This window comes from Bifidobacterium sp. W8112, from assembly GCF_016101425.1.
Lineage (GTDB): Bacteria > Actinomycetota > Actinomycetes > Actinomycetales > Bifidobacteriaceae > Bombiscardovia > Bombiscardovia apousia.
In genome coordinates, this window is the sequence record NZ_JACFQN010000001.1 from 749,729 (window position 1) to 1,094,078 (window position 344,350).

A 344,350-nucleotide genomic window follows, 5' to 3' on the forward strand; every position below is an offset into this window, starting at 1 on the left:
GCACCAGAAGGATGATGACCATGGCTACGAACCTGATCAGGATGATCCGGTTCATGGCGAAGGGCGTTCCCTGGAAAAGAATCTCAGGAGGCAGGAAATCTTCGATGGTGGGTAGCTCGCTTGGCTTGGCCATGGCCAGACTGAAAGCTTCACTTCCCATTGCCTCTAGCATCTATCGCCTCCTGAACGACACAGTGAACACTATAGCGCGCATGCGACTCATGGCTGCACCGTATGGGTAGTGTAGCCCACACCAAGAGCCACGGTAACCATAGATTCATCCAGTGTGTCACAGATAGTGGCCGCAAGTCGAATCCGAACCGCGGCGTGGACAGGTTGATGACGAATGTAATGCAATCGTCATCAACGCTTGACAGCGCCCGGAATAAGCCCGTACCCGTCGCCGGCTAAAGGCCGATATCCGTCAGCGCGCGGGCATCCGGGAGCGTGTCTGATGGATCGGTCGGTACCCAGTCGGCCCGCCGCCCGCAGAGTCGGCACCTGATTCAGGTCGTAGGGGGTGGTCTCGTAGACCCAGTTCAGCCAGTTGCGCCAAAGCAGGTTGGCATGGGCCCGCCAGGAGAAGACCGGCTCCAAAGTCGGATCGTCGTGAGGATAGTAGTTGACCGGGAAAGGCACCTGGTCCAGGCCCTTGGCCATGTCGCGCTGGTACTCGTGGGCCAGGGTGTCACGGTCGTACTCCCAGTGGCCCAGCACGAAGATCTCTGAGAAATCCTGGGTGCTGATAAGCCCGGGACCGGACTGTGGGCCCCAGGTCAGCACCTGCAGATCAGGACAGGCCCGCACCTGGTCCTCATCCACCCCGGCCCAGCGGGAGTGGGGCTGCAGGGCGATCTCGTCGAAGCCATTGGTGATGAAGCAGTACTCGTCCTGCAGGTACTGGGGGAAGACCCCGAAGACCTTGCGATCCAGGTTGCGCTTGGCGATGCCGTGGCGGTAGTAGAGCCCGGCCATAGCCCCCCAGCACAGATACATAGTAGAAAAGACGTGGGTAGACGCCCAGTCCAGAATGCGGGTCAGTTCCTCCCAGTAGTCGACTTGCTCGAAGTCCATCTGCTCCACTGGGGCGCCCGTTACGACCAGACCGTCATAACAGTTGTCCTGGAACGAGTCCAGATTCTCGTAGAACTTGACCAAGTGATCCATGCTGGTGTGCACGGCCTGATGGGTGGAAGTCTTCATGAAGTCGATCTCCACCTGAAGCGGCGACTTGGAGATCAGCCGCAGCAGCTGGGTCTCGGTCTCCACCTTGGTGGGCATCAGGTTGAGGATGACCAGCTTGAGCGGACGCATCTCCTGGCGCTCCGCCTCGTGGCTTTCCAGGGCGAAGATGCGCTCAGAATCCAGGATGGATCTGGCCGGCAATCCGGTGGGGATGGTGATAGGCATGGCTCCATTATCTCCCAAGTAAAGCCTGCCCACACACGGACTTGACAAGTGCGCTGGAATCCGTAGTATAGATAACTGCTGTGTTGAACAGCCGACGCGGGGTGGAGCAGTTCGGTAGCTCGCTGGGCTCATAACCCAGAGGTCTCAGGTTCAAATCCTGACCCCGCTACCAGTAAGGCTCGGAATCGTTTGGATTCCGAGCCTTTGTTTTTTCTATCTTGTTGTTCTGTCTCAGCGTACTTGGGGCAGACCGGAACACTGGCCAGTATGGTGCAGTCAGATACCGGCGGACGGCCCAATCGCAAAATCAGAGAAAGCCGTCTACATCCATCCCTTCACATGACTGCACCGTTCACGTTCTCAGTCTCCTATGGCTTTGGACTTCTTTGCTTCGTCGAACTTGGCCTTCATAGTCTCGTTGTTTCTGGTCAGTCTTCGTATAGTCACGTCCTGCGCCTTGTTGTTGGCCAGGCGAAGCTGGTTCTCGGAACCCAGCAAGGCGTCCTTGATCTTGTTCAGGTGGTTGATGGATTTGTCGATCTCCTCTACCGCACTCTTGAACTTTTTCGAGGCGATTTCGTAATTGCGACCGAAAGCACTCTTGAAGGAGTCCAGCTCTTCCTCGAAATGCGTTATATCGATGTTCTGCTCCTTCACCTCTTCAAGTTCATTCTTGTATTGCAGAGAGTTCTTGGCAGCATCCCGGAGCAGGGTGATTATCGGAATGAAAAACTGCGGACGGACGACATACATTTTCGGGTAGCGATAGGAGACATCCACGATACCCGTGTTGTACAGGTCGCTGTCAGGCTCCAGCAGGGAGACCATGATGGCATACTCGCAGTCCTTTTCCCGCCTGTCCTTGTCGAGCTCCTTGAAAAAGTCCTCGTTCTTGTGCTTGGTGGAGGTGGTGTCCGTCTCGTTCTTCATCTCGAACATGATGGACACGATCTCCGTGCCCGAATCGTCCTTGTCGCGGAAGATGAAGTCACCCTTGCTGCCCGTCCGCGCATCGTTGTCCTTCTCGAAGTAGGCATTGGGGAAGGCCGTGGACCGCAGCTTGTTGAACTCGATCTGGCAATGCTGTTCAAGCGTCTCCCCCACCATCTTGGTGGACAGCTTCGCCTTCAGGTCACGCAGCCGCTCAATCTGCTCGTCACGATCCTGGATCTGGACCTCATAGCGCTCCTTGAGGGACTTGGCCTCGATCTTGCTCTGCAGCTCAGCCTTGTCCAGGCTGCTCTTCAGCTCCGCTATCTCGGAATCCTTGTCCGCGACGACCTCCTGCAGCTGCGACTTCAGCTGCTCCTTGGAGAGCTTCTCCTCGGACTCCTTCTCGAGCTGCAGCCTCTCAAGCCTGCCCTTGAAATCATCACGCTCCTTCTCCACCGGACCCAGCGCTTGGGCAAGCTCCTGCTTCTTCTGCAACTCAAAAGCATCCAACTGATTCTGCAATTTGACGATCTCGGCCTCTTTGTCCGCAGCCGCCTTCTGCAGCTCGCTCTTGGAATTGGCCTCTGCCAGATCGAGCGCCTGCTGCTTCTCCGATTCGGCCTTGTCCAGCTTGGCGCTCAGATCATCTTTCTCCTTCTCGACCTTCCTCAAGGCTTCTGAAACAGCCAATTCCTTTGCAGCCTGCTCGGATTCCAGCTTTGCCTGCAGCTCCTGTATCTGGGCATCCTTTGCGCTTTTGGTCTTCTGCAAGGTCTGCTCAGCCTGTGCCTGGTCCAGTTCGCGAATCTTGCTATTCTCACGCTCAGCCTGCTCAAGCCGTTCATGCAGCTGCCTGTCAAAATCCTTGTCACGAACCTGCTTCAAAATATCGGCATATCCGGCCTCGTCAATAGTGAATGCGGTTTTGCAATTGGGACAAACAATCTCGGGCATATGCAACCCTTTCTTTCCAAACCTGCGTTAAAAACTACCCCTGCTCCAAGCTGTCTGTGCTGAAAACCGAGTACATAACAGCTGAGCACATACGACACTTGATGAAAACTATATTTGATCTACGTCGATACCATTACAAGGATTCAATAATCATGGACCAGCTGATAATCTTGCGGATCGCGCCACAAGCCCGGCGATAATCTCCCGCCTGCCTTGCAGCCTCGAAAGCTGCTGCTACGGCCGGCTCTTCAATGCCGACCGCCTCGGCAATCCACAGCAGCGACGCAGCGTTCTCCAATTTGTTATAACAATTCTTTGCACTGTTATTCGGCTTCTGCCGGGAGTAGGCGCCTGATCCATGGGTTGCGTTAGCTGCAAACCACTGCACCATATGCTGTTTTTCTGTTCTTGCATGCGTATCCGGCGAATTGCCCACCTCGCGAATGTACTTATCGGAATACGGGTAATGCGAGCGCTTGAAACGCAACAAACGCGAAAAAGCAAGGCAACTCATATCATTTCTGCCTGCCACATGAACCCTCTTCATTAAAGGTTAACTTCAACTTTTACGTCAATTGTATCAGCAAACAATAATGGCATGTCCAGTTGGCAACTAGCCAAGCCGCATTGCTCGGATCGCGTCCATTTCACAGAACAAAGTACGTATACGGCACGCGTACATCAATAAACATTAGGCATACCCTGTCTGGCTGTTATATCAGGTATTCAATTTCACCATTGACAAGACTCAGGGCTTCTAGGTTAAGAACTGACTGACTCCAAATCACTCTCGGGAAATAGCGCCACCGTGCATGCCATAAAAGCCTTATGTCTTCGGCAAAGAACAATAAGAAGACAATGCCCCCCCTACAAATATTGTTGTTCGCTCCATAAGCCAAAGAAGTAGACTTCCACCAACTTGAACTTGTTAGCATAATCGCATATGCGCCGAGGAAGGCCAACGGGGCTTAAATGCAATACACACAACTGGGCGAAACGGGCATCAACATATCGAAGATCTGCGTGGGATGCATGAGCTTCGGCAAACCGGGCACCATGCACGACTGGACACTGGATGAGGAAGGGACCGACGCGGTCGTTGCGCACGCACTGGATCTGGGCATCACCTTCTTCGATACAGCGAACGGCTACTCGGACGGAACCAGCGAAGAGTACCTGGGAAAGGCGCTTAGCAAGCATACAAGCCGCGAGCGGGTGGTCATCGCCTCCAAGGTCTACTTCAATGAGGGGCGACTTTCATCCAAGGCCATCCATCGGGAGATCGAGGGGACGCTCATGCGGCTGGACACCGAATATCTGGACCTCTACATCATCCACAGATTCGACTATGAAACGCCCATCGAGGAGACCATGGAAGCGCTGAACGATCTGGTCCAGTCTGGCAAGGTGCGAGCACTGGGAGCCTCGGCCATGTATGCCGCCAGTTTCAGGACATGCAGAAAGTCGCCCAAGACAACGGTTGGGCCCATTTCAGTGCCATAGAGAGCCATTGCAACCTGCTCTACCGGGAGGACGAGAAAGACCTGATCCCCTTCTGCAAAAAGACGGACGTCTCGCTCATGCCCTACAGCCCTCTGGCCGCTGGCCATCTGACACGTCCCACCTGGACCGCCGACACCCTGCGTAGCGCCACCGATAAGGTCTCGCGCGGCAAGTACGACCGGGCCGAAGACAACGACTTGGCCATCATTGACCGCGTACAGAACGTGGCAGAGCGGCACAACGTACCTATGGCCCGGATAGCCATTGCCTGGCAGTGGGCCAAAGGCATCGCCTCACCGATCATCGGCGCCACCAAGACCCGTCATCTTGATGATGCAGTGGCTGCATTGGATTTGGAGCTCACGCCTGAGGAAATCTCCTCCATGGAGGAGCCCTACCTGCCGCACGAGACTGTGGGACCCATTGACAGCAATCCGCCCCAGGGCGTGGTGCTGCTGGACACGGAGGAGAATTAACTCGGCTGACACCCATAACTAGCTCGGTCCAGCTTATATGAAATAGAGTTCACGATAGCTTCTCTGTTGTGGGTTCTAATGAAAGATCAAAATCTTTGGATAATATCAATCCATCCACAATAGTCTGCTTCATATTTCTATAGTCTGTAGGTGTCACCCCTTTTTGCCGCTTAAATACGCGCGAAAAATAATTGAATGACCATCCTACTGATTGCGCTATTCGTTCCACCGGGTAATTAGTGGATCTCAACAAGCTCATTGCTCGATTCAAGCGGATTTCCTGAAGGACCTGGTTGGGAGTCAGCTGAATGGCATCTCGGAAGATTCTTGTTATATAACTTTCGCTAAAATGAAAGTGCTTTGAAAGATCCTCGAGTTTAATCTCTTCAGGGTAATGATTAGTCAAATAATCAATCATAGATTTAATCTTTGAATTATCCTGTGTCTTAGCAAATAGAGGCTCTACATAAGAAAAGGGCTGACGTTCGATCCGCTCCTGGTACAAGCCCAAAAGCAGGAGCTTGAGTAACGAGTCCATAAGCAACGGACGAACCTCCCCCAGTTCACGCCCGCCGACCGTTGCAGCAGTATGCAGCTGCTGAATAATCATCAGCAGCATAGGGGCATCAATATAAAAATCTCTGCACTCAAGAACTGGACGGATAATTTCATAGAGCCCAGATTCGACCACAAATTTAATATCCAATACTGTCGAACCCTGCAAAAACACATAACCATGAGAAGTACCCTCAAATACAATGAACAAATGATTCTTCTTTAAATCAATGATTTGTCCATCATATGTCAACTGTTCAGAGCCGGACATGAAGAATTGCAGTTGACAGAACTTATGCTTGTGTTTAGCAATCTCATCACCCAGCTGATAGGACTTTCCACTGATCCAGAGAATCCGGACGTCCTTGTCTCGCATACCTTCTCCTCACTGTTCTAGATACGGCGATTGGGATAATCATAATCGGCGAATCATGTCTGAATTTGAGCCATAGCATGATTTCCAGAACAGCTGCTGTTCAACCAATCACACGTTATCACGTAAACATTGCAGTTTGCTTGGAGGAATGGTTTCATGAACACGAACACAATAGCCGCAACGGCGCAGAAAAAAGTTCGATGGCATATTCTACCCTATTTGTTCATCATTTATTTTGTGGCATTTCTTGATCGTTCCAGCATAACTTACGCCTCCATTGGCGGCATGGATGCAGATCTAGGGTTAACTGCAACCACATATGGCTTTATCGCGGGCATATTCTTCATTGGGTATTTCTTGTTTGGCATCCCGGGAAATATGATCCTCGAAAAGGTCGGTGCAAAGCGATGGATCGCCCTCATTCTCATACTATGGGGGCTAGTAACCCTGCTGACCGGGTTTGTGCAATCAGCAGTCGAACTTACAATATTGCGCTTCTTGCTTGGCGTATTCGAAGCTGCGCTTTTCCCCGGTATGACTCTGATCGTTACCTACTGGTTTGTCAGCAAAACCAGAGCTGCAGCCATCGCCCTTTTCATGATTGCGCCTCCTCTGGCGAATTCATTCGGGGCACCTGTAGCGACTGCCATAATCAGCAACATCCACCAATTCTTAAATCTATCCGGTTGGCGTTGGCTTTTTCTGATAGTCGGATTGCCGGCTGTGCTCTTGGGAATATTCACATACTGGTATCTGAATGACAAGCCACAGGATGCCAAGTGGCTGACATCTGAAGAACGCCGATGGTTAATCGACGCGTTGGACAAAGACAACCAGGAAAATTCCAAAGAGGGCGAAATCGCCGCACCATTTAAAGAGGCATTCCTAGATAGGAAGATCTGGATCGTAACCCTTATGAACTTCTTCTATGTCATGGGGTTATATGGCATCACATTCTGGCTTCCGCAGATGATCAAGTCAATTTCCTCCAGCAGCTCCACCATGACTGTGGGCTGGTTAACGGCCATACCGTATCTTCTGGGAGCAGTGGCTTTGGTCGTAAATGCCCGGTCATCAGACCGGACAGGAGAGCGCTATTACCACACCGCTTTGGGTGCAATCGTCGGGGGATTGAGCCTGCTCGCATCTGCCCTAATACCTAATCCATACTTGGCTATGGTTTTCATCTGCCTTGCTGCAATAGGTCTTTACGCTTGGTCTGGACCCTATTGGGCAATCACCACGGCCATCGATCCCCGTATCGCAGCAGTCGGTTTGGGCATTGTCAATGCTATTGGCAACTTGGGAGGATTCGTCAGCCCTTATGTAGTCGGATGGCTGAAAGATTTGACAAACTCCACAGTAAGCGGGATGTACTTCCTAGCTGCATCGCTGATCCTGGCCGGATGTCTGGTCATGCTTTTGAAACGGACCAACGCACGTTAAATAACAACCAATAAGAAAGAGGCAATATCATGGTAAGAAAAATGATTGTTCCAGAGATGGAATGGACCGACCACCACAGCGAAGGCACTCAACAAGTTGCTGTCATGGAAAAAGTAGGAGATATTGACATCAAATATGCCAAAATCCCCCATGCGAAGGATAATGAAATTCGCGTAGATGTCAAATGGGTGGGCATATGCGGCTCGGATTTGGAGGTATATAGAGGAGCTAGAACACCTGAATTTCTCTCCTACCCTATGAGGTTGGGTCATGAAGTTGCAGGGATTGTCGATGAAGTGGGCTCACATGTGGTTGGTCTTAAGGTTGGCGATCATGTTGCACTGCGGTACGTGTGGGGAGCTTTTGCCGAGTACATTACTTGTGATCCATTCTCAGCGGTGCTGCTGCCCAAAGATTTTCCTCTCATGCATGGTTCTCTGATCGAAATCACGCCGACCATACTCAACGGCATGGAACGCGCAGAAATCAGCCAAGCCAAGAACGTGTTGATTATGGGTCAAGGCGTAAGTGGATTGCAACTGACACAGGTCGCACATTTATACAGCCCAAGGAACCTTGTAGTAACCGACCTATTCGATGAAAAGCTGGCGCTTTCCAGAGAATTCGGAGCTACTCGAACGTACCGAATCCCTTCACAGGACACGCCAACCATGGACATCGTAGGCAAAGACTTCCCAGATGGCTTTGATGTCGTGATCCCAGCACTGCTGGAAGGCGACGCCATAATCGATGCCTTGGATTGCTGCGCGCAGAATGCCAAATTGATCATGTACGGAGGCATCGGGAAAACCTCGAAGACCATCGATTTCTTCAAAATGCACCGTCGCCGCGTCGACATACTGACCACAGAACCCAAACGCGACATCGACAACCATCGACTGCTACGAGAGGGAAGAGACATGGTGCTCAATGGACTAATCAACACCGAGCGAACCGTTACCAACATCTTCCCGCTTTCTCAAATTGCCCGGGCCTTCAAATTGCGGAACCATACGCAAGCTGACGTCATCCATGTCATGATTGACTGTGATGCCACTCACGACGATGGTCGATACGATGAGTAAATCAGAAGTTGCCATGCACCAGCAGGGTGTTCGTCCAGGCTGCTTTTACTGCGAACATAGTGAAATACAACGGGCTAGGATGATTTTCATTACAAAATTATCAACATCCACCGTGTTCCTCAACAGGGATCAAACTCATCCGGGACGCTGCATCGTCGCATTGAACTGGCATGTTGACGAACTGTTTGAATTGAGAGGGAAAGAACTTACTCAATATATCCAAGAAGTCGCAGATGTCGCACGAGTTCTTAAATCCATTACCGGATGCAAAAAGATCAACTATGGCATATACGGTGATACCGTTTCCCATTTGCACTTCCATCTGGTCCCTAAGAAACCTGAAGACGACGATTGGGATGATGCTTTCATTAACAACCCACAAAACCCAATAACGGGCAAAGATGACGTTAATAACCGACTCATCAGCCAAATCCGACAGGAATTGGAGGATAGACATGAAACGCTCTGAGATTGACCACATTATCGATCGAGCTCTAGAGTTCAGCACCAATCGGGGTTTCGTTTTCCCGCGCTTTGCCTATTACACGGCAGAGGATTGGCAAAAGCTGAATAAGAATTCCCAAGAAATCATCGACAACATGCTGGGCTGGGATGTTACTGATTTCGGCGAAGGAAACTTTAGTAGACGTGGATTGGTAAGTTTCACTTTCCGCAATGGCAACTATGAGCACCCCGACCTATATCCCAAGCCTTATTGTGAGAAACTCTTCGTAATAGAAGATGGACAAGAGTTGCCCTATCACTTCCATCGAAAGAAAATGGAGGACATCATCAATAGAGGTGGAGGAACATTGGAAATCACCGTCTATAAAGCTGATGCCGACGAAAAGCTAGACAAACAGAAGTCAGTAACTTATGTCTCCGACGGAGAGCGATTCACTGTCCCCGCAGGCTCAGTAATTCAACTGCCACCCGGGCGGAGTGCCACCATGACGCAAGGAACATACCATCAATGGAAAGGAGTGCCTGGGACCGGCAGAATCCTCTTGTTCGAAGTATCATCCACCAACAACGACAAAACAGACAATCGTTTTCTGGAAGACATACCTCGACTGATTTCCGTCGAAGAAGATACACCAAGACAACATCTTCTTTTCAATGATTATGGTGAAATCAAGCTGAAAGGCTGACCGACGAATCATCGGTAAGACGGTGAAGGTGCCAGACCCTTTGAAGATCTGCCACCTTCACCGGTATGAAACTTCCTAAGTAACACCAGCTAAACACTCGCCTGCTCCAGGATCACTACCTCTCGCGGTTTCTGGCTGACATCTGTCTGACTAAACGGAAGATGATAAGCCCAGTTATGACCGCCGCAGTGGCAATGGACAGGGGAAGCACCACCGCAGATCCGGTTTTAGGCAGCGCGACTTTCAGAGCGTTCCAGTCATCACTGTTGGATTCAACAGCTTGATCGGCACAGAGCAGACGGCCATCGACCACCGCTCCGCGAGAATTCGCTCGGTCTGAGATTTTTTGGCCATTTTCCAGTTGAGGCAGGGAGGCCTGATCCTCCACCGGGCAGGGCACCAGCGGACTGCCTGTCACCCGGGCTCTGTCGGTGTGCCTACCTGATATGCCTGTCACTGTGGCATGCACATCAACAGACTGTCCGGGTCGAAGCATCAGGGTCGACCAGTTGTCAGGATAGTGGATTCCGGTCACCCGCCCCTGACCGACGACTGTCTGATCCTCCAAGTGCAGTTGCCGAGCGGGGAAAACTGCTCCGGTCCCATCGCTGGGATCGCGAGGAGAATCGTTGGTGATTCGGAAGACAATGGCGACATCGTCATGAGTCCGGAGAGCCTGCTCCGGCTGATCCCGATCACCCTTGAGCATGCCGCCAGCCTGATCGAATTTCTCGATATGCAGAGCCGGGGTCATATCGGGCGTTCTGGTCCAGACTGTGTTGGAGACCAGGGTCTTGTCCTGATAGAACTCAGTGAATCGGTTCTCATGACGTTCCACGTTCTTCAGACGCCTGCATTGCAGGTAGGCCCTCCAGCCGACCGGGCGGTCGCCTGAAGCGCTGACTAGGGCCAGATATCGCGGTGTGGCCTCCACTTTGACCAGACCTGCCGGGTCTGCCGTCATCGTGAACAAGGGCCCACCATGTATATCTGCGGACATATCCGAACCGGCCATGATCTGTCCATGATGAATGAGGATGCGCCCATTCTCGTAAAGGTCCTGGGTTGCGTAGACGGCCCAATGGCCAGTGAACTGATCCACCGTAGGATCCAGCCGATCCTCAATCCGCCAGGTTTTCACTTGCGGGTAAGCCCGTCCGGCCGGCAGCAGACTTGAGTCCAGGCGATAGAGGAAGAGCCGATCGCGGTAGATGCTGCTGCCATGTGCGCTTTTCCCGCCCACGGCGACCACCACATCCTTGGCGGGATTGAGCAACTTGACCGGATTGGTAACCACGTTGGTCGCTTTATGCAGGTCGTTGACGATCTGGGTCGCTTGGTTACGTACTACGTGACCTGATTCTGCACGGATGACCGTGTAGGGCAGGATCAGATCGTAGGTTCGGCCCAACAGCCCTTGGTCAATAGCCGGCTCTCTGAGAGGATTATGACCTCGTGCAGCAGCATAGGCAGCCAGATCAGCTGGTTGGGGATCCCCTTTGAGGGTCACGCCGGTGGCCGGAACATAGGTATCCACAGTTTTGGCAAAGGCCAGCACTACGCCGTTTTCCACCTGGATATTGAAAGCCTTGGTGTAATCGCGGCCGTCGGAGCCCAGAACTTCGATACGTTTGGAATTGATATCCAGGTGCCGAGCGTCGTAGGCATCCGTCATACCCAGCCGCCAAACAGGATAGGCGATGTCTTTGTGACGGGCGTCCAGACTAATCCGGTAGGCCCCTTGGTCGCCTATGAACAGCACCTTGCCATCGATGCTGACGCCTGGATCATGCGCGCTGACATCGCTCTTTGAGGGATGGAAGTCGGCTGGCGGATTGCTCACCTGGTTGGAGGGGGTCAATGAGTTGTTCAGTGTCAGCACCCACTGATTGCCCACCCGATGATCCGTTGGGGCCTTGGGATCGACTGTGCCCTCAAAGCGCAGGCGGATTCTGGGGTTGCCCCCGGCACGCCACTGGCTGATCCGGGTGGGGTCGGTGATGGTCACCCGCAGGCTGTGCTCCTTGTCCTTCCACTTTGTGGCGTATCCGGTCTTGGCGATGACATCGCCGCTCTGCAGATCAGTCACCTCAAGAGTCTGCTTGTCAGGCAAAAACCAGCGGTCGTAGACATCAGTCAGAATGATCGATTTGACAGGATAGGCCAGGTTGTCGGGCAGGCTCGGCTGGGTATCCAACTGATACTCCAACCGCTGGCCAGGAAAGACCACCTTGCCGTCAACGCTGGCCTGCTCCCCGCCTTGACCGGCCTCCGAGATGACATCCTTGCGTACCGGAGGCAGATATCCGCAGATGCCCGGCTCATTGGTCTGCACGCTCTGCGTATTGACTGTCTGGGAGCCTGAGTTGGTCAGCGCCGCGCCCTGGCTGCCATGGCCTTTCGGGGCCTTGCAAAAGGTCAGTTCCTGGTCAGGTGTTCCGCCCAGGTCCTTGCGAACCTTGGCTGCACCGCCGCCATTGGCAAAGCGAACCGTAAAGGGAACCAGCATGGTGACCTGCCTGGGGTCCTCCATCCCCTTGAGACCGTTCAGCCATCCGCTTTTGGCCTGTGCCCGCGCCCGGGTGCCGGTCACGCTGATCTCGAAACGGTCGGTCACATCCCTGCCCTTGTCCACAATGTCCTCGATGCTGCTGCGGCGGTAGTGCCCATCGGCATCCGCCTTGGCCTTGGCCTCGAAGATGCGAATAGCCCGAGCGCCATCCTGATCAACCAGATAGTCGGCAGCGCTCCAGTCGTCAGCCAAAGCGAAAACCTTAGGCGCTTCGATCAGATGGGCTTCAACAGTGGCGTTGACCACCGATCCCACTCTGTCGCCGTCCAGAAAGGCACGTCCGTCGCCACCAGTTTTGTTGGTCCATTGAGGGTCAACGACTGCCTTCCAGAGCCCGGTGGCGGGATCGTGCAGAATCCAGGATTTGTCGGGACTGGGCTTCCAAGTGGGAGTGCGGCGCTCAGGGGTCGACTGGTCAACCTGACGGACGCTGCCCTTCCAATGCACTTTTCCAGAGTCCAATATGACCCCAATGTCCGGCTGCTCGACGGTCACGTCCAGCTGCCATGCCCATTGATGCTCCTCGGGCAGAGCCCCGCCCTTCCAGGTGGCTGTAGCCCTATTGCCGGGCGGTCTGCTCCCATCGGCGGTGTTGAAAGTGAATTTGCTGGTCAGATCCTCACCGCTGGTCAGGTCTTTGACCTTCTGCCCGCCGATATGGTACTGCTTGCCTTGGGGATCGAAGACATCGCTGAAGGTCAACTCACGGCCGCCTCGACCGGTTCCTGTCTCGATGCGGGTGCGGTTGGCCATACCATCCGCGCTGGTGCCAGGATCCACTTTCTTATCGGGCGGGTTTGGTGGCAGATCAGCAGGTTTGGGCTCATAGTCATTGAGCATGAAGACCACCAGGGAGATGCCGTGCTCGTTGCCGGCGTACAGGTCGGCGAACTTGTCCAGGCTGTCTCCAGGCTGGTCCCAAAAAGGTTCGCCGGTACGATAGGTCACCCCTCGGTTGCTGAAGGTACGGTTGGCCACCTGGCTTCGCCAGTTGTCCATCCATATGCTATGGATGGCCATGCTGACCCCATCGAAGACCCGCTGAGAGCCGCGGTAGCCCGTGACCACACCCACGCCGGTCACCCGGCAGTGGCCCTGTCCGGATTGGTCGGCATGGGCCTCGTTGAAGCGTGCCTGGCAGTTGCCGTTGGCCTCATTCAGAGCCTGGCGTTTGACCCGAGCAGTAGTGGCATTGCCGCCATCGACAATCCCCATCGTGGAGAAGGCTCTGTCGATGCTGCCTATCTCATAGCCGCCGAAGGAGCCCTGATCGTCATCCTTGTAGGTCCAGCCCTGCCAAAACCGACCATTGCCTTCAGCACCGCCGCCGGAATGTCCTGGTCCGCCGCCAGCCATGGCGGGGGCCGCCGGGCCGACAAGGGCCGCCAGTGCAGCCAAGGCCGCCAGCAGACCCTTCCATCTGCGCTTGTTCATACTTGTCCTCACTCTTCGCCCACCCCATGAATCGAGTATGAGCGGCCGCCGAACAGGCGTGAGCGTCAGCGAAGCACTGTGGTCGAATGTGCCCCGGGACGGTTATGCTGTGTATGAGACATACCTATGCCGTCCAGACCGAAAAGGAGACAGGACAATGGCAGAGACATTCGACGTGTTGGTCGAGATCCCCCGGGGCTCCCGCAACAAGTATGAGATGGACCACGACAGCGGCCACATCAGGCTGGACCGCACCCTCTTCACCTCCATGGGCTACCCCGACGACTACGGCTACATCGACGGCACCCTGGGCGAGGACGGCGATCCCCTGGATGCCCTGGTCATGATTCCCGATTCGGTCTTCCCGGGCTGCATCGTCGAATGCCGCGCCGTGGGTCTCTACCACATGGTCGACGAGGCTGGCGGGGACGACAAGGTCCTTTGCGTGCCCGCCGACGTCCGCTTCGACGCTATCAAGGACATCGACGACGTCTCCGACTTCCACAAGCAGGAGATCAAGCACTTCTTCGAGCAGTACAAGGCCCTGGAGCCCGGCAAGGAGGTCATGCCCGGCGACTACTGGACCAACGCCGAGGCCGCTGAGACCCAGATCAAGGCTGCACGCCAGCGCCTGGCCGCCCAGCACTGACCTTTCAAGGCCGCCCAGCGGTCGCAACAACCCCGGCAAGGGCTCAATCGAGCATCCGAACCGGGGTTTTGCATGCCCAAATCCTCCCAAAAAGCGCCTGGCCGTCTACGATTGCGAATTGCGGGTGCGCGCGCAAGGGCAGGAGCGGCTATGACTTTCTATACATACCAATACCTCAAGGGCGGGCAGACCAACTGGACCATGATCAGGATCATCGTGGTCGTCGTTCTGGCCCTGGCCTTTCTCTTCTTCCTGTTCATGTACTCCCGCCACCGTTGGAACCATAAGTACAAGGATCTGTCCATCATCCTGGCCACCCTGCTTCTGCTGGCGGCGGCCATCCAGTACAGCGACTACACCAATCTGCGCACAGCCAGCCTGCAGAGCGGTCAGCTGACCACGGTCATCGACAAGTCCGCCGCCAAGCTCAAGGTCAACCCTGAGCAGATCAGCATCAACGACACCTCGCGCAACAATGACATGATCATCAAGACCCCCAAGGGCTACTACACCCTGGTATTCAACAGCTCCGGCTCCGAGTTCCTGCTGCAGCGCGCCGACCTGTACCACCCAGACATCACCGTGATCGGAGAGTGACCCATGGATATCAATTTCTACGTCAACGTGGCCCTGAAGCTGATCGTCGGACTGCTCTTCATCACCCTGCTCATCAATGTGACCGGCAAGGGGAATCTGGCGCCCACCTCGCCCATGGACCAGCTGCAGAACTACGTCCTGGGCGGCATCATCGGCGGGGTCATCTACAGCGACAGCATCTCCATGGCCCAGTACATCGTCATTCTGCTGATATGGGCGGCGCTGATCCTCATCACCCGATATGCCAAGACCCATATCCACACGGTAGGCAAGTACATCGACGGCGAACCGGTCACCATCATCAAGAACGGCAAGCTGCTGGTACAAAATTGTCTCAAGGTCAACCTGACGGCCAAGGAGGTGGACTTCAAGCTGCGCACCAAGGGCATCAACGACATCCGCGATGTCAAACGGGGCATCGTCGAGCAGAACGGCAGCCTGACCATCATCTCCGAGGGTGACAAGGACGTGCGCTATCCGGTGGTCATGGACGGACGGGTCAATCCGGACGTGCTGGATACCATGGGACGGGACGAGGACTGGCTCAACGAGCAACTGGCCAAGCAGGGCATAGACAAGGTCAGCGATGTATACATGGCGCGCTTCCAGAACGGTGAGTTCTATGCCGTCACCTACCAGGATCAGTAGTACTCGAAAACTGACTACAGAATTCGCGAATCACTCGACATTCAGGTGTCATAAGCAATTGTTGCAATGTACACTGTAGTGTACACTTTCTTGTGGGGAATGGGACGCATCTTCTCGAAATAAGAGGGGAAAGCGACACCATGCCCTTATCCATCATTGAGGTACTGGAGACTGAGGAATTCAGCCGGTGGATTGATGAATTGAAAGACACTCAGTCGGCAGCCCGCATCCTACACCGATGGGAACAAGTAAAACGATCCGGACACCTTTTAGGCGACTGGAAGACTGTGGGAGAAGGCATATTTGAAATGCGTTTTCACAATGGTCCGGGTTACCGCACCTACTTCGGACTGAAGAACAAACAGGTCGTGTTGCTGCTTTGCGGCGGCAGCAAGACTCACCAGAAGAGGGACATAGACCGGGCAAAACATCTGTGGAAGTCATATCTCGAGAGCTGACAGCATCCAGATGGGCAACAAACGGACCATATTAAGGACAGAGTCGTGATGACGTTGAAGATCAGGGAATTCCATGCAGGCGACCATATACATACCGAACAAACAGCCGTCCGCTACCTGCAGGTTGCCATGGAGGAGGCCGACAAGGCCGAAACCTCTCGGCAAGGGGCTGCAATCATCGCAGATGCACTCGGCGAGGTGGCGCGAGCACAGAGGCATATGAGCGCCATCGCCTCTGATGCCGACCGATCCCGGTCGGGCATCTACAAGGCCCTGAGCAATCAGGGGGATCCGGCGCTGAGCACGGTCATCAGCGCCGTCCATGCGGCAGGGGGCAGTCTGACTGTGACCGTGGCTCACTAAGGGGCCGATCGGACAGCCTGTCATGCTTGATTATCACAGCGCTGACAGGTAAAATCTATGTCCATATTGTTATGGCGTAGCATGTGAACGGCATTCAACGAATTCAAAGCCGACACCAATCGGCAGTTCCGCGCTCGACGCTCCCGAGGCGTAGGCGGGTTTGAGGAGACCTGGTCGAGGCCCATCCCACCGGGGATGAACCCTTTCAAGGAATGCCGTGTTTTTGAGATTGTTGTTTATCGCTTTAGGTGTATCTTCTGATGCCTTCGCTGTCTCCATCAGCAAGGGGCTGTCCGTGGACCGACTGCGGGCGCGCCATCATTGGCTGGTCGGACTTTGGTTCGGCGGATTCCAGACTCTGCTGCCCTTGCTAGGGTACTTCGCCGCCTCCATGCTGCAGGACTCTTTGGCCGCCGTGGATCACTGGATTATCTTCGGCATCCTTTCAGCCATCGGGGTCAACATGATCCGCGAGGGCGTCTACGGCGAGGAGGAGGGAGCGAACGGCGAGGAGAGCTTCTCCTGGCGGCAGATGCTCCCCGCAGCCATCGCCACCAGCATCGACTCATTCGGCGTGGGGGCAGGCCTGGCCCTGCTGGGCATCAACATCTGGCTGTCCGCACTGGTCATTGGGCTGGTGACGGCTGCAGCCTCCATTCTGGGGCTGCGCATCGGATACGCTGTCGGGTCACGCTGGCGCAAACCTTCCAGAATCGCCGGCGGCATCATTCTGATCGTCATGGGCATCCAGATCCTTCTGGATCACCTGATGAATGCCTGACTCAGAACGTCGTCTGCACGACCACGACAGCCAGAACCACGATGGACCCGGCCAGAAGAACCGACATCAGCGCCAGACCAAGGGCCCCACGCCGATCAGCTGCCTCCTGGGCCCAGCGATAGCCCGAGGTCATGAGCCCGACCAGCAGCAGCAAGGCCACAAGCACCACCAGGATCAGCATCAGGTCAGGATGCAGGCCTCTGACCAGCTCCGGCAGGAAGACCCACCCCGAGGCGGCGACGGCGGTCACCCCGTCCATGGCGGTTGCAGCAATGCCGCGGATGACCATCCGCCTGTCCCGACGCAGCATCTGCCGAGCAAACATAAACACGGCCAGGAGGGCCAGCAGGAATGCCGCAGTCGACAGCCAGGCCCAGAGGGCACCAGCCCCCTGCACCACCAGGGCCGGCACCAGAGCGACCAAGGTCAACAGACCGAACATGGCTCGGTCAGGGCCAGGTCGGATGCCTTTGCCCACCAGGGGCCAGGCGGCCAACAGGGCCAATGCCAGCACCAGGACCAGGACGGTCTGCACCCATCGAGCGACCCGGGGTCCGGCCAGCAAGCCCGTCGCCAGGCCCGGCACAATCAGGGCCGCCAAGGCCAGCAGCTGCGTCAGGGCGGGCGCGCGCCCATCCTGGGTTTCTTTTCCGGTCTGCGCCATGGGTCCTCCTGCCTGTCCCCGTCGGGGAGCCATACGTCACATCCTAGGGCAAGGCCATCCTGTGAACTCGGAGCCTCTGTGACGGGCCGATTGTACAATGATGACGACTGTTCAACGAATCCACCCCCGCTATGGACGAACGGACAGGGAAGAAGGTACCCCCGTGACGGATCTGACCTTGATGACCTGCGCCGAGGACCCGGCATCGGTTCTGCCAGCCTTGGCCCTGCTCTCCCATCGGGTGCGCGTCCTGCCCCTGGATGCCGCCTCCCTGGTAAGAATGCCCGAGGACACCGTGTTGCTGATCGACGCCAGCGACGACCTGGCCGAGGCCAAGACCCTCTGCAACCTGACCCGGGCCTCGGGCCTGTCCACGCCCATCATCCTGATTCTGAGCGAGGGCGGCTTCACCGTGGTCAATGCCAGCTGGGGTGTGGCTGATGTGATCATTCAGTCCGCATCGCCCGCCGAGGTCGAGGCCCGGCTGCGCTTGGTCTGTCAGCGCGTGACACCGGCACGCAAGCCCGATGCTCAGCCAGAAGAGGCGGAGGAGCAGGTGCCTACCGGCCAGGTCCGCTCGGGTGACCTGGTTGTGGATACCGAAAGCTACACGGCCCGAATCCACGGCCGTCCCATCAACCTGGCCTACAAGGAGTTCGAGCTGCTCAAATATCTGGTCCAGCATCCAGGCAGGGTCTTCACCAGGGCCCAGCTCCTCCAGGAGGTCTGGGGCTATGACTACTACGGCGGCACCAGGACAGTGGATGTACACGTGCGGCGGCTCAGGGCCAAGCTGGGCAGCGAGTACGAGCATCTGATCGGCACGGTCCGCAATGTGGGATACCGGTTCGACCCGCCCTCATCGGCACGAACGGCCCAAGCCCCCAAGGCCACGACAGATGCAGGAAGCGGACCGGACACCGCCGGGCACAATGACAACCAGTCCGAACAATCCAAAGATGCCAAGAAGAAGAAAACCGATCATAGTGACTGATGCATCATCCAATCAACAGCACCGCCAAGGCAGGGAGAGCAAGGCCCGGCGCCTGACCCGCATGCACGAGGAGTACCGCATCCTCTGCCAGGTCTTTCCCGAGGCGGTCTGCGCCCTGCACTTCCGCAACCCCTTCGAACTGCTGGTGGCCACGGTCCTAAGCGCCCAGACCACCGACAAGCGGGTCAACTCGGTGACCCCCGAACTCTTCGAGCGCTATCCAGACCCTGCGGCCATGGCCCAGGCCCAGCCGGCCGAGCTGGAGGCCATCATCCACCCAGTGGGTTTCTACCATGCCAAGGCCCGCCACCTCTTGGGGCTCTCCCTGATGCTGACTGAGGACTATGGCGGCAAAGTTCCCCAGACCATGGAGGAGCTGACCAGCCTGCCCGGCGTGGGGCGCAAGACCGCCAACGTGGTCCTGGGCAACGCCTTCAACATCCCCGGATTCCCGGTGGACACCCACGTCACCCGGGTCACCGGCCGCCTGCGCTGGCGGACCGACTGGCGCAGCACCCACCCCGATCCGGTGAAGATCGAGCACGAAATCTGCGACTGCTTCCCGCCCGAGGACTGGACCAATCTGTCGCACAGGCTGATTCTGCACGGCCGGGCCACCTGCCACGCCCGCAAGCCCGACTGCCTGCACTGCCCACTGGCCGAGACATGTCCCAGCGCCGAGCTCCTGGCCGGACCGGCCTCTCGATAGAATCAAAACCATGGCACGCGGCAGACACAGAGGAATCAGCTCCGGAATCATCTTCATCCTGGTACTGGCGGTCCTGACCGCGGGCACCTACATGGCCTGGCCATTGTTGACTGGCCGAGGAGGCTGGCGGCTGCCCTGGAACCTTGGAGGTTCGGACCAGGTAGTGCGCATCCGGGCCCGGCAGGCCCCAGTCTCCCTGGACATCCGCACTGAGCCCGGCCGGGCCACTGACCAGGCCCTGATGGGCAACGTCTACCAGACCCTGACCAGGCCCGACGCCCAAGGTCGGCCTACTCCTGGACTGGCCCAGAGCTGGGAGGTCTCCGCCGATGGGCTGCTCTACACCTTTCATCTGCGCAGCGACGCCCGCTTCGCCGACGGGCGCCAGCTGACCTCAGAGGATGCCCTCTGGTCCCTGCGCCAAATCATCGACCACCGGTATCAGGGCCACCAGGACCTGGATGGCCTGGCCAAGGTCACCAACCCGGATGATGCCACCCTGGTGATCAGACTGAAGAGCCCAAACGCCCTCTTGCTGAACGCTCTGAGCGGTCGGGCCGGCATTGTCTACGATCGCCAGGCCCGCGTCAACTACTCCACCCAATCGGCCGGATCAGGCCCATACCAAGTGGATGACTGGCAACCGGGAGCCAGCCTGACCCTGACCACCAACAAGTCCTACCGAGGCCCGGACAAGGCCGCCATCCACAAGGTCATCTTCAGCTATGCCGGCAGCCCCGAGCAGACCGTCAAGGATCTGAACCAGGGGCGTCTGGACGCTGTAGTGGACATGGATCCGGCTACCGCCAAGCAGGCTGGCAAGGCTCCGACAGCAACACCCAGCACGAACAATGTGGTCCTGGCTTTCAACAACGAGGCATCCAGCCTGCTGTCCGACCAACATATGCGCGAGGCTGTCCGCTATGCCCTGGACCGCCAGGCACTGGCCGATCTGGAAGGCGGCGGAGCCAAGGCCTTGGGCGGACCGCTCAACCCGCTCAGCCCAGGCTACGATCCCGGTCTGCAGGCCTTCCCATTCGACCGTGTCCAAGCGGCTCGTCGAGCCTCCTACTATGCCCAGTCCTACTATCACGGCGGCCTGCGCCTGGTCTATCCCCAGGAATTCGGCAGCCAGGTGGGCGATCTGATCAGCACGCAGCTGAAGGCGGTGGGTATCCCCACCCAGGTCTCCATGGTGGATCAGGCTGCATTCCGCGACCAGGTGCTCACCCGTCACGACTACGACATGGCCCTGCTGGTCATGGACAATGACGACATCGGCCGCTTCGCCGACCCCAACTCCACCATGCTCTTCGACAACACCGAAGTCCAGGAATCCTGGAAGCAGGTCAAGGCCAGCACCGACCAGAACACCTATGCCCAGCGGCTGCGAGCCTTCGCCCAACAGGTCAGCGACCTCTCCCCCAGCGACTGGCTTTATGAGCGCACGCCCTTGGTCCTGAGCACTCCCCGTCTCCAGGGCATGCCCGGCTACCTGACGGATCGCTACCTGCCCCTGTGGAACCTGCACATCAAGGGGTGAGGAGACGGGGGCCCCTTGTCATCATTCGTCCATAAAATGCTGGTATGTCTGCTGAACACCAAGGAATCGTCAATGCCCATCTGACCCCCCTGCCTGACAGGGTGGGCGTGGATGGCCTGGAGGAAAAGTGGTGCCGCGACTGGGATGAGTCCGGCGTCTACCGCTTCCGCAACACCCGCGAGCGCTCCGGCGTCTACTCCATCGACACCCCGCCGCCCACCGTCTCGGGGCATTTGCATGTGGGGCACGTCTTCTCATACACCCACACCGACGTGATCGCCCGGTTCAAGCGGATGCAGGGCTACGACGTCTTCTACCCCATGGGCTGGGACGACAACGGCCTGCCTACCGAGCGGCGGGTCCAGAACTACTACGGGGTTCGCGTGGACACCTCGCTCAAGTACGATCCGAACTTCAAGCCCCCCTTCCACGGAACCAAGGGCAAGAAGATCAGCGCCAAGGATCAGGTGCCCGTCTCCCGCCAGAACTTCATCGAACTGTGCGAGGAACTGACCGCCGAGGACGAGAAGCTCTTCGAGCAGCTCTGGCGGTCGCTGGGCCTGTCAGTGGACTGGTCGCAGACCTATCACACCATCGGCGAGCATCCCCGCCGGGTGGCGCAGAAGGCTTTCCTGCGGAATCTGGCCCGGGGCGAGGCCTACCAGAAGGAGGCCCCCGGGCTCTGGGACGTGACCTTCCAGACCGCCGTGGCCCAGGCCGAGCTGGAGTCGCGCGAGTACGACGGCTTCTACCACCGGGTGGCCTTCCGGTTTGCGGACGGCACGCCGATATACATCGAGACCACCAGGCCTGAGCTGTTGGCGGCCTGCGGCGCCCTGATCGCCCACCCGGACGACAAGCGCTACCAGAAGTACTTCGGTCAGAAGGTCTACTCCCCCCTGTTCAAGGTAGAAGTCCCCATCCTGGCCCATCCCGCCGCCGAGATGGACAAGGGCGCCGGCATCGCCATGTGCTGCACCTTCGGCGACGTGACCGACGTGCAGTGGTGGCGGGATCTTAACCTGCCCACCAGATCCATCATCCAGCGCAACGGACGAATCGTCATGGACGTGCCGGATTGGATCACCGATGAGGGCGGACGGCGCATCTTCGAGCAGACCGAGGGCAAGACCACCTTCTCAGCCCGCAAGATCATCGTGGACGCCCTGCGCGAATCCGGCGACCTGGACGGCGAGCCCAAGCCCACCAAGCGCATGACCAACTTCTATGAGAAGGGCGACAAGCCCCTGGAGATCGTCACCTCCCGCCAGTGGTACCTGCGCAACGGCGGCACCGACCAGAAACTGAACCAGGAGCTGCTGGAGCGCGGCAAGGAGCTCCACTTCCACCCGGACTTCATGCGGGTGCGCTACAACAACTGGGTCGAGGGCCTGAACGGCGACTGGCTGATCTCCCGGCAGCGCTTCTTCGGAGTCCCCTTCCCACTTTGGTACCCGGTCAAGGAGAACGGCGAGACCGACTACGCCCATCCCATCACCCCGGCCGAGGACAGGCTTCCCATCGACCCCAGCAGCGATGTGCCCGAGGGCTTCGAGGAATCCCAGCGCGACCAGCCCGGCGGCTTCACGGCCGAGAAGGACATCATGGACACCTGGGCCACCAGCTCCCTGACCCCCCAGATCGTAACCCACTGGGCCGAACCAGGCGAGCAGGATCAGGCCCTCTTCAAGGCCACCTTCCCCATGGACCTGCGTCCCCAGGGACAGGACATCATTCGTACCTGGCTCTTCAGCTCCATGGACCGCGCTCATCTGGAGAACGGTTGCCTGCCCTGGAGCGACACCACTCTGTCGGGCTGGATCCTGGATCCGGACCACAAGAAGATGAGCAAGTCCAAGGGCAATGTGGTGGTGCCGGACGAACCCATCAAGAAGTATGGCGCCGATGCTGTGCGCTACTGGGCATCCTGCGCCCGGTTGGGCCTGGATGCCACCTACGATGAGGGGCAGATGAAAATCGGCCGTCGCCTGGCTGTTAAGCTCCTCAACGCTGTCAAGTTCGCCCTGGCCATCGGGCGGGAGGATGAGAACCATAAGGTCACCCAGGCAGCGGAGGCGACCTGGAACCCCGCTGACGTCACAGTCCCGCTGGACCGGGCAGTCCTGGCCGGCCTTGCCCAAGTGATCGACCAGGCCACCAAGGCCCTGGAATCCTACGAGCACTCCAAGGCCCTGGAGGTGACTGAATCCTTCTTCTGGGACTTCTGCGACAACTACATCGAACTGGCCAAGAACCGGGCCTACGGAACTGCGGATGCCACCGGCAGGACCCCTGGCGAAGCCCAGGTGCTCAGCGCCCGCACAACCCTGGGACTGGTTCTTGACGCTCTCGACCGTCTCCTGGCCCCCTTCCTGCCCTTCGCCACCGAAGAAGCATGGCAGTGGATGCACCAGGGAGACGGATCGGTTCACCGGGCCTCCTGGCCACGTCCAGAATCCTACCGGGCAGCTGCCCAGGGACAGGATCCCGCTCTTCTGGCCTGGGCAGGCACGGCCTTGGCTTCACTGCGGCGGATCAAGTCCGAGGCCAAGGTCTCCATGAAGACCCCCATCCTCTCCGCCTCCTTGAGCGTGGCGCCGGAGGGTCTGAAAGCCGTCAAGGCCGCCCTGGACGACATAGCCGAAGCGGGCAGGGTCACCGGAGATCTGAATCTGGTCGAGGAGACCACCCAGCCCGAGACCGAGGGAGCCGGCGAGGATGAAGCGGGCATCCGAGTGACAGCCAGCCAGCTGGGCGAGCCCCCGGCCAAGAAGCCTCGCAAGTAGGCTCCACAATTCCCCAATACAACCGAGGCGGTTCGGCCATAGGCACCGCCTCGGTTTTCTTATCCGTGTCACTGGTGACAATGACAATCTGCAATGCCAGTCAAACCATCGTCGTTCATGCAAAAAGTACAGCTTCCATAATCAACAGCATGCCTCTTGCAGTGAATTTGCCCTGCAACACCCTGACCACAACACTCTAAACCGCACAAAGATTGCAATGCTACAGTAAAAGTTATAGAGGGACTTTATTTTAGTGTGCGTCGACGCAGATTTTGGGGCCACGACCTGGGGAATCGGCACGCTTGGGGAGGAAGAGTCGAATGGGGAATGCTCATGGCATCCGCAGACTGGTGACGTTGACAGCCATGATTGGGCTGGCGCTGATCGGAGCATCAACAGGCGCATACGCAACCACCGGCGACATGACACCTGCATCTGCCACAGAATCGCCCTCGCCCAATCCTGACAGCAGCGCAAGTCCATTGCTCCGGGCAGGCAGTGAGGCACAGGCTCGAGCCGCTGCCCCGACCGCCTCACCGTCACCGTTGGCCAGTAACAATCCTTCACCATTCAAGGCCGTCCAACCATTCAACAGCAAAAGGGCGGACAGACCGTTCAGGGACAGCTCACCGAGAGACAAGTCACCCCAGACCAGGGATTCATCCTCATATACCCTCACTTTCGAGCCTGACGGGGGCTCGCTGGCGTCCGGCTCACCGGCCCTGAGCCAGACAGTGACCTCAGGTCATCTGGCATCCCCACCTGCCGTCAACAAATCTGGCTACCTGTTTGATGGATGGTTCCTCAAAGGCTCCGATGTGGCCTATGACTTCGGCAAGCCGGTCACCAGCACGCAGTCGCTGACGGCCCGTTGGTCGTCGGTCAACGACGCCCAGTGGACGACAGCCGACGTCAGCGGTGGCGACACCGGGGGTTCGGCAATCACCCTGACTCCCCCCAAGCCCAGAGGAGTGAGATTTGCACAGGTCAGCGCCGGACACGATCACACCCTGGCCGTAGGCTCGGACGGCCACGTCTACGCCTGGGGAGACAACAGCAGGGGTGAGCTCGGCGACGACACCACAATCAACAGAAACACGCCGGTTCGGATCACCGAAAATGACGCTATCAAGGGAAAGACCTTCGTATCCGTCAGCGCGGGAACCACATTCTCCATGGCCCTAGCCTCGGACGGCACCGTCTACACCTGGGGCGACAACAGTCGCGGCGAACTCGGCAACGGATCCACCACGAATTCTTCAGTACCGGTAAAGGCGAATCTCAACGCCACCATCACCGCCATCAGCGCCGGATACTGGCATGCCATGGCCCTGTCCTCGAGCGGGACGATCTACACATGGGGAGACAACGAATACGGCCAGCTCGGCAACGGGCACACGGGTGTCAACGTCAACGCTTCACCAGCAGCGGTCTCTTCATCCGGCGTCACCTTCACCACCATCAGCGCCGGATACGATTTTCAAACGGCGCTGGACAGCCAAGGACATGCCTACGCCTGGGGACGCAACCAGGGCGGCCAGCTCAGCATCGGCACCATGGACGGCACCAGCAGTGGTTCCAATGTCTACACTCCATCGCGCATTTACGGCGACTCGACCGGCAACCCAGACAGCACAGTCTACACCGACATCGATGCAGGGTACCTGCACGTCCTTGCACTGAGCAATACAGGCAAGGTGTACTACTGGGGTTATCCCCTGACCAAGGGCAATGACGCCAATGCCGACAGCGTCCACTCCTTCTATCCCAGCCTGGTAAGTCTGCCCTCAGGAGCGGCGACGCCTGTTTCAGTGAGCGCCGGGGACTACTCCTCTGCGGTGGTCGATTCTGCGGGCAGCCTGTACATGTTCGGCAGCAATTCCAGCGGCCAGCTGGGCGACGGCACCACAAGCCCCAAATCAACTATGACCAAGGTGAGCCTGACAGGTGTCACGGTCAGCGAGTTCGATGTCTGCCGGCACAGTCTGGCCATCGGCTCGGATGGGCTCCCCTACAGCTGGGGAGAAGCGAAAAGCGGCAAGCTGGGACAGGGCAGCAAGGGACCTCAAAGCGGCTCGCAGCCCAAGCCTGCAGCGATCAGCCCACCCCAGATAGATCTGGCCAAGGTAACCTTCGGCAGGACGGATGTAGCCAAGACCGACAGCAACAGCCCAATCAGCCGAACCTCCGCAGGCGACGACACCTGGAGCGCCAATACCCCATGGACGATCGCGACCCCCCACCACACCTACGGAACCACCGAGATCAGGATCAACGATGGTCAATGGTCCCTTGGCGGCGCAGCACAGCAGGGGCAGAGCATCGCCAACTATACCTTCACGCCCACTGCTAAGAAGGTCACCTTTGATTCGGACGGGGGTTCATCTGTCTCAGACCAGTCCGTCATCGCAGGCAAGCAGGCCTCACCTCCCACCGTCACCAAGGCAGGCTTCCTGTTCGACGGCTGGTTCATCAAGGAAGCCGACGGCAGCTCCAATGTGGCCTACGACTTCAGCAGCCCGGTCACCGAACCACTGAATCTGAAAGCGCATTGGTCTTCGTCAGACATGAAATGGAAAACCTCGGATGCCCTCCATGGCGACGACACCGGGGGCTCCAAAATCACCCTGACTCCCCCCAAGCCCAGAGCAGTGAGATTTGCCCAGGCCAGCAGCGGGCGCTACCACACCCTGGCTGTGGGTTCTGACGGTCACGTCTACGCCTGGGGGAATCAGGCCAGCGGCGGACTGGGAAACAGCAAAGACTCAGGCACGGCAACAACGCCGGTGCGGATCACCGAAAATGATGCCATAAGGGGAAAGATCTTCATAGCCGTCAGCGCCGGCGACGCTTATTCCATGGCCTTGGCCTCGGACGGCACCGTCTATACCTGGGGCAGCAATGGCAAGGGACAGCTCGGCAACGGCACTACCGGAAACTATTCCACAGAACCAGTAAAGGCACAGACCGGCAATGCCAAAATCACCGCCATCAGCGCGGGACGGGCATACGCCATGGCCCTGGCCTCGGACGGTACAGTCTACACCTGGGGCAACAACGGCAAGGGACAGCTCGGCAACGGCAGCTCAGACGGTGGCAGCCATCCCTCCCCCACCAAGGTCACGGCGCTGTCCAACATCACCGCCATCAGCGCAGGGTTCACCACAGGCACGGCCCTGGACAGTCAAGGCCACGCCTGGGCCTGGGGCGAGAACAGCAAGGGACAGCTCGGCAACGGCGCCCTTGGTGACAATCCGACGCCGACACGCGTCCAAGACCTGGACACCGGACAGCCTGATGCCCGGTTCTATATCGCCATCAGCGCGGGCTACCAGCACGTGCTGGCGCTGGATACGGATCATGACCTCTATGGATGGGGTTCCGGCACCGCCATCGGCTCCACTACCGATACCAATGTCAGCACGAAAGGATCCACTAAGATCAGCTTCGGAGACGAGACTGTCAACATCACCGCCATCAGTGCAGGCGACGATGGATCCGAAGCCATAGACACCAACGGAAGAATCTACACCTGGGGCAATCAGGGTTACGGCCAGCTAGGCAACGGCAATAGTGATGCATGGCAGACCAATCCGAAAGCCATCACTCTGGCCCAATCGGTGAAGGCCTGCGCGGTAGCCACCTCCGGCCATCACCAGACGGCCATCGGGTCTGACGGATTGCTCTACACCTGGGGATACAACTACTACAACCAGCTGGGACAAAGCGTATCGGCATTAAGACCCGGCGCCACACAGCCGCCGCAGATCACCCTGGCCAAGGTCGTCTTCGGCACCATGGCCAGCAGCACCGAGCCAGCCACGAATCTGACCCAGACAGGCAAAGACACCTGGGATGAAAACCGGGATTGGACCTTCGTCACGCCCGCGTACCCATACGGCCCATCCAGTTTCACCATCACATGGACTATCGCCGACGACTCCGGAGACTCAAAGCAGACACAGCAGTTCGACTACACCTTCGATCCGACCGAGAAGCGCATAACGCTTGACCCCCAGGGAGGTACTGGAGCTGCATGGACAAGCAAGGACATCATGGAAGGCGAATTGGTACCGCGACAGACCCTGACCAAGACAGGCTTCCTGTTCGACGGTTGGTTCGTCAAAGCGGCTGACGGCAGCTCCAATGTGGCCTACGATTTCGGCAAGCCGGTCACGGACCCGTTGACCCTGGTCGCGCACTGGACGCCTTCGGCTCCAATGACCGTCGACCCAACCGTCAGTCCGTCCACTGGCGGATACCAGGTCACCATCACTCCGCCCTCGCAGCGTGGCATCCGCTTCGCCCAGGTCAGTACAGGCAAAAACCATACCCTGGCCGTCGGCAGCGACGGGAATGCCTACGCCTGGGGAAACAACAGCACGGGCCAACTCGGCAACGGCAGCAAGGACGGCAGCAAGACGCCCGTCCAAGTGAAGAAGCCCGAGGGAATTGGCGACAAGGACAACTTCTCCTACATCCAAGTCAGCGCAGGATATGGGTTCTCGTTGGCCCTCGGCAGTGACGGCAACGCCTACGCCTGGGGAGACAACAGCAGGGGACAGCTCGGCAAGGGCACCGCAGGCGGCACCGATACGATACCCGTCCAAGTGAAGAAGCCCTCCGGTGCAGGTACTGACTTCGCCTACACCCAGGTAAGCGCAGGCGGCTATCATTCCCTGGCCGTCGGTAAGGATCATCAGGCCTATGCCTGGGGGGACAGGAGCAACGGCGGACAGGTGGGCGACGGGAACACGACCGGGAACGCCCCTGCTCCTGTAGCCGTCAACGCAAGCGCCACCAGTCCTGGATTCCAGGCCAGACAGGTCAGCGCTGGATATCAGCACTCTCTGATCATCGGTATAAGCGGGCAAACCTACGCATGGGGATACGGCGCCAGCGGCAGACTGGGCAACAATGCCAAAGCCTCACAGGCCACTCCTGTGTCGGTATCGTCACCCGTGCAGTACGAGGACGGATCAATAGGATTCTTCGCCACCCAGGTCAGCGCGGGAGGCTCGCACTCCCTGGCCATTGGCAGAGACGGCAAAGCCTACGCCTGGGGTGCGAATACCGACGGGCGACTGGGCACCGGAGACACCAATGATGCCGCAATACCAACCCTGGTGGCCGATCCCGACGGAGGCAGCGATGGATTCGAACCCACCGAGATCAGCGCCGGAGGATGGTTCTGCGCAGGAATCGACAACAAAGGGAGGATATACACCTGGGGAAACAACGGTCAAAACGCCCTGGGCAATGTCTCCATCACGGGATCCATCAGCGCATCCCCCGTTCTGGTGAGCAAAGACGGCAGCACCACACAGATCAGTGCAGGCGAGCGCCAAGTCCTGGTCATCGACTCCAACGACATGGCCTATGGCTGGGGCGACAACAGCAGCAGACAGCTAGGAACCAATTTGGACAACACTTCCGTCAAGGCAGCCACCTTGGTCTGCCCGCCGCAATTGACCATCAGCTCGGTCACAGTCGGCACGGATCCGGATACTGCCGCAGTTCTTGAACTGACCCGGAGCGGCACAGCCGACGCATGGGGATCATGGAATACCTGGACCTTCTATACCCCAGCCTTCAAGGCGGGCCGGACAACAGTCAACATCACCTGGAATGTGGGCCAAGGCAACCCTCAAACCGAGAATCTGCCCTTTACCTACAGGGATATTCTGCCCCTGACCGGTAGCCAGGGTCTGCTCATCGTGCTGCTTGTCGGACTTTTCATAACGGTGACTGTCCTGGCAGCAAGACAGCATTACTTGGAAATGGCCCGCCAGACTCTAGCCAGCACTCGCTGATACTTTGTGGCCGACGGCATAGGAATTGATCCGAGCCGTCGGCCATGACCATACGATGGATTTCCTCAGTGTGAGTTGGCCTGATCGGCCAGCCGTTCGTGGTCGCGCTTGGCGGCATCGGCCACCAGATGCAGATAGGCCTCAGCCAGATCCGGGTCCAGCCCGTAATCATCAGCCTTGTCTCGCAAGGCAGCTATTTGTGCGCTCTCCCGGCGCATATCCGCCGAGGCGAATCCTGCCTGAGCCTTGAGCAGCCCGATGCGGTGGGTCACCCTGAACCGTTCGGCCAGCATGGCGACAACGGCGGCATCGATGGTGTCCACATCGGCACGCAATTCCTCCACCTGTCGGGCGGCCTGGGCCTGTGGACCCCCGCTCTGCACCTGGTCATCGATTACTGTTTCCATCTTCGCATCGCTCATAAAATACCAGTCTAATCAAGCGCCTTAGGCGACTACGACAAGCCCTGCCACCACTGTGACACTGGTGTTATTGTAGTGGATGGGATTATTAACTCTTGGGGAGAGAGTCTCGTTCGTCTACACCTGCCTATACAAGTGCCGGACGCATGGGGGAGGATGCCTTCACATGAAGATGGTACGTAGTCGTCGCGTCACACTGCTCATCAGCCTCTGCTGCGTCTTGGTTGTCTGCAGCATGCTTGGTCTGCAATTCGGTCAAGCAGCGCCGGAGTCCAATGAGACCGCAGTCGCGACTCAGGGAACTGGAGCAATTGGCACTGGAACCAATACTCCCGGACAGATTCCTTCGGTTTCCCCCGGTCCCTCATCATCGCCGTCGGGCATGCCCACCCTGTCCAGTGGCTCTGGTGCAGCGGCAACAGGACAATCAGCGCCTGCCGCCAGCACATCGCCCACCTCTCCGTCCTCGCCTTCGCCCGGCACAGCAGGTTCCTCGGAACCGACCTCAACCGCCTCTTCCCCATCGAATGCCACCAGCCACACAGTCACTTTCGACTACAACATGCAGTCTGCAACTCCGACCACCTCGACTGTGGCTGATGGCGCCCAGGTTGCGCGCCCCAGTCCTGAACCCACCCGCCGAGGATTCGTTCTCGAAGGATGGTTCGCAGGCAAGGTAGCCTATGACTTCTCCGCACCTGTGCATGCGAACCTAACCCTGAAAGCCAAGTGGGCCCGCGCCGACCAGACCTGGACCATGCAACCGCAAGAGGGACCAGAATCAGGAGGCACCGGAGTGACCCTTACCCCGCCTCCACCCTCCGGTGTCCGTTTCAGCCAGGTTAGTGCAGGCACCCGGTTCTCGCTGGCTTTGGGATCGGATGGCAACGTCTACGCCTGGGGCTTTAACCGTGCTGGTCAGCTAGGTGATGGCACTATTGTCAACAGGTCGACGCCCATAAGGGTGCCCCGGCCCGAAGAAGCCCGCAATGACAAGGATTTTCGGTTTGTCAGTGTCAACGCTGGCCGGTTCTTCAGCATGGCCCTGGACAACCATGGCACCCTCTGGTCCTGGGGGTACAACTATCTGAAGACCTTGGGCAACCCGAATGTGGCTGACAGCGGCATGCATAACTATTCGGAACACCTGGTCAAGGTGATGCTGCCTGAAGGAGTGCCGGCCGGATTCACCTACAAGGCCGTCACCGGTAGTCACAATCACACCCTGGCCATAGGATCGGATGGCAACGTCTATGGCTGGGGAACCTGCAGTGAAGGAGAAACCGGCCGCCATAAGTGCGACGGCATATGCGACTCCACGCCCAGCCTCATCCAGGGATTCGATAAGAACCACAAAATCATAGCTGTGCAGGCAGGAATGAACTACTCAACAGCTCTGGACGACGCTGGCACGGTATGGTCATGGGGAAGCAACCTTTACCACCAGTTGGATCCATCCGCCGGCGCGGTCGTAGGAAACTATACGCCGATCAAGATCCACGGCCTTGACAAGGTCCATGTGGTGGCCATCGCAGACGGCTTTGAGAACACCCTGGCCCTGGATGACCAGGGAAAAGTCTGGACCTGGGGAATGAACGAAAACGGCCAGATCGGCAACGGGTCAAGCGCCAGCAAGACCGAGGTGTTCAAAGACCCCGTTCAGGTCAGCTTCCCCCAAGGGACCAGAATTACCGCCATCGCTGGTGGCCACCATTACGGTTCCAATCACGCCATAGCTCTGGATTCAGATGGCAATATCTGGGCCTGGGGCGACAACAGCTACGGACAAATGGGCGACGGCAAGACCTCTGCAGCAGACAGCCCCCAGACCACTCCGGAACGCTTGGAAGATCCAAAGCTTGCCGGTCGGCACTGGATCAGCATCAGCGCTGGCGAAGATTTTAACCTGGCTATCGGCGACGACGGCCAGACCTATAGCTGGGGACGTGACGACGAGGGTCAGCTGGGTCAGGGTACCAGCGGCGATGGCGCCCATAACCGGCCCTCTGCGGTCGCCTTCCCCTGGCCGGCGAAACTGACCGGAATCAAATTCGACACTACGGATATCACCACCGGAATGCAGGCGCAAAAGAACGGGACCTGGACGGCTAGCACCCCGCCGCACGCCCCAGGGCTGGTGGATGTGGCCCTGACATGGACCTTGAACGATCAAGAACAGACCCAGGTCCACCTGCCCTTCCGCTACCTGGCGCGCGGGGTGACCGTAACCTTCCAGTCAGAGAGCGATTCACCGGCACCACCCAGCCAGAGTCTGGAAGCGGGAGAGCGGGCAGTCCGCCCCAGCGCTGATCCGACCAAGGCCGGCTACCGCTTCGACGGCTGGTTCCTAGGCAAGACCGCCTACGACTTCTCCAAGCCAGTCACCAGCTCCATGACGCTCAAGGCCCACTGGAGCCCTGAGAATCAGAACTGGAGCATGACCCCGAGCCATGGAACCGAGATGGGCGGAACGAAGGTCACCCTGACGCCGCCAGCCCTGCGGGGCATTCGCTTCAGCCAGGTCAGTGCCGGTTCCCACTGGTCCCTGGCCTTAGGGTCCGACGGGAAGGCCTACGCCTGGGGCAAGAACAACAGCAGCCAGCTGGGCAACGCGAACATCGCCAAGGGCAGCGCCAGCACCATGCCGGTCCGAGTGGACATGCCCGAGAAAGCGGAAGCCAACTTCGTCTTCACCCAGGTCAGCGCGGGCCGGGATTATGGCCTTGCTCTAGGTTCCGATGGAAAGGCCTACGCTTGGGGCAACAACGACATTGGCCAGCTGGGCGACTCCACCCTAAATGCCCAGGGCCGGCCCCATCTGGTACCTGGTCTGCCTGACAAGATCCGGTCCATCAGCGCCGGTGGTGGACATGCCTTGGCTCTGGATTCCCAGGGACGAGTCTGGTCCTGGGGTGCCAACCAATACGGGCAGCTGGGCCTGGATAATGCCGGCGGCGATACCGTCTCGCCAGACGGGCGAACCAGCCCTGCCATGGTGACCGGAATCCCGACAACCACAACGGCAATCAGTGCCGGAAGCCGGTATTCGCTGGCCATGACCGTGGATGGACAGGTCTACGCCTGGGGCACCAATGATTCCGGCCAGCTGGGCGACCCCTCCCTGCCAGTGAGCTCTGACGGCGCCAACCCCACACCGTCTGCCGTTCAAGGACTGACGGGCGAGATGAGTGCCATCAGCGCTGGAGACCACCAAGCTCTGGCCCTGGATTCCCAAGGGCACATCTGGACCTGGGGACAGGTCAAGGGCGAGAACAAGAAAACCCCTGCCCTATTGACCCTTCCCGACGGACTGCCGACGGGGTTTGCCATTACACAGATCAGTGCTGGCACCGGAGCATCCTCCGCCCTGGGCTCCGACGGGCGGATCCTGACCTGGAGCAATGCCGCAGAAGGCACAGATCCCGCATTCTTGGCCAAACCCAGGAACGTGTCTGAGGATTTCAGCTTCACAGCCGTCAGCACGGGCGACCCGAGCTCACTGGCCCTAGGCTCCGACGGCCTGGCCTACGGATGGGGTGCCGACGATGCCGGCCAGCTGGGTGACGATCAGTCCGGACCGGACCTGAACAGCAAGACGCCACAGGCTGTCGTGATCAGAAGCCTGGTCAAAACGGTCACCTTCGCCGGACTGTCTGCAGAGGGAACCCCGCAGTACCAGAATGGCGCCTGGGTGGCAGTCACCCCACGCTACAGGCCCGGGCAGGTGGATACTGTCATTCATTGGAGCCTGGTAGGCGTGGACCAGCAGGATCAGACACTGCCCTACACCTACGACCAGTTGGCCGTCCTGCCCCTGACCGGCAGCACTGGCGTGATTCTGCTGATCATAGCTGGCCTGCTGGGCATGGGAGCCGCCATGGCTGCCAGATTCCATCGGCGGGAGAACAAAATGGCAGCATGACAGGGGCAGGGACGACACTATGAAAAACCTGGGCTGACAGGCTTCGAATAGATCATCGCCCTAAACAGCTGTCTTGTTTCGCCACTGCTTATGCATTGGGCCCTATCCACGAACTGAATCGCGGATAGGGCCCAATAAACATGTCAGGCGTCAGGCCCGAGTCACTTCTGAGCCAGCATGGACTGGTTGATAGCCGACAGGAAGTCCCGGTTGGTGGCCGTCTTCTTCAGCCTGGGTACCAGGGTCTGATAGGCCTGCTCGGTCTCCATGCCGCCCAGGAGGCGACGCAGCCGGTAGACCACAGCCAGCTCCTCGGGCGCGGTGATCAGCTCCTCGCGCCTGGTGCCGGAAGCGTTGATGTCAATAGCTGGGAACATGCGTTTATCGGCCAGGTCCCTGGTCAGCCTCAGCTCCATGTTGCCGGTGCCCTTGAACTCCTCGAAGATGACCTCGTCCATCTTGGACCCGGTTTCCACCAAGGCCGAGGAGATGATGGTCAGGGAGCCGCCGTTCTCGATGTTGCGGGCGGCGCCGAAGAAGCGCTTGGGCGGATAGAGGGCCTGAGCGTCCACACCGCCGGAGAGGATGCGGCCGGAGGCGGGAGCCGAGATGTTGTAGGCGCGGGCCAGGCGGGTCATGGAGTCCAGCAGGACCACCACATCCTGCCCCAGCTCCACCAGACGCTTGGCCCGTTCGATGGCCAGCTCGGCCACAGTGGTGTGATCGCTGGCCGGACGGTCGAAGGTGGAGGAGATGACCTCGCCCTGAACCGTGCGCTCCATGTCGGTGACCTCCTCGGGCCGCTCATCCACCAGGACCACCATCAGATGCACCTCAGGGTTGTTGGCGGTGATGGAGTTGGCGATGGACTGCAGGGTCAGGGTCTTGCCGGCCTTGGGCGGCGAAACGATCAGACCGCGCTGGCCCTTGCCGATGGGGGCGACGATGTCGATCAGACGACCGGTGATGTTCTTGGGCTGGGTCTCCATCCGCATGCGCTCCTGCGGGTAGAGGGGGGTCAGCTTGTTAAAGTGAGGGCGCCCTGCTGCATCCTCCACGCTCATGCCGTTGATGGTGTCGATAGCCTGCAGGGGAACGAACTTCTGGCGCTGATTGCGATGCTCACCCTCGCGAGGAGGACGGATGGAACCGTGCACGGCATCGCCCTTGCGCAGGCCGTACTTCTTGACCTGACCCATGGAGATGTAAACGTCGTTGGGGCCAGGCAGGTAGCCGGAGGTGCGCACGAAGGCGTAGGAGTCCAGCACATCCACAATGCCGGCCACGGGGACCAGATCCTCGGGCTTGAAGTTCTCCCTGGGCTCATAGTCACGATCCCGGCCGCTGCTGCGATGGTTGTTGCGGTTGCGGCGGTCGTTGCGATCGTTGCGGTCATTGCGATCGCCCCGGTTTCGGCGATCATAGCCGTTGTGGCGGTAGTCGCGCCCATCCTCGCCACGATCCTCATAGCTGCGCCGACGAGGGCGGTCGTTCCGTGAGGGAAGTGCTGCCAGAATATCGTCCAAATTACGCACTGAACCGGAGCCAGAGCCTTCGCGCTCCTCACCATGCTCACGCTCGCTCCGGCCACGGTTGGTGCGGGAGCCCCGGGACGAATCCGTGCTGCGGTGACGGCGCCGGGATATGACCACGTTCTCCTCGTCGGCCACAGTATGAGGGAAGCGGTTCCTGTGCTCGGTATGGCCGCTCTTATGATCGTCAATGCCCAAAACATCGAAGAGGTCACCGACAGGACGATCATCCTTGGATTCCTTGGCCTCCGTGGATTCCTGTCCGCCCTCCGCAGAGGACTTCGCCTCCTGCTTTGTCGGCTGCTGCTGTTCGTCGGCCTGGCCCCCCTTGGCCACGGCGGCCGCGGCCTTAGGCTTGCCCACGGTTACTCCCTCAGGGGCCTTGCCACCCGAGCGTGCCGCCTCGATCGTCTCGATCAGGACAGGCTTGCGCATGCCGGAAATACCGCGCAACCCCAACTGCCTGGCCAATTCCTTGAGTTCGGGCAGCTTCATGGAATGAATATCTTGGCTTGTTGCCACTGTTGTAATGCCTTTCCTTCGCTATGCCTAATTAGGCTAGGCAAATAGCTTGAGAATAGTGCGGGGGTACCGCTCATGAAAATTCGATGCCGACTCGGCTTATCGAACTTCCATAAGCCTACAACGAGTGCCCGACCGGTGCAAGGAACAGCCTGCGTGTCCAACAATTCATGGATAAGCCTCTAGACTAGGCATATGAATGACCGATCATCTCTGCGTGAGCAACGGCGGAGCGAATTCGTAACCACCGCCATGCGGGTCTTCGACCGGAAAGGTGCTGCAAACACCTCCCTGCGCGACGTAATCCACGCCATGAACCACGGCAAGGGCGTGGGCATGAGCGTTTTCTATTACTATTTCACATCCAAGGACGACCTGATAGACGCCTGCGTGCGCACCTATCTGGCCTCTTATGTGGACCATGTGGTTGACATTCTGCAGGATGCTGACCTGAGCGTTCAAGAGGCGCTGGACGACATCTGCCCGCATCTGATAAGAGCCATCTGGAAGATGGACGTCATCTTCGCGGACAAGGCCAACTGGTACAACTACCTGAGCACCAACAGCAATGTGATGGAGGGCTTCGTCAGGCAGATCATCGACCCTTTGACCAAGGCCCTGGACCGCTGGCTGGATCGGGGCGACCTGCCGCAGACCCAGCTGATCCAAATAGCCAGCACCCGCACTGTGGCCTGGCTGATGGCCGACGGACTCTCGTCCATCGTCAGCAACGGCAGAGGACCCGCCGGACACCCGCAGATCAGAGAGGTGGTCCGCCAACGTGTCCGCGAGAGCGTAGCCTTCTTCTCGCAGCTGCTGGGCCTGCCACTGAAGCCCCCAGCCATCGCCCTGTCATAAAATGACCAAGCCCCCGACCCTGCAGTCGAAGGCTTGGAGGAAAACGAAGACTGAGGTTTGCTTACTTCTCCTCGTGGTAGGACTTCTCAGTGTTGACATTCCAGACGTTGGTCTTGTCAGTACGCCCCGATTTGATGTTGGCCACAGCTTCCATGGATGTGGCCATGGAGTGATCCTGGTTGTTGTAGTGATGCTGCCCGTTGCGGCCCACGCAGTAGAGGTTGCCGAAGGAATCCAGCCATTTGACCAGCTCCGGCATTTGCGCGTAAGTATCGAAGTATGCCGGGTAGGCCTTGACCACCCGCTCCCGGTGCGAATCCAGCACGTCGGTAGGGCCGTTGATGATGCCCATCCGGGTCAGCTCCTTGATGGCGAAATCAGTGGTCTCCTGATCGCTCATGCTCCAGAAGTCGTCGCCCTCCTTGCAGAAGTACTCCAGGCCGATCCAGACAGTGCCGTCCACATTCTTGACCATGTAGGGGCTCCAGTTGTTGAAGATCTGGATGCGGCCCATCTTGTAGCCGGGATCCTGCACATAGATCCAGCAGTCGGGAACGATGGGCGGGTCGCCCAGGGTCTTGATGGAGGTGGTGTTGCGGATGCGCAGGTGGCGGACCAGCAGGCCAACAGTCACGAAGTCACGGTAGGGCAGGCCCTGAGCCACCCTGACCATTTCCTTGTCGGTGGAGGGCTCCTCGTGGGCAATGGCCTCCACCAGGTCCTTGATGGGCATGGAGGAGATGATCTGATCAGCCTGCAGGGTCACCTCCTTGCCATCAGCGTTGCGGTAGATCACACCGGTCATGCGGCCATCATGCTGGGTCAGTCCGATCACACGGGCATCGGTGATCACATGGACCCCGTGCTCCACATTGCGACGCTCCACGGTCTCCCAGAGCTGGCCCGGGCCCAGCTTGGGGTACCAGAACTCCTCGATCAGGCTGGTCTCGACCTGATGGGCATCGCGCTTCTTGGGCAGCAGCTTCTGGACAGCGTTCTTGAGCACGCCCATGATGCTGAGCCCCTTGACCCGCTGGGCGCCCCAGTCGGCGCTGATCTCGCGGGGATGGCGGCCCCAGAGCTTTTCGGTGTAGCCCTCGAAGAACATGGAGTAGAGCTTGCGACCGAAGCGGTTGATATAGAAGTTCTCCAAGTTGTCCTCAGGAAGCTTGTGGACGACGGACTTCAGATAGCTGAACCCGGCCTGCATGGTCAGCTTGAAGCCCATGGCCTTGAGTGTGTTGAGTGTCAAGGAGATGGGATAGTCGAAGAAGTGGTGGTTCCAGTAAATCCTGGAGACGCGATGACGCTTGAGCATGACCCGGTCCGTCTTCTCCGGGTCGGGGCCGCCGGGCTCCAGATCGTGGTGGCGGCCCAGTTTTTTATCGTCATAGGAGGGCGCGCCCTGCAGGGGCAGGACCTCCTTCCACCAGTCCATGATCCGGTCATCCTTGGAGAAGAACCGGTGGCCGCCGATATCCATGCGGTTGCCGTTGTGCCGAACCGTGCGTGAGATGCCGCCAAAGGCGTTAGTGGCTTCCAGCACAGTGACGTCATAGCGCTCGTCACCGCCGTCCTTGACCAGTTCCCATGCCGCTGTCAAGCCGGCGGGCCCTCCGCCGATGACGATCACGGACTGCTTGCGCTCCATGCCAACCTCCTGAAAACCATATAAAATCATCACCACTGTATCCGGATCGTCTCCAGTCAAAAGCTGCTGAAGGACTTCCCTCACGAATTCCCGCCATTGCGTGGAACAAACGTGATGATGCTCGCCCTTGCGCGACGCTTAACCCAACGAATCGGGGATATCGATGTCTGTCTTCTGCACTTCCTCCACATTGACATCCTTGAAGGTGACGATGCGGACGTTCTTGACGAACCGGCTGGACCGGTAGACATCCCAGACCCAGGCATCGGTCAACCGGACGTCGAAATAGACGTCCTGCCCAGCGGAGCGGACGTTGAAGTCCACCTTGTTGGCCAGGTAGAACCGCCGCTCGGTCTCGACGACGTAGGTGAACAGCTTGATCACGTCCCGGTACTCGCGGTACAAGGCCAGTTCGGCGTTGGTCTCATAGTTGTCGAGATCCTCAGCACTCATCGACTACCTCCATTCGCGCGATCACGGCCATGGCCAAGCGTACGCCACCAGGCGCGTTTGGATCGCTTGGCCTCAGCCGACCCATAGGCCCAGTCCGAGGCCGTGTGCTCCTCGTCGGACTGCTCGGCAACGGATTCTTCGGAACCGGACCCCTCCCCCGTATCTTCAGCGTCCTTCTGACCAGGGACCGCCTTCCCATCATTCCTGCTATCGGGTCCTGCATGGCCTTGAGCAGATTGTTCTGAATGCGGGTCACCCTTCGAGGCCAGATGGGTCCGGTCACCTGATACGTGCGGATCCTGAGCTGACGGAGTGGACTCCTCGGACCCGCTTATGCCGCCATCCTCATCCGCAGCGTATCCGTGTGCAACAAGGGCTTCGGCCACGCCAGGATTTTCACGGATGACATGCATGCCGAAGGCATTCAAAGAACGGATGGGATCATACTCGTCGACCAAGGCGTCCATGACGATCTGATCCTGATACTTGCCGTTCTCGGCGTCCCAGAGCGCATCACGGGAGGTGCCCGAAATCATGAATCCCAAGGACTGATAGACGGAGATGGAGCGTGTGTTTTTCTCTGGCACAGCCACCCAGATCCGGTGCAGGCCCAGACCCGTAGGAGCGGCAGCGTACCCGTAGGTCATGATTCTGGGCATGGCATCCCGGGAGTAGCCGCGCCCTCGGAAATGCCTGCCCAGGACCACCTGGATCCTGGCTGAACGCGACCAGCCGTCCACGTCGATCAGGAAGATCATGCCGATGACTCCCTTGGTGGCATCGGCATCGGGCGAGCCGTCCTGGTCGGTGTCCGCATCAGTGACCATGGCCCAGGCCAGGGTGCGACGGGACTCGGGGTCGCCCACGCCTGAATCACGGGCGGCCAGGCCCTTGGACCAGGCCACCGACCGACGCACCCAAGCGTTGACGACGGCTCGTTCGGCGCTTGGTCCCTTACCGGTGATGCCGGTGGAATTATAGAAGGCCTCCAGCTGATCCATTGCCGTCAGATCGGCGATAACCGCCGGACGCAGGTGCAACATCTCGCCCCGGATATAGGGGATCTCGATCCGGTCGGGCAGCTGTCGGCTCGCCACATCGTCAGGTCTCTCAGCTTGCGTTTGCGGTCGGTTATTGTCCCTGCCGCTCATAGACATCACGTCACCTCCATGGTCGCCACCTTGCGATGGCAATCAATTGTAATCCCTCGCCCCTGGGAAAACCATGAGAAGCCGGGCAGGTCCGCCGGTCTGAACCCGATGGAATCAGGTCGGCGGACCGGGCCTGATCAGGACTTAGCGATGCGCTCCATGACGATCTTGCTGACTGCCTTGGCATCGGCCTGACCTTTGGTGGCCCGCATGACCGCTCCGATAATAGCGCCCATGGGCTTCATATTGCCGCCCTTGAGCTTGGCCACGATGTCCGGGTTGTCCTTGAGGGCCTGATCGACGGCTGCGTCCAGAGCCCCGTCATCCGAAACCACCTGGTACCCGTGCTTCTTGACAACCTCGGCGGGCTTGCCTTCTCCTGCCAACACGCCGGAGACGGTCTGCTTGGCCAGCTTGTCGTTGAGCTTGCCGTCAGCAATCAGCTGCTCCACATCGGCGACATCCTGAGCCGAGATGGGCAGTTCCTGCAGGCTGACCCCACGGGTGTTGGCCTCGCGGGAGATCTCGCCCAGCCACCACTTGCGGGCTCCGGCAGCCGTAGCGCCGGCCTTGACCGTGTCCTCGATCAGATCCACGGCGTCGGCGTTGACTGCGTCCTGCATCTGACGGTCGGTGAAGTCCCACTCCTTCTTGAGACGGGCGCGGCGCTCACGCGGCATCTCAGGCATCTGGGCCTTGAGCTCCTCGATATGGTCCTTGGTCACATGGACCATGACCAGGTCAGGGTCAGGGAAGTACCGGTAATCGTTGGCATCGGTCTTGACCCGGCCGCCGGCGGTGGTCTGCGTGGACTCATCCCAGTGGCGGGTCTCCTGCAGCACCTCCCCGCCGGACTCCAGCAGGGCGGCCTGACGGCGGATCTCGTAGGTCAGCGTCTTCTCGATGCCCTTGAAAGTGTTGACATTCTTGGTCTCCGACCGGGTTCCCAGAGGGGCGTCCGGCCCGGCGTGCAGGGAGACGTTGACGTCAGCGCGCATGTTGCCCTGCTCCATCCGGGCGTGGGAGATGCCCAGGGCCCGGACGATGTCGCGGATGGCCCGAACGTAGGCCCCGGCCACCTCTGGGGTGCGTGCCCCGGCGCCCTCGATGGGCTTGGTCACGATCTCGACCAGGGGCACGCCGGCACGGTTGTAGTCCACCAGGGAGTGGTCGGCGCCTTCGATGCGGCCGTCGGCACCGCCCACGTGGGTGTTCTTGCCGGCATCATCCTCCACATGGGCCCGCTCGATGGGCACACGGAAAATGCTCCCGTCGTCCAGCTCCACGTCCAGGTAGCCCTCGCCATTCAGGGGCTTGTCATACTGGGAGATCTGATAGTCGCGGGGCATGTCCGGGTAGAAGTAGTTCTTCCGGGCGAACTGGCTCCACTCGTTGACCTTGCAGTGCAGGGCCAGGCCGAGCTTGACCGCATAGTCGATGGCGGTCTTGTTGACTACGGGCAGGCTGCCGGGCAGACCCAGGGAGACCGGGGTCAGCTGGGTGTTGGGCTCGCCGCCGAACTCGATATGGGCCGGGCAGAAGAGCTTGGTGTTGGTGCAGAGCTCGACGTGGACCTCCAGGCCGAACACCGGGTCGTACTTGGCCACGGCATCGGCGTACTTCATCAGTTTTTCAGCCATTATGATTCCGTTTCCTTCCGATGCCTACTTGGTCGAATCCTGAGCCAGGCCATCCAGCCAGGGGGTGGACAGCTTCTTGGAGATGGGCCCGCCCCACTGCTCCTCCAGGGCTGCCTCAAGAGCGGCGGCAGGCCGGTACATGACCTCGTCGCGCATCTGGGGGGCGAAGAACTGGAAGCCGACAGGTAATCCGTCGTCGCTAAGCCCGGCAGGAATCGACATGGCTGGAGTGCCGGCCAGGTTGGCCGGAATGGTGGCCACATCGTTCAGATACATGGCCAGCGGGTCGTCCATCTTCTCGCCGAAACGGAAGGCCGTGGTCGGCGATGTGGGAGAAACCAGGACGTCGGCCTGTTCGAAGGCCTTCTCGAAGTCGCGGATGACCAGGGTGCGGACCTTCTGAGCCGAGCCGTACCAGGCGTCGTAGTAGCCGGCGGACAGGGCGTAGATGCCCAGGATGATCCTGCGCTTGACTTCGTCGCCGAACCCGGCTTCACGGGTGGCAGCCATCATATTGGCAGCCGTCTGGGGCACGCCCTCGGGGGGCATGACCCGCAGGCCGTAGCGCATGCCGTCGTAACGGGCCAGGTTGGAGGAGACCTCGGAGGGCATGATGATGTAGTAGGCGGCCAGCGCGTAGGGGAAGTGCGGGCAGGAGACCTGGACCACCTCGGCGCCCATGGACTCCAGCAACGAAACGGCCTCGTTGAAGCGGGCCTCGACGCCGGGCTGGTAGCCCTCGCCGCCCAGCTCCTTGACCAGACCCACCTTGAGACCCTTCAGATCGCGCTTCTGGCCCTGACGAGCAGCCTGGGCCAGAGGGGGAACCGGCTTGGGAATGGATGTGGAGTCCCGGCGGTCGTAGCCGCCGATGACCTCCTGCAACAGGGCCGCATCCAGCACGGACCGGGAAACCGGACCGATCTGATCCAGGGAGGAAGCCATGGCGATGGCCCCGAACCTGGAGACGCCGCCGTAGGTGGGTTTGACGCCTACGGTGCCGGTCAGGGATCCGGGCTGGCGAATGGATCCACCGGTGTCGGTGCCCAAGGCCAGCGGAGCCTCAAAGGCACCGACAGCCGAGGCCGAGCCGCCGCCTGAACCGCCCGGAACCCGCTCGGTGTCCCAGGGGTTGTGTGTGGTTTTGAAGGCTGAGTGTTCAGTGGAGGATCCCTGAGCGAACTCGTCCAAGTTGGTCTTGCCCAGAATGGGCATCCCTGCAGCCTTGAGCTTCTTGATGACGGTGGCATCGTAAGGCGGCACCCATCCCTCAAGGATCTTGGATGCGGCCGTAGTGGGGATGCCCTCGGTGACGATCATGTCCTTGATGGCAATGGGCACGCCGGCCAGTTCCGGCAGCCCCTCGGCGCCTTCATGAGCCAGACGCTGATCGAAGGCGTCGGCCTGCTCCAGGGCCTGATCGGCGCTGACCTGCAGGAATGCATCAATGCTGGGTTCGGCGGCCTCGATCACATCCAGATGGGCCTGAACCAGTTCACGGCTGGAGACCTGCCCAGATCGCAGCTGCGCGGCCATATCGGAGGCGGAATGCTTGACCAATTCTTCCTGTGCGCTCATCGTCTCACTCCTCACCCAGAATGCGCGGGGCCACAAACATGCCCGACTCGGTGACCGGGGCCCCCGAAAGGGCAGCCTCCTGGGTCAGCGGCTCTTCAGCCTCATCGGGGCGCAGGTAGGCTTCCAGAGGAATGGGATTGGCAGTGGGCGGCACATCATCGCCGGCCACCTCCTGGACCTTGGTGATGGAATCGGCGATCACATTGAGCTCGCCCTTGAGGCGGTCGGCCTCCTGATCGGTCAAGGCGATTCGGGCCAGATCGCCCAAGTGCTTGATCTCTTCACGTGTAAAAGTTGGCATACCACTTATCATATGGGTGCTCTATGACACGCAGAAGACAGGGTCAAACGATGTCTGCACGCCGGAAGACCAGGGTTCCCAGAGCACAGCACAGGGCTGTCCAGACCGTCAGAATCAGGCCCGCCTGCCACCAGGTCGGCCACCATCCGATGCCTGCTTCTGGCGCCCAGCCCAGACCTGAGAGGAAGGTGCCCAGCAGACTGGCGGGGGTCAGCCTGAAGAGGGTCTGCAGCCAGCCGGCATGAGGGATTAAACCCCGCAGAAGGTACAGAATCAGCGGCAGGACCACAGTCAGCCCCAAGAACAAGCCGATCCCGCCGGCCTTGGATCGACTCAAGGCTCCCAGACCCAGGCCCATCAAGGCAAAGAGGACCAGCAGGAGCGGGCCGCCCAGCAGATCAATCAGCGCAAGCCCAGGCTGGTAGGCGGGCAAGGCGCCGGATTTGCCTGGCAGAAGCAGGGTTGCCAGGATCCAGCTGATCAGCAGGCCCACCTGTGCCGCCAACCAAGTCAGCAATGTCAAGGCAAGACCCTTGGCCATCAGGACCATGCCTCGACGAGGGTTGGCCATCAGCGTGCTCTCAATGGTGTCGCCAGAAAACTCGCGTGTAAGGACCAGAACCCCCAGAATGCCCGCCATGATCATGGCCGGAAACAGGCCGGAAGCAACGGCCAGCCAGAAAACGTCACCGGAGGCAAACACGAGATGGGCTGGGAAGTCATCGATCTGCCGGTCCAGGCCAGCCAAGACCCTGGTCGCACGAGCCATCAGGCCGGTGCTCAACGGCTGCAGCAACGTGATGATCAGCAGCAGGACCCAAGTCGATTGCAGGGAGAACATCTTGCGCAGCTCCCCTCGGACCGCCCCGGAAAGGGTCAACTGACCGGATGGACGACGCGAATCCAGGAAGGGCAGCCCCGAGGTTCGACGCAGCCGAGTGAAGTCGGAACCATGCCGTGGAGTTGCGTAATCAGGCTCTGCGGCTACCTCTCGCCGGCTCCGACGGGCTCGGCGACCGTTGTCGGCACTCATGGCCGTGCCTCCGGATCACGCTGCCGCGCATCCCTTCCTCCGTGAATGACGCCCTTGTAGGCCTGTTCCAGGGACACTTCCTCCTGCTGAAACTCGTAGAGCACCACACCCTCCTGGGCCAGAATCGAGGCTGTGGAAGCCAGGGGCGCACCCTGGATGCGGAAGCGGGCGGCATCGGGAGGACAGTGCTTGTCCGGGGGCAGACGGGTGATGCTGATTCCGGCAGCCGTGGCCAGGGCGGCCTTTAATTGGTCAGGCTGTGGCGTCACCGCATAAATGGAGTCACGGGAGTGCTCGCCGATGAACTGGGCCACGGTCGTTCTCTCTAGGATCCGTCCTTTGGCGATGATGACCAGATCGTCAGCGATTTGAGCTACCTCGTCAATCTTACGGGAGCTTAGGAGGACTGCCCGGCCCTGTGAGGCAAGACTGCGCCAGATGCCCCTCATCCGCTCGGTTCCCTTCGAATCCAGAACCAGATTGTGGGGGTCGCCCAGAAGGGCTGCAGCCAGGGCCAGCCGCTGACTCATCCCCAGAGAAAGGGAGCCCATCGGCCTGTCGGCGACCGATTGCAGGCCAACCATCTCCAGTACCTGATCCACCCGACGGTGATCAATGCTATTGACCGCGGCCAAGGCCAACAGGTGATCCCTGGCCTTGCAGGCAGAACGGGCCTCGCTTGGATTCAATACTGCCCCCGCCGTCCGCATGGGCGATGAGAGCCGGACGAAGGGATGGCCATCGAACAGGGCCCTGCCTGCATCAGGGCGAACCAGCCCCAGAGCGATGCGCAGAGCAGTCGACTTACCAGCGCCTTTGGGCCCCACAAGCCCAGTCACCCGACCGTCCCTGGCCGTGAAGGAGACACGGTTCAGTACCTTGTGGGAGCCGTAGCGCTTGGTCAGCGAGTCGATGACGATCATGGACCTGCCACCTCCGCATGCTGACAGATCCAGGAGTGCATGGCTACGGCAGCCGCAGCCCCGGCGTTGATGGAGCGCACCGATCCGAACTGGGAGATGTAAACTACATCGTCCGCCAACTCCAAGGCCTTCTCGGACAGCCCTGGCCCCTCAGCGCCGAACATGAGCAGGCAGCGACTGGGAAAGCGGTAGGTCTCCATGGGTACGGCCCCGGGGACGTTGTCGATGGCGATCATACGGGGCATGGACTCCCCCTGCCTGGCTGTTTCTTCTCGCAGAGCGGTCGCCATGGTTGCTATGTCGGGGTCGTGGACCACGTGCTGGTAGAGCTCGGTCATCAGCGAGCCCTTGCGGTTCCATTTGTGAGGTCCGACGATATGGACGCGGCTGGCGGCGAAGGCATTGGCTGTGCGGACCATGGAGCCGATATTGAAGTCGTGGGTCCAGTTCTCCACAGCCACCTCAAACTCATGACGACCCCGGCGATCCAGGTCATCCCGGATGGCCTCGACCTTCCAGTAGCGGTATCGGTCCAGGACGTTGCGGCGATCCCCTTGATCCAGCAGTGCGCGGTCATAGCGCGGGTCAGTCGGCATGGGCTGCTCAGGATGCTCTTCCTGCCAGGGGCCGACCCCCACCTGCCGGAAGACCGGCTCATCTGAGGCCATGGCCGCTCGGGTCACTGGATCAGGCTCCCTCATGATCGCTCCGGGGAATCGTCGGCCGCACCGACGAATTGATCCTCCTGGTAGGCACAGATGAAAGGCAGCCGTTGCCGGGATCCGTCCACCGGATCGACCACCTGAATGCTGCCGCCTGTCCGGCCGCCCACCAGCGAAGCGATGGCCAGCGTCTCCGCGCCCTGGCGCTGGATGATCCCGCAGTCAAGATTGAGCTCGTTGTTCTTGCCCAAGGTGACCAGGGATGAAGTCTGCACGTAGGATTTCCTGCCCAGCCAAGCATCCAGCAGGATGACGCGCCTGCCCTTGATGGACGGGCCTTTGATGGAGGGGTAGACGAAGTCCATGACGAAGGCGTCCAAATCCTGCCCGCGCGAGGCCGCTGCATGAAGCATGGCATCAGCCAGTGGCACAGCAGCAGCGGTAAGCGCCCCGACCGCATCGAAGTCGTCGACCGAATATCCTGCATCTTCCAGGGTGTCCAGAAGAACATGCCCGGCCAGTTCGGCCCCGCGGTGGTGAAAGGTGACCCCGCTGAGCTCGGTGAAGGGACGCCCGCCGATCTCCTGGGCAAGGAGCGCACGGAGCTGGTCGACAGGCTCAGGCAGGTTTGTTCCGGATTCGCGCCCAATCAGATCCGGCGACCCAGTGGGCCTGAAGGATGAACCCTCTTGTCTCTTCGTTGCCTCGTTCATGCTTATCAGATTAGCGCCGGAGGCCCCTAAGCGATACTCACTGCCCTTGGTCGGAAAGAACCTCCGGAGCCGTCAGCTCTCTGATGTTGCCCTTGTCCGAATCGATCATATCGACCGAATCGATGACCTTGGCAGGATCCATCTGCTGCAGCTTGCGGGCGGTGACCAGAACCCGCGACTCCAAGGAGGAGGCGAACTTGTTGTAGGCAGTCACCGTGGCAGTGATGGAGCGCCCCAGTTTGTTGGCCCGATCGCCCAGAACCACAAAGCGGTCATAGAGCTCGTGGGTGAGCGTGAAGAGGGTGCGGGCGTCCTCGGACAGGTTCTGCTGCTGCCAGGCGTAGGCCACCGACTTGAGCACAGCCCAGAGGGTCACCGGCGAGGTCAGGGCCACCTTCTGCGCAAAGGCATCGTCCATCAGGGTGGGGTCCACCTCCAGGGCGGCCTGCAGAAGGGAATCGTTGGGGATGAAGGCCACCACGAAGTCCGGGGCCGTTTCGAAGGCGTTCCAGTACTCCTTGTCGGCCAGGGCCTTGACATGCTCGCGCAGGGCCCGGGCATGCGCCTTGAGCAGTTCGTCCCGGCGGTGCAGCTCGTCATCCGAAGCGGTGTCGGGGATCTCGCAGGCCCGCTGGTAGTCGGAATAGGGGGCCTTAGCATCAATGGGGATGGTCTTGCCGCCAGGCAGGTGAACCACCATGTCAGGACGCAGGACACGTCCATCCGAGGCAGTGACCACCACCTGGGTGTCGAAATCCACATGTTCCAAGAGCCCCGCCGACTCGACGATATTCCTGAGCTGAGCCTCGCCCCAAGCGCCGCGCACCTTGTTGTTGCGCAGGGCCGAAGCCAGGGAGCTGGTCTCCTTGTCCAGTCTCCCCTGCTGCTCACCCAGACTCTTCAGCTGCTGTCCCAGAGAACCCATCTCCTGTTTGCGGCCCTCCTCGATCTGGGCCACCTTGTGCTGGAGGGCATCCAGGTTCTTCTGTACCGGAGCCAAGGCCGAGAGCACCTTGCTCTCCTCCTCCAGATTCTGAGCCTGCCTGCGCCGTTTCTCCTCCTCCTGAGCCTGGGCACGGCGACGCTCCTGCTCGATTCTGATCTGCTCGGCCTGCTGGGCCTGGGCCAGCTGGGATTTGACAAAGGAGAGTTCGCGGTTCAGGCCATCCACCTTGGTCCGAGCCTCCACCAAGGCCGCCTCGGATCCATGGAGCCGGTCCTGGGCCTGATCCAGCTGCGAGCGCAGCTCATCCACCTGGCTATCAGACCCCATGCCGACGGCCCTGCGGCCCTGGGTACGACCCAGGGCATACCCGGCCAACCCTCCCAGGACCATACCGATCAGCAGGAGAAACACCACCATGACCACTGATGACGTAGAATCGAACATATGTTCTAGTAAACCCCCAAGGCTGGACCCCAAGGTCGTGCCGGCCCGGCAGGCTGTCGACGGTAGTCCGAAAATTCGTTTTTTCCGCAAGGAATCGGCCTTGAAACCAGTGCCAGGCCCCGACGACGGGCAGAATAGGAAATATCAAGGGGTTGGAGCAAGACCGAAGGAGATCCGTGGGTATCGATATCTTCCTGGCGATAGCCGATCTGGTCGTGGCCTGTGCGGTCACCTGGCTGATCATCTGGTACTTCCTTATGCCGTCGGCTCATGTCCATGGCCAGGATGCAGGCACGGGCTCCCCAGCCAACCGTGCTTGGCGCGATCCCGAGGATTGGGGCAGGTGGGGGGCCGATCTGGACTCCCGCGGTCATCGTCTGATCAGGCCGACCATCGTCAGCGCCCTGCTCACCGCGCCCGTCCTGGTTCTGGATCTGTTCGATCGTTTCGGCCCCGATTTGCTACCCTCTTGGCTGACCAGCCCCTGGGTGCAGGCTATTCTGATAACTCCAGTCTTCTTCTACTGCGGCCGTGGAATACTCACGGACGGCTGGAAGGCCATGACCGAGCACCGCTGCAGCCCCGACCTCCTGGCCATGCTGGCCACAAGCCTGGCCTACCTGTACAGCCTGGTCACCTGCCTAGCCGGATCCCAGCTGCCGGAAGGCTCCCGATCCCCCTACTTCGATCTGATCGGCGTGGTCATCACCCTCCTCTTGCTGGCTCGGGTCATCGGCACCAGAATGGAAGCCTCCTTGGTGGCCTCGTTGAACCACCTGACGGAGATACGGCCAGCCTCAGGCCTGGTAGCCGATCCGGAACATCCGCAATCCATCCCCGCCCAGATCCTTGCACGTGACCGGATCCGCCCAGGCGATCTGCTCCTGGTACGCACAGGTGAGCGGCCCGCTGCTGACGGAGTTGTGGAATCAGGGTCGGCCCTGGTGGACGACAGCGAGCTGACAGGCGGTGACAGACCCCGGCCATGCGGGCCCGGCGACCGGATCCTGGCCTCCAGCATGATTCTGGAGGGCCGACTGTCCATTCGCGCTGATGCTGTCGGCGACAACACCTACGCAGCCAGGCTCGCGAAGATCATCCCCCAGGCCCTGGTCGAGCGATCCCCGGACATGCGCAGGATGGATCGGATCGTCCACACAGCCATCGCCATGATCATGATCCTGGCTGTCTGGGCCTTCATGCTCTGGCTCATGCTGGGTCCGCAGCCCCACCTGGCCCATGCTGTAGGCAATGCCGTCTGCGTGCTGACCATCGCCTGCCCTGCTGTCGCAGCCATGACCATCCCCATGGCCTTCCGAACCAGTCTGGAGACGGGCCTGGCCCACGGCCTGCTCTTCACCTCGCCACGAGCCATGAACCGCCTGGGCCGGGTGCGGACCCTGATTCTGGACGACTCCTCTCTACTGGACCCCGACGACTCGGAGGGCCAAGGGGTGCATACGGAATCCCTGACCCGAACCGCCACCCATCTACGCGCCCTGCGGGTAAGCAGCCTGATCCTGGATGGAAGCCGCCAGCCGGACGACAGGATTGAGCGTGCAGCCCGTCAGGCTGGCGTGGACATGTTGATCACCCAGCTGACACCCGAGCGCAAACGCGAATGCATGGATAGACTCAACCACGATCTGACCCGGACCAGCAGGGGCGTTCCGGCGGATCGGACTGGACAAAACGCCACCTCCACCGGGGAACAGGGCCGAACCAGACTAGTGGCTTTGGCAGCTGCGACAACCGCCGATCATGAGCTGACAGACAAGGCCCGAGTAAGCATCGCTCTGGGTCCCCAGCTTCAGGCAGATGCGGACGGTACAGACCCGATGCAACCGGATCTCATCCTGCACCAGGGCGATCTGGACGGAACCGGCAGGGCCATAGAACTGAGCCGGGCCACAACCCAGGTCATCAGGCAGAACCTGACCTGGTCCACTGTCTACAACATCATCGCCCTGGTCGTTGCCACCGGAATTTGCCAACCTTTCCTTGGCTGGATGCTCAACCCCATGATCGCGGCAGTGACAGGGGCCCTGTCCACCATTCTGGCCATGCTCAACGTTCGTCGTCTACACCGGCTGCGGCACCTGCGCCGCCGCTGGCTGCGCCTCGCCCTGATCGACACGGACCAACTTCCGACGGTCGCGGCACGGCGACCCCAGGTCATCGTCGACAGCCAGTGGGAATCCATGCAAGAGGGCCAGGATCCGGCGGCCGCCATGGACTGAATCCCCATAGAGCACAGTAGGCGATATACCAAAAGGGTCGGCACCGGGGATTATCCCCGGTGCCGACCCTAATTGATCTCAGCGAGACTGGGCCTCATCCTGATCGTCGCCACGAGCGGCATGACGGCCACGGCCACCATCGCGTCCGCCATCGCCGGCATCAGCATCGGCATCGCCATCAGCCGTCACATCGTCGACCGTGACCGAGTCGTCCACCAGATTCTCGGTGGGCCAGGCGGTCAGCTCCAGGTGGTCGCCGCCGGTCTGGTCCACCAGAACCGTGTCGCCGTCGTGAACCTTGCCAGCCAGCAGCATCCTGGCCAGCTGATCGCCCACCTCGGTCTGCACCAGCCGACGCAAGGGACGAGCGCCGAAGGCCGGGTCATAGCCCATGTTGGCCAGCCACTCCCTAGCAGAGTCGGTGACATCAAGGGTGATGCGCCGGTCGGTCAGCCGCTGGGCCACCTGCTTGACCTGGATGTTCACAATGGAACCCAGCTCGTCGCGGGTCAGCGGATGGAAGATGACCAGATCGTCCAGCCGGTTGATGAACTCAGGCTTGAAGTTGGCGTGCACGGCATCCATGACCGCCTTGCGCTTGCCCTCCTCGTCCAGGTCGTCCCGAACCAGGAACTGCGAGCCCAGGTTGGAGGTCATGATCAGGATGGTGTTCTTGAAGTCCACCGTCCTGCCCTGGCCATCGGTCAGCCTGCCGTCGTCCAAAACCTGCAGGAGCAGGTCGAAGACCTCAGGGTTGGCCTTCTCCACCTCGTCGAAGAGGACCACCGAGTAGGGCCGCCTACGCACGGCCTCGGTCAGCTGACCACCCTCCTCATAGCCCACGTAGCCGGGGGCAGCGCCGATCAGACGAGAGACCGAGGCCTTCTCCATGTACTCTGACATATCGATGCGGACCATGGCCTTCTCGTCGTCGAAGAGGAAGTCGGCCAGGGCCTTGGCCAGCTCCGTCTTGCCTACTCCAGTGGGGCCCAGGAACATGAAGGATCCGGTAGGCCTGTCAGGGTCGGCGATGCCGGCACGCGAGCGCCGGACCGCGTCGGATACCGCATGGATGGCCTCCTGCTGGCCGACCACCCGCTTGCCCAGGTAGTCCTCCATATGCAGGAGCTTCTCGTTCTCGCCCTCCATGAGCCGTCCTACGGGAATCCCAGTCCAGTCAGAGACGATCTCCGCCACGGAATCCGCATCAACATGGTCGGGAACCATGGGCTCCTGCGCCGGACCGCCGGCGATGTCAGCCCCATCGGGACCCGCATCGTTGGCGGTATTCTTGGCCTGCTCGGCCGCGTTCTCCGCCTGGGCCAGCTGCTTGCGAATGCCGGGGATCTCTCCATAGAGGATGCGGGAAGCCTTCTCCAGGTCGCCCTCACGGGTGGCCTTGTCAGCTTCGACCCTCTTGGCATCCAGCTGGGCGCGCAGGTCGCCGACCTTGTTATGGCCAGCCTTCTCATTCTCCCAACGGGCCTTGAGACCCCCCAGCTTCTCGCGGGAGTCCGCCAGCTCGGCCTGCAGCTTGCTCAGACGGTCCTTGGAGGCCGGGTCATCGGCCTTCTTCAGCTGCATCTCCTCCATCTCCAGACGGGTGACACGACGTTGAAGCTCGTCGATCTCCTCAGGCTGAGAGTCCAGCTCCATCCGCAGGTGGGCAGCGGCCTCGTCAACCAGGTCGATGGCCTTGTCCGGCAGCTGACGACCAGAGATGTACCGGTTGGACAGCGTAGCTGCCGCGACCAGGGCATCATCCCCGATGGTCACCTTGTGGTGGGCCTCGTAACGCTGCTTGAGGCCACGCAGGATGGCCACGGTATCCTCCACGGAGGGCTCACCCACGAAGACCTGCTGGAAGCGGCGCTCCAGAGCCGGGTCCTTCTCGATGTTCTCACGGTACTCGTCCAGGGTGGTGGCGCCAATCAGGCGCAGTTCACCCCTGGCCAGCATGGGCTTGAGCATGTTGCCCGCATCCATGGATCCCTCGGCAGCACCAGCCCCGACGATGGTGTGGATCTCATCGATGAAGGTGATGACCTGACCGTTGGCGCTCTTGATCTCATTGAGGACGGCCTTGAGGCGCTCCTCGAATTCGCCCCGGTACTTGCTGCCAGCCACCATGGAACTCAGATCCAGGGAGATCAGCCTCTTGCCCTGCAGGGTGGTAGGTACGTCACCGGCCACGATGCGCTCGGCCAGACCCTCGACCACAGCGGTCTTGCCCACACCGGGCTCGCCGATAAGGACGGGGTTGTTCTTGGTCCGCCGGGACAGGATCTGCATGACACGACGAATCTCCTGGTCCCTGCCGATGACCGGGTCCAGCTTGCCCTCCTTGGCCTGGGCAGTCAGATCGGTGGAGTACTTCTCCAGGGCCTTGTAGGTACCCTCGGCATCCGGGCTGGTCACCTTGGCGCCGCCGCGCACCTGGGGCACGGCCTTGCGCAGGGTATCGGCCTGCAGACCGTTCCGATTCAGAATATCGGCGGCCTGCGAGGGACCCTGAGCGATGGCAATGAGCAGATGCTCGGTAGAGACGTACTCGTCCCCCATGGCCTGCATTTCCTTCTCCGCCTGGGCCAGGGCCATGCTGAGCTGACGACTGGCATCGGGCTGGGAGGCCGTGGATCCGCTGGCCGACGGCAGAGCCACCAGGGCCTGACGGACCTCGGCTCCGACTCGTTGGCTGTCGCCACCGGCCGCCTGGATCAGTCCAGGCACCACCCCGGACTGCTGACGCAGCAGCGAATCCAACAAATGGAGCACATCCACCTGGGGGTTGCCAGCCGCCGAGGCCGACTGGATAGCATCGCCGATGGCCTGCTGAGCCATGGTGGTGAAGTTTTCGTTCATAGAGCATCCTCCAACATTCTTCGGCGGGGCTAGCCGAATCACTCGACCGGGCCCCGTCACGGGTTCATCTGTCTTCTACAACAGCGAAATGAGGATACCTATTCCCAAACTTGAGCCTAAACGACTCAAGTTTTTACCTTGCGTGTTTTACTGTTTTTGGCTACTCGTCGATGACCACATTGCGCAGGTAGCCGATTCCCTCCACCTGGACCGTGGCCTCGTCGCGGTTTTTCAACGAACCTGTGGCGTTAGGGGTACCGGTCATGATGACATCGCCGGGCAGCAGGGTGGCAAAGCTGGAGATGAAAGCGATCTGCTCAGGAATGGAATGGATCAGGTTGGCGGTGGTGCCGCTGGCCCCGGGCACCTCTTCTCCGTTGAGCTTGAAGGAGATCTTCGCATCCCGATAGTCCAGGTCGGTCTCGATCCAAGGCCCAAGCGGGCAGGCGGTGTCAAAGCCCTTGCAGCGGGTCCACATGGGGTCGTTCTTCTGCAGATCGCGCAGGGTCACGTCGTTGACGCAGGTATAGCCCAGCACATGGTCCATGGCCTCGTTGACGCTCACCTTCCGGGCCATCCTGCCGATAACGACGGCAACCTCGGGCACGTAGTTCATGTCCTTACTGTAGGAAGGCTTGACGATGGGATCGTCAGGGCCGATGACCGAGGTGGAAGGCTTCATGAAGAGCATGAGCTTTTCCGGAGGCTCCGGGTTCGGGGACTGACCATGCTCGGCCATGTAGGCGGCGTGGGCGCGGTAGTTCTTGGCTGCCCCGTAAATCTTGGAAGGGATGACCGGAGCCAGCAGCCGCACATCCTCGTCGTCCAGGGGGTAGCGCTTGCCGGTGGGCTCGACCTGCTGGCCGGTCAGGGGGTAGCCGCTCAGCTCGACCAGGTAGTCCTTGCCGTCCTGCTTGTCAGTTTGGACAAAGGCGTATCGTGGGGTGTCCTTGTAGGAAAAACGCGCGATTCTCATAGGGCACAGTCTAGCCCCAGGCGGAGCCTCTTGACAGGATCGGGTTCCGAAACAGACAGTAGCTGGTCAGATAAAAGCCCGCGGACCAAAGATGGCCGTGCCTACACGGACCTCGGTCGACCCTTCAGCCACCGCATACTCCATGTCTCCAGTCATTCCCATGGACAGCATGGTGCAGGCGTCGGTGCCCGGCTCCCCCGAATCCCTGATGCGGTCGCGCAGACCGCGCAGATGGGCGAATCCGCTCCTGATGACGGCCTCGTCGTCCACATGTGCACCGACAGTCATCAGGCCCTTGAGCCGGATTCCCTCCATAGCGGCCAGCTCATAGGCCAGATCCAGGGCCTGGTCGGGAGCGCAGCCCGACTTGGCCTGCTCGCCGGACTCGTTGACCTCCAGGAGGATGCCCACAGTTCTGCCCGACGCCAGTGCCCGCGTGGCCAGCTTTCGAGCCAGCGATGGCCCGTCGACCGACTCGACCGTGTCGACATATGGCAGGATCTTATTGATCTTGTTTGATTGGAGCTGCCCGATCAGATGGAAGCCCACGCTGGGTGAATCGTTATCCGCAGCATCGGTGCCAAGGGCCAGTCCCTTGTCCCGACAGAGCTCCAACAATCCCTGGGCCTTGGCGGTGACCTCCTGGGGACGGTTCTCACCGATTCGACGCACCCCGGCATCAATGGCTGCCATGATCTCGCCCACATCGCGGGTCTTGGTGGCCGCCAGCAGTGTCACCGAGCCTTCTTTTCGACCAGCGGAGTCCTCCGCTTTGGCGATCCTGTCAGCCACGCGCTTGACACCATCCGCAATCTGCCGGGCTCGTTCCTGGCTAACCTGCCGATTGCCCAGATCCTTGTGGTCCATATAGGCGACCATGACCCGCTACCTCCTTAAAAATCCGGAAGCCTTGACTGAGGCCATGGTAGCCAGTGGCTCATACCGGAAAGACTGGTGAGCCGGGATCGAAAACCTACAGACTCGGCTTTAGGTCAGAAACGTTCAGCTCGCTCAGATCCAGCTGTCGGTCCCTGCGGTCAGCGGCCAGTGTGTTCCACGTGAAACCATCGAGCAGTTCCTGCGCGCTGGCAGGTCTGGGCCGTTCCAAGAGTCCCAGGAGCCAGCCACAAACCCCCAGCACTTGCCTGGCCGACCAACCATTTTTTCTGAGCGACCCCAGATCCGGCGATCCGAAACGCTTGGACATCCGTCTGCCGTCTACGCCATCAATCAGCGGCAAATGAGCGTACTGAACACGAGGAGCCTGCGGCTGCAGGTGGTACCTGATCCACACCTGGATGGCTGTGGACCTGAGCAGGTCCCTTCCTCGCACAATCTGATTGACCCCCATGGCCAGGTCATCCACCGTCACCGCCAGCTGGTAGGAAACCAAGCCGTCCGAACGTCTGACGACCACATCGCCGACCTGCCTGGACAAATTGAAGGACTGCGGGCCAAAGATCAGATCGTCGAAGCAACAGATGGCATCCGACTCGTCGGGCTGATCAGGGACTGCGATTCGGAGGCTGTGCCGCTGCCCTTGAGCCAGCCTTTCACTGACCACCTGGGGGGAAAGTCCTCGGCAGGTACCCGGATAGACAATGAACCCGTCGCCTTCATTCGGCGCCGATGCCGCGCGGATGTCGGCACGGGAGCAGAAGCAGGGGTAAATCAGGGACTGCCCGCCAATTAATTGCGACGATTCCAGTAATTTCAATGCCTGATGGTAAGCATCGGCGCGCTGGGACTGGTAGACCACCTCGCCATCCCAGTCCAATCCCAGCCAGGCCAGGTCATCCATGATCCAACGGTCAGCGTCCTTGACCACCCGCGGCGTATCTATGTCTTCAATGCGAAGCCGCAGTACCCCGCCAGACCCTTGCGACCTGACACCCAGCCAGGCCGCCAGACATGCATAGATATTGCCCAGATGCATCCGCCCAGTCGGCGAAGGCGCCAACCTTCCTACGACCTTGGCCTGACCGGCCTGGCTCACTCTCGGTTCTCCCTTGTGCATACCGACATGCTTGCATACCACCAGGTCATTGAGGAGCCATCAGTCAGCCAAACTATTGCATGCCTTTGAATGGCCCCAGGCAAATGCTCAGAAGCTGTCGAGCAGACGGTCGATCTCCTCGAAGTGCTTGACCTTAGGACGCCAGACCGGCTTGCCACGAACGATGACCAGCTTGGGATCAGCCAGGGTCCGCACATTCTTGGCAGGATCCTCGTCGAGGACGATCAGATCCGCATCCTTGCCCGTATCGACCGAGCCAGTAACATTGTCGAAGCCCAGGTTGCGGGCATTGACCTGGGTGGCAGCGTGGAAGGCCTGCGCCGGGGTGAAATCGGCATACCGCACCAGATAGTCGAGTTCCCGCCAAGTGCCGTACTGAGGCACGAAGGTCATGCCGGTGTCGGTGCCAACGCCGACGGCAATGCCGTTCTCATGAGCCTGCTTGGCGCTCTTGACCATACCGTCGACCACCAGTTCGGAATTGCCGCGTACTATATCGCTGATCCCCAGCTCCTGCTGGCTGATCTTGACCAGAGGCAGCCCGGCGGACAGGGTGGGGTCCAAGGCCGAGAAGCCGCGAAGCGAGCGCGGATTGTCAAGGAAGAGCCCAATCATCTCGTCATCCAGAGCGCTGCCGTGCTCGATGGTATCCACTCCCGCCTTGAGAGCGGCCTTGACCCCCTCGGGGCTCTGAGCGTGTGCTGCGACGAGCACACCAAACTCATGGGCCTCATCGCAGACAGCGGCCATTTCCTCCTCGGTCATCTGCGGGCTACCGGCCTCGCCAAGCTTGGTGGCATCGGTCACGCCGCCTGTCGCAGCCACCTTGATGGCATTGACCCCATGGTCCAGGTTCTCCCTGGTCCGACGCCTGGCCTCTTCGGGAGAGGAGCAGGACAGAGCGATGAAGGGATCGCCATGACCTCCAGGAATTGCCAGGAGCGGGCCGGCAGCCAGCATGCGCGGGCCGGTCAGCTCGTCGGCATCAATCTTGTCGCGCAGACGAACCGCCTCATAGCCCACATCGCCCAAGGTACGAATGGTCGTCACGCCCGAGTTCAACAGGGTGGAGACGTTGCCTTTGATCCTGGCATCCATAAGCACTCTGCCGGCGGGGCTGTGCACCACTTTCAAAGCAGCGTCGACCACGCGCGGCGACAGGTCAGTACCGCCGGACAGGGGCTTGCCGTCGGCAAAAAGATGGGTATGGGCATTGATGAGTCCAGGTGCCACAAACTTGCCCGTAGCGTTGATCCGGTGATATCCGGAAGGCACATAGGCCAGCGGGGTCGGGCAGACCTGTTCTATCCGGCCGTCCGCGGAAACCAGAACAGACATATCCTTCTGGACCGTGCCTTGTTCATCGCCGGTCGCAATACTGGCATGCTCAAGCACAAACGGCTCGCGCTCTTTCCTGCCTTGAAGACGCCCCATGGTCGTACCTGCCTTCCCATCTCCGATGCACTCTTTGCGAGGAATCGGGCATATATGGTCAATCATATCCATGGCGGGGCGAACCATTCAAGCAGGACAAGCATGACACACAGACAGTGGATCCCATTCAGGCGCACCCTGCCACGGGAACTAGACCGCAATTCCCGAATACCGCCATGAAGGACTGTCCAAGGGGCGGGAAACATTCACAGTCATCGCCAGAGGCCACCACCGACCTTCCTGAGCGGGAATGTTACCTGGAGTCCGGCACGCTGTTGATGACGAACTCTATTTCGGAATATGCCGGCGGTTGAAGAGCCACGCCGAATGCCACCACCGAGCCGAATCCGTCGAAGACGGTGGAATCCATAGCCAGCACGGGCCGACCCTTGTCCACGTGAAAGTACCCGGCTATCCGTGAATCGACATTCTCGATGCGGACCACGACCTCGTTCCTGGCGAGCCTGACGTCGTATCGTCCTTCGATGAAGTCATAGAGGGATCCGTCGGAGAAATCATGCTCAAGTATCTCCGGAAACTCTGCATCCGGCAGGTAGGTGCAGACATATTGCTGTAGGTTGCCATTGACATAGCGCAACCGCTCCAGCTCGATCAGGTCCGCTTCAGCCTCCAGACCCAGCTTTGATGCAATATCGGCTTTCTTGACAATCCTGTTGCCCAGCACTCGGGTCTTGACCGTTCTGCCCAGGTCATGCTGCTGACGCCAGAAGCCTCTGATGCGGCCGTTGATCACCTCGCGGGAGGAAGTGGGCGACTTCAGCTTGAAGGTTCCCTTGCCCTGGCTACGAACGATCAGCCCCTCACGAATCAGATCTTCGATGGCATGGCGAACCGTGATCCGACTGACCTTGTACCGTGCGCAAAGTTGGGACTCAGTAGGTAGCTGCGCCCCTTCTTTCATCCGTTTGACGCTTCCGCGCAAATGGTCTCGCACGGACACATACTTGGGAATTCCATCTACCATTGCAAAACCGACCCACCTGATATTTCCTTGCTTTCATGAATCGAAATCCCGCGGCCTGTGCCAATCGAGACTTGCTTCGTTCAATGATTGCAGAAGCCCCTTGTCTCTGCCTTGCACAGGGGCCAAACTGAAATATTGTCCAGCAACGGATAGGTCATGGAACTGATATTGAAAAGTCCGCTAGTCCCATGACCCTTCCCATCGTCGCCCCTGTCATCTTCATAGATGAGACAGGGGCTTCAGATTCAGGCGACGGCTTCAGCCTTGTCAGCCGAGTCAGCTGCAGCAGCAATAGCCTTCTTGCGCTTGTTCATGAAGTAGGAAACCACATAGACCAGGATCAGCACGACAATGATTCCCGCGATGATCGCAATCTGGCCGCCAGCCTTGTTGAGGTAGCCTAGGAAGATGCCGGCCACGCCGAAATCGGCATCCGAGTATGTGGCGGCGCCCTTGCCCACAGAACCCAGCACTGGCAGAAGCAGGAGCGGCAGGAAGGTTATGGCCAGGCCATTGACAAAGGAACCGAGAATGGCTCCGCGCCGACCGCCCGCGCCATTGCCGATCACGCCTGTAGCGCCGCCGGTCATGAAGTGGGCCACGACACCGGGGATGATGACAGTGGTGCCAGCCAAGGCCATGATGGCCATGCCCACGATGCCGCCGACGAAGCTGGACAGGAACCCAATCAGAACGGCGTTGGGGGCAAAGGTGAAAGTGACAGGGACATCCAGTGCAGGCTTGGCGTTCTTGACCAGGTGCTCACTGATGCCCTTGAAGGCAGGAACGATCTCGCCCAAAACCACACGAACACCTGCCAGGATGATATAGACGCCGGCAGAGAAAGTAGCCGCCTGCAAGACCACATAGACGATGAAGTTCTGTCCGTCGCTGAGCTTGCTCTCGATATAGCCGGGACCGGCGAAGAGCGCCACGATGACATAGATCACGGCCATGGACAGAGCGACGATAACGGTTGTATCGCGCAAGAAGCCCAGATTCTTGGGGAAGTTGATATCCTCAGTCGATTTAGAGGGATGCTTCTTGCTGCGGGTGAGCATGGCCACCAGACCGCCCAGGGCGATACCTGAGCCGCCGGTGTGACCCAGGGCCACATCATCGGTACCAGTGACCTTCTTCATGAAAGGTTGCACGACTGCGGGCGAAAGGGTCACAACCAGACCCTGAGCGATTGAGCCCCAAAGCAGGGTCTGCCAAGTGGAGAATCCGGCCGCTACGAAGATGACAGTGATCATCGTGGCCATATAGAAGGCCACATGCCCTGACAAGTAGACATATTTGAAATATGATGTTGCCGAAAGAAGGACATTGACAATCATTCCAAAGAAGAAGATGAGTGCGGCAACAGAGCCGTACTTAACTAGGACCGTGCCGACGATGGCCTCGTTGTTAGGGACGACGCCCTGGACGTGGAAGGCGTGTTGGAACATATCCCCAAAGGGAGTCAATGCGTTGGTCACCACGCCTGCACCGGCGGCCAGAACCAGGAAGCCTACGAACGTCCGTATGGTTCCTTTCATGACGTCCGTGGCAGACTTGCGCTGCAGGGCCAGGCCGATCAGGGAGATCAGCGCGACAATAACGGAAGGCTGTCGGAAAATGTCCAAAAGGACCTTTAATGCACCGTTCATGCCGTCTGCCCTCCTTGAGAAACATCCACACCGTGACGCTTCAGGGCCTCGGCCAGCTTTTCTTTGATCTCATTCATATCGATCAGGCTGTTCAGGACAACCACGTCTCCCAGATCCTTGGCAGCATCAGCGATATCACGCCCGACAAAAATAAGATCGGCATCGCCCTTGTTGACCGAGCCCAAATCGCTATGGTCGGTCTCGACACCGGTCACACCAAGCTCTTTCAAAGCCTTGTCAATGTTGAGCTGGGTGATGAAGCTCGACCCCAGTCCAGTGCTGCAAACCGTCAGAATCTTCATATTGATTACCTTTCTTCCTTGAGGATCGTCCTCAATTCCTCAACGTTCGCGGCCTTGCCCAGCCGTTCCTGATTGGTGCCGTCACTCAGGAAGGTCGCCAACGATTGCATCAGGCTCAAATGGCTGTTCGAGTCCTGCGCGGCCAGGCAGAAGAACGTGCTGATCGGGTGATCCTGTGAATCGGCCAGCAAAAAGGGCCTGCCGACCTTCAGCACCGACAGGGAAGTGGTCACAACGCCTGCCTCCGGCCTGGCGTGGGCCATGGCGATGCCTTGACCCAGATCAATGTAGGTGCCGCCTGGTTTGCGTATCGAAGCCTTGATGGCCTCGACATAAGAGAGCTTGATCCTTCCCAAGTCAACCAGCGGAGCGGTGACCACATCCACTGCTTCCTCCCAATCGGCCACGCCGTCCCTGTACATGACGGTGCCTTCCGGGAAATACTCGTCCAGCAATTTGCCTCCTCGCATACAATGAAGTCCATCCGCTTCGTAGCGAACGTTCGCGGGAGGGTGGATGCCTCCCCACGGAATCTTCAACCTCGAATTCCGCAAACATTATAACAACATGACAATATGATGTCTATGCTTGCGTGTTCAGACGCCGGTTCCCGGGCCTCCGAGAAGGAGCCCGGGACCTTGGCTTCCTGTTGATCAGGCGGCGAAGAGGACCTTGAAAATCACGGCTCCGACGATGGCACCGATGATGGGCGCCACCACTGGGATCCAAGCCTCCCTCCAGCGCGAATCTCCCTTGTTGGGCACGGGCAGAATCCAATGAAGGAAGCGCGGCACCAGATCACGTGCGGGGTTCAAACCGGGGCCGGTTGGACCGCCCAGAGAGGTGACCAGCCCCCAGACGATCAAGCCGACAACGATGGAGGCGGCAGCCAACCCCCTAGACCCCCATGGGCCTTGCAGACAGCAGAGGGCTCCCAGAACCAACACCAGCGTGCCAAAAAACTCATTGATGAAGTAGTTGACCAACGAGCCCGAGGCGTCAGTGGTGCAGAAGGTGCCCAAGATCGGCGAGGGGTCTTTGGTCATGCGGTAGTGCGGGAAGTAGCAGGCATAGACCACCAACTGGCCCAAGGCCGCCCCGACCAGCTGCGCCAGAATATATGGCAGAACCTGGCTCCAGGGAAAGATGCCGATGACGGCTTGTCCCAGAGTCATGGCCGGGTTGATGTGGGCTCCGGATACCCCGCCAAACATGAGCACGGGAAACATGACTCCGAAGCCATACCCCATGGCAATAGTGAGCCAGCCGGAATGGTGGCCCTTGGTGCCCTCCAGATCCACGTCGGCGACCGCGCCGTTCCCGAAGATCATCAATATGGCGGTGCCGACACATTCAGCGGCCAACTTGGTCATGAGCGAATATTCCATTCAATCCTTCACCCCTCTCTCGATGCCGCCGTGGCGCCACTTTCCCCAACCGGTCATATAAGGGCCAAGGCATGAGCATCATTCAATAAAAACAGGTGATGGCACTAGGCCGAGAAGCGCTTATGATCTCCGTTGATTCAAGTGATTCAGTGAAATCCGATAAAGCGCCAGCCCCAACCGCGTGTCACCATCAACACGACTGCACTTAAACCGGCATGCATATTCTATTCCAGCCACTGCTGATTATGACGCATTGAGAACCACGCACGGTTATCCATGTCCCAGACGGATTTCGCGCTCTCGGCAGTTTTTGAAGCAGCTCCCGCCCGCTCATACATCTGTCCGCTTGATTCGTAAGCACAAGATTCGCATGCTTTTCTGCCGGTCAGGAATGCACGAACGCTGTTTTTGTGGCTTCCATGCCAAGCAGGCACGGAATGTTGCGCCAGAGCTTTTTGACAAGGACTTTTGTCACACAGATGTTACACAAAACCGTGTTTCAGGCGAATTCCCCGAGCAATGGAAAAGCCCCGCAGCCTTTGCGGCTGCAGGGCTTTGACTCTGTGCCCCCACGGGGGCTCGAACCCCGGACACGCTGATTAAGAGTCAGCTGCTCTAGCCAACTGAGCTATAGGGGCAGGACACTTTCAAGAGCCAAGTAGATACTATACACGGTTTCTGCAGACCCGCAACACGGCGCGTCACAGGTCTGCCGAATCCATACATAGTTTGCTTAGACGATCTTGGGCATGGGCGTGGTCAGGGAAGTGGTCAGGTTCACCTGCAGGAGACCGGCCCCTGTATGGGCCTCGACCTTCTTCAGGGTGACTGTGCGCTTGTCCTGGTCGGCCCGGTCGTCGTCGGTCATGGTAGCCGGCGACTTGACCGCCACCACCACCAGATCCTCGAGGGAGATGCCTGCCTTATTGCAAAGGTCGGAGGCCGCCTGAAGGCTGTCCTGGAAGCCCTCACGCTCAATGACCCGATCAGCCGGCACGCCGTAGGCGCTCTGAGCGATCCAGCGAATCCGATCCGGCACGGACATATCATGCAGGCTGGCTGTATCCGCCTGGGCCTTCGCAGGCTCCTGCAGGGCCTTGACCAGATCATCCAGCTGAGGCTCAAGGGCCTTGCCCCCGTCACGGAAGAGGTTGCCTGCGATGGGCCTGCGGAAGCCCAGACCGTCGGCCGTCTCCCGCAAGGAATCCACCTGATCGTCCTCGCCCTCCCAGAGGTTGATCAGCGGGAAGGTGGGGATGCCCAATCCCTCCAAACGATGCACATGGAAGGGGTAGCGCCAGCTCAGCCTGGGATCGTCCCGCCAGGTGGTGGCACGGGTGACGACCACGGCGGCGGCCGGCCATTGGGCCCCGTACTCGCGGGCGGCGATGTCCAGCCACTTCTGGGCACCGGCATCAGCTCCGTAGCCCGCCTCGACGACGACCACATCATGTCTGGCGCAGGCCATCTCCACGGACACCAGGCTGGGGATGCCGATGGAGACGTTGGCGAAAGGCCCGCCATGCACATAGACCGGTGAACCCTCCAGGGTCTGAGTGAAGGCAGGCTTGACCGCATCGGTCAGAATGCCGGTGATCCGCCACAGGTCCACAAACTCACCAAAGGTGACTGGGCGACCGTCCAAGGTCCCCGCGACCATGCCTGCCACACGCCGCTCGATCTCCTCCATGCTCCGGGAGAGCACGACGATCTGCATGAGCTCGCAGGTTGGCGTCAGCACGGTCCGCTCGGGCAGATCGCCCTTGCCTCGGTCCACGGTGATCTGCCGCAAGGACCGCGAAGGCACCTCGCTGACCCGGGGCACCAGGACGGTGTCCAGCCGGCCCTCGTCCACAGCCTTCTCCGCGAAGGAGACCAAGAGGTTCTGTGCGGATTCGATAGCCGCCATCTCCCCGCACAGACCCCAGTCCACCAGCTCAGGATGCGTCAGGGAGGACTTGCCGCCACCGGAGGCGCCACCCTTGGACCCGGCTGCGGTGATGCCCATGCTGGGCTGACGCAGGACGGCCGCAGCATCCACCCCTCGGGCGCGCAGAGCGTCGATCAGGGCGATGGTGGTTGTGGTCTTGCCCTCTCCTCGCGAGGCCTTGAGCGGGGTGTCGGCGGTCACCAACAGCACCCGGCCCTGCTTGCGCGGCATATCCGGATGCTCCCGCAAATCCTTCAAGTAGCCGAAGGCATCGATCTTGTCAAACAAGCCGTATGGCCTGACATAATCGTCGAAACCGCTCATGAGGCTCTCCTCCTTAATGGTTTTTGCAAATCGGATGGCTCAGTTGTCGGACAGGTGGTAGCCGTTGCGCATGCCCATGCTGACCGTGTAGAGCACCTGGCCAAGCAGGTCATCGGTCTCCTTGCGCAGACGGTCGGCCATGTCCTGGTTGGCGGCCTCCAACACCTGGCGCACCTCGGCGTTGTCGGTGCCCTGGTCGGCGCCTTCCAGCCGTGCCACCTGCTCGTCAGCGGCGGCAATCAGCCAGTGGCCCTCGCCGCCCACGCTCTGCTGGTAACGCTCGACAGCCGCCGAGGTGCCGGCGAATTCGGAATCGCACAGGGCGGCGATCAGCCGGTCGGACCAGTAGAGGCTGTCCGTGGAGACCCGGTCAGTGGCGTTGGCCAGATAGTCGGGCGTCCGATCCACATTGGCATAGAAGGGAACCAGGGCATTGAAGGCGTTGGACCCATAGGACATCCACTGGATGGCCCGGCAGGATTCAGGCCGGTAGGGGCGCAGCTGGATCAGGGCCAGCTGGTCATTGCGGTTGATGCCGATGGGCCGGTAGAGCCCCTTGGTGTGCTCGTTGCCGGTCCGCCCATAGGGATCGTAGGGCGTGCCCTGGTAGTGGGAGCTGAGCAGATACTTGACATCCTCCACGGTAATCAGCCGCTCGGGCTGGCGGCACCAGGGAATGTTGTCGCTGGTGGGGGCATGATCAGCATCCGGTCCATCCCAGATCTCGTCATAGGGGTTGAGGAAGCGCTGCATATACCAGGCCCGAGGCGTGTTGTAGACATGATCCGAATCGCTATGGGATCCGAAGGCATCACGCGGATTGAAGGGCGAGGCCGACTCCACGGCAAGGTTCAGGTGGTTGTCGGCGATGAACTCCCGCAGGTCGGCCGAGCAAAGGTGATCGGTCTGCTCCCCGAAGGCGTCGTCCAGATCGAATTCGTCAATGCCCAGCTGGTTGGGCATGGTCACATAAGAGTCATCGGGCACCCGCTTGGCGATCCAGTGATGGCCGCCTATGGTCTCCATCCACCAGATCTCGTCCACGTCGCTGAAGGCAATGCCATTCATCTCATAGGTGCCGTAGCGCTCAAGAAGGGAACCCAGCCGCAGGACACCCTCCCGGGCCGAGCGGATATAGGGCAGGACGATGGTGACCAGGTCCTCCTCGCCGATGCCCCCGGGCACCTCGGCCAGGTAGCCCTCCTCCCCCGGACGGCCCTGGGCGGGGGTGAGCTCCACTAGCGGATCGGCGCCCAGAACACGCTCATTGGTGGTGATGGTCTCGGTGGCTGACATGGCCACGTTGGCACTGTTGACGCCCGCTTCGGCCCACAACCCTTGATCGAGCACAGCATTGGGCACCGAGGTGTAGCGCATGGGGTCCTCGGGCAGATCCATCTCCAAGTGGCTGATCACGCTGCGGTAGTGCCGTGGCTGCTGGTCGGGAGCGACCAGGACGAAGCGCTTGGGACGGAACTCCCCGTTGGCTGAATCCTCATTTCGGGCGATGATGGTGGATCCGTCATAACTGGCGTGCTTGCCTATCAGAAGCGTGGTGCAGGGCATATAAGCGTCTTCCTTTGTCTGATTGCGGTCAACTGTCATCACCAGTCCGGACGCCGGAGGATGCCGTTCCAACCGACTGCGTGGGCAGGCAGGGATGACGGCCGTCTGCGCACTTGGGGCATGGCCTCACTCTAGTGCCAGACCGCCCCAATATCGGTCCCAATATCAGGGGATGTGCGCTAAATCAAATTCTCATGCATCGGCTGGCAGCCAAACCCGAGCTGCAGCGGCTACAGGCTGGGCGGAATGAACGGCATGGACCAGGGCGTTCAGCCAGAATCCCTCCTCCAGATTCGGCAGAGCTTCCTTCGTGGCCCAGACCGACAGCACATAGTCATGAACCTGGTCTGGAGGGGTGGGGCCGTTGTAGCGCATGAGCACGGCGGGATCGTCGGCGATCTCCTCCTCCATGACCAGCGGCGAGGCGGCCGAAGTCCGGCCCTGAGGCACACCGGGAATCAGATTGGGCAGGTTTCTGGAGAAGTCCTCGGGAATGGCCAGCACAGAGCTGTCAGCCTCATCAGACTGCAGGGCAGCCAGAGCGTCAACAGGCAGATTGGCCAGGGACCAGTGGATCCAAGGGAAGCCGCAGACCGGCACGGAATCAGGATCCACCAGCATGCAATGCAGGTAACGGGCCTCCTGGGGTACATCCTCAAGCCGGAAGGGGAAGGAGACGACAGGACGTCCCTTGCGCGTAAGGGACTGCGGGGCACGCTTGGCGTACCGATCGGGAATGGTGCCGAAATCTGTGATAATCCTCATGGTTCGATTCTCGCCCGCTCCAGTGACGGGGTCAAGTTCATCCGTTAAAGACGCTTGGAGCAATAAAGCCCATCGCGCTGGGTCAAAATGCAAGAGTCGCCCGTTTCCCTCCACGTAGAAAGGAAACGGGCGACTCTGAGTTGGGGCGGAGAAAGGAATCAGCAGGACCTTTCTCCTGGCGCCTATAGGGCGCGCTTGCACATGCCTATTCGGCTTTTGCTGCCTTGGCGGCCTTGGCCTCGGCGCGGGCGGCCTTGGCGGCTGCACGAGCCTGAGCCTTGGCCTCCTTCTCTTTAGCCTCGACATCAGCGATGAACTCAGCATGCTTGGCGGCAGGCATCCATCCGGTGTTGACCACCTTGACCTGCCAGATCCAGGCCAGGGCGAAGATGACCACGGCCAGGACCACCAGGACCACGGCCCCGGCAGGGATACCCAGCTGGGCCAGCTTGCCGACCACGGTGCCGTACCAGGCGAAGTCGGCATCGCCGAAGGTGGCGTTGGACAGACCGAAGCTGCCCAGAACCGTCATCAGGATGGCCGGCAGGAAGGTGATCAGCAGACCATTGATGAAGCCGCCGACCACAGCGCCGATGCGGCCGCCCGTCGCATTGCCGAAGACACCGGCACCGCCGCCATCGAAGAAGTGGGGCACCATGCCCGGCAGGATCAGGGCCAGACCCCAGACGGGCCCGAGCCAGACGGCGATGATGACCAGGGCCACCAGACCACCGGCGAAGGAGGCCAGGAAGCCGATCAGGGATGCGTTGGCACCGTAGGGGAAGACAATGGGGATATCCAGAGCAGGACGGGCGCCGGGGACCACCTTGTTGGCGATGCCCTGGAAGGCGGGCACCAGCTCGCCCAAGATGATGCGAACGCCGTAGAGGATGATGCTCACGCCGATGCCGAACTGCAAGGCCTGGGCGAAGGCGGCCATGAAGAAGGCCCCCCAGTTGGCCGGGTGTGACGGAAAGACGGCGAAAGCGGCCTTGGCCGGCACCACAAAGGCGGTCCAGACAGCGAAGACCAGGTAGAGGACGACCATGAGCAGGGTGGTGGAGACCATGGAGTCACGCAGGAAGCTCAGCCCCTTGGGGAAGTCGATGTCCTCGGTGGAACGCGACTTCTTGCCCACAGCGCTGCCGACCGCGCCCGAGACCACGTAGCCCAAGGTGTTGAAGTGGCCGATGGACAGCTTGTCGCTGCCGGTCACCCGGTTCATGTATGGCTGGGCGAAGGCGGGCATGGCCACCATGATCACGCCCATGAGCAGGGAGCCGATCAGCACGATGAGCAGGTTGTTGCCCTTGCCGAACCCGATCGAAAGGACCAGGGCCAGCAGGGTGGACATGAAGACCATATGGTGGCCGGTCAGGAAGACGTACTTGAGCGGGGTGAACCGTGCCAGCAGGATCATGACGATGAAGCTGAGCACGATGATATAGGCGGAGGCTGCGCCGAACTGGCTGGAGGCCTGGGCCACGATCACCTCGTTGGTGGGGACGACCCCGTGGGCGCCAGTAGCCTTGAAGACCAGCTTGCCGAAGGGATCCAGGGCGTTGGTCACCACGGTGGCGCCGGCGCCCAGGATCAGATAGCCCATGGCCGCCTTGAGGGCACCCGAGATGACCTGGCCTGCGCTCCGTTTCAGGGCGATCAGGCCGATGGCCGCCACGATGCCAATCAGATAGGCGGGCACATTCAGAATCTCCTGGCTGATGAAGTTCAGCACCGCAAGGAAGACATTCATTGTTTGTCCTTACTATTTCTCTCTTGTTCTTACCGCGAAAGAGCGGGCGTCCCATCGGCCTGGCGATGACGAATGCCCGCCGGACGCATCAGTCGGCGTACTGCTCCAGGATGCCCTTGATCTCGTCCTTGTCCATGAAGTTCTGGACGGTCTCGACCGGGGTGGTGGTCCCCTCCAGCTCGGGCGCCAGCTGGGGCGAGGTCAGCACCAGGTCGTTCATGTTGGCCGTGCCCTTGGCGCTGCCCGCGTCGGAGGTGGTCACGGTCACGTCCATGCCCAGCTCCGATGCCACCTGCTCGACGTTGACCTTGAGCAGGACCGAGGTGCCGATGCCGTTGCCGCATACGCAGAGAATATCCATGAGTTGCTCCTTTGTTTCTTGTTTGCTCTTACTGCATCTTGTTCACGATTGAAGAATGGCGCGGACCTCGTCAGGGGTGCCGGCCTTGGCCAGCTGCTCGGTCTTCTTCGCGTCGGTCAGCGCACCGGCGATGGCGGACATCACCTGCAGGTGCTCCTGCTCATCCCGTCCGGCCAGACCGATCACCAGGGAGACCGGATCATTGGCCTTGTTGCCGAACTCGACAGGCGTGGACAGCCTTACCCAGCTCAGGCCGGTTCCCAGTACCGCCTCGCTGGGCCGGGAATGGGCCAGAGCCAGACCGGGGGCGATGACGATGTAGGGTCCCATCTTCTCGACGGTCTCGATCATCTGGTCCGTGTAGGCATCGGTGGTGAACCCGGAGGCCACCAGCCTGTCGCCCGCCTTGCGGATGGCGTCCCGCCAGTCAGCCGCCGGCACATCCAGGGCGAAGGATGTGTCGGGAAGGAAGGCTTGGAAATCCGTCATGTCTGCTCCTTGCTCGTGCTGTTTGACTTGCTTGATTGCACCAGATCCGGTGGATTCGCGTGGATCCGGCCGACTGCTCACCACCCTTGGGGATGGTAGAACTCCCCGTCCAGAGCCCTGGCGGCCAGCGCCTTGGCCTCGTCCATGGTGTGCTTGGCCAGTTCGGCGCGGACATCATCCAGGGCGACCGGAGTCATGGACAGGCTGGTCACGCCGATGCCGGCCAAAACTACGGCCAGGTCCGGATCGGCAGCAGCCTCGCCGCAGACTCCGACAGGCATGTTGTTGGCCTGACCGGCATCAGCGATGAGCTTGATGGCCCTGAGGACGGCAGGATGCCAGGCGGTCTGATAGGAAGCGACCGAGCCCAATGTGCGGTCGGCGGCCAACGTGTACTGGGTCAGGTCGTTGGTGCCGATGCTGACGAAATCGGCCACCTTGGCCACCTTGTCGGCCATCAGTGCAATCGAAGGAACTTCGGCCATGACGCCCACGCGCTTGAGCCCCTTGCTCTTGCCCAGACGGACGAAGTAGTCAGCCTCGTGCTCGTCAGCGACCATGGGCGCCATGACCCACAGGTCAGCATTGGTCTCGGCATCGGCCCGGGCCAAGGCCTCCAGCTGATCCTCCAGGACCTGGCTGTGGACCTTCAGCGTGCGCAGACCACGCAGCCCCAGGGCAGGATTGGGCTCGTCGGCCTGGGTCAGGAAAGGCAGAGGCTTGTCGGCGCCGGCATCCAGCAGGCGGATGACCACCTTGCGGCCAGGGAAGCGTTCAAGAAGAGCACGGTAGGCCTTGGCCTGCTCCTCGACGCCGGGAGCCTGCTCGTTGCCAAGGAAGAGGAACTCCGAGCGGAAGAGTCCAACCCCTTCGGCGCCATACTCCAAGGCCGGATCAGCATCCGCGGGCTTGCCGACATTGGCCAGGAGGGGGATCCTGGTTCCATCCTTGAGCTGACCAGGGCGGCCTCGCAAAGCCTTGGCCTGATCCGCTTCGCGTCGGGCCTGCTCAGCCTTCTCGATCTGTTCCTGGTTGGGATCGGCAGTCACCTTGCCGGCAGCTGCATCGACGATGACCGTCTGTCCGTCGGACAGCCCGGCTGCGTCCTGAGCGCCCACGACGGCGACGATCCCCCTGGACCGGGCCAGGATAGCGGTATGGCTGGTCGGACCGCCCTCGATGGTGACAATGGCCAGCACCTTGGTCATGTCCAAGCTGGAGGTGTCGGCCGGAGACAGGTCAGGGGCGACCAGGACGAATGGCTTGTCGCTTTCCGGCACGCCCGGGGCCGGGACACCGAGCAGATGGGCGATGACACGCTGGCCTACATCATGCAGATCGTTGGCACGCTCCCCCATGTAGCCGCCGATGGCCTGGAGCTTCCCCTCGAAGTCGGCAAAAGCCTCATAAACGGATCGCTCGGCGGTCTTGCCACCATCCAGCAGGGATCGGATCGAGGTCTTCAGGGCCGGGTCCTGGGCCATCTGGGCCAAGGCGGTCAGAATCGGAGCAGCATCCTTGGCCCCCTGCCCATCCTGGGCGGCCTTGGCGCGCGCAAGCAGATCCCTGTTGACCGATGCCAGGGCGGATTCGACCCTGCTGAATTCAGCATCCGCCGTCAGATTCTCAGGCCTCGCCTCATCACCGGGCACATCCAGTCCGGCCGCCATATGGATAACCGGGCCAACGGCAACGCCGCGGCCAATGCCCACGCCTTGGATCTCCATGTCGCACTCCTTAGTGCCTGGCCACTGCGTGCAGGCCGCCCTTGAGGCAAGCTCCACAACGGCGGTGGAAACGTTCTTTAAGCAACGATGTTCAGTATACACAAATCCATTTGTTTTTCAACGGTAATCGTTTTCTGTAATTCCTTGTTGACGGTGGTAAGATAACCAGCGTATTCATCACTCGACATGCCGGTTCGACAGAACCGGCCATATCTTCAGGAGAGCTGGTAATCATGGCAACAGCACAACGTTCCACCGTCATCACCGACCCGGTAGGCATTCACGCCAGGCCCGCTTCGGAGTTCTCGCAGGCCGCCGCATCCAGCGGATGCAAGGTCACCATAGCCAAGGGCGAGGGCGATCCCGTGGACGCCGGCAGCATTCTGATGGTCATGAGCCTGGGCATCGCCAAGGGCGACAAGGTCACTGTGACCGTCGATGGCGACGAGGCCGAGTTTGTGGCCGATTCCTTGGTCACCAAGCTGACCCAGGCCGAGTAGCCCCGCCGCCAGCTGCAACCGACATCCGCGGAGAGATCTTCGAGGGAACCAATGGGACACACGGCGGACAATAAGCCTTCCATTGCCAACGTCGCAGCTCTGGCCGGAGTTTCCACGGCGACTGTGTCCCGCGTCCTTTCCGGCCATAGAAGCAAGAATGACGACATCAGCCGCAGGGTTAGAGCCGCGGCCGAGAAGCTCAACTATTCGGCCAACTTTGCTGCCAGCGCACTCCGCTCGGACCGCAGCAGAACCGTAGGGCTGGTTCTGTGCGGCACCTCCGCGGGGCTAGACGGATCCATTCTGGATCTGCTCAGCAGAAGGCTGACCGAACAGGGTCGCTACCTGCTGGTCATATCCGTCAGGGGCGACCAGGAGCGCGAGGCGGCCATCAGATCAATGGCGGCCCGACAGGTCGAAGGAATCATCGTCGTTCCTTCGCCGGACGACGATCCGGTCGGCATGCCGGCTGACCTGCCATCCGGGCTGCCCATCGTCCAGGTCGGCGGCAGACCGGTCTCCTACCACACCAGCTGGGTCGGCATGGACCAGGCCGCCTCCATGCGGCTGATCATTGCCCACCTGGCCGAACAGAACGCGCATGCCGTGGCCTATCTGAGCCGTGAACTGAGCACCAGCGCTGCCTCCGAGCTCTTCACGACCTTCTCCACCCTGACCAACACCTTGGGGATGACTCCTCAGCCGGACTGGGTCCAGTTCGGCCCATGCAGCATGCAACGCGGCCACGATGCCGTCGCAACCATGCTCAGCGCGGGAAGCGACCATCCCGATGCCATTATCTGCGGGGACGACTCGCTGGCTCTGGGCGCTCTGATGGCCTGCAACCAACTGGGCTTCCAGGTCCCCGACCAAATCAAGGTGGCCGCCTTCGTGGACAGCCCTGCCTGCCTGGTCAGCAGTCCGACCTTGACCGCAGTCAAGACTCCCCTGGAGGGCATCGTCCAGGAGGCCCTGCGGTTGGTCGATGCCAAGGGACAGTCCATTCTGCCATCCCATGTGGCTCTGCCGCCGGCACTGGAGTGCAGGGAATCAACCTGGTCGCCAAGGATCGGCAGCAGCAACATGACCTCGCCAGGCACTTTCGCCTGACGAACCCTTGGGTTTGCGCTCAGACCAGCAGGGTACAGAAAAGAGCCTCGAAGTCCAAGAGCGGCGAACCATTGGCAGCCAGTCTCCTGCGAGCCCGGGCGATCAGCTGAATGCGATCGATAGCCCCCTGCCTGGAAAGTCTGACGGACAGATCAGCAATTGCCGCCCGATTCTCCAGATTGACCAAGCCGGCCTTCTCCTCGGCGCCGTTCTGCAAGACGCCCACATCCCGGTAGACGCTGGCCAGGGTACTCAGGTTGCGGTCCAGCACATCCCGGGTCAGCCTGGTGACCCGCCGACGAACCTGATCCTTGCCCCCCAAGGCATGGTAGGCCCCGCGCAGCTGCCGGGGAATACGCTCCTTGTCCCTGAGTCCGTTGATCTGCCGAAACTCCCGCTCGTCCCTGGCCACCTCGTCGTCTACGGTGGCAGTGGCCTGATCGCGGGCCGCATCGACCACCCGACCAGCCAGGACCACGGCATCCGAAGCGCGCCGCAGACCCAGCAGACCTACCACCAGCTCATCACGGTCGGCCAGAACCTGATCCTTGGTGGCATAGAGACGAGCGATGCCGATATGCCCCTGAGCCAGACGGGCGGCCTTGGCGGCCAGAGGCCGGTCCACGCCCACCTGGTCGGTCAGGAAATCGGCCACAGCAGTGTTGGACGGCACCGCCAGGTTGAGCACCCTGGTCCGCGAACGGATAGTGGGCAGCACATCCTGGGCGCTGGGTGCACATAGGAGCCAGATGGTGTGCTCAGCCGGCTCCTCGATCTCCTTGAGCAGCACATTGGTGGTCCGCTCCAGCATCCGGTCCACGTCTTCAATGATGATGACCCGCCAACGCGAGGTTGAAGGCATCTGCTCCGAGGTCATGATCAGCTCCCTGACCTCGTTGATGCCGATAGTGACCTTGTTGGTGGACAGTATAGTCACATCCGGATGGGTTCCTGCCAGGACCTGCTGAGTGACGCGGGTGGGTTGGTCGCTCAGGCCCTGATCCGGACTGATCAGGGCCGCCGCGAAAGCCCGGGCCAGATTGGAGCGTCCTGATCCAGGAGGGCCGCAGATCAGCCAGGACTGCGCCACCTCGTCATGACCCTGCGCCTGAGCGGCCACCGTCCGCTTGAGCAGATCGACCGTGGGCTGCTGGCCCACAATGGCATCCCAGACGCTCATCGGGTCTTCCGCAGGAGGCGGGACCGGAGCAACCAGCGAGCCGGGGAATCCACAGGAATCGAATCGTCGTCAGCATCCCCGCCGACTGTTTCCGCATCCATGGACTGATCGTCCTGCTCACCATCAAGTTGACCCTGCAGGTCGTCATCAGCCTCCGATGCCTGATCGGACCTATCCGCAGCCTCAGTCCAGTCCGACTCGGCATCCTGCCCGTCGTCCTCATATTCTGCAGTCGATTCGTCATCGTCGGCATCGTCCTGAGCGTCAGCGTCATCATTCTCATCATCGACCTGCGGCAGATCAGGCTCGCGGCCCTCAATCAGCTTGTCCAAATCATCTTGGATGACCTGCCAGACCCGGTCGATGGACTGGGTGGCGTCGATAACCAGGAACCGGTCAGGCTCCCTCTGAGCCAGTTGCAGGAATGCCTGACGCACATGCTGCTGGAAGTCGTCGCCAGCCGACTCCAGCCGATCGGGTTCATGATCCAGACGCGACTTTGACTGAGACGGATCCGCATCCAGCAGGTAGGTGCGCTTGGGCAACAAACCCTGACTGGCCCACAGGCTCAGCCGACGAATCACGTCCGCCGACAGATCACGGCCTCCGGCCTGATAGGCCACTGAGGAATCCAGGTAGCGGTCGCAGAGCACAATGTCTCCGCGATCCAGAGCCGGACGCACCACCTGGGCCACATGCTCGGCCCGATCCGCTGCATAGAGCAGGGCCTCGGTCCTGGGGGCCAGATCGTCGGAGGCATCAACCACATCAGTGCCACCGGTCACGGCAACCGAGGGGAAAGCAGCCAAGCCATGCAGAACGAGTTCCCGAATGGTCAATCCGACGGGAGTGCCGCCTGGTTCGCGGGTGACTTGGGATCGCAGTCCGCACTCCTGCAGATAGTCGTGTGCTCGTTGAACCTGGGTGGTTTTGCCTGCCCCATCCACACCTTCGAAGGAAATGAACAAACCATCACTCATGCCTGATGCTCCGTACTCTTGGAAGTCTTGGCGGCCTTGGCCTTCTTTGTGGTTTTGCGGGCGCGAGTAGCCGACTTGCGGGCAGTCGCCTTTCGTGCGGTCGACTTGCGAGTGGTTCTGCCACGCCGCTTGGCGGGTCCGGCCGCGCGCTTCTCTGCCAGCAGGCGGAAGGCCACCTCCGGTTCGATGGACTGGGCCGTGTACTGCTTGGGCAGGGTCCTGTTGGTCTGCCCGTCGGTGATATAGACACCGTAGAATCCGTCCTTGATGGTGACGGGTCTGCCGCTGTCAGGGTCCGTACCCAGCTCACGAAGAGGAGGCTTGGCCGCGCTCCGGGAACGCCGTCCGTACTTGGGCTGGTCGAAGAGGGCCTTGGCCCCGGACTGGTCAATGGTGAAAATCTGATCCTCGTCGGTCAGCGAACGCGTTTCGGTGCCGCCGTCGGCTTTGGTGGCCGTCAGGTAGGGGCCATAGCGACCGTTGCTGGCTGTGACGGTGGCCTGGCTGGTTGCTCCCGTCTTGGCATCGGTCAGCTCGATGCTGCCCACTGTCCTGGGCAGGCTGAGCAGCTTCAGGGCATCCTCCAGGGTGACCGTGTCTGGATCCATGGTTTTGAAGAGCGAAGCCATCTTGGGCTTAGGACCTGTTCGCTTGGCCGTCCGTGCAGTTTTACCAGTCGGCTTCTTCTCTTCGGCCGCTTCCTCTTCTGGGCTGATCAGGGCCACATAGGGCCCGAATCGACCCTTGCGCACCTCAACCCGACCGCCGGTCTCCGGATCCTTGCCAAGCTGACGGGGACCGCCAGCATTGGCTGCGATCAGCTCATGGCCCGCTGCCACCGTCAGCTCGTCCGGAGCCATCGTCGGTGGCAACGAGGCGCGCTTGGGATTGCCGTCGGCATCCAGGTCAGCCGTATCCTCAAGATAGGGGCCGTAGCGGCCGACCCTCACCTGCAGGCCATCGCCTATCTCGATGGTGTTGATCTTGCGAGCGTCGATGTCTCCCAACTGGGCCACCTGCTCCTGCAAGCCCTGATGAGCCTGGTCAGCGTTCTGAGCGGCGCCCGGGCCAGAGCCGAAGTAGAACCGGGTCAGCCAGTCCTTGCCCCGCTCCTTGCCATGGGCGATCATGTCCAGGCCGTTCTCCATCTGCGCCGTGAACTGGTAGTCCACATACTTGGGGAAATTGGTCTCCAGCAATCTGACTACCGAAAAGGCCAGCCAGGAGGGGATCAGGGCACGACCGCGCTCGTAGACGTATCCGCGATCGATGATGGTCGAGATGATGCTGGCATAGGTGGAAGGCCTGCCGATCTCCTTGGCCTCCAGGGTCTTGACCAGGGAGGCCTCGGTGTAACGGGCCGGCGGCTGTGTCTCATGGCCCTCAGGCTCAAGGGCAGCAGCACGAAGCACGTCGCCCTTCTGGACCGGAGGCAGAGATGAATCCTCATCGGTTTGTTCAGGGCCTGAACCCATGGCCTTAAGGAAGCCAGGGAACTTGATGACGGTACCTGAAGCCTGGAAGAGGGCTGTGCCCTCCTTGCCCGTCGAAGCCGACAGGCGGATGGTGGCGGTGGACCCGGTGGCGTCGGCCATCTGCGAGGCCAGGGTGCGACGCCAGATCAGGGTGTAGAGCTTGAGCTGGTCAGGGGCCAGACGGTCGGCCAGCTCCTGGGGCCTATGGAAGGTGGAACCGGCGGGCCGGATGCATTCGTGGGCCTCCTGGGCGCCGGCGGTCTTAGTCACATACTGCTTGGACTCAGCCGACAGGTACTCGGCCCCGTACTCGCGTTCGACCCCCTTGCGAGCAGCGGCAATGGCCTCCTGGGAGAGGGTGACCGAATCGGTACGCATATAGGTGATGAACCCGTTCTCATAGAGCCCCTGGGCAGCGCGCATGGTGGCCCGGGAACTCATGCCCAGCCGGTTGCCTGCCGTCTGCTGCAGGGTCGACGTGGTGAAGGGGGGCTGGGGGCGCCGCCGGTAGGGCTTGGTCTCCATACCCGTCACCGTGAAGTCCTGATTTTTCAGCGTCTCAGCCAGGCTTCGGGCGTGCTGCTCATCCAGCTGCAGGACCTGCTCCTTGGCTGCAGCCTGCGTCGGCTGACCCTTGGAGGTGAAGTCCTTGGAGACCGCCAGCCGCTGATCCCCCAGACCGATCATCCGCGCCTGAAAACCGCCCGACGATGACGATTCCCCAGCATCCTCCTGCACCAGATGCGCTAGCAGATCCCAGTAGGAGGCCTTGACGAAGGCCATGCGCTCACGCTCGCGCTCCACAATCAGCCGAGTCGCCACAGACTGGACACGCCCGGCGCTCAGCCCCGGACCCACCTTGCGCCAGAGCACCGGTGAAAGTTCATAGCCATAGAGCCGATCCAGAACCCTGCGGGTCTCCTGGGCATCCACCATGTGGGCATCCACGTCCCTGGTGTGCTTGAGCGAATCCTTGATGGCCTCTGGGGTGATCTCATGAAAGACCATGCGCTTTACCGGCACCTTGGGTTTGAGGGTCTGCACCAGATGCCAGGCGATGGCCTCCCCCTCCCGATCCTCATCAGTGGCCAGGTAGAGCTCGTCGGCGTTCTTCAGCGCCTTCTTGAGCTCGGACACCGTGTGCTTCTTCTTGTCGTCCACGATGTAGTAGGGCTTGAAGCCATCGTTCACGTCCACGCCGAACTTGCCGTAGGCCTTTTTCTGGGAGGCCGGGACCTGCGATGGCTGGGCCAGGTCGCGGATATGGCCCACCGAGGCCATGACCGTGTAGCCCTTGCCCAGGTACCCGCCGATCTTCTTTGCCTTGGTTGGCGACTCAACAATGACGAGCTTATTGCCGGATGCCATGGCCTCTCCTTATATTGTGGTCTTTCGCACGCCATCTTACTCACGAGGTTCCGTCACCATGCAAATCAAGGGGTCATTGTGCATGGGTGTGGATCCCTGGGATCCAGGGTGGATGAATCAGAGACGTTCAGTATGCTCAGCGACTGACTTCAGTCATTCTGGGGAGGAGCCGGGGGCCGACCGACAAGGCCCATTCTGGTCAGAGGCGAGGCCGTAATCTGCCTCAGCGCCAGAACCAGTCCCAGGGTCAGCGACAGAAGGGAGGCCATCAGTATGACGGCCGAGCAATGAACCCCGTAGGCCGCCCACCGAGCGCCGATCTCCAGACCAGGGCTGACCTGCCAAATGACATAGCAGGCATAGAGCATCCCCAGGAACCCTGCCACCAGCATCAAGGTAGCGACAATCTGGATCGAAGCCGAGGACATCCTGGTTCCAGGAACGTCCATCCCGGTGCCACGAGTGACGGCCAGAGCAATAAGGCAGAGACCGACCGGAATAAGCACGCCCATGACCACGTCTGAGGGGCGATGCCAACCTCCCTGCACCAGCGAGCAGCCCACAGACAAGTCAAAAGCGAACCCCACCAAGGCGACCGGGGCCCTCCAAACACGCGGCACCACACAGAGCAGAGCCAGGACCACCGCCAAAGCCAGGATTGTGTGACCTGAGGGGGCAGAATTGGCTGTGGAAGCCTGAGAATGGATCAGCACCGGGCGAGGCAGGAAGCGCTTGAGCATACGCGCCGCCCCGTAGACCACCAGAGCATACACGGCAACCTGGCCGAGCAGCCACCACCGGCGCCTGACCAGAACAACCACCAGGGCTGCAAGGCCCAGCACCACGCAGATCACCACAGTCACATAGGGCATGGCGAACAGTCCCAGATAAGCCTTGACAAGGGGCGCCTGATCAAGGAAACCGCGGAAGTTGGTCAGGGCCATGTCGTCATAGGTCTGCCCGGGAACAGTCCACACAGCTGCCCACCAGACCAGAGCCGCCAGACCCAGGCAGGCCAGGCCGGCGACCAGGCACAGAACCAGGGCCGAAATCCGGGGGCGAGACGTCAAAGGATCCCGGTCAACATGGCTGCCGTCCGCTTCGGTTTGCTCATTCGGATCCCGGTACCAGGCTTCTTGCGCTTCGCCCTGCTTGTGCTTGTTGGTCATACCTCAAGACTCTAACCAACCCCTGGGTCGACAGCCGACACCCCGTCCGACGGACGCGTTCCCTTCACGACTTCAGCCAGCCCAGGCAGGACAGATATGGAAAACTCCCACGCACCCGCCAGAGGCCACTTACCCTTGCTGCATTCCTGCCCTGGGGGGATTGGGTGACATAACGCCACGTGAGAGCAAGTCACCATGATAGCAGACAGATTCCACTTGTCCACTAAAAGGCACCGAACCCTCCGTGCCAGGTGCGCATTCAGTTGACATCACCGCCCGCCGTTTCCCCAACCAGGCCCGTACGCTAGCATGTAAACAACAGGATCGCCGTACTCCAGCGGTTGATCACGGATCATGCCGGACCCTGACAATAGACAATAGGCACCCCGGCATCACAGCGACAAGGGATGGATGGCAGAAGACGAATGGCTGACATGGATGCTGATTTGGTGATTGTAGGCGCTGGCTTGTTTGGCCTGACCGTGGCCCAGCAGGCGGTCGAGCACAGTGGAGCCCGAGTGCAGATCATCGACGTGCGCGATCACATCGGCGGCAACGCATACTCCTACATGGACGAGGAGACCGGGGCCGAAATTCACAAGTACGGCGCACACCTCTTCCACACCTCCAACCGCAAGGTCTGGGAGTACGTCAATCGCTTCACCGAATTCACTGACTACACCCATCGGGTCTACACCACCCACAAGGGCGAGGTCTATCCCCTACCCATCAACCTGGGCACCATCAACCAGTTCTTCCACGCCCACTACACCCCCCAGCAGGCCAGGGATTTGATTCGTCAACAGGCCGGCGAATTGGCCGGGACCGACCCGGGCAACCTGAACGATCAGGGGATCAGCCTGATCGGCCGCCCCCTCTATGAGGCCTTCATCAAAAACTACACGGCCAAGCAGTGGCAGACCGACCCCTCACAGCTGCCCGCCTCCATCATCAAGCGGCTGCCAGTGCGATTCAACTACGACAACCACTACTTCAAGGACACCTGGGAGGGCCTGCCCAAGGACGGCTACACGGCCTGGTTCGAGCGGATGATCGACGACCCACACATCCAGGTGAGCCTGAAGACCGACTTCTTCGACGACTCCCAGCCCTGGAACCGGGATGCTCTGGTGGGGCAGGTCCCCGTGGTCTACACGGGCCCGGTCGACCGTTACTTCGACTACCGTCTGGGCGAGCTCAAGTGGCGGACCGTGGACTTCAAGGAGCGCCGCTACGACGAGGACGACCACTTCGGCTGCCCGGTCATGAACTTCTCCGATCCTGACGTGCCCTACACCCGCGCCATCGAGTTCAAGAACTTCAACCCCGAGCGCTACGACCGCCAGAATCATGAGCGCACCGTGGTCTGGGAGGAGTACAGCCGATTCGCCGGCAAGGGCGACGAACCCTACTACCCCATCAACACGGGCGACGACCGCGCCCTCTACACCCAGTACAAGCAGCTGGCCGCCCAGCAGCCGAAGGTGGTCTTCGGCGGCCGCCTGGGCACCTACGCCTACTACGACATGCACCAGGTCATCAATTCAGCTCTGAATGCCTGGGATAAGCGGATCGCTCCCCTGGTAGGCCACACCAAGGACTGAAACCCTGATTGCACTCCTGACGATCTTCCAGGGGCAATTCAGAGGAAATCCTTGAAGGGAGCCTGAGACTGAAGAACTCGGCGCCAGGTTGAGCCAGCAAATCCGAAAGCACTGTTCCGTTCAGAATACAAAGAGGCCGGCCGCCTATGAAAAGCGACCGGCCTCTTTCCAGACCAAGCATCTGCCATTCATGCATCCGGGGCGACCTTGGAAGAGGCGCCCCAGACATCAATCAGGCAGAATCTGCAGGCTCAGGCGTGCCAGACGTCCTTGCCGTTCTCCTTGGCGGCCTTGACATCGGCATCCAGGGCGCTCTCGTCGCCCTCGACCTTGCCGGCGATGTAATCCTCGACCAGCTGGCGGGACTCGTTGTCCTCATGCTGAACAGCCGGGGACTTCATGAAGTAGGAGCTGGGTGCCAGCACCGGGCCGGCCAGGTGGCGGTCCAGGGCGATCTTGGCGGCACGCAGGGCATCGATGACGATGCCGGCCGAGTTGGGCGAATCCCAGACCTCCAGCTTGTACTCCAGATTCAGCGGGACATCGCCGAAGGTGGTGCCCTCCAGGCGCACGAAGGCCAGCTTGCGGTCATCCAGCCAGGCCACATAGTCGGAGGGACCGATGTGGACGTTGTGGGGATCCATATCGTGGGGAACGATGGAGGTGACCGCACGGGTCTTGGAAACCTTCTTGGACTCCAGACGGGAGCGCTGCAGCATGTTCATGAAGTCCATGTTGCCGCCCACGTTCAGCTGGTAGGTGCGGTCCAGACGCACGCCGCGGTCCTCAAAGAGGCGGGCCATGACGCGGTGCGTGATGGTGGCGCCCACCTGGCTCTTGATATCGTCGCCCACGATGGGCAGGCCGGCATCGCGGAACTTCTGGGCCCACTCGGGGTCGGAGGCGATGAAGACAGGCAGGCAGTTGACGAAGGCGCACCCGGCCTCGATGGCGGCGGTGGCGTAGGCCTTGTCAGCCTGCTCAGAACCGACGGGCAGGTAGGAGACCAGCACATCGACCTTCTTGTCACGCAGAACCTGGGCCACATCCACGGGCTCCGCATCCGACTCGGTGATCATCTTGCTGTAGTACTCGCCCAGTCCATCGCCGGTCGGCCCGCGCAGGACCTCCACGCCCTTGTTGGGAACGTCGCAGAACTTGTAGGTGTTGTTCTGCGAGGCGAAAATGGCCTCGCTCAGGTCCTTGCCGACCTTGAGGGAATCCACGTCGAAGGCGGTCACGAACTCCACGTCACGAATGCGGTAGCCTCCGAAGTTGGCATGCATGATGCCAGGGATCTTGTCATCATCCTTGGCGTCCTTGTAATATTCGACTCCCTGTACCAGCGAGGAAGCGCAGTTGCCCACGCCCGCTATAGCTACACGGATGCTCATACAAACTCCTCTGATTTACTGAGTTATTTCCAACCTAAGCATACCTTCTCCCGATGGATTGCATGGTGGCATGAAGCCTCATATGCGTGCCAGCTGGCAGGACAGACCTCCCGGGAGGGCACAAACGTACGAAAATGATGAACGTTCAGCCCTAGGTCGAACAGTTTTCAGCCCTGCCGGATAGCGTGGTTGGCATGGCCAATCAGACTCGTTCAGTCAGTTCGACCTCGCCCACCCGCAGGGCCCAGTCCGGGTCGCGCGGGAGCGGCAATCGCACCGACAGACCCACCTCGCGGCATGCCGACCGGAACCCCCGGGGTAACGGGCCCCGCCGCGGACAGCGCCGCAAGTCACATCGTGTACTCAAGTGGATCCTGGCCCTGCTGGGACTGGTGCTGGTCGCCGGAGCGGCGGCCTTCGCCTATCTGTACCTGACCACTGAGATCATCCCACCGGAGAAGCAGGCCCTGGCGCAAAAGACCACAGTCTACTATGCGGACGGCACCACCCCCATTGGCACCTACGCCGACCAGAACCGGCAGATCATCGACTGCACGGTCCTTCCCAAATACGTGGGCAATGCGGTCGTCGCCTCGGAGAACCGCTCCTTCTACAAGGACAACGGCATCGACCTCAAGGGCATCGGCCGGGCCTTGCTCAACAACGTGACCAAGGGCACCCGGCAGGGCGGATCCACCATCACCCAGCAGTATGCCGAGCGCTACTATCTGGGCGAGACCACCTCCTACAAGGGCAAGCTGCGCGAGGCCATCCTCTCCCTGAAGATCTCCAGGACCGAGAATAAGGACACGGTCCTGTGCAACTATATGAACACCATCTACTTCGGCCGCGGCGCCTACGGTATCCAGGCCGCCGCCCAGAATTACTTCGGCAAGGACGCCAAGGAGCTGACCATGCCCGAGTCGGCCATGCTGGCCGGCATCATCCCCGCCCCGGCCTCCTGGGATCCGGCGATCAACCCTAAGCAGGCTGAATCGCGCTTCCACCGGGTGCTGGGCATCATGGAGGAAGACCACTACATCAGCCACAAGGACCGGGTCGGCGCCCAGATGCCGCAGACCATCAAGTACTCGCCGGAGAACGTCTACCAGGGGCCCAACGGCTACCTGCTGCGCATGGTGCGCAATGAGCTGTCCTCCGGCAAAAAGGCCCCCTTCACCGCAGACGACCTGGACACGGGCGGCTACCGGATCATCACCACCATTCAGAAAGACAAACAGGATCTGATGTTCCAAGTGGCCAGTCCAACCACCGGCAACAAGCACCAGCCACCCACCCTGCAGACCGGAGGGCTCTCGGTCGACCCCAAGACCGGCGCTATCATCTCCTTGTACGCGGGGGACGACTATCTGACCCACCAGCTCAACAATGTGGACCAGGCCACCTTCCAGGTGGGTTCGACCATGAAGGCCTACACCCTGTTGGGAGCCATCCAGGATGGGGTCAGCCTCAACACGGTCTTCAATGGCAACTCTCCACGCACTTTCTCCAGCGTAGGCAAGTCCGTCGCTAATGCCGGGCAGGTCAGCTACGGGTACATCAACCTCTACTCGGCCTTCGCCAACTCGGTCAACACGGTCTTCATGGATCTGGGCGAGCACGTGACCTCCCAGAAGACGGCCCAGCTGGCACATACGGCCGGCATCACCGGCAAGATCGACGACACGACCACCTTCGACACCCTGGGTCTGGATGCTCTTTCGGTCTATGACGTGACCCAGGGCTACGCCACTCTGGCCAACGGGGGCAAGCGACCCCTGCTGCATCTGGTGGCCCAGGTCAAGGACGCCAAGGATCAGGAGCTCTACACCGCGGCGATCCAGTCGGACCAGGTCTTCAATGCCGACCAGGTGGCCCTGCTGCAGAAGGCCATGACCACCACGGTTCAGTACGGCACCGCCTCCTACGCGCGTTCCCTGGGCCGGCCCATCGCCGGCAAGACAGGTACAGCCAACGACCAGACAGCCATCTCCTTCATCGGATTCACTCCCTCGCTGCTGACCACCTTCGCCGTCTGGAACCAAGGACAGGATGGCAGTGCCCTCAAGGTGCCTGATGTCTATCAGAACGAGTTCTATCCGGTCCAGCTGTTCACCCAGTATATGAAGTCGGCCCTGGGCAACAGCCCGGTGGAGCGCTTCCCTGCGGCCGAGGACCATGGCAAGATCGGCGGACCGGACGGCAGCTGGGGCACCGGGTATAAGCCGAGCTACTCCTATACGCCCAGGCGCAACTACAACTATGAATACGTGCCTCAGCAGCGCAACCAGCAGCAGATAGTCCCGCAGGAGGAGTCAGGAGCCGGCAGCGGCTCGGGCTCAGGCAATGGAGGCGGGGCCGAAGGCGGCAACGGCGGAACCACCGAGGGCAACTCCGGGTCAGAGTCATCCCAACAGTAAGGCTGTCCGGACAGACCGGTCCGATCCGGACGAATCAGCTGCGCTCGGATCGGACCGTAAGGCTGGTCTAGCTGGTCTGGGGTTGCTTTATCCCCTATGACCGCTAGCCGCGCTGGAAGCGGTTGAGGGCCGAGATGATGGCCTTGAGGGAGCTGGTGGAGATGGACGAATCGATGCCCACGCCCCAGATCACCCGGGACCTGGCCGGTTCGCCCACCCGGCATTCCACGTAGGAGGCGGCCAGGGCATCCGTGCCTGCGGTCATAGCGTGCTCGGCGTAGTCCAGAACCGAAACGGTCTGATCCAGGGACTTGAGTGCATCCAGGAAGGCCGCAATAGGACCGTTCCCATGCCCCTGAACACGACGGCGCTCCTCAGGATCGCCTGGGGCAAGTCCCCGGTCCAGCAGGGTGGCATCGAGAACAGTGTCGGAGCCGTCCTCGCCGGAGGTGACTGCCACATTCAGGAGCTTGAAGCGTCCCCACTGCTGCAGGGTCTCGTCGCGCTGATCGGCCATGGACTCGCCGCCGACCACGCTTCCGCCGGCCTCCACGGGCAGGTACTCGTCCTTGAAGAGCCGCCAGATGTCGGCATCCTTGACCTCGCGCTTGGTCCTGTCGGCATAGCTCTGGACCAGTCGTTCGAACTCCACCTGAAGGCGCTTGGGCAGATCCAGATGGTGGTTGGCCTTGAGCAGGTAGGCCATGCCGCCCTTGCCCGATTGGGAGTTGACCCGGATGATGGCCTCGTAGTTGCCGCCCACATCCTTGGGATCGATGGGCAGGTAGGGCACCAGCCAGAGGAAGTCGTCGGGGTTGGCGTTGGCGCGCAGAGCCGCCTGCTGCCGGGCATCCAGCCCCTTCTTGATCGCGTCCTGGTGGGAGCCGGAGAAGGCTGTAAAGACAAAGTTGCCCACATAGGGGTGCCGCTCGGAGACGGCGATCTGATTGCAGTACTCCACCGTCCGACGGATGCCGGGCATGTCGGAGAAGTCCAGCTGGGGGTCGATTCCCTGGACCAGCAGGTTCAGCCCCACCGTGCAAATGTCGACATTGCCGGTGCGTTCGCCATTGCCCAGCAGGCAGCCCTCGACCCGGTCGGCCCCGGCCAGCAGGCTGAGCTCGGTGGCGGCCACGGCCATGCCCTCGTCATTGTGGGGGTGCAGGGAGAGCACCACTGCATCCCGGTCCTTGAGGTTGGTGGATATGTACTCCACCTCGTCAGCGAAGACATTGGGGGTGGTCATCTCCACGGTGTTGGGCAGGTTGATGATCATGGGATGCTCCGGCGTAGGCCGGATCACGTCGATGACCGCGTTGCAGACCTCCAGGGAGTACTCAGGCTCTGCGCCAGAGAAGGATTCGGGCGAATACTCGTAGGAAAGGTCGGTGCCCCCGGCATCGGCCTCCAGAGATCGGCAGAGCTCGGCTGCGTCAGTGGCCAGCTGCTTGATGCCGGCCTTGTCCTTGTGGAAGACGACCTCCCGCTGCAGGACCGAGACCGAGTTGTAGAAGTGGACCACCGCCCGCTTGGCCCCACGCAGGGCCTCGTAGGTACGGCGGATCAGATGCTCGCGGGCCTGAGTCAGGACCACGATGGTCACGTCGTCAGGGATCAGCTCGCGCTCTATCAGGAGGCGGATGAAGTCGTAATCGGTTTCGGAGGCCGAGGGGAAGCCCACCTCGATCTCCTTGAAACCCATGGAGATCAGCAGATTCCAGAATCTCAGCTTGCGCTCGGAATCCATGGGGTCGACCAGGGCCTGGTTGCCGTCGCGAAGATCCACCGAGCACCAGCGAGGCGCCCGCTTCAGGGTCTTGCCCGGCCAGGTGCGCTGCGGATAGTCAAAGGGAACCTGCTTGTTGTAGGCCACATACTTGGTGTAGGGCATGGCGCTGGGCTTCTGCGGCGAACCCACAAACCTGGGGGGAGGCAGCAGCAGGTCGTTGTTCCCTCCATTGGACGCCGCGGCCTGGGCCGCAAGATCAAACACGGATGCACGATCCTGATCCATCTCTCCTCCTTCTTTCGTTCGTCGGAAACCACAATGTCGCCCGGCTATAGGCGTTCGGGCATGTCGAAACCGCACCGGGGGTGTCATTATCTTACCGGAGGAGGGCCGGGACATGCGGTCCGGGTCCGCATTACGACGCAGCGGAAGGCGAGCGCGCGGAGCCTGGCATAATTTGCGAGGTTGCCAAGGATGCAAATACCACACGATGCAAGCGCTGACAGAGTGCTCACTGGAAAAGGGAGACGCCGCGACGGCCCTCGCAGTAGGCGTTGCCCAGCCAGGTGTGACGCGAGTTGGGCCAGACCGAACCCAGGCGGGGGGCGTTCTGGCTCATCCAGATGCTGGGCACACGCCCATCGGCGCTGTGGGACCCCAGCAGGTTGAAGCCGTTCTTGACCGCCAGCCAGTCGGGATGCTGGGTGGCGATGGCCAGACCCTCCTCCAAGGTCAGAGGGAGGCGGTCGTCGGAGTCGATCAGTTTGCGGGCCACGTCGGGTTCGCGGTTGGTGTAGCAGGTCCCGGTATGCGGCTCCAGGACGATGTAAAAGGGACCCTCGGGCGGCTCGAACCCGTTCTGGGGCAGGAAGCTGGCGATGTCACGCGGCGGCATGGTGGTGAAGCCGGCCATGCGGTTGATGCTGGTCCGGGCGATCAGCGACTCGGGCGAGACCAGCTCTCTGGTGGGGATGAGCAGGATCTGCTCGCCCAGCTCAGTGGACTCCAGCGCGGAAATCAGGGGTTGGGCCAAGGCTCTGAAGGCGGCGGCGCTGATGTCCGCCACATCCGGATAGCCCAGGGCCACGATCCGATCCAGTTGCCGCTGCACTTCTTGGGAAGATCTGGTCATAGCCTCCAGTCTAATTCGAATCTGCCCCCGCGAGCACCTACACTCTCGACACTCACCTGCCAGGGCGAGGTATCGTATTCCGATTTAGTGCTGGCCGTACACGTGCTGATAACGGTCGTTCAGACTGGCCACATCCTCGTCGGACAATGGCACAGGCGTACCGATTTGCTCAGCAGCCCACACCGTACGCGCCACCTCCTCCGTCATCGCCGCCGCCTTGACCGCAGCCTCAGCATCAGCACCGACCGTGAAGGGGCCGTGATTGCGCATGAGCACCGCAGGACAGCCCGGATGTTCCGCCAGGGTTTCGACCACCCCACGACCTATCTGGTCCGAACCAATCAAGGCGAAGGGACCCACCGGCACCGGACCACCGAACTCGTCACCCATCATCGTCAATACGCATGGAATTGACCGGCCCACTGCAGCAAAGGCCGTAGCAAAGGTCGAATGCGTATGCACCACGCCAAATACTTCAGGCATGTGCCGGTAGATGTAGGCGTGCGAAAACACATCCGAGGAGGGGGCGGCAGATCCGTCCACCACATGCCCTTCCAGATCCGTGACCACCATTGATTCCGGCGTTAACTGCTCGTAGCGCACCCCGGATGGCTTGATCACCAGCAAGTCGGCTGAATGCAGGCGTTGCGAGACATTCCCCGCCGTCCACACCACCAGCCCCCACTTGATCAACTGCTCATGCAGGGCGGCAACATGCTCACGAACCAATCCCACTTCGACACGTACCTCATCAGAAAAATCAGCCAAGGACGTCATACGAACCACCACCATTCCCAATAAGGGGCCGACCCTTCCTGCGAAAAGCCGGCCCGGTTTGCTTACCTGCGTGCACAGACCCTGCTGCGTATCCTCACAGGCTTTCCAGATCCTTGCCCTTGGTCTCCTGGGCAAAGAGATAAATAACAGCGCCGATGACCAGGCAGACACCGAAGAAGGTGAATGCCGTGGTGACAACGCCGATGTTGATGTGCTGGGAGACATAGTCGCCGCCCACCAGGAGCCCCATGAATATAGGGCCTACGATCTTGGCCGTGGCGCCGATGCCGTATCCCAGCCCCAGTCCGGTGGAACGAACATCGTTGGGTAACTGCTCGCCGCCGAAAGCGTTGAGAATGCCGAAGACACCGTCGGCGAAGGTCATGATGACCAGGACAGCGATGTAGAACTGCCAGCCGGAATTGTGGAAGAAGGCCGCGTAGAAGCATCCCAGAGCCCCGATGATGCCGAAGGAGAACATGGTCCAACGCCGACCGATGATGTCAGCCAGCCAGGCAGAGCCGAATCTGCCGATGCAGTCGGCCACGGAGACGCCCATGAACAGGTAGGCCACCATCTGCGTTGAGAAGCCGAAAGCATCCTTCATCAGCGTTTGACCCCAGGATTGGATGGCGAAGGAACCCAGAATGAAGCAGAAGGAGCCAACCGAAATGATGACCAGCGGCCTTAGATGCTTGGACAGAAGCAGACGATAACTGGCCTTCTGCTCCTGCTCGACCTTGGGCAGGGCGCCGACCTGGTCCGCGGGAAGCTCAAGAGCCCATGCCAAGGCCTTGCGGGCATCATTGTCACGTCCCACGCTCTGATAGAAACGAGGGGACTCCGGCACCGTCGCCAACCAGAACAGAAGAAGGACAGGGATAACGCCCAGGGCCACCAGCACGCGCCAATTGTCGCCAATCAGGCTCTGCGAGACGGATCCCAGGAGCAGACCCAGAGGAATGAAGACCGAGGCCAGGCCGGAGAGCATGCCGCGCTGTCTGGCCGGCACGAATTCCTGGACGTAGGGGATGGAGATGATGTTCAGGCCGCCTACGCCGACACCCACGCCGATGCGCAGGATGGCCAGCAGGATCCAGGCACCGTCAGGCAGGAAGACTGACAGGGCCGTGAAGACCACGAAGCAGAGAACACACCACTGGAAGGCATGCTTGCGGCCGAAGCGATCGGCCAAACGCCCCCAGAGGATGGATCCGATGACCGTGCCCAGCCCGGAGCAGGCCAGGATGATTCCAGCGGAAACCCCGGTCAGGTGCCAGGCCGAAGTCAGGAGGGAGACCACGAAACCAATCAGGAACATATCGAAGAATTCGGATATGTTGCCGGCTATGGCCAGGCCGATGATGCTTTTCTGATGTCCGGTCAGGGGACGAGCGTCTATCTGCTCGTATGCGGTCAGTGTCTCCCCGGCCTGTGTGACATGTGTATCACTCATAATGGTGCTTTTCTTTCTCGGATGGTCATGATGATGGCGGCCCGACCCCCGTACGGATCTGACCTGAGGATCCAGGTCGCTCTCTCCTTCCTTGGAGAATGCTGCGGCGGCCTTGGATCATGAAGGAACGGTCAACGGTTGATATCCCCGCCCAGCGGAATATCCAGTTCCTGGGCGCGGATACGGGTCAGATCGCCCATATGCGTCAGGGCATACTCGGCGGCCCGCTGTCCCCACCTGACACCGCACTCCACATCATCGGAGAGGAAGCCGTGGAGGGTGGCAGCCACGAAGGAATCCCCGGCGCCGGGACGATCCACCACCGGAACCGTCGTGGTGACGTACTTCTTGATTCCCTTGGAGGTTCTCAAGTAAGGACCATCCAAGTGATTGGTGGAAACAATGTACTCATTGCCGAAGCGCTGGTAGAGCTGCTCGCAGACCTCCTCGCCTGTCCCCTCGATTCCGAAGACGCTTTTGGCGTCCTTGATGGAGCAGAAGAGAATGCGGGCCTTATGAGCGATGGGCTCCAAAACCTTTCTGGCCTGGTCACCAGACCAAAGCTTGCTGCGGAAGTTCACGTCAAAGGCGATGTCGATGCCGCGCTTCTCCGCCTGCTCGGCCGCATAAGTCACCACCTGAGCGGTGGTATCGGTCAGGGCCGCGGTGATGCCGGTCAGGAAGAGCAGGCGGGTGTCCAGCATCCGGTCCCAGTCGTAATCCTCGATCCCCGTCGACCTGAAGGGGGTGTACTCGCGGTCGTAGATGACGTTGGCCGGCATGGGGGGTTCGCCCGGCTCCATGAAGTAGAGGGCGATTCGGCTGGCCGGCTTGCGGACCATGGTGCTCAGATCAACACCCACAGACCTGTACTCGCTCAGGACGTATTCGCCCAAATCCCCCTCCGGCAGCGAAGAGGTCCACAGGGTCTTGCGCTGAAGCTGAGCCAACACTCCAGCCACATTGGCCTCGGAACAGGCTGGATTCATCAGGACCGACCGGGCGTTCATCAGCCGCTCCCCCCTCCTGACCGTGAGCCTGATCTGCCCCTCTCCTATGGTCGAAAGGTCATATGCATGTTCTGCCATCACTTGCTCCTTGTCTACATGGCCGCTTCTCTAGAATGGACCACGACGTCCGCTTCATTCCGTATTACGACCTGTCACATTCAAACTCGCACCGATCGGGTCGACCCTCCAGGGGCGACCGCTGGCATCATTGCCTCCCTGCCGATGCCAAGGGGGTGGAGGACCGGCACAACCACCCCCGGGTCGCAACCGTGACCGCTGCGACCTGTACTTCAGCCTCTGGGGTCAAGCACCTCCATGTCAGCCCCTCGCAGCCAGGTTTCCACTTTCTTCCTTGCATTCGCGACGATCTGATCGGCCTGGTCCGAATCATCGTTCCACATCTCCAGCATGATCCGCCCCGACCAGGATTGCCGGGCCAGCTCGGCGAAAGCCGTGGGAAAATCGGCACAGCCCTCGCCCATGGTGATGCGACGCGGCTGCCCTGGGAGCACATCCTTGACATGGATGGCCAGCATTCTGCCGGCTCCAGCCCTGAGCTCAGCCACGGCATCCAGCTCCTGCTCGTAGAGGTTGCCGATATCCGGGTACATGCTCAACCAGGAGGACCCGACCTGATCGCAGATGGCCAGACCCTTGGTGATGGAGGTGATGTCATTGCCATCCACATTCTCTATGCCCAGCATGACGCCGGCCTGGGCCGCATACTCAGCCGCCCTGGCCAAAACCTCCACATACCTGGCGCGCTGGTCGGGATCAGGGTCCTCGTAGTAGGCGTAGTAACCGGCTACCTGAATCAGGGGAATGCCCGCCTCATGAGCCAGATCGATCGCCTTGAGGAAGATCTCATAGGCCTGACGGCGGACAGCCGGATCGGCCGAGCCAGGGCCAACCTTACGGTGGCAGCTCAGGCAGATCCCTCCGACCTGGACGCCCTGGCGGTCAGCGGCCTGACGGAAGGTGGAAGCCTGGGCAGCCGTCCAGTCCAAGCGGGCCATCCGCTTGTCGCTTTCGTCAATGGACAGATCCATGAAGGTGAACCCATCGGCCGCCACCTGGGACATGAACGCATCCCAATCATCCGGCTCGGCGGGGGACTTCAGGGCCTTCTCATAGATGCCCAGGGTGATGCTGCCGCTCATTGCGGCCACACCCTGCCGATGGTCTCCCGCAGCTCGGTCGCAGCGGCCAGGGGGTCGTCAGCCTTGACAATGCCGCGGCCGGAGATCACCACTCCGACGGGAACTCCTTGGAAGAAGGGCAGATCCTTGGCCGTGACCCCGCCGGTCACAGTGACCTTGAAGCCCATCTGATGCAGCTGGCGGATGCGATCCTTGTCGTCCTCCCCCCAGGTCAGCTTTCCGGCCGCTTCAGCGTCGCGAGAACGATGGACGATGACCTGGGTAGCTCCAAGTCGCCGCCATTCGCGCGCCTGTTCGGGATCGTAGGTTTCACCCAGCTCAATCTGGACCTCACCGCCGAACTCCTGGGCCACCTTCACCACCTGCTCGACCGTGGTCATGCTGGCCCCGGCGACCACCGAGACCCAGCTGGCACCCGCCTCGAAGCAGGCGCGGGAGATGACCGCACCAGCCTCGGCGATCCTGACATCAGCCAGGATGGTCTTATTGGGATAGAGAGCACGGATCTCGCGCACGGCTCTCAGCCCTTCGGCGATGATCAGGACCGTTCCGCACTCGATGACATCCACTTGGCTGACGGCCGCATTCAGAGGCCTCAGGGCCGAGGGCATATCAAAGGTGTCCAGCGCGATCTGAAGCTGGGGGCGTTCCAGGGTCTTGTCTGCTGCCATCGCGCTCAGGCCTCCTTACGGAAGGAGAAGAAGTTGTGGGCGTTGCGGATGAGCAGCTTGTCCACGTAGTCGGGATCAAAGCCTTCGGCGATCATGCGGGGGCCGTCCACTGCCGGGTTGTAGTCCACGCCGCTCACAGAGCCGTAGACCTTCTGGTAGGAGCGCTTGCCGGAGTCCGTGCCCAGGAGGATACGGTCCTCATAGCCGTCTTTCTTGAAAGCCTTGAGCTCCATCATCCTGTTGGAATCGGGCTGATACTTGATCCTGTTGGTGCCGTCGATTTCCAGGTAAACGCCCAGATCCAGGATCTCCTCCAGGTAGTAGACATCAGCATTGCGCTGAATGTGGCCGATGGCGATCTGGTCCGCGGGGACCCCCAGCCCGATCAGAGTCTGGGCCTGTTCCAGGCCACAGGTTCCATAGGTGGTGTGTGTGTTGATGGGAGCGCCGGTTTCGATGGCCGCCTTGGCAGCAGCCTCCATGCACTTATGCTCGAAAGGCGTGATCTCGCCGTAAGCAGTGCCGATCTTGATGACACCTGCCTTATAGGGGCTGCGATCCACCAGGGGGCCGGTGTAGTCGTTGCGATCGATGCCCTCACGGATATCGGCGATGACCAGATCGGCGATCTGATCGACGCTGTAGCGGTTGATCCAGTGGGACTGGGTCTCCAGGTAGACATGCTCACGATGGAAGCCGGTGGCCCCTATGATCTGCAGGTTCTCCACCGAGCGGGCCACCTCAGCCAGCTTCTCGATGTCACGGCCGCAGTTGATGGGGCACATGTCCACCACGGTGCCGCCCTGCTTGCTCCACTTCAGCGAGGCCTTGGCGAAATAGCCGGCCTCGGTCTCTGCCTTCTCGACTGAATCCAGTTGATGGTCCTTGTCCAGGTAGACCTCACCGGCTCCCACCCGGATCAGATGGTCGTGGCTGTTGACTACGCCAAGCGTGCTCGGATCGACATCACCCAGAATGGTTCGTGCGAATGCCATGTGAACTCCTTTGTTGTTTGTGCTCTGCGACTTCGCGGCACCGGTCTTCAGGCTTTTCTTCCGGTGCCTTTGACAGGAAACAGACTATGGGAGCCATCAGAGAACAACAAGGATATCGATGAACATATGTACTTGAAGAATAAATTTATATCTTTATATATTTCATTTCCAGCATTACAAGAGCTTTCTTTAGACCATTTGGGACAGCTAGGCTCGTGTATGCGAATTCTGATAAAATGTACATATGTTCAGCGATTTACAGATGATGACCAGCTCGGATGCTCGCAAGCGGGTCCAGCTGCTTCTTCGCATAGCCCGCATGTACTACCAGGACCACATGCTGCAGTCCCAGATCGCCACAGAGACAGGCTATTCCCGCCCCTCCGTCTCCCGGATGCTGAAAGAGGCCCAAGAGCGAGGACTGGTAAAGATCTCCATTGAGAATCCACTGGAACGGCTTGAAGACCTGGAGTCCAGGCTGATCCGGCAATTCAACCTCCGTTGTGCTCGGGTCTCGGAGCCACCGCAAGGATGCACCGGGTATGATGTCGTACCCCGAAGCGCGGCGGCTCTCCTGGTTGAGCAGACCAGGCCCGACTCTTTGATAACCGTCTCCAATGGCAACGCCGTCGCCTACACGGTTCGAGAAGTTCCCCTGCAAAACTGGGCAAAGTCCAAGGTCGTGCAGATGATCGGTTCCCTGTCGCCGACCAATCCTATGACGGATTCACCGGAGATATGCCGCATGCTGGCCCAGCGACTGGGCGGCAGCTACTCGTCGCTGCCGGTGCCCATGATCCTTTCTTCGACATCCGTAGCTGAAGCCATGCGCAAAGAACGCCAGATCGCCGACACCCTGACTCTGGGCGGACACGCCGACGTTGCGGTGGTGGGAGTCGGGTCGGTCAAGGAGGGAAGGTCAGGACACATTTTCAAAGACTACGAGAATGCGGCTTTCATCAAGGAGGTGACCGAGCTCAAGGCCGTGGGACACATCTGCGGGCATCACATCGATGCCCAGGGTCGCCACATCCGAACCAGCCTGTGTGAACGCACTATATCGATTGAATTCGAACGCCTGAAGCGGATCCCTCTGGTCATAGGCGTGGCCTGGGGGCCGCAAAAGGTTGCCAGCATCCTCGCCTGTCTGCGGGCTGGGCTCATCTCTGCACTGGCCACCGACCGCGACACGGCCGAAGGGATACTTGAGCTGGAACAACGGCAGAGGAGGGCAGGCAGAAAAGCCTCACAAACCCCGAGCCAAGCAGAGGCCAAGCAGGGCTGACCCTGCATGAAAACCATCAGGCAGACGGAGCCTGGTAGAACCGATCAGCCCAGATGCGCAATCAGATCCTGTCGGCGAAGTGCTTGCGGGCGATCAGCTCGGCAATCTGCACGGCGTTGAGGGCAGCGCCCTTGCGCAGGTTGTCGTTGGCCACGAACATGGACAATCCCCTCTTGCCCTCCACAGCCTGGTCCTGGCGGATGCGACCCACGAAGCTGGGGTCTTTGCCGGCTGCGTCCAGTGGAGTGGGGATTTCCGCCAGACTTACTCCGGGGGCCTTGGACAGCAGGTCGCGGGCCTGGTCAGGAGTGACGTCGTGCTCGAACTCGGCATTGATGCTCATACCGTGGGCAGTGAAGACCCCTACCCGCACGCAGGTGCAGGAAGCGGCCAGATCAGGCAGGTGCAGGATCTTGCGGCTCTCATTGCGCAGCTTCTGCTCCTCGTCGGTCTCCCCGCTGCCATCATCGACCAGAGCGCCGATGAAGGGAACGGCGTTGAAGGCAATGGTGCGCACCACCTTGGTGGGCGGTGGGAACTCGATGGCCGATCCGTCGAAGACCAGCCGGTCAGCCCCTTGCTCCACGGCGGTTTTGGCCTCGTCGCGCAGCTGGAGGACGCCGGCACGACCAGCCCCCGACACAGCCTGGTAGGAGGAGACGATCAGACGGCGCAGACCGTATGCCTTGGCTAAGGGACTCAGCACCGGCATGCAGGCCATGGTGGTGCAGTTGGGATTGGCCACGATCCGCCGCGGGATAAGATCCAAGTCCTCCGGGTTGACCTCAGACACCACCAGGGGGACCTCGGGATCCATCCGCCAATGGGAGGAGTTGTCGACCACGTAGGCACCGGCCTCAGCGAAGCGAGGAGCCCAGGTTCCTGAAGTCGAGCCGCCGGCGGAGAAGATGGCCAAATCGATCCCGCTCAGGTCGGCCTGCTCAACATCCTCGACCGTGATGGTCCTGTCACGCCAAGGCAACTGCTCTCCGGCAGACCGCGACGAGGCCATGAATCGCAAGTCAGCCACCGGGAAGTCCCGTTCGTCCAGCATGCGGCGCATGACCATGCCTACTTGACCTGTGGCGCCCAGAACGGCTACATTGATGCCACGACGTCCGTTGTTCGCCAAATCAGCCTTATCCGTCATTGCTCTCTCCTTCTCGCTCAGCGACCCGTGCCGCCATAAACGACCGCCTCGACCTGATCGGCATCCAAGTGGAAGGCCGTATGGATGGCCCGCACCGCCTCGTCGAGATCCTGGATGGGCACCAGGGCGGAGATGCGGATTTCGGAGGTCGAGATCATGAGCACGTTGATATGTCGGTCGCTCAAGGCCCGGAAGAAGGTGGCGGTGATGCCCGAATGGGTTTTCATCCCTACGCCTACCAGGGTCACCTTGCCCACCTCGGGATTGATATCCACTGACCGGAACCCCAATTGCTCGCGGGAGTCATCCAGCATGGGGACCACCTGATCAGCCTGAGCGGACGGGAGCGTGAAAGAGATGTCCACGGTGCCGGTAGCCGCCCCAGCCTGGACGATCATATCGATGTTGATGCCGCCCTCGGCAAGGATGGTGAAGAGCTGTGCGGCCACGCCAGGTCGGTCGGGCACGGCACGCAGACTGACCTGAGTCTCACTGCGGTCGTGGGCAACCCCTGAAATGATGGGTGACTCAGGGCCGTTCAGGTCCGGAAACAGGTCACCCATGGATTCGCCGTTGGTCATGTCCTTCCTTCCGTCATATCCCGTCACCTGTCAGCGCGTGCGGCGGGGCGATCCGGCAGCTGGCCGGTCTCCAAATTGGGAATCTTGTCAGCATCGACATCGTCGGGCATGATCAGCGTGCCTGGGCGATGGGAAAAGGAACTGCGCACATGGATGGGCATGCGGAAACGCTGGGCATACTCCACGCAGCGCAGGGCCAGCACCTTGGATCCGCCGGCCGCCATCTCCAGCATTTCCTCATATGAAATGCGGGCGATTCTACGGGCGGTGGGAACGATGCGCGGATCGGCGGTGAAAACCCCGTCCACATCGGTATAGATCTCGCAGACATCCGCCTTGAGTGCCACGGCTAGGGCCACAGCCGAGGTATCCGAGCCGCCACGACCCAGGGTGGTGGCGTCGCCGTCTGAATTGACCCCCTGAAAGCCGGCCACAATCCCCACTTCACCTCGGTCCAAGGCCTTCATGACTCGCTGAGGTCGAACATGGCGGATGTGGGCTGCGCCGTAGCGTGCATCAGTCATGAATCCCGCCTGCGAGCCGGTGAAGGAATGGGCATGCTCGCCTTGTGCATGGATGCTCATGGCCAGCAGGCTCATGGAGATGCGCTCACCCGCCGTCATGAGCATGTCCATCTCTCGGGCAGGAGGATTGGAATCCACGTCCATGGCCTGGTCAATCAGATCATCAGTGGTGTCCCCCATAGCGGAAACCACCACAGCAATGTCATTGCCGGCGCGCTTGGTGTCAATAATGCGCTTGGCCACACGCTTGATGGAGTCCGAGTCCGCCACCGAGGACCCGCCATACTTCTGAACGATAAGTGCCACTGCTGTTCCATCCCGCGACGGTTAAGCCACTAGACCATCATCTGCAACATGTTGATTACATGGATTATACGAACGACACCGTTCTATCAGACCCCCTCCACCAATATGCGAAACATTGACGGCAGCCAGGGAGGCTACGAATCAGTGACCGCAGGCCTTACAGATCGCGACGGCCGGATATTGCCCGGCCAAGGGTGATCTCGTCGGCATATTCCAGATCGCTGCCGACAGGCAGACCGCTGGCCAGCCTGGTGACCCGCAGATCCAGAGGGCCCAGCAGCCGTCCCAGGTAGGTGGTGGTGGCCTCGCCTTCAATGTTGGGATCCAAGGCCAGCATGACCTCCTTGACCTGATCCGTGCCCAACCGCTTCAAGAGCTCGGGAATGCGCAGATCGCCAGGACCGACGTTGGACATAGGGTCGATGGCCCCGCCCAAGACATGATAAAGGCCCCTATACTCTCCGGTCCGCTCAATGCTCATGACATCCTTGGGTTCCTCGACGACGCAGATGATGCTGCGGTCACGACGCGGATCCTGGCAGATAGGGCATGGGCTGGTCTCGCAGACATTGCCACAGATCTCGCAAAACCGAACCTTCTCCTTGGCGGCGACGATAGCATCGGCCAAATCCTGAGCGCTACGCCGATCGGCTCCCAGAATGTAGAAGGCGATGCGCTGCGCGCCCTTGGGGCCAATGCCCGGCAGTTGCGCAAAAGCATCGATCAGCTCTTGAATGGCTCCATCATAGGTAGCAGCCATCATTCACCTCCCTGTCGCTGCGCCTGTTCCTGCCGGCGCTTTTGGACGTTGATCGGATTCTGGGGATCGTCAGCAGCAAAGTCCTCCACCTTGGTCACGTCGAACAATTTGGTCAGTTCATCCTGGTTCATGGCATTGTCCGCCCCGAGTCTGGCATCGTCCATGGAATAGACATCGTCCTCGGGATCCACTGACGGCCTTGAGGTCTGGGAGGAAACTGCAGCAGACGAGGCCCCGTCCTGACCGGGACCACTGGAGGCCGGACTAGCGAAGCCTGCTGGCGCTCTCCTGCCCTCAGCTCCAGCAACCTTTGCCATTGTCTGGGGGCCATCCGAGCCACCGACAGCATCGGAACCGTGATCGTCGCTCTGCGCATCCGACAAGGTTGATGCGCCAGTCGCCATGACCCCTTCACCGGAAACCGATCCAGTTCCCAATGTCGAAGCCGAGGTGGCGCTCGAGACGCCTCCCTGACCGGATGAATCTACCGACTGAGAAGCTTCATGGCCTTGACTGTTGGAGGACTCTGCAGAGACTACGGCGCTGGTCCCGGAATCGGGCACAGCCCAAGGATCCGTGTCATCGGTCATGTCCGGCAGGGCCACCTTTTTGGACTCATGGTCTTTCTGGCCAGTGGATCCATCGCCGCCCTGATCAGGCTGCCAGGTCTTTTGCGGCGCATGAATCGCTGGCATGGGGTGAGCCCAGGGATCATCGTCCGGCAACACCGTTGAAGCGGTCGAGCCGAAACCCGCCGCTGGAAGCGGTTTCGAAGACGACTGGACAGGGCCACCGACCGGGTGGTGAGCGTCGTCGGAGCTCCCTTCGCCTGAAGCTTCTCCAGGAGTGGACTTCCCGTCTGATGCCGATGCTCCGGCCCCACCATCATGACCGGCCGAGGCCGTCATCCCTCTAGGAGCATGCCCCTGCTCTGTGGCCGCATGAGGCATGACCGCCGCCCCAAGGTTCATGGTGGCTAACCCGGCTCGCGCTAGAGCCACCTCCTTCTTGACCTCTGCCCGGCGCTGGGGAGACATCCTGTTGACGGACTCCACAGTCTCACCGTTGGCAGCCGTCCCCGATGGGGCGATCATGGTGGACTGTCCGAACTCCTGGCGAGCGCGGACCATGACGATACGCGGCACCTTGGTCTCCCCGTCAACCGACTGTGCAGCCACGGCCATGGCGAAGGCATGTTGACTGAGTGGACGGTCGAAGGTCATAGACAGCCGCTTGCGGCCGGAGGGGCCTGCTGTCATGGCTACGGTGGGCACCCGGTCTCGCACGACATACTGGCGGACCTCATCAGGCAGGGCAGCAACCAGGGCATCCCAGCGCTTATCCAGCTCTGTACCAGTCGGCACCTCGTTTGCCTGCCCTTGCGCAGTCTCCTGTTGTGCAGGCCGAGGTGTTTCCGCGGACCGGGCGGGTCTGGAGGGACTGGATGGCCTAGCTTGTCCCTCCGCCTGTCCAGTCGGCCAGGAGGGAGCTTCCTTGCGCTCGGGTTGGATAGGATCAGAGCCGGAATGGGGCGACTGCTCTTCGCCCTCTCGCTGTCCATAAGCGGAGGAATCAGAATGAGAGCCGGCCATGGTCTGTGGCCCGGCAGAGGAGGCGGGCGCTACAACAGATGGCGAGCCTGCCATGCTGGATTGTTCGGGGCGATCAGCGCCATCAGCACTGCCAGACTGCGATGCTGTGGACGGCCGACCGCTCCGCTGCGACCTGTCAGCGCCAATGAACCCACCGCGGGCGGGCGCCGTGGCCGACCCGGAGGGGGAAGCTGCCCCTGCGGCCGATGCCTGCTCCATAGGTTCGCAGCCAATTGCCAGCAGCCTGGCAGCCAGCAGCTCCAAGCGCATCCTGGGCGAAGTGGCCCCGTTCATTCCCGCCAGTGCATCGTTGATGATGTCGGCCATTCTGGTCAGGACCTGCAGATCCAAAGCATCCGCCTGCCGACGCAGATCGGCCACCTGGTCGTCGTCGCCATCTTCGCTCAGCACGCTTTCAGCCCGGTCCCCCGCCAGTTTGAGAACCAGCAGGTCGCGGACATGGGCCAGCAGATCCTCAACGAAGCGCTGGGGCTCGAACCCGCCGACGACAACCTTTTGAATGACCCCGTAGAGGCCAGCACCATCGTGGTCGATCAGCGTATCCACAGCTTCGCCGATCAGTGCGGCAGGAGTGAACCCCAGCAGAGCTACAGCCGCATCATAGGTGATGGTGTGCTCGTCAGCGCCTACCATGAGCTGGTCCAACACAGAAAGGGTGTCACGCACCGATCCGCCTCCAGCCCGCATGGCCAGCTTGAGAACACCGGGTTCGGCCTTGATGCCCTCTTTTTCGCAGATGCCCTCGAGATAAGGCCCCATGACTTCCTGGGGCACGAGACGGAAGGGGTAATGGTGGGTGCGGGAGCGGATAGTGCCGATCACCTTCTCCGGCTCTGTGGTGGCGAAGATGAACATGACGTGTTCCGGCGGTTCTTCGACGATTTTCAGCAGGGCGTTGAATCCTTGCTGGGTGACCATATGAGCCTCATCCAAAATGAAGATCTTGTAGCGGTCACGCACAGGGGCAAAGCCTGCCCGCTCCCTGAGCTCCCTTGCATCGTCGACGCCATTATGGCTGGCGGCGTCAATCTCCACCACGTCGATGGAACCGGGGCCTCCCGTGGCCAGATCCCTGCAGCTGTCACATTCGCCGCAGGGATGGCTGGTCGGTCCCTTGGCGCAGTTGACACAGCGGGCGAAAATCCGGGCACTGCTGGTCTTTCCACATCCCCTGGGACCGGAGAACAGGTAGGCATGGGTCAGCCGGTTCTCATCCAGAGCTCGGGTAAGGGGCACCGTGACCTGCTTCTGACCGATGATGCCGTCAAAAGTGTCAGGCCGATACCGCCGATAGAGTGCTAGTGCCATGGTTCAAGGCTATCCATTTCTTTAGACACGTTCGCTTTCCTTCCGAAGGCTTCCGACCACGCTTCCTGTTCTCATTCACAGGGCTCAGGCCCTGCCCGGGCCGACTGGACCAGACGCGGAATCATCGAGACTCCGGTGTCTACCCCCACCGAGACTTTCACGTCGCTCCCATCCACCTGGCAGTCTGTCAGGATCCCGCTGTTGAGACGGGCGACCCGGGAGGCCAGAGTACAGGGTTGCGCCTGTCCTTCGTCCAGGGCAGAAGCTGCAGCCAGAGCCGAGACATCGGCACCGGTGCGTGCATGTGCTCGACAGATCATGAGATTGCCCAGCAGGGCCGCCAGAACCAGACCCAGGCCAACCAGAGCCATCAGTATGATGCCCAGAACCGTACCAGATCCAGGATCCGAACCCCCTAGCCATGAACCGGTACGCTCCACGCGCGTCCTCCTGACATGTCCGAGCATGACTCATTCCTCCAATATGGCCACGGCATCGCCATGGACCTGTGCAGGCAGCACGCCCATCGGGCCGGAAACCACTGGGCATGACACCCTGACTGCCGTCTGTCCGGCCGATGGGCTCAACTTCACTTGAGTATGCGGACCGGCCATCCGGTGCACCAGCCCTTGGGGATCGCCCTTGCCCCGGGTGACGATCAGGTCTCTGGCAGCCGCGTTAGCCGCATCCTGACAAACCATGCCGGTTCTGATCGTCTGAGTCAGCGTCAGCAGTAAGAGAGCCAGAACCATGACGGCGGGAAGCACGATGGCGAACTCGGCCGTTACCGTGCCGCTGTCGGATCGCCACCGTCGTCTCCACTCGGACCGTCTTTCAGCCAACGGCACTGAGCGCCTTCTTCACCAAACCCATCAGCAGAGTGCGCGTGGAAGAGGATTTAACAATGGCCAGCAATACGCCGGCCAGCGTGGCAGCTGCCACCATGATCACGGCGTATTCGGCAGTGATGGCCCCCGATTCAGGTCTGGCCAGCACCACACCCATACGCGCACGCAGGGCACTCGCTGCAGAGTCCATAGCTTGGCTGATGCGAACATACAAAGCCGTCATGAACCGGTTGGAGCGCTGCCTCATTCTTTGCAGCCACCAGGACCCGGCACCTGCAGCAGGCCATGTCTCAGTTGGCACCAATTGCCCTCCTGCCTGTCTGGTCTGCAGATGGAAGACCGTCGCAACCTCCTGTGAATATGTCATCGTTCTCGCCTTTGCCTTTCCTTGCCTTCCCCGCCCCGACGAATGGCCGTTCCTCAGGGGAATCGGCATCCGGTACCTTTCACTGTGCCCGTTCCGGTCGGCCTCGGTCGCCTTATCGGATGCATGTGGACGAGTGAACCTGCATCGGCAGCCTGTGGACAACTCTGTCAGCATGGACTCCATGCCCTCAGGAAATCCGGCCTACGAAGGCCGCAATGCAGGGGATGACTCCTATCAGCACGAAGGCCGGCAGAATACACAGTCCGGTCGGCACCAGCAGCCTGACGGTTATCGCCGCTGTGGCCCGGGCCAGCACGCTGCGGGCATGGTAATCCAGCTGGCGCAGGGTCGTCTCGATACGCGTCAGAGGCGATGATCCCAAACGCCAGGACGGCTCCAGACAGTCAGCCAGGACCTGCATGGACTGCCCATAATCAGGATCCCCGATCGCTCCCGACCAAGACAGATCCCATCCGTTGCCACGTCCGAGCAGGTGAGCCACGCGAACCATCCGAAGCCCATAAGGGCCTGGCAGCAGCCCACCAACCACACCCAGGGCCCTGGGCAGGGAGGCCCCCTGACGAACAGCGACTCCCAACAAGGCCAATACCAGGCTCAAGGATGGCGTGGAGACCTGCTCATCGGCTAATCGCCCACCCGGGCCGTCGGATTCCATAAGCAGAAAGGCCAGTATGCTCGACAGGGCGGCAATCAGTGGTTTCAGATCCATAGATCCTCCCTGCCCAGATCGTTCATCAGCAGATGTATCCAAACCAGACCAAAAACATAGAAGGCCGCCCCAAGGATCAGACATATAGTTCCCAGGCCTGGGCGACATAGGAAGGACAACGGTCGCGCACCCATGAACTCTCCCATGATGATGGTCAGCACCGGCAAGGCTGACAGAAGACGGATCGTGGCCCTAGGCACAGCAAAGGCTTTTTCTCGCGCCTCATCCAGTGCCGCCCGCCGCCTCTGCATAGCTGCCACTGTCCGCAGCCCATCAGAAGCCCGGCAGCCCAGGATGGCGCTGAGCCCATAACAGGCCATCAGAGCCTGGGCCATAATCGTCAGAGTAGGCCCCCGTTCCTGAGGCAGGCACCGGTTCTCCAGCATGGCCATCACACGTTCCCGTGTGACCTCCTGGGTGGCGAACCGCCGCCCGGATGCCTCCTCGAAAGCCTCTACCAGACCGCCTCCATTGTCGACATAGGCAAGCAGGGAAGTGACCAGCACCGCCAGGCCGGGCCTATCCGACTGTGCAGAGGGCCTGACTGACATGGCCTTCAGTCTCGCGGATGCGCTGCCGCTAGGCGCGAACAAGACCAGACAGGCAATAGCCGTCATCATTGCAGCCAGCCAGGCTGCAGTCTCGTCATGCATAATCCACCTCAACTACGGAACGCCCGCCGGGGCGCTGGTCACAATACCCCACCGCCTAGCGAACATTGACCAGGACGTTCCATATGTAGCGGCCCCTCGGCCCGTCCATGTACAGACGGCCTCCCCAAGAAGCCGGCCATCGGCTGCAGTTGTCAGTCGACCAATTTGAGCGATATGCCTATGGCCGCCGGAACGTTCCAGATGGATAACAGCATCGAACGCCCCCTGCGCCAGAGCAGCCAGGGCCCTCGGCTGCAACCCCGCCAGCAGCCCCAGAGTCGCCAGCCTAGCAGGAACGCGTTCCACATTGTCTGCATGCAGAGTCGCCATGCCACCCCGATGACCAGAATTGAAAGCCCGCAGCAGATCAGCTATTTCCTCACCCCGACACTCGCCCAGGATGATCCGATCGGGCCGCATGCGCAGTGTGGCCTTGACCAGATCAACCAGCCCCACACCCCCTGCCCCTTCGACGTTGGATTCTCTGACAGCCAAGGAAACCATATTCTCATGGCCGGCGATACGACCAAGTTCACGCACCTCCTCCACGACGACCAGCCGTTGCTCCCGTGGGCACATACCCAGCAAGGCTCGTAGGAGTGTGGTCTTGCCGGCACCCGTGCCTCCGGTTACCAGAATGCTGGCCCGATTGACCACCAGCGCCCGAAGGATGAAGAGCCAGCTGGCGGGACACAGCCCGGCAGCCGCCAGCTCCTCCAGACCTGGCGGGTGTCTGTTGGGCAGTCTGATGGAAATGGCGGCACCCTCGGGAACAAGCGGGGCCAGCACGGCGTGGACCCTGATCCCCTCCCTGCTGGAAGCATCAGCCATGGGCCGGGCATCGTCCAGACGACTTCCCAGCTGAGCGCATAACTGCACGGCAAAGTCCCTCACAGCTCGAGGGCCTTCGAATCCAGGCCGAAGCAGGACCTCCTCCATGCCCGCGCCTCGGTCGATCCAGACATGGCCCTGCCCGGTCACTGCGATGTCAGTCACCGCAGGATCGTTCGTCAGCCGGTCCAAGTACCCGAAAGTGGGCGGCTGACCGGAATCGTCGTCAGTGAATGGATCTTCATTGCTTTCCCCACTTCCTATGATCATTTGACAGCCCCAGACCGAACCGATTCGCGAGAAGATATCCGTTCTACTTTTCTTTCCCCGACGACGATCATCCCTGCGATCCGCTCAACCAAAGGATGAAGGGCCCGTGCGTATGTACGCGGCACCCGTTCCAGGCCACGCCCGTCCAGAACGGATGCCGACAGCTTCGGTTGCGGCTTAAGAACCACGTCCACCGATCGGCCCAGAAAATCCTCCGCCTGCTCCGGGTCGACGCCATGACTGACCCGGTGCTGTGTGGGCATCATTCCAATCAGAGCCATGGGGGGCCTACATGAAATCAATGGACTGTCTTGGGCTCGATCACCAGCATTGCTCCGGCCGTTCAGAGCATGGAGAAGCGCCTTCGCCCGTGCAAGGCCCAGCACGGTCATGTCCACCATCAATAGCGAAGGCAGCCCTTTCAGCGAGCGCAGATTACCCAGACCCCGGCCCCGACCGGCATCGATCAGCAAGAGATCAGCAAATCCAGCCATTGCGCTGACTGCCGCATCCAGATCCCACCAGCCCTGTGGCGGGGCACTCCAAGGATCGTTGCTGAGCAGCGGGATGCCATCCCAGGTCGGCAATTCTTCATGGAGTGCCTGAGGATCCACCCGGCCTAAGGGCGCGTGGATTCGCCCAAGCCGCATGCCAGGCGCTCCCTCGACGCCGACCAGGACATCCATCCCTCCGCCGTCCAGGTCCAGATCCACCAGAGCGCATGACAAGGCCATGTCCCGGAGCTGTTTGCCCATCAGAGCCGTCATGGTTGTCAGCCCAATTCCTCCCGAGGCCGAGAGAAAGACCAGACCAGCCACGACGGACTCATGTTCAGCATCTTTACCTACGCTCCGCCGATCGGACAGGATGGGTTGCTTGAATCGAACGGCATCCTCGCCTTGCAGGCGACCTGATCCTGAGGATCCCGGAAAATCAAACTGTCGGGCCGCGCCCGCCACTCTTCCTGGTCGGTGTTCCGGAGACAACCCGACTGAATTAAAAAAGCGCGGAGTCCATTCGGGCGCTCGCCCTTTCATGCCACCTTGTATCATCGTCGGCGGTCTGCATATGCTCATTCCAGTCATGGCTACCAGTACACCCGCCCCCTGGCATCAGCACCAGTCCCCAGAGCTTATGTGGTCGAATGACCCCATGTTTCCACATCGCTTCACCCTCACTGTGCATAAATCCATCGAGATTACGACACGCCTGGAACTGCAGCATTTTTGAGCCCACACCTATGAAAGGCCACAGATGATCACAGGGAAGCAACAGATTCCTCCAAACTTGGCGTATTCAGCCCGCCGTAATGCACGCAATCGCACAAAAGACCAAGCCGACTACTTGCTTCGCCCCAACTGCCAGTCATGCTTGCCAGCGGCCTGAAAACTGGCATAATGGCATATACAAGGACGGTTCGAGAACGAGGAAGCCCACAAAGTGTATGGCCACTAGGACCGATACGTTGAACGGGTGTATAAGACTTGACCGTTGCAACGATGATGTTGTGCAGAGATTCCATCCGGATCGACCTTGTGGGAACGGCCTCCTGCGGGGGGCCGTTCTTATTTATCCACAAGCGTTATCGACGATTGCAGAGGACGGCACCTGCGAATAGAGTGCTATGGTATGGTTCAGAAATTTGACGCACCCTCCAAGGCCTTGCTACGCAGCCAGATCGCGGAGCATATTGCCGAGACCGACGGCCAGGCACGGCATGTATCCAGGCACTCGGATCACCCGGTCTCGCCCTTGCCTGAGGATCGCTATTTCGACCGGGAGCTGAGCTGGCTCAAGTTCAACAAACGCGTGCTTGAGCTGGCCGAAGACGAGAGCGTGCCCCTGCTGGAGCGCGCCAACTTCGCTGCCATCTTCGCCAGCAATCTCGATGAGTTCTTCATGGTCCGCGTGGCGGGTCTGAAGCGTCGCGTGGACACCGGCATCGCTGTGACGGCCGCCAGCGGAATGAGCCCCCGTCAACAACTGCGGGCCATCTCCGAGCAGGCGCACAAGCTGCAGGACGAGCATGCCCACTATGTCATCAACCACATCCTGCCGGATCTGGCCGCCGAAAGCATCATCCTGCTGAGCTGGACACAGCTGAGCAGCCAGGAGCAGGAACGGCTCACCAACTTCTTCCGTAATCAGGTCTTTCCGGTCCTGACCCCGCTGGCCGTCGACCCGGCCCACCCCTTCCCCTATATCTCAGGCAACTCCCTGAACCTGGCGGTCCTGGTGGAGAACCCGACCTCAGGCAAGACCCACTTCGCCCGCGTCAAGATTCCCGACAACCTCTCCCGTCTGGTTCCTGTGGACGATCTGACCGACGAGGAGGGCCGGGAGGAGCGCTACGGGTTCATCACCATGGAGAACCTGATCATCGCCCACCTGGAATACCTCTTCCCAGGCATGATCATCAAAGAGGCCCGCTCCTTCCGCGTCACCCGCAACGAAGACATTGACGTAGAAGAGGACGACGCCGAAAATCTGCTCAACGCCATGGAGAAGGAGCTGCTGCAGCGTCGGTTCGGACCGCCCATCCGCCTGGAGATTTCCGACTCCGCCTCTCCCTTCCTCTCACAGCTGCTGGCCAGCAAGCTCCGGGTCAACCAGGAGGAGGTCTATCGACTGCCCGCACCTTTGGACTGCACGGTCCTGTTCGAGCTGCAATCCATCGACCGGGCCGACCTCAAGTTTCGCCCCTTCATTCCCACCACCAACCGGCAGATAGCCGAGGTGGAATCCAGCCAGGCCCAGGACATCTTCGCCGCCATCCGCGAGCATGATATCCTCCTTCACCACCCCTACGACTCCTTCTCCACCTCGGTCCAGGCCTTCCTGGAGCAGGCGGCGGCCGATCCGCGAGTGCTGGCCATCAAGCAGACCCTCTACCGGACCTCGGGCAACTCGCCCATCATCAACGCCCTGGTGGATGCCGCTCACGCTGGCAAGCAGGTCCTGGCCCTGGTAGAGATCAAGGCCCGGTTTGATGAGGAGGCCAACATCGCCTGGGCCCGTCAGCTGGAACGGGCTGGCGTCCATGTGGTCTATGGAATCGTGGGGCTCAAGACCCACTGCAAGCTCTCCCTGGTGGTCCGTCAGGAGCAGGACGGCCTGCGTCGTTACTGCCACGTAGGCACCGGCAACTACAACCCCAAGACCGCCCGCCAGTACACCGACCTGGGTCTGCTCACCTGTGACCCGGTGGTGGGACAGGACCTGACACGGCTTTTCAACCAGCTGTCAGGTTATGCGCCCAAGTCATCCTTCCACCGCCTATTGGTAGCCCCGCGCACGGTTCGCTCCGGGCTGCTGCAGCGGATCGCCCGCGAGGAAGAGACTGCCCTGAACGGCAAGCCTGCATGGATACGAATCAAGGTCAACTCCCTGGTGGACGAAAAGATCATCGACGCCCTCTACCGGGCCAGCCAGGCGGGGGTCCGCATCGACATCGTGGAGCGCGGCATCTGCGCCCTGAAGCCAGGCGTGCCCGGGCTGAGTGAGAACATCCGAGTCCACTCCATCCTGGGACGGTTCCTGGAGCACAGCCGCATCTTCGCCTTCGCCAACTCCCAGGGCCCTCAGATCGGCGAGGGTCCCCTGGCCGGTCCAGAAGTCTGGATAGGCTCTGCCGACCTGATGCACCGCAACCTGGACCGCCGTGTGGAGGCGCTGGTCCGGATCACTGCCCCCGAGCAGGTGCAGGGACTGATCGACTATGTGGATCTGCAGATGGCTGACACCACCAGTTCCTGGCACATGCAGCCCGACGGCACCTACGTGCGCCACAGCCGGGATGACCAGGGCCGGCCTTTGGTCGACTCGCAGGAGTACCTGATCGACCGCCACGCCCGAACCCCCAGGGCCAGGCGATGATGATGCGCCTCCAGGCCGGCAGGTCCGCCGCCGAGGTGGACGATCGGGATGGCATCCGGCCATGAGCAGGACGGTCGAAGCAGCCGGAGCCATTCTATACCGGTGGCGCACAAGCTTCCAGGGCTGGATGAAATTCAGCGACGACGGCCGGGCAGCCCCAGGAGCCAGCCCACGCTCCGACCTTGATGAGCTGGAGCTCTGCCTGGTTCATCGCCCCAAATACGACGACTGGAGCTGGCCCAAGGGCAAGCTGGAGAATCGTGAGACCCACATGCGGGCAGCCGTGCGCGAGGTGGGCGAGGAGACAGGCTGTCTTGTCCGGCTGGGGCCATACCTAGGGGATGCCGAATATCCCCTGAACAACGAGGGCCGACGCCGGGGCGGCAAGGGCGGCAGGCTCAAACATATCTGCTACTGGATGGCCACATCGACCGACTCGGAACACGCCGCCGGTCAGAGCACGCTGCTGGGGCCCATCCACCGGCCTGATTCCAGGGAAGTCGACCAGATACGATGGGTCGGAGCCTCCGAAGCCCGCAAACTATTGACCCACCCCAGCGACAGAACCATATTGGACGCCTTCGTGGATCGGGTGGAGCAGGGCGGCATCCGGGCTCGTCAGTTGATCATCGTCCGCCACGGCAAGGCAGTGGCACGGAAGGAGTGGACAGGCAAGGATGCGAATCGTCCTCTGACCCCCAGAGGCGCCGGCACCTCCTACGCCCTGGCTAGGGAGCTGGCCTGCTTCGCGCCCGACCGCCTCCTGTCCTCACCCTGGATCCGTTGTGTGCAGACGTTGCGACCCTACGCCGACGAGGTAGGCCTGCCCATGGAAATGGTGGCCTGCCTGACGGAGTCCTCCTACCACCGCCGCCCGGAACAGGCCCACAGCTGGCTGGACAGGCAGATGGCCGACCTGCTGACAGGCAACAGAACCACTATGATCTGCATGCATCGCCCGGTCCTGGGGGGCATCTTCGAAAAGCTTCGCGGGCTGTGCTCCAGCGGATCACTGTCCAAACGGCTGCCCGACGACTCCCCTTTCATGCCCACCGGCAACGCCGTCGTCCTGAGTTTGACCGGCGACCCCAATCATCCGACCATCATCGACATACAGAAGGTGACTCCCATTGTCTACTGACAGCAACTCCAGAATCGGCTCATCCTCAATCCGCTCTTCCCGTACGGGATTCGTGGCGTCCGGCACCGGAGCATCCCGGCCTTCACGCCCAGGCCAGCTGGACCCGGCCATCGCCGACCAGCTCTCCGGAGGCATGGATCCGCAGCAGATCAGCGAGATGAGCCACGTGTCTGCAGCCTCCCTGCTGGACCGGGTCCACCACAGCGCCGACCCCGTCATAGTAAAACGGGTTCTGACCCTGGTAGACCGCGAAGGCGTGGATGTCGTGGCCGAGCTCTGGAGCGACAGCGACCCCGACTCCCTGCCCGGCATCCTATGGCGGCTCTACATGCTTCGCAGCTGGATGCGTAAGGACGCTGACGGAATCAGTCGTCTGTGGCGGCTGGGCGAACCCACCGACACCGCTGCATCAGCCATCGCCGGCGTAGACCAGGCCCCGGAGGCCGACGACATCATCCGAACCGCCGACTCCATCCTCTCCGGAGCCTTCACCGGCGACTTCGCCATAGCCCTGGAACGGGCCGGAGCCTTCTGCGACGTGATCGCCCGCGGCATCAAGACCACCATCCGGGATGCCCAGAGCCGGCAGCTGGACGGTCAGGAGGCCAAGGATGTGGACGCAGCACAGCGCACCGTCAACTCCCTCAATCAGACGGCCCGTGACTTTATGCGGGGCGCCTCGCTCTGGCGGCGGGGACGGCTGGAGTAGAGCCCGCCGCCCTTTCAAGCCGGAAGCGTAAGCGCGCCGTGAGCACAGATCAGACTCCGGCATGCCCTACAATGGGGACTGCGCCGGACCATGGCTAAGCCCCGGGCTCCGTTTGTTGCCGCTGCGAGCGGCGTTTGCGCCGACAGGCGCTTGCATGGTTCGGCGTTTTCATTTCCATTCCCAAATCGAAGGCAGCATGGCTTGCCGGTCGCTACCAGAAGCCGACCCGCTGAGCTACGCTGAGAGGTATGGAACTTCACGTACTGGAACACCCGCTGATCGAGCACAAGCTGACCGTACTGCGGGACAAAAACACCCCTTCCAACACCTTCCGCGAGCTGATCAGCGAACTGGTCATGCTTGAGGCCTATGAGGCCACCCGAAATCTGGACATCGAAGACCACCCAATCGAGACCCCGGTCGCTCCCATGGTGGGCAAGAAGCTCTGCTCCCCGCGCCCCATGGTGGTTCCCATTCTGCGCGCCGGACTGGGCATGCTTGACGGCATGACCCGTCTGCTGCCCACCGCCGAGGTCGGATTCCTTGGCCTCAAGCGCGATGAGAACACCCTGGACATCATCACCTACGCCAACCGCTTGCCGGAGGACCTCTCCGGCCGTCAGTGCTTCCTGCTGGATCCCATGCTGGCCACCGGCGGCACCCTGATCGCCGCCACCAAATACCTGGCTGAGCGCGGCGCCAAGGACGTGACCTCCATCAACATTTTGGCCGCTCCCGAAGGCCTGAACCGCCTCAAGGAGGAGATGGACCCCTCCATCAACCTGAAGGTGGTGGTCTGCGCAGTCGATCAGAAGCTGAACGAGCACGCCTACATCGTGCCCGGCCTGGGCGATGCCGGCGACCGCCTTTACGGCGTCATCGACTGAGCTGGCGAACTGACAGGGGCATAAACCCCCATCTCTGACGAGGATCCGAACTTTGCGCGGTTCGGGTCCTTTTTTCAATCGCCTTCTACGGCAAGCCTCAGCTGAAGACACTCGGCAGGGCGCCCATTCCATCCGTGCTCCTCCCGCCCCCTCGCACCCCCCCCCCCGCCAAGCGCACAATCGCTCATCGCCACCCTGGTTCTCCCCCTGGTCTGACCCTGAAAACACCCTGAGTGGGCCTTTGCCCGGTGTTGCAATAAGAACAGCGGCATTCAAGGGCGAGAAAGGAGCACACCATGGAGGGCAAGTCCCTTTCCCTAGGTAGATCGCTGGCAGGAACCGGGACCCCAGGACCGATGGGCGGGGGCGGCTCGCAAACCGCAGGTCGAACCAAGGCACGCACTCCTGGACTGGGCTCCCTGGTGCGTTCCTTCCTGCATGAGCATCGGTCCTCCTACACGGTCATGGTCCTGGCGGTCATGGCCGCTTCGGTCCTTACCAGCGCCTGGATCCAGGTAGCCATTGCCGCTCGGAAGGGCGACGGAATGCCGGATACACGCGCAATGAATTCCTACGACCGCGCTATGACCCTGTCCTTCCAAGACGGCGCTTCACAGATATCCATAGGGTACGCCTGCATATGCGGGTTCGTCTCCATCTTCCTGGTCATCACTTCTGTGGGATTCCTGATCGAGCGCCGTCGTCGCGAGTATGCCATGATGCGGCTTTCAGGCGTCTCTCCCAGGACCGTGAGATTCATCTCCCTACTGGAATTCATGATTCCGGTAGGTTTGGCCGCCCTCCTGGGCAGTTTGGCGGGATGCCTGCTGGTGCCCGCATTCGCCAAGTCCCTAATCAACTCAGGCTTTGAAGCGCTGGAAATGACCGCGCATCCCCACCCCACGGGAATTTTCTTCACTTTCGTAGGGATACTCCTGGCAGGCCTCTTGGGAACCTGGTTCGCTGCCAGGAGGATTACCGCGATCTCTCCCATCGAGGCCCTGCAGGACTCGGGAAATCGGTCAGGGACCAAGTCAATCGGTCCTCTTCGCCTGATAATCGCCCTGGCCGGCCTGGCTGGAGGACTGGCCATGGTCTATCATCGCTTCAAGGGCATGGACATTGAAATCCAGATCATGGCCTCGACCGGCTGTCTGCTCGTCATCATCGGCGCCCTGGCCCCTGTCCTGGTTCCGGCCTGTGCCAACCTGATCGGCATCCCCTTCCAACTGGCCTTCCGAGGCGCCGGTCTCCTGGCGCGGCAAAGGGCGCGGAAGGAAAACCGGAGCTCCACCGCCGTAGCAGTGCCGATCATACTGATGCTGGTCATCGTAACCGGATTTATAGCCCTGGGACGATCCGGCTGGGCACAAGAAGCCATAAGCCGGTATAAGCCGATCGCTGCCGAAACCATGATCAACGCAGAGACCAATGATCCAAGAGACCTGGATCGCCGACTTCGGTCCATTGTAGACATCGAATCCGCAGTCACCTATAGCGAGGGATCCTGGACAACTGCGGACAAGGAAGATAATGGCGGCAATGACGAACCTTCCGTCATGGCTATGCACGTCAACAAAGCAGGCAAGAGCGTCAATACAATTAGCCCAATCTTCATCAAGGGCTCCGCTGCTGACCTGGGGCCGGGCAAGATCGCCGTCATAGCGAGTGGCCGCACCCAGGAGAAAAACCCTATTGGTCGCAAGCTGACTCTGATCGACAGGTACGACAAAGGCCATACGCTGACCATCACCGCCGTAGTCGATATGACCCCGACAGGGCAGACGGGCGAATACCTGATGACGGATGCAGACCTGTCGCAACTGGCGCCCGACAACAGTGGATCGACCACCCTGGCCAGGACCGCCCCAGGAGTTCAGACAGACGATCTGATCAGTCGGCTCAATGCAGCATGGGACAAGAAGGACATCAAGGCCTGCACCAAGAAGGAGTACATTCGTTCCAACATCCAAAGGTCACAGAAGGTGCAACGGGCCATGCCCCAGATAGCGAACGGGGCCATCGTCCTAACGGCCATATTCCTGATCCAGGCATGCGCCATCGCAGTCAATGAACGTCGCCAGGAGAATCGGAGAATGCAGGCTGCCGGTGTTTCACGTGGAACATTAGTCTGCTCCTCGATTTGGGAGTCAGTAATCGATGCCCTTTCGGCCATCCTTCTTTCAGCCCTGGCCATGGCGGGGGTGCTTGCCGTCATCTTCCACCAGTTGTCCGGCCAGATAGACATGAGCGTTGTGCCTCTCCCCTACGGCTACTTCCTGACCATGGCACTCTGGGCGATAGGCCTGGCCGCTGCGGCCTCAGGCCTGTATAGCTGGTTCAGCTCTCGGGCAGATACGACTCGAAGATAATCCCATCAAAGTCCGGACTGGCCTCCTCCTGCGCATGCTCGGAGCGGACGGTCCAGGCAATGGGCGTTCCACCTAGGAACCGATAGAGACGCATGGGCAGTGAGTGCCCGCTGTGCCACTCGCAGGCCACGAAGTCCGGCCGCCCCAGCCAGTTGAAGAGGAGGGACCCGGCCATCCAGCGCAGGGCCGATGAGCGGGAGTCCACCCGGCCATGGTAGGGGGCGACCAGTTGCCCCCTGGTGACGCCTGGGTGGTGAGCCCGATACCAGGCAAGGGCCAGGACGTTGAAGGACTCAATTACATAGGGGCCCTGGTACCTGGACAGGAGGGCATCGGTCCGACGCATGAGCTCCCGATCCAAGCCCCTGTCCATCTTGATCTCGACGACCAAGGGCACCCGGCCATCCACCAGAGCGAGCACCTCGGACAGAAGAGGCACATGCTGCGCGTCGGGATCGTTGAGGCCCCCGTCCCCGTCCTCCGTTTCGGGACCGCCATCGTGGTCGGCAGAGCCAGGAATTCCTTCCCCGGACTCAAGAGCCTGGGCAGGGCTTGGGCACAGGGGAATCCTCTGCAGCTGCTCATAGGTCAGGTCCGCCACTGCCCGGTTGACGCCAGCCATCCGCTGCAGGTCTCCATCGTGGATGACCACCACCTGGCCGTCCCGGCTGAGATGAACATCCAGCTCAATCCCGTAGCCGGCCCTGCAGGCCGCCTCGAAGGCAGCCAGAGAATTTTCAGGCGCCACTACCCGAGGGGACTTGGCTTGGGCCGAGACGTGCCTGCCTGAGGGACGATCGGATTCAATCTTCAGGCAGTCATGGATACGGTGCAGGTAGGCGGTCTGTCCAGGGTTGGGATTGGTCGTCTCCATCCCCGAGCCAGCGTCATGCAGGCCCCTATGGGCGTATGGATGCAAGGACAGGCCGACGGGCTTTCTCCGGCCCGCAACCACTGAAAGACCAGGGGCCAGGGCCCAGCACCAGCCTCCCAAAACACCGAATCCCAGACCCAGTGCGACCTTGCCGGCCAATCGTGCTTTGGACCCCATCATCGCCTCCAGCCATCAGCTACTTCACTACCCACGCTAGCATCGCAGGAGGCTGGACGCGCTTTGCTGAGCTTGACTTCAAGCTGCTTGAAGGCCCTATCCTTGAACAAGCAGATCAGAGAGGAACGCTCCCGCCTTTAGCCAACTCCGTCGAGCAATCTGCCAAGAAAGAAGCGCAATACCATGCAGAATGATTTATCCGCCTCCGTCCCGTCCGTCAAGCTCAACAACGGCGTCCTCATGCCTATGGAAGGCTTCGGGGTCTACCAGATCGCCGACCTGGACGAGTGCCGCCGCTCAGTTCTGGACGCCCTGGAGACCGGGTACCGGGCTATCGACACGGCCCAGGCCTATGGAAACGAGCAGGCCGTCGGAGATGCCCTGGCCCAGAGCGGCCTCGACCGCGACCAGGTCTTCCTGACCACCAAGGTCTGGATCACCAACTACGGGTACGACAAGACCAAGGCCTCGGTCGAGGAGTCCATGAAGAAGCTGGGCACTGACCACCTGGACCTGGTCCTCCTCCACCAGCCCTTCAACGACTACTACGCAGCCTGGCACGCCCTTGAGGACCTCTACGACCAGGGGGTCCTGCGGGCCATCGGCGTCTCGAACTTCTACGCCGACCGCTATGTGGACCTGGTCAAGTTCAACAGAATCGTCCCTGCCGTCAACCAGCTGGAGACCCACGTCTTCCACCAGCGCCCCCAGGAACGCACCTACATGGACAAGTACGGCACCCGGATCGAATCCTGGGGACCTTTCGCCGAGGGACGCCAGGGGATGTTCACCAACCCGACCCTGACCGAGATCGGGCAGGCGCACGGCCGGACCGCAGCCCAGGTGGCCCTGCGCTTCCTGGTCCAGGACGGGGTCATCGTCATCCCCAAGACCACCCACCGCGAGCGCATGCGCGAGAACCTCGACATCTGGGACTTCCAGCTCAGCGACCAGGAGATGGGCCGGCTGCGGGCCATGGACACCGGCAAATCCGCCTTCATGAACCATGAGGATCCTGAGACCGTGGAGGATTTCGCCAACTGATTCAGCATCTGACAGTATTTGACAGTATCTGTGCAGGATGGACGGGCTCTCAGCCTAGGCTTGGCCGTTGCGTCGCCGACGCTTGAGGGCCCGGTGCTTGATCAGGATGTCCAGGACTATCCAGACCGAAAGAATGAAGGCCACCACGTACCCCAGCATGCTGACCACCGGGATGCCGAAGACCACCGGCTTGACGCGGGCGAAGTAGACGATTGAAGAGCCCACATAGAGTCCAACGACAATGAGAGCCATGGTCAGTCTGTTGACCATGTCGGACAGCTGCTGCAGAGGTTCCTCGGAGCCTACCAGCTGCACATTGGCGCGCAGCTGGCCCCGGGTCAGCATCTTGGTCGCGGTCTGGGACTCAGCCAGGGCACCCAAAAGGCCATGCAGGGCCAGATCGCCTTGGATGCCCAGCTTCCGAGCCTCCTCCTTGAGGATGGACCCCGTGCTCTGGCTATAGGCGACATGATCAGTGATGATCTGCACGATGTTGGCCTCAGGCAGGAACTCGTCCAAGAGTCCTTCAAGGGTGACCAGGCACCGCGCCACCATGGTGACCGACCCTGGCACCTTGATGCCATGCCGGGCGGCCAGCCTCATCACGGCATTGACGTATTCGGCGATGTCCAGATCGGCCAGATCCAGCTTGCCGAACCGCTGGACGACCGCATCCAGGTCGGCAAGGAGATAAGGGTAGTCCTCGGCTCTGGCCTCTCCCGTACCGGCGAAACGGAGCAGCCCCTGGGCCAGGGCAGGTGAATCCTCGCGGCCTACTGCAAAAATCATGTCCTTCAAAGCCGATTTGGTCACCTCGTCCAGGCGGCCGACCATTCCCAGGTCGATCAGCACTATGGAACCATCGCGGATGATGATGTTGCCGGGGTGCGGATCGGCGTGGAAGAAGCCCCGGTCCATGATCTGGGTGGCATAGTTGTCGACCAGCTTGGTGCCGATCTCCTTCAGGTCATAGCCCTGGGCCACCAGCTGGGCGGGCCGTGAGAGCGATATCCCGTCGATGTACTCCATCACCACCACATGCCTGGTGCAAAGCTCAGGATAGGGCTTCGGGCAGTCGATGTAGGCGTATGAGCCGCAAAAATCCTTGAACTCCGCCAGATTGGCGGCCTCCTGCTGGAAGTCGACCTCGGACTGGAAAGTCTCCCAGAGCTCCTCGACCACTCCTCGGATGTCGATCACCTGGGTGCTGCGGACGAACCGGGAGGCCCACTTGACCATGCTGCGCAGAATGTCGATGTCCTGGGCCATGGTCTCTTGAATTCCTGGGCGCTGGACCTTGACGGCCACGTCCTCACCGCTGACCAGGCGGGCCCGGTGCACCTGCGCCAGGGAAGCCGACCCCAAGGGAACAGGGTCTATGGAGGAGAAGATCCGGTCGAGCGGACGGCCATACTCGGCGGCCAGGGTGCTGGTCACCACGGAGTACGGGATGGGATCCGCGTCGGCGCGCAGCTTGGAGAGCTCACGGCAAAAGGCCTCCGGCAGGATCTCCGAACGCATGGAGAGAATCTGGCCCACCTTGACGAAAGTGGGCCCAAGCGCCTCGAACAGTCGACGCATGGTGACCGGAGTCAGCCCGTGGATGATGTCGAACCGGTTGGCGATGCGGATCATCTCAGCCAGTCGACGGGCCCTGCCACGCCTGTGCCGGATCCTTCCTGCCGCCCCCTGCCGCTCTCCCGTGCCGACCCCGAAGAGGCCAATGGTCTGCACCGGGGCATCATGTCCGTTCATGGCATCCATACTCACCACTCACCTGCGTCCTTTATCCGCATGGCCGACCAGCGGCAGACATTCCGGCGCAGACGACCGACGCTGACAGTAATTGACTGCCTTTCAGCCCTGCTGACCTGCAATGGGATCATTGGAGGTGATGGGGATGGACCCGGACCGACGATTCGGCATTGGCGCCAAGGGATCATGGTCGGGACGACGGGGGTCAGGAGCAACATGGGTCGCAGGCCTGGGCGCGCCAGCAGCCGGTGCAGGAGCGCTGTCAGTAGGTGCAGGAGCGGGAGGGGTCTTCCTGTTCCGTTTGAGCTCAGTGTTGAGAATCTTCCCCTGCTCGACCGTCAGCTCGCCCTTCTTCACCAGACTGTCGATGACCTCCTGGCCCTTCTCCACGCCTGTGGCCAGCGCTCCAATGCCAGCCAGAAGCACCTTGTGCAATCCGTCACCAATATGTAAATCCGACATGATATGCCTCCCAGCATTCATACGCCCTTGAAGTACCGGGCCCTTTTGACCGCCAAGAGACGAGCGGCCGTCTCTCTTTACAGTCTAGCTGGTTATCATTGACCGATCCGATTCAACACCATGGCAAGAGGGACCGCAGCGCCTTGCCTCCTTGGCACGCCCCTGTGCCGGAACCGAAGGAACCGCAGGCTCCTCTTCATCTGGGCCTTGATGCAGCAATACGGCTGGCCTGATCCGCCAGGGAGTCCAGACGCTCCAACTCGCTCCGGCTCTTCTGGTCCATGGTCTCCTTCATCTGGGCGAAGGTGCCCTGGCCGTACCGCCTTTCGGCTGCGCCAGCGATAAGGAAGTCCGTAACAGCCGGGTTCTTCGGCAGCAGCGACCCATGCATGTAGGTGCCGATGACCTTCTTCCATCGGGCCCCCTCGGTGTGGTCCTTGCCGTTGTTGCCTCGGCCATCCTCGGTCACCATGCCCAGGGGATGGGCCCCCTCCCCCAGGTAGGTCAGACCCGAGTGGTTCTCATAGCCGACCACCCTGCCGAAGTCCTCTGCCTGCTCCACCAGGTTGCCGATCATCCGCTCAGGCTGAGCAATGGTGTGCACGTCAAGAATGCCGACCCCCTCCAGGCGCTCATGGTCGGAGGTCTCAAAATAATGTCCGAAGAGCTGATAGAGCCCGCAGATCATCAGCATGGGCACCTCCTGGTCGGCCAGATCGTGCAGAAGACCGCCCCGTTCCCGCAGGTCGTCGATGATCCGTTCCTGGCCATGGTCCTGGCCGCCGCCGCCCAGAATCATATCGATCCGCTCGGGCCAGGCATCACCGGGATCGTAATAGCGGACCATGGGGCGGAACCCGTACAGCTCAGCCCGGCGGGTCACGCTGAGAATGTTGCCCGAATCCCCATAGATGTTCATGTCACGGTGGTAGAGGGAGAGGATCTGCAGCGGCGGATGGTCTCCCACGGCCCCGACCTTGGCATTATCCTGTGTCTGCGGCATTCCTGCGCTCCTTTTGGTTGGCTCGCTCATGCGCCCACCCCGGCATCGTCCACGCTCGTGATCCTGCCGAGGGCGGACCGGAGCCGGAGCATAGACGTGTAGGTGCAGTAGATTCGCTTGGGTCGGCCGGGATGCACCTCAAGGAAGGCTGTCAGCGCCCGATCCAGGTCGGTCTCGATCGCCTCCGTGGGCACCTGGTCATAGGCCAGGCGCAAGGCCATGTCATAGGCCCGGGTGCCAGAGACCATGGCCACGCCGGTATCCCTGAGTAAGGTGAAGTCCACATCCCAGAGCCAGCTCATGTCACGCCCGTCCGCGTACTCGTCGCGGATGGCGATCATGGTGTCCTGGCCGGCAGGATCGAAGGAGGATAGGGCCAGGCGGAAGCCCATGGGGTTCTTGACCAGGACCAGCTCAACCGGAGCGCCCTGGTAGGTGATGACCTCCCCGCGGCCGAAGGCGGGCGTCACCTTGGACAGGGCGTCCATGAGCGCCGCATCATCAGGCTCCCTGTCCTCCAGAACGACCCTCACCAGCACCAGGGCAGCGGCCGCATTGTAGAGGTTGTAGACGCCCTCCAGACGCAGATCGGTCTCCAGGAGCCGACCGTCCAGGCGGAAGGCGGCCCTGTGGTCCATGACCCGTTCCAGGGTAACCTCGGCTGGCAGCCGGTGACCGGGGCGGACCGGGCGGGAAGCGCTGGCCGCACCGGCACCATCAGCATCCTGATCCGAGGCATGCATGTCGTCATCGGTGGGGAAATAGCTCAGCAGATCGTCCGACAGGCCGAAGTAGGCCACACCGGTCTGGGCCGGCGTCTGAGCAGCCAGGCTGGCGATGCGCGGATCCTCCCGGTTGAGGACCACCGTGCCCGTGGTGGCCCGGGCCACCTGACCCAGCAGCCGGGCAGTAGTATCGATTTCCCCGAACCGGTCCAGCTGGTCACGCATGACATTGAGCAGGAGGGCGTAGCGGGGCTTGACCTGCCGCACAAAGTGGACCGCATAGGCCTCGTCCAGCTCCAGGACGGCAATGTCAGCGTGCAGACGGCCGGAGAGCCCCAGAGTGGAAACCAAGGCCGAAACAACGCCGCGGGTGAAGTTGGATCCGGTCGGATTGGTGAAGACCTTGAGGCCCAGGGATTCCAGCATGGAGGCCACCATCCGGGTGGTGGTGGTCTTGCCGTTGGTCCCCGAGACCAGAACCACCCCGCGAGGCAGGCCTGACAGGGTCCTGGCCAGGAAGCCCGGGTCGATCCGCTCCACCACCTTGCCAGGCAGGGCCGAACCGCCGTGATGGGACAGACGCGAAACGAGGCGTACCGCCTTGCCGACCAGAAGGGCCAAGAGGGAGCGCCAAGGCCGACGGGGACGACCGGGCTGATCGGCAGGCTGCGCCTTGGAAGTCTTGGACCGCATGATCAGACCCCTCCCTGCTGGTAGTCCTGGGGCATGTCCTTGAACTTGGACTTCTCGCCCAGGAAGGCCAGCTTGAAGGTGTCGGTGGGGCCGTTGCGGTGCTTGGCCAGGATGATGTCGGCCTCGCCCGGGCGGTCCTCCTTGTCGTAGAAGTCCGGCCGGTGGACCAGGAAGACCACGTCGGCGTCCTGCTCGATGGATCCCGACTCGCGCAGGTCGGAGAGCATGGGCTTCTTGTCGTTGCGCATCTCGGGACCGCGGTTGAGCTGGCTCAACGCCACCACCGGAACCTCCAGCTCCTTGGCCAGCAGCTTCAGGGCGCGCGAGAAGTCGGAGACCTCCTGCTGACGGGATTCGACCCGCTTGCCCGAGGTCATCAGCTGCAGGTAGTCGATGACCACCAGCTTCAGGTCGTTGGTCTGCTTGAGGCGACGGCACTTGGCGCGGATCTCCATCAGGCTCATGTTGGGCGAATCGTCCAGGAAGAGCGGGGCGTCCTGGAGTCTGCTCCAGAAGGTGTTCAGGGTGTTCCAACGCTCAGGGGTGATGTCGTCCGCCCGGCGCAGGGCCACCAGGGGGATGTCGGTCTCGGCCGAGATGATGCGCTGGGCCAGCTCGTTCTTGCTCATCTCCAGGGAGAAGACCACTGTGGTCATGTTGTTGTGGAGGGCCGCAGCACGGGCGAAGTCGATGCCCAGGGTGGACTTGCCCATGGCGGGGCGGCCGGCCACCACGATCATCTGCCCGGGCTGCAGGCCCTGGGTCACGTCGTCGATGCTCTTGAAGCCGGTAGGCACGCCCCGCTCCATGTCGCCGTTCTGCAGCTTGTCCAGCTGGTCAAGGGTGTCATGGACAACCGGCCCGATGGCCTCGTAATCCTGACGGACCCTGCCCACGCTCATCTCGTAGACCTCGGCCTGGGCCAGGTTGACGATGTCCTCCGCCTGGGAGCCCTCGGCCGAGTAGCCCAGCTGGGCGATCTTGGTGCCGGCCGCGATCACATTGCGCAGGATGGCACGCTGGTGGACGATTTCCGCATAGTAGGTGGCGTTGGCGGCTGTCGGGACCGAGGCCACCAGGGAGTGCAGATAGTCAGTGCCCCCCACCTTCTCCAGGTCCCCGGACTTGAGCAGCTCGTTGGCCACCAGGACCGCATCCACCGGCTGGGAGGCCGAGAAGAGGGTGACGATGGCCTCGTAGATGGTCTGGTGCTTGGGCTGGTAGAAGTCGGATATGTCGATCATCTGACTGACCTCGCCGATGGCATCCTTACTCATGAGCATGCCGCCCAGCACGGCCATCTCCGCATCGTCGTCATGCGGGGGCACCCGGTCGAAGAGCATGTCGCGGCCGGTCTGGGCATGATCGGTGGGACGCTGTTCGGGATGGGTGTAGTCGGTGTAGTCGTCGGAAGCCATAGCCACGATTCTACGAAGAGGACCGTCCTTGGCAGCCCCAAGAGACGGATTTCACTCAAGGCATTCACCGGGACGCGCCGACCGTACTGGACGGGCACAGGGTCGCCCTGTATGTGTACAGAAAAATAAGTTATCCACATTCAAGGCGTGTCCTAGAGGACATGTGCGCAACTTATCCACCTCATGGGTATAACTCTGTGTAAAACTTGGGGACAGTCTTCCACATCGTCAATCCAGCTTGCACTCAGGGCTGTTTGGTGATACGTCATCTGTCGGCAGGGCGTCCACGGACTGGCTTTCAGGGGTTGTGTATTCAGTCCAGAGCATTAGCATGGCGTCCATGCGCAGCCACAGGAACATCCCCGAAACCAAGACCGGATCAATCACGCCGGAAGAACGGCGGGCGACCTACCGGACCATTGCCGGACTGGCCATACCCACCTTCGGCCAGCTGATCGCCTCCCCGCTCTTCGTCATGATCGACACCGCCATCGTGGGCCACATCAGCGACTCGGCCCTGGCCGGGCTCTCCATCGGATCCACTGTGGTGCTGACCACCGTGGGCCTGTGCATCTTTCTGGCCTACGGAACCACCTCCCAGGTGGCCCGGCTCATGGGCGCCGGCCGCCGACGGGAGGGCATGCAGGCCGGTGTGGACGGCATGTGGCTGGCCTTCGTCATCGGTCTGGTCGTCTGCCCTGTTCTCCTGGCTTTGAGCCGACCCATCTGCAGCCTGATGGGAGCCCGTGGGCCGGTCCTGCAGGCGGCGCAGACCTATCTGAATGCTTTGGTCTTCGGCCTTCCGGCCATGCTCCTGGTCTACGCGGCCAACGGCATCTTCCGCGGACTGCAAAAGGTAAAGATCACCCTGGTGGCCGCCGTGTCAGGCGCCATCCTCAACACCGCCCTTGAGGTCCTTTTGGTCTTCGGCCTGCACATGGACATTCTGGGCTCGGGCCTGGCCACCCTGATCGCCGAGTGGGCCATGGGGCTCTTCCTGACCATCCCCGCCCTGGTCTGGGCCCGTCGGGAAGGCGCCCAGCTGCGGCCCCGGCTCTCAGGCATGGCGGCCAGCATGGGCGACGGTTTCCCGCTTTTCCTGCGGACCCTGGCCCTGCGGGTCTGCCTCTTTATGACCGTGGTGGCTGCAGCCCACTTGGGCGAGCAGGTGCTGGCGGCCTATCAGGGGGTCAACTCGGCCTGGAACTTCGGACTGAACATGCTGGATGCCGTGGGCATCGCCGGTCAGTCACTGGTAGCCACCGAGTTGGGCGCCGGACAGCGGTCGCGGGCACGGGTCATGACCGACCTGTCAGCCAAGGCAGGCATGGCTATGGGGGTGCTGGTCGGGCTGGTCATGATCGCCCTGGGCCTCTTCGCCGCTCCCCTGTTCAGCCCAACGCCGGCCATCAGGTCGCTGATCACCGTAGGCATGATCGTCCAAGGGGTCTTCATGCCCGTAGCCGGATGGATGTGGGCCCTGGACGGGATCCTGATCGGGGCCGGGGACTATCGCTATCTGGCGGCCACCTGCTCCCTGACCGCTGTGATCTACCTGATCGGGCTGCTGGGCATGACAGCTCTGGCCATGAGCTGGACGCCCACCTGGCGGATAGCCATGCTCTGGGCCGTGCTCAATGTCCTCTTCATCGGCGTCAGAGCTATCTGCAATGGCTGGAGAACGCGCACCGATGTCTGGATGGGGACGATTGGCCAGGTCAAGGAAGCCTGAAGAGTCATAGCAAAAAGCAGGACCCCGACCGCTCGACCATGAAATTGGCCACAGCTACGGGATCCTGCGAAACTGGTCAGTAGGAAGACGACCATGCAGACGGCAGCAGGTAGCTGCTTCAGATGGCGTCGACGCCGGTCTCCCCGGTACGGACCCTGACCACCGAGTCCAGGGTCTGCACCCAGACCTTGCCGTCGCCTACGGTGTTGGTGGCGGCAGCTTGGACGATAGCGTTGACCAGCTCGTCGACCCGGCGATCCTCGGTCAGCACCTCCAAGCGCACCTTGGGAACCAGATCCACCTTGACAGTGCTGCCCCGGTAGACCTCCTTATGGCCGCCCTGCCGGCCATAGCCCTGGGCTGACGAGACGGTCATACCGTGCACGCCGACCTCGGTCAGGGCCTGTTTAATCTGATCCAGCCGCCCGGGCTGAACAATGGCGGTAATGAGTTTCATGCTGCCTTCCTTTCTGATCAGTTCAGAATGGATCCGAAGTCGTAGGCGCTCTCACCCTGATCGCTCTGATCAACGCCGATGACCTCCTGATCCTTGCTGACTCGCCAACCAATGGTCTTCTCCAGCGCAAAGGCGATCACACCAGTGACTGCAGCTGCGTAGATGATCGCAATCAGCGCCACCAGGAACTGAACCAGCAGCTGCCGGAAATTGCCGCCGGCCAGGAAGCCCGTGCCGGTACCAAAGAAGCCTATCAGCAGCGTGCCCAATAAACCACCCACACCGTGGATGCCTACCACATCCAAGGAGTCGTCATAGGCGAAGCGGAACTTGAGCCCGCAGGCCAGGCAGCAGACGAAACCAGCCAAGAGGCCGATGACCATGGCCCAGAGCGGGGAAACCACGTCGGCCGCTGGCGTGATGGCCACCAGGCCGGCGACCATGCCGGATGCAGCACCCATGGCGGTGTAATGCCCGGTGCGGACCCGCTCAGTAAAGAGCCAGCCCAGGGTGGCGCCGCTGGCGGCGATGGTCGTGGAAACCCAGGCATATCCAGCCGTGCCGTTGGCGGCGAAGGCGGAACCGGCATTGAAACCGAACCAGCCGAACCAGAGCAGGAAGGCGCCCAGCATGACCATGGGCACATTGTGGGGACGTATGGACTCCTTGGGGAAGCCGATTCGCCTGCCGATGATGAGCACAATGACCAGGGCTGCTACTGCCGCGTTGATGTGAATGACCGTACCGCCTGCGAAGTCGTGCGCCTGAGCCCCGATGGCGTTGGAGATGGGTCCATCGGCAGCCAGCAGTCCGTGATTCCAGACCATGTGGGCCATGGGCGCGTAATCCAAGGTGACCCAGAGGGCCACGAAGATCATCCAGGTGCTGATTCTGACTCGCTCTGCCAGGGCTCCCGAGATCAGGGCCACGCAAATCATGGCGAAGGCGGCCTGGAAGGCAATGTCCACCGTGTGCGGGTAGGCAGCGTTGGCGGAATCAAGCGAGGTGAAGACCCCGTCCTTGGCCGTGACCGTGTCCTTGAGCAGGAAGCCGGTGATGGGGTCGCCGAAGACGCCTCCGATGTCCTTGCCTGCAAAGGAAATCGACCATCCCCAGAAGGCCCAGATAACCCCGGTCACGGCAATGGCCAGCGTGGACATCATCATCATGTTGAGCACGGCCTTGGCTCGGACCATACCCCCATAGAAGAAAGCCACCGCCGGAGTCATCAGGAAAACCATGGATGCCGCTACCAGCATCCAGGCAGCATTTCCAGAATCCATGCCTACACCTCTCTTTTCCCCATCCGGGCGGGCAGTCCCCGATAACGAGGGCTTCCCTCCGGACAGCCTACGTCAGATTCTCTTCCACTTCCCGATTCATCAAACAGGAAGAGGATGACGGTCAGGTCACCGTCGCATTACCTCCGGGTGACTATTGGATGACCACCTTATGACCAACCGACCGGCCGGACTACTCGTCTCCCAGGATGCCGTCGACAAAGGACTCGGGGTCGAAAACGGCCAGATCGTCGGGCCCCTCGCCCAGCCCGACCAGCTTGACGGGTACGCCCAGCTCCCGCTGGACAGAGACGACAATGCCGCCCTTGGCCGAGCCGTCCAGCTTAGTCAGGACAATGCCTGTGACCCCGATGGCCTGGGCGAAGACCTTGGCCTGGATCATCCCGTTCTGCCCGGTAGTGGCATCCAGGACCAGCAGAACCTCGTCCACGGGCAGGTTCTTCTCGATCACCCGCCGGATCTTGCCCAACTGATCCATGAGGTTGGCCTTGTTCTGCAGGCGACCGGCTGTGTCCACAATGAGAACATCTGCCTGATCATTTTTGGCCCGTTCAGCCGCTTCAAAGGCCACCGAGGCCGGGTCGGCGCCGTCACGGTCGCTGCGGACCACAGGCACGCCCACCTTGCCGCCCCAGGTTTCCAGCTGGTCAGCGGCGGCGGCACGGAAGGTGTCGGCAGCACCCATGACCACCGACTTGCCATCGGCCACGAAGAGCCGGGCCAGCTTGCCCGCCGTGGTGGTCTTGCCCGTGCCGTTGACGCCCACCATAATAATGACCGACGGCCTGTTGGCCTGGGGTCGGGCAGCCACAAGAGTTCGGTCCATATTGGGATCGACCAGATCGATCAGGCGCTGACGAAGGCCACGACGCACTGCTGCAGGATCCTTCTGCCCTGTGATCCGAGCATCGTCACGCAATTGCTTCACCAGCTGTTCGCTGGCCTCGGCACCCACATCCGCCATGAGCAGGGTGTCTTCCACATCCTCCCAGTCGGACTCGCTCAGATGATCCTTGGTCAGAATGGCAAAGAGGGCCTTGCCAAAGGGGTTGGGACTCTTGGCCAGTCTGGCCTTGAGCCTGGTCATGCGGGATGCAGAGGCCTCCGGATGCGCCAGCTCCTCCTGTGCCGACGATGCTGATTGGTCAGCCGAGGACGGCTGACTGGACTCCTTTGAATCGACTGAGCCGGAACCCGCAGAAGCACTAGATGCGTGCGAAGCAGATCGGGGTGCCTGGTCACCCGACGAAGCTGCTGGGAAGGCACCAGGCTCTTCCGCACTGTCGGGGCGCGCGGAATCCCCCGGGGACCGGTGTTTACGGACCGCCACCAGAATGCCGACCACTGCCAGCACCAGGACGATCAACACCGCGATAAGAATAAGGAGCTGCTGTGTTGTCATAGGTACCAGCCTAAAGGCGAAAAGGGACACGGATGGTCACCACCAGCGGTCACTTCCCGCTCGGATGGCTCGTTCCCGCCTGCGGACCGCTCTGGACTGCGGGCATGATGTCGGAGGTGGTGGGCTGAGGCTCCCGTCGCTGCCGACGCGAAGGCTCAGGGCTTGATGATCGCAGGGTGGAGCTCCTGGGGGCTGGAGGCCCAGAGGTCGCAGAAACCGACGGTACAACATTCTTCTTTTGTCTCGGGCTGGTCGAGGACGCGGAATCAGCGCTTGGGGGCCGAGGCAGATTTATCTCGTCCGTGGAATCGGAGGCCAGCATGCCTCGAACCTCCACCACGGAGGAGGAATTGACATAGACCGGATAGGGATGTTCGGTATCTTCAGCAGTTGATGCGCCCTCGTCCGATCCAGGGGCAAAAGACAGATGCCCTCCTGCTATACGTGGCAGTTTATTCTCTCGTTCCTGCTGACGGCGGGCCGCCCGGCGTACACGCTCATCCAGAGACTGGGAGAAGGCACGGTCCTGGGACTCACCAAGCGCCAAGCGCATGACAAATACGATGAATGCCGCAACCACCAGCACCCATACCAGGACAATCAGCCAGACCATACCTGCCATTCTCTCAGAAGAACCCCTCAGACGCGCTACAACACGAGGAATCTATCGGTCTCTTTCACACTGGTTCATGCTGACGTGTTCTTTGGCCTGTTGACTCGGTAGGCAGCTCAATCCAATACCGTTCTACTGGCTGACCAGATCTGCTAGGGAGCACATTCTCCAGTTGCCCGCCACACGAGAGGATGGTCCGGCGACTAGCCAGGTTCGATGGAGAGCAGGTAATCAGGACCCGGCGCATGCCCAGAGCGGCCGCCCGTCGCAGACAGCCATCCAGCATCAGTCCGGCATAGCCCCGCCGACGACAGTCCGGACGAACTGAATAGCCGATGTTGCCGCCTGTGCGCAGAAGCGCCTCGGTAAGCCGCAGCCTCAGCTGGATCGTTCCCACCAGTTTGCCGTCGGGGTCCAGGGCGGCGAACTGCAGAGCGGGCACAAATCCCGACGGCAGATCATCACCACGCGCCTGACGAGCCACCTCCGGCAGACCAAACCGACGAACCTCATCCAGGCTGTGGCAGCCCTCCAAGGGGCCGAGACCAGCCGCTTCATCCTCAGTCCGGGCACGACAGGACTGCAGATATTCCCAAATCACTTCGGTGTCCACCGCCCCTGGCTGGTCCATCCTCACCAGACGGATTCCCACGATCCACCTCCTATATCGAATGCTTGACCACCCTTTATCAGCTGCAACCTGACCAACAGTTGTGATTCAGCTTACTTGAGCAGCATTCAAGAGAACTGAAGTTTCAAAAGGGAACCAGTGTCGCCGGGACATCACGTGCATAACTGAATAGTTGAAACTCAATACAGCAAGAATCACAATGTTCAATAAAAGTTCTCCCAAACTTACGTTCTGGGCTTTAGTCCCTGGCTTCGGCCTCATCAGGTCAGCGAAAGAGTCGCTCTGGAATCTGTCATTCTTTCTGCTTTTCTCCCCGCAATGCCCGGAATGGCCGATCAGGGATCGTCAGTCAGACATTCCGGCCTGAAACCATGTGATGACAATTTGCGTACGATCTCGCAGACCGGTCTTGTCGAGTATGCGGCTTACGTAGCGCCGGACGGAGGTGATTTCGAGAGTGAGGCGCTGGGCTATTTCCTGGTTGGAGAGCCCTTGAGCGATGAGCCCGGCTATCTCGCACTCCCTGGGGGTCAACTTATCCAGCTGCTGCCTGGCCTGCGGGTCACTGATCTTATGCCGGGCATAGGCTCTGTCGCGGTTGATGAGCTCTGCTGTAATACGGGGGGTGAGCACTGCGTCTCCGTCAGCCACTGCGTGAATGGCTCGGTGCAGATCTCTCGTAGATACATCCTTGAGCAGAAAGCCGTAGGCGCCTGCGTGCAGACCGGTGAAGGCGTAATCGTCTTCGTCATAGGTGGTCAGAATCAGCGTGCGAATGTCGGGGAACTCCTTGGCAATGACCGCAGTGGCACTGATGCCGTCCATCACCGGCATGCGAACGTCCATCAGGATCACTCGAGGCAACGGCTGGGCGGCTGCTTTCATCTCCCGAAGCATGGTCACCGCCTCCTGACCGTTGGAGGCTTGTCTGACTACCTGTAAATCGTGGTCGGCCTCAATCATGCGTACCAACCCCTTGCGGAGGAGCGCAAGGTCATCGACCAGCATCAGGTCAATCATGGGCGTTGCACCCTTTCTCGCTGGTGCCAGGCAGGACGGCTTTTACCGTCCATCCCCCGTTCTCGCTCGGTCCGCAACTCAGACTCCCTCCCATCAGTCGGCATTGCTCGCCAATCTGTTTGAGCCCCACTCCTGGATGATCATGAATGGCTGGTTGCTGATCGCCCAAGACTGGCCCATGCTCATCCCCATGCCCATCGTCGTGGATGCTGATGCGGAGGGTGCCGTCCTGTCCATAGTCACGGGAGATGACGATGGTGCTCGGGTCTGAGGCATGCCGGAGCGTGTTGGTGATGGCCTCCCTGCTGACGATGAAGCAGAGGTTGTCCTGTCTGGGATCGTGCCGATGATGGCCTGTTTTAGTAGACACGACAGCCAGCCCAGCCGCGCGAGCATGGGCGATCACGGTGTCGAGTTCGTCGAGCGTGTGCAGCCTGGAGCCAAACCTGCACCCATCATCATCGGACTCTTCAGGCAGCGCCTCATGCCCCTGGACAAGGGTACGGACGGCTTGTCGGGTGTCAGACAACCCATCCCTAGCCACTTGGTTGACGCCCTTAAGCACCTCTTGCAGCTCTTCGATCTCAACCGAGTCAGCGAATCCCTGGGTCAGGGCGATGATCGTGGTGAGGTCGTGGCCCACGCTATCGTGCAACTCCCCTGCTACCTGGGCACGTGATATAGCCTGATCCCTTTGCCTGGCAAGCATTTCAGAGCGGATGCGCTCCTGCTCCTCACGCCGTTGCGTCTCGCGCCGAATCCGGTAGGATCTGACAGCTACGGCAGCGGCCACTACAGCCATGATGACTGCCATCCGAGCCGACCATTCCAGAAAGAGCATGTGCCCGGCATGCATACTGACAGTGACCAGGCTGACGGCCGCGACTGCCTCACTCACGCCTGCCGCAATCCTGGGTGCTGACGATAAACAGACACAGAAATAAAGAGCGCCTACCAGAGGTATCAGGAAGCTATCGTCCGAGGCGGCAAATGACAGGCCGATGTATACCAGGGTCTCCACGGTCGTGATGAGCAGGGGAAATTGTCTGCTCCAGTACGACAGGCAGGAACACAGGAGTCCGATCAGGCCGATGACAGTCTTCCAAACGGGCAAAGGAATGTTCTCGGCCCAGACTGGAGGAAACATGGGGGCGCTGACATAAAGAAGCGTATACGCCAGGCTCAGCAGAGGCGCGACAAATCTGGTCAAGCGTTGATTGCTCAACAGCTCGAATAGGTAGGTTGCCATGCCCTTCATCGCGCCCCCTCACGCCGTATGCCGAGGATGCCCAGGTTCATTCGCCAGTGTACTGTGCTATCACACCGGCAGGGGAACGACCTGCTGATTTGCGCACCGTGGCCCACGAAGCCAACGATGCCGCAGAAGACAGAAGCAGGTAGACCAGCGCCCAATGAGCCCAAGGTATGCCAATGCTGGCAGCGCCGAAGACCTTGCGGAATCCGGCAGCGTAAGCTATGACGGGCAGGATGCTGGAGGTGAAGGATATGAGTACGGCAGTAGTCGCCATGATGAGCCCTTCGAGAGCGGACATGAGCTCAAGTTGGTTCGGATCCGCGCCAGCGATCGAGATAAGGGACAGATCCAGGCTTCGACCATGGGCTGAGATCAGGTATCCTGCGCATACTCCAGCCAGCGTGACGACCAGTGCGGGGCCCAGAAGGGTAATGAGCATGGAGAAATCAGAGCTGCTGACATCCAGGTTGGGAGGCAGCAGATGACTGGAATCGGCGCTGGTCTGGTAGAAGGAATCGGTCATCATCAGCAATGAAACCCCCACGACCAGCGGTAGGACCGTGGAGCTGAGACTACGCATGCGGGCGCTGGCTTGCCGGCAGGCGATCAGCCATGAGGGGCTGTGAAGAGCGACGAGCCTGGTCCAGCCGCTGGTGACCGCACCCAGCAGGGAGGGACCCGCCAAACAGATTGCAGCCAGCAGGAGCATGAAACCGAAAGTGCTGCCCATGGCGATAGGCAGGATGGGCGCCGCGGTGTGCAAACGGACCAGTTGCTCATCAGGTATAGTCCTAGCCTGCATAATCGGCATCAACATAACCGCCGACGCTACCAACAGACACAAGGCAGCGGCGATACAACGAACCAAACCCGCTGCTTTTGGAGGGATGATTGCGGCCCGCAGGGATTCCACCGGACTGATCTGGCTGATGGTTCGGATGGTCAGCAGCGTGCCGACCAAGGCCACCAGTACTCCGCATGAGGTCCCTGCTGCCCAGGAAGCAAGCTGGTGGCTGACGATGAAAGGCTGCTTGCCGATCAGAAACTGCGAGGTCTCCCAGGCGTAGAGGGGGCGAACCAGCAGAAAAGAGGCCGTCAGCGAGACCAAACTGGCCGCGAGCGCCAAAATGAGCACGCGCAGACAGGTCAATGAAGTCAGCTGCCAGGGCGTGGCGCCTTGCAGGGCTAATAGGGCAAGGTTGCGTCTGCGCTGGTTGATCAGCGACGAAACGACTTGCAGAACGATCAATACTGCGGCAACGAGAAGTGCTACAAAGGGGATCATCAAATTTTGGTAGGCGGTGCGGCCTTGCTCGGCCATGCCGGGAAGATCACCCAGGGCCCTGGCTGAAGAGAGCATCATGGCAAGCAGGCCGATCGTGGTTTGCGAGGCGATCAGCACGAGGGCGACGCCAGACCAAGCCAAGGGGGCATCCTTGAAATCTCGCAGAAGAAGTCGCATCAGCTGCCCGCATTCGGCATGGGAACCTTGTCGGCTGCGGCTATGCGACCGTCGCACAGATGCACCAGGGTGTTGCAGCGGGAGGCGACTTCCGGACTGTGGGTGACCATAATCACTGCGTGGCCCGGTCGATCGGCGAAGGCGGCGAGTTCATTGACGACCGCATTGCCAGTCTCCTGGTCAAGGGCGCCAGTAGGCTCATCGGCGAAGATGATATCGGGATCCGAAATCAACGCGCGGGCCAAGGCCACACGTTGCTGCTCGCCCCCTGACAGGAGGGTCACATTGGCCTTGACCAGTCCCCCGATGCCCAGTCTGTTCAGCAACTTGACCGCCCGATCTTCCGGCCAGCGGGTCTTGCGCAGAATGAAGGGCAGCTTGAGGTTGTCCTCCACACTCATCGAAGGCACGAGATTATAGGACTGGAAAACGAAGCCCAAGTGCGCGCGGCGGAATCGCGCTGACGCTGCAGACCCCATGGCAGAGATGCGACGACCCAGGACTTCCACCTGGCCCGAGCTGACGGGTTCGAGACCAGCCAGGCAGTAGAGCAGAGTTGATTTGCCGCTGCCCGATGGCCCTATAATCCCGGTCAGGGCTCTCCAGGAAGCAGTGAACTCCACATTCTCCAAAAGAGTTATGGTCTCCCTTTTCCTGGGCGAAACCTGCTTGCACAGGCCGGATGCGCGAATGGCGAAGGACTCGCCCTGGCCGGAAGGATCGACGGTACACTTCATAGCAGTATCCCGCGCCTGCAAACGGGTGAATGCCAGTATGAGCCTGTGCCGCTCTGTACATGCGGCGATGCGCATTGAGCCGGATGTTTCATCGGAGCTCCCTCCCTCAGCGCAGTTGCGAGGACAAGAGATCGCCTCGCAGGGATGATTCTCTCAATCCGAGTACGGGGAATCAACGTCGCTCGCCAGTTCGCCATCTGCAGATGGCAAAACATTGTCCGACTCACTGCGCAACGGGTAGGAAGCTACCCTACGCTTTGGCAGAAGCTTTTGGCAGACAGGTTGGTTTACTGTCCGGCACGGATCCCGTTGGCAGGTTCAGAGTTTGCCCCACCCCTCCCCCACGCATCCCAACAACCTTCTTAAGTGGGCGGAAAGGTAGCGTTTCAAGTTGATATTCTTCGTTGATCTGTACGGGTTCTCGGTCTTGCTTCGCCAGAGAACCGGCTTGCCGCCAACTGGAAAAATCCAAGACAAACATGTAGTGTTGAGCTGTTGCCCCTCTGGCTCAATGGTTAGAGCAGCGTCCTTTTAAGTCGTGGGTTGTGGGTTCGAGTCCCACGGGGGGCACTTTGGATTACCGATTATTTAATACCAGCCACTATGCTCCGTAAAAGATTCATACCACGAGAGCGTGAGTATCTCCCGCCATACCCAAGTGCTACAACCCCGACACAGCATATATCCAGACCATTCGCCTGGGCAACAGCGTGCTGAGCACCTGATATATAGCCTTGATTCATTTGCTGGGGATCAGTATCTACCGCGCCTACCCAACACCTGATCGTGGGAACCTACTCGCAGCATATAGGCAGCGTCGCCCTCCCTATGCCACACCAGCAGCAGATCTCCAGCATTGCCCACATGGCACTCATAAACAGCCGCATAGCCTTGCAGCATATGCATCCGATGATGCGCCTTCAATGTCTGGAGCGACGCTTCAGAATTCTCCGCTATCAAATCTAGCACCTCCTCGACCGACTCTAATGGGACATGCCTGCGGGCCAGGCGCTTCAGGTCTCTCGTAAAAGCACCAGTGGGAACCAGCGCAAGCCTCATCGGTCCACGCCAGCAGCTGCTAGCACGCCATCCACCAAGTCCTTTCCTGTGGCGTACCCCTTAGTCTTCCCCCTCATGGCCAGACGGCGCGATTCCTCCAAGGCCTCCTCGGTTTCGGCAGGTAGGCCCAGGCTGAAGTCCAAGGGGATCCGCTGCTCCCGAATGATCTGCTTGTAAAAGGCTCTGGTGACCGTAGTCATATCCAGACCAAGCTCCTTCACGATACGATCCACCTGTTGCTTGTCTGCATCGGATATACGCACCGTAATCTGAGACATCTTCTCCATCGGAGCCCACCTTCCTCGTTGTCTATAATTTTGCATTAAAGTGCAAAATTACAGCTGATTTCTTACTTTAATGCAAAATTGCAGTGCATGGTAAGGCATCAATGTGTATAGCTGACAGCAATAGCATGCATCCATTGCTTCATGCTGCGCTGGGCGATTCCGACTACTCATGCTTCCAAGCCAACTTTGACGAAGCGGATCTCTACGAAAGCGATAGTCAACCGGTCTTCTACTACAACCAAACCGCCCGAACGAGAAAGACACTGAACTCAGCTACGCTCACCTCTTAAGGGCAATAGCCTTGGAACCAGGCAGCTGATTAATCATAGCCACGCTACGTCAGAGGTTTTACGCCGATTGCCATTCCGGCCCTATTCTGAATGCAGTCAAGCGAGAATAAACGGGCAGTCAAAGCGTAAGGCAAAGTCACTAATAACCCTGCCTCACTTTTTAATCTGCAACAAAAGTATTGGTCTTACAGACTGAGGATGACGTGCTGTATCAAAAGGAATTCTAGCCGCACCTTTCCAGCTCCACTCAGTTTTCTGCGCTCGCCTCCACCGGTAGGTCCTTTGCGATCCTGGACGTATAGGTTCCATTCTTCCAATCAGCAAGATTGCCGACCACGTAGACACGGCACTTGGCTCGCGACACAGCGACGTTGAGCAGATTGGGCGACCCGTTAACCCATGAACGAGAGCCTTCTCCACGCCTGCCAGCTCTGCTGCCAAGGACTATAAAGACCACATCGGCTTCCCGCCCCTGAGAGGTGTGGACGGTTCCGGCCTGGCTCGATGCCAGCCGGTTCGCTTCGCTGCCATTGCAACCAGTGCATTGCCGCAAGGCATCCGCGAAGGTGTCACGCACCTGGTTAGCCACAGCTCTGAACGGAGCGATGACCAGAATATTGGTGGGGTCGATCCCACCCTTGAAGAGCCCGCACAGACGCTTGTGTAGTTCGTAGCCTTCCTGCGGCCTCCATTGCGTTCTCCCGGTTTCGCCGGAATTAGGCGGCACATTGTACCAGCAGGAGTCCGGCAGCTCATCTCCCGCATGAGGCCCGGAAGGATAGGAACAGGGATGATGCTCCGGCCCTACGCGAACCATCCTGCCGGAGTAGGCCATATCGTTGCATATGGAGAACATGGGTTCATCACAGCGCCGATGCACCACCAGAGGCATCCCCAGCCAGTGGTCGTCCGTCTCGTCCAAAAGGCCGCAAGGAGTCTGGTAATCGACCAAGGCCTGCATGTTTTCAGATTCCAGTCCCAGGCGCTGGAGGTGATGAGTGCTCGCCAGGAGTTCACGCATCGGCTTGGGCATGGTATCCACGGGCTGAAGCTGCATAGGATCTCCAACTGCAACCGCATGTTTCACCCGCTGCAGCAGACCAGCCGCAGCCTGAGGCAGGGCCTGTCCGGCCTCATCCACAATCGCCCAGCCGAGCGCCTCCTTGCCTATCCCTGAAAACATTCTGGATATTGATGCAAAGGACGAGGAAACGACTGGGATCACCAGGAAGAAAGTCTGCCAAGCCACCAACCTCTCGTCATCCGTAAAGCCATTCGACTGCATCACGGCGCAAGCCAGGGAAAGATTGCACATGAACTGGTGGGCAGCACCTATGATGGCCTGCTGATGAAGAGCCAGCGCTTTAATGTAGACCTTCGTCCGCGCCTTGCTCCATTCCTGATCCATCCACGCAACATGGTCATCGCCAATGTCGGGCCTGGGCCACTGAATCTGCTCGGCTTCAGCAATTTGTCTTTCTACCGTAGTTAGCTGATCGAACAGGTCTGTAGCTTGTTTTTCGCAATTCTCTGAATCTTGTTTCGCATCATCAAGGCTATCCTGCAAAAAAGATAACTCCTGACTGGCAACATCAACTTCGGCGTCGCAATAGCCCCTTTCCTTCCACGCCTTTTCCAGAGTAGTGCGTTTCTTGCGCTCATCCTGTTGTTGTTCTTTCGTTTTTTGGAAAAGATGTTTCAAAGGATGTGCCCGACAAGATGATAGATGATCCTCATAGGCAGTTTCGGCTTGCTCCTGGGCAGCGCATGCGACATCGGCAGCTTGCTTGGCTTTTGACAGCCGCTCTTTTACAGCTATGATCTGTCTCTCGTACTGCATCTGCTCGACTTTCAAGTCGTGCCGCATTATCTTTAATTCATCAAGCTTGGCCGAAAGAGCGGATCGTTGATCACACAGGTCTGAATAAGAACGAACGAGGTTATACTCATACACTTTTTGAGCACGAATGTGCTCTTCTTTCTTCAGAGCATCATTGAATCCTCTTTTGGCTTCATCCCATCCGTCAATTACACTTGTCGTTGTAGATAAATTCTTCAAAAAATTATATACAAACTCATTCTTGAAAGAACCCAAGAAGCGCTTTTTATTGCGCCTATTACCCAAAACTGCGGATATTAGAGCCCAGGTTGAGCGGTCATTGGAGGGTTTACCCCCATTATGCTTATCCTGACTATTGAGAATTAATGTAGCAATGTCCCGAAAATCAAACCCACGAGGTGCCTGTTTCCACATGCTTTCGATATAGGATTCCCACTCACTGTCTATAGCGTCGGCTCTAGGCAGTTCTTGGCTGACATTCTCAACAGCCTTGTTGTTGCTCGAAGCCACAACAATCTCAAAACCAGTCACCGACGGATCAAGCGTCCAATATTTATAGCTCTTGCGCCGATCGAAAATATCCGTGGCATGACGTTGATACTTGAAAATATCGTCAGGCTGCTGTAATTTCGCCAATCGTTTAGCTCGTGCAACGATAATCTCGGCTACTACATCCTTCAAAAGGGTAGTCTTACCAGTACCGGGGGGCCCATTGACACCTAATAGCGGTGAGCCACAGATTCCTTCTGCAACTGCACGTATTTGATTAATGGCAAACTGCTGTCCAACGGACTGGAACTGATTGGAAGCACTAGGCCATCTTCCAATCGGCATACTGGAAGGTTTCACAGCACCATCAACGAGAAGACCCTTTGAATCCTCAGCCAAATTGAATCGTCGAGGATGGCTCATCGACAGATAACTCCTGACTGGACGAGAAAAATTGTTTGGTCCGTCGTTGTGAAGCTTTTCCAAATCGTCTAAGAAGAAGGAGTCGATTAACCCGCCATTGAGATATTCCGAATCAGCTTCCAAATGGCAATTGACATAATTACACATCAGAGGCGATCCGTCTTGCGGGGAGAAAAGAGGCGAACAACTTATACTATGGTCGTCAAGCCTCATCAAGTTTGTCGTCCTACGAATAAGCTCTCTTATGTCGTTTTTGGTAACCGGGCGTTTCTCGTGCGTTATCTGCCCCTGTGCATCTTTGAGTTCCTTGCACACTGAAGTGTTGAAATACGATTCGATTTCGTTCTCTGCCCCATCGAGTTCGGTAATATCAGGCCACCCAGTCGGGCAATCAGGCCAACCTCGATGATTGAACAAGCAAGAAACAGCTTTAGCATATTGAGAGATAGCCAGCGATCCTAAGACCAATCTGCCGTCATCCCCTATGCAAAACTCTATAAGAGAAGCCATGACACCAAGACCGCCTCCGCGCTTGTACTGGCGATGAGCAAGTTCCAGCATTGTCTCGTTTTGAGCTATCTCTTCTACAGATGACAGATTTCGGACAAGTCTAGCTGCAGTCATCAACGCATTCGTGACCACATCCTGGCGGAGTCCGACAGCTATTCGGAAACGTTCATGATGAAGCCACGGGCAATCTATATACGTCTCTAATGTTTTCCGGTTTCGTTTCAGCTTCACCGCCCGCAGGACAGGGGAAGAGACAAACCGGGGGTCGTAGTCCTTACAGTAAACAGCGCAGGCTACGCCGTGCCGCCGGACTTTTATTGCCAGCTCTCTCACTACCCTTAGAAGACACAAAACCATGGAATCCGTCAGCTTGGTACCTACCGGCAGAGGGTCGGATTGATTCACTATTCCACGCCATAGCTGATTTGTTTCTTCAAGAAGACCAGTTATGGCCTGTTCGTCGAGTCCCGATTTGAACGCCTGGGACCGTAACCAGCTCTCAGTATCTTCTGCAAACGAGAAAGGTTTGGTCAGCCGGGCGTTCATGTCTGTCTGCAGCCGGTATATTTTCCTGCTCTGCAGGTCGTTATAGAGGTTTGTATAGGAACGATGCTCATTGTCAACCGGCCCGATGAGAAGATCAGCATGAATGCCATCCCATGGAAGTCGCTCCTGCTCAGAAACGCTTACCCTTTGGTCGTCGTTGCGGGAGGAGGATAAAGCAATGAGCTGGTTATCCCTCCAATTTTGTGGCGAGAACAGTTCAACCGCGCACCAATATGACAAAACATCCATTGCATGCTGTTGCTCATCGTTCCCCATATTTGCCAGTATGCGGATAAGCGGGGACAGGCGCAGGAACAGGTTCGAGCCACGGATGAGGCCATAGGAGGCAATCCCGATGCGGCAATGTCTAGCGCAATCACCGCATCAGGAGGAATTGATCATGCCCGTATCCGTCTGACTGCCCAGTTGAACAGTTTGCGCAGCTCCGAAGCGACCAGGACCAGGGAAGCCAGCGCGATGCACTCCAGCCAAGCCTGGGGTTGGAGGGGGACGGTGCCGAAAGCCTCGCCCAGGAAGGGCACATAGATCACCAGAAGCTGGAGCAGTATGGAGATGCCGATGGCACCCCAGAGCCAGAGATTGCTGAAGAGCCCCAGGAAGGTCGACTTCCGTGAAGATCGGGAGGCAAGCGCGTTGAAGAGCTGGGAGAAGACCAGGATGGTGAAGCCCATGGTCCGCGCCTCCCTGATCTGCGCCTCGTGACCAATCGCCTGAACGGACCTGTCGGTGAAGATGCCGCCGCTCAGATGCATGTCCATGCCGATCAGGGTGACCGCAGCCATGACCAGGCCTATGTAGATGATGTCAACCCACATGTCCCGGTCGATCACCCGGTCATGGATGGAGCGGGGCGGGCGGTCCATCAGATCGTCGGTCTGCGGATCCACGCCCATGGCCAGCGCGGGAGCCGCGTCGGTCAGGAGGTTGATCCAGAGCAGCTGGGTGGCCAGCAGCGGCACGGTCACGCCTGCCATGCCGGGCTGCGATATGCCCAGAAGACCGGCGAAGACCACGCCGCCGAAGACCGTGAAAACCTCGCCCATGTTGGAGCTGAGCAGGTAGCGCAGGAACTTGCGGATGTTGTCGAATATGCCCCGGCCCTCTCGTACAGCCTGGACGATGGTGGCGAAATTGTCGTCCGCCAGAATCATCTTGGCCGACTCCTTGGTGACCTCGGTCCCGGTGATGCCCATGGCCACGCCGATGTCCGCAGCCTTTACAGCGGGGGCGTCGTTGACGCCGTCGCCGGTCATGGCCACGACCTTGCCCTGGTCCTGAAGCGATTCGACGATCTTCAGCTTGTGCTCGGGGGCCACGCGAGCGTAGACGGAGACCTTGGAGGTGGTCTCCCGAAGCTGGTCCGCGTCCATGGCATCCAGCTGCTCGCCGGTGCAGGCGGGGCCGCCGGGCTCGGTGATGCCCAGGTCACCCGCGATCCTGGCCGCAGTGAATGGATGGTCGCCAGTGATCATGATCGTTCTGATGCCGGCACTGTGAGCCTGAGCCACAGCCTGGCGTACCTCAGTCCGAGGCGGATCGATGATGCCGACCATGCCCGCCCAGATCAAATCGCTTTCCAAATGGGCGCTCTCCTGGAATACCTTGTCCGCAGACAGGAGAACTGCGGAAGCACGCTGAGTCTCCTTAGACAAACGGTCCGTCTGGCCTGTCCCAATCATGCTTGACGGCCTCTCCCCCTCGTCATCTTCGGTCAGGGACGACAGTTCCTGACCGGATACAGGCCGGAAAGCCTGTCCCAGAGTCCTGTAGGCATCGCCGGACAGATGGCTGACTTGGGCGAGTATCCTCTCCCGGTCAGCGCTAGTCATAGGCCTGACCTGGCTGTCTTCGAGAATCCGGTCGCACCGGCCGAGCAGCACATCGGGAGCACCCTTGCAGAAGAGGCGCGATTGCCCTTCGCTGCCGTCACGCGGAGCGGCCAGGACCGACATGAGCTTGCGCTCGGACGTGAAAGGAATCTCAGCCAGACGACGGTAGCCGTCAGCCTTGGCATCAGCGCCGACTTTGCGAGCGGCGACAATCAGAGAGACCTCCGTGGGATCGCCGACGCTCTGCCAGTGACCCTGCCCGGATCCAGACTGGGTCTGGGAATCAGGTTCGGCCTCGACCGGCTGCCAATGCAGGTCTCCGTCGTTGGCGATGGCCCCGACCATCAGGGTCTCTTCCACTGCCTCAGCCAGAGATGAACCAATGGTATCTGTCAGTTGTTGATCATCTGACCCACTGGCCTCGACCGGCTGCATGGTTCCCTCCGGAGCGTACCCGGTGCCAGTGAGCCTGACCTGCCCCGAGGGGACGACCACCCGTTCAACGGTCATTTCATTGCGTGTAAGAGTCCCTGTCTTGTCGGAGCAGATGACTGATGCCGATCCCAGGGTCTCCACCGAGCTGAGCTTCTTGACGATGGCATGATGCTTGGCCATGCGCTGCACGCCCAGGGCGAGAACCACAGTCAGGATGGCCGTCAGCCCCTCCGGCACAGCAGCTACGGCCAGGGATACGGCCATGAGCAGGGAATCAATCAGATCCTGGGTTGTCTGAAAGCCTTCCATCAGGGCCAAAGCAGCCAAAACCAGGGCGGCAATCAAGCAGACGGCCAGTCCGAGGAGCTTGGAGACGCGGGCCATCTCCTTCTGTAGGGGCGTGGGTTCCTCCTGGGTATCAGCCAGCATGTCGGCGATCTTCCCGACCTGGGTGTCCATACCAGTAGAGGTGACGATCATGCGCCCGTTCCCCTGGGTCACTGCGGTGCCGTTGAAGACCATGTTGGTTCTGTCACCCAGAGCCTTGGGCTGGTCAAGCCGACCGGGCCGCTTGCCCACCGGCAGCGACTCGCCGGTCAGCGATGCCTCGGCCACGCGCAGACCCGCGGCCTGGAACAGTCTTCCGTCGGCGCCGACCGAATCGCCTTCAGCCAGGACTACTACATCACCAGGCACGATCCTGCTGGTCTCCAGGCTGACCACCCGGCCGCCTCGCAGCACCGAGGCGTGCGGGGCCGTCATGCTCGCCAGAGCATCCACAGCCCGCTCGGCCTTAGCCTCCTGAGCGTACCCCAGGGCGGCATTAAGGATGAGGATGATCATGATGACGATGGCATCAAAGGGCAGGGGCTCCCCGCCTCCTGATGCCGGATGTGAGCGTTCCACCACCCAGGCCACCAACGAAATGGCCGTGGCTGCCAGAAGCAGATAGACCAAGGGGTCCTTGAACTGTTGAAGGAATTTCCTCCATGCAGGAACGGGAGGCGCTCCAGCCAGCTCATTAGGACCGAACCTGTCCAGCCGACGCGCCGCCTCGGCCTCATCCAGGCCCCGGTCGGGGTCCACATTCAGGGCAAGGGCAACCTGATCGACACCTACTATAGAAGGGTCCTTGAGGACGGGGCCATTCACTCTGCGCCTCTGCTCATGGCCCTGCCCTGCAGTCGGGATCACGCCGGTATCTGTCGATTGCTCATGCTTGGGATCGCTGGTCAACCCAGTCATGCCACTCTCCTGCTTATGCCACGGAGTAGTCAACGCTTCAGAGGCCCGTTGGAAGAAATCAGAGGCGGCCAGACCAAAACGCTGCGTGGATGCTTGCCAAGTTGAACCAATAATATACATAAACACGGCCGAAGTCGTCAAGGCCTTTGCTTCAGTATGCATTCTCAGGCCTGTCTCATGACAGAGACGGTATCTTTGCTGCACTTAACTTGGCAGCGCCCTAGTTGCCGAATCCCCCCCCCCAAAAAAAATACTAGATCTTCATTAGAAAAGCTTTAATCAATTTGGGCTCATCTGGCATAAAAACCCTTATCTGCCCTGAGAATCCTATTTAAGACCCTCTTGTGATTATTCGACAGGCTCAGCTGGCGTTATCTGAGCAGTAAATAGTCTTATAGGCCAACCATGGTAGTTCTTGCCAGCCGTCTGCCCTAACGATCCTTTCAGTGGAGACACCATTGGAAATAGCACTAAACACGAGAAAGAGAGGAGAGAGACGGACAAAATGCACAACATTATCGATCTGCAGAATAGTAATATCGCCATGAATGATGAAGCCGCTCATCACAGGGGCGTCAGCATATTTGCATGCCACGGCGGTGGGCATGATAATATCTGGAGTTGATGGACCTGCAGCTAATCCACAAAAATATGCCACTGCGATGACGCATTCACCAAAATGGCATGGGCTGTCATTTTTGCCCTGATGACGGCAGGGACAACAGTCATGTAAGTCTATGGGCGCCATCCTTGTATGGCATCCATAGCAATATTCTGATGAAGATTTATAAGTCGCGAGAACGGCGATGATGGGAGAACGGTGATGAGTGGTGCTTCAGTGAGTTCAAATGGATTGACAATGACGGTGACTCCGAGGAAGGATGATTCGATCACCATCCTCGACCATGTCGACTTCCATGCTGAGCCCGGAAGAATCACGGGGATTGTCGGCCCCTCAGGCAGCGGAAAGTCCACCTTGCTGTACTGCCTTTCGGGATTGGAACGTGCGACATCCGGAAGCATCTCCCTTCTAGGGCATGACATCACGCATATGCGAGCGTCCGCGCTCACTCGGTTTCGGCGTCGGCATCTGGGATTCGTGTTTCAGTCCTACAACCTGATCACGAGCATGACGGTGGAGGAGAACCTCGCGCTGCCATTCACCCTGCGCGGCCGTCGACTCCCCAAGCAAAAAGCGGATGAGATGTTGCGGTACTTCGGATTGGCAAACGAGAAAAAAAGGAGCGTGACGATGCTCTCAGGCGGAGAGCAGCAACGTGTCGCGCTTGCACGAGTGCTGCTCTCCGATGCAGATATCATTTTCGCCGACGAGCCGACTGGAGCCTTGGATCAGGAATCTGGCGCCAAGGTCATGCAGGTGTTCAAAAGCCTGGCTATGGATGCGGGCAGGACCGTAGTAATAGTGACCCACAGTGGAGAGGTAGCCGGACAGTGCGACCAGATCGTTGAGGTCCGTGATGGCCACGTGCTGAACGCTGATACGGAGAGCGGGGCCCGCATATGAGGGGCGCACTCTCTGATCTGAAAGCAGCCCCGGCCGTATGGGCCGGCGTATGGCTGTCACTAATCGTTTCCCAGACCGCTGTGTGCACTATCGTCGCCGCGCGCAGGGCTATTGATGCCGCTTACCACGGACCGGATGCCGGGTTAGGCGCCAACCTTTCCGGCCCAGCAATGCTGTTCAGCGTGGTCATAGCCGTGTTCGTGATGCTGTGGGTCGTGACCGCCGCTCTGAACCAGCGCAGGCACCAACTAGCATTGCTGGTCCTTCAAGGCGCCACGCCCTGGCAGCTGCTCTTCGGGAATCTGGCTATCATCATCGTCCTATTCATCTTGGCAGCAGTAGCGTCATCCCTCCTGACGCCGCTGGCAGCACCATATCTGTTCGACCTCCTGGCCAGAGCATTCGAGCTGAAACTGACGTATCAAGCAACCCAGCTGCTGGCATCCATCGGCACTGGGTTGGCCATTGCCGGAGTCGCCGTCCTTGCAGGCACAGTGCTGACCGTGCGCACACTATCCAAGATCAGGCCGATAGAGGCGCTTCGGCAGTCACAAAACCCGCCGAGACAAGTGAACGCATTCCGTGTTCTGCTAGGCGCATCGTTGCTCGTGGGAGCGATATGCGCGCTCATCATCCCGGGGACAGCTACACGCAAGATAGACTCTGGCGAGCTCGCCACGCACATTTCCGGCAGGAATCCCATAGAGTCCAGAGTGACAGGATTCATTGGGTTCTCCATGGGAGGCATGTTCCTCCTGATCTTCGCATTGGCTGTTCTGGCTCCCTATGTCATGCACTGGTTCACCAAAGGATGGACGCATCTTCTCCCCCTGCCATTCAGCACCTGGAAACTCGCTAGGCAGCAGGCCGTTGGGAGGATCCAACGACAGAACGCGACCATCATTCCCATGACGGCCGGCTTGTCGTTGCTCATGACTTTCTCTGGTGTGTTGCATACGCTGACCGACAGCCTCAAGAATTTCGCCAGCAACGGCCATTCCATGAACGTGAACCCACACATGCTGACGAACCTGATGGCCATGCTCGGCCCTGCGCTCATCATCGCTTTGGTGGGCGCAATCTCCGGACTGATGATCACCGCACGAGGGCGACGCCTGGATCTGGCGCTGACATACGTATCCGGTGCCAGTACCGGACAGTTGCGCATTTTGGGAGCCCTCGATGGTCTCATTTCGATGGTCACCTCGGTGCTGCTCGCCTTCGTCATCACACTGCTCAGCACCTGCGGCACCGCCTTCATGCTGCAACGATATCTGGGAAGCGCAAAGATAAGCGTTCAATGGGGATATTGGGCGGTCATCGCACTCCTCGCTATTGTCGTAGGCGCCCTCGTCACAGGCGTGCAGGCGCTGTGCGCGCGTTCCGAGGATTCTGTGAGGGTCATATCACGTGCAGTCGGTGAGTAACCACTCCCAACAAAGGACGAAAATGTCGCCACACAAGCGGAATAGTAATGAGAAAACCGCATCTTTGATAGACGTGCTACGCCTTTTGAAATCCATAAGGGTGTTTTATTCACGGTTAGTCTGCTAAGTATAGCGAGCGCCCTCTTAAATCTGGCTCAGCCACAGCTTGTCAATGTCATTCTTGGACGCGTGCAGCATAACATGCGATCCGCAGTGCCCCTCTAATAGCGTTGGCAGGAGTGTTTCTGTCCGGCGCAGCAATCACTTCTTTTGACGCTTACCTGCTGTTGAACGATATGAGACGGTCTCTAGTAATGCATATTCTGCATTTGCCGTTCAAAGATCTGGACCAGTCGCATACAGGCAACGTAATTTCTATTATTTCATCTGATACAAATGAACTGAAGCGATTGCTGACCGATAATTGCCAGAAGTTTTTGGCACTTTACTGGTGTTCATAGGCGCGTGTGTGGGAATGGTCATAATCAGTCCCGTCATGTTCGTTATCTCTCTTTCGACCTGTCTTGTTACTGTCGGTTTACTGGTAGTCTTATCCGGAAAATTACGAGACTGCTCCAGAGGGGCTCAAACGGCCATAGGAGATATGACGTCTGCAGCCACTGATGCTTTGATGAGTTTGAAAAGGATCAGGGTTTTCGACGCCACGGAGCGTGAGACCAATAAAATCGGCGAGAAGCCAGGCAAGCGTGCACATCCGGTCGTCTAATTTCAAAGAAGCAGTCACTGATATGGCCATCAGGAATGGCCTTAATGCAGTTGTGCCTGATGGTCGTATCGGGAATCGGCGCTTTCCAAGTGGCCAAAGGAGTGATGACTGTTCAGCAACTGGTAACTTCTCTATGTACCTAGAAATGATGCCCACGCCTATGGCGACACTTTCTTCGACATATAGCAGACTGTTCAGAGCGTTGGGCGCGAACTCCAGCATTCAAGCGATAATGAGAATGCCGACCGAAGATGCGACATCAGCATGAGCAGTATCCAGTAGGGTCCAAAGGAAGGTCACCAACTCCGATCAGATTGACATCGATCTTGACCATGCTGATATTCCGTATGATGACGCACGGAACAATCGTGGCGGGCTCCAACTGAATGAAGCGGGCGTGCATATGAAAGGCGGCGTCGTCTACGCGATAGTCGGACCATCCGAAGCGGGCAAATCAACCATGCTGGCCCTTATAAAGGTATTCTATAAGCCAAATCATGGCCATGTTCTCTTTAATGGCATTGATATTTCAACTCTCAGCTCCTCTTATGTACGTTCTCTGATCGGCTATGTAGAACAAGATGCCCCCATATATTCCGGTTCTTCCAGAACGAATCTGGCGATGAACAAGAACGGCGTATCCGATGAAGGCTGCTGGAATGCCTTAAATAAGGTGAACCTCACGCCAAAGTGAGAGACACCTTCGATGGATTGGATACCCCAGTAGGCAACGCGGTGTATTGCTGAGTAGCGGTGAACGCTATCGCTTGGCCCTGGCAAGGCTGTTGTCCATAAGGCGGCCGATCATGCTGCTTGACGAAACAACATACCATTTAGACGCTAAAAACGAGGAGCTCGTCGCACAAGTCATTCATGCCAATTCCCCGGAGCAGACAATAGTCATGGCGGCACAGAGAATAAAATCAATCGCTTCGTCAAAATAGAATCATAGTTTTGGCCAATAGAACTATCAATGGTTTCCTTTGGAAAATATTGTCTGCCAATCCTACTCTCCTATATGTATTGCTGTTAATAAACTTGATACCAATGTGAATTATTTGGCTATATATAAATATGCGCGGACAATACGATCCACCGGCAGCAAGGTTCTCACCTCAACAAAGGAACAGACGATTCAAACTATCGTCTTGCCCTCTAAAGATATCTTTAATGAAATTTATTGGCTGCTTGGTTTCCAGCATGATATGCAGTCATTGCTAGACTGATCATGGGATACCTAGCAGTAAAGTTTAGCGGGGAGTACAGTACGTGAAACTTATACAGGGCGCGCAGGAATAAATCTTGGAATTGCTCATTCTCAAGACATGACCCTCGCTGTTCCGCACAGTCAATCAGCTATCTGTTTTTTGACGACTATATGATCACGACAATGTTGATCGCCTACGGGCTTAAGGAGCCGGACCGGGCATCAGACCGCTGGTTAATAGCCTAAACGAGTGGGCGTGGGCTGATACATGACGTACGCTCTGGGCTTCTCATACCAGATAGGATGATGCGAAAAAGAAGAAGAGAATACGGCACCTATATTCCATGCCGGTCGTGCGTTTTGAACCGTATTACGGTATTTTTCATGCCGGGCCCTGACGACGATCTTGAGGCTTCTCCGGTCATCTCAAATAGTTTCAATTTCATACAGCTGCGTAGGCGTCATACGGGCATCGGCATCTCCGATCGGGTATGACTGCCTGCGCTGATGCCTGCTGTCTTGCAGTAGACAGGCCTCTTCGCCTATGTGTCTGCCGTTGATGCAAGCCGAAACCACCGTTTTGCCGTCGATCAGGCTTTCGCTATAGAATAGATTTGACCTCGGGATTCATTTCTTTTCCCTGCGCTCTTATCGCCTCCTCCAGCGACAGATCGCTCTGGTCAGCGTCATCTGATTTTTGTATGTAGATCCCTACAGATTGATAATTTCTGTTATCTGTAACGTACAGATCTGCCAAAGAATGGTGAACTTTAGTAATCAATTACTAAAGCGATTGCTAAATAATTGATGTTTTCATAATTATTGGCCCACGACTAACTAATCTTTGTTTGCTGTGACCGGTATCAGCTCCACTGAATTCACTGCACTGGCAAAGATACAGTGACTGCTGCGCCATCGCCACTGGCTGCATTGGCCAGGATTAGGCGGCCTCCTGCACTTTCCACAGTCGACCGCGCTGCAGCCAGGCCGATGCCATGGTGACCGCTGGAGCCGTGCCGACTGCTGTCAGCCTGATAGAGCCATTCCGTGGCATGGGCCAGAGCCCGGCTGCTGAAACCTGGACCCCGGTCACGCACGGTCACCACTAGGGCTCGCCCGCCCTCCTGACCACCCTCCAGCCTCCAGGTCAGCGTCACCAAGCCATGGTCCGGCGAGTAGTCGGCCGCGTTGGCGATGATGTTCATGATCGCTCGGGTAAGGTCAGCCGCGTCACCGGAAATCTGACCGGTGTCGGAACCTAGACGGTCATCCCGCTCAAGCCGCAGACTCCGGGCATTCAGGTAGCCTTGGGCCTGGTTGTTGACCGCATCTTTCAAAGCAACCGCCATAACCCCGGATCGCCCTGAAGCCGTGCCCACGGAACCCTGGCTGATGGCTTGCGCATAGTCAGCCATCTCACGGATGGCATCCTCGATGGAGTCCAGGTAGGACTGCTGCTCCCGGCTGAGCCCGGTCTCCCCCAGCAGGTCTGCATTGCCTCGCATGATGGTCAGCGGCGTCTTCAGGTCGTGTGCCAGGGCCGCCACCTGCCGACGCTGGGACTCCTGGGCCATCCAGGTCTTCTCCAGGGATTCCTTCAACGTGGCGCGCATCCTATCGAAGGACCCCAGCACCCGGTTGATCTCCAGCACGTTGCTGCGGGGCAGGGATGCGTCAAGATCCTGCCGCCCTATGTCGTCAGCCACCTGGTTGAAAACCTTGAGCTTGGACGATATGACATGGGCCGCCCGCAACCCGACCAGCAAAAGGGTGATCAGCAGGGCCGCCCCGCAAGACACCAGCAGAAGATTCTGGGGATTGGGATAGCGGTCCCGAGCCTGCCTCGATACCCACTGCGGCTGAATCCGATAGGCCAGGACGCATGGCCGCCCATCGGCTGTGGCATAGACGAGGTAGGTCGCATTCGGCCTTGCACGAGTGGCGAGAGGCCGTCCCGTCTTCTTCTCCCGCTCTTCCGATGGCATGGATGCCCTGTGCTCCCAGTGGTCGGCCGCCAGCTGGTCGGCCTCGCTGGCCATGCCGCCCTTCATATCTCCCCCCGTGGGATGCACCTGATGGTCATAGGTTCGGTACCAGTAAGCAGCGGGAATCATGGATTCGTCAATAGCAGTCGAACGGCCGATGGAGTGCCCCACCTCCTCCAGATGCTGTTCGCCATAGTTGGCCCAGAAGAAGTCACCCCTGGTCCCCAGGTTTATCCAGACCATATACATGCCGGCGAACAGCAGAGCCAGAATCAGCAGCACGTAGAGAAAGTATCTGATGATCAGCAGAACGATGGGCATTCCCTTGCGGCTTGGCCGGCCCTTGCCGTCGGGGTTCTGCTCCCCCGGCGCTTCGGGCACGCCGTCGGTCAGGCCGCCCATTGGTAACCCACCGACCAGATGGTCCTGATGGGGTCCACCCCCAGGGCCTTGAGCTTGCGCCGGGCATTGCTCAGATGGACTCTGACCGCAGCCGTGGCATCGCTGTCCGTATCCTCAGCGGCCGGGTCATCCTCAGCGGCCAAGCAGGCCTCCCATATCTGCATGGGCGCGTAGGCCCGCCCTGGATGTTCGGCCAGCAGTGCGCATATGCGGTATTCCGCATCCGTCAGATTGGCGTTGCGCCCGTCCACCCTGATCTGCCGCGCCTGAAGATCCATGTCCAAGGAGCCGAAACGCAGGAGCGGACGCCCACGCCGACTGCCCTGGGACAGCCTCGCCCTGACCTTGGCTCGGAGCTCGGCAATGCCGAAAGGCTTGCGTATGTAATCGTCAGCCCCCAGGCCATAGGCCAGGACCGCGCTGTCCTCGTCGGTCTTGGCCGTCAGGAAGATAATCGGGCAGGACACCCGTTCCCTGATGGAGGTCAACAGAGCGAAGCCGTCCAAGTGAGGCATCATGACATCGCAGAGGATCAGGTCGACCGAGAACAGGTCCATCCTCACGACCTCCCGGGAATCGTTGACCGCAGTCACGGCATAGCCGTCCTTGGACAGGGCGGCCATCAGCAGGGTGGTGATCCTGGGATCGTCGTCCACCACCAGGATGGATGCCCTATGCCTATCGTCCCCTAGGGAACCTTCGGCGTGCGCGTCAGCCACGATTGGCTCCTTTTCTGCGCTTGCCGACTCGGCCCAGCCACTTTTGAGAATGAACGCCTTGCGGGCCGGAATTCTTGCAAGCCTGATTTCTTGCGGACCGGAAGTCTTGCGACCCAGTCTAATCGCTGACCTTGCGACGATCCTCGAACCTACCGATCCAGAGCAGGAGGGCCAAGCCCAGGGTCAGGGTGAAGACCAGACAGGGAATCAGATTATCCAGAGCCGTCACGCCGATTGAAGCACGCAGACCCTCACCTCCCGGCATGGTCAAGGCCAGTGCCTGCTCGATTCCCAGGGAGCCGAACCTGGTAGGCCAAGTGAATGGTATCCACCGGGTGATTCCGGGGGTGCTGCCAACACCTGACAGGGTATGGCTGTACAGACCATTGAAGAGGCCGCCAAGGGAACTGATGGATATTCCGGTGCCGAGGACCCCAATAGCGATAGTCGTGTTTCTACCGAAGCGCAGGGCCAGGGCCATGGAGAAAAGGTAGAGGCAGAGGGAACCACCGGCCATGCCCAGGGTGGCGAGCGCTAGGGCCGAGATTGGCGCATCCAGTCCGCCGACCATAGCCATGGGCAGGCAAAAAGCCAGAGCCGCCAGGGCCAGAGCCAGCAGGTCCAGAAGCCAAAGCACCAGGATCTTGGCTGCCAGACCCAGTCGGCGGCTGGGAACCCCCAGAAGGTTGGCCATGTCGCCGGCCTCCCGCTCGGTTTCGATGTTCATGGCAACGACAATGGCGACCATCAGGGGCATGAAGGCACCCAAGACCTGAAAGAAGGCATCAGTCTCCAGACCAGGATCATAGGGGGCTGCGGCGAAGTAAGCGCCGCAGGCGAGCCCGGCCGCCAGGCCACAGATGACATGGATAGCGATAAGCACCGATCCGTGCAACCGTACGATTTCCGAGGCCACAACCCGGCCGACTGTCATCCTAGTCATGTCAGTTGGTCTCCTTCCGCGAGAACCAGATTCCCGTCAGGACGGACAGGAGCAGGAACCAGACCAGACAGGCCACCAAGGCCGTCAGGCTCTGCCCACCGAAGACAGACAAGGCAGCCTTGATCGGGCTGTTGTCTTCGGTCTCCAAGGGCACGCCATCAGGCATGACCTTCATGAAGGGCACCGGCAGGTTGATCATGGCGGCGGGCGGCAGGAAGGGCCATAGCCGTTGGTTTCCCCAGAAGGTGATCGAGACCAGCAGGTCCGCCATGTAAGGCAGGCCGAACCCAATCAGAACGCCGAACCGGGCGGTCAGCGCCAATCCCGCCGGTATCATCCAGGAACAGGCCAAGACCAGCATCAGGGCGCTGACTACGAAGTCGACTACAGACGGTCCCCCGACCCCGGAGACGGCGACCATGAGCGCCGAAAGACCCAGAGCCAGCAGGGTGGCGATGCCGATCAGAAGCAGGCAGTAGACGATCTTGGCCCACCAGACCAGAACAGGCGCGGCAGGCAGAGCCAGAGTGGTCCTCCACCGCTGCTTCCCGTCGATGTTGGCCACGGCAACGCTTATCAGAGCAGTCATGGCTGGGAGGAGCAGGACATACCAGTAGTTGACCCAGGAGGGCATCCAGACATGCAGCCCGAACGCGAAGCAAGCCACGATGACAATGAGCACCAGAGGGAAAGCCAAGGCCATCCGCCTGGGCGCGGCCGACCGGCCCTTCATGATCTCCGCTGCCAGGATCCTGCCAAAGGGGATGCCGTTGCCCCTGGTTCTGACTCTTTCAGCCGTATCCTGCTGGACGAATTGGTTGGCATTCATGTTGCTCATCGTGACCTCCTGAGCACGTCCATGAACAGCCCCTCCAGGTCCTCCCCGGCGTGCAGCTCATTCTCGTAGGCCAGGCGACCGTCCGCGATGATGCCGATATGATCCGCCAGGATCGACACCTCGGAGAGGATATGGCTTGAGACGATCACGCTCATCCCCTGCTGCGGGAAGCTGCGGATCATTCCCCTCAGCTCCTCGATGCCCAGCGGATCCAGCCCGTTGGTGGGCTCGTCCAGGATCAGCAGACGAGGTTTGGTCAGAATGGCGTTGGCTATCCCCAGGCGCTGCTTCATGCCTAGTGAGAACTGCCCAGCTTTCTTGGAGCCTGTGTCGCTCAGTCCGGCAATGGAGAGCGCCTGGTCGATCCGCTCATCAGGCAGGCCAAACAGGGTTGTGCGCACCTTGAGGTTCTGGCGGGCCGTCAGGTTGGGGTAGACGGGCGGCTGCTCGATCAGGGCGCCGATGTCGTAGAGGTCCCGGCGCGACCAGGGGTGCCCATCCAGAATCATGGATCCGCCAGTGGGGTGCAGCATGCCTGTGACCATCTTCAAAGTAGTGGATTTGCCAGCCCCATTTGGACCCAGGAGCCCGTAGACTCCGCCCTCGGGGACATGCAGAGACACCTGGTCGACGGCCCGTTGTCCGCGGCCGAAGACCTTGGTCAGACCCTCGGTCCGCAATATGTAACGCATGGTCAGCTCCTATTCGTTTCCGTGCAACAGGAGCCAGACTAAAGACCGAAAATAAAGAAAGATAAAGGAGCGGGCAGAGCCCTCCCGCAATCCAAGGAAGGCATCGTGAAAGGTGAAGGTCTGAGAGGCCTGGAACAGTCACAATTCTGCGTCTGTCGAACCTTAATATCCGACAGGATCCGTAGAGCAAGGGCTTTGTTGGATGGTTCCGCCGAAGGTCATGAGATGTTGATCGGACCCAACCCTCGCTTTCTCCTCGTTTTTACAGCGTGCCATTTAACACACGCAACCAAGGAAATCAACTCTTTTCTTCCCGTCGGGCCGATGCTACATCTGGTACCTGGCTCTGGTGCACCATGCCAATTCGACAGCACGATCAAAGGAACCACATGCACATTCGACCACTCCTTTCCCTCACCCGATTCAAGCGCGCTATCGCAGCCATCCTGGTGCTGGCAAGCGCCCTGTTCTTCCTGGGCGCCTGCGGATCGGACCCACAGGCAGGCCAGTCCAGCCATTCAGAAGCTTCGGGAGGGCAGGGCTCCTTCCCCGTCAAGATCGATCATGTTTACGGCACCACCTCGATCCCTTCCAAGCCCAAGCGCATCGCCACCGTCGGATGGGCCACTCCCGACAACCTCATCGCCTTGGGGGTCGTGCCGGTCAGCATCCAGAAGAACTCCTTCGGCAAGACCGTGGATGGAGGGTATCTGCCCTGGACCAAGGATGCCCTGGATGAGATGCATGTGGCCAAGGCGGATATGCCCAAGCTGCATGACGAATCGGACGGCATCGATGTCGAGGCCATCGCCGCGTCCAAACCCGATCTAATCATCGGCCTGCTCTCCGGCATGACCAAGAAGCAGTATGACACCTTGAGCAAGATTGCGCCGACAATCGCCTATCAAGAGGTTGCCTGGGGCGACCCCTGGCGCAAGGTCATCACGTCCACAGCCAAAGCCATCGGAGAACCCGAAAAGGGCAAGCAGCTGATAGCCGACCTGGAGGAGCGCATCTCAAAGGCCGGAGAGACCCAACCGGCCATCAAGGGCAGGACCGCGGCAGTTATGTATTTCGATGCCTCCAAGCTCTCTAAGTTCAGCGTCTACACCACCTCCGACGCCCGGCCTCAGTTCATGAACGACCTCGGCATGGAGACTCCGGAGTCCATCAAGGAGGACTCCAAGAGCACCAAGAACTTCTACAAGGAGATCTCCTCCGAGCATGCCGACAGGTACAAGGATGTCGACATCATCGTTACCTACGGCACCCCGGACCTGCTTGAAGCGATGCGCAAGGACCCTCTCCTCTCCAAGATTCCCGCAGTTGAGCGCGGATCCGTCGTGGTCATCGACAGTGACGGCGAGATGGCCAATGCCCTTGACCCCTCGGCCCTGTCCATCCAGAAGACGACCGACACCTACGCGCAACTTCTGGGCGAGGCTGCCGCCAAGGTCTAATCAGGCCGCAGGTGAGGGGATGAAAGAGGGAGAGGTGGCGCATATATGCGGTCGGCGGGCAGCCATGCATCGCAATGGAAACGGACCCATGGTCCTGTCCGGGCTGATTCTGGCGGTCTGCCTGGTCATGGTCTGCGCCCTGTCCCTGGTTTTCGGATCCCGTTCCGTCAGCCCTTCCGACATCCTCCACGCCCTGTCCACCTCCTCGGATGACATCGCGGTCTCGGCCATCCGCCTGAGAATCCCCCGCACCGTCCTCGGCCTCCTGGTCGGTGCCGGGCTCGGGGTGGCCGGGACCCTGATGCAGGGCATATCACGCAATCCACTGGCGGACCCGTCGATTCTGGGGTTCAATACGGGGGCGGCCCTGGCGATTGTCTGCTCCATAGCCTTCTTCTCCCTATCGACCCCGGCCCAGTATGTCTGGGTGGGACTGCTGGGCAGTGCGACGACCGCGCTGGTCGTCTGGGCCATAGGCTCCCTGGGGCCATCGGGTCCATCTCCGCTACGGCTGACCCTGGCCGGCGTCGTAATCAGTTCGGTACTGGGGTCCCTTACCTCCGCCATCCTTCTGCCGCGCGTCAATGTCATCAGCTCATATCGCTTCTGGCAGGTGGGCGGAATCTCGGGCGCCCGGTTCGACCTCATGATGCCGGTCCTGCCTATTCTCGCTCTTGGACTGATACTCGCCTTCTGCCTGACGCCCGGAATCAACGCCTTGACCCTGGGTGATCAGATGGCCCAAGGACTGGGTATGCGCGTCGGACGTGTCCGCAGCCTGGCCTGGCTTGCGGCGATACTCCTCTGCGCCTCCTGTACGGCACTGGCGGGTCCGATTGGCTTCGTCGGACTGGTGGTCCCCCATGTGGCACGACTGCTTATAGGACCCGACTACAGGCGAATCATGGCTCTGAGCATCCTCATCGGACCCCTCCTGGTGGTTGGCGCCGACGTGGTGGGCAGGATAATCACCCGTCCATCCGATGTGGAGGTCGGCATCGTCACGGCACTGATTGGGGCTCCCGTATTCGTGATTCTGGCCGGGCGCAGAAGAACCGCGGAGGTATAAGCATGGATGCTTGCCTCCTTCATGATTCGCATAGACCCGATGCGATGACCGACCTGCAACGGATACGACGGGCCCATACCGTTCGTTCACTGGCAGTCACTATCCTGCTTGTGATACTCCTGGTTGCTCTCGCGCTGTCCGACCTGGCTCTGGGACATCGCACATACTCCATGAACGACCTGATTGGAGCACTCCTGGGGCAGGGAGACGAAGGGACCAGGTTCGTGATTCTCCAACTCCGCATGCCCAGGGCACTGATCGGCTGCGCCGCCGGCATCGCGTTCGGTATGGCTGGGACTGGTTTCCAACACCTCCTGCGCAACATGATGGCCAGCCCGGATATCATCGGCATCACGGCCGGAGCCAACACGGCCGCCATCTTCGGCATTGTCATATTGGACCTGTCGGGCATGCCCCTGGCCTGCCTGGCGGTCGTGGGTGGTCTCATGACAGCCCTCCTGGTCATGGCCCTGGCCTGGCGCGGTTCGTTCGACCCGACCCGGCTGATACTGATCGGAATCGGAGTGGCCGCAGGGCTCAATGCTCTGGGTTCCTGGCTGATGATTCGCAGCAGCCAATGGGACATCCAGACAGCTACCCGATGGTTGACGGGCAGCCTGGCCGATGCCCAGTGGACCGATCTGCCCATACTGGCAACAACAACCCTGGTCGGCGCCATGCTCCTGTTGGCACTCGACAGGAATGTCAGCACACTGCAGTTGGGACCGGAGATGGCCGCCGGACTGGGAGTCAGGGTAAGCCGTGTCCAGTTCGAGGTGATCATCGTGGGTGTGCTGCTCCTGGCCGTCGCAACGGCGACCACCGGTCCCATCTCCTTTGTTTCGTTCCTCTCCGGCCCCATCGCCGCAGTCCTGGTTGGTCGGGGAACATCGGCCCTTATCCAGTCGGGCCTGGTGGGGGGTTGCCTGGTTCTGGGGTCGGACATCGTCGCCCAGCATCTGCCCACAACCCAGGTGCCGGTCGGCATCATCACCAGCATTGTGGGCGGCCCCGTCCTCATCCTGATCATGGTCCTCATGACCCGCAGACAGGAGCTCTGAACATCATGACGTCACCCCTGGCACACGACTCCTGGAGCAACGCGCATAAGCTGACCGCCTCGCACCTTCGCCTCACCTATGGCGGGCGTACGGTCATCGAGGACCTGAGTCTGGATATACCCCCACACACGATGGGGTCCATCATCGGACCCAACGGGTGCGGAAAATCAACCTTCCTCAAGGCCATGGCCAGGATACTGAAACCGGCCTCGGGGGCCGTCATGCTGGATGGAGAGCCCATCACCAGCATCCCCACCCGCAAGGTTGCAACGATTCTGGGGCTGCTGCCACAGAACCCGTCAGCCCCCGCCGGCATCACCATCGCCGACCTGGTCGCTCGCGGCCGATACCCCCACCACCACTTCATCGAGCGGTGGACAACCAAGGACGAAAAGGCGGTGGAACGGGCCCTTGCCCTGACCGGACTGACCGATATGGCGGGGTGTCCAATCGACCGCCTGTCCGGAGGCCAGCGCCAGCGCGCCTGGATTGCCCTGACCCTCGCCCAGCAGACCGACATACTCCTTCTTGACGAGCCGACCACTTACCTCGACATCGCCTACCAGCTTGAGGTGCTTGACCTGCTGAGCACCCTGAACAGGCAGGAGGGCGTCACGGTGGTCATGGTTCTCCACGACCTGAACATGGCCGCCAGATATTCGGATTGGATCCTGGCCATCAAGGATGGCAGGAGGGTCGCTTTGGGCGCTCCCGACGAGGTCATGACTGAGAGCCTGGTGACGGAAGTATTCGACATCGCATCCACCGTGGTAACTGATAGGTCAACCGGCACCCCGCTGATGACCCCGGTGCCCCTCCATAGTCTTACAGCTCACTCTGGCGGGGCTTGTAATGTACACGTACACTGAGATGACTCGGCAGGACGACACCAAACAACCCAATGATGTAAAACCTTTGACGCAAACCCCTTCGTCCTGCTCTCCACATCACTACCACCAACGTCCCAACCAGAAAGCCTCAAAGCCACCGACTCACGAGCCGTGACAACCTGAACGGAGTCCCATCCTCAGACAACTTGACGTCCAGGTCAACCCATAAACCCCAACCGAAAGAGAGCCAGCCATGGAACACCAAGCCAGTCGTCCTGTACCCTTGATCCCCTTCCGCGTCACCGTAGCCAGAGCAGAGACGCTCTCTCCCCATTTCAAACGAATTGTCTTTCAGGGGCCAGATTTACAGAATTTTGCAGATGCTGGGTACGATGAACGAATCAAAATCCTCTTGCCCCTCCCAGACGGTTCACTTCCGGCCCCTTCATTCTTCGAAGCGTCCCCCGAAGATCCGCTTGCCTGGTACCAAAAGTGGAGGACCCTACCCGCAGAGCGCCGCAATCCCCTGCGCACCTATACGGTTCGCAAGGTCAAGCACGAGAGCGAGCAAATCGATGTGGACTTCGTCATCCACGATCATGCCGGCCCGGCTGGAGCCTTCGCAGAGGCTGCCAAACCTGGCGACCAGGCCATTATCATCGGCCCGAATGCACAAGCCGGAGGACCGGTTGCGGGGATGGACTTTCACCCGGGGCAATCCAGACATCTTCTCCTGGTAGGCGACGAGACGGCAGTACCAGCCATCGCGGCCATAATGGACAGCCTGATCCGCGACCACTGGCAGGGTGACGGGGTGGCATTGATCGAGGTCCCGACCGAAGAGGATCGTCTTCCGCTGCCCGAGCACGCAGGAATCCGCGTCATTTGGACGACCTGCGACGAATCCGGGCATGGGCATGCCCTTATCGAAACCATGCGCAGCCTCCTGGAGGACCTGCCGATCCATTCGCCTACGGTTCTAGTCGCTGGCTCCTCTGAGAAATTCACAGAGGTCGATATCGATAAGGAGCTGCTCTGGGAGACTGCCGATGCCGCCCAAGCCGATGCCTCCATTCATGCCGACGACCTGTACGCCTGGATCGCCGGAGAGGCAGCCACTGTCCGCGAACTGAGGCGCATGCTGGTCAGAGACCGAGGAATGGACCGGCGCAACGTCTCTTTCATGGGATATTGGCGCCAGGGCCGCAGCGAAATGTCCTGACCGCCGAACCTCACACGCGTGTGGCCACCCACCTCTGTCTTCCCTGACCTATGAGTTCAGAGAGCGGTCGCACGAGTTCCCCTGACCGTGTGAGTTTCAGGTCACGGGCTGCCGAATTGAATCCGCTGCAGCATCTTGCTGGACTTACGCAGACAGGTCACAGGACTTGCTTGTTGCATAGCAGATTGCAAGGAAAACAACCCGGTCCGGTTCTGATGAGACAGTCCCTGTCAAATCAGCCGCAGTATTCCCGGAAGAAGTTGCCAATCACCTGGTGACCATACTGGCTGCCGATGCTCTCGGGGTGGAATTGGACACCCTCCATGAGCGATCGCCCCCGTCTCAGGCCCATCACATACCCGTCCAAAAGCGAGCGCGCGCTGATTTCCAGGTCCGCGACCTGCTTGACCGAGGCCTCATCGGCAACCAGGGAATGGTACCTGGTCACCTCAAAGGTGTCGGGCAACCCTGTGAAGCAGCCCCTCCCGTCGTTTCTTATCCGGCTCACCTTACCGTGCTGGCGACTTGAGGCCCTGACCACCTGGGCTCCGGCATGTACTGCGATGGCCTGCATGCCCAGGCAGATGCCGAAAACCGGCTTCCGTCCTGCCACCTGGTCCAGAAGTTCCAGGTAGCCGCAGTCCTCCGGATGACCCGGTCCGGGGCCCAGAATGACCGCATCGAAGGTGAGTGGGTCCACCTCGGCAAGATGGTTCACCCGGACAATGGTCGTATCGGCGCCCAACAGGTCCACGTAGTTCTTGACCACATAGACGAAACTGTCGAAGGCATCAACCAGCAAGACTCTCATGGGCCAGCTCCTTTCCGGTGATGGCCAGATAGGCCGAGCTCATCTTCTTCATGGTCTCCTGCCACTCGCTCTCAGGCTTGGAGTCCTCGACGATTCCGGCCGAGGCGCGCAGGTGGTACCTGCCCGAATGGTAGGAGGCCGTCCTTATGCACAGCGCCGTCAGGACCTGACCGTCGAATCCGAGGAAACCCACCGCTCCGGCGTATACCCCGCGCGAACTGACCTCGGTCTCCTCGATGATCTCCACGGCGCGCACCTTGGGGGTTCCTGTCATGGTGCCGGCGGGGAAGGCGGCAGAGAAGACGTCGTACTTGTCCAGGCCAGGCCGAATTCGACCGACCACGTCCGAGACCATATGAATGACGTGGGAGTAAACCTCGGTGGTCATCAGCCGGTCCACCTCCAAGGATTCGGGTGTGCAGCACCTGGCTACGTCGTTGCGCCCCAAATCCACCAGCATCAGGTGCTCGGCCCGTTCCTTGGGGTCGCCGGTCAGCTGCCTGATGGCCGCCTGTCGGGCCTCATCATCTCCGGGATTGCCGACAGTTCCGGCGATGGGCCTCAGGGTTATGTCACCATCGGGGGTCAGCCCGATGAAGAGCTCGGGGCTGGCGCCGATGACATGCACCCCTTGGGGAGTCACGAAATAGTACATATAGGGGGACGGGTCCTGCCGGCGCAGTCGCTGGTAGACCTGGAAGGGCGGAATCCTGGAGTCCACCTGAATCTCATGCCCGAGCTGGAGCTGGTACACATCTCCCTGGGCTATGTGCTCCTTGCCTTTGGCAAACCACCGATAGAAGAGGTCCCGGTCAATCGTGTCATGGGCCCTGTAAGGGAAGTTCGATCCGGCATCCTCAGACCCTGCATCGGTCCGGGCAAGGTCTTCCGCAAGGGGAGCGTCAGACCGCAGCAGGCCAAGTACTTCCGCGAACCGAATGGACACATACCCAACGCTCTTCCCCTCCGACTGCCCGTCAAGCCTGCTGCGCTCAATGCCACCCGCGCCTTCCAGCCCTATCAGGCTGTCGCTTTCCCCGCTTCCCTGACCACCCCGGATGTCGTACCCGCCAGGGTCGCCGCTCAGATGGATCAGCGTGGCGCAGTGGCCGCCAGCCTTCAGGTCCAGGGTGATGATTCCCCGGTAGAGGGTCAGCGAGATGACCGGCAGGGCCGCATCCCTGGGAATGCGCTCTTCCAGGTCCTCAATCATGAAAATGGTGTCATATCCGAAGTAGCCGAACCATCCCATCCCGAAGGGGCCTTCATGGCCGCCGCTGACGGCGAAGGAGGACTCAATCCCCCTCAGCACCGCGAACACCTCCTGGATGTCGGGGACCGGATGGTGAACCACCCCCTGCTCAATCCGGCCGAAGGCCTCCAACAGACCTGCCAGCTGTACGTTACCCAGCGGATCAATGGTCATAACGTGGTCCGTCACGCTCAGGGTCAACATGGGCTCGAATCCAATCACCGAACGGTTCCTGTCCGGATCGGGACCGCTCAGGGACTCCAGGAGGAAGAGCTGATCCTCCCGATACCTGGTGCGCAAACGCCTGTATATGAACAAGGCGTCAAGATCGCTGACGAATTTGTGGGATTCCATGGTTGCATTGATGGTCATAAGGACACTTCCTAGGTCGAATGCTGCGGTCTGAAAATGGCAGTGAAACCTCACTTGGTGCCGATTCGGCAGGTCATGGATATGAATTTCCCATGGATCTATGTCCGCAGATAATACAAGAACAACCTCAAATACCGAGGCGAATACAGGAATCAGCAGAAGAACCGGCTACAACATCAACGCCATCGAGCATCGACATAGAAGAAGACACCCTTGAGCAACCAAGGCTCCAGTGATGTCGTTTTCTCCATGGCCACGATGCTAGAGCACCCGGATGCAAACGCCCAGCCGGAGTCCATAATTCGGACGTAATCTGTCCATTTCAATAGAGGTCGGTGCTAGCTCCGAAATCCGCTGGCTTAGCGACAATGTGTCTTGTGTCAGGAACACCGATTGCTGCTAATTGAAATTCCAGCCGACGAGGACTATCTCCAGCTTATCTAAGCCCAATATTGTTGAGTTTCTGAAACATGACTTATGCCCCTGTCAGCGCCATTGACCTAAGGAGACGCCAGAGCGGCCCCGAATATGAATACTGAGGTGCACGGCAATATCGGAATGGGGCTTTACCCAGGCATGAGGCAAGAGCTGACAGACAAGCATCCTCGATCGAACATGCAACCAGAAGAAGATACATGCCAAGCATCTGAACGAATTCAAAATTCGATGATCTTAGTTTAAAACAATTTACGCTTCTTTTGCGTAAACAAGTTGCTGCCTATTATCAGGCTTTAGATCCTATACATGGACACAGCATCGAGTGAGCCTGAACTTAGAAATGAGAACCAATACACCCTCAAGGAAGCTCCCTCATGATTCTCTCCTAGTCCAGTCGTCGTACAGCGCTGTAATTATTTAATAATTTTTAAGAATGTACGATATTGCTAATTGAATAAGAACATCTTTATTTTGCAAAGTCGTATGAAACCAGCAGGTCTAGAGTTCTTTCAAGACGTTTAGCTGAAACATATGGGCATCTACCTAGCAGCATGATAAAACACTGCTAATGGTAAATTCAGAATCAGCCAAGACCACTCATCCTCGATCGAACATCCCTTCGCGGTATAGGCAGAGAATGGAAACCAGTAATTTATCGTATGGCGTAGTTAAGGAGCTAAAAACAATCAGAACAACCGGCGTTAGGATTACTAATCATGGTTACACTTCAAGATGTCGCAAAGGCAGCAGGCGTTTCTATTGCTACAGCTTCGTGGGCTATCAACGATAGCAAGGATGCAAGAATCCCCCAAGAGACAAGGCAACGAGTACGAAAAGTAGCAGTGAGCCTTGGATACAGACAAAATGCCTTAGCAAGAGGGTTGGCCCGCGGGCAATCCGATTCAATTGGCTTCATCAGTGACGGAGTAGCAACTTCGCCCTTTGCCGGTCAAGTAATTCGAGGGGCGCAGGCTGAGGCTTGGCAGAATGGCAAAATCCTCCTGGTTGTAGACACCAACGGCGATAAACGCATCGAAAAAGAGACCTTTGCCTTCATGATGGAAAGACAGGTTGAAGGAATCGTATATTCAACATGGGTGCATCACGCCGTTGAACCACCAAAAGAACTGCGCCAGGTCAATTCCGTACTGGTGAATTGTTTTGACAGGCGCAGACAATATCCCGCTGTGGTTCCTAACGAGATCCAGGGAGGTCGATCGGCAACTGAAATTCTATTAAAAGCCGGGCATCGCCGTATTGCCTTCGTCAATGACATCGATTCTTCTCCTGCTGCCATTGGAAGGTTGGAAGGATACCGGCAAGCCCTGTCGTCCTACGGAGTGCAATTTGATCCGTCAACAATAATAAGGGCTCCAAGCAATCAGGAGGGCGGCTACCGCTCCATAGAAGCAGTGCTTGCCACTAAGGCCACCGCTGTCTTCTGCCACAATGATCGCATGGCAATGGGTCTTTATGACGCCCTACATGAGAGGGGGCTCAAAGTCCCCGACGATATATCTATTGTTGGTTTTGACAATCAGGAGGTTATTTCAGCGCATTTGCATCCTGCATTAACGACGGTTGCACTTCCTCAATATGAGCTAGGCGTACTAGGCATCAGAACTCTGCTCGAGAGCACCGAGCAAGTAAAGCCACAAACTGATGAAACGAGCCAAACCAAGCGCAAGATTATTCACGTCACTTGTCCAATCATCGTGCGCGATTCAGTCTTCCCCTCCAATCAGGTAATTCATCACTAGAGCAAACAGCTCTCGGAAAAAGACTGCGCAGGTATTCCCTATTTGACAGCGCTCGTGTTCTAACATAGGATTGCTGAAGCGCTTAAACATAGACAGTCACAGCGGAGTGAACATGTTAGGTACTTGTTCATATTCTCGCTAGAAAGGATTTCATGAACAAGCTCTATTACCAATTCCCTGGTACTTGGTTCGGAGACTGCATGCCCTTCGGCAAGGGAAACAAGTTCTTCCTTTTTCATCAACGCGACACAAGACAGCCTGAGCCCTTCGGGCAACCTTTTGGCTGGTCTCTAGCCACCACTGAAGACTTTGTCCACTATCAGGATTGTGGCACTGCCATTCCCAGAGGTTCTGACGACGAACAGGATCAGTTCATCTATGCGGGAAGCGTGTTCTATGGGGAGGGGCAGTACCACGCTTTTTATACGGGCTATAACAAGGATTATCCAGCTGCAGGCAAAGCCTCCCAGGTGTTGATGCATGCCGTGAGCGATGATTTGTACCACTGGAGCAAAAGTCATGAGAGCCTCAAATTATCCCCTCAGGAAGGGTACGACGTAGACGAGTGGCGCGATCCCATGGTTATTCGGGATGAAGACCATAAGCGCTATCTGTTAATTCTGGGAGCTCGAAAGAAAGGCCCGAAGACCGCGCAGACAGGACGGACTGTCAAATTCACATCGAACGATCTGAAGCACTGGAAGTTCGAAGGTGATTTTTGGGCACCAGGTCTGTTTACAATGCACGAAATGCCTGATCTGTTCAAAATGGGTGACTGGTGGTATCACATCGTAACCGAATACAGCAATAAGCACGGCATGGTTTATCGAATGTCCAGAAGTCTTGATGGACCATGGCTGACACCCTACGACGATGCATTCGACGGTAGCGCATATTATGCCGGCCGTACTTTCGCTCTCAACGGTCACAGAGTGCTTTTTGGCTGGGTTCCGACCAAAATCGGCAATGACGATACGCATAATTATGAGTGGGGAGGTACTTTTGTCCCTCATGAGCTCTACCAGCGCCCCGATGGCAGCCTCGGCGCAAAGCCGCTGAACAGCCTCTGCAACGCTTTTAACCCAGCCCAAAAAATTAATAATATGTGTATCAGAGGGGATGGAAAGCAGATTGCAAAGGCTCTCAGTCCGTCCTGTGGCGACATCTTTGCTTTTGAAACGGACGTAGAGTTTTCCGATGGCACCCGAACCTTTGGCTTCAGGCTATATGCAAACGAGGAGACCGAACAAAGCTATCAGTTTGCTTTCCATGTGCAGCAGGGCTTCCTGCGATTCGCAGCCAACCCGAATTATCCTTGGTTTAATTACATGGACATTGGCATGGAAAGACCGTTGCGCTTGGAATCAAATCGACCAAACCATATTCAAATCATTGTGGACGACACCATAATGACCATCTATGTCAATGGCGTAGCGCTGAACGCTCGCGTATACCGCCACTTTGGCGATTCACTCGATGTGTTTGTGACTGACGGGGCGTTGAACCTGTCAAATACCCGAATAGCAAGAGGGCTTAAGAAGGGGTGCGATAGACAATAAGCCATGTAAATTTAGACCCAATAAGGTCATTGCACTATTTGCTTAAGCGCTTATCCAGCTTTAGAACAGACAATTATAACGAGGAAGTTATACCCAACAAATGGAGGAATTATGAAAAAGAGCACAACCATACTGGCTCTCGTAATGGCGCTCGCTTTATCAGGCGGAACGCTATCGGCTTGTGGCAATGCATCCAAAGCCGATAATTCAGGGAAAGGACATGTCTATTACCACAGCATGAAAGTCGAACAAGTTGGCCAATACAAGGAACTGGCCAAGCGCTTCACCAAGAAGACAGGAATAACAGTCGACATCACATCCGCATCATCAGATCAGTATGAACAGTCGCTCAAAGGAGAACTTGCTAAGTCGAAAGCGCCGACATTATTCGATGTTGATAACAACAACTTCCCGAATTGGACCAGTTACTGCGATGACATGTCTGACACGAATCCATATAAAGACCTCACCAAAAAGGAATTTGCGCTGAAGAGCGAGGGCAAGGTCAGTGCTGTTCCCTTCATCATGGAACGGTACGGGCTGATTTATAACAAAGCACTGCTGAAAAAATACTTTGATGCAAGCTGGTCAACAATCAAGTCGGTGGACAAGATAAACAACTTCAAAGCATTAAAGACCGTTGCAGACGAAATTCAGGAACATAAGAACGACTTAGGCGTATCCGGTGCCTTCACCTCCGCAGGCTTCGACCCCAGCTCCATGCACAGATTCAGTGATCAAACCGCACATATTCCCGTCTATTACGAATACAAAGATCAGAAGACCGACACTATTCCTGCGAAGATCTCCGGAAAATATATGTCTAACTTCAAAGATATTTTTGATTTGTATCTCAAGGATGCAACCGTAGCTCCTACACAACTGGCCGGTGCCACTATGGAGGATGCATACTCTGACTTCAATCTCAAGAAGGCGGTTTTTATTCAAACTGGGACTTGGGCGTATAAACAGCTGCGTGGTCAGGGTGTCGCAGATGAGGATATGGGTGTACTCCCTATTTATATCGGCGTCAAGGGCGAGGAAAAAGAAGGTCTCACCGTCAGCTTTGAGTACTGGGCTATGAATAAGAACGCATCCGACAAGGATAAGAAAGCCACCAAGGAATGGATGGATTACATTCTCAACGACAATGATGCGCGTAAATACACATCGGAGGAGATGGGCTTCGAAACCCCGTTCAAGTCATATGCAAAGGCAGGGTTTAAAACAGCGAACCCCATTCATCGCGCCAACGATGCTTATGCAAAAGCCGGCAATTATGATGTTGTCATCTATCCTCTTCCGTCTCAGCAGTGGGTCAGCACCTTGGGAAACGCCATGCTTGAATATGCTCAGGGGACCAAAGACTGGAGCAATGTAAAGACTGCTTTTGTAGACGGCTGGTCATCTGAATACAAGATAACCCACTGATTTCAGCAGGCCCCGGTATCTCCTTCGTCGGTTCCCCTAGTGCTATCAGGAGCCGACGAAGGACATTACTAGGCCATACTCGCCGCTCCTCAAAGCGGCAATTTGCGTTGATACTGTTTCGACATTGGAGTTTATATGCTTTCTATGGCTGGAAAATCAGTCCGCAAATGGTGGGCCCTGTTCGCTTTGCCAACTTTTGCGGCCTTTGTAATTGGATTCCTTGTTCCATTCGTCATGAGCATTATCCTGAGCTTCTGCCGTTTTGCCACCGTGACGGATGCGAAGTTCATAGGAATTCATAATTATGCAGCTGCGCTCAGTGATCCAGAGTTCTGGCATGCTCTGATCTTTACTGTAGCCTTTACGGTAGTCACGACCTTGATCATCAATATCCTAGGCTTCGCCGTGGCGTATTTGCTGACCACCAATATTCGTGGTGCCAACATCTTCCGTTCGGTCTTTTTTATGCCTAATCTGATTGGCGGCATCATTTTGGGATACATCTGGATGCTGCTGTTGAACGGCATTCTTGCACATTGGGGTAGATCCATCACGTATTCCGGAGTCTACGGATTCTGGGGGTTAGTGATCCTATATTGCTGGCAACAGATCGGCTATATGATGATCATCTACATCTCGGGTCTTCAGAGTTTGCCAGGTGATGTTATTGAGGCCGCCCAAGTCGATGGTGCCAATGGGCGGCAAACGCTCTTTCACATCACCATCCCCCTGATGATGCCTTCTATTACCGTTTGCACCTTTCTCACGGTCACCAACGGATTCAAGCTGTTCGACCAGAACCTCGCTCTGACGAATGGGGCCCCATCGAATTCGTCTGAAATGCTGGCACTCAATATCTATAGGACATTCTACGGGCGTCCTGGGTTTGAGGGCGTCGGTCAAGCTAAAGCAGTCATCTTTTTTGTCATCGTGGCTGCCATCGCGATCATCCAGAATCGACTTACCACGAGTAAAGAGGTTACAGCATGAATGGGAAAGTCAGACATCCTGCAATCTGGACAGTGTTTTTCAGCCTCGTAAGCCTATTGTGGATCTTTCCGATAGCACTGGTTGTGGTGAATGCCTTCAAGCAGCGCTCTTACATAACACACGACACATTTGCTCTGCCAACTGGCGAGCTATTTGCCGGTTTTGATAACTTCAACCGAGGCATAGAACAGACTGATTTCCTGTCGAGTTTTACCTGGACAGTCGTTGTCACAATTGGATCGGTGCTGCTGATTCTATTGTGCACCTCCATGTGTGCATGGTGGATAGTACGCGTGCACAACTGGGCTGCGAAGATACTCTATTTGCTGTTTCTCTCGAATATGGCCGTACCCTTCCAATTGGTCATGTTCACCTTGTCCAAACTCTCAGACACTCTAGGGCTGAATTCGCCTTGGGGACTGTGGATAGTGTATCTAGGATTTGGCGCAGGCTTGGCGGTATTTATGTTCACCGGTGTGGTGAAGGGAATCCCTGTCGAGCTCGAGGAATCGGCAATGATAGACGGTGCCAGCGTGCCACGCATCTTCTTCGGTATCGTGGTACCGATAATGAGGCCCTCAATCATTTCAGTGGCCATCCTCGAGGCTATGTGGATATGGAATGACTTCCTTCTTCCCTACCTCACATTGGATCTACGGAGGTTCAGAACCTTGAGCGTGGCGATCCAGCAATTGAAAGGAAGTTTCGGATCAGTGGATATGGGAGCGATGATGGCCTGTCTGGTTTTAGCCATCATTCCCATTGTGGTGTTTTACCTTATTTGTCAGAAGTACATTATCAAAGGTGTTCTTGCAGGAGCCGTGAAAGGTTGATCCGAACCCCCTCCTCCTCTCCGCGCAATAGCGCTGTATGAGGAGGTGGGGGGGGGGTGATCTGTGCTTGACCGGGTAATACCTAAACACCAAACAAATATTTGGTATTCGTTTCATCCTGGTTTGCAGAACCCAACAGGCCAGAAAAATACCAGATCAATTACTCTGTAGCTTTCTCGAAAAGCCAGTAGCAGTAATTGGTTGGATGTGCAGATTAGTAAATGATCGCAGTATTAGGAGATGCCGATCACCTGATCTAATCCAATATCAAGTTCAAGTCATCGCTTACCAACTGAATCAGTCTTGGAGTCATTCATTGGTATAGACAAGAACCGGGTACGGGAATTCGTCCCATGCCCGGTTCTTGTTTGTGCTGTTAAGGATCAGCCTTCGTCCGCAGCCACGCGTGAGTGGCTGTAGATCATCTTCATGGAGCAGATGAAGAGCACCATGCCCAGCAGAATGATCACGCCGCCAATCATGAAGACGTTGGCGTAAGTCGATGCCAGGCCCTGCTTGGTGCCAGCCAGGCTGCCCGAACCCATGGAACCGTTGGCCATGAGTTGGCCAAAGAGCGACACGCCAATGGAACCGGTTATGGCCTGGAGAAGGTCGTTGAAGCCTAGCGCACGGCCGGACTCCTCAGGCTCCACGGTCAGAGTCGCCGTGTCAACGATTGGCTGGTAGAAGAAGGAGGTGCCGAAGTAGTAGATGCAGGGTGCAACGGCCAAGGCCCAGATCTTGCCAGCGGGGATCAGGAAGGCGATGGCGATCAGGCCGCCACCCATGCAGGCCAGAGCCAGGATGACCGAAGCCTTGCGCCCGATCTTCTGGATGATCGGCCCGGCTGCGAATCCCATGATGCCAGCCAGGATGATGGACCAGACCAACAGGTTGGAGACCTTGGAGGAGTCGATGCCGTAGACGTTCAGACCAATGGCGTTGACGCCGGCGTTCAGAGTATAGCTGAAGAAGTAACCGACGAAGATGACGGTCATAGTCATGGCGAAGGCGGGGTTGGTCAGCATCTTCGGTGTGATGAAGGGGTTGCTGGCCTTGTTGACGTAAACCAGGAAGGCCACCAGGGTCACGATGCAGGCGATGCCCCAGCCCCAGTTGATATCAGTGAAGAACATGGTCACCGAAGCGGCGAACAGTCCAATCAGCGTGAAGCCGATTCCATCGATCTTGGCGCCAGCGGCATGCTGGTCAGGCAGGTTCTTGGCCAGCACGGGAATGAAGAAGACGGCCACGATGCCCACGCCGAAGAGCCAGCGCCAGTCGAGCAGGGTCATGTAGCCAGCCAAGAAGACTCCCAGGGCAGCGGCGAAGCGGAAGACTGCAACGAAGACGCCATACCAGAGCACGCGCTTCTTTTTCTCCACATACTTGGAAACCAGAACCAGGAAGATGGATCCGGAAACCTGCCAGCCGGCCGACTGCACCACACGGGCAGCGATGACGATCCAGATGCTGAAGGTACCGAAGCACCCCAGAATCGACCCCAGCACGAAGACGATCGTACCCAGGATCATCATCTTCTTCAAGGAGACGAAATCGCCCAGAGATCCGTAGATGACGCAGACGATTCCCAGGATGATGCCTGGCAGGGAGGTGATCAGCGGCGCCAGGTTGGCCTGGTTGAGCTGCTTGCCGATGTTCACGTAGATCATGCCAAAGGCCTGCTGCTGGAGCACGCCTAAGGTGAAGATGATCAAGACCACCGGGATGGCCACGCGGGCCATCTTGTTCATTTTCGCGAACTCCGGAGTCCCCTCCTCGGGAACGGGCGTGCCGTTCCTTTGCTCCTCGGAGACAGTTGACTCACTCATTATTTTTCAATTTCCTTTCATTTTCTCTTGGAAAAGACTTATTGTCGCTGAACGCGCGCTGCGCGGTCCACGAAGCTCTTTCGGAAACCGTCCACATCGACATCCACGCAAACATCCAAGTTCTTTTCCTCGCTGAGGATGCCGTCATAGTCGACGGCGGTCGCGCCCAAAGTTATTGGACTGGAAATTTCAACATCGACGAAGGCTGAGCGCATAGTAAACAGTTCTGGTTCGATCAGAACCATAGCTGCCGAAGGATCATACATCTTGATCCCCTCTTCGATGTGGCCACCGTCGTAAGAGCGGAAGAGGGAGCTGACCATCTTGCCGACTTCGCCTGAAGCTTCCAATGCATCCAGGTCATTGGCAACCAGGTGAGCCTTTCGACCAATATCCAGACCGACCATAGTAATAGGAAGTCCACTACGGAAGACCATTTTGGCTGCTTCTGGGTCAACGGAGATGTTGAACTCGCCGTAGACTCCGATATTTCCGCGTTCTGTTGATCCGCCCATCGAGACAATGCGCTCGATATGGCTTTTGACCTCAGGGAATGTCGCTAGAAGCAGAGCGATATTGGTCAGGGGTCCCAATGTCAATATGGTGACGGGTTCGGTGCTCTCCATGAGTACCTGACGTTCTTCCAAAACTGCGTTATTGGCAGTCAGCAGACTATTGTCAGGCTCGGGAAACTCAAAAGACCCCATACCCGATTTGCCGTGCGCTTCCGTAGCAAAACGGTTGTCTCTCATAAGCGGAGCAGCCGCACCGCGAGCAACAGGGATCCTCCTACCTAGGAAAGTCAGCAGCTTGAGAGCGTTATTGGTTGTATGTCCGATGCCCACATTGCCGGATACCGAGGCAATCAGCTTGATGTCAAAAGCAGGCTCATCTACCAGCAAGGTAATTGCCGCGGCATCATCAATACCAGGATCTGTATCGATGATCAGAGGTTTAGCCATCAGTTCACTCCTTTTCTTTGATGTCTAATGGAAAACTGGTCATAGGGAATCGGCTCACATGCCGCACGAGCGCAGATTCCCTCATCTCTTACTCCGCCTTAGAAGCGGTGGCATCACCGCCTGACCTTGAGGAATCGGCAGCCACGCCATGGCCCAAAGCCATTTGGAAAATCGCCCTGCAGTCGTCGCGGTTCAACCTGACTACGGAACCTATTGCTTGGTCAGGTCCGTAGAAGTCGATATTGTCCAGCATCTGCTCGATGCCGTCTTCAGGAATCGAATAATCAGCAAAGGAAATCGGCATGCTCATCGAGGTGAAGAAGTTCTCGGTTGCTGTCACGCCGCGCAAGGCCAGATCTGTAACATCCATGGTCTCATCGTGAAGGCCGAATACTTCTTGGGCATACCGAGCGAAGCGCCGAGGAGACTTGTTGATACAGTACCTCATCCATGACCCCATGATGATGGAGAGAGTGGCACCATGAGGGGTGTCATAAAGGGCGCTCAGTTCGTTGGCTATGGTATGGGTTGACCAATCCTGCTCACGACCGACCCCCAGGGTGTTGTTCTGCGCTATTGTCGAGGCCCACATTATCTGCGCACGGTATTCATAGTTTTTCCCGTCTGCTACTGACTTAGGGCCAATGGCGACCAAGGTACGAAGAGCGCCTTCAGACATACGATCTATGAGCCCGAAAGTGTCATCCTTGGTGAAGTAGCGCTCACAGATATGCGAAAACATATCCACAACCCCGCAAGCTGTAGGGAAAGCTGGAAGAGACTCGGAGAGCATCGGATCCATAAAAGCCAAAGCCGGGCGGACAACGGGATTGCTCACCAGCAACTTGCGATGCTCGTCCTCGTTGTTTATTACTGCTACCTGACTCGACTCGCTGCCGGCTGCAGGGCAAGTCAGAACAGCACCTACCGGAACCGTCCCCTGAGGCTCAGCAATGCCAGTGAAGTAGTCCCAGACATCGCGGTCACTCGCCAGTCCCAGACCAATAGCCTTGGCGGAATCGATGCTGCTGCCGCCGCCGATGCCCAAAACGCCTTCCACCCCCTCGCGGCGGGCAAGTTCAATGCCCTCTCGCACCTTCTGCAACCGGGGATTAGGCTGCACGCCTCCTAGCTCGACATATTTGACACCAGCCTGGTCGCAGCTCTTCCTGATCGCATCCAGGAGACCCGTCGTTTGCAGGTAGCTGCCGTCATCATGATGGATGAGGATCTTATGCACCCCGAGTTTTGCAAACTCCCGACCTACTTGTTCCTCAGCACCTCGTCCAAAAATGAATCTGGTGTTAATGCAGATAGTGAAATCTTGAAACATGTCATACTTCTTTCTTCAGAATCGAAGCCAAATCAACTACCTCGTGAGCCACATAAGTCGGATTCGCCTCGAGAAGATGCTCGGTGTCACCGTCGCCATAGGTCACACCTACTGACCTGACTGCATGAGTTGCAGCAGCCCTGATATCTGCCTGGCTATCACCGATCAATAGGCAGTCCTGCGCAGATAGGTGCCATCGATCCAAAATATACGAGACCATGGCTTCCTTGGTCATCTCTCGGCCTGAAGCCACTTCAGGGGTAATCCACCCTTGGAACTTGTCCTCCCAGCCCTTGGTGGTCAGCAATCGTTCAAGAGCTGGTTTCGGCTTCATGGTGACGATTACGTTTCCTATGCCTTTGCATCTCAATTCTTCAAGAATGATTGCTATACCCGGATACAGCCGAGTAGAGGGGAAATCATTTATGGTCCGGTAGTGGGTATTCACGTTCTTTTCGAAAGCTTCCAGCCTGTTCGGGCTTGGGCGGGGATTCACATGGTTGAAAATGGTCCTCATAGGGGCGCTCAGATTGCTGTTGTCCTGCATGAACGCAGCTGGGAATTCGCCACCTTCGAGACTTGCAGCATACACAAGCGAGCGCCATACATCGCTGCTACTGTCTGCAAGAGTCCCATCAAAGTCCCACAGCACCATGTGAATACCCACCAAAAAACTCCTAATTCCTGTCGTTTAGTTTTCAGTCATACTGACGAAGCGTCTTGTACAGCAGATCCACAAAGCCCGGGAAATCCAATTCAAGCGCTGCCTCAGCATTGGGTTGCTCCCCGCGGAAATCCATCTGCGGCGTACGCTCGATATCGACGGCCGGATCGATACCACGCAGGTGCCGGTAATCGCATACCGTCATTCCCCTGGTCAATTCGCCCTTAAGCTCGATATCAATATGCATGGAAGCCGACTTGATGAGATCAGGATTGATGATCCAAGCTGCTGCGCAAGCGTCGTGGATGGTGGCTCCTGTCAATTGCGTTTCGTCTTCGCAGGTTTTCAGGAAGTATTCGGTCAAATCAGCAGCGAAATTGGCAGCCTTGGTGCCAATATTCCGGAAATCTGCGATATGCTTCTCGGTCAGACAGCACTGCCGCGTCAGATTGATCCCTGTCATCTTGACATGAATGCCAGAATTAAAGACACGATAAGCGGCCTCGGGGTCAACATAAATATTGAATTCAGCAGTGGGAGTCCAATTACCGAAAGTCACCGATCCACCCATGATGCAAATCTCACGGACGCGGTCGACCATGCGCGGCTCGCGATTAAGGGCAGCAGCGATATTGGTCAACGGTCCCGTGGCAATAAGGGTTACATCATCAGTGCTCATGACCGTATCAACGATGAAGTCGACTGCATGTTTGTCTTGCGGCGAATGGGTAGGCTCGGGCAGAACGGGACCATCCAGTCCGGTTTCCCCATGGAACTGAGGAGCTGTGACCAGAGGCATGACCGTTGGCCTGCTATGGCCAGGGTAAACGCCGATATTGTCAGCCTGGCCGATGACTTCCAAAACCTTGATGGCATTCCGCGTGACGTTTTCCAGTGTGCAGTTGCCGCCAATCGTCGTAATGCCCAGCACATCCAGGTTCTGGACCGCCAGCATCATCGCGAAAGCATCATCATGTCCAGGATCACAGTCCAGGATTACTTTTTTCTTCATTATTCCTCCTTGAGTAATTCGTGATTGTTGAAAAAATCGTCAAGCTGTTGGATGTCAGGACAATGCCGAGCGCCCTTGTGGCTGACCTCATAGCCCGATACAGCGTTTCCCTGTCTCAGCGCCCCCGTGAGTTCTTCGCCGGACAGGATGGCACTGATGAAACCTGCATTGTAGGTATCTCCAGCGCCGACGGTGTCTGCTACTTCGACCTTGAAAGCAGGAACGTTGATCTCCGCGTTCCCCTGGGCAAATCCGACGGAACCCCGACTGCCATCACGCGCGACCACCACACGGCCATTGCTGGCTAGATTCCTGGCGTTCTCCCTCCAGTTATCTTGACCCAGATAAGCAAATTCTTCAGGACCTGAACCAAGCAAATAATCCACCTGAGGCAAGATCTCATTCAAAGCACCAGCAAAGTCGGAATCCAGCTCTCCGTTATCTACGCGAAGATTCAGATCCAGTGAAGTACGGATTCCACGCTCACGAGCCCAGGCGAACAAGCGGATGATACTGTCTCGAGAACTACCCGCATAGGTCAAGCACATGCCTGAACTGTGTATCCAGGAGACCTCGGCGAGCTTCTTCATAGGAAGCCTGTCCCAATCCAGTTCTTTGAAGGATTGATGATCTCTCGGCCAGCCCCAGAGATACCGTTCACCAGTTTCATCGATGAAAGCGAAAACACCGACAGTATTGACCTTTCGATCAACTACCAATCCGTCAACATCCACCCCGGCCTCTATCAAATCTTTCTTGGTAAAGCGGCCATAAGAATCATCGCCCACAGTCCCAGCAAAGAGCACATCGCGGCCCAGTCTCGAAAGCGCTACTGCAGTATTGGCACAAGTACCCCCTCCTACGACTTCTGGAGTCGGGTATTCGACCTTGGTCCTCTCTGGATTTAAAAAGCGTGGATATGGAACGATGATGTCCACATTGGCATCGCCGACAACCGCTACTTCAGGCATCGCGCGCCGCCTGGACGAAGGCTAAGACTTTCTGGGGATCTTTACAGTGAAGGCCATCACCCCGCTCATCGGAATAGTTGGTGAAGCTGAACGAATCCACTCCATAGGGGTCTGTCTGCGCTATTGCCTCAGCCACATTCTGTTCATCAAGTCCGCCGGCAATGATGCAGGGGACCTCGGTTGCCTCGATGATGGCCTTGTCGATGCTGCGATCATGAGTCAGACCGGTCGCACCGATGTCTCCGGCCTCAGGCGCCTTGGTGTCGATGAGGAAGAAATCCGAAACCGGCTCGTATTCCTTGACATATTCCAGCACCCTTTGCTCATCCAGCGGAACGCCGGCCAATACTGGGATGGCCTGCATGATTCGCAAAGACGGGAACCTCTTGCGGAGAACACGTATCTGTTCGGGTTCGATAGCATCGATGTCACCGGAAAGATGAAGGACATCAGGCAGGGCTTCGTTAAGGTTGTCGCTGATTTCGTCAATATCTTCAGCAACGGTAAGACCGACCTTGACGGCATCGTTACCTATGGCATCAAATATCGCCTTGGCCTGTTCGCAATCGAGCTGGCCTGGAGTACGTTTGATGCTTCCATAGGAGACGCCAAGATGGTCACCCCCTGCGTCGATGACCATTCGTGCATCCTCAACGCTTCTGATGCCGTAGATTTGGACGATGACCTTAGCCACGTTCTTTTCCTTTCTGTCCTGCTTGTCGAATGACTTCGGTGAATGCTTCAACAGTGAAAACTGGTTTGGCCATGCCTACTTCCTGCGCCACCCGCGTGATTGGAGGGGGCGCCACATAGGCCTTCTGCAGAATCTCTTGGCGCGCAAAGACCTCTTCCCTGCTTCCTGCCAAAAGAACCTGTCCTTTTCGCATAAGGACCACACGAGGAAAGTTCCGGGTGACAAACTTCATATCATGCGAAATCGCGATACATAGCTTGCCCTGATCTTTCAGCCTTGAAATAATGGCTGCCAGGCGGTCATTCCCGATCTTGTCCTGTCCGCAAGTCGGCTCATCAAATACCAAGGCTCCGGTATTCATCATGAGTACAGAACCGATAGCGCAGAATTTCTTCTCGGTGGGACTTAAATCGAAGGGATGGCTATCGAGTTTCTTCTCCAGCCCGACCAATTCCGCGATCCTGGTTGTTCTGTGCTCTATCTCCTCATCGCTCACACCGAGTTGGTGGGGTCCAAATTCAAATTCCTTGCGCACACTATCCAGAAACAGCTGGTCATCCGGATTCTGAAAGATATACCCTACTTTCCGGGCCCATTGAGCTGTCTGCGCAGTCGCGACATCGACCCCATCGATCAATATTCGACCAGAAGTGGGTCTGAGTATTCCATTCAGATGCTTGGCCAAGGTCGTCTTGCCGGCACCGTTTTGACCAATCAAGGCCACAGGCTGGCTGCCCTCAAAGGTCAGGTTGACATCCTGCAGGGCGCAATAGCCATTCGGATAGGCATGCCTCAGGTGTTCGACAACAATTTTCATAGCAAACCCCTGACTGTCTGCACAGCATGACTCTCATCAATGGGCAACTCGTCAAGATCAAAACCAGCAGACTGCAGGCCTCTGCCCAACTTGACATAGTCAGGCACATCAATGCCCCAATCCGGCGTACGGGGGTTGGTGAATACTTCCCGTGGTGTTCCCAAGGCGGCAACCTTGCCCTTCCGCATCACCATGACCTGGTCGGCATACTGCGCGACGCGTTCCATGTCATGATCAACCATGACGACAGTCACGCCACTGGAATTCAGATCTTTGACGATATTGAATATCTCTTCGCTTCCCAAGGGATCCAACTGAGCAGTGCATTCGTCAAGCACCAGGATGCTGGGCTCCATGATGAAAGCAGAGCCAAACGCCACTCGTTGGACCTGCCCGCCCGACAAGTCCAGGGGGTTTTTGTCGAGCAGCTCTTCCACATGCATCAGGCGCGCCACCTGAAGCACTTTTTCATGCATGACCTCCCGCGGCACTCCATAGTTGCCTAGGCCGAATGCAAGCTCCTCAGCCACTGTGCCGGCTGTATAAGAGAGCTGATTGAAGGGGTTCTGGAAAACCAATCCAATGGTCTTCGACAATTCAGCTATAGTCGTCTTGGCCACATCGACACCCTCAATTTGGACCAGCCCTTTAGACCTACCCACGAAATAGTGCGGGATCAATCCGACCAGTGCATTACAGAGGGTAGATTTTCCAGCTCCATTGGCACCGATGATGCAGAAAAAGCTGCCTTTGTCAACTGCAAAACTGATGCGCTTCAACGTACTCGACGAGGCATTTCGATAGCGGAATGAGAAATCCTTTACCTCAATTGCTTTTCTCATGCCCGGCCTCCCCACTGAATGCCAAGAGGAACGATCCCCATGCCTGACATGATGGAACCTGCCAGTACCAGCAAAAAAAGAAGCGTGGCACATGCAGTGAACAGGGTGTCTGTCCGCCTCCACTGGACCTTGATATAGCTGGTCTGGCGAATGCCCTTGATGCCAAACCCCCTGGTTTCCAATGTCATGCCTCTCTCTTGAGAGTCAGTCAGTGAAGAAAGAACCACCGGGCCCAGCAACGGTATGAAAGCTCTCGCCCTGGAAATGATGTTCCCGCTTGTTTCCAACCCACGAGAGTGCTGGGACTGCTCGATAACCGTTATTCGGCGCTGCATCTGAGGGACAACATTCAAGCTCGCCAGTATCAGGTAACCAACTTTGGATGGAACGCCGACTTGGCTTAATGCAGCTACCAAACGACCCATGTACGTGGTTTTGGTCGTCAGATAGAAAGACCCGAGGAAAACCATAAGGGTGACCACTATCTTGGCTGCGTAAAGACTGCCTTCCAACCCCATCCTTGCAAAATCCAAATCAAGTATGGTCTTGGTGTTCTTGGGACTGTAGCAACCTTGGATGAAGAGCAGCATGATCGTCACCGGTATGCCGAAACCAAGCATGATCTTGGCGAATGGTTTGAACTCATGCGCTGTTGCTGCCGCCAAGAAAAGCACGAGGATGAAAAGCAACCCAAGGGTAAAGTCCGGCCATGCTATCGTGGACAAACCAAGCGAACAAATCCCTACGATTTTCGCGATGGGATGCATTCGCGCTAAGGGCGAGTCAGGTATAGCGGCAGAAGCAGACCCGGACATCAGCGCTCTCCCTGATTGCTCGAGCCAGTGCTTGTCGCATCATGGCCATCGACGGATTCTGAGGCAGTGTCCTCAGCATGATCAGTCGCCGTCTCGGAAAGCTTCACGGACATTTCAGACGAATCTTCATCCGAGTCATCATCCTCATCGATGTCATCCAACTCGTCATCGTCAGTATCATCAAGAGCGTATTGGCTCAAGAACCGCTTGGGTATTCGACGCACTATGACATAAGCGATGAATACGGTGATTCCCTTATCGACCAAGTTCTCCAGCATTGAAGAGGAGACGACGGAAATAACGATATTCTTCATAGCGACCACCAAAGCCGCCGTCAGTACGGAAGTGCCATTGACGCCGGTTGCACCGCCGTATACAAAAACCGTCACTAACGAAGCGGTTATGGTATTGACCAAGGCGCAGGCCAACCAGACAAGTATGACGCCCCAGATCTTCTTGAAAAGTCCAGCCTTGACCATGTAGCCAACCACCAGGCCGCACAGGACACTGGATAGCGCATAAGGCAGGTAGACAGGATTGGCGACCAGAGACAGAAAGACGTTGGTCAGCAATCCACATAGAGCAGCCACCCAAGGACCGGACAAGCAGGCTATGACCGTAGTGCCGATCATGTCCAGAAAGAGCGGAAGTTTCAGTGTTGAGCTCAATGTGCCGCCGATAAGATTGATCCCCACCGCGATAGGAATCAGAACCAATGATTTCGTGGAAAACTGTGCAGCGATTCCCCTCAAAAACGATTTTGACTTCATCATCTGCGCCACCTTTGGTCCTTGACTACTTGTCTTTCCAGGTAATCAATGTCTCAAGTCATCTAACTTGCGTATCTTGGGAAATGATTTTCCTAAAATGTTTTCTCAGTCAGAGAGACTATCAGCCGTCAAAACGTGTGTCAAATTCGGAAGGCCCAATCCAGAAGCGACGACATGCTGACAGGTAAACCTTCCACGCAAACTACCGACCGGCTCGGCAAGACAGCGATAATAAAACTGGTGCGAGTGTCCGAGTAAACTGAGAGTCCATCCAGATGCGGCAGCATTTGCTGATAACGACCACGCAAGGCGCAGGAGTACAAGATTAGGCAAGGAGATCCATGAATATTAAGGACATTGCCAAACTTGCAGGCGTCTCCACTTCAACGGTTTCAAAAATTGTCAATCATAAAGACTCGAGTATCACAGAAGCGACACGGAATAAAGTACTTGATTTAGTAAAAAAATATCACTATACCCCCTACGCGTCGTCTAAGCCCAATACGACCAGCTGGCGCATCGGCGTGCTGCTGAGTTCCTCCATCTCCCTTGACTCAACTCTGGATGGCATCATTCAGCAAGCGCAGGCAAGCGGCTATGGAACACTGGTATTCAACAGCTACTCGAGCCACGAGCAGGAAGAACAGAATATTCAGGCTGCGATCGAGCACCGTGTGGACGGGATAATCTGGGAGCCGATTGATAAAAGCAGCCTAAAACTCAATAAAACCATCACAGCGAAAAAAATTCCCGAGCTCATCATTGGCCCTCTAGGCGACGATCGATCTGCACTGCTTCCATATGAAGAAGCGGCATATAACCTGACGCAGGAACTCATGGATCGAAACCATAGCAACATCGCCTGTCTTCTATCTCCTGGCAGACGGACTCAAAGCTTCCTGAGAGGATACCGTCGCTGCCTTTTCGAGAACAACATTGCCTTCCACAACGATATGGTGTTCTACGATATTGACGATAACCTGACCACAGTCATGGAAAACCGCCACGTCACAGGTGTCGTCGCGTCACACTACCGGCATGCCGTGGAGCTGCAACAGTATGCGCAATCCCTTCATTACCGCCTTCCTCAGGATTTTTCACTGGTCACCCTCAGAAACGATTCCGATGAACCCCTGCATTATCCGGGCATACCAGAAATATCCTCCTACAACATGAGGAACGCGGACTTTGGAACTCATCTGTGCTCCAGACTGATCAACACAATCGAACACAATAAAGCCGAACAGACAGAATTCAAACACCTTTTCATCCTGGACAATGAACACACCATAAGCCAGCCGCCTAACATGCGGCATAAGAAGATTGTCGTGATCGGCAGCATCAACGTTGACACATATCTTGCTACGCCGACACTGCCTAAGCCTGGAATGACTGTCACGACACGCAACTTCGCCTCAACGCCTGGCGGCAAAGCCACCAACCAAGCCGTAGGTGTAGCAAAGCTAGGACATCATGTCTCTTTGATCGGCAACGTAGGCAATGACATCTCGGCCGACTTCATCTACCAGGCCATGAATAGATTTCATGTTGACACCACAGGTGTAATGCGAATCAAAAGAACCGATACCGGCAAAGCCTATATCTTTGTCGACAACAACGGCGAATCGATGATTTCCCTGGTATCGGGAGCCAATAGCACTTTAGCGCCTGACGATATTGATGGAAGAGAGCATATCTTCAGCAACACAGCCTACTGCTTAATACAAACTGAAATCCCGCTCGAGGCAGTTAAAGAAGCCTGCATGATGGCGAAAAAACATCACGCCATCACGATTCTAAAACCCTCATCATGCTCACATCTTCCCGATAATATTCTTAATTTAATCGATATTCTTGTTCCCAATCAAAATGAAATCGAGACACTGTTTCCGCAACCAGGTTCTATCGTCGAGAAGGCACAATACTCCATATCAAAAGGCGTGGGAACTGTGATAGTCACGCTGGCCGATCAAGGCTGCGTTCTAGTTACCGAGAACAACCATAAGCACTTCCCAGCAGAGCAAACCCGAGTCATCGATGATACGGGCGCAGGCGATGCGTTCATCAGTTGTCTTGCAGCCTGCCTCTTGGAGAACCGCACTCTGGAAGAAGCCGTGCGCATAGCCAACCTTGCTGCAGGTTTCAGCGTTGCTCACGAAGGTGCCATTCCTTCTCTGATCAGCAGGAGACAGCTAAAGTCCCTATTGGCTTAACAGCGCTACTGCCAAATATTGTTGCGGGCTCCCGACCTTATCGGTTAACGGTTGTGAATGCAGCTTGCTCTGGTCAACAACGCATGCCACGTGACCACGCTGTTATCCTAACCGATTCGACGTCAGAGGCGTTGAAATAAATTCAAGACCAATATCCGACTCTCAATCAAGAGGTCGTATTCAACGGCTTAATGTAGCATATCAAAAAACAACTTTCCTTACCGGCATGAATACCGACTGCGACATCTCGGCGAATCTTAAAAAAAAACGCTACCTATGCTTTTATACTGAGCTTGATCCAAGGGATTCCTTCACCAGCCTTATACTCGGTGACGATAGAAAATCAAGGCAGAAACAGATCGGATGCAATCGCCCACAAGGCAGTCAACTGGATCTAATGGTAATGCGCCTGCCGATATGCGCGCGGAGTGGTACCTGTTTCCATCTTGAAGCGACGATTGAAGTTAGCCGCGTTCCTGAATCCGCTCATGACCCTAACCTGTGCAATAGGCAGATCTGTGGTGACCAAAAGGAGCGAAGCACGAGCTGTTCTCAAACGACAGACCATTTCTGAAAAATTAATCCCTGCGGCCCTTTTAAAAAACCGTGAAAACGACGACGGGTCCATAGCCACCTGGGCTGCCACATCCTCCAGGGTGATACAGTCTCCGATATGGGCCTTTATATAAGCAAGGGCCTGGTTGACTCGTTCCGCCATTCCCGGCGACGCCTCAGGCTGGTAGCCCGGTGTGACTACCGTTGTCCACTCCCCTCGTGGAGCCTGTACAAAGATGCGGAAGATTTCAAGAAGGTCGATGAGCCGATCCAAGTCGTGGTGCGCACCCATGGCGGTCAAGATAGAAGCCACTCTACCGGCGGATTGACCACGAAGCACAATGGCTTGGTCACCCCGCCTCAGCAGAGTCAGTATTTGCATGGCCTCGGGAAAAATCTGCGCCAGGGCCTGGATCCGGTTAGGAAGCACCTGACAAGCCACATCACGATTTGGTATGCTCGTTTTCTCATTCGGCCCAATCTCGGAAATCCAATTGTGGGGAACATTACTGCCTAAGAGGGATACTTGGCCTGGAGCAAAAGGAACCATTCCGTCACCTGCCATCATGGTCCCCATGCTCTCGCGAATCAGGTGGATTTCTATCTCAGGGTGATAATGCCACCTGGCCAAGGTTGATGGATACCCGTGTTCGAGCCATCGGATAGACTCGTTTCCCTTGGGCACAACGACCTCCAAGGATCCTTGGTCGATGATGTTATGACTCATGTACCTACCCAACTTCAACGCGTACAGGAAAGCGGCCTTTCAATAGCCTCTGCTCGGACGCAGCAAAGGCTATCCTGCTCATTCTAGGGCAAAGAATCAAAATAGTATCAGAAGTGGTTATCAGAGCACCTCTTCTCACACCTAGTCGACCTTAAGATGAAATCACACAGATGCTGCATTGACATCAAGACTTTCACTCTGGCAAAGGAGCATGATTATGAAAGCTGTCGTCCTTGAAAAGAAAGGCGTCATCAACGTTCGAGAAGTACCGGATCCTTCGGCCCCAGGTTCTGGCGAGCTCCTGATTTCGCCCCATACCGTGGGCATTTGCGGATCTGACGTGCACTATTACCTGAACGGACGCGTCGGAAAATACGTGGTTGAAAAGCCCATGATTCTTGGGCATGAGGCCTCTGGCACGGTTCTAGAGGTAGGGCCAGGAGTCAAGGGGTTCCAGGTTGGCGATAGAGTAGCCATGGAACCGGGCATTCCTGATATGTACTCCAGGGCCGCAAAACTCGGTTTGTATAATATTGACCCTTCTGTCCGCTTCTTCGCCACTCCGCCTGTAGATGGGTGTCTGAGCGAGAAAATTGTGCATCCGGCTGCCTTCACCTACAAATTACCAGACAACCTAACCTACGAAGACGGAGCCCTGATGGAACCACTGTCAGTGGGAATGTGGGCTGCCACTAAGGCTGGCATCAAACCCGGTGACATTGGGGCCGTAGCGGGTGCTGGAACAATCGGCCTCCTGACAGCAGCATCAGCCATAGCAGGCGGATGCGCTAAAGTACTGATCTCCGATGTTTCACAGGATAAGCTCGAGCTGGCAGCCAGCATCCCAGGAGTCGTTCCTGTTAACTTGAAAGAGGAATCCTTCCTCGACAGAGTCATGGAGGAAACGGATGGCTGGGGTGCAGACCGGGTTTTCGAAGCCTCAGGAAACCTTAAGTCCTACGATGATCTTTGGAGACTGGGAGCTCCTGGCAACACCACTGTTATCATTGGCATTCCTGCCGACGGAAAGATACCCATGGATGTCACGGAAGTCCAAGCACGCGAGACTAGAATCGAAAACGTATTCCGCTACGCCAACGTCTATCAGAAAGCAATAGACATGGTGGCCGCCGGCAAGATCGAGCTTAAACCATTCGTTTCCCGGACCTATCCTATGGAGCAGGCCAAGGAGGCTTTCGACAGATTTGCCGAGGGTCACCCCGAAGACGTCAAAATCCAGATCGAGGTACCTCAGAATCATTAAAGAGCGGCAGCAAAACCCTGCACAATTCACCAGAGGACCTTCTGCCTAAGCCGTCATCTCGAGACGATCCATATTCCTCTATGCAAGCCAAACAGCAATCTATAACCATCAACCTATTCTTGAACTGGAACGTGCCCAGCATTGCACACAGATTTTCAAAGGAGCAATCCATGCAGCCCATGTCTTCATTCACTACAGACCTCCAGCACTCGGGTATGATCGCCAAGAATCTGGACGAAACAATTGATTTCTACACCAACAAGCTCGGTTTCGAAATAGCAGGAATATTCCCCAATAAAGAGAACCGCTGTGCCTTCCTTCGGTACGGGCATCTGACCATCGAAACATGGGAAGGCGACGAGGCGCCAATGACTACGGGAGCTATCAACCACTGGGCCTTGGACACCCCAGACATCAACGCCGCCTACCAGAATGCGAAAGATTTAGGGCTGGAGATCAAGGAAGACAGTATTCAATCCATTCCTACCTTCTGGGATAAGGGGATTCGGTACTTCAACATCTATGGACCCAACAGGGAGACCATTGAATTCTGCCAAATCTGCTGATCCGACCTATGGACCTATGCCCGCTCAGGCTAGCTGAAAGTGTGAGAAATAATACAAAATTATCAGCACCTATGTCTGGAGTCAACAGTCTATTTTGGCCAAAAAACGCCATTCCTGCCGAAAACCACCAGATTCATGAGAACAGCGCTGTATTAAGATTGAAGTGTGTATCCGACGGTGGATACCAATGACGAAAGAAGTTTCGCATGACAAATATAACGCAAGTTACCGTCGCTGGTGGTGGCGTGCTAGGAAGCCAGATTGCCTATCAGACGGCCTTTAAGGGGAAGAAAGTCACTGTATACGACATTAACGATGATGCAGTGGCAGCAGCAGAGAAACGTGTCAACGCTCTGCGGGATTCCTATAAGCGGGATATCCAGGCAACCGACGAACAATTCGATGCTGGTCTGAAGAACTTGACTTTCACCTCAGATCTCAACGCTGCCGTCGCCAATGCGGACCTGGTTATTGAAGCAATTCCTGAGAAGCCGTCGATCAAGCACGACTTCTATACCAGCCTGGCCAAGGTTGCTCCCGACAAGACAATCTTCGCCAGCAACTCCTCCACCTATGTGCCCAGCACCTTCGCAGGAGACACTGGTCGCCCTGAGAAATTCCTCAACCTCCACTTCGCCAACCAGATTTGGTTGATGAACACTGCGGAAATCATGGGCAGCAGCCAGACCGATCCCGCAGTATACGAGGAAATCGTAGAGTTTGCTAAAGAAATCGGCATGGTGCCTATTGAGCTGCACAAGGAACAACCAGGCTACGTGCTTAATTCACTCCTGATGCCTTTCATGGGTGCAGGCGGCATGCTTTGGGCCCACGACATAGCCGACCCAGAAACCATTGACAAGACCTGGATGATCGCCATGGGATCCCCCAAGGGACCCTTTGCCATCTTCGATATGGTCGGACTGCGCACTGCTTACAACATCATCAGCCAGCGCCAGGGCGACAACCCCCAAGCAAAGCCCTTGCTTGAGAAGCTCAAGGCCATGATCGACGAAGGTAAGCTGGGGCAAGAATCCGGACAAGGCTTCTACCACTATCCGAATCCCGAATTCCAGGATCCCAACTTCCTGAAGGCGTGATTCAACTGACTGATTGCCCAGATGCAACACAATCTGGCCCGATACAATAGGGCCAGATTAGATAGTTCTCATATATCTCATCTGTTGGGCTAAAACTCAGTAAGAATTCATCAAGGCCCGGCGGCTCCCGTTGAGTGGATCCGCCGGGCCACACTATTAGGCAAAACCACAATCTCGATCATGAGAGATGGCTCTTATTCTTACTACTGATTTTCTAAAATGTGTGCTCTGATCACCATTGATAGCAAGAGTCGCATGGTTCTTCCTTTAATTCATTTAATAACGCTGATGACTATTCAACGCCAAGGTAGGCGCTCAGATCAGCCTTGGCCAATCGAACAATCATGATAAACCACTATAGGGCGTTATCCTGGCACAGGCATGTCAGTCTACCCTCAAACTAACAGCAAATAACCTAAGTGTTATAATGGCTGTTTATGACATTTTTCAAAAGACACTTGATAGGAGACCACTGAGGCACACAAAGACACTCGATCCGCATAACGGCCCAGAGCCCGAGAAGGAATAATGGCACAAATCGACACAAGTTCAACTGACGGATACAGTACCGACGAGAAGCAGAAGCAAAAGCAGGACAAAAAGGCTAAAGCCATCGCTAAGCGCAAGGCCAAGAAGCGCAACCAGCGGCCGCACCGGGGCTGGAGCGAACGCCTGCATCTGACCGACATCAACGTGGTGGACAGATCCACCCTCAAGCGGGCCATCGCCGGCACCGTGGTCGGCAACTTCATGGAATGGTACGACGTGGGGGTCTACGGCTACCTGGCAGTGACGATCGGCCGTGTCTTCCTGTCCGACGCATCTGATGCCGTACAGCGACTCTTCTCCCTGGGCGTTTTCGCCGTCACCTTCATCGCACGGCCCTTGGGCGGCGTGGTCCTGGGCCAGCTGGGCGACAAGATCGGCCGCCAGCGCATTCTGGCCTTCACCCTGCTGAGCATGTCCGCGGCCACTCTGCTGATCGGCCTTCTGCCCAGCTATGCGGTCGTCGGTCCCCTGGCGCCCATTCTGCTCATCCTGCTCAAGCTGATCCAGGGCTTCTCCACAGGCGGCGAGTACGCGGGCGCCTCGACCATGGTCACCGAATACTCGCCGGACCGGCACCGCGGCTTCTTCGCCTCCCTGCTGGATGTGGGATCCTACCTGGGCTACGCCTTCGGAGCAGCCTTGGTCTCCCTGCTGGAGTTCTCCATCTCCCCGCAGGCCATGCTGGCCTGGGGCTGGCGCATCCCCTTCATCATTGCCCTGCCGCTGGCTGCCATCGCGGTCTACTTCCGAGCCAAGGTCCAGGACACCCCCGCCTTCCGTCAGGCCCAGGATGCCAGCGACGAGAAGACCAAGAGCCAGCACAAGAGCCTCTTGGATCTGATCCGGGGCTACTGGCGGGAGCTGCTCATGGCCTTCATCCTAGTGGCCGCAGCCAACACCCTGAGCTACACGCTGACCGCCTACATGCCCACCTACCTGTCGGGCACCCTGCACTACAACACGGCCCAGGCCAATCTGCTCTCCCTGCCGGTCCTGCTCATGGTGGCCTTCTGCATCCCCATCACCGGAGCCCTCTCCGACCGCTTTGGCCGCAAGAAGGTGCTGTTCATGGGGGCATTCACTGGACTCTGCCTGTCCCTGCCGGCCTTCCGACTGTTGGAGCATGAGACCACGGGCGCCGTCTTCGGCGGACTGGTTCTGCTGGCCATCCCGGTCATCTTCTTCGTGGCCAACCTGGCCTCCACCCTGCCGGCCCTCTTCCCCACTGCCTCCCGTTACGGCGGCATGGGACTGTCATACAACCTGGCCGTAGCGGTCTTCGGCGGGACCGCACCCGTCATCATGGAGGGGCTGGTGACCGCGACCGGCAAGTCCCTGGCGCCCGCCTACTGGATCATGTTCACCTCGACCTGCGGTCTGATCACCGTGCTCTTCCTGGCGGAGACCGCCCGGCGCCCCATGCCCGGCACCCTGCCCACCGTGCTCAACCGGCAGGAAGCACGTGACCTGGTGGCCACCCAGGACCGCAATCCCGACCTGGACGTGAAGACCATCATCAAGGATGCCGAGGAGAGCGGGGTCCGCAAGACGCCGAAAAAGCTGGCTGCCGAGACACGCAAACTTCTGGGCATCCCCCGCTCTGGAGACAAGAAAGCCCGTGAGGCAAAGCAACCGAAAGATGCTGAACCCTCAACGAAACCCGCGAAGTCATAGCACTCCGTGAATCTGACATGCTCCCTCAGCTGATGCGCCAAGGAAGGTGATCTCCTCCCAGTCAGCAAATCACCGCCAACATCCGGATCCGAGACCTTTGCCCCTTTCAGCCCATGACGACATCCCTCGGCATTCAAACGAAAAGAGTGGACGGAGTTCGTAGAAACTTCCGTCCATTCTTTCTGGCTTCAGGCCATCCGTGATTCAACTCCTACATAAGCCGCACATGATTCTTCCCTGGTGTTAGCTCCTCAAGAGGGCCGGGCACCGGGGCATCCCCACGAGCGATGCCAGTCAGGTCCCTATCTATGGCAATCGGGCTGCCATCCGGGGCCTCATACCGTTCTTCGGACATGCGCGGCGCTCCCAGCATGGCGGTGTCAACAATGCAGCAGCCCATGTGGAACATGGCCTCAGGCAATTCCCCATCCAGCCAAACAGATCCGTCACGGTCTGTTGCGACTTTGAATCTCGGATTATCCGAAACCTTGCAGGCATCGATGTCCTGAGAGCATGACTGTGCGCCATTGAGATAGACGTTGCGGTCAATATAGGCAGGCTGCTTCACTCGTTCGAAAAGCTCAAGGTCCCCCGGACCATGAGCATGAACCAGGTCCCGGTACTCGTCCATGCTGCCTGGGCACCCCTCATAGGTCTCTGTCCCCCTGGTAGTCACCCCAGGCAGATAAGCTTCTCCTCCCACAAATATGTTCTGATAGATCCGGTCGTCGCCTCCATAGACGCAGGCCGTGCCAGCGACAGTGGTCGAATGCGGCAAATGGTAGGGAGTGAACCGGTCGAGGACATCGCGGCGCTGGGCGGACCCGCAGAACAGGTTGTGCACAAAAGCGGTGCCCTGTGCCACATTGTCCAAGTTGTATGCCGAGGCGAACACATTGTTGTCGACCAGGCAGGGGCCGTGAGTGACTTCAATCATAAAATCACGGATATTGTCATTGAAAACATTCGAACTCACCCGCGTCCCCTGGGCCTCCCAATCCAGCCAGATTCCCAATGTGGAGTCATGGATGTGATTATGCCTGATAATCACATCGATTGCGGTATGCAGTTTGATGCCGGCTATCTCATGGCCGAAGAACTCATGTTTATTGCCAATATCATGGATGTCATTGTCCTCAATCACCGAACGGATGCAACCCAGATGCCCGACGACTCCATTCTGGCCACAGTCGTGGATATGGTTATTGCGCACGAGATGCGAACCGACGGTCTCCATATCCCACCCGGCATGGCGAGCGCGGAAAACCGTTTCCAATTGCGTCTGATACCCAGGCTTGTACCCCCACCGGGTGGATTCGCTGTCACCCGTGGACCAGTCCTTGCCCAGCGAAACTGCGCTGCACCTGGCGTCATGCAGATCATTTCCCTCAATGACCCATCCCTTTGACCAGTGGGTGCCGATCAGACCCTGCTGGTCACCCGTGGGGGGAGCCCATTGGCAGGCAGCCTGGGCCATCTCGAACCCGGTTACTGTTATGTAGTTGATGCCGGTACGCAATGGGTAGAAGCAGGTCGGGCGCACATTGATCTCCACCAGACTGGCGTTCGGATCATACCCTTGGAAATTCGCCCAAATGCAGGTTGTCCGATCCCCGACCTGTGCATACCACTGATAGACCGTATCCTCTGGATGAGCCACCGGCTCCTCCTCCTTGACCCAGTCGGGTCCGAAACCGGTCTTGCGCATCTGGGGATTGCGCACCGACTCCACGTCCGGAGCCTGGTACATCGACTTCCCATTGATATAGACCTCGCCGAGAGTCATATTCCATGTACTCGGCCGTTCCAGCCAATCACCTTTCAGAGGGGTTGCAAAGGGGTTGAAGCTTCCGAACAAGCTGTTGTCGATTTCGGCCGTCCACACTGAATTCCCACGATCCTGCCAGCAGTTGACGCGCTCTGAACCCTTGATCACCGGATGCTCGCCGGGAGCGGCAGTATAGGTGATCCGGTCATACCGGTCCTTGCCGCCGTTGATTGGATTCACGCTCTCCCTGTATGTGCCAGCATGCACCATGACCACATCGCCGGCCAAGGCCACATCGGCTGCCTGCTGAATGCTGCGAAAAGGCCTTTCCACGCTGCCATCGCCGCAGTCATCAGAGCCTTCCTTCACGTGCAGAACCCGGCTTCCAGTGTCTGGTCTCATTATTTCCTCCTTGAAGAGACGGGAATTAAATCAATGAACTAATTTGCACTTAGTAATTACTAAGTATATAGTAATCATCGACTCCCGACGACGGAAGCCCTCGGGATTCAGATAAAACGAAGAGAAGATAGGACTCAAAGAGGAGACTGACATGAAACAATCGGGCAAACTCATTGCAGCCATAGCATCCACGGCCATGCTACTAGGAGCCTCCGCCTGCGGTTCCCAGCCTGGAAACTCGTCAGGCAGCAAAGCGGAAGGCGCCAATTTGACAACCTGGGCCATAACGGATGCACCCTGGCACCCCATGAAGGACGCCTTCAAGGAATGGAACAAGGACCACAAGGATGCCCAGATCAGTGAGGAAAGCTTCGCCAATGACGCATACAAGGAGAAAATCCGCACTGCAGTCGGTTCAGGCAACGCCCCTACTTTCTTCCCCAGTTGGGGAGGGTCGCCGCTAACCGACTACGCCAAGAGCAAGGCAATCACCGACCTGACCCCAGAGCTCAAGACCGATATTCAGAGCAAGGTGCTTGACTCGGTTTCGGCGGAGGCCTTCAGAGACGGCAAGCTCTATGCCGTACCCACCGGACCGGTTCAGCCTGTTCTGATTTTCTACAACAAGAAAGTGCTCAAGGAGGCGGGCATCGACTCGGCCCCACAGACCTGGGACGAACTGGTCGCCGATGTTTCAGCACTGAAAGCCGCCGGCAAGACCCCCATCTCCCTGGCGGGTGGCAGCAAGTGGCCATACTTAATGTGGGCCGCATACCTTGTTGACCGCATCGGAGGCCCTGAAGTCTTCAACAATGTGCTCAAGGGCAAGAAAGACGCCTGGAGCGATCCTGCGGTGACCAAGGCCATGGGGATGATTCAGGAGCTGGTCAAGGCAGGCGCCTTCGGCGATTCCTACCAGTCCCTGACCGCCGATGACAGGAAAGACACTGCACTCATTACCACTGGGCAGGCGGGCTTTGAACTCATGGGGTCCTGGGTGTATACGGACCTGATCAGCATCAGCAAGGACTTCACCGCCAAGGATCTGGGCTATGTTCCTTTCCCGACCGTCAAGGACGGCAGGGGCGACCCCAATGACCTGACAGGAAATCTGTCAAACTACTGGCAGCTTTCGTCAAAGGCTAGCAAGGAGCAGAAGAAGACCTTCGTAGACTTCGTCAAGGCCAAGAACTATTCCGACACCATGGTCGATGCCATGCTCAAGCAGGGGCAAATCCCCCCAGTGAAGAACATTGATTCCAAGGTCAAAGCCACGGACGATGGTTCAGGCTACTACCTCTGGCTGTACCAGGCCGCAAAAAAGGCGCCAAACTATCAGCTCTCCTGGGATGTTGCGCTTCCCTCTGAACAGAGCCAGGCCATACTGAACAACCTGGAGCAGGTGTTCCTGAACACCATGTCTCCTGATCAGTTCGTATCGGCGATGAACAAAACGATCAAATAGCTCCCAAGGTACAAACAAGCTATGAGAGGAGCGCTATGAGGAAAACACATCAAAGGGGCACGGAGAAGACCCTGCACAAGGGACCGTCATTATGGTACGCCTTGCCGGCCCTGCTGCTGTTCGGTCTATTTGCGGCAATTCCCCTGGTAGGTGTAGTCATCCTGTCCCTGACCAACTGGGACGGACTGGGAGCGGTTACATGGAATGGCATCGGCAACTGGATCAGAATGCTCCATGACCCGCTGGTGCTCAACGGTCTGAAGCTCACTGTGATACTCACCGTTGTCAGCTGGCTGGTGCAAACCCCCATCTGCATCCTTTTGGGGGTCTTCATGGCAGGAAAGCAGCGGTACAGGGCCTTCCTGTCAGTATTCTACTTCATTCCGCTCCTCTTCTCGTCCACTGCGGTCGCCATAGCCTTCAAGAACCTTCTGGATCCGCAATTCGGCCTTGGGAAGGCTTTGGGGTGGAAGTGGCTCGCACACAACTGGCTGGGCGATCCCAACACCGCCCTCTGGACCCTGATCGTTGTGGTTTCCTGGTGCTTCATACCATTGCATTCGCTGCTCTATCAGGGTGCAGTACGGCAGATACCCCAAAGCCTGTATGAGGCAGCCATGCTGGACGGAGCAGGGACTGTACGCCAGTTCTTCTCCATCACCCTGCCGCAGATCAAATATACCTTTGCCACCGATTCGACCCTGATGATTGTGGGATCGCTGACCTATTTCGATCTGGTCTATGTCATGACCGCAGGCGGGCCGGGAAATGCCACCCGCATTCTTCCCCTGGACATGTATCTCAAAGGTTTCAAGAGCTATGACATGGGCGGGGCGAGCGTCGTGGGGGTCGTCATCCTCGTCATGGGCATTGCCATATCGCTCCTGCTCAACAAGCTATCGGGTTCCGACAAGATGGAAAGCCAGATGGAGGGAGTCTGATGATCAGGATCAAAGGAAAGCAAATCAACATCGTCGGAGGACTCTTGGGCTGGGTCTGGCTGGCCGTCGTGGTAGTGCCCGTATACTACATTCTGGTAACGTCAGTCCGGAATCAGAACGATATGTTCTCCCAAAACCTGCTTTCGTTGCCAAGCCATATCACTTTTGGCGCATATCGGAAAGTCTTCCAGAATCACTTCCTCAGGTACATCTGGAATTCGGTCTTCGTCACGGTCGTCACCGTAGCCATAATTCTGCTGGTCACCTTCATGGTGGCTTACATGATCGTGCGCAGAAACGACAAGTGGTCCCGCCGAGTCTACAAGTTCATCATCACCGGCCTGGCCATTCCCATGCAGGCCGTGATCATCCCAGTGTATTACCTCATTATCCGCATTGGCCTCTATGACACTTTGTGGGCCTTGATCCTGCCGTCAGCAGCCTTTGCGATTCCCATCTCGGTAATGATATTGACCAACTTTCTGAGAGATATACCCCAGTCTCTTTTCGAAGCCATGTCAGTGGACGGGGCCAGCGAGTTCATGACCATGACGAAGCTTGCCATTCCTATGGTCAGGCCCGCAATTGTCACAGTAGCTATCTATGACGGCCTGAATGTCTGGAATGGTTTTCTCTTCCCGTTGATTCTGACCCAGTCTGCAGATAACCGCGTGATACCCCTGTCGCTCTGGCTTTTCCAGGGGCAGTTCACTGTAGATACACCTGGAATACTCGCAGCAGTGGTTCTTTCGGTGCTGCCGATCCTGACGGCCTACATCTTCGGCCGCAAACAGATGGTCGCAGGCTTGACAGCCGGGTTCAGCAAATAATCCTCAAGGCAGCCCAGTGGAAAGAACAGATCGGGGCCAAGCGGAACGGTTTTCCGCTTGGCCCCGATCTGTCCAGACGATGCATTGCCGGTTGACGAATTATCCTGATATAAGTGGTTGCATCAAGTACATTGAATACAGATACAATGCTGTTGGTATACGTCGACTTTCTCAGGGGGATGACCAATGAATAGGCGAAAGCGTTCTACTTCGTCACCGCGAATGTCGGCCGACCAACGCAGGACAAGTATCCTGAAGTCAACCATCGCTTGTATTTCCAAGTTCGGCTTCTGGGGGTTCACCATACGTGACGTGGCGGAAGCTGAGGGAATGACTGAGGCAGGACTTCTGTACTACTTCAAATCCAAAGAGGAACTGCTCGTCAAAACCCTGGAATATGCCGATATCATCAACGCCGAGGCCATCGCCAAGCGCCTTGGAATCAGCGAGGAAACCGATATTTCAGATGGGCTGTGCTACCACGGTAATTTCAGCCTCAAGACCCTGACCACTGCGACTGTGGAGGTGAACGTCTCCCGACCGCAATTGGTCAGTCTCTATATCGTCCTTCAAGGCGAATCCCTGGAAGACAAGCATCCCGCCCACCAGTTCTTCCTCGATCGCGAGCAGAAGGTTCTTCACGATTATGCCTACGTTGCCAAGAGGGACAGGCTTGAGAACCCCGATCGAATAGCCCTGCAAACGCTCAGTGCCATGGATGGGCTCCAGCTGCGGTGGCTGACAGGCGGTAAAACCATGGATTTTGTTGATGAATGGAAACGCTTCATCAACATCATCATTCCCGACTGATCCATAGCCACGATTAGTGACAGAAGCGCCGCAACATCAGTATCAAGCCGGATGATTCACCAAATCGCGCTCGATCCAGGCCATGACCAGCTTGGCCAGGGCATCCACCTCAGCATCGGTCAGAGCCCGGCTGCGCGGGATGCGGTGCCAGCGCTCGATGCACCCCCGGCAGCAGGTGGCCGTGGCATGCTGGGCCGTGAAGACCGGATGTCCGCGGTAGGGGGTCTGCTTGCCGTCCTTCAAAGGGTGGGCAGGCCCCACACGCTTGGCCAGCATCTCGTGGGCGTGGCGGTCGATGGTATCCCTGCCCTTGGCGCGGGCGTAGGCGCGGTCCTTGGCCGAAAGGGAGAAACCGGACCGGAAGCGCGAATGCCCCAATCTGGCAAGCGTGTGCTGAATCCAGGCCTCATCTGCCCCGGCCGACGCTGATCCGCTGCTGGTCATTTCCCGCTCGCCTCCATGTTCTGCCTTACCAAAGAGTCTGTACCCAGGCAAGGTTTCCCATGCGGAATAATTCACTGAACATGACACTGATAGGGACCAGTGTCAGGGGTAGGGTGAAGACAGTACTTGTATCCACTAACTACCAGACCCGCCATGTTCGGTCATGTCCGGGTCACACAAGGGGGCTTCATGGCCAAAAGCAAGATGACTGTAGCCGAGATGATCGGGCTCTTCCTCACCCCTGACGCGCCTGTGCAGGTGACCGCCTTCGATGGGTCGGTCTTCGGGCAGGACCAAGCGCCGCTGCATCTGGAAGTCAAGAATTCCCGTGCCATGTACTACATCACGGAAAATCCCAACGACCTGGGTCTGGCCCGCGCCTACCTGCAGGGCGATCTGGATTCCCCCGAGCTGCTGCCAGGCAACCCCTACCAGGTCCTCAAGGAACTGATGGGCCTCAAGCACTTCGTCAAGCACCCCAGCAAGATGGAGCTGGCCCGGGCAGCTGCGGCCGTCTTCTCACACGGGGTGCGCGTACCCGAGCCACCGGCCATCGAGGGGCCCTCCCTGGCCAAGCGACTGACTGAGGGCATCCGTCCCCACACCCGCCGGGGCGACGCAGCCACCGTCAGCTACCACTACGACCAGTCCAATGACTTCTACCGGCTCTTCCTGGGCTCCTCCATGACCTACACCTGCGCCGTCTTCGAGAAGGCGGACGACAGCCTGGAAGACGCTCAGTGGCACAAGCTCAACATGGTCCTGGACAAGATGCACTTGAACGAGGGCGACCGTCTGCTGGACGTGGGCTGCGGCTGGGGCTCCATGGAGATCGCGGCCGCCCGCCGCGGCATTCACGTCATCGGCGTGACTCTGGCTGAGGAGCAGGTCGAGTGGGCCCAGAACTGGATCCGCCAGGAGGGCCTGCAGGATCTGGCCGAGGTCAGGCTGATGGATTACCGCGACGTGCCCGAGTCCGGCTTCGATGGCATCTGCTCCATCGGCATGATGGAGCATGTGGGCTACAAGCAGTACCCCTCCTACTTCAAGGAGATGATGGACAAGCTGCGTCCGGGCGGCATCCTGCTCAACCACCAGATCACCCGCACCAACTCCCACGACCACAAGCGGGCCGGGGGCTTCATCGACCGCTACATCTTCCCCGACGGCGAGCTGGCCAGCCCGGCCGAGATCGAACTGGCCATCCAGGACACCGGCTTCGAGGTCATCACCCAGGAGAACCTGCGTCAGCACTATGCGCTGACCCTCAAGCACTGGACCGAGAACCTCCAGGAGCATTGGGGCCAGGCCAAGCCCATGGTGGGCGAGCCCAAGGCGCGGCTCTGGGGCCTATACATGGCCGGGGCGCGGCTCAACTTCGAGCTGGACAACATTCAGATACACCAGTTCCAGTGCATCAAGCCCGATCCTGAGACCGGCACGGACACCTATCCGCTGCGCCCCTGGTGGGATCGCTAGTTGGCCTGACGCGACCGTTAACTGTATAGGTCTGAAAGGGGCGAGGAATCGAATCCTTGCCCCTTTTGTTTTCTGCTACCCGTACAACCCCCACCCCCACAGCATGCCATCACGTAGCCTGATGGCACCTTGGCGTTCCGAGGCATCGAGCACCTAGCATTGGCTACCAGAACACTCAGCCCGGTTCTCAGGACGATCTTTCCGCCGAAGCCTCCAGCCGGGCCAGATCCAAGGCCTTGTTGAAGGCGTCCGAGGTCCAGCTGGCCCCGGCCACCTTCTCCACCTTGAGGTCCTTGAGCGGGCGCCCTTGGATCACACCAGGCACAGCCCGGGCGAAGCGTTCCATGTGACCGCGCGAGATGGGCGAATCCGAATGCCCCTGGACCTGGACCCGGCTCACCTGGCCTCCCGACAGGTCCAGATCCACATCAATGGTGTCAGCCCCGTCATGTCCGTACTTGCCCGTCAGAGCGTACGTGCCGTCGTGATAGTTGCCCGTGTCAGCCGGAGCGGCCGGCAGTCCATCGCGGGAGACGGCCGTAGGCTTGCCCTCGCCCGCACTGCCGGATCCTTCCGTTGACTCTGGAGCAGAGCTGGACTCCGCACCTGACCCCGCGAACTCGTCGTCCATGGGCTTGGCCTGCTGGCTTCCGCAGCCGCCCAGGAGAGAGCCGACCGCCACCAGGATCGCCAGGGTTGCCGAGGCCGTGACCAGTCCCCGAGACCTGCTTGTAGCCATTTCAACGCCCTCCTTCTGCATCAGCAGCCGATCCCGGCAGGGAGCCGCCGGTCTTGGCCGTCTTGGTGGGGTCATGGAAGCCCACCGGAATATCCTGGTCCCCTGGATCGCCAGGGGCACCACTGAATGCCGGACGACCTCCGGCTGCCAGGTAGGCCCGCTTGGCCTCCTCATCGTTCCACTGCTCGCCGGCCAGCACCCCGTGGTTGAGCATGATTTCCCGCTGGGCGCACGAGGCCACCAGGGCATCGTGGGTGACCACGATCAGGGAGGTCCCCTGATCATGCAATTGCCGGAAAAGGTCCAGCACGATCCGCTCATTGGCCTCGTCCAGGTTGCCAGTGGGCTCGTCAGCCAGGATCAGCTTGGGCTCGTTGATCAGCGCCCTAGCCACGCAGACCCGCTGCTGCTCGCCGCCCGAAAGCTGGCTGGGCAGATGGCGGGCCCGATCCGCCAGACCAACCCGGTCCAAGGCCTTCATGGCCTGGTCCTCGTCCACCACTGAGTGGTAGTACTGGGCCACCATGACGTTCTCCAGGGCGGTCAGATGCGGGACCAGGTAGAACTTCTGGAAGACCAGCCCGATCACGTTCTTGCGCACATCGGCCAGCTGGGACTGGCTCAAATCCTCCAGCGGCCGCCCCTGCAGACGGACCGAGCCCCGGCTGGGGGTGTCCATGCAGCCCAGAATATTCATCAGTGTGGTCTTGCCTGAGCCGGAGGACCCCACCACGGCCAGCCACTGGCCCTGCGGGACGCTCAGGTTGAGATCGTCCAGAGCGTGCAGATCGCCGTAGATCTTGGATACATGGTCCAGGTCCAGCAGCATGCCGCCGCCCGACGGGGACTCGTTCGCCTTTGCCTGCGTCATTGTCATTCCTCCCTCAAAACCAGGGCCGGGTCGATACGCGAAGCCCGGAGCACCGGCCGGATGGATGCGATCATGGATATGGCCACGCTCAGCAGGACCGTGCCCAGGGCCAGCCACCAGTTGAAGCCCAGCGGCCGCTGGAAAACGGACAGGCAGAGCAGCCGGGCGAAGCCATAACCCAAGGCGGTGCCGATCAGACCTCCAGCCAATCCGTAACAGGCCGACTCCGCCAGGAACTCCATAGCTATCCCCCGCGAGGATGCACCCAAGGCCTTACGCAGGCCGATCTCGCTGCGCCGCTGGGAGACAATGGAGGCCATGGTGGTCCCCACGCCCACAAAGGTCAGGACCAGCACCACCACCGAAACCAGCCAGAAGAGCGACTGGAGCATGGCGATGGTATGGCTGTCGCCCGCTGTGATCCTGGTGACCGGTCGGGCCTTGACCCCCATGGAGGTCATGTCGTTGATGCTGGCAGCGATGGTCTTCAGCCCCGAAGTCATGGTGTTGACCGAGTATTCGATGACATCGGTGCCCCGCTTGGCCCCGGTCAGGAGCTCCAGATCGGCCAGGTCGGCGTAGATGATCCGGTCTTCGGGGCCGCCGGTATCGACGATGCCTCCCACACGAAAGTCTCGCCCCTGACCTCCGGTCTTGCCGGTGCTGGTGGCCTGGCTGGCCGGGTAGCCGATGGTCATCTGCTTGCCGGTGGTCAGCCCCAGGGAATCTGCCAGATCCCGCCCCACCATGACTGAACCGGGCTGCGGCCAAGATCCCTCCACACTCCAGTGACGGTTGAGCTGACGCACCTGGTCGGGGTGGATGCCGGCCATCTCGCGGGCCCCGGCATTGACCTGCACCGTCTCATATCGATAAGTGGCATACCGGGCCGGGGCCTTGGCGGTCACCATATGAGTAGTGTGATCCACCATGCCCTGCTCGATGCCGGAGCCGGACCTATTGCCCCCCTGGATGGGCGAGACGACCAGGTTGGCTCCGTAGGAGCGCATCTCCTGGTTGATCTGCCTGGGGGCCTCGATGCAGACCGCCGCCAGGCAGAAGAGGGTGGCCGCACCCACCAGGGAGGCCACCACGGCCATCAGGGCCCGGCCCCTACGACGGAAGACGGCCCCGAAGAGCATGGTCAGGAACATGCGGGTGTTGGTCATATGGCTTGTATGGCGATCAGCGGCCATGAAGTACCTCCGCCGGCCGAAGCCGCAGAATCGATCTGATGGACGAAATAGACGCCAGCAGCACGGTCAGGGCCAGCAGCACGAAGACCAGCACGAAGACCATGGGCCTCATGGTGATGCCCGAGCCGAAGACCACTCTGCCCACAATCTGTGCCACTCCGGAGCCCAGCAGGGCGCCGACCAGAGCCCCAGCCAAGGCGATCAGCGCCGTCTCGGCCAGCACCAGTCGGGACACGGCCCCGTCAGTGGCGCCCAAGGCCTTGAGCAGGGCAAACTCCGAGGACCTCTCGGATATGGAGGATGCCATCAGATTGGCCACGGCGATGGCTGCCGCCAGCAGGCTGAGCACAGTCATCAGGATCATGACCGCCTGGGTCTTTTGCAGAACATCGCCCTGCAGGGCTGCCACCTGTCTGACCTGCTTGGCCATGGACCCGGGGATGGCCTCCTCGATCTGGTAGGCAATAGAGGAGGGGTACGCCGTGCAGTACCAGGTCTCCCACTCGTCCTGGGAGAGGGCAGCTGGGTTTCGTGCGGCCTTGCGGGCCAGGTCGTTCTCGGGCGTGGTCAGGGCCTTGACCTCCACCTGGTCGATCTGATCGGTCAGGCCGGACATCTCCTGCAACGGCTTGGTAGGCAGATAGAGGGAGGAAGCATCCGAATCACCAGAGTCGAAGATGCCCACAACGGTGACGGTCCGCTGCTGATTACCCAGGCCGACCTTGACCTGGTCGCCAACCTGACGGCCACCCAGTCGTGCAGCCAGCTCCTTGCCCATCATGGCCTCAGACTTGCCGCCGGATACGGCCCCATCCTTGGGCCAACGTCCTTGAACCTTCCACCAGGGCCGAAGGCCTTTCAGACCTGCAGTGCTGCTCTCGCCGCTGTCGACCTTGACGCTCCGACCGAACCAGGTGCCCACCAGGGGGGCGCCGACCTGGTCCACGGTGCCACGAAGGTCCAGGCGCGGAGCAAAGTCGGTGATGTTGTAGGCCCAGAAGATGGTCTTGATCTTGGGCACCTGGGATTCCTTGAGAAAGGCGGTCGGCATTGACTCGTCGCCTGAGGGACCGCCCTCCTGGTCGCCGTAGAGGTCGGAGACCACAGCATCCGCCTTGGCCTGGACCGTGATGTTGGATCCGTAGGTGGACAGTTCCGCGTTGAGCTTGTCGCCCACGTCGAAGACCACCCCCAGCATGGCCGTGGCCACGCAGGCCGACAGGCAGACCGTGACGGCGATGAGCATTCTTCGCCCGAACTGGCGGCTGAATGACCGCAGCATCATTCGCATGAAGAACATAACAACCGCTCCTTCCTTCTCTCAGCTCTTGAAGTGCGAGGACAGGGCATCCAGATCGGCGGTGCTGATCAGTATGGCCCCTCGGCCTGTCTTGTAAGGCAAGGGAACGGGATTGCAGCCGCCCTTGAACCCGATGGTGGCCAGGTTGATGGCTACGTCGCACTTCTTGCAGATAATCTTGCCGTCTTTTTCGTAGTAGCCCGCATCCCCGCAGTTATCGCAGGCATCCAGCCCTACCCCGTAGGCTGCGCCATTCTTGCGGATGATGATGAAGCGCATCTCGGTGCCGTCCTTGGCCCGGTAGCTGAATCGATGCAGGTGGCCATCCTCCACCTGGGAGAAACGGATGGTAGCCGTATCGGAGGTCAAGGAATACTTCTCCGGAGGCGAGAGCACAGGCACCTGGTGGGCCTTGGCGGTACCCACCGTCAGGGCCAGGGTGACGCCGATCATGGCCACCAGGCTCCAGACCGCCGATGCCAGGGCCCGTCGGCGGAAGGCCCGGTGGCTGCGGTCGTCGGCTGTGGAGGCTCCGGTCACCGGCATGCGCCAGCCTGCAACCAAGCAAGCCAGGACAGGAATGATGAAGACCAGGACCTGGGCAAGAACCAGGATCAGGTCGGCGTTGTATCCCAGGGCCATGATCCGGAAGGCCCAGCCGTGCAGAAGAACCAGGCCGGTCGTCTGCATCAGGGCCACCAAGGCTACGCCGTGCCGGACCAGCAGCAGGACCACCATGAGCAGGGCGGCCAGACGGAAGGCTATCCGGGGGCAGGAGGTATGCATGGTCCTCAGAATGGCAGCCACCGTCACAGCGGCAGCCAGACCCAGGAGGAAGCCCAGGGCCCGCAGGAGCATGGCCGAGGTCAGCACCGGCTCCCCCGGCTCCACAAAGGCCGTAAGCTGCAGGATGACATCAGGCAGGGCTCGGAAGGCGGTCAGGGCTATGGCCAGGGCTGCCAGAGCGTTGGCCAGATCCATGGCCCAGGGGCGGCGATGCCAGTCTGAAACCAGCCGGTCGGCGGCCAGCACCACCGCGATGGCCGCCAGATCGGCCAGAACGCAAGCCACCAGGGTCGGATAGTTGACCATGGTCCGGCGGTTGATGATCACGGTGGCGCGCAGGAGGGCAAAGACCAACGCCCCCAGCACGCCGACCCCCAGGCCAATCAGTCGCCAGGAGGAGGAGCGGGGCCGATCGCGGCCCTCGCCAACCCCCAGAAGCACGCTGAAAACCATGACCAGGAGGGCCGGGGCCAGCGTCCCCGGCAAGACCGTGACAAATTGTTCAAGCATGGTGCATGGCAGCTTACCACTGGTGGGGCGTGTAGTCCCAGTCCCAGCTGACCACGATGGGCTCGGTCCAGAAGTGTCCCTTCACGCCGGTCTCCGGGTCGACGTGCAGCATCCAGCCCTTCTTCTCAGGAGAGTCGATGGAATAGGTCAGCTTGTAGGATCCGGCCTTCTCCATCTTGATGTTGGCCCCGTAATGCGGGCCATCCGAGGCGTTCATCTGCATGAAGGTGCCAGACTGCTTGTCGTTGGGGTCATCCTTGTTCTGAATGGTGTAGTTGACGGTCAGATCCGGAACGAACTCGCCCTTGGCATAGCCCAGGTTGTTGTTGGGCAGGGCGTGGATGTCAGCCTCCAGGTGCAGGCTGGCATCCGCTGCCTTCAGCCCCATGGAGGCGGGCTCCATGTCGATGGGCTGGAAGAAGACCGTGCCGATGTTCAGGGGGCCCTTCTGCTGATCGTCGGGCGGGATGGGGATCTCCTCGAACCCGGCCCCCTTGCCCGCCGAAGACTGGGAGGCACCGGAGGCCTCAGGCGCTTGGGCCTCACGGGTGCCTGACCCGCTGGAGCCGCACCCCGCCAGGGCCAGGGTGCCTGAGAGCACCAGCGCGACCAGGGCGGTCAATTGTCTCTTCTTCATGATTGTCCTTCGCTCTTTGGTGTTTGCATGGATGCCGTGACCTCAGAGGGCACAGCTCCTTCGGCGGCCTGCTCGGTTTCCGTCTGAAGAACGGTTGCCGACGTCGACCCGCCGGAGTCCTGATTCGACCGTGACAGCTCCTGCTTGTGCAGGCGGTGGGTCGACACAATTGCCAGCACGACCACGACCAGGGCCGCCAGAATCTGGGCGCCGATGGTCTGCGTGTAGGGATACAGCCCGATCCAGTCGCTGGTGGGCACACCGGGCAGATAGGTGGCCGGCACCAGGTCGCCCTCGATCAGGGCATGTACGCCGCCCCCGGCGAAGATGACCACCATGACCGCCATGAGCAGGCTGGTGATGATGAAGAAGGGCCGGATGGGGATCTTGACCGAGGTGAAGCGGATGAGCACGAAGACGATGACCAGGACCACGGCGGCAGCTGCAAAACCGGTCCAGATCTCCCGTGAGCCGCCAGGGGCCATGGCGAAGATGGCCTGGTAGAACATGACCGTCTCAGCCCCCTCCCTGAAGACCGCCAGGAAGGAGAGCAGGGCCAGGGAGATCACGCTGCCCTTCGAGATGGCCGCCACCGTCCGGCTTTGAATGTAGTGGTTCCAGGATTCCACAGAGGACTTGGACAGCATCCAGTTGCTGGTGTAGAGCAGCATGAGCATGGCTACCAGGGCCACCACGCCCTCCAGGATCTCCTGCTGGGGACCGTTCCCGTTGAAGAGCAGGGTGAAGAGCAGGGCCACCAGCCCGCTGGCCACCAGACCTGCCGCAATGCCCCAGTAGATGTGCCGAACCTTGTCTTTATGGCCGGCCTTGACCAGGTAGGCGATGATGGCCGCTACCACCAGGATGGCCTCCAGACCCTCCCTCAGCAGAACCACGAAAGCCTGGCCGAAGGCGGAAGTCAGGAAGGACGTCCACCCATTGACCTGGTCTGCGGCGCCCCCGTCCAGAGTGGCTGCGTCCTCGACCAGCATGCTCTTCAGGTCGTTCACCAGGGTCTTGGCCGGTTTGCCGGCCACCATGGCCATCCGGGTCTCCTTGAACTGGTATTCCACCTGAGAGACCCTGTTGCCACTGATGGCGTTCATGACGTTCTTCTCGAAGCCCAGCTTTTCGTAATACTGGTAGTAGGCCTTGTTGACCAGGTCGGATCCCGCCTGGCCTTGTCCCTTGGAAGCCTGGGCGAGCGCCTGATCCAGAATGGGCGTCATCTCGTGGGCCACCTGGGTCCAGGTCCGGTCGCCCTTGCCGGTGTTCCGATGCTTCTTGGCTGCGTCCAGCCGTCGACGATCCGCCTTGATCTGCTCTTGCTGGGCCTTGGCGTAGGCACGGGGATTGGCCAGCCCTTGGGTGGCATCCAGCTGGGTGGCCGCAGCAGCCAGATCGGCCTTGAGCTTTTCACTGCCCTGGGTCAGGGCCTGCCCGGCATCCGGGGCATAGGCCTGATTCTGCAGGGCCTGGAACTGCCCATCCAGAGCGTTGCGCCTATCCTGCCCCAGGGTCGACTCGACCACCGAGACGAATCCGGATCCCACATAGCTTACGTTGTAGGCCCCCATGAATTGCGAGGCCGCCCCGGCATGATCCCCCCGGGCATAGTCCTCACACCCTCTATCCAACTGATGGGATACTGAGCCAGCCACCTGGGCCCAGCTGTCATAATCCGTGGCTCCGCTCGCCGCCATGGCCGACTGCGGGGTCTGCAGGACCAGGAATATCAGGGCCAACAGCAGGCATGAGAGCAGGGAGCCAGCGGTCCTGGCCACTCGTGTCCTGCCGACCTGTGCAACCATGGGTGATGATCTCCTTCGTCAGTCCCTCGTAATCGAACCTGCGAGAAACGAGGGCCGATTTGACAACTACCGAAAATCAATCTAGCTCAAGCACAAGTGGAAAAACAGACTTGTTTATAGTGTTTTGAGGCCATATAATGCGCCCGCGCTCGCAGACGGTCAGTCGCCCGGCAACGGCTCACCCCTGTGCTTCCACAGGCAGATGCCGCCGAAGACCAGCAGCCAGACCAATCCCAGTATGGCTGGATACCTGGTGTCGGGAGCCAGGAAGAGCGAGAGGTAGATCAGGACGAAGAAGGCGATGGCAACGGCTCCAGTCACCCGGTAGGCCGGCATGACGAACCCGTCAGGCATGAAGTCCGGGCTGGTCCGGTAGCGGCGGTGAGCAAGCAGGGTCAGAATGTAGATGAAGATGATGACCGCGCTCGAGCAGGAGGTGAACAGGACGAAGGTGTTCTCGAAGCCGGGCAGCAGATGTAGCACCGGGGATAAGAGGATCAACACCCCAGACAGAATGATGGCCCGGGCGGGCACCTTGCCGCGGCGCGAGATCGTATGCAGGCTGCGCATCACCGGAGAGTGGCCGGCGGCGGCCAGCTGGAAGAGGTTGCGGCCGGCGGAGTAAAGCAGGGAGTTCAGTGAGGAACTGGCTGCCGTGATGACCACGAAGAAGACCAGGGCGGCCGCCCAGTCGACGCCGGCGTAGCGGAAGACCATGACGAAGGGCGAGGTGAAGCTGCCGTCGGCGTTGGGGCGGAAGGAGCGCCAGGGCACGATCAGCATGATGGCGACCAGGGCGCCCACGTAGAAGATCAGCACCCTCAGGATGATCTGGTTGATGGCCTTGGGCAGGACCTTGCGGGGATTCTGGGTCTCGGAGACGGTGACCCCCACGAATTCGATCATCTCGTAGGCGAAGAAGACCATCTGGAAGCTCATGAAGAAGGCCATCCACCCGTTGGGCGCCATGCTCAGGCCGGTGGTGATGTTGTCCAGGCCCGCATGACCGGCCGGGCTGATCCGATCCTGGCCCGGCATGCGAACGGCCGGATAGTGGAAGCCCATGATGACCATGACCACGGCCGTGGCGATCATGGCCAGGATCAGGGTGATCTTGATCATGGAGAACCAGAACTCGGTCTCCCCGAAGACCCGCACGGCAATCAGGTTGATGCACACCATGGCCGCCAGGAAGCAGAGCTCGATCAGACCCCGCCAGGCACTCAGATCAATGCCGAAGGTGCCGAAGAAAGTGACGAAGTAGGTGCCCACGGCAGTCAGCTCGGACATGCCGATCAGGATGAGCACGATCCAGTAGGACCAGCCGGCGAAGGACCCCCACCCCTGGCCCAGGTAGCGGCTGATGAAGGCGATGAAGGTGTGCTGGACGGGGCTGCGATACATGAGCTCGCCGATGGCCCGCATGAGCAGGTACATGATCAGCCCCACCCCGATGTAGACCAGGATGATGGAGGGACCGGTCAGGGCTATGGACTTGCCCGACCCCAGGAAGAGCCCGGTGCCGATGGTGCCGCCGATGGCGATGAACTGTACATGACGGTTGCTCAGACCGCGTTCCATGCCGTCGCCTGCCGAGGCGCTGTCACCTTGATTCTGCTGTGCCAAAGGGCCATTGCCCGTACGGTTCATGCGACTGCACCTCCTTGTCTTCACAACCCATTACTTATCGCCGTCCAGAAAGGGATATCCCATCAAGGCCGGTAGGACAGCAATACCACAGAGGTGTCGATAACCGGGAGCAGACGGCAGGCACCGACGCCCATGGTAGGACCTGACGGTCACCATCCGGTGAATTGACCGTCTCATATGACGGACGCTTCTGTTCCACAATGCAAAGGCATACTCATTCCGCTCGGACCGGCTCCTATAGGGTTGGCCCTGTCAGCCGGTCACATTCAGCTGACCACTACCACCTAAGGAATGACATCCCCATGGATCAACCCAAGGAGTCGCAGGGCAAGAACCTGCGCAAAACCCTGAAGAACAGGCACATCCAGCTCATCTCGCTGGGCGGCGCCATCGGAACGGGACTCTTCTACGGGTCCGGGGAATCCATCTCATTGGCAGGGCCGGCCATCATCATCGCCTACCTGATAGGCGGTCTGGCCATCTTCATGATCGTCAGGGCCATGAGCGAAATGAGCGTGGAAGACCCCAAGTCCGGCGCTTTCAGCTACTACGCCACCCGCTACTGGTCCAAGCGGGCAGGGTTCGTTTCTGGGTGGAACTACTGGATGAACTACGTGCTGGTATCCATGGTTGAGCTGTCCGTGGTGGGCACCTTCGTCAACTTCTGGTTCCCGGCAATCCCCGCCTGGGTCTCTGCGGCCTTCTTCCTGGTAGTCATCACGGCCGCCAATCTGATGGGAGTCAGCAAGTTCGGCGAGTTCGAGTTCTGGTTCGCCATCATCAAGATCGCGGCCATCATCGCCATGATCATCGGAGGTCTGGCGGTCATCATCCTGGCCCTGCCCACCGCAAACGGACTGCGGGCCTCCTTCGCCAACTGGTTCACTGTAGGCGGCGGGTTCCTGCCCAATGGACTCATGCGGCACGGGGCCAATGGCCAGTGGACCGGTCTGCTCATGTCGCTGGCGGTGGTCATGTTCAGCTTCGGCGGCACCGAGCTCATCGGCATCACCGCCGGAGAGGCCTCCGATCCCCGTCGGACCATCCCCAAGGCCACCAACGCCATCATCTGGAGGATTCTGGTCTTCTACATCCTGACGCTTGGGGTGATCATGGCCGTAGTCCCCTGGAATGCCATCGGCAAGCCCAACGCACAGGGCATGGTCGTCAGCCCCTTCGTCCAGATATTCGACTCGGTGGGAGTCCACGCGGCCGCAGGCATCCTCAACTTCGTCTGCCTGACGGCGGTCATGAGCGTCTACAACTCGGCCCTCTACTCCAACTCCCGCATGCTCTTCTCCCTGGCCCGGCAGGGCAATGCCCCCCGGTACCTGAGCCGCCTGTCCAAGGGCGGCGTGCCCTACGCAGGAGTGCTGACCTCGGCCTGCATCATCGCCCTGGCCGTGGTCGTGGTCTTCCTCTGGCCCCAGTTCGCCTTCAACTATCTGATGAGCATCGCCACGATCTCGGCCATCATCAATTGGTCCATGATCATGGTGACCGAGATGCTCTTCCGGCGTGCCGTGGCACGAGGCGAGGGGCCGGGCGACCTGACGGGCAAGACCGGTGAGAGCGCTGTGAACGCCCTGCACTTCAAGCTGCCCTTTGCGCGGGTGACCCCTTGGGCGGTCCTGGCTTTCCTGGCCATGATCGTGGTGCTCATGTGCTTCTCGTCCAGCTACCGGGTAGCCGTCATCGCCGGGCCCATCTGGCTGATCGTCCTTCTGACGGCCTACCAGCTGACCCAGCGACGAGCCTGAATGACGGATTGATAGGAAGAGCCAGCTGTCACTCTAGCGTGGACTGTTGTCTCTGCTCAGCATTGAGCACTATCCCCTGATATCATGCAGATTCTCGTTCGACCACCCACAAGGTGGCATCGTTGCGCTCAACTGGAGCCGGTTTTGCAGACGAGTTACATGCCGCAACAATGCTATCGAGATATGCAGGGATGATGCTGTCGTAATCGATACTGGTCAATGCAGGCTGCAGATAAGCACTGATTGGCTCATTGTCCACTCCAATTATGCGCATATCTTGAGGAACCCGTATACCTTGCTTTTGTGCTTGAGCCATAATCGGAGCAGCATGCTCATCATTGAAAGCACAGACCCCGTCACATTCTGCCTCTCTAAGCCTCTCGACCATCAATTTAGCCGACTGGCCGTTGTCGTGAAGAGAAATACTTCCATTGGAAACCAGTTCAAGACCTGCTGCCTCCAGGGCTCTACGAACACCCTTTATACGATCGTTCATCATGGCGCTACTACTCGGAGTCGCAGTCCCTACATAGGCAATCTTGTCACACCCTTTATTCAATAAATAATTCGCTTGAACTGTACCGAGCTGGACCTGGAAATCGGCAAACAACTGAATGGGTTGGCCCTTTATTGCCTCTTTATTCTGCGGCCTAAAAAACTCTACAACAGGTATACCCATTTGCTGTAGCATGGCTTTGTCATCGACACTCAGATCAAAAAAAGGCACGACTACGCTCGGAGTTATCTCCCACAAGAGCTGACGGAGCGGAGTGGTTGAACCCGCAGTTCTCGAGAAGATGCAAACCAGGCCTCGATCATGAAGTTTCTCGCTCAAGGAGCTCCATGCTTCATCCGCACGGGAGGAAGGCTCAGCGTTGACTGTCAGACAGAGCACAATTGATCCTTTGCCCTTTCTCAAGGTCCTTGCTGCTGCAGATGGAATAAATTCGAGCTCCTTGACTGCCTGAAGAACCTTTTTGCGGGTCTGCTCAGGAATGTTGGCAGCGCGGTGATTAAGCACCAAGCTGACCGTTGTTCTGGAAACGCCAGCTCGATTTGCCACATCCTGACTTTTCGCCTTTCGTCTGCTCATGCGGATGCCCCTCTACACCTCTATTTGACAAAATCCTAGATCAGTTTATTATAACTTAGTAACACGTGTTACTAATACGTGTTACTTGCGAGGATGCAAGATGAGCGAAGGAGATCAACTGTGAAAAACGAGGAAGCGGTCAGCGTCAGACGCCCCGTAAGCGTCACACGGATTCTTGTACTTCTGTTCCCAGCCATAGTTGGACTATATGGGGTGTACCAAGCAATCAATCAAGTTCTATTGCCTGCTCAGATCGTCAGCATCAATGCGACCAATAAGGTCCATGACACAGCCGTGGCTTCACTGGTCGAGTCAATCGTTGGCACTGTGATCCTTCCCATTGGCGCTGCTATTTCAGACAGAACACGTTCGAGGTTTGGGAAGCGGACGCCCTGGCTGATGTTCTCCGCAATAGGCACAGCACTCATGTGTGTTGGAATGGGCATGATGACCAGCATCGCCATGGTTATTGTTTTCGCGGGTTTGGTCTGGTTTTTCGCCAACTGGTTTCAGGGCGTTATCTACGCGGTAATTCCCGACAGGATTCCTGAGGAGAACCGAGGAGTAGCTTCTTCGGTCACTGGGTTGGGTCTTCCGTTTGGCATCCTAATTTTCGTCAACGTGGTATCACGAACCGGCCAGCACTGGGGATACGTGATCATTGGAGCTTTCATTCTTCTGGCTTCACTTCTGTTCTGCCTTTTTGCTCCAGAAGCCCCGTCCTTGGATATGCCTAAACCAGCGAGAAAGCAACATTCCAGTTGGAGCCTCAATGCTGTAGGACATTTCTTCTCTGCATTTCTCCACTGGGACTTCTCTATGGCTTTTCTATCAAGGTTCGCTTTCTACTTTGCATCTTTTGCCATATCCAATTTCACATTCTTTATTCTGACTGACTACATTGGCACTAAAAACCTCCCCGGCAACAACGCCACGGCAGGGGTTGCCACGGTTTCGACCATCTCCACCATCGCCCAGATAATCGCAATTGTGGTCTTCGGCAAGGTGGCAGATCTCCTCAACCGCAGAAAACTGATTGTCGCACTGTCCTCATTGGTCTTCATGACTTCATTCGTCGTCCCGCTCGTTATGCATAGCTGGACAGGAATGCTGATTTATGCGGCCATCAATGGGGCAGCAGGCGGCGTCTACTTCGCCGTAGATATTGCGGTCATGTCCTTGGTTCTGCCCAATAAGGCCAACGAGGGCAGGGATCTTGGCATCCTAGCCATTGCCACCTCGGTTCCGGCAGCAGTAGCCCCCCTGATCGGTTCTACGCTCATTAATGCCACCGGCTCCTATGTGTCTGTCTTCGTGTTTGGCATCGTGACCTCGTTGCTCGGCGGAATTTTTGCGATGCTGATTCGTTCGGTCAAGTGACCATAGTACTTAAAAAATTACTGTATGAAAGGAAGCAAATATCATGCCCTATGCTCACAACGGTGACATATCCATCTATTACGAAAAGTATGGTCCTGTCGATGGGCCTGCCCTGATCATGATTGAAGGATACACAGCTCAACTAGTTGGTTGGGACAAAGGATTCGTGCAGAAACTGAACGATCTGGGCATTCAGACCATTTTACTTGACAATAGGGATGTCGGTCTATCCAGCCAAACAGGAACTCCCGACCAAACTGACAAAGCTTATGACATTACCGACATGGCCAATGATGTCTTGGCGGTTGCAGATGCAGAAAAGCTCAAGACTTTCAACATCATGGGCGAATCAATGGGCGGAATGATCACACAAGAGGTTCTGGTCGATTATCCCGATCGCATTAGCTCAGCCGTCATCATGTTCACGGCCCCATCCTGGGGAAAGGAATGGATGTCGACTGCCGACTCTGCCGAGTCAGGTAACAACGCCGGTCTCGATGTCGCATCGAACCGCGACCAGGCCATCGATCTTTTCGTATCACGAGAAAAAGCCTGTCATGTCAATTCTGCCTATCCCTTCAATGAAGAGAAAGCCCGCCAACTGGGAGCGCTGACGTATGACCGTTGCTATCGACCCGACGGATGGAGGAGGCAGCAGGCTGCAACAAACTCCTTCAGTCTGGACCAAAACAAGCTCGGCAAATTGACCCTGCCAGCAGCAATCATTCATGGACGCCGCGATCCCTTCTTCAGCCCTAAAGCCGGCATTCGGATTTCCCAGCTACTCAGGAATTCAGAACTGCATATTTACTCTGGAATGGCCCATGAAATACCGGAACCACTCTGGGATGAATTCGCACAGATTGCTTCACGGACCATTCAGAGAGGCGAATCTAGTCGAGGCTAATAATCAGCCCTGGTTGAAGAATTCCGATGCCCTTGTAGCCTCTTCCTTCTTGACTCAGGAATCTTTGACTAGAGACTGGTAATCCACAGATTGTCGACAACCAGATCCTGGTAGCCAGCCATGTTGGCCTCCGAGCCGCTGCTGCCTTCCAGATCTGGTTGTCTGTCAGTGGAGTAAATGCCGAACCAGGTACCGCCATTCGGATCGCCAGTCAGCTCGAACTCGCATTTGGCAGTGACCCCCAGAGCCTTGTGCAGGGGATGCAGATGCAGGTTCGAGTTCTCACCGGAATACTCGCCTCTTCCTGTTGCCAGGGCGTATATGCCGTCTGATCCGCACTGGTAATCGAACGAGACCCTGTAGTGTCGGCCCGGCGCAAAGGGGACGTTCTGGGGAATGGTCTGGAAGAGGAGAGCGCGTCTTCCAGTCAGACCGTTGACTTTCAGAGACCAGTTACCCTGGAGGACATCATTCATCCTTTTGACCGTCCACCCGGCCTGAGTGAAGGGCTCATGCAGCTGGGCCAGGTGGATTCGGTTGTCTTCCACCCCTTCGGCCCCAGCTACCACAAAGGGCCAGATCCCCTGGACGTTATTCTCGAAGTCACAGGTAAGCTCAATCAGATGACCGTCCTGGTCCAGGCTGATGCCGTCATAGTCGTTCTCGACCAGGCGAATGTCGTCGACATACGCGACACCATCCCCTTCATGCGCCAAGGACAGACAGGTCTGCCCACCCTTAGGCGCCGTGAAGAAGAGATAGGCATTCTGAAAGTAGCTGCTGCCGTCAGTCGTTGGAGCATCGGTGTTGTGAGCATAGGCCTTGACATAGTTTTTGGCAATGCTCGGGCCGCTCATATTGCGAGCCAGCACCCCACCCTGGTCCGCTTCTATACTCAGCTCGACCTGGCCGCCACGGTTGTCAAGCCCTAGATAGAGGGCATACCGTCTACCTGGCACCAGGTTGGTCAGGGGTTGCACAGCACAGACCGAATCCTCAAGCCTGAGCATGGGATTGGCGCACTGGCCCTTGGTGATTGAGGCACGCCCGGGCCCCTTCACGGACCAGACCGACTGGAACAGCCTTTCGCCGCCGTTGAACCCTGCATCCACTAGATGCTCTCCCGACCAGTCCATCTGGACTCCCTGGCCCGCATGCCGGCAGACCAAGTAGGGTGTTCTGGGCTTGGCATCCAGGGTGAGGCTCCCCTGCACCACCGGAATCTCCCTTGACTCCGATCTGCCCTGGTCGGTCAGCCGGTAGACAATGACGGTAGAGGCATCGCGCCACGATTCCGGGAGCTCCCAGGCGGTCGAGCCGCCTGCAGTATTCCAGTGGTAGAGCTTCTGCTCATCTGGATCAAGCAGGTCACCTGTCTTGGCATTCCAGACCCAGGGCAGCAGATACGCCCCTTCGCCGGTTCCAGTTTCAATCCCAGGCTTGTCGGCCTTGGGGTCATTGGCCTTCAGATCGCCGACAAGCACCACGCAGCCATTCAGCCTCATCGTGCGCTCGCGGTAAGCGGGCGATGCCTGCTCATTGGAACCCCTGGAGATGATCAGTCTGTCACCTTGATCATTGACCAGCTCGATCTGTTCGTTCCCCTGATTTTTGGTCGAGTCACGTACTGAATCGACATTGATAGGGTCGTTGTACCAGGCCATGATTCTGAAGTGCTGGATGAACTTGGTCGAGAGGTCGCAGGTGTAGAGGTTATCCATATAGGCATCGAAGTCATTGCGCCCCTGCCAGCCCTCGAAGTCCTTCATGCTGTAGCCGCCCAGGAGCGGGGCGTTGGCTGCGCCTCCGAAGGCTCGGTGATCACCTATCCAGCTGTCTTTCTGGTGGTTGCGCAGAAAGCGCATGACCTGGGAATTCTCACCTTTGTCGCGGGGGGATCCATAGGTCAAATCCAGGGACCAATGCTGGAAGGTGGCGTCATACTCGTTGGCCGAAGCGTACTCCGTGCCAATCCCCCACCCGTTATCGGTCAAAATCTTCGAGAGCTGCCTGGTTTGCCAGGAATCCTCCTCCCCCGAGGTCCCATCGCCCCAGACATCCACGTACACGAAGTCCATCCTGTCACCGACCTCACGGGCGAGTGCGGCGAAGCGCTCCCTCCTGGCACCCGAGGCCAGGTCGTAGATGCCATCGATACCAACGGTCTGATCCAGCCAGTTCCAGCCGTAGCAGAGACCGCCCTTGTCGTCCCTGCGAATCATGTCTTCAGAAAAGGCCTTGGCCTCGGGAAACATCTCGTCCACATTGACATGGACGCCAAACCGGGCCCCATAGGCCTTGCCCCTGTCCATCAAAGCATTCAAGTCCTGGACTCCGCCCATTCGTCGACCGATGTCGTCGTAGTCCGGATGGCCAGAGTCGTGGCCCTCGTTGCCATATCCCTTGAGAAGTATGGACTGACCTAGGCCATCGGTGGCCAGGGCCACCCGCTTGACATTATCCAAGGTTGTCATGAAGGGATTCTGGGCCTGAGAGCCGAAGTTCATGGCTATGCGTCGTGCCACCTGATCCGGGATATCATCAGAACCGTACGGATTGTTCATGATGTGCCTGAAGGCGATGGCACCATCCTGCCAGTTGACCACCCCGTCATCATTCAGGTCTCCGGCCAGAGCCACGGCCATGGCGGGCTTGTCCGTCTCCCCGACCGTATAAGAGCGTCCATGGGAATCCTGGACCACCCGGTTGTATATCCAAGGTGCGCTGGTCAGGCCGAGGACGGTGACTCCGTCCACCTGGTCGCGAACCGCCAGAACCCTGGTGTTCTGCGCACCACCGGTTCCCGTTTTGCTGGCAGTGGTCCCGTCATGTTCGGAGTTGCTCCAGAGGCCGGCACTGAGGCCATCCGCAGAGAGGAAACCATACATGTAGTCCTGCCCAATAGGGTCCTCCTCCATCTGCTCGGTGACCGCCCGGTGTACATCACCACTGATGGAGACGTCCGCAGACATGCGAGCGCCGGTAAACTCCGCATGCGCCTGAGTACTGGCCACGGAAATCAGGCATTGTCCGGGGAAGGCCACCGTCTGGACTAGATGATCGGGGCAGGCCTGGTTCCGGATGGAGATCACTTCGAATCTCAGAGAGGCGTCCTCGACTGAGATACGGATCGCCAAAACCACATCGATCCCCTGACCTGCAGCAATCACATGAAGTCGATATACCAGACTGGTCTCATTCTCCCGCTCCAGCTCCACCCGATCGGGACCCAGCTCAATCTCGATGCCGTTGATGGCCACCAGACGCAGATCCCGGACCTGCCCAAGCATGGTTCTTTCAGCCTGAGGCGTCTTCAACCGATAGTCAATCACCGAAGGAAAGTCGGGCCTGAGGCGCACTTCCATTACTTGAGTACGCAGGGTCTCCCAGGAGTCCGTGGCACCCGGCCTCGCGATCGGCTGGTGTCCGCCCATGATTGTTTCATCCATCGGTCATCCCCTGTCATTGGTGTTATTCATCTACGCCACTACCGGCAACCCAGCCCCCGCAGGAACCCCTCGGTCTGCTCGGGCCGCTTAAAGACTGCGGTGTTGCCCAGGATCCGGGCGCAGACACTGCCGATCTCACTCTTAAGGGCCTCATGTACCTTGTCTGGATCATGCGAACCCTGCAGAGTCTTAGTAATTTCGCCATACTCCAGGCTGAAGTCGGCTACTTGTTCGGGAAGCCCGGTACCTGCCACCAGGGCCTCTTCCAGGCAGGCAAGCTGGCCGAGCAGCCTTCCGGGCAGGACGAAGAGCCCCTGGGCCTCAATCAGGCCAATGGGTTCCTGCTTGACCGGATAGAACTCCGGATGCACATGGAAGATGCCATCAGGAAACTCCGAACTGACACCGTTATTACGCAGGATCAGGCTCATCTCGTAGCCTCGGTCGGTCTTGACCAGGGTGGGCGACAGGGCTGATTGCCGCCCTTCTGATCCCTGGCTGGTGATGTTCAGGTCCGGGTTATCGTAATCCACCCAGGCCTGCCTGATGGTCTCGCTGGCCTCGATAATCTCCTGCCGCAATGGCGAAACCACTCTGACCACGGTCCCCGGCCAGTCCAGAATCTCGATAGGGGTATCAGGATGGCCGTCCAAGTGCAAGGTTCGCCAAGCCCTGGCCTGATGCATAGGCAGGCGCTCTCCTCCGCCCTGATAGTGGTCATGGGCCAGAACGGATCCGCCAATGCGGGGCAGGGCAGCGTTGCAGCCTAGGAAGTAGCCGGGAAAACGGTCCACAAAATCCAGCAGGTTCCCGAAGGTGTCCTGGTCCACGTGCATGGGGGTGTGATCAGCGTTGACACAGATGCCATGCTCGCGAAAGTACCCATAGGGCGAGAACTGCCAGAACCAGTCATGCCCACCCAGAGTCAGGGGGATGGTCCGCAGTGTACGCTTGTCACGCCCGGCGAAGCCCTCATTTTCATGGCAGATTGTGCACTTGGGGTACCCTCCTGCGGTGCTGTTGCCCGCCGCAGCCTTCTTCATATCCTTGAATTCCGGCTTGGCCAGGTTGACGGTGACCACCACGCCCCCGGATGAGAAACGAGGGTTCCTATCCAGGCGGGACTTTTTGATGTAGGTGTTTTTGACGCAATAGTCATAGAACCAGTGCATGGCGGCCATACCACCCTGGGCCCTCTCCACCTGTGTGAAGCGCCACTGCAGATGGGATGGCCTGGAGGACAGGATTCCCATAACCGTATCTGCCATGGAAGGGGCATCATCCTGAGCCATAAGTCCGGCACCCTCCAAAGCCTGTATAAAGGATTCCAGGAGATCATCGACGCCACCAGAGGCGGGATCAGCAGGTCCATCCCCGGAATCGTAGGAGTCCAAGGAGAAAAGCGCCAGTATCTGATTGCGAACCCAGTCGACATCGGACGGGTCCAGGTCCAGACTTGCACAGGCGTACCCGATCAGAGCGTCAAGGCTCCGGTAAACCCGTTTCAGCATCAGCTCCTCACCTCTTCGACCACCTGGGCGGTCATCTCCTGCATTTGGGCATCGTCAGCCTCCATCTCCTCAACCAAGCGCATCTGGGTATGGGTCCGCACCAGATTGTGCTCCGGGTAGGCGGTAGCGAAATAGGTGTCGCCCTGAAGGTAGTCGGTCAGAAAGCGCATGCCGCACTCCAGGGTCATAATCCTGCAGGAAGCCGGGAAGAGGCTCAGCTCCCGGTCCACGGCCTTTCTGGCCACGGCTCCCAGGAACCCTTGAGCATAGGCACGGTAAAGATCGGGGTTGAAATGAACCTTATCCAGATCACGCTCATCCTCCAGGGCTGTCGAGGCGCCGAAACGGATGGAGTCGCCGAAATCGAAGAGCATGGATCCAGGCATGATCGTGTCCAGGTCAATGATGGCCCTGGCCTTACCGGTGGCGGCATCCATCAGGATGTTGTTGAGCTTGGTGTCGTTATGGGTGACCCTGAGTGGAATGGATCCATCGGCCAGCCCTTCCATGATGATCGGGTACTGGTCGGCACGTTCCATATACCAGTCGATCTCGGTTCGGCAGGTGGATGCCCTGTCTTTGATATCTTCCTGAACAGTCCGTTTGAAAGTCTCGAACCGTTTGGGGGTGTCATGGAAGTGGGCGATGGTCTCGGTCAGCTGCGAGGCGTCGAAGAGCGCCAGGGAGTTCTGGAAGCGTCCGAAAGCCTGGCCCGCCTCCTTGAAGACCTCTGGGCTGGGGACCAGATCGTAGGAAATCGTGTTCTCGATGAAGGCATAGACCCGCCAAGCCCCACTTGCCAGCTCGCAGTATGTATTGCCCTCTCTATTGCGGATGATATCCAGAGTCTCCTGGCCCTGCGAGCGCAGGAATTCGGTCACCAACTCGATGTTGCGCATCAGGGAGGCCGTATCAGGGAAAACCGAGGTGTTCATTCGCTGCAAAATGTAACGACGCTTGTCCGTTTGTATTAGATAAGTCTGATTGATGTGCCCGTTTCCATAAGGGGCAATGCTCTCCACACGCCCTTCGATGGGGTAGCGAGCGGCAACCGCGGCCAGCTCCTGATCTTGAACCGTCGTCATAATAGCCCCTTTCCTGCCGAACCTGCCCTTATGCCTGCTGCCAGACCATGGCGCTGGGTTCCAGGACAATATCTCTGACCTGGCCGTCCGCCTGACGAACGCTGGTCTCCTGGGGCTGGTCGGTGTTGTTGACGACGCAGTAGACACCCTCCTGTGGGAAGTAGGCCACCTCACAATGAGGGTTGGTGCAGCTCCAGTCCCCGTACCGGTCCTGTTGCCCACTGGCGTAGAAGAGGATCCGTTCAAGAAGCCTGGCGTTGACGGCCGAATAGGGCAGTCCGGAAAGGTAGACCCCACGGCCTATGCCATACTGGTTGACCGCCAGCTGCACCTGACCCTGGTCGGCCCTGAGCAGGGTGACATCCCCGTTGATGGGGTAGGTGTTCACCACTGGCTCTCCGAAGTCCGCCTTGCCGTCCTCGGGCAGATCGGCGGTGATGAAGTGCTTCTCGGTGACCTTCGGGAAGTACTTGTCTACCGAAAGGGTGTGGAAGCGCTCCTGATCAACGCCGAAAACGTCGGCCAATTGGAAGAAGCGCCCCTCTCTTTCCAGAGCAGTCGGCTGGCCTATGCCGACCAGGGCCCCTCCCCCGTCGACCCAGGATCGCAGGGTCTCCAGCAGGGCAGGATTCTTCCAGACCCCGCCACCACTGAAGGCCGTATCGGCCGGACCACCGGTGATGATCACATCCAGGTCATGATCCACGCCGTGGGCCAGAATGTCGTCGAAGCTGATGAAGCGGACGTTCACCCTCATGCCCGACAGTGCCTCCAGAACCCCGTAGTAGGAGTATGTCTGCTTGTTAGGCAGGGCGTGCGCCACCGTGTAGGCCATCCAAGAACGCATGGCGCCCCAGGAATTCAGCACCGCCACATTGAGCTGGCCCTGTGCCGCCCTCCCCTTGATCCTGTCGTGCAGATCGCGGAACTCGTCTGCGATGCGGGCCACGGTCTGAACGAACTTGGGGAACTTGGCCGCCAGGGATGGGTAGCCGCCGTAGCCCATGCGCGATATGGGGCTGCGCAGGATGGCCCTACGGGCCTTGCGCCAATTGTCCAGCCCCTCGATGCTGGGATCGTTGCCCTCATGGAAGGTATCAGGGAAGAAGTATGGCAGAAAACGACCTTCGGTATAGCGGACCCCTGGAATATCGGAGATCATGCGCAGGGTAGTACCGTCGCCCACGGACCCGACCACAGCATCCAGACCCAGCTTCTCGAAGCCCGGCTTGTAGGGCTCGGTGCCGATCCACTGGTCTCCCAGGAACATCATGGCTTCCTTGCCTGCCTGGTGGGTCATATCGACCATGGTCTTGACATTCTCCCGCACAAAATCCGAGAGGAAATCGATCCAATCACGCTGCGCCCTGCCAGGAATGCAGAAGGAGGAGTTGTAGCTGCCCTTATTGATGAAGTCCTCTGGACGCAGACGGTAACCGTACCGGGTTTCGAAATCGTCCAAGGCCTGGGGGGAGACCGTGCAGGCATATCCGAACCAATCCACCAGCTTCTCCCGGTGGAGCTGGTCGAAGATCAGCGTGAACTGGTAGAAGAAGGTGGTGAACCGGACCACGTCGGTCGCCGGGTTCTCATCCAGCCACTGCCAATAGGCATCCATGACGAACTTTCGGGTGGCAGGGTGGTAGATGTCCAGGGGAATCTCGTGTTCCTTGTCGCCCCAGTCGTTGGTCAGGTGGTTGTACATCTCGACCGGATCCCAGATGATGTAGGCCAGGAAGGACGCCGTGTACTCATGCATGGAGGTGGCCCCGGTCACGCGAACCAAGTCCTGATCCGGATCCAGGCTCCACTCCGACTGGTCCAGGACCCGTCCGGCGGTGCGGTCGATGACCTCCCAGTACCGGTGGGGGTCGGCATCCCTGTTGGGCCTGAGCTGCTGGTCGAAGTAGCGGTCCATCAAGGGAATCTGCACTTGGTCTTCGTGGGCCAGTACGCGCTCAGACATGAGGTAGACCTGCGGGGTCTCGTCCATGTGCTTGCTGATCCACTCGTTGTGGGCGCGAGTAGGGAAGTAGGCGCTGTACACCTTCATCCCTAAGTTCAGCAGCTCCTGGTCCAAACGGGTGCCGTCCGAGTTACGAATGGCATCCGCTCCCCAGAGCTTGGCCAGCTCCTTGGTCTTTTCGGCAAAGTTCTCTTCGCCCGGCAGGGTAAAGCGCCCGGTCGTGGTCATTGAATCGAATCTCCTTGGAATATCTCGTAACGGAATGACTGAAAAACTGTGTGCAGCCGTGGACTCTTACTCCTTGACCGAACCGGCGGTCAGTCCAGCCTGCCAGAACCGCTGCAGGCAGAAGAAGAGGATGATCACCGGCAGAACACCCAGCAGGGACCCCATCATCAGCGCCCCTCGATCGGTAAAGACCGGCAGAGAGACCAGACCATAGAGGCCCAGGGTCACTGGGAAGAGGTTCTCGCTGGAGAGCATCATCAGCGGCAGGAGGAAGTTGTTCCAGGTGGCCACGAAGAGGAAGAGGAAGATCGTGACCATGGCGGGCGCAAGAATCCTGAGCACAATCGTGAAGAAGATCCTGGCCTCACCGGCACCGTCGATCCTGGCCGCCTCCAGAAGCTCGGTAGGTACCGAACTTTGGGCGTATACCCTTCCCAGGAAGAAACCGAAGGGCGAGACCGAGCAGGGGATGATCACTGCCAGCATGGTGTTGCTCAGATGCAGGGCGTTGAAGATGGAGTACTGGGGGATGGTCATCAGCGCCGAGGGCATCAGCAGGGCAGACATGGCGATGGTCATGACGACGCCCCTGCCCCGGAACTGGAACTTGGCTGTGCCATACCCGGCCATGACCGAAACCACCGTGCCGATCAGGGCGGAGACCCCTGAATAGATCAAGGAATTGAAGACCCAGTGCCAGAACTGCGAGTGGGTCCAGCCCAGGAGGATCGAGTAGTTGGTGGCCACCGCCTGGGGAATCTTCTTCAGGTCGACAGCAAACCAGAGGCCGTTGCTGCTGACCAGCTGGGAGGGTGACTTGGTAGAGGCGATGATGGCCCAATAGATGGGAAAGAGGAAGTAGATCAGAGCGAAGACCAGGACCACGATGGTGGTAATCTTGACCACCTTGGTGGGTCTCATGGAGCGAGGCAGCTCATCGGCCTTCTGCTTGAGGAGCTTGTCCTGCTTTTTTGCAAGGCGTGCGGGATTGGCCGAGGTCATGATTCATTCACCTTCCTCTCGATGTATGCGTAGAGGGCGGCAAGGACCCCGGCAATCAGCGCCATGACAATTGCGATGGCTGAAGCCGGACCGTCACCCTTGGGGGTGAGGATGCCCCGTGATGTGTTCATGGCCATCATCATGGGGGTGTAGGAGTTCGATATGCCCTTGTCGACGGTCTGCATGACCTGGGGCTCGTTGAAGAGCTGGATGCTGCCGATGATGGACAGGAGCATGGCCAGGAGGGCGGCCCCCCTGACGTTGGGGAGTTTGATCCTCATGGCGATCTGGAAGCCATTGGCTCCGTCGATTCGAGCAGCCTCGTAGAGGTCACGCGGGATGGCCTGGAGGGCTGCCAGGAAGATCAGCATGTTGTAGCCCGTGAAGGTCCAGGTGGTGATGTTGGCCATGGAGGCGATCAGAGCGTTGGATGCGAAGAAGTTGACGTGTATTCCTATGGCTGCCAGGCCCTTGACGATGGGCGAGAACTGGTCGTTGTAAAGGAACACCCAGATGATGGCCGCGATCGCGCCCGGGATGGCATAGGGAAGGAAGTAGCCCAGCCGATAAGGGGTGACATGCTTGACGATGAAGGAATCCAGAAGCATGGCCAGGGCCAGGGCTGCGATGATCATGACCGGGACCTGGATGACCGTGTAGATCAGGACCCTGCCGATGCCGGTCCAGAAGGCCGCGGAGGTGACTGTAAATCGGAAGTTCTCCAACCCGACGAACTTATTGATCATCTCGCCCCCGCCGTAGGCGCCGCCGCCCGAGGCCACCTGCTGGAAGAAGCTCATATAGACGGCGTAGGCAATGGGGATGATGAAGACAATCGCAAAGAGGATGCAGAAAGGCATCATGAATGCCCAACCCGTCCGTTCGTTGCGTTTGGTGATCTCGGATCTCCTCTTCTTCTGCGCCCCTGCCTCAGCTGCTGTTCGATGGCTCATGTGAAAACCCATCCTCCCGGAACCTATAAGGCGAGCGACCTTCCAGCAGGCGGGGAACACGAGCCACAGACCCGGGTTCCCCAACCTGTTGAGAATTGTCAGGGAAGGCCTCCCTACTGTATCCGCCGAAGAGCGGTTACCGATCAATCCTTGGCGATCGGAAGGCCATAATCCTTCAGTGTGGCAAGGGACGTCTTCTGCGCTGCATCGAAGGCATCGGAGACCTTGGCTTGACCCTTGCCGGCCTTGTCCGCAGCCTCGCCGACGGCGCTGCTCACCGCGGAGAATCCGGGCATGTAGTTGAAGGAACCCATGTTGGCATTGGCCTTAGCGAATTCCGCCATCACGTCCTGCCCGCCGAAGAATTCGGTCCAGGACTGAGGGGTCTTGGCTTTCTCGGTGGAGGCCGCGACAATCAGACCCTGAGAGGTCAGATCAGGCACCTGGGTGTTGAACCAATCCAGGAACTCCATGGCCTCTGCCTTGTGCTTGGTGCCCTTGATGGCTGCAACACCCGAACCGCCGTTGGGTCCGGTCTTCTCGCCGTTCTTGAACCAGTCGCCGATCTGGGTGACCCTCCACTGGCCCTTGCCGGCATCACCGATCCAGTCCATCATGATCGGGGCATTCCAGGCGGCATCAATGGATCCGATGATGGAGCCGTCATGGAAGGCACCAGCGAAGGAGGGGTCGGTGCTGGGGGTCAGATTCATCGCCTTGGCATCGAGCAGCTGCTGGTAGAAGTCGGCCGTGGCCTTGGAGCCGGGCGTATCAACATTGACGACCCACTTGCCGTCCTTGATTTTGTACCAGGGAGATGACGCGCCGGAAAGGGCGGAGAAGGCCATGCCTGCACCATCGGGCTGGTAGGTCATGATGTACTTACCCTGAGCCGCTGCCTTCTTGGCCGATTCGATGAATTCCTCGGCCGTGGTGGGGACCTTAATGCCCAGCTTGTCGAATTCCGTCTTGTTGTAGTAGTAGACCATGGGGCCGGTATCCTGGGGCAGACCGAAGACCTTGCCGTCTACGCTCATAAGCTTGCTGGGACCCTCTGCGAAGTCTTTGGAGTACTTGCCTGCCTCTGCAGTGACATCCTCGACGATGCCCTTGGTATAGACCTCAGGCAACTCAGCGTAGCCTACCTGGGCCAGATCGGGAGCATTACCGGCCTTGACGTCGGTCTCCAGCTTCTTAATCAGGTCGCCGGGGCTGCCGTTGAACTTGGTAGCCTTGACCTGGATGTTCGGGTGATCCTTGTTCCACCTGGCCACGGTGTCCTTGACCATGGTCATGCCCTGCTTGTCGGGAAGACGGTGCAGGTATGTCAGTTCGACCTTGCCGCCCGACTTGGTGTCACCGCTCTTGTTGGCATCGGATCCGCCGGAGGAACCGCACCCGGCCAGTGCCATGCTTAAGGCCGCGACTGCAGCCATGGCCGCCATTATGCGTTTGTTGCTGGTTCTCATCTAGACTCACCCCTTCACAAAAACATCATTGTCTTACCTCGAAGTTCACATTCAGTATAGCAGTACTTATTTGCAAGGATAGTTTATTAATTCAATTATAAGAATTGTAGATTTAGCAAAGCAGTGCTAAACCACGGGATTTTCATTTGATTACCTTCGTTCACAATTGATATCGATCTATTGGATCCAATGCGTTCTAAGCGAGAGTAGTGATTTGCAGTAGCGGCGCTTTCGACGACTTCACCCCATGCCCTATAGGCGAGCGATCCGGCCTTGTCTGAGAATCCATCTATGCTTACCCGTAATTGCAAAGCCACTGAAGAGGTCGCCGAACCTATCAGTAACCGGGATCAGACAGTGCGGTGTCGCCTATTCCCGGCGAAAGGATGTCCGGCCGAAACGGTTCGGATCCGCCCATCCGACCCGTTGGGCCCGGGTCGAACAGGTCCGGGACTGTCGCAACCAGATGTTGCGGAGCGCTATGTGCAGTGTCACAGACAGGCAACCCGCCTGGATTTCGCCTGAGCGGAACCGGCCGGAACCGTCGTCATAGGGCTCTCAGGTCAGTTCGAGGAGAAGAGCAGTCATGGCGACCAGGCAGGGCGGGAAAGACGACCCCTCCGCATCCGACGACCGGGTCCAACGCAACCTCAAGACCCGACACGTCACCATGATCGCCCTGGGCGGCTGCATCGGCACGGGCCTGTTCATGACCTCCGGATCCACTATCGCCAAGGCCGGACCGGGAGGCGCGCTGGTGGCCTACGCGGCCATGGGCCTCATGGTCTACTTCCTGATGACCAGCCTGGGCGAGCTGGCCACCCACCTGCCCACTTCCGGTTCCTTCGCCGCCTACAACGCCCGCTATGTGGATCCGGCCCTGGGCTTCGCCATGGGCTGGAACTACTGGCTGAACTGGGCCATCACCGTGGCTGTGGACATCTCCACCGCCGCCCTGCTGATCCAGTACTGGCTGCCCCACACCCCAGGATGGATATGGAGCCTGCTGGTCCTGGTGGTCATTTTCCTGATCAACGCCCTGACCGTGTCCACCTTTGGCGAGACCGAGTTCTGGCTCTCCCTGATCAAGGTAGTGACAGTGATTGTCTTCCTGGTCATCGGTCTGGCCATGATCTGCGGCATCATGTTCCGCCCGGCCGTGGGCCTGGGCAACTTCACCTACAAGGATGCGCCTTTCGTGGGCGGATTCCCCGCCATTCTCAACGTCTTTTTGATTGCCGGCTTCTCCTTCCAGGGCACCGAGCTGATCGGCGTCACGGCCGGCGAGTCCGAAAACCCCGGCAAGGCGGTACCCAAGGCCATCAATGATGTCTTCTGGAGGATCCTGCTCTTCTATATCCTGTCCATCTTCGTCATCGCCGCGCTGATCCCCTACACCAGCCCCAACCTGCTCAGCTCCGCCCAGGGGGACATCGCCATGTCGCCCTTCACCATGGTCTTCCAGCGGGCGGGTCTGGCCTCGGCGGCCAGCGTCATGAACGCCATCATCCTGACCTCGGTCCTCTCGTCCGCCAACTCAGGGGTCTACGCTTCCACCCGGATGCTCTACGCCCTTGCCAAGGACCATTACGCCCCGGCCTTCTTCGGGCACACCACCCGTCATGGCATCCCCATGGCCTCGCTGGTCGCCACCCTGGTGGTCTCCCTGGCCACCTTTGCCGCCAGCATCTTTGGCCAGCGGATCTACATGTGGCTGGTGGCCGCTTCGGGCCTGACCGGATTCATCGTCTGGATCGGCATCGCTCTGAGCCACTATCGCTTCCGCCGCGCCTGGGTGGTCCAGGGCCACCGGGTTGAGGAGCTGCGCTACCATGCCAAGCTCTTCCCCCTGGGGCCCATCCTGGCCCTGATTCTGTGCATCATCGTCATCGGCGGGCAGAACATCGAGGCCTTCGTCAACTGGAACTGGCAGGAGATCGGCGTCACCTACATCAGCGTGCCCCTGGTGCTTGCCCTCTACCTGGGCTACAAGATCCGCTACCATACCCGGATCGTGCCCCTGAAGACGATGGATTTGAGCGGGGATCCGGAATCGCTATGAACAATTGGTCAACTAGCATGACATATTGTGGCCATGGGAGGCGGAAAGCCACACCAGTGGCATAGACTCCCTAATCGTTCGAGGACCGGCTCAAGGACCCGGTCATATGAATCTGTTCCGGCATCCAGCCGGCATATCAGGAATCGCAATTTCAGTACGACCCCGGACTCCCCGGTGCGTCGCCCAGCCAAAAGGAGGAGGATCATGACGCAGAACACCAGCAATGCAGCGTCGAACACCAATCAATCCGACCGGGCCGGGCAAGAGCACCATGGCTACGGCAGCGTCAAGCGCAACCTCAAGACCCGCCACATCTCCATGATCGCCCTGGGCGGCTGCATCGGCACCGGCCTGTTCATGACCTCAGGCTCCACCATCTCCACAGCCGGCCCCGGCGGCGGACTTCTGGCCTACATAGCCATGGGCGTCATGGTCTACTTCCTGATGACCAGCCTGGGCGAGCTGGCCACCCACCTGCCGGTGTCGGGATCCTTCGCCGCCTACAGCGCCCGCTACGTGGATCCGGCCCTGGGCTTTGCCATGGGCTGGGACTACTGGCTGAACTGGACCATCTCGGGTGCCGTGGACATCTCCACCGCCGCCCTGCTGATCCAGTACTGGCTGCCCCACACCCCGGGATGGATCTGGAGCCTGCTGGTCCTGGTCATCGTCTTCCTGATCAACGCCCTGACGGTCTCCGCTTTCGGGGAGACCGAGTTCTGGCTCTCCCTGATCAAGGTGGCCACCATCATCGTCTTCCTGGTCATCGGCATGGCCATGATCTGCGGCATCATGTTCCAGCCGGCGGTCGGCCTGAAGAACTTCACCTACAAGGACGCCCCCTTCGTGGGAGGCTTCCCGGCCATCATGAGCGTCTTCCTGATCGCCGGCTACTCCTTCCAGGGCACAGAGGTGGTGGGCGTAACCGCCGGGGAATCCGAAAACCCCGGCAAGGCGGTCCCCAAGGCCATCAACGACGTCTTCTGGCGGATCCTGCTCTTCTATGTGCTGTCCATCTTCGTCATCGCTGCCCTGATCCCCTACACCAGCCCCAACCTCCTGGGTGCCTCTGACGGGAACATCGCCATGTCGCCCTTCACCCTGGTCTTCCAGCGGGCCGGCCTGGCCTCGGCAGCCAGCGTCATGAACGCAGTGGTGCTGACATCCATCCTTTCGGCCGTCAACACCGGGGCCTACGCCTCCAGCCGCATGCTCTACGGGCTGGCCAAGGACCACTATGCCCCGGCCATCTTCGCCAAGACCACCAAGCGGGGCATCCCCCTGGCAGCTCTGGTAGCCACGGTCTGCATGTCCCTGGCCACCTTCGCCTCCAGCATCTTCGGCCAGTCTTTCTACATGTGGCTGGTGACCGCCACTGGACTGACCGGGTTCATCGCCTGGATCGGCATCGCCCTGAGCCACTTCCGCTTCCGGAGGGCCTTCAAGCTCCAGGGACACGACCTGAGCGAACTCAAGTACCACTCCAAGATCTACCCGCTGGGCCCGATCCTGGCCATGGTGCTCTGCGTCATCGTCATCGCCGGACAGGACATCCCCTCCCTGCTCAGCCTGAACTGGTCGCACATGGCCATGACCTACTTCAGCGTGGTGCTGGTCCTGGTCCTCTATCTGGGCTTCAAGTTCGTCAACCACACCAAGATCGTGCGCCTCAAGGACATGGACGTGTCCGGCGCCGAATCCGCCCGCTGAAGCAGAAGGTGCCCCGCAGATGATCTGTTCCATCTACGGGGCACCATCAGGCCAAGCCCAAGCCTAGGTCAATGACGATGACATCGACTTTCTGACCGGAATGGCCACCATCAAGGCCAGCGAAACCATGAGCAAGGCCGCCAGACTCACTCCGACGACATCCGTCCCGGTGGAGGACAAACCACCGCCCCCGACTGATGCATCACGGCCAGGGTCGTGACGACCATGCCCACTGACATCGGCAGAGATCAGACTGGTGCCTTGTCCCAGACTGCCGCCCTGCATCCCATTTCCGTCCGGTCTGCTGAGGGGAACCAGGGCCTTGATAGCCTCCTGAAGACCCTTCAGTGCCTGATCAACTGCAGCCTGGTCGGCATTGGGATCGTCATAGACAGCCTGTGCCTGCGTTCGAGCCGCAGCGAAAGCCAGCCAGGAACCGGACTCATATTTGCCCTGGTCCAAACCATCGGCCTTCTTCAAGGCAGCTGAAAGACCGGATTTGTCGACCTTGACCACGGAATCAACCACCTTGACCCGGACTTTCACATCAGGGTGGGCGAGCTCTTCATTCGCATCCATGTCCAGCACCGGCAGGCCATCCGCTGCCCAATGGACCCGGCGCACGAAGGTATCCCGCCCGGAATAGTTGCGGTAGCCATCCGTCTTGTTGGCGTATGCGTGGAAGACGTAGATCTGATTGCCGTCCTCATCCTCGCTCCACATGCCATGGCCGGTGCCCAGCTGCCACCTTCCGTTGAAAATGCCTGAATTCTGGATGGGGTAGTTCAGATTGCTCCAACTGGCTGGATCGGTCAGGTCGGTATTGCCTGATCCGTCGGCCACAGCCATGCCGGTGGTGTAGGTCTTGCCGACCGAGGAACCGGAATACATCAGATAGAGCTTGCCCTGGTGCAGGGTTACATTGGGCCCCTCGGCGATTGTGGCGTTCCATGCGTAATCCGGGGCGACGATCCTCACCGGGTCGGTGGTGACGTGAGCAGGGTCGGCAGGATTCATCCTGGCCAAATAGGTGGCGCCCAACTGCTGCCAGACATAATAGGATTGTCCCTTCTGATCCTGGAAGTAGCTCATATCCAAGGACATGCCGACACTTCCATCAGCGGCAAGGGCCAGAGGGCGCCCGTCGGAACGAGTCACGTCTCGCGGCCGCTCCCAGTTGGAAGCGACGGTCGGGTCGAGGTCATGACCTCCGGCATCCTGCTTGAGCTGCATATAAACCGCCTTGCCATTGGTCCACTGGTTTCCGTATCCAGCCATGAACAGGACTGTCAGCCTGCCATTGATCTCGTGAATCTCAGGCGCCCAGAAGCTGTGCATGATCGGCTGCCCCTCTGCATCGAGATCCCCAGCCTTAAGGATGATATGCTCCTTGGCGTTGTACCCGTTGGCATCAATCAACCCGGAATCCTGGCCAGGGGTGTCAGCCAGATCGGCAATGGCATCGGCCATCCGCAGAGGCATATGGGGACTGCCATGCTGCCAGGTGCAGTCCCCTTCAATGTCATTGGTGGCGATCATGAGGTACTTGGTGTCCACCCGTTCGTGGCCGTCCACCTGCCGCTTCCACTGCCACTTGTAGATGGAGGGATCGGCACGCTCCTCGGCGAAAGGAACCTTGTAGGAGGTCTGGCCGATGGTGCCGGCGACCTCATATTCCCCGACTTTGTCCAAGTCAAGATGGGAGGTATCCCAGTCTCTGATGGGCAGCGAACCCGTGGAACCGTCGGAATAGGTCAGTCGAGCGGTTTTCGGCAGCTTCAATCCGTCAGCCGAACTCCCTTTGGTCACGGTGATGTCCTTGAAACCATCCACGCCGGTGTTGGTCAGACGGCCGAATCGGGTTTGCAGGGCCTTGACACGGTCCTGGTCAATAACGATGGACGAACCGTGGCGATAATCATCAATACCTTGAACCTCTGACGCCGGTTGACTGCCGCCGACCGTGGCGAACCGCCCGACATGGACAGGCCCATGCACGGAATCCTTGTCCTTGAGCTCAGCAAAGCTGGTGTACTTGGGCACTCCGTTGTCATCATACCACCCGATCATGGTGGTCTTGGATGCCGTATCGTAGACCCCATAGGGGCTGTTGACCCCGTTGGTTTCGCCCAGGTCAACCAGGCCTGCGGAGTTCGGGCTCTCCTCATAGGCAAGCAAGTCAGCGGACCGGGCAAAGAGCAGGCGGCCAGGACTGTCCGGCACATCCGTCCCCCGATTGGTGCGCACGGAGAGGATCCCGTAGGACCCGTCCCCCATCATGAAAATCGAGGGATCCTTGAGGCTGCGCGCGTAGTCCCTGGTGTTCTGGTTGACGGGCTGCGAGGCGTAGCCCAGCGGGAAGAAGATGCCATAGTTGCCGTTGTAAGGCTGGTACCGCCCCGAAGCTTCGTCCTTGAGGGCCAGATGCATGCTGTGTGCGATATCGCCGTTGTTGGCTGTATCCGCCGAGGTCGCATTACGGTCGTAGGCAAGGAGGGTGCTGGCCTTCGACTTGGGAAGGACCTTCACCTCGAAGTCTTTGACAATGGGGTCGGCAACCCCCGCGGCGGCGATTCTGGCAGTGATCCGTCCAGAGACAGGCTTGTCGCCAGCTATGGAAACCAGTCCCCCATCTTGGATGGAGATGCCGGAAGCGGCCTGAAGCTGCAGGGTCGTATCATCCGGAGCCACAGGAAGCTTGGTGCCCGAGGCGATCAGGGGCGGGATGACGTAACCGTCAGCCGCCTCCTGCAGCCTTTGGGCCTTGGTCTTCGTGCTCGGTTTGACAGTGATGCGGTAGCTCTTGCTGCCGGTCAATCCACGCACTGTGGTGGTAGCCGTCATGGTCACCGTTTGATCCTGAGCGCCGGAGGGCGGCTGGTTGACCATACCCTTATCGGTGATAACCGAAGGATCCGATGAGGACCAGGTTACCGTGCCGCCTGCTGTGGGCAGAGCCAGGTAGTCGCCGTCCACACTCTGGTCATGGAAGCCCAGGGCATCGATGCATCCGTCCACCAGTTCGCTCCTGTGGATGTTGGCGTCGACAGTGCTGATGCTCCTGACCTGTCCAGCGTCCAAGGCCCTGCCGTAGACGCGGAAGTTGGCCACCTGGCCCTTGAAATTCACATCCTTCCAAGGCGAATGACCGATGGTGTTGAGGCTCTGGTCGCCAATGTCGGCAGTGGTGACGGGAACCTTGCCAGAGGCGACCTCCTCGCCATCGACGTAGAGCCTGGCCATGCCGTCCGACCCGTCCAAGGTGGCCGTCACCGACATCCACTGGTCGGCCCGGACCGCGCAGGAGCCCGACTGGACCAGATGCTCGATCCCCTTCGCCTTGATGCCCACCAGGGGCTGGCGTCCGAAGGCGCAGTTGAGGGAACTGAACAGGTATTCCTGGTTGGAGGCGTTGCCGATGTTCCACATGAAGTGGAAGCTCTTGAGCATGTCGGGATCCGCCTTGACCTCCATCTGGACGGTAGCGGAGGACTTGTCTGAAAGCAGATCCGCAGGCAGCCGAACCCAGCTGCCCCCTCCGCTCCACTCCCCACCGGAAAGAACCAGGGATTGATCCTTCCACAGATCGTCTCCCGGGTTCTGCACCTGGGCCTCGCCAAAGGCGCTGCCAGGGGCGGTATTGGCGACCGTGTGCCCGTCCGACGGCTTGCTGGCGAAGGAGTACTCGGCCAGCAAATCGTCGGTGGGCAGGCTCTCAACAGCGCTTGCTGCTGCAGGAATGAAAGCCAACCCGGCCAAGGCGGTCGGAATCGCCATCATCCAGGCGATCATTCTTCCACATCGTTTCACTTCTGCTCATCTCCATCCATAGCTGATGCCGGCCCCTGTCGACGGACTAGGAACCTGCAGACGGCAATGAGAACCAGCCCCAGGCTTGCTGCCAGCAGGAGACCTGGAACCTTCGACAGGTCCACACCTGTGGCGGAGAGGGAGGGGCGGGCCTGTGCATGCGGGTTCACCGTGCCGGATGAATTGCCGGATGATGAAAGCCCCGGTTTCTGGGCGTTGTCCTTGTCGGGCGCAGGCTGGGCGCTGCGAATCTGGGTCAGTTTGACCTGGTAGGTCCTTGTGGTGGCCTTATCCGCTGCTGTGACCTTGATCGTCAGCATCCTTTCAGCTGATCCAGGAGAGTCCAAGGTCAAGGCGACAGTAGCTTGATCATCCGTGGCGAGAGCGGCGATGTCGGCTTCAGCCAGTCCAGGCAGGTCGGCGAGCGCCAGCGTGGCAGTACCCGCCAAGGCCTGCGCCAGGTCCACTGGTTGGCCGGCCACGGTCAGAGACTTGAGGCTGGCGTCATTGGAGAGAACCTTGACCGTGACCTCCACGGGCATCCGAGAAGCATCCGCAGCGATTCCGCTTACCCGGAAGGCTCCGGGGTGGCTGTATGCGGACGGATCCACGGCATCCCAAGCCACCTTCACCTGCTCCTTGCTTCCGTCAGCCTTGGTCAGCTCCACCTTGGCAGGAAGGTTCGGCGTGGGATCCTGACCGACCTTCGTCTCTACAGACATGGCCGGAACCGAGACGACCGCCACATGGGGCGCATAGGCCTCCAGGACCTTCTGATACTGAGCCCTGGTCACTGGCAGGACAGTGCCATGCCGTGGTTTGCCGCCGTCCGTATTGGTCGGGAAGTTGGCCTCGGGCATCTTGTCGCCGATCACCTTCCACTGGTCGGCCTTGGATATATTGTTCGTGGCCATCGGCACATAGTGGTTGGGGCCGCCATGGTAATCGGGCTGATCGGCAAAGAGGTAGTACTGGTATCCGTTGACGTCCCCGTCGTTCGCCCGGAAAAGGGATGGGCCTTCTCCGGCGCTGAAAGTACCGCCGTAGCCGTTGGCCTGCCCGCCGCCGATGCGCTCCCCGACCAGAGACCAGCCGCTGGCATCACTGGATGTGGCAGTGGGATAGGATCCGGCAACCTTGGCCAGAAGATCCTTGGACTTCTCCTGACGCAGCGTCATGGTCTTCTCGTCCTTGTAGACGCGATAGTAGAGGCCGTCCTTCTTCTGCACGGTGGCATCGATGGATCCCGAGCCGGGCTGACCCCTGCGGTCTACATCGATCCAGACCTGGGGCTTGGAGAAGTTGATGAAATCGTCGGTGGTGACATACATCATCCGGTTGTAAGTCAGCGCGGTCCTTTCAGCCGGATCGGTGCCTGGATACAGGTTGGAGGCCCAGTAGACCACGTACTTGCCGATCTCAGCGTCGTAATAGGCCTCAGGCGCCCAAGTATTCCCGGCATAGTCGGTGCTCACCTTGACATGCCGCTCCTGGGACCAGTGGGTCAGATCATCCGACTCCCAGATCTCGATGTATTTGGATCCGTTGGCCTGGGCACCCATGAAACCGCTCAGGCCTCCGGGCGCATTGGGACGTCCGGATATCTTCAAATCGGTGGCCAGCATGTAGAACTTGTCGCCATCCTTGGACCTCATGATGAAGGGATCGCGAAGTCCCTGCTCGCCCTTGCTTGAGGTGAAGAGGGGCGAACCGTTGTTCAGCGTGTTCCAGTCCAAGGCATTGTTGCCCTTGGATGCAGCCAGGCTGATCTTCTCGCCACCGACGCCCTCGCCAGTGAAGAATGCCCAGACATAGGCCTGATCCTTGGAGTTGTCGGCAGGCATGGGCTGCACCTTAAGGGTGAACTCCTTGACCAGCCTGCTGTCACCATGCCTGACCTCCAAACTCAAGACCACGGTTGCAGCCGGCTTGCCAGCGGCGGGACGGTTGACCTTCACAGTCTTGGAAGAGCCGTTGACGCCATCAACGATCACCGCGCCGACCGTTCCAGGATCCTTGACGGACCAGGTGAAGGAGGAACCGTGCTCCCCAACTGTAGGAATGGAGACATTGGTTCGCACATCGTCGGCATTCTCGATGCCCACGGCATCCAGATCAGCCTGCGCCTGCTCCTGATCGCTCAGAAGATGGGGAACCAAAACCTGATAGGCCTTGGTGCGAGTGACCCCGTTCAGGCTGAAAGTGGCCGTCAGGGTCACCTTCGCATCCGGCTGCCCGGAAGCAGGCCTGTTGACAGTGACTGTCCCGTCACCAGCCACTGCCAGGGCCGGTGAATCGGATGCCCAGTCCAGATGCACGCCCGAGAGGTCCGTGGGGAGGGTGAAGTTCTCACTCGCCTGAGCAGGGACTGCTACCGTCGGCATGATCTTCTCCAAGGCCTGGCTGGTATAGAGCCCCTTGACCCCAGCGGAATCCATGGCCTGATCGTAGATGGCGTAATCATCGACCTCGATCCTGCTCTTGGGATCGGGATAGGAGGATTTGCCCAAGTAGGCGACCAGATCCCCGTAATTGCCGAGGCCACCTTGAGGTATGGAGTAGGTGGAAGAACCCAGCGGAGCGCCATTGAGATAGGAGCTCATCTTTCCTGTGGAGCCGCTGATGACCGTGGTGTACAAGGCCATGTCGTCAGTGGATTTGGAGCCTGATGAGGGAGCCCCGGTGGATCCTGGACCCACTTCGGTGCCCCATGGGGATTTGTTGGGCTGATTGGCGGTGGCCGTGGTCATTACCGCCTTGACCCGCCCCGCAGGGTTGGATGGGTTGAGCAGGAAATACCCTTTGGCGGTATCTGCGTTCCCTATGTAGGCCGCTGAAGTGTTCATGGAGCCGGAATTATTCTTCAGCCAGATCGAAACGGTAAGGTCCTGCTTATCCTTCAAGGCACTGGTAGGAATGACTACGTCCTGGGTGCCGGTCAGCACGAGGCGGCCGTCCTTGACGGAAGCATCGCCTTCCAGAGTGGCGTCACTGTGACCGTCAGAGCCCTCGTTGGCTATGGTCCGGCCGCTGGGGGCAACGTCGAAGGAGTAATGGATCAGCGGTTTCTCTGTCTCCTCACCCGATGCGACAAGGGGCAGCAGCGACCCCGATGCCAGTGTTGCACACCCTAGGAGCAGCCCCAGGGCTTTCTTTCCATGTCCGTTCATTAACGGGCCTCTTCCTGTGTAATGCCACCACATCATTGCGGTGGCTCTTGAATGCTCCCGGAACAGCTGGCTCCAGGAGCCTCTTGTCTTGGACTGCCGACGCCGGCCGTTCCTCGAAAAACCCATAGGGACAGCCGGCCAGAGCAGTCAGTGCCTGGATGCCGACCTATACCGGGCCGATCGCAACCAGCAGATTGCCAGGACTGCGCATGCGAGCGCAGCCAAGGCAATGACGCCAACGGATGCACCTGTTCGAGAAAGCCCCGGATCCGGTGAAACCGACCCAGCACCTCCTGCCTTGGCTTGCTCAATGGGAGATGTCTGGGAGAGGTGGGTATCCGACGTGCCAGGCACGCCAATGTCTGCAGCCTTGGCGACAAGCCCGGTCACCTTGGTGGAGGATGGCTTGACCAGTTTGTCGGTGTACCCCAGATAATCGACTCTGATATCTCCGGAGACCTCATCCGGCACAGTCAGCGTCGCCTTCCCATCGGCCCCCAGTTTCACATCGGTCGTCCAGGACTGACTCAGCCTTGATGCCGGACTTTGCGTGATGCTCACGGTGCCAGCCACATCGCCCTGGTCTTCGGCCTTGACGGTCACGCTCAGCTTGCGGCTGTCCGAGGCATAATCAGCCTGGGTTGTGGAGGCGACCGGTTCCAGATGCGAGGGGTTGGCTGTGGTGTACCTATGCATGGCTTCCAGAACATTCCGAGGCACGGCAACGAAAGCCCCATGCCTCTTCGGGGTGGGCATGCCGTCATCCGTGACATACCCGGTGACGCCCTTGCCCGGCTTCTTCTGAGTAAACCATCCCGGCGTCTGCGAAAGCCTGTGGGACCAGTCGGTGCGGCTCAGATCCGTCTTGCTGGTCATAAAGGGTTGATATCCACCGGAATCAGCCATGATGACCATGGCGTCACCGGCTTCGTTCTGGTTGACGTCATCCTTGTTCAGAGCTATGGATTCCGGTCCCTCAAAGGGGAGCAGCCGTTGGTCGAGCAACCGCCAGGTGCGCGTCTCATCAGCATCAGGGTCCGAGCTTGCCGTGGCGCAGGTCAGGCACTTCGAGCGTTCCAGGAAGGTGGACTTGCCATCCACCACGTAGGATCCTGCGGCACCGTTCTCTTCGTTTTTGGTCATTCGGTAGTAGTAGCTGCCGATTTTGAAAACCGTGGAGTCAATGCGCGAGTATCCGGTGTCCTGCCAGTCCTTGGCGGGGGTGAAGGTTTTGAAGTCCCGGGTGATGGCATAGCGCACGATGTTGTACGGGGAACCCTTCTTCCCGGTGACGGCTGTCGAGCGTGAGCCGTCGGTATAGGCCCGTGAGGAGAAGAAGACCACATAGGCGTTCAGCGCGTCATCCCAGAATGCCTCAGGAGCCCAGGTCATCCCCTGGTTGGGGGAGTTGACGACGATGCCTGCATCCGAACCGTCATCGGCGTTGGTCCGCGTCCAATTGACCATGTCCTTGGATTTCCAGGCTTCGATCTTCAGCGAGCCATATTGCTGGTTCTGGCCCCAGCCCTGGCGCGAGACCTTCAGATCGGTGGCGATCATATAGTATTCGTCGCCATCATGCGAGCGCAGCACGTATGGATCGCGCAAGCCGGTGGTGTCTGTCTTGGAAGTGATGACGGGGTCGCCATTGTTGATGGGGCTGAAGGAGAAGAAGTCATTGCGCTCGGTGGAGGTCGCCGATTCATAGAGGGCCTCGCCGATCTTTCCTCCGGTCTTGTCAGCGTCAGAGAGAAAAGTGACCGCGGCGTACCCGACATTGGGCGCAGACCTCGGCTTCTCCTTGACCACGACATCGACGCTGCGCGATACAGTGCGCCCATTGCCCGTCTTGGCGGTGGCCGTCAGGCTGACCTTCTTGGCATCACCCTGCCCATAAGAGGGTCGGGTGACGATGCCGGCGCCCCGATAGGGGTCGGATGCCCCATTGGCCGGTGCCTGGTAATTGCTGTCCGTCGGAGTGATGCGACCAGGGTCGGAAGAAGTCCAGGTGACGTCAACATCATATCTGGGTCCCTTGGCCAGCAAAGGCAGGTTCCCTGTCGCCTGAGAGGGAACCCCGGCGATCAGAGCATCCACATCATCTTGGGCAGCCGTTTCCGGATCCAAGGGTTTGACGGTTACGTCGACTGAACTGACCAGTCCGCCAGCCCGGCTGGTGGCGGTGATGGTGCTGGTTCCAGCCTTCACAGCCTTGACCTTGCCCTTGGCATCGACTGTAGCTGCAGAGGGATTGGACGAGGCCCAGCTCACCTCCTTGCTGATGGCACTCTCAGGCGTGGTTGTTGCGGTCAGCTGCCGCTCATCATTCTCCATCAAGGCCAGGGATCCGTTCACCAGGCCGGTTCCGGTCACGGTTAGCCCAGTCGGCATGACCAGATCGGCCCCCTTGTAGATCTTCAGGTCATCAATGGCGCCATTCCAGTACGCATCGCCCTGATAGAAGGATTTGCCGATGAAGGTGGTGGAACCCCCCAGATCAGAGAGCTTGATACCGGTCTTGGTCTTGATTCCCACCAACTTGTTGTCCCTGAGCAGGGCCATGGAATCATCCTTGATGATGATTCGGAAGTCATGCCAGATTCCGTCATTGTCGTCGAGCTGCTCCTTGAAGGAGGGCTCATTGTGCCAGCCATTGTCCGCAACAGCCAATTTGGCGCTGGTTTTGCTCAGATAGAAGAAAAGGTAATGTGAGGCATCCTTGCCGATAGCCAGCGAGAAATAATTGCCATCGTCAGCATGCCTCGACTTGGCAGCGAAGTCGATGGTCGCCTCGTTGCCTATTGACCCGAAGATTTCCGAAGGCAGCTCAGCATATTGAACGTTTTTTGAAGCATCTGACTGACCGTTCTGCAGATTCAGCGCCTCGTTTCCGTTTCGGTCTCCGAAGGCCCCGATGGATGCCCCGCCGTGAAGAGTCATGGCATAGCCATTGACTGAATCCGACAAGTTTCCCTGACTAAAGTCATAGGAGGCAACCGGGGTCAGCGAGCTGGCTTCCTGCCCTTTTGTCTCAGGCCGCTCAAGGGCGTATGCCGTACCTCCTGCGAAGGACAGCAACATCGGCAGGGTCGCAATGACCGACACCAATGCTTTCATTTTTTTCATGCGCTCCACCACCTTTGGCTCATCGGGATATCGCAATCCCGCCTGCGGTGTCATGCCGACTGCGGCTTGGCTTCGATGACTGCCCTGAGTCGGCACGACAAGTATTCATAGATGGGTCATGACCCATAATTGATCATCACGTCAGCACCTATGCCAAAATCCATTCTGACATCTGCTATCAGCCGCTGTCCCTGAAAAGGATAACGATTCAATAACAATAGATTCTCAGCATTGGCAGGAACGAATAACGGGCATCTCATTACCGTACGGATTGACGAACCATGCAGCCCAGGCTCAACGCTGAACCCTGATGCCTCAAATAAGAAAAAAAAAAATCGCCGCAGACCAGATTCGCATCGAATACTGGTCTGCGGCGATGCCAAGGAAATGGCAGCTGATGCTCAGAACCTAGAGGTCACTGCACCTGGGAACGGGCGATCTTGCCGGTGAAGGACTGGGCCTCGTCGGCATCCTTGACGTCCTTGTTCCAAGAGAACATGGCGCGCAGCTTGGGACCGACCTCCTCGATCTTCTCGTGGGAGTACTTCTCCTGGAGCTCCTTGAACTTGGGGGCGCCGGCATCCTGGTCGTCAATGAACTCCTTGGCGAAGGAGCCGTCCTGAATGCGCTGCAGCTGGTGACGCATCCTGTCCTTGGTGGACTCGTCCACCACGGTGGAGGTGAAATCGCCGTACTGGGCGGTGTCGGAGCAGGACCAACGGGCCTTGTTCAGACCACCCTCGTTCATCAGGTCGACCAGCATCTTGAGCTCGTGGCAGACCTCGAAGTAGGCGATCTCCGGCTGGTAGCCAGCCTCGGTCAGCACCTCGAAGCCAGCCTCAACCAGGTGGTTGACGCCGCCCATGAGCACATCCTGCTCGCCGAAGAGGTCGGTCTCGGTCTCTTCCTTGAAGGTGGTCTTGATGGCGCCGGCGCGCAGAGCGCCCAGAGCCTTGGCATAGGCCAGGGTGATGTCCCAGGCGTCGCCGCGCGGATCCTGCTCCACGGCCACGACCACGGGCACGCCACGGCCAGCGACATACTCACGACGGACGATATGGCCCGGGCCCTTGGGGGCCACCATGAAGACCGGGTGGTCAGCGCTGGGCTTGATGTAGCCGTAATGGATGTTGAACCCGTGGGCGAAGGCGACTGCCGCACCCTCCTTGATGTTGGGCTCGATGTCATCCCGCCAGATGTTGCGCTGGTACTGGTCGGGGGCCAGGATCATAACGATGTCGGCCTCTTTGGTGGCCTCGGGCACGGTCTTGACCTCCAGACCCTGCTCCTTGGCGAAGGGCACCGACTTGGAGTTGGCGCGCAGGCCGACCACAACGTCCACACCGGAATCACGCAGGTTCAGCGCATGAGCATGTCCCTGAGAACCGTAGCCGATGATGGCCACCTTCTTGCCATCCAGAACCGAAAGGTCCCCATCCTTCTCATACCAGATCTGTGCTGCCATTATCTACACTCCTTTATGTGCGGTTACAACCGCTTCACGCATAATTGTTCTACGACTTGATTCCAGTCAGTGGATGCTATTCATCGATCCCAACGCAGGATTTTGTCCGTCTGCCGAAATCGAACTGCCTGATGCACCTTCTGTGCATTCAACCATACTCGTGACATGGCTGGCATAAGTTCCACGACTCATTGTTCGGACGAAAAGCGGCTATCAGCCGCTCCGATACGCGTCATCTCCTTTCCGACAATCAATTGGTCAACATTCACGACACGAACAGGTATGGCCTCATCAGCTAACTTGAATCTCGCCATCGGCAGGATGTTGAATCTTATTGTCGGAAAATCGCGATTACGGATCCTGCCTACGCTGACAGGATCCGAGTCTGCGTCGAATCAGCTCATCAGCGAAGACGAGCTAATAATTCGCAGCAATACCAAGAAGCAATTGAACTGTGCAGTCATCGCTGAAAGCCTCCTCTCCATTTGTTTCGCATCAATCAGCTCCCCGCAGGAGCCAAGTACTGGCACCATATCGCCATTACAGAGCGGAGCGCCGGACGGGTTCACAATATGGACTATTCACTTTCGCTTGCGAGCAATTGGACAAAATGACGCACAATTTTCCGCACTACTTTTGACCATCAAGCAACTCCGGACCAGCTGGGAATACGCCTACCTTGAAGCCGCTCTGACATAACGTGACGAAAAATCAATCTCAGCCCCCCCCCCATGCCAGGAAAAGGGCTAAAAGGATTACTCGCCCAGATCTGTCAACAAATCACGACATAGGTGCGAACCCTGAGCATCCGACCAGACCAAGGTGGCGAGAGAGGGATCGTCGCCTGACGATTGGGGGTTGACACTTCTGCCGTTTTTCCCTACTGTCTCCGTCCGGTCACGCAGAGCCGGGAAGGTGCCGACAGCGGCGGATGGGCAGAAGATCAGTTCAGCCTTACTGGTCTTCCCCTGCCAGACAAGATGAAGCACGCTACGCGCCGCATCGATTTGATAAGAGAATGTGCCATTGAAGGCATCCAGCTTATTGCGCAATCGACAGAGAGCGTTCAAGGAGCGAACGACCGGCCTAGTCAGATTCCGCTTAATCTCCTCTTCGGTGTAATAGTGCCTATTGATATCTCGTCCATTGCGGGTTCTCGCTAGCAGATCCATGTCATTGGCGCCGGCCAGCGCCCCGACATAATAAACCTGAGGCACCCCCGGAAGGAAGAGCTGAACGGCTCTTGCAGCCAGGTAGGCCCTGTCATGGCAAGCCAATGCCGAGTAATAGGTCGTATTGATTTGATACAGGTCCAGGTTGCTGGCAGCAGCTCCAGTAGCAGCTTCCGATTGGCCGTGAGTGTTACAGTGAATTATCCGGACCAGTTGGTCCACGGCCGCATCATCCACGAGCCCTTTCAGGGAACGGTCCATCTGGTCAGCGCCGATATCTATCACTCCGATCCCATCATGGGTGTCCAGGACAGTGACCGCATTGATTGGTCTGACCTCGATCCAATGGACCAGTGCCGCAATATCTCCGGTGAAGATCGAATGCAGCAGCAGAGGCGGCAGGGCGAAATCGTAAACCCTGTCGACTTTAGAGGCTATATCAATCTGCTTGCGATAATTGGAGTGGACCTCAATCAAAGTCTCCAAACCCCGAGTGGCAGCTTCCTGCTTGATACGAGTGATGAGGTTGAAAGTCTTGGGCGTCATAAAACAACTGGTGCCCGCCTGCTTGGCTCCGTATCCGACGGCGTCCAAACGGATGTAGCTGACATTGCTGGCCGCCAAACGATCAAGTATAGATGTCAGATACGCCCATCCCTGGGACGAATCGGTATCGATGTCAACTTGCTGTGGAGTAAAAGTAGTCCAGACCAGCCGGGTTTCACCTGCCCAGGTATAGTGGGTGAAAGGCAGGCCCGGGCGCGGCCGATATATGCGTGCCAGATCTTCTTCGTCAGCCCCATCAGGAAAGACTGAAGACATGGTCAAGAACATCGAATAATACGGGCTCGCCTTCCCCTTGGCCATGACCTCCCGGAACTGCTCGGACTTCGAGGACATGTGATTGACAATAGCGTCAACCATAATTTTGTGCGATCGGCTCAGCTCCGCTATATCGTCCCAAGTGCCTAGCCTTGGATCCACCTGACGATGGTCAATGGGATCGAAGCCTGCATCAGTACCATCGTAGGGGGTGAAAAAGGGCAGGATGTGGACTCCCTGATACACGCCGTCAAAATACGTACGCAACACTCTGGTCAAGGAGGCCAGGGTATCGCCTCCAAACCTGTTTGCATATGTAATGAGTTGAACCTTGTTGTCCATCCGTCCTCCTGAGCTCGGCAACCAACAGTGTTACCTAATCGTTTAGATAAGCCTAATATAGTATGCAGTGAGTACTTTGCATCTCTGCTCCGGAAACGATCGTTGATTCTGGGACGAAGGTGGAAATAATATGCTTGCCATTTTCGCTCGGACTACTGGAGGATTCATGAGCAGACAAGCCACAATCAAGGATGTGGCTCGGGAAGCGGGCGTGTCGACCTTCACAGTATCCAAAGCCCTGCGTAATCAGCCTCATGTCGCCCCTGAAACCCGCAAAAGGGTGTTGAGGGCTGCGGCCAGGCTCAATTACTCAGCGTCGAAATCAGCTGCCGCACTGGTCAGTGGAAAGACCAAAAGAGTCGCCCTGCTGATAGGAGAACAGATAACCGGTTGGTTCAATGGGAACATTCAGGAAGGCGTCTATGATGTGCTGAGCACCCATGGCTACGATCTGCTCATCTACCGAGCCGGAACAAGTGAGGAGCGCGCCGCTTTCTTCAGGAATCTTCCCGCCAAGCGCAACGCCGATGCCATTATCGTGGTCTCTTTCACTCTGGCGCAAAAGGAGACCAAGGCCCTTCAAGAATTGGACATGCCCATCGTCGCGATCCACTCAGGTGCCACATCGTTCAGTCAGGGATCCATCCGTATAGACGATTGCGAATCCGAAATTGAAGCAGTGCAACACTTGGCATCACTGGGCCATACAAGGTTCTGCTTTCTCGACAGATTCAACCCTTTGCCTGAGTACTCCTGGGGCGCCAACCAGCGCATTATCGGTTACAAGAAAGCCATCGACCGCTACCACTTGGTAGACTGCGGAGTACTCACCATGGATCCGGACAGGGAGCATCCTGCCAGGACAGCAGCGGATCGGATCGCCTCCATGACACCAGCCCCCACGGCCATCTGCGCCTGGTCTGACGATTGCGCCTTGGCTCTTCTGTCTGAACTGCGCCAGGCTGAGATCAGGGTGCCCGACGTCGTCTCGATCATGGGATTCGACTCCTCGGATGTGGCCGCTCTGGCCGGCTTGTCTTCAGTAGCCCAGCCGGCCAGAGACATAGGAGCCGAGGCCGCCAGAAAGGCCCTGCAGCTCATCAACGGCTCACCCTTAACCGAACCGCACACACAGGTCAAGACTCATATCATCGACAGAGCCACCACCGGTCCGGCTCCTAGGGACGAGGGACGTTGAGCATACCTGTCCTGGCGACCTGACCCAGCCAAGTCAAAGAAGGCTTGGGAGTTCGCTTGAATGTCTTGCGGTCCACGCTGATAAGACCAAATGTTGGATCGTATGAACCCCACTCATAGTTGTCGAGCAATGACCAGTGAAGATAACCCAAAACATCAATCCCCAGGTCCATGGCTTTCTTGAGACCCAAAAGAGCATCGTGAGTGTAGTCGATCCTGCGGGCATCACTATCAGTGGCCAGACCATTCTCAGTCACGAAGACCGGAACGCCGCCAGTCAGATTCCAGGCAGTCTGCACGCCAATGCCTAAGGCGGGAGGAAAGTATTCCCACCCGTTCTTAGTCTTTTCAGCTTCTGCAGGGACCGGCAGCGGTCCATGTTTGCCGATGAATGTACGCAGATAGGCCTGCACACCGACCCAGTCATCTCCGGCCGCATGCTCGAAGAAGAAAGTCTCGCGCCAATAGGCGTAATCGCTCGTTTCCTGCTCACAGCCCGGCATGGCGTGAAAGGCCTGAGCAGCAACTGACCAGCCCACACGTTTGGATTTGTCCTGTCTGAGCAGAGCAGAAGCCTGAAGATGGGCCTGCAGAATGATACGCGCTATCTTCTCGCTCGGCTCCGGAAGGGAGGAAGCGGCCATATCCTCTCCGGTCTCCCCTCCCTGAGTCATGGCCACCATGTTGGGCTCATTGATAGTGCAGATCCAGGTGACTCCATCCAAGATCGGAAGAACAAAACGAACGTAACGAACAAATAGGTCCGGCGCGGAGGGATTGCTCCAACCACCCTTGGCAGCAAACCACCTTGGAACGGTGAAGTGGTGAAGGGTCACCATGGGCTCCACGCCATGCGCCCTGCAAGATTCGATCATCCGGGCATAGTGCATCAGCTCAGCTTGGGAGAAGCAACCCTCCTCCGGCTCAATCCGAGCCCACTCAATGGAGAATCGGTACATCTGCAAACCCGAATTTGCCAATAGTGATATATCTTCATCATACCGATGGTAGCTATCGCAGGCATCTCCTGACGGCTCTTTGATGTCAGTCCCATCAGCATGCTCGCGAACCCACCAATTACTGTTGATATTGTTTCCCTCGACCTGATGAGCGGCCGTGGAAGCCCCCCAGATAAAGTCATCTGGAAATTGCAAGGCACCTGTCATAGGCTGCTTCCCTCTCTGTATCTGTAACTGGTAATTGATGTTTACTTGATGCCGCTCATGGTCACACCTTGTATGAAGTATTTCTGAAGGAAGACGAACAGCAGCAGGATAGGCGTGACCACAAGGACGGCTCCAGCCAGCAGAACACTGTAGTTGGTCGCATTTTGCCCCGTGGAATACAGAGACAGAGCAACGGGCAAGGTGTACATTTTGTTGGACTGGGCAGCAACCAAGGGCCATAGGAAGTTGTTCCAAGAAGATAGGAAAGTCAAGACGGCAAGCGTGGCCAAAGGCGGCTTGCACTGCGGCAAAACTATCTGGAAGAAGATCCGCAACTCACCCGCTCCGTCTATCCGACCAGCTTCCAAGAGGGCATCAGGGATACTCTGCATGAACTGACGCATCAGGAACACACCAATGGGTTGAGTCAGGAAAGGCAGAATGAGCGCGAAATAGCTATTGAGCATATGCAGGTTCGAAATGATCACGAACAAAGGTATAAAAGTAGCGACACTTGGTACCATCAGCGTAACCATGACCAGCAGGAAGAGCACGTTCTTGCCTGCGAAGTCGATCTTCGCCAGCGCATACCCGACCATGGAGCAAAAGACCAGGTTACCCAGCATCGTCACCACGGCCACTACAAGACTGTTAATAAAATAGTTGCCGAAATGAAGCTGAGTAAACCACTGCGTGAAATTGCCCAGGGTTGGGTTTTTAGGCAAGAGTGTAGGCGGTACTGCCATAATTTCACGCTGAGTCTTGAGCGACCCCAGAACCATCCAGAAGAAGGGAAAGACCCAGATTATGCCGACCAGAGAAAGAACTACATAGGTAATGCCATGGGCCTTTCGAAATCTCGTCCATAGACTCGGTTTGTTCTCTGATATTTCCGGCGACATCGTTACTGCAGCGGTTGACATATTCCCCTCCTAATCCTCAGACTTGAGAATTCTGAACTGGAGCAGACTCACCAAGGCGATGATGGCGAAGAGCACATAGCTTGCCGCCGACGACATACCATACTGCCCGAATCCAAACTTTTCATAGATGTAATAGGAAGCCGAAAGGGTTGAATCCAAAGGACCTCCCTGGGTCATGACAAAGGATTCTTCAAAGAACTGCAGGTAAAGCACCGATTGCAGGACGGCGCCAAGAAGAAGAGTGGGCCGGAGCAGAGGAAGGGTGATGCTGCGAAACTTGCGCCATTCCGATGCGCCATCCATCTCTGCGGCTTCGAGAACCTCTTCAGGTATGGCCTGCAGACCAGCTAAAAAGATGATCATCAGGGTGCCCATGTTCCGCCATAGGGTCATGACCATCAAGGCCGGCAGGGCCGTCCTGGTATCATGCAGCCAGTCAGGGCCCTGGACTCCGATAATTGCAAGAAGGGTGTTTAGCAGACCATCTTTTTGCAGGATGTAGCGCCACACCACTGAGACTGCCACAGTGCTTGCAACCACGGGAGCATAGAACAAGGCACGGAAGAAAGCGTTGACATGCTTGAGCCCCTTATTGAGCGCAACTGCGAAGGCTAGGGCAACAACCATGGTCAGCGGAAGCCCGACAACCACGAATATGCCTGTAGTCCCTAGGGAATGCAAATACCTGGGGTCCCGGAACAACTTAAAGTAATTGCTCAGCCCCATGAAGTTGACGTTAAAGGGTGTTTGGATATCCCTGGCAGTGATGTCAGTAAACGACATCACCAGCGAAGTAGCCAAAGGAATCAGCATAAATATAGCAAAGACAATCACGAACGGCAGCGAGAACCCCCAGGCGACCAGAGTCCTTCTGCGGCGAGCGAGTCTCATCGACGACCCGCTCACCTTCATGGATCGTCTTCGTTCTGCACGGATACGCGACGAAGAATTCATAGCAGAGCTACATTCCTGTCCCTATGGAGTCAGCCTGTTGCTGCAACTCCTTAAGACCATCCTCGACGGATACGGTTCCCCTGTTCATTTTCTCATAGATGGTATCTGCGGTTTTGCCCATCTCGCCCCATGTGAAGGTGACTGGCATGGAGTGAACATGCTTGAGCTGCTCTTCGAATGCCTGCAGCTTGGCATTACCTGCAAGTTCCTTGTCTTTCCATGCTTTGCCTGAGGCGGGAAGATCGGCAGTAGCCTTATACCAATCAACCTGGGTCTGCGGCTGTGCAAACCACTGGATGAACTTCCAGGCTGACTGCTTGTTCTTCGATGTTTTGAAAACCGCCCAATTGCAACCCCCGACAAAAGAGGTTGACGACTTCTTGGCAGGCACCACAGCAGTGGCGTACTTGTCTGCGAAGCCTGGCCCGCCAAGCTCCTCAATCTGACCAGCAGCCGTTGGGCCCTCGATCATCATCGGTGTTGCACCTGAGACGAACTGTTGCATGTTGGAACCTGGGGTAACATCAGCATTCACATCCGCTAGCCCATCCTTGAAAAGGCTGGTCGTGTACTTCAGAGCGTCTTTCAACTCGGGAGTGTCGAAGGTATAAGCCTTATTGTCCTTGCTGACAAACTGGGCCCCATCCGAGAAGGCAAAAGGCGACATGCCTTGGAAGCTGTCAGTCCCTGTAGGGAACATGAAGAATCCGTACTTCACTCCATCGGCCTTCTTCAAATCGCTGGACATAGCCTTGAGCTCATCCCAGCTCTTTGGGGCATGATCCCAGCCTGCCTGTTTGGCAATGTCGGTACGGTAATACAGCACTCGGGTGTCAACATACATGGGCACTCCAAGCTGAGTCTTGCCGACCTTGCCACTGGCCTTAAGCCCGGCATTCAGATCGCTCATGTCAAGGTCAGCCGGCACCGCGGACAATGCTTTTGAGTAGGTAGCCATGTCAGTGTTGCCCATCATGGCTACATCCGGACCAGTACCTGCTGCTATGGCCGTTTGGAACTTGTCCTTGTAACTGGACCAAGGAATGGAAGTGACGGATATCTTTACATCGGGATTCTGCTGCTCGAACTTCTTTACGAAGCTGTTCATCTTCTCACCCTCGTTGCCCATGGCCCAAATGGTCAATTGACCACTGGCCTTGGAGTCACCGATATGAGATACTGCCGTGTTGTCCTTTTCTGCTCCAGAATCAGCTGTACGGCCACATGCAGCCAAGGAAACCATAGCAGCAATGCTCGTTATTCCGGCTACCACCATCGTCAACCGCGATCTCATCTGAACCTCCTTGCTCAGGTAGCTAAACGCTTAGATAGCTTGTTCAGTATAAACGATTAGGCATTACTATGTCAATCAAGACCAGGGTGGATCGCAGAAAAGATGGCGGCCTCTTAAGGCCGCCATCTTGTTGAGATTCCCATGAATCTTACAGGAGAAAACGAAAACTACTTGGTGAAGTCCACATCCTTGGTTTCGTGGCAGGTCAGCACTGCCACCAGGCAGCAGACCGCCATAACGGCCAGGTAGAGCCCGACCGAGCGCACTCCCCAATGGGAGGAGAGCCAGGTAGCGATGGTAGGCACGAAGGCCGCGCCCACGATGGCCGCCAAGTTATAACCGATACCGGAACCCGAGTAGCGCACGTTGGCGTCAAAGAGCTCCGGCAGGAAAGCGCCGATGGGCCCGAAGGCAATGCCCATCAGGGCGAACCCGACGCAGAGGAAGACCATGACCTGGAAGGTGTTGTGATGGGCCATGAGCAGGTAGGGGAAGACCAGGCTGAAGACCACCAGCATGACGGAGCTGCCGATCAGCACCCGGCGACGGCCGATGCGGTCCGCATAGACGCAAGCCAGCACGATGAAAAGGGCGAAGACCAGGATGGAGACCATGAGCATGAGCAAGTACTCCTGGTTGGTGAAGCCCAGTCCGCCGCCGCCCTGGGATTTGGGCTTGGTACCGTAGGCCAGGGACCAAGTAGCCAGGGTATAGAAGAGGGTGTAGGTGACCGCGACCAGGAAGGTGGCCTGGAGCACCTGGCGCCAGCTCTTGCGGAAGACCTCCAACAGCGGGGTCTTGACGACCTTCTGCTGATCCAGGGCCATCTGGAAGATAGGGGTCTCCTGCATGGAGACGCGCACGGCCAGTCCTACGACCACCAGGATGGCGGAGAGCAGGAAGGGCACACGCCAGCCCCAGCTCAGCATCTGCTCGGGGGTGCAGAACATCTCCAACAGGAAGTAGGTCCCATTGGCCAGGAAGAAGCCGATGGGGGCGCCCAGTTCAGGGAAGGAGCCGTAGAGCGCCCTCTTGCCCTCCGGGGCGTTCTCGGTGGCCACCAAGGCCGCGCCAGACCACTCGCCGCCCAGGCCGATACCTTGCACGAACCGGCAGAGGCAGAGGACCACCACAGCCCAGAGTCCCCATGTGGCATAGGTGGGCAGGACGCCGATCAGAACTGTGGAACAGCCCATGGTCAGCAGCGAGACCACGAGCGTGGTCTTGCGTCCCTGACGGTCCCCGAAGTGTCCGAAGATCAAGGATCCCAGTGGCCGCGCAATGAAAGCGATGGCGAAGGTCAGCAGGGAGGCCAGGAGGGCCACAGTCGGATCTGTCTTCGGGAAGAAAAGCTTGGGGAAATAGTTGGCCGAAGCCGTCCCGTAAGCGTAGAAATCGTAGAACTCGATGGCCGTGCCGACCATGGAGGCCCCGATGACTGTGCGGACCGAGCTACGAGAGACTGCTGGTCTACTCGCCGCGCTCGGACTCTCCACTTCGTTTGTGTGTTTCTCCATCACCATCATCTCTTTCTCTCCAGCCGATTTCTTTAACTGTCTAACCGGCATTTATGAAAAGATCCCGACATGAGCAGGATCCGGTGAGATGAAGTTGATCTACTTAGCGGCCCTGCCTTCCGGCGGGGTCGCGCAATCCGAAGATCGACGAATCAGTCCGCCTGCGAAGACGGGCTAATAATTCGAACTGACAGGGCACTAACACTTGCCGTACTATACTTCCACGTCATCGCAGCGAACCTCCTTCCATCGTCTTCCAGCAGATGAAACCACCATCCGCAATGTCTCTGACCATAAATCCGACTACCTGAATTGGTGCCTGATAGTCCAATATGCGAAACGGCAGATTCATCGCGACGCTATAGGATGACTATCTAAGTTGGTGAACACCTCACCAGGAAATGCGGATGAGACGATGAACCGTCGATCCGAACGAAGCACAGCGCAGGAATAATCCACATGAAGCGCCAGAACCGACGGATCCATCAGGAATAGAGCCGTCGCCAGTCCATCCGCAACTGCAACGGGAAAAGAGCCAGAACCAACAAGCGTCCATGTAGCAAGAACCTGCCGCACGGGCGTACCGTCAATTGCATTGAGAATATGGTGGAGACTGATAAGACCAGCTTCACCATCCCTTTCGTAGCGAGAGGTCCAATGCCTGCGACTGGGAGCCGAAGCACACAAAGCACCCGATGACAGCGAGACGACACCCACCGCATTTGCTTGATCATCGGGATCCTCCATGGCAACAGTGATCGGAATTGACGTCTGCACCCCCATGTCGCCCCCCGCATCGATCACATACTCGCCAGCATCCGCCAAGAAGGCGCCCAACAGATCAACTAGAAACCCCTTGCCTATCGCCCCGAAGTCCAGGTGGATCGGACCTGCCGTTATCAAGGTCGCTCCGTTTCGCCGAACATCATGAGCCCAGGTTGGACGACCATGTATGCGCCCCAATTTTCCCAAAGCGCCTGCCTGCATAACGAAACTCATATCCGGACCGTAACCAAGTGCCACCAGGTCAGCACCCACGGCAGGGTCAAGCCGCCCCTCAGTCAAGGCATAAAACCGGTCATACAATTCAAAAAGAGGACAGCAGTACGAAGGAAAAACAAATTCTCCGCCATTATCAGCCTTTGCCATGGAAGCGAGCAACGAATCGCTACGGAATCGGGAAAGCGCCGACTCATAATCCTCTATCAGATCCGCCATTCTCTTATGAAGCTCGGCTGGCACCAGTTTTGCCGTATTGATGATGATTCCTGTACCCAGGGCCTGGGGAAAGCTCAGAACATATGGCAGAGATTCCAGACCGCCCAAGGAACCAGAACCATGGTCTGCAGAAGACAAAGCATGTGCCATACAGCGATTCTATTCTCCAGCGCTCTTCCTTCGCGTCAACGCGGCCATCGATCACGTGCTAAGGGAAGAGCAGGAAAATCGCCATGAGGTTCCAACTGGTACCAATAGGCTACTGTGGACACATCATCGCTTCGTTCAAAAGCGCCTTGGAACCCGGACCCAATTTGTTGCCAAGTGACGCGTAGATCTTGTTCGAATCGGATCGGATCTGGTATATGCCACCGATACAACCCCCGCATTGGAGGGCAATCATCATTGTGATAGGGATTGCGAATCGAGTAATCATGGTTGCTATAGAAGGGATACCCGCAGAAGGGCGCACAGTATGTCTGCTCACTGGTCCCTTCAGCGCTTGAAACGGCAAAACTCCAAGCTCCTCCAAAATAATCTTCAGTACCAGTGCTGCATATCGTTGGATATGCCTCGTCCCCATCGATATAGAATTTAAATTCACCTTCTCCCCACCAGTAGCGTTCAAGCACACTCAAGGCCAGATAGGTTCCAATGTACTGGCCTCTGCCCCGGACCCCGTCCAGAACGACGTAGTCCTGTCCAGGAACAGTTACTTTTTGCCTGCGCCATTGGGCATGGAAATACCCCGTACTCGCTGGCAGCGGATCGTCCTGCAACGAGTAATCGATCTGGTAGAACAAGGCAGGCACAACATTCACATGCTGGTTTTCCAAAACGAGACGGGCGTGTCTGCCAAACGGCATGGGGAAGTAGGCGTTCATCCCTCCTGTCGGCACCACTTGTATGGGCAGGGAGTTGACTCGACAGACCTGGCCAAAGCCACAGCAGAAGAAATCACCCAGGGGGCACTCAACCGAGGGAGTCTGCTCATCATCCCAGTAAATCCTCAGCACAAGATCACGCAGAACATATCGATCCGCATCACTTGTTCTATCCGCCACTGTGAACCACAGATGATTAATGACCCCTGTACCTTCAATATCAGCCAATACCACAGACGAACCTGGCTCCAGATTCCTGATGCAGGGGCTGCCCTTCCTGCCTGGGCCAAGCTCTCCTGCTGACATGGCTCCCCGACCTTTCTCGCCACGGGGATTTTCAGCATTAATCGACCTGCTTACGCTGGATTTGACGAGCGCCAGCCCCAATGGATCTCCTGCCAGCTGCGAACGCATACCCATCCTTTCTATGCCGACATCCGTCATCACGTATCTGTCACTCGCATATCTTTGTCGTATACCAGACCGTGGCATCAGGCGCGAGCCAAACCGCTCCATTTACTGATTCAACGACACTGCTATTCAACAAACACTTGGCCGAGACCGGCAACCTCACCGACGACCTACCAAAATTAGTCATGCTCCTCAAGCCGGAAGCCAAGATTAGTTCTAAGGTGTGGGTCAGCCCGTCATCAACAACGTTAACCTTCACATTCATATCATCTTCGACCCACTTGCTGCGCAAAGCCAGAGCCGTTTTAATCAGGGAACGAGCCGACTTGTCCGATCGCATTTCAGACTCTACGGAGTAGTCATCAAACCAAGCAGGCTGCGGTAGCCATGGGGCAGCACCCTTATTGAAGCCGAAGGATTTGTCATGCTCGCTCGTCCATGGAATCGGCACACGACATCCATCCCTCCCTTTGATTCGGTGCCCGGATCGTTCCCACTGAGGATCGCGGATATCTGTCGACTTAAGGTCGGTGACTTCCGGCAGCCCCAACTCATCGCCTTGATAGATGTATGCGGTTCCCGGCAGAGCCAGCATGATCATCGCGGCAGACCGTGCTCTCCGTAACCCGACCTCGCGATCAACGACGGGATCAGTTCCATTCGAAGCCACCCAAGCGAGTTCATCGGCACCCTTGGGCAGAGCCAACCGCGAAGCCAGCCTTGGGACATCATGATTGCCAAGGACCCAGCTGGGCGTGGCTCCGACTTTCTTGAAACCGCGGCATGTCCTGGTTATGGCTGACGCATACTCATCCAAATTCCAAGAAGCCTTTGCTAATGAGAAATCGAAGACCGATCCAAGCTCATCCGAGCGTGCATATGCAAAGACCCGGTCAGTGATAGGAGTCCAGGACTCCCCCACGGCCATGCGGGGAGGATCGTATTGGTTCAAGACCGTCCGCCACGATCTATAAATCTCATGGACTTCATCTCTGTCGAACAATGGATCGCTGCCGTCATCGCTCATAGGCGCCATGACCTCCGGATCCGGTCTGTCACGAAGAGGATCATGAAGGTCCTTGGCCAACCCATGCGATACGTCCACACGGAAACCATCGACCCCTCTGTCGCTCCAGAATCGAAGAACCGAAAGGAATTCCTCCCGTACGCTTGGATTGTCCCAGTTGAAATCAGGCTGTTCCTTGGAAAACAAATGAAGGTAATACCAACCGGATCCGCAGGGCTCCCAGGCGCTGCCGCCGAATTCAGAACGCCAATTGGTCGGCGGCAACTCGGCATGTCTCCCACGTCCTCGCCGAAAGACGAACCTGGATCTCATGGAAGATTCAGGTCCTTCTTCCAAGGCCTGCCTGAACCAGGGATGCTGGTTCGAGCAATGATTAGGCACGATATCGATGATGACCTTGATGCCGAGGGAATGGGCATGCTCCATCATCGAATCAAAATCCGCCAGCGTGCCCAGTTGGGGATCCACATCCCTATAGTCGGCTACATCATAACCACCGTCGACCATAGGAGAGGGATAGAAGGGACTCAGCCAGATTGCATCCACACCAAGATCAGCCAGATACTCCAGCCCACTCTCAATGCCTTGCAGGTCCCCTATGCCGTCATTGTCGGAATCTCGGAAGGACCTAGGATAAATCTGGTAGACGACGGCAGACCTCCACCAGTCCGGATCATGCATGTTATCTATTGTCACGACTCTCAGCCCTTTACCGATCCATCCAGCATGGCCTTGATGAAGTATCTTTGCAGGAAAATGAACAGTATCATTGTCGGCGCCATGATCAACAGAGAGCCCGCATTCAAAAGGACCACATCAGTGGAATACTGACCAACGAAAGACTGCAACGCACCGGCCATAGTCCGCTTGGTTGGGTCGTCAATGAGGACGACGGCAAGAAGGAATTGGTTCCATGTAGCCAAGAAGGTCAGTATGCCCAATGAAGACAGGGCAGGAACGACCAAGGGTAATTGAATACTGCGGAAGATTCTGAAATGGTTAGCACCGTCGATGCTTGCCGCCTCAATCAGATCCTTGGGCATCTGCGAGAAATAGGCTTGCATCCAGACCATGCCAAATGGCATATTGAGCCCGATCATCGGCAAGATGAGCGCCCATCTGGTATTGAGCAGCCCCATGGATTGGATTTCATAGTAAAGAGGAGTAACGAGCACTTCGAAGGGCAGAGTCAGACCGACAAAGAGCAGGCCATAGGCGATCCATCCACCCTTCACATGGAGAGAACCCATGGCGTAACCGCCCATTGCCGAGCAAATGAGCACAACCGGCACTACAACGAGGACAAGGATTGCACTAGATATCAGCAAGGGGGTGATATTCGCTACCTTCCAGGCAGCTGCAAAGTTCTCCCAATGAGGGTGTGCCGTGAATTGGATCCCGTGCGGCATGGAACCCTGCGGTTGTACGGCTGCCGAGAACATGCTGACAAAGGGCAGTATTGAGAAGATGATAGTCACGGCCAGGGTGAGGTTCCCGAGCACACGCACAGAGAGTGACTGTTTCACGCTTCCTCCTTTCCCTGCACCAGTCGCTGGAGCGGGCCCACCACAAGCAGCACGAGCACCATAAGCACCAGGGCGAGCGCAGAAGCCAGACCGACCCGGTTCTGCGTAAAGGCCAGGCGATATACCATGACGCCAGGTACCATCGTGCTGTAGCCAGGACCTCCTTGAGTGGCCATGAAGACCACGTCAAAGCTGGCCAGAGCTGCCACAACCGTCATAGTCAGGCAGACAGCGATCTGTCCGCGCAACCCAGGCAGCGTTATATGCCAGAGCTGGCTCCACCAACCTGCTCCATCAATACTGGCCGCTTCATATAAGGATTTATCGATGCCTCCGATGCCGGCCGATAGCAGCACGATGCAGAAGCCCAGCTGCAACCAGAAACCAATAACGCCGACTGACGTCAGCGCGGTGTGCTGGTTGCCCAACCATGAGGTGGCGTGCTCCCCCAGCCCCATTGCACTGAGCATCTGATTGACGATGCCGTCCTGTGCCAACATCCAGGTCCAAGCCACGGCCGCCGCCGCTCCAGGGATGACACGAGGCAAAAACAGACAGACCTGAGCAAAAGTGCTGACAGCTTTGGCACGAATATCACGGATCAAGGATGCGATGATCATTCCCAAAACAATGGGTATCAACGAGAAGAAGATAACCAGGTAGAACGAGTGCCCTATACTTCCCAGCAACACAGGATCAGTGAAGACCTTGACGAAATTCTTCACGCCCACCCAAGTGCTGGCATCAATTCCGTTCCAGTCATAGAAAGAATACCAGGCAGTCTGGATAATCGGCCAGAACACAAAGACCAGGTAGAAGGCCAGCCCGGGAAGCAGAAACAACCAACCTGCCAGGGTGGAGCTCAGACTCCTGCCACGAGCCGGGAGGGCATCGGCAGCCCGCGAGGCCGATACCGACCTCGCGCGCCGCCGATTTGTGAGATGCGTGCTCAATGCCGCACCTCTTGGCTATACTCCTGCTGAATCTTTTCCGTAAACTGCTGAGCGGTAAGACTGTTGTCGAGCAAGAGCTGGAAATTGGGAATGAACCCACTTGACTGGATTCCAGCTGTGGCGTTGTTGATGAAGTCAGTCGATCTGCCCGAATCGAAAACATCCTTGTAATAGTCAAACATGCTGCGCTGAAGAGCACTCTGCGCCTTGGGCAGGGATTGGCCCTCGACTGTCTTCGGGTAGTACCCGCTGACATTCGCTATGATCTGCCGGGCTTCATCACTCTGCGTGTAATTGAGGAAGCAGGCTGCTGCGTCTTTGTTTCGGGAGTTCTTAGGAATTCCGAAGAAGCTTCCCGCATTGGCTGCAATGCTTGGCTGCTCATTGGCAGAATTCGCCGGGAAGGGAATGAATTGCACATCGTCACCCATGGCTTTAGCCACCGTTGCCAAATTCCAGTTTCCACTGGGGAAGAACACACCCTCGCCGGCGGTGAATCTGCTTAAGGCGGTGGAAGCATCGATGGCATTGACCCCTTGTGGCAAATACCCCTCTTTATTCCAATCCTGAAGTTTTTGCGCCGCCTCCTTTGAACCCTTGGTCCTGAAATCAGCTTTTGGCTTTTGCAATATCCAGTCCTGCACCGACTGCACCGAGTCAGTGTTGGTCATCATCGCTTGGAAAGCGAATGATGTCCCGCCGTCCTTCGCATAGGTCATCATAGGAATGAGGCCTGCGTCCTTAGCTTTGCCCATATCCGATTCAAATTCATCCAAGGTGCGGGGAAGATCGGCAATTCCTGCCTTAGCCGTCAGCTTGGTATTGACATACACACCTGAAACCGAATAGGAATTGGGCAGCGCATATAAGTCGCCATCACCGAGTCTGCCCTTGGCATCAGCCCTATACAGTTGCGTTTGGGACTTGGGGACCTTCCATCCGTATGCTTTTACATACGGTTCGAGGGATATCACATGGTGACCGCTGACCGCAGTGTTGACATCCGTCAGGCGCGCTATATCCGGAGCATCGGTGGAAGAGATGACACGCGGTCCATTTTGAGCCGAAACATTGTCCGGATCATAGTTTGCCTTGATATGAATGTTAGGGTATTTGCTCTGGAACCCCTTGATGAGCGCATCGTCTACTGTCTTGAGCCCTGCGCCGTCCCAGAGTTTAAGCTCATACGACTTCGAGCCCATATCCGTACTGACTGAAGACGGCTCATTGCTACTCTCAGATGAGCCAGTGGAACCTGGCCCACACGCTGCAAGCGAAAGAATCATTCCTGTTGCAAGCAGGGCCACACCACCTTGCTTAATCACTGATTTCATCATTGTTTCTACTCCTCAAATGTTCACAACACTGATGAACATGTAAAACCGATTTTATTCATGTTAAATAAATGATAAACTGTGACCTATCCTCCTAATATTGATAGATTTGTAATATCGGTTGCACACAGTGTATAAAACACTTCCTCACATGTCAAATCGATCCTTCTGGATGCTTGCCGATGACTCACCAACCACAACAATGACTGATTGCGGCATTGGCCGGCTCTGATCGTCTCTGTTCATCAGAAGTTACCGTTGTAAAATCGGTTGTACTAACACTGCGACATACTGTGACACCAACCAAGGGGCGTAAGAGATGAGAGAGCCGACTATTTATGATGTAGCCAAGGAAGCTGGGGTGTCTGCGTCAACGGTTTCCAGAGCGCTCCAAGGCAAGAACCGTGTTTCAGACAACACCAGAGCCAAAGTATTTGAAGCGAGCGCAAGGCTCGGATTCACCGCTTCAAAGGAAGCATCAAGGCTCCGCAGCGGTAAGACAGGCAGAATAGCGCTGATTGTCGGTAATCACCTTTCAGGATGGTACAGTTCCGAACTTGCTGAAGGAGTCTATTCAGCACTCTGCGAAGAAGGGTATGACCTGCTGTCTTATCGGGTAGCAGATAAAAAACAACGCGCTGAATTCTTCTCTTCGATGCCAGTCAAGCGCAACGCCGATGCCATGATCATCTCGTCCTTCGCCCTTACCGACCAAGAGGGGCAGACCTTGCGCAGCACCGGCATGCCCATCGTGGGTGTCAACACCATGCATTTGGATGACCGCTACAGTAATGCATCAATCGGAGTCGATGAAGTCACCACTACCAGGGATCTAATTCGCCGCCTGATCGCCATCGGTCATACCAACATCGCATATCTCAAACGGACACAATTCAACAAGGACTTCGTCTGGGATGCCGACCAGCGCATAACTGGCTACCACCTTGGGCTTGAAGAGGGAGCCATTCCCAGAAGAGACGACTACGAGATTGCAATCCCCTACCAAGGAGACATCGGCAAGCTGGCAGCCAGTGCAATTCTGGCACTGGCCCCACGCCCGACAGCAGTATGCTGCATCAGCGACGAAGTGGCCATATGCCTGGTCCATGAACTCCGCCGTTTGGGAATTCGGGTACCGGATGACATATCAGTGGTGGGGTTTGACGACAGAGAACTGGCCGGCCCCCTAGGCATTTCAACAGTGCGTCATGAGCCAAACGCCTACGGCCGGACAGCTGCACAAATGGCTATTCGCTTGGCCAATGGAAATAAACTGCCCCACCGCCGTATTACTGCTAAAGCCACATTCATACTGAGGGAGACCATGGGGCCCGCACCTAAAATCAGCGGCCAGTGACTCACGCCGCTGAACCCGACTCTTGACCGCCCCGGGAAAGGCGGGCAGACAGGGCCAAACTCATGGATCTTCCTTAGTCGATCAGCGAGTGGATCTGCACGATTTGATCGCGGCCCGGACCCGAACCCACGGCCGAGATGCGGCAGCCGGACAGATCCTCCAGACGGTGGATGTAGTCCTTGGCCTTGGTCGGGAACTCTTCGAAGCTCTTGGCGCCGGAGATATCCTCGCGCCAGCCGGGCAGCTCCTCGTATACCGGCTGGGCGGATTGGAACTCGGCCTGGTCCACGGGCATCTGGTCCACCCTGGCCCGGGAGCCGTCGGACCGGGTGATGTCGTAGCCCACGCAGACCGGGATGGTCTCCAGGCCGGAGAGGACATCCAGCTTGGTCAACACGATGTCGGTCAGGCCGTTGATCTGCACTGCATAGCGGCTGACCAGCGCGTCGAACCAGCCGCAGCGGCGGGAGCGGCCGGTGGTCACCCCGTACTCGTGGCCCTGACGGCGCAGCCATTCGCCCTGCTCGTTGTCCAGCTCCGTGGGGAAGGGCCCCTCGCCAACGCGGGTCACATAGGCCTTGGCCACGCCGACCACCCGGTCGATCTTGGTCGGGCCCACGCCGGTGCCGGTGCAGGCGCCCCCGGCCGTGCAATTGGATGAGGTGACGAAGGGATAGGTGCCATGGTCCACGTCCAGCATGGTGGCCTGTCCCCCCTCGAAGAGGACATTCTTGCCCTGCTCCAGGGCCTGGTTGAGCATCAATGAGGTATTCGCCACATAGGGCTTGAGCCGTTCGGCGTATCCCGACAGCTCTTCAACGGTGGCCTCCACCTCGATGGCCCGACGATTGTAAAGCTTGACCAGCATCTGGTTCTTCTGGTGCAGGCTGGCCTCCACCTTGTCGCGCAGGTGGTCGACATTGAACAGGTCGTGCACACGAATCCCCACACGGTTGATTTTGTCGGCATAGGCCGGGCCGATCCCGCGGCCTGTCGTGCCGATCTTATGCTTGCCCAAGAAGCGCTCGGTCACCTTGTCCAGCGTCCGGTGGTAGGGGGCGATGATGTGCGCAGACTCGCTGATCCGCAACCGGCTGCAGTCCACGCCACGGGACTGGAGCCCATCGATCTCCTCGAAGAGGGCGGCCGGGTCGACCACGACGCCGTTGCCGATGACCGGGGTGATGGCCGGGTGAATGATCCCCGAGGGCAGAAGATGGAGGGCGTATTCCTGATCGCCCACGACCACGGTATGGCCGGCGTTGTTGCCCCCGTTGAACCTGGCGACGTAGTCCATGTGCTCGCCGATCAGATCCGTTGCCTTGCCCTTGCCCTCGTCGCCCCACTGGGCCCCGACGATCACGATTCCAGGCATACGATGCTCCTTATCCGCTGGTCGCCATCCAAGGAAAACAAAGGCAGACCATCCATAGACGAGCCTAACCCCACGTATGGAGCGGAAGACGGATCCGGAAATAGGGAAGCCGCGTATATTCTGGCCGGAGACCGGAATCCCCAACAGGGCTTCAGTAAGGTTCCACCCTATATGAAAGCCTATGCAGATCCAGAGTTATGCCTGGATACCATGATGGAACCAGCATAAGACCGGCTTCGATGGCTATGGCCAGACACGAGAAGAGCGTGGCGCCAGGGTTGAGCGCATGCATGAGCCCGAAAAGAAGTGAGGTCAAAGTCAGTGCAGGCACCCAGCCCAGCCAGCGATCCAGGGCGTGGAAAGCCACAACCAACGCCCAGCCCGCCCAACAAGGAGACGAAGAAACCATGGGCCGTCAACTCGGTAGGCTGACGTTCAGCCCACCTCACCATGACAACTTTGGCATACAACCAGATGACGAAGCCCATGAGGAGGATGGCGACCAATAGCACCAGCCATTGGGCCCATGAGGGACGGCCGATCATCGGGGTCGTTGAGGAATCAAGCAGCAGTCTTGCGTATTCCCTCTCTGGGCGGGCATGAATTGGATGGCGTATGCCGTTTCATCTCATGGCCCGTCCTGCACTGCCTAGCTGCTGACAGGCTTCGACTACACGAGCCGCCATCCCGTCCTCGGCCTGGCGCCCCCAGGAACGTGGGTCATACTCGCTCTTGTCGCCAACCTCCCCGTCCACCTTGAGGACCTTGTCGTAGTTGGCGAACATGTGCCCTGCCACGGCCCTGGTGAAGGCGTACTGGGTGTCGGTATCCACATTCATCTTGACCACGCCATGAGCGACAGCCGAGGCGATCTCCTCCGGCTGCGAGCCAGAGCCCCCATGGAAGACCAAGAGGAAGGGCTTGTTGGCAGGGGCGCTCGGGGCGGGGATACCGCCAACTTCCCCATCCGATATGGCTCTGGCCGTCCTGGCCTGGATCTGCCCCAGCAGATCGGGCCTTAGCTTGACCACACCGGGCTTGTAGGACCCATGCACGTTGCCGAAGGTAAAGGCCACCATGTAGCGGCCGCGCTCACCCAGACCCAGGGCATCGACCACCCTGGGGCCATCCTCGGGCGAAGAATAGAGCCGTTGGTCGATAGCCGCCGAGTGACCGTCCTCCTCGCCGCCGACTGTTCCCACTTCGATCTCCAAAACGGTGTGGGCGGCCCGGGACTGCTCCAGCAGCTCTGCCGCCGTGGCCAAATTCTCCCTCAGGGGCAAGCCGGAACCGTCCCACATGTGCGACTGGAAGAGCGGATCCTGACCGTGAGCCACCTGATCCTTCTCGTAGGCCAGCAAGGGACGCACCCACTCGTCCAGGTATTGCGGGGCGCAGTGGTCCGTATGCAGGGCCACGGTGATGCTCGGATAGCGGGCGACCACCTCATGGGCGAATCTGGCAAAGGCGATGGAGCCAGCCACCCGGTCGGCCAGGCGCTGTCCGGACAGGTAGGCGGCACCTCCGACGGAGACCTGGATGATCCCGTCAGACTGTGCTTCGTCCAGCCCCTGCAGGGCCGCGTTCAGAGTCTGCGTGCTGGTCACATTGATGGCGGGATAGGCGTAGGACCCCCGTCTGGCCGCATCGAGCATTGCCGCATACCGTTCAGGAGTCGCTAAAGTCATACCCTCATTATCGTCGGTTGCGCGGAAAAGCGGCCGGCCACTCGCAGCTGCAGACATCACCGATGGATTTGCAGGTCTCTGCCCTGATGGCGAACACCCCGCGACGCACTTTGACAAGCCTCCGAGCCGCAGGTAGTTTAGCTCCGTACAGTTTGATGAAACGTTACATCAAACAGGTTGTTTGTTTCACGGCAGTAACGAATCAGCCTAGAGAAGGCACGACATAGGTAAGCAGAAGGTTGGGGCTGCCCATCCTTCTGGGAAGGAGACCAACGTGTCAGCAAGCAAGGAAACCGTCCGCAAGATCATCCTGGATCTGGACACTGGCATCGATGACACGCTGGCTCTGTCCTACGTCCTGGGCTCCCCGGATGCCGAACTGATCGGGATCACCGGCACCTATGGCAACGTAGTGCTTGACCGGGGCGTCGACAACGATCTGCGGTTGCTGGCCATGTATGGCCGGGAGGACATCCCGGTCTTCAAGGGAATCGACCACCCCAGCACGGCCGACTCCTTCAGCGTTCCGCCGGACTCCGAAATCTTCCACGGGGCCAACGGCACCGGCAACATTGAAATCCCCGCACGCACCGACCGGCAGGCCAGCCAGCAGAGCTCGGTAGACTTCATCATCGACGCAGTCCGCCGCTACCCCAAGGGCGAGCTGGTCGTGGTGCCCACCGGCGCCCTGACCACCATCGCCGCCGCCCTGGAAAAGGCCCCCGACATCGTCGACCGCATCAGCATCGTCATGATGGGCGGCACGCTGACCCAGCCGGGCAACGTAGGACCCTTCGCGGAAGCCAACATCAACCAGGACCCCGAGGCCGCCAACCGGGTCTTCGCCACCACCGCAGACATCACCATGGTCGGCCTGGACGTAACCACCCAGGCGCTGATGAGCCGCGAGGACACCGAGGCCCTGCGCGCCACAGGCACCAGCGCCGGCCGCTTCCTGGCAGACATGACCGACTACTACATCGACATCAGCGAAAAGGAGAGCGGGGTCTACCTGGGCGGCTGCAACCTGCACGACCCCCTGGCCGCCGCCGTGGCCATCGACCCCAGCCTGGTCACCACCTTCGCCACCAACCTGATGGTCGAGACCGAGGGACCACAGCGGGCACGCACCATCGGCGACCCCAGCAGGCTTCTGGACACGGTCAAGAACACCAAGGTGGCCCTGTCGGTCGACGCCGAGCGGTTCACCAAGCGCTTCATGGACAGGCTTCTGACCCTGGTGCGCAAGACCGAGAGCGAACGATAGAAGGACGGCAGTCATGAGCGAATCCATCACCACCGAGGCTACCGAAGCGACCGTGGACGAAAACCGCCGCAGCACCAAGCGGGCCCTGCCGGCCCTGCTGACCATCTTCCTGCTGGGCACCCTGATGATCCAGGCCTTCAACCTGGTCTTCCAGAACGTGGGCGACTCCCTGGGGATGTCCGCCAACGCCTCGCTGATCAGCACACTGCCCGGCATCGTCCTAGGCGTGGTCTGCATGCTCTACGGCACCCTCTGCGACTACATCTCCCCTCGGAAGATGACCCTGTTCGGCGTGGGCGCCCTGATCGTCGGCAGTCTTCTGGGCTTCTTCGGCGCATCGAACTTCTGGGCCGTGGTCCTTGCCCGCATGATCCAGACCGCGGGCGGCCAGGTGGCTGGTTCGGTCTTCCTGGTCATGGCCATGAAGTACCTGAGCGACAAGGAGCGCGCCTTCTATCTGGGCATCTTCAACGCCGTCTACTACGCATCCTCGGCTGTGGGCATCTTCGCCGGCGGACTGATCACCTCCATCGACTGGCGCTACCTCTTCCTGGTGCCGCTGGTCTCCATCCTCCTGATCCCCCCGGTGCTCAAGTACACGCCTGACACCGGCATCAAGGGCGAGCGCATCGACGTCTTCGGCATCGCCCTGTTCGCGCTGATCGCCGGGTTCGTGGCCGTCTACTTCTCCTTCCCGGCCACTTGGATGCTGGGAGTGCTGGCCGTCCTGATCCTGATCTTCGCCGGCTATGTCTGGAAGGGCGCCAACCCCTTCCTGAGCCGCGGGTTCGTGACCAACGGCGCCTACATGGCTGTCCTGCTGGCCCTCTTCGTCTTCTACTTCTTCAACTTCGCCTGCGTGCCCATCTACAACGTGATTGGCGACCGCATCTACGGAATCTCCCTGAGCCAGGTCTCCCTCTGCCTGACCATCGTCTACATCGTGGCCACCCTGGTGGGCTGCCTGTCCGGAGTCATCATGAACGCCATGGGACGCCTGCCCATGCTGATTCTGTCTGCCCTGCTCATGATTGCCGGAGCTGCGGGTTCGGCCCTGATGCTCACCTCGGGCTTCTGGGTCCTGACCGCGCTGGCCTCGGTCTTCATCGCCGGCATCACCATGTCCTACACGCCCCTCTACGACTCCTTCTCGGCCACCCTGCCCGTGGATCAGAATGGGCGTGGCATTGGCATCGGGGATCTGATGATGAACACCTCGGCTTCCATCGGCATGGCTGTCTACAGCGGACTCATGGCCAATCCCCAATTCGGGTCACATGCCCTGGCGGGTGTCAAGACCGGCATCCAAGCCCAGGTGGCCAACATGTTCTGGGTCATGGCGCTGGCCGCCCTGCTGGCCCTGATCATCGTGGCCGTCTTCCACAAGGCCATGTCAGCCAAGGCTCCCCAGGAGTAAGGCTGGTGTGACCCACACATTCTTGGTCGGATAGCCACACGGCCCGGTCCGCTCTTCCCAGCCTTGGGAATGAGTCAGGTCCAGGCCCGGCACCCGGCCGCGCGAACCGGGGAGGAAGCGGAGTTCGGACTGCTTTCGGCATTGTGATAGTCCCCCTCTTCCCTCAGCCGCCGATGGCAAGAAGATCGCCGCCCCTCCCCCCGGTGGAGAACCCCCGTCATAGCCATAACTGACGGGGGTTCTTCCATATCTTCAGTTCCTACCATGAATCCTGTGCCTATGGTTCGGACTGTGCCTCGGAGCACAACTTATACAGACGTTTGAGAAAGGGAATCCGAGAATGCGGCTGGACTGCGCTTCCCGTCCCATTGTGAGTATCCGCCGACCTTGAGGCTCAAAAACGGATGACCGGCCCAACTAGGCACTGGACGACTCAGGGGTTTGCAAAGGCCTGACCTCCTGTAATAGACCTAAACGAACTCAATTAAGCCATTGACCTTACGGTTTCACGTGAAACATCAGCGTTCCAGAAACCCTCCAAAATGAAGAGAACCCGGCGGTGCATGAACACCGCCGGGCGAGAGAGAAGAAAGGGAAATCAGTTGTCGGACGGAGGTCAACCGCCCGTTCGGTTTTTGAGCCGATAGTTATAGTAAAGAACACCTACCTTATGGTGACGATAGTGTTATCTGAAAATTCTCTGTGAATCCAGCCGGATCACAAAGCGGGCATAGGGCCGGTTAGACTGGATTTCGGATGGTTTCCCGCCCACGGAGAGACCCTCGACCAACGAGCTTAAAGGAGATACCTCGGCATGCTGCTCAGCGACCATGACATCCTGGATGCCCACCAGGCAGGACACCTGAATCTGGACCCGTGGACGCCTGCCATGGTTCAGCCCTCCAGCGTGGATGTGCGCCTGGACCGTTACTTCCGAGTCTTCAACAATCATCAGTACACCTATGTGGATCCAGCGGAGGATCAGGGTGCATTGACTGAGCAGTTCGAGGTACCAAAGGACGAACCCTGGATCCTGCATCCAGGCGAGTTCGTTCTGGGATCCACCTGGGAGTATGTCAAGCTGGATTCGACGCTGGCAGCCCGACTGGAGGGCAAGAGCTCCCTGGGCCGTCTGGGCATTCTGACCCACTCCACTGCTGGATTCGTCGATCCCGGTTTCGAAGGGCATATCACCCTGGAGCTGTCGAACGTGAGCACACTGCCGGTCAAACTCTGGCCAGGCATGAAGATCGGCCAGATGTGCTTCTTCCAGCTCTCCTCGCCCGCCCAGTACCCCTATGGATCCAAGCACAACGGTTCCCATTACCAGGGCCAGCGCGGTCCAACCCCCTCCCGCTCCTACGTCAACTTCTACAAGGCCGACATCTCGGACTGAATACTGAATGCCAACAGCCGCCTGCACCATCATCTTGACTTCGAGCGCACTAGAAGGGGTATAGCTGGGTCTGCCGGAATGATCCGGCCAAGATGATGGCAAGGAGACTAACCCATGGCAATCAAACAGACGGCGGGCCAGGACCGGCTCGGTCGGTTCGCACCACAATTCGCCCATCTCAACGATGATGTGCTCTTCGGCCAGGTCTGGTCCCGCGAGGACGAGCTTTCGGCTCGGGACCGCAGCATGATTACCTGTGCAGGCTTGATGAGCATGGGGCTCTTCCCCCAGCTGAAGAGCCATATGGCCATGGCCAAGGGCAATGGCGTCACCCGCACTGAAATGGTGGCGTTGATCACCCATCTGGCCTTCTATGCAGGGTGGCCCAAGGCATGGTCGGCTTTCGACCTGGCCAGGGAGGTCTACGGTGAGAGCGACCGTGATGACGAGAGCCAGGACATCACGGCAACGGCAACGGCGACCGGGACCGATCCGGATTCAGGGCCCTATCCATTGGGAGACTCGGCTGACGGATCCAACTTCAGTGGTCATGTCTGGCTGCACCGCCTGACTGATCCGGACGCGGAATGCTCAGCCAGCAATGTGACCTTCGCACCCGGATGCGTCAACCGTTGGCACACCCACCCGCATGGCCAGCTCCTGATCGTCACCGCCGGGCAAGGGTGGGAGCAGGAGGAAGGCCATCAGCCGCGCAGACTGGAACCAGGCGATGTGGTCTTCTGCCCGGCTGGCGTCAGACACTGGCATGGGGCTTCAGGCCGGTCATCCATGGCCCACATCGCCGTCACCCCGGCATCGAAGGGACAGTCCCCGGTCGAGTGGATGGAGTTCCCAGACCCTGATCAGGTAGCCGCTCTGGGATGACCCGCACGGTCGGTCTGCGCGGCCTGAACGATAAAGGTACAGCGTGTCTTCACCCTGCAGATGTTGAGACCGACAGACAGCCAACCGGTTCCCGCCTGCCTTTACACTGAAGACATGGCTAACAAGAAAGGCCCGACCAAGGGTTCGGGCGGCAAGCACCGCAACAAACTGCGCGGCCGGGGGCCTACCCCCAAGGCCGAGGATCGCGTCTACCACAAGGCCTACAAGGCCCGGCAGGCGGCCCAGCGCAGGCAGGCGGCCGATCCACGTCTGGCAGCCCGCCGCCGGGCCGACCGGTTCACCTCTGATTCCGACGATCTGGTCATCGGCCGCAACGCCGTCCTGGAAGCCCTGCGCGTAGGCGTCCCGGCCAGCCAGCTCTATCTGGCCGCCCGGATGGAACACGACGACAGGACCAGGGAGATCGTGCGACTGGCCGGACAAGAGGGACTCAACCTGCTGGAAGCCGATCGCCTGGAGATGAACCGCATCGCCCGATCCGGCAACCACCAGGGCGTGGTCCTCAAGGTGCAGCCCTACCAGTACGCCTCCCTGCAGAGCCTGGTCGACAAGGCCGAGAAGCACGCGGCCGCCCTGGAAGGGGCCGACCAAGCGACCAGGGTTGCCGCCCGCCCGCTGTTCATCGCCCTGGACGGGGTCACCGACCCACAGAATCTGGGGGCAGTGATCCGTTCAGCCGCGGCCTTCGGAGCCTCGGGCGTGATCCTGCCCGAGCGCCGCAGCGCCTCGGTCACAGCGGCAGCCTGGAAGGTCTCCGCCGGAGCCGCCGCCCACCTGCCCGTGGCCCGCGTGGTCAACCTGACCAAGGCCATCCAAGGGCTCAAGGAGCGCGGCTACTACGCGGTCGGCCTGGACGGCGCAGGCAGCGCCATAGTAGGCGAAACAGGCTTCGAGACCGACCCGCTCGTGGTGGTCCTAGGCTCCGAGGGCAAGGGGCTGAGCCGCCTGGTCCGGGAGAACTGCGACACCCTGGCCTCCATCCCCATCTCCAGCTCGGTGGAATCCCTGAATGCTTCGGTGGCGGCCGGCATCAGCCTGTACGCCGTAGCCATGGCACGCCGACGGTCCGCCAGCCAAGCCAAATAGCCCCAGACAGGCACCGGCAATCTGAAGACGGGCAGACCCGAGCGGCAACAGCCTGCGCCCCTCAGCCAGCATGCATCAGACCGGTGCCGCACAAACCCAAGAGTCAACTGGAGGCCCAGACCGCATCGTCCTGATCGTCCTCATCGGCAGCCGCATCCAGGCTGCCGGGGGCGTAGACCGATCTCAGCGAGCCTCGGCCGCCATTCTCGTCTTCAAAGGCTGGTTGCGACGGCACCTCCTCGCCTGCCCGGTCACGATCCTTCTGGGTGCCCGCTCCGGTCTGGCCTCCAACACTGGTTTGGTCAGTCATCCCACTGTTGGCTGCGTCATGGCCCCCCTCCTCATGGCCATTTGCATCCTTGTCAGTCTGATCACGGGCAGTTTGCTTACTCTGACCAGCCTGGGCATGGGCGTCCTGCCAACTCATCTCGTCGTCGACCACCCCGGCATCGGCCTCTTCGTTGATGGTCTTCATGTCCTCGGAGTCCAGCCGGTACTCGGGCAGGGACTCGCTGATGTAGCTCTGCACGGCCTCGGCCATGGGCACGTCGTGGCCGGCCTTCTCGGCCATCAGCCAGCGGTGGGTCAGCACCTCATGGAAGAACTGGGCCGGTTCGATCTGCGAGCGATATTCTGGTGGGATCATGCGCACGGTGGGCTCGAAGACCTCGCGCATCCAGTCGGTGGCCACAATCTCCAAGTCCTCGCCCTGCCGCCAGGTGGATGCCCGGTAGGCATCCAGATCGTTGAGCAACCGCCGGGCCTGGTTCTCCTGCACATCCAGACCGGTCAGCCGCAACAGCTTGCGGGAGGCATAGCCGGCATCGACCACCCTGGGGCGCACCAGCACCCGGTTGCCGTCCTCCTCGGTCTTCATCTCCAGCTCGTCCACGTCGAAGCCCAGATCGTTGAGCCGGTTGACGCGGCGCTCGATCTTCCACATCTCGTCAGGATCGAAGCTGTCCACGTCCGTCAGGGCGCTCCAGAGGGAGTGGTAGCGGTCCACCAGCCGGTTGCCTACGCCGACCTCGTCCACCTCGCCGGCCAGCAGGTTGCCGGAATCCAGATCCATGAGCTCGCCGATGATGTTGGTTCTGGCCAGGTCGATGTCGTACTCGCGCTGGCCGTCAGTCAGGCTGGCGTGCAGATCGCCGGTCTCGGCATCGACCAGGAAGGCCGAGAAGGCATCGGCATCGCGCAGGAAGAGCACATTGGACAGGGAGACATCGCCCCAGTAGAAGCCTGCCAGATGGAGCCTTACCAGAAGAACCGCCAGAGCATCGATCAGCCGCTCGGCCGTGTCCGGACGCAGGTTGCGGGCAAAGAGGGCACGGTAGGGCAGTGAGAACTTCAGGTGCTGGGTGACCAGCATGGCCTCCAGGGGTTCGCCCTCGCGAGTGTGGCGACCGGTGACCACAGCTACGGGATTGACCGTGGGCAGCTCCAGTTTTTGCAGCTTGCGCAGGAGCTCGTACTCACGCTCGGCCACCCGCTGGGTGATCTCCTTCATGGCGTAGACATCGTCGCCCACGTGGACAAAGCGCACCACGTGCCGGGATATGCCTCTGGGCAGGTTGGCCAGCAGATCCCGGGGCCAGGTGGCCAGCGGCCTCTCCCAGGGCAGGGTGAACATCCTGGGGTTGGAGCTGGTGGCCGTGATGTGCAGGGCTGCCGGCTCCCGCTCGGAGGAGGGGTCGGCTGTAGTCGTTATTGAAGTGGCTTTCAGGGCACGGGGGTCCAGAGAGGAGGCCGTCGCCCGGTTGATATTCACGCTAGTCATGCTTCATCCATCCCATCGCCGCCCATCCTATACGGGAAGAGCCCCGCACGGATGCGCCGCGCGGGGCTCCTGGTCACCCGGTCGAACAAGGAAAGGAGATGATATCAATAATCGATACAGGCCCTGCGGATCGGCGGGAAACCGTGGCCGAACCGCAGGGCTACAGGAAGACTCAGTTCAGCCGCAGCTCGCTGGCCGGGGAGAACAGGTGCATCTTCTCAGGATCGATGTGGATCTTGACCACGTCGCCCACCTTGGGCAGGTCACGCGGGTTGACACGGATGGTGGTCAGCTTGTTCTGATCGGACATGACGATGGCCTGCTCAGCCGCGCTGTTGTCGGTCAGAATGTTGCCGTAGATGTAGCCATCGGAGCCCAGATCCTCCACGTTGGCCACCTTCAGGGAGAAGGCATCCGGCTCGTCGGCACCGGCCAGAGAAGCATTCTCGGGACGGAAACCTACGACGATCTTGCCCTGGTCGTCGGGGGTCAGCTTGTCGACGGCCTCGCGCGGCAGGCTGATGGTGTCCTCGCCGATCTTGGCCTGCCCGTTGACCACGGGGTGGATGTTGATGTTCATGGAGGGCGAGCCGATGAAGCCGGCCACAAAGACGTTCTCGGGCCGATCATAGAGCTCGGTAGGCGCACCCACCTGCTGCAGGACGCCCAGCTTGATGACGGCGATCCTGTCGCCCATGGTCAGCGCCTCGGTCTGATCGTGGGTCACGTACAGGGTGGTGACGTTGAGCTGCCGCTGCAGAGCGGCGATCTGGGTACGGGTCTGGACACGCAGCTTGGCGTCCAGGTTGGACAGAGGCTCATCCATCAGGAAGACCTTGGGCTGACGCACAATGGCGCGCCCCATGGCCACACGCTGACGCTGACCACCGGACAGAGCCTTGGGCTTGCGGTCCAGGTACTCGGTCAGATCCAGCACTTCGGCGGCCTTCTCCACCCGCTGGCGAATCTCATCCTTGGGGGTGCCGGCGATCTTCAGGGCGAAGCCCATGTTGTCGGCCACGGTCATATGGGGGTAAAGAGCGTAGTTCTGGAAGACCATGGCGATGTCGCGGTCCTTGGGCTGCATGGTCGTCACATCCTTGTCGCCAATCATGATGCGGCCCTTGTTGACCTCCTCAAGGCCGGCCAGCATGCGCAGGGTGGTGGACTTTCCGCAGCCGGAAGGCCCTACCAGAACAAGGAATTCACCGTCTTTGATGTCCAGACTGAGGTCACTGACCGAGGGCTCATCGTTGCCCGGGTAGATACGAGTGACGTGGTCGAATACCACTTCTGCCATTATTCATCCTTTCATCGGCAGGTACGTGCCGAACGATCCGTAGTGAAGGGGTTGATGTTCACTGTGGTTTCCGTCCCGGGGTCAACACCGACATCGGTATGGCCATGCGACGGTTTTCTGTTTTGCGGTTAAGAGAAACTCTCCCTTGAGCCAGTGCCCACTATACACCAGGGTCTGAATTCGACCGGTGAACCCTTGCCGACTCAATCCTCGGGCTTGTCGGAATCTTCGGCATCGCGCTCGAAGACCGTCCTGGCCACGTTGATCGCGTTGATGACCCGCGGGAATCCTACGTAGGGAGCACATTGGAGTATGGCTTCGACCACAGCCGCCTTGCTCAGCCCCACATTCAAGGCTCCCTGTATGTGAACGGCCAACTGCGGAGCCGTGTCGCCCTGCGTAACCAGACTGCCTATGGTGACCAGCTCCCGCTGCTGGAGATCAAGTCCTTTCCGGGTGTATATGTCGCCAAAAGCGAATTCGACAATCCAGCGACCCAGGTCCGGCGCTATGTCCTGAAGAGAGTCGATGACAGCCTGACCTCCCTTGCCGTCGATAGCGGCCAAGGCTTCAGAGCCCTTTTCAAAGCGCGAAGCTTCCATGAAGCCCCTTCTTTCTGCTGTTTTGGATGTTTTCCCACCGATAATATTGTATCAACGCCTGTTTACGCATTATGCCGCTGGCTCCGATCAGGCTGCCAGATTCCCAGCGGCCAAGGACGCAAAACAGCAGGAGGGGACAATCAGGTGCTTTTCAACCTGTCGGGGCACAATGGAGATATGAGCGATCTTGAGGGTTTGGACCTAAGGCCGGAACGGCTGGTCGGGGGCTACACCCTGATTGAGCCCCTGGGCGGCGGAGCCATGGGCTCTGTCTGGCGCGCACGGGATGGCGGGGGCCAGGACTACGCCATGAAGATCCTGCGGGAGTCCCTGGAAGAAGAGAGCCAGGTGTCACCAGACAGCTCTGACGAACGTGACCGCGCCTCGGCCCGCGAGCGCCTGCGACGCGAAGCCTTGGCCCTGCAACGGATCCGTCATCCGGGCGTCTGCCGGATCGTGGACATGGAGCTTGATGATGCCCTGGCATTCATCGTCACCGAACTGATCGAGGGGCGCAATCTACGGGACGACGTGGCCGTCAACGGGCCCTATCAGGGCGACGACCTGGAACGGCTGGCGCGGAAGCTGACCGATGCCGTCGCGGCCGTCCACCAGGCGGGCATCGTCCACCGGGACATCAAACCCACCAATGTGATGATTTCGGTCTCGGGCCCGGTGCTGGTGGACTTCGGCATCGCCATGGGCCAGGGACAGAGCCATGTGACCCGGACCGGGCTGGTCATGGGAACCCCCGGCTTCATCGCCCCGGAAATCATCGACGGAGCCGAGGCCGATCAGGGAACCGACTGGTGGAGCACGGCCGCCGTTCTGGCCTATGCGGCCACCGGACGGGCGGTCTTCGGCGACAAGCCCATGATGGCGGTTCTGGAGCGGGAAGCCTCGGGCAATGCTGACCTGTCTGGGCTGCCCGTGGGCACCATGAGAGCCCTGCGCTCGGCGCTCTCCCCCGACCGGGGGGCGCGTTGCACGCCTGAGGAGCTTCTGGAGGCCATCAGCCGGGATGCCATGGATCCGCAGGCCTGGCAGGGTGAGCAAGACGACCAGGAACCCGGCAAGGGCAGTCAGGAGACGATGCGCCCTTTTGGCGGCGGCTCTTCGGAGGCTGAGGAGCAGACCGACTCGCCCACCATGGTCGTTGAGCCGGCCACCATGCCCATGCCGCCTATTACGCAGGCTAATCCAGACAGTCCACGGACGGCCTGGTCACAGCCTCTGACAAACGGCGAAGCCGATGAACAGACGACCCTCCTACCCGACTTGGAGCAACCCACCACCCTCTTGAATCCCCTTCCAGCAGCCCAGGAGCAGCAGGAGCAGACGCAGACCTGGCAGGATCTCCAGCCTGCAGCCGATCGTCAAGATCTACAAGCCACTACCGTCCAGGATCCGCTTCTGCCGGCACAGCCCCTGCCCAGCGGCTACAGCAATGACGCAAACGCCCACTGGCTGGGAGACCAGCCCCCTGCCCAGATACGACGCCTGCGCTACCTGAAGGCCGGAACCCCCTGCCTGGTCATGCTGGGAATGTTCCCTGCCCTGCTGACAGCACTGGCTCCGGTCTCGGCCCTGGCAACCGCCGGAATCCTTCTCTGGGCCCTGAGCACTGCCGGATGGAGCATCAAAGCCCAGATCGAACGCGAGCTGCGCCGCGACGGCCCTCGGCGGGGCACCGACCGTCTGCTGAACGCAGCTGCCCTCCCCTGGCACCTGCTCAAGGGCCTGGGGGCCGCCCTGCTGCGCCTGCCGGGCATGATCCTTGTCCAGGTTTTGGTCGCTCTGCCGCTGACCTGGGCGGGCGCCCTCACCACCGTCCGCGCAGGCCTGACCCTGGGTGAACACCTGTTGACCCTCCCCCTGCCGGCAGCCAGGCCCCTGTCCGCCGGCGGGCTGGCCATGGCCCTGGCGACGCTGGCAGGCTGGCTGTTGACGACTCTGCCGACGCAGAACCGCTCAGCCCCCAAAGCCAACAGCGGCAACAGGGTCCTGCGGCTGGCGGCGGGTCGCATCCCCATGGGCCGCCAGGATCCCACGGCGCCAGGCAACCCCCGCCGCAGGTGGATCCTGCTCCTGATCTGGCTGCTGATCATTGCCGTCCTCCTGGCCGGGCTGATCGCCCAGCCCTCCATGGACTGGGCCCCCATCCACCTCCTGCGCGCCTAAGGCCGCGCTCCACCCCTGGCGGCTACACTATGCTCAGTACGCCAAGGAAAGGATCCAGGTCATGTCCAAGGGCAAGCAGAACCGCAAGGCCGCGCTCAAGGCCCAGGAAGAGGCCCGTCGGCTCCAGGAGGCCAAGGAACGCCGCCAGCAGACCATGATCGGCGTCATCGTCACCGTGGCGCTCGTCGCGCTGATCGCTCTGGGCGGATTCCTGTACTGGCGCAGCCATCGCCCGGTCAAGACCCAGGACCTGGAGCAGGCTCGTCAGGCCGTCGCCAAGGTCAAGGAAAAGCCCTCGGCCGCCAATGACCAGGGCGGCTTTCTGATCAGCTCCCAAGGGCTGGGCAAACCGGTGGCCAAGGCTCCGACAGTGGAGATCTACATGGACTTCATGTGCCCGGGCTGCGGCGCCCTGCATCGCGGACTGGACTCCACCCTGACCGGTCTGGTGGATGCCGGGCAGATCAACCTGGTCATCTATCCCATGAGCTTCATGGACAGGCTCTCCACCGACAACTACTCGACCAGGACGGGCACGGCCACCATCTACGTGGCCCAGCACGATCCGGACCACCTGCTGCCCTTCATCGCCAATCTCTACGCCAAGGACTTCCAGCCGGACGAGTCCGACTACCACCCCATCAGCAACGACAAGATCCGCCAACAGGCCATCAAGGCCGGGGTTGATCCCAAGGTTGCTGACCAGGCGGTCAAGGGCCACTACCGGGCTTGGATCAAGGCCATGGACACCTACACCCCCCTGCGCAAGGAGCTCTGGAATCCCTCCGGGTCCAACAAGGGGCAGATGACCACGCCCACGGTCCGCATCAACGGCAGTTACTGGGAGCTGGGCAACCTGTCCCAAGCAGGTCTGGACTACCGCTCGGGCCTGCTCAAGGCTCTGGGCCTGGACCAGTCCAAGGTGGGCGTCAAGGGCGCCATGCCCGCCATCGGCGCCTCCGGCCAACCGCGCTCGCTGGACTGAACCGGGCAGGTCGAGAGAAATTTCGCGTCCAGCGTCCCCCTTGGGGGCACGGTGATGGTACGATATCATTCCGTACCGCGGCCCGGAGCTGTAATGGACCACCGGGACCGCCTCCTTAGCTCAGTTGGCCAGAGCAGCCGCCTTGTAAGCGGCAGGTCGTCAGTTCGACTCTGACAGGAGGCTCTACGCCAGGAACGAACCATAAAATCCGATTATTCAGCTTTGTCTCCGGGCAGGCTATAATAATGGACATTACCTGGATAATTGCAAATACTTCCCTCGAGTAAGTCATTTCGGAGGCTCGTTCTCCGAAGTACGAACGGAGCTTTTTCCCCAACCATCTCCGTTCGTATTCGAGGACGGGATCATTCCCCTTCATTCCCGTCCTCTTGACGTTGATCCGCCGGCCCAGGGCCCGGGTCTTGAAAAGCCGACTGACCGATGACGGTCAAGTCGGCTTTTTTATTGCCCACATCCGAGACAAATGTGGATGTTTGCCCGACCTTGCTGATTGTCTGGCTTGGCTCCATGCCCGCGCCGCTAGAATTGCCAGGTACAGACAAGGCAGGAACGGGGAGGCGAACACATGGCCAGACGCTGGACGCCGCGGCGTTTCGTCGTGCTCAGAAGGATCCGCGTGGCATCCTGCGCACTCCTGGTCGTTCTGGCCATGGTCCTGGCCTTCGGCATCACCGCACGCAAGAGCGTGGCTTTAAGCGTCAACGGCCAGACCAAAATGGTGACCACCTACGCCTACAGCGTGGACGGCCTGCTGCGCCAGCAGGGGATCAAGGTCAAGACCCACGACCTGGTCGATTCCACCTCCGGAGGCCAGCTGCGCAACCATGCGGCAGTCACCGTACGTTCCGCCTATCAGACAACCATCGTCATCCAGGGCCAACGCGTGCCCTTCTGGACCACAGCCACCAGCATGGACCAGCTGCTGGGATTCTTCGAGGAGAACCGCAAGCAGGCCATGAAGGTCACCGTGGATATAGGCAACGTCTACAACCAGCTGACCGGCGGTCTGGTCATCAACCAGGCGGGGCCGGTCACGGTCATAGCTGATGGGAAGACCTCGGTGGCCCCCGACGGCAAGCTCCCAGCCGCCTCCATCCTGGACTCCAAGGGCATCGTGCCAGGCAAGGAGGACCGGGTCAGCGTGGAGCACGACCAGGGCGCCACCGTGCTGCGTGTCCGACGGGTCACCCACGGGAACACCCAGAAGACCATCCCTCTGGCCTTTGCTACACGTACCGTGGTCGACCCGAACCTGGCGCCAGGCCAGACTCAGATCCGACAGGAAGGCGTAGCCGGCCAGCGTCTGCAGACCATCCAGGTCACCTATGTGGACGGACAGGCAGAATCGGAGCAGGTCGTCAAGGAGGAGACTGTGGCCATGCCAGTGGATCAGGTGGTGGCCGTCGGCCCTGACAAGCCAAAGGAGGGGCAGAGCAGCGGGCAGCAGTCCAAGGACAAGGGGTCCGATCATGCCAAGGACGCTTCCTCCCCAAGCGCCTCGCCGAACAAGGATGCGCAGTCGGGAAAGACAACTGCCACGCCCCCGCAGGCATCACAGCCATCAGGCTCGAATGCAACGACCAAGCCGGATCCCCCAAGCCAGGCCGAAAACACACCAGCCCCGCCGCCATCGCCAAGCCCATCGCCAAGCGGCCTTTGGCATGCAGGACCCGGCCTAGCCCAAGCCTATGCCTCGGGTGCAGCCGCCCAGCGCGGATGGACAGGTTCGCAATTCGATGACCTGGTGAAACTCTGGAACAAGGAGTCAGGATGGCAATGGGATGCCGAGAACCTTTCCGGTGCCTACGGCATCCCCCAAAGCCTGCCGGGCTCTAAAATGAGTCAATTCGGTGCCAACTGGCGTGACGATGCTGCCATCCAAATCGACTGGGGCCTCTGGTATATCGGCCAACGATACGGAAACCCCAGCACGGCCTGGCACCACTCCGAGCAGTACAACTGGTACTGACCTCCTACTACATTCACGAGCAGCGAACCGACATGAACACTAGAAGCGAGAGCGACCGCCTTCTGGGTGCCGCCGATATCCGACGCATCGCCGACCAAGCGGGCATCCATCCCACCAAGCGTCTGGGCCAGAACTTCGTTATCGATCCAGGCACTGTACGCAGGATCGTCCGCCTGGCAGGGGTGAAACCCGGTCAGTCCGTTCTGGAGGTGGGTCCAGGTCTGGGATCCCTGACCCTGGGGCTGCTGGAGGCGGGCTGCCTGGTGACCGCCGACGAGATCGACTCCGGATTGGCCCAGCGCCTGCCTCAGACCGTAAGCGAGCGCATGCCGGAAGCCCTGGACCGGCTGACCGTGATCAACCGGGATGCCCTGACCCTGACCCCTCAGCTGGCAGGCGACGCGGGCAGAAGCGCCGACCTGACCCTGGTAGCCAACCTGCCCTACAACGTAGCCACTCCCATCATCCTGACCCTCCTGGCCCGGTTCGCCAATCTGAGCCAGTTCCTGGTCATGGTCCAAAAGGAAGTGGCGGACCGCCTGACTGCTGGCCCGGGTTCCAAGGTCTACGGCGCCCCCAGCCTGAAACTGGCCTGGTACGGCCATACCGCCCAAGCGGGAAGGATCGGGCGTCACGTCTTCTGGCCTGCTCCCAATGTCGACTCGGCCCTGGTCTCCTTTGTCCGTGACGAGGAAGGGCACATCGGCGAGGACGAGCGCACGCGGATTCGGGTTTTCGCTCTGATCGACGCCGCCTTCGGCCAGCGCCGCAAGACCCTGCATGCTGCCCTTAAGGGCCTGGTGCCCCCCGAAGCCTTCAAGGCGGCGGGCATCGATCCGAGCCGGCGCGGAGAGACCATGACCATTGCGGAATTCGCCGCCCTGGAGCGGTCCGGCCGCGAGGTGGCCGCGTGAGCCCCGCCGTCGGCAGGGAGGGGATCGCCCTGGACTGCCCGGCAAAGATCAACCTGCTGCTTCGGGTCGGACCCGCCCGGGCGGATTGGGGTGGCCGTCACCGCCTGGACACCATCTACAGTGCCGTAAGCATCCTGGACAGGGTGGAACTGCGCCCAAGAGAGCCTGGCAGCGGCTTCAGGCTGCACATGGAGGGCGAGCATCTGGGCGATCTGGCCGACCATGACGCTGATCCCCATGCAAATCTGGCTGTCAAGGCCCTTCTAGCCATGGCTCAGGCCACCGGACACCAGCCGGATGTGGCCATCCGCATCACTAAGCGGATACCGGTGGGTGCCGGCCTGGCCGGGGGATCCACGGATGCGGCCGGAACCATGCTGGGCCTGAACCGGCTCTGGAAGCTCGGGCTGGGCGCGGCTGATCTGGATGAGATCGCCGCCGGCCTGGGTGCAGACCTGCCCTTCTGCCTGCATGGTGGTCTCAGCCACGGCTCGGGTTTCGGCCAGGTTCTGGAGCCCTTGGATCCGACCAGCGCGGAGGCTCGAAGTTTGCGCAATGCCGGACTGACCGGCCGCCTGCTGATCGGCGCCTATGAAGATCAGCTGAGCACGGCCCAGGTATACAAGGCCTTCGACGCGATCGGCCCCGGCCCCGGCGACCTGAACGACCTGCAAAAAACCGCCTGTGCTCTTCACCCACGCTCGCTCCTGGCTCTGGATCTTGCCCGGCGGGCAGGGGCAGGGCCAGCTTTCGTCTCGGGATCCGGCCCATCGGTGGTGGCTATGGTTCCTCACTTGGACCAAGCGGCTACACTGATAAGACTCTGGCGGGAGCAGAATGCCGTAGACAGAATCATTGAGGCTGACTCGCCAGTCCTGCCCAGGATGGTCCCCCTGCGAGTCACCCATGGACAGTAGAGTAGGCAACATGACGAATCCCGAACCACTCGACGAACGCGAGGCCCGCAGGCAGTTCGTACGACGGCGGCAGAAGATGGTCTTCACTATAGCCGTCAGCGCCCTGGTGGTCATCCTGGTCATCTGTGGTCTGATCATCTTCGGATCCATCGGGCATACCGCCAAACACGCCACCATCGCCAAGCCCAACTATGGGGTCGCTGTGCCCTGTCCGCCCGACAAGTCCAAGCTGGTCAACCACCCCGACATCCGTGTGCGGGTGCTCAACGGAACCAACAAGTCCGGTCTGGCCACTGCTCTGGCGTCGGCCCTGCGCAATCGGGGATTCAACATGCAGGATGTGGCGGACTATCCGGGCAAGACCGAGACAGCGCGCACCCAGATACGCTTTGGCGCCTCGGCCATTGACCGCGGCTACACGGTGGGGTCCCAATTCAACGATGCCGTTCTGGTCATGGACGACCGCAGCGACGATCTGATCGATGTGGTCATCGGGGCAACCTTTACCGATCTGAACGACGAGGACAGCACCTCTGTCGTAGGCCGTAACATCAAAGCCATCAAGGGCTGCCTGGCTGACCCCTCCTCCCTGAAGAACCTGCCCAAGGCTCCCAAGGCCTGACACCGCAGCAATGTTGCCGGCCTGGCATCCCGCCCAGGAGCGCGAACCCGGCTGTTGTAGAACCTTCAACCGGAGGCGTTTGCGCGCATGGTATGGTAATAGGTGTAACACCTTGGGGTCGTGGGTGTTTGGGGACTTGATACAGTTTCTTAGTACAGCTTTTTGCTACAGTTTTGAGTGCGATGTCCGGGGGATGCTGTATCAGGCTCTGCGAAGAAGGGGGTCGACTCATCATGCGTCAGCGTTCGGGCATGGCAGCAGCAGCCCTGGCCTTTCTCCTAGCCCTGTCCTGCACACCCGCTTTGGCCGGGAGCACCGGCAGTCCATCCGAAGCAGCCACGCCCACCACCCTGGACAAACAGCAGGGGGATGATAGCCTGCAGGCCGTATCGCCGTCCTCCTCCCCACCAATGTCTTCCCCACCAACGTCCTCACCCCTGCCAACGTCCTCACCCCTGAGCCACACGACCCCGATGCCTTCCTCACCCACGCTCGACACTGCCGGCGATGCTGATGCCGTCCAGGCCCGGTCCTCCGCAGCCTGGACGGTCAGCTTCGACACGGCAGGCGGCGGCAGCGTTGGCAGGCAGACCATCCCCGACGGGGGCCAGGCCAGTCGGCCCAGCCCCGACCCCGCCAGGGACGGATACCTGTTCGACGGCTGGTTCCAAGGCGACGTTGCCTACGACTTCACCCAGCCCGTCACCGGTAGCATCACCCTCACCGCCCACTGGACCAAGGGAGACGGCCATTGGGCCATCAGCCCCAGCCAAGGGCCCATAGCCGGGGGCGCCAAGGTCACCCTCACCCCGCCCGCGCAACGCGGCATCAGACTCAGCCAGCTCAGCATGGGCGGCCTTCATTCCGCGGCCATCAGCTCGGACGGCAACCTCTACACCTGGGGAGACAATGGCGCTGGCGAGCTGGGCGACGGCACCAACACCAACCGGTCCACACCAGTCCAAGTCAAAAAGCCCAAGGGCACGCCGGAAAAATTCATTTGGAAAGAAGTCAGTATAGGCTGGGACCATTCTGCGGCATTCGGTTCGGACGGCAACCTCTACATCTGGGGCCAAAACGGCCGCGGCCAGCTGGGCGACGGCACCACCACCAAGCGGAACACACCGGCCCCGGTCGACAAGCCCCAAGGCACGCCAGCAGGATTCACCTGGAAACAATTCACCCTAGGCGACTTGAGTACCGCAGCATTCGGTTCGGACGGCAACCTCTACATCTGGGGAAACAACCAGTATGGGCAGCTGGGCAACGGCACCACCACGAACCAGACCAGGCCGATCAAGGTCGACAAGCCCCAAGGCACGCCAGCAGGATTCACCTGGAAACAGGCCAGCCTTAGCTGCAATCATTCCGGAGCTATAGGCTCGGACGGCAACCTCTACACCTGGGGATGGAACTTCAGCGGCCAGCTGGGCGACGGCACCACTACCGACCGGCACACGCCCACCCTGGTCAACAAGCCCCAAGGCGCACCCGCCGGGTTCACCTGGAAACAGGTCAGCATAGGCTGGCAACATTCCGCGGCAATCGGCTCGGACGGCAACCTCTACACCTGGGGGCAGAACTACAGAACCCAGCTGGGCGACGGCACCAACACCGACCGGCACACGCCCACCCTGGTCAACAAGCCCCAAGGCGCACCCGCCGGGTTCACCTGGAAACAGGTCAACCTGGGCGACTGGCATACCGAGGCGTTGGGCTCGGACGGCAACTTCTACATCTGGGGAAGCAACGAAAACGGCCAGCTGGGCGACGGCACCAACACCACCCGGGGCAGGCCAATCCCGGTCAGCAAGCCCCAAGGCGCACCCGCCGGGTTCACCTGGAAATACACGATCCCAGGATGCAACCATACCGCAGCGATCGGCTCGGACGGCAACCTGTACACCTGGGGAGTCAACGGCAACGGCCAGCTGGGCAACGGCACCACCACCAGCTGGAATAGGCCGGGCATGGTCAACTTCCCCGGCGCCGTCACGCCCACCAGCGTCCTGTTCGGCCAGGCCAAGGCCACAGGGATCACGGCCAACCAAGACGGCACCTGGCAGGTATCCACGCCCAAGCATGAGCCGGGGGGCGTGGACGTGACGGTCGGCTGGAGCCGGAACGGGCCGCAGCCGGACGATCACCTGCAATACACGTACATCGCCCCCCAATACCAAGTCGGCTTCAATTCCAAAAACGATTCCTGCCCCGCCCCCACGGGCATGCCCCCCAGCCAGTCCGTCACCCAGGACGGGCAGGCGGAACGCCCCTACCCGGACCCGAGGGCCGAAGGCTGCCTGTTCGACGGCTGGTTCCAAGGCGATGTCGCCTACGACTTCAGCCAGCCAGTCACCCATGACACCACCCTGACCGCCCACTGGACCAGGGAAGACACGCAGCACTGGTCCATCAGCCCGGACCATGGGCCCGAGACCGGCGGCACCGAGGTGACCCTGACTCCGCCCGCACAGCGAGGCATCAGATTCAACCAGATCAGACTGGGCTACAACCATTCCGCAGCCATCGGCTCGGACGGCAACCTCTACACCTGGGGAGGCAACGACGACGGACAGCTGGGCGACGGCACCACCACCAGCCGGAGCAGGCCGGCCCTGGTCGACAAGCCTCAGGGGGCGGCGGACGGGTTCACCTGGAAACAGGTCATCCTTGGCGGCTGGCATTCCGCGGCCATCGGCTCCGACGGCAACCTGTACGCCTGGGGAGACAATGGCAGTGGCCAGCTTGGCAACGGCACCACCACCAACCAGAACAGACCAGTCCTGATAGGCAAGCCCGATGGAGCACCCAAAGGATTCACCTGGAAACAGGTCAGCCTGGGCGGCTTTCATTCCGCGGCCATCGGCTCCGACGGCAACCTCTACACTTGGGGGTACAACGAGTACGGCCAGCTCGGCAACGGCACCACCACCAACCAGAACAGGCCAGTCCTGATAGGCAAGCCCCAAGGCGCACCTGAAGGATTCACCTGGAAACAGGTCAACCTAGGCGGCTGGCATTCCGCGGCCATCGGCTCCGACGGCGGCCTCTACACCTGGGGAGACAACCAGTACGGCGAACTAGGCGACGGCACCACCACCAAGCGGAACATGCCAGTGCAAATCGGCAAGCCCCAAGGAGCGCCAGAAGGATTCACCTGGGCACAAGCCAGCCTAGGCGAACATCATTCCGCGGCCATCGGCTCCGACGGCGGCCTGTACACCTGGGGAAGAAACTCCGAGAGCCAGCTGGGCGACGGCACCACCACCAATCGGCAGACGCCAATTCAGATCGCGAAGCCCAATGGATTCACTTGGGCACAAGCCAGCCTAGGCGACGGGGATTCTGTAGCTTCCGGATCCGATGGGAACCTGTACGCCTGGGGATGGAACATTAGCGGCCAGCTGGGCGACGGCACCACCACCGACCGGCAGACGCCGACCCTGGTCAGCAAGCCCCAGGGGGCGCCCAAGGGATTCGCCTGGAAACAATCCGGCGTGGGATGGTATCATTCCGCAGCCATCGGCTCCGACGGCCAGCTTTACACCTGGGGAAACAACGGCAACGGTCAGCTGGGGCGCGCCCCCTCCAACGCCTGGCCGGCCAGCCGGCCGGGACCGGTCGGCTTCCCCGGAGAGCCGCAGACCACCAGCGTATGCTTCGGCCAGAATCAGGAGCAGGGCACGTGCCTCGCCGCAGGCAAGGACCTCAAGCCCAGCCCCGACGGCACCTGGAAGGTGACCACTCCCCCTTACACGCCGGGGCTGGCGCCCGTGGCCATCGACTGGACCCAGGACGGCAAACAGCAGGAAACTGACAAGGGCAACACCTACCGGTACCTAGCCATCGCCAGCCTGCCCCTGACCGGAGGCGACGGCATGCTCCTTCTGCTCGCCACAGGACTTCTCACTGCAGGAGCCGCCATAGCCGCCAAAAGCCGCCAAAAGCAGGCCCGTACGACAGACAGCATGAATACTTCGCACAAGTAAGCAACAGTCCGGGCCACACAACGATCACAGCCAATACCAGCCTGGCACCTGATGACCCGGCAAGCATCTTCCACATATAATCCGGCGGCAGCCGAACCTGCAGAATACGGACTAGGCCTGGCCCTAGCCCTGGCTCTGCCACCAGTCCCGCAGCTCCTGCTCGGCTGTCTGCTGGTCGACCGGGCCCTGATCCAGGCGGTAGTCCAGCATGTGCTGATAGGCGCGTCCCACCTGCGGTCCCGGCTTGAGGTTCAGAATCTGCATGATCTGTTGTCCATTCAAGTCGGGCCGGATGGCATCCAGATCCTCCTGCCGACGCAGTTGAGCCACCCTGTCCTCCAACTCGTCCATGGCGGAGGAGAAGACCTGAGCCTTGTGCTTGTTTCGAGTGGTCGCATCGGCCCGGGTCAGGCGATTGAGCCGCTCATAAAGCGGACCGGTCTCCCGGGCGTAGCGGCGTACGGCCGCATCGGTCCAGCGCTCGTCCACATAGCCGTGGAAACGCAGGTGCATGGAGATCAGGTCGCAGACGTCGGCGATCAGGTGGTGGTCGAAGTGCAGGGCCTTGAGGCGCTTGCGGGCCAACCGGGCCCCGACCGCGTCGTGATGATGGAAGCTGACCTTGCCACCGGGCTCAAAGCGTCTGGTGGCGGGCTTGCCGATGTCGTGCAGCAGGGCGGCCAGTCGCAGGGTCAGGTCCGGGGCGGGCACAGGTCCGTCAGGTCCGGTCTCCAGGGCGATGGCCCGGTCCACCACCATCAGGGTGTGCTCGAAGACGTCCTTGTGCCGGTGATGCTCGTCGATCTCCAGCTGCAGGGCTGGGACCTCGGGCAGAACGATGTCAGCCAGGCCGGACTGCACCAGAGCCTCGATACCCTGGACGGGGTGGTCGGACAGCATGAGCTTGGTCAGCTCGTCGCGAATCCGCTCGGCCGAGACGATGCTGATTCGATCGGTCATGCGGGTGATGGCCTCGGCCGTCTCCGGTGCGATGGTGAATCCCAGCTGGGCCACGAACCGCACGGCCCGCATCATCCGCAGGGGGTCGTCATCGAAGGACTGACGGGGGTCCACCGGGGTCCGCAGCACCTGCTTGGCCAGGTCGTTGGCCCCCCGGTAGGGATCCACAAAGACCAGGTCGGGCACCCGCAGGGCCATGGCGTTGACGGTGAAGTCGCGCCGCGAAAGGTCGCCCTCAAGGCTGTCCCCATAGTCCACCTCGGGCTTGCGGGAGTCGGGATCGTAGGTGTCTCGCCGGTAGGTGGTCACCTCCACCTTGACCTCGGTGCCGTCAGGACGCCGCCGCAGCGCGCCCAAGGTGCCGAATTTGCGCCCCATGTCCCAGAAGCCTGACCCCCAGTGACGCAGGATGGGCTCGAACTGCTCGGGCCGGGCCGAGGTGCAGAAGTCCAGGTCGTGGGAGGGCCGGTGCAGGAGCAGATCGCGTACAGGACCCCCTACCAACGCCAGTTCAAATCCCTGCTCGGCGAAGAGGCGCCCGAGCTCGATGGCCTCCGGCCAGACTTGGAAATCCACGCTCACCCTTTCCTACGGAGTTGATGCGCCTACTAGCATACCGTTACCCCACCTGCACATTACCTTACGTAAAGTTGGAGTATGATTACGCCCGCGGACATGGCGCGCATGCTTGCACATAGCGCCGACTCTGCGGACACCCATGCCCGCGGACAGCAGGGGCAGGACCACCTTGTGGAAACCGTAAGCGAACGTCTGGATCCGCGGGTCCGCGAGCGCATACAGACCGAGGACGACATACCCACGCCTGCCCTCATGCCCCGGCATAAGCATGCCTCAGGGCCTTCCACCTTTGCCTCCCTGGATGCCCAGGAACTGCCCGTAGTGCGCGAGTATTCAGCGGGTGGACTGATCTTCGACCGACACGACCGGGTGGCCATCATCGCCCGGCACTCCCGCTCGGGCCACCTGGAATGGTGCCTGCCCAAGGGGCATATCGAGAAGGGGGAAACACCCGAGCAGACGGCCGTGCGCGAGGTCCACGAGGAGACGGGGATACTGGGCAGAGTGACCGACTCCATCGCCACCATCGACTACTGGTTCACCGGAACCAACCAACGGGTCCACAAGCTGGTCCACCATTTCGTCCTGCGGATGATCGGCGGATCCCTGAGCGTGGAGGGCGACCCTGATCATGAGGCCGAAGATGCCATCTGGGTGGACTTTTCCGACCTGACCTCGGTGCTCAGTTACCCTAATGAGCGTAAAATAGCCTGGCTCTACGCGAGGAAGTACAAAAAACAGCCATGATCCAGACCCCCCTGCGCCCGAGCGGGCGCACCAGCCAGCGCACCCATGCCTTCAACCGATGGGCCCGGTGGGCTCGAATCCTACCGGCGATCATCCTTCTGCTAGCCCTGGTGATGACTCCCTGGCTGCCAACACCGGCCCTGGCTGCCCCCAATCATCAGAACTCGGCCGAGGTGGCTCTGCGCTGGTCGACGCCTGTGGTAACCGACAAATCCGGTTATGCCCTGCGCGCTACGGTGACCAACACCGCGAACCAGCCCATGGAAAATGCTCATCTGGGCGTGTCCACCAGCGCCCTGTACTCTTTCAGCTCCCGGGCCGACATGCAGGCCTGGTCCGAAGGCCACGCCCGCATCCCCACCCCGGACGTGCTGGGCACTCAGAGCGTACCGACAATCCCGGCCGGGCAGAGCATCGAGGTTTCAGTCAACGTGCCGGCTGATCAAGATGCGATCAGGAAGATGACCAGCTGGGGGCCCAAACCCGTCCGGCTTTCTTTAAGCGACGGCCAGAGTCGGGTCCTGGGTGACGTGTTCACCTTTCTGACCCGGACATGGGATGGCCTGCCCACTGCAGGCACACCCGCCCTGTCGCTGACCATGGTCATGCCGCTGATCTCCTCGGACTGGAATATTGACGACAAGGCCATGACAGCGCTGATGACCCAGCCCGGTGCCGAATCCGAGTCAGGCCCGGGCAAGGATAAAGACCAGAGCGTGACACTGACCCGTCAAGGGAGCCGCCGTCAGGAAGATCAGAGCCAGCTGCTGGCTAAACATGGGTCCCTGCAGGCCTTGGGCGATCCGGTCTACCTGTCAGCCTTCGCCAACCGCCCCAAGATCCAGGGGCTGATTCAGCCAGCCGACTTCGACATCACCGGATACGCCTCCCAGAACCAGGATCGCTATGCCAGGGCCGGAGTCACCCCCGAGTCCTGGAGCGCCCAGACTGCAGCCAAGCTCTATCCTGATGCCGCTTCCGGCACATACGCCTGGCAGGGCAAGCAGGAGTGGACCATGGAATCCATCGCCGCAGCCCGCCGCGCCGGCTACCAGACGGTCATTGCCCCGCAAGGCTTCGAGGTGGGAGCCGGCACCTCCGCCCACACCGGCAAGTACACCATCGACACCCAGGCCGGAAAGGTGACTGTCCTGTCGGCCCAGCGCGAACTCAGCAACCTGGCCAGGGGCAACCCCAGCTCCACCCGAGCCACCGGGGAGCAGACCCAGGCAGGGCAGACGGCGCGCTTCATGGCCCAGAGCGCCTTCTATCAGATGGAACAGCCCTACGCCGAACGCTCCCTCCTGGTCTGCTTCGATGCCGATCAGGACACTCAGCAGGCGGACAGGATCATGACCGAGCTGGAGCACGCTCCCTGGATCCACTTGGAACCCATGGACAATCTGATGCGAGCACCCGACTTCACCGGCGGCTCATCGGGCCTGCTCAAAGCCCTCGAAGCCGATGACGGTCAGGACGGCGCCAAGCACGGCGACAGCTCGACAGCCACCTTGGACTCTCTAATCGCCAGCAGGGTGGACATCGACCGGTTCGCCTCCTCCATTCTGGCCGACAGTCAGCAGGCCTCCCAGCCCACCGCCAGCGCCACGACCGGCAAGACCGACAGCCAGGCCTTGGCCCGACAGGATGCTGACACCACCGCCCGCCAGCCCAAGGATCCGCACCAGTGGCTGAACCGGCTGACCGCCGCCCACGACGATCTAGCCCTGAAGTCCCTGGGCGGAACCGCAAACGCCGCCGGCCTGGCCGATCAGGCAGGTGCCATATCCCACCGGCTCCTGGACGGCATCAGCATCACGCCCAGCGAGTCCCTGAACGTGGTCAGCGAGACGGCTTCCATGCCCGTCACCGTCAGCAACAGCCATCCCTACCCGGTCCACGCCCGTATCAGCGCCCGCACCGATTCCATGGAGATCGTCACCTCGCGCATGGCGGATGTAGTCATTCCCGCCCGCTCCGAGGCCCAGGTGACCTTTAAGGTCAGAGTGGCGACGGCCGGCAGGGCCAACGTGGACATCGGCCTGCTGGACAGCCAGGGCCGTCCCTTCGGTCAGATGCGCCGGGCTCAGATCACCAGCAACCTGCGTTTGAGCGACATGAGCGGCCTGCTCATCATTGTCTTCGCCGTACTGCTTGGGCTCCTGGGGCTCTGGCGGCAGTTCCACCGCACGAAGGACCCGGACGAATGAGCTCCGTAGGGCGCAATTCCGCCATCATGGCCACGGGCACCGCGGCATCCCGGGTGACCGGGCAGATCCGCACCATCCTATTGGCAGCCGCCATCGGCACCACCGGGATCGCAGCTGATGCCTACCAAACCGGCGCCATGATCCCCCAGGTCATGTTCACCCTGATCTCGGGCGGCATCTTCAACGCCGTCCTGGTTCCGCAGATCGTGCGCACCCTCAAAGAGCGGGACGCAGCTGACCGGCTGAACAAGCTGATCACGGTCGCCATGGTCCTTTTGGCCCTGCTGACCCTGCTGCTGATGCTGGGCACCCCGGTGCTGACCACCATCTATCTGAACTCCAAGTGGAACCCCGCGCAGCGCGCCCTGGCCAACTCCTTCACCCTCTGGTGCATGCCCCAGGTCTTCTTCTACGGGCTCTACACGGTCCTGGGTCAGATCCTGGCCGCCAAAGGCCGGTTCACCGCATACGCCTGGAGCTCGGTGGGCGCCAATCTGATCAGCTGCCTGGGCTTCCTGGTCTTCATCTTCCTGTTCGGCAACGCCCGCAGCCAGCCGGTCGGCTTCTGGGACAACGGCAAGGTGGCTCTGACTGCCGGAGCCTGGACCCTGGGGGTGGCCTTCCAGGCGCTGGTCCTCTTCATCCCCCTGATCATGAGCGGCTTCCGCTATCGACCGCGCTGGGGTCTGCGGGGCATCGGCCTGCGATCCATGGGCTCGGTGGCCGCCTGGAGCATGGGTGTGGTGGTCATCGACCAGCTGGCCAACGTGATCAACGCCCGCATCAACAACGGCGCCCCCCTGGAGGGCAACCCCTTGGACATCGCCGGCAACGGTTCCTACCAGAACGCCTACACCCTCTTCATCCTGCCATACTCCCTGGTGGCCGTTTCCGTCAGCACGGCCATCTTCCCCAAGCTGTCCAAGGCGGTTTCGGACGGCCGCATCGGTGATGCCCGCGAGGATCTGAGCCAGGCCCTGCGCAATGTCGGGCTGATGATGTTCTTTTTCACTGCGGTCATGCTGGCCATTCCGGTGCCCATCACCCGTGCCCTGCTGCCCTCCGTGGGCGTCCACGAAGCAGTCCTGATCTCGGGACCCCTGATAGGCCTGTCCCTGGGGCTGGTGCCCATGAGCGCCTTCCTGCTCATTCAGCGCACCTTCTACGCCTTCGAGGACGGACGGCATCCCTTCATCTTCGCGGCCGTTTCCAACACCATCCAGGTGGTGCTGGTCCTGGCATCCATCCGTCTGGCCCCTCCCCGCTATTGGGCGGCCCTGGTGGGACTCAGCCTGTCCCTGAGCAACATCCTCAGCTTCCCCATGTTGGCGGGCATGCTGCGCAGGCCATTCCAGGGTTATTTGGATGGTCGGCGCATTCTCAGCACGTACGCCAAGGCTTTCCTAGCGGCGGGCCTGGCTCTGGCAGCCTCCCTGACGGTCAAGACTCCGCTGACCCGCCTGGTCGGCGCCTGGGTCCAGGACCGGCAGGGCCACATGAGCTGGGTGCAGGCGCTCTGTATCTGCGTGGTCATCACCCTGCTGACAGCGGCCATCTACGCCGTGACCCTGGTTGCGCTGCGCACCGAGGAATTCACCCAGCTCATGGTCGACCTGGCCCGCCGTCTGGGCAGAACGGCCCGGCACCCGGTCCGCAGCCTGGATGCCTTGGAGGGTCGGCCCTCCAGGCTGGCCGACCGCTCGGTCAGGGTGGTGCACTCCTCCTCTCCCGATTCCACCCAGCCTGGCATGGACGCAGCTCTGGAGAACTTCGAAGAGACCCGCGAGCCCGGCACTGATGGAGAATCCGCGACGGCCGGGCCCCCTCCGGCTCCTCCGGCCCCGCAACCCGTTAGGATTGTGCCTAGGAACAGCACGGTCCACCACGGCATCGCCAACCACAGGCGACGCCCCACTTCTGATGAGAGCTCGGCAAGCATGAACGCGCATATCGGAGACACCATCCTCGGCAGATACACCTTGGTCACCCTGCTCCGCCGTGCCAACGGCCTGAGCGTCTGGCGGGCCAAGGACAAGGTTCTGGACAGGGACTGCCAGCTCTTCATCGTCGGCGATTCGACCTGCATGGACCTGATCAACGTCAACGCCTCCGGCCTGGCGCTGAGCAAGGATCGCCGATTCACCCCGGTCTACCAGCTGCACACCCGGGACGGGGTCTCCATGATCGTCACCGCTCCCGATGCCGGCATGTCCCTAAGGGACTATATGCACGGGCCCGCCGGCGAGACGCTGAGCGACCGGGCCATAGGCACCATCATGGGCGAGATCACCGAGGCCATGCGCACCCTGCATGCCGCCGGCATGGTCGACTATGCCGTCTCAACCAGTACCATCAGGCTGGCGCCGGCCTCCATCACCCTGGCAGATGCCCCCATCTCGCCCATGATCGCGCACCCGGCAGTCCCGAACGAGATGGGATTGACGGACGAGGAGCATGCCATACGCGAACTGGCTGGCGTGCTCTATGCCATGCTGACCCGCCGGCCCGACCAAGACGGGCGGCAGCCCAGCCTGCAAGAGCTTCCCAAGCACACGCCCGAGGAGTTCAGGATCATCTGCATGCGCGGACTGGGACTGGCCGATGGCCAGGGAGCCAAGCCAGTGCCTCTGGTCACTCTGGCCGAGCTGTCGGCACTGCTCAGCCCCTGGATCCCTCCCGAGGAACTGACCGACAGCGATCTGATCTGGCCTGAGATGGACGGCCGCGCATCCATCGAGACCGTGGCTCTGAGACCGGTGGATCCCAAGGATGTGCTGCCCCTGCCCGATGGGCTGACCTCCTCAGCCCTGCCTGCCGCACAGACTGTGACCCATCATGAGCCGCACTGGAAGACCAACCAACTGCTCTTCCCCGGCCGGGGCGAAATCGAGATGCTCAATCCCGAAGATACGGACACCGACCTCTTCTCGCTCTTCGACGAACGCCAGCGGCTGCGCTCGCTGAACAGCCGCTCCCGCAGGACCGCAGCCATGGATGTGAGCGCACTCAGGACGACGACTGCCAGGCCCGCTGCCCTACATGACGAGGAGTCCAAGGCAGTGACCGGGCGGATGCCGACCGTGGGCGACGATCAGCATCGGCCGCCTGAGGCCATCAGCGGCAGCGGCGTGACCGCCGACAACCCCGTGGAGCGCGGCTTCTCCCAGTGGGACTTCGACAAGTCCGGCGACGAGACTGGCGAACGTCAGGCCAGGGCGGCATCCAGCCGGGCCGCCTCGCAGACCGACCCACAGAGCAATGGAGACTCACACGCCCGGCGCGAGGATGGGGCCGAAGCACCCGACAGTACCCATGCCCGCGTGGCCAGCGGCTCGACCGACCAGGCATACGAAGAGCGGCAGAATGCCCACTCGAATCAGGATGCCGAGCGAGCGCCCCGATCTCCCAAGAAGCGCGATATTGATGAAGAAGAGCAGCAGACCACGGTCATGGAGCCCCTGCCCCCCAGCTTCACGCCTGAGATTCACTCCATGCCGGTGCCAGTGACTTATTCGGAACTTCCGGACGATAGCCAGGACGAGGATCTGGATGACGAGACAGACATGGCCGACACCCGTCTATTCGGCCGTTTTACGACTCGCTCTGTAGTTATTGCGGTAGCGGCCGCAATCATCGTAGTGGCCTTGGTCTGGGCGGTCTCGACCATCTCCGGCTCCCGGCCCAACGTCGGCAAGGAGGAGGGCGGCTGGCCAGTCATGTCCAACGTCCCCTTCCCCGGTGGGACTGATGGGGACGAGGAGGCGACAACTTCCAGCAATGGCAAGGCCAAGGCTAACGGCAAGGCCAAGGCCGGAGCCGACAAGGTCAGCCATGCCGACAAGGAGGCCAAGAAGGTCCCCGATCCGCCCAAGCCCAAGAACACCACAGCCTATCAGTCGGATCGGCAGCTCTTCCTGAACAAGCCCGCCGGCCTGCAGGGATTCGGATGGTACATGCACCTGACCAAGCCGGAGGAAGTCTCCCGCCTGACCATCGTCATGCCCCAGAGCGGCGGCCATGCTCAGATCTACGCGAACTCCACAGCGGCCCAGCCCAACCAGGGGCAGCCGCTGGCCGACTTCAGCTTCGATCCCTCGGGCACCACCCAGGTCACCCTGCGTGAACCGGTCACGACCCAGGACCTGGTCGTCTGGGTGCCCATGGACGGCATGCCGGGCAACTCCCTACGCTTCACGTCTGTCCAGGCCTTCTAAGCAGGTCCGTCACACGTCCTTGGCGAAAAACTTGGCTGTTCATCCTTACCGCTGCCGTGCTGTTGCCGATCTTCAAAGCAGCTAGGATTGGAAGTTCCTGGAAAATTGGCAGGAATCCCAGGCGGGGTTCCGACCATGGGTGTACCGAAATGGTAATGTGTTGGATTTTTCCTCCAACAAAGCCCTTGCAGGTAATACAGTTTCCTTAGACAACGGCGGCAGGAAGGCGGAAGTCAGTTATGGCGGATGATCCCAATATCGCATCCAAGGTCATCAAGAACGATCCCTGGTACAGCTCCTATGCGGCACGGGCCGAGCAGATGCGCGCCTCCGAAATTCGCGCCCTCTTCGCTGTGGCCAACCGGCCCGAGGTAGTCTCCCTGGCCGGCGGCATGCCCTACCTGGGCCGGATGCCTTTCGATAAGCTGGCCGATCAGCTTGGCGACATGCTGCGGAGCAAGGGCCAGGTGGCCTGGCAGTATGGGTCAGCACAGGGCGATCCCCACCTGCGCGAGGATGTGCTGCCCATTATGGAGCTGGAAGGCATCAAGGATGTCCAACCGGATGACGTGGTTATCGTCAACGGCTCCCAGTCGGGACTGGATCTGATCACCAGAATTATGTGCGACCCCGGCGATGTCGTGCTGGCTGAAGCACCTAATTATGTGGGTGCCCTGGGCGTCTTCCAGTCCTTCCAGGTCGATGTGGTCAACGTGGCCATGGACGGAAACGGACTGATTCCCGAGGCTCTGGAGGAGACCATTCTGGAACAGCGCCGCCAAGGCAAAGCAGTCAAATTCCTCTACACTGTACCCAACTTCCACAATCCTGCCGGCGCCACCATGAGCGTCGAGCGGCGGCCGCGGATCATCGAGATCGCCAGAAAGTACCACGTGCTTATTGTCGAGGACAATCCCTACGGACTGCTGGCCTTCGACGGCCAGACCTATCCGGCCCTGCGCTCCTACGATTCCGAGGGCATTGTCTACCTGAGCAGTTTCTCAAAGATCATCGCCCCGGGCATGCGCGTGGCCTGGATGGTTGCGCCTCCTGGCATCCGACAGAAGCTGGTTCTGGCCAACGAGTCAGCCATTCTCTGCCCCTCCAACATGAGCCAGATGACCATCACCACCTACCTGGACAACTTCGACTGGAAATCGCAGATCAATGATTACCGAGGGATGTACAAGGAACGCTGCGATGCCATGGACGAGGCTTTGAAAAAATATTTGCCCTACTGCTCATGGCTCAAGCCCAAGGGCGGCTTCTACATCTGGCTGAAGATACCCCAGGGGCTCAACGCCAAGGACATGCTGCCCAGAGCGATCACCGCCAAGGTGGCTTACGTGTCAGGCACAGCCTTCTACGATAACGGGGAGGGAGCGGATCACATGCGCCTGTCCTTCTGCTACCCCACCCCCGATCGGATCCGGGAAGGAATACGCAGACTGTCCACAGTCATCGAGAACGAACTCGCCACCGTCCGGCTGTTCGAGCCTGACAGCGGCAAGGAAAGGGGCTGAATCATGGCGCCCAAGCACAGCAAGACACCTCGGCAGCAGACCGGGGGCAAAACCGCGGCGGCCAGCAAGACCAAGGCAACCGCGAGCGCGACGACGACCACGGTCGCAAGCCCGACCAGCACTGCGGCCACCACTTCAGCCACAGCTGCTGGCGAAGTGGCCAAAAAAGCCAGGCGGACCTCACATCGCTCCATCCGTGAGGCTACGCCAGTCACCATGGACGATGTCACCTCCCTGGCCAGCAAGGCCACCAAGCGTGCTGATAAGTCGATCCTGGTGATCTGCGGGGGCCTCAGCCATGAGCGTGATGTCTCCATCAGCTCAGGACATCGGGTCCAGGGATTCCTGGAGGAGGCCGGGTGGACAGTCCACGTCCACGACATGGATGGCTCGCTTCTGCCGTACTTGACCGACGAGTCGACCCGCCCCGATCTGGTCTGGCCTCTGCTGCACGGCGCCAACGGCGAAGACGGCTCCATCCGCGATGTCTTGGAGATGGCGGAACTGCCCTACATCGGATCCCGGGCCAAGGCCTCACGGACCGCTTGGAGCAAGCCCATCGCCAAGAACGTTGTCCGCATGGCCGGATTGCACACTCCGCATTCCGTGACGCTGCCCGAATCCATGTTCCGCGAACTGGGTGTCGAACCCGTTATCGATATGCTTCTCGGCTCGCTAGGACTTCCGCTCTTCATCAAACCCACCATGGGCGGCTCAGCTATGGGCTGCACCATGGTGACTGAACAGAGCCAACTCACTCAGGCGCTGATCAACTGCTTTGCCTATGGTGATGTAGCGCTGATCGAGCAGGCTGTCACGGGCACCGAGGTCTCTGTGTCCATCCTCGAGTTTGACGGACACCCCCTGGTGCTGCCTCCGCTTGAAATCTGGACTCCCTCAGGCACCTACGATTTCGAAGCTCGTTCCACACCCGGCCCGACAGAGTTCTATGTTCCAGCCCGACTGGATGCCAAGACCACGCAGGCTGTCAGCGATGCCGCACTGACTGCTCACCGTGCTCTGGGGCTCCGCGATATTTCACGAACCGATTTCATTGTTGATGCCCAAGGTCAGCCGCAATTCCTGGAGTCCAATGTGGCGCCCGGCATGACGGACACTTCGCTGCTGCCACAGTCAGCGCAGGCCGCTGGTTACAATCTGCCAGAGCTATACACGGCATTGGTTCAATCGGTTTTGAATCAAAAGCGAACCAATTGATATCTTAAAGCCCCTTTGGTCCCGCCTATCGTTCGACTGGCACGAGCAAGGTCCGCCTGGTGCATAGTTTGCAATTCGTGCAATATGCGCCAGGCGGATCTGCAATATACACGGATTGCAATACAGGCCGAGCGGATAGCACCCAGGGCAGGCACCATATTCTCATTAGCATCGTTTTCAGGCCATCGAATGACGGCTGTTCACCATTCACCATTTGTTGTCGGTTATTTCCTTCCTTCTATTTGATGTGCTCGCCTCTCCACATCTGCTGTATTCTCAACTTTTTCTCTACTGTTCAGCCAAGGCCAACATTGCCCGAAAGGCATGTTCAATCAGGTTCCGGCTTTTATGTTGCCGACAAGACTTACTCGCAGAAGCGACGCGGACTAATGAATTGTCGATGCTGCAATAACTGGGTCATCCTCCAAGACTCCACGCTCAGTAAACCGCAGTATTGATACACACCCTTGAATACAAACACAGTCGATATCGAATGTTTCACGTGAAACATTCCGAGGTGATCAACTTACGTCATCAACTCCAGCGAGAGCCTCACGCGATATAGCGGTCTATTACCGACAACGGATTCTCCCGTTAAAAGTGCTGGTCGAATAAAGATATGATCGAGCGAGAATGCAGACAGCCTTCATAGGGTTGCAATCACAACAAGTTTCGCATCATGTTGCTCAAGTTATCTCACCAAGATATCTCATCAAAAACCCACAAGGCGGCATATAGGTGATACTGCTTTTAAAGCATCGAGAATCAGGCCATTTCGACTATGCCATCATGAACTGAGAGCGAAAGCTGTGTTTTCACCTGCGAATTATCATTCGGTTCTAGGCATTGTTATCCCAGTTCATTTGCCCTAGTTTGTTCATCGCCCTCGCTGAGAGCATGATCTTCCTATCAGAATTCATTTATCGAGTCATATTGTGCTGACGCGGTTTGCTCCCCCGTGCCCGCTTCAAGACCTATAGATACAAGCCCATCACTACTCTGCAAATCAGTGGATCAATATATCCAAGTGCATCAATCTGTCCTTGTTCAGGGACTGCATTTCACAAGATCAAACAAACAATCGCAACCGCACCCCACTATGATTGAACAGTCTACAGCCTTGCTCAATATGCCTTACTTATCTCCGCCGCTTTCCTCGCCCTTGTCCGATGCGCGCGAAGGACTTTCACCCGGTTCTTCTTGAGTCGAGGATGTATATCGGTCGGCAGACCTAACCGTCATATCATCATCAGCTCCAAGGCTTTTGTCTGTTACCGGAGAATCTGCGTCCAACTTGTCTTCATTGTCATCAGAGCTTGGAGGATTCCAAAAACGCCAGCTATGCCAGCTGTCATCCTCATCTTTATCATCTGTCTGATGGCTGGGATGCTCCCGCAGTAACCGATCAACTCGGAGCATAAACCAGATCAGCACCAGAATCGTCCCAAGATTGGTTACGATAGCCACTATCACGGTTTTCTCCATGGTTTAAGAATAGCCTGCTCTGTCAGGAACGGACTTACAGTGAGATAAGTAAGGACCCTTTTCGCCCACCGCGTGTGACCCGGTCATCATGCATGGATACAGTAGCGTTATGAAGCAAACTGTTCACGATGCCATTGTCATAGGGTCCGGACCAGCGGGTTACACCGCCGCCATTTATCTTGGCAGAGCCGGTTATGCTCCCCTCGTTATTGCTGGAGCCCTAACGCCCGGCGGTCAGCTTATGAACACGACAGAAGTAGAGAATTTCCCAGGATTTCCAAAAGCTGTACTGGGACCGGATCTGATGGATCAGATGCGCGAGCAGGCCGAACATTTTGGTGCTCAAATCGAATACGATGATGTTGTCTCAGTTGACTTGAGTGGAGACATCAAACGGATCACCACCGATGGCGGTGAAGAATACCAAACTCGAGCAGTCGTTATCACCACTGGTTCGCAATATCGAAAGTTGGAGATTCCCGGAGAGCGCGAATTTTCTGGGCGAGGGGTTTCCTACTGCGCCACATGTGACGGATTCTTCTTCAAGAATAAGCCGATCGTGGTCGTTGGCGGCGGCGACTCTGCCATGAGTGACGCAGACTTTCTGACCCGTTTCGGCTCCTCTGTCACGTTGATTCACCGTCGCCAAGGCTTCCGCGCTTCAAAAATCATGGTGGACCGAGCCAAGGCCAATGACAAGATCAGCTTCCTTCTCGATTCAGTCGTCACGCGGATCAACGGCGATGGTAGCGGCGTAACCTCTTTGGATGTACGCAATACAGCAACAGGTCAGCAGTCCAATATTCCGGCGAATGGAGTTTTTGTTGCCATTGGATTCACCCCTCAGACTGCTTTCTTTAATGGCCAAGTCGACCTGGATCAGGACGGCTATATCCTGGTCAAGGGTGGGTCAACGAAAACCTCCGTACCCGGAGTCTTTGCCGCTGGTGACGTAACCGACAAGATCTATCGTCAGGCCATTTCTGCTGCCGGTATGGGTTGCCGTGCAGCCTTGGATGCTCAAGAGTATCTTACGAGCCTGGATAAGCGATAAGGCCTGATACGCCCTGTAAACAAGAATTCATGTGCCTGGCAGTTTACGATTGCCAGGCACATCGTTTATTGACCATCACAGCCGCCTATTCAGCTGCCTTTAATTGTCCAATGGTCACGACGGAATAGCCCGCTCAATAGGAACATCACTGACCTTACAGCTGCTACTATCGCCCCCACTGAAATAGCTGCTCCCCGCTGAGGAGACATTGCACAACCAGCCCCCCCTCGCCACATCGAAAATTCTAAAGGCCCTGCCAGCTCAGGTATACTATCGCCCTACCAGACAAGAGCGATGCTTGCTCTAGAACCACCTTTAAGCGGTGAAGACTCACCTATCTAGCTGACACACGCATAAGCAACCATTCCAGTATGCCCCACTAGCTGGCTAGTCAACGACTCACCGCACGCCCCCACTATTGGACGCACTCATCCATCTATGACAGCTAAAGAGCTGAGATACCGATCGGATCTGATGTCATGAGCCCGCAACATAATCTGGTTGCTCGGTTAGCAGTCATTCGGAAACCGACAGTCTGGCAGCGTATATATTGCACACAGCTTTTCAGCACCGATATATCTGTGCAGAGAATGGCACATACTAACGGCATTCAACCATCCCGGGTTTAAGACAAATGCAGCGATTGCTCATCAGCTCATACAAAACCAAATTGAGCTATGAAACAATCGCTTGCCTTATCGGCAGGGTTTGGTTGAGCAATCCCTGCGGTCGCAGTTTCAGAATGGGATCAAACCCAGCCTTTGTCGCCTGAATGACTGCTATTACTCGCAGATTGATCCTTTTCCAGGAGTATGGCAACAATGCGATCCATATCTTCAGGCGAAGAAAACACGATTTCTATTTTCCCGTGCTTTTTAGTGCCCTTAATAGCCACCTTTGTATCAAAGCGGCTTTCCAAATCTTGGCGTACAGGACTATCTACCCATGCGTTGACCCTAGGCTTTTTTGCTCTCTTCTTCGTCTGCCCGGTCTGCAATGCTACGAGTTCCTCCGTAGATCTTACCGACAGTCCTTCAGCAATGATTTTGTCTGCCAGAGCCGTCATGGATTTTTCATCTGGCAAAGTAAGTAGGGCACGGGCATGTCCAGCTGACAACACCCCGGAGCTTACTTTTTTCTGCACACTTGGAGGCAACTTCAACAATCGAAGCGTGTTGGTGATCTGAGGCCTGGACTTAGAGATTGACTTAGACAAACCGTCCTGAGTCAAGCCGAACTCATCGATCATTTGCTGATAAGCCGCTGCTTCTTCCAAGGGATTAAGAGCTACTCTATGGAGATTCTCGAGCAATGCATCACGCAACATGGCGTCATCGCTCGTTGTTTTCACAATTGCAGGTATGGTATTTAGGCCAGCCAACCTAGTAGCACGCCACCGACGTTCGCCCATTATGATTTCATAATGGGTTGTTTGCCCCAGATTAGCGCTTCTCTGGTTTAAATGCTGGCCCGATCGCTCTTCACTAGTCTTAGTGTCAAATGCTTCGGATTTACCTCCTGCACTGGCAGCTGAAGTTGTTTTATCCTCAACTGTTCTTGGCCGATCTGCAAAAGTTGATCTTCGCACCACTATGGGCTGCAATACACCGACTTCCTTGATGGAGCGGGACAGCTCCAACAGTTCATCTTCATCGAAAATCTGCCGCGGTTGCTGAGCATTGGGCCTAATGTCGTCCACACGCACTTCAGCCAAATACCCGCCTTGGACAGGCTTCAGCTCCTCTTGGCTATTGCCCTCCGCTTTATTTAGCCCACTATCATTGTCGATAGTAGCTGCTCGGTTAATGCTTTGCCGAGTTTCCTTTGTCCGAAAGTCATCAGCCTCTATCGATCCCGCAATCGGCGATGTTTCACGTGAAACATTTGTCGTCGTAGAACCGAAGAATAGATCGCTCGGATGCTCCAAGCTGCTGATGGATGGGACAGACCTACGCTTGGTAGCCCTCTTCGAGGATGATGTTTCACGTGAAACATCTCCGTCGAGCGACTTGGAAATACTGACTCGCTTTTGTCCTGTGTTGGTATGTTTACGACCGCTTTTAGACAATCTTTCAGAATCCGCGAGTTCTGAGCTAGCAGGATCCGAATGCCTAGTTCTTCTTTCTGGTTTTGCCTCGCCTTTTGCTGTGTCGTCCTTCTCTAGGCGTTTTCGTCCCTTCGACTCCGCACCCAAACCTTGAAAAGCAGGCTGCTTATTGCTTGGATTTGGTACTTTGTTATCTTCTCGCCGACTATTGTCAGCATTGGTTTCATCATCTTCACCTGGCAGGGCAGGGAATAGAGCCCCCAAGCCTTTGCCTAACCGTGAACGGCTTGTCATGTCCTCACTCCCCCTGTCTTCTATTGGCAATATGTTCCAGCACTTGCTCGGATCTCTGCGCGATTTCTAACGCTGCCTCTTCATAAGCGATAGCGCCGGCTCCCTTAGGGTCGTAGGTGACAACGCTTTGCCGAAAGCTGGGAGCTTCAGAGATTTTGACAGAACGCGGAATGGTCGTATTCAGCACTATCTCTGGATAGTGTTCCTTGACTTGATCAAACACTTCTTTGCTGAGCAACGTCCGCCTGTCGTACATCGTCAACAACATGGTGGAGATTACGAGATAAGGATTATAACTTTGCTGAACAAGTCCGATAGTATGCAGTAGTTGTTGCAGTCCTTCAAGAGCATAATACTCAGCTTGCACTGGGATCAATACTTCGTTGACTGAACACATGGCATTCAGAACTAGCAGTCCGAGACTAGGTGGACAATCAACGAGAACATAGTCATAGTGTTGGTGACAGACTTTGAGATAGTCGGCAACTGCTTTTTTCATCAGCTGATTACGGTTGGGCATATCCGCAACTTCCAGCTCAGCACCACTTAGATCAATAGAAGATGGGACCACCTCGAGGTTGGGGAATTCAGGGGAAACCACCTTAACGTCATCGATCCCAAGACGACCCTCGAGCACATCATATGTTGATGGTGTACCAGACTCATGGGCCACACCCAATGCAGTAGAAGCGTTGCCTTGTGGATCCATATCGATGACCAGCACCTGTTCATCGAATTCAGCAAACGCGCATGCCAGATTGACTGTGGTCGTAGTTTTCCCTACCCCGCCTTTTTGATTGGCAACGGCAATGAATCGGGTTTTTGAAGGATGAGGGAATTGGGCCTGACGTAAGGCCTGATAACGTGCAGAAAGATCTGCCATTTCCGCACCGGACACCGAACCTGACCCGTCAGCGAATATTCGATTCAGAATATCCGTTGCCGACTCCATACCTGATGCGTTCGGCGTACTTTGCTCACCGCTATCCGAGGTATTTCTCGTAACGGGTTTCACCATCTTCGATGCGGCCACGAACCTTCCTCCTTTTGATAACAACTCAATTTTCCCGTCCTAGTTGGACATGTCAGAATAACCGCTAGTTACACACAGCCGTTGTTCATAACTGTGGATAAGTGTGGATAGTTACATCAGTGCCTCCACCGCTGACCCTTTCTATAGATTATTAGCTTTGCCTTGTGATTACTGACAATTCTGGCGCTACCCACAAGGCAGCATGGTCTACAAACGATAATGTGGATAATTCATTTCTGAGGTCTAAATTGTGCATAACTTAAAAGTCGGGAATCAGTAAATTCACTACCTCACTTATGCATGCAATACTATTCATGGGACTTGTCAATGAATACATCAACCTGTTGGATAGCGGTTATAACGCTGCTTCAACGCTCCTATTAAACCTCTAGGCGAGGGACCTTGTACAACTGTACTGCAGAGTAGTGTTTCACGTGAAACATCTCTATTGTCTGGGAGGTACTATTATGTTGTTGATTGTTGGCTCACGTAGTTGCGTGCTTTAATCTTGCCTGTTGTATATTCAAAGCCTGCCCTTCTACAAGCAGTCAATATTACGGATTCAATAGACACTTCTCAATTTTTAAATTATAAAAATGTATTTATAATTGTTAAGCGACAGGTCTTACTAACCGATAAGCGTCGTATTCTACCTGGTATAAGTGTGGTTGCATAAAGGACTCTAAGAAAGAGATCACAGACTACCCGTTTCCTAATGAAGATATAGAAGCTAGTGCCGTATTCTTTCACATGTACTCCAATAACCGTGATCTAGATTATTGAATTCCGCGTCGATTGTTTCACGTGAAACATTGCAAACAATCTCCACTAAGAAACCATCCACTAGGATCAGCAACAACTGAATAGGATCATGGCTAAGATGCTGCTGAATACAGCTGTCTCGGATACCTCTCTTGGATACCTCTCTCTTATGTCACATACCCTCAGCGATCAACTGGGTATTAACCTGTGACATCGGTAGGCAACGAAGTAAGGTTTTTCTGTTAAATGTTAAATAAGATGTGTATTTACAATGTTTCACGTGAAACAATCTCTGGTGCACACATCAGGAACTAGTGAATATCTATCTTGTGCTCAGTGCGGCCCTCCACTCTATCTCCAACATCAGAAGAATATTCGGTGTTGGGGAGTGATTCTGGAGTTTCTCCGTGGCTGACCAATCGATTACTCCAGTTATCGCTCATACATGTATAACGATCAATATTGCTCTGTAAGTGTTAATGATTAGACAACGAAGGGCGATGCACAGGTTCAAACACGTTAAATCCCCTGTATGTAATGGGACCTGCAAATGAACACACCATGGCGAGTATAAATAGAATGGTCTACGTAAGAACTGGGTAAAGCAGGTCAATTTATAGATCACCGAGCGCCAAAAGGACAACGTCGCCAGAGACGGTTAATCAAGCGTCAGAAAGTTGGCGGTATATATCAAGTTCGAAGATATATCCCATACAATTAGCCCAACGATGTACGGGAGACAAAACCAGTATCAACTAAGACTCGAAGCGAAGCAACCGGAAGATACAAAGCGTAGTGCTCAATCGCAAAAGAGACAGGCATGATTATTTCAAATATTATAATTATATGTAAACAGCTGCAGCCTTACTCTTTGACACAGGATAGATACTGGAGTGTCAAAGTTCATAAAAGCTCCGGAGTGACAACCATTCTAAGGAAGGCAATACAGGATCACAAGTGTGCTTGCACTCCCCTTAACTGAGCATGGCACCCATCACGATAAGGAGGCAACCACTCATGTTGCTGTCCGGGAAAGGCAGTTTCAATCAAGAAGAGTTGTTCAATAATTTCTCATTAGCTTTGACATGGCTCTGTTTGAATGCTGATAATTTATTCTCTGATATAGCAAATTCCTAGGTTGCCTGATTTTTATCTCGCTATCAAGTAAATGCTCTGACAACGCAGTCATAAAATAATGTTGTATCAACGTCGTGTTTTAGCGTTTGTCCACAAGAACTACGTGGGTTTCTTCAAGACCAGGTGCAACTGGAGCTTGGCTGACCCGTGGATTCACTCCATGATATTTTTTTATCTCTTTAGCAGCTTTATCAAGCTCATTTTGCGCTGAACGGCCTTTAAGGGCAATAAGCTGACCCCCTGATCTCAAGAGAGGTAGGGTCCACCCAGCGAGCTTTGTCATAGGTGCCACAGCCCGGCAGGTCACGACATCAAAAGTCTCAGGTACTGAAGGCGCGGAACCTACCCTTGCCAGACTTTCTCCGCCCATCGCTGCCGATGATTCAGGACCATTCACGGTTTGCTGACTATCACCATTCCTGGTGGTGACCAAAGTTGAAGAACCATGGCCAGAAACAGAATTGGACCCTTCCTCGCTTCGGCGACGACCATGACGGTGGCTTTGTGAAGCTCTTTTCTTGTGCCGATTCGATGCGTGAGAGGATTGCGGGACCAGATCCTCTGCACGTTTGCGAAGTACTGAGGCATTAACCAGGTGCAACTCATCAATGACTTCCCGCAACCAGAGCACACGCCGCTCCATTGGCTCGACAAGCACAACACTGCACTGCGGAAGACACGCAGCTAGCACAATGCCCGGAAAGCCCCCACCAGAACCTATATCTGCCACCGTTGCTGTCTGACCATCAGTAGTCAATCGTTCTCGCACAAAAGGCACAATGGCAGCTGAATTGAGTATGTGCCGTTCCCAAATAATGTCTTCATCGCGAGGGCCGATGATGCCCCTCTCCACACCCTCACCTAAGAGCTTGTCGTGAAAACGCTGCATGGGTGACAAAGCATCGCCAAGCACCTGCCTCAAGAGGGGACTATCGTTCAGTTCATCATCCACAACAGCCATTTCAACTCCTCACATTCACATTCGACGCGCAGTCAATCACAGCCACAGACCCCGACAGCGTCATACTGTCTTGCATCTTGCATCCAGGAGATTCCACCATGTCAGAATCTGAAACCACTGGATTCTGAAAGCAGTTACCAACATGCGGTTTTCAACTGCAAAATAGCGTCGAAGGCACACATCAGTATCCTCACGGAACCAGCATAGGAGGCGGCCTCCTATATGGGATGACCAACCAAGATCATTCCGAATTAAGCAGCATGGCAAACTCAGCACCATCATGAGCCAGACAAGGCAATACATCTGACAGATGGCACGACCCTGGCCGATAGCACAGCAAACTTAGACAGTCTGACGGCAGCAAACAATGAAACAATCCAAACAAGGCGGACGTCACCAATACTTCATCGGCGCACAGCCCTACTTGGTTCTGCAATCACTCCCTGTCCGCGCCAGCAGGATCGTCATCAGCCGCGTAGTCAGCCGAATCATCGGCCTGATCGGTTTCATCCGAGTCCAGCGGGGCATCATACCCGACTGGCTCGTCCTCAACATCGTCAGGCAGGTCCTCGTCTTCGCTCTTGGCCTTCAGGTAGACGGTGACGTACCGGTGGGGCTCCTCACCGTGGGAGCGTGACTTCAGCCCCTCCTCTCGGACCATGTCATGGACGATCTTGCGTTCAAAGGAGTTCATGGGCTTCATATTGACGGGATCGCCGGTCTCACGGACCTCATCGATCACATCCAGGGCCTGCTCGCGAAGATGCTCGCGCTTGCGCCGCAGGAAGCCGTCCACATCCACGATCAGATGGGAGCGCTCCCCTATCTTCTGCTGCACGGCCAGCCGCGTCAGCTGTTGCAGGGCATCCACCACCTCGCCATCCTTGCCGATCAGATGCTTGATATCCGTGTCGTCGTCAGCCACAATCTGCACGGTCGGACGGTGGTTGCGCACCCCCATCTCGATATCGCCCTCGTAATCGACGATGTCCAGCAACCCCTCCAGATAGTCGGCGGCGACATCCGCCTCCTCATTGAGTTGCTCGATGGTCTTTCCCTGATCCAGAGACTGAGACATCTATGCTCTCCTTACACGCGTTTACATCCGATTCATAACCTCAGGTCCACTGGATTCCTGGTCACCAATCGAGTGTCCAGTATTGAGGATACACGGACGTGATGATTGCAGACTACTCCAGTATCCGCCCGACCGAAAACTTGGTCACCGCACCGGCCACCGCTGCCAGTAGCTGCATCAACGACCGCGACGCTTGCGGTGGGGCTGAGAACGCTGGTGGGAGACGTTCTTGTTGTTGCGGGCTTCCTCCTCCAGCCGCTTGGCCTCCATCAGCTGCTCCTCCTCCAAAGAGGGCAGCCCTTGGCGCTTGCGACGAGCGTTCTCACGGCGGTGGTCCCGCTCCTCCTTGCTCTCTGCAGCCGGCGAGCCCGGCGTAGGCATATGGCGGACCTGGAAGAGGGTTCGGCCCAGATTCCAAAGGTTGTTGGTCAGCCAGTAAATCAGCACGGCGAAGGGGAAGTAGATGCCTGAGAAGATGTACATGACCGGGAAGATGAAGGCCATCATCTGCTGCATCTTGTACTGCTGTCCCTGCATGGCCGACCTGGGCATGTTCCGCCGGACGTTGTGGAACTGCGAGTAGAACATGGCCAGGCACATGAGCACGATGAAGACCACTATGACTATGCGGCCCGCACCCTGGGCGGACATGAAGTTGTCCGAAATCCGCAGCCCGAAGAAGGTGGTCTCCTCGAATTCCCGCGCCACCTGTCGGTTGAAGGCTCCAAGGGGCGCCCGCTTGCCCCGGGCGATGAAGGGCACAGCCGAAAGCACGTAGAACATGGTCATGAAGACCGGGCCCTGGACCAGCGCGGGCAGACAGGAACTCATGGGGTTGGCATGGTTATCCTGGTAGACCTTCATGGTCTCCCGGCTCATGGCCTCTCGGCTGGCTGGATCCTTCTTGTTGCGGTACTTGTTCTGGATCTTCATCAGCTTGGGCTGCAGGGCCTGCATCTTTTGCATGGATCGCAGCTGCTTGATGAAGAGCGGCAGCACGCAGAGGTTGACGACCAGCACCAGCATCACTACCGAGAGCGCCCAGGCCACCCCGGGACCCTTATGGAGCCCGATCAGGGTCAGGAACTTGTGGCAGTAGGTCATGATGTAGGTCATGAGCCACTCGATGGGGTAGAGGATCTTATAGAAGAAGCCGTATATGCCCGTATCGAAAGTGAAAGTGTCGTTGTTCTGGAACATTGTCAGGCCGTCTCCTTGTCTGGGGCCATGGGGGTCAGCCGGGCCTCCTCATGGGCCTTGGACCACGGGAACCGATAGAAGATGGAAAACCTCTGGGGCACGTCATCGATCCCGCCGTTGTTGAAAGGCGTGCAGCGCAATAGCCGCAGAACGGCCAGGATGGTTCCACGCAAGGCCCCGAACCGCCTCAGAGCGGTCAGAGCGTACTGGGAGCAGGTCGGGTAGTAACGGCACCGCGGCGGCGAGAGGGGTGAGATATGGCGCTGATACCAGCGGACTGCACCCTGCAGAGCCCGGGAGGCCAGGCCGCTCATGCCCTGTATCCTTCATTGGCTTCCAGCCGTTGAGCCGGTTGACGCTTGGACCCGACGAGCTGCAAACCTGATTGCGTTCGCCCTTCAGAGCCGCCGGCAATCTTGCCAGTCTTGCGCATAAGGTCACGGAAGAGCCTGTCCACTTGCTCCTCCAGCTGCTCATAGGTGGCTCTGGCAGCGCTGGGCTTGGCGCGCATGACCAGATCACAGGAGGATGGCAGCAGGCCCTCCTTGGATCCGGCAAGTTGCCTGAATCTGCGCTTGACCTTGTTCCTAGTCACGGCATTGCCTACATTTTTGGATACAGCGAGTCCCATGCGGCGTCTGCCCGCAGGCAGGATGTCATGCCGCCCTTCGTGCGCAACCGATGCCACCGGCAGCGGGGTCACCGTCTGGTCAGATCCAGGGATCGAATAATGAATAACCAGATCCCGGCTGCTGACCCGATGGTGTCGCCTGAGCACCGCCGTGAACTCCCGGTGGCTCCTCAGCCGTTCCACCTTTTGCGAAAGGATCGAAATCCGATTCAGGCGGAGAGCGTCCGACGGCCCTTGGCCCGGCGACGATTGATCAGAGCGCGGCCAGAGCGGGTGCGCATGCGAGCGCGGAACCCGTGCTTCATGTGACGACGGCGGTTATTGGGCTGGAATGTCCTCTTCATAATTCGTTGCTCCCGTGTGTAGACATACTCGAGTACGGCTCGTTATGAGTCAAGCTATATCACGGTACACAGGAGCCGGGACGGAGTCAAACAGGCATCCGCCCCTCAGATGACAAGGACCGCCTCGTATCCTGCACAAACCCTGTCGTGGCGCGAGAAAGCGCCTCCTCACTTATCCACAAATTACATCACTGTTATTCACATTCAGCGCAGACACAACACGCTATCCTGTGGATAACCACGCAAAGTCGGTGTAACAATGGGCTACTGTCGACTTTGAGAGAAGCAGGAAACACGGGAAATCCGTCGTCGAGAAGAGAGGAGCACACTGATGGCGCAGGATCCGCTGGATGCCGCTGCCCAGGCCAAGAGAATCTGGGATGCGGTCCTGCAGGTGCTCCGCTACAGCAGTTCGCTGACCTCCAGGGACAAGGGCTGGCTTGAAGACATCACCCCCGAGGCGGTCTTCGGCACCACCATCGTTCTGCGTGTCTCCTCCAAGGCCACCCAGGAAGCTATTCAGGGACCGCTCAGCCAGCCCGTCCTCAGCGCATTGCAACTGGTCACCAATCAGGAAATGTTCCCGGCCATCAAAATCGTCTACCCTGAGCAGATGGCCAAGCAGATGGCTGCCGACCAACAGAACGACCAACGCGCATCCGCCATGGCTGGCTCCGCCCCGGGAAGCGGCGAGTTCCGTCAGGTCCCCGGCCCAGCCCAGGATCCATACGGCGACTACCAGCGCCAGAACAGCACCGGCCGATCCTCCTCCGGCACAGAGACCCGTTCAAATTGGAGGCCTGAGACCGCAGGGACCGCCAAAACCCCGATCGTCTCGGCCAATGATTTCCATCAGGGCACCTACGTGCCCATGACTTTGGACATGCAGGCCGAGCTGTCCGAGTCCTCCCCTGCTACAAGGTCCACGGCGAGCGCTGATGCCGATCAGCAGGCCGAGGCCGAGCGGACAACGTCTCGGCCCGCTTTTACCGTGCCTCGCTTCCCCATGAGCCAGAACCGGGTGGAGCGCGATCCGCAGACTCATCTGAACAAGAACGCCACTTTCGATACCTTCGTCCCAGGCGACTCCAACCGCTTCGCGCGAACCGTGGCCCTGGCCGTGGCCGAAGGCTCGGGCCAGGACTTCAATCCCCTGTGCATCTATGGCAGCTCAGGTCTGGGCAAGACCCATCTGCTCAACGCCATTGGCAACTATGCCCTGGTTAAGGATCCTTCGCTCAAGGTCCGATACGTCAATTCGGAGGAATTCACCAACGAGTTCATCGACGCCCTGCAGAACTCAACCCAAGGCTCGGGCCAGATCGCGGAATTCAACCGCCGCTACCGGCAGGTTGATGTGCTCCTTATCGATGACATCCAGTTTCTGGGGGGCAAGGAAGCCACCCTGGACCAGTTCTTCCACACCTTCAACGCCCTGCACGACGCCAACAAGCGCATCGTCATCGCCTCGGACGTGGCCCCCAAGAATCTGAAAGGCTTCGAATCGCGACTGATCTCGCGCTTCGACTCGGGCCTTACCGTGGACGTCAAGCCGCCAGACAGGGAGACCCGAGTGGCCATCCTGAGAATGATGGCCTCCATGAACGGGGTCAGCATTCCCAACGAGGTCCTGGATCTGATCGCGGAACGCTTCACCGAGAACATCCGAGAGCTTGAGGGGGCTCTGACTCGTGTCACAGCCGTGGCCAGCCTCAATAACCAGCCAGTCACCACGGCCTTGGCTGAACAGACCCTGCAGGACTTCTTCTCCACGGACGTAGAAATCAAGCCCACCGACATCATCTCCCAGGTGGCCAAGTACTTCCATCTGACCTTTGACGATATCGTCGGCCGTACGCGCACCAAGAACATTGCCCTGGCCCGGCAGATCGCCATGTACTTGGCCCGGGAAATGACCAGCATGTCCTTGGTAGACATCGGCGAGGTCTTCGGCGGCCGCGACCATACCACAGTCATGCACGCCTATACGCGCATCTCCAATGAGATGCAGGAAAAGCGGGAGATTTACAACTACGTCATGGAACTGACGGTCCGGCTCAAGCAGCCTCAGAACTGATGCGACACGCAGGAACCGGTGTGGATCATCAGAAAAAGATATCCACCTTCTTATCCCCAGATGTGGGCAAACCTTGGGAATAACCCACCGATTTTCCGGGGACAAGTGGTGGATCTTCAGCGAATAACCACCATACTTTTGTGGATAACTCAGCAAAAATCCGCCCTTGTGGATAATTTGGCTTTTTAGTCACATCGATCTCACCACTTATCCACAGCGCCTAGATGAGGTATATCCACCGCATTGCAAGGATTTGGAAACTTATCCACACCATCCACCGAGCTTATTACGATGACTCTATGTATATTTATGCAACAATCATCGTCACATTCAAGCACACTTCTTCACTCCAACCACATCCCCTGACCTATTCGATAGAATGATCCCAGTTCATTCATCGACAAGAAGGCTCCCATGAAAGTAGAAGTGAATTCATCCGCACTCTCAGATGCAGTGGCTTGGACCACCCGCATCATCCCCTCCCGACCGGCTTCGCCGATTCTGGCGGGCGTGAGAATGGAAGCCTCGGACGGAACATTGAAACTTTCTGCTTTCGATTATGAAGTTTCAGCGAGAAACCATATCGAAGCAGGCATCGACGAATCCGGAACGGCTCTAGTCCTAGGCAAACTTCTGGCGGACATCACTAAATCACTGCCTTCGGAGAAGACCTACCTATCAACCGAGGGATCCAAGATGACCATCACTTCGGGCAAATCCACTTTTTCCCTGCAGCTGATGCCTGACAGCGAGTATCCCGACCTCCCTGCCGTTCCCGAACCCATGGGCCAGGTAGATGCTGAGACCTTTATCCAATCCATCTCCCAATCCATCGTCGCAGTTTCCCGGGAAGAGAGCCGTCCAGTCCTGACTAGCGTAAAAACCGAAATCAGCGGGGACAAGGTGGTCATGACCGCCACCGACCGTTTCAGGCTGTCCCGTTCGAGCTTCACCTGGACTCCTCGCGACGCTGATTTCTCCACCTCGATGCTGATACGCGGTTCTCTGCTACGAGACATTGCCCGCTCCCTCGACGAACACCAGAACGTGACCATGGATTACGAGGCTGACAACCCCACCATCATGGGCGTGGAAAACGCTGGCAAGATATCCACCACCCAGTTGATTGACGGGGAATTTCCGGCCGTGGATCGTCTCTTTTCGGACGAGTACCCCATCCAGGCGGTCATCGCCAGGCAGGATCTGATCGACGCCATCAAGCGCGTGGCCCTGGTTGCCGAACGCAACGCCCCCATTCGCATGGTCTTCTCCGGCAACGAGGTGACCCTGAGCGCAGGCACGGCTGACGAGGCACAGGCCCATGAGGTTCTGCAGGCGGATCTGGATGGCGAAGACATCACGGTAGCCTTCAATCCCAGCTATCTGATCGACGGGCTGGGCGCCATCGCCGAGCCCTTTGTCCGTATCAAAATGACCTCGGCGGTCAAGGCCGTGGAGTTCAACGGCCAGCAGGAGCAGGATTCCGAGGAGTCCATGGACTACCGGTACCTGCTGGTGCCCATGCGTTTCAACAACTGACACCCGGGCAGGTTCGAGGAACGATCGCCGTGCACATCTCCCGTCTGGTTCTGGATCACTTCCGTTCCTGGGAGCACTGCGTCCTCGATCTGGAGCCCGGAGTGACCATTCTGGAGGGGCGCAACGGTCTGGGCAAGACCAACCTGGTCGAGGCCATCGAAGTTCTGTCCACCGGCGGCAGCCATAGGACCTCATCCTCGCTGCCCCTGGTAGAGCGTGGGCAGTCCAAGGCCACTGTCAGGGCCAGGCTGGAGCAGGACGGGACTGCCACCGACTATGAGCTGACCATTGCCGCCAAGGGAGCCAACCGGGGAAGAATCAACGGCGGGCCTGCCCTCTATCAGCGTGACCTGGTAGGCCGGGTGCCCTGCGTGACCTTCAGCCCCGAGGATCAGCTGATGGTCTCCGGAGAGCCGGCAGCCAGGCGGGCCGTGCTGGACCAGGCCGGCAGCCAGCTCGATGCTGACTATTTTCAGGTTCGGCAGGATTTTCGCCATGTGGCCAGGCAGCGCGCCGCCCTGCTCAAGCAGCTCTCCCAGGCGGGCCGCGACCCCTCGGGTGATGGGCGTGACGCAGCCCTGTCCGGCCTAGAGGTATGGACTGGGCAGTTTATTCGCACGGGGCTGGATTTGAGCCAACGACGGGCGGCTCTGGTAGAGGCTCTGGACCGGCCCTTCAGTGATCTGTATGGTCGGCTGGCAGGCCCTGATCAGGATGCCCGATTGACCTACCGGCCCTCCCTGGAGGAGATAGGACCCGATGGGCAGACCGGTCCCGAGGTCGCCGAGGCCGTCAGCCGCCACTTTCAGCGGATATACCCGGGGGAAGTGGCCCGGGGCACCAATCTGATCGGCCCCCAGCGCGATGATCTGGTCTTCACCCTCAACGGCATGCCTGCCCGGGAGTTCGCCTCCAACGGTGAGATGTGGACCTTGGCCCTGGCTCTGAGGCTGGCTCTGCTGCAGGTGGTCAAGGATCGTCGCGCCCTGGATCCCATCGTTATTTTGGATGATGTCTTCGCCCAGTTGGATCGGGGCCGCAGGGATCAGATTCTCGACTTTGCCCGCCAGCAGGACCAGGTGCTGATCACTGTGGCCGCCGACAGCGATATCCCCTCCTTGCAGGGTGCCAGCTTGGTGGATGTGTCCGCACTGAGGCCCGTGCAGCCATCCGATCCGGCTGCCCAGGATCCGGCCATCGCCATTGCCATGCAGGACTTGCGTCGAACCAGGGGGACGGCTCATGAGGACTCTGATATGCCGGATGGGCCGGAGGGGAACGACCTGTCATGAAGGCGCCCATGGTTGAGACCCTGCACCTGGACCAGCGTCGATTGCCGGCCTTGGTCTTCGAGGGCTGCACGCGACGGGCGGCTACTCGTCGGCAGCGGGAGGATGACTCCCGCAAGGCCTGGTATGCATTCGGCAAGCCAGGCCGCGACCCCGCCAAACTGGGAGGAGTGGTGACCAGCCTGGCTGCCGGGAGCGGGTGGACCAGCCACCTGAAGGTGGCCCGGCTGCGCAACCAGTGGGACAGTGTGGTGGGACCCGGCATCGCCGCTCATTCGAGAGTGGTCTCCTGCCGGGAGGGCGTGCTGATCATCCAGGCGCAGACCACAGTCTGGGCCACCCAGCTGACCTATCTGGTCCCCCAGCTCAAGGCGACCATTGTCAAGCGGCTGGGCATGCCGGTCAAGCAGATCCGGGTGACTGGCCCCCACAACTACAGTTTCCGCCGTTCTCGGTTCGATCCGCCCGGCCGAGGCGTGCGCGACACCTACGGATGAACCCATAATCTGCGAATACCGTCTTCCCAGCTTTCTGTAAGCCTAAAGTCCCCTAGCGCTGGTAATCTATAGGTTATAGGGTCAAACGCTTCCAAGGCCCCTTTATGGACGATTTGGAACCTGGTGACCATGACTCGATCCCCCGCTCGACCACGAACGGAAGCTGCTTTGTCGTCAGTGGGCGACCATGGGGGTGCAGAAAGGACTATCCGTGGCAGATCTCAACACTGACCCGTCCCGGACCCCGCAAGAGGGCCGGGAGCATGAGGAGGACAAGCCTCAGGATGACGGCATGACGGGCCAGGATCAGCTGGACGACGCGCAGCTGGATGACTCGCTCTCCCCCGAACACTATGACGCCAGCGATCTGAAAGTGCTGGAGGGGCTGGAGGCTGTTCGCGTCCGTCCCGGTATGTACATCGGTTCTACAGGTCCCAGGGGCCTGCACCATCTGGTCTACGAGATCGTCGACAACTCGGTCGACGAGGCTCTGGCCGGGTACGCTGATCACATTGAAGTCACCATCCTGCCCGACAACGGCATCCGGGTGGACGACAACGGCCGTGGCATACCTGTGGACGAGGTGCCGGGCGAGGGCAAGAGCGGAGTCGAGGTGGTCATGACCAAGCTGCATGCCGGCGGCAAGTTCGGCGGCGGCGGCTACGCGGTTTCAGGCGGCCTGCACGGCGTGGGCATCTCCGTGGTGAACGCCCTGTCCACCCGGATCGATGTCCAGGTGCGCCGTCAGGGTTACCACTGGCATCAGAGTTTCCACAACCAGAAGCCCACCGCTCCCCTGTCCAAGGATCAGGCCATGGGACCGGACGAGGGCACCGGCACCTCCGTGACCTTCTGGGCCGATCCCAAAATCTTCGAGACCACGGTCTACGACTTCGAGACCCTGCGCAGCCGTTTCCAGCAGATGGCCTTCCTCAACAAGGGCTTGAGAATCACCCTGACCGATCTGCGCCCCAACAACCAGGCCGGTGACGAGGTGGCGGGCGAGGAGCAGACCCCTGAGCAGAAGGGCCAGTCCGTCAGCTACCAGTATGCCAACGGCATCAAGGACTATGTGGACTACCTGGTCAAGGTCAGGAAGGCCACGCCTGTGGAGGCCGAGGTCATCGACTTCGAGGCCGAGGACCTGAAGCTGGGCATCTCCGCCGAGGTGGCTATGCAGTGGACCACCGCCTACTCGGAGTCGGTCCACACTTTCGCCAACACCATCGCGACCACCGAGGGCGGCACCCACGAAGAGGGGTTCCGTGCGGCTCTGACCAGCATGATCAACCGCTACGCCCGGGACAAAAACATCCTCAAGGACAAGGATGACAACCTCTCGGGCGATGACGTGCGCGAGGGGTTGACCGCCGTGGTCTCCGTCAAGCTGACCAATCCGCAGTTCGAGGGCCAGACCAAGACCAAGCTGGGCAACTCCGAGGCCAAGACCTTCGTTCAGCGGGTCATGACCGAGAGGCTGAGCGACTGGTTCGACGCCCATCCCGGCGAGGCCAAGGCCATCATCCAGAAGGCCATGGAGGCCTCCCGGGCCCGGATCGCGGCCAAGAAGGCCCGCGAGAACACTCGCCGCAAGTCCATCTTCGAGACGGCCGGCATGCCCGACAAGCTCAAGGACTGCCAGTCCAGCGACCCCGAGGAGTGCGAGCTGTTCATCGTGGAGGGCGACTCCGCAGGCGGCTCGGCCATCCAGGGGCGCAACCCCATGACCCAGGCCATCCTGCCCCTGCGCGGCAAGATTCTCAACACGGAGCGGGCCAGTCTGGACCGCATGATGAAGTCCGACACCATCGAATCCCTGATCACGGCTGTGGGCGGCGGATACGGCGAGGACTTCAACATCGACAAGGTGCGCTACCACAAGGTCATCATCATGGCCGACGCCGATGTGGACGGCGCCCACATCGCCACCCTGAATCTGACCCTCTTCTTCCGCTACATGCGGCCCATGATCGAGGCTGGCTACGTCTACGTGGCCATGCCCCCGCTCTACCGGCTCAAGTGGACCAAGGGGCCCCACAGCTTCGTCTACACCGATGCCGAGCGCGACAGGGTCCTGGCCGAGGGCAAGGCCTCCGGCCGACAGCTGCCCAAGGGCGAAGGGATCCAGCGTTACAAGGGTCTGGGCGAGATGAGCTACCAGGAGCTCTGGGAGACCACCATGGATCCGGATCACCGCATCCTCAAGAAGATCCGCATCGATGACGCTGAGCAGGCCGACGAGACCTTCACCATGCTCATGGGCGACGAGGTCGAACCTCGGCGTCTGTTCATCCAACGCAACGCCCACGACGCCCGCTTCATCGACGCCTGAGACGGAAGCCTCCCCTTTTCACCATTTGAGCTAAGGATCGATTTTGGCAGACGATAACAACAATGACAACAGCCCGGACCAGGCCGGCCTCAACCTGCCCGACGGGTCCCGAGAGCCGCTCAGCCCCCAGGAGATGGACAACACCGATTACGGCCTCCTTAAGGGCGAGCGGATTCAGCCCATCGACCTCCAGCAGGAGATGCGGGAATCCTACCTCTCCTACGCCCTGTCCGTGATCGTGGAGCGGGCCCTGCCCGATGTCCGTGACGGCATGAAGCCGGTCCACCGCAGGGTCATCTACGCCATGTACGACGGCGGATACCGGCCCGACCGCGGCTACAACAAGTGCTCGCGCGTGGTGGGCGACGTCATGGGCAAGTACCACCCCCATGGCGATGCGGCCATCTATGACACCATCGTGCGTCTGGCCCAGTCCTGGTCCATGCGCTACCCGCTGGTGGACGGCCAGGGCAACTTCGGCTCCCCCGGCGACGACCCGGCGGCCGCCATGAGGTACACCGAGTGCCGTATGGCCCCCCTGGCCATGGAGATGGTGCGCGACATTGACAAGGACACGGTCGATTTCATCCCCAACTACGACGGTAAGACCCAGGAACCCACGGTTCTGCCCTCCCGCTTCCCCAACCTGCTGGTCAATGGATCAGCCGGCATCGCCGTGGGCATGGCCACCAACATTCCTCCTCACAACCTGCGCGAGGTATCCAAGGGCGTGCACTGGGCCCTGGAGCATCCCGAGGCCTCCAAGGAGGAGCTGCTCAACGCCCTGATCGCCATCATCAAGGGGCCGGACTTCCCCACAGGCGCCACCATCCTGGGCCACAAGGGCATCGAGCAGGCCTACCGGACTGGACGCGGCCTGATCACCATGCGGGCCGTGGTCAACACCGAAGAGATCCGCGGCAGGATGTGCCTGGTGGTCACCGAGCTGCCCTACCAGGTCAACCCCGACCGGCTGGCCTCCTCCATCCGCGAGGCGGTGCGCGACGGCAAGATTCAAGGCATCGCCGACATGCGCGATGAGACCTCGGGCCGTACCGGCCAGCGCCTGGTCCTGGTGCTCAAGCGTGATGCCGTGCCCAAGGTGGTCCTCAACAACCTTTACAAGCACACCCAGCTGCAGCAGACCTTCGGGGCCAACATGCTGGCCCTGGTGGACGGGGTCCCCAGGACCTTGAGTCTGGATGCCTTCATCCGCCATTGGGTCGACCACCAGCTGGATGTGGTCGAGCGGCGCACCCGCTATCTGAAGCGGGAAGCCGAGGATCGCGACCACATCCTGCAGGGGTATCTGAAGGCCCTGGACATGATCGACCAGGTCATTGCCCTGATCCGCGCCTCCAAGGATGTAGAGACGGCCCGCACTGGCCTGATGGAGCTGCTGGATGTGGACGAGGTCCAGGCCGATGCCATCCTGGCCATGCAGCTGCGCCGTCTGGCCGCCCTGGAACGGCAGAAGATCCTGGACGAGCATGAGGATCTCATGCGCAAAATCGCCGACTACAACGACATTCTGGCCCACCCCGAGCGCCAGCGCACCATCGTGGGCGACGAGCTGGACGAGATCGTCGACAAGTACGGCGACGAGCGGCGCACCCGGATCGTCCCATACTCGGGCGAGATGAACGTGGAGGACCTGATCGCTGATGAGCAGGTGGTGGTCACCGTCACCCACTCCGGCTTCGTCAAGCGGACCAAGGCCGACGAGTACCGGGCCCAGCACCGCGGCGGCAAGGGTATCCGCGGGGCCAGGCTGCGCGAGGACGACGTGGTGGACCACTTCTTCCTGACCAGCACCCACAACTGGCTGCTCTTCTTCACCAACAAGGGGCGGGTGTACCGGCTCAAAGCCTATGAGCTGCCCGAGGGCTCCCGCGACTCCAAGGGACAGCATGTGGCCAATCTGCTCCAGCTGGGCCCGGGCGAGCGGATCGAACAGGTCCTCTCCCTGCATGGCTACGACGATGCCAACTATCTGGTTCTGGCTACCCGGACCGGACGGGTCAAGAAGACCCGTCTGGCCGAGTATGATTCGCCACGCCAGGGCGGCCTGATCGCTGTGCGGCTGATGGAGCTGGGCACCGTCACCGACGAGGAGGGGCAGGAGGTGCCCCAGAGCGACGAGCTGGTGGGTGCCGCCCTCTGCAATGCCGACGACGAGATCATCCTGGTCTCCCGCAAGGGCATGAGCGTGCGCTTCCCGGCCGACGACTCCACCCTGCGGCCCATGGGACGGCAGACCGCCGGCGTCCAAGGCATGCGGTTCCGCCCTGGCGACGAACTGCTGAGCATGGACGTGATCGCCAAGGAGTCCGGGGATGATCTGCTGGTGGTCACCGACGAGGGCTTCGCCAAGCGCACCGCTCTGAGCGAGTACCGCCTGCAGGGCCGCAACGGCTACGGCGTCAAGGCCATAGCCATGGTCGAGGGCCGTGGTTCTCTGGTCGGCGCCCTGGTGGTGAACGAGGACGATCAGATCATGGCCATCATGAAGTCCGGCAAGGTCATCCGCTCCGATGTGGCCGAGGTCAAGCGGACCGGCCGCAACACCCAGGGGGTCACCCTGGCCAAGCCCGACAAGGGCGATGAAATCCTCTCGATCGCCCGCAATGCCGAGCGTGACGATCAGGAGGAGAGTAGCGGTCAGGTTGATGTGGCTCCTGCAGCTCCCCTGGCGGCCAAGGATCAGCCCATCGCCACCACCGGAACCGGCGACGGCCAAGGTCTGGCCCAAGAGGACTGAGCAGGTCCGCTACCAGTCTGACAAGACTGGTAGCCTCGTAAGAAGTCGTGCAGGTCCTGCGGCGGTGTGCGCGGACTGGTGAATGCAAGGATCAAGGAGTGCCGATGAGCCAGGATGATCAGAAGCAGGCCAAGGCCGGTACCGGTAAGAAGGGTACAGCAAAGCCCAAAACCGGAAAGACCAAGGCTGATGAATCCGAAAAGGACGAGTCCCGCCGACCATCATCGGCCACTCCCCCGGCTTCTGCTGCCGGCCGGACGGCATCAGGGCGTTCCGTAAGAACCGCAGCTTCTGCTGCCGGTCCGGTCAAGGCCTCTTCGACCACGCGTCCTCACGTGCCTCGGGCCCGGCGCATGCAGCTGTCCTTGACCCGGCTGGAACCTTGGTCCGTGGCCAAGGTCACCTTCCTGCTGTCCATCGCCGGGGCCATCATTCAGGTGGTGGCCGCCGCCCTGCTCTGGATTCTGCTCAACGCTATGGGGCTCTTTGACAACCTGACCCAGGTCATCTCCAAGACAGGCCTGGATGCGGGTGGTTTCGACCTGGGCCAGGTGCTGAGCTTGGGGACGGTCCTGAGCTCGGTGACCATTTTCTCTATCTTCGAGATCGTCATAGTAGTGGCTCTGGTCACCATTTTTGCCTTTCTCTACAATCTGGTCAGCTCCCTGGTTGGCGGCATCCACGTAACCTTGGGCGACGACTGAGCTCTTCGTCGGCGCAGTCAATCGGACAACAGGCCTAAGCACGATTTAGACTGGAATTGTGCTCTCGACATACCTGGACTACTTCAGCGGCTCCTTCGGCATATCTTTGGTCTTTTGGCCCCTGGCCTCGCTGATCCTGACCCTGCCCATCCTTGCCCTGATCTACAACCGCTATCACCGGCTCCGGCTGACAGCAGCCATGGCGGCTTATCTGACCGTCTTGTACCTGCTGGCCTTGGTCTTCTTCACCCTCTGGCCCATGCCCGACGACCGTGCTGCCTTCTGCGCCACCCATCATCTGACCCCCCAGCTCAATCCCATGCAGTTCCTGGCCGACCTGAGCACAGGCGGGCGGATGGCCATGCTGCAGATCCTGCTCAATGTGGCCTTCTTCCTGCCTCTGGGCTTCATCATGGGGCGGGTCTTCCGCTGGCGCTTCATCCTGGCCCTGCCGGTTGCCTTCCTGGTCTCCCTCTTCATCGAAACGGCCCAGCTGACCGGGGTTTTCGGCATCGTGGGCTGCGCCTACCGCCTCTTCGATGTGGACGACCTGATCTGGAACACTTCAGGCGCTCTGATCGGCTACCTGGTGGCCATGGTGGCCAACAAGCTCGTTCCCACTCGTCAGGCTGACGCTGCCCAGCTGGTCACCAACCCTGGGTTCATTCATCGTGCCGTCTCCCTGGCTCTGGATCTGCTTCTGGCCACCATTCTGTCCATGTCCCTGGGGATGGGCGTGACCTATGCGGTCCATCGCCTGGGCGCCTATCAGCTGGATGGTCACTATCGCTTTGGTGGATTGCTGATCGCCCCGTCCGCTCTGGATGTGTTCGGAACCGTGGTTGATCTGGCCATGCTGCTGATCTTTGAACTGCTCATACCCCTGCCCCGCCGGGGACGGACGCTGGGCGCCACCTTCACCCACATGACCGTCGAAACCAAGCAGCGGCATGGCTGGTCCCGCTTCCTCTTCTATCTGTTCAGGACTGCAGTCATCCTGGCTGTCTTCGGCCCTTGGACCGGCAAGGTTCAGACTGCGACGCGCATCCTGGCCCTGCTCCTGCTGGTCTTCTACCTGATCAAGCGGCAGATGCCCTATGACCTCTTGCCTGGGGCATCCTACCGGGAGGAGGACACCGGTGCAGAGGAATCCGCCGACGACCGGCGTGGGTGAAGCCTGACCTCGGACAGGATGATGGCGGCGAAGATGATGGCGAAGCCCAGCAGATGGGTGGCCGTCAGCTCCTCGTGCAGGACCAGTACCGAGACCAGCATGCCGAACAGGCTCTCCGAGCACAGGATCAGCGAACCCTGGGCGGCGGGGACCCTGGAGAAGGCAATGTTCTGAAAGTTCTGAGCCATCAGGGTCGAGATCAGCGTCAGATACATCATGGAACCCAGGGTCGAGGGCGTGAAGTCGGCCGCAGTGGGCAAGGGATCGAAGATCAGCGCGCAGACCAGAAAGAGCATGCCGCCGAAGAGCAGCTCCAGGTAGGTCAGCGTGGGGGCATCGAACTTCTTGGTCAGGAAACCGGTGATCACCAGGTTGACCCCGTAGAGCAGGGCGCCGGCCAGAGTCAGCAGGTCGCCAGTGCTCAGAACCAGCCCCTGTCCCCCGCCTTGGGCCGGCAGCGAGATCAGAGCCACGCCCAGGATGCAGATGGCGGCCGCGACGAAGTGCCGCAGGGCCGGCCGTCGGCGGGCCATGATCCAGACCAGGAAGGGCACGAAGATGCAGTAGGTGGCCGTCAGGAAGGAGTTGCGGCCCGGAGCGATGGTGGTCAGCCCCATCATCTGCAGGCTGAAGGCCGCCCAGTAACTGACCCCCAGAATCAGCCCCGGTACCAGGGTGTGTATGGCCCCGGTTCTGCGCAGCCGGGGCAGCAAAAAGGGTGTCATGATGACGATGGCGCAGAGGATGCGAATGCCCATCAGCCAGCGCACGGTCAGGGTCTCCATGGCAACCTTTTCGAAGGTGTATCCGGCCCCCCAGGCGGCCGCGGCCATCAGCAGCATCAGACGGGCCAGCCAGGTGGAGGGTTTCCAGGACGAAGAGGGTGCGAAGGTAGACATGTTTCGACTCTAATCGTTCCCGCCCACAAGTGAGAATTCATTCGCAACGTACAAAACGAGTAGTTCAAACTTGTTTGCTTTTTTCAAGCCAACCCCCCTGCTTGTCAGCGTTCGGCTTCAGGCAAGCGGGGTCTGCCATGCGGACATCTCCGATATCATTGAAGAACGGTGATAACGGCGGCCATGGGTCCTTGGTCGACGGGGTAAGGAGTGTGTGCCAGGATGATCAGAATCGCAGTGGTGGATGACGACTCCATCAGCTGTCGGACCATGGTCAATTACCTGAGCCGCTACCGCAAGGAACGTCAGGAAGAACTGACGGTCAGCGTCTTCACCGAAGGCAAGGCTTTTGCGGATGGCTATCGACCCGTCTATGACATCCTCCTTCTGGACATTCAGATGACCCCCATGGACGGAATCGAAGTGGCCCGCAGGGTACGCGCCCGTGACGAGTCGGTGGTCATCGTTTTCATCACCTCCGCCCCTCAGTACGCCATCAACGGCTATGAGGTGGGCGCTCTCTCATATCTGCTTAAGCCCCTGCCCTGGTTCGCCTTCTCCCAGGAGCTGGACCGGTCCATCGCCCAGGTGCGCGGCCGCGTGGACCTGTCCATCCTGATCACCGAGGGTGCCCGATCCACCAGGATCCCCCTCAAGGACATCGTTTTCATCGAATCCGTTCGCCACAGCAGCGTCATTCACACCTTGGATTCCTCACTGACCACGAACAACACGCTGAAAAGCCTGGAGGGCCAGCTGGACCAGCAAGGATTCTTCCGCTCCAACTCCTGTTACCTGGTCAACCTAGCCCATGTGACGGGCATGGAGGACCAGGACTGCATCATGTCTACCGGCCAGCGGCTACGGGTCAGCCGGCCCCGCAAGAAGGCCTTCATGACGGCTCTGACCGCCTATGTGGCAGGTCGGCCATGACCAGCACCCACATCCTCAACGCCCTGCCCGACATCCCCCGGCTCTATACGGGCATCAGCGAGTGGCTGGGTTGCTTGGTCTATCTGCTGGCCATCGGCGTGCGGACATCACGCCTGAGAATGACGGTTGTGCTTCTGCCTGGTCTGGCCGTGCTCATCGGGGTCCAATACTGGGCCGGCACCCTGCCTATCGCCTTCTGGATCATCAGCATGTGTCTGGCCGTGGCCTGCATGTATGCCATCATCATGCTGGCTTCGGGGTTGAGGGCGCTGGACGGGGCCTATCTGCTGGCCCGTGCCTTCGTCCTGGCCGAGCTGGTTGCCTCCCTGCACTGGCAGCTGGATTCCTTCATGCGTCCTTCCAACCACAGCCTGTACGACCCGGCGTCCTTGATCCTGCTGGTGCTGATCTACGGGGGCGTAGGACTGCTGGCCTGGGTGGCGGAACGGCGCAACTTCGCCGATGCCCAGCCTTCTGTGCCAGGACGCAGCGTCTTCATAGCCGCGGTCATCGCTGTGGTTACCTTCGCCATGTCCAACCTGAGTTTCGTTTCCACCAACACCCCCTTCTCCGGTCGGGTCGGCCTGGAGGTCTTCTACATCCGCACGCTGGTGGATCTGTGCGGCTTCGCCATGCTCTACGCCCAGCAGGAACAGCTGCGGGAGAGCCATACCAGCGCCGAGCTGGCTTCCATCAACGCCCGGGCTTACAGCCAGCATCGGGAGTACATACGATCCAAGGAAAATCTGGAGGCCATGGGCAGGCTCGCCCACGACCTCAAGCATCAGATCGCCGCCTTGCGCTCGCAGATGGACCCTGAGCGCAAGTCCCAGGATTTCGAGGAGCTGGAGGCTGCGGTCGGGCGGTACGGGTCCCAGCAGCACACCGGCAACCCCATCCTGGACGTGGTCATGTCAACCAAGGAGCGCATCTGCTCCGAAGAGGGGATCACCCTGACCATGGTGGCCGAGGGCTCCCTCTTGGAGGGGATGTCGCCCATGGATGTCTCCACCCTCTTCGGCAACGCCTTGGACAATGCCATTGAGGCTTTGAGGAAGGTTGAGGAACCCGACCGCCGCCTGATCAAGGTGGCCCTGTATGCCCGGGGACAATTCGTGGTGATTCGCATTGAAAACTACTTCGCATCGCCCCTGAATTGGAAAGGCAATGGCGAGCTGGCCACCACCAAGACCAGGACTGAGGATGGCCTGCATGGCTACGGGGTCAAGTCCATTCGGCACATAGCTCACCGCTATCAGGGCGAGATGACCCTGCGGACCGAACATCACTGGTTCAGCCTCTGTGTACTCCTGCCGCGGGTGGGCGATCAGTTGAAGCCCATGGCGGCTTCGGCGGCCTTATAACCTAGACGGATGGCCAAGCGACCGGGCCTGCCCGGCATGTTGATCATCCGGCAGAGCAGGGTGGAGCGCACGTCGGAGGCGATGACGGGGGAGCGGTGCTCTAGCCTTCGCCAGAGCATGTCCTTGTTTCGGTAGTTGCTGGGCTTGCGAGAGAGAATCAGGAAGACCGAGGTCACCACGCAGTTAATGGACAGATAGTGGATCATATAACGATAAAGTCCACGGGGAACCGTCCCTGGTTCAGGCGTGGAGTCAGCCATGAGCCCGTTGACCAGCAGCAGTTGTGAAACCCGGGCGATCATGATCGAGGTCTGCACTGACTGGCCCTGACGGCCGGTGTGGTAACGGTAGAAATCCGTGTCCAGGTAGAGCAGGGTGTGCACCCAGGGCAGGGGCTGATAGGAGTAGATGAAGTCCACGTAATAGGTGTGCTCGGGCAGGCGGGTGTGGGCCTGGCGGAGCACCTCGGTGCGCAGGATCAGGGCATGCATGATCATGTACTGGGCCAGCCCGAACCGCCGCAAATGGTTCCAGTCCAGCACCCGTCCCGGGTCCATGACGCTGCGGAAGTTGATGACCCGCTTATGCTTGCGGCCTTCCTTTTCATAGACATAGTTGGTGACCATCATGTCCACCGGATTCGAACGTCGCGACTGGTTGCGCAGTTGGTCCAGAACCAGACTCAGGGAGGTCGGGTCCACCCAGTCGTCGGCATCGACCACCTTGATATAACTGCCCCGGGCGGCTGCCAGACCCGTGTTGACCGCGCCGCCGTGGCCCTTGTTGGTCTGGCTGATCAGGCGGACAGTGTGCGGGTGGCGTGCCTGGTATGACTTCACCACCTGCGCTGTGGCATCGGTGGATCCGTCGTCGACCACGATGACCTCCAGATCGTCCCCCTCCCGGCTCAGGAGCGAATCCAGGCAGGTCGGCAGATGCTGGGCCATGTTGTAGGCGGGGACGATGAAGGTGAGAACGGGCGGGCTCGTGGAGGCCGGTCGGTCAGCTGTCATGAACGATCACTTCGCAAAAGAATGGGTCGGCGGGGTTGCCGGCGGGGTTGCCGTAATCCCGTCGGCGGCCGTTGTATGCGACCACTGTACATGATGGGTTTGAGGAAAAGGCCCCGCCCCTCTGGCTGCCGATGCATGCCGGTTCATTGACAGCCGGGGGAGTGGGGCCAGAATTTTACTGGGCGCTCGCCTCTGATTCGGTGGGCTCCTGACGGAAGATGACCTTGAAGATGGGGAAGAAGACCCAGAAGGAGATGGCCGAGTTGATGATCATGGTGACCAGATCAGCAATGGTGGTCCCCAGGCTGCCCCAGTTCAGGGTGTGCTGGAAGAAGCCGTAGATGGGGTCCTTGTACCAGCCCTGCAGCGCCGCCGCGATGATGGTGATGATCACGTAGGCCACCAGGTACCAGAAGGCCGCCTTCCAGACCGAGGAGTTGGACTTGAAGGTGATGTTGCGCTGGAGGAAGAAGTTGATGATCTGGGCGATCAGCAGGGTGATCTCCACCGCGAGGAAGTAGGCCAGGCCGCCCCCGCCGCCGTGGCCGATGGACCCGGCTGCGTAATCGAACAGGTAGTAGGGCTTGCCGCCGACGGTCCCCATGCGCCAGATCTGGAAGTTGGTGCCCACCAGGGAGGTGCCGTTGAAGATGGCCTTGAGCACAGGCATGAGCACCAGCTGCAGGACGGTGACCCCGTTGGACAGGATGAAGAAGACGATGAACTGGGCCAGGGTGGTGTGCCGGTCGCTGAACCGCCGCCACCAGCGGACGATCGCCCACTGCGAGGCCGTTGTCGTCTTCCCCTGGGCCGGCTGTCCGGCCTGCTGGCTGTGCTGATCACTCATGATTGAGCTCCTTTCCGGTCCTGCGGTTGGCAGCCATGTTCCTGAAGAATCCAGCGATGAATCCGCCCAGCCCCCTCCATAGGTGGCCGTTGGGAATGCGGACGATGGCCTCGACCATGGCCGTGTCGATCAGCCCGTTGGTCATCTTGGCCATGGCCCTGGGGGGCATGTTGAGCAGGAAGAGGGTGTTCAGGTCGGGGTTGCCGGTCTTGGCTTCGTGGCGTCTCTCGCTCTTGGCCAGGAAGTTGGCCACGAACCTGGCCAGGGCGCTTCTGGAGTCCTTCCAGGATGAGAGCGGATCGTTGACGCCGAAGGTGCTGACGGTGCCCTGTCGGACCACCGGGTGGCCGAAGAGCGCTGTCACAGCGGCATCGTCGACTTCCTTGACCCGGCCGGTCAGGTAGGCGCCCAAGGCAGGGTCGGGATTCTGCGGGTCGACGGTGCCCTGGACGCTCAGGTGCCCGCTCAGCTCCATGGTGCGCGCGTCGGATCCGATCATGATGGTCCAGTCGCCGGACTCGACCTGCCAGGAGTTGCTGGCCGTATCGAAGTGCCGGAAGGTCGTCTGGTCGAAGTCGATGCGGACCTGGGTTGACTGGCCGGCCTCCAGGCTGACCTTTTTGAAGCCCTTCAGTTCGCGGACTGGCCTGAGCACGCCGCCCTTGGGCGCCTGGACGTAGAGCTGGGGAACAGTGGCCCCCTGCCTGTCCGAATCATTGGTCAGGGTGAAGGCGACTCCCTTGTCGTCCACGGTCAGATCGGCGTAGGCGAAGTGTGCATAAGACAGGCCGTATCCGAAGGGGAAGCGTTCCTCCACGTCGGCGGTCAGGTAGTAGCGGTAGCCGACGAAGGGGCCCTCCCGGTAGATCGACTCGTGCGCGGGGTCGGGGTACCAGTCGGCGCTGGGGCAGTCGGCATAGGACTTGGGCCAGGTTTCCGCCAGATGGCCGGAGGGGTTGACCCGGCCGGTCAGGATGTTCAGGGTGGCTGATGCTCCAGCCTGTCCGGACAGTCCTATGTAGAGGACGGCATCGCACTGGTCGATCCAGTCGGTGGTGACGGGGGAGCCTGCCACCAGGACGACCACCAGGGGCTTGTCCGTCGCACCAAGGGCCTTGATCAGGTCGACCTGGTTGCTGGGAATGTCCATGTGGGAACGGTCCAGACCCTCGGATTCGCTGCGTTCATCCAGGCCCACGCAGGCGACAATCACGTCAGCCTGGCCAGCCGCAGCCACGGCCTGATCGATCAAAGAGTGGTTCTTCTCGCCATGGCGTTCGTAGCCCTGGCTGTAGGAGGCCAGCTCCAGTCCGTCGCCGTTGCCCTGCCTAAGCAGGTCCAGCATGCTCTCCTGCTTGGCTGCGTTGACCTTTGAGGATCCGGATCCTTGGAACCTTGCGGTTTTGGCCATATCCCCGACCAGGGCGACCCGGGTGCCGGCGGCCAGTGGCAGGCGTCCCTCCCGGTTGACCAGAAGGACGGCGGATCCCTCGGCGATGCTCCGTGCCACCTGATGGTGGTCCCGTATCTGATCCGCGGTCAGATTCCCATCAGGATCCATGTCAGAGTGGTAGGTCAGCTTGGCCAGCCGCGCCACCTCTTCGGCCCGGGCGTTCAGGTCGGCTTCGTCCAGTCGACCCTCCTGCACGGCCTTGGCAACCTGTCGGACGGAGTCATATCCGGCCTGGGGCATCTCCAGGGAGGAGCCGTTGGCGGCTGCGGCGACCGCGCTGTTGGAGCCGCCCCAATCCGAGACCACCATGCCGTCGAAGCCCCACTCTTTGCGCAGGATGTCCTTGAGCAGGTGGGGATTCTCGTTGGCATAGGTGCCGTTGACCATGTTGTATGAGGTCATGATGGCCCAGGGGTGGGCCTGGCGCACGGCGATCTCGAATCCGGTCAGATAGAGCTCGCGCATGGTGCGCTCGTCCACCACGGAGTCAGATGCCTGGCGGCGCAGCTCCTGGCTGTTCATGGCGAAGTGCTTGGGGGTGGCGGCCACGCCCTGGGACTGGATGCCTTCGATCAGGCCTGCAGCCATATGACCGGCCACCTGGGGATCCTCGGAATAGTATTCAAAGTTTCTGCCGCACAGGGGGTTGCGCTTGATGTTCATGCCCGGACCCAGAACCATGTTGACGCCCAGGCTCCTGGCCTCGCTACCCAGCGCCTGGCCCATGGTCTTGGCCAGCTCCGGGTCCCATGAGCAGGCCACGGTGCCCGCTGTAGGGAAGCAGGTGGCGGGCTTGGACTTGCCCATGCCCAGGTTGTCCCCTGATCCGGTCTGGCGGCGCAGGCCGTGCGGGCCGTCGCTCAGGACCATGCTCGGGATGCCCGCCCTCTTCAAGGCACGGGTTGCCCAGGTGGATTTTCCGGAGAGCAGCGATGCCCGTTCCAGAACTGTCAGATCCTTGACTTCCATAGTGTTCCCTCTCTGTGACGGGGGCCGATCCTGCTGCGGGAACCCTCGTTGCTTCCACAATCGGCCTCGGACTGGTACTGAATTTTCATTATTCCCCGACTGCCGAGGCCTGCTCGAGCGGGTTGCATAACCTGTTGTTTTCCTGGCATGAATGCTGCCTGGGCGTCAACGGGGGTGTCGATCCGCTCCTCGGCCGACGGTGCATAGGTCCGTCCGCCGAGGAGCAGATCAACAGAGATGGAGGATCAGGCCGTCGGCCCTTGGTCGGAGCTGTCCTCGGACGGTGTGGTCTCCATGCTGGCCGGATCCTGGGCGCGGGTCTGCCGGGCGTCGTCCGCCAGATCGCTCAGGGTGCCCACATCCACAGCGCTGCGACGTGCCTTGAACCTTCTGAAGGCCAGGTACTCCAGGGCCAGGAAGATCAGGGCCAGCACAACCAGTGCCACGTAGAGGGCGATCTGCCAGGCAGGGGTCTGCACCTTGGGGTCGCCATTGGCGTACTTGTAGCCATGTACGACCGTGTAGAGGATGTTGTGGCTAGCCTGGCGCATGGCCTTGACCGAGGTGGCGCTCTTGTCCTTGACGTGGTTGGTCACCTCGGTGGTGGCCAGCATGGCGTCGTTCCCGTTGCGGATCAACTGGTCGGCGTTCTGGTAACCATAGACGCCGAAGTAGTCGGTCAGAACCATGCCGCGGAAGCCCCACTCACCGCGCAGTACATCCTGCATCAGCGGCGCATAGGCGGCCACGTAGGTGGTGCCGACGTAGTTGAATGAGCTCATGGCAGCCTGGGCACCGCCCTTGACTACAGCAGCCTGGAATGGCTTCAGGTAGATCTCGCGGATGGTCTGCTCGTTGGCCCAGGTGGCCAGCATGTTGTTGCGGTTGGTCTCCTGGTCGTTCATGGCGAAGTGCTTCATGAAGGAGTAGACGCCCTTGGACCGAGCTGCTGCGACCTCGTTGGATCCCATGACTGCATTGATTTCGGGGTCTTCGGAGAAGTACTCGAAGTTACGTCCGGAGAAGGCGCTGCGGTGGATGTTGAAGGCCGGCGCATACCAGCCGGAGACATCCATGTCATGGGCCATGGTGCCGATCATCTCGCCGTAGCGGGTGGCCAGACCGGGGTTCCAGGTGCAGGCCATGGAGGTGGATGAGGGGAAGCCCAGGGAACCGACCTTGGTGAAGTTGTTGTTCAGGGCAGCGGGGCCGTCGGCATCGGTGAGCTCGATCTTGCCGATGCCCTTGACAGCTTGGGTGCCATAGCCACTCATGGCGATCAGACTGTCCATGTCCTTGACGCTGAGCTGGTCCAGCAGCTTGTCCCACATGGGGTCGTCGTACTTCTTGTCGCGCAGCTGGTAGAGCCTGACATTGTTCTTGGCACCTGTCGTGGGCATCTTGTCGCTGTCGTTGTCGAACTTCTTGGGGTCGTAGTTGCTGTTGTTGTAGAAGTGGGCCTTGGCCTCCTCGGGCATCTCGGTGCTCTTGGGCGCCGCCACGGCATCCTCATAGTTGGCGAAGTGGTTGGCCCTGGACAGATAGGTCGCCGTGCCCTTGGCATCGTCGAACCTGTTGGTGGCTGCAACCTTGTCGACGGAGCGAGGATTGCTCTTGTCATAGGTGACCGTATGGGCGATGTTGACCGTGTCGGACTGGATTGGACGGTGGGAGTCGGATCGGATGGAGATGCCGTAGTCGCCCTGGTCCAGCACGTAGGCCTTGGCATGGTCGGCATCATAGGAGGCCATGTCCTCGTCCTTGAAGCTCACCGGGATGGTCTGGCTCTTGCCGGGATTCAGGATTTTGGTCTTCTTGAAGGAGACTAGGTTGGCGCTGGCCTTCTCGATGCCCCCGTTGGTGTAGGGAGGCTCGAAGTAGGTCTGGACCGTATCGCGGCCGGCCTTGGCGCCGGTGTTGGTGACGGTCACATCAAAGGAGATCTTCCCGTCAGCATGATGGATCGATCCCATCTTCTGGCTGAAGGTGGTGTACGACAGGCCGTATCCGAAGGGGTACTGGACCATCTGGTCGTAGTTGATCAGGCCTTCCTTGGCCGCAGTCTCCCAGAAGCGGTAGCCCACGTAAATGCCTTCGTTGTAGTCCACGAAGGTAGGCGTAGTGGTTTCGGGCTTGCCGGTGAACCCGGTGAAGGTGGCCTTGTGGTCGTCCATATTGGTGTAGGTGAATGAGCCGAAGTTGTTGTAGGTCGGCGTCTTGGTCAGGTCGCGCACGAAGGTGTCAGAGGTCTTGCCTGAGGGATTGACCTTGCCTTTCAGGACCTCGCCCAGGGCGGTGAAGCCGGCCTGCCCCGGGGGCGGGCACCAGAGGACGGACTTGATCTGCGGATATTGACCCACGAAGTTCAGGTTGAAGGTGTTGGCGCCGTTGTAGACCAGGACCACCTTGTCGAAGGAGCTGGTGACCTTGGCGATCATGTCGTTTTCGGGCTTGGACAGCTCCAGGAAGCTCTGGCCCTGCTTGAAGTCCGGATTGGCCTTGTCGTTGTCGTGATAGGTGATGTCCTTGGCCTTCATGTCCTTCGGCAGGTCGGCGCCCTCGCCGCCCACTCGACCGATGACCACCACGGCGGTGTCGGAGAACTGCTTGGCATCATCCATGAGCTTGCTGGTGTACTTGTCGGCCGTGGGTTCGGGCAGGGTCCAGTCCTGGGCGAACATCTCGACCTTGGGACGGTCCGCGCGGTACTTGGTATAGAAGTCGCTCAGCTCCTTGTTGGTCTTCAGACCGGCTGAGGAGATGCCGTCAAGCAGGCTGGTGGTGGGGTTGTCTGCCGACATGGAGCCGGAGCCTGTGCCGCCGTAGACGGGGTTGGTCGAGGCCCAGCCGAAGACGTTGACCTTGTCGGACTTCAGGGGGAGTGTGCCATCCGAATTCTGCAGCATGGTGACGGACTCACGCTGGATGTCCTTGGCCAGGTTCCGGGCTGCGGTAACGGTCGCCGGCTGCAGCTCGTGCTTGCTGGTGGACTTGGTGATCAGGTTGGACAAGGGTCCAAGGAGCATGGTCGCCAGGGCTGCGACGACAGCCACAAAGGCCACCAGCCAGGACTGGGAGTGGATCATCTTTCGGTTGGCTACGTTTTTGACGGTGTGCTTGTTCACGGCGATCGTGATCAGCAGGGCCAGTACCAGAAAGACGCCGATAACCACCAGCTGGGGTATCAGCGACTTGAGTACGGCGACCACATCGCTCAGATTGACACTGAACATGTTCGCTACTTTCCTCTGTTCTCTGCCGAAGCTTCACCCGGTCACGACTATGGGCCGGTCACGCAGCAGACGGAGCATTTGAACTGTGATCCGCCTCCTGGGTGGGCGAGCGACCTTCAGCTGCATCGACACGCCTTTATGCCACAATTTCAGTTAATCATTTACGACGTGTTTCTGTGGCTGCACATGCGCGAACTGTCGAATTCGCCGCATAACCTGATTTGTTTCGCGGCGTGTATTTGCGTGTGCGAAGTGGCGCGACACCCCTTTGGGGAAAGCAAGTATAGGTCAAGTATAGGTTTGAAAATCAGAGAGACGGGTGTGATGGGAACGATTCTCGCACTCTGTGTCACTACGATCTAGGAACCCCGGTCGACTCTCGTTCGATCAGGTGGCCTGGTAGCTCAACCAGCCTGTTCCAGTCATCGGTTCTGCCTCGCCCTTGATCGACATCGTCGATTTCCGTTTTCAATAGGTCGAAGGCCTTTTCTCCGGCCTTGAAGAAATCCTGATGGATCGTCGTCAGGGAGGGATTCCAGATCTTGGCAATAGGATGATCGTCGAAGCCTGCTACTGATACATCTTCGGGCACTCGTCGGCCCACATCGTTGAGGCCTCGGATGATGCCCATGCCGATCTCGTCATTGCCGGCAAAAATGGCGGTGACCTCAGGCTTTCGTCCCAAGGCTGACCCTATGCGCTTGCCGGACTCTGGATCCCAATCAGCCTTTATGGGTGCTGGTGCCGGCACTCCGGCATCCTCACAGGCGGATCTCCATCCGGCCAGGCGGCTGTATCCGCCAGCGCCACCGGGAATGCTGACGTGATACACGGTTTTGTGTCCCAACCCCAACAGATAGGAGGTTACCGCATACCCTCCGTCGCGCTCCTGCATGGAAATTTGAGTGACATCCGATTTCCGGTTGCCGGCAATGAGGATGATGGGCAGATCCTTGTTCACGTAAGCGAAAGCATCGTCGCTAACCTGATCGTAATCAAGGAGTACAATGCCTGCCGGATTCTGGTCCAAAATCGATTGGATGCGCTGGCGTGATTGCTCGCCCGCCTCTGGGCTCAGAACTCCGATATTCAATGTGTACCCAGCCTTTTGCGCTCTTTCCTCGATGCCAAAGATGGTCTGCGATTGGCCGAACAGAGTGGTATTTGTCGAGAGAACAGCGATGGTTTTGGTCCGTTCCTTAACCAAGGCTCTGGCAATAGGATTGGGGCGGTAGCGTAGGAGCTTCACAGCTTTGGCAATTCTGTCGCGTTTTTCCCTGCTGACCCGTTCTGGGCTGTTGAGGTACCGGGACACAGTGGGAACAGAAACTTGGGCCAGGACAGCAACGTCTTTGATGGATGCCGGTTTATTGTGATCGACCGTCCTAGCCATAGCAACTCCCATACCCATATGCCGCCTTGTGCCTGACCATCGGATGGAATTCACGCATACCTGCAGAATCAGACTGACGGAGCGACATCTGTTCGTCCGTCCTTTTGGCCGACTGCCACTGCCGTCGACTTCCGGCCACTTCATAGTACATGAGGAGGCCGGACGCGGGCGGTGTCATGCTGATACCCTGCCGTCGGCTTCCGGCCTCCTCATTCGGTCTACTTCACTGCTCCACCGGTGATGCCTGAAATGATCTTGCGCTGTGCCAAGGCGAAGATGATCAGCAGTGGCAGGCTCATCAGAATGATATAGGCGAAGATCAGATGCCAGTTGTTCAGGTAGAGTCCGGCAGAGGCGATGTTGTAGAGATTCAGCGGCAACAGATCCATCTTGCCGGAAAGTATGAAGAGCGAGTAGAAGACGTCGTTCCAGATATAGAGGGTGACCAGAATGGTTGCTGTGGCAAGAGTCGGTCCCAGGAGGGGAAGGATGATCGTGAAGAATATCCGCATAGGACTGGCCCCGTCCATGCGTGCGGCCTCTTCAAGAGAGATCGGTATCGTCCGGATGAATCCAGTGACGAAGAAGATAACCGTAGACAGGTAGATTCCGACGTAGACCCCGATCATTCCCAGAGCTGTCCCTGATAGGCCGATGATCTTGAGCAGCATCATAACGGTCACCACTGCCGGCGGCAGGACAAGGCCAGAGATGGAAAGGGCGTACACCACAGTCATTGGCTTGGTGGCTCGACGGGCAAGTACCCAGGATGCCATAGAGCCGAGCAACAGAGCCAGAAAGACCGAGGGCACCGTAACGATCACCGATCCGAAGAAAGCCTTGATCATTTTGCCATCGGTGATGACGGTCGAGAAGTTCTGCAAGAGCTGCCAATGGCTGGGCAGGCTCATCGTGGGGCGGATCGCCTCGGCCTGGCTTTTTCCGGCCGTAACGATGAGCAGCCAGAAAGGAACGCCCAAGAGAACCAGCATGACCAGAACCACCAGTACCGCATGGACGATGGTGCCGGTTTTGGATCGTTTGTTCACAGTTGTGCTGCTTTGGGCCTGGGTGGCCGTATCCGGCGTGTAGGTTGCCGATGTCATAGGATCTTTGCCTCTCTTCTCCGCAGGTAGATGATCAGGGGGATGGCGATGATCATCACCATGACAAACAGGACCAGGCTCATGGTTGTCGACTGCGAGTAGAGTCCCTGACCGAAGGTTCTCCAAATAAAGATGTTCAGTATTTCTGTAGATCCACCAGGTCCTCCTGCTGTAGTCGCCTGGACAATGTCAAAGCCGTTCATCGAGCCCAGGAGTGATGTGGCGACATTGAAAGTGAATGCTGGAGCCAGCAGCGGGAACTTGATCTTCCAGAATATCTGGCTTTTGCTGGCGCCATCAATGCTTGCAGCTTCCAAAACGTCCGGATCGATGGTTTTGAGTCCGGCCAGGAAGATCAGCATAGACAAGCCCATCCATTTCCATCCGTGGATTGCTGCGACAAGAACGATGGTCCATGTGGTGTTACCCAGCCAAGCCAGGTCGATTGTCCGTCCCAGGAAGAAGGAGAGTATCTGATTGAGGGCGCCATCAGATTTGAGCACGGCCTGCCATATGTAGCCAACCGCTAGGGCCGACATGATGACTGGGACGAAGAACATGACGCGAGCGAACCTGTTGAGGCGGGTGTCTTCTTCGAGAAAGACCGCCAGGATCAAGCCGAAGGTGTTCTGGAATATGGCCACGAGAATGGCATAGACCAGGGTGATGCGCAGGTCCCGCATCAAGGTGCCCGAACGGAACAGATCGACGAAATTGCGTACCCCGTTGAAATCAATCGTCTTGCCAAAGGCTGACCAGTTGGTGAAGGCGTAGATGAAATTCATGATCGTCGGAATGAAGAAGAAGATCAGCAGGACCACAAATGCCGGAATGACGAATTGCAGCGGGTAGTTCTGCTTCATAAGCGTTTTGATGGGATTGACGGGGGTGATCAATCTGTTCCTTCTTCGCCCTCCGTGAGGTGTGACCCCCTCGGTTGCATGGTTTACCATACTTATCTGCTTTTCCTTCCATGAGATGGGCATCAGGATCAGGAGCGCCGGCCCCGATGCCCATCCGATGTCGTGCATGATGACCGCTTCCGGCTGTTGCCTTGGTGTGAGCAGCTGCCGGAAGCAGGACAAAGACAGGAACCTTTAGAAGTTCTTGGCCCCCTGTGCTTTAGCCAATTGAGCGAACTGGTCCTGGGTCGCCTTGGTCACATCCTGGGGCGACTTCGTGCCGTTGACCATATCGGCCAAATTGATGTAAAGATCAGGATTGGCTATGGCCAGGGACTGCATGGAGCCTACGCCGGTCTTGATCGCAGCTGCGGAATCAATCAAGGCTTGGGGAACCGAATCAGGGGACTTAACCCCCTTCAGTACGGAGATGATCTTCTGGTCCTTGACGAAGTCTGCGTATCCGGTGCTCATCCAGTAATTGATGAGCTGACGAGCGGCGGCTTCCTTTTTGCTGTCCTTGCTCTTAAAGGCCACCAGCGCGTTGTTCTGTTCGGGGATGATGGTTCCGACATTCCCATCCTTGGAAATGGGGAAGAAGCCGATTCTTTCGTCCAAGGCCTGTTTATCATTCTTGGCCAGAGCCGCCACGGCGTTGAACAGCGAATTGACCTGGATGATCATTCCGGTCTTGCCGTCCCAGAGCGCTGCGGCCTGGTCGGTGTCCTTGGCTGATCCTGCGTCCTTGTTATAGAGGCCCTCATCAAAGAGCTGCTTGTAGTTGTCGACTGCGGTCTGAATGGTTTTGTCGGTGAACTTCTCTTTTCCGGTATTGATGCGGTCCCAGAGGCCGTTCTGAGCCGCCTCGGCCAGTTGGACGGATACCGCGTACTGGGTACCCCATTGTGAGCCTGCCATTTCGAACAGGGGGGAGTTCACTCCAGGGACATTGGCCGCTTTGATCTTCTTAGCGGTCTCGACCAGGTCGTTCCAATTTTTAGGTGTCTCGGTGATACCGGCCTTCTTGAAGACTTCCTTGTTGTAGAAGACGCCCTCAACTGGCGGGGTGGAGAAAAGAGCCGCATAACGGGTGCCGTCCACTACGCCACCGGCATCGGCGATGCCCTGGGTGTAGTTCTTTACCCAAGGCGCATTATCGAGCTTTTGCAGCTTATCCTGGGCGATAAAACCAGCCAGCATGGACTTGGTGGGCTGCCAGAAGGCCAGGTCGGGTGTATCTCCAGTCGTGATCTTCGTCTGGACATTCTGCTCGTACGGATCAGGAATGGTCTGGACATCGATTTTGGCACCCGTAGCCTTCTCGAAGTTCGAGACCACTTTCAGCGGAATCTTGTTGGAGTTCTGGGCTACCCACATCTTCAGCTCGACTCCGTCGAGTTTTTGCGTTGCCGAAGGCCAATAATCCTTAGAGCTTGTATCGGCACTGTCACTGCTGCCAGTCGAGGGATTCGAGCACCCGACCAGAGAGAAAACCATTGCACCCGTCAGGGCGATGGCCGCGCCGACTCGGGTTGTGTTGAATATCTTCATTGAAATTCCTTTCCTAGGTTCCACGATCCTTCGTGGAACCTTCTGCCCATCATGAATGGCTACTCGGAAACCCCGGTTTGTAGGTGTTGACGCCTGCCGGTAATTCCTTAAAGACGACTTTGACCTTGGGCCTCCTTTCTTGTGACTAATATGGTTCGGGACGTGAATCGACGCTCTGGCGCTTGCAAACGCAGCTTGGCAGCGTTCTGGTCCCAAAGGATTTTCCATGGCGCGAATCGTTCGCCTGTGGGGAAGATGGTATGAATGTCAACGGCTGAGTCGGCGAAATCAGGCAGGGATAAGACCACATTGCTTTCTTCGCCGGCAGGGTTTCGAGCCCACACCGTCACTAGTGCGCTCTGGTCATAGCGAAGACCGAGGGCCAGTGCCTTGTCTGTCCATCCGGGCAGTCCCATGGGCCAAAAAGGAACAGCTCTGGAAACGATGGGCTGTATGTGATACTTGTAGGTCTGTACGGCCTGGGCAATCAGGTTGCGCTGGTCCTCATCCATTGCATTGAGAAAGCCCGAAATGAACAATCTGCCCAGCATGCTGGTGTTCAGGTTGAAGGCGATCTCTTCCAAGCTCATGGAAGCTTGTGGATAGGCCCAGTTGGCCGTCTGCTCCGGCACGGTCATCATTGGTGAAGATGCTGCGATCGGTGGATAGAGACGATAATCCTGCTGGTCCGAAGTTGATTGGACACGGAAGTGACTGGTCTGCATGAAATCTTCGCGCATGCCACCTGAGGAGCAGTTCTCAAGAATTAGATTTGGATAACGCTCATGCAAAGCATCCAACCAGCCGCAGTAGGCCCGATTGTGACCTAGAAGCCCGTCTCCTAGGCTGTCGGCTTGATTGTCGGTGCCGGCTCCTGGAGAGACGTTGTAGTCGAACTTAAAGTAGCCGATGCCGAATTCGCCGATAAGTCTGTCGACGACCGAGTCCATATACTCTCGAGCCTTATCAGCTCGGAAGTCCAATAGGTAACGGTCCTGTTCGACGACACGACGACCATTGCGCTGGAAAAAGGCTGTGTTTGGCAGAGCGGCGGCGATAGGGCTACGCACGCCCACGACCTCAGGTTCCATCCACAGACCGGGAACCATGCCACGCGAGACAATGGCATCAATCACCTCGGCGAATCCCCCTGGGAAGCGCGTCGTGGAAGGTTTCCATTCGCCCACTGACGGCCACCAATCGCCGGAATCGTCATACCAGCCGCAGTCGATGCAGAAGACCTGGGCGCCCACTTCAGCTGCGCTGTCGATAAGGGGAAGCAGCTTCTCGGTGGTCGGGTCGCCGTTGATGGTATTCATGTAGTCGTTGAAAACCACTAGCGGATATTGGTCCTTGGCCACGTGCGTGCCGAAAGTCCGCCGATAAGCGATCAGGGAATCGTAGGCCGATTGAAAGGAAGAGGCCAGAGTGACCGAGGCTGGTACGGACGTAAAGGTTTGCCCCGGTGCAAGGCATTTTGACCAGGAGTGATCTTCATTTGTGGGTCCGGATAAAGCCATGTATCCATCGACGGTGTAGTCGCCGACCTCCCATCGCCAAGCTCCGTTGTGCTCGACTTGGAAAATCCAAGTGGCTGTATGGCTCTTGTTGCATAGGACCGCGAGCGGGGCCTGGTGACCGGTTGACCACGTGCCTGTGGAGATCGCTTTGTACTCGTTACGTGGATTGTTGCCAGTCAGTTCCTGTGAGAGTTGAGGGAAGAGATCCTCGGTTTTTTCAGAGTGCCAGCGGTTTTCGCCCAACCAGGCGAAAGCGCCATGAAGAAGTTTCCAGCTGCCTGCATCCTGCTGTGCTCCGGGCGTGGATCCGAACAGACTGACCCAACTAGTGACTGATTCGAGGCTGATCGGGCGGTTTCCGATATTGGTCACTGTTACAAAGGTTCGAAACGTGGTCTGATTCGTAGGAAGTTGATAGGTCACGTCAGCTTGAAGACCGGCGGTACGGTTCTCCATTCGTACGTGCAACGAATTGATACCGTTTTCAGATTTGTCAGAATGATGAGAAACGTATCGCATGCCAGCCCCGATTGAAGTGCTGACCAGCCTTTCGCAGGCAATCCAATGACCGAAGCCAGCGGCCATGATCTCCACAAGGGGCAGATTGTCGTCGATCCTCATGTCCACATCATCCGACGTAATCCGACCTATGCTGACCGGAGCGTCGTCATCCCAATGGAAAAACAAGGATAGACGATTATTACCCCATTGAAAGTCATGTGTCATGATGTCCTCTGCCATATGATTACAGCCCAGTCGGGTGTCGGTGGAGATCGTGGTGACCGATAACCGCAAACAACCTTCCCTGCTTATTTGCTGATCGCCTCTCTGTGGTCTTGGAGAATGTTCATATCCCTATGACCACGAAGGTCGATCCCTAAAAACACAGAGTAATTTGAAAACGTTATCGAGTCAATTAAGCGTGTCGTTTCTGTCGGGTTGCAGGTGTGTCTGCCGGCGATGCCGGTCTTCCTGTGGCTATCGGAATGGGGAATGGCCACAGGAAAGCCGTTAATTCGACTAAGCCTCACAGTATGCACAGTATGTCATGACTGTTTGCCGTGAGAATGCTGGACCATCATGAAAGCCAGAACGGAAGTTCCTACAAGCACGATGGTTGTAAGGAGGATGAGCGTAACTGCAGACCCTGTGGATGAAAGTCGGAATTCCTGACCTTTTTGTCCTGCTGCTTTCGCGCTCGACCTAGGTTTAGCTTTTGAATCGTTCGCGGTTGACGCATCTGCGGATGTCGCCGGAATCACCTGAAGACGGAAGGACGAGCTGGCACTTCCGGAACTTGCTGTGATCGTGCAGTTGCCAACCTCAAGGGCAGACAGGATGCCTTGGGGGTCTACCGTTGCTATGCGTGGATCCGATGTGGACCAGGTGATGGCGGCATCAGATGATCTCTGCGAATCTGTGGCGGTCAACTGCAATTTCTGGCCCTTACGCAGTGTCATTCGGCCCTGAGCCAGACCGGGGGCATGGATGGTGACTGAACCTGGTTCTGATGGGTGGGACTCTAGGTCTTCGGATGTCGGCGTCCCGATGATTTCAGGGTAGAAAATCAGGGAGTCGATATTCGGTGCCACTCCCCAGGAGACAGCGCCTCTGCCCGTTCCAGCCGGATCCCAGTTCCCCAGTGATAGGGCCCCTCCATTCGTGGATACCTGCAGCGAACGGTTCAAGAAGCTTCTGTCGGAATAGGTATACCTAAACGAACCTCTGGCAAGTTCGGGGCCGTGGCCATCCCCCTGGCGGATTTGCAGTCCGAGGTCCACGATTTGCGGGTTATAGTCGTGCTTGCCGATGAAGGCATCGTTGGAGAATCTGACGGCCACCATATAGTCCCCACGAGGAACCGTGCCTGCCGGAATGGTCATGATGCCGGGATTGTGCGTATTCACCTTTGGTCTGTTGTTGCTATTCTCAACCACTACACGGGTGCGATCGCCGTATCCGGCTGGGCCGCTTTCAGCAGTGGTGAACTGATTTCCCAGGCCGATCACGTATTGGTGGTTTTCGGCATTGGACGAATTCTCAGTGATCGCGCTCGCTCCGCCGTTCAATTGTTGATCCTCTGCCTGAAGGGAGATGGCAGAGTGACGCAGATCCTTGGATGCGGCGACCTGAACATCGCGTAGACTCACGCCTGTTCCCGAAAGGTCCAGACTGTTGATGCCTTCACTCAGTGCCACCTCAAGACTGGTCGATTGCAGACCTGAGTAGGCGGCAGTGATTCCCGGGAGGGTTTTTCCATTCATGTTCAGGGCAATCGGTGTTCCTTTGGCGGCCCGATAGACGAGTTTGATCGTGTGGCATCCCTGGGACCAGCCGTGGATGAAGGCATGAGCATGGCCTGATCGAAGTTCGGCGAACCCGCGACTGCCTTCATTGGAGAAATCGAGCGAGGCTCCGCCGGCAAGGCGAAATTGCGTAGCTGGGTAGTCTACGGCATCGCTGGTTCCATCGCGATCCTCGGGAATCCTGTACAGGAGGAACTTGTCAAGGGTGTTATCCAAGGCCGTCGACCCATGGATACTGATGATGTGTCGTCCTTGAGTAAGGTTCATCTCCAGCTGAGTGCTTCCCCTATACAGCCATTTCGCGGCATCTTTCATGGCAAGTTCGGCGTGATAGTCCAATTCGCCAACGGCTTTGGAGTCCACGCTGACCTTATTAGTCCCTGGGAATCCTGTGTTTCCGCTGATTACCTGCAGCCTGTATTTGCCGTCGGCAGGGGTTTGGACTTCCCAGTCAGCTGTGGCCCCATCCTTGAAGTTGCCGACATCACCGTTGCCGGACGTCATGAAGTAGCTCCACCCATTGCCCGAAGGTGTTTTGTCGTAAGCACGGGCGCCGCCGGATAATTTGGTCCGTTCAGCTTCTGTGACTTGAAGGTTTCGGCCCAATTGGTCATCCGTGCGCAGTGACCGGTCCTGGTGTGGCGTGACTACGAGTTGGTATGAGGCATACCGGTCTACGCTGGTTGTGGTGACATCGAGTGTGCCATTGTGTACCTGAGCATTTGAGATCGCATTTACCACGCGGGGGGATGCAGCGATGCCGTCTGGTCCTGTAAAAGTATTCTCGCGCACTTCGACATCCACTGTGGAGCCGAATCCTGCCTTGTCTAATCCAGTTAGGTGTACGGTCACCGGAATGTTGGCCCCTGTGTTCTTCACTTGATCAGCATTTTCGTCATTGGCGCCTCCGTACAAGACTGTTCCCTTGTGGTTGGTAGCATTCAACGCCCCTATGCCCTGGAGCGAGTCGATCTTGTTGCGGTGCCCGGAATCCACAGAGACGGTCTGATCTCCTCGTAGATCTCCGTACCATTTGAACTGCCACCAGCCTGCATTGGCGGCGTTGGCATTGGCCATATTGTCTGATAAGTTGCCTGCATAGTTCCAGTAGGCGGTCTCGGCCTGGACCTTGGTGTCCTCGAACATGCTCATCCATTGCACAAGTTGACCTGGCACAGACATGTCGCGTAGCTCTCCGTACTCGGTAATGTTGATCTTTCTGGCAGGCACGCCGATGTCCTTTTCCAAAGCGCGATAATTCGCGTAGTGGGTGCGATAATTCTGCAGGCTTTCTTTGCCCAGCTCATGCCAAACGAAGACATCCGGCAGGGTTCCCTCTGCCTTGGTATGGCGCAAAAAGGCCTCTGATCTATTCTGTCTGAAGGATGAGTCCCCAGGGCCGGCTATGCGGGCGTGCTCGGCTGTGGGGCGCACCTTGCTCGGCTTCTCGCCAGTCTTGTATTGTTGCCAGATGGCTTCTATCAGTCGGTAGTCTGTGTCCCAGTCATTGAGGAAAGTCGTTTTAAACAGCGGGTTCTGGGCATCGTCGCCTGTGTAGTACCAGTTGCCTCCGTCTGGCTCGTTGAAGGGGATAAAAGTGTATTGGTCAGGATGCTCTGATTGGGACAGTATCTTATTGACGACGATTTCGACGACTTCGCTATAATCCCAGCGCCCATTGGGCTCATCGCTGTAAGTGCCATACCTGGGATCGCTGACGGGCACATTAGTTACATATGACCGGTCATCGCCTGGGCGTGAACCATGGTTATAGGACCAATCTGGGTAATAATCTTGCATGTATACTGCCAGTTCTCGTCCTCCATTAGCAAAGAACTGACCCTCCAAAGCCAGGGCGTCTCCGCTGGGGTGTTGGGAACCTGTTGGCGGTTTCTGTGAGGAATTCTCCACACGGGCGCCGTCGAGAATGGCATCTGTCGGCGATCCTTCGTCGCCCAAGCCGTACAGGGTTCCCGAAGCTCCGCCGAGGAAATTCCCGGTTATCTTGCCCATATCGACTTGGAGGACTTGCGCTGGTTTGGCTTCATCGGCGTAGGCTGCTGGCAGAACGCATGTTCCGGTCAGCAGGCCCGCGCTCACTGCTAATGCTATAAGTGTCTGATATTTTCCCATGATGCGTTTCTTTCATCGGAATGCAAAGCAATCGCTAGATTCGGATAGTTCGGGATCCGAGTGAGTGATGCTGAGAACTACATTGTTCACGCGTTGGCCGTCTGATCCTCAACGGCGAGGTCATAATCGGCTTGGGTGCGCTGGTATGTGCAAGGCTCCTTTCATTTCAATGTTGGTTCTGTCTCGTGAATGCCCATCGATGGCATCATCGACGCGACTAAAAACAGCATATTGTGAAAACGTTCTATCGTCAAATATGAGCTTCTATAGAGTTATAAAACCCACGAGAGAATAGGCTTTCTCTAGAGACCCTATTTTATATAGATAACGTTCTCATAATTGAGAATATAGCAATATTTATTGAGTGCAGGGGTAGGCGATCTCGCTGCTGAGATAACTGCGTCCGCGTCTGGCACAAAGGAATAGATACAACGTTAGTATTCATTTGGGCAGCTATTCGAATATTTACCATTGTGTATTTGAAAAAGAGTAGTTCAGAATACTTGATTTGTCAGGCAATCGTATATAGAGTACATTGTCAGTTAAGAAGTACAAGGTTGTATTAAATATCAGGGCGCTGATGCACTGGCATCGGTTCCCGGGTTTAAGACAACGTTGTTTCGCTTCATTCGGTATGGAGGTAGCAGAGGAATGGAATCCATGGCGCAAACCCGTCAGAGACGGTCGTATATGCATGTGGACGGGAGGTATCAGTTAGCGGCGGTCGATGATAGGCTGTTCGGCTCATTCGTCGAGCACCTTGGTCGGTGTGTGTATACGGGGATTTACGAACCTGACCATCCGAGAGCCGATGGCCACGGATTCAGGCAGGATGTCATCGATCTGGTAAAGGAACTGGGTGTTTCGACCATTAGATATCCTGGCGGCAACTACGTGTCAGGCTACCGTTGGCAAGACGGAATCGGTAACCCTGCCAGCCGGCCACGTCGGCTTGATTTGGCATGGCATTCCACTGAAACCAATCAGTTTGGCCTCCATGAGATGGAGGACTGGCTTGCTGAACTCGGCGGCAATGAGCTGATGGAGGCTGTGAACTTGGGGACACAGGGGATCCAGGAAGCCCTGGATCTTTTGGAGTACTGCAACATTCCCTCTGGAACAGCTCTATCGGATTTGCGACGCCAGAATGGGGCAGACCGGCCTTTCAACATCCGTATGTGGTGTTTGGGCAATGAGATGGACGGTCCCTGGCAGCTAGGCCATTGCGATGCGATTGATTATGCCCGGATGGCGGCCAAGACTGCGGCAGGAATGAAGCAGCTTGACCCGGATCTGGATTTGGTCGTCTGCGGTTCTTCCAGCCATGCCATGGACTCGTTCGGCGAATGGGAACGGACAGTGCTGGAACATACCTATGATTATGTGGATTTCATCTCTTGCCATGCCTATTACCAGCCTCACAATGGCGATATGGAGAGTTTTCTGGCCTCCGGGGTTGATATGAACTCCTTCATCAGGGATGTGTCCGCAGTGATTAACTCTGTGAAAGCCGAGCGGCATAGTGATCATCAGGTTTATATCTCCTTTGATGAATGGAACGTGTGGTATCAGGATGGGGAGAAATCAAAGAATCCAGAGGGTATCGACAACTGGCCGATCGCACCCCGCCTTCTTGAAGATACATATACTGTCACTGATGCCGTTGTCTTCGGCGACCTGCTGATCACCCTTCTGCAAAATGTAGACGTTGTTAGGTCTGCTTCTTTGGCACAATTGGTAAATGTCATAGCCCCCATCATGACCGAGCCGGGCGGGGATGCCTGGAGGCAGACGATTTTCTATCCATTTGCTTATGCTGCACGATATGCCAAGGGCGGTACGGTATTGTCTGCTCCGCTGGAAAGCTCTGAGCACCATACCAACCTCTACGGCACGGTGGCCGATGTCAATGCTGCAGCTGTTCAGCGCTCTGACGGCACACTGGCGGTGTTCGTCGTCAATCGTTCGGCGAAAGGCGACAATCAATTTACCGTTGACCTCGGCGAGAGTGCCTCATATTCACAGGTTGAAGCCTTTACCCTCCATGATGATGATTCACAAGCCGCAAATACGGCTCAGAAACAAGAAAGGGTGGTTCCTTACCGGAACAGAACCGCAGTCATCGAAAACAATGGCAGGCAGGGATGCGTCACGCTTCCTCCTGTGTCTTGGACGATGCTGTTGTTCGCATGAATCAGTTTTGCCGCCCAACAAGGAAGTGGGCGGCAGAGTTCAAAAAGGAGAAAAGATGAAAACAGCACGACTCATGGGTGCGTCGGTACTGGTAGCTGTGATGGCGTTGGCAGCAGGAGCTTGCGGTTCTCCTGGATCGCCCTCTGGCTCGTCTAATAACGAAGCATCCCAAGTGCATAACGATGCCAAAGCCAACGATACTGCCAAATGCCGCAATACGGTTAAAAAGCCCAATGCTGAAAAGGTGACTGTATGGGCTTGGTACCCTGCTTTCGGCAAGCTGGTTGATCACTTCAATGAAACACATGATGATCTTCAGGTCTGCTGGACCAGCGCCGATCAGTCTGCCAAGGCATACTCTCGATTCAACACCACCATTAAGGCCAAGTCCGGTGCTCCCGATGTGATTCAGCTCGAGTATGCAGTTATGCCACAATTCGCGTCAGGTGTGGAAAAGCATCTGGTGGACCTGTCGAAGTTCGGCGTAGATAAGATCCGGAGCAATTACACGGCAGGCGCTTGGAAAGATGTCCAACTGGGAGGTTCTAAAGGAGTCTACGGAGTGCCGGTGGATGTGGGTCCTGTGGTCATGTATTACCGCAAGGATATCTTCGACAAGTATCAGGTCAAGCCGCCAACGACTTGGGATGAGTATGAACAAGCGGGGCGTGAGCTCAAGCAGAAGGGCTACGCAGGGCATATAGGCAACTGGCAGCCTAATGGCACGCTGTTCAACTACGCCTACTACGATCAGAATGGCGCTAAAGTCTTCAAGTATTCAGCCAATGATCCTGAAAATGTCGGTATCAACATTAATTCCGACAAGGTAAAGAAAGTCGTCTCCTTCTGGCAGAAACTAGCCAAGGATGACATTGTTGCGACGGATGATACAGACACTGCAGAATGGAATAAGAAGAACGTCGACGGTTCCTATGCGACAATCATCCATGCCTCTTGGCTGGTCGGATACCTCAACGGTGTCAGCGGAGTGCAGGAGGGATCACAATGGCAGATTGCCAAAGCCCCTGTTTGGGACCAGTCAGATCCTGATGTCAACTGCGGCGGCTCGGGAATGGCTGTGACTGATCAGGCCAAGCATACCGAGGCTGCAGCGAAGGTGGCCATGGAGCTCTTTGGTGATGATGCCGCACAGGATATTGCAGTCAATGACAGCGGCCTGTATCCTACATGGACCAAGAAACTCAGCTCGGCAGCCTTCTTGGATAGGCAGGAGCCGTTCTTCGGCAATCAAAAAATCAATAAGATTATTGCTCCGGTGGCCCAGGGGTACAAAGGATATCAGTTCCTTCCGTTCCAGACATATGCCAATGACGAACAGACCAAGACACTCTCCGCCATTCTCCGAGACGGGAAGAATGCCTCAACGAGCTTGGATTCCTTGCAGCAAACGCTAAGCGACTATGCCAAGCAGCAAGGATTCAAGGTATCTCAGTAAGTCTGGTCGGATCTCATGGGGGGAGCTGATCACTCCCCCCGGGAGGATAAATCATGTCAGCAAAATATGTGTCTGCCAAAAGGCGTCGCCGGCTGAGCAAGGATAATCTGTGGGGTTGGTTCTTCACGCTGCCTTTCGGCATTGTTTTTATTGTATTTCTGGTCGTCCCGCTAGTTTATGCCTTTTACGTGTCCCTTTTCACCTACACGCAAGTGCGTGGAAGTGTTTTCACCGGCCTGGAAAACTATCGACGGGCCTTTTCGGACCCTATATTCCTCAAAGGCATGGGCAGGGTCGTGATCTATACGTTGGTCATGGTGCCGATTCAACTTGGCTTGGCGCTGATTCTAGCCTTGGTTATCGATTCCATGATGACGCGTTTGGCGTCCGCTTCCCGGCTTCTGTTCTTCCTTCCCTATGCCATCCCGGTGGTCATCGGGGCGCTGATGTGGGGATTCATTTACTCGAAGAACCTGGGTCCGTTTACTTCGATCTTTGCCTTATTCGGCCGTCAGCCACCAGATTTTTTGAGTACAAACGGCATATTCGGAGCATTGGTCAATATGGTCACATGGCAGTGGACAGGGTATTACATGGTAATTCTCTACTCTGCCCTGAGAGCCATACCGCATGATCTATACGAATCCGCTAGGTTGGATGGCGCTTCGGAGCTGCAGATAGCTGTTCGGATCAAAACGCCTATGATCAGCAGCTCGTTGGTCATGGTCACGATCTTTTCGTTGATTGGGACCTTGCAGTTCTATACGGAGCCAATGGTGTTGCGCAATAATGCCAACTCGGCCATACCCCCGGAATACACGCCTAATATGTATGCCCAGGCGTTGGCCTTCAACTACAACCAGATTAACTACTCGGCAACGATCTCATTCGCTTTGGGGCTTCTGGTCGTTATTTTCAGTGTGATATTCATGCGGGTTACCCGCAAGCAGTCTGGGTTAGGGGATTAGCATGCTAAAGGAAAAGGATGCGGCTCGTAGAATCGCCCAGCCACATCGCGTGGGTTCGAATCTTCTGTTGATCGTATGCATCATCTATTTCCTGATGCCTGTGTGGTGGCTGGTTGTGGCCGCGACAAAATCCAATTCTGGACTGTTTATGGGTACGGGTGGATCCCTTTGGTTCGACAAGCATTTTGCGCTTTTCGACAATATCAAGGAGCTCAGCACCTACGAAGGGGGCATATATTGGCGATGGCTGCTGAATTCCTTCCTATATGCCTTTGTCGGAGGACTGGGGGCCACTATTATTTCGGTCATGGCCGGTTACGGGTTCGCAAAGTTCAGGTTTGCCGGCAGAAATGCCTATTTCGATATCGTGCTGGGCGCCCTGATGATTCCGACGACCGCCTTGGTCATCCCCACCTTTATTCTGATGTCGCAGATAGGAATGAACGATACGCTCTGGGCGGTTCTGTTGCCTTCGCTGCTGTCGCCGTTCGGCACATACCTGATGCGCGTGTACTGCACGGGATCTCTGCCAGACGAAATGCTGGAGGCGGCGAGGGTTGATGGAGCCGGGGAAATCCGGACCTTCATCCAGGTGGCCCTGCCTATCATGACCCCGGCCATAACCACGGTTTTCCTGCTTTCCGTGGTCAACTGTTGGAACAACTATTTTCTTCCGCAAGTTGTGCTTGCCGATACCAAGCTGTTCCCGATTACAGTGGGATTGACCCAGTGGCAGGCCAAGTCGAATGCCGGCTCAGGGTCGGAGCAGGTATGGAACCTGATTACCTCCGGAGCCTTTATCTCAGTCATTCCTCTTGTCTTGGCCTTCCTTTTCCTGCAGAAGTACTGGGTAAGCGGGCTGACAGCTGGTGCCGTCAAAGAATAGGCAATCCTAGTATGTCCCGTTTGTGCCTCTCGTCGTTTCGGTGGGGGGCACGTATATTCTCGAAGAGGGAGTGATCGTTGCATCCATAAGGAGCGGCAATGCGGAGACGAGTGACCATCAAGGATGTGGCCAAAGAGGCAAACGTCTCCATAAAGACCGTTTCCAACGTGTTGAACCATTCAGGCAGTATGCGTCCCGAGACCAGGGAACGTGTCAAAACAGCCATGGCCAAATTGGGCTATCAGATCAATATGTCAGCCAGATCGCTCAAGACAGGAGCAACGGGCATCCTGGGGCTGGGAATATTCGATTTCACCCAGCCCTTTGGGGCCTATCTGGCTGACAAGGTGATAGAAACCGCCCGTGAGCGTAAGTATGGTGTGGTAGTTAGTACCTATAGCTCGGGCGGGTCAGGTATTCGAACCATTATCGACGAGACCTACCATCTGGCCGCAGATGGGTGGATATTTTTCGTTGAACGGCCCTTGCGCGACAAGGGTATTCTGCTTTCGCAGACCTACCCTCTGGTGATGACCGGGGACTATCGCCCATATGGCAAGGCAGACTTTGTCACCATGCCGAATACTGAGGCAGAGCGATTTGCAACGGGACGGCTTCTTGACGCGGGTTGCAGACGGTTGGCTCTGGTTGGGGCGCCAGCCAAGTACAGTCGCCGATCGGTCTTTTCCGCGGTGGAAGGAACTCAGGAACTCCGGGTCAGGGGATATATACAAGCTTTTGAGGAGCGCGGACTGGAAGTTGATTCCAGTCTTATTGTCAGCCTGCCGCGCCTGATGACCGACGAGGGGATTAAGGCAGCCGATTTCCTCTTGGATGATCATCCTGATGTCGATGGAATCATTTGCTTGAATGATGCAGTTGCTTATGGAGTGATGCATCAAGTTCAAAAAAGAGGTCGTTCGATTCCAGAGGATATTCAGGTAGTGGGGTTTGACAATACCCCAGAGGGAAGCTATTCCAACCCTGCTTTGACGACTATCGACCCTTTGATTGACGACTATGCCCGGGTGGCGGTCAGCATGCTGATTGAGCGAATCAACGGATATGCGGGCCCTGTGCGTACTTATACCACGGGTTTTGAGCTTGTTGAACGTGATTCAACACAGGTTGGAAAAGATGCCGATAAAATGACTCCATGACTGGTCGCATTGCGGTAGTTCCCAGTAGCTCCCGATTATATGGGACGCGGATCAATGGTGCGCGCTTTGTTTTCTCGATGAATCCGGCACCTCCTCATGCTCCTATCATTCTTTACCTCCATGGTGGTCCGGGTGATGCCTGCATTCCGCTGACCATGCGCTACAACGCGGCCTTGGAGCGCGATTTCCGCTTCATCAACCTGGATCAGCGAGGCAGTGGGCTGTCCTATCATCCTTTTGCGCCTGGCGAGGTAGTGACCATCGATTCGATGGTTGAGGACGTTCACCAGTTCGTGCTTGAGCTTCTTCGTGCCTACGGGCAGGATTCCCTCATCCTCATCGGTCATTCATGGGGCAGCGTCCTGGGACTGGAGATGGTGAAGCGGTATCCCTCGCTCGTTCGCTGTTACATCGGTCTTGGACAGGTTGTCAGCATGCGCGCCGCTCTTCGGTTAAGACGGCATTGGGGGCAACAGAGTTTGGGCTCCCGGCTTGGTGCGATCGTCAGCAAGGAGAGCGGGGCTGCCGACGTGGTGCTGATGGTCGATGAGCTGCTGTCGCGTGGCGGGGTTGCCATGCTGTTCGGATCTCTGGGACGGATCATGACCTACCTGCGCTCGCCCTGCTACAACTGGTCGCGTCTGCTCAACCATGTCAAGGGGGTGGCTCAGTCCCGGGCGCGCTTGGACGCTGAGCTGGAGCAGGTCGATTTCAACGGGCAGACCTCTTTCGGGGCCCCTGTTTATTTCATCAGCGGCAAGTATGACCGTCATCTGCCAGGCAGTCTGGTTGAGTGGTTTGCTGATGGGCTGAAGAGCGCGCATCGGTTCATCCGCTTTGACCGTTCAGGGCACTGCCCACAGTGGGACGAGCCAGAACGGTTCGCAGCAACGGTTAAAGCCCTCTGCGTGTAGCGCGCGTAAGAAGGAACTGCAGCCTGGCTGCACGCGTTCATCCGCATGGTGGAAATACCTCTTGCGAAGAACCGAATCTACTAATATGAGTCATTGAAGATATTGGTTTGAGCCTCGCTGAAGAGTGCGCGGGGCTCCTGGATAGGTGAAGGCCAATTGAGCGGGGCTTGGTCGGCAAAAACCGACACGCCGTAGAAACCGCGAAATCATTGGGTTCCACCGTGATTTCAGTATGCCAATTTGCAGGTCAACCCAAACTCGTGTAAGTTTACTTCTTGCTGCCCGGCAGTGATGAGGACTCTTCGGAGGGCTTGGAGCTGTTGGTGTGGTGGTGGTTTGAGAACTCAAGAGCGTGTTTGTGCTACTTATAGCTTTTTGATTGCCAGTCCGGCGCCTTCCCTTGTTGTGGGGTTTCGTGGGAGCGTGTAATTGGTGTCGGGGTTTTTCGTGGGTTGGTTTCCTCCTTATGGAAGCTGGCCCGTCAATTATTGATGTGGGCTGTTTCGGCCTTCTTCATGGTTTTTTGTGGAGGGTTTGATTCTGGCTCAGGATGAACGCTGGCGGCGTGCTTAACACATGCAAGTCGAACGGGA

254 protein-coding genes, 4 tRNA genes, 1 rRNA gene, 1 other RNA gene, 5 pseudogenes and 1 riboswitch (1 of these 266 only partly in view) are annotated in these 344,350 nt (G+C 58.7%); of the genes and pseudogenes, 102 read left to right on the forward strand and 163 right to left on the reverse strand.

Annotated features, from left to right (window positions below; genetic code table 11):
* Together atpB and H3T92_RS03125 are read right to left on the reverse strand one after the other, a co-directional pair.
* Positions 1 to 172, reverse strand: the 5' end (the start) of a protein-coding gene (gene atpB / locus H3T92_RS03120; RefSeq protein ID WP_045924886.1) for a F0F1 ATP synthase subunit A. 644 nt of this gene lie to the left of the window's left edge; only the first 172 of its 816 coding nucleotides appear in the window; the start codon lies at positions 170 to 172; its stop codon lies off the left edge, out of view.
* A gap of 191 nt (positions 173 to 363) precedes the next feature.
* The gene (locus H3T92_RS03125; RefSeq protein WP_198189377.1) at positions 364 to 1,410 is read right to left on the reverse strand and encodes a homoserine O-succinyltransferase; all 1,047 of its coding nucleotides are present in this window, start codon (positions 1,408 to 1,410) and stop codon (positions 364 to 366) included.
* 95 nt (positions 1,411 to 1,505) lie between these two features.
* Between H3T92_RS03125 and H3T92_RS03130 the strand changes: the two genes are divergently transcribed.
* A tRNA-Met gene (locus tag H3T92_RS03130) sits at positions 1,506 to 1,582 on the forward strand.
* Positions 1,583 to 1,770: 188 nt separating this feature from the next.
* Here the strand turns inward: H3T92_RS03130 and H3T92_RS03135 are convergent.
* Positions 1,771 to 3,228, reverse strand: coding sequence for a DUF2130 domain-containing protein (locus H3T92_RS03135; protein ID WP_232350334.1), 1,458 nt, complete (start codon positions 3,226 to 3,228; stop codon positions 1,771 to 1,773).
* Between the two features lie 202 nt (positions 3,229 to 3,430).
* Complete coding sequence (locus H3T92_RS03140) at positions 3,431 to 3,829, reverse strand: hypothetical protein (RefSeq protein WP_198189379.1); 399 nt, start codon at positions 3,827 to 3,829, stop codon at positions 3,431 to 3,433.
* A gap of 440 nt (positions 3,830 to 4,269) precedes the next feature.
* Here H3T92_RS03140 and H3T92_RS08280 point away from each other — a divergent pair, with 440 nt between their 5' ends.
* Together H3T92_RS08280 and H3T92_RS08285 are read left to right on the forward strand one after the other, a co-directional pair.
* Complete coding sequence (locus H3T92_RS08280) at positions 4,270 to 4,800, forward strand: aldo/keto reductase (protein ID WP_269748518.1); 531 nt, start codon at positions 4,270 to 4,272, stop codon at positions 4,798 to 4,800.
* A complete protein-coding gene (locus H3T92_RS08285; protein ID WP_269748519.1) occupies positions 4,752 to 5,276 on the forward strand; it encodes an aldo/keto reductase in 525 nt (174 codons plus the stop codon). The genes H3T92_RS08280 and H3T92_RS08285 overlap by 49 nt, the downstream gene beginning before the upstream one ends.
* Before the next feature lie 49 nt (positions 5,277 to 5,325).
* Here the strand turns inward: H3T92_RS08285 and H3T92_RS03150 are convergent, their stop codons facing one another.
* A complete protein-coding gene (locus H3T92_RS03150; RefSeq protein WP_144084971.1) occupies positions 5,326 to 6,207 on the reverse strand; it encodes an AraC family transcriptional regulator in 882 nt (293 codons plus the stop codon).
* A 156-nt stretch (positions 6,208 to 6,363) separates the two neighbouring features.
* On the opposite strand from H3T92_RS03150, the gene H3T92_RS03155 reads away from it, so the two are divergent.
* The 4 genes from H3T92_RS03155 to H3T92_RS03170 are packed head-to-tail and all read left to right on the forward strand — an operon-like array spanning position 6,364 to position 9,889.
* Positions 6,364 to 7,653 (forward strand): MFS transporter, encoded by a 1,290-nt coding sequence (locus H3T92_RS03155; RefSeq protein WP_144084970.1) that lies wholly within the window; start codon positions 6,364 to 6,366, stop codon positions 7,651 to 7,653.
* 29 nt (positions 7,654 to 7,682) lie between these two features.
* Complete coding sequence (locus H3T92_RS03160) at positions 7,683 to 8,738, forward strand: zinc-dependent alcohol dehydrogenase (RefSeq protein ID WP_045924891.1); 1,056 nt, start codon at positions 7,683 to 7,685, stop codon at positions 8,736 to 8,738.
* The gene (locus H3T92_RS03165; protein WP_198189380.1) at positions 8,731 to 9,207 is read left to right on the forward strand and encodes an HIT family protein; all 477 of its coding nucleotides are present in this window, start codon (positions 8,731 to 8,733) and stop codon (positions 9,205 to 9,207) included. The genes H3T92_RS03160 and H3T92_RS03165 overlap by 8 nt, the downstream gene beginning before the upstream one ends.
* Positions 9,194 to 9,889, forward strand: coding sequence for a D-lyxose/D-mannose family sugar isomerase (locus tag H3T92_RS03170; RefSeq protein ID WP_144084969.1), 696 nt, complete (start codon positions 9,194 to 9,196; stop codon positions 9,887 to 9,889). The genes H3T92_RS03165 and H3T92_RS03170 overlap by 14 nt, the downstream gene beginning before the upstream one ends.
* A 115-nt stretch (positions 9,890 to 10,004) precedes the next feature.
* Here the strand turns inward: H3T92_RS03170 and H3T92_RS03175 are convergent, their stop codons facing one another.
* On the reverse strand, positions 10,005 to 13,895 hold the full coding sequence (locus H3T92_RS03175) for an LPXTG cell wall anchor domain-containing protein (RefSeq protein ID WP_144084968.1): 3,891 nt from the start codon (positions 13,893 to 13,895) through the stop codon (positions 10,005 to 10,007).
* Between the two features lie 157 nt (positions 13,896 to 14,052).
* Here H3T92_RS03175 and H3T92_RS03180 point away from each other — a divergent pair, with 157 nt between their 5' ends.
* From H3T92_RS03180 to H3T92_RS03205, 6 genes are all read left to right on the forward strand, one after another.
* The gene (locus tag H3T92_RS03180) at positions 14,053 to 14,544 is read left to right on the forward strand and encodes an inorganic diphosphatase (protein WP_045924895.1); all 492 of its coding nucleotides are present in this window, start codon (positions 14,053 to 14,055) and stop codon (positions 14,542 to 14,544) included.
* Positions 14,545 to 14,694: 150 nt separating this feature from the next.
* Positions 14,695 to 15,141, forward strand: a complete 447-nt coding sequence (locus H3T92_RS03185; RefSeq protein ID WP_015022498.1) for a DUF3290 family protein — start codon at positions 14,695 to 14,697, stop codon at positions 15,139 to 15,141.
* Positions 15,142 to 15,144: 3 nt separating this feature from the next.
* Positions 15,145 to 15,789 (forward strand): DUF421 domain-containing protein, encoded by a 645-nt coding sequence (locus H3T92_RS03190; RefSeq protein WP_198189381.1) that lies wholly within the window; start codon positions 15,145 to 15,147, stop codon positions 15,787 to 15,789.
* A 140-nt stretch (positions 15,790 to 15,929) separates the two neighbouring features.
* A complete protein-coding gene (locus tag H3T92_RS03195) occupies positions 15,930 to 16,247 on the forward strand; it encodes a type II toxin-antitoxin system RelE/ParE family toxin (RefSeq protein WP_144084967.1) in 318 nt (105 codons plus the stop codon).
* 48 nt (positions 16,248 to 16,295) lie between these two features.
* Positions 16,296 to 16,610, forward strand: coding sequence for an addiction module antidote protein (locus H3T92_RS03200; protein WP_232341890.1), 315 nt, complete (start codon positions 16,296 to 16,298; stop codon positions 16,608 to 16,610).
* 217 nt (positions 16,611 to 16,827) lie between these two features.
* Positions 16,828 to 17,391, forward strand: coding sequence for a manganese efflux pump MntP (locus H3T92_RS03205; RefSeq protein ID WP_144084965.1), 564 nt, complete (start codon positions 16,828 to 16,830; stop codon positions 17,389 to 17,391).
* Between the two features lies 1 nt (position 17,392).
* Here the strand turns inward: H3T92_RS03205 and H3T92_RS03210 are convergent, their stop codons facing one another.
* On the reverse strand, positions 17,393 to 18,055 hold the full coding sequence (locus H3T92_RS03210; protein ID WP_144084964.1) for a hypothetical protein: 663 nt from the start codon (positions 18,053 to 18,055) through the stop codon (positions 17,393 to 17,395).
* 181 nt (positions 18,056 to 18,236) lie between these two features.
* On the opposite strand from H3T92_RS03210, the gene H3T92_RS03215 reads away from it, so the two are divergent.
* The 5 genes from H3T92_RS03215 (at position 18,237) to H3T92_RS03235 (ending at position 29,900) form a co-directional block, all read left to right on the forward strand.
* Complete coding sequence (locus tag H3T92_RS03215; RefSeq protein ID WP_232341891.1) at positions 18,237 to 19,049, forward strand: winged helix-turn-helix transcriptional regulator; 813 nt, start codon at positions 18,237 to 18,239, stop codon at positions 19,047 to 19,049.
* Positions 19,050 to 19,110: 61 nt separating this feature from the next.
* Complete coding sequence (gene nth, locus H3T92_RS03220) at positions 19,111 to 19,758, forward strand: endonuclease III (RefSeq protein WP_144085202.1); 648 nt, start codon at positions 19,111 to 19,113, stop codon at positions 19,756 to 19,758.
* 10 nt (positions 19,759 to 19,768) lie between these two features.
* Entirely contained in the window at positions 19,769 to 21,301 is a 1,533-nt protein-coding gene (locus tag H3T92_RS03225) for an ABC transporter substrate-binding protein (protein ID WP_144084962.1), read from the forward strand.
* Positions 21,302 to 21,345: 44 nt separating this feature from the next.
* Positions 21,346 to 24,087 carry a valine--tRNA ligase gene (valS, locus tag H3T92_RS03230; protein ID WP_144084961.1) on the forward strand — a complete coding sequence of 914 codons (2,742 nt, stop codon included), beginning with the start codon at positions 21,346 to 21,348 and terminating at the stop codon, positions 24,085 to 24,087.
* A gap of 422 nt (positions 24,088 to 24,509) precedes the next feature.
* Positions 24,510 to 29,900: an RCC1 domain-containing protein gene (locus tag H3T92_RS03235; RefSeq protein ID WP_232341892.1), complete on the forward strand. Its 5,391-nt coding sequence runs from the start codon at positions 24,510 to 24,512 to the stop codon at positions 29,898 to 29,900.
* Between the two features lie 65 nt (positions 29,901 to 29,965).
* Here the strand turns inward: H3T92_RS03235 and H3T92_RS03240 are convergent, their stop codons facing one another.
* On the reverse strand, positions 29,966 to 30,322 hold the full coding sequence (locus H3T92_RS03240) for a chorismate mutase (RefSeq protein ID WP_144084959.1): 357 nt from the start codon (positions 30,320 to 30,322) through the stop codon (positions 29,966 to 29,968).
* Positions 30,323 to 30,488: 166 nt separating this feature from the next.
* On the opposite strand from H3T92_RS03240, the gene H3T92_RS03245 reads away from it, so the two are divergent.
* Complete coding sequence (locus tag H3T92_RS03245) at positions 30,489 to 34,244, forward strand: RCC1 domain-containing protein (RefSeq protein ID WP_186279314.1); 3,756 nt, start codon at positions 30,489 to 30,491, stop codon at positions 34,242 to 34,244.
* Positions 34,245 to 34,405: 161 nt separating this feature from the next.
* On the opposite strand, the gene rho is transcribed toward H3T92_RS03245, so the two are convergent.
* Complete coding sequence (gene rho, locus H3T92_RS03250) at positions 34,406 to 36,271, reverse strand: transcription termination factor Rho (RefSeq protein WP_232341893.1); 1,866 nt, start codon at positions 36,269 to 36,271, stop codon at positions 34,406 to 34,408.
* 222 nt (positions 36,272 to 36,493) lie between these two features.
* Here rho and H3T92_RS03255 point away from each other — a divergent pair, with 222 nt between their 5' ends.
* Positions 36,494 to 37,156, forward strand: a complete 663-nt coding sequence (locus tag H3T92_RS03255; RefSeq protein ID WP_052692865.1) for a TetR/AcrR family transcriptional regulator — start codon at positions 36,494 to 36,496, stop codon at positions 37,154 to 37,156.
* 61 nt (positions 37,157 to 37,217) lie between these two features.
* On the opposite strand, the gene H3T92_RS03260 is transcribed toward H3T92_RS03255, so the two are convergent.
* The 11 genes from H3T92_RS03260 to rmuC form a co-directional block, all read right to left on the reverse strand.
* On the reverse strand, positions 37,218 to 38,807 hold the full coding sequence (locus H3T92_RS03260) for an NAD(P)/FAD-dependent oxidoreductase (protein WP_144084956.1): 1,590 nt from the start codon (positions 38,805 to 38,807) through the stop codon (positions 37,218 to 37,220).
* A gap of 138 nt (positions 38,808 to 38,945) precedes the next feature.
* On the reverse strand, positions 38,946 to 39,260 hold the full coding sequence (locus H3T92_RS03265) for a DUF2469 domain-containing protein (RefSeq protein ID WP_015022511.1): 315 nt from the start codon (positions 39,258 to 39,260) through the stop codon (positions 38,946 to 38,948).
* The gene (locus tag H3T92_RS03270; protein WP_232341894.1) at positions 39,257 to 40,303 is read right to left on the reverse strand and encodes a GNAT family N-acetyltransferase; all 1,047 of its coding nucleotides are present in this window, start codon (positions 40,301 to 40,303) and stop codon (positions 39,257 to 39,259) included. Before H3T92_RS03270 ends, H3T92_RS03265 begins: the two co-directional genes overlap by 4 nt.
* 245 nt (positions 40,304 to 40,548) lie before the next feature.
* A complete protein-coding gene (gatB, locus tag H3T92_RS03275; protein WP_144084955.1) occupies positions 40,549 to 42,051 on the reverse strand; it encodes an Asp-tRNA(Asn)/Glu-tRNA(Gln) amidotransferase subunit GatB in 1,503 nt (500 codons plus the stop codon).
* Positions 42,052 to 42,075: 24 nt separating this feature from the next.
* Entirely contained in the window at positions 42,076 to 43,629 is a 1,554-nt protein-coding gene (gene gatA / locus H3T92_RS03280; protein ID WP_144084954.1) for an Asp-tRNA(Asn)/Glu-tRNA(Gln) amidotransferase subunit GatA, read from the reverse strand.
* A gap of 4 nt (positions 43,630 to 43,633) precedes the next feature.
* Positions 43,634 to 43,930, reverse strand: a complete 297-nt coding sequence (gatC, locus tag H3T92_RS03285; RefSeq protein WP_015022515.1) for an Asp-tRNA(Asn)/Glu-tRNA(Gln) amidotransferase subunit GatC — start codon at positions 43,928 to 43,930, stop codon at positions 43,634 to 43,636.
* Positions 43,931 to 43,973: 43 nt separating this feature from the next.
* Positions 43,974 to 44,963 (reverse strand): ABC transporter permease subunit, encoded by a 990-nt coding sequence (locus H3T92_RS03290; RefSeq protein ID WP_144084953.1) that lies wholly within the window; start codon positions 44,961 to 44,963, stop codon positions 43,974 to 43,976.
* Positions 44,960 to 45,886: an ATP-binding cassette domain-containing protein gene (locus H3T92_RS03295; protein ID WP_144084952.1), complete on the reverse strand. Its 927-nt coding sequence runs from the start codon at positions 45,884 to 45,886 to the stop codon at positions 44,960 to 44,962. Before H3T92_RS03295 ends, H3T92_RS03290 begins: the two co-directional genes overlap by 4 nt.
* Positions 45,883 to 46,587, reverse strand: coding sequence for a TrmH family RNA methyltransferase (locus tag H3T92_RS03300; protein ID WP_144084951.1), 705 nt, complete (start codon positions 46,585 to 46,587; stop codon positions 45,883 to 45,885). Before H3T92_RS03300 ends, H3T92_RS03295 begins: the two co-directional genes overlap by 4 nt.
* Positions 46,584 to 47,261: an orotate phosphoribosyltransferase gene (locus H3T92_RS03305; RefSeq protein WP_232341844.1), complete on the reverse strand. Its 678-nt coding sequence runs from the start codon at positions 47,259 to 47,261 to the stop codon at positions 46,584 to 46,586. The genes H3T92_RS03300 and H3T92_RS03305 overlap by 4 nt, the downstream gene beginning before the upstream one ends.
* 37 nt (positions 47,262 to 47,298) lie before the next feature.
* Positions 47,299 to 48,651, reverse strand: coding sequence for a DNA recombination protein RmuC (gene rmuC / locus H3T92_RS03310; protein ID WP_144084950.1), 1,353 nt, complete (start codon positions 48,649 to 48,651; stop codon positions 47,299 to 47,301).
* Between the two features lie 176 nt (positions 48,652 to 48,827).
* On the opposite strand from rmuC, the gene H3T92_RS03315 reads away from it, so the two are divergent.
* On the forward strand, positions 48,828 to 50,891 hold the full coding sequence (locus H3T92_RS03315; RefSeq protein WP_144084949.1) for a P-type ATPase: 2,064 nt from the start codon (positions 48,828 to 48,830) through the stop codon (positions 50,889 to 50,891).
* Between the two features lie 78 nt (positions 50,892 to 50,969).
* On the opposite strand, the gene clpB is transcribed toward H3T92_RS03315, so the two are convergent.
* From clpB to ptsP, 18 genes are all read right to left on the reverse strand, one after another.
* On the reverse strand, positions 50,970 to 53,753 hold the full coding sequence (clpB, locus tag H3T92_RS03320; RefSeq protein WP_144084948.1) for an ATP-dependent chaperone ClpB: 2,784 nt from the start codon (positions 53,751 to 53,753) through the stop codon (positions 50,970 to 50,972).
* Between the two features lie 160 nt (positions 53,754 to 53,913).
* Positions 53,914 to 54,729, reverse strand: a complete 816-nt coding sequence (locus tag H3T92_RS03325) for a fumarylacetoacetate hydrolase family protein (RefSeq protein WP_144084947.1) — start codon at positions 54,727 to 54,729, stop codon at positions 53,914 to 53,916.
* 66 nt (positions 54,730 to 54,795) lie between these two features.
* Positions 54,796 to 55,608 (reverse strand): YggS family pyridoxal phosphate-dependent enzyme, encoded by an 813-nt coding sequence (locus H3T92_RS03330; RefSeq protein ID WP_144084946.1) that lies wholly within the window; start codon positions 55,606 to 55,608, stop codon positions 54,796 to 54,798.
* A 94-nt stretch (positions 55,609 to 55,702) separates the two neighbouring features.
* Positions 55,703 to 56,746, reverse strand: coding sequence for a tRNA glutamyl-Q(34) synthetase GluQRS (gene gluQRS, locus H3T92_RS03335; protein WP_186279313.1), 1,044 nt, complete (start codon positions 56,744 to 56,746; stop codon positions 55,703 to 55,705).
* 87 nt (positions 56,747 to 56,833) lie between these two features.
* A complete protein-coding gene (locus H3T92_RS03340; protein WP_045924921.1) occupies positions 56,834 to 58,180 on the reverse strand; it encodes a metal-dependent hydrolase family protein in 1,347 nt (448 codons plus the stop codon).
* A gap of 253 nt (positions 58,181 to 58,433) precedes the next feature.
* Entirely contained in the window at positions 58,434 to 59,165 is a 732-nt protein-coding gene (locus tag H3T92_RS03345; protein ID WP_144084945.1) for a GntR family transcriptional regulator, read from the reverse strand.
* 245 nt (positions 59,166 to 59,410) lie between these two features.
* Positions 59,411 to 60,817: a PTS ascorbate transporter subunit IIC gene (locus tag H3T92_RS03350; RefSeq protein WP_101432952.1), complete on the reverse strand. Its 1,407-nt coding sequence runs from the start codon at positions 60,815 to 60,817 to the stop codon at positions 59,411 to 59,413.
* Positions 60,814 to 61,119: a PTS sugar transporter subunit IIB gene (locus H3T92_RS03355; protein ID WP_101432953.1), complete on the reverse strand. Its 306-nt coding sequence runs from the start codon at positions 61,117 to 61,119 to the stop codon at positions 60,814 to 60,816. The genes H3T92_RS03350 and H3T92_RS03355 overlap by 4 nt, the downstream gene beginning before the upstream one ends.
* A 5-nt stretch (positions 61,120 to 61,124) precedes the next feature.
* The gene (locus tag H3T92_RS03360; protein WP_232341845.1) at positions 61,125 to 61,574 is read right to left on the reverse strand and encodes a PTS sugar transporter subunit IIA; all 450 of its coding nucleotides are present in this window, start codon (positions 61,572 to 61,574) and stop codon (positions 61,125 to 61,127) included.
* A gap of 198 nt (positions 61,575 to 61,772) precedes the next feature.
* Positions 61,773 to 62,507: an MIP/aquaporin family protein gene (locus H3T92_RS03365; protein WP_144084944.1), complete on the reverse strand. Its 735-nt coding sequence runs from the start codon at positions 62,505 to 62,507 to the stop codon at positions 61,773 to 61,775.
* Positions 62,508 to 63,071: 564 nt separating this feature from the next.
* Positions 63,072 to 63,145: transfer RNA gene (locus H3T92_RS03370), tRNA-Lys, on the reverse strand.
* Positions 63,146 to 63,240: 95 nt separating this feature from the next.
* On the reverse strand, positions 63,241 to 64,761 hold the full coding sequence (locus H3T92_RS03375) for a formate--tetrahydrofolate ligase (RefSeq protein ID WP_144084943.1): 1,521 nt from the start codon (positions 64,759 to 64,761) through the stop codon (positions 63,241 to 63,243).
* 39 nt (positions 64,762 to 64,800) lie between these two features.
* Positions 64,801 to 66,327 (reverse strand): C69 family dipeptidase, encoded by a 1,527-nt coding sequence (locus H3T92_RS03380; protein WP_144084942.1) that lies wholly within the window; start codon positions 66,325 to 66,327, stop codon positions 64,801 to 64,803.
* Between the two features lie 192 nt (positions 66,328 to 66,519).
* A complete protein-coding gene (locus H3T92_RS03385) occupies positions 66,520 to 67,092 on the reverse strand; it encodes a YbhB/YbcL family Raf kinase inhibitor-like protein (RefSeq protein WP_144084941.1) in 573 nt (190 codons plus the stop codon).
* Between the two features lie 205 nt (positions 67,093 to 67,297).
* Complete coding sequence (locus H3T92_RS03390) at positions 67,298 to 68,845, reverse strand: PTS ascorbate transporter subunit IIC (protein ID WP_144084940.1); 1,548 nt, start codon at positions 68,843 to 68,845, stop codon at positions 67,298 to 67,300.
* Positions 68,846 to 68,933: 88 nt separating this feature from the next.
* Positions 68,934 to 69,206 carry a PTS sugar transporter subunit IIB gene (locus tag H3T92_RS03395; protein WP_024626949.1) on the reverse strand — a complete coding sequence of 91 codons (273 nt, stop codon included), beginning with the start codon at positions 69,204 to 69,206 and terminating at the stop codon, positions 68,934 to 68,936.
* A gap of 42 nt (positions 69,207 to 69,248) precedes the next feature.
* Complete coding sequence (locus H3T92_RS03400) at positions 69,249 to 69,695, reverse strand: PTS sugar transporter subunit IIA (RefSeq protein ID WP_144084939.1); 447 nt, start codon at positions 69,693 to 69,695, stop codon at positions 69,249 to 69,251.
* Between the two features lie 77 nt (positions 69,696 to 69,772).
* The gene (gene ptsP / locus H3T92_RS03405) at positions 69,773 to 71,422 is read right to left on the reverse strand and encodes a phosphoenolpyruvate--protein phosphotransferase (RefSeq protein WP_144084938.1); all 1,650 of its coding nucleotides are present in this window, start codon (positions 71,420 to 71,422) and stop codon (positions 69,773 to 69,775) included.
* A 233-nt stretch (positions 71,423 to 71,655) separates the two neighbouring features.
* Here ptsP and H3T92_RS03410 point away from each other — a divergent pair, with 233 nt between their 5' ends.
* A complete protein-coding gene (locus tag H3T92_RS03410; protein WP_144084937.1) occupies positions 71,656 to 71,922 on the forward strand; it encodes an HPr family phosphocarrier protein in 267 nt (88 codons plus the stop codon).
* A 51-nt stretch (positions 71,923 to 71,973) separates the two neighbouring features.
* Positions 71,974 to 73,032, forward strand: a complete 1,059-nt coding sequence (locus tag H3T92_RS03415; protein ID WP_198189382.1) for a LacI family DNA-binding transcriptional regulator — start codon at positions 71,974 to 71,976, stop codon at positions 73,030 to 73,032.
* A gap of 19 nt (positions 73,033 to 73,051) precedes the next feature.
* Here H3T92_RS03415 and H3T92_RS03420 read toward each other — a convergent pair whose 3' ends face one another.
* From H3T92_RS03420 to ffs, 5 genes and pseudogenes are all read right to left on the reverse strand, one after another.
* Positions 73,052 to 74,212, reverse strand: coding sequence for a DNA polymerase III subunit delta' (locus H3T92_RS03420; protein ID WP_045924934.1), 1,161 nt, complete (start codon positions 74,210 to 74,212; stop codon positions 73,052 to 73,054).
* Positions 74,213 to 74,538: 326 nt separating this feature from the next.
* Positions 74,539 to 75,192: pseudogene (gene tmk / locus H3T92_RS03425) on the reverse strand (dTMP kinase); the annotation flags it as partial.
* On the reverse strand, positions 75,189 to 78,035 hold the full coding sequence (gene topA, locus H3T92_RS03430) for a type I DNA topoisomerase (RefSeq protein WP_144084934.1): 2,847 nt from the start codon (positions 78,033 to 78,035) through the stop codon (positions 75,189 to 75,191). The gene topA and the pseudogene tmk, both read right to left, overlap by 4 nt.
* 149 nt (positions 78,036 to 78,184) lie before the next feature.
* Positions 78,185 to 79,204, reverse strand: coding sequence for a phosphatase PAP2 family protein (locus H3T92_RS03435; RefSeq protein WP_144084933.1), 1,020 nt, complete (start codon positions 79,202 to 79,204; stop codon positions 78,185 to 78,187).
* 98 nt (positions 79,205 to 79,302) lie between these two features.
* Positions 79,303 to 79,393: signal recognition particle sRNA small type (gene ffs, locus H3T92_RS03440), an RNA gene on the reverse strand.
* Positions 79,394 to 79,629: 236 nt separating this feature from the next.
* On the opposite strand from ffs, the gene glf reads away from it, so the two are divergent.
* The gene (glf, locus tag H3T92_RS03445) at positions 79,630 to 80,808 is read left to right on the forward strand and encodes a UDP-galactopyranose mutase (protein ID WP_198189384.1); all 1,179 of its coding nucleotides are present in this window, start codon (positions 79,630 to 79,632) and stop codon (positions 80,806 to 80,808) included.
* A gap of 251 nt (positions 80,809 to 81,059) precedes the next feature.
* On the opposite strand, the gene H3T92_RS03450 is transcribed toward glf, so the two are convergent.
* On the reverse strand, positions 81,060 to 82,202 hold the full coding sequence (locus H3T92_RS03450) for an inositol-3-phosphate synthase (RefSeq protein WP_198189385.1): 1,143 nt from the start codon (positions 82,200 to 82,202) through the stop codon (positions 81,060 to 81,062).
* Positions 82,203 to 82,396: 194 nt separating this feature from the next.
* Between H3T92_RS03450 and H3T92_RS03455 the strand changes: the two genes are divergently transcribed.
* Positions 82,397 to 84,622: a transglycosylase domain-containing protein gene (locus H3T92_RS03455; RefSeq protein WP_144084931.1), complete on the forward strand. Its 2,226-nt coding sequence runs from the start codon at positions 82,397 to 82,399 to the stop codon at positions 84,620 to 84,622.
* Between the two features lie 103 nt (positions 84,623 to 84,725).
* Here H3T92_RS03455 and leuA read toward each other — a convergent pair whose 3' ends face one another.
* The 8 genes from leuA to H3T92_RS03495 form a co-directional block, all read right to left on the reverse strand.
* Positions 84,726 to 86,636: a 2-isopropylmalate synthase gene (gene leuA, locus H3T92_RS03460; protein WP_144084930.1), complete on the reverse strand. Its 1,911-nt coding sequence runs from the start codon at positions 86,634 to 86,636 to the stop codon at positions 84,726 to 84,728.
* A 226-nt stretch (positions 86,637 to 86,862) separates the two neighbouring features.
* Complete coding sequence (locus H3T92_RS03465) at positions 86,863 to 87,483, reverse strand: DUF5701 family protein (protein ID WP_024626962.1); 621 nt, start codon at positions 87,481 to 87,483, stop codon at positions 86,863 to 86,865.
* Positions 87,484 to 87,567: 84 nt separating this feature from the next.
* Positions 87,568 to 88,260 carry an L-ribulose-5-phosphate 4-epimerase gene (locus H3T92_RS03470; protein WP_144085197.1) on the reverse strand — a complete coding sequence of 231 codons (693 nt, stop codon included), beginning with the start codon at positions 88,258 to 88,260 and terminating at the stop codon, positions 87,568 to 87,570.
* A gap of 94 nt (positions 88,261 to 88,354) precedes the next feature.
* Positions 88,355 to 89,716: an MFS transporter gene (locus tag H3T92_RS03475; RefSeq protein WP_144084929.1), complete on the reverse strand. Its 1,362-nt coding sequence runs from the start codon at positions 89,714 to 89,716 to the stop codon at positions 88,355 to 88,357.
* A 131-nt stretch (positions 89,717 to 89,847) separates the two neighbouring features.
* Positions 89,848 to 90,804 (reverse strand): sugar kinase, encoded by a 957-nt coding sequence (locus tag H3T92_RS03480; protein ID WP_144084928.1) that lies wholly within the window; start codon positions 90,802 to 90,804, stop codon positions 89,848 to 89,850.
* Positions 90,805 to 91,016: 212 nt separating this feature from the next.
* Positions 91,017 to 91,886: an L-ribulose-5-phosphate 3-epimerase gene (locus tag H3T92_RS03485; RefSeq protein WP_144084927.1), complete on the reverse strand. Its 870-nt coding sequence runs from the start codon at positions 91,884 to 91,886 to the stop codon at positions 91,017 to 91,019.
* Positions 91,883 to 92,557: a 3-keto-L-gulonate-6-phosphate decarboxylase UlaD gene (locus H3T92_RS03490; RefSeq protein ID WP_024626967.1), complete on the reverse strand. Its 675-nt coding sequence runs from the start codon at positions 92,555 to 92,557 to the stop codon at positions 91,883 to 91,885. Before H3T92_RS03490 ends, H3T92_RS03485 begins: the two co-directional genes overlap by 4 nt.
* Before the next feature lie 5 nt (positions 92,558 to 92,562).
* Positions 92,563 to 93,552: a phosphotriesterase family protein gene (locus H3T92_RS03495; RefSeq protein WP_024626968.1), complete on the reverse strand. Its 990-nt coding sequence runs from the start codon at positions 93,550 to 93,552 to the stop codon at positions 92,563 to 92,565.
* A gap of 244 nt (positions 93,553 to 93,796) precedes the next feature.
* Between H3T92_RS03495 and H3T92_RS03500 the strand changes: the two genes are divergently transcribed.
* Positions 93,797 to 94,837, forward strand: a complete 1,041-nt coding sequence (locus tag H3T92_RS03500; protein ID WP_232341846.1) for a sugar-binding transcriptional regulator — start codon at positions 93,797 to 93,799, stop codon at positions 94,835 to 94,837.
* Positions 94,838 to 94,898: 61 nt separating this feature from the next.
* On the opposite strand, the gene H3T92_RS03505 is transcribed toward H3T92_RS03500, so the two are convergent.
* From H3T92_RS03505 to H3T92_RS03560, 12 genes are all read right to left on the reverse strand, one after another.
* Positions 94,899 to 95,987, reverse strand: coding sequence for an aspartate-semialdehyde dehydrogenase (locus H3T92_RS03505; RefSeq protein WP_144084926.1), 1,089 nt, complete (start codon positions 95,985 to 95,987; stop codon positions 94,899 to 94,901).
* Positions 95,988 to 96,004: 17 nt separating this feature from the next.
* Positions 96,005 to 96,568, reverse strand: a complete 564-nt coding sequence (locus H3T92_RS03510; RefSeq protein ID WP_015022547.1) for an ACT domain-containing protein — start codon at positions 96,566 to 96,568, stop codon at positions 96,005 to 96,007.
* A 23-nt stretch (positions 96,569 to 96,591) separates the two neighbouring features.
* Positions 96,592 to 97,398: an aspartate kinase gene (locus tag H3T92_RS03515; RefSeq protein ID WP_144084925.1), complete on the reverse strand. Its 807-nt coding sequence runs from the start codon at positions 97,396 to 97,398 to the stop codon at positions 96,592 to 96,594.
* A 157-nt stretch (positions 97,399 to 97,555) separates the two neighbouring features.
* Positions 97,556 to 98,158 (reverse strand): recombination mediator RecR, encoded by a 603-nt coding sequence (recR, locus tag H3T92_RS03520; protein WP_015022549.1) that lies wholly within the window; start codon positions 98,156 to 98,158, stop codon positions 97,556 to 97,558.
* Positions 98,158 to 101,079, reverse strand: a complete 2,922-nt coding sequence (locus H3T92_RS03525; protein WP_144084924.1) for a DNA polymerase III subunit gamma and tau — start codon at positions 101,077 to 101,079, stop codon at positions 98,158 to 98,160. Before H3T92_RS03525 ends, recR begins: the two co-directional genes overlap by 1 nt.
* Before the next feature lie 71 nt (positions 101,080 to 101,150).
* Complete coding sequence (locus tag H3T92_RS03530; protein ID WP_144084923.1) at positions 101,151 to 101,546, reverse strand: Rv3654c family TadE-like protein; 396 nt, start codon at positions 101,544 to 101,546, stop codon at positions 101,151 to 101,153.
* A gap of 3 nt (positions 101,547 to 101,549) precedes the next feature.
* On the reverse strand, positions 101,550 to 101,921 hold the full coding sequence (locus H3T92_RS03535; RefSeq protein WP_144084922.1) for a TadE family type IV pilus minor pilin: 372 nt from the start codon (positions 101,919 to 101,921) through the stop codon (positions 101,550 to 101,552).
* Positions 101,914 to 102,294, reverse strand: coding sequence for a DUF4244 domain-containing protein (locus tag H3T92_RS03540; protein WP_232341847.1), 381 nt, complete (start codon positions 102,292 to 102,294; stop codon positions 101,914 to 101,916). Before H3T92_RS03540 ends, H3T92_RS03535 begins: the two co-directional genes overlap by 8 nt.
* 187 nt (positions 102,295 to 102,481) lie before the next feature.
* Positions 102,482 to 103,024 carry a pilus assembly protein gene (locus H3T92_RS03545; RefSeq protein WP_144084921.1) on the reverse strand — a complete coding sequence of 181 codons (543 nt, stop codon included), beginning with the start codon at positions 103,022 to 103,024 and terminating at the stop codon, positions 102,482 to 102,484.
* Complete coding sequence (locus tag H3T92_RS03550; RefSeq protein ID WP_144084920.1) at positions 103,015 to 103,677, reverse strand: type II secretion system F family protein; 663 nt, start codon at positions 103,675 to 103,677, stop codon at positions 103,015 to 103,017. The genes H3T92_RS03545 and H3T92_RS03550 overlap by 10 nt, the downstream gene beginning before the upstream one ends.
* 12 nt (positions 103,678 to 103,689) lie before the next feature.
* A complete protein-coding gene (locus H3T92_RS03555) occupies positions 103,690 to 104,778 on the reverse strand; it encodes a CpaF family protein (RefSeq protein WP_144084919.1) in 1,089 nt (362 codons plus the stop codon).
* On the reverse strand, positions 104,775 to 105,737 hold the full coding sequence (locus tag H3T92_RS03560) for a hypothetical protein (protein WP_144084918.1): 963 nt from the start codon (positions 105,735 to 105,737) through the stop codon (positions 104,775 to 104,777). Before H3T92_RS03560 ends, H3T92_RS03555 begins: the two co-directional genes overlap by 4 nt.
* A gap of 670 nt (positions 105,738 to 106,407) precedes the next feature.
* Here H3T92_RS03560 and H3T92_RS03565 point away from each other — a divergent pair.
* The 5 genes from H3T92_RS03565 to H3T92_RS03585 all read left to right on the forward strand — a co-directional run bounded on the left by H3T92_RS03565 (position 106,408) and on the right by H3T92_RS03585 (position 113,763).
* On the forward strand, positions 106,408 to 108,654 hold the full coding sequence (locus tag H3T92_RS03565) for an RNA degradosome polyphosphate kinase (protein WP_144084917.1): 2,247 nt from the start codon (positions 106,408 to 106,410) through the stop codon (positions 108,652 to 108,654).
* Between the two features lie 61 nt (positions 108,655 to 108,715).
* A complete protein-coding gene (locus H3T92_RS03570; RefSeq protein WP_144084916.1) occupies positions 108,716 to 109,795 on the forward strand; it encodes an NUDIX hydrolase in 1,080 nt (359 codons plus the stop codon).
* 13 nt (positions 109,796 to 109,808) lie between these two features.
* Entirely contained in the window at positions 109,809 to 110,504 is a 696-nt protein-coding gene (locus H3T92_RS03575) for a thymidine phosphorylase (RefSeq protein ID WP_186279336.1), read from the forward strand.
* A 248-nt stretch (positions 110,505 to 110,752) separates the two neighbouring features.
* Positions 110,753 to 111,391 carry a uracil phosphoribosyltransferase gene (upp, locus tag H3T92_RS03580; protein WP_015022561.1) on the forward strand — a complete coding sequence of 213 codons (639 nt, stop codon included), beginning with the start codon at positions 110,753 to 110,755 and terminating at the stop codon, positions 111,389 to 111,391.
* 296 nt (positions 111,392 to 111,687) lie between these two features.
* Positions 111,688 to 113,763 (forward strand): ABC transporter permease, encoded by a 2,076-nt coding sequence (locus H3T92_RS03585; RefSeq protein WP_144084914.1) that lies wholly within the window; start codon positions 111,688 to 111,690, stop codon positions 113,761 to 113,763.
* Here H3T92_RS03585 and H3T92_RS03590 read toward each other — a convergent pair.
* A complete protein-coding gene (locus H3T92_RS03590) occupies positions 113,732 to 114,814 on the reverse strand; it encodes a glycerophosphodiester phosphodiesterase family protein (RefSeq protein ID WP_186279311.1) in 1,083 nt (360 codons plus the stop codon). The two genes, H3T92_RS03585 and H3T92_RS03590, sit on opposite strands and share 32 nt — an antisense overlap.
* A gap of 183 nt (positions 114,815 to 114,997) precedes the next feature.
* Here H3T92_RS03590 and H3T92_RS03595 point away from each other — a divergent pair, with 183 nt between their 5' ends.
* Complete coding sequence (locus H3T92_RS03595; RefSeq protein WP_144084912.1) at positions 114,998 to 115,858, forward strand: aldo/keto reductase; 861 nt, start codon at positions 114,998 to 115,000, stop codon at positions 115,856 to 115,858.
* Positions 115,859 to 115,912: 54 nt separating this feature from the next.
* Here H3T92_RS03595 and H3T92_RS03600 read toward each other — a convergent pair whose 3' ends face one another.
* The 5 genes and pseudogenes from H3T92_RS03600 to dnaB all read right to left on the reverse strand — a co-directional run bounded on the left by H3T92_RS03600 (position 115,913) and on the right by dnaB (position 121,839).
* The gene (locus tag H3T92_RS03600; protein ID WP_198189435.1) at positions 115,913 to 117,622 is read right to left on the reverse strand and encodes an ABC1 kinase family protein; all 1,710 of its coding nucleotides are present in this window, start codon (positions 117,620 to 117,622) and stop codon (positions 115,913 to 115,915) included.
* A 288-nt stretch (positions 117,623 to 117,910) separates the two neighbouring features.
* A pseudogene (locus H3T92_RS08355) lies at positions 117,911 to 118,075 on the reverse strand (phasin family protein); the annotation flags it as partial.
* A gap of 196 nt (positions 118,076 to 118,271) precedes the next feature.
* Entirely contained in the window at positions 118,272 to 119,078 is an 807-nt protein-coding gene (locus tag H3T92_RS03610) for a type 1 glutamine amidotransferase (protein ID WP_144084910.1), read from the reverse strand.
* A gap of 26 nt (positions 119,079 to 119,104) precedes the next feature.
* Positions 119,105 to 120,499, reverse strand: a complete 1,395-nt coding sequence (locus H3T92_RS03615; protein WP_415873694.1) for a Mur ligase family protein — start codon at positions 120,497 to 120,499, stop codon at positions 119,105 to 119,107.
* The gene (dnaB, locus tag H3T92_RS03620) at positions 120,499 to 121,839 is read right to left on the reverse strand and encodes a replicative DNA helicase (RefSeq protein ID WP_121915062.1); all 1,341 of its coding nucleotides are present in this window, start codon (positions 121,837 to 121,839) and stop codon (positions 120,499 to 120,501) included. Before dnaB ends, H3T92_RS03615 begins: the two co-directional genes overlap by 1 nt.
* Positions 121,840 to 122,254: 415 nt before the next feature.
* On the opposite strand from dnaB, the gene H3T92_RS03625 reads away from it, so the two are divergent.
* On the forward strand, positions 122,255 to 123,646 hold the full coding sequence (locus tag H3T92_RS03625; RefSeq protein WP_260803927.1) for an MATE family efflux transporter: 1,392 nt from the start codon (positions 122,255 to 122,257) through the stop codon (positions 123,644 to 123,646).
* A gap of 118 nt (positions 123,647 to 123,764) precedes the next feature.
* On the opposite strand, the gene H3T92_RS03630 is transcribed toward H3T92_RS03625, so the two are convergent.
* From H3T92_RS03630 to H3T92_RS03670, 9 genes are all read right to left on the reverse strand, one after another.
* A complete protein-coding gene (locus H3T92_RS03630) occupies positions 123,765 to 124,103 on the reverse strand; it encodes a P-II family nitrogen regulator (protein WP_101432992.1) in 339 nt (112 codons plus the stop codon).
* Between the two features lie 17 nt (positions 124,104 to 124,120).
* Entirely contained in the window at positions 124,121 to 125,386 is a 1,266-nt protein-coding gene (locus tag H3T92_RS03635) for an ammonium transporter (protein ID WP_101432993.1), read from the reverse strand.
* Between the two features lie 190 nt (positions 125,387 to 125,576).
* The gene (gene ftsY, locus H3T92_RS03640; RefSeq protein WP_144084907.1) at positions 125,577 to 126,806 is read right to left on the reverse strand and encodes a signal recognition particle-docking protein FtsY; all 1,230 of its coding nucleotides are present in this window, start codon (positions 126,804 to 126,806) and stop codon (positions 125,577 to 125,579) included.
* 49 nt (positions 126,807 to 126,855) lie between these two features.
* The gene (locus tag H3T92_RS03645) at positions 126,856 to 127,419 is read right to left on the reverse strand and encodes a hypothetical protein (protein WP_144084906.1); all 564 of its coding nucleotides are present in this window, start codon (positions 127,417 to 127,419) and stop codon (positions 126,856 to 126,858) included.
* 64 nt (positions 127,420 to 127,483) lie between these two features.
* Positions 127,484 to 128,071, reverse strand: coding sequence for a GNAT family N-acetyltransferase (locus tag H3T92_RS03650; RefSeq protein ID WP_144084905.1), 588 nt, complete (start codon positions 128,069 to 128,071; stop codon positions 127,484 to 127,486).
* 324 nt (positions 128,072 to 128,395) lie between these two features.
* Positions 128,396 to 129,070 (reverse strand): response regulator, encoded by a 675-nt coding sequence (locus H3T92_RS03655; RefSeq protein ID WP_144084904.1) that lies wholly within the window; start codon positions 129,068 to 129,070, stop codon positions 128,396 to 128,398.
* Positions 129,063 to 129,968 carry a sensor histidine kinase gene (locus tag H3T92_RS03660; protein ID WP_186279310.1) on the reverse strand — a complete coding sequence of 302 codons (906 nt, stop codon included), beginning with the start codon at positions 129,966 to 129,968 and terminating at the stop codon, positions 129,063 to 129,065. Before H3T92_RS03660 ends, H3T92_RS03655 begins: the two co-directional genes overlap by 8 nt.
* 397 nt (positions 129,969 to 130,365) lie before the next feature.
* Positions 130,366 to 131,787 (reverse strand): FtsX-like permease family protein, encoded by a 1,422-nt coding sequence (locus H3T92_RS03665; protein ID WP_144084902.1) that lies wholly within the window; start codon positions 131,785 to 131,787, stop codon positions 130,366 to 130,368.
* Positions 131,787 to 132,524, reverse strand: coding sequence for an ABC transporter ATP-binding protein (locus H3T92_RS03670; protein WP_144084901.1), 738 nt, complete (start codon positions 132,522 to 132,524; stop codon positions 131,787 to 131,789). The genes H3T92_RS03665 and H3T92_RS03670 overlap by 1 nt, the downstream gene beginning before the upstream one ends.
* A 497-nt stretch (positions 132,525 to 133,021) precedes the next feature.
* Between H3T92_RS03670 and H3T92_RS03675 the strand changes: the two genes are divergently transcribed.
* Positions 133,022 to 133,094, forward strand: a tRNA-Lys gene (locus tag H3T92_RS03675).
* Positions 133,095 to 133,277: 183 nt separating this feature from the next.
* Here the strand turns inward: H3T92_RS03675 and H3T92_RS08360 are convergent.
* The 5 genes from H3T92_RS08360 to H3T92_RS03700 form a co-directional block, all read right to left on the reverse strand.
* Positions 133,278 to 133,583 (reverse strand): type II toxin-antitoxin system RelE/ParE family toxin, encoded by a 306-nt coding sequence (locus tag H3T92_RS08360; RefSeq protein ID WP_144084900.1) that lies wholly within the window; start codon positions 133,581 to 133,583, stop codon positions 133,278 to 133,280.
* On the reverse strand, positions 133,580 to 133,870 hold the full coding sequence (locus H3T92_RS03685) for a type II toxin-antitoxin system RelB/DinJ family antitoxin (RefSeq protein WP_144084899.1): 291 nt from the start codon (positions 133,868 to 133,870) through the stop codon (positions 133,580 to 133,582). The genes H3T92_RS08360 and H3T92_RS03685 overlap by 4 nt, the downstream gene beginning before the upstream one ends.
* A 537-nt stretch (positions 133,871 to 134,407) precedes the next feature.
* Entirely contained in the window at positions 134,408 to 138,244 is a 3,837-nt protein-coding gene (locus tag H3T92_RS03690; protein ID WP_144084898.1) for a DEAD/DEAH box helicase, read from the reverse strand.
* A 122-nt stretch (positions 138,245 to 138,366) separates the two neighbouring features.
* Entirely contained in the window at positions 138,367 to 141,405 is a 3,039-nt protein-coding gene (locus tag H3T92_RS03695) for a cation-translocating P-type ATPase (RefSeq protein ID WP_415873695.1), read from the reverse strand.
* 454 nt (positions 141,406 to 141,859) lie between these two features.
* Positions 141,860 to 142,246 (reverse strand): hypothetical protein, encoded by a 387-nt coding sequence (locus H3T92_RS03700; protein WP_198189386.1) that lies wholly within the window; start codon positions 142,244 to 142,246, stop codon positions 141,860 to 141,862.
* 111 nt (positions 142,247 to 142,357) lie between these two features.
* Between H3T92_RS03700 and H3T92_RS03705 the strand changes: the two genes are divergently transcribed.
* The 5 genes from H3T92_RS03705 to H3T92_RS08370 all read left to right on the forward strand — a co-directional run bounded on the left by H3T92_RS03705 (position 142,358) and on the right by H3T92_RS08370 (position 146,121).
* The gene (locus tag H3T92_RS03705) at positions 142,358 to 143,023 is read left to right on the forward strand and encodes an ABC transporter ATP-binding protein (RefSeq protein ID WP_229281577.1); all 666 of its coding nucleotides are present in this window, start codon (positions 142,358 to 142,360) and stop codon (positions 143,021 to 143,023) included.
* Positions 143,020 to 144,450: an ABC transporter permease gene (locus tag H3T92_RS03710; RefSeq protein ID WP_024627010.1), complete on the forward strand. Its 1,431-nt coding sequence runs from the start codon at positions 143,020 to 143,022 to the stop codon at positions 144,448 to 144,450. The genes H3T92_RS03705 and H3T92_RS03710 overlap by 4 nt, the downstream gene beginning before the upstream one ends.
* A 424-nt stretch (positions 144,451 to 144,874) precedes the next feature.
* A complete protein-coding gene (locus H3T92_RS08365; protein WP_269748805.1) occupies positions 144,875 to 145,177 on the forward strand; it encodes an ABC transporter transmembrane domain-containing protein in 303 nt (100 codons plus the stop codon).
* Positions 145,178 to 145,574: 397 nt separating this feature from the next.
* Positions 145,575 to 145,871 carry an ATP-binding cassette domain-containing protein gene (locus H3T92_RS08290; protein WP_198217313.1) on the forward strand — a complete coding sequence of 99 codons (297 nt, stop codon included), beginning with the start codon at positions 145,575 to 145,577 and terminating at the stop codon, positions 145,869 to 145,871.
* Positions 145,872 to 145,917: 46 nt separating this feature from the next.
* Entirely contained in the window at positions 145,918 to 146,121 is a 204-nt protein-coding gene (locus tag H3T92_RS08370) for a hypothetical protein (RefSeq protein ID WP_183122206.1), read from the forward strand.
* A 1,141-nt stretch (positions 146,122 to 147,262) separates the two neighbouring features.
* Here H3T92_RS08370 and H3T92_RS03730 read toward each other — a convergent pair.
* The 5 genes from H3T92_RS03730 to H3T92_RS03750 form a co-directional block, all read right to left on the reverse strand.
* On the reverse strand, positions 147,263 to 148,771 hold the full coding sequence (locus tag H3T92_RS03730) for a HAMP domain-containing sensor histidine kinase (RefSeq protein WP_144084893.1): 1,509 nt from the start codon (positions 148,769 to 148,771) through the stop codon (positions 147,263 to 147,265).
* Positions 148,759 to 149,490 carry a response regulator transcription factor gene (locus tag H3T92_RS03735; protein ID WP_144084892.1) on the reverse strand — a complete coding sequence of 244 codons (732 nt, stop codon included), beginning with the start codon at positions 149,488 to 149,490 and terminating at the stop codon, positions 148,759 to 148,761. Before H3T92_RS03735 ends, H3T92_RS03730 begins: the two co-directional genes overlap by 13 nt.
* A 118-nt stretch (positions 149,491 to 149,608) precedes the next feature.
* Entirely contained in the window at positions 149,609 to 150,433 is an 825-nt protein-coding gene (locus tag H3T92_RS03740; protein ID WP_144084891.1) for an ABC transporter permease, read from the reverse strand.
* Between the two features lies 1 nt (position 150,434).
* Positions 150,435 to 151,271, reverse strand: a complete 837-nt coding sequence (locus H3T92_RS03745; RefSeq protein ID WP_121914933.1) for a hypothetical protein — start codon at positions 151,269 to 151,271, stop codon at positions 150,435 to 150,437.
* Positions 151,268 to 151,963 carry a lantibiotic protection ABC transporter ATP-binding protein gene (locus H3T92_RS03750; protein WP_144084890.1) on the reverse strand — a complete coding sequence of 232 codons (696 nt, stop codon included), beginning with the start codon at positions 151,961 to 151,963 and terminating at the stop codon, positions 151,268 to 151,270. Before H3T92_RS03750 ends, H3T92_RS03745 begins: the two co-directional genes overlap by 4 nt.
* Before the next feature lie 389 nt (positions 151,964 to 152,352).
* Here H3T92_RS03750 and H3T92_RS03755 point away from each other — a divergent pair, with 389 nt between their 5' ends.
* From H3T92_RS03755 to H3T92_RS03775, 5 genes are all read left to right on the forward strand, one after another.
* Positions 152,353 to 153,423 (forward strand): iron-siderophore ABC transporter substrate-binding protein, encoded by a 1,071-nt coding sequence (locus H3T92_RS03755; protein ID WP_186279308.1) that lies wholly within the window; start codon positions 152,353 to 152,355, stop codon positions 153,421 to 153,423.
* 19 nt (positions 153,424 to 153,442) lie between these two features.
* The gene (locus H3T92_RS03760; protein ID WP_144084888.1) at positions 153,443 to 154,492 is read left to right on the forward strand and encodes a FecCD family ABC transporter permease; all 1,050 of its coding nucleotides are present in this window, start codon (positions 153,443 to 153,445) and stop codon (positions 154,490 to 154,492) included.
* A 44-nt stretch (positions 154,493 to 154,536) separates the two neighbouring features.
* The gene (locus tag H3T92_RS03765; RefSeq protein ID WP_186279307.1) at positions 154,537 to 155,553 is read left to right on the forward strand and encodes a FecCD family ABC transporter permease; all 1,017 of its coding nucleotides are present in this window, start codon (positions 154,537 to 154,539) and stop codon (positions 155,551 to 155,553) included.
* A gap of 5 nt (positions 155,554 to 155,558) precedes the next feature.
* A complete protein-coding gene (locus tag H3T92_RS03770; RefSeq protein WP_144084886.1) occupies positions 155,559 to 156,422 on the forward strand; it encodes an ABC transporter ATP-binding protein in 864 nt (287 codons plus the stop codon).
* A 214-nt stretch (positions 156,423 to 156,636) separates the two neighbouring features.
* Positions 156,637 to 157,605: a siderophore-interacting protein gene (locus tag H3T92_RS03775; protein ID WP_144084885.1), complete on the forward strand. Its 969-nt coding sequence runs from the start codon at positions 156,637 to 156,639 to the stop codon at positions 157,603 to 157,605.
* A gap of 235 nt (positions 157,606 to 157,840) precedes the next feature.
* Here H3T92_RS03775 and H3T92_RS03780 read toward each other — a convergent pair whose 3' ends face one another.
* A complete protein-coding gene (locus H3T92_RS03780) occupies positions 157,841 to 158,416 on the reverse strand; it encodes an anthranilate synthase component II (RefSeq protein WP_144084884.1) in 576 nt (191 codons plus the stop codon).
* A complete protein-coding gene (locus tag H3T92_RS03785; protein ID WP_144084883.1) occupies positions 158,397 to 160,040 on the reverse strand; it encodes an anthranilate synthase component I family protein in 1,644 nt (547 codons plus the stop codon). The genes H3T92_RS03780 and H3T92_RS03785 overlap by 20 nt, the downstream gene beginning before the upstream one ends.
* Positions 160,041 to 161,194: 1,154 nt before the next feature.
* Here H3T92_RS03785 and H3T92_RS03790 point away from each other — a divergent pair.
* The 5 genes from H3T92_RS03790 to H3T92_RS03810 all read left to right on the forward strand — a co-directional run bounded on the left by H3T92_RS03790 (position 161,195) and on the right by H3T92_RS03810 (position 167,051).
* Complete coding sequence (locus H3T92_RS03790) at positions 161,195 to 162,238, forward strand: LacI family DNA-binding transcriptional regulator (RefSeq protein WP_144084882.1); 1,044 nt, start codon at positions 161,195 to 161,197, stop codon at positions 162,236 to 162,238.
* 152 nt (positions 162,239 to 162,390) lie between these two features.
* Positions 162,391 to 163,797, forward strand: coding sequence for a glycoside hydrolase family 32 protein (locus H3T92_RS03795; protein ID WP_144084881.1), 1,407 nt, complete (start codon positions 162,391 to 162,393; stop codon positions 163,795 to 163,797).
* 111 nt (positions 163,798 to 163,908) lie between these two features.
* Positions 163,909 to 165,228, forward strand: a complete 1,320-nt coding sequence (locus H3T92_RS03800; protein ID WP_144084880.1) for an ABC transporter substrate-binding protein — start codon at positions 163,909 to 163,911, stop codon at positions 165,226 to 165,228.
* Between the two features lie 135 nt (positions 165,229 to 165,363).
* Positions 165,364 to 166,218 carry a carbohydrate ABC transporter permease gene (locus tag H3T92_RS03805; RefSeq protein WP_144084879.1) on the forward strand — a complete coding sequence of 285 codons (855 nt, stop codon included), beginning with the start codon at positions 165,364 to 165,366 and terminating at the stop codon, positions 166,216 to 166,218.
* On the forward strand, positions 166,215 to 167,051 hold the full coding sequence (locus H3T92_RS03810) for a carbohydrate ABC transporter permease (RefSeq protein WP_144084878.1): 837 nt from the start codon (positions 166,215 to 166,217) through the stop codon (positions 167,049 to 167,051). The genes H3T92_RS03805 and H3T92_RS03810 overlap by 4 nt, the downstream gene beginning before the upstream one ends.
* A gap of 383 nt (positions 167,052 to 167,434) precedes the next feature.
* On the opposite strand, the gene H3T92_RS03815 is transcribed toward H3T92_RS03810, so the two are convergent.
* The 11 genes and pseudogenes from H3T92_RS03815 to H3T92_RS03865 form a co-directional block, all read right to left on the reverse strand.
* Positions 167,435 to 168,883 carry an MFS transporter gene (locus H3T92_RS03815; protein WP_144084877.1) on the reverse strand — a complete coding sequence of 483 codons (1,449 nt, stop codon included), beginning with the start codon at positions 168,881 to 168,883 and terminating at the stop codon, positions 167,435 to 167,437.
* 38 nt (positions 168,884 to 168,921) lie between these two features.
* Positions 168,922 to 169,845, reverse strand: a complete 924-nt coding sequence (locus H3T92_RS03820; protein ID WP_198189387.1) for a nucleoside hydrolase — start codon at positions 169,843 to 169,845, stop codon at positions 168,922 to 168,924.
* A gap of 88 nt (positions 169,846 to 169,933) precedes the next feature.
* The gene (locus H3T92_RS03825) at positions 169,934 to 171,178 is read right to left on the reverse strand and encodes an iron-containing alcohol dehydrogenase (RefSeq protein ID WP_144084875.1); all 1,245 of its coding nucleotides are present in this window, start codon (positions 171,176 to 171,178) and stop codon (positions 169,934 to 169,936) included.
* 1 nt (position 171,179) lies between these two features.
* Complete coding sequence (locus tag H3T92_RS03830; RefSeq protein WP_144084874.1) at positions 171,180 to 171,845, reverse strand: HAD family hydrolase; 666 nt, start codon at positions 171,843 to 171,845, stop codon at positions 171,180 to 171,182.
* A gap of 31 nt (positions 171,846 to 171,876) precedes the next feature.
* Positions 171,877 to 172,854: a nucleoside hydrolase gene (locus H3T92_RS03835; RefSeq protein WP_144084873.1), complete on the reverse strand. Its 978-nt coding sequence runs from the start codon at positions 172,852 to 172,854 to the stop codon at positions 171,877 to 171,879.
* Positions 172,854 to 173,825, reverse strand: coding sequence for a carbohydrate kinase family protein (locus H3T92_RS03840; protein ID WP_144084872.1), 972 nt, complete (start codon positions 173,823 to 173,825; stop codon positions 172,854 to 172,856). The genes H3T92_RS03835 and H3T92_RS03840 overlap by 1 nt, the downstream gene beginning before the upstream one ends.
* Positions 173,818 to 174,519 (reverse strand): phosphoribosylanthranilate isomerase, encoded by a 702-nt coding sequence (locus H3T92_RS03845; RefSeq protein ID WP_144084871.1) that lies wholly within the window; start codon positions 174,517 to 174,519, stop codon positions 173,818 to 173,820. The genes H3T92_RS03840 and H3T92_RS03845 overlap by 8 nt, the downstream gene beginning before the upstream one ends.
* Positions 174,512 to 175,336, reverse strand: coding sequence for an energy-coupling factor ABC transporter ATP-binding protein (locus H3T92_RS03850; RefSeq protein WP_144084870.1), 825 nt, complete (start codon positions 175,334 to 175,336; stop codon positions 174,512 to 174,514). Before H3T92_RS03850 ends, H3T92_RS03845 begins: the two co-directional genes overlap by 8 nt.
* Positions 175,333 to 176,178, reverse strand: coding sequence for an energy-coupling factor ABC transporter ATP-binding protein (locus tag H3T92_RS03855; protein WP_144084869.1), 846 nt, complete (start codon positions 176,176 to 176,178; stop codon positions 175,333 to 175,335). Before H3T92_RS03855 ends, H3T92_RS03850 begins: the two co-directional genes overlap by 4 nt.
* Positions 176,175 to 176,993, reverse strand: coding sequence for an energy-coupling factor transporter transmembrane component T (locus H3T92_RS03860; RefSeq protein ID WP_144084868.1), 819 nt, complete (start codon positions 176,991 to 176,993; stop codon positions 176,175 to 176,177). The genes H3T92_RS03855 and H3T92_RS03860 overlap by 4 nt, the downstream gene beginning before the upstream one ends.
* Before the next feature lie 122 nt (positions 176,994 to 177,115).
* Positions 177,116 to 177,766: pseudogene (locus H3T92_RS03865) on the reverse strand (ECF transporter S component); the annotation flags it as partial.
* A gap of 338 nt (positions 177,767 to 178,104) precedes the next feature.
* Here H3T92_RS03865 and H3T92_RS03870 point away from each other — a divergent pair.
* Entirely contained in the window at positions 178,105 to 179,976 is a 1,872-nt protein-coding gene (locus H3T92_RS03870) for a PfkB family carbohydrate kinase (protein WP_144084867.1), read from the forward strand.
* A 394-nt stretch (positions 179,977 to 180,370) separates the two neighbouring features.
* On the opposite strand, the gene H3T92_RS03875 is transcribed toward H3T92_RS03870, so the two are convergent.
* Complete coding sequence (locus tag H3T92_RS03875) at positions 180,371 to 181,258, reverse strand: helix-turn-helix domain-containing protein (protein WP_144084866.1); 888 nt, start codon at positions 181,256 to 181,258, stop codon at positions 180,371 to 180,373.
* 217 nt (positions 181,259 to 181,475) lie between these two features.
* On the opposite strand from H3T92_RS03875, the gene H3T92_RS03880 reads away from it, so the two are divergent.
* The 4 genes from H3T92_RS03880 to H3T92_RS03895 all read left to right on the forward strand — a co-directional run bounded on the left by H3T92_RS03880 (position 181,476) and on the right by H3T92_RS03895 (position 186,411).
* Entirely contained in the window at positions 181,476 to 182,522 is a 1,047-nt protein-coding gene (locus H3T92_RS03880; RefSeq protein WP_144084865.1) for an NAD(P)-dependent alcohol dehydrogenase, read from the forward strand.
* A 170-nt stretch (positions 182,523 to 182,692) separates the two neighbouring features.
* A complete protein-coding gene (locus tag H3T92_RS03885; protein ID WP_232345901.1) occupies positions 182,693 to 183,088 on the forward strand; it encodes a VOC family protein in 396 nt (131 codons plus the stop codon).
* A gap of 206 nt (positions 183,089 to 183,294) precedes the next feature.
* Positions 183,295 to 184,188 carry a 3-hydroxyacyl-CoA dehydrogenase gene (locus H3T92_RS03890; protein WP_144084864.1) on the forward strand — a complete coding sequence of 298 codons (894 nt, stop codon included), beginning with the start codon at positions 183,295 to 183,297 and terminating at the stop codon, positions 184,186 to 184,188.
* 528 nt (positions 184,189 to 184,716) lie between these two features.
* Complete coding sequence (locus tag H3T92_RS03895; RefSeq protein ID WP_144084863.1) at positions 184,717 to 186,411, forward strand: MFS transporter; 1,695 nt, start codon at positions 184,717 to 184,719, stop codon at positions 186,409 to 186,411.
* A gap of 211 nt (positions 186,412 to 186,622) precedes the next feature.
* On the opposite strand, the gene H3T92_RS03900 is transcribed toward H3T92_RS03895, so the two are convergent.
* A complete protein-coding gene (locus tag H3T92_RS03900; protein WP_144084862.1) occupies positions 186,623 to 188,581 on the reverse strand; it encodes a right-handed parallel beta-helix repeat-containing protein in 1,959 nt (652 codons plus the stop codon).
* 151 nt (positions 188,582 to 188,732) lie between these two features.
* Between H3T92_RS03900 and H3T92_RS03905 the strand changes: the two genes are divergently transcribed.
* From H3T92_RS03905 to H3T92_RS03920, 4 genes are all read left to right on the forward strand, one after another.
* Positions 188,733 to 190,046, forward strand: coding sequence for an extracellular solute-binding protein (locus tag H3T92_RS03905; RefSeq protein WP_144084861.1), 1,314 nt, complete (start codon positions 188,733 to 188,735; stop codon positions 190,044 to 190,046).
* Between the two features lie 35 nt (positions 190,047 to 190,081).
* On the forward strand, positions 190,082 to 190,987 hold the full coding sequence (locus H3T92_RS03910) for a carbohydrate ABC transporter permease (protein ID WP_144084860.1): 906 nt from the start codon (positions 190,082 to 190,084) through the stop codon (positions 190,985 to 190,987).
* Between the two features lie 269 nt (positions 190,988 to 191,256).
* Positions 191,257 to 191,817, forward strand: coding sequence for a carbohydrate ABC transporter permease (locus H3T92_RS03915; RefSeq protein WP_269751025.1), 561 nt, complete (start codon positions 191,257 to 191,259; stop codon positions 191,815 to 191,817).
* Between the two features lie 222 nt (positions 191,818 to 192,039).
* Complete coding sequence (locus H3T92_RS03920; RefSeq protein WP_232341901.1) at positions 192,040 to 192,627, forward strand: TetR/AcrR family transcriptional regulator; 588 nt, start codon at positions 192,040 to 192,042, stop codon at positions 192,625 to 192,627.
* A gap of 42 nt (positions 192,628 to 192,669) precedes the next feature.
* On the opposite strand, the gene H3T92_RS03925 is transcribed toward H3T92_RS03920, so the two are convergent.
* Positions 192,670 to 193,071, reverse strand: coding sequence for a DUF4186 domain-containing protein (locus H3T92_RS03925; RefSeq protein WP_144084857.1), 402 nt, complete (start codon positions 193,069 to 193,071; stop codon positions 192,670 to 192,672).
* Between the two features lie 189 nt (positions 193,072 to 193,260).
* On the opposite strand from H3T92_RS03925, the gene H3T92_RS03930 reads away from it, so the two are divergent.
* Positions 193,261 to 194,550, forward strand: a complete 1,290-nt coding sequence (locus tag H3T92_RS03930; protein WP_144084856.1) for a class I SAM-dependent methyltransferase — start codon at positions 193,261 to 193,263, stop codon at positions 194,548 to 194,550.
* A 187-nt stretch (positions 194,551 to 194,737) separates the two neighbouring features.
* Here H3T92_RS03930 and H3T92_RS03935 read toward each other — a convergent pair whose 3' ends face one another.
* From H3T92_RS03935 to H3T92_RS03970, 8 genes are all read right to left on the reverse strand, one after another.
* Positions 194,738 to 195,289, reverse strand: a complete 552-nt coding sequence (locus H3T92_RS03935; RefSeq protein ID WP_144084855.1) for an FMN-binding protein — start codon at positions 195,287 to 195,289, stop codon at positions 194,738 to 194,740.
* A 1-nt stretch (position 195,290) separates the two neighbouring features.
* Positions 195,291 to 196,118 carry an ABC transporter ATP-binding protein gene (locus tag H3T92_RS03940; RefSeq protein WP_144085191.1) on the reverse strand — a complete coding sequence of 276 codons (828 nt, stop codon included), beginning with the start codon at positions 196,116 to 196,118 and terminating at the stop codon, positions 195,291 to 195,293.
* Positions 196,119 to 196,162: 44 nt separating this feature from the next.
* The gene (locus H3T92_RS03945; protein ID WP_186279331.1) at positions 196,163 to 197,329 is read right to left on the reverse strand and encodes an ABC transporter permease; all 1,167 of its coding nucleotides are present in this window, start codon (positions 197,327 to 197,329) and stop codon (positions 196,163 to 196,165) included.
* 16 nt (positions 197,330 to 197,345) lie between these two features.
* Positions 197,346 to 198,656 (reverse strand): ABC transporter permease, encoded by a 1,311-nt coding sequence (locus H3T92_RS03950; protein ID WP_144084853.1) that lies wholly within the window; start codon positions 198,654 to 198,656, stop codon positions 197,346 to 197,348.
* Between the two features lie 21 nt (positions 198,657 to 198,677).
* Entirely contained in the window at positions 198,678 to 199,952 is a 1,275-nt protein-coding gene (locus H3T92_RS03955; RefSeq protein WP_144084852.1) for a DUF2318 domain-containing protein, read from the reverse strand.
* Positions 199,953 to 199,965: 13 nt separating this feature from the next.
* A complete protein-coding gene (locus tag H3T92_RS03960; protein ID WP_110417790.1) occupies positions 199,966 to 200,589 on the reverse strand; it encodes an iron transporter in 624 nt (207 codons plus the stop codon).
* A complete protein-coding gene (locus tag H3T92_RS03965) occupies positions 200,586 to 202,400 on the reverse strand; it encodes an FTR1 family iron permease (RefSeq protein ID WP_144084851.1) in 1,815 nt (604 codons plus the stop codon). The genes H3T92_RS03960 and H3T92_RS03965 overlap by 4 nt, the downstream gene beginning before the upstream one ends.
* Before the next feature lie 159 nt (positions 202,401 to 202,559).
* Positions 202,560 to 204,050: an amino acid permease gene (locus tag H3T92_RS03970; RefSeq protein ID WP_144084850.1), complete on the reverse strand. Its 1,491-nt coding sequence runs from the start codon at positions 204,048 to 204,050 to the stop codon at positions 202,560 to 202,562.
* A 302-nt stretch (positions 204,051 to 204,352) separates the two neighbouring features.
* On the opposite strand from H3T92_RS03970, the gene H3T92_RS03975 reads away from it, so the two are divergent.
* Positions 204,353 to 205,810 (forward strand): amino acid permease, encoded by a 1,458-nt coding sequence (locus H3T92_RS03975; RefSeq protein WP_144084849.1) that lies wholly within the window; start codon positions 204,353 to 204,355, stop codon positions 205,808 to 205,810.
* A gap of 82 nt (positions 205,811 to 205,892) precedes the next feature.
* On the opposite strand, the gene H3T92_RS03980 is transcribed toward H3T92_RS03975, so the two are convergent.
* Entirely contained in the window at positions 205,893 to 206,903 is a 1,011-nt protein-coding gene (locus H3T92_RS03980; RefSeq protein WP_144084848.1) for a LacI family DNA-binding transcriptional regulator, read from the reverse strand.
* 120 nt (positions 206,904 to 207,023) lie between these two features.
* Between H3T92_RS03980 and H3T92_RS03985 the strand changes: the two genes are divergently transcribed.
* Entirely contained in the window at positions 207,024 to 208,283 is a 1,260-nt protein-coding gene (locus tag H3T92_RS03985; protein ID WP_186279306.1) for an MFS transporter, read from the forward strand.
* Between the two features lie 43 nt (positions 208,284 to 208,326).
* A complete protein-coding gene (locus H3T92_RS03990) occupies positions 208,327 to 209,190 on the forward strand; it encodes an alpha/beta fold hydrolase (RefSeq protein WP_144084846.1) in 864 nt (287 codons plus the stop codon).
* Positions 209,191 to 209,258: 68 nt separating this feature from the next.
* Here the strand turns inward: H3T92_RS03990 and H3T92_RS03995 are convergent, their stop codons facing one another.
* The 7 genes from H3T92_RS03995 to H3T92_RS04025 all read right to left on the reverse strand — a co-directional run bounded on the left by H3T92_RS03995 (position 209,259) and on the right by H3T92_RS04025 (position 220,853).
* Positions 209,259 to 212,639, reverse strand: coding sequence for an endo-alpha-N-acetylgalactosaminidase family protein (locus H3T92_RS03995; protein WP_144084845.1), 3,381 nt, complete (start codon positions 212,637 to 212,639; stop codon positions 209,259 to 209,261).
* A gap of 38 nt (positions 212,640 to 212,677) precedes the next feature.
* Positions 212,678 to 214,150, reverse strand: a complete 1,473-nt coding sequence (locus H3T92_RS04000) for a UDP-glucose--hexose-1-phosphate uridylyltransferase (protein ID WP_144084844.1) — start codon at positions 214,148 to 214,150, stop codon at positions 212,678 to 212,680.
* A complete protein-coding gene (locus H3T92_RS04005; protein WP_144084843.1) occupies positions 214,150 to 215,235 on the reverse strand; it encodes a phosphotransferase enzyme family protein in 1,086 nt (361 codons plus the stop codon). Before H3T92_RS04005 ends, H3T92_RS04000 begins: the two co-directional genes overlap by 1 nt.
* Before the next feature lie 28 nt (positions 215,236 to 215,263).
* Entirely contained in the window at positions 215,264 to 217,429 is a 2,166-nt protein-coding gene (gene gnpA, locus H3T92_RS04010; protein WP_144084842.1) for a 1,3-beta-galactosyl-N-acetylhexosamine phosphorylase, read from the reverse strand.
* 66 nt (positions 217,430 to 217,495) lie between these two features.
* Positions 217,496 to 218,431, reverse strand: coding sequence for a carbohydrate ABC transporter permease (locus tag H3T92_RS04015; RefSeq protein ID WP_024627072.1), 936 nt, complete (start codon positions 218,429 to 218,431; stop codon positions 217,496 to 217,498).
* A complete protein-coding gene (locus H3T92_RS04020; RefSeq protein ID WP_373924693.1) occupies positions 218,428 to 219,384 on the reverse strand; it encodes a carbohydrate ABC transporter permease in 957 nt (318 codons plus the stop codon). Before H3T92_RS04020 ends, H3T92_RS04015 begins: the two co-directional genes overlap by 4 nt.
* A 143-nt stretch (positions 219,385 to 219,527) precedes the next feature.
* The gene (locus H3T92_RS04025; RefSeq protein ID WP_144084841.1) at positions 219,528 to 220,853 is read right to left on the reverse strand and encodes an ABC transporter substrate-binding protein; all 1,326 of its coding nucleotides are present in this window, start codon (positions 220,851 to 220,853) and stop codon (positions 219,528 to 219,530) included.
* A 311-nt stretch (positions 220,854 to 221,164) separates the two neighbouring features.
* A riboswitch (Lysine riboswitch) is annotated at positions 221,165 to 221,343 on the forward strand.
* Positions 221,344 to 221,439: 96 nt separating this feature from the next.
* Between H3T92_RS04025 and H3T92_RS04030 the strand changes: the two genes are divergently transcribed.
* Entirely contained in the window at positions 221,440 to 222,915 is a 1,476-nt protein-coding gene (locus H3T92_RS04030) for an amino acid permease (protein ID WP_144084840.1), read from the forward strand.
* Positions 222,916 to 223,119: 204 nt separating this feature from the next.
* Positions 223,120 to 224,625: an amino acid permease gene (locus H3T92_RS04035; RefSeq protein WP_144084839.1), complete on the forward strand. Its 1,506-nt coding sequence runs from the start codon at positions 223,120 to 223,122 to the stop codon at positions 224,623 to 224,625.
* Between the two features lie 63 nt (positions 224,626 to 224,688).
* Here H3T92_RS04035 and H3T92_RS04040 read toward each other — a convergent pair whose 3' ends face one another.
* The 5 genes from H3T92_RS04040 to gtfA all read right to left on the reverse strand — a co-directional run bounded on the left by H3T92_RS04040 (position 224,689) and on the right by gtfA (position 238,532).
* Positions 224,689 to 228,402: a family 43 glycosylhydrolase gene (locus H3T92_RS04040; RefSeq protein WP_232350336.1), complete on the reverse strand. Its 3,714-nt coding sequence runs from the start codon at positions 228,400 to 228,402 to the stop codon at positions 224,689 to 224,691.
* Between the two features lie 29 nt (positions 228,403 to 228,431).
* On the reverse strand, positions 228,432 to 231,605 hold the full coding sequence (locus tag H3T92_RS04045) for an immunoglobulin-like domain-containing protein (protein WP_198189388.1): 3,174 nt from the start codon (positions 231,603 to 231,605) through the stop codon (positions 228,432 to 228,434).
* A 147-nt stretch (positions 231,606 to 231,752) separates the two neighbouring features.
* A complete protein-coding gene (locus tag H3T92_RS04050) occupies positions 231,753 to 234,731 on the reverse strand; it encodes an Ig-like domain-containing protein (protein WP_232341852.1) in 2,979 nt (992 codons plus the stop codon).
* A 415-nt stretch (positions 234,732 to 235,146) separates the two neighbouring features.
* Complete coding sequence (gene ilvC / locus H3T92_RS04055) at positions 235,147 to 236,196, reverse strand: ketol-acid reductoisomerase (protein ID WP_015022635.1); 1,050 nt, start codon at positions 236,194 to 236,196, stop codon at positions 235,147 to 235,149.
* A 755-nt stretch (positions 236,197 to 236,951) separates the two neighbouring features.
* A complete protein-coding gene (gene gtfA / locus H3T92_RS04060; protein ID WP_121914894.1) occupies positions 236,952 to 238,532 on the reverse strand; it encodes a sucrose phosphorylase in 1,581 nt (526 codons plus the stop codon).
* Between the two features lie 166 nt (positions 238,533 to 238,698).
* Here gtfA and H3T92_RS04065 point away from each other — a divergent pair, with 166 nt between their 5' ends.
* On the forward strand, positions 238,699 to 239,730 hold the full coding sequence (locus H3T92_RS04065; protein ID WP_183129802.1) for a LacI family DNA-binding transcriptional regulator: 1,032 nt from the start codon (positions 238,699 to 238,701) through the stop codon (positions 239,728 to 239,730).
* On the opposite strand, the gene H3T92_RS04070 is transcribed toward H3T92_RS04065, so the two are convergent.
* The 11 genes from H3T92_RS04070 to H3T92_RS04120 form a co-directional block, all read right to left on the reverse strand.
* The gene (locus H3T92_RS04070) at positions 239,711 to 240,895 is read right to left on the reverse strand and encodes a glycoside hydrolase family 1 protein (RefSeq protein ID WP_121914892.1); all 1,185 of its coding nucleotides are present in this window, start codon (positions 240,893 to 240,895) and stop codon (positions 239,711 to 239,713) included. The genes H3T92_RS04065 and H3T92_RS04070 overlap by 20 nt on opposite strands.
* A gap of 41 nt (positions 240,896 to 240,936) precedes the next feature.
* Entirely contained in the window at positions 240,937 to 241,818 is an 882-nt protein-coding gene (locus H3T92_RS04075; RefSeq protein WP_181414967.1) for a carbohydrate ABC transporter permease, read from the reverse strand.
* A gap of 9 nt (positions 241,819 to 241,827) precedes the next feature.
* Positions 241,828 to 242,709: a carbohydrate ABC transporter permease gene (locus tag H3T92_RS04080; RefSeq protein ID WP_232341853.1), complete on the reverse strand. Its 882-nt coding sequence runs from the start codon at positions 242,707 to 242,709 to the stop codon at positions 241,828 to 241,830.
* A 70-nt stretch (positions 242,710 to 242,779) separates the two neighbouring features.
* Positions 242,780 to 244,066, reverse strand: coding sequence for an extracellular solute-binding protein (locus tag H3T92_RS04085; RefSeq protein ID WP_121914890.1), 1,287 nt, complete (start codon positions 244,064 to 244,066; stop codon positions 242,780 to 242,782).
* Between the two features lie 167 nt (positions 244,067 to 244,233).
* Positions 244,234 to 245,583, reverse strand: a complete 1,350-nt coding sequence (locus H3T92_RS04090; RefSeq protein WP_181414968.1) for an MFS transporter — start codon at positions 245,581 to 245,583, stop codon at positions 244,234 to 244,236.
* Positions 245,584 to 245,931: 348 nt separating this feature from the next.
* Entirely contained in the window at positions 245,932 to 246,951 is a 1,020-nt protein-coding gene (locus tag H3T92_RS04095; RefSeq protein WP_121914889.1) for an FAD:protein FMN transferase, read from the reverse strand.
* Between the two features lie 35 nt (positions 246,952 to 246,986).
* The gene (locus H3T92_RS04100) at positions 246,987 to 248,099 is read right to left on the reverse strand and encodes a glycoside hydrolase family 172 protein (protein WP_121914888.1); all 1,113 of its coding nucleotides are present in this window, start codon (positions 248,097 to 248,099) and stop codon (positions 246,987 to 246,989) included.
* A gap of 40 nt (positions 248,100 to 248,139) precedes the next feature.
* Positions 248,140 to 249,804 (reverse strand): glycoside hydrolase family 13 protein, encoded by a 1,665-nt coding sequence (locus tag H3T92_RS04105; protein WP_232341854.1) that lies wholly within the window; start codon positions 249,802 to 249,804, stop codon positions 248,140 to 248,142.
* A gap of 20 nt (positions 249,805 to 249,824) precedes the next feature.
* Positions 249,825 to 250,649 carry a carbohydrate ABC transporter permease gene (locus H3T92_RS04110; RefSeq protein ID WP_015022642.1) on the reverse strand — a complete coding sequence of 275 codons (825 nt, stop codon included), beginning with the start codon at positions 250,647 to 250,649 and terminating at the stop codon, positions 249,825 to 249,827.
* Complete coding sequence (locus H3T92_RS04115; RefSeq protein ID WP_110413698.1) at positions 250,646 to 251,515, reverse strand: carbohydrate ABC transporter permease; 870 nt, start codon at positions 251,513 to 251,515, stop codon at positions 250,646 to 250,648. The genes H3T92_RS04110 and H3T92_RS04115 overlap by 4 nt, the downstream gene beginning before the upstream one ends.
* Before the next feature lie 83 nt (positions 251,516 to 251,598).
* Entirely contained in the window at positions 251,599 to 252,936 is a 1,338-nt protein-coding gene (locus H3T92_RS04120; RefSeq protein ID WP_183129820.1) for an ABC transporter substrate-binding protein, read from the reverse strand.
* A 319-nt stretch (positions 252,937 to 253,255) separates the two neighbouring features.
* Between H3T92_RS04120 and H3T92_RS04125 the strand changes: the two genes are divergently transcribed.
* Complete coding sequence (locus H3T92_RS04125) at positions 253,256 to 254,293, forward strand: LacI family DNA-binding transcriptional regulator (RefSeq protein ID WP_110413628.1); 1,038 nt, start codon at positions 253,256 to 253,258, stop codon at positions 254,291 to 254,293.
* Between the two features lie 73 nt (positions 254,294 to 254,366).
* Here the strand turns inward: H3T92_RS04125 and H3T92_RS04130 are convergent, their stop codons facing one another.
* Together H3T92_RS04130 and fbaA are read right to left on the reverse strand one after the other, a co-directional pair.
* Positions 254,367 to 255,668 carry an adenylosuccinate synthase gene (locus H3T92_RS04130; RefSeq protein ID WP_198189389.1) on the reverse strand — a complete coding sequence of 434 codons (1,302 nt, stop codon included), beginning with the start codon at positions 255,666 to 255,668 and terminating at the stop codon, positions 254,367 to 254,369.
* A 623-nt stretch (positions 255,669 to 256,291) separates the two neighbouring features.
* Positions 256,292 to 257,356 carry a class II fructose-bisphosphate aldolase gene (fbaA, locus tag H3T92_RS04135; protein ID WP_198189390.1) on the reverse strand — a complete coding sequence of 355 codons (1,065 nt, stop codon included), beginning with the start codon at positions 257,354 to 257,356 and terminating at the stop codon, positions 256,292 to 256,294.
* A 274-nt stretch (positions 257,357 to 257,630) separates the two neighbouring features.
* Here fbaA and H3T92_RS04140 point away from each other — a divergent pair, with 274 nt between their 5' ends.
* The 5 genes from H3T92_RS04140 to rlmB all read left to right on the forward strand — a co-directional run bounded on the left by H3T92_RS04140 (position 257,631) and on the right by rlmB (position 263,428).
* The gene (locus H3T92_RS04140; protein WP_198189391.1) at positions 257,631 to 258,623 is read left to right on the forward strand and encodes a nucleoside hydrolase; all 993 of its coding nucleotides are present in this window, start codon (positions 257,631 to 257,633) and stop codon (positions 258,621 to 258,623) included.
* Positions 258,624 to 258,636: 13 nt separating this feature from the next.
* The gene (locus tag H3T92_RS04145) at positions 258,637 to 260,040 is read left to right on the forward strand and encodes an MFS transporter (RefSeq protein WP_198189392.1); all 1,404 of its coding nucleotides are present in this window, start codon (positions 258,637 to 258,639) and stop codon (positions 260,038 to 260,040) included.
* 814 nt (positions 260,041 to 260,854) lie between these two features.
* The gene (gene dcd / locus H3T92_RS04150; protein ID WP_198189393.1) at positions 260,855 to 261,436 is read left to right on the forward strand and encodes a dCTP deaminase; all 582 of its coding nucleotides are present in this window, start codon (positions 260,855 to 260,857) and stop codon (positions 261,434 to 261,436) included.
* A gap of 114 nt (positions 261,437 to 261,550) precedes the next feature.
* Positions 261,551 to 262,321: a carboxymuconolactone decarboxylase family protein gene (locus tag H3T92_RS04155; RefSeq protein WP_198189394.1), complete on the forward strand. Its 771-nt coding sequence runs from the start codon at positions 261,551 to 261,553 to the stop codon at positions 262,319 to 262,321.
* Positions 262,322 to 262,435: 114 nt separating this feature from the next.
* Positions 262,436 to 263,428 (forward strand): 23S rRNA (guanosine(2251)-2'-O)-methyltransferase RlmB, encoded by a 993-nt coding sequence (gene rlmB, locus H3T92_RS04160; protein ID WP_198189395.1) that lies wholly within the window; start codon positions 262,436 to 262,438, stop codon positions 263,426 to 263,428.
* Positions 263,429 to 263,531: 103 nt separating this feature from the next.
* Here rlmB and H3T92_RS04165 read toward each other — a convergent pair whose 3' ends face one another.
* The 3 genes from H3T92_RS04165 to H3T92_RS04175 form a co-directional block, all read right to left on the reverse strand.
* Complete coding sequence (locus H3T92_RS04165; RefSeq protein ID WP_198189396.1) at positions 263,532 to 265,208, reverse strand: DUF4032 domain-containing protein; 1,677 nt, start codon at positions 265,206 to 265,208, stop codon at positions 263,532 to 263,534.
* 172 nt (positions 265,209 to 265,380) lie between these two features.
* Positions 265,381 to 266,508 (reverse strand): ABC transporter ATP-binding protein, encoded by a 1,128-nt coding sequence (locus H3T92_RS04170; protein WP_144084829.1) that lies wholly within the window; start codon positions 266,506 to 266,508, stop codon positions 265,381 to 265,383.
* A gap of 203 nt (positions 266,509 to 266,711) precedes the next feature.
* Positions 266,712 to 267,110: a carboxymuconolactone decarboxylase family protein gene (locus H3T92_RS04175; RefSeq protein ID WP_198189397.1), complete on the reverse strand. Its 399-nt coding sequence runs from the start codon at positions 267,108 to 267,110 to the stop codon at positions 266,712 to 266,714.
* 177 nt (positions 267,111 to 267,287) lie between these two features.
* Between H3T92_RS04175 and H3T92_RS04180 the strand changes: the two genes are divergently transcribed.
* The 8 genes from H3T92_RS04180 (at position 267,288) to H3T92_RS04215 (ending at position 278,708) form a co-directional block, all read left to right on the forward strand.
* Positions 267,288 to 269,291, forward strand: coding sequence for a serine/threonine-protein kinase (locus H3T92_RS04180; RefSeq protein ID WP_198189398.1), 2,004 nt, complete (start codon positions 267,288 to 267,290; stop codon positions 269,289 to 269,291).
* Positions 269,292 to 269,352: 61 nt separating this feature from the next.
* On the forward strand, positions 269,353 to 270,276 hold the full coding sequence (locus H3T92_RS04185) for a DsbA family protein (protein WP_045925045.1): 924 nt from the start codon (positions 269,353 to 269,355) through the stop codon (positions 270,274 to 270,276).
* A 109-nt stretch (positions 270,277 to 270,385) separates the two neighbouring features.
* Positions 270,386 to 270,459 (forward strand) — tRNA-Thr (locus H3T92_RS04190).
* Between the two features lie 403 nt (positions 270,460 to 270,862).
* Positions 270,863 to 272,266: a G5 domain-containing protein gene (locus H3T92_RS04195; protein ID WP_198189399.1), complete on the forward strand. Its 1,404-nt coding sequence runs from the start codon at positions 270,863 to 270,865 to the stop codon at positions 272,264 to 272,266.
* A 32-nt stretch (positions 272,267 to 272,298) separates the two neighbouring features.
* Entirely contained in the window at positions 272,299 to 273,180 is an 882-nt protein-coding gene (rsmA, locus tag H3T92_RS04200; protein ID WP_198189400.1) for a 16S rRNA (adenine(1518)-N(6)/adenine(1519)-N(6))-dimethyltransferase RsmA, read from the forward strand.
* Positions 273,177 to 274,097 carry a 4-(cytidine 5'-diphospho)-2-C-methyl-D-erythritol kinase gene (locus H3T92_RS04205; protein ID WP_198189401.1) on the forward strand — a complete coding sequence of 307 codons (921 nt, stop codon included), beginning with the start codon at positions 273,177 to 273,179 and terminating at the stop codon, positions 274,095 to 274,097. The genes rsmA and H3T92_RS04205 overlap by 4 nt, the downstream gene beginning before the upstream one ends.
* A 10-nt stretch (positions 274,098 to 274,107) precedes the next feature.
* A complete protein-coding gene (locus H3T92_RS04210; protein ID WP_029676096.1) occupies positions 274,108 to 274,719 on the forward strand; it encodes a LytR C-terminal domain-containing protein in 612 nt (203 codons plus the stop codon).
* Positions 274,720 to 274,952: 233 nt separating this feature from the next.
* Positions 274,953 to 278,708, forward strand: coding sequence for an RCC1 domain-containing protein (locus tag H3T92_RS04215; protein WP_198189402.1), 3,756 nt, complete (start codon positions 274,953 to 274,955; stop codon positions 278,706 to 278,708).
* 123 nt (positions 278,709 to 278,831) lie between these two features.
* Here the strand turns inward: H3T92_RS04215 and H3T92_RS04220 are convergent, their stop codons facing one another.
* Entirely contained in the window at positions 278,832 to 280,244 is a 1,413-nt protein-coding gene (locus H3T92_RS04220) for a CCA tRNA nucleotidyltransferase (protein WP_198189403.1), read from the reverse strand.
* A 108-nt stretch (positions 280,245 to 280,352) separates the two neighbouring features.
* Here H3T92_RS04220 and H3T92_RS04225 point away from each other — a divergent pair, with 108 nt between their 5' ends.
* The 5 genes from H3T92_RS04225 to H3T92_RS04245 all read left to right on the forward strand — a co-directional run bounded on the left by H3T92_RS04225 (position 280,353) and on the right by H3T92_RS04245 (position 290,159).
* Positions 280,353 to 280,994, forward strand: coding sequence for an NUDIX hydrolase (locus H3T92_RS04225; protein WP_415873691.1), 642 nt, complete (start codon positions 280,353 to 280,355; stop codon positions 280,992 to 280,994).
* Positions 280,991 to 283,204, forward strand: a complete 2,214-nt coding sequence (locus tag H3T92_RS04230) for a DUF6049 family protein (RefSeq protein ID WP_144084818.1) — start codon at positions 280,991 to 280,993, stop codon at positions 283,202 to 283,204. The genes H3T92_RS04225 and H3T92_RS04230 overlap by 4 nt, the downstream gene beginning before the upstream one ends.
* Entirely contained in the window at positions 283,201 to 287,418 is a 4,218-nt protein-coding gene (locus tag H3T92_RS04235; protein WP_144084817.1) for a murein biosynthesis integral membrane protein MurJ, read from the forward strand. Before H3T92_RS04230 ends, H3T92_RS04235 begins: the two co-directional genes overlap by 4 nt.
* Before the next feature lie 239 nt (positions 287,419 to 287,657).
* Positions 287,658 to 288,941, forward strand: a complete 1,284-nt coding sequence (locus H3T92_RS04240) for an aminotransferase-like domain-containing protein (RefSeq protein ID WP_144084816.1) — start codon at positions 287,658 to 287,660, stop codon at positions 288,939 to 288,941.
* A gap of 3 nt (positions 288,942 to 288,944) precedes the next feature.
* On the forward strand, positions 288,945 to 290,159 hold the full coding sequence (locus H3T92_RS04245; RefSeq protein WP_144084815.1) for a D-alanine--D-alanine ligase family protein: 1,215 nt from the start codon (positions 288,945 to 288,947) through the stop codon (positions 290,157 to 290,159).
* A gap of 1,134 nt (positions 290,160 to 291,293) precedes the next feature.
* On the opposite strand, the gene H3T92_RS04250 is transcribed toward H3T92_RS04245, so the two are convergent.
* Positions 291,294 to 291,644 (reverse strand): hypothetical protein, encoded by a 351-nt coding sequence (locus tag H3T92_RS04250; protein ID WP_198189404.1) that lies wholly within the window; start codon positions 291,642 to 291,644, stop codon positions 291,294 to 291,296.
* Positions 291,645 to 291,753: 109 nt separating this feature from the next.
* Between H3T92_RS04250 and trxB the strand changes: the two genes are divergently transcribed.
* Entirely contained in the window at positions 291,754 to 292,698 is a 945-nt protein-coding gene (trxB, locus tag H3T92_RS04255) for a thioredoxin-disulfide reductase (protein WP_198189405.1), read from the forward strand.
* 748 nt (positions 292,699 to 293,446) lie between these two features.
* Here the strand turns inward: trxB and H3T92_RS04260 are convergent.
* The 8 genes and pseudogenes from H3T92_RS04260 to rpmH form a co-directional block, all read right to left on the reverse strand.
* The gene (locus H3T92_RS04260) at positions 293,447 to 295,039 is read right to left on the reverse strand and encodes a ParB/RepB/Spo0J family partition protein (protein WP_198189406.1); all 1,593 of its coding nucleotides are present in this window, start codon (positions 295,037 to 295,039) and stop codon (positions 293,447 to 293,449) included.
* Positions 295,040 to 295,043: 4 nt separating this feature from the next.
* Complete coding sequence (locus H3T92_RS04265; RefSeq protein WP_045925192.1) at positions 295,044 to 295,991, reverse strand: ParA family protein; 948 nt, start codon at positions 295,989 to 295,991, stop codon at positions 295,044 to 295,046.
* Positions 295,992 to 298,050: 2,059 nt separating this feature from the next.
* Positions 298,051 to 298,932, reverse strand: a complete 882-nt coding sequence (locus H3T92_RS04270) for a 16S rRNA (guanine(527)-N(7))-methyltransferase RsmG (RefSeq protein ID WP_144084810.1) — start codon at positions 298,930 to 298,932, stop codon at positions 298,051 to 298,053.
* 541 nt (positions 298,933 to 299,473) lie between these two features.
* Positions 299,474 to 300,010 (reverse strand): annotated as a pseudogene (locus tag H3T92_RS04275) (Jag family protein); the annotation flags it as partial.
* A 177-nt stretch (positions 300,011 to 300,187) separates the two neighbouring features.
* On the reverse strand, positions 300,188 to 301,210 hold the full coding sequence (gene yidC, locus H3T92_RS04280) for a membrane protein insertase YidC (RefSeq protein WP_045925058.1): 1,023 nt from the start codon (positions 301,208 to 301,210) through the stop codon (positions 300,188 to 300,190).
* A gap of 2 nt (positions 301,211 to 301,212) precedes the next feature.
* Positions 301,213 to 301,524, reverse strand: a complete 312-nt coding sequence (gene yidD / locus H3T92_RS04285) for a membrane protein insertion efficiency factor YidD (RefSeq protein ID WP_045925193.1) — start codon at positions 301,522 to 301,524, stop codon at positions 301,213 to 301,215.
* Between the two features lie 101 nt (positions 301,525 to 301,625).
* Positions 301,626 to 302,024: pseudogene (gene rnpA / locus H3T92_RS04290) on the reverse strand (ribonuclease P protein component); the annotation flags it as partial.
* Between the two features lie 26 nt (positions 302,025 to 302,050).
* On the reverse strand, positions 302,051 to 302,185 hold the full coding sequence (rpmH, locus tag H3T92_RS04295; RefSeq protein WP_015022700.1) for a 50S ribosomal protein L34: 135 nt from the start codon (positions 302,183 to 302,185) through the stop codon (positions 302,051 to 302,053).
* 331 nt (positions 302,186 to 302,516) lie between these two features.
* On the opposite strand from rpmH, the gene dnaA reads away from it, so the two are divergent.
* From dnaA to H3T92_RS04335, 8 genes are all read left to right on the forward strand, one after another.
* Positions 302,517 to 304,262, forward strand: a complete 1,746-nt coding sequence (gene dnaA, locus H3T92_RS04300) for a chromosomal replication initiator protein DnaA (RefSeq protein ID WP_144084807.1) — start codon at positions 302,517 to 302,519, stop codon at positions 304,260 to 304,262.
* A 414-nt stretch (positions 304,263 to 304,676) separates the two neighbouring features.
* On the forward strand, positions 304,677 to 305,801 hold the full coding sequence (gene dnaN / locus H3T92_RS04305) for a DNA polymerase III subunit beta (RefSeq protein ID WP_144084805.1): 1,125 nt from the start codon (positions 304,677 to 304,679) through the stop codon (positions 305,799 to 305,801).
* A 29-nt stretch (positions 305,802 to 305,830) separates the two neighbouring features.
* Positions 305,831 to 307,093, forward strand: a complete 1,263-nt coding sequence (gene recF / locus H3T92_RS04310; protein WP_144084804.1) for a DNA replication/repair protein RecF — start codon at positions 305,831 to 305,833, stop codon at positions 307,091 to 307,093.
* An 8-nt stretch (positions 307,094 to 307,101) separates the two neighbouring features.
* Positions 307,102 to 307,587: a DUF721 domain-containing protein gene (locus H3T92_RS04315; RefSeq protein WP_415873692.1), complete on the forward strand. Its 486-nt coding sequence runs from the start codon at positions 307,102 to 307,104 to the stop codon at positions 307,585 to 307,587.
* A gap of 292 nt (positions 307,588 to 307,879) precedes the next feature.
* Positions 307,880 to 309,919 (forward strand): DNA topoisomerase (ATP-hydrolyzing) subunit B, encoded by a 2,040-nt coding sequence (gyrB, locus tag H3T92_RS04320; protein WP_222102856.1) that lies wholly within the window; start codon positions 307,880 to 307,882, stop codon positions 309,917 to 309,919.
* 133 nt (positions 309,920 to 310,052) lie between these two features.
* The gene (gene gyrA / locus H3T92_RS04325) at positions 310,053 to 312,680 is read left to right on the forward strand and encodes a DNA gyrase subunit A (protein ID WP_415873696.1); all 2,628 of its coding nucleotides are present in this window, start codon (positions 310,053 to 310,055) and stop codon (positions 312,678 to 312,680) included.
* Between the two features lie 104 nt (positions 312,681 to 312,784).
* Entirely contained in the window at positions 312,785 to 313,384 is a 600-nt protein-coding gene (locus H3T92_RS04330; RefSeq protein WP_144084800.1) for a DUF3566 domain-containing protein, read from the forward strand.
* A gap of 58 nt (positions 313,385 to 313,442) precedes the next feature.
* Entirely contained in the window at positions 313,443 to 314,558 is a 1,116-nt protein-coding gene (locus H3T92_RS04335) for a VanZ family protein (protein WP_144084799.1), read from the forward strand.
* On the opposite strand, the gene H3T92_RS04340 is transcribed toward H3T92_RS04335, so the two are convergent.
* Positions 314,504 to 315,457, reverse strand: a complete 954-nt coding sequence (locus H3T92_RS04340; protein WP_121914851.1) for a DMT family transporter — start codon at positions 315,455 to 315,457, stop codon at positions 314,504 to 314,506. The two genes, H3T92_RS04335 and H3T92_RS04340, sit on opposite strands and share 55 nt — an antisense overlap.
* 222 nt (positions 315,458 to 315,679) lie before the next feature.
* On the opposite strand from H3T92_RS04340, the gene H3T92_RS04345 reads away from it, so the two are divergent.
* Together H3T92_RS04345 and H3T92_RS04350 are read left to right on the forward strand one after the other, a co-directional pair.
* Positions 315,680 to 316,390 carry a LytR/AlgR family response regulator transcription factor gene (locus tag H3T92_RS04345; RefSeq protein ID WP_144084798.1) on the forward strand — a complete coding sequence of 237 codons (711 nt, stop codon included), beginning with the start codon at positions 315,680 to 315,682 and terminating at the stop codon, positions 316,388 to 316,390.
* Positions 316,387 to 317,754, forward strand: coding sequence for a sensor histidine kinase (locus H3T92_RS04350; RefSeq protein WP_144084797.1), 1,368 nt, complete (start codon positions 316,387 to 316,389; stop codon positions 317,752 to 317,754). The genes H3T92_RS04345 and H3T92_RS04350 overlap by 4 nt, the downstream gene beginning before the upstream one ends.
* Here H3T92_RS04350 and H3T92_RS04355 read toward each other — a convergent pair.
* The 10 genes from H3T92_RS04355 to H3T92_RS04400 all read right to left on the reverse strand — a co-directional run bounded on the left by H3T92_RS04355 (position 317,718) and on the right by H3T92_RS04400 (position 336,180).
* Positions 317,718 to 318,767: a glycosyltransferase family 2 protein gene (locus H3T92_RS04355; protein WP_144084796.1), complete on the reverse strand. Its 1,050-nt coding sequence runs from the start codon at positions 318,765 to 318,767 to the stop codon at positions 317,718 to 317,720. The genes H3T92_RS04350 and H3T92_RS04355 overlap by 37 nt on opposite strands.
* A 175-nt stretch (positions 318,768 to 318,942) precedes the next feature.
* Positions 318,943 to 319,614, reverse strand: coding sequence for a hypothetical protein (locus H3T92_RS04360; RefSeq protein WP_198189407.1), 672 nt, complete (start codon positions 319,612 to 319,614; stop codon positions 318,943 to 318,945).
* Positions 319,607 to 322,036, reverse strand: a complete 2,430-nt coding sequence (locus tag H3T92_RS04365) for a glycoside hydrolase family 3 C-terminal domain-containing protein (RefSeq protein ID WP_144084795.1) — start codon at positions 322,034 to 322,036, stop codon at positions 319,607 to 319,609. The genes H3T92_RS04360 and H3T92_RS04365 overlap by 8 nt, the downstream gene beginning before the upstream one ends.
* 245 nt (positions 322,037 to 322,281) lie before the next feature.
* On the reverse strand, positions 322,282 to 325,269 hold the full coding sequence (locus H3T92_RS04370) for a glycoside hydrolase family 3 protein (RefSeq protein ID WP_144084794.1): 2,988 nt from the start codon (positions 325,267 to 325,269) through the stop codon (positions 322,282 to 322,284).
* A gap of 352 nt (positions 325,270 to 325,621) precedes the next feature.
* Positions 325,622 to 326,662, reverse strand: a complete 1,041-nt coding sequence (locus H3T92_RS04375) for a LacI family DNA-binding transcriptional regulator (protein WP_144084793.1) — start codon at positions 326,660 to 326,662, stop codon at positions 325,622 to 325,624.
* Between the two features lie 218 nt (positions 326,663 to 326,880).
* Positions 326,881 to 327,768 carry a carbohydrate ABC transporter permease gene (locus H3T92_RS04380; protein ID WP_144084792.1) on the reverse strand — a complete coding sequence of 296 codons (888 nt, stop codon included), beginning with the start codon at positions 327,766 to 327,768 and terminating at the stop codon, positions 326,881 to 326,883.
* Positions 327,765 to 328,721, reverse strand: coding sequence for a carbohydrate ABC transporter permease (locus H3T92_RS04385; RefSeq protein WP_232341855.1), 957 nt, complete (start codon positions 328,719 to 328,721; stop codon positions 327,765 to 327,767). Before H3T92_RS04385 ends, H3T92_RS04380 begins: the two co-directional genes overlap by 4 nt.
* A gap of 144 nt (positions 328,722 to 328,865) precedes the next feature.
* A complete protein-coding gene (locus tag H3T92_RS04390; protein ID WP_144084790.1) occupies positions 328,866 to 330,221 on the reverse strand; it encodes an ABC transporter substrate-binding protein in 1,356 nt (451 codons plus the stop codon).
* A gap of 107 nt (positions 330,222 to 330,328) precedes the next feature.
* On the reverse strand, positions 330,329 to 332,482 hold the full coding sequence (locus tag H3T92_RS04395) for a glycoside hydrolase family 36 protein (protein ID WP_232341856.1): 2,154 nt from the start codon (positions 332,480 to 332,482) through the stop codon (positions 330,329 to 330,331).
* A gap of 305 nt (positions 332,483 to 332,787) precedes the next feature.
* Positions 332,788 to 336,180: an Ig-like domain-containing protein gene (locus H3T92_RS04400; RefSeq protein WP_198189408.1), complete on the reverse strand. Its 3,393-nt coding sequence runs from the start codon at positions 336,178 to 336,180 to the stop codon at positions 332,788 to 332,790.
* Between the two features lie 660 nt (positions 336,181 to 336,840).
* On the opposite strand from H3T92_RS04400, the gene arfA reads away from it, so the two are divergent.
* From arfA to H3T92_RS04435, 7 genes are all read left to right on the forward strand, one after another.
* Entirely contained in the window at positions 336,841 to 338,373 is a 1,533-nt protein-coding gene (gene arfA / locus H3T92_RS04405) for an arabinosylfuranosidase ArfA (protein ID WP_144084788.1), read from the forward strand.
* Between the two features lie 55 nt (positions 338,374 to 338,428).
* A complete protein-coding gene (locus tag H3T92_RS04410; RefSeq protein ID WP_144084787.1) occupies positions 338,429 to 339,829 on the forward strand; it encodes an ABC transporter substrate-binding protein in 1,401 nt (466 codons plus the stop codon).
* Positions 339,830 to 339,882: 53 nt separating this feature from the next.
* Positions 339,883 to 340,797 carry a carbohydrate ABC transporter permease gene (locus tag H3T92_RS04415; protein WP_144084786.1) on the forward strand — a complete coding sequence of 305 codons (915 nt, stop codon included), beginning with the start codon at positions 339,883 to 339,885 and terminating at the stop codon, positions 340,795 to 340,797.
* Between the two features lies 1 nt (position 340,798).
* Entirely contained in the window at positions 340,799 to 341,683 is an 885-nt protein-coding gene (locus H3T92_RS04420) for a carbohydrate ABC transporter permease (RefSeq protein WP_024627137.1), read from the forward strand.
* Positions 341,684 to 341,781: 98 nt separating this feature from the next.
* Entirely contained in the window at positions 341,782 to 342,843 is a 1,062-nt protein-coding gene (locus H3T92_RS04425; RefSeq protein ID WP_144084785.1) for a LacI family DNA-binding transcriptional regulator, read from the forward strand.
* Between the two features lie 77 nt (positions 342,844 to 342,920).
* Positions 342,921 to 343,757, forward strand: a complete 837-nt coding sequence (locus tag H3T92_RS04430; RefSeq protein ID WP_186279302.1) for an alpha/beta fold hydrolase — start codon at positions 342,921 to 342,923, stop codon at positions 343,755 to 343,757.
* Positions 343,758 to 344,279: 522 nt separating this feature from the next.
* Positions 344,280 to 344,350 (forward strand): 16S ribosomal RNA (locus H3T92_RS04435); the annotation flags it as partial.

Bases quoted from the DNA above. Each gene is read 5' to 3' on its own strand.
- H3T92_RS03125 (WP_198189377.1), bottom strand. From the start codon at position 1,410: ATGCCTATCACCATCCCCACCGGATTGCCGGCCAGATCCATCCTGGAT.
- H3T92_RS08280 (WP_269748518.1), top strand. From the start codon at position 4,270: ATGCAATACACACAACTGGGCGAAACGGGCATCAACATATCGAAGATC.
- H3T92_RS08285 (WP_269748519.1), top strand. From the start codon at position 4,752: ATGCAGAAAGTCGCCCAAGACAACGGTTGGGCCCATTTCAGTGCCATA.
- H3T92_RS03150 (WP_144084971.1), bottom strand. From the start codon at position 6,207: ATGCGAGACAAGGACGTCCGGATTCTCTGGATCAGTGGAAAGTCCTAT.
- H3T92_RS03155 (WP_144084970.1), top strand. From the start codon at position 6,364: ATGAACACGAACACAATAGCCGCAACGGCGCAGAAAAAAGTTCGATGG.
- H3T92_RS03160 (WP_045924891.1), top strand. From the start codon at position 7,683: ATGGTAAGAAAAATGATTGTTCCAGAGATGGAATGGACCGACCACCAC.
- H3T92_RS03165 (WP_198189380.1), top strand. From the start codon at position 8,731: ATGAGTAAATCAGAAGTTGCCATGCACCAGCAGGGTGTTCGTCCAGGC.
- H3T92_RS03170 (WP_144084969.1), top strand. From the start codon at position 9,194: ATGAAACGCTCTGAGATTGACCACATTATCGATCGAGCTCTAGAGTTC.
- H3T92_RS03175 (WP_144084968.1), bottom strand. From the start codon at position 13,895: ATGAACAAGCGCAGATGGAAGGGTCTGCTGGCGGCCTTGGCTGCACTG.
- H3T92_RS03180 (WP_045924895.1), top strand. From the start codon at position 14,053: ATGGCAGAGACATTCGACGTGTTGGTCGAGATCCCCCGGGGCTCCCGC.
- H3T92_RS03185 (WP_015022498.1), top strand. From the start codon at position 14,695: ATGACTTTCTATACATACCAATACCTCAAGGGCGGGCAGACCAACTGG.
- H3T92_RS03190 (WP_198189381.1), top strand. From the start codon at position 15,145: ATGGATATCAATTTCTACGTCAACGTGGCCCTGAAGCTGATCGTCGGA.
- H3T92_RS03195 (WP_144084967.1), top strand. From the start codon at position 15,930: ATGCCCTTATCCATCATTGAGGTACTGGAGACTGAGGAATTCAGCCGG.
- H3T92_RS03200 (WP_232341890.1), top strand. From the start codon at position 16,296: ATGACGTTGAAGATCAGGGAATTCCATGCAGGCGACCATATACATACC.
- H3T92_RS03210 (WP_144084964.1), bottom strand. From the start codon at position 18,055: ATGGCGCAGACCGGAAAAGAAACCCAGGATGGGCGCGCGCCCGCCCTG.
- H3T92_RS03215 (WP_232341891.1), top strand. From the start codon at position 18,237: ATGACCTGCGCCGAGGACCCGGCATCGGTTCTGCCAGCCTTGGCCCTG.
- nth (WP_144085202.1), top strand. From the start codon at position 19,111: ATGCACGAGGAGTACCGCATCCTCTGCCAGGTCTTTCCCGAGGCGGTC.
- H3T92_RS03225 (WP_144084962.1), top strand. From the start codon at position 19,769: ATGGCACGCGGCAGACACAGAGGAATCAGCTCCGGAATCATCTTCATC.
- valS (WP_144084961.1), top strand. From the start codon at position 21,346: ATGTCTGCTGAACACCAAGGAATCGTCAATGCCCATCTGACCCCCCTG.
- H3T92_RS03235 (WP_232341892.1), top strand. From the start codon at position 24,510: ATGACACCTGCATCTGCCACAGAATCGCCCTCGCCCAATCCTGACAGC.
- H3T92_RS03240 (WP_144084959.1), bottom strand. From the start codon at position 30,322: ATGAGCGATGCGAAGATGGAAACAGTAATCGATGACCAGGTGCAGAGC.
- H3T92_RS03245 (WP_186279314.1), top strand. From the start codon at position 30,489: ATGAAGATGGTACGTAGTCGTCGCGTCACACTGCTCATCAGCCTCTGC.
- rho (WP_232341893.1), bottom strand. From the start codon at position 36,271: ATGAAGCTGCCCGAACTCAAGGAATTGGCCAGGCAGTTGGGGTTGCGC.
- H3T92_RS03255 (WP_052692865.1), top strand. From the start codon at position 36,494: ATGAATGACCGATCATCTCTGCGTGAGCAACGGCGGAGCGAATTCGTA.
- H3T92_RS03260 (WP_144084956.1), bottom strand. From the start codon at position 38,807: ATGGAGCGCAAGCAGTCCGTGATCGTCATCGGCGGAGGGCCCGCCGGC.
- H3T92_RS03265 (WP_015022511.1), bottom strand. From the start codon at position 39,260: ATGAGTGCTGAGGATCTCGACAACTATGAGACCAACGCCGAACTGGCC.
- H3T92_RS03270 (WP_232341894.1), bottom strand. From the start codon at position 40,303: ATGTTGCACCTGCGTCCGGCGGTTATCGCCGATCTGACGGCAATGGAT.
- gatB (WP_144084955.1), bottom strand. From the start codon at position 42,051: ATGGCTGAAAAACTGATGAAGTACGCCGATGCCGTGGCCAAGTACGAC.
- gatA (WP_144084954.1), bottom strand. From the start codon at position 43,629: ATGAGCGCACAGGAAGAATTGGTCAAGCATTCCGCCTCCGATATGGCC.
- gatC (WP_015022515.1), bottom strand. From the start codon at position 43,930: ATGCCAACTTTTACACGTGAAGAGATCAAGCACTTGGGCGATCTGGCC.
- H3T92_RS03290 (WP_144084953.1), bottom strand. From the start codon at position 44,963: ATGAGTGCCGACAACGGTCGCCGAGCCCGTCGGAGCCGGCGAGAGGTA.
- H3T92_RS03295 (WP_144084952.1), bottom strand. From the start codon at position 45,886: ATGATCGTCATCGACTCGCTGACCAAGCGCTACGGCTCCCACAAGGTA.
- H3T92_RS03300 (WP_144084951.1), bottom strand. From the start codon at position 46,587: ATGAGGGAGCCTGATCCAGTGACCCGAGCGGCCATGGCCTCAGATGAG.
- H3T92_RS03305 (WP_232341844.1), bottom strand. From the start codon at position 47,261: ATGAACGAGGCAACGAAGAGACAAGAGGGTTCATCCTTCAGGCCCACT.
- rmuC (WP_144084950.1), bottom strand. From the start codon at position 48,651: ATGTTCGATTCTACGTCATCAGTGGTCATGGTGGTGTTTCTCCTGCTG.
- clpB (WP_144084948.1), bottom strand. From the start codon at position 53,753: ATGAACGAAAACTTCACCACCATGGCTCAGCAGGCCATCGGCGATGCT.
- H3T92_RS03325 (WP_144084947.1), bottom strand. From the start codon at position 54,729: ATGAGAATCGCGCGTTTTTCCTACAAGGACACCCCACGATACGCCTTT.
- H3T92_RS03330 (WP_144084946.1), bottom strand. From the start codon at position 55,608: ATGGTCGCCTATATGGACCACAAGGATCTGGGCAATCGGCAGGTTAGC.
- gluQRS (WP_186279313.1), bottom strand. From the start codon at position 56,746: ATGCACAAGGGAGAACCGAGAGTGAGCCAGGCCGGTCAGGCCAAGGTC.
- H3T92_RS03340 (WP_045924921.1), bottom strand. From the start codon at position 58,180: ATGGGGCGTCTTCAAGGCAGGAAAGAGCGCGAGCCGTTTGTGCTTGAG.
- H3T92_RS03345 (WP_144084945.1), bottom strand. From the start codon at position 59,165: ATGGTAGATGGAATTCCCAAGTATGTGTCCGTGCGAGACCATTTGCGC.
- H3T92_RS03350 (WP_101432952.1), bottom strand. From the start codon at position 60,817: ATGAACGGTGCATTAAAGGTCCTTTTGGACATTTTCCGACAGCCTTCC.
- H3T92_RS03355 (WP_101432953.1), bottom strand. From the start codon at position 61,119: ATGAAGATTCTGACGGTTTGCAGCACTGGACTGGGGTCGAGCTTCATC.
- H3T92_RS03365 (WP_144084944.1), bottom strand. From the start codon at position 62,507: ATGGAATATTCGCTCATGACCAAGTTGGCCGCTGAATGTGTCGGCACC.
- H3T92_RS03375 (WP_144084943.1), bottom strand. From the start codon at position 64,761: ATGAGCGGTTTCGACGATTATGTCAGGCCATACGGCTTGTTTGACAAG.
- H3T92_RS03380 (WP_144084942.1), bottom strand. From the start codon at position 66,327: ATGCCCTGCACCACGCTTCTGATAGGCAAGCACGCCAGTTATGACGGA.
- H3T92_RS03385 (WP_144084941.1), bottom strand. From the start codon at position 67,092: ATGAGGATTATCACAGATTTCGGCACCATTCCCGATCGGTACGCCAAG.
- H3T92_RS03390 (WP_144084940.1), bottom strand. From the start codon at position 68,845: ATGAATGTCTTCCTTGCGGTGCTGAACTTCATCAGCCAGGAGATTCTG.
- H3T92_RS03395 (WP_024626949.1), bottom strand. From the start codon at position 69,206: ATGGATATTCTCTGCGTATGCGGCAACGGCATCGGCACCTCGGTCCTG.
- H3T92_RS03400 (WP_144084939.1), bottom strand. From the start codon at position 69,695: ATGACGGATTTCCAAGCCTTCCTTCCCGACACATCCTTCGCCCTGGAT.
- ptsP (WP_144084938.1), bottom strand. From the start codon at position 71,422: ATGGAGATCCAAGGCGTGGGCATTGGCCGCGGCGTTGCCGTTGGCCCG.
- H3T92_RS03410 (WP_144084937.1), top strand. From the start codon at position 71,656: ATGGCAACAGCACAACGTTCCACCGTCATCACCGACCCGGTAGGCATT.
- H3T92_RS03415 (WP_198189382.1), top strand. From the start codon at position 71,974: ATGGGACACACGGCGGACAATAAGCCTTCCATTGCCAACGTCGCAGCT.
- H3T92_RS03420 (WP_045924934.1), bottom strand. From the start codon at position 74,212: ATGAGCGTCTGGGATGCCATTGTGGGCCAGCAGCCCACGGTCGATCTG.
- topA (WP_144084934.1), bottom strand. From the start codon at position 78,035: ATGGCATCCGGCAATAAGCTCGTCATTGTTGAGTCGCCAACCAAGGCA.
- H3T92_RS03435 (WP_144084933.1), bottom strand. From the start codon at position 79,204: ATGACCAACAAGCACAAGCAGGGCGAAGCGCAAGAAGCCTGGTACCGG.
- glf (WP_198189384.1), top strand. From the start codon at position 79,630: ATGGCTGACATGGATGCTGATTTGGTGATTGTAGGCGCTGGCTTGTTT.
- H3T92_RS03450 (WP_198189385.1), bottom strand. From the start codon at position 82,202: ATGAGCATCCGTGTAGCTATAGCGGGCGTGGGCAACTGCGCTTCCTCG.
- H3T92_RS03455 (WP_144084931.1), top strand. From the start codon at position 82,397: ATGGCCAATCAGACTCGTTCAGTCAGTTCGACCTCGCCCACCCGCAGG.
- leuA (WP_144084930.1), bottom strand. From the start codon at position 86,636: ATGGATCAGGATCGTGCATCCGTGTTTGATCTTGCGGCCCAGGCCGCG.
- H3T92_RS03465 (WP_024626962.1), bottom strand. From the start codon at position 87,483: ATGACCAGATCTTCCCAAGAAGTGCAGCGGCAACTGGATCGGATCGTG.
- H3T92_RS03470 (WP_144085197.1), bottom strand. From the start codon at position 88,260: ATGACGTCCTTGGCTGATTTTTCTGATGAGGTACGTGTCGAAGTGGGA.
- H3T92_RS03475 (WP_144084929.1), bottom strand. From the start codon at position 89,716: ATGAGTGATACACATGTCACACAGGCCGGGGAGACACTGACCGCATAC.
- H3T92_RS03480 (WP_144084928.1), bottom strand. From the start codon at position 90,804: ATGGCAGAACATGCATATGACCTTTCGACCATAGGAGAGGGGCAGATC.
- H3T92_RS03485 (WP_144084927.1), bottom strand. From the start codon at position 91,886: ATGAGCGGCAGCATCACCCTGGGCATCTATGAGAAGGCCCTGAAGTCC.
- H3T92_RS03490 (WP_024626967.1), bottom strand. From the start codon at position 92,557: ATGGCAGCAGACAAGACCCTGGAACGCCCCCAGCTTCAGATCGCGCTG.
- H3T92_RS03495 (WP_024626968.1), bottom strand. From the start codon at position 93,552: ATGGCATTCGCACGAACCATTCTGGGTGATGTCGATCCGAGCACGCTT.
- H3T92_RS03500 (WP_232341846.1), top strand. From the start codon at position 93,797: ATGTTCAGCGATTTACAGATGATGACCAGCTCGGATGCTCGCAAGCGG.
- H3T92_RS03505 (WP_144084926.1), bottom strand. From the start codon at position 95,987: ATGACGGATAAGGCTGATTTGGCGAACAACGGACGTCGTGGCATCAAT.
- H3T92_RS03510 (WP_015022547.1), bottom strand. From the start codon at position 96,568: ATGACCAACGGCGAATCCATGGGTGACCTGTTTCCGGACCTGAACGGC.
- recR (WP_015022549.1), bottom strand. From the start codon at position 98,158: ATGGCTGCTACCTATGATGGAGCCATTCAAGAGCTGATCGATGCTTTT.
- H3T92_RS03525 (WP_144084924.1), bottom strand. From the start codon at position 101,079: ATGGCACTAGCACTCTATCGGCGGTATCGGCCTGACACTTTTGACGGC.
- H3T92_RS03530 (WP_144084923.1), bottom strand. From the start codon at position 101,546: ATGCTCGGACATGTCAGGAGGACGCGCGTGGAGCGTACCGGTTCATGG.
- H3T92_RS03540 (WP_232341847.1), bottom strand. From the start codon at position 102,294: ATGACATATTCACAGGAGGTTGCGACGGTCTTCCATCTGCAGACCAGA.
- H3T92_RS03545 (WP_144084921.1), bottom strand. From the start codon at position 103,024: ATGGATCTGAAACCACTGATTGCCGCCCTGTCGAGCATACTGGCCTTT.
- H3T92_RS03550 (WP_144084920.1), bottom strand. From the start codon at position 103,677: ATGCATGACGAGACTGCAGCCTGGCTGGCTGCAATGATGACGGCTATT.
- H3T92_RS03555 (WP_144084919.1), bottom strand. From the start codon at position 104,778: ATGATCATAGGAAGTGGGGAAAGCAATGAAGATCCATTCACTGACGAC.
- H3T92_RS03565 (WP_144084917.1), top strand. From the start codon at position 106,408: ATGGTTCAGAAATTTGACGCACCCTCCAAGGCCTTGCTACGCAGCCAG.
- H3T92_RS03570 (WP_144084916.1), top strand. From the start codon at position 108,716: ATGAGCAGGACGGTCGAAGCAGCCGGAGCCATTCTATACCGGTGGCGC.
- upp (WP_015022561.1), top strand. From the start codon at position 110,753: ATGGAACTTCACGTACTGGAACACCCGCTGATCGAGCACAAGCTGACC.
- H3T92_RS03585 (WP_144084914.1), top strand. From the start codon at position 111,688: ATGGAGGGCAAGTCCCTTTCCCTAGGTAGATCGCTGGCAGGAACCGGG.
- H3T92_RS03590 (WP_186279311.1), bottom strand. From the start codon at position 114,814: ATGGGGTCCAAAGCACGATTGGCCGGCAAGGTCGCACTGGGTCTGGGA.
- H3T92_RS03595 (WP_144084912.1), top strand. From the start codon at position 114,998: ATGCAGAATGATTTATCCGCCTCCGTCCCGTCCGTCAAGCTCAACAAC.
- H3T92_RS03600 (WP_198189435.1), bottom strand. From the start codon at position 117,622: ATGGATGCCATGAACGGACATGATGCCCCGGTGCAGACCATTGGCCTC.
- H3T92_RS03610 (WP_144084910.1), bottom strand. From the start codon at position 119,078: ATGCCGCAGACACAGGATAATGCCAAGGTCGGGGCCGTGGGAGACCAT.
- dnaB (WP_121915062.1), bottom strand. From the start codon at position 121,839: ATGCTCTTCGACCGGGTGCCCCCGCATGACGACGATGCGGAGATGGCC.
- H3T92_RS03625 (WP_260803927.1), top strand. From the start codon at position 122,255: ATGCGCAGCCACAGGAACATCCCCGAAACCAAGACCGGATCAATCACG.
- H3T92_RS03630 (WP_101432992.1), bottom strand. From the start codon at position 124,103: ATGAAACTCATTACCGCCATTGTTCAGCCCGGGCGGCTGGATCAGATT.
- H3T92_RS03635 (WP_101432993.1), bottom strand. From the start codon at position 125,386: ATGGATTCTGGAAATGCTGCCTGGATGCTGGTAGCGGCATCCATGGTT.
- ftsY (WP_144084907.1), bottom strand. From the start codon at position 126,806: ATGACAACACAGCAGCTCCTTATTCTTATCGCGGTGTTGATCGTCCTG.
- H3T92_RS03645 (WP_144084906.1), bottom strand. From the start codon at position 127,419: ATGGTCTGGCTGATTGTCCTGGTATGGGTGCTGGTGGTTGCGGCATTC.
- H3T92_RS03655 (WP_144084904.1), bottom strand. From the start codon at position 129,070: ATGATTGACCTGATGCTGGTCGATGACCTTGCGCTCCTCCGCAAGGGG.
- H3T92_RS03665 (WP_144084902.1), bottom strand. From the start codon at position 131,787: ATGCGACTTCTTCTGCGAGATTTCAAGGATGCCCCCTTGGCTTGGTCT.
- H3T92_RS03670 (WP_144084901.1), bottom strand. From the start codon at position 132,524: ATGAAGTGTACCGTCGATCCTTCCGGCCAGGGCGAGTCCTTCGCCATT.
- H3T92_RS08360 (WP_144084900.1), bottom strand. From the start codon at position 133,583: ATGAGGCTTGCGCTGGTTCCCACTGGTGCTTTTACGAGAGACCTGAAG.
- H3T92_RS03685 (WP_144084899.1), bottom strand. From the start codon at position 133,870: ATGGAGAAGATGTCTCAGATTACGGTGCGTATATCCGATGCAGACAAG.
- H3T92_RS03690 (WP_144084898.1), bottom strand. From the start codon at position 138,244: ATGGGGAACGATGAGCAACAGCATGCAATGGATGTTTTGTCATATTGG.
- H3T92_RS03700 (WP_198189386.1), bottom strand. From the start codon at position 142,246: ATGGCGCCCATAGACTTACATGACTGTTGTCCCTGCCGTCATCAGGGC.
- H3T92_RS03705 (WP_229281577.1), top strand. From the start codon at position 142,358: ATGACGGTGACTCCGAGGAAGGATGATTCGATCACCATCCTCGACCAT.
- H3T92_RS03710 (WP_024627010.1), top strand. From the start codon at position 143,020: ATGAGGGGCGCACTCTCTGATCTGAAAGCAGCCCCGGCCGTATGGGCC.
- H3T92_RS03730 (WP_144084893.1), bottom strand. From the start codon at position 148,771: ATGGGCGGCCTGACCGACGGCGTGCCCGAAGCGCCGGGGGAGCAGAAC.
- H3T92_RS03740 (WP_144084891.1), bottom strand. From the start codon at position 150,433: ATGACTAGGATGACAGTCGGCCGGGTTGTGGCCTCGGAAATCGTACGG.
- H3T92_RS03745 (WP_121914933.1), bottom strand. From the start codon at position 151,271: ATGAGCAACATGAATGCCAACCAATTCGTCCAGCAGGATACGGCTGAA.
- H3T92_RS03750 (WP_144084890.1), bottom strand. From the start codon at position 151,963: ATGCGTTACATATTGCGGACCGAGGGTCTGACCAAGGTCTTCGGCCGC.
- H3T92_RS03755 (WP_186279308.1), top strand. From the start codon at position 152,353: ATGCACATTCGACCACTCCTTTCCCTCACCCGATTCAAGCGCGCTATC.
- H3T92_RS03760 (WP_144084888.1), top strand. From the start codon at position 153,443: ATGAAAGAGGGAGAGGTGGCGCATATATGCGGTCGGCGGGCAGCCATG.
- H3T92_RS03765 (WP_186279307.1), top strand. From the start codon at position 154,537: ATGACCGACCTGCAACGGATACGACGGGCCCATACCGTTCGTTCACTG.
- H3T92_RS03770 (WP_144084886.1), top strand. From the start codon at position 155,559: ATGACGTCACCCCTGGCACACGACTCCTGGAGCAACGCGCATAAGCTG.
- H3T92_RS03775 (WP_144084885.1), top strand. From the start codon at position 156,637: ATGGAACACCAAGCCAGTCGTCCTGTACCCTTGATCCCCTTCCGCGTC.
- H3T92_RS03780 (WP_144084884.1), bottom strand. From the start codon at position 158,416: ATGAGAGTCTTGCTGGTTGATGCCTTCGACAGTTTCGTCTATGTGGTC.
- H3T92_RS03785 (WP_144084883.1), bottom strand. From the start codon at position 160,040: ATGACCATCAATGCAACCATGGAATCCCACAAATTCGTCAGCGATCTT.
- H3T92_RS03790 (WP_144084882.1), top strand. From the start codon at position 161,195: ATGGTTACACTTCAAGATGTCGCAAAGGCAGCAGGCGTTTCTATTGCT.
- H3T92_RS03795 (WP_144084881.1), top strand. From the start codon at position 162,391: ATGAACAAGCTCTATTACCAATTCCCTGGTACTTGGTTCGGAGACTGC.
- H3T92_RS03800 (WP_144084880.1), top strand. From the start codon at position 163,909: ATGAAAAAGAGCACAACCATACTGGCTCTCGTAATGGCGCTCGCTTTA.
- H3T92_RS03805 (WP_144084879.1), top strand. From the start codon at position 165,364: ATGCTTTCTATGGCTGGAAAATCAGTCCGCAAATGGTGGGCCCTGTTC.
- H3T92_RS03810 (WP_144084878.1), top strand. From the start codon at position 166,215: ATGAATGGGAAAGTCAGACATCCTGCAATCTGGACAGTGTTTTTCAGC.
- H3T92_RS03815 (WP_144084877.1), bottom strand. From the start codon at position 168,883: ATGAGTGAGTCAACTGTCTCCGAGGAGCAAAGGAACGGCACGCCCGTT.
- H3T92_RS03820 (WP_198189387.1), bottom strand. From the start codon at position 169,845: ATGGCTAAACCTCTGATCATCGATACAGATCCTGGTATTGATGATGCC.
- H3T92_RS03825 (WP_144084875.1), bottom strand. From the start codon at position 171,178: ATGTTTCAAGATTTCACTATCTGCATTAACACCAGATTCATTTTTGGA.
- H3T92_RS03835 (WP_144084873.1), bottom strand. From the start codon at position 172,854: ATGAAGAAAAAAGTAATCCTGGACTGTGATCCTGGACATGATGATGCT.
- H3T92_RS03840 (WP_144084872.1), bottom strand. From the start codon at position 173,825: ATGCCTGAAGTAGCGGTTGTCGGCGATGCCAATGTGGACATCATCGTT.
- H3T92_RS03850 (WP_144084870.1), bottom strand. From the start codon at position 175,336: ATGAAAATTGTTGTCGAACACCTGAGGCATGCCTATCCGAATGGCTAT.
- H3T92_RS03855 (WP_144084869.1), bottom strand. From the start codon at position 176,178: ATGAGAAAAGCAATTGAGGTAAAGGATTTCTCATTCCGCTATCGAAAT.
- H3T92_RS03860 (WP_144084868.1), bottom strand. From the start codon at position 176,993: ATGTCCGGGTCTGCTTCTGCCGCTATACCTGACTCGCCCTTAGCGCGA.
- H3T92_RS03870 (WP_144084867.1), top strand. From the start codon at position 178,105: ATGAATATTAAGGACATTGCCAAACTTGCAGGCGTCTCCACTTCAACG.
- H3T92_RS03875 (WP_144084866.1), bottom strand. From the start codon at position 181,258: ATGAGTCATAACATCATCGACCAAGGATCCTTGGAGGTCGTTGTGCCC.
- H3T92_RS03880 (WP_144084865.1), top strand. From the start codon at position 181,476: ATGAAAGCTGTCGTCCTTGAAAAGAAAGGCGTCATCAACGTTCGAGAA.
- H3T92_RS03885 (WP_232345901.1), top strand. From the start codon at position 182,693: ATGCAGCCCATGTCTTCATTCACTACAGACCTCCAGCACTCGGGTATG.
- H3T92_RS03890 (WP_144084864.1), top strand. From the start codon at position 183,295: ATGACAAATATAACGCAAGTTACCGTCGCTGGTGGTGGCGTGCTAGGA.
- H3T92_RS03895 (WP_144084863.1), top strand. From the start codon at position 184,717: ATGGCACAAATCGACACAAGTTCAACTGACGGATACAGTACCGACGAG.
- H3T92_RS03900 (WP_144084862.1), bottom strand. From the start codon at position 188,581: ATGAGACCAGACACTGGAAGCCGGGTTCTGCACGTGAAGGAAGGCTCT.
- H3T92_RS03905 (WP_144084861.1), top strand. From the start codon at position 188,733: ATGAAACAATCGGGCAAACTCATTGCAGCCATAGCATCCACGGCCATG.
- H3T92_RS03910 (WP_144084860.1), top strand. From the start codon at position 190,082: ATGAGGAAAACACATCAAAGGGGCACGGAGAAGACCCTGCACAAGGGA.
- H3T92_RS03915 (WP_269751025.1), top strand. From the start codon at position 191,257: ATGGTGGCTTACATGATCGTGCGCAGAAACGACAAGTGGTCCCGCCGA.
- H3T92_RS03920 (WP_232341901.1), top strand. From the start codon at position 192,040: ATGTCGGCCGACCAACGCAGGACAAGTATCCTGAAGTCAACCATCGCT.
- H3T92_RS03925 (WP_144084857.1), bottom strand. From the start codon at position 193,071: ATGACCAGCAGCGGATCAGCGTCGGCCGGGGCAGATGAGGCCTGGATT.
- H3T92_RS03930 (WP_144084856.1), top strand. From the start codon at position 193,261: ATGGCCAAAAGCAAGATGACTGTAGCCGAGATGATCGGGCTCTTCCTC.
- H3T92_RS03935 (WP_144084855.1), bottom strand. From the start codon at position 195,289: ATGGCTACAAGCAGGTCTCGGGGACTGGTCACGGCCTCGGCAACCCTG.
- H3T92_RS03940 (WP_144085191.1), bottom strand. From the start codon at position 196,118: ATGCTGCTGGACCTGGACCATGTATCCAAGATCTACGGCGATCTGCAC.
- H3T92_RS03945 (WP_186279331.1), bottom strand. From the start codon at position 197,329: ATGACCAACACCCGCATGTTCCTGACCATGCTCTTCGGGGCCGTCTTC.
- H3T92_RS03950 (WP_144084853.1), bottom strand. From the start codon at position 198,656: ATGTTCTTCATGCGAATGATGCTGCGGTCATTCAGCCGCCAGTTCGGG.
- H3T92_RS03955 (WP_144084852.1), bottom strand. From the start codon at position 199,952: ATGCTTGAACAATTTGTCACGGTCTTGCCGGGGACGCTGGCCCCGGCC.
- H3T92_RS03960 (WP_110417790.1), bottom strand. From the start codon at position 200,589: ATGAAGAAGAGACAATTGACCGCCCTGGTCGCGCTGGTGCTCTCAGGC.
- H3T92_RS03965 (WP_144084851.1), bottom strand. From the start codon at position 202,400: ATGGTTGCACAGGTCGGCAGGACACGAGTGGCCAGGACCGCTGGCTCC.
- H3T92_RS03970 (WP_144084850.1), bottom strand. From the start codon at position 204,050: ATGAACCGTACGGGCAATGGCCCTTTGGCACAGCAGAATCAAGGTGAC.
- H3T92_RS03975 (WP_144084849.1), top strand. From the start codon at position 204,353: ATGGATCAACCCAAGGAGTCGCAGGGCAAGAACCTGCGCAAAACCCTG.
- H3T92_RS03980 (WP_144084848.1), bottom strand. From the start codon at position 206,903: ATGAGCAGACGAAAGGCGAAAAGTCAGGATGTGGCAAATCGAGCTGGC.
- H3T92_RS03990 (WP_144084846.1), top strand. From the start codon at position 208,327: ATGCCCTATGCTCACAACGGTGACATATCCATCTATTACGAAAAGTAT.
- H3T92_RS03995 (WP_144084845.1), bottom strand. From the start codon at position 212,639: ATGGATGAAACAATCATGGGCGGACACCAGCCGATCGCGAGGCCGGGT.
- H3T92_RS04000 (WP_144084844.1), bottom strand. From the start codon at position 214,150: ATGCTGAAACGGGTTTACCGGAGCCTTGACGCTCTGATCGGGTACGCC.
- H3T92_RS04005 (WP_144084843.1), bottom strand. From the start codon at position 215,235: ATGACGACGGTTCAAGATCAGGAGCTGGCCGCGGTTGCCGCTCGCTAC.
- gnpA (WP_144084842.1), bottom strand. From the start codon at position 217,429: ATGACCACGACCGGGCGCTTTACCCTGCCGGGCGAAGAGAACTTTGCC.
- H3T92_RS04015 (WP_024627072.1), bottom strand. From the start codon at position 218,431: ATGACCTCGGCCAATCCCGCACGCCTTGCAAAAAAGCAGGACAAGCTC.
- H3T92_RS04020 (WP_373924693.1), bottom strand. From the start codon at position 219,384: ATGAGCCATCGAACAGCAGCTGAGGCAGGGGCGCAGAAGAAGAGGAGA.
- H3T92_RS04025 (WP_144084841.1), bottom strand. From the start codon at position 220,853: ATGAGAACCAGCAACAAACGCATAATGGCGGCCATGGCTGCAGTCGCG.
- H3T92_RS04030 (WP_144084840.1), top strand. From the start codon at position 221,440: ATGGCGACCAGGCAGGGCGGGAAAGACGACCCCTCCGCATCCGACGAC.
- H3T92_RS04035 (WP_144084839.1), top strand. From the start codon at position 223,120: ATGACGCAGAACACCAGCAATGCAGCGTCGAACACCAATCAATCCGAC.
- H3T92_RS04040 (WP_232350336.1), bottom strand. From the start codon at position 228,402: ATGGCGATTCCGACCGCCTTGGCCGGGTTGGCTTTCATTCCTGCAGCA.
- H3T92_RS04045 (WP_198189388.1), bottom strand. From the start codon at position 231,605: ATGAACGGACATGGAAAGAAAGCCCTGGGGCTGCTCCTAGGGTGTGCA.
- H3T92_RS04050 (WP_232341852.1), bottom strand. From the start codon at position 234,731: ATGAAAAAAATGAAAGCATTGGTGTCGGTCATTGCGACCCTGCCGATG.
- ilvC (WP_015022635.1), bottom strand. From the start codon at position 236,196: ATGGCAGCACAGATCTGGTATGAGAAGGATGGGGACCTTTCGGTTCTG.
- gtfA (WP_121914894.1), bottom strand. From the start codon at position 238,532: ATGGACAACAAGGTTCAACTCATTACATATGCAAACAGGTTTGGAGGC.
- H3T92_RS04065 (WP_183129802.1), top strand. From the start codon at position 238,699: ATGAGCAGACAAGCCACAATCAAGGATGTGGCTCGGGAAGCGGGCGTG.
- H3T92_RS04070 (WP_121914892.1), bottom strand. From the start codon at position 240,895: ATGACAGGTGCCTTGCAATTTCCAGATGACTTTATCTGGGGGGCTTCC.
- H3T92_RS04075 (WP_181414967.1), bottom strand. From the start codon at position 241,818: ATGTCAACCGCTGCAGTAACGATGTCGCCGGAAATATCAGAGAACAAA.
- H3T92_RS04080 (WP_232341853.1), bottom strand. From the start codon at position 242,709: ATGAGACTCGCTCGCCGCAGAAGGACTCTGGTCGCCTGGGGGTTCTCG.
- H3T92_RS04085 (WP_121914890.1), bottom strand. From the start codon at position 244,066: ATGAGATCGCGGTTGACGATGGTGGTAGCCGGAATAACGAGCATTGCT.
- H3T92_RS04090 (WP_181414968.1), bottom strand. From the start codon at position 245,583: ATGGAGAAACACACAAACGAAGTGGAGAGTCCGAGCGCGGCGAGTAGA.
- H3T92_RS04095 (WP_121914889.1), bottom strand. From the start codon at position 246,951: ATGGCACATGCTTTGTCTTCTGCAGACCATGGTTCTGGTTCCTTGGGC.
- H3T92_RS04100 (WP_121914888.1), bottom strand. From the start codon at position 248,099: ATGCGTTCGCAGCTGGCAGGAGATCCATTGGGGCTGGCGCTCGTCAAA.
- H3T92_RS04105 (WP_232341854.1), bottom strand. From the start codon at position 249,804: ATGCATGATCCGGACTGGTGGAGGTCTGCCGTCGTCTACCAGATTTAT.
- H3T92_RS04120 (WP_183129820.1), bottom strand. From the start codon at position 252,936: ATGAAATCAGTGATTAAGCAAGGTGGTGTGGCCCTGCTTGCAACAGGA.
- H3T92_RS04125 (WP_110413628.1), top strand. From the start codon at position 253,256: ATGAGAGAGCCGACTATTTATGATGTAGCCAAGGAAGCTGGGGTGTCT.
- H3T92_RS04130 (WP_198189389.1), bottom strand. From the start codon at position 255,668: ATGCCTGGAATCGTGATCGTCGGGGCCCAGTGGGGCGACGAGGGCAAG.
- fbaA (WP_198189390.1), bottom strand. From the start codon at position 257,356: ATGACTTTAGCGACTCCTGAACGGTATGCGGCAATGCTCGATGCGGCC.
- H3T92_RS04145 (WP_198189392.1), top strand. From the start codon at position 258,637: ATGAGCGAATCCATCACCACCGAGGCTACCGAAGCGACCGTGGACGAA.
- dcd (WP_198189393.1), top strand. From the start codon at position 260,855: ATGCTGCTCAGCGACCATGACATCCTGGATGCCCACCAGGCAGGACAC.
- H3T92_RS04155 (WP_198189394.1), top strand. From the start codon at position 261,551: ATGGCAATCAAACAGACGGCGGGCCAGGACCGGCTCGGTCGGTTCGCA.
- rlmB (WP_198189395.1), top strand. From the start codon at position 262,436: ATGGCTAACAAGAAAGGCCCGACCAAGGGTTCGGGCGGCAAGCACCGC.
- H3T92_RS04165 (WP_198189396.1), bottom strand. From the start codon at position 265,208: ATGACTAGCGTGAATATCAACCGGGCGACGGCCTCCTCTCTGGACCCC.
- H3T92_RS04170 (WP_144084829.1), bottom strand. From the start codon at position 266,508: ATGGCAGAAGTGGTATTCGACCACGTCACTCGTATCTACCCGGGCAAC.
- H3T92_RS04175 (WP_198189397.1), bottom strand. From the start codon at position 267,110: ATGGAAGCTTCGCGCTTTGAAAAGGGCTCTGAAGCCTTGGCCGCTATC.
- H3T92_RS04180 (WP_198189398.1), top strand. From the start codon at position 267,288: ATGAGCGATCTTGAGGGTTTGGACCTAAGGCCGGAACGGCTGGTCGGG.
- H3T92_RS04185 (WP_045925045.1), top strand. From the start codon at position 269,353: ATGTCCAAGGGCAAGCAGAACCGCAAGGCCGCGCTCAAGGCCCAGGAA.
- H3T92_RS04195 (WP_198189399.1), top strand. From the start codon at position 270,863: ATGGCCAGACGCTGGACGCCGCGGCGTTTCGTCGTGCTCAGAAGGATC.
- rsmA (WP_198189400.1), top strand. From the start codon at position 272,299: ATGAACACTAGAAGCGAGAGCGACCGCCTTCTGGGTGCCGCCGATATC.
- H3T92_RS04210 (WP_029676096.1), top strand. From the start codon at position 274,108: ATGACGAATCCCGAACCACTCGACGAACGCGAGGCCCGCAGGCAGTTC.
- H3T92_RS04215 (WP_198189402.1), top strand. From the start codon at position 274,953: ATGCGTCAGCGTTCGGGCATGGCAGCAGCAGCCCTGGCCTTTCTCCTA.
- H3T92_RS04225 (WP_415873691.1), top strand. From the start codon at position 280,353: ATGCTTGCACATAGCGCCGACTCTGCGGACACCCATGCCCGCGGACAG.
- H3T92_RS04230 (WP_144084818.1), top strand. From the start codon at position 280,991: ATGATCCAGACCCCCCTGCGCCCGAGCGGGCGCACCAGCCAGCGCACC.
- H3T92_RS04235 (WP_144084817.1), top strand. From the start codon at position 283,201: ATGAGCTCCGTAGGGCGCAATTCCGCCATCATGGCCACGGGCACCGCG.
- H3T92_RS04240 (WP_144084816.1), top strand. From the start codon at position 287,658: ATGGCGGATGATCCCAATATCGCATCCAAGGTCATCAAGAACGATCCC.
- H3T92_RS04245 (WP_144084815.1), top strand. From the start codon at position 288,945: ATGGCGCCCAAGCACAGCAAGACACCTCGGCAGCAGACCGGGGGCAAA.
- H3T92_RS04250 (WP_198189404.1), bottom strand. From the start codon at position 291,644: ATGGAGAAAACCGTGATAGTGGCTATCGTAACCAATCTTGGGACGATT.
- trxB (WP_198189405.1), top strand. From the start codon at position 291,754: ATGAAGCAAACTGTTCACGATGCCATTGTCATAGGGTCCGGACCAGCG.
- H3T92_RS04260 (WP_198189406.1), bottom strand. From the start codon at position 295,039: ATGACAAGCCGTTCACGGTTAGGCAAAGGCTTGGGGGCTCTATTCCCT.
- H3T92_RS04265 (WP_045925192.1), bottom strand. From the start codon at position 295,991: ATGGAGTCGGCAACGGATATTCTGAATCGAATATTCGCTGACGGGTCA.
- H3T92_RS04270 (WP_144084810.1), bottom strand. From the start codon at position 298,932: ATGGCTGTTGTGGATGATGAACTGAACGATAGTCCCCTCTTGAGGCAG.
- yidC (WP_045925058.1), bottom strand. From the start codon at position 301,210: ATGTTCCAGAACAACGACACTTTCACTTTCGATACGGGCATATACGGC.
- yidD (WP_045925193.1), bottom strand. From the start codon at position 301,524: ATGAGCGGCCTGGCCTCCCGGGCTCTGCAGGGTGCAGTCCGCTGGTAT.
- rpmH (WP_015022700.1), bottom strand. From the start codon at position 302,185: ATGAAGAGGACATTCCAGCCCAATAACCGCCGTCGTCACATGAAGCAC.
- dnaA (WP_144084807.1), top strand. From the start codon at position 302,517: ATGGCGCAGGATCCGCTGGATGCCGCTGCCCAGGCCAAGAGAATCTGG.
- dnaN (WP_144084805.1), top strand. From the start codon at position 304,677: ATGAAAGTAGAAGTGAATTCATCCGCACTCTCAGATGCAGTGGCTTGG.
- H3T92_RS04315 (WP_415873692.1), top strand. From the start codon at position 307,102: ATGGTTGAGACCCTGCACCTGGACCAGCGTCGATTGCCGGCCTTGGTC.
- gyrB (WP_222102856.1), top strand. From the start codon at position 307,880: ATGACGGGCCAGGATCAGCTGGACGACGCGCAGCTGGATGACTCGCTC.
- gyrA (WP_415873696.1), top strand. From the start codon at position 310,053: ATGGACAACACCGATTACGGCCTCCTTAAGGGCGAGCGGATTCAGCCC.
- H3T92_RS04330 (WP_144084800.1), top strand. From the start codon at position 312,785: ATGAGCCAGGATGATCAGAAGCAGGCCAAGGCCGGTACCGGTAAGAAG.
- H3T92_RS04340 (WP_121914851.1), bottom strand. From the start codon at position 315,457: ATGTCTACCTTCGCACCCTCTTCGTCCTGGAAACCCTCCACCTGGCTG.
- H3T92_RS04345 (WP_144084798.1), top strand. From the start codon at position 315,680: ATGATCAGAATCGCAGTGGTGGATGACGACTCCATCAGCTGTCGGACC.
- H3T92_RS04350 (WP_144084797.1), top strand. From the start codon at position 316,387: ATGACCAGCACCCACATCCTCAACGCCCTGCCCGACATCCCCCGGCTC.
- H3T92_RS04355 (WP_144084796.1), bottom strand. From the start codon at position 318,767: ATGACAGCTGACCGACCGGCCTCCACGAGCCCGCCCGTTCTCACCTTC.
- H3T92_RS04360 (WP_198189407.1), bottom strand. From the start codon at position 319,614: ATGAGTGATCAGCACAGCCAGCAGGCCGGACAGCCGGCCCAGGGGAAG.
- H3T92_RS04365 (WP_144084795.1), bottom strand. From the start codon at position 322,036: ATGGAAGTCAAGGATCTGACAGTTCTGGAACGGGCATCGCTGCTCTCC.
- H3T92_RS04370 (WP_144084794.1), bottom strand. From the start codon at position 325,269: ATGTTCAGTGTCAATCTGAGCGATGTGGTCGCCGTACTCAAGTCGCTG.
- H3T92_RS04375 (WP_144084793.1), bottom strand. From the start codon at position 326,662: ATGGCTAGGACGGTCGATCACAATAAACCGGCATCCATCAAAGACGTT.
- H3T92_RS04380 (WP_144084792.1), bottom strand. From the start codon at position 327,768: ATGACATCGGCAACCTACACGCCGGATACGGCCACCCAGGCCCAAAGC.
- H3T92_RS04385 (WP_232341855.1), bottom strand. From the start codon at position 328,721: ATGGTAAACCATGCAACCGAGGGGGTCACACCTCACGGAGGGCGAAGA.
- H3T92_RS04390 (WP_144084790.1), bottom strand. From the start codon at position 330,221: ATGAAGATATTCAACACAACCCGAGTCGGCGCGGCCATCGCCCTGACG.
- H3T92_RS04395 (WP_232341856.1), bottom strand. From the start codon at position 332,482: ATGGCAGAGGACATCATGACACATGACTTTCAATGGGGTAATAATCGT.
- H3T92_RS04400 (WP_198189408.1), bottom strand. From the start codon at position 336,180: ATGGGAAAATATCAGACACTTATAGCATTAGCAGTGAGCGCGGGCCTG.
- arfA (WP_144084788.1), top strand. From the start codon at position 336,841: ATGGCGCAAACCCGTCAGAGACGGTCGTATATGCATGTGGACGGGAGG.
- H3T92_RS04410 (WP_144084787.1), top strand. From the start codon at position 338,429: ATGAAAACAGCACGACTCATGGGTGCGTCGGTACTGGTAGCTGTGATG.
- H3T92_RS04415 (WP_144084786.1), top strand. From the start codon at position 339,883: ATGTCAGCAAAATATGTGTCTGCCAAAAGGCGTCGCCGGCTGAGCAAG.
- H3T92_RS04420 (WP_024627137.1), top strand. From the start codon at position 340,799: ATGCTAAAGGAAAAGGATGCGGCTCGTAGAATCGCCCAGCCACATCGC.
- H3T92_RS04425 (WP_144084785.1), top strand. From the start codon at position 341,782: ATGCGGAGACGAGTGACCATCAAGGATGTGGCCAAAGAGGCAAACGTC.
- H3T92_RS04430 (WP_186279302.1), top strand. From the start codon at position 342,921: ATGAATCCGGCACCTCCTCATGCTCCTATCATTCTTTACCTCCATGGT.